This is a genomic window from Shouchella sp. JSM 1781072 (genome assembly GCF_041949915.1).
GTDB lineage: Bacteria > Bacillota > Bacilli > Bacillales > Bacillaceae_D > Shouchella.
In genome coordinates, this window is sequence record NZ_JBHFQE010000002.1 from 57,672 (window position 1) to 513,550 (window position 455,879).

Annotated in this window: 499 protein-coding genes, 5 pseudogenes, 2 CRISPR repeat arrays, 2 riboswitches and 1 other annotated feature (1 of these 509 only partly in view); of the genes and pseudogenes, 175 read left to right on the forward strand and 329 right to left on the reverse strand. The window is 40.6% G+C overall.

The features are described from left to right. Positions 1-75: 75 nt before the first annotated feature. From ACE1TH_RS09625 to ACE1TH_RS09650, 6 genes are all read right to left on the reverse strand, one after another. Positions 76-894 carry a carbohydrate ABC transporter permease gene (locus ACE1TH_RS09625; protein WP_255224822.1) on the reverse strand — a complete coding sequence of 273 codons (819 nt, stop codon included), beginning with the start codon at positions 892-894 and terminating at the stop codon, positions 76-78. Next, positions 891-1,808, reverse strand: coding sequence for a carbohydrate ABC transporter permease (locus ACE1TH_RS09630; RefSeq protein WP_375078842.1), 918 nt, complete (start codon positions 1,806-1,808; stop codon positions 891-893). The genes ACE1TH_RS09625 and ACE1TH_RS09630 overlap by 4 nt, the downstream gene beginning before the upstream one ends. Next, entirely contained in the window at positions 1,801-3,105 is a 1,305-nt protein-coding gene (locus ACE1TH_RS09635; RefSeq protein WP_375078843.1) for an ABC transporter substrate-binding protein, read from the reverse strand. The genes ACE1TH_RS09630 and ACE1TH_RS09635 overlap by 8 nt, the downstream gene beginning before the upstream one ends. 45 nt (positions 3,106-3,150) lie before the next feature. Continuing rightward, positions 3,151-3,276, reverse strand: a complete 126-nt coding sequence (locus ACE1TH_RS09640) for a hypothetical protein (RefSeq protein WP_255224821.1) — start codon at positions 3,274-3,276, stop codon at positions 3,151-3,153. A gap of 202 nt (positions 3,277-3,478) precedes the next feature. Beyond that, positions 3,479-4,108 (reverse strand): HD domain-containing protein, encoded by a 630-nt coding sequence (locus ACE1TH_RS09645; RefSeq protein WP_375078844.1) that lies wholly within the window; start codon positions 4,106-4,108, stop codon positions 3,479-3,481. Beyond that, entirely contained in the window at positions 4,105-4,614 is a 510-nt protein-coding gene (locus tag ACE1TH_RS09650) for a hypothetical protein (RefSeq protein ID WP_375078845.1), read from the reverse strand. Before ACE1TH_RS09650 ends, ACE1TH_RS09645 begins: the two co-directional genes overlap by 4 nt. A gap of 50 nt (positions 4,615-4,664) precedes the next feature. Here ACE1TH_RS09650 and ytvA point away from each other — a divergent pair, with 50 nt between their 5' ends. Continuing rightward, on the forward strand, positions 4,665-5,543 hold the full coding sequence (gene ytvA / locus ACE1TH_RS09655) for a YtvA family blue-light photoreceptor (protein WP_375078846.1): 879 nt from the start codon (positions 4,665-4,667) through the stop codon (positions 5,541-5,543). Positions 5,544-5,600: 57 nt separating this feature from the next. Next, positions 5,601-5,798 carry a hypothetical protein gene (locus tag ACE1TH_RS09660; protein ID WP_099302239.1) on the forward strand — a complete coding sequence of 66 codons (198 nt, stop codon included), beginning with the start codon at positions 5,601-5,603 and terminating at the stop codon, positions 5,796-5,798. Between the two features lie 14 nt (positions 5,799-5,812). Here ACE1TH_RS09660 and ACE1TH_RS09665 read toward each other — a convergent pair whose 3' ends face one another. Beyond that, positions 5,813-6,679 carry a protein kinase domain-containing protein gene (locus ACE1TH_RS09665; protein WP_099302240.1) on the reverse strand — a complete coding sequence of 289 codons (867 nt, stop codon included), beginning with the start codon at positions 6,677-6,679 and terminating at the stop codon, positions 5,813-5,815. Positions 6,680-6,855: 176 nt separating this feature from the next. Next, positions 6,856-6,981: a hypothetical protein gene (locus ACE1TH_RS09670; protein WP_255301169.1), complete on the reverse strand. Its 126-nt coding sequence runs from the start codon at positions 6,979-6,981 to the stop codon at positions 6,856-6,858. Between the two features lie 378 nt (positions 6,982-7,359). Between ACE1TH_RS09670 and ACE1TH_RS09675 the strand changes: the two genes are divergently transcribed. Beyond that, the gene (locus ACE1TH_RS09675; protein ID WP_375078847.1) at positions 7,360-7,788 is read left to right on the forward strand and encodes a group-specific protein; all 429 of its coding nucleotides are present in this window, start codon (positions 7,360-7,362) and stop codon (positions 7,786-7,788) included. A 12-nt stretch (positions 7,789-7,800) separates the two neighbouring features. Next, on the forward strand, positions 7,801-8,253 hold the full coding sequence (locus ACE1TH_RS09680) for a hypothetical protein (protein ID WP_375078848.1): 453 nt from the start codon (positions 7,801-7,803) through the stop codon (positions 8,251-8,253). Between the two features lie 13 nt (positions 8,254-8,266). Here the strand turns inward: ACE1TH_RS09680 and ACE1TH_RS09685 are convergent, their stop codons facing one another. Continuing rightward, positions 8,267-8,824, reverse strand: a complete 558-nt coding sequence (locus ACE1TH_RS09685) for a GNAT family N-acetyltransferase (RefSeq protein ID WP_375078849.1) — start codon at positions 8,822-8,824, stop codon at positions 8,267-8,269. 230 nt (positions 8,825-9,054) lie between these two features. On the opposite strand from ACE1TH_RS09685, the gene ACE1TH_RS09690 reads away from it, so the two are divergent. Further along, positions 9,055-10,020 carry an alpha/beta hydrolase gene (locus tag ACE1TH_RS09690; RefSeq protein ID WP_375078850.1) on the forward strand — a complete coding sequence of 322 codons (966 nt, stop codon included), beginning with the start codon at positions 9,055-9,057 and terminating at the stop codon, positions 10,018-10,020. A gap of 12 nt (positions 10,021-10,032) precedes the next feature. Here the strand turns inward: ACE1TH_RS09690 and ACE1TH_RS09695 are convergent, their stop codons facing one another. Further along, entirely contained in the window at positions 10,033-11,310 is a 1,278-nt protein-coding gene (locus tag ACE1TH_RS09695; protein ID WP_255224816.1) for a S41 family peptidase, read from the reverse strand. A gap of 282 nt (positions 11,311-11,592) precedes the next feature. Between ACE1TH_RS09695 and ACE1TH_RS09700 the strand changes: the two genes are divergently transcribed. The 3 genes from ACE1TH_RS09700 (at position 11,593) to ACE1TH_RS09710 (ending at position 13,757) form a co-directional block, all read left to right on the forward strand. After that, positions 11,593-12,237, forward strand: coding sequence for a hypothetical protein (locus ACE1TH_RS09700; RefSeq protein WP_099302245.1), 645 nt, complete (start codon positions 11,593-11,595; stop codon positions 12,235-12,237). Positions 12,238-12,326: 89 nt separating this feature from the next. Then, the gene (locus ACE1TH_RS09705; RefSeq protein ID WP_099302246.1) at positions 12,327-13,250 is read left to right on the forward strand and encodes a S66 peptidase family protein; all 924 of its coding nucleotides are present in this window, start codon (positions 12,327-12,329) and stop codon (positions 13,248-13,250) included. Between the two features lie 81 nt (positions 13,251-13,331). Then, positions 13,332-13,757 (forward strand): hotdog fold thioesterase, encoded by a 426-nt coding sequence (locus tag ACE1TH_RS09710; protein ID WP_099302247.1) that lies wholly within the window; start codon positions 13,332-13,334, stop codon positions 13,755-13,757. 98 nt (positions 13,758-13,855) lie between these two features. Here ACE1TH_RS09710 and ACE1TH_RS09715 read toward each other — a convergent pair whose 3' ends face one another. From ACE1TH_RS09715 to ACE1TH_RS09735, 5 genes are all read right to left on the reverse strand, one after another. Then, positions 13,856-15,085: a quaternary amine ABC transporter ATP-binding protein gene (locus ACE1TH_RS09715; protein WP_099302248.1), complete on the reverse strand. Its 1,230-nt coding sequence runs from the start codon at positions 15,083-15,085 to the stop codon at positions 13,856-13,858. Then, entirely contained in the window at positions 15,082-15,942 is an 861-nt protein-coding gene (locus tag ACE1TH_RS09720; RefSeq protein ID WP_255224814.1) for an ABC transporter permease, read from the reverse strand. Before ACE1TH_RS09720 ends, ACE1TH_RS09715 begins: the two co-directional genes overlap by 4 nt. 92 nt (positions 15,943-16,034) lie before the next feature. After that, complete coding sequence (locus ACE1TH_RS09725) at positions 16,035-17,039, reverse strand: ABC transporter substrate-binding protein (protein WP_255224813.1); 1,005 nt, start codon at positions 17,037-17,039, stop codon at positions 16,035-16,037. 313 nt (positions 17,040-17,352) lie between these two features. Beyond that, positions 17,353-18,942, reverse strand: a complete 1,590-nt coding sequence (gene abc-f / locus ACE1TH_RS09730; protein WP_375078851.1) for a ribosomal protection-like ABC-F family protein — start codon at positions 18,940-18,942, stop codon at positions 17,353-17,355. Positions 18,943-19,248: 306 nt separating this feature from the next. Further along, positions 19,249-20,154 (reverse strand): LysR family transcriptional regulator, encoded by a 906-nt coding sequence (locus ACE1TH_RS09735; RefSeq protein WP_255224811.1) that lies wholly within the window; start codon positions 20,152-20,154, stop codon positions 19,249-19,251. A gap of 165 nt (positions 20,155-20,319) precedes the next feature. Between ACE1TH_RS09735 and ACE1TH_RS09740 the strand changes: the two genes are divergently transcribed. Beyond that, positions 20,320-21,060: an SDR family NAD(P)-dependent oxidoreductase gene (locus ACE1TH_RS09740; protein WP_255224810.1), complete on the forward strand. Its 741-nt coding sequence runs from the start codon at positions 20,320-20,322 to the stop codon at positions 21,058-21,060. A 60-nt stretch (positions 21,061-21,120) separates the two neighbouring features. Then, positions 21,121-22,365, forward strand: a complete 1,245-nt coding sequence (locus tag ACE1TH_RS09745; protein WP_375078852.1) for an L-lactate MFS transporter — start codon at positions 21,121-21,123, stop codon at positions 22,363-22,365. A 232-nt stretch (positions 22,366-22,597) separates the two neighbouring features. Here ACE1TH_RS09745 and ACE1TH_RS09750 read toward each other — a convergent pair whose 3' ends face one another. From ACE1TH_RS09750 to ACE1TH_RS09790, 9 genes are all read right to left on the reverse strand, one after another. Beyond that, entirely contained in the window at positions 22,598-23,653 is a 1,056-nt protein-coding gene (locus tag ACE1TH_RS09750; RefSeq protein ID WP_255225348.1) for a galactitol-1-phosphate 5-dehydrogenase, read from the reverse strand. Between the two features lie 4 nt (positions 23,654-23,657). Then, positions 23,658-23,816 (reverse strand): hypothetical protein, encoded by a 159-nt coding sequence (locus tag ACE1TH_RS09755; protein ID WP_176554342.1) that lies wholly within the window; start codon positions 23,814-23,816, stop codon positions 23,658-23,660. 65 nt (positions 23,817-23,881) lie between these two features. Further along, on the reverse strand, positions 23,882-24,919 hold the full coding sequence (locus ACE1TH_RS09760; RefSeq protein ID WP_099302255.1) for a zinc-binding dehydrogenase: 1,038 nt from the start codon (positions 24,917-24,919) through the stop codon (positions 23,882-23,884). Positions 24,920-24,952: 33 nt separating this feature from the next. Next, entirely contained in the window at positions 24,953-26,212 is a 1,260-nt protein-coding gene (locus tag ACE1TH_RS09765; RefSeq protein WP_099302256.1) for a galactitol-specific PTS transporter subunit IIC, read from the reverse strand. A gap of 77 nt (positions 26,213-26,289) precedes the next feature. Then, positions 26,290-26,574, reverse strand: a complete 285-nt coding sequence (locus ACE1TH_RS09770) for a PTS sugar transporter subunit IIB (protein WP_099302257.1) — start codon at positions 26,572-26,574, stop codon at positions 26,290-26,292. A gap of 13 nt (positions 26,575-26,587) precedes the next feature. Next, a complete protein-coding gene (locus ACE1TH_RS09775) occupies positions 26,588-27,052 on the reverse strand; it encodes a PTS sugar transporter subunit IIA (protein ID WP_099302258.1) in 465 nt (154 codons plus the stop codon). A 22-nt stretch (positions 27,053-27,074) separates the two neighbouring features. Next, on the reverse strand, positions 27,075-29,141 hold the full coding sequence (locus ACE1TH_RS09780; RefSeq protein WP_375078853.1) for a BglG family transcription antiterminator: 2,067 nt from the start codon (positions 29,139-29,141) through the stop codon (positions 27,075-27,077). A gap of 192 nt (positions 29,142-29,333) precedes the next feature. Further along, on the reverse strand, positions 29,334-29,996 hold the full coding sequence (locus ACE1TH_RS09785; protein WP_375078854.1) for a GNAT family N-acetyltransferase: 663 nt from the start codon (positions 29,994-29,996) through the stop codon (positions 29,334-29,336). 15 nt (positions 29,997-30,011) lie between these two features. Continuing rightward, entirely contained in the window at positions 30,012-30,485 is a 474-nt protein-coding gene (locus tag ACE1TH_RS09790) for a GNAT family N-acetyltransferase (RefSeq protein ID WP_375078855.1), read from the reverse strand. A gap of 86 nt (positions 30,486-30,571) precedes the next feature. Here ACE1TH_RS09790 and ACE1TH_RS09795 point away from each other — a divergent pair, with 86 nt between their 5' ends. Then, a complete protein-coding gene (locus tag ACE1TH_RS09795) occupies positions 30,572-31,606 on the forward strand; it encodes a hypothetical protein (protein WP_375078856.1) in 1,035 nt (344 codons plus the stop codon). Positions 31,607-31,640: 34 nt separating this feature from the next. On the opposite strand, the gene ACE1TH_RS09800 is transcribed toward ACE1TH_RS09795, so the two are convergent. The 4 genes from ACE1TH_RS09800 to ACE1TH_RS09815 all read right to left on the reverse strand — a co-directional run bounded on the left by ACE1TH_RS09800 (position 31,641) and on the right by ACE1TH_RS09815 (position 36,131). Continuing rightward, on the reverse strand, positions 31,641-32,702 hold the full coding sequence (locus ACE1TH_RS09800; protein ID WP_375078857.1) for a M20/M25/M40 family metallo-hydrolase: 1,062 nt from the start codon (positions 32,700-32,702) through the stop codon (positions 31,641-31,643). A gap of 17 nt (positions 32,703-32,719) precedes the next feature. After that, positions 32,720-34,318 carry a teichoic acids export ABC transporter ATP-binding subunit TagH gene (tagH, locus tag ACE1TH_RS09805; RefSeq protein WP_375078858.1) on the reverse strand — a complete coding sequence of 533 codons (1,599 nt, stop codon included), beginning with the start codon at positions 34,316-34,318 and terminating at the stop codon, positions 32,720-32,722. Positions 34,319-34,332: 14 nt separating this feature from the next. Further along, positions 34,333-35,136, reverse strand: coding sequence for an ABC transporter permease (locus tag ACE1TH_RS09810; RefSeq protein ID WP_099302264.1), 804 nt, complete (start codon positions 35,134-35,136; stop codon positions 34,333-34,335). A 197-nt stretch (positions 35,137-35,333) separates the two neighbouring features. After that, the gene (locus ACE1TH_RS09815) at positions 35,334-36,131 is read right to left on the reverse strand and encodes a GNAT family N-acetyltransferase (protein WP_375078859.1); all 798 of its coding nucleotides are present in this window, start codon (positions 36,129-36,131) and stop codon (positions 35,334-35,336) included. 83 nt (positions 36,132-36,214) lie between these two features. Here ACE1TH_RS09815 and ACE1TH_RS09820 point away from each other — a divergent pair, with 83 nt between their 5' ends. Continuing rightward, positions 36,215-36,844 carry a copper homeostasis protein CutC gene (locus ACE1TH_RS09820; RefSeq protein WP_375078860.1) on the forward strand — a complete coding sequence of 210 codons (630 nt, stop codon included), beginning with the start codon at positions 36,215-36,217 and terminating at the stop codon, positions 36,842-36,844. 2 nt (positions 36,845-36,846) lie between these two features. On the opposite strand, the gene ACE1TH_RS09825 is transcribed toward ACE1TH_RS09820, so the two are convergent. The 6 genes from ACE1TH_RS09825 to ACE1TH_RS09850 form a co-directional block, all read right to left on the reverse strand. Next, positions 36,847-37,476 (reverse strand): response regulator, encoded by a 630-nt coding sequence (locus ACE1TH_RS09825; RefSeq protein WP_099302266.1) that lies wholly within the window; start codon positions 37,474-37,476, stop codon positions 36,847-36,849. Beyond that, positions 37,473-38,519, reverse strand: coding sequence for a sensor histidine kinase (locus ACE1TH_RS09830; protein WP_375078861.1), 1,047 nt, complete (start codon positions 38,517-38,519; stop codon positions 37,473-37,475). The genes ACE1TH_RS09825 and ACE1TH_RS09830 overlap by 4 nt, the downstream gene beginning before the upstream one ends. Continuing rightward, positions 38,516-39,223: a cell wall-active antibiotics response protein LiaF gene (gene liaF, locus ACE1TH_RS09835; RefSeq protein WP_375078862.1), complete on the reverse strand. Its 708-nt coding sequence runs from the start codon at positions 39,221-39,223 to the stop codon at positions 38,516-38,518. The genes ACE1TH_RS09830 and liaF overlap by 4 nt, the downstream gene beginning before the upstream one ends. A gap of 49 nt (positions 39,224-39,272) precedes the next feature. Continuing rightward, entirely contained in the window at positions 39,273-39,878 is a 606-nt protein-coding gene (locus ACE1TH_RS09840) for a hypothetical protein (protein WP_375078863.1), read from the reverse strand. Between the two features lie 24 nt (positions 39,879-39,902). Beyond that, a complete protein-coding gene (locus ACE1TH_RS09845; RefSeq protein WP_099302270.1) occupies positions 39,903-40,202 on the reverse strand; it encodes a lmo0954 family membrane protein in 300 nt (99 codons plus the stop codon). A gap of 174 nt (positions 40,203-40,376) precedes the next feature. Then, positions 40,377-41,366, reverse strand: a complete 990-nt coding sequence (locus tag ACE1TH_RS09850; protein WP_375078864.1) for a YeiH family protein — start codon at positions 41,364-41,366, stop codon at positions 40,377-40,379. A gap of 107 nt (positions 41,367-41,473) precedes the next feature. On the opposite strand from ACE1TH_RS09850, the gene ACE1TH_RS09855 reads away from it, so the two are divergent. From ACE1TH_RS09855 to ACE1TH_RS09870, 4 genes are all read left to right on the forward strand, one after another. Continuing rightward, a complete protein-coding gene (locus ACE1TH_RS09855) occupies positions 41,474-42,346 on the forward strand; it encodes a LysR substrate-binding domain-containing protein (protein WP_375078865.1) in 873 nt (290 codons plus the stop codon). A gap of 141 nt (positions 42,347-42,487) precedes the next feature. Further along, positions 42,488-42,742 (forward strand): hypothetical protein, encoded by a 255-nt coding sequence (locus ACE1TH_RS09860; protein ID WP_099302273.1) that lies wholly within the window; start codon positions 42,488-42,490, stop codon positions 42,740-42,742. Between the two features lie 64 nt (positions 42,743-42,806). Then, positions 42,807-43,109, forward strand: coding sequence for a hypothetical protein (locus ACE1TH_RS09865; protein ID WP_255224795.1), 303 nt, complete (start codon positions 42,807-42,809; stop codon positions 43,107-43,109). Between the two features lie 118 nt (positions 43,110-43,227). Beyond that, a complete protein-coding gene (locus ACE1TH_RS09870; RefSeq protein WP_375078866.1) occupies positions 43,228-44,532 on the forward strand; it encodes an acyl-CoA thioesterase/bile acid-CoA:amino acid N-acyltransferase family protein in 1,305 nt (434 codons plus the stop codon). A 408-nt stretch (positions 44,533-44,940) separates the two neighbouring features. On the opposite strand, the gene ACE1TH_RS09875 is transcribed toward ACE1TH_RS09870, so the two are convergent. Both ACE1TH_RS09875 and ACE1TH_RS09880 read right to left on the reverse strand, forming a co-directional pair. Then, positions 44,941-45,102, reverse strand: coding sequence for a hypothetical protein (locus tag ACE1TH_RS09875; protein WP_255224794.1), 162 nt, complete (start codon positions 45,100-45,102; stop codon positions 44,941-44,943). A gap of 78 nt (positions 45,103-45,180) precedes the next feature. After that, positions 45,181-46,023 carry a bifunctional 5,10-methylenetetrahydrofolate dehydrogenase/5,10-methenyltetrahydrofolate cyclohydrolase gene (locus ACE1TH_RS09880; protein ID WP_375078867.1) on the reverse strand — a complete coding sequence of 281 codons (843 nt, stop codon included), beginning with the start codon at positions 46,021-46,023 and terminating at the stop codon, positions 45,181-45,183. A gap of 45 nt (positions 46,024-46,068) precedes the next feature. Beyond that, a riboswitch (ZMP/ZTP riboswitch) is annotated at positions 46,069-46,147 on the reverse strand. Positions 46,148-46,322: 175 nt separating this feature from the next. On the opposite strand from ACE1TH_RS09880, the pseudogene ACE1TH_RS09885 reads away from it, so the two are divergent. Beyond that, positions 46,323-46,858 (forward strand): annotated as a pseudogene (locus ACE1TH_RS09885) (GNAT family N-acetyltransferase). A 66-nt stretch (positions 46,859-46,924) separates the two neighbouring features. Here ACE1TH_RS09885 and ACE1TH_RS09890 read toward each other — a convergent pair. Continuing rightward, on the reverse strand, positions 46,925-47,641 hold the full coding sequence (locus tag ACE1TH_RS09890; protein ID WP_375078869.1) for a sulfite exporter TauE/SafE family protein: 717 nt from the start codon (positions 47,639-47,641) through the stop codon (positions 46,925-46,927). A gap of 167 nt (positions 47,642-47,808) precedes the next feature. On the opposite strand from ACE1TH_RS09890, the gene ACE1TH_RS09895 reads away from it, so the two are divergent. After that, positions 47,809-47,931: a YjcZ family sporulation protein gene (locus ACE1TH_RS09895; protein ID WP_141556782.1), complete on the forward strand. Its 123-nt coding sequence runs from the start codon at positions 47,809-47,811 to the stop codon at positions 47,929-47,931. A gap of 178 nt (positions 47,932-48,109) precedes the next feature. Beyond that, a complete protein-coding gene (locus ACE1TH_RS09900) occupies positions 48,110-49,135 on the forward strand; it encodes a metallophosphoesterase (protein WP_099302279.1) in 1,026 nt (341 codons plus the stop codon). A 25-nt stretch (positions 49,136-49,160) separates the two neighbouring features. Here the strand turns inward: ACE1TH_RS09900 and ACE1TH_RS09905 are convergent, their stop codons facing one another. Continuing rightward, positions 49,161-49,838, reverse strand: a complete 678-nt coding sequence (locus tag ACE1TH_RS09905; protein WP_099302280.1) for a DUF421 domain-containing protein — start codon at positions 49,836-49,838, stop codon at positions 49,161-49,163. Between the two features lie 157 nt (positions 49,839-49,995). Between ACE1TH_RS09905 and ACE1TH_RS09910 the strand changes: the two genes are divergently transcribed. Further along, entirely contained in the window at positions 49,996-50,706 is a 711-nt protein-coding gene (locus tag ACE1TH_RS09910) for a hypothetical protein (protein ID WP_099302281.1), read from the forward strand. A 135-nt stretch (positions 50,707-50,841) separates the two neighbouring features. Continuing rightward, entirely contained in the window at positions 50,842-52,101 is a 1,260-nt protein-coding gene (locus ACE1TH_RS09915; protein ID WP_375078870.1) for an Nramp family divalent metal transporter, read from the forward strand. 227 nt (positions 52,102-52,328) lie between these two features. Here ACE1TH_RS09915 and ACE1TH_RS09920 read toward each other — a convergent pair whose 3' ends face one another. The 9 genes and pseudogenes from ACE1TH_RS09920 to ACE1TH_RS09960 form a co-directional block, all read right to left on the reverse strand. Further along, positions 52,329-52,697, reverse strand: coding sequence for a DUF2750 domain-containing protein (locus ACE1TH_RS09920; RefSeq protein ID WP_255301173.1), 369 nt, complete (start codon positions 52,695-52,697; stop codon positions 52,329-52,331). A gap of 480 nt (positions 52,698-53,177) precedes the next feature. Then, positions 53,178-53,567: a YxiG family protein gene (locus ACE1TH_RS09925; protein WP_099302283.1), complete on the reverse strand. Its 390-nt coding sequence runs from the start codon at positions 53,565-53,567 to the stop codon at positions 53,178-53,180. A gap of 10 nt (positions 53,568-53,577) precedes the next feature. Next, positions 53,578-54,189 (reverse strand): annotated as a pseudogene (locus ACE1TH_RS09930) (RHS repeat-associated core domain-containing protein); the annotation flags it as partial. Positions 54,190-54,345: 156 nt separating this feature from the next. Next, positions 54,346-54,492 carry a DUF4240 domain-containing protein gene (locus ACE1TH_RS09935; RefSeq protein WP_375078871.1) on the reverse strand — a complete coding sequence of 49 codons (147 nt, stop codon included), beginning with the start codon at positions 54,490-54,492 and terminating at the stop codon, positions 54,346-54,348. Positions 54,493-54,568: 76 nt separating this feature from the next. After that, the gene (locus tag ACE1TH_RS09940) at positions 54,569-55,162 is read right to left on the reverse strand and encodes a hypothetical protein (protein ID WP_099302285.1); all 594 of its coding nucleotides are present in this window, start codon (positions 55,160-55,162) and stop codon (positions 54,569-54,571) included. 335 nt (positions 55,163-55,497) lie between these two features. Further along, positions 55,498-56,769 (reverse strand): annotated as a pseudogene (locus ACE1TH_RS20470) (RHS repeat-associated core domain-containing protein); the annotation flags it as partial. Positions 56,770-58,146: 1,377 nt separating this feature from the next. Then, positions 58,147-58,470 (reverse strand): hypothetical protein, encoded by a 324-nt coding sequence (locus ACE1TH_RS09950; RefSeq protein ID WP_375078873.1) that lies wholly within the window; start codon positions 58,468-58,470, stop codon positions 58,147-58,149. 28 nt (positions 58,471-58,498) lie between these two features. Continuing rightward, positions 58,499-58,789, reverse strand: a complete 291-nt coding sequence (locus ACE1TH_RS09955) for a DUF3006 domain-containing protein (protein ID WP_375078874.1) — start codon at positions 58,787-58,789, stop codon at positions 58,499-58,501. Next, positions 58,776-59,858, reverse strand: coding sequence for an MBL fold metallo-hydrolase (locus tag ACE1TH_RS09960; RefSeq protein ID WP_375078875.1), 1,083 nt, complete (start codon positions 59,856-59,858; stop codon positions 58,776-58,778). Before ACE1TH_RS09960 ends, ACE1TH_RS09955 begins: the two co-directional genes overlap by 14 nt. Before the next feature lie 268 nt (positions 59,859-60,126). Between ACE1TH_RS09960 and ACE1TH_RS09965 the strand changes: the two genes are divergently transcribed. Beyond that, a complete protein-coding gene (locus ACE1TH_RS09965; RefSeq protein WP_099302295.1) occupies positions 60,127-60,339 on the forward strand; it encodes a hypothetical protein in 213 nt (70 codons plus the stop codon). Between the two features lie 41 nt (positions 60,340-60,380). Here ACE1TH_RS09965 and ACE1TH_RS09970 read toward each other — a convergent pair whose 3' ends face one another. The 31 genes from ACE1TH_RS09970 to ACE1TH_RS10120 form a co-directional block, all read right to left on the reverse strand. Beyond that, positions 60,381-61,130: an SDR family NAD(P)-dependent oxidoreductase gene (locus tag ACE1TH_RS09970; RefSeq protein WP_099302296.1), complete on the reverse strand. Its 750-nt coding sequence runs from the start codon at positions 61,128-61,130 to the stop codon at positions 60,381-60,383. Between the two features lie 89 nt (positions 61,131-61,219). After that, positions 61,220-61,633, reverse strand: a complete 414-nt coding sequence (locus tag ACE1TH_RS09975; RefSeq protein WP_099302297.1) for a PaaI family thioesterase — start codon at positions 61,631-61,633, stop codon at positions 61,220-61,222. A gap of 17 nt (positions 61,634-61,650) precedes the next feature. After that, on the reverse strand, positions 61,651-63,066 hold the full coding sequence (locus ACE1TH_RS09980) for a dihydrolipoyl dehydrogenase family protein (protein ID WP_375078876.1): 1,416 nt from the start codon (positions 63,064-63,066) through the stop codon (positions 61,651-61,653). After that, positions 63,067-64,308, reverse strand: a complete 1,242-nt coding sequence (locus ACE1TH_RS09985) for a dihydrolipoamide acetyltransferase family protein (RefSeq protein ID WP_375078877.1) — start codon at positions 64,306-64,308, stop codon at positions 63,067-63,069. It lies immediately after the preceding gene. 16 nt (positions 64,309-64,324) lie between these two features. Continuing rightward, on the reverse strand, positions 64,325-65,326 hold the full coding sequence (locus ACE1TH_RS09990; protein WP_375078878.1) for an alpha-ketoacid dehydrogenase subunit beta: 1,002 nt from the start codon (positions 65,324-65,326) through the stop codon (positions 64,325-64,327). Then, on the reverse strand, positions 65,326-66,387 hold the full coding sequence (pdhA, locus tag ACE1TH_RS09995) for a pyruvate dehydrogenase (acetyl-transferring) E1 component subunit alpha (RefSeq protein WP_375078879.1): 1,062 nt from the start codon (positions 66,385-66,387) through the stop codon (positions 65,326-65,328). Before pdhA ends, ACE1TH_RS09990 begins: the two co-directional genes overlap by 1 nt. A 1-nt stretch (position 66,388) precedes the next feature. Continuing rightward, on the reverse strand, positions 66,389-67,546 hold the full coding sequence (locus ACE1TH_RS10000; protein WP_375078880.1) for a Leu/Phe/Val dehydrogenase: 1,158 nt from the start codon (positions 67,544-67,546) through the stop codon (positions 66,389-66,391). A gap of 13 nt (positions 67,547-67,559) precedes the next feature. After that, on the reverse strand, positions 67,560-68,918 hold the full coding sequence (locus ACE1TH_RS10005) for a sodium-dependent transporter (protein ID WP_375078881.1): 1,359 nt from the start codon (positions 68,916-68,918) through the stop codon (positions 67,560-67,562). Between the two features lie 40 nt (positions 68,919-68,958). Next, a complete protein-coding gene (locus ACE1TH_RS10010) occupies positions 68,959-70,320 on the reverse strand; it encodes a hypothetical protein (RefSeq protein ID WP_375078882.1) in 1,362 nt (453 codons plus the stop codon). 24 nt (positions 70,321-70,344) lie between these two features. Then, positions 70,345-71,286, reverse strand: coding sequence for an NAD(P)H-dependent flavin oxidoreductase (locus ACE1TH_RS10015; protein WP_375078883.1), 942 nt, complete (start codon positions 71,284-71,286; stop codon positions 70,345-70,347). Positions 71,287-71,296: 10 nt separating this feature from the next. Further along, complete coding sequence (gene paaX, locus ACE1TH_RS10020) at positions 71,297-72,178, reverse strand: phenylacetic acid degradation operon negative regulatory protein PaaX (protein WP_255224771.1); 882 nt, start codon at positions 72,176-72,178, stop codon at positions 71,297-71,299. 103 nt (positions 72,179-72,281) lie between these two features. After that, positions 72,282-73,490, reverse strand: a complete 1,209-nt coding sequence (locus tag ACE1TH_RS10025; RefSeq protein ID WP_099302307.1) for a thiolase family protein — start codon at positions 73,488-73,490, stop codon at positions 72,282-72,284. Further along, entirely contained in the window at positions 73,487-74,350 is an 864-nt protein-coding gene (locus ACE1TH_RS10030) for a 3-hydroxyacyl-CoA dehydrogenase (RefSeq protein ID WP_099302308.1), read from the reverse strand. Before ACE1TH_RS10030 ends, ACE1TH_RS10025 begins: the two co-directional genes overlap by 4 nt. Before the next feature lie 34 nt (positions 74,351-74,384). After that, a complete protein-coding gene (locus ACE1TH_RS10035; protein WP_375078884.1) occupies positions 74,385-75,152 on the reverse strand; it encodes an enoyl-CoA hydratase-related protein in 768 nt (255 codons plus the stop codon). A gap of 2 nt (positions 75,153-75,154) precedes the next feature. Continuing rightward, entirely contained in the window at positions 75,155-75,931 is a 777-nt protein-coding gene (locus ACE1TH_RS10040; RefSeq protein WP_375079279.1) for an enoyl-CoA hydratase/isomerase family protein, read from the reverse strand. Beyond that, positions 75,931-76,233: an EthD family reductase gene (locus tag ACE1TH_RS10045; protein WP_099302311.1), complete on the reverse strand. Its 303-nt coding sequence runs from the start codon at positions 76,231-76,233 to the stop codon at positions 75,931-75,933. The genes ACE1TH_RS10040 and ACE1TH_RS10045 overlap by 1 nt, the downstream gene beginning before the upstream one ends. Before the next feature lie 24 nt (positions 76,234-76,257). Further along, positions 76,258-76,761 (reverse strand): 1,2-phenylacetyl-CoA epoxidase subunit PaaD, encoded by a 504-nt coding sequence (gene paaD, locus ACE1TH_RS10050; protein WP_099302312.1) that lies wholly within the window; start codon positions 76,759-76,761, stop codon positions 76,258-76,260. Between the two features lie 25 nt (positions 76,762-76,786). Continuing rightward, positions 76,787-77,593, reverse strand: coding sequence for a 1,2-phenylacetyl-CoA epoxidase subunit PaaC (paaC, locus tag ACE1TH_RS10055; RefSeq protein WP_375078885.1), 807 nt, complete (start codon positions 77,591-77,593; stop codon positions 76,787-76,789). Beyond that, positions 77,590-77,937: a 1,2-phenylacetyl-CoA epoxidase subunit PaaB gene (paaB, locus tag ACE1TH_RS10060; RefSeq protein ID WP_099302313.1), complete on the reverse strand. Its 348-nt coding sequence runs from the start codon at positions 77,935-77,937 to the stop codon at positions 77,590-77,592. The genes paaC and paaB overlap by 4 nt, the downstream gene beginning before the upstream one ends. 12 nt (positions 77,938-77,949) lie before the next feature. After that, positions 77,950-78,897: a 1,2-phenylacetyl-CoA epoxidase subunit PaaA gene (paaA, locus tag ACE1TH_RS10065; RefSeq protein ID WP_375078886.1), complete on the reverse strand. Its 948-nt coding sequence runs from the start codon at positions 78,895-78,897 to the stop codon at positions 77,950-77,952. A 27-nt stretch (positions 78,898-78,924) separates the two neighbouring features. Next, a complete protein-coding gene (locus tag ACE1TH_RS10070) occupies positions 78,925-79,167 on the reverse strand; it encodes a ferredoxin (protein WP_099302315.1) in 243 nt (80 codons plus the stop codon). A gap of 21 nt (positions 79,168-79,188) precedes the next feature. Beyond that, a complete protein-coding gene (locus tag ACE1TH_RS10075; protein ID WP_099302316.1) occupies positions 79,189-80,205 on the reverse strand; it encodes an NAD(P)/FAD-dependent oxidoreductase in 1,017 nt (338 codons plus the stop codon). Then, positions 80,202-81,536 (reverse strand): phenylacetate--CoA ligase family protein, encoded by a 1,335-nt coding sequence (locus tag ACE1TH_RS10080; RefSeq protein ID WP_099302317.1) that lies wholly within the window; start codon positions 81,534-81,536, stop codon positions 80,202-80,204. The genes ACE1TH_RS10075 and ACE1TH_RS10080 overlap by 4 nt, the downstream gene beginning before the upstream one ends. A 304-nt stretch (positions 81,537-81,840) precedes the next feature. Further along, on the reverse strand, positions 81,841-82,374 hold the full coding sequence (locus ACE1TH_RS10085; protein ID WP_375078887.1) for a dihydrofolate reductase family protein: 534 nt from the start codon (positions 82,372-82,374) through the stop codon (positions 81,841-81,843). Between the two features lie 105 nt (positions 82,375-82,479). Then, the gene (gene gdhA, locus ACE1TH_RS10090; RefSeq protein WP_099303415.1) at positions 82,480-83,832 is read right to left on the reverse strand and encodes an NADP-specific glutamate dehydrogenase; all 1,353 of its coding nucleotides are present in this window, start codon (positions 83,830-83,832) and stop codon (positions 82,480-82,482) included. Positions 83,833-83,946: 114 nt separating this feature from the next. Further along, a complete protein-coding gene (locus ACE1TH_RS10095; protein WP_375078888.1) occupies positions 83,947-85,182 on the reverse strand; it encodes an MFS transporter in 1,236 nt (411 codons plus the stop codon). Then, the gene (locus ACE1TH_RS10100) at positions 85,179-86,966 is read right to left on the reverse strand and encodes a S9 family peptidase (RefSeq protein WP_375078889.1); all 1,788 of its coding nucleotides are present in this window, start codon (positions 86,964-86,966) and stop codon (positions 85,179-85,181) included. Before ACE1TH_RS10100 ends, ACE1TH_RS10095 begins: the two co-directional genes overlap by 4 nt. Positions 86,967-87,020: 54 nt before the next feature. Further along, positions 87,021-87,887 carry a M23 family metallopeptidase gene (locus ACE1TH_RS10105; RefSeq protein ID WP_099302321.1) on the reverse strand — a complete coding sequence of 289 codons (867 nt, stop codon included), beginning with the start codon at positions 87,885-87,887 and terminating at the stop codon, positions 87,021-87,023. A gap of 319 nt (positions 87,888-88,206) precedes the next feature. After that, positions 88,207-89,718: a tripartite tricarboxylate transporter permease gene (locus ACE1TH_RS10110; protein WP_099302322.1), complete on the reverse strand. Its 1,512-nt coding sequence runs from the start codon at positions 89,716-89,718 to the stop codon at positions 88,207-88,209. A 21-nt stretch (positions 89,719-89,739) separates the two neighbouring features. Beyond that, the gene (locus tag ACE1TH_RS10115) at positions 89,740-90,174 is read right to left on the reverse strand and encodes a tripartite tricarboxylate transporter TctB family protein (RefSeq protein WP_255224766.1); all 435 of its coding nucleotides are present in this window, start codon (positions 90,172-90,174) and stop codon (positions 89,740-89,742) included. Between the two features lie 14 nt (positions 90,175-90,188). After that, positions 90,189-91,190: a Bug family tripartite tricarboxylate transporter substrate binding protein gene (locus ACE1TH_RS10120; RefSeq protein WP_255224765.1), complete on the reverse strand. Its 1,002-nt coding sequence runs from the start codon at positions 91,188-91,190 to the stop codon at positions 90,189-90,191. A gap of 124 nt (positions 91,191-91,314) precedes the next feature. On the opposite strand from ACE1TH_RS10120, the gene ACE1TH_RS10125 reads away from it, so the two are divergent. Further along, a complete protein-coding gene (locus tag ACE1TH_RS10125; RefSeq protein ID WP_375078890.1) occupies positions 91,315-91,464 on the forward strand; it encodes a hypothetical protein in 150 nt (49 codons plus the stop codon). Positions 91,465-91,600: 136 nt separating this feature from the next. On the opposite strand, the gene ACE1TH_RS10130 is transcribed toward ACE1TH_RS10125, so the two are convergent. After that, on the reverse strand, positions 91,601-92,218 hold the full coding sequence (locus tag ACE1TH_RS10130; protein ID WP_255225345.1) for an NUDIX hydrolase: 618 nt from the start codon (positions 92,216-92,218) through the stop codon (positions 91,601-91,603). 139 nt (positions 92,219-92,357) lie between these two features. Next, complete coding sequence (locus ACE1TH_RS10135; protein ID WP_375078891.1) at positions 92,358-92,849, reverse strand: N-acetylmuramoyl-L-alanine amidase CwlD; 492 nt, start codon at positions 92,847-92,849, stop codon at positions 92,358-92,360. A 102-nt stretch (positions 92,850-92,951) separates the two neighbouring features. On the opposite strand from ACE1TH_RS10135, the gene ACE1TH_RS10140 reads away from it, so the two are divergent. Together ACE1TH_RS10140 and ACE1TH_RS10145 are read left to right on the forward strand one after the other, a co-directional pair. Then, positions 92,952-93,443, forward strand: coding sequence for a hypothetical protein (locus ACE1TH_RS10140; protein ID WP_375078892.1), 492 nt, complete (start codon positions 92,952-92,954; stop codon positions 93,441-93,443). Positions 93,444-93,512: 69 nt separating this feature from the next. Continuing rightward, on the forward strand, positions 93,513-93,656 hold the full coding sequence (locus ACE1TH_RS10145; protein ID WP_141556784.1) for a lmo0937 family membrane protein: 144 nt from the start codon (positions 93,513-93,515) through the stop codon (positions 93,654-93,656). A 38-nt stretch (positions 93,657-93,694) separates the two neighbouring features. Here ACE1TH_RS10145 and cysI read toward each other — a convergent pair whose 3' ends face one another. The 8 genes from cysI to ACE1TH_RS10185 are packed head-to-tail and all read right to left on the reverse strand — an operon-like array spanning position 93,695 to position 102,490. Beyond that, positions 93,695-95,422: an assimilatory sulfite reductase (NADPH) hemoprotein subunit gene (gene cysI, locus ACE1TH_RS10150; RefSeq protein ID WP_375079280.1), complete on the reverse strand. Its 1,728-nt coding sequence runs from the start codon at positions 95,420-95,422 to the stop codon at positions 93,695-93,697. Between the two features lie 22 nt (positions 95,423-95,444). Continuing rightward, complete coding sequence (locus tag ACE1TH_RS10155) at positions 95,445-97,271, reverse strand: assimilatory sulfite reductase (NADPH) flavoprotein subunit (protein WP_375079281.1); 1,827 nt, start codon at positions 97,269-97,271, stop codon at positions 95,445-95,447. 12 nt (positions 97,272-97,283) lie between these two features. Next, a complete protein-coding gene (locus ACE1TH_RS10160) occupies positions 97,284-97,889 on the reverse strand; it encodes a precorrin-2 dehydrogenase/sirohydrochlorin ferrochelatase family protein (RefSeq protein WP_375078893.1) in 606 nt (201 codons plus the stop codon). A gap of 17 nt (positions 97,890-97,906) precedes the next feature. Next, positions 97,907-98,671: a sirohydrochlorin chelatase gene (locus ACE1TH_RS10165; RefSeq protein ID WP_375078894.1), complete on the reverse strand. Its 765-nt coding sequence runs from the start codon at positions 98,669-98,671 to the stop codon at positions 97,907-97,909. Continuing rightward, positions 98,640-100,040, reverse strand: a complete 1,401-nt coding sequence (gene cobA / locus ACE1TH_RS10170; protein WP_375078895.1) for a uroporphyrinogen-III C-methyltransferase — start codon at positions 100,038-100,040, stop codon at positions 98,640-98,642. Before cobA ends, ACE1TH_RS10165 begins: the two co-directional genes overlap by 32 nt. Before the next feature lie 9 nt (positions 100,041-100,049). Beyond that, complete coding sequence (gene cysC / locus ACE1TH_RS10175) at positions 100,050-100,655, reverse strand: adenylyl-sulfate kinase (RefSeq protein ID WP_255224758.1); 606 nt, start codon at positions 100,653-100,655, stop codon at positions 100,050-100,052. Continuing rightward, positions 100,652-101,785, reverse strand: coding sequence for a sulfate adenylyltransferase (gene sat / locus ACE1TH_RS10180; protein ID WP_375078896.1), 1,134 nt, complete (start codon positions 101,783-101,785; stop codon positions 100,652-100,654). Before sat ends, cysC begins: the two co-directional genes overlap by 4 nt. Continuing rightward, positions 101,786-102,490 carry a phosphoadenylyl-sulfate reductase gene (locus tag ACE1TH_RS10185; protein WP_099303419.1) on the reverse strand — a complete coding sequence of 235 codons (705 nt, stop codon included), beginning with the start codon at positions 102,488-102,490 and terminating at the stop codon, positions 101,786-101,788. It lies immediately after the preceding gene. Between the two features lie 281 nt (positions 102,491-102,771). On the opposite strand from ACE1TH_RS10185, the gene ACE1TH_RS10190 reads away from it, so the two are divergent. Further along, the gene (locus ACE1TH_RS10190; RefSeq protein ID WP_099302334.1) at positions 102,772-103,245 is read left to right on the forward strand and encodes an Asp23/Gls24 family envelope stress response protein; all 474 of its coding nucleotides are present in this window, start codon (positions 102,772-102,774) and stop codon (positions 103,243-103,245) included. A 103-nt stretch (positions 103,246-103,348) separates the two neighbouring features. Here ACE1TH_RS10190 and ACE1TH_RS10195 read toward each other — a convergent pair whose 3' ends face one another. Beyond that, positions 103,349-106,402: an efflux RND transporter permease subunit gene (locus ACE1TH_RS10195; protein ID WP_375078897.1), complete on the reverse strand. Its 3,054-nt coding sequence runs from the start codon at positions 106,400-106,402 to the stop codon at positions 103,349-103,351. Positions 106,403-106,619: 217 nt separating this feature from the next. Between ACE1TH_RS10195 and ACE1TH_RS10200 the strand changes: the two genes are divergently transcribed. Continuing rightward, positions 106,620-106,973, forward strand: a complete 354-nt coding sequence (locus tag ACE1TH_RS10200; protein ID WP_099302336.1) for a YolD-like family protein — start codon at positions 106,620-106,622, stop codon at positions 106,971-106,973. Positions 106,974-107,136: 163 nt separating this feature from the next. Next, a complete protein-coding gene (gene sda, locus ACE1TH_RS10205; protein WP_375078898.1) occupies positions 107,137-107,283 on the forward strand; it encodes a sporulation histidine kinase inhibitor Sda in 147 nt (48 codons plus the stop codon). A gap of 29 nt (positions 107,284-107,312) precedes the next feature. On the opposite strand, the gene ACE1TH_RS10210 is transcribed toward sda (ACE1TH_RS10205), so the two are convergent. After that, on the reverse strand, positions 107,313-108,998 hold the full coding sequence (locus ACE1TH_RS10210) for a M3 family oligoendopeptidase (RefSeq protein WP_375078899.1): 1,686 nt from the start codon (positions 108,996-108,998) through the stop codon (positions 107,313-107,315). Between the two features lie 99 nt (positions 108,999-109,097). Between ACE1TH_RS10210 and ACE1TH_RS10215 the strand changes: the two genes are divergently transcribed. Next, a complete protein-coding gene (locus ACE1TH_RS10215; RefSeq protein ID WP_255224753.1) occupies positions 109,098-109,673 on the forward strand; it encodes a flavin reductase family protein in 576 nt (191 codons plus the stop codon). A 10-nt stretch (positions 109,674-109,683) separates the two neighbouring features. Here the strand turns inward: ACE1TH_RS10215 and ACE1TH_RS10220 are convergent, their stop codons facing one another. The 4 genes from ACE1TH_RS10220 to ACE1TH_RS10235 form a co-directional block, all read right to left on the reverse strand. Then, positions 109,684-110,670, reverse strand: coding sequence for a Gfo/Idh/MocA family protein (locus tag ACE1TH_RS10220; RefSeq protein ID WP_375078900.1), 987 nt, complete (start codon positions 110,668-110,670; stop codon positions 109,684-109,686). Between the two features lie 15 nt (positions 110,671-110,685). Next, entirely contained in the window at positions 110,686-111,663 is a 978-nt protein-coding gene (locus tag ACE1TH_RS10225; protein ID WP_375078901.1) for a Gfo/Idh/MocA family protein, read from the reverse strand. A gap of 136 nt (positions 111,664-111,799) precedes the next feature. Beyond that, entirely contained in the window at positions 111,800-112,459 is a 660-nt protein-coding gene (locus ACE1TH_RS10230) for a potassium channel family protein (protein ID WP_099302342.1), read from the reverse strand. A gap of 18 nt (positions 112,460-112,477) precedes the next feature. After that, entirely contained in the window at positions 112,478-113,824 is a 1,347-nt protein-coding gene (locus tag ACE1TH_RS10235; protein WP_099302343.1) for a TrkH family potassium uptake protein, read from the reverse strand. A gap of 318 nt (positions 113,825-114,142) precedes the next feature. On the opposite strand from ACE1TH_RS10235, the gene ACE1TH_RS10240 reads away from it, so the two are divergent. The 4 genes from ACE1TH_RS10240 to spoIIP all read left to right on the forward strand — a co-directional run bounded on the left by ACE1TH_RS10240 (position 114,143) and on the right by spoIIP (position 118,741). Further along, complete coding sequence (locus ACE1TH_RS10240) at positions 114,143-115,429, forward strand: extracellular solute-binding protein (RefSeq protein WP_099302344.1); 1,287 nt, start codon at positions 114,143-114,145, stop codon at positions 115,427-115,429. After that, positions 115,426-116,349: a carbohydrate ABC transporter permease gene (locus ACE1TH_RS10245; RefSeq protein ID WP_255301177.1), complete on the forward strand. Its 924-nt coding sequence runs from the start codon at positions 115,426-115,428 to the stop codon at positions 116,347-116,349. Before ACE1TH_RS10240 ends, ACE1TH_RS10245 begins: the two co-directional genes overlap by 4 nt. Next, positions 116,349-117,191 (forward strand): carbohydrate ABC transporter permease, encoded by an 843-nt coding sequence (locus ACE1TH_RS10250; protein ID WP_099302345.1) that lies wholly within the window; start codon positions 116,349-116,351, stop codon positions 117,189-117,191. The genes ACE1TH_RS10245 and ACE1TH_RS10250 overlap by 1 nt, the downstream gene beginning before the upstream one ends. Positions 117,192-117,646: 455 nt before the next feature. Next, positions 117,647-118,741, forward strand: coding sequence for a stage II sporulation protein P (gene spoIIP, locus ACE1TH_RS10255; protein WP_099302346.1), 1,095 nt, complete (start codon positions 117,647-117,649; stop codon positions 118,739-118,741). A gap of 35 nt (positions 118,742-118,776) precedes the next feature. On the opposite strand, the gene ACE1TH_RS10260 is transcribed toward spoIIP, so the two are convergent. The 5 genes from ACE1TH_RS10260 to ACE1TH_RS10280 form a co-directional block, all read right to left on the reverse strand. After that, positions 118,777-119,802: a LacI family DNA-binding transcriptional regulator gene (locus ACE1TH_RS10260; RefSeq protein ID WP_099302347.1), complete on the reverse strand. Its 1,026-nt coding sequence runs from the start codon at positions 119,800-119,802 to the stop codon at positions 118,777-118,779. A 39-nt stretch (positions 119,803-119,841) separates the two neighbouring features. Next, on the reverse strand, positions 119,842-121,494 hold the full coding sequence (locus tag ACE1TH_RS10265) for a glycoside hydrolase family 13 protein (protein WP_099302348.1): 1,653 nt from the start codon (positions 121,492-121,494) through the stop codon (positions 119,842-119,844). Positions 121,495-121,733: 239 nt separating this feature from the next. After that, positions 121,734-122,576, reverse strand: coding sequence for a sugar ABC transporter permease (locus ACE1TH_RS10270; protein WP_255224747.1), 843 nt, complete (start codon positions 122,574-122,576; stop codon positions 121,734-121,736). Positions 122,577-122,579: 3 nt separating this feature from the next. Further along, positions 122,580-123,860: a sugar ABC transporter permease gene (locus ACE1TH_RS10275; RefSeq protein ID WP_375078902.1), complete on the reverse strand. Its 1,281-nt coding sequence runs from the start codon at positions 123,858-123,860 to the stop codon at positions 122,580-122,582. Continuing rightward, entirely contained in the window at positions 123,857-125,113 is a 1,257-nt protein-coding gene (locus ACE1TH_RS10280; RefSeq protein WP_099302351.1) for a sugar ABC transporter substrate-binding protein, read from the reverse strand. The genes ACE1TH_RS10275 and ACE1TH_RS10280 overlap by 4 nt, the downstream gene beginning before the upstream one ends. A gap of 208 nt (positions 125,114-125,321) precedes the next feature. On the opposite strand from ACE1TH_RS10280, the gene ACE1TH_RS10285 reads away from it, so the two are divergent. Both ACE1TH_RS10285 and ACE1TH_RS10290 read left to right on the forward strand, forming a co-directional pair. Then, positions 125,322-127,067 carry a glycoside hydrolase family 13 protein gene (locus ACE1TH_RS10285; protein WP_375078903.1) on the forward strand — a complete coding sequence of 582 codons (1,746 nt, stop codon included), beginning with the start codon at positions 125,322-125,324 and terminating at the stop codon, positions 127,065-127,067. Positions 127,068-127,347: 280 nt separating this feature from the next. Beyond that, positions 127,348-128,631, forward strand: coding sequence for an ArgE/DapE family deacylase (locus ACE1TH_RS10290; RefSeq protein ID WP_099302353.1), 1,284 nt, complete (start codon positions 127,348-127,350; stop codon positions 128,629-128,631). A 293-nt stretch (positions 128,632-128,924) separates the two neighbouring features. Here ACE1TH_RS10290 and ACE1TH_RS10295 read toward each other — a convergent pair whose 3' ends face one another. The 10 genes from ACE1TH_RS10295 to ACE1TH_RS10340 form a co-directional block, all read right to left on the reverse strand. Continuing rightward, a complete protein-coding gene (locus ACE1TH_RS10295) occupies positions 128,925-130,118 on the reverse strand; it encodes a CaiB/BaiF CoA transferase family protein (protein WP_375078904.1) in 1,194 nt (397 codons plus the stop codon). Positions 130,119-130,143: 25 nt separating this feature from the next. Beyond that, a complete protein-coding gene (locus tag ACE1TH_RS10300; RefSeq protein ID WP_099302355.1) occupies positions 130,144-131,907 on the reverse strand; it encodes a thiamine pyrophosphate-binding protein in 1,764 nt (587 codons plus the stop codon). Continuing rightward, positions 131,904-132,899 (reverse strand): zinc-dependent alcohol dehydrogenase, encoded by a 996-nt coding sequence (locus ACE1TH_RS10305; RefSeq protein WP_375078905.1) that lies wholly within the window; start codon positions 132,897-132,899, stop codon positions 131,904-131,906. Before ACE1TH_RS10305 ends, ACE1TH_RS10300 begins: the two co-directional genes overlap by 4 nt. Before the next feature lie 13 nt (positions 132,900-132,912). Continuing rightward, a complete protein-coding gene (locus ACE1TH_RS10310) occupies positions 132,913-134,358 on the reverse strand; it encodes an aldehyde dehydrogenase family protein (protein ID WP_375078906.1) in 1,446 nt (481 codons plus the stop codon). Then, positions 134,355-135,179: a citryl-CoA lyase gene (locus ACE1TH_RS10315; protein WP_099302358.1), complete on the reverse strand. Its 825-nt coding sequence runs from the start codon at positions 135,177-135,179 to the stop codon at positions 134,355-134,357. Before ACE1TH_RS10315 ends, ACE1TH_RS10310 begins: the two co-directional genes overlap by 4 nt. Before the next feature lie 81 nt (positions 135,180-135,260). Further along, positions 135,261-136,541 carry a TRAP transporter large permease gene (locus ACE1TH_RS10320; RefSeq protein WP_306345946.1) on the reverse strand — a complete coding sequence of 427 codons (1,281 nt, stop codon included), beginning with the start codon at positions 136,539-136,541 and terminating at the stop codon, positions 135,261-135,263. Beyond that, a complete protein-coding gene (locus ACE1TH_RS10325; protein ID WP_099302360.1) occupies positions 136,538-137,077 on the reverse strand; it encodes a TRAP transporter small permease in 540 nt (179 codons plus the stop codon). Before ACE1TH_RS10325 ends, ACE1TH_RS10320 begins: the two co-directional genes overlap by 4 nt. A 9-nt stretch (positions 137,078-137,086) precedes the next feature. Further along, complete coding sequence (locus ACE1TH_RS10330) at positions 137,087-138,094, reverse strand: TRAP transporter substrate-binding protein (protein ID WP_255224742.1); 1,008 nt, start codon at positions 138,092-138,094, stop codon at positions 137,087-137,089. Between the two features lie 21 nt (positions 138,095-138,115). Then, positions 138,116-139,177 (reverse strand): Gfo/Idh/MocA family protein, encoded by a 1,062-nt coding sequence (locus tag ACE1TH_RS10335; protein WP_375078907.1) that lies wholly within the window; start codon positions 139,175-139,177, stop codon positions 138,116-138,118. 58 nt (positions 139,178-139,235) lie between these two features. Next, positions 139,236-139,961: a GntR family transcriptional regulator gene (locus ACE1TH_RS10340; RefSeq protein WP_099302363.1), complete on the reverse strand. Its 726-nt coding sequence runs from the start codon at positions 139,959-139,961 to the stop codon at positions 139,236-139,238. Between the two features lie 230 nt (positions 139,962-140,191). Here ACE1TH_RS10340 and ACE1TH_RS10345 point away from each other — a divergent pair, with 230 nt between their 5' ends. Continuing rightward, entirely contained in the window at positions 140,192-142,384 is a 2,193-nt protein-coding gene (locus ACE1TH_RS10345; protein WP_375078908.1) for a collagen-like protein, read from the forward strand. Between the two features lie 46 nt (positions 142,385-142,430). Here ACE1TH_RS10345 and ACE1TH_RS10350 read toward each other — a convergent pair whose 3' ends face one another. The 4 genes from ACE1TH_RS10350 to ACE1TH_RS10365 all read right to left on the reverse strand — a co-directional run bounded on the left by ACE1TH_RS10350 (position 142,431) and on the right by ACE1TH_RS10365 (position 145,863). Next, positions 142,431-143,165: a hypothetical protein gene (locus ACE1TH_RS10350; RefSeq protein ID WP_099302365.1), complete on the reverse strand. Its 735-nt coding sequence runs from the start codon at positions 143,163-143,165 to the stop codon at positions 142,431-142,433. Next, entirely contained in the window at positions 143,149-144,051 is a 903-nt protein-coding gene (locus ACE1TH_RS10355) for an ATP-binding cassette domain-containing protein (RefSeq protein WP_375078909.1), read from the reverse strand. The genes ACE1TH_RS10350 and ACE1TH_RS10355 overlap by 17 nt, the downstream gene beginning before the upstream one ends. A 2-nt stretch (positions 144,052-144,053) precedes the next feature. Continuing rightward, positions 144,054-144,428, reverse strand: coding sequence for a GntR family transcriptional regulator (locus ACE1TH_RS10360; protein ID WP_375078910.1), 375 nt, complete (start codon positions 144,426-144,428; stop codon positions 144,054-144,056). A 169-nt stretch (positions 144,429-144,597) separates the two neighbouring features. Continuing rightward, a complete protein-coding gene (locus tag ACE1TH_RS10365; protein WP_375078911.1) occupies positions 144,598-145,863 on the reverse strand; it encodes an AAA family ATPase in 1,266 nt (421 codons plus the stop codon). A gap of 195 nt (positions 145,864-146,058) precedes the next feature. Here ACE1TH_RS10365 and ACE1TH_RS10370 point away from each other — a divergent pair, with 195 nt between their 5' ends. The 4 genes from ACE1TH_RS10370 to ACE1TH_RS10385 all read left to right on the forward strand — a co-directional run bounded on the left by ACE1TH_RS10370 (position 146,059) and on the right by ACE1TH_RS10385 (position 150,906). Continuing rightward, the gene (locus ACE1TH_RS10370) at positions 146,059-147,246 is read left to right on the forward strand and encodes an anhydro-N-acetylmuramic acid kinase (protein ID WP_375078912.1); all 1,188 of its coding nucleotides are present in this window, start codon (positions 146,059-146,061) and stop codon (positions 147,244-147,246) included. Positions 147,247-147,270: 24 nt separating this feature from the next. Continuing rightward, complete coding sequence (gene nagZ / locus ACE1TH_RS10375; RefSeq protein ID WP_375078913.1) at positions 147,271-148,818, forward strand: beta-N-acetylhexosaminidase; 1,548 nt, start codon at positions 147,271-147,273, stop codon at positions 148,816-148,818. A gap of 14 nt (positions 148,819-148,832) precedes the next feature. Then, complete coding sequence (locus ACE1TH_RS10380) at positions 148,833-149,984, forward strand: exo-beta-N-acetylmuramidase NamZ family protein (RefSeq protein WP_375078914.1); 1,152 nt, start codon at positions 148,833-148,835, stop codon at positions 149,982-149,984. A 70-nt stretch (positions 149,985-150,054) separates the two neighbouring features. Then, positions 150,055-150,906: a MurR/RpiR family transcriptional regulator gene (locus ACE1TH_RS10385; protein WP_375078915.1), complete on the forward strand. Its 852-nt coding sequence runs from the start codon at positions 150,055-150,057 to the stop codon at positions 150,904-150,906. A gap of 65 nt (positions 150,907-150,971) precedes the next feature. Here the strand turns inward: ACE1TH_RS10385 and ACE1TH_RS10390 are convergent, their stop codons facing one another. Together ACE1TH_RS10390 and glcD are read right to left on the reverse strand one after the other, a co-directional pair. Beyond that, on the reverse strand, positions 150,972-152,312 hold the full coding sequence (locus ACE1TH_RS10390; RefSeq protein ID WP_255224735.1) for a (Fe-S)-binding protein: 1,341 nt from the start codon (positions 152,310-152,312) through the stop codon (positions 150,972-150,974). Continuing rightward, positions 152,309-153,724: a glycolate oxidase subunit GlcD gene (glcD, locus tag ACE1TH_RS10395; protein ID WP_255224734.1), complete on the reverse strand. Its 1,416-nt coding sequence runs from the start codon at positions 153,722-153,724 to the stop codon at positions 152,309-152,311. The genes ACE1TH_RS10390 and glcD overlap by 4 nt, the downstream gene beginning before the upstream one ends. A gap of 310 nt (positions 153,725-154,034) precedes the next feature. Between glcD and ACE1TH_RS10400 the strand changes: the two genes are divergently transcribed. From ACE1TH_RS10400 to ACE1TH_RS10410, 3 genes are all read left to right on the forward strand, one after another. Next, positions 154,035-155,852 carry a GNAT family N-acetyltransferase gene (locus ACE1TH_RS10400; RefSeq protein ID WP_375078916.1) on the forward strand — a complete coding sequence of 606 codons (1,818 nt, stop codon included), beginning with the start codon at positions 154,035-154,037 and terminating at the stop codon, positions 155,850-155,852. Positions 155,853-156,081: 229 nt separating this feature from the next. Next, positions 156,082-157,500, forward strand: coding sequence for a sodium/glutamate symporter (locus tag ACE1TH_RS10405; RefSeq protein ID WP_099302374.1), 1,419 nt, complete (start codon positions 156,082-156,084; stop codon positions 157,498-157,500). Between the two features lie 68 nt (positions 157,501-157,568). Continuing rightward, positions 157,569-158,081 (forward strand): type 1 glutamine amidotransferase domain-containing protein, encoded by a 513-nt coding sequence (locus ACE1TH_RS10410; protein WP_099302375.1) that lies wholly within the window; start codon positions 157,569-157,571, stop codon positions 158,079-158,081. A gap of 150 nt (positions 158,082-158,231) precedes the next feature. On the opposite strand, the gene ACE1TH_RS10415 is transcribed toward ACE1TH_RS10410, so the two are convergent. From ACE1TH_RS10415 to ACE1TH_RS10455, 9 genes are all read right to left on the reverse strand, one after another. Next, positions 158,232-159,236 carry a LacI family DNA-binding transcriptional regulator gene (locus tag ACE1TH_RS10415; RefSeq protein WP_099302376.1) on the reverse strand — a complete coding sequence of 335 codons (1,005 nt, stop codon included), beginning with the start codon at positions 159,234-159,236 and terminating at the stop codon, positions 158,232-158,234. A 21-nt stretch (positions 159,237-159,257) separates the two neighbouring features. Continuing rightward, a complete protein-coding gene (locus ACE1TH_RS10420) occupies positions 159,258-159,872 on the reverse strand; it encodes a YesL family protein (protein ID WP_255224732.1) in 615 nt (204 codons plus the stop codon). Positions 159,873-159,996: 124 nt separating this feature from the next. Beyond that, positions 159,997-160,848, reverse strand: a complete 852-nt coding sequence (locus tag ACE1TH_RS10425) for a carbohydrate ABC transporter permease (RefSeq protein WP_099302377.1) — start codon at positions 160,846-160,848, stop codon at positions 159,997-159,999. 11 nt (positions 160,849-160,859) lie between these two features. Then, positions 160,860-161,783 carry a carbohydrate ABC transporter permease gene (locus ACE1TH_RS10430; protein WP_255225342.1) on the reverse strand — a complete coding sequence of 308 codons (924 nt, stop codon included), beginning with the start codon at positions 161,781-161,783 and terminating at the stop codon, positions 160,860-160,862. Between the two features lie 117 nt (positions 161,784-161,900). Then, positions 161,901-163,208, reverse strand: a complete 1,308-nt coding sequence (locus tag ACE1TH_RS10435; protein ID WP_255224731.1) for an ABC transporter substrate-binding protein — start codon at positions 163,206-163,208, stop codon at positions 161,901-161,903. A gap of 311 nt (positions 163,209-163,519) precedes the next feature. Next, positions 163,520-163,933 carry a disulfide oxidoreductase gene (locus tag ACE1TH_RS10440; protein ID WP_099302380.1) on the reverse strand — a complete coding sequence of 138 codons (414 nt, stop codon included), beginning with the start codon at positions 163,931-163,933 and terminating at the stop codon, positions 163,520-163,522. Continuing rightward, entirely contained in the window at positions 163,930-164,598 is a 669-nt protein-coding gene (locus ACE1TH_RS10445; RefSeq protein ID WP_375078917.1) for a DsbA family protein, read from the reverse strand. The genes ACE1TH_RS10440 and ACE1TH_RS10445 overlap by 4 nt, the downstream gene beginning before the upstream one ends. A 263-nt stretch (positions 164,599-164,861) precedes the next feature. Further along, a complete protein-coding gene (locus ACE1TH_RS10450) occupies positions 164,862-165,617 on the reverse strand; it encodes an SDR family NAD(P)-dependent oxidoreductase (RefSeq protein WP_099302382.1) in 756 nt (251 codons plus the stop codon). Between the two features lie 14 nt (positions 165,618-165,631). Then, the gene (locus tag ACE1TH_RS10455) at positions 165,632-166,372 is read right to left on the reverse strand and encodes an SDR family NAD(P)-dependent oxidoreductase (RefSeq protein WP_099302383.1); all 741 of its coding nucleotides are present in this window, start codon (positions 166,370-166,372) and stop codon (positions 165,632-165,634) included. 128 nt (positions 166,373-166,500) lie between these two features. On the opposite strand from ACE1TH_RS10455, the gene ACE1TH_RS10460 reads away from it, so the two are divergent. The 4 genes from ACE1TH_RS10460 to ACE1TH_RS10475 all read left to right on the forward strand — a co-directional run bounded on the left by ACE1TH_RS10460 (position 166,501) and on the right by ACE1TH_RS10475 (position 169,676). After that, a complete protein-coding gene (locus tag ACE1TH_RS10460; RefSeq protein WP_375078918.1) occupies positions 166,501-167,151 on the forward strand; it encodes a TetR/AcrR family transcriptional regulator in 651 nt (216 codons plus the stop codon). Between the two features lie 252 nt (positions 167,152-167,403). Further along, positions 167,404-168,108, forward strand: coding sequence for a DUF554 domain-containing protein (locus tag ACE1TH_RS10465; RefSeq protein WP_255224729.1), 705 nt, complete (start codon positions 167,404-167,406; stop codon positions 168,106-168,108). A gap of 158 nt (positions 168,109-168,266) precedes the next feature. Further along, positions 168,267-168,518 carry a hypothetical protein gene (locus tag ACE1TH_RS10470; RefSeq protein WP_099302386.1) on the forward strand — a complete coding sequence of 84 codons (252 nt, stop codon included), beginning with the start codon at positions 168,267-168,269 and terminating at the stop codon, positions 168,516-168,518. A 360-nt stretch (positions 168,519-168,878) separates the two neighbouring features. Beyond that, entirely contained in the window at positions 168,879-169,676 is a 798-nt protein-coding gene (locus tag ACE1TH_RS10475) for a 3D domain-containing protein (RefSeq protein WP_375078919.1), read from the forward strand. Positions 169,677-169,893: 217 nt separating this feature from the next. Here the strand turns inward: ACE1TH_RS10475 and ACE1TH_RS10480 are convergent, their stop codons facing one another. Both ACE1TH_RS10480 and ACE1TH_RS10485 read right to left on the reverse strand, forming a co-directional pair. Further along, positions 169,894-170,076, reverse strand: a complete 183-nt coding sequence (locus tag ACE1TH_RS10480; protein ID WP_099302388.1) for a hypothetical protein — start codon at positions 170,074-170,076, stop codon at positions 169,894-169,896. 170 nt (positions 170,077-170,246) lie between these two features. Beyond that, positions 170,247-170,387, reverse strand: a complete 141-nt coding sequence (locus ACE1TH_RS10485) for a YpzI family protein (RefSeq protein ID WP_099302389.1) — start codon at positions 170,385-170,387, stop codon at positions 170,247-170,249. Positions 170,388-170,543: 156 nt separating this feature from the next. Here ACE1TH_RS10485 and ACE1TH_RS10490 point away from each other — a divergent pair, with 156 nt between their 5' ends. After that, the gene (locus ACE1TH_RS10490) at positions 170,544-171,017 is read left to right on the forward strand and encodes a GNAT family N-acetyltransferase (RefSeq protein WP_099302390.1); all 474 of its coding nucleotides are present in this window, start codon (positions 170,544-170,546) and stop codon (positions 171,015-171,017) included. A 33-nt stretch (positions 171,018-171,050) separates the two neighbouring features. On the opposite strand, the gene ACE1TH_RS10495 is transcribed toward ACE1TH_RS10490, so the two are convergent. Together ACE1TH_RS10495 and ACE1TH_RS10500 are read right to left on the reverse strand one after the other, a co-directional pair. Beyond that, entirely contained in the window at positions 171,051-172,454 is a 1,404-nt protein-coding gene (locus ACE1TH_RS10495; protein ID WP_375078920.1) for a DHA2 family efflux MFS transporter permease subunit, read from the reverse strand. 26 nt (positions 172,455-172,480) lie between these two features. After that, positions 172,481-172,912 carry a GNAT family N-acetyltransferase gene (locus tag ACE1TH_RS10500; protein ID WP_375078921.1) on the reverse strand — a complete coding sequence of 144 codons (432 nt, stop codon included), beginning with the start codon at positions 172,910-172,912 and terminating at the stop codon, positions 172,481-172,483. A gap of 88 nt (positions 172,913-173,000) precedes the next feature. Here ACE1TH_RS10500 and ACE1TH_RS10505 point away from each other — a divergent pair, with 88 nt between their 5' ends. Next, positions 173,001-173,453 carry a MarR family winged helix-turn-helix transcriptional regulator gene (locus tag ACE1TH_RS10505; protein WP_099302393.1) on the forward strand — a complete coding sequence of 151 codons (453 nt, stop codon included), beginning with the start codon at positions 173,001-173,003 and terminating at the stop codon, positions 173,451-173,453. Between the two features lie 5 nt (positions 173,454-173,458). Here ACE1TH_RS10505 and ACE1TH_RS10510 read toward each other — a convergent pair whose 3' ends face one another. Genes ACE1TH_RS10510 through ACE1TH_RS10525 form a run of 4 tightly spaced genes read right to left on the reverse strand, consistent with a single transcriptional unit; the run spans position 173,459 to position 175,367 of the window. Beyond that, positions 173,459-173,788, reverse strand: a complete 330-nt coding sequence (locus ACE1TH_RS10510) for an aminoglycoside phosphotransferase (protein ID WP_375078922.1) — start codon at positions 173,786-173,788, stop codon at positions 173,459-173,461. A 21-nt stretch (positions 173,789-173,809) separates the two neighbouring features. Beyond that, complete coding sequence (locus tag ACE1TH_RS10515; RefSeq protein ID WP_375078923.1) at positions 173,810-174,454, reverse strand: phosphotransferase enzyme family protein; 645 nt, start codon at positions 174,452-174,454, stop codon at positions 173,810-173,812. Positions 174,455-174,459: 5 nt separating this feature from the next. Beyond that, positions 174,460-174,894, reverse strand: coding sequence for an NUDIX domain-containing protein (locus tag ACE1TH_RS10520; RefSeq protein ID WP_375078924.1), 435 nt, complete (start codon positions 174,892-174,894; stop codon positions 174,460-174,462). After that, the gene (locus tag ACE1TH_RS10525; RefSeq protein WP_099302395.1) at positions 174,882-175,367 is read right to left on the reverse strand and encodes an NUDIX hydrolase; all 486 of its coding nucleotides are present in this window, start codon (positions 175,365-175,367) and stop codon (positions 174,882-174,884) included. The genes ACE1TH_RS10520 and ACE1TH_RS10525 overlap by 13 nt, the downstream gene beginning before the upstream one ends. A 152-nt stretch (positions 175,368-175,519) precedes the next feature. Here ACE1TH_RS10525 and ACE1TH_RS10530 point away from each other — a divergent pair, with 152 nt between their 5' ends. Further along, positions 175,520-176,467, forward strand: a complete 948-nt coding sequence (locus ACE1TH_RS10530) for a sigma-70 family RNA polymerase sigma factor (RefSeq protein ID WP_375078925.1) — start codon at positions 175,520-175,522, stop codon at positions 176,465-176,467. Positions 176,468-176,631: 164 nt separating this feature from the next. After that, positions 176,632-177,837, forward strand: a complete 1,206-nt coding sequence (locus ACE1TH_RS10535; RefSeq protein ID WP_099302397.1) for a CynX/NimT family MFS transporter — start codon at positions 176,632-176,634, stop codon at positions 177,835-177,837. A 150-nt stretch (positions 177,838-177,987) separates the two neighbouring features. On the opposite strand, the gene ACE1TH_RS10540 is transcribed toward ACE1TH_RS10535, so the two are convergent. The 3 genes from ACE1TH_RS10540 to addB all read right to left on the reverse strand — a co-directional run bounded on the left by ACE1TH_RS10540 (position 177,988) and on the right by addB (position 186,445). After that, positions 177,988-179,109, reverse strand: a complete 1,122-nt coding sequence (locus tag ACE1TH_RS10540) for a DUF418 domain-containing protein (RefSeq protein WP_255224720.1) — start codon at positions 179,107-179,109, stop codon at positions 177,988-177,990. 219 nt (positions 179,110-179,328) lie between these two features. Beyond that, the gene (gene addA, locus ACE1TH_RS10545) at positions 179,329-183,003 is read right to left on the reverse strand and encodes a helicase-exonuclease AddAB subunit AddA (RefSeq protein ID WP_375078926.1); all 3,675 of its coding nucleotides are present in this window, start codon (positions 183,001-183,003) and stop codon (positions 179,329-179,331) included. Further along, positions 182,996-186,445: a helicase-exonuclease AddAB subunit AddB gene (gene addB, locus ACE1TH_RS10550; RefSeq protein ID WP_375078927.1), complete on the reverse strand. Its 3,450-nt coding sequence runs from the start codon at positions 186,443-186,445 to the stop codon at positions 182,996-182,998. Before addB ends, addA begins: the two co-directional genes overlap by 8 nt. A 226-nt stretch (positions 186,446-186,671) precedes the next feature. On the opposite strand from addB, the gene ACE1TH_RS10555 reads away from it, so the two are divergent. Beyond that, on the forward strand, positions 186,672-187,916 hold the full coding sequence (locus ACE1TH_RS10555; RefSeq protein ID WP_483882522.1) for a CNNM domain-containing protein: 1,245 nt from the start codon (positions 186,672-186,674) through the stop codon (positions 187,914-187,916). 47 nt (positions 187,917-187,963) lie between these two features. Here the strand turns inward: ACE1TH_RS10555 and ACE1TH_RS10560 are convergent, their stop codons facing one another. Next, positions 187,964-189,187, reverse strand: a complete 1,224-nt coding sequence (locus ACE1TH_RS10560; protein ID WP_375078928.1) for an MFS transporter — start codon at positions 189,185-189,187, stop codon at positions 187,964-187,966. A gap of 351 nt (positions 189,188-189,538) precedes the next feature. On the opposite strand from ACE1TH_RS10560, the gene ACE1TH_RS10565 reads away from it, so the two are divergent. Then, a complete protein-coding gene (locus tag ACE1TH_RS10565; protein ID WP_099302403.1) occupies positions 189,539-190,252 on the forward strand; it encodes a TspO/MBR family protein in 714 nt (237 codons plus the stop codon). Positions 190,253-190,340: 88 nt separating this feature from the next. On the opposite strand, the gene ACE1TH_RS10570 is transcribed toward ACE1TH_RS10565, so the two are convergent. Continuing rightward, the gene (locus ACE1TH_RS10570) at positions 190,341-190,943 is read right to left on the reverse strand and encodes a hypothetical protein (RefSeq protein ID WP_375078929.1); all 603 of its coding nucleotides are present in this window, start codon (positions 190,941-190,943) and stop codon (positions 190,341-190,343) included. A 188-nt stretch (positions 190,944-191,131) separates the two neighbouring features. Here ACE1TH_RS10570 and ACE1TH_RS10575 point away from each other — a divergent pair, with 188 nt between their 5' ends. Next, on the forward strand, positions 191,132-192,418 hold the full coding sequence (locus ACE1TH_RS10575; protein ID WP_099302405.1) for an alpha/beta hydrolase: 1,287 nt from the start codon (positions 191,132-191,134) through the stop codon (positions 192,416-192,418). 19 nt (positions 192,419-192,437) lie between these two features. On the opposite strand, the gene ACE1TH_RS10580 is transcribed toward ACE1TH_RS10575, so the two are convergent. Then, on the reverse strand, positions 192,438-193,136 hold the full coding sequence (locus tag ACE1TH_RS10580) for a DUF899 domain-containing protein (RefSeq protein WP_375078930.1): 699 nt from the start codon (positions 193,134-193,136) through the stop codon (positions 192,438-192,440). Positions 193,137-193,281: 145 nt separating this feature from the next. Between ACE1TH_RS10580 and ACE1TH_RS10585 the strand changes: the two genes are divergently transcribed. After that, positions 193,282-194,019, forward strand: a complete 738-nt coding sequence (locus tag ACE1TH_RS10585; RefSeq protein WP_099302407.1) for an NADPH-dependent oxidoreductase — start codon at positions 193,282-193,284, stop codon at positions 194,017-194,019. Between the two features lie 49 nt (positions 194,020-194,068). On the opposite strand, the gene ACE1TH_RS10590 is transcribed toward ACE1TH_RS10585, so the two are convergent. From ACE1TH_RS10590 to ACE1TH_RS10600, 3 genes are all read right to left on the reverse strand, one after another. Next, positions 194,069-194,815 (reverse strand): ABC transporter permease, encoded by a 747-nt coding sequence (locus tag ACE1TH_RS10590; RefSeq protein WP_099302408.1) that lies wholly within the window; start codon positions 194,813-194,815, stop codon positions 194,069-194,071. Further along, entirely contained in the window at positions 194,815-195,537 is a 723-nt protein-coding gene (locus ACE1TH_RS10595; protein WP_306345947.1) for an ABC transporter ATP-binding protein, read from the reverse strand. The genes ACE1TH_RS10590 and ACE1TH_RS10595 overlap by 1 nt, the downstream gene beginning before the upstream one ends. 124 nt (positions 195,538-195,661) lie before the next feature. Next, entirely contained in the window at positions 195,662-196,138 is a 477-nt protein-coding gene (locus ACE1TH_RS10600; protein WP_375078931.1) for a metal-dependent hydrolase, read from the reverse strand. A gap of 97 nt (positions 196,139-196,235) precedes the next feature. On the opposite strand from ACE1TH_RS10600, the gene ACE1TH_RS10605 reads away from it, so the two are divergent. Next, positions 196,236-196,559: a thioredoxin family protein gene (locus ACE1TH_RS10605; RefSeq protein WP_375078932.1), complete on the forward strand. Its 324-nt coding sequence runs from the start codon at positions 196,236-196,238 to the stop codon at positions 196,557-196,559. A gap of 34 nt (positions 196,560-196,593) precedes the next feature. Here the strand turns inward: ACE1TH_RS10605 and ACE1TH_RS10610 are convergent, their stop codons facing one another. Both ACE1TH_RS10610 and ACE1TH_RS10615 read right to left on the reverse strand, forming a co-directional pair. Further along, positions 196,594-197,142 carry an NADPH-dependent FMN reductase gene (locus ACE1TH_RS10610; protein WP_375078933.1) on the reverse strand — a complete coding sequence of 183 codons (549 nt, stop codon included), beginning with the start codon at positions 197,140-197,142 and terminating at the stop codon, positions 196,594-196,596. A 132-nt stretch (positions 197,143-197,274) separates the two neighbouring features. Beyond that, entirely contained in the window at positions 197,275-198,351 is a 1,077-nt protein-coding gene (locus tag ACE1TH_RS10615; protein WP_375078934.1) for a hypothetical protein, read from the reverse strand. Positions 198,352-198,625: 274 nt separating this feature from the next. Between ACE1TH_RS10615 and ACE1TH_RS10620 the strand changes: the two genes are divergently transcribed. After that, positions 198,626-200,077: an aldehyde dehydrogenase family protein gene (locus ACE1TH_RS10620; protein ID WP_099302414.1), complete on the forward strand. Its 1,452-nt coding sequence runs from the start codon at positions 198,626-198,628 to the stop codon at positions 200,075-200,077. A 45-nt stretch (positions 200,078-200,122) separates the two neighbouring features. On the opposite strand, the gene ACE1TH_RS10625 is transcribed toward ACE1TH_RS10620, so the two are convergent. The 4 genes from ACE1TH_RS10625 to ACE1TH_RS10640 all read right to left on the reverse strand — a co-directional run bounded on the left by ACE1TH_RS10625 (position 200,123) and on the right by ACE1TH_RS10640 (position 202,869). Further along, positions 200,123-200,860 carry a hypothetical protein gene (locus tag ACE1TH_RS10625; RefSeq protein ID WP_375078935.1) on the reverse strand — a complete coding sequence of 246 codons (738 nt, stop codon included), beginning with the start codon at positions 200,858-200,860 and terminating at the stop codon, positions 200,123-200,125. Beyond that, the gene (locus ACE1TH_RS10630) at positions 200,857-201,642 is read right to left on the reverse strand and encodes an alpha/beta fold hydrolase (RefSeq protein WP_375078936.1); all 786 of its coding nucleotides are present in this window, start codon (positions 201,640-201,642) and stop codon (positions 200,857-200,859) included. Before ACE1TH_RS10630 ends, ACE1TH_RS10625 begins: the two co-directional genes overlap by 4 nt. After that, positions 201,627-202,199 (reverse strand): LOG family protein, encoded by a 573-nt coding sequence (locus ACE1TH_RS10635; RefSeq protein WP_255225340.1) that lies wholly within the window; start codon positions 202,197-202,199, stop codon positions 201,627-201,629. The genes ACE1TH_RS10630 and ACE1TH_RS10635 overlap by 16 nt, the downstream gene beginning before the upstream one ends. Before the next feature lie 112 nt (positions 202,200-202,311). After that, positions 202,312-202,869, reverse strand: coding sequence for a helix-turn-helix domain-containing protein (locus tag ACE1TH_RS10640; protein ID WP_255224705.1), 558 nt, complete (start codon positions 202,867-202,869; stop codon positions 202,312-202,314). A 99-nt stretch (positions 202,870-202,968) separates the two neighbouring features. Between ACE1TH_RS10640 and ACE1TH_RS10645 the strand changes: the two genes are divergently transcribed. Next, the gene (locus ACE1TH_RS10645; RefSeq protein ID WP_255224704.1) at positions 202,969-203,658 is read left to right on the forward strand and encodes an AzlC family ABC transporter permease; all 690 of its coding nucleotides are present in this window, start codon (positions 202,969-202,971) and stop codon (positions 203,656-203,658) included. Beyond that, positions 203,651-203,968 carry an AzlD domain-containing protein gene (locus ACE1TH_RS10650; RefSeq protein ID WP_255224703.1) on the forward strand — a complete coding sequence of 106 codons (318 nt, stop codon included), beginning with the start codon at positions 203,651-203,653 and terminating at the stop codon, positions 203,966-203,968. The genes ACE1TH_RS10645 and ACE1TH_RS10650 overlap by 8 nt, the downstream gene beginning before the upstream one ends. A 61-nt stretch (positions 203,969-204,029) precedes the next feature. Here the strand turns inward: ACE1TH_RS10650 and ACE1TH_RS10655 are convergent, their stop codons facing one another. Further along, positions 204,030-204,923, reverse strand: a complete 894-nt coding sequence (locus ACE1TH_RS10655; RefSeq protein ID WP_375078937.1) for an NAD(P)/FAD-dependent oxidoreductase — start codon at positions 204,921-204,923, stop codon at positions 204,030-204,032. Positions 204,924-204,987: 64 nt separating this feature from the next. Then, a complete protein-coding gene (locus tag ACE1TH_RS10660) occupies positions 204,988-205,407 on the reverse strand; it encodes an Rrf2 family transcriptional regulator (protein WP_099302418.1) in 420 nt (139 codons plus the stop codon). Between the two features lie 190 nt (positions 205,408-205,597). Here ACE1TH_RS10660 and fosB point away from each other — a divergent pair, with 190 nt between their 5' ends. Both fosB and ACE1TH_RS10670 read left to right on the forward strand, forming a co-directional pair. Next, positions 205,598-206,014 (forward strand): metallothiol transferase FosB, encoded by a 417-nt coding sequence (gene fosB / locus ACE1TH_RS10665; RefSeq protein ID WP_375079282.1) that lies wholly within the window; start codon positions 205,598-205,600, stop codon positions 206,012-206,014. A 3-nt stretch (positions 206,015-206,017) separates the two neighbouring features. Then, complete coding sequence (locus ACE1TH_RS10670; protein ID WP_375078938.1) at positions 206,018-206,395, forward strand: hypothetical protein; 378 nt, start codon at positions 206,018-206,020, stop codon at positions 206,393-206,395. 36 nt (positions 206,396-206,431) lie between these two features. Here ACE1TH_RS10670 and ACE1TH_RS10675 read toward each other — a convergent pair whose 3' ends face one another. Continuing rightward, entirely contained in the window at positions 206,432-206,920 is a 489-nt protein-coding gene (locus tag ACE1TH_RS10675) for a DinB family protein (protein WP_099302423.1), read from the reverse strand. A gap of 61 nt (positions 206,921-206,981) precedes the next feature. Next, positions 206,982-207,926, reverse strand: coding sequence for a helix-turn-helix transcriptional regulator (locus ACE1TH_RS10680; RefSeq protein WP_099302424.1), 945 nt, complete (start codon positions 207,924-207,926; stop codon positions 206,982-206,984). A gap of 73 nt (positions 207,927-207,999) precedes the next feature. Next, positions 208,000-208,260: a binding site (T-box leader), on the forward strand. A gap of 44 nt (positions 208,261-208,304) precedes the next feature. On the opposite strand from ACE1TH_RS10680, the gene metG reads away from it, so the two are divergent. From metG to ACE1TH_RS10695, 3 genes and pseudogenes are all read left to right on the forward strand, one after another. Continuing rightward, on the forward strand, positions 208,305-209,954 hold the full coding sequence (gene metG / locus ACE1TH_RS10685; RefSeq protein WP_099302425.1) for a methionine--tRNA ligase: 1,650 nt from the start codon (positions 208,305-208,307) through the stop codon (positions 209,952-209,954). Positions 209,955-210,326: 372 nt separating this feature from the next. Then, complete coding sequence (locus ACE1TH_RS10690) at positions 210,327-211,085, forward strand: class I SAM-dependent methyltransferase (protein ID WP_099302426.1); 759 nt, start codon at positions 210,327-210,329, stop codon at positions 211,083-211,085. A 118-nt stretch (positions 211,086-211,203) separates the two neighbouring features. Next, positions 211,204-211,591, forward strand: a pseudogene (locus ACE1TH_RS10695) (RidA family protein). Positions 211,592-211,610: 19 nt separating this feature from the next. On the opposite strand, the gene ACE1TH_RS10700 reads toward ACE1TH_RS10695, so the two are convergent. The 7 genes from ACE1TH_RS10700 to ACE1TH_RS10730 form a co-directional block, all read right to left on the reverse strand. Beyond that, on the reverse strand, positions 211,611-212,828 hold the full coding sequence (locus ACE1TH_RS10700; RefSeq protein WP_375078939.1) for an MFS transporter: 1,218 nt from the start codon (positions 212,826-212,828) through the stop codon (positions 211,611-211,613). 95 nt (positions 212,829-212,923) lie between these two features. Next, the gene (locus ACE1TH_RS10705; RefSeq protein WP_306345952.1) at positions 212,924-213,814 is read right to left on the reverse strand and encodes an aminoglycoside 6-adenylyltransferase; all 891 of its coding nucleotides are present in this window, start codon (positions 213,812-213,814) and stop codon (positions 212,924-212,926) included. A gap of 4 nt (positions 213,815-213,818) precedes the next feature. After that, entirely contained in the window at positions 213,819-214,298 is a 480-nt protein-coding gene (locus ACE1TH_RS10710) for a GNAT family N-acetyltransferase (RefSeq protein WP_099302429.1), read from the reverse strand. A 55-nt stretch (positions 214,299-214,353) separates the two neighbouring features. Continuing rightward, on the reverse strand, positions 214,354-215,412 hold the full coding sequence (locus ACE1TH_RS10715; protein ID WP_099302430.1) for a tetraprenyl-beta-curcumene synthase family protein: 1,059 nt from the start codon (positions 215,410-215,412) through the stop codon (positions 214,354-214,356). 100 nt (positions 215,413-215,512) lie between these two features. Then, positions 215,513-215,719, reverse strand: coding sequence for a hypothetical protein (locus ACE1TH_RS10720; RefSeq protein ID WP_099302431.1), 207 nt, complete (start codon positions 215,717-215,719; stop codon positions 215,513-215,515). 96 nt (positions 215,720-215,815) lie between these two features. Beyond that, on the reverse strand, positions 215,816-216,616 hold the full coding sequence (locus ACE1TH_RS10725; protein WP_255224695.1) for an SDR family oxidoreductase: 801 nt from the start codon (positions 216,614-216,616) through the stop codon (positions 215,816-215,818). Between the two features lie 15 nt (positions 216,617-216,631). Next, positions 216,632-217,228: a hypothetical protein gene (locus ACE1TH_RS10730; RefSeq protein WP_099302433.1), complete on the reverse strand. Its 597-nt coding sequence runs from the start codon at positions 217,226-217,228 to the stop codon at positions 216,632-216,634. Positions 217,229-217,397: 169 nt separating this feature from the next. Between ACE1TH_RS10730 and ACE1TH_RS10735 the strand changes: the two genes are divergently transcribed. From ACE1TH_RS10735 to ACE1TH_RS10750, 4 genes are read left to right on the forward strand one after another with little or no spacing between them, the layout of a single operon-like run. After that, positions 217,398-218,111 (forward strand): hypothetical protein, encoded by a 714-nt coding sequence (locus tag ACE1TH_RS10735; RefSeq protein WP_099302434.1) that lies wholly within the window; start codon positions 217,398-217,400, stop codon positions 218,109-218,111. 16 nt (positions 218,112-218,127) lie between these two features. Next, on the forward strand, positions 218,128-218,595 hold the full coding sequence (locus ACE1TH_RS10740; RefSeq protein ID WP_255224694.1) for an HIT family protein: 468 nt from the start codon (positions 218,128-218,130) through the stop codon (positions 218,593-218,595). Positions 218,596-218,619: 24 nt separating this feature from the next. After that, positions 218,620-219,240 (forward strand): class I SAM-dependent methyltransferase, encoded by a 621-nt coding sequence (locus ACE1TH_RS10745; protein ID WP_255224693.1) that lies wholly within the window; start codon positions 218,620-218,622, stop codon positions 219,238-219,240. Between the two features lie 19 nt (positions 219,241-219,259). Beyond that, a complete protein-coding gene (locus tag ACE1TH_RS10750) occupies positions 219,260-219,520 on the forward strand; it encodes a YciI family protein (RefSeq protein WP_099302437.1) in 261 nt (86 codons plus the stop codon). A gap of 15 nt (positions 219,521-219,535) precedes the next feature. Here the strand turns inward: ACE1TH_RS10750 and ACE1TH_RS10755 are convergent, their stop codons facing one another. After that, entirely contained in the window at positions 219,536-219,715 is a 180-nt protein-coding gene (locus tag ACE1TH_RS10755; protein ID WP_255224692.1) for a PspC domain-containing protein, read from the reverse strand. Between the two features lie 153 nt (positions 219,716-219,868). Here ACE1TH_RS10755 and ACE1TH_RS10760 point away from each other — a divergent pair, with 153 nt between their 5' ends. Then, positions 219,869-220,372, forward strand: a complete 504-nt coding sequence (locus ACE1TH_RS10760) for a cupin domain-containing protein (RefSeq protein WP_255224691.1) — start codon at positions 219,869-219,871, stop codon at positions 220,370-220,372. A 12-nt stretch (positions 220,373-220,384) separates the two neighbouring features. Here ACE1TH_RS10760 and ACE1TH_RS10765 read toward each other — a convergent pair whose 3' ends face one another. After that, positions 220,385-221,659, reverse strand: coding sequence for an acetylornithine deacetylase (locus tag ACE1TH_RS10765; protein WP_255224690.1), 1,275 nt, complete (start codon positions 221,657-221,659; stop codon positions 220,385-220,387). 71 nt (positions 221,660-221,730) lie between these two features. Beyond that, a riboswitch (TPP riboswitch) is annotated at positions 221,731-221,833 on the reverse strand. A 251-nt stretch (positions 221,834-222,084) separates the two neighbouring features. Between ACE1TH_RS10765 and ACE1TH_RS10770 the strand changes: the two genes are divergently transcribed. From ACE1TH_RS10770 to ACE1TH_RS10785, 4 genes are read left to right on the forward strand one after another with little or no spacing between them, the layout of a single operon-like run. Beyond that, positions 222,085-223,353, forward strand: a complete 1,269-nt coding sequence (locus ACE1TH_RS10770) for an MFS transporter (RefSeq protein WP_375078940.1) — start codon at positions 222,085-222,087, stop codon at positions 223,351-223,353. A gap of 11 nt (positions 223,354-223,364) precedes the next feature. Further along, on the forward strand, positions 223,365-224,534 hold the full coding sequence (locus ACE1TH_RS10775) for an iron-containing alcohol dehydrogenase (RefSeq protein ID WP_375078941.1): 1,170 nt from the start codon (positions 223,365-223,367) through the stop codon (positions 224,532-224,534). Between the two features lie 26 nt (positions 224,535-224,560). Then, complete coding sequence (locus tag ACE1TH_RS10780) at positions 224,561-226,273, forward strand: acetolactate synthase catalytic subunit (RefSeq protein ID WP_375078942.1); 1,713 nt, start codon at positions 224,561-224,563, stop codon at positions 226,271-226,273. Further along, the gene (locus tag ACE1TH_RS10785) at positions 226,270-227,052 is read left to right on the forward strand and encodes an SDR family NAD(P)-dependent oxidoreductase (protein WP_375078943.1); all 783 of its coding nucleotides are present in this window, start codon (positions 226,270-226,272) and stop codon (positions 227,050-227,052) included. The genes ACE1TH_RS10780 and ACE1TH_RS10785 overlap by 4 nt, the downstream gene beginning before the upstream one ends. A gap of 46 nt (positions 227,053-227,098) precedes the next feature. Here the strand turns inward: ACE1TH_RS10785 and ACE1TH_RS10790 are convergent, their stop codons facing one another. The 3 genes from ACE1TH_RS10790 to ACE1TH_RS10800 are packed head-to-tail and all read right to left on the reverse strand — an operon-like array spanning position 227,099 to position 231,643. Continuing rightward, positions 227,099-228,718 (reverse strand): glycerol-3-phosphate dehydrogenase/oxidase, encoded by a 1,620-nt coding sequence (locus tag ACE1TH_RS10790; protein ID WP_375078944.1) that lies wholly within the window; start codon positions 228,716-228,718, stop codon positions 227,099-227,101. Further along, positions 228,715-230,199, reverse strand: coding sequence for an FGGY family carbohydrate kinase (locus tag ACE1TH_RS10795; RefSeq protein WP_375078945.1), 1,485 nt, complete (start codon positions 230,197-230,199; stop codon positions 228,715-228,717). The genes ACE1TH_RS10790 and ACE1TH_RS10795 overlap by 4 nt, the downstream gene beginning before the upstream one ends. 25 nt (positions 230,200-230,224) lie before the next feature. Continuing rightward, entirely contained in the window at positions 230,225-231,643 is a 1,419-nt protein-coding gene (locus ACE1TH_RS10800; RefSeq protein WP_375078946.1) for an FAD-binding oxidoreductase, read from the reverse strand. A gap of 147 nt (positions 231,644-231,790) precedes the next feature. Here ACE1TH_RS10800 and ACE1TH_RS10805 point away from each other — a divergent pair, with 147 nt between their 5' ends. The 5 genes from ACE1TH_RS10805 to ACE1TH_RS10825 all read left to right on the forward strand — a co-directional run bounded on the left by ACE1TH_RS10805 (position 231,791) and on the right by ACE1TH_RS10825 (position 235,628). Continuing rightward, positions 231,791-232,687 carry a YhfZ family protein gene (locus ACE1TH_RS10805; RefSeq protein WP_375078947.1) on the forward strand — a complete coding sequence of 299 codons (897 nt, stop codon included), beginning with the start codon at positions 231,791-231,793 and terminating at the stop codon, positions 232,685-232,687. Positions 232,688-232,795: 108 nt separating this feature from the next. Then, positions 232,796-233,137, forward strand: a complete 342-nt coding sequence (locus ACE1TH_RS10810) for a hypothetical protein (RefSeq protein WP_099302440.1) — start codon at positions 232,796-232,798, stop codon at positions 233,135-233,137. A gap of 71 nt (positions 233,138-233,208) precedes the next feature. Beyond that, positions 233,209-233,820: a class I SAM-dependent methyltransferase gene (locus ACE1TH_RS10815; RefSeq protein ID WP_375078948.1), complete on the forward strand. Its 612-nt coding sequence runs from the start codon at positions 233,209-233,211 to the stop codon at positions 233,818-233,820. 48 nt (positions 233,821-233,868) lie between these two features. Next, the gene (locus ACE1TH_RS10820; RefSeq protein ID WP_375078949.1) at positions 233,869-234,045 is read left to right on the forward strand and encodes a hypothetical protein; all 177 of its coding nucleotides are present in this window, start codon (positions 233,869-233,871) and stop codon (positions 234,043-234,045) included. Between the two features lie 218 nt (positions 234,046-234,263). Further along, the gene (locus ACE1TH_RS10825) at positions 234,264-235,628 is read left to right on the forward strand and encodes an FAD-dependent oxidoreductase (protein WP_099302442.1); all 1,365 of its coding nucleotides are present in this window, start codon (positions 234,264-234,266) and stop codon (positions 235,626-235,628) included. 33 nt (positions 235,629-235,661) lie between these two features. Here the strand turns inward: ACE1TH_RS10825 and ACE1TH_RS10830 are convergent, their stop codons facing one another. Together ACE1TH_RS10830 and ACE1TH_RS10835 are read right to left on the reverse strand one after the other, a co-directional pair. Beyond that, positions 235,662-237,590 (reverse strand): endonuclease MutS2, encoded by a 1,929-nt coding sequence (locus ACE1TH_RS10830; RefSeq protein WP_099302443.1) that lies wholly within the window; start codon positions 237,588-237,590, stop codon positions 235,662-235,664. A 361-nt stretch (positions 237,591-237,951) separates the two neighbouring features. Continuing rightward, positions 237,952-238,371 (reverse strand): hypothetical protein, encoded by a 420-nt coding sequence (locus ACE1TH_RS10835; RefSeq protein WP_375078950.1) that lies wholly within the window; start codon positions 238,369-238,371, stop codon positions 237,952-237,954. A 131-nt stretch (positions 238,372-238,502) separates the two neighbouring features. Between ACE1TH_RS10835 and ACE1TH_RS10840 the strand changes: the two genes are divergently transcribed. From ACE1TH_RS10840 to ACE1TH_RS10850, 3 genes are all read left to right on the forward strand, one after another. Further along, positions 238,503-239,225 carry an ABC transporter ATP-binding protein gene (locus ACE1TH_RS10840; RefSeq protein WP_099302445.1) on the forward strand — a complete coding sequence of 241 codons (723 nt, stop codon included), beginning with the start codon at positions 238,503-238,505 and terminating at the stop codon, positions 239,223-239,225. Further along, positions 239,222-239,938: an ABC transporter permease gene (locus ACE1TH_RS10845; RefSeq protein ID WP_176554357.1), complete on the forward strand. Its 717-nt coding sequence runs from the start codon at positions 239,222-239,224 to the stop codon at positions 239,936-239,938. The genes ACE1TH_RS10840 and ACE1TH_RS10845 overlap by 4 nt, the downstream gene beginning before the upstream one ends. A gap of 66 nt (positions 239,939-240,004) precedes the next feature. After that, positions 240,005-240,802, forward strand: coding sequence for a MerR family transcriptional regulator (locus ACE1TH_RS10850; RefSeq protein ID WP_099302447.1), 798 nt, complete (start codon positions 240,005-240,007; stop codon positions 240,800-240,802). Positions 240,803-240,856: 54 nt separating this feature from the next. Here the strand turns inward: ACE1TH_RS10850 and ACE1TH_RS10855 are convergent, their stop codons facing one another. Continuing rightward, positions 240,857-241,174, reverse strand: a complete 318-nt coding sequence (locus ACE1TH_RS10855) for a hypothetical protein (protein WP_375078951.1) — start codon at positions 241,172-241,174, stop codon at positions 240,857-240,859. A 16-nt stretch (positions 241,175-241,190) separates the two neighbouring features. After that, complete coding sequence (locus tag ACE1TH_RS10860; RefSeq protein ID WP_099302449.1) at positions 241,191-241,526, reverse strand: antibiotic biosynthesis monooxygenase family protein; 336 nt, start codon at positions 241,524-241,526, stop codon at positions 241,191-241,193. Positions 241,527-241,653: 127 nt separating this feature from the next. Here ACE1TH_RS10860 and ACE1TH_RS10865 point away from each other — a divergent pair, with 127 nt between their 5' ends. Further along, positions 241,654-241,953, forward strand: a complete 300-nt coding sequence (locus tag ACE1TH_RS10865) for a hypothetical protein (RefSeq protein ID WP_099302450.1) — start codon at positions 241,654-241,656, stop codon at positions 241,951-241,953. Positions 241,954-242,016: 63 nt separating this feature from the next. Here ACE1TH_RS10865 and ACE1TH_RS10870 read toward each other — a convergent pair whose 3' ends face one another. The 4 genes from ACE1TH_RS10870 to ACE1TH_RS10885 form a co-directional block, all read right to left on the reverse strand. Then, the gene (locus tag ACE1TH_RS10870; RefSeq protein WP_099302451.1) at positions 242,017-242,331 is read right to left on the reverse strand and encodes a DNA-binding protein; all 315 of its coding nucleotides are present in this window, start codon (positions 242,329-242,331) and stop codon (positions 242,017-242,019) included. A 15-nt stretch (positions 242,332-242,346) separates the two neighbouring features. Next, entirely contained in the window at positions 242,347-242,805 is a 459-nt protein-coding gene (locus tag ACE1TH_RS10875; protein ID WP_099302452.1) for a hypothetical protein, read from the reverse strand. A gap of 17 nt (positions 242,806-242,822) precedes the next feature. Further along, entirely contained in the window at positions 242,823-243,152 is a 330-nt protein-coding gene (locus ACE1TH_RS10880; RefSeq protein ID WP_099302453.1) for a MazG nucleotide pyrophosphohydrolase domain-containing protein, read from the reverse strand. A gap of 113 nt (positions 243,153-243,265) precedes the next feature. Then, a complete protein-coding gene (locus ACE1TH_RS10885; protein WP_099302454.1) occupies positions 243,266-244,447 on the reverse strand; it encodes an amidase in 1,182 nt (393 codons plus the stop codon). A 255-nt stretch (positions 244,448-244,702) separates the two neighbouring features. On the opposite strand from ACE1TH_RS10885, the gene ACE1TH_RS10890 reads away from it, so the two are divergent. Continuing rightward, a complete protein-coding gene (locus tag ACE1TH_RS10890; RefSeq protein ID WP_375078952.1) occupies positions 244,703-245,557 on the forward strand; it encodes a glycoside hydrolase family 16 protein in 855 nt (284 codons plus the stop codon). Positions 245,558-245,616: 59 nt separating this feature from the next. Here the strand turns inward: ACE1TH_RS10890 and ACE1TH_RS10895 are convergent, their stop codons facing one another. Beyond that, positions 245,617-247,089 (reverse strand): DHA2 family efflux MFS transporter permease subunit, encoded by a 1,473-nt coding sequence (locus ACE1TH_RS10895; RefSeq protein WP_375078953.1) that lies wholly within the window; start codon positions 247,087-247,089, stop codon positions 245,617-245,619. A 149-nt stretch (positions 247,090-247,238) separates the two neighbouring features. Here ACE1TH_RS10895 and ACE1TH_RS10900 point away from each other — a divergent pair, with 149 nt between their 5' ends. Next, positions 247,239-248,108, forward strand: coding sequence for a TetR/AcrR family transcriptional regulator (locus ACE1TH_RS10900; RefSeq protein ID WP_375078954.1), 870 nt, complete (start codon positions 247,239-247,241; stop codon positions 248,106-248,108). Positions 248,109-248,137: 29 nt separating this feature from the next. On the opposite strand, the gene ACE1TH_RS10905 is transcribed toward ACE1TH_RS10900, so the two are convergent. Then, positions 248,138-248,743 carry a hypothetical protein gene (locus ACE1TH_RS10905; protein ID WP_375078955.1) on the reverse strand — a complete coding sequence of 202 codons (606 nt, stop codon included), beginning with the start codon at positions 248,741-248,743 and terminating at the stop codon, positions 248,138-248,140. Between the two features lie 100 nt (positions 248,744-248,843). Between ACE1TH_RS10905 and ACE1TH_RS10910 the strand changes: the two genes are divergently transcribed. Next, positions 248,844-249,338: a hypothetical protein gene (locus ACE1TH_RS10910; protein WP_375078956.1), complete on the forward strand. Its 495-nt coding sequence runs from the start codon at positions 248,844-248,846 to the stop codon at positions 249,336-249,338. 34 nt (positions 249,339-249,372) lie between these two features. Here the strand turns inward: ACE1TH_RS10910 and ACE1TH_RS10915 are convergent, their stop codons facing one another. From ACE1TH_RS10915 to ACE1TH_RS10980, 14 genes are all read right to left on the reverse strand, one after another. After that, entirely contained in the window at positions 249,373-249,780 is a 408-nt protein-coding gene (locus tag ACE1TH_RS10915; RefSeq protein WP_375078957.1) for a MaoC/PaaZ C-terminal domain-containing protein, read from the reverse strand. Beyond that, complete coding sequence (locus ACE1TH_RS10920; protein ID WP_375078958.1) at positions 249,780-250,226, reverse strand: MaoC family dehydratase N-terminal domain-containing protein; 447 nt, start codon at positions 250,224-250,226, stop codon at positions 249,780-249,782. Before ACE1TH_RS10920 ends, ACE1TH_RS10915 begins: the two co-directional genes overlap by 1 nt. Before the next feature lie 12 nt (positions 250,227-250,238). Next, on the reverse strand, positions 250,239-251,000 hold the full coding sequence (locus tag ACE1TH_RS10925; RefSeq protein WP_255224671.1) for an SDR family NAD(P)-dependent oxidoreductase: 762 nt from the start codon (positions 250,998-251,000) through the stop codon (positions 250,239-250,241). A 14-nt stretch (positions 251,001-251,014) separates the two neighbouring features. Further along, the gene (locus ACE1TH_RS10930) at positions 251,015-251,761 is read right to left on the reverse strand and encodes an SDR family NAD(P)-dependent oxidoreductase (protein WP_375078959.1); all 747 of its coding nucleotides are present in this window, start codon (positions 251,759-251,761) and stop codon (positions 251,015-251,017) included. Between the two features lie 19 nt (positions 251,762-251,780). Continuing rightward, positions 251,781-252,929 (reverse strand): acyl-CoA dehydrogenase family protein, encoded by a 1,149-nt coding sequence (locus tag ACE1TH_RS10935; RefSeq protein WP_375078960.1) that lies wholly within the window; start codon positions 252,927-252,929, stop codon positions 251,781-251,783. A 40-nt stretch (positions 252,930-252,969) separates the two neighbouring features. Continuing rightward, positions 252,970-253,716, reverse strand: a complete 747-nt coding sequence (locus tag ACE1TH_RS10940; RefSeq protein ID WP_099302466.1) for an SDR family NAD(P)-dependent oxidoreductase — start codon at positions 253,714-253,716, stop codon at positions 252,970-252,972. 17 nt (positions 253,717-253,733) lie between these two features. Further along, positions 253,734-255,368 carry an AMP-binding protein gene (locus ACE1TH_RS10945; protein WP_375078961.1) on the reverse strand — a complete coding sequence of 545 codons (1,635 nt, stop codon included), beginning with the start codon at positions 255,366-255,368 and terminating at the stop codon, positions 253,734-253,736. 16 nt (positions 255,369-255,384) lie between these two features. Continuing rightward, a complete protein-coding gene (gene menB / locus ACE1TH_RS10950) occupies positions 255,385-256,185 on the reverse strand; it encodes a 1,4-dihydroxy-2-naphthoyl-CoA synthase (RefSeq protein WP_099302470.1) in 801 nt (266 codons plus the stop codon). 51 nt (positions 256,186-256,236) lie between these two features. Beyond that, entirely contained in the window at positions 256,237-257,388 is a 1,152-nt protein-coding gene (locus ACE1TH_RS10955; protein WP_375078962.1) for an acyl-CoA dehydrogenase family protein, read from the reverse strand. A gap of 179 nt (positions 257,389-257,567) precedes the next feature. Continuing rightward, on the reverse strand, positions 257,568-258,866 hold the full coding sequence (locus ACE1TH_RS10960) for a sigma-54 interaction domain-containing protein (protein ID WP_375078963.1): 1,299 nt from the start codon (positions 258,864-258,866) through the stop codon (positions 257,568-257,570). Between the two features lie 10 nt (positions 258,867-258,876). Further along, positions 258,877-259,293 carry a hotdog family protein gene (locus ACE1TH_RS10965; protein WP_099302476.1) on the reverse strand — a complete coding sequence of 139 codons (417 nt, stop codon included), beginning with the start codon at positions 259,291-259,293 and terminating at the stop codon, positions 258,877-258,879. A gap of 18 nt (positions 259,294-259,311) precedes the next feature. Further along, positions 259,312-259,635, reverse strand: a complete 324-nt coding sequence (locus tag ACE1TH_RS10970; protein ID WP_099302478.1) for a DUF3870 domain-containing protein — start codon at positions 259,633-259,635, stop codon at positions 259,312-259,314. 47 nt (positions 259,636-259,682) lie between these two features. Next, complete coding sequence (locus tag ACE1TH_RS10975) at positions 259,683-260,891, reverse strand: acyl-CoA dehydrogenase family protein (protein WP_375079283.1); 1,209 nt, start codon at positions 260,889-260,891, stop codon at positions 259,683-259,685. A 14-nt stretch (positions 260,892-260,905) separates the two neighbouring features. Next, on the reverse strand, positions 260,906-262,093 hold the full coding sequence (locus ACE1TH_RS10980) for a CaiB/BaiF CoA transferase family protein (protein WP_375078964.1): 1,188 nt from the start codon (positions 262,091-262,093) through the stop codon (positions 260,906-260,908). 338 nt (positions 262,094-262,431) lie between these two features. Between ACE1TH_RS10980 and ACE1TH_RS10985 the strand changes: the two genes are divergently transcribed. Continuing rightward, a complete protein-coding gene (locus tag ACE1TH_RS10985; protein WP_099302482.1) occupies positions 262,432-262,941 on the forward strand; it encodes a GNAT family N-acetyltransferase in 510 nt (169 codons plus the stop codon). A 28-nt stretch (positions 262,942-262,969) separates the two neighbouring features. On the opposite strand, the gene ACE1TH_RS10990 is transcribed toward ACE1TH_RS10985, so the two are convergent. From ACE1TH_RS10990 to ACE1TH_RS11000, 3 genes are read right to left on the reverse strand one after another with little or no spacing between them, the layout of a single operon-like run. Continuing rightward, the gene (locus ACE1TH_RS10990) at positions 262,970-263,092 is read right to left on the reverse strand and encodes a hypothetical protein (protein WP_255224667.1); all 123 of its coding nucleotides are present in this window, start codon (positions 263,090-263,092) and stop codon (positions 262,970-262,972) included. After that, on the reverse strand, positions 263,089-263,349 hold the full coding sequence (locus ACE1TH_RS10995) for a hypothetical protein (protein ID WP_375078965.1): 261 nt from the start codon (positions 263,347-263,349) through the stop codon (positions 263,089-263,091). Before ACE1TH_RS10995 ends, ACE1TH_RS10990 begins: the two co-directional genes overlap by 4 nt. 11 nt (positions 263,350-263,360) lie before the next feature. After that, positions 263,361-263,876 carry a response regulator aspartate phosphatase gene (locus tag ACE1TH_RS11000; protein ID WP_375078966.1) on the reverse strand — a complete coding sequence of 172 codons (516 nt, stop codon included), beginning with the start codon at positions 263,874-263,876 and terminating at the stop codon, positions 263,361-263,363. Positions 263,877-264,120: 244 nt separating this feature from the next. Between ACE1TH_RS11000 and ACE1TH_RS11005 the strand changes: the two genes are divergently transcribed. From ACE1TH_RS11005 to ACE1TH_RS11020, 4 genes are read left to right on the forward strand one after another with little or no spacing between them, the layout of a single operon-like run. After that, positions 264,121-265,119 carry a sulfate ABC transporter substrate-binding protein gene (locus ACE1TH_RS11005; protein WP_375078967.1) on the forward strand — a complete coding sequence of 333 codons (999 nt, stop codon included), beginning with the start codon at positions 264,121-264,123 and terminating at the stop codon, positions 265,117-265,119. A 16-nt stretch (positions 265,120-265,135) separates the two neighbouring features. After that, entirely contained in the window at positions 265,136-265,963 is an 828-nt protein-coding gene (cysT, locus tag ACE1TH_RS11010) for a sulfate ABC transporter permease subunit CysT (RefSeq protein ID WP_099302488.1), read from the forward strand. Continuing rightward, the gene (gene cysW / locus ACE1TH_RS11015) at positions 265,964-266,782 is read left to right on the forward strand and encodes a sulfate ABC transporter permease subunit CysW (protein WP_099302490.1); all 819 of its coding nucleotides are present in this window, start codon (positions 265,964-265,966) and stop codon (positions 266,780-266,782) included. It abuts the gene before it with no gap. After that, complete coding sequence (locus ACE1TH_RS11020; protein WP_099302492.1) at positions 266,779-267,846, forward strand: sulfate/molybdate ABC transporter ATP-binding protein; 1,068 nt, start codon at positions 266,779-266,781, stop codon at positions 267,844-267,846. Before cysW ends, ACE1TH_RS11020 begins: the two co-directional genes overlap by 4 nt. A gap of 72 nt (positions 267,847-267,918) precedes the next feature. Here ACE1TH_RS11020 and ACE1TH_RS11025 read toward each other — a convergent pair whose 3' ends face one another. Further along, a complete protein-coding gene (locus ACE1TH_RS11025; RefSeq protein ID WP_375078968.1) occupies positions 267,919-269,208 on the reverse strand; it encodes an acyl-CoA thioesterase/bile acid-CoA:amino acid N-acyltransferase family protein in 1,290 nt (429 codons plus the stop codon). A 228-nt stretch (positions 269,209-269,436) separates the two neighbouring features. Here ACE1TH_RS11025 and ACE1TH_RS11030 point away from each other — a divergent pair, with 228 nt between their 5' ends. Next, a complete protein-coding gene (locus ACE1TH_RS11030) occupies positions 269,437-269,604 on the forward strand; it encodes a hypothetical protein (protein WP_176554359.1) in 168 nt (55 codons plus the stop codon). Between the two features lie 79 nt (positions 269,605-269,683). Here the strand turns inward: ACE1TH_RS11030 and ACE1TH_RS11035 are convergent, their stop codons facing one another. The 14 genes from ACE1TH_RS11035 to ACE1TH_RS11100 all read right to left on the reverse strand — a co-directional run bounded on the left by ACE1TH_RS11035 (position 269,684) and on the right by ACE1TH_RS11100 (position 277,403). Then, positions 269,684-270,313, reverse strand: a complete 630-nt coding sequence (locus ACE1TH_RS11035; protein ID WP_099302496.1) for a hypothetical protein — start codon at positions 270,311-270,313, stop codon at positions 269,684-269,686. 92 nt (positions 270,314-270,405) lie between these two features. Further along, positions 270,406-270,951 carry a nucleoside/nucleotide kinase family protein gene (locus tag ACE1TH_RS11040; protein ID WP_099302498.1) on the reverse strand — a complete coding sequence of 182 codons (546 nt, stop codon included), beginning with the start codon at positions 270,949-270,951 and terminating at the stop codon, positions 270,406-270,408. 57 nt (positions 270,952-271,008) lie between these two features. Beyond that, the gene (locus ACE1TH_RS11045) at positions 271,009-271,500 is read right to left on the reverse strand and encodes a GNAT family N-acetyltransferase (protein ID WP_099302500.1); all 492 of its coding nucleotides are present in this window, start codon (positions 271,498-271,500) and stop codon (positions 271,009-271,011) included. Positions 271,501-271,601: 101 nt separating this feature from the next. Then, complete coding sequence (locus ACE1TH_RS11050; RefSeq protein ID WP_375078969.1) at positions 271,602-272,003, reverse strand: DUF3997 domain-containing protein; 402 nt, start codon at positions 272,001-272,003, stop codon at positions 271,602-271,604. A gap of 4 nt (positions 272,004-272,007) precedes the next feature. Further along, positions 272,008-272,526, reverse strand: a complete 519-nt coding sequence (locus ACE1TH_RS11055; RefSeq protein WP_375078970.1) for a DinB family protein — start codon at positions 272,524-272,526, stop codon at positions 272,008-272,010. Between the two features lie 24 nt (positions 272,527-272,550). Continuing rightward, positions 272,551-273,402 (reverse strand): alpha/beta fold hydrolase, encoded by an 852-nt coding sequence (locus tag ACE1TH_RS11060; protein ID WP_375078971.1) that lies wholly within the window; start codon positions 273,400-273,402, stop codon positions 272,551-272,553. A 12-nt stretch (positions 273,403-273,414) separates the two neighbouring features. Next, positions 273,415-273,888, reverse strand: coding sequence for a GNAT family N-acetyltransferase (locus ACE1TH_RS11065; protein ID WP_375078972.1), 474 nt, complete (start codon positions 273,886-273,888; stop codon positions 273,415-273,417). A 60-nt stretch (positions 273,889-273,948) separates the two neighbouring features. Then, positions 273,949-274,419, reverse strand: a complete 471-nt coding sequence (locus ACE1TH_RS11070) for a cytidine deaminase (protein WP_255224662.1) — start codon at positions 274,417-274,419, stop codon at positions 273,949-273,951. Positions 274,420-274,428: 9 nt separating this feature from the next. Then, the gene (locus ACE1TH_RS11075; protein WP_375078973.1) at positions 274,429-274,872 is read right to left on the reverse strand and encodes a GNAT family N-acetyltransferase; all 444 of its coding nucleotides are present in this window, start codon (positions 274,870-274,872) and stop codon (positions 274,429-274,431) included. Positions 274,873-274,880: 8 nt separating this feature from the next. Then, positions 274,881-275,150, reverse strand: coding sequence for a GNAT family N-acetyltransferase (locus tag ACE1TH_RS11080; protein WP_375078974.1), 270 nt, complete (start codon positions 275,148-275,150; stop codon positions 274,881-274,883). Then, a complete protein-coding gene (locus tag ACE1TH_RS11085; protein ID WP_255301203.1) occupies positions 275,036-275,341 on the reverse strand; it encodes a hypothetical protein in 306 nt (101 codons plus the stop codon). Before ACE1TH_RS11085 ends, ACE1TH_RS11080 begins: the two co-directional genes overlap by 115 nt. Before the next feature lie 39 nt (positions 275,342-275,380). Beyond that, positions 275,381-275,764, reverse strand: a complete 384-nt coding sequence (locus ACE1TH_RS11090) for a hypothetical protein (RefSeq protein ID WP_099302514.1) — start codon at positions 275,762-275,764, stop codon at positions 275,381-275,383. Positions 275,765-275,881: 117 nt separating this feature from the next. Then, entirely contained in the window at positions 275,882-276,343 is a 462-nt protein-coding gene (locus ACE1TH_RS11095; RefSeq protein WP_099303437.1) for an NUDIX domain-containing protein, read from the reverse strand. Between the two features lie 133 nt (positions 276,344-276,476). Next, the gene (locus tag ACE1TH_RS11100; RefSeq protein WP_099302516.1) at positions 276,477-277,403 is read right to left on the reverse strand and encodes an aminoglycoside phosphotransferase family protein; all 927 of its coding nucleotides are present in this window, start codon (positions 277,401-277,403) and stop codon (positions 276,477-276,479) included. A gap of 61 nt (positions 277,404-277,464) precedes the next feature. Between ACE1TH_RS11100 and ACE1TH_RS11105 the strand changes: the two genes are divergently transcribed. Further along, positions 277,465-278,538: a serine hydrolase domain-containing protein gene (locus ACE1TH_RS11105; RefSeq protein WP_375078975.1), complete on the forward strand. Its 1,074-nt coding sequence runs from the start codon at positions 277,465-277,467 to the stop codon at positions 278,536-278,538. Positions 278,539-278,605: 67 nt separating this feature from the next. Here the strand turns inward: ACE1TH_RS11105 and ACE1TH_RS11110 are convergent, their stop codons facing one another. Together ACE1TH_RS11110 and ACE1TH_RS11115 are read right to left on the reverse strand one after the other, a co-directional pair. Next, entirely contained in the window at positions 278,606-279,148 is a 543-nt protein-coding gene (locus ACE1TH_RS11110; protein ID WP_099302520.1) for a 2'-5' RNA ligase family protein, read from the reverse strand. 37 nt (positions 279,149-279,185) lie between these two features. Then, positions 279,186-279,977, reverse strand: a complete 792-nt coding sequence (locus ACE1TH_RS11115; RefSeq protein ID WP_099302522.1) for a GNAT family N-acetyltransferase — start codon at positions 279,975-279,977, stop codon at positions 279,186-279,188. Positions 279,978-280,139: 162 nt separating this feature from the next. Between ACE1TH_RS11115 and ACE1TH_RS11120 the strand changes: the two genes are divergently transcribed. Further along, positions 280,140-280,319, forward strand: coding sequence for a hypothetical protein (locus tag ACE1TH_RS11120; RefSeq protein WP_099302524.1), 180 nt, complete (start codon positions 280,140-280,142; stop codon positions 280,317-280,319). An 84-nt stretch (positions 280,320-280,403) separates the two neighbouring features. Here the strand turns inward: ACE1TH_RS11120 and ACE1TH_RS11125 are convergent, their stop codons facing one another. From ACE1TH_RS11125 to ACE1TH_RS11135, 3 genes are all read right to left on the reverse strand, one after another. Further along, on the reverse strand, positions 280,404-281,129 hold the full coding sequence (locus ACE1TH_RS11125) for a GNAT family N-acetyltransferase (RefSeq protein WP_099302526.1): 726 nt from the start codon (positions 281,127-281,129) through the stop codon (positions 280,404-280,406). A gap of 112 nt (positions 281,130-281,241) precedes the next feature. Then, a complete protein-coding gene (locus ACE1TH_RS11130) occupies positions 281,242-282,138 on the reverse strand; it encodes a YitT family protein (RefSeq protein WP_176554360.1) in 897 nt (298 codons plus the stop codon). A gap of 49 nt (positions 282,139-282,187) precedes the next feature. Beyond that, entirely contained in the window at positions 282,188-282,622 is a 435-nt protein-coding gene (locus tag ACE1TH_RS11135) for a bleomycin resistance protein (protein ID WP_375078976.1), read from the reverse strand. A gap of 201 nt (positions 282,623-282,823) precedes the next feature. On the opposite strand from ACE1TH_RS11135, the gene ACE1TH_RS11140 reads away from it, so the two are divergent. From ACE1TH_RS11140 to ACE1TH_RS11150, 3 genes are all read left to right on the forward strand, one after another. After that, complete coding sequence (locus ACE1TH_RS11140; protein ID WP_375078977.1) at positions 282,824-283,816, forward strand: LacI family DNA-binding transcriptional regulator; 993 nt, start codon at positions 282,824-282,826, stop codon at positions 283,814-283,816. A 194-nt stretch (positions 283,817-284,010) separates the two neighbouring features. Continuing rightward, positions 284,011-285,708, forward strand: coding sequence for an alpha-glucosidase (locus tag ACE1TH_RS11145; RefSeq protein WP_375078978.1), 1,698 nt, complete (start codon positions 284,011-284,013; stop codon positions 285,706-285,708). After that, positions 285,701-287,137: a PTS transporter subunit EIIC gene (locus tag ACE1TH_RS11150; RefSeq protein WP_375078979.1), complete on the forward strand. Its 1,437-nt coding sequence runs from the start codon at positions 285,701-285,703 to the stop codon at positions 287,135-287,137. Before ACE1TH_RS11145 ends, ACE1TH_RS11150 begins: the two co-directional genes overlap by 8 nt. A 53-nt stretch (positions 287,138-287,190) precedes the next feature. Here ACE1TH_RS11150 and ACE1TH_RS11155 read toward each other — a convergent pair whose 3' ends face one another. The 5 genes from ACE1TH_RS11155 to ACE1TH_RS11175 all read right to left on the reverse strand — a co-directional run bounded on the left by ACE1TH_RS11155 (position 287,191) and on the right by ACE1TH_RS11175 (position 291,690). Continuing rightward, a complete protein-coding gene (locus tag ACE1TH_RS11155; RefSeq protein WP_375078980.1) occupies positions 287,191-287,790 on the reverse strand; it encodes a response regulator transcription factor in 600 nt (199 codons plus the stop codon). After that, positions 287,787-288,920 carry a sensor histidine kinase gene (locus tag ACE1TH_RS11160; RefSeq protein WP_375078981.1) on the reverse strand — a complete coding sequence of 378 codons (1,134 nt, stop codon included), beginning with the start codon at positions 288,918-288,920 and terminating at the stop codon, positions 287,787-287,789. The genes ACE1TH_RS11155 and ACE1TH_RS11160 overlap by 4 nt, the downstream gene beginning before the upstream one ends. A gap of 140 nt (positions 288,921-289,060) precedes the next feature. Continuing rightward, positions 289,061-290,098 carry a Delta(5) desaturase DesA gene (gene desA, locus ACE1TH_RS11165; RefSeq protein ID WP_099302536.1) on the reverse strand — a complete coding sequence of 346 codons (1,038 nt, stop codon included), beginning with the start codon at positions 290,096-290,098 and terminating at the stop codon, positions 289,061-289,063. Positions 290,099-290,323: 225 nt separating this feature from the next. Then, positions 290,324-290,446, reverse strand: coding sequence for a hypothetical protein (locus tag ACE1TH_RS11170; RefSeq protein ID WP_375078982.1), 123 nt, complete (start codon positions 290,444-290,446; stop codon positions 290,324-290,326). A gap of 149 nt (positions 290,447-290,595) precedes the next feature. Then, positions 290,596-291,690: a DNA alkylation repair protein gene (locus ACE1TH_RS11175; RefSeq protein ID WP_375078983.1), complete on the reverse strand. Its 1,095-nt coding sequence runs from the start codon at positions 291,688-291,690 to the stop codon at positions 290,596-290,598. Between the two features lie 140 nt (positions 291,691-291,830). Here ACE1TH_RS11175 and sda (ACE1TH_RS11180) point away from each other — a divergent pair, with 140 nt between their 5' ends. Next, the gene (gene sda / locus ACE1TH_RS11180; protein WP_099302540.1) at positions 291,831-292,019 is read left to right on the forward strand and encodes a sporulation histidine kinase inhibitor Sda; all 189 of its coding nucleotides are present in this window, start codon (positions 291,831-291,833) and stop codon (positions 292,017-292,019) included. On the opposite strand, the gene ACE1TH_RS11185 is transcribed toward sda (ACE1TH_RS11180), so the two are convergent. Then, positions 292,016-293,056 carry a nucleoside hydrolase gene (locus ACE1TH_RS11185; RefSeq protein ID WP_375078984.1) on the reverse strand — a complete coding sequence of 347 codons (1,041 nt, stop codon included), beginning with the start codon at positions 293,054-293,056 and terminating at the stop codon, positions 292,016-292,018. The genes sda (ACE1TH_RS11180) and ACE1TH_RS11185 overlap by 4 nt on opposite strands. 245 nt (positions 293,057-293,301) lie before the next feature. Here ACE1TH_RS11185 and ACE1TH_RS11190 point away from each other — a divergent pair, with 245 nt between their 5' ends. Further along, the gene (locus tag ACE1TH_RS11190; RefSeq protein ID WP_255224648.1) at positions 293,302-293,583 is read left to right on the forward strand and encodes a hypothetical protein; all 282 of its coding nucleotides are present in this window, start codon (positions 293,302-293,304) and stop codon (positions 293,581-293,583) included. A 288-nt stretch (positions 293,584-293,871) separates the two neighbouring features. Here the strand turns inward: ACE1TH_RS11190 and ACE1TH_RS11195 are convergent, their stop codons facing one another. The 6 genes from ACE1TH_RS11195 to ACE1TH_RS11220 all read right to left on the reverse strand — a co-directional run bounded on the left by ACE1TH_RS11195 (position 293,872) and on the right by ACE1TH_RS11220 (position 297,043). Next, the gene (locus ACE1TH_RS11195) at positions 293,872-294,630 is read right to left on the reverse strand and encodes a hypothetical protein (RefSeq protein WP_375078985.1); all 759 of its coding nucleotides are present in this window, start codon (positions 294,628-294,630) and stop codon (positions 293,872-293,874) included. Then, entirely contained in the window at positions 294,627-295,346 is a 720-nt protein-coding gene (locus ACE1TH_RS11200) for a hypothetical protein (protein WP_255224645.1), read from the reverse strand. The genes ACE1TH_RS11195 and ACE1TH_RS11200 overlap by 4 nt, the downstream gene beginning before the upstream one ends. A 79-nt stretch (positions 295,347-295,425) precedes the next feature. After that, positions 295,426-295,743: a hypothetical protein gene (locus ACE1TH_RS11205; protein ID WP_255224644.1), complete on the reverse strand. Its 318-nt coding sequence runs from the start codon at positions 295,741-295,743 to the stop codon at positions 295,426-295,428. A gap of 69 nt (positions 295,744-295,812) precedes the next feature. Further along, positions 295,813-296,562, reverse strand: coding sequence for an amidohydrolase family protein (locus ACE1TH_RS11210; protein ID WP_255224643.1), 750 nt, complete (start codon positions 296,560-296,562; stop codon positions 295,813-295,815). A 34-nt stretch (positions 296,563-296,596) separates the two neighbouring features. Next, positions 296,597-296,917, reverse strand: coding sequence for a hypothetical protein (locus tag ACE1TH_RS11215; protein ID WP_375078986.1), 321 nt, complete (start codon positions 296,915-296,917; stop codon positions 296,597-296,599). Positions 296,918-296,920: 3 nt separating this feature from the next. Continuing rightward, entirely contained in the window at positions 296,921-297,043 is a 123-nt protein-coding gene (locus ACE1TH_RS11220; RefSeq protein WP_255224642.1) for a hypothetical protein, read from the reverse strand. A gap of 175 nt (positions 297,044-297,218) precedes the next feature. Between ACE1TH_RS11220 and ACE1TH_RS11225 the strand changes: the two genes are divergently transcribed. Next, entirely contained in the window at positions 297,219-297,422 is a 204-nt protein-coding gene (locus tag ACE1TH_RS11225) for a hypothetical protein (protein ID WP_255224641.1), read from the forward strand. Here the strand turns inward: ACE1TH_RS11225 and ACE1TH_RS11230 are convergent. After that, complete coding sequence (locus ACE1TH_RS11230; protein ID WP_375079284.1) at positions 297,412-298,404, reverse strand: zinc-dependent alcohol dehydrogenase family protein; 993 nt, start codon at positions 298,402-298,404, stop codon at positions 297,412-297,414. The two genes, ACE1TH_RS11225 and ACE1TH_RS11230, sit on opposite strands and share 11 nt — an antisense overlap. A 161-nt stretch (positions 298,405-298,565) precedes the next feature. Between ACE1TH_RS11230 and ACE1TH_RS11235 the strand changes: the two genes are divergently transcribed. From ACE1TH_RS11235 to ACE1TH_RS11250, 4 genes are all read left to right on the forward strand, one after another. After that, positions 298,566-298,997, forward strand: a complete 432-nt coding sequence (locus tag ACE1TH_RS11235) for a helix-turn-helix domain-containing protein (protein WP_375078987.1) — start codon at positions 298,566-298,568, stop codon at positions 298,995-298,997. Continuing rightward, positions 298,994-299,728: an ABC transporter ATP-binding protein gene (locus ACE1TH_RS11240; protein ID WP_375078988.1), complete on the forward strand. Its 735-nt coding sequence runs from the start codon at positions 298,994-298,996 to the stop codon at positions 299,726-299,728. Before ACE1TH_RS11235 ends, ACE1TH_RS11240 begins: the two co-directional genes overlap by 4 nt. Then, on the forward strand, positions 299,725-300,456 hold the full coding sequence (locus tag ACE1TH_RS11245; protein WP_375078989.1) for an ABC transporter permease: 732 nt from the start codon (positions 299,725-299,727) through the stop codon (positions 300,454-300,456). Before ACE1TH_RS11240 ends, ACE1TH_RS11245 begins: the two co-directional genes overlap by 4 nt. A gap of 81 nt (positions 300,457-300,537) precedes the next feature. After that, positions 300,538-300,828, forward strand: a complete 291-nt coding sequence (locus tag ACE1TH_RS11250) for a hypothetical protein (RefSeq protein WP_375078990.1) — start codon at positions 300,538-300,540, stop codon at positions 300,826-300,828. Here the strand turns inward: ACE1TH_RS11250 and ACE1TH_RS11255 are convergent. Then, positions 300,821-302,023: a threonine synthase gene (locus ACE1TH_RS11255; protein WP_375078991.1), complete on the reverse strand. Its 1,203-nt coding sequence runs from the start codon at positions 302,021-302,023 to the stop codon at positions 300,821-300,823. The genes ACE1TH_RS11250 and ACE1TH_RS11255 overlap by 8 nt on opposite strands. A 179-nt stretch (positions 302,024-302,202) precedes the next feature. Between ACE1TH_RS11255 and ACE1TH_RS11260 the strand changes: the two genes are divergently transcribed. From ACE1TH_RS11260 to ACE1TH_RS11270, 3 genes are all read left to right on the forward strand, one after another. Continuing rightward, positions 302,203-303,120 (forward strand): AEC family transporter, encoded by a 918-nt coding sequence (locus ACE1TH_RS11260; RefSeq protein ID WP_099302570.1) that lies wholly within the window; start codon positions 302,203-302,205, stop codon positions 303,118-303,120. A 340-nt stretch (positions 303,121-303,460) separates the two neighbouring features. After that, complete coding sequence (locus ACE1TH_RS11265) at positions 303,461-303,964, forward strand: GNAT family N-acetyltransferase (protein ID WP_375078992.1); 504 nt, start codon at positions 303,461-303,463, stop codon at positions 303,962-303,964. Positions 303,965-303,976: 12 nt separating this feature from the next. Then, positions 303,977-305,320, forward strand: a complete 1,344-nt coding sequence (locus ACE1TH_RS11270; RefSeq protein WP_375078993.1) for an amidohydrolase family protein — start codon at positions 303,977-303,979, stop codon at positions 305,318-305,320. A gap of 156 nt (positions 305,321-305,476) precedes the next feature. Here the strand turns inward: ACE1TH_RS11270 and ACE1TH_RS11275 are convergent, their stop codons facing one another. From ACE1TH_RS11275 to ACE1TH_RS11305, 7 genes are all read right to left on the reverse strand, one after another. Next, a complete protein-coding gene (locus ACE1TH_RS11275; RefSeq protein ID WP_375078994.1) occupies positions 305,477-305,986 on the reverse strand; it encodes a GNAT family N-acetyltransferase in 510 nt (169 codons plus the stop codon). 73 nt (positions 305,987-306,059) lie between these two features. Then, a complete protein-coding gene (locus tag ACE1TH_RS11280; protein WP_375078995.1) occupies positions 306,060-306,239 on the reverse strand; it encodes a hypothetical protein in 180 nt (59 codons plus the stop codon). 74 nt (positions 306,240-306,313) lie between these two features. Continuing rightward, positions 306,314-306,970 carry an ABC-2 transporter permease gene (locus ACE1TH_RS11285; protein ID WP_375078996.1) on the reverse strand — a complete coding sequence of 219 codons (657 nt, stop codon included), beginning with the start codon at positions 306,968-306,970 and terminating at the stop codon, positions 306,314-306,316. Continuing rightward, positions 306,967-307,824 (reverse strand): ABC transporter ATP-binding protein, encoded by an 858-nt coding sequence (locus ACE1TH_RS11290; RefSeq protein WP_375078997.1) that lies wholly within the window; start codon positions 307,822-307,824, stop codon positions 306,967-306,969. Before ACE1TH_RS11290 ends, ACE1TH_RS11285 begins: the two co-directional genes overlap by 4 nt. After that, the gene (locus tag ACE1TH_RS11295; RefSeq protein ID WP_375078998.1) at positions 307,790-308,026 is read right to left on the reverse strand and encodes a hypothetical protein; all 237 of its coding nucleotides are present in this window, start codon (positions 308,024-308,026) and stop codon (positions 307,790-307,792) included. Before ACE1TH_RS11295 ends, ACE1TH_RS11290 begins: the two co-directional genes overlap by 35 nt. Positions 308,027-308,129: 103 nt before the next feature. Beyond that, positions 308,130-308,990: a phenol-soluble modulin export ABC transporter ATP-binding protein PmtA gene (gene pmtA, locus ACE1TH_RS11300; protein WP_375078999.1), complete on the reverse strand. Its 861-nt coding sequence runs from the start codon at positions 308,988-308,990 to the stop codon at positions 308,130-308,132. Continuing rightward, the gene (locus tag ACE1TH_RS11305) at positions 308,990-309,367 is read right to left on the reverse strand and encodes a GntR family transcriptional regulator (RefSeq protein ID WP_375079000.1); all 378 of its coding nucleotides are present in this window, start codon (positions 309,365-309,367) and stop codon (positions 308,990-308,992) included. The genes pmtA and ACE1TH_RS11305 overlap by 1 nt, the downstream gene beginning before the upstream one ends. A gap of 135 nt (positions 309,368-309,502) precedes the next feature. On the opposite strand from ACE1TH_RS11305, the gene ACE1TH_RS11310 reads away from it, so the two are divergent. From ACE1TH_RS11310 to ACE1TH_RS11325, 4 genes are all read left to right on the forward strand, one after another. Then, positions 309,503-310,018, forward strand: a complete 516-nt coding sequence (locus ACE1TH_RS11310; RefSeq protein WP_375079001.1) for an NUDIX domain-containing protein — start codon at positions 309,503-309,505, stop codon at positions 310,016-310,018. Next, entirely contained in the window at positions 310,015-310,905 is an 891-nt protein-coding gene (locus tag ACE1TH_RS11315; protein ID WP_375079002.1) for a phosphotransferase family protein, read from the forward strand. The genes ACE1TH_RS11310 and ACE1TH_RS11315 overlap by 4 nt, the downstream gene beginning before the upstream one ends. After that, entirely contained in the window at positions 310,902-311,678 is a 777-nt protein-coding gene (locus tag ACE1TH_RS11320; protein ID WP_375079003.1) for a Cof-type HAD-IIB family hydrolase, read from the forward strand. Before ACE1TH_RS11315 ends, ACE1TH_RS11320 begins: the two co-directional genes overlap by 4 nt. 186 nt (positions 311,679-311,864) lie before the next feature. Next, on the forward strand, positions 311,865-313,382 hold the full coding sequence (locus tag ACE1TH_RS11325; RefSeq protein ID WP_375079004.1) for an SLC13 family permease: 1,518 nt from the start codon (positions 311,865-311,867) through the stop codon (positions 313,380-313,382). A 158-nt stretch (positions 313,383-313,540) separates the two neighbouring features. Beyond that, positions 313,541-313,968: direct repeats of the CRISPR family, unit length 32 nt; unit sequence ATTTCAATCCACGCACTCACAAGGAGTGCGAT. Between the two features lie 97 nt (positions 313,969-314,065). Beyond that, positions 314,066-315,949: a CRISPR direct-repeat array (repeat unit 32 nt; unit sequence ATTTCAATCCACGCACTCACAAGGAGTGCGAT). A gap of 162 nt (positions 315,950-316,111) precedes the next feature. Here the strand turns inward: ACE1TH_RS11325 and cas2 are convergent. The 7 genes from cas2 to cas3 all read right to left on the reverse strand — a co-directional run bounded on the left by cas2 (position 316,112) and on the right by cas3 (position 324,350). Beyond that, entirely contained in the window at positions 316,112-316,402 is a 291-nt protein-coding gene (gene cas2, locus ACE1TH_RS11330) for a CRISPR-associated endonuclease Cas2 (RefSeq protein WP_375079005.1), read from the reverse strand. A gap of 7 nt (positions 316,403-316,409) precedes the next feature. Further along, positions 316,410-317,441: a type I-C CRISPR-associated endonuclease Cas1c gene (gene cas1c / locus ACE1TH_RS11335; RefSeq protein WP_375079006.1), complete on the reverse strand. Its 1,032-nt coding sequence runs from the start codon at positions 317,439-317,441 to the stop codon at positions 316,410-316,412. After that, positions 317,438-318,067, reverse strand: a complete 630-nt coding sequence (gene cas4 / locus ACE1TH_RS11340) for a CRISPR-associated protein Cas4 (protein WP_375079007.1) — start codon at positions 318,065-318,067, stop codon at positions 317,438-317,440. Before cas4 ends, cas1c begins: the two co-directional genes overlap by 4 nt. Positions 318,068-318,083: 16 nt before the next feature. Further along, on the reverse strand, positions 318,084-318,941 hold the full coding sequence (gene cas7c / locus ACE1TH_RS11345; RefSeq protein ID WP_375079008.1) for a type I-C CRISPR-associated protein Cas7/Csd2: 858 nt from the start codon (positions 318,939-318,941) through the stop codon (positions 318,084-318,086). Continuing rightward, positions 318,938-320,818: a type I-C CRISPR-associated protein Cas8c/Csd1 gene (cas8c, locus tag ACE1TH_RS11350; protein WP_375079009.1), complete on the reverse strand. Its 1,881-nt coding sequence runs from the start codon at positions 320,816-320,818 to the stop codon at positions 318,938-318,940. Before cas8c ends, cas7c begins: the two co-directional genes overlap by 4 nt. Positions 320,819-320,821: 3 nt before the next feature. Further along, entirely contained in the window at positions 320,822-321,532 is a 711-nt protein-coding gene (cas5c, locus tag ACE1TH_RS11355) for a type I-C CRISPR-associated protein Cas5c (protein ID WP_375079010.1), read from the reverse strand. A 409-nt stretch (positions 321,533-321,941) separates the two neighbouring features. After that, positions 321,942-324,350, reverse strand: coding sequence for a CRISPR-associated helicase Cas3' (gene cas3 / locus ACE1TH_RS11360; RefSeq protein ID WP_375079011.1), 2,409 nt, complete (start codon positions 324,348-324,350; stop codon positions 321,942-321,944). Positions 324,351-324,555: 205 nt separating this feature from the next. Here cas3 and ACE1TH_RS11365 point away from each other — a divergent pair, with 205 nt between their 5' ends. After that, positions 324,556-326,142 carry an InlB B-repeat-containing protein gene (locus ACE1TH_RS11365; protein WP_375079012.1) on the forward strand — a complete coding sequence of 529 codons (1,587 nt, stop codon included), beginning with the start codon at positions 324,556-324,558 and terminating at the stop codon, positions 326,140-326,142. Positions 326,143-326,188: 46 nt separating this feature from the next. On the opposite strand, the gene ACE1TH_RS11370 is transcribed toward ACE1TH_RS11365, so the two are convergent. Next, the gene (locus tag ACE1TH_RS11370; RefSeq protein ID WP_375079013.1) at positions 326,189-327,283 is read right to left on the reverse strand and encodes a phosphotransferase; all 1,095 of its coding nucleotides are present in this window, start codon (positions 327,281-327,283) and stop codon (positions 326,189-326,191) included. 186 nt (positions 327,284-327,469) lie between these two features. Between ACE1TH_RS11370 and ACE1TH_RS11375 the strand changes: the two genes are divergently transcribed. Continuing rightward, positions 327,470-327,901, forward strand: a complete 432-nt coding sequence (locus tag ACE1TH_RS11375; RefSeq protein ID WP_375079014.1) for a hypothetical protein — start codon at positions 327,470-327,472, stop codon at positions 327,899-327,901. 172 nt (positions 327,902-328,073) lie between these two features. After that, entirely contained in the window at positions 328,074-329,399 is a 1,326-nt protein-coding gene (locus tag ACE1TH_RS11380) for a CitMHS family transporter (protein ID WP_375079015.1), read from the forward strand. Between the two features lie 45 nt (positions 329,400-329,444). Here ACE1TH_RS11380 and ACE1TH_RS11385 read toward each other — a convergent pair whose 3' ends face one another. Together ACE1TH_RS11385 and ACE1TH_RS11390 are read right to left on the reverse strand one after the other, a co-directional pair. Further along, positions 329,445-329,858, reverse strand: a complete 414-nt coding sequence (locus ACE1TH_RS11385) for a cytidine deaminase (RefSeq protein WP_375079016.1) — start codon at positions 329,856-329,858, stop codon at positions 329,445-329,447. Positions 329,859-329,879: 21 nt separating this feature from the next. Next, a complete protein-coding gene (locus tag ACE1TH_RS11390; RefSeq protein WP_375079017.1) occupies positions 329,880-330,059 on the reverse strand; it encodes a hypothetical protein in 180 nt (59 codons plus the stop codon). Between the two features lie 228 nt (positions 330,060-330,287). Here ACE1TH_RS11390 and ACE1TH_RS11395 point away from each other — a divergent pair, with 228 nt between their 5' ends. The 3 genes from ACE1TH_RS11395 to ACE1TH_RS11405 all read left to right on the forward strand — a co-directional run bounded on the left by ACE1TH_RS11395 (position 330,288) and on the right by ACE1TH_RS11405 (position 332,722). Then, positions 330,288-331,382, forward strand: coding sequence for a response regulator aspartate phosphatase (locus tag ACE1TH_RS11395; RefSeq protein ID WP_375079018.1), 1,095 nt, complete (start codon positions 330,288-330,290; stop codon positions 331,380-331,382). Positions 331,383-331,384: 2 nt separating this feature from the next. Then, the gene (locus tag ACE1TH_RS11400) at positions 331,385-331,510 is read left to right on the forward strand and encodes a hypothetical protein (protein ID WP_375079019.1); all 126 of its coding nucleotides are present in this window, start codon (positions 331,385-331,387) and stop codon (positions 331,508-331,510) included. Between the two features lie 192 nt (positions 331,511-331,702). Continuing rightward, complete coding sequence (locus tag ACE1TH_RS11405; protein ID WP_375079020.1) at positions 331,703-332,722, forward strand: TIGR04086 family membrane protein; 1,020 nt, start codon at positions 331,703-331,705, stop codon at positions 332,720-332,722. A gap of 71 nt (positions 332,723-332,793) precedes the next feature. Here the strand turns inward: ACE1TH_RS11405 and ACE1TH_RS11410 are convergent, their stop codons facing one another. The 7 genes from ACE1TH_RS11410 to ACE1TH_RS11440 form a co-directional block, all read right to left on the reverse strand. Further along, positions 332,794-333,030, reverse strand: coding sequence for a DUF3977 family protein (locus ACE1TH_RS11410; RefSeq protein WP_375079021.1), 237 nt, complete (start codon positions 333,028-333,030; stop codon positions 332,794-332,796). Between the two features lie 48 nt (positions 333,031-333,078). Then, on the reverse strand, positions 333,079-333,381 hold the full coding sequence (locus ACE1TH_RS11415; protein ID WP_375079022.1) for a TIGR04104 family putative zinc finger protein: 303 nt from the start codon (positions 333,379-333,381) through the stop codon (positions 333,079-333,081). A gap of 57 nt (positions 333,382-333,438) precedes the next feature. Next, on the reverse strand, positions 333,439-334,167 hold the full coding sequence (locus ACE1TH_RS11420) for a LytR/AlgR family response regulator transcription factor (RefSeq protein WP_375079023.1): 729 nt from the start codon (positions 334,165-334,167) through the stop codon (positions 333,439-333,441). A gap of 2 nt (positions 334,168-334,169) precedes the next feature. Then, positions 334,170-334,292: an AgrD family cyclic lactone autoinducer peptide gene (locus ACE1TH_RS11425; RefSeq protein ID WP_255224611.1), complete on the reverse strand. Its 123-nt coding sequence runs from the start codon at positions 334,290-334,292 to the stop codon at positions 334,170-334,172. Beyond that, on the reverse strand, positions 334,289-334,915 hold the full coding sequence (locus ACE1TH_RS11430; RefSeq protein ID WP_375079024.1) for an accessory gene regulator ArgB-like protein: 627 nt from the start codon (positions 334,913-334,915) through the stop codon (positions 334,289-334,291). Before ACE1TH_RS11430 ends, ACE1TH_RS11425 begins: the two co-directional genes overlap by 4 nt. A 10-nt stretch (positions 334,916-334,925) precedes the next feature. After that, positions 334,926-336,197, reverse strand: coding sequence for a sensor histidine kinase (locus tag ACE1TH_RS11435; RefSeq protein ID WP_375079025.1), 1,272 nt, complete (start codon positions 336,195-336,197; stop codon positions 334,926-334,928). 124 nt (positions 336,198-336,321) lie between these two features. Further along, positions 336,322-336,450, reverse strand: a complete 129-nt coding sequence (locus ACE1TH_RS11440; protein WP_375079026.1) for a hypothetical protein — start codon at positions 336,448-336,450, stop codon at positions 336,322-336,324. 245 nt (positions 336,451-336,695) lie between these two features. Here ACE1TH_RS11440 and ACE1TH_RS11445 point away from each other — a divergent pair, with 245 nt between their 5' ends. Then, a complete protein-coding gene (locus ACE1TH_RS11445; RefSeq protein WP_255224608.1) occupies positions 336,696-337,892 on the forward strand; it encodes an ATP-grasp domain-containing protein in 1,197 nt (398 codons plus the stop codon). A gap of 55 nt (positions 337,893-337,947) precedes the next feature. Here ACE1TH_RS11445 and ACE1TH_RS11450 read toward each other — a convergent pair whose 3' ends face one another. Continuing rightward, the gene (locus tag ACE1TH_RS11450; protein WP_375079027.1) at positions 337,948-338,619 is read right to left on the reverse strand and encodes a transaldolase family protein; all 672 of its coding nucleotides are present in this window, start codon (positions 338,617-338,619) and stop codon (positions 337,948-337,950) included. A 200-nt stretch (positions 338,620-338,819) separates the two neighbouring features. Here ACE1TH_RS11450 and ACE1TH_RS11455 point away from each other — a divergent pair, with 200 nt between their 5' ends. Then, positions 338,820-339,128 carry a hypothetical protein gene (locus ACE1TH_RS11455; RefSeq protein WP_255224606.1) on the forward strand — a complete coding sequence of 103 codons (309 nt, stop codon included), beginning with the start codon at positions 338,820-338,822 and terminating at the stop codon, positions 339,126-339,128. Between the two features lie 23 nt (positions 339,129-339,151). Further along, positions 339,152-340,111, forward strand: coding sequence for an arsenic resistance protein (locus ACE1TH_RS11460; RefSeq protein ID WP_375079028.1), 960 nt, complete (start codon positions 339,152-339,154; stop codon positions 340,109-340,111). A gap of 205 nt (positions 340,112-340,316) precedes the next feature. Here ACE1TH_RS11460 and ACE1TH_RS11465 read toward each other — a convergent pair whose 3' ends face one another. Then, positions 340,317-340,904, reverse strand: coding sequence for a GNAT family N-acetyltransferase (locus ACE1TH_RS11465; protein WP_375079029.1), 588 nt, complete (start codon positions 340,902-340,904; stop codon positions 340,317-340,319). Between the two features lie 193 nt (positions 340,905-341,097). Between ACE1TH_RS11465 and ACE1TH_RS11470 the strand changes: the two genes are divergently transcribed. Both ACE1TH_RS11470 and ACE1TH_RS11475 read left to right on the forward strand, forming a co-directional pair. Beyond that, complete coding sequence (locus ACE1TH_RS11470) at positions 341,098-341,406, forward strand: hypothetical protein (protein WP_375079030.1); 309 nt, start codon at positions 341,098-341,100, stop codon at positions 341,404-341,406. A gap of 388 nt (positions 341,407-341,794) precedes the next feature. Next, positions 341,795-342,544: an SDR family NAD(P)-dependent oxidoreductase gene (locus ACE1TH_RS11475; protein WP_375079031.1), complete on the forward strand. Its 750-nt coding sequence runs from the start codon at positions 341,795-341,797 to the stop codon at positions 342,542-342,544. A 29-nt stretch (positions 342,545-342,573) separates the two neighbouring features. Here the strand turns inward: ACE1TH_RS11475 and ACE1TH_RS11480 are convergent, their stop codons facing one another. Genes ACE1TH_RS11480 through ACE1TH_RS11490 form a run of 3 tightly spaced genes read right to left on the reverse strand, consistent with a single transcriptional unit; the run spans position 342,574 to position 345,651 of the window. Beyond that, a complete protein-coding gene (locus tag ACE1TH_RS11480) occupies positions 342,574-343,410 on the reverse strand; it encodes a carbohydrate ABC transporter permease (protein WP_099302658.1) in 837 nt (278 codons plus the stop codon). A gap of 13 nt (positions 343,411-343,423) precedes the next feature. Further along, positions 343,424-344,350, reverse strand: a complete 927-nt coding sequence (locus ACE1TH_RS11485) for a carbohydrate ABC transporter permease (protein WP_375079032.1) — start codon at positions 344,348-344,350, stop codon at positions 343,424-343,426. An 11-nt stretch (positions 344,351-344,361) separates the two neighbouring features. Next, a complete protein-coding gene (locus ACE1TH_RS11490) occupies positions 344,362-345,651 on the reverse strand; it encodes an ABC transporter substrate-binding protein (RefSeq protein WP_375079033.1) in 1,290 nt (429 codons plus the stop codon). A gap of 469 nt (positions 345,652-346,120) precedes the next feature. Between ACE1TH_RS11490 and ACE1TH_RS11495 the strand changes: the two genes are divergently transcribed. Beyond that, on the forward strand, positions 346,121-347,167 hold the full coding sequence (locus tag ACE1TH_RS11495) for a zinc-binding alcohol dehydrogenase family protein (protein WP_375079285.1): 1,047 nt from the start codon (positions 346,121-346,123) through the stop codon (positions 347,165-347,167). Beyond that, positions 347,130-348,323, forward strand: a complete 1,194-nt coding sequence (locus tag ACE1TH_RS11500; protein ID WP_375079034.1) for an NAD(P)-dependent oxidoreductase — start codon at positions 347,130-347,132, stop codon at positions 348,321-348,323. Before ACE1TH_RS11495 ends, ACE1TH_RS11500 begins: the two co-directional genes overlap by 38 nt. Positions 348,324-348,366: 43 nt before the next feature. Here ACE1TH_RS11500 and ACE1TH_RS11505 read toward each other — a convergent pair whose 3' ends face one another. Both ACE1TH_RS11505 and ACE1TH_RS11510 read right to left on the reverse strand, forming a co-directional pair. After that, positions 348,367-348,726 (reverse strand): LytR/AlgR family response regulator transcription factor, encoded by a 360-nt coding sequence (locus ACE1TH_RS11505; RefSeq protein WP_099302665.1) that lies wholly within the window; start codon positions 348,724-348,726, stop codon positions 348,367-348,369. Between the two features lie 15 nt (positions 348,727-348,741). Continuing rightward, on the reverse strand, positions 348,742-349,215 hold the full coding sequence (locus ACE1TH_RS11510; protein ID WP_375079035.1) for a GNAT family N-acetyltransferase: 474 nt from the start codon (positions 349,213-349,215) through the stop codon (positions 348,742-348,744). A gap of 407 nt (positions 349,216-349,622) precedes the next feature. Between ACE1TH_RS11510 and ACE1TH_RS11515 the strand changes: the two genes are divergently transcribed. Both ACE1TH_RS11515 and ACE1TH_RS11520 read left to right on the forward strand, forming a co-directional pair. Continuing rightward, positions 349,623-352,658, forward strand: coding sequence for a type 2 lanthipeptide synthetase LanM family protein (locus ACE1TH_RS11515; RefSeq protein WP_375079036.1), 3,036 nt, complete (start codon positions 349,623-349,625; stop codon positions 352,656-352,658). 178 nt (positions 352,659-352,836) lie between these two features. Next, entirely contained in the window at positions 352,837-353,187 is a 351-nt protein-coding gene (locus ACE1TH_RS11520; RefSeq protein WP_375079037.1) for a nuclear transport factor 2 family protein, read from the forward strand. On the opposite strand, the gene ACE1TH_RS11525 is transcribed toward ACE1TH_RS11520, so the two are convergent. From ACE1TH_RS11525 to ACE1TH_RS11550, 6 genes are all read right to left on the reverse strand, one after another. Continuing rightward, positions 353,174-353,716, reverse strand: a complete 543-nt coding sequence (locus ACE1TH_RS11525) for a VanZ family protein (protein ID WP_375079038.1) — start codon at positions 353,714-353,716, stop codon at positions 353,174-353,176. The two genes, ACE1TH_RS11520 and ACE1TH_RS11525, sit on opposite strands and share 14 nt — an antisense overlap. 115 nt (positions 353,717-353,831) lie before the next feature. Continuing rightward, a complete protein-coding gene (locus tag ACE1TH_RS11530; protein ID WP_375079039.1) occupies positions 353,832-354,308 on the reverse strand; it encodes a nucleoside deaminase in 477 nt (158 codons plus the stop codon). Beyond that, a complete protein-coding gene (locus ACE1TH_RS11535; protein ID WP_375079040.1) occupies positions 354,305-355,525 on the reverse strand; it encodes an amidohydrolase in 1,221 nt (406 codons plus the stop codon). Before ACE1TH_RS11535 ends, ACE1TH_RS11530 begins: the two co-directional genes overlap by 4 nt. Positions 355,526-355,658: 133 nt before the next feature. Beyond that, positions 355,659-356,555 (reverse strand): macrolide 2'-phosphotransferase, encoded by an 897-nt coding sequence (locus ACE1TH_RS11540; RefSeq protein WP_375079041.1) that lies wholly within the window; start codon positions 356,553-356,555, stop codon positions 355,659-355,661. Beyond that, complete coding sequence (locus tag ACE1TH_RS11545; protein ID WP_375079042.1) at positions 356,552-358,027, reverse strand: Msr family ABC-F type ribosomal protection protein; 1,476 nt, start codon at positions 358,025-358,027, stop codon at positions 356,552-356,554. Before ACE1TH_RS11545 ends, ACE1TH_RS11540 begins: the two co-directional genes overlap by 4 nt. A 426-nt stretch (positions 358,028-358,453) precedes the next feature. After that, the gene (locus ACE1TH_RS11550) at positions 358,454-358,603 is read right to left on the reverse strand and encodes a hypothetical protein (RefSeq protein ID WP_176554369.1); all 150 of its coding nucleotides are present in this window, start codon (positions 358,601-358,603) and stop codon (positions 358,454-358,456) included. Between the two features lie 207 nt (positions 358,604-358,810). Here ACE1TH_RS11550 and ACE1TH_RS11555 point away from each other — a divergent pair, with 207 nt between their 5' ends. Then, positions 358,811-359,491 (forward strand): DUF554 domain-containing protein, encoded by a 681-nt coding sequence (locus ACE1TH_RS11555; protein WP_099302683.1) that lies wholly within the window; start codon positions 358,811-358,813, stop codon positions 359,489-359,491. Positions 359,492-359,711: 220 nt separating this feature from the next. Continuing rightward, positions 359,712-360,398, forward strand: a complete 687-nt coding sequence (locus ACE1TH_RS11560) for a hypothetical protein (RefSeq protein WP_375079043.1) — start codon at positions 359,712-359,714, stop codon at positions 360,396-360,398. A 38-nt stretch (positions 360,399-360,436) separates the two neighbouring features. Here the strand turns inward: ACE1TH_RS11560 and ACE1TH_RS11565 are convergent, their stop codons facing one another. Further along, positions 360,437-360,772 (reverse strand): hypothetical protein, encoded by a 336-nt coding sequence (locus ACE1TH_RS11565; protein ID WP_375079044.1) that lies wholly within the window; start codon positions 360,770-360,772, stop codon positions 360,437-360,439. 193 nt (positions 360,773-360,965) lie between these two features. On the opposite strand from ACE1TH_RS11565, the gene ACE1TH_RS11570 reads away from it, so the two are divergent. From ACE1TH_RS11570 to ACE1TH_RS11615, 10 genes are all read left to right on the forward strand, one after another. Then, positions 360,966-362,876 carry a BglG family transcription antiterminator gene (locus ACE1TH_RS11570; RefSeq protein WP_375079045.1) on the forward strand — a complete coding sequence of 637 codons (1,911 nt, stop codon included), beginning with the start codon at positions 360,966-360,968 and terminating at the stop codon, positions 362,874-362,876. Continuing rightward, on the forward strand, positions 362,873-363,304 hold the full coding sequence (locus ACE1TH_RS11575) for a PTS sugar transporter subunit IIA (RefSeq protein ID WP_375079046.1): 432 nt from the start codon (positions 362,873-362,875) through the stop codon (positions 363,302-363,304). The genes ACE1TH_RS11570 and ACE1TH_RS11575 overlap by 4 nt, the downstream gene beginning before the upstream one ends. Before the next feature lie 14 nt (positions 363,305-363,318). Continuing rightward, entirely contained in the window at positions 363,319-363,600 is a 282-nt protein-coding gene (locus ACE1TH_RS11580) for a PTS sugar transporter subunit IIB (RefSeq protein WP_099302693.1), read from the forward strand. A 37-nt stretch (positions 363,601-363,637) separates the two neighbouring features. After that, entirely contained in the window at positions 363,638-364,921 is a 1,284-nt protein-coding gene (locus ACE1TH_RS11585) for a PTS ascorbate transporter subunit IIC (RefSeq protein WP_375079047.1), read from the forward strand. A 5-nt stretch (positions 364,922-364,926) separates the two neighbouring features. Next, the gene (locus ACE1TH_RS11590) at positions 364,927-365,667 is read left to right on the forward strand and encodes an SIS domain-containing protein (RefSeq protein WP_255224594.1); all 741 of its coding nucleotides are present in this window, start codon (positions 364,927-364,929) and stop codon (positions 365,665-365,667) included. 435 nt (positions 365,668-366,102) lie between these two features. Then, the gene (locus ACE1TH_RS11595) at positions 366,103-367,887 is read left to right on the forward strand and encodes a helix-turn-helix domain-containing protein (RefSeq protein WP_375079048.1); all 1,785 of its coding nucleotides are present in this window, start codon (positions 366,103-366,105) and stop codon (positions 367,885-367,887) included. 119 nt (positions 367,888-368,006) lie between these two features. Continuing rightward, the gene (locus ACE1TH_RS11600) at positions 368,007-369,164 is read left to right on the forward strand and encodes a hypothetical protein (protein WP_375079049.1); all 1,158 of its coding nucleotides are present in this window, start codon (positions 368,007-368,009) and stop codon (positions 369,162-369,164) included. A 15-nt stretch (positions 369,165-369,179) separates the two neighbouring features. Beyond that, a complete protein-coding gene (locus ACE1TH_RS11605) occupies positions 369,180-370,445 on the forward strand; it encodes a metal-dependent hydrolase family protein (protein ID WP_099302703.1) in 1,266 nt (421 codons plus the stop codon). Positions 370,446-370,568: 123 nt separating this feature from the next. Then, positions 370,569-370,853, forward strand: a complete 285-nt coding sequence (locus tag ACE1TH_RS11610; RefSeq protein ID WP_375079050.1) for a hypothetical protein — start codon at positions 370,569-370,571, stop codon at positions 370,851-370,853. Between the two features lie 166 nt (positions 370,854-371,019). Further along, the gene (locus ACE1TH_RS11615) at positions 371,020-371,283 is read left to right on the forward strand and encodes a hypothetical protein (RefSeq protein WP_375079051.1); all 264 of its coding nucleotides are present in this window, start codon (positions 371,020-371,022) and stop codon (positions 371,281-371,283) included. A 39-nt stretch (positions 371,284-371,322) separates the two neighbouring features. Here the strand turns inward: ACE1TH_RS11615 and ACE1TH_RS11620 are convergent, their stop codons facing one another. Further along, the gene (locus ACE1TH_RS11620) at positions 371,323-372,186 is read right to left on the reverse strand and encodes a LysR family transcriptional regulator (protein WP_375079052.1); all 864 of its coding nucleotides are present in this window, start codon (positions 372,184-372,186) and stop codon (positions 371,323-371,325) included. Between the two features lie 119 nt (positions 372,187-372,305). Between ACE1TH_RS11620 and ACE1TH_RS11625 the strand changes: the two genes are divergently transcribed. The 3 genes from ACE1TH_RS11625 (at position 372,306) to ACE1TH_RS11635 (ending at position 375,286) form a co-directional block, all read left to right on the forward strand. Beyond that, the gene (locus ACE1TH_RS11625; protein ID WP_375079053.1) at positions 372,306-373,583 is read left to right on the forward strand and encodes an aminotransferase class V-fold PLP-dependent enzyme; all 1,278 of its coding nucleotides are present in this window, start codon (positions 372,306-372,308) and stop codon (positions 373,581-373,583) included. Between the two features lie 81 nt (positions 373,584-373,664). Beyond that, positions 373,665-374,915 carry a dicarboxylate/amino acid:cation symporter gene (locus ACE1TH_RS11630; protein ID WP_375079054.1) on the forward strand — a complete coding sequence of 417 codons (1,251 nt, stop codon included), beginning with the start codon at positions 373,665-373,667 and terminating at the stop codon, positions 374,913-374,915. Between the two features lie 155 nt (positions 374,916-375,070). Next, a complete protein-coding gene (locus tag ACE1TH_RS11635; protein ID WP_375079055.1) occupies positions 375,071-375,286 on the forward strand; it encodes a hypothetical protein in 216 nt (71 codons plus the stop codon). Between the two features lie 310 nt (positions 375,287-375,596). Here the strand turns inward: ACE1TH_RS11635 and ACE1TH_RS11640 are convergent, their stop codons facing one another. The 3 genes from ACE1TH_RS11640 to ACE1TH_RS11650 all read right to left on the reverse strand — a co-directional run bounded on the left by ACE1TH_RS11640 (position 375,597) and on the right by ACE1TH_RS11650 (position 377,532). Beyond that, positions 375,597-376,004, reverse strand: coding sequence for a VOC family protein (locus tag ACE1TH_RS11640; RefSeq protein WP_375079056.1), 408 nt, complete (start codon positions 376,002-376,004; stop codon positions 375,597-375,599). 106 nt (positions 376,005-376,110) lie between these two features. Beyond that, positions 376,111-376,314 (reverse strand): type II toxin-antitoxin system RelE/ParE family toxin, encoded by a 204-nt coding sequence (locus ACE1TH_RS11645; RefSeq protein ID WP_375079057.1) that lies wholly within the window; start codon positions 376,312-376,314, stop codon positions 376,111-376,113. A 219-nt stretch (positions 376,315-376,533) separates the two neighbouring features. Then, complete coding sequence (locus ACE1TH_RS11650) at positions 376,534-377,532, reverse strand: hypothetical protein (RefSeq protein WP_375079058.1); 999 nt, start codon at positions 377,530-377,532, stop codon at positions 376,534-376,536. Positions 377,533-377,708: 176 nt separating this feature from the next. On the opposite strand from ACE1TH_RS11650, the gene ACE1TH_RS11655 reads away from it, so the two are divergent. From ACE1TH_RS11655 to arsC, 5 genes are all read left to right on the forward strand, one after another. Then, complete coding sequence (locus ACE1TH_RS11655) at positions 377,709-378,026, forward strand: ArsR/SmtB family transcription factor (RefSeq protein WP_375079059.1); 318 nt, start codon at positions 377,709-377,711, stop codon at positions 378,024-378,026. 53 nt (positions 378,027-378,079) lie between these two features. Further along, entirely contained in the window at positions 378,080-378,448 is a 369-nt protein-coding gene (locus tag ACE1TH_RS11660; RefSeq protein WP_375079060.1) for an ArsI/CadI family heavy metal resistance metalloenzyme, read from the forward strand. Positions 378,449-378,522: 74 nt separating this feature from the next. Further along, positions 378,523-378,864: an ArsR/SmtB family transcription factor gene (locus ACE1TH_RS11665; RefSeq protein ID WP_375079061.1), complete on the forward strand. Its 342-nt coding sequence runs from the start codon at positions 378,523-378,525 to the stop codon at positions 378,862-378,864. Between the two features lie 12 nt (positions 378,865-378,876). Then, positions 378,877-380,175, forward strand: a complete 1,299-nt coding sequence (locus ACE1TH_RS11670) for an arsenic transporter (RefSeq protein ID WP_375079062.1) — start codon at positions 378,877-378,879, stop codon at positions 380,173-380,175. A 12-nt stretch (positions 380,176-380,187) separates the two neighbouring features. Beyond that, the gene (gene arsC, locus ACE1TH_RS11675; RefSeq protein ID WP_375079063.1) at positions 380,188-380,604 is read left to right on the forward strand and encodes an arsenate reductase (thioredoxin); all 417 of its coding nucleotides are present in this window, start codon (positions 380,188-380,190) and stop codon (positions 380,602-380,604) included. A gap of 78 nt (positions 380,605-380,682) precedes the next feature. Here the strand turns inward: arsC and ACE1TH_RS11680 are convergent, their stop codons facing one another. Genes ACE1TH_RS11680 through ACE1TH_RS11690 form a run of 3 tightly spaced genes read right to left on the reverse strand, consistent with a single transcriptional unit; the run spans position 380,683 to position 383,321 of the window. Next, complete coding sequence (locus ACE1TH_RS11680) at positions 380,683-381,501, reverse strand: purine-nucleoside phosphorylase (RefSeq protein ID WP_099302731.1); 819 nt, start codon at positions 381,499-381,501, stop codon at positions 380,683-380,685. 11 nt (positions 381,502-381,512) lie between these two features. Then, complete coding sequence (locus tag ACE1TH_RS11685) at positions 381,513-382,061, reverse strand: TetR/AcrR family transcriptional regulator (protein ID WP_375079064.1); 549 nt, start codon at positions 382,059-382,061, stop codon at positions 381,513-381,515. 36 nt (positions 382,062-382,097) lie between these two features. Continuing rightward, positions 382,098-383,321, reverse strand: coding sequence for a NupC/NupG family nucleoside CNT transporter (locus ACE1TH_RS11690; RefSeq protein WP_375079065.1), 1,224 nt, complete (start codon positions 383,319-383,321; stop codon positions 382,098-382,100). Between the two features lie 318 nt (positions 383,322-383,639). Here ACE1TH_RS11690 and ACE1TH_RS11695 point away from each other — a divergent pair, with 318 nt between their 5' ends. The 6 genes from ACE1TH_RS11695 to ACE1TH_RS11720 all read left to right on the forward strand — a co-directional run bounded on the left by ACE1TH_RS11695 (position 383,640) and on the right by ACE1TH_RS11720 (position 386,946). After that, entirely contained in the window at positions 383,640-384,128 is a 489-nt protein-coding gene (locus ACE1TH_RS11695) for a hypothetical protein (RefSeq protein ID WP_375079066.1), read from the forward strand. Between the two features lie 17 nt (positions 384,129-384,145). Further along, positions 384,146-384,361 (forward strand): hypothetical protein, encoded by a 216-nt coding sequence (locus tag ACE1TH_RS11700; protein WP_141556791.1) that lies wholly within the window; start codon positions 384,146-384,148, stop codon positions 384,359-384,361. Between the two features lie 53 nt (positions 384,362-384,414). After that, the gene (locus ACE1TH_RS11705) at positions 384,415-385,422 is read left to right on the forward strand and encodes a LytTR family transcriptional regulator DNA-binding domain-containing protein (RefSeq protein ID WP_375079067.1); all 1,008 of its coding nucleotides are present in this window, start codon (positions 384,415-384,417) and stop codon (positions 385,420-385,422) included. Then, positions 385,419-386,105 (forward strand): ABC transporter permease, encoded by a 687-nt coding sequence (locus tag ACE1TH_RS11710; protein ID WP_375079068.1) that lies wholly within the window; start codon positions 385,419-385,421, stop codon positions 386,103-386,105. Before ACE1TH_RS11705 ends, ACE1TH_RS11710 begins: the two co-directional genes overlap by 4 nt. Before the next feature lie 171 nt (positions 386,106-386,276). Continuing rightward, positions 386,277-386,630, forward strand: a complete 354-nt coding sequence (locus ACE1TH_RS11715) for a DMT family transporter (protein WP_375079069.1) — start codon at positions 386,277-386,279, stop codon at positions 386,628-386,630. A gap of 1 nt (position 386,631) precedes the next feature. Further along, positions 386,632-386,946: a DMT family transporter gene (locus tag ACE1TH_RS11720; protein ID WP_375079070.1), complete on the forward strand. Its 315-nt coding sequence runs from the start codon at positions 386,632-386,634 to the stop codon at positions 386,944-386,946. Between the two features lie 465 nt (positions 386,947-387,411). Here ACE1TH_RS11720 and ACE1TH_RS11725 read toward each other — a convergent pair whose 3' ends face one another. From ACE1TH_RS11725 to ACE1TH_RS11755, 7 genes are all read right to left on the reverse strand, one after another. After that, complete coding sequence (locus ACE1TH_RS11725; RefSeq protein ID WP_375079071.1) at positions 387,412-387,612, reverse strand: GNAT family N-acetyltransferase; 201 nt, start codon at positions 387,610-387,612, stop codon at positions 387,412-387,414. A gap of 80 nt (positions 387,613-387,692) precedes the next feature. Continuing rightward, positions 387,693-388,967 (reverse strand): histidine--tRNA ligase, encoded by a 1,275-nt coding sequence (locus ACE1TH_RS11730; protein WP_375079072.1) that lies wholly within the window; start codon positions 388,965-388,967, stop codon positions 387,693-387,695. Positions 388,968-389,212: 245 nt separating this feature from the next. Then, on the reverse strand, positions 389,213-389,422 hold the full coding sequence (locus ACE1TH_RS11735; RefSeq protein ID WP_375079073.1) for a hypothetical protein: 210 nt from the start codon (positions 389,420-389,422) through the stop codon (positions 389,213-389,215). Positions 389,423-389,699: 277 nt separating this feature from the next. Continuing rightward, on the reverse strand, positions 389,700-390,596 hold the full coding sequence (locus ACE1TH_RS11740) for a fructose bisphosphate aldolase (RefSeq protein ID WP_255224577.1): 897 nt from the start codon (positions 390,594-390,596) through the stop codon (positions 389,700-389,702). A gap of 101 nt (positions 390,597-390,697) precedes the next feature. Further along, positions 390,698-391,426, reverse strand: a complete 729-nt coding sequence (locus ACE1TH_RS11745; RefSeq protein WP_375079074.1) for a hypothetical protein — start codon at positions 391,424-391,426, stop codon at positions 390,698-390,700. Beyond that, on the reverse strand, positions 391,423-391,593 hold the full coding sequence (locus ACE1TH_RS11750) for a hypothetical protein (RefSeq protein ID WP_375079075.1): 171 nt from the start codon (positions 391,591-391,593) through the stop codon (positions 391,423-391,425). Before ACE1TH_RS11750 ends, ACE1TH_RS11745 begins: the two co-directional genes overlap by 4 nt. A 115-nt stretch (positions 391,594-391,708) precedes the next feature. Then, positions 391,709-392,002, reverse strand: coding sequence for a hypothetical protein (locus ACE1TH_RS11755; protein ID WP_375079076.1), 294 nt, complete (start codon positions 392,000-392,002; stop codon positions 391,709-391,711). A gap of 451 nt (positions 392,003-392,453) precedes the next feature. Between ACE1TH_RS11755 and ACE1TH_RS11760 the strand changes: the two genes are divergently transcribed. The 3 genes from ACE1TH_RS11760 to ACE1TH_RS11770 all read left to right on the forward strand — a co-directional run bounded on the left by ACE1TH_RS11760 (position 392,454) and on the right by ACE1TH_RS11770 (position 395,095). Further along, positions 392,454-393,533 (forward strand): response regulator aspartate phosphatase, encoded by a 1,080-nt coding sequence (locus ACE1TH_RS11760; RefSeq protein WP_375079077.1) that lies wholly within the window; start codon positions 392,454-392,456, stop codon positions 393,531-393,533. Continuing rightward, a complete protein-coding gene (locus tag ACE1TH_RS11765) occupies positions 393,530-393,745 on the forward strand; it encodes a hypothetical protein (RefSeq protein ID WP_375079078.1) in 216 nt (71 codons plus the stop codon). The genes ACE1TH_RS11760 and ACE1TH_RS11765 overlap by 4 nt, the downstream gene beginning before the upstream one ends. Positions 393,746-394,024: 279 nt before the next feature. After that, positions 394,025-395,095, forward strand: coding sequence for an AimR family lysis-lysogeny pheromone receptor (locus ACE1TH_RS11770; protein WP_375079079.1), 1,071 nt, complete (start codon positions 394,025-394,027; stop codon positions 395,093-395,095). Between the two features lie 226 nt (positions 395,096-395,321). Here the strand turns inward: ACE1TH_RS11770 and ACE1TH_RS11775 are convergent, their stop codons facing one another. Then, positions 395,322-395,594, reverse strand: a complete 273-nt coding sequence (locus ACE1TH_RS11775) for a hypothetical protein (RefSeq protein ID WP_375079080.1) — start codon at positions 395,592-395,594, stop codon at positions 395,322-395,324. A gap of 43 nt (positions 395,595-395,637) precedes the next feature. Beyond that, complete coding sequence (locus tag ACE1TH_RS11780; RefSeq protein ID WP_375079081.1) at positions 395,638-396,609, reverse strand: hypothetical protein; 972 nt, start codon at positions 396,607-396,609, stop codon at positions 395,638-395,640. A gap of 187 nt (positions 396,610-396,796) precedes the next feature. Between ACE1TH_RS11780 and ACE1TH_RS11785 the strand changes: the two genes are divergently transcribed. Both ACE1TH_RS11785 and ACE1TH_RS11790 read left to right on the forward strand, forming a co-directional pair. Then, positions 396,797-396,934 (forward strand): YycC family protein, encoded by a 138-nt coding sequence (locus ACE1TH_RS11785; protein WP_099302775.1) that lies wholly within the window; start codon positions 396,797-396,799, stop codon positions 396,932-396,934. A gap of 158 nt (positions 396,935-397,092) precedes the next feature. Continuing rightward, positions 397,093-397,791 (forward strand): hypothetical protein, encoded by a 699-nt coding sequence (locus ACE1TH_RS11790; protein ID WP_375079082.1) that lies wholly within the window; start codon positions 397,093-397,095, stop codon positions 397,789-397,791. 105 nt (positions 397,792-397,896) lie between these two features. On the opposite strand, the gene ACE1TH_RS11795 is transcribed toward ACE1TH_RS11790, so the two are convergent. Both ACE1TH_RS11795 and ACE1TH_RS11800 read right to left on the reverse strand, forming a co-directional pair. Continuing rightward, positions 397,897-398,568 carry an inositol monophosphatase family protein gene (locus tag ACE1TH_RS11795; RefSeq protein WP_375079083.1) on the reverse strand — a complete coding sequence of 224 codons (672 nt, stop codon included), beginning with the start codon at positions 398,566-398,568 and terminating at the stop codon, positions 397,897-397,899. A 228-nt stretch (positions 398,569-398,796) separates the two neighbouring features. Beyond that, positions 398,797-400,002, reverse strand: a complete 1,206-nt coding sequence (locus ACE1TH_RS11800) for an HNH endonuclease (protein ID WP_375079084.1) — start codon at positions 400,000-400,002, stop codon at positions 398,797-398,799. Between the two features lie 156 nt (positions 400,003-400,158). On the opposite strand from ACE1TH_RS11800, the gene ACE1TH_RS11805 reads away from it, so the two are divergent. Continuing rightward, entirely contained in the window at positions 400,159-400,869 is a 711-nt protein-coding gene (locus tag ACE1TH_RS11805) for a helix-hairpin-helix domain-containing protein (RefSeq protein WP_375079085.1), read from the forward strand. Between the two features lie 96 nt (positions 400,870-400,965). Here the strand turns inward: ACE1TH_RS11805 and ACE1TH_RS11810 are convergent, their stop codons facing one another. Beyond that, positions 400,966-401,820: a GIY-YIG nuclease family protein gene (locus ACE1TH_RS11810; protein WP_375079086.1), complete on the reverse strand. Its 855-nt coding sequence runs from the start codon at positions 401,818-401,820 to the stop codon at positions 400,966-400,968. 482 nt (positions 401,821-402,302) lie between these two features. Between ACE1TH_RS11810 and ACE1TH_RS11815 the strand changes: the two genes are divergently transcribed. Together ACE1TH_RS11815 and ACE1TH_RS11820 are read left to right on the forward strand one after the other, a co-directional pair. Continuing rightward, positions 402,303-403,988 carry an AAA family ATPase gene (locus ACE1TH_RS11815; protein WP_375079087.1) on the forward strand — a complete coding sequence of 562 codons (1,686 nt, stop codon included), beginning with the start codon at positions 402,303-402,305 and terminating at the stop codon, positions 403,986-403,988. 76 nt (positions 403,989-404,064) lie between these two features. Further along, a complete protein-coding gene (locus ACE1TH_RS11820) occupies positions 404,065-404,934 on the forward strand; it encodes a DNA adenine methylase (protein ID WP_375079088.1) in 870 nt (289 codons plus the stop codon). Positions 404,935-405,302: 368 nt separating this feature from the next. On the opposite strand, the gene ACE1TH_RS11825 is transcribed toward ACE1TH_RS11820, so the two are convergent. From ACE1TH_RS11825 to ACE1TH_RS11845, 5 genes are all read right to left on the reverse strand, one after another. After that, entirely contained in the window at positions 405,303-406,361 is a 1,059-nt protein-coding gene (locus tag ACE1TH_RS11825) for a hemolysin family protein (protein ID WP_375079089.1), read from the reverse strand. Positions 406,362-406,412: 51 nt separating this feature from the next. Next, positions 406,413-407,735, reverse strand: coding sequence for a hemolysin family protein (locus ACE1TH_RS11830; protein ID WP_375079090.1), 1,323 nt, complete (start codon positions 407,733-407,735; stop codon positions 406,413-406,415). Positions 407,736-408,144: 409 nt separating this feature from the next. Next, positions 408,145-408,549 (reverse strand): type VII toxin-antitoxin system HepT family RNase toxin, encoded by a 405-nt coding sequence (gene hepT, locus ACE1TH_RS11835; RefSeq protein ID WP_375079091.1) that lies wholly within the window; start codon positions 408,547-408,549, stop codon positions 408,145-408,147. Continuing rightward, positions 408,539-408,952, reverse strand: a complete 414-nt coding sequence (mntA, locus tag ACE1TH_RS11840) for a type VII toxin-antitoxin system MntA family adenylyltransferase antitoxin (protein ID WP_375079092.1) — start codon at positions 408,950-408,952, stop codon at positions 408,539-408,541. The genes hepT and mntA overlap by 11 nt, the downstream gene beginning before the upstream one ends. Positions 408,953-409,054: 102 nt before the next feature. Continuing rightward, positions 409,055-409,744: an N-acetylmuramoyl-L-alanine amidase gene (locus ACE1TH_RS11845; RefSeq protein WP_375079093.1), complete on the reverse strand. Its 690-nt coding sequence runs from the start codon at positions 409,742-409,744 to the stop codon at positions 409,055-409,057. Positions 409,745-409,956: 212 nt separating this feature from the next. Here ACE1TH_RS11845 and ACE1TH_RS11850 point away from each other — a divergent pair, with 212 nt between their 5' ends. From ACE1TH_RS11850 to ACE1TH_RS11870, 5 genes are all read left to right on the forward strand, one after another. Beyond that, positions 409,957-410,187: a hypothetical protein gene (locus ACE1TH_RS11850; protein ID WP_375079094.1), complete on the forward strand. Its 231-nt coding sequence runs from the start codon at positions 409,957-409,959 to the stop codon at positions 410,185-410,187. Positions 410,188-410,384: 197 nt separating this feature from the next. Next, the gene (locus ACE1TH_RS11855) at positions 410,385-411,173 is read left to right on the forward strand and encodes a hypothetical protein (RefSeq protein WP_375079095.1); all 789 of its coding nucleotides are present in this window, start codon (positions 410,385-410,387) and stop codon (positions 411,171-411,173) included. 127 nt (positions 411,174-411,300) lie between these two features. Next, entirely contained in the window at positions 411,301-412,659 is a 1,359-nt protein-coding gene (locus tag ACE1TH_RS11860; protein WP_375079096.1) for a PepSY-associated TM helix domain-containing protein, read from the forward strand. Between the two features lie 12 nt (positions 412,660-412,671). Continuing rightward, positions 412,672-413,130, forward strand: a complete 459-nt coding sequence (locus ACE1TH_RS11865; RefSeq protein ID WP_375079097.1) for a FixH family protein — start codon at positions 412,672-412,674, stop codon at positions 413,128-413,130. Between the two features lie 267 nt (positions 413,131-413,397). Further along, positions 413,398-413,667, forward strand: coding sequence for a hypothetical protein (locus ACE1TH_RS11870; protein ID WP_099303451.1), 270 nt, complete (start codon positions 413,398-413,400; stop codon positions 413,665-413,667). A 54-nt stretch (positions 413,668-413,721) separates the two neighbouring features. On the opposite strand, the gene ACE1TH_RS11875 is transcribed toward ACE1TH_RS11870, so the two are convergent. Further along, positions 413,722-414,090 (reverse strand): hypothetical protein, encoded by a 369-nt coding sequence (locus ACE1TH_RS11875; RefSeq protein WP_375079098.1) that lies wholly within the window; start codon positions 414,088-414,090, stop codon positions 413,722-413,724. A 209-nt stretch (positions 414,091-414,299) separates the two neighbouring features. Beyond that, on the reverse strand, positions 414,300-414,497 hold the full coding sequence (locus tag ACE1TH_RS11880; RefSeq protein ID WP_375079099.1) for a hypothetical protein: 198 nt from the start codon (positions 414,495-414,497) through the stop codon (positions 414,300-414,302). Positions 414,498-414,750: 253 nt separating this feature from the next. Between ACE1TH_RS11880 and ACE1TH_RS11885 the strand changes: the two genes are divergently transcribed. Then, the gene (locus ACE1TH_RS11885) at positions 414,751-414,951 is read left to right on the forward strand and encodes a hypothetical protein (RefSeq protein WP_255224549.1); all 201 of its coding nucleotides are present in this window, start codon (positions 414,751-414,753) and stop codon (positions 414,949-414,951) included. 170 nt (positions 414,952-415,121) lie between these two features. On the opposite strand, the gene ACE1TH_RS11890 is transcribed toward ACE1TH_RS11885, so the two are convergent. The 6 genes from ACE1TH_RS11890 to ACE1TH_RS11915 form a co-directional block, all read right to left on the reverse strand. Further along, positions 415,122-415,289, reverse strand: a complete 168-nt coding sequence (locus ACE1TH_RS11890) for a hypothetical protein (protein ID WP_255224548.1) — start codon at positions 415,287-415,289, stop codon at positions 415,122-415,124. Positions 415,290-415,397: 108 nt separating this feature from the next. Then, positions 415,398-415,805 carry a GNAT family N-acetyltransferase gene (locus ACE1TH_RS11895; RefSeq protein ID WP_375079100.1) on the reverse strand — a complete coding sequence of 136 codons (408 nt, stop codon included), beginning with the start codon at positions 415,803-415,805 and terminating at the stop codon, positions 415,398-415,400. A 232-nt stretch (positions 415,806-416,037) separates the two neighbouring features. Next, the gene (locus ACE1TH_RS11900) at positions 416,038-416,346 is read right to left on the reverse strand and encodes a PTS sugar transporter subunit IIB (RefSeq protein ID WP_255224546.1); all 309 of its coding nucleotides are present in this window, start codon (positions 416,344-416,346) and stop codon (positions 416,038-416,040) included. A 3-nt stretch (positions 416,347-416,349) separates the two neighbouring features. Then, a complete protein-coding gene (locus ACE1TH_RS11905; protein WP_255224545.1) occupies positions 416,350-416,670 on the reverse strand; it encodes a PTS sugar transporter subunit IIA in 321 nt (106 codons plus the stop codon). 15 nt (positions 416,671-416,685) lie between these two features. Next, entirely contained in the window at positions 416,686-417,966 is a 1,281-nt protein-coding gene (locus tag ACE1TH_RS11910; protein WP_375079101.1) for a PTS sugar transporter subunit IIC, read from the reverse strand. A 15-nt stretch (positions 417,967-417,981) separates the two neighbouring features. Then, complete coding sequence (locus ACE1TH_RS11915) at positions 417,982-419,298, reverse strand: 6-phospho-beta-glucosidase (protein ID WP_375079102.1); 1,317 nt, start codon at positions 419,296-419,298, stop codon at positions 417,982-417,984. Positions 419,299-419,518: 220 nt separating this feature from the next. Here ACE1TH_RS11915 and ACE1TH_RS11920 point away from each other — a divergent pair, with 220 nt between their 5' ends. Then, positions 419,519-420,229: a GntR family transcriptional regulator gene (locus tag ACE1TH_RS11920; protein ID WP_375079103.1), complete on the forward strand. Its 711-nt coding sequence runs from the start codon at positions 419,519-419,521 to the stop codon at positions 420,227-420,229. A gap of 13 nt (positions 420,230-420,242) precedes the next feature. Next, the gene (gene chbG / locus ACE1TH_RS11925; RefSeq protein ID WP_375079104.1) at positions 420,243-420,980 is read left to right on the forward strand and encodes a chitin disaccharide deacetylase; all 738 of its coding nucleotides are present in this window, start codon (positions 420,243-420,245) and stop codon (positions 420,978-420,980) included. Positions 420,981-420,988: 8 nt separating this feature from the next. Here the strand turns inward: chbG and ACE1TH_RS11930 are convergent, their stop codons facing one another. From ACE1TH_RS11930 to ACE1TH_RS11940, 3 genes are read right to left on the reverse strand one after another with little or no spacing between them, the layout of a single operon-like run. Next, positions 420,989-421,273 carry a hypothetical protein gene (locus ACE1TH_RS11930; RefSeq protein WP_255224540.1) on the reverse strand — a complete coding sequence of 95 codons (285 nt, stop codon included), beginning with the start codon at positions 421,271-421,273 and terminating at the stop codon, positions 420,989-420,991. 25 nt (positions 421,274-421,298) lie between these two features. Further along, a complete protein-coding gene (locus ACE1TH_RS11935) occupies positions 421,299-421,550 on the reverse strand; it encodes a hypothetical protein (protein WP_375079105.1) in 252 nt (83 codons plus the stop codon). A gap of 17 nt (positions 421,551-421,567) precedes the next feature. Continuing rightward, positions 421,568-422,227: a hypothetical protein gene (locus ACE1TH_RS11940; protein ID WP_375079106.1), complete on the reverse strand. Its 660-nt coding sequence runs from the start codon at positions 422,225-422,227 to the stop codon at positions 421,568-421,570. A 338-nt stretch (positions 422,228-422,565) separates the two neighbouring features. On the opposite strand from ACE1TH_RS11940, the gene ACE1TH_RS11945 reads away from it, so the two are divergent. Beyond that, positions 422,566-423,333 carry a hypothetical protein gene (locus ACE1TH_RS11945; RefSeq protein WP_375079107.1) on the forward strand — a complete coding sequence of 256 codons (768 nt, stop codon included), beginning with the start codon at positions 422,566-422,568 and terminating at the stop codon, positions 423,331-423,333. 399 nt (positions 423,334-423,732) lie between these two features. On the opposite strand, the gene ACE1TH_RS11950 is transcribed toward ACE1TH_RS11945, so the two are convergent. From ACE1TH_RS11950 to ACE1TH_RS11985, 8 genes are all read right to left on the reverse strand, one after another. Continuing rightward, positions 423,733-423,858 (reverse strand): hypothetical protein, encoded by a 126-nt coding sequence (locus tag ACE1TH_RS11950; protein WP_375079108.1) that lies wholly within the window; start codon positions 423,856-423,858, stop codon positions 423,733-423,735. 133 nt (positions 423,859-423,991) lie between these two features. Continuing rightward, positions 423,992-425,362 carry an acetamidase/formamidase family protein gene (locus tag ACE1TH_RS11955; protein ID WP_255224536.1) on the reverse strand — a complete coding sequence of 457 codons (1,371 nt, stop codon included), beginning with the start codon at positions 425,360-425,362 and terminating at the stop codon, positions 423,992-423,994. A 149-nt stretch (positions 425,363-425,511) separates the two neighbouring features. Further along, on the reverse strand, positions 425,512-425,967 hold the full coding sequence (locus ACE1TH_RS11960; protein WP_099302841.1) for a hypothetical protein: 456 nt from the start codon (positions 425,965-425,967) through the stop codon (positions 425,512-425,514). A gap of 166 nt (positions 425,968-426,133) precedes the next feature. Then, positions 426,134-426,298, reverse strand: a complete 165-nt coding sequence (locus ACE1TH_RS11965; protein ID WP_255224535.1) for a hypothetical protein — start codon at positions 426,296-426,298, stop codon at positions 426,134-426,136. Between the two features lie 75 nt (positions 426,299-426,373). Then, positions 426,374-426,574, reverse strand: coding sequence for a hypothetical protein (locus tag ACE1TH_RS11970; RefSeq protein WP_255224534.1), 201 nt, complete (start codon positions 426,572-426,574; stop codon positions 426,374-426,376). 68 nt (positions 426,575-426,642) lie between these two features. Continuing rightward, the gene (locus ACE1TH_RS11975; protein ID WP_375079109.1) at positions 426,643-427,008 is read right to left on the reverse strand and encodes a DUF2200 domain-containing protein; all 366 of its coding nucleotides are present in this window, start codon (positions 427,006-427,008) and stop codon (positions 426,643-426,645) included. Then, entirely contained in the window at positions 426,995-427,633 is a 639-nt protein-coding gene (locus ACE1TH_RS11980; protein WP_375079110.1) for a GNAT family N-acetyltransferase, read from the reverse strand. The genes ACE1TH_RS11975 and ACE1TH_RS11980 overlap by 14 nt, the downstream gene beginning before the upstream one ends. A 64-nt stretch (positions 427,634-427,697) precedes the next feature. Next, positions 427,698-428,246, reverse strand: coding sequence for an NAD(P)H-dependent oxidoreductase (locus ACE1TH_RS11985; RefSeq protein ID WP_375079111.1), 549 nt, complete (start codon positions 428,244-428,246; stop codon positions 427,698-427,700). A gap of 110 nt (positions 428,247-428,356) precedes the next feature. Between ACE1TH_RS11985 and ACE1TH_RS11990 the strand changes: the two genes are divergently transcribed. Beyond that, positions 428,357-429,244: a LysR family transcriptional regulator gene (locus tag ACE1TH_RS11990; protein ID WP_375079112.1), complete on the forward strand. Its 888-nt coding sequence runs from the start codon at positions 428,357-428,359 to the stop codon at positions 429,242-429,244. Here the strand turns inward: ACE1TH_RS11990 and chrA are convergent. The 8 genes from chrA to ACE1TH_RS12030 all read right to left on the reverse strand — a co-directional run bounded on the left by chrA (position 429,241) and on the right by ACE1TH_RS12030 (position 434,632). Further along, positions 429,241-430,416, reverse strand: coding sequence for a chromate efflux transporter (gene chrA / locus ACE1TH_RS11995; RefSeq protein ID WP_375079113.1), 1,176 nt, complete (start codon positions 430,414-430,416; stop codon positions 429,241-429,243). The two genes, ACE1TH_RS11990 and chrA, sit on opposite strands and share 4 nt — an antisense overlap. Before the next feature lie 86 nt (positions 430,417-430,502). Beyond that, the gene (locus ACE1TH_RS12000; protein WP_375079114.1) at positions 430,503-431,048 is read right to left on the reverse strand and encodes a GNAT family N-acetyltransferase; all 546 of its coding nucleotides are present in this window, start codon (positions 431,046-431,048) and stop codon (positions 430,503-430,505) included. Positions 431,049-431,066: 18 nt separating this feature from the next. Continuing rightward, positions 431,067-431,279, reverse strand: coding sequence for a hypothetical protein (locus ACE1TH_RS12005; RefSeq protein ID WP_255224528.1), 213 nt, complete (start codon positions 431,277-431,279; stop codon positions 431,067-431,069). Positions 431,280-431,322: 43 nt separating this feature from the next. After that, positions 431,323-432,336, reverse strand: coding sequence for an N-acetylmuramoyl-L-alanine amidase family protein (locus tag ACE1TH_RS12010; RefSeq protein ID WP_375079115.1), 1,014 nt, complete (start codon positions 432,334-432,336; stop codon positions 431,323-431,325). A 334-nt stretch (positions 432,337-432,670) separates the two neighbouring features. After that, positions 432,671-432,955 (reverse strand): hypothetical protein, encoded by a 285-nt coding sequence (locus ACE1TH_RS12015; protein ID WP_099302859.1) that lies wholly within the window; start codon positions 432,953-432,955, stop codon positions 432,671-432,673. A gap of 145 nt (positions 432,956-433,100) precedes the next feature. Beyond that, positions 433,101-433,310: a hypothetical protein gene (locus ACE1TH_RS12020; RefSeq protein ID WP_375079116.1), complete on the reverse strand. Its 210-nt coding sequence runs from the start codon at positions 433,308-433,310 to the stop codon at positions 433,101-433,103. Between the two features lie 21 nt (positions 433,311-433,331). Beyond that, positions 433,332-433,721: a GNAT family N-acetyltransferase gene (locus ACE1TH_RS12025; RefSeq protein ID WP_375079117.1), complete on the reverse strand. Its 390-nt coding sequence runs from the start codon at positions 433,719-433,721 to the stop codon at positions 433,332-433,334. A 404-nt stretch (positions 433,722-434,125) separates the two neighbouring features. Continuing rightward, on the reverse strand, positions 434,126-434,632 hold the full coding sequence (locus ACE1TH_RS12030; protein WP_099302865.1) for a GNAT family N-acetyltransferase: 507 nt from the start codon (positions 434,630-434,632) through the stop codon (positions 434,126-434,128). 121 nt (positions 434,633-434,753) lie between these two features. Here ACE1TH_RS12030 and ACE1TH_RS12035 point away from each other — a divergent pair, with 121 nt between their 5' ends. Together ACE1TH_RS12035 and ACE1TH_RS12040 are read left to right on the forward strand one after the other, a co-directional pair. Continuing rightward, the gene (locus ACE1TH_RS12035) at positions 434,754-435,035 is read left to right on the forward strand and encodes a hypothetical protein (protein ID WP_375079118.1); all 282 of its coding nucleotides are present in this window, start codon (positions 434,754-434,756) and stop codon (positions 435,033-435,035) included. Between the two features lie 133 nt (positions 435,036-435,168). Continuing rightward, entirely contained in the window at positions 435,169-436,599 is a 1,431-nt protein-coding gene (locus ACE1TH_RS12040; protein ID WP_375079119.1) for an alanine/glycine:cation symporter family protein, read from the forward strand. A 68-nt stretch (positions 436,600-436,667) separates the two neighbouring features. Here the strand turns inward: ACE1TH_RS12040 and ACE1TH_RS12045 are convergent, their stop codons facing one another. Next, entirely contained in the window at positions 436,668-436,883 is a 216-nt protein-coding gene (locus ACE1TH_RS12045; protein ID WP_255224523.1) for a WYL domain-containing protein, read from the reverse strand. A 196-nt stretch (positions 436,884-437,079) separates the two neighbouring features. Here ACE1TH_RS12045 and ACE1TH_RS12050 point away from each other — a divergent pair. After that, positions 437,080-437,777, forward strand: a pseudogene (locus ACE1TH_RS12050) (alpha/beta hydrolase). A 53-nt stretch (positions 437,778-437,830) separates the two neighbouring features. Here ACE1TH_RS12050 and ACE1TH_RS12055 read toward each other — a convergent pair. The 8 genes from ACE1TH_RS12055 to ACE1TH_RS12090 all read right to left on the reverse strand — a co-directional run bounded on the left by ACE1TH_RS12055 (position 437,831) and on the right by ACE1TH_RS12090 (position 446,091). Then, positions 437,831-438,106 carry a thiamine-binding protein gene (locus tag ACE1TH_RS12055; protein ID WP_375079120.1) on the reverse strand — a complete coding sequence of 92 codons (276 nt, stop codon included), beginning with the start codon at positions 438,104-438,106 and terminating at the stop codon, positions 437,831-437,833. Positions 438,107-438,186: 80 nt separating this feature from the next. Then, positions 438,187-439,308 carry a Ger(x)C family spore germination protein gene (locus ACE1TH_RS12060; protein ID WP_099302883.1) on the reverse strand — a complete coding sequence of 374 codons (1,122 nt, stop codon included), beginning with the start codon at positions 439,306-439,308 and terminating at the stop codon, positions 438,187-438,189. Next, positions 439,305-440,393 carry a GerAB/ArcD/ProY family transporter gene (locus ACE1TH_RS12065; protein ID WP_099302885.1) on the reverse strand — a complete coding sequence of 363 codons (1,089 nt, stop codon included), beginning with the start codon at positions 440,391-440,393 and terminating at the stop codon, positions 439,305-439,307. The genes ACE1TH_RS12060 and ACE1TH_RS12065 overlap by 4 nt, the downstream gene beginning before the upstream one ends. Before the next feature lie 15 nt (positions 440,394-440,408). Then, entirely contained in the window at positions 440,409-441,839 is a 1,431-nt protein-coding gene (locus ACE1TH_RS12070) for a spore germination protein (protein ID WP_375079121.1), read from the reverse strand. A 97-nt stretch (positions 441,840-441,936) separates the two neighbouring features. Beyond that, positions 441,937-443,646, reverse strand: a complete 1,710-nt coding sequence (locus tag ACE1TH_RS12075; RefSeq protein ID WP_099302889.1) for a BCCT family transporter — start codon at positions 443,644-443,646, stop codon at positions 441,937-441,939. Positions 443,647-443,726: 80 nt separating this feature from the next. Further along, positions 443,727-444,236 (reverse strand): YdcF family protein, encoded by a 510-nt coding sequence (locus ACE1TH_RS12080; protein ID WP_255224521.1) that lies wholly within the window; start codon positions 444,234-444,236, stop codon positions 443,727-443,729. Between the two features lie 20 nt (positions 444,237-444,256). Beyond that, a complete protein-coding gene (locus ACE1TH_RS12085) occupies positions 444,257-445,162 on the reverse strand; it encodes a DMT family transporter (RefSeq protein WP_099302893.1) in 906 nt (301 codons plus the stop codon). Positions 445,163-445,167: 5 nt separating this feature from the next. Next, positions 445,168-446,091, reverse strand: a complete 924-nt coding sequence (locus ACE1TH_RS12090; protein WP_375079122.1) for a helix-turn-helix domain-containing protein — start codon at positions 446,089-446,091, stop codon at positions 445,168-445,170. A gap of 100 nt (positions 446,092-446,191) precedes the next feature. On the opposite strand from ACE1TH_RS12090, the gene ACE1TH_RS12095 reads away from it, so the two are divergent. Beyond that, on the forward strand, positions 446,192-447,106 hold the full coding sequence (locus tag ACE1TH_RS12095; RefSeq protein ID WP_375079123.1) for an EamA family transporter: 915 nt from the start codon (positions 446,192-446,194) through the stop codon (positions 447,104-447,106). Positions 447,107-447,224: 118 nt separating this feature from the next. On the opposite strand, the gene ACE1TH_RS12100 is transcribed toward ACE1TH_RS12095, so the two are convergent. Genes ACE1TH_RS12100 through ACE1TH_RS12110 form a run of 3 tightly spaced genes read right to left on the reverse strand, consistent with a single transcriptional unit; the run spans position 447,225 to position 449,761 of the window. Then, positions 447,225-448,055, reverse strand: coding sequence for an HpcH/HpaI aldolase/citrate lyase family protein (locus ACE1TH_RS12100; protein WP_375079124.1), 831 nt, complete (start codon positions 448,053-448,055; stop codon positions 447,225-447,227). Beyond that, entirely contained in the window at positions 448,055-449,203 is a 1,149-nt protein-coding gene (locus ACE1TH_RS12105; RefSeq protein WP_099302901.1) for a CaiB/BaiF CoA transferase family protein, read from the reverse strand. Before ACE1TH_RS12105 ends, ACE1TH_RS12100 begins: the two co-directional genes overlap by 1 nt. Before the next feature lie 24 nt (positions 449,204-449,227). Beyond that, positions 449,228-449,761 (reverse strand): MaoC family dehydratase, encoded by a 534-nt coding sequence (locus ACE1TH_RS12110; RefSeq protein WP_218014792.1) that lies wholly within the window; start codon positions 449,759-449,761, stop codon positions 449,228-449,230. A gap of 79 nt (positions 449,762-449,840) precedes the next feature. Here ACE1TH_RS12110 and ACE1TH_RS12115 point away from each other — a divergent pair, with 79 nt between their 5' ends. Continuing rightward, complete coding sequence (locus tag ACE1TH_RS12115) at positions 449,841-450,728, forward strand: LysR family transcriptional regulator (protein WP_255224519.1); 888 nt, start codon at positions 449,841-449,843, stop codon at positions 450,726-450,728. On the opposite strand, the gene ACE1TH_RS12120 is transcribed toward ACE1TH_RS12115, so the two are convergent. The 4 genes from ACE1TH_RS12120 to ACE1TH_RS12135 all read right to left on the reverse strand — a co-directional run bounded on the left by ACE1TH_RS12120 (position 450,722) and on the right by ACE1TH_RS12135 (position 455,044). Further along, positions 450,722-451,903, reverse strand: a complete 1,182-nt coding sequence (locus ACE1TH_RS12120) for an acyl-CoA dehydrogenase family protein (protein WP_099302905.1) — start codon at positions 451,901-451,903, stop codon at positions 450,722-450,724. The genes ACE1TH_RS12115 and ACE1TH_RS12120 overlap by 7 nt on opposite strands. A gap of 73 nt (positions 451,904-451,976) precedes the next feature. Continuing rightward, on the reverse strand, positions 451,977-452,537 hold the full coding sequence (locus tag ACE1TH_RS12125) for a Fe-S-containing hydro-lyase (RefSeq protein WP_369682425.1): 561 nt from the start codon (positions 452,535-452,537) through the stop codon (positions 451,977-451,979). Positions 452,538-452,548: 11 nt separating this feature from the next. Beyond that, the gene (locus ACE1TH_RS12130) at positions 452,549-453,394 is read right to left on the reverse strand and encodes a fumarate hydratase (protein ID WP_099302909.1); all 846 of its coding nucleotides are present in this window, start codon (positions 453,392-453,394) and stop codon (positions 452,549-452,551) included. Positions 453,395-453,412: 18 nt separating this feature from the next. Beyond that, positions 453,413-455,044: an SLC13 family permease gene (locus tag ACE1TH_RS12135; RefSeq protein ID WP_099302911.1), complete on the reverse strand. Its 1,632-nt coding sequence runs from the start codon at positions 455,042-455,044 to the stop codon at positions 453,413-453,415. A 248-nt stretch (positions 455,045-455,292) separates the two neighbouring features. Between ACE1TH_RS12135 and ACE1TH_RS12140 the strand changes: the two genes are divergently transcribed. After that, positions 455,293-455,879, forward strand: partial view of an MmgE/PrpD family protein gene (locus tag ACE1TH_RS12140; protein WP_099302913.1) — the start only. It continues 808 nt past the right edge of the window; 587 of the gene's 1,395 nt are visible here — the first part of the coding sequence; the start codon lies at positions 455,293-455,295; the stop codon falls past the right edge of the window.

Genomic DNA, 455,879 nt, shown 5'->3' on the forward strand with positions numbered 1-455,879 from the left:
TTGTATACATGTGCGTCAGAAAAAAGAGCTGGACCTAAAGCAGATGTCGCTTTTGATCCAGCTTCTCCTTATGGATTACTCTTTTACGGCGCCGCTCGCAATGCCCGCAATAAAATAACGTTGTAAAAACAAAAACATGATAAAAATAGGCAATACAGAAATGGTTGCTGCTAGCATAAGCTGGCCATAATCAAGATTATCTTGCCCGCCGAGAATGGATAACACAATCGGAAGTGTATACATATCTTCCGTCACGATTGCCACAAGCGGCCATAAGAAATTGTTCCACTGGTGGGTAAATAAAAAGATCGAGACCGCGCCTATTGCCGGCAGCATCATCGGCAGTGCAATCCGAAAAAACATTCGGTACTCTCCGCAACCATCAATTCTTGCAGATTCAAGGATGGAATCTGGAATAGACTTCATACTTTGCCGCATAAGAAAAATGGCAAACGGATAAGCAAGTTGCGGTAAAATAATTGCGCTATATGTATTTAAGATGCCTAAATTTGCAAACAACTCAAATTGTGGAATGATAAGCGCTTGATAAGGGATCATCATTGACGCTAACAAAAGCGCAAAGATTGGCCCCCTCCCTTTAAATTCAAATTTTGCAAATGCATAACCTGCTGCCGCACTTATAATGCCGGCTACACTTGTAAAGATGACGGTGATAACCGTTGAATTCCACAATGCTTGAAAGATATCGATGTTCGCAACTAGATTTTGAAAGTTTTGTACAAGCTGATCTCCAGGGACTAAGTTCGGCGGTACGGATAGCAATGCGCCTGAAGAGTTTGTCGCTCCCACAACCATCCAATAAAAAGGCCCTAACGTAATAAAAAGACCTATGAGTAAAACAAGATATTTTAATAGCTTCCCAACTAGTTTCATTCACGATCACCTGCCACTCTAAACTGAATAAACGAGAGAATCGCAATGATAATCACGACGACGTAGGCAATAGCAGAGGCATAGCCAAAATCAAAGTATTCAAAACCATTTTCATACAAATACATCGTAACCGTAGTCGTTGCATTGATTGGTCCACCACCTGTGAGATTAAATGCTTCATCAAACAATTGGAAGGTACCAATCGTTGACATCACAACAGCAAATAATAAAACCGGTTTTAACTGCGGCAATGTGACGGAAAAAAACTTGCGCACTGTACTTGCACCATCAATGCTTGCCGCTTCATACAAATCTTTTGGAATTACTTGTAACCCTGCCAAAATGATAATCATATTGTATCCAGTCCAACGCCATATGGTTACCATGATTAAAGATACTTTTGCCCAAAAAGGATCATTAAGCCAAGGAATTTGATCCACACCGACAAAGCCAAGCATATAATTCAAAATCCCAAAATCTTGATTTAATATAAGTAAAAAGATAATCGCCGCAGCCACTAACGATGTTACCGTAGGGGTGAAAAAAGCGACACGTAGAACCCCTTTATACTTATGTATACCACTATGAAGAACATTTGCAAGAATGACTGCAAGCATCGTCATAACAGGTACTTGCACGATTAAAATAATAAATGTGTTAAATAACGACTCGTAAAACAACGTGTCTTGAAAGAGCCTAATGTAGTTATCAAATCCAGCAAACACATTCACGCCTGCCTCATTTGTCGTAAAACTTAAAATTAGCGAGTAAACAATCGGATATCCTGTGAATAAAACAAACAAAATAACCGCTGGTGCAATAAAAATATAAGGCGCAAGACCACCTGTTGAACGATTGTTCTTCTTCTTTTTACGAATCGGTGTAGATTTGTTTGATAATGCCCGCTCACTCATCGCTCGACCCCCGTCCCGTTGCAGACTCTAATCGATTTGCTGTCGTATTAAGGGCATCCTCAATTGCGACATCTTGCAAAATCACCCGACCAATTGCATCATTAAAATTGTTCTGCCCTCTTAAATAGTCATCGGTGAAATTCACAACGGGCAGATTCAGTGCCTCTTCAGCAAAAACATCAAAGATCTCTTGTCCGCCGTAGAAATCGATCCCTTCACGCATTTCAGGGCGGTCGATCGCTTCAATTAAAGCTGGATAAGCACCATAAGCTAAAGCGCCATATACTTGATTATCCACGTGAACACTCGCAAATTCTCCGAATAAGTAAGCCGCTTCTTTGTTCGTGGACACTTCTGTTATCGCTAAATTTGACCCTCCATCATTTGCTGCCGTACTTCCTCCCTCTTCAAATGCTGGTAAATGCATCACTCGCCATAATCCTTCTTGTTCAGGCATCTGGTCTTCTATGATTCCTTTTTGCCACGATCCACTGATTACAGAAGCAACCGCATCATTCTTAATGGCTGCATTGATCTCTTCACCGGTAGCTGCGTGTAACAACATATTCACATCTTCCATTTCTTTTAATGTTTGCATCGATTTATGCGCGGCTTCAGTATTCGCTGTTACGTTGCCATCCAAATCAAAATAAAACAAATCGTGCTGTTGCAGCATAGCGCGATAAAAACTGGTGTCGCCATTTAATTGAATCCCAGTCATGAACATGCCCGTATCTTCACGCATTTCTTTACCCGCTTGAATGTAGTCGTCCCATGTCACAATTGATGCGGGATCGATCCCAGCCTCTTCAAATAAATCCTGACGATAGAAAACCGCCATTGGTCCAGTGTCTCGAGGAAAAGCCATTACACCTCCATCATCATTGATTAACGGCGCAATTTTCCCTTCCACAAATTTATCTTGATGTTCGTCAAAGCCCATTTCCGACAGATTGACAAAACTTTCAGCAAAATTGTCCATATACAAATCGATCCGTTGGTTTTCGACTTGTACTAGATCAGGTAACTGACTTTCTACTCCAGCCGCCAGTCCTGTGGTGAGCCGCTGATATACTTGATCACCACTAAGTTTCATCACATTCACATTAATATCTGGATACTGTTCTTCAAATGCTGGCACAATATCGATTAAATAATCAGCTTCTAAGTTCCAAGCCCAAACCGTAACATCTCCTTCTGGTACATCGGTTTCACTTACAGTTTCCGTTTGTGCTAAACAACTTGTTAGCATTACTGATGAAACACAAATGCTCATCCATCCAAATCGAGTTCTCATTTCACCCCTCCTGTCTGATTATGAAAAAAAGTAAAATAATTTAATTTATTGAGCTAATTTCATAATTCGAGTTTGATTCGAAATGACGTACACTCTATTTAAAATGGCGAACGCTTTCACCACAGGCAAGGCCTCAGCCACCGCAAAAAACGCTCCATTGTCTTCGGTCACGTGCTGTTCCCCTAGGAGTCGTCGCCATTCAATAAAGCGAATGTTGCAAAAATGTTGCTGTTATCATTCGTAAAAATGACTACTACTTAATATGAAATTCATCATATTGACATCGCTTTCATTTTTTCATAACTTCTAATACTTGTCAATTTGCCTTTTTAATATAAAACTAGCTCATCGAATGGATCGATAAGCTAATGTTCTAGGCGTTTCCTTCCCACTCTAGAAAAAATTGATCTAAAAATTGCTCCATAAGTGCATGCCGCTTTTCGGCGACTTCTTTTGCCGTTTGCGTATGCAGACCATCTTTTAATTGTAATAGTTTCTCATAAAAATGATTAATGGCTGATGATTTTCCATGGCGATATTCTTCCCTTGTCATTTGTCCTCGTACGGAAAGAGTTGGATCATAGATAGGTTGGTTCCTTGCTCCGGAATATTGAAACGTTCTCGCAATCCCAATCGCACCAATCGCATCAAGTCGATCAGCATCTTGCACAATTTTTGCTTCAAGTAGCGAAAGCTCCTGCCCCTTGCTAAAAGAAATGGTTTGAATAATGGCAAGCACTTTATACAATGCCGATTTTGGTAGCCCTTGTTCAACCAAAAATTTCTTCACCTCTTCAACCGCTACTTGTTCATTTGCGACGATTTTATCGTCAATGGTGTCGTGAAGCAATGCCGCCAGTTCTACAATTTGTTGATCAGCATTCTCTTTTTCAGCTAACATTACCGCTACTTTTCTCACACGATCAATATGGTACCAATCATGCCCCGTCGTATCGTGGGCCAAACGTTCTTTCACCCAATCTTCCGTTCGTTCGATTATCATTTCATCAGTCCCTTTCGTTTATTTTTTTTCTTCGGATAATGAAAAATGGATCGAACTAAAACAAAGAATAGAAACGCCACACTTGGCCATATCCAGAGTGTTGCAATCCCTTCGTCAATAAAAAGAAAGACTCCATATCCAATCAGCGGAAAAGTCGCTGCAAATGATGCCAGTTTAAACATCATTAAAAAAGTCAGCTTTCGTTCCAATAACTTTGCCAATGTCAGTGCAATTGCGGCAATTGCGGCAAGTAAAAAGTAAATGGCACCAGCGAAAATTGGGAAGAACACAAATAGAAAATAGACAAAATAAATAGGTACTGCCAATTCTCCTAGCACACCTTCCGCATTCCAATACGACTGAACCGATAACGGTATACAAATAAAGACGAGCCAAATACCAACATAAAAAAACGGGACACCGATTCGAGTCCGATTTAATTGAAAGACGGCTTTCTTTTTTGGAAGTTGAACACTTAACTTTGCTTGCTCCATAAAATCTCTCATCTAACGTCCCTCACTCTATTATCATTCTGTACCATTTTACATGAAATTGAATGAAGATGCGCTTAAATCTACGAAAGCGTTTGTTTAATTCATTGATTTGTTGGGAAAACATCTTTATTGAATCTGAATACATTCGAGGTGTTAATATGGAACAGTTGTTTAATAAGTCTCAACTTTTAACACGACTCTTAGACCGAACAAAAGTAGGTGTTCTTGTCACAGATCCGTCTCAAGATGATAATCCAATTGTCTATGCTAACCAAGGATTCACGGATATGACAGGGTATGAAGAATCGGAAGTCATTGGGACAAACTGTCGTTTTCTTCAAGGGGAAGACACAGATAGAGAAAAAGTTGATCAAATTAGAGAAGCCATTCGCAACGATGAGTCCATTTCAGTTGAAATTATTAATTATCGCAAAGATGGAAGTTTTTTCTGGAATGAATTAAACATTGAATGTGTCACGCTTGATCAACCTGAAGTGAAATATTTTATCGGGATTCAAAAAGATGTTTCCGTTCAAAAAGAAGTCGAATTAAGCTATTTTGATACCGTGCAGCGAATTGACACGATTTCCACACCTATTGTTCCATTAGTTAACGGAATTGCAGTTATTCCACTCGTAGGGGAGTTTGGTAAGGAACGCTTTGACCATATGTTTAATACCGTCACAAAAGAAACCTCCAAACTCGATCTATCAACATTAATTGTCGATGTTTCAGGATTGGAAGATTTCGACGAATATGTTGTTGAAGGCATTTTTCGCTTACGAGATATTTTACAACTTGTCGGAACGGACACCGTGCTAACAGGAATATCGCCCATTCTTGCAAAACAATCAATTAGCTTAAAAGAAACGAAGTTAAAAGGAATGAAAACAGCTAGTTCGGTAAAAGATTTTCTTCGAAGTCATCTTGAACGAGAGTGAAACTTCTCTCTTTTCCACACGTATACGTAGAAGAGATGTAGAAGAGGAGGATGGAATATGGCCGATTTTCCGTGGTGGGTGCTTATTCCCCTAGCTGCCATTTTATTTCCCATTATTACCATATTAATTAACAACCGCGCTCATTTAAAAGAATTAGAAATGCGCCAAGGGATGGGACCTGAGTTCGAGGATATCGACAAGAAGCTTGATCACATTCTTGAACGGCTTGATACAATGGAAAAAACAAAAGAATAAGAGAATCGACACTCTTATTCTTTTTCAAGCCATTTTTCTAAAAATTGGCCAACAGAACCGTAACGTGCGCTTTTATCCGTTTGAACAGCTTTTCGCGCAATCGAATAAAAACGTTCTGGCGCTTGCCACTTATCAAGAGAACGGTCAGTCTCCCCACCAAATAAAGCAAATGCCATCGCTCCCATTGTATAGACCATTGTCTGCCTGTCAATCGTAGCCCCTTTTTCAAATTCCTCAGGAGCCATGAAACGAGACGATCCCCACATCCGCCCCACTTCATTGGTGTACGGGACTTTCGCATACATATCGATGTCACAAATCGTCAGTCTATCAGACGTAAAGTTATACAATAAACTCCCATCATAAAAATCAATTAAGACATAGCCTTCCTCTTCCACATACTTATGGAAAGAAAGGATTTGTTTAAACGCGGTAGATTTTTTCTCAAACGGAAGCTGCCTGAACCGATAAAAAGGAGAATCAGGATGCGTATATTTTTTCGGCGGTGGAAATTCCCAGTGTGGATGCAAGTTCTCTCCGTTTGTCCAAGCAAAAACAAGCCCGTAGCCATTTGGTGTCTTAATAGCCTCTATAAATTGAATTAACGATGGATGCTGCAAATCACGATAGACCCTTTCAGCCTCTTTTAACCTCTGTATCGACTCAGAGGGTGTGTTGTTATGGTAAATCGTTTTAGCACCCGCATACTTGATGAAATATCGCTCTGTTCCTTTTTTCACACCAAAGCTAAGATTTCCTGAATCTTGTTGATCAAAAACGTTAAACACTGTCCCGTAGGATTGAAGCCACTGAAAATCATGCAGTTCTTTTAGCTGAAACGTTTGGCCGTCCACGCTTTGCGTGACAAATTTTCCTTCCATAAGCGTTCCTCTCCCCTATACTTATTTCCGTAGCGGCTCCCCGTACGCAATGTGGTCGTGTAAATGCTTAGAATCTTGATAGGCTCCTAACTCAAAATCTGAAAATAAAGTCCAGACCTCTGTGTAAAATCACGATACACTGGTTTTATAATTTGATTAGGTCTGTCTAAAAACTGTTATCTTTTACCCGAAAATGGAAACGATCGATTCAAGTGATAGTCATCACTTATCGCGCGGATGGACGTTTTCACCACAGGCACAAGCGCGACATCCGTTTGCGCTACGTTGTCACTTGCTCTCACGGTGTCTTCTTTGCCGCGGGCAACGCCTCAACTCCTTCGAAAACATCACTCTTGGATTTTCGGACTGTCACTTTTCCCGTCGGAGTCGCCATCCACGCTAACGAGTAAGACATAAGAGAAAAATAATCTGTATATACACCTAGTTCTATTCACTATATTTTCTAGAAGAGTCAAGCCAGTATTCATAGACGTTCATGAGCACTGGCCCGATTAAACGATTTCTTGAGTCCTTGTTGACAAAAATCCGAATGACTTTTTGCCCCGGTCGATTTTTTGGTCATCTCCCTGAGATTCTTTTAAGAAACAACGATCACTCCTGCCCTTTTTATAGTGAAATCGAGTGATTTCATTTATAATCGGATTAAAGGAGTGATTGTTTTGAATTTTTATATTGCTTCATCTTTTGCAAACATTGATTCTGTTCGGGCACTATCTTTGTCTTTGAAGAACGATGGATACGTTCAAACATACGACTGGACGCAAAATGAACGAGCAACCTTAGCACAGCAATTAAAAGCAATTGGTGAGAGGGAAAAACAAGCTGTACATGATGCCGATATATTCATTCTTTTATTACCTGGAGGAAAAGGCAGCCATGTTGAATTAGGGTTAGCCCTTGCGTCGAATACAAAAATTTTCATTCACTCGCTACCTGGCTATGAAATAGATCCCTCTACTTTCTATTATCTAGATACGATTACCTCTGTCCAATCAACGTTAAACGAATTAGCCTTGTCGATTAAACAATGGGTTCAACAACACTCCTATCTTTTTAACGAGCGATCAAGACCACCTTTATCTATCTAGAAGGAGAATAGTATGACTGTATTTTTACGCTTCATATCATTATTTTCAATCCATATCGTGTTGTTTCTCGGCTTTTCGTTTGCTTTTGTCACGTTAGGCCTCTTTCCTTATAATTACCAACTCGTTGAGGCCGATCAAAATGCCATTGTGTTAGAAACACGCATTCTAAATCAACAGACTACGATTGACTTTTCTGGTCGAGAGTTGGATAAGACAAGTTCTGAACTAATGGCTGCCATAACGAACAACTTTCTAACGAGACTCGATCGCTTTTTACTATTTATATCCTTATCATTAGCAGGTAGTTGTACATCCATCGGCTCTTATATCTTACATAAACGAAAAGAAAAGATCGTGAAAAAACATTACACTTTCGCAATTGCCCTCTTCACAGTTCAGCTTTTCCTTTATGGGGCTCTCTACATTTATGAAGTGAGTAAACTTCATAACTTTATGAATGGGTGAGCATCTGAATTCGCTAACTGAGCTTCTTCTGATAATAAATAAACCACTGCTCTTGCCCATTCCACATAAATGACTCGGAATGTCCATTAATTTCTGTAAAACCATTCTTCAGCAAAATTTGCTGCGATGCTCGATGAGCCGACGTTGTTTTCGCGGTTAGTTCGTTTATTCGATTAGCCGCGCGTACTTCTTCAATTACTAATTGAAGTGCTTGTGTTGCATAACCTCTTCCTGAAAAAGCCTCTCCAATTCGATAACCGATGTCAGCTTGATTCCCATCGATCACTAAATTGAATCGACCTACGAGATTATCTGCTTCATTAAATAGAAGATAAAAGATTCCTTGCCCATCCTCTTCTTCCTTTATCAGACTCGTTAAACGTTGTCTAAATTCATTTTTGTTATAAAATGCATCGCCTCTGCTCGGCACCATGGATTCAAAATAGCTTCTGTTTTCTAATTCGAATTGGTGGAGTGCTGCTTCATGCGCCATGCTTAACGAAACGAGTTTGATTTGTGGTTTCTGCGAATTAGTATTCGTTTCTTGAATCAGTTCTGCAGATTTTTTCAACCTGTTCAGACTCCTCTTTTTCAGACTTATTTAAAACATTTCGTTCAAATTTGTTACCAGAATGTAACCTTCTTTATATGTATAGAGAGAGCAAGGTTTTCTGACGTTAAACTTGAGGTATACCAATTGTAAAGAATTTATGAAGATCGTATAATAATGCTAACATGATGCTTAGGAAGTCGACGTGCATGATCTATGAATCTTCGAACGACGCATAAGGAGTGGAAGGGATGAAGAAGCAACTCAACATGAAAAGCTGGCTAATGAATGCTGTTACAACGTTTGCGGCTTTACTTGTCCTTTTAACCGCTGCACTAATGTTTGTTGGCTATAAAGCCACAAACCCGGCTGTTCGACTCCTTGAGAGTAATCCTAGTCATTACGACCTTGAGTACGAGGAAGTTCAGTTTTCAAATAAATTTGATCATATTTCTCTAAGCGGCTGGTGGATTCCTTCTAAACATAATTCCATTTTCAATAATGATAAAGCCGTTATTTTTGCTCATGGGTATGGATATAATCGGACTGAAATGCCTTTTAGTCCCTTGAAATTGGCTAGTCGTTTAAGCGAAGAAGGCTACCATGTGTTTATGTTTGATTTTCGTAACTCCGGTATGTCTGAACAAGCACCGACAACGTTTGGCGGAAATGAAAAAACAGACCTTTTAAGCGCCATTGACTACGTAAGCGAGACGCGTGGTGTTGAGGATATCGCTTTAATGGGTTGGTCGATGGGCGCGGTTACGTCCATTATGGCAGGAGCAGAGTCTGAAGAAGTCAAAGCAGTTATCGCCGATTCGCCTTTTGCCAATTTGAGTGAGTATGCTGCTGATAGTTTTGAATACTGGACTGGGCTGCCAAAATCATTTGCAACAGGTACAACGCGCGCCATTGGGGTCATGGTTCCTGGCTTTAATCCAACAGATGTCACGCCACTTTACGCGGCACAGTCCTACCCCGATGACAAAGGTCTGTTTTTAATTCATTCTATGCATGACGGTGCGATTCCATATTCCGAATCAGAAGCCATCCACAATAGTGCAGCCGGAAGTGAGCTCTGGCTTCCGGAAAAAGGCGGCCACATACGCAGCTATTTCCACTTTGAATCAGAATACGAAGAACGTGTTTTACAGTTTCTTGATCGTCATTTTATTCGTCATGAACCGTTTATCTCTGATCCCGTTCATTATTTATAAACCTTGTTAACGTTATTGTTTAACAAGGTTTTTCTTATTGGCTGTTAGTTTGTTAAACACATAGGTTAAATCAACGTCTTCATATAAATGTTGGGGTGTCCATGGAATATAATGGTTAGGGGAAATTCCTACTTTAGACATCCCTTGACCGTTATCGATACGCATTAAACGTGAGGTAGGGTAATATAATGCAAAACCGTCCCACTCGGCACGAACAACATTGGAATAATCATTTAACCCTTTTGTTGGACGTCCCACTACCGTTACTTTTGGCGATAATTTTGCCAACTCTACAAAAGCATCGCCTGCACTTCCACAATACACATCAGTAAGAACAAAGATCTGTTTTGGTGTTGCGGTTCCTTTTTTGAATAAATCCGGCTTCGCGTGCAAGGAAGACATGGCAAATCCTGTCCCTCTATGTTCCTGCCACATCGCTTCGTATCGTTTTAACAGATCAATTGTTTCTAGATTTTTTTCTTGAACCAGCATCTGTTCTATACTTGCCAGCTGTCTCTTGGCAGAAGCTTCAGTAAAATTGAAGCTCATTTCGTGAAAAGTCGAGTCGACTGCTATGCCTTTTTCAGGCAACATATAAGGTAGTAATGAGGCAAAGCTTGATGTTGAGCCACCACCATTCGTGCGCACATCAATAATCCAATTATTCGAACGTTCAAGTAACTTACGCTGGTTTTCTACTAGTTGCGCGATGCTTTCAGCGTTCATAAAATCAGTAAAAGTCAGCAATACGATATCATTCATGACTTCTTGAACAGCGTATGTTGGGGGGCGATGGTTTTGCTCATAATGCGTAAAATTATATTGAAATACTTCTCCATTAGGTGTCACGGCCTCTGCCGTCTTACACTGTTGCAAAATAAACGTCCAATCTTCTCGCTCAGGGTGGTGTTCATTTAAATAACGCTCGTATTTGTTTCGACTATCTAAGATCCGTTCTCCATCTAACGAGCGAAAATATGTACCAATTTTCAAGATATTCGCTTCATAGACACTCGTTACGTAGAGACGATCCTCATACCGGCGCACACGAAATCCAACATCTTTTTTTGTTTCCCTTCTTGATTGCTTTTCATCTAAAAAGAACAAATGCTGATCATCAAAATCGAGCAGATAATCCCGTACAACTTCAACAAAGTCTTCTCGATTCTCTACTTCCCGGACTTTACTTGTAAATGCTTTAGGTTGATCCCAACCTTTTTTATCTTCACAGCCTGCGTAGTCGTAATGCATGACTTTTACAATGTTGCTAAACACTTGTTCCATCCGCATGATTACCCACCTATCTATAAAAGATACTCTTCTATTCTAGTATAGAATGAAATGATTGGGAATCTTTTGTTGTCATTTCTCTTCTAATGAAAAGACAGGTTTCATATTTTTCTGATGACATTCGTATCTAATTTTAATTCTTCTTACGTCCTAAACTATATTTATGCTACACTAAATAGGCTGAAAATAGTATATATTCTGATCCTGGTGAAATTTCATCAGACACTGTGTGGATAACTTGCTAAAAAAAGCTGGATCGGATGAAAACAGGGAGGAATTCGATTGGATTGGATCGTTCAATCTGGAACTTTTATATTTGTTACGTTAGAAATTGTATCTCTTATTTGCTTACTTTTGTTTGGCCTAACACGGTATTGGTTCGACCACCACAGACTAAGTATCGGCTTTATCCTTCTTTTCATCGTCATAACTGCACTTGAAGCCGTTCTTGCTTGGATCCTCTATAGTCAAACAGGAGAAATTTCTACACTGCAGATTATTATAACTATATTTGTATTATATGCGGTAACGTTTGGCATACAAGATTTTCTAAAACTAGATCGCTGGATGAAAAAACACATTGGGCGGTGGCGTAATATTGAACTTTTAACAGAAGAAGACTATAGACAAATGAAAAAGCAAAAAGATCCTTATTATCAAGCGAGACAATATCGTTATTACTCAATGGTTCACGCCACTCTTTTTCTAGCCTTTCAAATCACTGCTTTTTATTTCGGTACAAATAGCTTCGACCATGCTCTTATGTACCTTAGTGACTGGTCATGGTTCAACGAGGATTCATATGAATCTACGCCATATCCGAATAACTCGATACATCAAATTAGTATGGTCTGGGGGATTGTCTTCGTAATCGATACGATTTATTCATGGTCTTACACCTTTTTCCCTAAAAAAGAATCCACATAAAAAACCGCTTACCAGCACCCTTTTTCTCGTCTAATCTAACAATGAGTCCATATACATAGTAGCAATGAGAAAAAAGGGAGGTATTCTTAGTGAGTATTGCTCCACCTCGACTGCAACAAGGAGATACAGTTGGAATCGTCACCTTAGGCAGTCCTCTCGCCGCCGATACCATCAATGAGCGAATACGATTCTTAGAACAGTTAGGCTTTTCGGTAATCGTTGGAGATAGTGTGTATGAACGGACTGGCTTTCTAGCTGGTTCTGCTGAAAGTCGGGCAAACGATTTTATGAACATGATACGAAATCCCGAAGTGAAATGGATTTTACCTACAAGAGGAGGAGTCGGTGTTGCCGGTATTATCCCTTATTTAAACTTTGCAGAGATTCGAGCTAACCCTAAAATCATTTCTGGTTATAGCGACATTACGATCCTCTTAAATGTGCTTGCACAGTTTTCAGATTTAATTACGTTTCAAGGGTTGCTTCTCATTGATTTTCGTGAAAATACACCACCTTATAATGTTGAACAATTTTTTTCTACCACAATGAATGGTTTTGCTCCCTATCCCCTGACAAATCCTCCTTCCATCCCATTAGAAGGCAGAGTTTCGGGTGTCGCAATAGGAGAATTAATCGGAGGAAACTTAACGTCTTTTGTTGGTTCCCTCGGGACACCCTATGAGATTGACACAGCTGGGAAAGTACTATTCTTGGAAGACACTCACGAACCGACGAATACCGTTTATCGCTATTTGGCTCAGTTAGAAGCAGCAGGTAAATTTAATGATTGTGCCGCGATTTTAATGGGAACGTGTACAGATTGTCCTGTTTCTTATAGCACGAGCTATCAAGATGTCATCAATTCTTTTCTTGTTCCTTTGGGGAAACCTCTAATTACAAATGTCCAATCGGCACATAATTATTACAAAGCAACCTTACCGATTGGCGCAAACGTTCGAGTAGATGGAACAAATGGAACAATTACTATAGTCGAAAATACTGTCCAATCATGAGAGTGAATGAATCACTCTTTTTTCTTTTCTTTTTTTTCTGTATACTAAATGAAAGCGCTTAATAAATAGATGGAGGTACATATGACTCAGTTCACAGAAGAACAGCTTGTTCAGTTAAAGGAAAACGCTCAAAACACATTAATCGAAACGCTTGGAATCGAATATCAAGAACTGTCGACCGATAAAGTCGTTATGACAATGCCGGTTGGGCCACCCGTTCACCAACCATATGGCGTTTTACACGGCGGTGCTTCCGTTGTGTTAGCGGAAACCGCTGCTTCGATCGCCACAGCTATAAACATTAACCCTGAAACCCACGTTTGTTTTGGGATGGAGATTAATGCCAACCATATTCGAACCATGTCTGAAGGTACGTTAATTGCGACCGCGACACCTTTTCATAAGGGAAGATCGACAATGGTGTGGCATATTGACTTAACAAATGAAGAAGGAAAAACCATCTGTATCTCTCGCTGTACCGTTAGTGTAATGGAAAAAAGAAAGTAACGTTACGTGAATGCAGTAGTAAAAACGAACAGCAAAAAACGTCATAAATGGAAAGGTATCCTTCATGACGTTTTTATGCTGTAAAACGAATGTATATCTTACACAGGACTTAACTCTTCTTTAGGATGATATTCCTCTGTCTCCTTAACTTCTTCCGAGATTAATCCAGATAAAACATGAACACGGAGAATAATCCCTTCTAAACGTCCCTCATCATTCACAACTGCCAATGGAAAAGCAGATTCAAGCGCTTTTGGAATTAAATCGGTCACATAGCAATCCGCTTTTACTCGTTGAATGTCCTCTGAAATCACTTCTGCGAGTGTTTGTTTTTCTTTTATCCCTTTTATCGCTTGATCAATGGTCAGAATACCTTTTAAAATGCGACCTCGATCCACAACGAATACGCTAGATAAACCGTGTTGCTGCATTTCTTTCACAGCAACATTCAAGCCGTCCTTTAGTGACACGATCGCATTTGGTTTCATCATAATATGAGATGCTTGAAAAACTTTCGATCGATCAATATCTTTAATAAATTCGGAAATGTAGTCGTTAGCAGGTGCTTCCATAATTTCTTCTGGTGTACCAATTTGAACGACTTTCCCGTCACGCATCACCGCAACACGATCACCAATTTTGAAGGCTTCATTCACATCATGAGTGATAAAGATAATTGTCTTTTGAAGACGCTCTTGGATATCTAACAGCTCTAACTGCATTTCCCGACGAATTAAAGGGTCAAGTGCACTGAATGGCTCGTCCATTAAAAGAATGTCTGGATCATTTGTCAGGGCTCGAGCAAGACCGACCCGTTGCTGCATTCCGCCTGAAAGTTCATCTGGATACTTGTCTTCATAACCCTTTAACCCTACAATTTCAATGTTCTTCATCGCGATTTCTCGACGTTTTGCTTTTGGCATCTGCTTAATTTCTAGACCATATTCAACATTAGACAAGATCGTACGGTGGGTAAACAAGCCGAAATGCTGAAAAACCATAGCGATCTTGTTTTGACGAACTTTCTTAAGCTGCTGGTTTGAATACTTTACGATATTCTCTCCATCTAAAATGATTTCACCGTCTGTCGGCTTATTTAAAAGGTTAAAACAACGAATTAACGTCGATTTCCCGCTCCCTGACAGCCCCATAATAACGAAGGTTTCACCTTTTTTTATATCCATTGAGGCATCGTATACGCCAACTGTGTGGTTAGTCTTCGCTAAGATTTCTTCTTTCGTCATACCGTCTTTAATCATTGGGATGACAGACTTCGGTTTCGGGCCAAAAATTTTAGAGACATTTTTAAGTGAGATTTGTGTGGTCATGACGTCACTCTCCTATGTCGTTGAATTTTATTTGCTACACCGCTCGTTAAACGATCAATGATAATCGCAATAAATACGATGCTCAATCCGGCTTCAAACCCTAAAGAAAAATTCACCGTATTAATCGCAATTAACACGTCTTCCCCTAGACCTCTTGCACCTACCATTGAGGCAATTACAACCATTGCCAAAGCCATCATCGTTGTTTGGTTTACACCAGCCATAATGGTCGGTATCGCTTGAGGAAGTTGAACCTTCCACAACGTTTGCCCTTTTGATGAACCAAATGATTGTGCTGATTCAACCATAGAAGAACTTACACCTCGAATCGCAAGTTCTGTTAAGCGAATAACGGGTGGAACCGCATAGATAATCGTGGCAAAAATAGCCGATACGTTTCCAAGGCCAAAGAAAAAGATTGCAGGAATTAAGTAAATAAAACTTGGCATTGTTTGCATCGCATCAAGGACAGGACGCATGATGATGGAAAACCATTTACTAAACGCCATTAAAATTCCTATTGGTACTCCTATAATTAAACAGACAATTACGGCGCTCATAATAATTGCGAGTGTCGTCATCATTTCTGACCAATAATTAAAGGTTCCTATAATAAAAATAAACAATCCATACAACAGACCCGAACTCCATTTTTGCAAATACCAGCCAAGGGCAACCACAATTAGAATAAATAACCACCATGGGAAAAATTCAAGAACATCATTGATTCCATTAATGGTGCTCACACCGATTTGAAAAATAAAATCAAAAAATGCTGAAAATGTTTCTCTAAGCCACTGCACAACGGCTTCTGCATAATCACCTAGACGAATCCGAATATCAGGAAAATCAAACATCCGTTAAGATACACGCTTGTGTACCTATTCACCTCACTTTATACTATTTTTGAACAACAAGGAGGCTAGCGCACTGCTAGCCGCACTCCTTATTACAATGCATCTAGAACATCCTGAGCAATATCATCTGGTAACCAACTTGTCCAAATATCTTGATATTCTTCCATCCAGCGCATCGCTGCTTCTTGCTCACTTAAACCGTCTTCTTCCATATAAGCAAGCGCTGCTTCGGTTAATTCACTGCTTGTTTCATAGTTTTCTAGAAATTCCACTACTTCCGGTGCTTGGTCAGGTAAATGCTGATTAACAGCAACCGTCACATCATTAGGTGGGAATGCGGTTGTACGATCTTCTTCCCACTGTTCTTCGTCGTAATCATCTTCTTCCAGCAACGTTAAGTCATACTGTGCTGTAATCCCTGTAGGCTCCCAGTAGTAGCCGACCCAGCCTTCACCATCTTCATAAGCCCGAACCAAATCTGTCACCATACCAGCATCTGAACCAGGGGCAAATAAATTAAATGTTTCTTCCAATCCATAAGAATCAAATTTCATAGCTATATCTTCGTAAACGGCCCAATCACTTGGCGCATTTAAAATTCTTCCCATGCTTGAGTCTTCTGGATCAGGAAAAACATCAGGATAATTCACAAGATCTTCAACCCGCTGTAAGTCTGGAGCCATTGGTTCGATATCTCGATCAGGGTCTCCTTCAATCACATAGGTTGGTACATAAAACCCTTGTTCGTTATCATCGAAATTCATTGAAACTTCAATAATCTCACCGGAATCAATCGATTCATCATATAATTCACGAATGTTATCGGTCCAAATTTCCATATACACATTAATATCACCATCTCGAAGACCTTGAACGGTAATGGGGGTTGAGCCCATTGTTGTTTCCGTATCATACCCATAGCCTTCTTCAACAATAAACTGGGCAATCGCATTATGAATTCGTAAACTTTCCCACCCTGCATCGGCAAACGTAATAACTGAGATCTCATCTCCATCGCCGTTCCCAGAATCATTTCCACATGCCGAAAGTAGAGCGATCGTCGCTACTAAACTTACACCAAATCGTGTCTTTTTCATTGAATAACCCCTTTTTTTATTTTTCTTTAATTTGTAATTGACCAACTTTATTATAATAAAGCGGTTTCTCATCCACAAACTCGAAATAGCTGAGTATACATGTGTATCTTTTCTTGAGGGACCCTTTACTATAAGCGATGGCTTTATTTCTTAAAAATCATCTATAATTCGAGTCATTTCAACATGATCCAATCTCTTTCTACATTTTTCTTAAAATTGCCCGAATTCAGATGCAAATTCCCATTCCCGGATTCTGTCGAGGTTAAACCTAAAAAAACAAAACAGCCTTTGCTGTTTTGCCTTTTTTCATCCTCTATATGAGCGCCCGTTTTTTCTTTATTAACTCTTGATATTCTTTATCTAACGCCGCTTTTTCCGTTTCATCAACTACGGTTGATAAGCGGGAAAGTAGCGCTGATAATTTAAACTCAATCGTTAATAACGACTCATCCGGTTTTTCCGTTTGCTCTTTTTCTTGCTCAACCGATTTTACTTTTGCTCGTTCCTTTTCAAAGGATAAAAGGTGCGTCGCCACTTCCTCCACAAGCACTCGATCATGCGTTACAAATAAAATGGTTCCAGGAAATTCATTCATTACTTCTTTAAGCGAATCTTTTGTTGGTAAGTCTAAATAATTTGTTGGTTCGTCAAGGAGCCAGACGTTTACATCGCTTAGAAATACTTTCGCTAAAGCAGTTCGAACACGTTCCCCTCCACTTAAATTGATTCCTTTTTTAAAAACGTCCTCTTTTTTAAAAGCCAGTCGAGATAAAACTGTTCGTATAAATGTTTCTGAGTAACGACTGTTTTTCCCTACATTTTCTAAGATCGTTTCTTCATCTAAAATATCTTGTTGATGTTGAGAAAAATAACCGATTTTCGCTGGTTTAGCAATCGACACGGCTTGCGCGTCAATTTGTTGTAAGAGTGTTGATTTACCAGATCCATTTTCACCTATTATTGCGACACGACTACCTGCGGAAACCACGCCATCAACTTCTTTAAGCAATCGCCCATTTACTTTTACTTTAAACGCTTCAAACTGCATAATTTGTTTACTATGAATAACAGGAAAACGGCTTAAATCAAACTGAATCTTTGTTTCTCCCTTAGGCTTTTCTTTCTTTTCTAATTGGGCTGCCCGTGTGAACATCGCTTCAGCAGCGCGATTTATTTTTGCTTTCTGCACACCGCTACTTCGTTTGTGCAAGCGCGCTTCCGAATTCCCCATTCGTGACGGTGCTTTTTTAATGTTATCCGAGCGTTGTTGCGCTTGTTTTGCAGCTTGTATGAGTCTATTTTTTTCGGCATGGTACGATTGATAAGCCTTATGAGCTTGATCCAACTCGATTTGTTTTTGTGCTTGATAGGCATCATAATTTCCTTCGTATACCTTCACTTCCCCATCTACAATCTCCCAAATCGTCGTACAAACTTTATTGAGGAATGCTTTGTCATGAGATGTGATGAGAAGCGCTCCTGAAAATTGGCCGAACGCTTTTTCAAGTTGTTGAATGCCATCCATATCTAAATGACTTGTTGGCTCATCTGCTAGTATAATCGCTGCTTGCGCTTCAAGAGCTTGTGCAATCTTTGCTCGTGTTTTTTCCCCACCGCTTTTCTGGTGATGCGATGGTACATGCCACTGACCTCCTTCTTTAGCAGGGACATTATTAGGTCCTTCATCAAGTTGCTGGATGTAGGTAGCTTTATCGTAAAAGGTCACTTGACCATCATCTGGTTGGTCTTCCTTCGCAAGCACATTTAACAACGTTGTTTTTCCTGCTCCATTCTTTCCAACTAATCCAATCCGATCCCCTTTGTATAGGGCCAAAGGTTCACTATTTATGATTACTCTTGCACCAAAATATTTTTCTAATTTTGTCGTTTGTAGCAATAGCATACAAAAAACCCCCTCTAGTTCAGTTAGAGAGAGTTCGCCCGTAAGAAATTAGTCAACAAAAAGACACCCCACCCAAAGATATGTTACGGTGGTCGTATTTTTTCCTAATCTATGAAGACAGACGAATCCCTACTCTAACGTTCATGAAAAAAGATATTCAACTCGAATTCGAGTGAATCAATCGTTGTTCAATTACGTTGGGTCGATTCGATTACTGCTTCATTGTATTAGGCACCAATTTCCTTTCTTCTATATTGGCTACGATCATGCCACAGAGGGTTTCGAATGTCAACTATACTCTTATGTTCACAACTCGTAGTATTGCTTTGCCGCTTTCTCAAAAAATGTAATGGCAAACGCTTTAAAATCCTGAGCAGCTCGTGTGAGGTAGCGATCTTCATTCCAAGCGATGCCGATCTCTCGTTTGCAAACTGGATTGGTGATTTCAAGCTGAACTGTTTTTGGTAGCGTTTCTCTGAGTAATGACAGTTGAGGGGTAAACGACACCCCTTGACCCAATTCAACCATTCGTAAAATCGCTCCAGCTTCCTCAAGTTCAATTGTTGTTGTCGGTTCAAATCCTGCTTGTCGACAAAAGGCATCAATCAGTTCACGAAAATGATAGCCTTTATTTCGATTAATTACTTTCTCTCCTTGTACCTCAGCTAATTCAATCCGTTTACGATGAGCGAGTCGATGATCAAGAGGAACCGATAAATAGACTTCTTCTTCCATTAATACTTGCCATTTTAACCCTTTTCCTTCAATTGGACTTGTACTAATACAAAGGTCTACTTCCCCTTCTTCAAGCTGTTTCACCATTTCAGGAGCAGAGGCTGAATAATGCAAGATATGCACATCTTTGTGTTTCTTTAAATAATCATTAAGAAAATGAGGCAGGATATGAGGCAACGCCATCGATACCGAAATTGTTCGTTCCGATAGCTCTGCTAAGTCGCGAACTTCTTTTCTTCCTTCTTGCATTTCTAGAAAAATACGCTCAACACGTTGGAGAAATACTTTGCCATTTTCATTTAAATGTAATCCTTTTTGTGTACGTTCAAATAACGTAACATCTAAATCTCTCTCTAACCGTTGAATCACTTTGCTTAAAGCAGGCTGAGACACGTGAAGTACTTTTGCAGCTTTCGTCATATGCTCAAGTTCTGCCACCACTTTGAAATAGGTTAATTGTAAAAGTTCAATCGTCATCACGCTCCATTATAACGTTAATGTTATCGTATTATGCGTATTTATGTATTATACAGAATGTGTCGAAACAGTTACGATTTAAGTAACGATACATGACTTTCATCACTTACTGAAAAAGTAAGCGGTTACGAAGTAGGTATCAAGATTTTAAAGGAGGACAACATCATGGGAAAACTTCAAGATAAAATCGCCATCATTACAGGTGCAGCTTCAGGAATGGGAAAAGCGGAAGCACTTAAATTCGCTGAAGAAGGCGCAACTGTAGTCGTTGCAGATTTAAATAAAGAAGGTGCTGAAGAAGTTGTTCAGCAGATCGAGGCAAACGGTGGAAAAGGACTAGCCATTCAAGTCGACGTCACGAAAAAAAGCGACTTAGAAGCGATGGTTTCTAAAACCATTGCTGAATACAAGCAAATTGATATCGTTATCAACAACGCAGGAATTTTCGACAAGTATACGGCAAGCTTAGATACAACAGATGAGCAGTGGGATCTAATTTTTAACATCAACTTAAAAGCAATTTTCCAAATATCCAACCTTGTACTGCCGCATATGATTGAGCGTGGAAAAGGAAATATCGTTAACATCGCGTCAATTGCTGGGCTTGTTGCACAAATGGGTGGAGCCGCTTATACAGCATCAAAACACGGGGTCGTTGGCTATACAAAACATTTAGCTGCCGTTTATTCTTCAAAAGGCGTTAAAATTAACGCGATTGCCCCTGGAACAATTCGTACGCCTCTTACAGAGGAGATGTTAAAAACACGTCCGACGAACAAAATTCCGTTGGATCGTTTCGGGAATGATTATGAAGTCGCAGAACTAGCCGTCTTTTTAGCTTCTGATGATTCTCAATTTATGAATGGTGCGGTTGTACCAATTGATGGTGGATATACGATTGTATAAATGTTTAAAAACAGCCAATAAGTTCGTCTTATCGGCTGTTTCTTGTTAGGAGAGATAACGATGAAAAACAACCAAGACACACATCCGAATCGCTGGCTTATTTTTAGTGCGGCATGGCTAATTATCTTTTTAGTCGCTTCCATCGCGATTTTTAGCGTATTTTCTGAACCAATGACGTCTTTACATGGTTGGTCACCGAGTGACTATAGCTTAGCGTATTCGCTTTATACACTCATTTTTGCGATCGTAGCCATTTTTGCTGGGATCATTGTTGATAAATACGGAGCAAGACCTCTTATGTATGTTGGAGGCTTCCTCTTTGGACTAGGTTGGTTTTTAACTGGTTCCGTTACCACCATCCCTATGCTTTACGTTACCTTTAGTTTAATTGCTGGTACAGGTGCAGGAATGATGTACAACTCTGCACTCGTAACGGCGATGCGCTGGTTTCCAGATAAAGGCGGAAAAGTATCAGGCTTCTTACTATCTAGTGCCGCAATAGGTCCTTTCTTGCTCTCGCCCTTTTCCGCTTGGCTTATTGAGCAAGTCGGTGTAACAAGCGCTTTTCGTATTCTAGGAATTATTTTTGCAGTAGGAATTTTTGCGGTAGGTTGGTTAATGAAAAGTGCGCCAAAAGGCTATCAGCCGCCTGGCTACACACCTCCACAGCAGACGAATGGATCAACGAATATCATTAATTTAAATTGGAAAGAAATGCTCCGTTCACCTATTTTTTATCTCTTATTTTTAACGCTTGTGTTTGCGAGTACAGCCGGGACCATGCTCGTGAGTTCAGCTTCCGTTATTGCCCAAGTTCAAGTCGGTATGACCGCAGCAGCTGGTGCCATCATTGTAAGTGTTAGCACCTTATCAAACTTTGTTGGACGATTGAGCTTTGGTTTTATTTATGACCGTTTCGGCTCCTATGCCTCTCTATCGCTTAATTTAATTATGACGATTGCGGCCTTGTTATTGATGACAATGGCTAGCAATACGGTATTCTTTACCATCTGTATCATCTTGCTTGGATTCGCTTTTGGTGGGTTGCTTGTTGTCTTTCCTCCACTTACAAAAACCACGTTTGGTGATAAGAATTTTGGCATGAACTATGCGATTGTCTTTCTTGGCTATTCTGGCGGTGCCTTTGTAGGTCCACGAATCGCCACCTATTTCCAGGAAACAACAGGGTCATTCACAACAGCATACGTCATTGCTGCAATCTTAGGTGGAATTGGACTCGCTCTCGTAGCACTTATCCTTTACCTGAACAGAAGAAAAGCCCGACGTATACAAGCATCTTCTTAAACGAAAAAACTTGCCAACTCATGCGGTTGGCGAGTTTTTTTATGTTTACGCCCTAGTATGTTGTAACCTCTTCTCTCGACATAATCGAGAAAAAGTCTTTCGTATAAGATTCCGTGATACGAATTAAATCTAATCGTGATGTAGCCAGTGGCTTAAATTCCAAGTTAGTCCCTCCACACGTAAAAAAGTATCTTACCTAGTTGATAAGATACTCATTCGACTTTATGATCTTTTATCCTCTCGCTTGTGGATAAAAAAGGACTTTCACAAAGCCTTTTTCTCCTGACGTTATTCGTTGAAATACGTCTGGTCCTTGTTCCAGTGGGAGTCGGTGGCTAATCATTGGCGCCACATTCAGTGCCCCGGTTTTCATGTAGTGAATTGTTGCTTCCCATTCTCGTCCAGGAAATGGTGTTGAAAGCGCGTTCCATGATCCATGTATACTTAATTCATTTCGAACAATTTGTTCAAAGTAAAAACGCTCAATCGGAACATCTCCGTATGGAATGCCTAAATACACGACTTCGCCACCTTTTTTAGGTAAGGCAAGCACTTGTGCTGACGTGATTGGTGAACCAGCTGATTCAATTGCAACGTCTACTCCTAAACCATTCGTTATTTCCCGAATTTGTTCATGGGCTGGGCGTTCTTTCGAGTTTACGACACTGTCCGCACCCATTTCCTTTGCAATAGCCAATTTTTCGTCATCAATATCAATCGCAAAAATATGGCTAGCGCCAAAGATTTTTGCCCATTGGATGGCTAACAGACCAATGCTCCCGCATCCCATAATTGCCACAGTTGCACCAGGCTTAATCTTTGTGCGGTAAAATCCATGAGCAACTACTGCGGACGGTTCAATAAGCGCAGCACTTTCTTCATCCACTTCGTCGGGCAACGGCAACACGTGAGATGATGGCAAAACGATATATTCTGCAAATGCGCCGTCTTGTTTTGCGCCAACAACATGTAGTGAACTGCACCTGCTTGGCTCACCAGATAGACAGTGTTGACACGTACCACAATGAAACGTTGGGCACACCGCCACACGCATCCCTTCTTGAAGATGAGTAACAGATGAGCCTGTTTCGATAATTACGCCTGTACATTCATGACCAAATATTGTCCCTGGAACGTATGGTCCGAGCTTTTTAAAGCGAGACAAGTCCGACCCACAAATCCCAACGGTAGAGATTTTAATGCGTACATCATCGCTATGGCTCAGCGTTGGCACTTCCGCGTCCTCATAACGAATATCTTGAACGCCATATAATTTCAACGATTCCATCACGTTACGACTGCTCCTTTGGTTGCTTTCCTTTACGTTTACGAATTAAAGCAACAAACGCAATCCCTACGACTAACGTGTTAAAAATCATTTGATGTTCAAAATAAAAATCACCGATTCCTCGTATTGGTCCAAGCATAAAATCTAAAAACATGTCTGTCATCTTTGTTCCCTCCATCAAGTATGGGAGAAGGAAGAGCGATCTCTTCCTTCTTTACCATATGGTTGTTATCCTTCGTTTACAGGAGTGAGCAACACTTTAATCGCTTCACCGCTTTTTATTGCTTGATAGGCTTCTTCCCACTGTGTAATGTCATACTCATGGGTAACAAGGGCTTTTGCATTGACGTCCCCACGATTTAATAGTTCAAGAGATGGCTGCCAATCGGCATGCTTTTGGCTTCTTGTTCCAACCACACGTATTTCTTTTTGAACAATCTTCTCTAAGTCAAACGGTATTTCTGGTGTAGCATAAATACCAACTTGGCAATATTGTCCTTTTTTCCGAAGAAGGTCTAGCCCTTGTTTGGCAGCTGGTACGGCTCCTGAACATTCATACACAATATCCGCACCATATCCGTTTGTTAAGCCATCAACAACATCTTTTAAGTTCTCTTCTTGAATATTCACAACGTAGTCAATCCCAAGCTCTTTCGCTTTTTCAAGACGAATTTTATCGCTATTTAAACCAGTAATGATCACTTTGGCACCTTTACTTTTTGCGACTTGAGCGGTTAAAAGTCCAATCGCTCCTGGTCCAAGCACCACAACGATATCTCCTTGGCTGACTTCTGTTTTTTCTACAGCATGATACGTACAAGCGAGTGGCTCTGTCATGGAAGCGGCTTTGTAATCGACTCCGTCAGGCAATTTGTGCACACTTGCTTCTCTTGCGATTAAATAGTTTGTGAAACCACCGTCTTGTTGCGTGCCAAGCCCCTTGCGCTGACTACAAAGATTATAGTCCTTCGTTTGACAATATTCGCACTCCCCACACACTGAATACGTTGTTTCTGATGTTACCCGATCCCCTACAGCTACAGAAGTTACTGCTTCACCTACTTCAACAACATCCCCGGAGAATTCATGTCCGAGTGTTACAGGTACGCCGACTTTATAATGGCCTTCATACGTATGAAGATCGGTACCACAAATACCTGCATATCGAACTTTAATCTTGACTTGCTCTGCTGCTGGTATAGGTTCTGGTTTGTCTTGTATCTCTAAGTTTCCAAATCCATGGTCTGTTTTAACCAGTGCCTTCATGGTGATTCATCCTCCTTTTTGCATTTCGTTCAGTTAGTAAAATAGACCGAAGAATCGAACAATAACCCAGTTCACGATGTTTCCACCTTGGTCGATACTTGAAATCATTGCTGAATCAGCAGGCATGTTAAAGCTTGCCTCTTGTGCCATCGTCGTGAAGATTGGCGCCATGTCTGTTGCAACATATAAGGAAATCCCAATCATGACGGTCCCGACAATAACAGAATGCACGATGTTTCCGCGAGCAGCACCTACGATAAATGCAACGATAAATGGAATGGTTGCTAAATCGCCAAATGGTAGGAGCGCGTTTCCTGGTAATAGTACCGCCATTGCAACTGTAATTGGTACAAGGATCAAAGCTGTTGAAATAACGGCTGGGTGTCCTAAAGCAACTGCCGCATCTAGACCGATATAGATTTCACGATCACCAAAGCGCTTGTTTAACCATTCACGGGCAGACTCAGATACAGGTAACAAACCTTCCATTAAGATTTTTACCATACGTGGCATCAAGACCATAACTGCAGCCATCGCGATACCAATTTCAACAATCTCACCAACGCTATAGCCGGCTAAGGCACCGATCGTGGCACCAAGCACTAAACCAATAAACATCGATTCGCCTAAGATGCCAAAGCGTCTTTCAATGGATTCTGGATCTGCATTCCAGTCTTTCACTTTAGGAATTTTTTGCAACCCTTTAACTAAGAAGATTCCTGGTGCATACGAGATTGTACTACCTGTTGCAATTGAAACACCTGGTAGATCGTAAAATTTACTAATCATTGGAGCTGTCCAATCTGCAACTTTCAAACAGACAACTTGGAAAATGATTGCAGCAAGTAATGAAATAAAAATGTTTCCAGAAACGACATAAACCATTGCCGCTGTGAACGTGTAATGCCAGAAGTTCCAAATATCGACGTTCATTGTTTTTGTTGTCTTTGTTAATAACATAATGACGTTTACAGCAAGACCTAACGGAATAATAAATGCTGCCACAACGGAAGCCCATGCGATTGAAGACGAAGCTGGCCAACCAACATCAATTACGTTTAGTTCTACGCCTAATCTGTCCACCATGCCTTGAGCAGCTGGCCCTAAATTGTTAACAAGTAAGTCTACTACTAGGAAGATCCCGACGAACGCAATTCCAATTGTTAAACCGGAGCGAAAGGCTTTTCCTGGTTTTTGTCCAAATACTAATCCTAGAATAAAGATCGCTACCGGCAAAATAACCGTCGCACCTAAATCTAAGAATCCTTGAATGAAATCAACAAATCCATCCATGGTTGTTCCCCCTTTATTGAAACGGAATTCCCAGTCACACTAGAAATTCCGTCTTCATTCATAATGGTTTTATGCGATTATGCTTTTAATGCGTCCAAAATCTCTTGTTTTGTTTTGTCTGTACCGATTCCTGTTAAAAATGAACGTGCATTAATAACTGGGAAAGGATATTCAGTTTGTGTCATTGCTGTTGTTACAAGCAGGTCTGCTGTATCGCGGTGTGCACCTACTTCAGAAATTTTAATTTGAACCAAATCTACAGCAATTTTGTGTTCTTTTGCCATTTCTTCGATTGCATTGTTTACCACCGTTGATGTTGCGATTCCTGCTCCACATGCGACTAATACTTTTTTCTTTGCCATGATTAGTTCCTCCTTATACAGTCAATTCGAGACTGTCATCGATTAATAGTTTTACTTCTTCTTTAGATGATGCGTTTACAATTTGCATTAACTTGCTTTCGTTTTGAAAGAGTTGCATCAATTGCTGTAATAATGTCAGCTGTGCATGCGCTTCCTTCATTGCGAGCATAAACACAACTTTTACTTGCACTTGCTCAGAAGGGTCGCCTCCCATCATGCCAAAAGGGACAGCCTCTTTCAGACGACCAATGCTGATCGTCTTCTCGTTTACGTGTTCCACATCCGTATGCGGGATTGCTACCGCCACTCCAGCAGTAGGTAAACCAGTCGGATATTCGTTTTCTCTCGCGATAATGGCATCGACAAAACTTGTTTTAACAAGCCCTTCACGAACAAGATTGTCTGACATTTGCTTCAAAACGCTTTCTTTATCTGTGGCGTTGATATCAAGTAATATAGTTGATTCATCAAGACGCATTGTGGTTTCACCTCTATTCTCTCTACTCCTCATCCATCGAATAGGCCATAATGATGTTTGCCATTTTCTCTATTGATGGCGCTTGTAAAAATGCTCGACGATCTTTAGTTGAGCCAGCAAGCTTGATAAGCTGCCTTAAAGCTCGAATATGTTGATGTTTGTCTTTAGCAGCAATCACGATGATGACGTGAATCTGTTCTTCTTCTGTAAAGTGAACAGGCTCTTTTAGCTGCAACAAACTCATTCCCGTTTGGATGACGCCTTCTTCTGGCGCCGCATGCGGAATCGCTAGACCAGGACCTATAACTATATAAGGATCTCGATCTTTATTCGCGACAAGCGCATCAACATAACGTGGTTCGACAATTCCTTGGTCTACTAAAGGTTTTGAGGCTTGCCTTAATGCCTCATCCCAATCTTCCACAGCGTCTAGCTGTTGCATGACTCCTTTAGTCAAAAAGGTACTAAGACTGTCTTGCAGTGCTTCATCAGCGTACGTATTGCTTTCAGTTGGAAAGAAATAACCGTGTAAGGCTTTTCTTAAATCGTTTTCATTTTCAACCGTTGCATAACCACTAATCATATCCATTAAGTGATCAATATTAATCGTTGTTGGCTTATACCCGTGAATATCTTGCATGACTTGCTGCTTCAAACGATACTTTTCTTCTCGACTGAGAAACGCTTTCGTTACATAAAGCAACTTTTCTGTTGCTAAAGACGTTTGTGAGAAAATCAGATCGTAGGACAATTCATAGGAGTTGAACTGTCGAACAGATAGAGAATCAAGAAAGATAAATTCTGGAAACAATTCCTTCAGTTCTTTTAACATTAACCGTGAAACCGATACACCTTGTGGACATACAACAATCGCTTTTATTTTTTTGTCTATACTTTCACCCTGTCGAGTCATCCAAGAACCAATGAGCATCGTTAAGTAGATTGCTTCCGTTTCCGGGATCTCTTTTCCAAACAGTTCTTCTAATGGCCCTAGACTTCGCTTCACAAGATGGTGAAGTTCTCGATATTCTTTGCTAAATGGATTTTGAACCGTTTCCATTTCTGTTAACTGATAACGAATGCGATAATACGCCGGTTTTGTATGTTGTACCAGTTTCTTTAATAACAACTCGCGCTCCTGTAAATAAATACAAGCACTCTTTTCAAACGACCGAAGCATATTTGAAAGAGCTGGAATTAAATCCGGAATCGAGTCATCCTCTGTTAGTAAGTCGGACCAGTGAACATTAGCCGCAAGTAAATGCAGTGTAATAAAAAGACGTTCTTGCTTTGGTACATTATCCATATTTTGAAAAATGTACTCGGTTGCCTGATATTCTTTTGTATCGGACAACTCTTCATATTCAATTGGGAAGGGTTCAAGTACAGAACCACTTGCGATTCTTTTTAAAACTAAGAGAAAGATATAAGGCATTGCCAACATTTTTTCATCGGTAAAACGAATCCCTAAACGTTGCTCCACTTTTTCAATTCGCTTCTGCAAATCTTCTATCTCGTCTTTATCAATGTTCGCAACGTCTTCTAACCACATCGTTTCTTGATTTGAGTGTTTCGCTAAATCAACTAGATGAATAAGAAGCTTTCGGATGTTGAGCTCTTTTCCTTGGAGCAGATAGCCTTCGCGACGGGAGTAATAAATATCAAGGTTAAATTCGTTTAACCGCTCCTGCACACGTTTTAAATCATTTAATATCGTATTTTTGCTATAACCTAACTCCGATTGGAAGTGAAACAACGATAATTCTTCTTTGTTGGCTAGAAGCATAAATAAAAGATAATGACTGCGCTGCTCCTCTGTTAAAAACCCTTGTTCCTGTGTGACGACTGATGCGTCCGCAGGTTGACGTGATAACTTTGAAAAAACAGACTGCTCAACAATGAAATGACCTTGCCTCGTTCGTTCTATCTCAGGGAGATCTTCGGATCCTAGCCATTCGTTAATTTTTTGAATGGTGTATCCAAGCTGGCGACGGCTTAACTCGTATTTTTTTTCAATTACGCCACTCGTAATTTGTCGATTACTGATGATCTCATTGAGAATTTTTTGGCTTCGATCATTCAATGCCAATGCAATCCCTCCTTTCTTGATTTGATTGTAACATCAATATTATTATGAAAGTATGCGCTTTCATCCCAACTTATCGAACATCTTTTGTACATCATTGTGTTTTACATTCCTCATTCCAAGTTTACCCATTTTTCTTCCATTCCTTCCATAATAAAAAAACAGCTCTAAAAAGCAGCTGTTTTCGACACTTTTCTACATTCCATACACCATGAAATACGTATCATTTTCCCTCTTAAGAGAAACCCCTTTGTACCCAAGGCGAATCAGATCTTTTTGTTTTTCATGATCGTCTAGCCAGACGTCAACGGTCGTTTCATAAAACGATGAAGACGGATTTTTTATGTTTTTTATGAAAATATAGCGGAGCTTTCCTCCATACTTCTCTTTAAGTGCAACAATCTCCATTCCTTGCTTCAGTTTATCGACCATGCTAGGGAGGTTTGTTGGCGCAACTGTTGCACATACATATTGATAAGGCTGATCTTCTTTTTTCAGTCTACAATTTAACCATTCCCCCATTTGCTGTTGCAACCGTCGCCCCCTATATTCAGGATGTACAAGAGAAATTTCTTGATAGATGACTTCTTTTAATTGATCTCTTGATAGACCAGCGTCTTTCCCTAAATGCTCATCTTCATCGACATCTGGTACAAGGAGTGCCCTTGCAGCAATCAAACGTTTCTCAGTAAAAACACCAACAATCATGCCGTTCCCCGCTAAAATGTTGTGAATCTCACCATGACTTAACGTTGACAGTTGTTCTTTGTGCTCCAGCTGGTCGTAGACATGTTGTTGTAAACGTTCGAATGCCTCAATCTGTTGAGCTTTTAATTCGATAAATTGAAGTTCTTCCATGATGATTTCCTCCTGTTACGACAAATCCTTTTTAAACACAACCCGATCAACACCTACTCCATCATAATTCTCTTGGACGGAGATTCCATCAATCTCTTTTGTACCTTTGACAATTGAGAAGCCCATTTGTTGATGGTAGGCAATCGACTTTTTATTCACAGGCGATGTAATGCCGTACACTTCTCTCACCCCAAGGGAGTTCATTTTTTCAAAAAATGTTTTATATAGAAAAGAACCGACTCCAGCACGGCGGGAGTTAGGGGCAACCCCGACAAAATGGATATAGCCACGTTCAGGTTCAGCAGGAGACTGAAACCCTACGAGAAACCCGACTAATATTTCGTGATCTTCCACAACATAACTAGTATTTGAGAAATGAGTGAAGAACAAACGTGGCAGCATCCCTTGCATTTGTCTTCCTCCCCACCATTCATTGATCGATCCATTAATTAGTTCAAAATCGCTTTCTCTTAAAAACCGAATATCCAATTTGCATTCTCCTTTTTCTGTCATTGTAGCAGGAACCCGTCATAATTTGTTGAATCTAGCTAAACCGTGCGAAAGGGGGTCTCTTTTTGAATACAACACAAGCGATTCAACTAGCAAACGAATGGGTCACACAAATCGCGTCTCATGAACAAGGATTTAAAGGTGCCTATCTAGCAGGTTCCATTATTGGTCAGGCACCCACTTCTTCATGGCCATCGTCATCCGATGTTGACATCATGGTCGTCTCAACGAATGTACCTCCTTATAAATTAGGAAAATTCACATATAAAAATTGTTTATTAGAGGTAACCCATCTTGACTACAATCTTTTTCAAGATAAAGGGACGATTCTGGCCGATTACCATTTGAGCTATAGCTTTGCACATACGACAATTCTTGCCGATAAAGACAAAATCCTGCTTCCATTACAAAAGCAAGTCGTAGATGATTTTACTCAGTTAAAGTGGGTCAACCAACGATGTTTACAGGTGAAACATAAAATACGGGACGGATTAACAACACTTCCAACCTCGCTCCCTTTCCATGAGCAGGTAATGAATTGGCTCTTTCCTACGGGCGTGCTCACACACCTCTTTTTAACAGCAGACTTGCAAAATCCGACTGTACGGAAACGGTACGTAGATGTAAAACCGGTTTTAACTTCGTATAAAAAAGCAGATGTTTATGAGCAATTGCTTGACCAATTATGCGTCAGTGAAGTCACTCGATCATTTGTACAATCAAGTTTGGAACACTTGACCGTCACATTCGATTTAGCAGTCAAGCATGGGAGAACACCCTTTTTCTTTTCCACCGATATTTCTAAAATTGGGCGTCCGATCGCTATTGATGGGAGTGAAGCTTTAATTCATGCGAACCTGCACCGCGAGAGCCTGTTTTGGATCATTGCAACTTTCTGTCGTTGCCAGATCATTTTAGCGAAAGATGCCCCACATCTTCATCAAGAAAGACTGCCTTATTTTCATGAGATTCTTGCAAAGATGGGGATTGAAGCAAGCAGGGATTTACGTGGCTTGGCAGACGGAACAATGAGCAACCTCGAACATTTTTGGAAACATACGGAAGACATCCTTGCACAAAACCCTCGGATAAAACAGTAAAAACACGGAGCATAAGCATCGCTCCATGTTTTTATTATGTCTGCTTCTTCCAACTAGTTGGACGTAAATCAACATTCGTATTTAGCTCTTTTATAAAGGTAACGAGCAAGTCAATCTCTTGCTCAATATCTTGTAATGCCACCACTTCACGAGGTGCATGCATGTAGCGAAGCGGGAGGGAAACAAGAACAATTGGTACGCCGTCACCTGTTAATCTTAGTTGATCAGCATCGGTGCCTGTCGTTCTTGGCGTCAATTCATACTGTACAGAGATCCCCAATTTTTCTGCTGCTTGTAGCAATCGTTCATTTGCTTTTTTGTTAATAGGGGCTCCTTTTGCCAGCACAGGACCACCCGCAAGTGTAACTTCTCCAACTTTTCCGAGTTGAGCTGACGGATAATCTGTCGCAAACGTCACGTCAAGGGCAATCGCCAAGTCAGGCTTTAAACGTGAACCAGCAAAATATGCGCCGCCCATGTTCGTTTCTTCATTAACCGTACTTACACCATGTACACATACTTCAGGTAAATCTTTAGACAAACGCTTCATAACTTCTGCCACGATGAACGCGCCAGTGCGATTGTCCAGTCCTCTTCCATGGATACATCCATTAAGAAGTTCAACAGGCTCAATGTTATACGTTATTGGATCACCAATTTCAACAGATTGCTGTACCTCTTCTGCTGAGCGTGCGCCGCAATCAATAAATAAGTCATCCATTGTTAAATCTGCTTTTGCACCTCCATGATGCTGTGCATTTGCTCCAAAGACCCCTCGCACGTTTCCATGCTTCGCGTGAATGGTGACCTCCATTCCGAGCGCTGGTAAGGGACTCAGCCTTCCTAATTCTTCAACGTAAAGAAAACCTGAATCATCAATCGCTTTCACGATAAATCCAATCTCATCACAATGACCTGCTAGCAACACACTAAACGTCGCTTCCCGATTAATTGTTGCAATCGCGTTTCCCGCTAGATCTGTATCGAGGTCATTCACGTGTTCACTCATGTATGAGAGCCATTTATGCTGAATGGCTTCTTCATGTCCAGAAGGAGAAGGGGTTTTTAGCAATTCAAACAAAAAGGATTTATCCAAACTTAACCAGCTCTTTTCTATTCATTTTCCGCTACGAGTAATACACCATTTTCTTCATTCCACAAAAAATAGATCCCGTCTTCTTCTAAATAGAAGAAGGGTGTTTCTTCTATTAACGGTTGTTCATTTGCGGTGAGGAGAATGGCAGCTAATTCATTCTGCTGATCTATTTTTAACAGATTTTCATTCACATATGCATAGTAGCCATAGCCAAACTCATCGGCAGCTTCAAACGAAGCCGCACCCATTACTTCTTCATATGGTTGATTCATCGTTGTTTCAATGTCGGTAAGAGACACGTTATGTCTGTCCAATAGTTCAGCTTCAACCGTGTCACGATTCACTTTTTCAGCCTCATCAACATACAAAATCGCGTCTGCTTCAATAAATAAGTCGTCCCCGTCATTTTCAATTTGAACAACCGTTTGCGCATCATTTTCACCGGTCACCACTACTTCCGTTCCAAAAGGAAGCGTCATCACTGCTGTGGAGCTGTCGTTCGATGTGTAAAGTGGCGTATCCACATCTTGAATTACAGCACGTTCTGGAGCACTATACTCAAGCCAACCGTCATCGTCGTCTTCTCCAGAGGTTTCTGAAACAGCTACTTCCTCTTCAGTTGACACTTGTTCTTCTTCAGCATCGGCTGAAAGAAGAGGCTGTACAGCTAATAGATATGCCGCAACGACAAACACTGCAACCAGAACAACTAACTGACTAAAAAATAAAACTGAGTGCTTTTTTTGTTCTTGATCTTTACGCTTCGCATGTTTTTTCTTTCCTCGCGGTCCATACGTCTCAGTTTCAGCCATTTCAACGTTTGCCACTGAACGCTGCATTTTCAATTCTTCTTTATGATCTTTCTGCTTTTCTTTTGATAACGCCGTAAACCAATTAATGTACGCTTCGTACTCTTCTACGACTTTTGTTTTATCGCCAAATGCACGCGTTTCACCGTTGTGGAGCCATAACACTCGATCTGAAATGTTTTTGATTTCTTTAATGTTATGACTGATAAAGATAATCGTTTTGTTTTGTGCTTTAAACTCATCAATTTTATCTTTACACTTCTGATAGAATGTTTTATCGCCGACAGATAAAGCTTCATCAACAATTAGAATATCTGGATTTGTATGAGCGGAAATCGCAAATCCTAATCGAGACTTCATTCCTGAAGAATAGTTCTTTACCGGCTGGTTCATAAAATCACCAATATCGGCGAACTCTTCAATCGATGGCAAAAGCTGATCGATTTCTTTTTTTGAAAATCCGTGCATCAAACATTTTTGCTCAATGTTTTCGTATCCATTTAACTGGTTATTTAACCCAACGTTTATCGCAATTAAAGATGTCTCGCCTTGAACATCTAGGTTCCCTTCTGTAGGTGGGATTACGCCTGCTAATATATTCGAAATGGTCGATTTCCCTGAACCATTTATACCAACAATTCCGATTGTCTCCCCTTCGTAAATTTCCAGGGAAATATCTTTTAATGCATAAAAGTCACGATTTTCTTTTTGCATCTTCGGCAAAAACATCGCTTTTAACTTCTCACTATTGCTCGTAAAAAGCGTATATTTTTTTGTGACGCCCTCTAATTTCATCTTAGGATTCATTCGCAAAATCCCCTTTATAAATAATCAACAAAGCTGTTTTTAAATTTCTTAAAGACCGTTGCACCAAGGAATCCAATTAAAAGGATTAATGCCCAGAAATAAATCATATACGTGATATTTTCAAAAAACCACGTACCTCCAATAAAGGAATCTCGAAATCCGTTTAAAATATAATAGAACGGATTTAATTGTAAAAAGGAAAGCAAGCGATCATCCATTGAATCTGGTGCCCAAATAATTGGACTTAAAAAGAACATCATTCGCATCCCAGCTTCAAGAAACTGATAATAGTCTCTTACAACGGTTGCGAGCGTCGCACTAAAGATCGTAAACACATAAAGAAAAGCATACAAGCATAGGAAATAATACGGTAGCTGCAATAAATACACGCCTGAAAAGACAGAGTATATGGCTAGTACCACACATAAAATTCCTAACATAACAAAAAAGCTAATTGAATTTCCTGCAATCGTTATAGCAGGTAGTACGCTTACTGGGAATTTCATTTTTGAAACCATTTTAATTTTTTTATGAATACTGTTTGATCCTTGAAGGACGGTCGGGCTTATAAAAAACCACGGAATTAATCCACAAAGTAAGTACACAAAAAACGGTGTATCGCCAACATCTTGTCCTTGTCTAATACCAAGCCCAAAAATAACAAAAAAGACCACGACTTGCATCAGCGGACTAAATAACTGCCAAAAAGCGCCTAAGTAATGGAGTTGAAACTTACTTTTTTGTTCAAATGCTGCAAGCCTCCAAATTAAGTGCTTATTTTCGTATTGCTCTTTAAGCAATTGTAATAAGGCTTTCATTACCCGTACTCCTTATTCGTTCAAAAATACGTTCATTCATGTGCACGTCATTTTTTGCACCTGTCTATCATATCACTTCCTTCATCAAATCGCCATTTAACATTATTAACGTTCGTTGACAATTTAAAAAGCTTGCAACAATGTTTGTTGGCAAGCCTGTTTTGCTGCAAAAATCGATTAAGCGAAAAAATAACCAATTAATCAACCTTTTCGTTATACATCATCCATAAGCCGATATCTTCAAAACCGATATTTTTGTAAATCACTCCAGCACTTGGGTTGTCGTAAAACAGACACGCTTCTTTTCCTTCCGAAAATAACTGCCTACACACGTCATAGACACATGCCGACGCATAGCCATTTCGTTTAAAGTCTTGGAGCGTTGCTACCCCAACAATCATCGCTGAACTCGAGTTTTCGGCTGTAGTTGAAGCAGCAGACACAACGATTTCACCGTGACGTACGATACTGGACCGGGAAAACCCATCTCGAAGATCTTTTTGCTTTTTCTCAACAGATGTCTCCATCGACTGGCTGAACTCTGGAATTTGTTTTAACAGATCGAGCAATACTTTCGCATCTTTAGGTTGAGCTGGTTGAACTTCATTGATGGCTGATGGCACGGTTGTTTTGATTGCACTACATTTTGCATAATACGTCTGCTTTCTCTTCATTGGCTTCTTAAGAAATGAATCAAGTTGTGTCGTGACATCTTTTAATCCTGACATCGCTTTAAAGTTCGGATCTGCGTTTATAATGGTCGCAAACCCTTCAGCATCGTATGCACCCTCGGCATAGGGGAGATAACTTGAATGATAGTTTAACAGCACCGCAACAAGCTCATTCGCCTCATTGAACTGTCCCCATACTTTTTGGAAGTCCGTTTCCATACCGAATGCTTCAATGTCTCCAATAATAAAAAGGTTTTCGGCAGGCTTTTGTCTCACAAACGTAAGACATGTCTCTTGATCTTCTTTTTGCAATTGACGTATCATCTGGCTCCCCCCTTGAATTATTCTATAGTTTACAAGTATTCTGTAAACAAAGCGAGTATTTTTAGGAAGTTGGAGGAAAAATTATGAAATCGATCGTGAAAGAAGTGTGTTTAGAAAATGCTACGTTCGTCCAGAAGGCGATTGCGTACAAAGCAGACCGCATTGAATTATGCGATCACCTTCATATAGGAGGCACTACAGTTTCAACAGATATTTGCGAAAATGTTGTTCGCATGTGTAAGGGGACTGGTGTTGAGGTAATGGCAATGGTTCGACCACGAGGAGGAGATTTTGTCTATAGTGAAGCAGACGTGCATGAAATGGCTCAAACCATTAAGACCTTCACTGAAGTAGGAGTAGATGGAGTTGTGCTCGGTTGCTTAACAAAAAACAATAAGCTAGACCTTCCACATTTGCAGACATTCTTATCAAACATCGATCCTAGGAAGGTCACATTTCATATGGCTTTTGATGCTATCAAGGATCCCTTCAATGCCATTGACCAGTTAAGTTCGCTACACGTTAAACGCATCCTTACTCACGGTCCTCATCAAGCGATTGACGATAACATCCCCCGCCTAAAAGCATATAACGAGTACGCAGCAGGTCGTATTATTATCATGCCAGGTGGTGGTATCACAACAAAAAATGTAGCCAGCCTTGCTAAGATTACTGGAACTACGGAGCTCCACGGTACGCGCATTTTATGGTAAGACTACTGTTTAAAGAGCTCTTGCTGATACGCATATACGACTGCTTGTGTCCGGTCAGCCACATCTAATTTTGATAAAATATGCGACACATGGGTTTTAACCGTTTTTATTGTAATAAAGAGCGCTTCGGCAATTTGTTGATTGGTCTTGCCTTCGCTCATCAATTTCAAAATTTCTTTTTCGCGATTTGTAAGGGTGTGGTGCAACGGTTCATCGGTTTGAAACGCTGAGATCATTTGCGTTTGAACTTTTTCATCAAGGACGGACATGCCTTGAGCCGTTTTCCTGATCGCATCAGCAATTTGCATGGCGGTTGATGTTTTTAATACATAGCTCTTTGCGCCCGCTTCTAAAGCTGGTCGTAACTTTTCATTATCAAGAAAGCTCGTTACGATAATGACTTTCGCATCTCTCCATTGCGATAGAATCTCTCTTGTCGCTTCAATGCCATTCATTCCATCCATCACCAAATCCATTAATATGATATCCGGCTTTAATGAGAGCGCTTTGCTGACTCCGTCCTTGCCATTACTTGCTTCTCCCACAACCGTAAGATCGTCTTGCGTAGATAAAAACGCTGATACCCCTAACCGCACCGTTTCATGATCATCTACAAGCAATACTGAAATCACGCATGTTGCCCCCTTTCTATAACCGGTACTCTGACTTCAATACTCGTCCCCTGACCTTCAACACTAATCATTTTTAGTGTTCCGCCAATCTCTTCCGCTCGCTCCTCCATACTATGTAATCCATAGCCATAGGGAGAGGTACTTTGATTAAATCCTTTGCCATCATCGGTAATTTTTAATAACCCAAAGTCATCAAAGCGTTCATAAAACACACTGATTTCGTTTGCTTCTGCATGCCGCAACGCATTCGCAATGGCTTCTTGGGTAATACGAAACAGCTGATCTTCCACTCCTGGTTTTAATGATAACGAACTAATACGAACCGAGAAATCAATTTGGTGTTTTTCTGCTAAATCAGCAACTAATTGTTCGACCCCTTCTTTAAACGTTTGGTTTTCTAATTGAATCGGTCGTAGTTGTAAAAGGAGCGCGCGCATGTCGTTTTGCGCATCGTTGACTACTTTTTCAATGCTTTCGCATCGTTTTTGCAATTCGCTTGCCTCAACATTTTTCTGATTCACTGCTGCTGATAACAGCATGGAAGCAGCATATAATTGTTGTGAAACCGAATCATGAAGCTCTCTTGCAATGCGATGTCGTTCTTTAAATACAAGTTCATTTTTTAATTTCGTTTCATTTTCGGTCCACTGCTCCAAGACTCGTTGAGAACGTTCGGCTTGATTTCGCACCCTTGTTTCTAGTTCCTGAATCAGCACTTTCGTTTGCTTGAAATCATTTGACACTTGCCCTAACTGTTGCTTACTTTCCTTTGTATTGCCGCTGACGATGTGTTTAAGTGACACATGCAGCGCTCGAACATCTTTTTTCCAGATCATCGATAAAGTCAGATGCACAACGATTGCAACAATGAAGAAAAATGTCAAAAGCCATACAAAAATAGGGATGTGATACGTTAGGGTATTTCGAATAAAAAGCTGCTCCCAATCAAACCACCCATTTGTTTGAAAGTAGAATAATACGGTACCTATTAAAAAGATCGGAAGAAAGAAAACAATGAGTCCAGCTGTACGAATTGTCTTCATCGGTACATCACCTCAATATCTCCAGCTACAAGGGATGTATAAATACGAAGCCGACGAGGTGCATCCTCGTAAGAGTCATTTTTAATTTTTACGTTTTGATTAAAGCCAATTTTATGCTTTCCGAGTAGATCGGACTGGCCAAATAAAGATGCATGCTCAACAGATACACCAGCATCATACGGCACATATAGCTTTACCCTACCGATAAAACCGCGAATGACAACGACTGTATCTCCTTTTGGAAGAACAGTCTTTTCAAAGTGAATTTCTGTCGTACCAATTCCAGTGTGAATATTAATATCATCACTTCGAAAACCTTCATGATCAATCTGTTGATCACCTAATAAGATATTTTTAACAAAAGGTATTCGTCTATCAATTGGAGCATCTTCATTTATTTTAACTTCCCGTTTATTCGGCTTACTCGCTTTTTCCCAAAATAAATACAGCATATAAAACATTCCACCGAACAGGATCAGTAGGAAGAAAGACGAAGAAAGAAGCGTCAAAATAAAAATACCGAGACCACCATAAAACAGAAACTTCCCTTTTTGCCTGCTCATTCGTTTTAATCCGTAATAAATCATTGCCGCAGAACCAACTAATAAGATGAATGGCCCTACTTTAATTAATAATTCAAGTGCTGTCGCAGCCAGTAGGGCAAAGAAGATATATGCGACAATATCTGTTCGATTTCGTTTCATCCTTTGCCCTCCTCCGCTCTTTAATCACCGCTTAGTATACTACAAAGCGTTATGCCTTCTCATGTTTTTCAGCAAGTTTTTCGATTTCTTTATCAAAATCAAGGATTGGACGTGATTCTGTATCTCCTTCATCCTTTTCTTCTTGCTCATGCAAATCGCCGTTTTCTTCTACATAGTACGTCCATTTTGACGCATTCTCTTCCGCTTTCGATTCCTCAGCTCGGGCAAAATCGGTTAACTTCATTCGCTCCATCTTTTTCTTTAAGAAATAAAGCGCTCTGCCTTTTTCCTCTAGCTTATTAACACGCTCTCTCTGTTCATCATAAGATTCTTTGTATTCACGCGCTAGTTCTCCATATCCATTCATTTCTACGGTTGCTCTTTCCATCAATTCAGTTGCGTGCGCTTGCTCAGCTACCTCATGTTGTTCCTTTCGTTTCGCTAACATTTTTTCAGCGTCTTGCCATTCATTATAAAAATACTGTTCCAGCTCTTGCTGTTTTTTAACGGTCTCTTTCCACATTTTCATTTGCTTATCGAGATGCTTTGTTTCATGACTGCGCTTGTCATCAGTCACTGGCTTCTTCTTACTTTTCTCAAGCACCGCTTCTATATCCGCCGAAACTTGATCTTTTATTTGTTGTAAAATAGACATCGTTCTCCTCCTATACGCTATTCCTTAAAATTTGTCATACGAATAATCTTTTGTTTCTTTCCATTTGTCATAAAGCTTTATTAATAAATAAAGCGCAATAACCCCAATAATTCCTGGTAAGCTTCCAATCCCTAGCAAGACGCCAATAATGAGAACAATCCACCATAAAATTTTCATGATAATCGTTTCACTTAGTGTCGCTTGTCTCCAGCCTAAATACGCAAGCCCCGCTCCAGCGAGAAGTCCAAGCATCGCCCCTAAAGACGATAGCAAGACAATCGATAGAGCTACCGCACCAAGAATGATCCAGCCTTTTGTTGTCATGTCTTCACCTCCTGTCGATTTGTTCTTTCTAGCTTACGATGTGAACAACTCTTTCGAAACGAGCTGAAGCATGATTTGCGTCTACGACTCTAGACCGATATCTATCTGTAACTGTTAACGGCAATGAAAAAAGGACTGGTACTTAACAGCACCAATCCTCCTAAGAACATTTCATTAAAAGATCACACCAACAAGCAGCCAACCAGCAAGAACCAGAATTATTGAGCCTCCAAGTCCCGCAAAAAGTAACCGAGATCCAACTTCTTTAAACGAATGAAATTTCACTTTCATCCCTAAGCCAGCCATCGCCATTGCTAATAGGAAATAAGCCAAGTCAATTAAGATTGAAACAAGACTTTCTGGCAAGAGGCTGAACGTTTGGATTAGACTCATCGCCAAGAAACCCACTATAAAATATGGGATCGGTAGTGTTTTTAAAGATACAGATGGTCGACCCGCATTCTTTTTATGCTCGTACACAAACAAGAGAATGAACACAACCGATATCAGAAGCATCACACGGAGCATTTTAATAATAATCGCATGATTTTCGGCCTCTTCCCCACCAATTGATGATGCCGCCACCACATGAGCGATTTCATGCAACGTTCCACCTGCAAATATGCCGTATGTTTCAGGATTCGGTTGTATAAGCGGAAACAACCCTGTATAAATCAATGTGAAGAACGTTCCTACTAAAGCAATTGTCGCGATGGCTAACGCAACAACACGATCTTTCGCTTGCACAACAGGCGCTACAGCTGCTATTGCGGCAGCCCCACAAATAGCCGTACCACTTGCAATAAGAAGCGACAATGTATGGTCAATCTTTAATTTTCGACTAATGAAATAAACAGAAAAGAATGCAACAATCGTTAACGTACCAGCATAAAGAAACCCATTCCACCCTAGCGCTTGGATATCAACCAAATTTAAGCGCAGTCCTAATAAAACAATTCCGAGTCGTAAAAATATTTTAGTTGAACATGTAATCCCCTTATCCAATCCTTTATCAAGATTCGTCCAATTCCCAATTAACATTCCAAGTAACATCGCAATGATTAGGGGCCCCACAAGCGTAAAGCCCGGCAATCTGCCCAGCCCTACAGCAATGAGAGCTAAAAAAGCCGTTAGGCCAATTCCCATTAACATATGTTTATTCATGGTGTTCACTCCTCACCGATTAATCATAAGGAGAAAATCGCTATTTGTGAAATGAATAAGTATAATAACATTTATTAAAACTTTTAATAAAAAGGCGATGATTCATAGTGAATATAGACGAAATCGAAACATTTATTACGCTTGTACAGGAAAAAAACTTTACAAAAACTGCTGAAAAACGAGCCCTCTCTCAACCGACTGTTAGCGTGCAAATAAAAAACTTGGAGAAGCAGTTTCAGACACAATTTATTCGAAGAACAACGCGGCAAATTATATTAACACCAGATGGTCAATTTTTTTATGAGGAAGCCTTGAAAATACAGAATATTTATCGGCATATTCATGAAAGCTTGTATGCCCGCAACCATGAGGCCTCTGGCTTACTTAAAATTGGTGCGAGCTTTACTATTGGCGAGTATTTGTTACCAAAAATGATCGCAGCATTGAAACGATCGTATCCAAACCTAACCTTTGATGTCATGATCGCCAATACTGATGCGGTTCTTCATGCAGTCCAACACTTTGATGTTGATATAGGACTTGTCGAAGGTTCCGTCCATGCAAAGAATATCGATCAAACTCCATTTAAAGACGATCGCTTAGTTGTCGTTTGTTCGGATCAAGATGTTCAACACTTTAACACGATTGATGATCTCCAAAACCAAGCATGGATCATTCGCGAAGAGGGTTCCGGAACAAGGCAATCGTTTGAGGAATTGGTTGAAGCTTACCAACTAACGGTCCAGTCTACAATGGTCATTAGTTCGACTCAAGGAATGAAGGAAGGCGTTAAAAACGGCTTAGGCTTAGCGTTACTATCTGAAGCTGCTGTACAAGAAGAACTACGGCACGGGTCTCTTCATGTATTAACTCACCTCCATATTAGCAACGCGCGGAAATTCACCTTTATCCTACGTAAAGGGGTTCCACTGACAAAAAACACCACACTGTTTATCAATCACGCTTTACAACAATTTTAAGTCCTGTATCCTACACGCTTCTATGTCCGCATATGACCTAATCTAGCAAAAACGAGCGTTTGTCCCCTTTCTATTGCCTATGCATCATAGGGTTTGCTACATACAGTATTAACATAGCAAAGCGAAGGGAGGCGACACGTGATGGGTTACGGTTACGGAGGAAGCTACTCTGATTACTCTTATTCAAATGGTTGTGACTGTTCAAGTTTCTTCAAACATATCGCTCGCGGAGAATACGTTAAAGTTATTCTTAAAGGCGGCGGTAAAGTTTCAGGAGAGTTTGTAGACGTTCGTGGAAATGTTGTAAATCTAGCAAACGTTGATTGTGATGATAAATGTAAGAAAGCGAGAATCGTTACGATTTGTTGTGATGATATCGCAGCTGTTGAAGTTTAAGAAATGAATAGGATCACATGGTAAAAACAAAAACTATTTTTTAAAATCGAGAGGAGTAATATTAATGGGTTACGGAAGAAATTCTTATGGCTATGACTCTTGTGGTTGTGGCAATTACGGTTCAAACAATTACGGGTCTGGTGACTGTGGTTGTGACACGTTCTTCAAAAATATCGCTCGTGGTGAGCACGTGAAAGTATTCTTAAAAGGTGGAGACTGTGTATCTGGTAGCTTCGTAAGTGTTGAAGGAAACACAGTAGAATTAGCAAATGCTGATTGTAATTCTTATAACGAGTGCAAATGTGATAAGAAAAAAGTTCGTATCATCACAATTTGTTGTGACGATATCGTTGCAGTAGAAGTTTAAGAGATTTTAGCTCAGGTGTAGATGCACCTGGGCTTTCTCTTTTTTTAAACATTTTTTGGAACAATTTTGAACTTCACACGTATATATTGGGTAGGACGACTTAGAAAGGAGCTTGTTTATGAATCCCCGACTCGTCATTACGACTCAAAATGCTTTTATCGATCAACCGTTACAAATCTCGGTTTATGATTGTAGCTCTCACCAAAAGATGACGATTGAAGTGAAAACATCTGATGATACGGAAGCTGTATTCACAGCAAGTGCTACATACGAAGCGAACCAAGATGGAAATATCCACCTTGCACATCATGCACCTGTATCTGGGTCCTATCAAGGTGTTGACCCTGAAGGCTTAATTTGGTCAATGGATCGAAAAGATAAGAAATTTGGTGATTACTTTAACAAAAGCACCTCACACCCACTCACCTATGAATTTACATTAAAAGACAACAAGAACGTCACTCTCGATCTCGTTCAAGTACATAGAAAATTTTATGATGAAACCGTTAAACGTGTGCAAGTCCATGAGCCTGACGTAGTAGGGACGCTTTTTTACCCAGATACCGACCACACATTTCCTGGCGTTCTTTTATTAGGTGGATCAGATGGAGGCGTTAATGAACATGCAGCGGCTCTTCTTGCAAGCAAGGGATACTCGGTTCTATCGCTCGCCTATTTTGGAGCTGAGGGTGTGGCAAAAGATCTAGAAAATGTGCCGCTAGAATACTTTGAGCATGCAACAAACTGGCTTAAAACCCATTCGTCAGTAGACGAAACCGTTTCACTTATCGGTTATTCTCGAGGTGGCGAACTCGCCCTTCTGCTCGCATCTACTTACAATTGTTTTCAAGCGGTTATTGCAGGCGCACCTAGCGCGTACGTGACGTCAGGCTTGCGTAATACGATTTACGCGCCTATCCCTGCATGGACGCTGGGCAATAAACCGATTCCTTATTTGAAATTTGCATATACAACGAAACATTTCTTCCGAATGGGAACAAGTATCCTAACAAGAAAACCCTTTTCATTTTTACCGATTTGGGCCCTTTCACAAAGGAAAGCAAACAATTTGGACGACGTTCGCATTCCTGTTAAACACATTCATGCTCCCTTGTTAACGATTGCTGGTGAAAAAGATGAATGTTGGCCAGCGGCGGACTATGCCAGAATTGTTCAGCATGAACTCCACGATAAATGTACAGACAATGAACATCTTTATTATGAAGAAGGCGGTCATTTCCTTGCCTTTCCGTACGGCATTCCAGGTATGCCAACATCTACATATATGCATGTTGGTGGTGGCATGGTGATGGACTTTGGTGGTACAAAAAAAGGAAATGCCGATGCCGCTAGAGAAACGTGGCAGCATGTGCAAGATTTTCTATACAAACATACGAAGAAGACCAGCTTGCTTTATTCATAAGCACTGGTCTTTTTCTTTAACGAGCTTAGTCTTTTTTATTACCTGGCGGACGCTTTCCGTGGGCGCACCGTGAGCCACTCGCAGCGCTTCGCGCTACATTGTCTCACATGGCACGCTTTTCCCACAGGAGTCGCCGCCAGTTAAATGCTCAAAATTATATGTTCCCACTAGACATGATGATCAATATATTGTTTTACGTATGCTTTAATAACTAATTCGCTCTTCGTTTTCAAGACAATTTTAAATTATGGAAGTAAATCATTTCTCAAAAATTGCGGTGACGCCTTCGGAAGAAGAAGCGAAAAAAGACTAGCAGTAAGCAAATTGCGAAGGCTTTTCCGATTCTCATAGCAAGCTTCCGAAATTTTTTTGAAATTGCCCGATGCTTCAAATAAATTAAGCAAATCTCTAGATAATCGACTTTTCCGCTACTAAGTAAGACTTCATTTTATCCAGTATCTGTAGGACGTGTTGATTTTTTTCTAAATAAGTATCGAAATAAAGATAAGAGTACCATTGACGATAATCAAACTGATACCTCTTTGCGATTTCTTGGATCACAGCGTTCAACGTTGTCACCACCTCTATTTATCCTATCAAAAAAAGAGATCAAGGGTCATCATTTACCCTTGATCTCTCACTTCTTTTTTATGCTTGTGCACGTTCAGCTGCATCAACCGTATGCTTTAACAACATCGAAATCGTGACAGGACCTACGCCGCCTGGAACCGGCGTAATCGCAGACGCATTCGCTGCACATCCCTCATAATCACAGTCACCAATGTTCCCTTTATTATAACCGGCGTCAAGAACAACAGCACCTGGCTTAATCCAGTCACCTTTAATAAATTCTGGTCGACCAACAGCAGCAACGACAATATCTGCTTGCTTCACATGGGTTTCTAAATCATTTGTACGAGAATGACAAATCGTAACGGTGGCATTTCGATTAAGAAGCATCATGGAAACTGGCTTTCCGAGAATAGGACTTCTTCCAACAACCACAGCGTGTTTGCCTTCAATCGGTAAATCATAATGATCGAGCATCGCCATAATCGCTGCAGGTGTGCACGACGGATATTGTGCAAAGTTGAATGCATTTTGCGCAAAACCTAAAGTTGTAACTCCATCCACATCTTTTTCGATTGCTATTGCATCAAATGCGGCGCGCTCATCAATTTGATCCGGAACGGGATGTTGCAGCAAAATACCGTGAACGGAATCATCTTCGTTTAATTGTTGGATTGTCGCAAGCAACTCTTCCGTTGTGGTTTCTGTCGGCATTTCAATCTTTTTGGATTCCATACCAAGCTTGCGACACGCATTTCCTTTCATGCGCACGTAAGTTGCAGAAGAAGGGTCCTCTCCAACTAAAATCGTTGCAAGTGAAGGCGTAATTCCTTTGTTATTGAGTTCTTCGACTCGTTTTGCAAGGTCTTGTTTAATTTGATTTGATACTTCTACTCCATCTAACAGTAAGGGCGTATTCATTCAAACCATCCTTTCCTTATTTGAACGTGAAAAGGGTACATTTCTACCCTCTGCCCAGGCGCACGGCAAGTACGCTCTATGCTCCCTCGTGGTCATCCACATTGCGCCAGTCACATAGAGTCTTTACGTTTTTGTTTATTTTAGCACACACTTCCGAAAAAAAATAGAAAAAACCATTCTAAATACGAACAAAAATACAGTCTATTAATCTATTTGTACGTGATTTCTGAATTTTTTTGTCGTTCTCACAAAAAAATGCTAAAATTTTCAGTAAATCAATCAATAAAAGGAGATTACAGATGTTTCAATCAACGCGCTTGCGACTTAGGAAAATGGAAACCACCGATACACCTACTTATCACCAATGGCGAAATGACGTAGACGTTATGGCTTCAACAAGTCTTACACTCGACCTCTATACATATGAAGAAACACAGGCATTTGTCGAAAACGTCATGCGTTCCGATACGCACTCCAAATCGTACATCATTGAACAAATGGGCGATTGTGTTGCCATCGGGGTAACGGCATTAATTGGAATCGATACGAAAAACCGGAATGCTGAATGCATTCTAGATATTGGTGAGAAGAGTTATTGGGGCAAGGGATATGGGACTGAAGCGCTCTCGATTCTCCTGTCGTATGCTTTCTTAGAATTAAACTTACATCGAGTATCGTTACGTGTCTTTTCCACAAACGAAAGAGCCATCACGTTTATGAAAAGGTAGGCTTTGTTCAAGAAGGTCGGAGTAAAGAAGCGATTTTCCGAAATGGCGAATGGATCGACATTATTCATATGGGCTTACTACAATCCCACTACCTTAACGAATCATGACTACTATCAGACATGCGAAAGACGAATCATCCTCAATTAGATCATTCGTCTCTTCGTGATGCCACTTTATAGAAACGTTTCAACAAGCAGTCCGATCCCTGCTAACAAAAGCAACACATACGTCACGTTGCGAAACAACACTTGGTTCATTCGTTTAAACAACAGTTGGCCAACAACCAGCCCGATCACCACTACTGGCAGCGCCATGCCAACAAGTCCCCATACATCTCCGCTAATACCGAGCGTCACCCACTGTAATCCAAAACTAATTGGATAAATAATCAAGAAAAACGCCAGTGTCGTTGCACGAGTTTGTTCTTTCGTCATCTTCACGCCGGCAAAATAAGCGAGTAAAGGAGGCCCAGGCATCCCGATACTTGCGGTTAACGTACCAGAAAGACCGCCTATCCCAACATCTCGACCATTTGTTTGCCGCATAGTAAATGGCAGAATCAGAAGAATTGTCACCAAAATTAACAGGATACCTACACTTGCTTTCACAACCGTTTCACTGACGAGTTGGAGAAGTAAGACACCTAAAGGCGCCCCAATGATACTCCCCATTACAAGTCTTTTAACAAGAGGAATGTACACATCTTGACGAATTTGAATAAACAAAAATAACGAGATCACAATGGATACGAGTAAATTCACTTGTATCGCCACATCTGGCACAAATAAAAATAATAAAAACGGTGTTGCCACAATGGAGAAACCAAAGCCCGTTGCCGCTTGAAGAATAGATGCAAAAAATACGATTAAAAGAAATAAAAAACTAACCACGCCTATGCGCCTCCATCCCTTAACCCTCCTACTTTAACACGATTTTCACGTAAGCCAAAACATCTAGGCGAATGCCCTGCTTTTGAAATTCTTTGAAGAAACTACAAACCATTTAGGGTACACCTGCATACCTTGATATAGAGAAACGCAGGAAGGGGGCATGCCAAGTGTCATACGCAGGCGGTGGTTACGGAGCTGGAGCTGGTGGCGGATTTGCATTAGTAGTAGTACTATTCATTTTGCTTATCATCATCGGAGCTTCTTATGTAGGTGGCGGCGGATACTGCTAATTCGCCTTTCTAAACGAGTAAGAAAAAGATGACCTTTCGGGGTCATTTTTTTTCGTGCATTAACAGGATTTTTTAAAATCACCAAGAAAAGAATCTTATAAACAATTGACAATATTAGGGGGACCTCCATCTGTTAACAACTGAGAACATCTCATTACTTGGGAGACGAGCCCATTTTATGTCTGACATTCATGGCGATCTCGATTTACTTAAAAAATTGTTAGTCAAAATGAATGTTCGCGAACAGGATATACTGATGATGAATGGCGACTTATGCGAGAAAGGCCCAAATAGCCTAGGCGTCATTCGCTATGTCATGGATCTTTGTCATCAACAGAGTGTTTATATAACGCTCGGAAATAACGACGCCATTATGCTTCACCTACTACATGAAAATGAAAAACTCATGCCCTATTTACAAAGACAGCCATTTTCTCTTATTCATGAAATGCTCGCTGAAAAACAGCAACGTCTAGAAAATTTTTCATCTATTAAAGAAGTATCTCTTTTTTGTAAACAGCATTTCTTAACAGAACTTAATTGGTTAAACAATCTCCCGCACGCCTATGAATCCGAACAATTTATTATCATTCACGCGGGAATCGAAAAACGAGCAGATTGGCGACAAACAACATTGATGAACGCATATGCCCTGCCGTCTTTTTACACAGAAGGTCACTTGGAGCACAAAATGGTTGTGGTTGGTCATTGGCCGACGAATAATTATTTACGCGATGAGGGTAGCCACCACAATCCAATTATTGACCACAAACAGCGCATTCTGTCACTTGATGGTGGACTGCACATTAAACAATATGGACAGCTAAACGGCGTTACACTTGAAAATGGGATCTTTCACACAACGTATGTGGATCACCTCACTCGCGTTAAGCAAATTATTCGACCTTATGCAAATAACACAGATCTTGGAACCATCAGCTGGCCTCATTATGCTGTAGAGAAAAAAGAAGAGCGGACGCATTTCACCTTGTGTTCCCACAGAATTCACGAGACAACTTACTGGATAAAAAATGAGTATTTAGTTTTTGAAGACGAAACTTGGCAATGTAAAGGCGACGTTAGTGCTACGTTTTTAACCGTCAGAGAAGGAGAGACGGTCTATATGTTGGATGACCAGTGCAGCGGCTATGACCTTGTTAAAAAAGATGGCTATATTGGCTGGATTCCGAAAGCATGTACATAAAAAAGAAGATGTGATTTAAAACCAATCACATCTTCTCAAGGTAAATACCCTCATCGTACTTCCATTCCAAGTAAAACACATCGCGGTAATGATCAATTCGTTGTTCGTACAGCTGCTTGTCTAACCAATTCTCATCAAGACCCGCTTTTTTTATGTTCTCCCAATCAACAATCCCGTCGTTAATGAAGGTGACTGGTAGATGAACGGGATTTTCCGTCATCTTAAAATCTTCAAACGTAGGCTGATCGTATTTCTGTTTCTTTAAAACACTAATTTGTCCATCGGTTTCCAAAACTGCATACGCTACCTCTCGCACTGAAAAAGCGTCTTTCTGCCTTAATAAGTGCTGCAACTGATTCATATCAAGCTTATTCCGTTTCATTTCGTTACGGTTTAAATGTCCATTTTGAATAATAATCGATGGATTTCCCTCAAAAAACTTCCTTGTTTTACGAAAACGTTGGGTTGCCCACTCAATAATATAAAGTAAAAGTCCCCAGATTAAGACAGAAAACAGGATCGTGCCTATTTTTATTTCATCATCATAGATCGCATTTCCTACAAGTTCCCCTAAAATTAAGGCTGAAATAAAATCAAACGGCGTAATTTGCGCAAATGATGTTTTACCCATTAATTTTGTTAAAATTAATAATGCAAATAACCCCACCGTTAATTCTAATGTTGTTTGAAGCAAATTCTCCACAACAAAACCTCCTCACATAACCACTCCTATCCAGCATGGACAAAACCATTTCACTTTAGACAAGTACACCGTTTTTCACGTTTTCTTTACACAACTGTAACCTTATTGATACGGAAAAACGGGTATGGAATGGAGTGAAATTCAAGGGGGAAACAACATGACAATAGAATCCATCATCATTGGGGTAATTTTGATCACCATACAACTATTTGCGTTAACAATCATTCGCGGAACACCGATTGCAGAAAGGAAAATTCTCTCTCTATCAGGTGGCGTTGCGATTGCTTATGTATTTGTCTACATCTTACCGACTATGCACGAAGAACAAGACCAACTAGGTGGCGACCTTGCCTTAGATTCAGAGCTTTATTTTCTTGGTTTATTAGGCTTAATTGTTTATTACAGTGTCTATAAATTTGCCAAGGCCGATCGTGCAAAATCAATGAATGCCGATGCATCCTATTTTGTGCAAGTCGCGTTTTTTGCGATTTATACGTTTATGATCTCTTATATTGTCTTTGCATCCGACGTAAAAACAGTCGAAGCCCTTTTTTACGGGGTGGCAGTAGGGCTTCACTTTATCGGAATTTCCTACCATATTGGACGTGATAATGAGCGTGTACACCGTCGCTACGGCCGTTATATCCTTGCCACTACTACACTTATCGGTGCTGCAGCTGGAACATTTGGCCCTTCAACTGGACTATTCGTTGATTCTCTCATTGCTTTTAGTTCGGGAGCCATGATTTTCAACGTCATAAGTAAAGAACTTCCAGAAGAAGACTACGCCCACTTGCCAACCTTCTTAATTGCTTCTCTCGTTTATGCCATTTCGTTACTAACGTTAAAGGCAATCTTTAATTGGTAAAAAGAATGAGCTTGCTTATTTAGTTTTGAGCAAGCTCCTTTCATTTGTCTAAAAAACTTTACGTAGATAACTTCACAACAATCAGAAAAAATAATCAATTGATTGGTACAATCATGTCATAGAAAAGGAGTGTGCATGATGACCAATTTAATGAGAGAAAAAATGGCTAAGCCGCCATTACAAGCCCCATCCCTCCCTTGGTGGAAATCTTGGGGTCCAGGAGCGATCGTCGCTGCATGTATTATTGGCCCTGGAACTGTCACCACCGTATCTGTCGCTGGTGCACAATTTGGCTTTGGTCTTGCTTGGATTCTTGTTTTAGCGTGCCTGGTTGGCTATTTTATTCAACGACCGGTTATGAACTGGACGGCCGCGACAGGAACGAGTGTATTGGAAGGCATTCGCGATGAAATTGGAGCAATCTGGTCAAAATTAATTTTCTTCGGTTTATGGCTAGGAGCGCTCGCTTTCCAAGCTGGAAACTTTATCGGGGCTTCCATGGCCATGAACCTTATTTTCCCTGCTGTCCCCATGATTGTTTGGGTATCCTTGCTTTCCTTATCAGCAATGAGTATCGCATGGTTTGGTGTATACAAATTGCTCGAAAACATTAATCGTGTTGTGATGGTCATGCTCGTCCTCACTTTCTGTTTAACAGCACTTGCCGCCTTACCACGTTCTCAAGGAATTATGAGTCAAGCCCTTACGTTCTCCATTCCCGAAGGCGATCTACTTATTGTCTTGGCACTTGTCGCCACCATTCTCGTACCGAACACGCTCGTAGCACTATCTGGTTTTATGAAAAACAAATACCAAGACTCCACCTATACGCAGGAACAAATCCGCAAGCGCTCATTCAACGACTTGAAAATGAACTTTGCTTTACTCGCCCTTATTTCAATTGCAATCTTACTTTCAGCTGCTACAGCCTTTTATGGAACAGGACAAACCATTTCAAGCGCTGGGGATATGGCTGTTCAGTTAACCCCCATTCTCGGCTCATTCGCCACCATCTTCTTTGCTGTTGGCTTATGGACAGCAGGGTTTTCTTCAGGTTTGTTTAATCTGACCGTACAACCGATGTTATTCGGACATGCGTTTAAACAATCAGAAAAGCCAAATGCACCAATCAACCGCACAATTTTGATCGTTACAAGCATCATCCCTGTTGTACTCGTTTGGACCTTTGGTGGTTCTCCCGTCGAGCTCATTATTTCAGCGCAAGCAATTAACGGCTTACTCTTACCAGTACTCACCATTGTCCTGTTTGTTTTAACAAATAAAAAAGATCGGATGGGGCGGTTTAAAAACACATTAACTAGCAACATCATTAATCTAGCAATCATTGGACTCGTAACCATTCTAGCGATTCGAGTATTTTTGAGCTTCTTTTAATTGAGTTCCTATGTATAAAGCAGGAGAAAATCTTTAATCTGCTGTTCAAACTTGCTGACATCCTCTAATGTAAGTTCATGTGTAGCGTTATAGCACTGCTGAGCGCCAATGGGTGTCAGTTCAACATTTAGCCGATAACCATCTTCTTTTGGCTCAATAAATAAAGTGAATGCTCCATAATCATCTTTGTCCGTAAAAGTACGTTTCCATCAACTTTGATGCCAGAATTATGCCGTCAAACCTGATCGTTCGTTATATAAATCAATTGGCTCCACTTCCGAACCAATCAGCTTTGCGTTCCAATTCGTCCCCACTAAAAGCCCATCTTCATCCAAACCATACAGCCAATCTTTTTTAAAGTCTGTTAACGTAAGGGGTGAGGGCTTAAAATGAGACCATTCTTCCACTGCGCATCGTCTTGCATACGCTTCATCGGACCAAAACAACATCACTGGCGTGTCTTCATAGTGATTTGATTCACAAACACACCAACCATTTTCGTCCTCTAACCCCCAAATGACCTCTTTTTCCAATACTCTTTTTACAAACTGTTCATGCCGCCGCTTTGCGTGAATGGTTAGATCGATATCCATCATAATCTTCACTCCAATTCTATTTTTCACTTTTCAAAATAATAACATACCCTGTCATTAATCGTACAAAAACCCGCACTCACATGCGGGCTTGTCGTTAACCATTATGCAACACGTTTTCGGCTGAAAAAAACTTTCCATGTTTATACGTAATTTAACAAGTGTATTTTCTTCAAGATAGTAAATCGGAAATAAGGAGACAATTGCAACTAAGGCGATTGGCCGATATTCGATAAATGGCAGAAAAGGTAACAACCATCCACGAATTTGTTCACTTAAAATGATAAGTAACCAAGTAAACCCTAACGGAAGAAACAAAAGTCCGGAATTTAGGCAAATCGCCCTTTTTGCGGACTTTTATTAACTGTAACTGGCCACTATAACTCTCTTTTAAAATGTAATCTAGAGACCTTAGAAAAATCTTTAAGATTCATTTTTAGCGATACCTTATACTAAATCATATAGTGATTGACCATGAGGCTATTATGCATAATATTCTACCTCATCAATTACGACTTTCTGTGCTTCAATTGCTAACAGCATCTCTGAAAATTGAATATAGAAATTTGCACTCGAATTAAAGTCGTCAATTGCTAGCGATATGTCTTTAAATCCGCCTTTTTGATAAGCAATTTCTACAACAAACCATATATAATTTTTTTGGTCAATCTCTTCAAACCTTCTTTCCCAGTATCCTGAATTGTAGTATAAAGCACCTATTTGTTTGAACAGTACTTCATGATCGGAATAACTATTCTCATCCTCAAATCGCCTAAAGACTAACTTTAGTTCTTTACAAAAAGGATTTAAATTAAAATCAATTATATTTGATCCTTCTTCAAAATAATCTATCCAACCTTGTAACTCTTTCAAGAAAAACCACCTACCTTATTCGTTTATTCACATTTCTATATGAATTCCATCTTAACTTAATATGAGTAGCCGCAGGGTCAGATGAAAACCTCCCCTTTGCATCCATTGAAGATTTTCCGGTCCTACTCATCCTATAATAAGGTTTTGTTCTCTGGCCTGAATTTTCACCCATAAAGCGTACAGTGTGTTTCTTTGTTGTTACTGTCCACCCTTTTCCACTCCTTGCTCTTTTAATAGTTCCTTTGTTAGCTTTTGCTACTTTTTTTGCATTCCAATAAGTCTTAGAGAGTTTGCCTGCTTTATACAAACCCTTTCCAGCTTTTAAGAATCCACCACCTACAGCACCAAGCGCAGCCCCGCCAGCTGTTGCGCCTACTAGTTTCCAGCCTCTAGCACCTTTCGCTCTTGCTGCTTTATAAGAGGCAACACCTCCAAATCCAGCACCAGCTATTGCCCAAACATAATGCCCGTCCGGATCAACTAACATCACCGGATTATTATTCGCATACGTATAGCCATTTTGCGTGATAATATCGTCTTCATCACCTGGGTCAGGATCTAGGGATAAGAACACGCCGTGCTTTGGCTCGTAGTAGCGGGCCATGAGGTAGTACATGCCGGTTTCTTGATAACGTTCAGTTAATTTTCTCTATTAAAGAAACAAAAGCCCGCACGTTCATGCGGACTTTGTAACTTCATATCGCTTGTTAATGAGACAACTTTAGCGCCAGCCACGTTCGTTTGAGAACGTCTCGTCATCCTTTGACGGAACATAATCCTATTTGGCCCCTGTCTTTTCTTCAAACACTTTCGCTGCTAGTGTCAACAACTCTTCGAATTCATCATCCTTCGGCATTGCCTCTGGATGTTTTACAACATGTTCATAAAAATCTTTGCCCTTTTCTAGGAAGATTTTAAGGGACATTTATCTAAGAATGGCTGTCTGTTAACAACATATACGACCTTAATGAGCTAATAGACGTCTTATTGTCAAATTAGTGTCATCTATAATTTTTTTCTAAGGTTGACCTAAAACAAGGTGGTACAGTTTGATTGCGAAATACAACAGATATCAGATCAAATATTTCTTCTCCTAAAGGAAGCCAGTCTTTTCCGTGTTTTTCCTTGAGATGATGATTATTTATAGCCAGTACCCCTAGTTCATGTTCTCTTTCTACATAAATTACCCATTCCAATGATTCAGGATAGATTACTGCTTTATTTACTACAATCATTAGAGAGTCATTGGTCTTACCAATGTCTTCTATTAATATTTCTTCAAATTTAACTCCTGAAATTGAGGTAGGTAATTTAGCCATAAAGTAAAATCCATATTTTTCAAAAGTTTCATCGACGTAATCCCAGTCATCCACCATTGAAATATAAATAGTATTATCCCTAGATACTTCTGAAAGTCTTTTAATAGAGTTCCAACCGTCTTCTGATAGAACCCATTCAAATTCATTAAAAAGATACAACGAAGTTTCTAATTTTAGTATTTGATTTGGAAATTCTTCTCTTACATCTAAAAAGGTTGTAATCCTTTTTTTTTGTTTTTCAAATACTGTTTTATCATTTATGAAATATTCCTTCAATTAAAGTTTAACTCCCTTCGTTACTTCTATTTTAATCTAATTTTCATAGAAGCTTTGCGGCTTCCCTTAGAAAAGAACTCTGCTGTCGGTCCTTTTGTTGATTTTGAGAAACCTCTAATTGTATACCTACTTCCTCCCTTAGTCATAGAAATAACACCTTTGTTGTGTATAGATTTTTTGTAGCCATTTCTTCTTAGATTTTTTTCGAAATTCCTTCTAGAAGTATTAGTTTGTATATTTTTTAATCTAGATCCTTTTTCAGTTACATTCCTGTATGCAGATGACGACCTTACAGGAGTAGCTAATTTCTTTCTAGAGAGCTTATAGCTCTTCGCAAACCCTAGCGCCGCTTTCGCGCCTTTAACATATTTCCCTGGTCCAAATGCCGACGCAACCGCACCACCAACACCTCTCCAGCCTTTACCTGCTTTATACGCTTTGTATCCATCGTATGCCGCAAATCCTGCGTTCACCGCTAGCCAGAAGTAATGCCCGTCCGGATCAACTAGCATCACCGGATTGTTATTCGCATACGTATAGCCATTCTGCGTAATGATGTCGTCTTCATCGCCTGGATCTGGGTCTAGGGATAAGAACACGCCGTGCTTTGGCTCGTAGTAGCGGGCCATCAGATAGTACATGCCGGTTTCATGGTCGTACTGGTAGCCTGCGTAGCGGTATGCGTTGTCTTTGACCGCTGCGGTTTCGTCGGCTTTCAGTGGGTTACCCCACGCATCGTACTCATACGTTGCAAGTCGGTTGCCGTCTTTGTCACTAATGCCAATGACATCGCCGTGGGCGTTGTAATGGTAGTAGTATTTGACGCTTCCTTTTTTCATCGCAACGAGTTGACCTGCGTCGGAGTACGTGTACGACTTTGTCACGGTGTTTGAACCGTTCGTTTCATAGAGGACGTTGAGGCTGTCGCCGTCGTAATGGTAGTTGGTAACCGTTGTACCAACCGCTTTTTGAATGCGGCGTCCGTCTTCATCGTATGTGTACGTGACGAATGGTTTCGTTTCGCCTTTTTTCGTGACCGCTGTCACTTGATCGGCTGCATCCCACGTGTAGCTGTACGTGCCGTCTGTTAATCGGTTGCCGTTCTTATCATACGTAAACGACTCGTTGCCCATGCTTGTCAGCTGATTATAGACATTATAGCTTGCTTTTGTTTCTGTTGTTTGCCCATTTTTTGTTGTTTTGACTGACGTTCGGTTGCCGAAGCCGTCATAGGTGAATTCGTTTTTCGTGCCGTCGCGTAACGTTTCGCTCATGAGCTGGTCAAGGGCGCCGTACGTATACGAAATTGCCTTCCCGCTACCATCTTTAATGGAGGTACGGTTTCCATTCGCGTCGTACGTCATGAATTCCTCTAAAAATGGTGCGCCCACTTCTGATCCAACTGTCAGGGCAGTAACGAGACCACGTGGATCATACGTGAAGCTTGCGCCTGTGCGGTTTCCAGATGAGAACGTTTTAACGTTCCCTTTTTCATCGTAATCAAAATGGTAGGTCGCGTCGCCATCTTTCATGCGAATGTTTTGTTCTTTTTTGTTGTACTCATACGTGTTCGTTTGTTTGAAAGTTCCGTGGGTGAACACGAATGTATTTAGTTTATCGGATGTCTCTGAGTAGTTCCATTCTTGCTTTCCTGTTCGTTCGGCAAGCGTAACCATACGGTCTTTTTTATCGAACGTGCGGACTTTCGTTCCGCTTGCTTTTTCGTCTTTAACCGTAAGCTCGTTGCCGTTTTTATCATACGTAAAGCGGTATGCAATTTGGCCGTTGTAGCTTTTCGTCGCCATTCGATCTGTGCCGTCGTACGTTAATTCGGTTGTGTGCCCGTTCGGTGTTGTTGTTTTAATGAGATTGCTGTTTGCATCGTATTGGTTTGTTACAACATCATTAAACGGTCCAACGGTTTTCATGAGCTTACCAGCTGTATCGTATTCGTACGTAAAGACTTGCGCTTGACCTGATGATGGCGCAATCGACTTTGACAGCATGTTGCCGTTTTTATCATGGCTGTACGAAATGCTTGTGCCGTTATCAAGCTTTAGCTGCTTTAATTGATTGGCTAGATCATAAGTGAATATTTTCTTTTTCCCAAGGGCGTCGGTGGATTCTGTCTCGTTGCCATACGTGTCAAACACACTTGATGTCGTGAAACCTAGTTCGTCTTCTACTTTCGTGACGTAGTTTCCTTGGCTATCAAACGTTTGTTTCTTAATGACGTTTCCTTCTAGCAAACGCATGTCGTCAAACCAGGCCGTTCCACTACCTTGAATAAAGAAAGAAACATCTACCTTCGTAATTGGCTTACTCTTTGTTAGCTTTAATGCTGTTCGGTTCCAGTCATTCGTTCCTTCTGGGAACGTCGCTGGTCCAAAGTCTGCGGTCGTGCCGTCTGTATAAAAGACTTTTGCTTTTAAGCCGTAGTTCGTTGATTTGACGTTCTCTGCTTTTGAAAGGCCCGTGAACGTTAAATCCATCGCTTCTTCGGTTGCTGCTTGGTTCAACGTAACCGTTTGTTTGTACTCGCTAACAGCTTGTGCAGACGTTTTCACGATTTTAACGGATTTCTTGTCGTCAAATCCAGCGCTGTCAATTGAGCCACCAGAACCGCTCCAACTTGTTAAATTGTTAAGAAAACTTGAGTTTTGAATTGGATTAAAGCTAGATGACACTTCCGCTCGTTCTAGCTGTACTTGGTCAAACCATGCGCTACCGCTTGCTGTTGGTTTTACCTTTTCAATTTCTAAATAGACACGTAGTTTTGCGGTATTTGCTGGCGTGACAAACGAAAGCTGCCGCTCTGCCCAGTTTTGTTTGCCGACAAGATGACTGTGACGGTTGTCAATCCACTGAATTCTCTTGCCACTGGCGTCGAGTGCTTCTACATTCAAGAACGCACGCGCATTGACCGTGTCTGTCTTGATTAACGAGCTCAAGGTGTAGGAAACGTCTGGTAAGGCATCGACCACTTACGTTGCCGCTTGATAAGAATGTTCCGTTATATCTGATTGCATCGTCAGCTTTAATGAATTGGGTCCTGCCAACTTTCCAGCTGAATGCTTGTCAACGGCATAGGTTCCATTTGAGCTCTTGTCCATGCGCGTCCAGCTTGCTGTACCGTCTTCAAATCGACTATTTGCGAGAAGGTTTGCTGCGGTTGCGAGTTCATGGCTTTCTTCTGTTAGGTTTCCGTTTTTCGCATACTTCGACGCCGATGCGGTTTTCCCACTTTGATCGGTTTCCGATACAGCATCAAGACCGTCATACGGCTTAAAAATGTTTCCTACACACAAAAAAACCCTCAAAGTTCTTCCTTGAGGGCTACTGGTTATTCTTTTTGAGTTTGCTCTTCTTATTGGATTTTGCCTTTACTTTGTTGAGTTTGTCTTGAATGGTTTGGTGTTTCTGTTCTTGCTTAGCAGGATCCAGTGTTGCGTCGATTATCTCTGTTTGGTCCTCATTTAGCGTCAATAGGAGCCAGCTACCTTCCTTTGTGTTCTTTGGTAGCTTTTCAACACGTCGTTCAAATTGTTTCTTTATCGAGTCAACGAGAATAATGGCTAAATCGTTTGTGACGCGATCAACAACTCCGTGATACTTATTCTCCGACACAAGCGATCCCTTCTTCCTTAATCGTATTTAGCCGTGCCTCACCAATTCCATCTATTCTCGTTAATTCATTTACAGATGAAAAGGGTCGTAATTCTATAATTTGCTGGGCTCGATCAGGACCTATTTCTGAGATCCCCTCCAACTCTTCAGCAGTTGCCGTATTCACATTAATACAGCTTGTATGGTTTTCGGCTTGATTTTGATTTGTTGTGATTTTCACTTCTTGTCCATTTGTTGACGCAATAATAGTACCGTTTTCATCGGTTCCGTAAATGGTTGCGCCGATGGATTCGTAAGATTGTAATACGTCATCCGCCGGGTGATTGTACGCATTCTCTAGACCAGCTGAATAAATAGCGTAGGTAGGCTGTACGGCTTCAATAAATGCGTCCGATGAAGAAGTGTTTGAGCCATGGTGAGGCACACTTAACACCGTTGCTTCTAAATTCGCTCCACGCTCAAGCATATCTTGTTCAGCTTGATGTTCAACATCACCAGTGAATAAAAAAGAAATTTGTCCATACGTTAGTTTCATCACAATGGAACCATTGTTCAAGTCACCTGATACAGATTCAGGGTGCAATACCTCAATCGTTGCACCACCAAGATCGAATTCTTCTCCTGCTCGAGGCTCATGGTAATCAACGTCATTTTCTAAAATGGCATCCAGCGTACGCTCAAACACGAGCGTATCGGTTTCATCTCCAGACATCCACGCTTCTGCCACATGAAATTCGTTGATCACATCTGCCATTTGACCAATGTGGTCGGCATGGGGATGCGTGCCGATAAGTAAATCTAGTTCTTCAATTCCTTGCTCATGTAAATAATCAACAGCGGTACGATCATTCCAATCTCCTGCATCAACAAGAAGGCTAAAGGTTTCCTCTTCATGTTCCCACTTGACGAGGGACGCATCTCCTTGCCCGACATCAATAAAATGCACATCTAGTAGTCCCTCGTTCGCTTCAAACGATTGATCTTGAATGGATTCAGAAGGTGTTTGTTCTTGTCCACATGCTGTCAAAGCAAGGAGAAAAACCGTTGTGATAATAAATGTCTTTTTCATTGTTCCTCCGCTTTTTCTAAGGTGTCTTTGCCTTTAATATAAACAATTCAGACGTGGTTATGTAAGACCTCGCCATTAATAAATGAGAAATTTCCCATTATCTACTGAGACATAAAAGCTTCACCGTTTCTCCGAAGCGAGCTCCCCTCAATTTAATAACTCCCCACTAAGTCTACCAATGAACGCCATATTCAGCCACCTCATTTTGACAGCATGCTCGCTTCTTGTTACGATTCTTTCTGTGAAGACGTAGCTTAGGGGGCAAGTATTGAAGATTATCGATTACATTTTTCGAGCCTTTTTGATTGTGATAGGCATTTTAGCGGTTTGGTACAATCATTCCACGTTAACGAGTTTCTTTATTTCAAGCATTGTTGTCTATTTTCTATTTCTTTTCTTCAAAGAAGAGAAAGGAAACATGCGTTATGTACATTTAATCATTGCAGGTGCCATTGCATCCTTTTACTTAATTTTTTATTAAAACAAAACGAGCTAACGTAACGTCGGCTCGTTTTTTTATCGTTATACAATTGTGTACCCACCATCAACAGGAACTAATGCACCTGAAACAAAAGAAGCATCGTCTGAAGCTAAAAATGCTACCACTTTTGCAACTTCCTCTGCTTGTCCTAAACGACCAATCGGATGAAGCTTCTTGAGTTCAGCCAAACCTTCTTCGCCGGCAGATTTAAGTAGGTTGGTTTCGATATAGCCAGGAGCCACTGCGTTAGCACGAATGCCATCACGGCTGTAGCGTGAAGCAACCTGTTGAGTTAAAAGTTTGACGCCCCCTTTTGCGGCTGAATAAGCGCCAATTCCTTCTTTTGCCACTAAGCTATGAATGGAGCCTGTGTTGACAATCGCTCCGCCTGTTTCTTGTTTTAAAAATTGCTGGATCGCAAATTTATTTGATAAGTATACGCTCGTTAAATTTAAATCGATGACTTTTTGCCAGTCTTCAGTTTCCAATTCGTGAATATCGCCTTTGCTACCGATACCTGCATTTGCAAACATAATATCTAATTGGCCATAGTGGTCAACCGCTTGGTCGATTGCTGATTTTAATGAGTGTTCATCGGTTACGTCGGTCTTTATAAATAAGGCGTCGTGCCCATTTTCTTTAAGTTCTTGCTCAAGGGTTTTTCCTTCTTCATTCACATCGACAAGTACGACACGAGCACCTTGTTCAGCAAATTCTTTCGCTGATGCTTCTCCAATTCCACTTGCTGAACCTGTTACGAAAGCAACTTTGTCTTGTAGTTTTTTCTTCATGATGCATTCCTCCTATATATATAAAATACCACCATTTCTTTTTTTCAAACGAAAAACCTTTCCCGTATGAAAGGAAAGGTTACCACGTCTTAATCATTCACTTCATGCACAAGGACCGACGAAACACCACTTGCAACTAGTTTATCGTTTTGATATAAATCGGCTGTTACATAGCTCATTGTCCGCCCGAATTTTTCAACAACAGCTTTCACTTCAATCTCCCCTGGAAGCGCTGGTCGATGGAAAGCAACATTCAGATTAACAGATGCAAATACTTGCTTATCGTTAATAAGTGAAGAGATGGCGTAGGCCATCGCCACATCGGCTGCAGAGGAAACAAAGCCACCCATGATGACGCCGTTCCCATTTAACATTTGATCGGTTGGCCGCCAAATGGCTCGGGCGATTCCCCCCTGTGCCTCGATCATTTCTACTCCTATTAACGTGTCACACGGTGGCGGCTCTTTTTTAAAATGAATCACATCCATTAAAGGATTCGACATGCGTTGGCCTCCAATCACTAAACGTTTTCTGCTTTCTTCTTTACAGGTGGTTTATGAACCGCTGCTGCTTGAAGGTCTTCTGCTGCCTCCATCATGACTTCACCGATACTGGGATGTGGATACATAGGAAAAATAAGATCCTCATCCCGCATCCCTAATTCAAGGCCAACAGTTGCGGCAACGATGAGTTCAGCTGCGCCATCGGCAATGATCTGCATGCCAATGACTTCATCTGTACGTTCCTCTTTTACAATAACCATTACCCCATCTTGTGATTGATTAAGCATCCCAAAGCCGTTGCTACGAACAGGTGCTGAGCCGACAACCGCACTTACCCCTTTTGCTTTTGCTTCGCTTACCGTCCATCCTACTGTGGCAACAGGCGGTTGCGTGCGGTAAACAGTAGCCAAGAAAGTCGGGTCCCACTCTGACTTTTTACCTGCTAGGCATTCAGCGACAACCTTGCCTTGCTTGATTGCAGCAGTTGCCAGGTCTGACTCACGGTTTACATCGCCAATCGCATAGACATTTGCTAAGGTCGTTTCGAACGATTCAGATACTGTGATGTAGCCATCCGCATCGGTTTCAACGCCAACACGATTAAGGCTTAATTCATCAGTATTCGCTTTCCATCTAGGCGAACAGTACGCATAAGTAGCTTGAACATCTTCTTGCTTCTCATTTTTCGTAAAAACAATCGTTACATGATCCTCTTCAACCGTTACCTGTTCAACGGTGATCTCTTTTTTTACAGTAATGCCTGCTTTTTTTGCTGAACGAAGCAGCTCTTTTTCAATGGCAGGTTCTAATGACAGAGGATTATCTAGTAAAAGTGTCACATCGACACCTACTGTTTGATAGGCGAACGCTGCTTCTAAAACGTAAGGTTTGTGACCTACGAGCACGAGTGATGCTGGTAGCTCTTTGAGTTGGAACAGTGAGTATGGACTGAGCAGGCGCTCATCTTTTTCCGTTAACAATGGTTGGTGACCAGTCGCAATAATCGCATGCTGAAATTGATATACGTCAAATTGATGGTCATTTGTAACGCCAATGCGATTTTCTGTCATAAAACTTGCCTCACCAATAACATGTTCAATTTTGTTCGCTTTGCAAAGTTGCTCGACGCCTTGCCGCAATTGCTTCACAACAGTCTGTTGATGAGAAACGAGGACGTCCCATTGAAATGACTCCTGTTGAGTTGGAATGCCTAGCTTGCTTCCTTTTAAGGTTTGTTGCCACCGTTCTGCCGCCTGTGTGACAACTTTTGATGGGATACACCCTTCATTTAAACAAATGCCGCCTAGCTGATTTTTTTCAATCAATGTGACGTCCATACCGAGTTGAGCCGCTCGAATCGCAGCATGATACCCACCAGGTCCACCACCAATCACGATTAATTGACGTTCTTGCACAAATTCTCCTACGACCATTTAAACCAACTCCAATATGAGGCGCTTTGGATCTTCCAATAACTCCACCCATCGATTTGTAAATGCGACCGCTTGGGCACCATCAGCAATTCGGTGATCAAATGACATGGACATGGTCATCACGTCCCCAATCGCAAGCTGATCCTCTTTCGTCACAACCGGACGACGCTTTGTTTTGTGAATCGCAAGCAACGCTGTCTGTGGAGCGTTAATAATTGGTGTCGCCCCAGTGCTACCGAGTGGACCGACATTGCTAACTGTAAACGTACCGCCGCGAAGGTCGTCGCCTTTAAGCTCATTATCTTGTGCTTTCCGCGTGAGCTCTTTCATTTCTTTATCAATCTGAATTATGGATTTCTGATCAGCATTTTTTAAGACTGGCACAATCAGTCCATCTGGTGCATTTGTAGCTAGGCCGATATTATAAAAATCTTGCAGTCGGATGACGCCGTTTTTCTCATCTAGAACCGAATTGAAAATCGGATGATCTTTTAACGCTAAGACAAGCGCCTTAATAAAGTAAGCGCCTAGGGAAAACGTCATTCCAGCTTCTTTACATGCTGCTCGCCATTCCATCAAGTCAGTCAAGTTGGCCTCTTCAAAATGCGTTACATGGGGAATCGTGTAAACCGATTCAGCCATCTTAGTCGCGATTTGTTTTCTTCGCCCTGTATATGGAATCGTTCGTTCGGATGACTCTTTACCAGATGTAAAATACGAGCTAGAACGGAGATCAGGCGACGGTTTTTTATCCATTTCTTTTTTAGCCGTTGGTTGTTTCCTTTTATAACCTTCTAAAACGGCATACAAATCCTCATCAATGACGCGACCATTTACCCCTGTTCCCTTTACATCTTCAATGTTAATCTCATGATCACGAGCAATTTTTCTTGTGTAAGGTGACGCCAGCACTCGCCGAAGAGAGGAGGATGGCTGCTTTTCATTTGATGATGCTGATGAAGCAACTGGTTGCTTTTTTTCTTCTTTAACAGGAATTGCTTGATCGACACTAGTTTCTAATACAATTAATGTCGTGCCAACCGTTACCGTCTCCCCTTGTTTCGCTAAAATTTCTTTCACGATTCCGGCTTTCGGTGCAGACAGTTCAGCAGCTACTTTATCTGTCTGTACTTCAAGCAGTGGTTGATCCATCTTCACTTCGTCACCGACGTTCACAAAAAAATGGAGAATCTCTCCTTCTGTCATTCCTTCACCGATATCATGAAGTTTTACTTCAATCATACACGTAAGCTCCCTTCTAGAATTGAACCGTTTTCCGAATCGCTTCCACCACTCTTGAAACACTCGGGATATAATGGTCTTCTAACGAACCAAGCGGTACAGGGACATCAAATCCTGTTACCCGTTCAATTGGTGAACGCATGAACAAAAACGATGTATCGTTTATTAAACTAATAAGATCATTCCCAAGTCCGCCTGTTGCATGTGCTTCGTGAACAATGACAGCGCGCCCTGTCTTCTGGACAGATTCAGCAATCATGTCTTTATCTAATGGAAATAGCGTACGTAAATCGATCACATCACATGTAATGCCCTCTGCCTCTACTTCTGCTGCCGCTTTCTTCGTAACAGGCACCATCGCTCCCCATGCAAGCAACGTGACATCATTGCCATCAGCGACTTTGTTTGCTTTTCCAATTTCAATTTCGTAGCCATCCACTTCCACTTCTTCACGCTCTCCACGGTAAAGACGAAGGGCTTCCATGAAAAGAACTGGATCAGGATCAGCTAAAGACGCAAGCAACAGCCCTTTTGCTTCCCTCGGTGTGGATGGGCAAACGACTTTTATACCGGGCATGTGGGTAAACAATGTCTCGACGGAATCCGAATGAATCTCTGGTGCCCGAATGCCCGCTCCATACGGTGCTCGGATGACCATCGGCACAGAATAATTCCCCATTGAGCGCATTCGAATGCGTGACACATGCGTCATAATTTGTTCGTAGGCTGGGTACACAAAGCCCATAAACTGCATTTCCACAATCGGCTTAGATCCAGAAATGGCTAACCCAACTGCCGTCCCAACGATACCTGATTCACTTAACGGCGTATCAATAACACGATCTTCCCCAAACTGCTTTTGCAGACCATCCGTTGCGCGAAACACCCCTCCATTACGACCAATATCTTCACCTAGTAAAAGGACGTTGTCATCTTGTTCAAGCGCAACACGTAACGCATCATTCACAGCTTGAACCATTGTCATGGATTTGGTCTTCACATCTTTTGTTGCTTCCATTATGCGTTCACTCCTTTTAAATGGTTTAAGTACTTTGCTTTTTGCTCCTCAATTGGCCAAACAGGCGTTGCGAATACATGATCAAACAAATCATTCACATCGGGTTTTGGGAACGCTTCCATTTTTTCAACTGCTTCATTTACCTCTGCCGTAATCTCTTCTTCTAGCGATTGTGCCCAATCATCATCCCACAGACCTTCATTCTTCATATAAAGCGCTAGTCTTGTGACAGGGTCGGTTGTTTTTCTCCGCTCGTCACTTATCGTTTGATCGCGGTATCTTGTCGGGTCGTCTGCTGTGGTATGTGCACCATAGCGCCACGTCATCGCCTCAATTAATGTTGGCCCCTCACCAGCTCTCGCTCGTTCTGCTGCTTTTTTGACCGTTTGATAGACAGCCACGCAGTCGTTTCCATCAATACGGATTCCCGGAATCCCATAGGCAACAGATTTCTGGGCAATGGTTTCTGAGTTCATTTGCTTTTCAAACGGGACGGAGATGGCAAATCCATTATTTTGGCAAAAGAAGATCGTCGGCGCTTTGAATACGCTTCCAAAATTAAGCCCTTCATGAAAATCTCCCTCCGATGTTGCTCCGTCTCCATAATAAGCAATCGAGATAGCGCCAGTTCCTTTTCTCTTTTCGGTCATTCCTACACCTACAGCGTGGGGAATTTGCGTCGCAATTGGCACAGCTGGTGGAAAAATTCGTTTTCCCTCAGGTGGCACACAGCCTTCAAGTCTTCCGTTCCAATAAAGGAATGTCTTTGCCATGTCCGCACCAAACGTTAAGGTTGCGCCATGATCGCGATACGTCGGAAATACCCAATCGTTACTTTCTAATGCGAGCGCACTTCCAACTTGAGCTGCTTCTTGGCCTTCAAAAAGAGCGTACGTCCCTAGCCTTCCTTGCCGTTGTAACGTTACGGCCTTTTTATCGAACGTTCGAATTCTCAGCATATGATAATAGAACGTTCTTACCTGTTCTTGACTCAGCTTTTCCTCATCACTAACCCACTTACCTTCTTGGTCGATATACTGCACCATTGGAAATTCATTCATATTAGAACATTCCTTTCTCTTGTCGAATGGTCCACTTTGGTCGTAATTGTCCTGTGAAAAAATTATTCCGTTTTGAGCGGCTAGACATTCGCTGTTCAACAAATTGTTCAGCGGCTTTCTCCGTCGAAATTTGATCTTCTTTTGCCGTCGTTAACACATCAACGAGCGTGTGATAAATTGCCTGTGTCTTTGCACCAACACGCTTCTTGTTGCTTCCATACAACTCATCAGCGACTTGTATAAGCCCACCACCGTTCACGATATAATCCGGTGCATAAAGGATTCCTTTTTGCAACAATACCTCTGCATGACGCGCTTCTTTTAACTGATTATTGGCAGAACCGGCAATTGCACGAACATTCAATTTAGTGATCGTATGATCATTTAAGATTCCCCCTCGTGCACAAGGGACAAACACATCTGCCTTCGCACGATAAATGTCGTCTCCATCGACAATCTGCACATCTTGACCAAGGGTCTTTCCTAATTCTTTTAGCTCTACGCAAATTGCCGGTTGCAAATCTGTTACGTACAGGTCAGCTCCAGCTCGAAGTAACGCAACAGCTACTTTATACCCTACTTTTCCCAATCCTTGAATGGCAAACGATTTTCCTGAGAGATTTTGATCCCCATACAACACGTAATTCACTGCTTTTACACTATTGATGACACCTTCAGCCGTTGGTACTGAAGAATCACCACTCCCACCAAATTCTTCAGGTACACCCACGATACAGCGCGTTTCTTTCATCGCATGAACAAAATCATCCATTGTCGTGCCCATATCTGTACCTGTATAAAAACGTCCACCAAGTGATTCTACAAACTGACCAAACGCTCGAAATAGCTCGGGTGATTTATCTTTAGCTGGGTCACCAATAATGACGGCCTTTCCTCCTCCAAAATCTACATCGGCTGCGGCACATTTTTTTGTCATCCCTCGAGATAATCGTAAGACATCTTCTAATGCTTCCTCTGTCGTACGATAAGGAAACATCCGGCACCCGCCAAGGGCGGGACCGAGTGTTGTGTCATGAATGGCAATAATGGCTTTCAAACCACTTTCTTGATCATTGCAGAAAACGACTTGTTCATGTTCAGACATTTCTTGAAAAATATCCCACTGAAGCAAAGCTTGATCACTTGTTAATTCCATCATGATTCATCCTTTCTTATTCTCCTATTAACCAATTAAAGCCACCTAACGCGTGGATAAAGACGAAAATAATCGCGATCGGTACAACAATTCGAATAAACAACAACCATGCAGCAAACAACTTGCGACCTTTTGAATTACCTGAAGTAAATTCTTTTAATAGTACTTCTTTCTTCATTCTTAACGGGATGAATAAGGCAATTAATAATGCCCCTACAGGTAATAAGATATTACTGACTAAAAAGTCAACCGCGTCAAATATGATTCGCCCGAAAATAGTGAAGTCTGACCAAATACCATAAGACAGCGCAGAAGGGATACCTACAGCAAAGATTGCGAGCCCAATTATCCATGTTGATTTCGCACGTTTGCGCTCATCACCTTTCGTTTGAGCGGCAACAATAATTTCGATCATTGAAAATGCGGATGTCAACGCAGCAAATAAGAATAAGATCAAAAAGATTAAGAGGAAGCCCATTCCAAACGGCATTTGGCTAAATACAGTCGGCAGGACAGCAAAAATGAGTGCTGGTCCCTCGGCAGGACTTAGCCCAAATGAGAAAACAGCAGGGAATATCGCGAGCCCTGCAAGAAGGGCTACAAGGAAATTCATAATGACAATCGCACTTGCAGACTGCACCAAATTCTCTTGCTTTGATAAATACGAACTGTATGTCACCATGACTGAAATCCCTAAACTAAGGGCGAAGAATGATTGCCCCATGGCAAACAAGACCCCTTCACCGGTTAAAGAACTGAAATCAGGTACGAGTAAAAACGATATTCCTTCCATTGCGCCATCTAATGTGACAGAGCGAACGACAATTACTAAGAATAAAATAAATAAGGCTGGCATCATAATAACACTGGCTTTTTCAATCCCTTTTTGCACACCTCTTGAGACTACCGCCATAACCAGAACCATAAAGATTAAATGTCCAACTATCGCTAAAACCGGATCGGCAATCGTTTGGTTTAAGATCTCCCCATATTCAGCACCATCAAGCCCGGAAAGCTGACCTGTCACCACTTTCCAGATGTAAAGCAAGATCCAACCGCCGACGACGCTGTAAAAAGAAAGTAAGAGAAAGGCCGTTACCATTCCAAGTCTCCCTAATAAATACCATGACGTCCCAGGAGCAATCGTTTTGTATGAATCGACAGCATTTTTTTGTGTACTTCGACCAATGACGAACTCACCGATTAAGAGAGGCAAACCGACGAGCAGTGTAAACAAAATAAAGATTAGGAAAAACGCGCCCCCACCATTTTCTCCAGCTACATAAGGGAATTTCCATATTGCACCAAGCCCAATTGCAGATCCAGCTGCAGCTAATATAAAGCCATACTTTGAGGACCACTGTTGTTTTTCCATGTTTCGACCCCTTCCTATTAAATCCGATACTCTATCTATTCTACGAGATTTCTTTATCTGCCTCCATTTTTCTTTTTTCTTCTTTTTTACCTGTTAGTCCAATAAGTAATATGTATAACACAAGACCAACACCTAGTCCCCAAGCCGCACCGAGAAAGGCCGTTACCATCCCAATAATTAGAATCATTCCACCTGTAGTTTGATCTTCTACCATTGACATTGCCACATAAGCACATGCAAACCCTGTGAGTAGAAGCGCAACAGATAAGGCAACAGGAAATAATGGCGTAATAATTGAAATTACAGGTAAGAGGAACCCAAGCGGAATCGCCAAAATATAAAAATTCATTGGCCCCGCGAATATCGTATCCATAATCTTGCGACCTTGTTTGTATCGTTCAATAATAAACACTTGAACGCCTACCCAAATGGGACCGTGCATCCATAGCATTGGCCCAACAGTTATGACTTGTAAAAAATTTCTAGCTGCTAGTGCATAGTGACTTCTCGTCGCATTTACGTCAATTTTTTCGTCCTTCCGAATTTGGTCAGCTCCTTTCATTAACGTATCACCGATTAAAAGATCACTAAAAGCCAAAATATAGATTAAGATAGCAAGTGGTAAGACAGAAAGAAAGACTCCCCATGATGGTACCCCAATTGACCAAATTGATAAAGTGCTGAATGTCTCAGCAATTGGCGGAATAAAGAATCCCCACGTCAATGAAAACGAAAGTTCCCCTGTAAGAAGACCAACGCCTGTTGCGAACACAAGCCCTACTAACATCGCATTCCCTGCAACAAAGATTTTAAGTTTTGTACTAGATAATTGTTTAAAAGGTAGAGAATATAAGAGAAATAATGTAATCGCCCAAGCTGTTACTAATGTAAAAGGCATCGTTGGAAGTCGATCTAACTCCGTTCGGAATGCAGCAACTGCACCGCCCATAATGATCCCTGCTTTTAACACATTCGGGACGAGCTGATTAAATTTCAACCCAAGGCCTGTCGCTCCAAAAAATAAAAAGATCAGTGCGCACATTAGATAGAGTGCTGTCAAGGCATGTATGACTTCTACGCCAGGCGTGAGTGTTCCTACAAAGGCAAGTGTGATTGGCAAAGCTGGCGTTATCGCTCCTGCCGCATATACATCTCCAAAGAAAATCGTTTGTGCGACAACAAAGAACAAGAAAATTAAACCGAGTGTCCATGCAACTTCAAATGACACATCAAAATATTGCATCACAAGTGGTGTGACAGAACCACTTGTCGCAAGAAGAAGCAGCCCTCCTTGGAATAGTTGACTTGGCGTCCAACCAATATGCACCCCAGGAATTCTCATTGTAAATGGTCCCCATTTGATTCCGGGATGAATTGCACCATATTCTCTTTTTTTAGCCATGAAAGCCTCCTTGTTTGGATTCTTTTAGTCCAAGAGCGACATGTTTTCTTGCATGACAGTCTTCGCTTCTGTAATCATGGTGTCTAATAAATCTTTTACAGTTGGTAAATCGTTAATGAGACCAGCCACTTGCCCTCCGTTCATAAAGCCTTCCTCGTCATTGCCGTCAATTGCCCCTTTTTGGTGAGCATCCTCTGATGTAAGGGTTTGATATTCATCGGGGCTATAACCTCGTTCATGCTTGTGTATATGTTCTGTATAAACTCCTTTTAATACCCGTCTTACTTGACCATGCGCTCGCCCTAAAACGAGCGTGGATTGATCTGTGGCGTTAAGAAGTTTTTCTTTATAACGCTGGCTGTAAGGTGCATCCTGTGTGGCAATAAAGCGCGTTCCCATCTGAACTCCGCTCGCTCCTAACATCAATACAGCCGCTAACCCTTTTCCGTCCCCAATGCCTCCTGCTGCTACAACAGGAATGTGAACATGTGAAACGAGTTGCGGGATTAATGTAAGCGTTGTCATTTCTTGCATGGCGTTAATGCCTGCCGCTTCAAACCCTTCAGCTACAAGAAGATCTGCACCGGCTTCTTCTGCTTTTCTTCCTTGCTTAACTGTCGCAACCACACATATTACGGTAATTCCATGCTGTTTTAACCGTGAAATAAAGGGTTGAGGATTGCCCGCAGATAATGAGACAACGGGTATCCTCTCGTTTATTGCCAATTCAATTAATTCTTCTCGGTATTCGTTAACAGCAAGCGGTATATTTAGCGCAATTGGCTTTGTTGTTCGCTTTCTCGTCTCTACAATTTTTTCATTTACTTGTATGGCGGAAAGTGTGCCGCAACCAATTGTGCCTAGCCCACCAGCTTCAGAAACGGCTGCCACGAGAATGGGATCACTAATGTTTCCCATTCCCCCTTGAATGATCGGGTACTTTATGTTTAATAATCGGGTTACCATTTCTGCCCTCCTATTCTTCTACAATCAGTGGATGACTATGAGCATCATAGCCAGATTCTTTAAAAGCTAAGTCATTATCTTCTTCAAACACGGCTTCAAAAAAACGACTCGCTGGCTCTGCTAACAAGCGATAGTACTGCCCAAAAAGGAGTTTCGCCTCTCGTCCATTCCAATTCGGCGGCAATAAATCCTTTGGAAGACCCGGGTCAATGAATAAAAACTTTCTGTATTCATGAACGAGATTGGTTCGCACAACAAAACAATCTGCGTCTGACAGTACGTTTTGTTTAATTGCAGCTTGATGAGCAATGAACGAACGTGAATATTGTGCTACAAATGCTTCATATTTTTGCTCAATCTCTGTAAGCTGCCAACTTTTTTCAACGAGGTTTAGATTATCTTCGCTCTTGTAAACCGCCTCAAAAAAGTCGACATACTCTTTAATATCGTACTTATCAATTAGCGCCTGCACACGTTCTTCTAACGGGTTGGGAGAGATCCAACAAGATGCTGAAAAGCTTCCAAACCCACTCCATAACAGTTCTTTCCTTAACTCATCACGGATTTGACGTTGATCTTCTGGAATTTTATAAAGCAACATCCGCCACTTCCCATCCCAGGCATGATCTTCAAATTTAAAAATCCGATCCCCTGCCTCATCCATGCGAGCCACTCCACGAGCTGTCAATGAATAAAAGCTTTTTGTGCCTTTTCGCTCTGACAACAACCACCCTTGTTTAACCATACGTGATACAGCAACGCGGACGGCCTGTTCATTATGTCCAAATTCTTTTAATAGCTTAATTAAACTTCCAATCCAAATTTTGCTTCCATAATGGCGAATATAGTCTCCATAGATTGTAAAAATCATAGATTGTGTATTTGCACTCATATCCTTCACTCTCTCTAACAGATTTAAAACGGAACCTTAAGATCGATTATATCGCTTATGGAGGATTTGGAAAAGTTTTGATTTTGACACAATCAGAATCGTGTTATTCCTCTTCTACTCGTTCAAAAATAGCTGCAATCCCTTGACCGACACCAATACACATCGTAGCTAATCCATATTGAGCATGTGAACGCTTCATTTCATGTACTAAAGTCGTCACAATCCGTGCTCCACTTGCTCCAAGCGGGTGACCGAACGCAATGGCGCCACCATTCACATTCACCTTAGTAGAATCAAGTTTTAGACCATCTATACAAGCTAGTGCTTGTGCCGCAAAGGCTTCATTGAGCTCAACGACATCGAGGTCCTTTACCGTTAAATCCGCTCGGGACAAAGCTTTTTCAGTTGCTGTTATTGGTCCAATACCCATAATCGCTGGCTCTACACCTGCCACACCGCTACTTTTATAGCGCGCAAGTGGTTTTAACCCTAATTCTTTAGCCTTCGCAGCGGACATTAATAGGACCGCACTTGCTCCATCATTCACACCAGAAGCGTTACCAGCCGTAACCGTTCCATTTGGAAAGAGTGGCTTTAAGCTTTGTAGCTTCTCCATGCTTGATTGTGGACGTGGGTGCTCATCTTGATCAATCGTGATGGTATTCCCTTTTTTGTCTTTATATGACACAGGAATTAGTTCATCTGCAAACCGATTCGATTCCATTGCTTGGTGAGCGCGTTGTTGACTCGTATAAGCAAACTGATCTTGTCTTTCTCTGGAAATGGTAAACCGTTCGGCTACATTGTCCGCTGTTTTCGGCATAGAATCTGCGCCGTATTTTTCTTCTAGAGCTGAGTTCGTAAAGCGCCAGCCAATCGTTGTATCTAGCAACTCCATCGACCCTCTTGGATAGTCCATTTCCGGCTTTGCCATCACGTAAGGTGCTCTTGTCATGCTTTCGGTTCCACCAGCAATAAAGACGTCCCCATCACCAACAGCGATACATCTCGCTGCATACAAAATAGCATCGAGGCCAGATCCGCATAAGCGATTAATCGTTGTGCCAGCAACTTCTTGCGGCAAACCAGCAAGTAGCGCAGACATTCTAGCTACATTTCGATTTTCCTCTCCAGCACCGTTGGCATTGCCCATTACCACTTCTTCAATCAAATCTGGCTGCACCAGCGGGTTTCGTTCTATAAGTGCTTTAATAACAGTCGCCGCCAAGTCGTCAGGACGAACGGTTTTCAACCCACCTTTATAGCGACCAATTGGCGTTCGAGCTGCATCCACAATGACCACTTCATTCATGTCGTCACCTCATTTTTTGTATAATCAAACACACCTTTTCCTGATTTTCTACCGAGCCTTCCTGCTTGCACATATTGTTCGAGTAACGGTGCAGGTCGATATTTTTCACCGAGTTTTTCGTGCAAATACTTTAAGTTATTTAGTCGAGTGTCGAGTCCGACAAGATCCCCTAATTCAAACGGCCCCATCGGATAATTCAGGCCTAATTTGATCGCTTTATCAATTTCTTCAGGTGTACCTAAGCCTTCTTGCAACATAAAAAATGCTTCATTTCCAACAAGCGCACTCATTCGACTCGTCACAAAGCCAGGAAATTCATTAATTACAACCGTCTCTTTACCCATCTTATCAGCAATTTGTTTAACAGCCGCCACGGTTTCATCACTCGTTTCCAGTCCGCGTACAATTTCGACGAGCTTCATTTGATGTACTGGATTAAAAAAATGCATCGCAATCGTTTTTTCTGCTCGCTTGCCGTAAGAGCCTATTTCTGTTGGACTCATTGTGGATGTATTTGTGGCAAATAAGCAGTCCGAGCGCGTAAACTGCTCCATCTGCTCAAACACTTTTTGCTTACTATTCCTTATTTCTGGGACGGCTTCAATGACCACATCTACATCCGATACGGCGGGTTCAACGAAAGAATAAAACTGAAGCCCGTTCAGAATCAAATCTTTCTCATGTTCTGTAATCTTTCCACGATCAAGTCCTTTTTGAACAAGCGTCTGAATGGACGATTTTGCCTGAGCAAGCGCTTGATCATCAATGTCTACCAAGTTGGTTTGAAAACCAGCCCTGGCCGCAACATAAGCAATACCTCTGCCCATCACACCTGAACCAATGACTGCTATTGACTGCATGAAAAACGCTCTCCTTTCTTCTCTCGTGCAAAACTTAATAACCGTTAAACATTGGTTTGCGCTTTTCTTTGAATGCCTGAATACCTTCTAGATGATCGTTCGTTTCACCTGCTAGCCGTTGTAATTGTGCTTCCATTTCCAAATAATCATTTAATTCGCCATCCGTTTTGTTTAACCCACGTTTAATGAAAGCCAACCCTTTTGTAGGGAGCGTTGCAACATGCTTTGCAAAAGCGAGTGCCTCGTTTTGATAGTCTTCAGCTTGGTAGACTCTCGTAGCGAGATTCAACCGTTCCGCTTCTTTCGCTGAGACTTTTTCACCGAGCATCGCAAGCTCAATCGTTTTTGCTTCACCAATGAGTCGACGTAAGAAGTAAAGATTGCCAGAATCAGGGACGAGGCCGACATGAATAAACGCATTGATAAAGCTCGCTTTTTCATGCAATAAACGAAAATCACACGCTAGTGCAAGACTAAAGCCTGCACCTGCGGCAACACCATTTACATTTGCAATGAGCGGTTTTTCACTTGCTTTCATTTGCTGAATAACAGGTGCATAAAACTGACGAAGCATCTCACCATGATCAGCACCCTCGCTTACATCATGTAGATCCTGACCCGAGCAAAATGCGTTCCCAGCTCCTGTTAACACCACACAGCGGACGCTCGCTGATTTCTCCGCTACGCTTAGCTGTTTCTTTAACTGCTGCAACATGGAGCTTGTTAATGCGTTATACGCTGTTGGTCGATTGAGTGTAATAATTCCTAGCCCGTCTCGCTCCTCATAAAGAATCTCGCTCATCGTTATCTCCCTTCATACTTCGGGTTCCGTTTTTCAACAAACGCTTCCATTCCCTCTTTTTGATCATAGGAGGCAAACAGAAGATAGAAATTCTTTCGTTCCTGTTGCATACCGTCATAGACCGATGCATGCTGAGCGACTTGAACCGCATCCTTAATCAAACGAAGTGAGAGCGCAGGCTGTGTCGCTAAACGCTCAGCAAAACGAATGGCTTCCTCTTCTAGTAATTCCGGTTGCACAATTTTATTAATTATGCCGTACTGCAATGCTTCTTTAGCGGAAATGCGGTCTCCAGTTAACAACCATTCGAGTGCTTTTGTCTTGCCAACGAGTTTCGTTAAGCGTTGTGTTCCGCCAGCACCAGGCATAACGCCAATGGTTACTTCCGGAAAAGCAAACATTGTTTTTTCCGTTGCTAAGACAAGGTCACAGCTTAATACAAGCTCAAATCCTCCACCTAACGCGACTCCTTGAACGGCACTTAGGATCGGCTTTTTAATCATCCCGATCCGATCCCAGTCCGCAAATTGATTCAAGCGCTCCAGGTCGACAGGCGATAGATCTTTCATCTCATCAATATCTGCTCCAGCGCTAAACGCTTTCCCTTTGCCCGTTATGAGAATGACGTTCACCTCGTCATTTCGATCATGCCCTTCTAACGCTGTAACAATTTCGTTGACCATTTGCCGGTTGAGTGCATTTAATTGGTCTGGTCGATTTAGTTCAATTCGCCCGATTCGGCTTTGAACGCTTGTTTTGATAAAAGTGAAGGACACAATTACTCATCCTCAGCAATCATTAACGTCACAAGTTTTCCAGCAAACGACATTAAATCTTTTCCAGACGCTTTTCCTTCGTCTGAACGCATACCACTCTTGAGATCCTCCATGCTGTCGTACTTCATCTCACACATTAAATAATACGGAGATGCATCTCCCATTGGTGTGCCGCTAAACGTCGTCACGTTCATTTCCTTTAGTCCAGGAATTTTTTCTGTTAACGGGGCGTGCACATTGAAATAATGCTCGTCAAATGCTTGTTTGTCCTCGGGTTGTTTGTATAACGCTACTAATTTTGCCATGTGTACATCTCTCCTCTAATTTGGTTATAGTGTGGATACTGGTTTCATTGCTTCAAAAGGATTCTTACATGATTTGCAATAGAGAATACTTCGACACGCAGTTGGACCAAATAAATTATCCAGCGTGACATAGGTTGATGAACAGTACGGACAATCAATGTGCCATGACCCATCAGCCTCTAAAAATTCTGGCGGTGGGGCAATTCCGAATGCTTTCAATCCTTGTTGACCCTTTTCATTAATTCGATCGGATGTCCAAGGGGGAGAATGGACGAACGAGACATTCACCGTCTCAATACTTGGAATGCTTAACAACGCCTGCTTAATATTCTTTTGAATAATAGGTAACGCTGGGCATCCTAAGAAGGTTGGTAAGATGTCAATGTCAATCGTTGCGCCCGCTCGATTTAGACGCTCCACCATCCCTAAATCGATAATGCTAACCGTATCAATCTCTGGATCTTTGACGGTTTCAAGTTGTTCCATAATGAGTTCAAAATCGACTATATTTGTTTCGGTGTAGGTCATGGCGCATCTCCTTTCTACTTTTTCTTTACCAGCTTGCAACTGGGTCTGCTCGATATACTTCAGATAAAGTAGCAATGGCTTCTTCTAAATCTGCTGTATGCTCCTTGTTCCGTCCATTTCGCTGTTGCTCATACTGCAAAAGACGACTTGATAAACCGAGTGACTCGACGATTGGTTTCATAATGTCCATCCAACGCGTTTCCACTTCGCTCGCAGGTGCAATATACGCTTTGGTTTCGATTTCTTTAGCCAAATGACCATAATCAATTAAGTCGCCAAAATCTTGCATGACCGCTTCAATCGCACGAATCATCTTTTCCTTGGCTTCTTCGGTTGACTGCAGCAACTGAACAAACCATGTACGCCAATGCATAAGGTGATAATGGAGCTCCATGTTCACTTTTTTTGCAACATCCACAAGTGGTTCATACGAACTTTTTTGCAGCGCATCCATTTTTAATTTTTTTGCCAACGTATAGAAATAGTTGCGGACAACCGTATACGCCCAATCAAACGTTGGTGTGCCCATATAGGATCCTTCGCCGTTAACCCGCTCTACCAACACACTATTGCGTCTTTCTTTAGCCGATCTGCCATGAGCGAGCACATTTGCTTCTTCAAGCCCTAATGACTCTGCTAATTCATAGAACATCACCGCATGGCCCATACTATTTTGGCTGATCGATGCAGATGCCACATCTTCTTCAATATGAGGAGCGAGACCGAGCCACTCTGCCCCTCGAAACGCGTAAATAAAATCATCATCTCCAAGTTGAAGCAACAGCTCAACTAACGCTTCTCTTTCCATATCTGTCATTCCAACTACGTTCATTTCTTCTCCCCTCCTTGCCAAGACATAATTTCTTTTTCGTCTAATACTCCTTGCTCATACTGACGCCACTTCTTTTTCAAGTACCCATACCCTTTTGTATTGCGATAATCTTTATTGTCCAGTCTTTGAAGGCTTGCTTTCTCCCCTTCCGATAATCCGCGAATATCCGCTCGCTCAATGACCCAAATATCGGCAACTGGTTCTCTTCTCATAAAATTTTCCTGTGCCATCACAAGGGCCAATTCCTTATTAGGCGCAGTTAAACTAAATTGATGGGTAAATGGCGATGCATCATTCCTTTTACTAAACACTTCAAATTCTTTATAGAACCCTTGATCACTCATTTAACCGACCTCCTATTGAGCTAGCGCACGCCTAACCCACGCATTATTGTCATATGATACTCTTCTTAAATTCAGCCGTTCTTGCGAAAATGGTCCTTCATTGCGCGTAATTTTCTTAAACTCATTCCAGTCTGGTTGCTGATAAGACCATGTTTTCGTTTCTTCATTAAAAGAAAGCGTTGGATCTGGAATGGTTAACCCTAATGACCATACGCGCGGAATATATTTAGACAAGAATCGCTGCCGAAGCTGTTCATTTGTATCCGTTCGAATCTTGTATTTAATCGTGACATCTTGTTTTGAAGAGCCTGTCGTTTCTTTACTTGCTGGACCGAAAAACATGAGCAACGGCTCCCACCAGCGATTCAACGCTTCTTGAATCATTTCGCGCTGATTCTCGTTTCCTTCTGCCAACGCCATAATAATTGCCTCTCCATGTTGAGCGTGAAACACTTCTTCTGCACATATTCGCTTTAATGCACGGGCATAAGGCCCGTAGGATGCACCAAGCATGTTCGTCTGTGTAATAATCGCTGCACCATCGACTAACCAGCCGATAATTCCCGCGTCTGCCCAGGTTTTTGTCTTCATATGAAACACGTTGTGAAATTTCAGCTTCCCAGTAAAGAGGTCCTGCATCATATCAGCGCGATTGCGTCCATATGGCTTCATTAAATCTTCCACTACCCGAATTAACAGCTGACCGTGACCCATTTCATCTTGGACTTTCGCCATAATTCCGAGTTTTCTGTGTAAAGAAGGGGCCCGTGGAACCCATTCTTTTTCTGGGAGTGCCCCCATGATCTCACTAATCCCGTGCATCGAGATTAACTTTATTAACGTTAAACGATATTCTTCAGGCATCCAGTCATCTGCTTCAATTTTTTCTCCTGCTTCTATCCGGTTCATGAACATTGCCATTCGCTCATCTTCTGTCATATAATCAGTCGTCACATACATGTTCGTCACCCTTTCTACTAAAAAAGTCTATGATTGTTGGTCGACCAAAATTGGTTCAGCTGCTACTTTTATGGAGCCAGTCGGACACTCTTCACAAGCATCGTCTACATCATCATGGAACACGTCAGGTACTTCGGCAGATCCCTCATTGTTATCAAGGTGAACATAGGCTAAACCTGAATCATCATACTCAAATACGTCAGGTGCAATCGCTCCACAAGACCCACATGAAATACATGTTTCTTGGTTCACACATACAAATTTCGCCATCGTGTACACTCCTTTTTTCACTCATGATTGAACGGGCGCTTTCTTCTCTTCTGTTCCCATAATACTGGTGCTATGCGGGGGCTGAACTCTCGCCTTCGGATCAATATAGACTTTTGCATTGCTGACAGCAGTCGGAGCCTCACCAAAACCACTTGCGATTAATTTTACTTTTCCATCAAATGTACAAATGTCACCAGCTGCATAGATTCCAGGTATCGATGTTTCTTGTTTTGCATTCACGACGATAGCGTTCTTTTCAATGTTCAGTCCCCAATGTTTAATTGGACCAAGCGTCGACACAAACCCGTAGTTCACAATGACATCGTCAACTTCAACTGCTAGCACGTCTTCTGTTTTAACATGTTGAAGTACGACACGCTCGACTCTGTCAGATCCAATTAATTCAACCGGCGCATAAGGTGTCAGCGTTTCTACTGATGATTTCTTTAGTAGCTCAACACTATGTTCATGCGCACGAAATGCATCACGTCGATGGATGAGCTTTACGCTTTTAGCAATTGGTTCAAGCATAAGCGCCCAGTCTACAGCTGAATCGCCACCACCAAAAACGGCCACATCTTTATTTGTAAACATGTTCATATCCGGAACGAAATAATGAATGTTTGTTCCCTTAAATGAATCTTCTCGGTCGACTTTCATTTTCCTTGGTTGGAAGGCGCCATTTCCCGCTGTAATTAAAATGGTCTTTCCTACGTGAGTCGTTTGATTTGTTGTAATGTTGAAAAGACCATCCTCATCTTTTTCCACATCTGTTACTTCCTCTTCTAAGCAGACAATCGGTTGAAATGGATTCATTTGTTCAACCAGACCATCTATTAGCAGTTGGGCACGAACTTTCGGGAAGCCAGCCACATCATAAATATATTTTTCAGGATAAAGGGCACTTAGCTGTCCACCTAATTGAGGTAAACTTTCGATAATTTTTACGGACATTCCTCGCATTCCTGCATAAAAAGCAGCAAATAAACCAACCGGTCCTCCACCAATTACGATTATATCGACAGACTCCTTACTCATTTGACTACACCCTTCTGCTGTTTGTGACGGTGGTCGATAATACGAATCGCTTTCCCTTCTGACCGTGGAATCCCACCTGGTTTTTCTAATACGATTTCAACAGAAATTAGACAGGCGGATTTAAGCTGCTTCGCGATGGTTCTTTTCAACATGTACACTTGTTCATGCAGGAGATCCCCATTAACTTGCTGATAAAAATGGTCACACACTTCAACATGCACCCGCGCCGCTTCCATTGAACCTTGTTGCAAACGATGGATTTGATAATGCGGTACAAGTTCTTCCACCTCTAACAGCACACGCTCCATTTCAGATGGAAATACATTTACACCTCTTATGATGAACATATCGTCTGTTCGTCCTTTAACTCTTGTCATCCGAGCCGTCGTTCGTCCACATGAACATGGTGCGGTGGTAAGTGCGGCAATGTCACCTGTGCGGTAACGGATAATCGGGAGGGCTTCTTTTGTTAAGCTTGTAAAAACAAGTTCGCCAAATGTTCCTTCTTCTACTGGCTCTAATGTTTCTGGATTGATCACCTCTACGAGAAAATGGTCTTCTGCGATATGTAGTCCGTTCTGTGCTTCATGGCATTCCGCCGATACACCTGGACCAAGCACCTCGCTTAAGCCATAAATATCGATTGCTTTTATCCCAAGCTTCTGTTCCAGCTTTGACCGCATTTCTTCTGACCACGGTTCAGCTCCAAAAATGCCGTATTTCAATCCGATTGAAGCAGGAGAACAGCCCATTTGCTCCATTTTTTCTATTAGACTAATCATATAAGATGGCGTCGCACAAATGCCATCTGGTTGTAAGTCTTGGAGTAAAAGGATTTGCCGCTCTGTATTTCCGCCCGATACTGGAATAGCCGCTGCGCCTAACGTTTCAATTCCTCCGTGTAGCCCTAAACCACCAGTAAACAAACCGTATCCATAAGCATTATGAATGAGGTCATTCTCGCTTCCTCCTGCTAATACAATTGCGCGTGCAGTCATCTCTCCCCAATGCGTTAGATCATTTTTTGTGTATCCAACAATTGTTGGTTTTCCACTTGTGCCAGATGAAGCGTGAATTCTGGCTAGCTTCTGTTTCGGAACAGCAAGTAAGCCAAATGGATAATGGTCGCGTAAATCTTGTTTGTTTGTAAACGGTAATGTTGTAATGTCTGAGATGGATTGAATGTCATGAGGTTGAACTCCAGCTTCTACGAATTTGTCCCGGTAAAAAGGCACGTGTTTATACACAGAATCAACCGTTCGGATTAGACGCTCCGATTGCGACTTGTGCAGCTCTTCTCGACTAGTAGCTTCAACATGAGGACTAAACACTCGATTTCATCTCCTCGCATTTTTATTTAACATTTTTAAAACGGAATTTATTTATATGTTATATTCAAAAACATACCACTTTATGAAAGCGCTGTCAAACAACTTATCAGAATTTTTCATTCTTGTTATTTAAATTAATTTTATAACCTCTTAATTGTCTTATCTATGAGGATTCACCTCAATTTTCCAACTAATCGATTTAAATATATAAAATTCCCCTCTAATTTTTCGATTACTAACGTATTTAACTGTACCGTTTATATTTTGTTAGTATTAACAATAAAAAAGACTTGAGCACGATCACTCAAGCCTTCTGATCTACTGTATAATGCAATTCTACAAATTGATTAAATGTATCAACATGATGTAACGTTAAATCAATTTGATTAACCCCTTCTCGAAATAAGGGAATGCCACTTCCAATTATCTTGGGAGCAACCGTAACAATGATCTCGTCAACAAGGTTTTCCTTCAGACAGAAAGAAAGGAGCTCTCCTCCACCAATTAACCAAATTGCTTTTCCATCTTGTTGTTTTAAATTAGATATAAAAAAGCGGGTGTGGTTCGTTATAAACTGAGCCGAGTGATGAGCGCTCCCTTTAGAACGTGTAAACACATAACTCGATTTATCCTGGTATGGATAGTCATCTGTTTCTCTATTTACCCAATCAAATGTACGCCGTCCCATCAGCACAGTATCAACCTTTTCATAAAAACGCGAGAATCCATTATCATCCTCTCCTTCCACTTCAAATAGCCAGTCAAGGTTCTCTTCCTTTGTCGCAATGTAGCCATCAAGACTTGTCGCTATAAACAAAATGAGCTTTCGCTTCTCCATTTTTATCGCTCCTTTCGTCTATAGTTTAGCCAAAGAACCTGACAACTACTGTCACAAAAGAGCGCTCGTTTGTTAGATAGCCAGTCAAATTCGTTCACTTCTCAGTTAAATAATTCCTTGAGCCACCATCACATCTGCCACTTTTTTAAATGCAGCAATATTGGCACCTGATATCAAGTCACCCTCTACGTCATATTCTTTGGCGGCTGAAGCGCTTTTTTTATAAATATCCTCCATAATGTCTTTTAACATGCCATCAATTTCGTCAAAGCTCCAGTACACTCGTGAACTATTTTGCGCCATTTCTAAAGCAGACACAGCAACGCCACCTGCATTTGCGGCTTTACCCGGCCCAAACCGCACATCATTTTTCTGTAAGTAATGAATCGCATCCTCTGTGCAAGGCATGTTCGCTCCTTCAACAACTGCAGTAACACCATTCTCGACGAGTTGTTTGGCATCGTCTTCATCTAATTCATTTTGTGTCGCGCAAGGAAAGGCAAGATCACACTTCACTTCCCACATACGCCCTTCTTCATGGAACGTTGCGTTTTCATCGTAATCTAAATACGAAGAAATTTGTTTCCGCTCTTCTTCTTTTATTTGTTTAATGGTGCTAACATCTAAGCCATCTTCATTAAAAATATAGCCACTTGAATCACTACACGCCACAACCGTCGCACCTAACTCCACAGCTTTTTCCATTGCATAAAGCGATACTTTTCCGGCACCTGATACAATCACTTTTTTTCCTTCTAAATCACTTTCCTCATGTTTTAGCATCTGTTCGGCAAAATATACAGCTCCATATCCAGTTGATTCAGTTCGCATTAAACTCCCGCCGACATCGATCCCTTTTCCAGTGAATGCGCCTTTTTCAAAAGCACCACGTAACCGTTTGTATTGACCGACCATAAAATCAATTTCGCGCCCTCCAACACCGATATCTCCAGCAGGCACATCTACATTTGGACCAATGTATTTAGAGAGTTCATTCATGAAGCTTTGGGTAAACCGCATAATTTCCATATCTGATTTTCCTTTAGGATCGAAATCTGCACCACCCTTTCCTCCACCAATCGCTTGATCCGTTAACGCATTTTTAAAAATTTGATCAAACCCGAGGAATTTCACAATACTTTCATTCACAGAAGGATCAAACCGCAAGCCTCCTTTATAAGGACCAATCGCATTATTAAACTGAACGCGAAAACCTCGGTTTACATGAACCACACCCTCATCGTCACTCCAAGCGACTCGGAAGGTAATCATGCGATCAGGTTCAACCATGCGCTCTAAGATCGCATAATCCATGTAGTGAGGTGCTCGTTCAAATAACGGAATTAATGAATGCGCCATTTCTTGCACCGATTGATAAAATTCAGGTTGATTTGGATTTTTCTCCTTCACCTGCTCGATCACATCGTTCACGTAAGATTCTGCCTTTTTCTGTTCCATTGTCGTCACGTTTCGTCCTCCTTTTAATTGCTTCTTTCACCTCTCCCCTTTTTCAACCTTCACAAAACGCTAATTATTGGTAAATTATAAGAAGTCTCTTTTCTTATTTCCTCTTTATTTCGCGGCTTTCGCTTTCTGTACTTGCGGATTCTCCATAAAATAGACTTGGTTTCTCTTCTTAAGTACAACAACTGAAAACAAAAGCGCTACTAGCATCAATGAAAGCGCAAGAACAACAATTGTTACGCGCAACGAAAAAAGATCAATGATAAGCCCTGTTAGTAATACAAGTATAATTTGCCCCATACTTTGACCAAGTTGAAAGATACTTGTCACTCTTCCCATCATTGGCATCGGCACGTGGTTCTGATAAAACGTAGTCATGCCTGCATTCACAATGACATTAAAAAATCCTAAGATGATAAAACCAACAGCAATGGATGCAAACGACCAAGAAAATGCGTAAATGACATACCCAATCGTCATAAAAAACATGCCACTCGCAATCATCCATCGTAATGTAAAATGATTGGCAAAAAAAGAAAGAATGATAGCGGATACAAGCGAACCAATTCCGGTTATGCTAATCAGGAAACTATAGTCGAGTTCAGATAACCCTACCGCATTTTGCACAAATACAACTTCTTGCACATCCAGCGCAAATGTAAATAAAAGCGTTAATTGAAAAGCGATGTAAATCCCCATTGAAAACGATTCGTTTTTGATAAACGTTAAAACGATTGTAAAATCGGTCTTTACTTGGTGCAACGTTAAAGCTGGCGGTTTTATACGTTGCCCCTCTTGTTCTTCTGGTAGAAAGAATAAAAGACTCGCCGCTACAACGAATAGAAATGCATTTATAAACAGCGTAACGGAAGAGGAAAATGCTAAAAGAAGCAAACCACCAATGGCTGGACCAATAATAAACGCACTAGATGACGTAAAAGATCGAATAGCATTAAAGCGCTTCCTAAGCTCCACAGGTACAAGCATTGTCGTATACGTGATCGATGCCGGAAAGAAAAAGGACTGCGCGAAACTTAACACGATCAACAGGAAATAAATGAAAAAGAGATTTGGCGCAAACGCAATCATTGCGATGCCTACTGCACGAATGAGATATGTCGTCATCATAATGAGTCGCTTGCTCCTGTAGTCGATAAAACTACCTGTCCACAACTTTGTGAATATATTAACAAGTGGACCGATTATCCACAGGGCCGCAACGGCTGTTGCCGACCCTGTTAGTTGAAGAACTAAAATATTTATCAGAATTAAATAAATGAAGTCCCCGATGTTTGCAAGACCTGTTGTACCAAGGAGTATCGCTGGATGCTTCCACTTTTTCATACAGGCAAATGGCGATTTAAGAAGCGAATGATCGTCTCAAACATCGTGATTCGATTTTCCACTTTTGTAAAACCATGTCCTTCGTCTTCAAAGACAAGATAGTCGATGTCTGTACCTTGTTTCCTAAGCGCATCAACAATTTGATCTGATTCTTCTTTGACAACCCGTGGATCATTTGCGCCTTGAATGACGAGCATTGGTTTTGTCATTGATTCTAAATATGTAATTGGTGAATCTTTTATTAACCGTTCTTTATCTTTTTCTGGATTGCCAACCCACCGATCCATTACAGGTTTCCATGATTCTGGCACGGTTTCAACAAAGCTAAATAAATTGGATACCCCACAAATATCGACAGCCGCTTTAAACCTTTCTGGGTGGCGACCATGTAATAAAAGCGTCATATAGCCTCCATAACTTCCCCCTAGAACAACCAATTTTTCCGGATCCATTTTTTTCTGTGCAGTTAATACATCCAATCCTTCGAGAATATCAGAACGCGGCCCCTCGCCCCAGTCTCCTTCGACCATTTTTGTAAAACTTGCTCCATATCGAGTTGATCCCCGGTAATTAGGCATAAAAACTTGATAGCCTTCATAAACAAGAATCTGGCTATTGGCGTCATATTCTAAAAGGTCCGCCCATTGCGGCCCACCATGTGGCATAGGCACGGTGTATCCATTCGCTTTATCAGGCTGTGGCTTATACAATAACGCCTCAATTTCTAACCCGTCGTACGAAGAATAACGGATCACATCAGGCTCACTTAATTCTTGCTCATGTATACCTGTCACACGCACATCTGTTAGCTGGCTCCATTCCTTTTCGTGATACATGTAAATGTTGCTTGGTCGTGTTGGCTTTGAACCTAGCACAACGAGCGCCCCTGAAGTAGTAAGTTCGACTTGCTCCACAGATGTTATAGGTAAGGCTAGTTCTTCATAAGTGCCTGTATCGAGATGATAGAGATAGCATTTATCTAGCACACCTGCTGTTGTAATCAGATAGATCAATGTTTCATCTTCCGTTAATGTCAGGCTCGTTATCGCTTCCCCATTAATCGTCAAAAGCTCTTCAAATGTCTTTGTGTCGGGATGATAACGTGCTAAAAAACTAAACTCTTGATTAACATTTGTTGTAAAGTAAACCGTTCCATCTTTTACAATCACACTATCCGAAGTCACATGCTCGCGATCAGCGTCTGGAATCAGAGGTTCGCTTGTTCCATTTCTATAGAGATAGCCGACACTCGATGTATTTCCGTAAAATTTTGCATAGGTAAACGACTGTTCATCCTTACTTAATGCAGAAAAAGATAATCTTGCCCCTTCTCCCTCTAAAACCATTGACTCCTCTTCTGTTTCAAAATGATAGGTGTATAAATTAAAATACGTTTTATTATCCTGATCCGATGTATAGTATAGCTGTTGACCAGTCTTTGATTGCGCACACACGTTATAATGCGTGTTCTCTTTTGTTCGAATCGGGGTCAACTCTCCTCCTTCAACGGAGAGACCATACAATTGTGCTTTTTCGTTTCCATCGTGGTCAAAGCTGACGATCATAAATGTTCCATCCGTACTAAAACGTAAATCGTATGCCTTCTGTCCAACAGAAGTCAATTGATATGGAAATCCAACCTCAACATCCATCGCCCAAATTTCTGGTACGCCTGTAAAGTCAGCTTGAAATGCAATCGTCTTCCCATCTGGACTTACCGTAAACTGCGTTACTTTCACCGTTTTTAAAAATGCTCGTACATCTGGTTTTGTGAACGTTACCATCCAATCAATCCTTCCATTCCCTTTAGAATCATTCTAACTTTCTGTTTATTGACTTTAATCTTCCTTAACCATTTCCCCTCTTACTGGTTCAACATCATGTTTTATGCGAATTGATTGTGCTGAAAAAGGGTCTTGCTGGTTCATCACATGAAAGTGGATATGCGGTTCTGTTGTATGACCAGAGTTGCCACATTGTCCGAGAAGTGCACCCTTTTCTACAAAATCACCCACCTTTACCATGGCACTATGTTGTTTCATGTGACAAATCAAGCTATATTCATCGTGATTATGTTTTAAAATAACATAGTTTCCACAGGGCTGATCTTCATTCGTAAGGACGCCTGGCTTGACATCTTCTTCTGTTGATACACACTGAACGACAGTTCCCTTACAAGGCGCATAGACTTCTTTACCAAACGCATAATAGTTTTCATTTTGATCAGGTTCGCCATCAAACGTATAGCCGTTGCGACTCACTACAAAATCATAAGCATACCGCTGTTGTTCGAGGGGGTAATGGTAATTCACAAGTTCGTTTGTCCCTCCCCAAAACGTCAACCAACTACCTTTAAACGGAAAAGCGTACGTATTTTTTGACCACAGCTTGTCTGATGGGTAAGCCATCCTAGCAGGTACAATTTGGAACCCATAAATAATATGCTCTTCAGAAAATAACACTCGTAATCCTAATGCTTCCTCATGTGCCAGCCATTGGTATTCTGTAAAACCCTGAATCTCCATTGTTGAAATCTGGATAAACTGTAGTTTTTCGTTTAGATGTTCCTCACAGAAAGCAGTAAATGCTTCAAGACTTATTTGTTCTCGAAACGCGACACTTAATTGCTGATAAATCGATTCGTATCCCTTACGAATTAACACTTCTACAAAATTAGCCGGTGTGACCGCATACATTTTTTTCATTCTTCACACTCCACAGTTAAGTTTTCCTATTCTCTATACTGCTTTCTCATGAAAAAGGTTTCAATTCATTGTAGCTATAGCAACTCATGCCTGTAAATAATCTAAGCTGAATTTTTTGATATTTGTCTTGTTTAAATTGATAACTTAAATTTGGTACAAAAAACTAATAATCAAGTTAAAATGGCGAACGCTTACCACAGGCACAAGCGAAATCCGTATGCACTGCACGATCACTTGCGCATACGGTGTCTTCTTTGCCGATTAGTTTTCTTAATAAAAAAAACTTCAATGTTGGGGAAATTGAAGTCAATTGTTGAAATTACATGGTTTCACTTTCATCAATATAATGTTTTTTAGTCCACTTTTTTCGGACAACAGGTACTAATAATGCTAGAATTGTAATTCCTAGAAAGGATAATACAACAGGATTGTGGAAAAAGATTGATACATCTCCATCAGAAATCGTAAGCGCCATTCTAAAATTTTGTTCCATCAAACCACCTAAAATAAAAGCTAGTATAAAAGGAGCAGCTGGAAATTTCAATCCTTTCATTATTACTCCTATTACGCCAAAGAATAATAATAAATAAAGATCAAATGTGCTAAATGAAACAGAATAAACACCTACTACGCAAAACGTTAATATAAGTGATATAAGTAATGGTCGAGGAATTTTTAGTAGCTTCGCGATATATGGAATAAGCGGCAAATTTAATATGATTAAAATGATATTCCCTAAATACATACTCGCGATGATTCCCCAAAATACTGAAGGGTTCTCTGACATTAATAGCGGACCTGGCTGTACACCTAGAACTAAAAACGCCCCTAATAATACTGCCGTCGTGCCTGAACCAGGTATTCCCAAACTCAAAAGCGGTACAAATGAACCTGTTGAAGCTGCGTTAGTCGAGGTTTCAGGTGCAGTTAATCCCTTTATAGAACCTCTACCGAATTCTTTCGGACGTTTAGACAAGCCTTTTTCTGCCACATAACTCATAAAAGAAGCAATTGTTGCCCCTGCTCCAGGTAAAACTCCAATTACGAAGCCCAATATAGAATGCCTCGACATTGGCCCTGCCATTTCTTTTATATCTTTTTTTGTCAGTTTAATTGAACCAATATTAGACATATTTTGTAAGGAATTATCCGAACGATTTTTAATTAATTGCGTAACTTCCGCTAATGCGAACAAACCTAATGCAATAACTAGAAAATCAATACCTTCTAGCAAGTTTACCTCACCAAATGTAAAGCGTTTCGTACCCGTTTGTGAATCAATTCCAATTGTCACAATCATGAATCCTAAAATGGCAGATATATATGCACGGATCGACGAACCTTCTGAAAAACTGGTTATGGCAATAATCCCCAGAAGCATTAGTGCAAAATATTCAGGAGGACCAAAGGTAACTGCAAGCTGTGCAAGGAGCGGTGCAAATAGCATAAGAAACAACGCTGCAACTGTTCCACCTACAAATGAAGCCACCGCAGCAATAGCCAATGCTTTACCCGCCTGCCCTTTTTGCGCCATTGGATAGCCATCAAATGTCGTTGCAACGGTACTCGCTGCCCCAGGCGTATTAAGTAAAATCGATGATGTTGAGCTTCCAAAAATGGCTCCATAGTAAACGCCAGCCATCATCACAAGCGCAAATACAGGCTCCATTCCATAAGTTATTGGAATCATAACTGCAATTGCAGTTATAGGCCCCAGTCCTGGCATAATGCCAATTGCTGTTCCTATCAATACGCCAATGGCTACGAATAATATCCCTTCAAAACTAAAAGCTACTTGAAAACCTTCAATTATTCCACTAAATGTATTCATTTTTCTCACCTCTACCAACTTCTAAAATGGTAAAATACCTTGCGGCAATGCAATCCCTAATAAGCTCGTAAATAAGAAATAAATAGTTAGAGGGACTACTCCAGAAACAGCAACATTTGTCAGATGTTTACGATAACCTAGAAATAAGGAGCTACTAAATAGAAATACACAAGTTGATAGCACAAATCCTATTGGTTCTAGCAAGAGGATGTAAGCGAGAAGCATACTAAACATTGTAAGTAACACCGCAAGATCTTTCTTTTTCATAAATAACGTCGCATCTTCGTCTGACTTTAGAAAAAATAATACAATCGACAATACCAGAAGTGCCCCACCTAACAAAAACGGAAAAACATCGGCGTCGATAAGAATATACTCGTAATTAGGTAGATTGAAAGTCAAGATAAGATAAATAAGCGCAATAGCGGCTAATACTAGACTAATTTTTCTATTCATTGGCATCCCCTTCTTCAGCGCCCTTCAGCAAGTAAACCAAGTTCTTTCATAATAACTCGATTCGACTCTACTTCTTTTTCAATAAATTCAGCGTACTCTTCACTATCCATAAACATCTCTGTCCAGCCCAGCCTTTCTCTAATCTCAGCGAACTGTTGAGAATTGTTTACCTCTCTTAAAACCGATTCGTAATATGATACTTGTTCTTCCGATAAGATACTCGGACCAAATACCCCTCGCCAAATTACATGCACGGTGTCATAACCTTGTTCAATCGCAGTAGGGATGGAAGAAATATCCTCTCCTTGAACTCTCTCTTCTGCAAACACCGCCAATATTTTTATATCACCAGCTCGATGCTGTTCAATGGAACCTGCACCTAGTGTTGACGATAATATTTGGACGTGACCACTTAACAAACTTGGAATTCCACCTGTTCCTGGGTCAGCAACATATCGAATATCCTCCATACTAACGCCAGCTTCTGTGGCTAAATCTACAAACTGAATATGCTGCTGCCCTCCAGGAGTATTTGTTCCAATAACCGTTAACTCTGAAGGTCTCATTTTGTAATCTTCCATTAATTCACTTAATGAATTCCATGGTGCATTTCCACTAACTGCAATAATTCCATAGTCAGCTGCTAAATTTGCAATTGGTGTTAGATCATCCCAATTATAGTCAGAATTACCAGATAACATTGAGTAGATCATATGAGATGAGGTCGTAAAGAACGTATGATCACTTTTTTGATTTTCAATATAAGCCCAACCAACTGCTCCAGTGCCACCTGGTTTGTTGACTACACCTATATTTTGTTCCATTAAACCCTGTTCCATAATGACATTTGTTATCATTCTAGCTGAAGTATCCCAGCCCCCACCAGCACGAGCTGGTGCCACAAACTCAATGTCCCTTGTTGGTGACCATGCTTCATCACTAGGATTTGTAGAAGAATTACCACTTCCGCACCCTACCAATAGAATTAACAAACACACTACAAACATTAATTTCATCGTACTCATCCCCCTCCTTCAAAGTAAACGCTTACATTTTGTGTTAATTAATGCAAAAGATGTGCCAATTTAATTTCTATATATATAAATGAATTATAATAGGTACTCATAGTCATTTTTATGAATGATAACAACAATATCATTTGTGAAATTTTTGTTATTAATTTGGCGACGACGCCCGCGGGAACAGCACGTGTTTGAAGACATTGGAGCGAGATTTTACGCGAGAATGGCTGAGACCGTGCCCGGGGCAAGCGTTCGCCAATTAAGATAAATGTTCGTTATTATGACACGATGTAGGGGTGATGAAATTGATTCATATATAAAACCAATCTTTTTTGTTACTTTTTTTAACGTGTGTTCATTATTTGAACAAATTAAAAATGCCTTCGTTTAGAAGACATTTCACTTTATTCAAAATAAGCTTCCACCTTCGTCTGATCTAAAAATGCGAACATCGACTTCACTTGTTCTTCTGTATTTCGCCTCGTTGATAATGGTGGTAACGAATCGCGTGTAAAAAAACCGACTTGGTCTGTTTCCACCCCTTTACTTGCTGTGCCGTCTATAATCTCACATTGTAAAAACACTTTATAGTAATGAAATGGCTGAAGGGGATGGCCGTGCTTCTGCATATCATACAATCCTAACAACCTTGTAGCTTTTGTTTGATAGCCTGATTCTTCATAGATTTCTTTTTCCACATTTTCTTTTGCAGACGAACCAACCTCACAGAACCCTCCTGGTAATGACCAAAGCTGATCTTTCTTTTCGCGAACAAGCAGAACTTTATTATCTAGAAACACAACACCTCTTCCATCAAGCTTTGGCGTTTGATAGCCTGATTCGTTTTCAAACAAAGTTTTTACAATTTTCGTATCCACATCACCGTAATTAGCAAGGATGTCCGCACTCATGGTTAACAATTCATCGTAACGTTCTACGTCATAGGGGTCGCTTGAAAATGCTTTTCCTGATTGGGCAATGGCTTGAATACGATTTGCCCAATGAAGCCATTTGTTGCTCATCATCTTCACCTCGTCGTAAAAATACAATTGTTCACAGAGAGATTTCATTAGATATCCACCTGCCTCTCAATTTGAATTGTACCATTGTAACGATAAAAATAGCTCATCGTATGAACGATAAGCTATGTATGATGTGACATTAATTTAGATCATTAATGACATGCTTTACAAATTCTTCAGTTGTCTCTAACTCTAGATCGGTATTTTCCACTCCACCAATATAAAGTTTGATGCTCTCGTCACCTTGCGCTCTACCATCGGAACGAGCAAAGATGCCTCTGCTTAAGCCAGGCTGAGCCTGTTCAAGTTTCTCATGAAGCTCTTCCGCGGTACTAAGAAGAATGTCTCCATTAACGACGGAAGTATCAAGTTCAATTAAAATCCTAGCCTGATCGTCATCTTCACTTACAAGCGTGGAGTAGGCTCTCGATATTAAATCTTTCCCTACATGGTAGTCATATTCAACTGTAGAGCTTGTCCACAAATGGTCAATTGGTTCCTCCCCGTCCACATGCTCTTCAATTGGTTCTCCACTAAAAAAATATGGAAAAAATAATAGACTTGCCACTAGCCACTTATTCATCGCTTCACCTGCTTTCAAAAAATATTCTTCTACTATTCTATGAAACATAGGCAATAAATATGCATATTGTATTTGTAAGATTTTGTTCGTTTTATGATCGATTTGACGGGGTACTTGTAAAATACGAAACGATTTGAAAGGGGCAACATCATGAAGCACATCACTTTATCCACTATCTTCCTGTCAGTTCTTTTGATCACAGGCTGTAATCAAAATACGTCTGTACCGGGTCTTGGAAATACAACGGAAGATTTTGAAGCTGAGTACGGAGAAAATGAAATCAATCAAGACGAGTCAAACTATGATTATACCGATAACACAGGTTATCTATCTGTTTCTTTTGAAGTTGAGCGCGCTACAGAGATTCATCTAGACTTGCAAGCGTTAGAACGAGATGAGTTTTTCTCTGAAGAAGACGCAATTGAACAAGTTCGTTCCCATTTGCCATATGATGTTACGGAAGAAAATCGCAGCAATGAAGGAGATTACACAGAGCTAACCTATACAAGTGAACAACTTCTTGAATTTGTTCCAGAATTTGAATCAGATAATGGCGAAGCAGTCATTACAGTGGAACTTATGGGATCAGAAGAAGGCTATACAGAAGCGTCCCTCATGATTGAAGGCGATTCTAGCAATTAACGTTTATCTCTTCGCTTAAACGGGAAAGATAGTATTGTTCATTATTTTTAGCATTTGGAGGTCAAAAATATGCTTTGGACAATTATTGGTATTATTCTTGCCGTTTGGCTCGTAGGACTTTTACTCGATGTTGCAGGTGGATTTATTAATTTACTTCTTATCGTTGCGCTCATTGTACTTATTATTCAGTTAGTCAGAGGCGGTAAGAAATAGAGAAACCCGGCATTCTTTAGAATGTCGGGTTTTTGCGTTTAAGCATCAGCGTTTTCTTTATGAAAATCGAGACCTGATTCTGTTTTGTGAATATAGCCTGAGCGAATAACGAAATCACCGAAGTGCTCTTTCTCTACTCGATTTTTTGCATAGTCATGAATGATCGGTGCAAGGGTATCAAGAATTTCTGTTTCGCCAATGTTTTCTTTGTACATTTTACTTAAACGTTCACCAGCAAAACCAGCACCTAAATAAAGATTATACTTACCTGGCGCTTTACCGATAAAGCCGATCTCAGCTAGCGCTGCTCGTGAACAGCCATTTGGGCACCCAGCCATGCGTATCGTAATATCCTCATCTTTTAACCCCGCATCATCCAATACATATTCAAGTTTTGAAACGAGGGACGGCAAATATCGTTCTGACTCCGCCATCGCTAAACCACAAGTAGGAAAAGCTACGCACGCCATTGAATTTCTCCGTAAGCCTGATGTGTACGTGCCGTCTGATAACCCATGCGCTTCAATTAACGCTGTGATTTGCTTTTTCTTTGCTGATGTGACGTTACTAATAATGACGTTCTGGTTACCTGTTAAACGAAAATCCCCAGAATGGACCTTGGCAATTTCTCGTAATCCAGTCATTAGTTGATAGTCACCATCATCTTTAATTCTGCCATTTTGTACAAAAAGCGTGTAGTGCCAACGGCCTCGTATCCCTTTCGTCCAGCCATATCGATCGCCGTTATGATCGAATTGAACCGCCGTCGCCTCTTCTAACTGCCATCCTAACCGTTCATGCAGTTCCGTCACAAGCCAATCTAGACCACGTTTATCAATTGTATATTTAAATCGCGCATATTTACGCTCTGAACGATTTCCATAATCTCGCTGAATGGTAATGAGCTTTTCAGCTACATCAACCATCTGCTCCGGTTTACAAAAACCTATTATCCGTCCCAGCTGAGGATAGGTTTGCTGGTCGCCATGAGTCATACCCATCCCGCCACCTACTGCAATGTTAAACCCTTTTAGTTTCCCATCTTCAATGACCGCTATATAGCCGATATCTTGCGAAAACACATCCACATCATTAGCTGGTGGGATCGCTACGCCAATTTTAAACTTTCTTGGCAAATAAAGCGGACCATACATCGGTTCAACCTCTTCTTGTTTCGGTGTTTCAGCAACTTTTTCTTCATCAAGCCAAATTTCATGATAGGCTCTTGTTTTCGGCAGCAAATCATCGCTCAATTTCCGTGACCATTCATACACTTCTTGATGGTAATCTGACTGATATGGATTTGGTGTAATCATGACATTTCGATTGACATCCCCACACGCTGCAATCGTATCCATAAGCGCTTCATTGATTCCTTGGATGCTTTTTTTCATATTCCATTTTAAAATGCCGTGAAGTTGAAACGTTTGCCTCGTTGTTAATCGTAACGTGCCATTCGCATATTCGCGCGAAAGTTCATCCATCTTAAGCCACTGATCAGGTGTTGCCACTCCTCCTGGCAGTCGAACACGCACCATAAATTGGTACGCAGGTTCAAGCTTTTGTTGTCTGCGTTCATCTCTTAAATCGCGATCATCTTGTAAATAACTACCGTGAAATTTCATTAAGCGATTATCATCATCATTGATGCCAGCACTAATCGGTTCATTTAATGCTTCTGTTAACGTGCCTCGTAAATAATGACTATCCTCTTTTATCCGCTCTACGTCACTCGGAGGTCCATCCTGTGCTTGAATTTCATCAATCTTTTTCACTGCCATCCCTCCATTAATATACGTCTCGCAAATATCGGTTTTCTTGTTGCATTGCTGTTAAATAAGCATTCGCTTCATCGTCACTTTTTTGTCCGTGTTCTTTAATAATCTCAAGCAAGGTGTCCTGAACATCTTTTGCCATTCGTGTCTCATCTCCACATACATACACATAGGCACCTTTTTCTAACCACGAAAATAGTTCGCCTGCATGTTCTTTCATCCGATGCTGGACGTAAACTTTTTCTTTACCATCTCGTGAAAATGCCACATCCATTTTGCTTAAGACCCCTTCTTGCAACCAGCGCTGAAAGTCTGTTTGATAGAGAAAGTCGGTTGTGAAATGCTGATCTCCGAAAAATAACCATGCTTGGCTTTCCACGCCGAGCTCTTCTCTTTCTTCTAAAAAGGCACGAAATGGCGCGACACCCGTTCCAGGGCCAATCATAATAATGGGTGCTTCTTGGTTTTCAGGTAAACGGAAGCTTTCATTTTTTTGAATAAAAATTGGCAGTGTATCGCCTGGCTCTTTTCGCTCGGCGCATTCAACGGAACAGACCCCTGTTCGACTCCGTCCATGTGCATCATATCGCACCGCACCAATCGTTAGATGCACTTCGTCTGGCTCCGCTTCAAATGAACTTGCAATCGAGTATAAGCGTGGCGGCATCTTTCTTAAGATAGCTGCAAAATCACTTGCGCCACCTTTCCACGGTCCATAATCTTGATAAAGATCAATCAAGTCACGACCTTCCAGATACGCTTTTAATTCTTCTGAAGACTCGGCTTGAAGAAGCTGTGAAATCGCATCATTTTCAGATAAAAGGGATGCTTTTTCTAGTAAAGGCTTTGTTAATACGGTTAGCTCAAACTGTCGCTGTAACGCTTCTTTTAATGGAAGGACATCGCCTTTTTTATTAATTGGTACCGCTTCTTCTGGGTCCCAACTGGTTGCTTCGAGCAGCTGGGTCACTAATACGTCATCATTTTCCGGGAAAATCCCTACACTGTCTCCTGGTGCAAAAGACAAGCCAGATCCTTCAAGGGATAACTCAAGATGACGGGTTTCTTTTATAGATCCTCGTCCATTTAAATTAATATTTGTTAACACTTCTGCTGGAAATGGATTTGACCTTGAATAAGTAGCTGTTCCCGCTGCCGGTGCTTCCACTTGTTGTGTAGAACTGCTCTGCTGTTCACCAGCTTGGTCTGTTAAACTTTTTAGTACGCCTTGAATCCACTCATTTGCATCTTCATCAAAATCAAGATCGCAGTCTACGCGAGGAAACAGACGTGTGCCGCCTAATTCAGCCAAGCGCTCATCGAAGTCTTTACCTGTTTGGCAGAAAAATTCATACGACGAATCACCTAAAGCTAATACCGAATAAGCCACCCCATCTAACTTCGGTGCTTTTCTACTGTACATAAATTCATGGAACGTGATCGCATGATCAGGCGGGTCACCTTCTCCGTGTGTGCTTACGATGACGAGCAAGTGCTTTACATCCTTAAGCTGTTTTGGCTTATATGTATGCATCGATGAAAGGGTAACGTCTACACCTTGTTCCTTCAGTTGATCTGCCGCTTGTTGAGCGAGTTGCTGTCCATTTCCTGTTTGCGAACCATAGAGAATCGTTGCCTCTCGTTTTTCAGCAGTCGGACGTTGAGCTTGTGCCTGCTCGGTTTCCACACTAGCCGCTATTTCTTGAACAGCAGTGTTTCCTGAAGCAGCCATATAGCCACTTAACCATACTTTTTGCTCTTGCGTTAAAGATGGCAATAGTTGATTAAGCCATTCAACTTGTTCTTTGCTAAATGGACTGTTGGTTGTTTGCAACTGCAAGTGATTCACCTCTTACCTTCTTTTTTCTAATGATGCGAACGCGTTGTTGAACCATTCTTCTCGGTTTGGATCTCGTAATCGTTCAGGTCGAGCTAATTCTTTTAAAACGGCAAGCTTTTCTTCCCTTTGCCCGTCTTGCGCTAATAACTTTTTTCGAGCTTGTTGCAAAAAAACCAAGTCCCTTTCAGCGTTTTCAGGCAATGCTTCTTCAAGTATTGCTTTTATTCGTTTTGTATATGAAGGGCTTGCACCAGCGGTCGAGACACTCACACTCAATAGTCCCTTATCAATTTGAGCAGGTACGTAAAACTGTCCTGCTTGAGCGTCATCGCACGCATACATCATTTGACGAGGGGCTCGATTGTTCATGAGTGAGCGATGGAGCTCTTGATCGGTTGTGCAGAGAAATACCCAATCGGAAAGAAGGCTTTCTTGTCCCGTTAAACTACGCTGTTCCCAGTGGAAGCCATCTTCTTGTATCAATGCGTCCCACTCCCCCACTAAACGAGGTGCAAGTACATGGACGTTTGCCCCAGCGTGGATGAGCGCTTTGCAACGTTTATGCGCAACCGTTCCACCACCTACAACGGTAATCGTTAGTTGAGATACTTGAATCATGTAAGGCAGTGCACCTGTCATCGTTTCATCACGTCCATTGTCATTGCCTCTTTTACTCGTGCTTCTAAGACAGCCTCTAAGCCAAAGTCAAAGCCAAGAAAATCGCAAAGAATGTAGTTCGTTTCGGTATTATTCTCTCTTTCTTCAATGGACTGCGAGAGCTCATTCATTAGCACGCCAGTAAACAATAAATACGGGAGTACATACACTTTTTTTGCGCCCAACCGCTCACACTTCTTTAGACCTTGTTCAACTGTTGGAGTGGTTGCTGCTAAAAACGCAATCTCCACGTTGTCGCACGCCATTCGCTCATAAAGCAGCCGCCCAATTTTAGCCACATCGCTCGGTTGGTTGCCATCGCTTGAACCACGACCAATGAGTAAAATGGTTGTTCCTTCTTCTCTGTCGTGATCCCATTCCTGCAAGCCAGCAGCTTTCAGACGATCAATAGCGACTTGAATCACATCGTCATGAATGCCAAAAGGGCGTCCATACGTTAGTTGTAGGGAAGGATACCTCTTTTGTGCTTCCTTTAATTCATTCGGAATGTCTTTATTTGCATGAAAAGCGGTTAGTAACAAAACAGGAACAACGGCAATTTTGGTTGCACCTGCTTGTACGCACCGATCAATGCCATCTTGAATAGTTGGCGCTGTTAGCTCAATAAATGCGTGCGTTTGAAACGCTTCAAAAACTGGTTTTAATCGTTTAATAAACGTCTGAAATTGTTCGTTTCCAGCTTGAACGCGACTACCGTGACCGACATAGAGAATGGCTTGCATGTTGATTCACCTGCCCTTGCCAATCATGTAACCACTGCCCTAAACGACTTTGTGCGTGGCTGTCGATTAAAAGACCTCGCAACGCTCTTTTTTCCAATTCACAGACAACGTTGTGTGAGTAGCTATATATTGGTAGGTTACGCAATGCTGGATAATCGTCTAGTAATCTGTCTAAAATTTGAAGCTCCTCTACAGTTGAGACGAAAACATCTGTAATGGACTCTTCCTCTTTTAAACGATTTAATATGATGTCTGAAGTAGCCGTCCACTCAACTTGATCCCTTTCGTTTGCTGCATACGTAAATACCTCTCCAACTGGTTCTGTTAACAGTTGAAAGAATCCATAGTGTCGCAGTGCTTCTGTTGCTTCTGACGTCTCGCTAACAACATTCACCTTCAGCGACCGAACGTCCATTTTTTCTGCGATTAGTTGCTGAAAAAAAGCATGGACATCCTGCTCAGCTTGAAACACAAGTGAATCCCCTTCATTTAAAAGGTTTGCTAGGTTTAATCCTTGTTTTCTAACCACTTTTGGTTGATACGCCTCTGCCCCTGCTTCGCGCAGCTGCTCAACTAGCTGAGACCCAGATTGTGAGAGAATAAGAGGATAATGACCAAATAATGGTTTCTGTTCAAACCAGCTTTTCCCTTCATACAGAGCTGCAACATCTCCGACAAGAGTGATAGCTGGGTTCCCAATTCCATGCTTCTGAACAGCTTCGACGATTGTACTCAGTGTGGCTTTTACTACTCTTTGCTTACTCGTTGTCCCCCACTGAATACACAGTACAGGTTCATCCGCAGCTCGCCCATGTTGTTGAAATTGATCAACGATGTTAGGAAGGTTTTTTACCCCCATATAAAATGCAACGGTATCAATCTTTGACAAACCTTCCCAATCAAGTTCAAGGGAATTCTCTTTTTGACTGTGACCTGTTGCAACAGCAAAACTAGTTCCTTTTGTTCGATGTGTAACAGGTACATTCGCATAAGCTGGTGCAGCAATTCCAGACGTGACACCAGGTATAATTTCGTACGGAACATGGTAGTTTTCTAGAAAGGAAGCCTCTTCTCCTACCCGACCAAATACACTAGGGTCGCCACCTTTTAGACGAACCACGACTTGATGAGATTCTGCTTGTCGCACGAGTTCATCATGAATGGCTTCTTGGCGAAATACATGACGATTTGGAAGCTTTCCCACATAAATTAGGTTCGCTCCCTCTTTGGCTTCTTCTAACAAGAGCGGATTCACAAGACGATCATACAGAACCACATCTGCTTGCCGTAAACGCTGCATTCCTTTATAACTAATCAGACCAATGTCGCCTGGGCCTGCACCAACAAGAGAAACGGTTCCTTTTGCCATTGATCTCCCCTACCTTACAATCTGTTTGTCTTTTAAATAGTTTACGAGTTTCTCTAGCGACTCTTCGACTGACTCTTCCGCTGTATCGACAGTCAAATCTGGTTGGTCAGGCGCTTCATATGGAGAGCTAATCCCAGTGAAATGTGGGATTTCACCCGCTCGTGCTTTTTTATAAAGTCCTTTCACATCACGTTTTTCGCATTCTTCCAGATTGCAGCGCACATACACTTCAATAAATTCATGGTCAGCAAATCGTTCCCGTACACGCTCGCGATCTGCTTGAAAAGGGGAAATAAATGCAGTGGAAACAATGGTACCTGCGTCCACAAACAATTTACTAACTTCTCCAATTCGGCGGATATTTTCTACACGGTCTTCGTCTGTAAAACCTAAATCCTGATTTAGCCCTTGTCGAACATTATCCCCATCTAAGACATAGCTATTTAAGCCATTGTTGTAAAGCACTTGGTCAAGCGCATTCGCTAATGTAGATTTCCCCGAACCAGAAAGGCCTGTAAACCACAGCAAGCAGCTTTTATGATTGTTTTTTCTTTGACGGTCTTCTTTCGTAATAGTCGCATCGTGCCAAACAAGATTCTCAACTGACTTGCTCATGCATTCGCCTCCTGTTGACCGCGAATGAGAATCTCAACCACTTCTTTTCGGCTGAACTCCTCAGGTGGCAGTTCTCCTTTTGCTAACATCTCTCTGACTTTCGTCCCTGAAAGAATTACGTGATGTTCTTTATCGTGTGGGCACGTTTTTGAAGACGCCATATTGCCACATGTTTTGCAGAAGAAACTATGTTCAAAGAAAAGAGGCTTAATTCCTAATTCTTCAGCTTCGAACTCTTTAAAAATTTCCTGCGCATCGTATGTGCCGTAATAGTCACCGACACCGGCATGATCCCGTCCGACAATAAAATGGGTGCATCCATAATTTTTGCGAACGAGGGCGTGAAAAATTGCTTCTCGTGGACCGGCATAGCGCATCGCCGCTGGAAATACCGATAAGTGCACTCGGTTTTTTGGGTAATAATTTTCCAGCAAGACTTCATAGCTCTCCATTCTGACATCAGCTGGAATGTCTCCTGCTTTTGTCTCTCCAACAAGCGGATTTAAGAAGAGTCCATCTACTGTTTCTAAAGCCGCTTTTTGTATGTATTCATGAGCACGATGAACCGGATTACGGGTTTGGAAGCCGACAACGGTTTTCCAGCCTTTATCGGCAAATTGTTTGCGTGTTTCTGTTGGATCAAGATAATAAGAACCAAACTGTTCCCGTTCCAAGCGCTTTGTTAGCACAATGTCTCCACCTACGTAAAACTCTGGTCGAGAAAAAAGTTTTGCTACGCCTGGATGGGCCGTATCTTCCGTCCGATACACATGCTTGGCTTCTTTCTTTTTGTCTGGCTCATAAATTGATTCAATCGTAATAACCCCGTAAACATCGCCTTTATACACAAGTTTTGCTTTCATGTGGTCTTTTAATGCTTCTGCTTTTTGCTCATCTACAGGCAGCGTAATGGGCACGCTCCACGGCGCACCGTTAACAAGGCGCATGTTTTCCACAACGGCTTGATAGTCGTTTTCATTCAAAAAACCTGTTAACGGTGAAAACCCACCGATTCCGATAAGTTCTAAATCTGATAAAGCAAATCCATCAAGTTCGATTTCAGCCACTACACCCTCTGTTGAATAGTTCGGATCATATAGCTGCACTAAGTCTTTTTCTTTAACTAGCATTTAATCTTCTCCTTTCGTTGGAGCATGAAGCCCACATTCGGTCTTTTGATTTCCTTGCCAACGGCCGCTTCGATTGTCTTGCCCAGGCATAACTGGATTTGTACAATACGTACAGCCAATACTTGGATAATGTTGATCGTGAAGTGGATTATAAGGAAGTTTATGAAGCTCGATATACATCCAAATCTCTTCCTCTGTCCAGTGAATGAGTGGACATATTTTCACTTTTTTAAAGCGACGGTCTTGATTAATAAATTCTGTATTGGCACGGGTTGGTGACTGCTCTCTTCGCAACCCTGATAACCATGCATCAAAAGGAGCCATTTCTCGCTCAAGAACATCTAACTTGCGAATTTGACAACATTGATCGGGGTTTGACAACCATAATTTTTCACCAAACTGCTGTGCTTGTTCCTCCGGTGTAAGCTGCGGCTTTGCGAGTTTAATCTGCATATCTGGATAGCGCTGCTTCACTTTTTCAATCAGTTCGTATGTTTCTTGAAAATGAAAATCTGTATCTAAAAATAGAATGTGTGCGTCTTTTTGCACCTTTGATAATAGATCGAGCATGACCATGGCTTCTGCTCCGAAACTACACGCATAAACTAAATGTTCGCCGTATGTTTGTTGCGCAAACCGTAAAATATCAAGGCTATCTCGACTTTTTAGCTTTGAATTAAGGAGGTCATAATCTTGATCTTCCATTTCTTTATAAAGATAAGTCAATTTCGCTTCTCCTTTCTCATAAAACGTTCCTACTATAATTCCGTGTATTTTTATATGATTTAAAGAAATTCTACCCCTGTTTAAAAAGACTGTCAACTACTTATTTTCTAACTATTCTTGATGTAAGCCTGTTCTTCTCTTACCTATGGCAGCACCGTTTTTCCATGAAGCCACTATGTTTAACCTTTACTCAGAACGGTTAAATAAGATACAAGTCGAAATTCCTATTAAACGTTAAAGATTAAAAGGAGAGATGCACAATGGCACAAACAGTAAAGTCAACAGAAAAAACGAATGAACAACTTGAGCAAGAGCAACATACTCAGCAAGAGCAACAAGAAAACCGTGATCGTCTTACGTATGATGATGAAGTGATAAAAAAGATTGCTGCCTTAGCAACAATTGAAACAGAAGGCATTCTTGGAATGAGCGGCAGCTTCTTTCAAGGCATGAGAGAAACGTTTGGTGGTGATGAAAACATCACTAAAGGAATTCGTGCAGACGTTGGTGAAAAGCAAGTTGCCATCGATTTGGAAGTGTATGTAGAATACGGAAAAAGCATTCCCGAAATCTACAAAGACATTAAAGAAAGCGTCGGTCGAAATATTAAACAAATGACTGGCTTAGAGCTTGTAGAGTTTAATATGAACGTTGACGATGTATTCACAAGAGAAGAGTTTGATGAAAATCGGTCTAATTCCAAATCCCGCACTGACTCAAACCGTGTAGAATAGCAGATTTTAACCCCCTCGAAGTCTTTAGCCTTCGAGGGGGTTTTTTCAAAGAAAATAAAGCTGTCTTTAAGAGGAATCAACATCCCTCTAAAGACAGCTTCTTTTATTCTTCTTCCTCTAATTTGCCTTCTTTCCATCGTACTCTTACTAAATAAAGTGCTGGTACAACAAATAGGGTTAGGACAGCTGAAAATAGCGCCCCGGACACAATTGTTATGCCTAGTGGCTGGAAAAGTGTACTATTTCCAAATGCAATCGGCAGCAACCCAGCGATGGTCACAAATGAGGTTAACACGATCGGACGAAAACGCTGTTCGGCTGCAAGCATAACAGCTTCTTTTGGCGCCAGGCCTTCTCTTCTTCGCTGTTCAATAAATTCAATTAAAACAATCCCGTTTCGAACGACAATCCCAGCGAGACTGACACCACCCATTAACGACATAAACCCAAGACCCGTTTGGGTAATAAATAAGCCAATCATTGCACCTGAGAATGCTAAGTAAACGGCACTCAAGACAATAAACGGAATGGTAATGGAATAAAACTGAATCACCATTGCAATTAAAATAAGGAAGACGACGATGATAAAGATTTGCCCGATTTGAACAAACACTTCCGTACGCTCAGATGTCTCTCCACCTATGACTACGCTGTATTCGTCTTCTTCTAATGCAAGTAGTTCATCTTCAACCCCTGCAATAATCTCATCTGCAGATTGATCTTCAGATGGAAATGCTCGAACCGTAACCATTCGCTCGCCTTGTTGTCGAGGAATTCGGGGTTGGATTTCTTCCTCAGTTATCGACACGAGATCTGCTAAAGGTACGGCTTCTCCTAATTCACTAGAAATTGTAACCGTTTCTAATAATGTCACTTCGTCCCCTTCATAAACGAGACGCCAATCAAGTAACTCTCCCTCTTCATCAAAAGTTCCGAGTGGTACACCTTCTCCTAAAGCTGCCAATGCTTGAGATAAATCATCACTGACAATGCCGTTCTCTTCCATTGCTTCCCGATTGATTTCTAACAAAAAGGAATCTACTTGATTTCCAATGTTATCATCAACGTTTAACACGCCATTTTCGTTAAGTAAAAGTTCTTGTGCCTCTGCACTTTTTTCCATCAGTTGCTCAACAGATGGTCCACTTATGTCAATCGCGATTGGCGCGCCTACTGGCGGACCTGACTCGATGATGGACACTTCATACGTTTCAATGACTGAGAACTCTTCTGGTAGCGTTTCGCTCCACAAGTCCATTGCACTTCTAGCTTCAATTTGTTCTTTATCAATAAACACGAGGAAATTGGCTAGATTTTCACTTTCTTCTCCCCCACCATCAGAATTAAATAAACGCGGGATAGCTGTTCCAGAATAGCTGGAGACCGACCGAACAAAATCATGTTCTCCTAACCATGCCGCCATTTCTTCCGCTTCCGCTTCTGTTTGCGCAAGAGGCGTTCCGTCTTCAAGTGTCGTTTCAACAAACACTTCTTCTCGATCAGAATCCGGGAAGAACTCAATCGGAATCCACGGGATCAATCCATACGCTGCGGTTCCTAGAAACAAACCAGTGAACGCAACGATAAAGGGATGATTCACAACACCTCTCATTAATTTACGTCCGTACCATTGGCCACCTTTTTCTAAAACAGGACCTGCAATTCCTGCTGGGCGGCTATCTTGCTTTAACGGCTTCCTGTTTTCTTTCCACACTCGATAAACAGGCACACCGATTAACCCAACTGCGGTTGAAGCAATAATTGCGCTCACGACTACAACTGGAAGTGGACGAATAAATTCCCCTGCGCCACCTGGTAAAAATAAAATTGGAAAGAACGTAAACACAACGATGATCGTTGACGTAATGACAGAACCAAGTACTTCTGTCGTTCCTTTTCTTGCCGCTTCTTTCGGTGATTTCCCTTGCCTTAATTGTCTTTCAATGTTGTCATTCACCACGATCGCATCATCGACTAAAATCGCTAACACAAGAATATAAGCAATCAATGAAATTTGATTTAAGTCTACGTTGAAAAATGGTAATGCAATGGAGCCAATACTTAATGATACGGGAACAGCTATTGCGACGCTAATAGCGGAGCCGATTCGTAAACCAAGTGAACAGACAATTAGTACTGCTAAAAACGCAAATGCGAATGACCAAGCCAAATCTGCAAATAAATCCGAGACAAGGTCCGACTGTGAGTATAAAAGCTCAATTTCTGCCCCCTCAGGTAAATCCGCCGCGAGTTGTTCCACAAAGCCATCAAGTTCTTCTTGCGCACTTGGCACACTGCTACCTGACTGCAAGGTAAACGTAAGAGAAATGGCTCGTTCCCCATTAAATTGAACGGCTTCTTCACGTGCTTTAAATTGTTGTTGCATCGTTCCTACGTCTTCTAGACGAACAAGATCCCCTTCATCATTTACACCAACAGGGAGCTCATTAAATGATGAAACATCTTGATATGTATCAAGGTTGACTGGCACAACGGCTTCTCCATTTTCCCATTCACCAATAGGCGTGACATTTTCTTCACCTTGCAACACGCCAAGCACTTGGGCAAAAGAAAGGTCGTTTTCTTCCATCGCGTCAGCATCCAATGTGACGGCAACTTCTTGTCCCACTGTTCCTTGCACGTCAACACCGGTAATATCAACAAGTGAAGATAGATTTTCTTCATATGTTTCAATCATTTGCTGTAACGTTTCTACGTCTACATCATCATCGTACGTTATTTGGTACGTCGCTAACCCTTGATCTCCTAAATCCGTTTCCACTTCCGGGTTTGACGCATTTTCAGGTAAGGAAGATGCCAGCCCATTTACTTGTTGACTAATATCATTCCAAAGCGCTTCTTTGTTTTCGACACTTTCGTCGAGTTCGACCGTAATAAGAGACAGACTCGGTGCCGAGACTGATTCGTATGACTCGATTTCTTCATAGTTTCCAAGAATATCCTCTACCTGAGCGGTAATTTGTTGTTCCACTTCCTCTGATGAAGCCCCTGGATATGGCGTGACAATTTGACCAATCGGTGGTTCAAATTCCGGAATTTCTCTTTGTGAAAGCTGCGAAAAACTAATTGCTCCAACAGCTGTAAGCATAATAAAGAATAAGACCGTCAATTTCGGCCTATCTAAAATCCATCGCATATTTAACCCCTTCTCTAAATCAGTATCACGGTTTCTTACCCTCTTTAATTGCAGAGAAAACATCCTATTCGTAAATAGATGTCTTCCTCAACATTCATTCGTTGCACACAAACACTTTATAACGAGGTCAATCACTTTTTTATTATGTAATAATTTCCATTGTATAACGAACGCACATTCGTATATAATAAAAGAAAAAACCGAAAGGATGTTCGATATGCGAAAAGAAGAACTGTTTGTAAAACGCGGAAATTTACTTTGGGAAGGCAGTCGAATGATGCTTCCCGAACATAAAGAAAGCTGGCTAAAATTACAGCAAGAAGAATCCTATATTCCACTGCACGAACCATTATCAGAAGATAGCTGGCAGGAACTTGGCGAAACGATCTTAGAAGCAATGAATGAACAGCACTGTGTAACGGTAACGATTTGGAACGAAGGTCGTTATCTTCCATTAGATGGTGTCATTACAAAATATGACGACTTGAACAAGCGCATCAAGCTCCTTTTTGACGACGATTATGAATGGCTTAACCTTCGAATGATTAAAGATGTTTGTCGAAAAAGTTAACTGAATATGACTGCTCTAATCAAAGAGACTCACATTCTGTCGAACTGCTTTTGTTTTTCTGAAAATAAGTATATATAGTGATAGATTTTATTGATTAACACTATATATTGTGTTAAATTACATGTATACAAGAAATCTATTAACTAAAAGGGAGAGCCTCGTTATGTTACAGAAACTTTCCGATGATCTTCTTCTCGAAACGTATAATCGTGCGATCGATCTAAGCTTAAACGCTGATTTTATTTCGATTTTAAAACAAGAACTTCAGCGTCGAGGCCTCCTAAAACACATACATACAGAAAAAAGATAGCGCTAGCTAATTGGCGCTATCTTTTTCTATTAGAGCTGTAGTTCTTTTTCCATAAACGCCATCAAGGAGCGAATCATTTCCTCAGAGAAATCAAAACGAATCCCCGCCGTTTCAAATACTTCCGATAAAGATGTTGAACTCCCGAGCGCTAATGCCTCTTTATATTGCTTTAACGTTTTCTCAGGATTTTCTTGAAAATTTTTGTACATTTGAATAGCACCGAGCTGGGCAATAACGTATTCAATGTAGTAGAAAGGAACTTCAAAAATATGCAGCACGCCAAGCCACTGTGTTTCCTGCCACTTTTCATAATTAGACCAGTCTACAAGATTAGAATGGTGCGCTTCTACTAATGCTCGGTATTTCTCGTTTCGCTCTGCCGCTGTATGGGTCGGGTTTTCATACAACCAGTGCTGAAACTGATCGATAACAACACCACCTGGCAAAAACGTCACAACTGATTCTAATTGATCCCTTTTTGCTCGCTCGTAATCCTGCTGCTTTGGATAATACGTGTTCCAAAACGGCATAGAAAATAGCTCCATTGACATACTCGCAAGTTCACTTGATTCCATTGGCGTTTCACGGTACATCTCGAGAGGAAGATCTTTCTTTAAATCATTATGAATACAATGACCCATCTCATGAACAAGCGTAATCATATCCTCATGTTGCTTAGCATGATTCATAAAAATAACGGAAAGCTGTGAAAGAGGGAGTGGCGAACAAAATCCACCTGGTGACTTCCCTTTTCGACTTTCAAGGTCAAGCGCGCTTCCTTTATTTAAATCAGCTAAGAGTTTCCCGAATGATGGGTCTAATTGGTTTAAGACGGTTTCGGTCTTGGACACAAGCTCTTCAGTGGTTTGAAACGGTTTAAGCGGATTTTCACCCTGCTTTATCCCACTACGATCCCACGGTAAGTATGAATCAAGACCTAACTCATGCTGGTGCCGTTTATGTATTTTTTCCACAATCGGCTTCACGTAAGTCGCCACGTTTTCAGCTAAACGTTTACAGTCTTCTGGCGTATAATCAAACCGTTCATACTTCTTAAACATGTAGTCCATATAGTTTGTAAAACCAGCGTTTTCTGCTTTTTTCTGCCTAAGTTGAATTAATTCCGTCAGTATCTCTTGCAGTGGCTCTTCTTTTTCAATAAACGCTTCTCTTAATTTTGTCATCGCCCGCTTACGTTGGTTTCGATCATCGCTTTCCATATAAGCACTAAGCTGAGGAAGCGTTAGTTCTTCGCCATCCCATTCAGCTGTTAGCGAACCTGTATGTTCAAAATAGGATGTGGCGAGCTGATCTTCTTCTACTTCTAATTCAATATTGCTCTCTTGAAAAAGCGCTTGTGCATTTTTTCTACGTTTTACTAAATAGCCGTATTGATCTTCAGGAAGCTGATTTAACGCCTTTGAAGACAGAAACGCATCATCTAATAGAGCCGTGTATTTCTTCACAATCGGCATCACCACTTGCTGATCATGTTCAAATTGTTGCTTGGCTTTCTCAGAATCGTTTTGACTGTTAAAATCAACATAGTGACCAGTCGTCATTTCTTCTATCTGGTCGGATAATTCAGATTCCTTCTGCAGAAATACTTCTACTTGTTCAACTGAATCAAGGGGAATGTTTAGGATCGTTTGATAACGTTGTTCAAGCTCTTCTGTTTTCTGAAGAGAGAACGGTTCTTTATAGAATGTTGTCACGTGAATCAACTCCTTTCTCGCTAGTTTAGCATCCAAAAAGAGAGGATACTAGTTATACGCTAAATAAGACTACACATCCCAAATTTAGGAGTGATGAAGATGTTACAACCTGTATCAAAAGATTCATGGCACACCTATCCAAGCATGGTTGCGGTTGTCACAAGCCAATGGAATGGCCATGTAAATGTCATGGCTTCTGGTTGGCATACATTCATGGCTACGCAACCTGGACACTATGGAATCGCTTTGCGAAAAGAAACATACACCTACGACCTTATTCAAAAAAGCCAAACGTTTGCGGTGCATTTTCTTCCTCATGAAAAAGCAGAATGGATTCAGGCTGCTGGAACGTATAGCGGTCGCGATATGAATAAATTCGATGCCTGTCAAATCCCTTATCAGCTTAGTGAAATTTGCCAAGTTCCTATTATTAAGGATGCTTACTTTGCCTATGAATGTCGGTTAGTTGGTCAGCATACGTATGGCACCCATGAGTGGATGGTTGGAGAGGTGGTGCAAAGCTATGAATCTCCAAAAGCATTTACAGACCAACATACCGTGAATTTTGATCATATCGGCCTCCCAATGTACATAGGTCGGTCCGAATACCGCGTCCTTGATGCGAATGCTTCTAGCGTTTTTCATTCACTACACAATAAAAAGCGGCCTGAATGACCGCTTCTTTTTACGTTTGCAGAAATGATTTCAGCTGCACGCGCTCTCCTTTTTCACTTGACGCATATGCGCCGATTGCTACTTCTAATGCACGTAACCCGTCTTCACCAGTAATCGAGGGTGCTTTCTTCGAGCGCACCCTGCTAATAAAGTCTTTAACCAATCCGTGATCCATATCATCTGCAAATACTTGATAATGAATGCCCGATGCATCATACACAGAAAGCTTTTGCCCTTGTGCATCGATCTTCATTGTTCCTTCCGTACCGATAAATTCCATCGTCACATCGCCCCAAATCGGAAAATGTTCGTTTCTTGACCAACTACAATCGAGAGTAGCGATGACACCATTTGTAAATGAAAAATTTAAAATTCCCGCATCATCAAGCGACTTTCCAGAAAAAAACTGATCAATTTCGGCGTAGACATCAGCCACTTCATCTTGTAAAATCCAGCGCATCACGTCCACGACATGAACGGTATGATCGATGACGGCTCCACCACCTGATTTTTCTTTCTCCGTAAACCATCCACCAGGATTTTTCCCTCGATTTGTTCCTTTTATCGCAACGATCTTGCCAAATTCTCCGCTGTCAATTCTCTCTTTCGCACGTCGAACGACTTCATTGAAGCGAACAGGAAACGCTGTTTGCAAAAAAACATTTGCCTCTTTGCATACGTGTATCATTTTTTCGGCATCTGTTATCGTGTCCGCAAGTGGTTTTTCACATAAAATCGCTACTCCAGCTTTCGCGGCTTCTTCCACATGTTCGAGGTGTTTTGCATTTTCAGATGTGACAATAACCGCATCGAGCTTCTTGCTGAGAAGTTCTTGATAAGAGCGGAAATAAATAGTATGAAATCGACTTGCGGCTTCTTTTCCTTGCTCAGGTACATCATCATAAATTCCGACAAGCTCCACATCGTCCATGCTAACAAGGCTTGACGCATACGCATTGGCATGCCCGTGGGCAAAGCTGACAATTCCTACCTTCATGTATGTTCCTCCTCCTTAACGTTTAGCCATTACTGACTGCAAATCTACAGGTTGCCTGCTGACGACAGACTGTGCGGCAGCTTCCGCAATGGCTACTGCTTGATAGCCGTCACCTGCTGATACAAGTGGGGTCGAGCCATTTTCAACACACGCGATAAAATGCTCGAGCTGCGCTTGAAAGGCAGACTTTTTAAACGGCCTTTCTACTTGATCATCATTTTCTTTTTCCACAACAAGTGGCGATGTTTGTGACGTATCGTACTGAATAATTCCTTTCTCTCCAGCAAATTCAAATGCTGACCGATCCTTTTGGTGAGCCCAAGAACCTTCCACGTGTGCAATGATATCGTTTTCAAATCGTAGTGTGACAAGGGCATAATCGATTTCACTTTTACCAGAGGTTGTTGCTTGTGCGTAAACCCGTATCACTTCGCCAAAACAGCTACGCAGAAAATCGAAATCATGGACGAGCAAATCTAAAAGGACGCCTCCACTGCGACTCGTACTTCCATACCATTCCGTTTCCCGATGTGGAAACGCTCGATTTCTTACTGTTCTAACAACGCCAAGCTTTCCAATTGCACCATTTTGTACAGCTTCTTTTGCCTTGTTATATTCAGGATAGAAGCGGACGACATGACCGACAAAAAGACGTACGGATTTCTTTTCACAATAAGCAATCAGCTTATCGGCTTCTGCTACCGTTCGTGCGAGCGGCTTTTCACAAATAATATCAACACCTTTATCAGCCGCTTGTTTTACGATCTCAAAACGTAGATCAGTTGGTAAACAAACTGATACAACATCTACCTCTTCTTCCATCGCCTCTTCTATTGTTACGAACGGCTTTGCCCCATACTTCTGACCGTACGCAACCGCTCTCTCTTCGTCCAAATCAACAACTGCTTTGATGTGCACATTGTCCATTTTCCGAAAGCATTCTAAATGAACCTCTCCCATTGAACCGAGTCCAATTACCATGACTCTTATCATGTAGCAACTTCCTTTCTAATGATTGTTTTTGCACCATCCACCATCTATGTATTTAGTTCTCTTCGGAAATATATCTTCCTTCTTAAAAATTAAAAAGCTCATCAATGTAAACAATTGATGAGCCAATCTTTTTCTATTAGAGAAGATCCGTTTCTAGTTTCTTCAAATCACGATTTTCACCAAGGACAATGATAATATCCCCTGCTTGTAATACGTCGTCAGGCATAGGCGTAATCGTCAAATTTTCTCCTGATTTTATCCCGAGAATATTACATTTATACCGTCTGCGCACATTTAGTTTTGCCAGTGTCTTTCCTGCAATTTTTTTTGTTGCAATTAATTCAACAATGCTATGATCAACCGAAATTTCTACATAATCAATCACTTTATCGGAATCTAAACTGTGGGCAATTCGAATTCCCATATCAAGCTCTGGATGGATGATTCGGTCTGCGCCGATCTTTTCTAACACGCGATGGTGTTGCTTGTTTCTTGCTTTCACCCACACTTTTTTCACGCCAAGTTCTTTTAATAGAAGTGTTGTTAGTATGCTCTCCTGAATATGATCGCCAATCGCAACAATTACGGCATCATAGCTTTCTGGTTCGAGCGAGCGTAACGTTTTCTCATGAGTGGTGTCAGCAATAATGGCTCGATTTGTAAAACTATCCGCGTCTTCTACTCGTTCTTCATCTTCGTCAACCGCTACAACATCATGCCCATGCTTGTAGAGCTCTTTGCATACACTCGTACCAAACCGACCGAGACCGATAATTAGAAATTGTTTTTTCCCCATGTGCGATGCGCCTCCTATTTAACCGATTAAAATACGTTCTGTTGAATATTGTATGTTGCCTTTTTGTTCATTTCCTCTAAAAGAGAAAAGCACTGCAATAATGCCTACTCTCCCAATAATCATTAAAAGCATTAACACGATTTGACTTGGCAATGATAATTCAGATGTAATGCCTAGAGAAAGTCCACATGTTCCAAACGCAGATGCGGTTTCCACTAATACTTGTAAAAGCGTAATACTCGTATCTTGTTCAAATGCCATGATGAGCATGATTGCAAGAAATAACAGTCCCGAAAAAATAGATAAAACCACAAATGATTTTTGTTGGTCTTCTTCATGAATTTTCCGTCCGAACACTTGTACATGCTTCTTCCCAGTCGCAAAACTACGTAACGTTAGCATCATCACCGCTAAAGTCGTGGTGCGAATGCCGCCCCCTACACTTGAAGGACTAGCTCCAATCATCATTAATAGCGACATAAATAAAAGAACAGGCACATGGAATGCCGCTAAATCAACAGTTGATAAGCCTGCGCTTCTCGTCGTAGCTGAGAAAAAGATTGATTGTGAAATTTGTTCATGCCAGCTAAGATTCGCAAACGCAAGATCTCGTTCTAGCAGCCAAATTCCAATGGCTCCAATAATAAAAACAGTAAAATACGTTGTCGTTGTCAGTTTTGTAAACAAGCTAAACTTAAACGTTCGTTTCCTACTTTTTATGTACTCAATACATTCCAAGATAACAGGAAATCCAATCGATCCAGCAAAGATGAGCAAAATCGTAATAACTTGAACAAAATAATCATCAACAAATGGAATTAATGATTGTCCTGTTACATCAAAACCTGCATTCGTAAATGCGCTTAATGATGCAAACGCGCCTTGGATATAGGCTTCATAGGGCTGATCAAAAAACTGTAAATAATAGGTACCAAGAATGAGCGCACCTGTCACTTCAATACATAAGGCGATGACAATTAAGCTACTCATTAAGCGAACAAGACCAGAAAATTGGTTTTGCACACGATTTTGATCAACGATAATAAGCAAACGTTGTGATAAATTGATTCGGCGTCCGAGCATCATCCACGCAAACGTCGCGAGAGTCATGATTCCAATCCCACCCATTTGAATGGCTAGAGCTAAGACGATAATTCCTCCCCAATTAAACGTTTCCACTACGTTAATCGTCACAAGCCCCGTCACACTTACTGCACTGACAGACGTAAACAGTGCATCCCGGTATGAGAGTTCAATTCCAGGTTCATGGAAAATAGGCAAGTAGAGCAGAAAACTAAACACAAGCATTGATACTAAATATGCGAAGAGAATCACTCGAAAAGGATTACTCTTTTTTCGTTTCATAGTTGACTCCTTATTCTTTCACGTTAATAGATGAATCTAATACTATGTTGTCCATAAAAGGATTGCAATAAAAATTATTATGATTCCGCAGGTGTTTATTTTTTTAATAACTCGATTACGGTCATCAAGTGGAAAAGGAATGATGCTTACACCAATACAGGAAGCCGTTTACAATTTTCCACTCAATTTAAAATAGATTATTTTTACTATAAAATAAAGAAAATTCGATATGATTTGACATCATTTTATGAAAACGATACCATTTTGATAAGTGGAAATACAGTATTGATTCATGGAATCCAAGAAGGAGGCGTTTGTATGTCCAGCAAAAAACAACAGTGTTTCATAACCGGCTGCTTTCTCTTATTTTTTAGTGGCTGCACAACAGCTGCCGATGACGAAACGATTACATGGATTACTGGTTCTGACTCTTCTCCAGATGCTCCAGATGAAGAGATGAGTACATACGTGCAAGAAAATATTCATGCGATTGAAGAAGAGTACGACTTTTCAATGCAGCATAGTATTCACACTTCAAATATTGACGAAGCGATGGCACGTTTACAAGAACAAGCGACTCGTGGACAAGCCCCTGACTTTGCGCTTATTGATGGGTACGCGATTGAACGATTTGAAGACTACTTACAGCCTCTCGACGAACTGATGGAAGAATTTGATATGGATATCAACGATTTCTTACCTTTCGCACGAGAAGTAATGATCGGTGACGATGGTCACGTCTATGGATTGTATTTAAGTACAGATATTCGCTATGTGTTTTATGATACCCGCTATGTTCCAGAACCACCTACTACATGGGAAGAAGCGATGGAGATTTCTCACGATTTAGTCGATCAAGGATTTGAAGGATTAACTCTCCCTCTTGGCGTTGGAGAAGGAACTGCGGTAACAAGTTTATGGCCACTCTTTTGGGGACAAGGAGGCGAGCTCATTGACGAAGAAGGTCGACCTGCTTTTTATAATGAAGAGAATCGTGACCACATGCTTAATGTGTTCACTTCTATTCATGAAGGCGTAGAGTCTGGTGCCATTTCACAGCGAATGGCGACTAACGGCGAAGAAAATGACGGAAATGCCGAAATTTCTACTGGTTTAGTCAAAATGCTTTATCCAGGAAGTTGGCAGATTAACACCTTTCAAGATATTTTAGGCGATGAGTTTGAGCATTGGGATGTTGCGTCCCTTCCCTACATAGAAGGTGGAGAACATACGACAACCGTTGGTGGTTGGGCGTTTGGTATTTTTACTGAAGACCCTGAGAAACAGCGAGCTGCGTTTGATTATTTACAGCGCACGTATGTTGGAGAAACAGGAATGGCTCGCTTTACTACCCGTGATGGCTCCATGCCCGTTCGCCAATCCGTTTATGAGTCCTCTGAATACGAACCGATTCCATTTATCGCTGAATTTCAAGATATTTTAGAAGATGAGGGGCAACCGCGTCCACCAGAACTCGTTTACAATACCGTTTCTGTTCAATTACAAACGGCCATCTCTCAAGTTGTATCAGGAAGTAAAACTCCAGAAGAAGCACTCGAAGACGCTTGGGAAATCGTCACGTTCGGAATGGAGGATGAGGAATGAAGCCAGAAACAAAAACAACCATGACTGCTTCAAAACGAAAGAAACGAAGGTTTTCAGATACCCCTTATCCATGGCTTATTCCACTAACTCTCTTATTAGTGGCCATTTTTCTTTATCCAGTTATTGAGATTATTCGGATGAGCTTTACAGATATGAACTTAGTAGATCCAGAATTTGACTACACACTAGAGTCGTACGTTCGTTTATTTACGTTACCTGGTTTCTTTTCAATGCTTGGTACGACTGGATTCTTTGTTTTTTTCAGCGTCGTCCTACAGTTATTCTTCGGGTTTATCGTTGCACTTCTCATTGTTAGAGGAGAAGAATTAAACTTACGCGGTACAGTTATCGTCCGTACATCGGTCCTTGTTGCATGGGCGATTCCCGGGGTAGTCATTGGGATTATCTTTGAAATGCTTTACACGGAAACACAGGCTGGAATTTTGAATTACTTTCTGTCTCTCGTCGGTCTTGGGCCGATTACCTTTTTATCTGATCCGACAATGGCACTCCTTTCAGTCACCCTTGCGAATGTCTGGCGCGGTACAGCTTTCAGTATGATTCTCATGTATGCAGGCTTACAAACCGTATCAAAAGATGTACTTGAAGCTGCCAAAATTGATGGAGCCGGTCCCTTTCAGCGATTAAAGAACGTGATTATTCCAGCCATCGCTCCTATCGTTCTCGTCAATTTAATTATTATTTCCATTGATACGTTTAATACATTTGATATGGTGATGGCACTCACCCAAGGTGGTCCAGGAAACAGCACCGAAGTGATAGCTTTAAGTATTTATACATCGATTTTCCAAGAATTTAACTTAGGTGTCGGTGCCGCTACTTCAGTCGTGCTCTTAACAATCAACATTGTCATGACTTTAATTTACTTACGAGTATTAGGAAAACGAGGTGAGAATTGATGACACCAAAAAAGAAAGAACGTCTCTTGAAAGCAGGGTTATACGCCGCATATTTCTTCGTTGTCGTCATCTTTTTATTCCCGTTGTTTTGGGTCGGCTCTGTCTCGCTTAAAACGCAAAGTGAATTGTTTGAAGTCCCGCCTTCACTTTGGCCATCGAGCTGGCAGGTCGAAAATTATTTACAAGTGTTACAAACAACCCCTGTCTTAACGTATTTATGGAATTCATTTCGACTCGTTGTATTAACAGTTCTTTTCACTTTGCTCATAGCACTTCCTGCCGCATTCGCGTTATCACGATTTAAAATGCGAGGAAAAGGCGCTTTTCTCATGATTGTGCTTATGACACAAATGATTTCTGCTGTCGTGATTTCAATTCCGTTGTATCGTTTATTTGCAAACTGGGACCTTCTCAATAATTTTCTTATCATTCTAGCAATCTATGTAGCCGTTGTGCTCCCTCTTGCTACATGGTTTATGAAAAATTATTTTGACACGCTTCCAGAACAAATGGATGAGGCCGCTATTATTGATGGCTGTACAAAATGGCAGCTTTTAACCAAGATTCTGTTACCAGTGGCACGACCAGGGATTATATCTGTTGTCATTCTCGTGTCTGTCCAAAGCTGGTCTCAATTTGTCATCCCGTTTATCTTAATTGACGATGCCGCTCTCTATCCTGTATCTGTTGGTGTCGTGAATTTGCAGTCTACCCAAGCTCAAATTACCACACATTATTTAGCAGCAGGTAGCATTATGTCTATTGTACCTGTCATTATCTTATTCTTGCTTCTCCAGCGTTATATTGTTGGCGCGCTAACTTCTGGAGCCGTAAAAGGATAGTCTACCATAAGGGCGACATGGCTTACGCTATGTTGCTCTTTTTTGAGTCAAGTCCACATCTCTGTGTAACGCCTTCTTTAATCTAATTAGGTCTATCTATAAACTGTCATCCTATATCCGAAAATGGGAACGTTCAATTCCTTCGGTAACATCACTCTCGGATTTTCGGATTGTTGCTTTTCCCGTTGGGGTCGCCATCGGCGCTAACGAGTGAGACATATGCGAAAAAAAGGTTTACATACACACACTAGTTCCATTCACTATATTTTCTAGTAGAATCAAGCCCGTACACCGCTTCTCCCCTTTTGTTTATGTCTTTCTTGAAGCCACTCTCCATTACTTCGATTAAATCTGTATCTTCTTTTTGATGCCTTAGTCCATTCCCTTCCCTAATTTTCAAGTGATATTTTCGTTTACAGTTTCATAGAGTAGAGAACAAGGAAGGTGATTTTGTTGTGAATGACGTAATGAAATGGTTAGGGAGCCTCTCCATTATGCTTCTATCGACATTACTTATTATTAGTATTTTAGCGACAAATCAAACCTGGTATAACCGAGGGTTAAATGATATGGTTTCTCCTTTAGAAGGGGTTGATTTGCTCCACCTTATTTCTATGGAAAACCCTTTATACAAACAAGCACTTCCAGATGAGTTTGAAGCCAAATCGGTAAGCAATTTCTTTATGAATGCAGCAACGAATTTAGATTTTAACCATCCATTATCTCTTCTGTCACAAGGAATCCCTGCCATGGCAGCATTTGATACAAGAATTGCACTTGCTGGTCAAGGTACGGATGTGACGAACATGCCAAGAGAAACATTGCCTCCTGAAGATTCTTTAGCTGAACTAGCCAAGCAACACCCAAATGAAGAGGAAGAATCGACTGAAAGAGCAGCTGAGGATCAAGAACCATCTGTGCTCATTTACCACACCCATAGCTATGAATCGTTCTTACCTGAACTTGGTCTAGAAGGAGCTGAAAATGCAGATCAAGCCATTTCCAGTGATCCTGAATTAAACATCATTAATGTTGGAAAACATTTTGCGGACAGGCTTTCCAATCACGGCATTGTAGCCGATGTAGATAAGACGAATATGAACGCCTATATGGCAGAACGTAATATGAGTAATTATTACACCGCTTCACGACAAATTATTGAAGAAAAACTAGAAACGCAGCAGTATGATCTCCTGCTCGACTTCCACAGAGATTCAGTACGTCGAGATGTAACAGCCGTAACGATTAACAACGAAACATATGCACGTGTCTTTTTCGTTGTAGGTACGGCCCATCCAAACGCAGATGCACAACTAGCGACCGCTAAGGAGTTTCATAACCTAATTGAAGAAGCTTACCCTGGCTTGAGTCGTGGTGTGTTTGAAAAAGACTTGTCACAAGGTAACGGCATTTATAATCAAGACCTTGCTGATACAGCGATGCTTGTTGAATTTGGCGGTGTTGACAACACGATGGATGAAGCGTTGCGGAGCGCAGACGTTGTAGCCGACCTGCTAGCTGATTATTATAAAGAGACGATCCAAGAATAAAGCAAACACGCCTCCCTGGATGAGAGGCGTGTTTTTTAATCCATTCTTCGACTTGTTGAAGCACGGCGGACTAGTTTATGACCAACAATTCTTGCTTGTGCTTCCATTAGCGGAGCAGCTATTTGCTCACGAACGAGCGAGGCTGCTTGAAAGCCTAGTTCATAAATATAAATGTCCATCGTAGTTAATGGCGGAGTGGAAAGTTCTGACATCAGCACATTATTAAAACTCACTACCGATATGTCTTCTGGCACACGATACCCCATACTCATTAACATCCGTAATACACCGAGTGCCATTAAATCATCGGCAACAACAACGGCTGTTGGTGGTGTTTTTTGAGCCATCAGTTCAATGACTGCTTGTTCCCCACCATCAAAAATTTCATCATGGTAGACGACATAAGCAGGATTCATTTCAATCCCTGCAGCATCAAGCGCCTGTTCAAACCCTTCTTTATGATCAAGGGTGACGTAAGCATCTTTTCTGCCACCAATAAAGCCAATTCGCTCATGTCTCAGCAAGAGGACATATTCCGTAATCGTTCTCGCAGCTTTGACATTGTCATTATTTACATACGAAACGATATGCTCATATTGTTCAGGAGGACGTCCAACTACGACAAACGGACATTTCTCTTTAAGTAAAAAAGGAATAATCGGATCGTTGGTTGTAGAATAAAGCAAAATGATGCCATCTACACGTTGACTATGAACCATCTCTTTCACTTCTTCTAAAATATCTTCTTCCGTTTGACCCGTTGAAAAGTATAGACCATACTTGTCTTCATTTGCTTGCGCCGTAATGCCTCGCAACACTTCTGGGAAAAAAGGATTTTGAAAAGGAGCGTAAGATGCACTTGGCATAATGATGCCGATCACGTTCGTTGCTTTATTTACAAGATTGCGCGCATGAACGTTTGGGTAATAACCGAGTTCATCCATAATTTCTCTTACTCGCTCTTTTGTCTTCTTGCTAATCTTCGGGCTATCGGCAATCACCCTTGAGACAGTTGATGGTGCCACCCCTGCTAATTTCGCCACATCTTTTATTGTACTCACTAGACTCCACCCTTTTTCACATCGTCCCGCCGTGCGCGCTTATTTTTTTGTACGGTAGACACGCGCCTCGTAAGGTAATAACGTGCCGCTCGCTTCCGAATCCACATTAGTTAAAAGAAGTTCATCATCTTTAATGACAGGAAGCGCTCGTTCATTTTCAGATAAGTTGACGACAATGGTAATTGTTTCGTTCTGGCTTTTTCTTTCGTATGCAAACACATTGTCATCGGTATCGAGTAATTCATAGTTTCCATATACTAGTGTATCAAATTGCTTCCGAACTTCAATCATTTTTCGATAGTAGCTTAAAATTGAATCAGGATCATCCTGCTGCTTCTCGATGTTAATGCTCGTATAATTCGGATTCACTTTCATCCACGTGCGATCCGCTGTACTAAATCCACCGTTTTTGCTCTTATTCCATTGTAGTGGCGTACGTGAATTGTCTCGTCCAGATTCCCAAATCACTGGCATAATCTCTTCATGAGGGACGCCTTTATCCATCTCTTGTTTATAAAAATTACGCATCGACACATCATCATAATCATCAATCGAGTCAAATTGAACATTCGTCATGCCAATTTCTTGACCTTGATAAATAAAAGGCGTTCCCTTCATAAAGAAGTACATCGTTCCAAGTGCTTTTGCACAGCGAGCCCAATATTCTTCATCATTGCCCCATGACGATACTACTCTTGTTTGATCGTGATTTTCAATAAATAATGCATTCCAACCAAGACCTTCCAGCCCGTATTGCCATTTCGATAGCGCTTCTTTCACAGCTGGAACATTTAATTTCTGTTCACGATCTTTACTCCAAAGACCTAAATGTTCAAACTGGAATACCATATTGAACACACCATGCTGCTCTCCTACCCACGCCGCTACATCATCAGGATTTTCCATTCGAACGCCATTTGCTTCGCCAACAGTAAAGACATCATACTGATCAAGGGTGTTCTCCTTCATTTCTTGCAAGTAATCATGAATCCCTGGTCGGTTCATATGGCCATCAAATGAATCAACATAGGGCTCGTTATTTGGATTCGGCATATCTGGAAACCCGTCTACTTTTTTAATATGGCTAATCGCATCAACACGGAAGCCATCAATACCTTTATCCATCCACCAGTTCATCGTCTCGTAGAGAGCCGCACGCACATCTGGATTTTCCCAATTTACATCAGGTTGTTTCGTCGAAAAAATATGCATATAGTATTGTTGCGTCGCTTCGTCCCACTCCCAAGCCGGACCGTTAAAAATAGAAGCCCAGTTATTCGGCTCGCTCCCATCTTCTTTGGCATCGCGCCAAATATACCAATCTCTCTTTTCATTTTCTTTTGATGAACGAGATTCAACAAACCATTCGTGCTCATCAGACGTATGATTAATGACGAGGTCGATAATAAGCTTCATCCCTCTTGAATGCACTTCTTCAAGCAACTCATCAAAATCAGCCATTGTACCAAACTCATTCATAATCGCTTTATAATCTCGAATATCGTATCCATTATCGTCGTTAGGCGAATCATACATCGGGCTCATCCAGATCACATCAATGCCCATCCACTGCAAGTAATCTAGCTTTTCAATAACTCCTCTTAAATCACCGATGCCGTCTCCATTCGCATCGTAAAAACTACGCGGATAGACTTGATAGCATACCGCTTCTTTCCACCATTTTTTTGACACTTCCAAAACTCCTATCTTTATACATATCAGCTATAATCTCTTTTTAGCGCCTTTTAAATTCATTCAAAAACGAACATTACCCTTATTTGGCGAACGCTTCTCCACAGGCACAATCGCAACATCCGTTTGTACTGCGCGATCACTTGAGGGCACGGTCTCAGCCATGAACTTCATCATTTGTTTATACAAGAAGAGATCTCTAAAAGAAATCTCCTTGTATCTTTCCTTTATCGTGTTTCTTACCCTTTTGTTGCGCCTGACGCTAATCCTGAAATTAAGTAGCGCTGTAAGAACAAGAATACAATCGAAATTGGTACTGCAATCAGTACCGCCCCTGCCGCAAATCGTGTAAAGTTTGTAGCAAACTGATCATTAACAAAATTGAACAGCCCTAGCGCGAGGGTGTAGTTTTCAGGGCTACGTAAAACGATTCTCGGTAAAATGAAGTCCATTAACGGATTCATAAAGTTGAACAACGCCACAACTGCCAAGATCGGTTTCGCCAGTGGAAGCACAATTGTAAAGAAAATGCGGAAATGTCCTGCTCCATCAAGCTTGGCCGATTCATCTAAGTCTTTAGGCAATGTATCAAAATATCCTTTAACAAGGAATGCGTTCATTGGAATAGACCCACCAACGTAGATAAGGATCAATCCCCATAAGCTATCCAATAAACCAATTGTGTTTAATAGAACATAAATTGCAACCATCGCCATGATCACTGGGAAAATTTGAAGAACGAGGAATAAATAAAGGCCGTTCTTTTTTCCAACGAAATTATAGCGAGAGAATGCGTATGCTGTGAAACAGACAACAATTGTTGAAAGAATAGACGTAACGGTTGCAACAAATAACGAATTCATATACCACGTTGTGTATTGACTTTGTTCATCAAAGAACAACCAGCGATAGTTTTCCAATGACCAGTTATCTGGCAGGATACTCGCTCCGTAAATATTTGTACCAGGGCTCAATGAGAGACCGATTGTCCAAATTAGAGGATACGCAATAATCACGAACATAAAGAAGATAAACGCATACATGAGAAAGACTTCTATTTTTGATTTTGTTTTAAGCTTCATGGTCTATCTGTCCTCCTTAAATGACGCGCTGCGACGGAATTGCAACACTGCGAAAAGTGCTACAAGAATACCGATAATAATGGAGATTGCTGCCGCCATACTGTATTGAGAGTTTTCAAATGCTAAACTGTATACCCATGAAATTAAGATATCTGTACTTCCGGCACTTTGACCACGCACTGGAGGTCCACCCTCGTTAAATAAGTAAATTAAGTTAAAGTTATTAAAGTTACCCGCATACTGCATAATTAATAATGGTGCTGTTGCAAAAAGTACGTGTGGTAGCGTAATAAAGCGGAACTTCGCAAACCGACTTGCGCCATCCATATCCGCCGCTTCATACCAATCATCAGATACACTTTGCAAGATTCCAGTAAAGAGGGCAAACACAAATGGGAAGCCTAGCCAAACTTGAATCATAATTAATGCAATTCGTGTGTAGAACGGATCCGATAACCATGGAACCGCAAAATCAAACAACGGGACAAAGATGTCTGTATTAATCGCACCAAACCCATCATTAAACATTGCCGCAAAGATAATAATTGTGACGAAACTCGGTACAGCCCAAGGTAAAATAAGGACAGTACGAATCAATTTCTTTGCTTTAATACGTTTATCATTCACAATAACTGCTAGGAATAGCGCTAACGCAATTTGTAAGGTTGTCGCTACAACCGTCCATACAATCGTCCAAGAAAGAACAGAGATAAACGTTTGACGCCAAATTGGAATCGTCGCTAAATCAATAAAGTTTTGAAATCCAACCCAGCTCAACACATTTCGAGGTGGTGAATTAAATAGGTTGTAATCGGTAAATGCTAAAACAATCATATATAAAAGTGGAAATACGACTGCTAAAAGCAATAACGCCAATCCTGGTAAAACAAGTAGATAAGGGAATCCTTTATCCCATGAATGCTTCGTACGTTCACGTAGTGATGGGATTCCTTCCCCATCTAAACGCATTTTCGCGACACGACGGGCATCTTTGATATTTAAAAACACCATGATTGCTGCAAAAATTGTTAAAAAGACGGCTACAATCCCTTGTCCAATTAACACACGAGAATCATCAACGCCATCCAACGTTCCAAGGGTAAATAATCCCCAATAGCCCATGTTAAAGATATCGTAAAATACAAAGATAAATGCAGCTGTTACAAGAAGAAGCAACGTTCCCTTAAGCCACTGGCGATTATAAAGTTGCCCGAGTCCAGGGATAACGGATAAGATCCCAGCAAGCTTGGGGTTATGATTGTTCATTGGCTCTACGTCTTTCATTCTCTACCAGCCCCCATAATTTGTATTTCATCTTCAATTAATTCAACGGTTTCCTCTAATACTTCTCGTACATCATTTCCTTGTGAGATAAACACGTTTGCATCGCCCATTGGTCCCCAGACGGCGGAAACTTCAGGTACATTTGGCATAAAATACGCATGTTCAAGTTGTTCTTGGAAACCTTCGTAAAGCTCATCGTCTAGCGTCACTTCGGCACGAGCGGGAATTTCACGCTTGTTTTCAAAAAAGATTTGTGCGCTTTCTTCATTCGTCATAAAAAGTGCCAATTCCGTTGCCCAGCTAATGTGATCGCTATATCCGTTCACCATCCACGCTTTCACGCCACCGAGAGAGCGCATCGGATTTCCGTCCACAGTCGGTAGCGGTGCTGATTTTAAGGAATCCCCAAGGTTCTCCCCATATTCAGCAATGTTCCAAGGACCTGAGAATACTGCTCCTACACTTCCATCTAAAAATAAGCCATTCAAAATGTCCGCATTTAAATTTTGTGGTAAGTACCCTTCCTGGTGAAAGCGCTGTAGCATTTCGCCACCTTTAACAGCCCCATCATTCGCTAAGCCAATATCAAGGGTGTCATAGTCTTCGCCGTCTTCAGCAAAGATGTAGCCACCGTACGCATCGTAAAATGGATAGGCAAAGTACATTTCACGTGATTCTAAAAGAAATCCAAACTCATTAGCCGAAGCGTTCGTGTGTTCCTCACCAAGTGCTTCTAGTTCTTCAATTGTTTCTGGTGCTTCTTCAATAATGTCGGTGTTGTAAAACAACGCGTACGTTTCAACTGCCGCCGGCACACCAGCTAGCTCACCTTCATAGCTAAGCGCTTCCAATGTGCCATCTAAATACTCCGCTTCTTGCTCAGGCGTTAGATCAATGTCCGCAGCTAAACCTTGAAGTGTAATGCTTCCAACCATATCGTTCGGTTGATAAAACAAGTCTGGTCCCCCACCAGCTGGAGCATCAAGAGACATCGCTTCTAATTGATCCCCCATACTAAAAGGTGTAATTCTTACTTCAATCCCAGTCTCATCTTCAAAATTGTCGCCAATTTCTCGATACGCTAAAAGTTCACGCTCATCATCATTCACCCATATATGAAGCGAATCTGGTTTATTTTCCTCTGTTGCAGGTTCAGGTTCTAACTCTTCCACTACACCTTCTCGATCTGGACCGCACGCACCGAGCATCGCAACTGCTACTAACATACTCATACCAAACTGCCATTTTTTCATCTCGTATCCCCCCTATATATGCTTAAGCAAAGGCAAACGTTTGCACAAAATAAATAAACCGTTTACATACCAATTACACACATAGTATACGGATAAATTTATTATTAGGCAATAGTTATTTTTTTATATAGGAAATCGTTTGCAAAAAGATTTGACACCAATCCCACACCAACTATATGATTTAAGAAAATAACCTAGGAGGGTTCTGATGAATCAAGCTGGTATTATCCACACCCAACAACATCACCACCTTTTTTTAACATCCTCACATGAAGCCGTTATTCGTCTGCAAACACCTTTAAATGAAGGAATTCATGTAACCGTAATTCACGGGGACCCTTATGATTGGAAAAACGAACAATGGCAATCAAGCAACTCCTCTATGTCACTCATTCATAGCGATGACATGTATGATTACTGGTCCGTTTCTGTTTCAATGCCCTACTCTCGTATGCGCTACGGCTTTAAAATTGAAACGAGTGATAAAACGGTATTTTATGCCGAGCGAGGGTTTTATGCACAACAACCGAAGGAGATTTCCGCTTATTTTTGTCTTCCTTATGCTCATGAAACCGACGTATTCACACCTCCTTCTTGGGTTGCGAATACCGTGTGGTATCAAATTTTTCCTGAGCGATTTGCAAATGGTGAGCCTGCAAGAAATCCTGAAGATGCGTTACCTTGGGGAAGTGAAGCACCTAAACCGGATACCTTTTTTGGTGGCGATTTAAAAGGTGTCATCGATCATCTAGATTATTTGCAAGACTTAGGTATTACCGGCGTTTATTTCACACCGATTTTTAAAGCGTTTTCGAACCATAAATACGATACGATTGATTATTTAAGCCTTGACCCACATTTTGGCGATGAAGAAACGATGCGTACACTTGTGAAGGAATGTCATAAGCGCGGCATTCGCGTGATGCTTGACGCAGTTTTTAATCACAGCGGCTATTATTTTCCTCCTTTTCAAGATCTATTAAAAAACGGCGAGGATTCAGCCTATAAAGATTGGTTTCACCCGTTCGACCTTCCACTAAAACCAGAAGGAGAACGTCCGAACTATGAAACATTTGCTTTTGTTTCATCCATGCCGAAATTAAATACAAAACATCCTGATGTTCGCGCGTATCTTTTAAAGGTAGCAAAATATTGGATTGAGGAATTTAATATTGATGGATGGCGACTTGATGTTGCAAATGAAGTCGATCACGATTTCTGGCGCGCGTTTCGTTCGGAAGTGAAGCGCGTAAAAGGCGATGTCTATATTCTTGGTGAAATTTGGCATCAATCAAGTGCATGGCTTCAAGGGGATCAATTTGATGCGGTCATGAACTATCCTCTAACAGATGCGATTCAAAGCTATGCGCTTCATAAGCAAACAAGTGAAGAGGCAAAAATGGCGCTAACAAAGCATTTAATGAGCTACCCCGATACAGTAAATGCTGCACAATTTAACATGCTAGATAGCCATGATACCGCTCGCGTCCTGACAACAAGTCATCATAATAAAGCTTTAACGAAGCTCCAGTTTACCTTGCTGTTTTCATTTCCTGGTTCTCCTTGTATTTACTATGGCGACGAAATCGGTATGGCTGGAGAAAACGATCCTGGTTGCCGTGCTTGTATGATCTGGGATGAAGAGGAACAAGATTTGGATATGCTCAACTTTTTGCGGAAGTTAGTTGTGTTGCGAAAGCATCATTCAGCATTCGGGACCTACGATTCCCTTGAATTTATCGACTCTGATGATGACGACGTTCTTCTTTACAAAACGTCTACACCTGAAGAAACACTGCTGTTTGCTTATAATCGTTCCCTAAAACAAAAGACTCTTTCTCTTCCACAAAAAAATGAACAAGGGTATGACCTTTTTAAAAACAAGTCTGTATCCTCTTCGTTTTCATTAGAACAAGAAAGCTTTTGCGTGGTACAATTAACTCGTGGCACATAATTGCACTATAAACTTGCCAGGCGAATGAAGTCGCTGGCAAGTTTTTTCTAATGAGTTATCTTCAATGTTTTTCCAGTGAATGTATAGGGAATAGGAAGACTGAATAAAACTTAGACGACAAACATGATTCTTCCATAATAATTGAATGACATGAGCCTCGTTGCGTAGATGTTTGTTTATTTGCTCATGATTCACAAGGCAAGATATCATGAACACTGCCATCGTCGTCACGACTTATGGAATTAATTCAGCGATTAGAACAAAGGGGACACTATAAACAATGATTGATTCTCAGTTGTTACGTGAACAACTAAATAATAAAATCGATGAGTTATGGACTGAACAAGTAGAATTTCTAAAAACAATCACTCGATTCCCTTCATTAAGTGGAAAAGAACATCGCCTTCAATTGTTTTTGGCCGACTATTTATCAACAAAATTAAATTTGCAAGTAGATCGATTTTACCCTGACATGGAGCGTATAGAAAAACACCCTGGTTTTTCCCCTGTTAAGTGGTCCTATGAGTACAGCGACATTGTGATTGGCACAAAGAAAGGCGCAAACCCGTCTGAAGGAAAAACGCTTATCTTCCAAGGTCATGCGGATGTTGTTAGCGCTGAACCGACCATTGAGTGGGAGACGTCTCCTTGGGAACCAGTTGAAAAAGACGGTCGTCTTTATGGACGAGGAACTGCAGATATGAAAGGCGGGCTCTCGGCCATGATTTTTGCATATCGTGCCTTAATTGAATGTGGCTACGTGCCTAACAACGATTTTATGCTGCAAATTGTTCCTGACGAGGAGCGCTCGGGTAACGGTGCGCTAGCGGCACTTGAAGCAGGATACACAGCGGACGCGGCTCTTATTCCTGAGCCATTTGGCTTGCAACCTTCCACTGGACAAGTCGGCTCACTTTGGTTTGAGATATCTCTTCGAACGATTAAAAAAGATCAAATAAATCAAACTCAAACCAATGTTATCGAAAAAATACACATGATCACGTCTGCACTCCTTGCGTTTGAGCGTCATTTAAATCAAACGAGATCTCACCTCACTTTCTCAGATCAAGATAAGCCAATTGATCTGAACATTGGTAAGGTAACTGCAGGTGACTTTGCATCGAACGAACCGATTCGGGCAAAAATTGAAGGTCGTGTCGCCTTACTTCCTGGCGAATCCATTGCTGAGCGCAAACAAGAATTAATTGAATGGATTATGCAAGAAACGAAAAAAGACGCGTGGTTTATTGAAAATCCACCTGACATTGAATTTTACGGGTTTCATGCAGAAGGTACATTAAGTAATGAGTCTTCCGAGTTGTTTAAGGAGCTTGACGCGGCGCACGAGCTCGTAACCAACACACAACCATCTAGACGGACATTACCTTCTACGACGGATGCACGTTTTTTTCAGCTTTATTATGATATTGATGCAACGTGCTACGGCCCTGTTGGCGGTCATTTTCACGAGGTCAACGAATGGGTAGATTTAAAAAGCGTCCGCGATGTTACGAAAGTGTATGCAAACTTTTTAGCGAACTGGTGTGGAGTAGGTGAAAAATAGGCAACTAAAAAAGGGATGCTACTAGCATCCCTTTTTTTTCGTAAGCGCTTGAATGAAATAGCGAATCAACTTTATTTCAGAAAAGAGTCCGCTATTCTCGTTTCTGCCGTTCGTAAATAAAGTTATAATGAATGGGAATGGCTCAGGCCATACCCGAGGCAAAGAAGACACCGTGAGCACAAGTGATCGCGCAGTGCAAACGGATATCGTGCTTGTGCCTGTGGGAAAGCGTTCGCCATAATAAAATCTATCGTACGTCTTTTTTTGCATCACTATCGAGTGATGACATTGACTTAAATCACTTGATCTTGCAGAAACTGTTCAATTTCTTCTTTACTATAGCCAATTTCCATTAGCACACTTTCGTTATTTTCACCTAAATCCGGTGCAATGGAACGAATACTCCCAGGCGTCTTTTCAAACTTCGGTACAATCCCTGGCACCTTTATCGCTCCTAAACGTGGGTGTTTCACTTCAACAATATTCTCTCTCGCTTTATACTGCTCATTTTCAAAAATATCGGCGATGCTCATAACCGGACTAATAGGAACGCCGTAGCTGTCGAGTTTTTCCAGTAGCACTTCTCGATCTTGTGCATGAATCCACGCTTCCACAATTGCGTTGGTCTCATCGTTGTTCTCTAAGCGACGCGCATTTGTATGGTAGCGCGGGTCTGTGAGCATATCTTCTCGATCCATCGCTTTGGCTAAGCGGTTAAACGTTGTATCCGTGCTCGTCACAAGCACTACCCAGTGGCCATCTTTTGTTTGAAACGTTCCTGATGGCGAAGAGTGACCAGCTAATCCTGGCGCACGCTCCCTCACTTTTTGCAGTTGATCGTATTCGGCTACAAGAAACTCCATCATGCGGAAGACTGTTTCATAAAGGGCGATATCCACCATTTGCCCTTCTCCGTCTTCATGAGCATCGCGGTGATAAAGTGCCGTAACAGCTGCAAACGCCACATAGATTCCACAAATATAGTCCGTTAATGAGAATGGTGGACTGACTGGATGACGATCGGTAAAGCCTTGTAAATACGTGTACCCACTAAACGCTGTGGCTGGCGTTCCAAAGCCTGCTTTTTCTTTATAAGGACCTGTTTGACCATAGCCAGACACTCGAATCATAATGAGGTTCGGGTTTATTTCTTTTAACACATCGTATCCAACACCCCATTTTTCTAGTGTCCCTGGACGAAAGTTTTCTACAAGAATGTCGTGAGTCGCAGCTAACTTCTTTAGAATATTAACGCCCTCTTCTTGATGAAGATCGAGTGTTAACGACTTTTTGTTACGTGATAAGCCAGGCCAGCGAAGGGGTTCGTCGTCTTTAAAAGGTCCTACGCTTCTTGACGTATCCCCTCTTCCTGGAATTTCAACTTTTACTACGTCAGCTCCAAAATCTCCCAGCAATGCAGTCCCATAAGGAGCGGCAATCATTGTAGACACATCGAGCACTTTGACGCCTTCTAATGGTGTTTTCATCTTTGTACACTCCTTCTCTCCTTTTTTAAGGGATGCTCACATGTGATTTTTCACTATCAGGTGAGTAAATGTCATTAATGTTCCATTGACCGTCAGTCGGAACCGGTTCGTTTCTCATAGCGACATCAAGCACTACTGGTTCATTCGCTTCGATGGCGGCTTTTAGCTCATGTTTAAATTCGTCTGCCGATTTGACTTTGATCCCTTTTACGCCAAAACCTTTTGCGATTTCCGCAAAATTAGGAGTGTAGCTTTCTCCATCTTTCTTAAAAAGTGTTCCGTATGTCGTATCGTAATGAGCCATTTCAAGACCAGCGATTGTGCCGTATGCACTATTATTCATGACAACCCAGACAACTGGAATGTTTTCTTCTACAGCGGTTGCGAGCACAGCTGGATTTTGACCAAATCCACCGTCACCAATCAAGGACACAACCACTTTGTTCGGCTGTGCAAGTTTTGCCCCAAGTGCAGCAGAGGACCCAAAGCCCATTGTTGCGTATCCTCCAGGTGTTAAAATGGAGCCTGGTGTATAAATTGGGAACTGTTGACCAACGCCATTTTTATTCCAGCCTACATCTGTTGTGATATATGCGTCTCTTGGCAATACGTCGCGAACATCTGCAAGAATGCGTTCAGGTTTCATCGGGAACGCGTCACTTGTCGCGTTGTCTTTAATAGATGCTCGTAAAGACTGACGGTAGGTTTGAATCTCTTCTTTCAACTTGGCGTTGCGGTCAATTCCATCTGGATATAAGCGCTTCGCCACACGATTTAAGGCAACGAAAGCTCGTTTTAAATCAGCGACCGCGCCAATTTCAACTGGATAATTACGGCCAATCTCATTTGAGTCAATATCAATATGAATCAGTTTTGTTTTTGGAAAATTAAACGTAACATCATGGTACCAAGAACTAGAGTCAGCTTCAGAAAAACGTGTACCGACTCCAAATAAGTAATCAGCATTCTTTGTTTGGTCATTAATAAATTTTGTCCCCCAGAACCCGGTCATGCCAATGGTTAAATCATGATCATCAGGCAAGACACCTTTGCCCATTAAAGAATGCGCGACAGGAATATTCATATGGTCTACAAATGCTCTAAGCTCCTCTTCTGCTTGTGAAAGAATAACGCCCCCACCTGCATAAATAACAGGACGTTCCGCTTGTGCTAATGTCTCAACAATTCGTTCTGCTGTCTCTTCATCTAATGATGGTTTTTCGACCATTTGGGTATGATGGTTTAACATCGCAAACTTCTCTTCTTCCACTTCTTTTGAAAACATGTCCATCGGCACAGACACAAGGACCGGACCAGGACGACCACTTTCTGCTAATTGAAACGCCTTTTGCATGATTTCAGGAAATAAATCTTCACGATCCACACGCCATGCGCGTTTCACAAACGGACGATAAATTTCCCATTGAGCGCCATCTGCATGCATATTTACTTCTTGGTGTGGATGCTTCCCGTAATAATGACTTGGAACGTCTCCTGCAATGACAACCATTGGAATGGAATCAAGTGCCGCATTTGCTACACCTGTGGCGGCATTCGTTAAACCAGGTCCAAGATGGCTCAATACTACAGACGTTTGACGCTTTGCTCGTGCATACCCATCTGCCGCATGGGACGCAATTTGCTCATGGCGAACATTAATAAACTTAATTGGGCTTTTGTCTAATTCAGCTAGCACGGCAATATTCGTATGACCGCACAAACCAAACACATATTCAACTCCACGACTTTCTAAATACTTTACAAGTTGTTCTGATACTAGCTTCTTCATGAGACAACAGCTCCTTTAAATTGTAGTACGATTTTTGCATAATTGCCGCTTAACGCCATTTGATACGCTTCTTCATAGTCATAAAAAGGTTTGATTTTTGAAATGAAGATCGTTGGGTCAAAGGTTTCATCTAATAAGTACGAGACGCTCGTCTGAAAATCAGCAGGAAATTCGTAGATAATGCTGCCAACAACTTTCTGTTCATTTCGAACAACTTGCGCGACAGGGATGGTTGCTTCTGGTGTAATCCCAATTAATAGTAGTTCTCCGCCTGGCTTCAAGTGTGAAAAGCATGATTCGACTGATTGTTTTGTACCTGCGGCTTCAATGACGATATCAAATGTTTCGCCGACAATGTCCATCGGATGACCGAGGGTAATGTCATCAAATGACTGCAATAACGCTAATTTATTTGCATTAATATCGATAGCGGTTACATTCCCTCCAACATGATGAGCTAACGCAGATGCAAGCAACCCTTCTGTTCCACAGCCAACAACAAGCACCCGCATACCAGGTTGGATATCAATTTGTTTGATCCCGTGGACAATAACGGATAATGGCTCAATTAACACAGCTGCCTCATCAGACAGTTCATCTGGAATTGGTAAACAATAGCGCGAATGGACGATCATTTCTTCTGCAAATCCACCGTCACACGTAATACCGATCGACTGTTTTTCTTTACAAATATTTGGTTTGCCTTTCAAACAAAACTCACATTGTCCACAAAACGTATTGGGTGTGACAACGATACGCCCGCCTGGTTTAATGTGTTCCGCTCGGCTCTCAATCACTTCACCGACAATTTCATGCCCTGGTCGTAGCGGATATTGCGCATGAGGGAGCCTCCCTTTATATACAGATAAATCAGATCCACATATACCGCCGTAAAGTAGCTTAATCTTCACTTCTCCATCTTGGATGTTCGGCAACGGGAGCGCATCTCTGACTTGCATGACTTGAGGTTGATCTAGATAGATCTCTTTCACCGTACATCGCTCCTTATAGTGTCAGAAAGTCTTGAAGTACAATCATTTTTGTTTCGCTCATTTCTTCTACTGCAAACCTTGGACCCTCACGACCAATTCCACTATGCTTCACGCCACCGTATGGCCAATGGTCGAGACGGAAATTCGATGTTCCATTTATAATGATCCCGCCCATATCGAGAGCTTGTGTCACTTTCTTCACAACCGTTAACGATTTTGTAAACAAGCCTGCTTGTAAGCCAAACTCAGAATCATTTACTTCATCGATCGCCCAATCTAAGTCGCGATAAGGAATTAAGCTTACGACAGGTCCGAAGACTTCTTGACACACAACTTTGCTTTCTTTTTTCGGATTCATTAGAATGGTTGGCTGAACTTGCGCGCCATTCGCAGAACCGCCGTGGATAACCTCCGCCCCATCAGAAACCGCTTCTTCAATCCAGCTCGTAATTCTTTCGGCAGTATCTTTTGCCACAACGCAACCGATGTCAGTCCGTTCATCACGAGGATCACCAACATAAAGAGCTGCTGTTTTCTCTTTCATTTTTTCACTAAATGTCGCGATGATGGATTCATGTACATACACTCGCTGAACCGATATACAGCTTTGACCCGAATTACTAAAAGCAGTTTTGGTTGCTAGCGTAGCGGCTCGCTCTATATCCGCGTCTTCATGGACGATTGTACCTGCATTTCCCCCTAGTTCGAGCAGTACTTTCTTCATGCCAGATATTTTGCTAATTTGTTGACCGGCTGGCACACCACCTGTAAAAGAAACCAGATTGGTCTGAGAATCTTTCACAATTTTTTCGCCTATTTCTCGCCCACCGAGCACCATTTGGATGGCTTGAGCAGGCATTCCGGCTTCTAGTAAGAGTTCCACTAGCGCAGCCGCAATTAATGGTGCTTGCGGTGCAGGCTTTAAAACGGTTACATTTCCAGCAGCAAAACTTGGGCCAATTTTATGACAGATTAGATTGAGCGGTGCATTAAAAGGTGTGATTGCTGCGATGACGCCTACTGGCACACGGAACGTAATCGCTGTTGAGCCCTTTCCTCTAGATGATGCGCCTCCAGGAATCGTTTCGCCAAATTGACGTTTCGCTTCTTCAGCAGATTGAATGAGGGTTTCGATCGATCGCCCGACTTCATCTCGCGTATTTTTAAGTGCTTTTCCAACTTCCGAAGAAATCAATTTAGCAAGCTCTTCTTGTCTCTCTTCCATTAATGTTGCCGCTTTATAGAGAATGGCTGATCGTTCAATTGGCTCTAATTTAGCAATCTCTTTTTTATGAGTAAAAGCCGATGCTAGCGCTTCTTCTACTCCTTGCTCGTTCGTTTCATACTGATGCCCAATTAATTCATTTAAATATGGACTTCTTACTTCTATCCCTTCGCTTTCAACTGGTGTTACCCAGTTACCATTTATAAACGATGTGGCTGTTTTCAACTCAATCATTCCTCCTCTTTCACAAGTGCTTTGCCTGTATATCGAACAAGGTTCTCTTCATTCGGACAAGGTCCTTTAATGAGTGTACCTTTTTGCAGTTCTTCGTACGCATGTGCCACGATCCCCATCCCCCGTGATAAGGCAAAAATGCCTTTCGCCGCTTCAGCTGGGATGCCCAATTCACATTGAATCGCGGCAGAGATACCATCTACATTAATCGTAAACGTTCGATTTTTACGAGTCGAAATCTCTTGCCGGTATTGTTCTAAAATGTTTAAGTAATCCCCAGTAATCTCACCATCATCAATCAGAGACTGAGACAATTCATACAGACGTTTCACTCTCGGATCATTGTCATGTAATTGATGGCCAAAACCAGGTAATTTCTTGCCTGCTCCTAGGATTTCATCTAGCTGTTGTGCAACGTCACCTGTGCCTTTGTTCATTGCCTCCTTTGTGTCATACAGAATGGCCATTGAATCCTCTACAGCGCCACCGTGTACATCGCCAAGCATATTGACACCTGTAGCCACCGCTGAATTAAACGTCACCCCACAAGTCGCTGCCATTCTAGCAGCAGCAATGGATGGTGCCCTAGGTCCATGATCCGCTCCTGCTACAAGAACGCTTTCAAACAACTTTGCTTTTTGATCCGACAACTCCTCACCTACTAAAAGGAAGAACAACATTTGCGTGTAGGAAACGTTTCCAATTAAATCTTCAACTTTTTTCCCACGAATGGTAATTTCATTTTTTTTAATGTCGCTTATATCTGTTTCCCACCAAGCGCCACCTTGTTTATAGGTTTCTAACGCACTTCGACCTGCCATACTAACACAACCCTTTGACTTAATTTTTAGATTATACTTGTATACAAGTATATTGTAACACAACCTCTCATGATACTTCTACTATCTGTCTAGTAAAAGTAATGATAGTTGTGGAATGAAAATGACAAGTAGGAGATTAAAGATCATCACCCCGACAAATGGTAGAATTGCTTTTGATAGTGTCACAATCGATAAGTTCGATATACTCGATGCGACAAACAAATTCACACCAATTGGTGGTGTAATGAACCCAATTGCTAGATTCAAAATGACAAGCATCGCAAAATGAATGGGATCATAGCCGAGCTCCATTCCGACAGGCACTAACAACGGTGTAAAAATAATAATCGCCGCCGTAGTATCCATGACCGTGCCAATAAGCAGGAGCATGGCTGTAATTAATAAGATAATGATGATTTTTTGATCGGACACAGCGAGAATTGTTGATGCAATCGTTTCTGGCATTTGTTCAATCGTCATCACGCGACCAAATACAGTCGCTGCTGCGATAATAAATAAAATTGTCGCTGTCGTTAACGCCGAATTTTTAAAAATATCATATAGTTGACTCCATTTTAATTCTTTATATAAGAAAAACCCTGCTACTAAACCGTAAATGACGGCAACCGCTGCTGCTTCTGTCGGCGTAAAGAAACCACTATAAATACCGCCTAATATAATGACCGGGACAAGTAGCGCCCATTTTGCATCCCAAAACGCTCTCCCTACCTTTTTTATTGAAAACCTTTCTTTAGAACCTTTATATCCCTTTGCTTTTGCGTAAAGATAGGAATACACAAGTAAGCTAACCGTTACAAGCAGTCCTGGGATAACTGCAGCGATAAATAAATCTCCTACAGATACACCGCTCGTGACTCCGTAAACAATTAATGGAATACTCGGCGGCAAAATGACGCCTAAAGCGCCTGCTGCCGCAATTAATGCCGTTGCAAAACGCTTGTCGTAACCCATTTCAATCATAGCAGGAATCATAATTCCCCCTACTGCAGCAACCGTTGCAGGGCCTGAGCCAGAGATTGCTGAGAAAAACAAACACGTAATGACGGCTGCCATTGCAAATCCACCAGTATAATTGCCAACAAGGGTTTTTGCTAATTCAAAAAGCCGTCTTGACAACCCCCCTTTTGCCATTAGCTCACCAGCTAAAATAAAAAATGGTACAGCCATTATAGGGAATGAATCAATTGCCGTTATAAAGCTTTGAACAGTAAATTCCAACGGCATTGTCCCTGCCACAATTAGCGCTAATATGGATGCTAAGATTAAAGCAATTCCGATAGGCGCACTTAAAGCGAGTAAGCTCGCAAAGCTACCGAACAACACAGCTGCTGTCACAGTCATCCCTCCTGCCGTTTTGAATGAAACGGATACGTCTCTTTAATATGAGAAGATTGATTGGCTCTATCGTAATTCTCCCATTCATGTTTAATCTTTTGAATAATTCGTACACTCGTCATGAGCATCCCGATAGGTGCGGCTAAATACACATAGCCCATCTCCATCCCTAATCCAGGCGTAACTTGTCCAAGCTGGATAATTTCTAAACTCATTGCGCCTCCATAGACGACGATAAATATAGCAAATAATAAAAATAACCCGTAAACAATTAAATTAAAAACGAGTTGCCTCTTCTCATTTAAAAAGGAGAGAATCGCATCAATTTTAATATGTCGCTCTTCTTTCACACCATAGCTAATACCGATAAACACGAGATAAATAAAACAGTAACGCGCTAACTCTTCTGACCAGCCAAGAGAAGTGCCTAATACAAAGCGCATAAAAATTTGTAGTGAGATTGCTATAACCATTATGGATAAAATGATCACTAATAGCACCTCTTCTATGTGCTGTTCGACCATTCGGAAGACCTTCATCATAGCCCCTCCTTATTCCTGATTCGTTGCTTGTATATGTTCCTGTATACGCTGCATCCAATCATGATTCCCTTCAATATTTTCGAACCTTTCCCGAACTGGGTTCGTTGCCGTAATCCAACGTTGACGCTCCTCACTCGTTAGTTCAGAAATGGTTATACCTCTTTCTTCTAAGTAACTGCGACTCGCCTCCGCTTCTTGCTGATTGGCTAATCGCTGATTATGCTGGACTTCATCTGCTACCTTTTCAACAGCTTGTCTTTCATCCTCGGTCAGCGTTTCCCAAAAAGCTTCACTTACCATAAACGGACTCGCATTATAAATGTGATTTGTCATTGTTAAATACTGTTGAACTTCATAAAAGTGACTATTTACAACGTTTCCAATAGGATTCTCCTGACCAGCAATCGTCCCCTGTTCTAAGCCAATATACACTTCACCATAGTTCATCGGTGTAGGATTGGCACCAAGTTCACTCCAGATTTGCATATGCCATCTGTTTTCTAACGTTCTTAAGTCCAATCCTTGCACATCTTCAAGCTTCTCAATCTCTTTTTCATTATTTGTCAACACTCTGAATCCGTTTTCAAAATAGTTAATTCCAATTACTTTTTGTGGCTCTAATTCTTCTAATAGATCTTGACCGATCGGCCCATCTAAAAGCTGATACGCATTCTCTTCATTCTCAAATAGAAATGGCAATTCTAGCACATTAAAGGTTGGGACAAATTGTGCGATGGGTCCGGTCGACATTGTTGCCCCTTGAATCGTATTAAACTGCATACCTTCAAACAGTTCACGATCCCCACCTATCTGTCCATTTGTATAAACTTCTACTTGAATGGAGTCGTTTGTTTCCTCTTCTAATCGTTCAGCAAACTGGTAAAGTGCTTGACTAAGAGAACGATCTTCAGGTGTTGTGTTTGCAATTCTCATGATCTTCTGTTCGTCGGCATGCCCGGTTACCGTGCACGCTGCTAGCGGTACTAAACAACTTATAAAAAGTAAGATACGCTTCATGTTGCGTCCCCCTTTTGATCGTTACAATTGACTAGAACTAGTTTCATTAATAAGATTCATGTGTACCTTTTTACCCTTATTTATAGAACAGCGTATTGCCTCAATGACTTCCAGCGTTTTTACTCCTTCTTCACCAGGAACTCTCGGTTCTTCAAGGCCTCTTATGACCTTAGTGAAATGAACCAACTCTTCAACAATTGGATCAACCATGCTTTCAAACTCGATCGCCTCTTCCACAAGGCTATGTTCCCACCCATAAGACTCTTCCTTATAGTGATACATCCGCATACTCGGAAAGGCGATACTCCCTTCTGTGCCAAAGAAGTAATAACAATCCTCATCATATTTAGGATATTTAACATTTTCCTTCATCGTTAACTCATAAGACCACGGTGCCGGCACACCATCGGATAAAAAATAATTGACCGTTGCCCCGTTATTCAGCTCCATCATGGCACTTAGGGAATCTTCTACGTTGTTTCCACGAATTAAATTTTTCCCCAATGCGTAAACGCTTTCAACTTCTGCATTCGTAACATACCGCAAATTATCTATATCGTGTATCCCATTAATGAGTAATGGTCCTCCACCTTTTTTAACTCGCCACGGTTCGTTGTAGTAGGGCTTTTCTTTCGCTAGTACCCACATCATATTTACACTAATGAGTTTGCCAATCTTCTTCTCTTGTATTAATCGTCGTAGCGCATTAAGCTTACTAGAGTATCGACGATGATGGCCGACTAAGAGCTTGATTTCTTTTTCCTTGCAATAATCTACCATTTCTTTTCCCAATGAAACCGTATCAGCAATCGGCTTTTCTACAAGACAATGAATACCCGCATCTGCACACATTTTCACAGCTTCATGATGAAGTTGATTAGGTAATGTAACAATCACACCGTCTAAAGAATTTTCAGCTATTAATGTTTGATAATCCGTGTATAAAGGCACTTCTAACAAAGATGCTCGCTCTTGTGAAAGTAGATCGTTTCCAGCTACCGCCACTAAAGAAACCCCTTTCATTTTCTTGATTTCTTCAGCGAATTTAAAACCATGATTCATTCCAAAAACGGCTAGTTTCATCATTATCCCCCTTATTTGTGATACTAGTATACAAGTATAAGGTTTAAAAGATACCCAATTAATATTGGGTATTAAAATAATCTGGATACTTCCTCATAATATCATCATAATAATTTGACACATTACGTAAATGAGTGACAAGTAACGTTTCTACTTCCTTTACGTTTCTTTGTTCAAGTAAAGAGACTAGCTGGTCATGATCGTCGATAATTCTGTCCATTTCTCTCGTTTCAAAAAATTCTAGATAACGCATCCGGTTTACATGACCACGAACTTGGCGCACGATGGTACTTAACGTTTGATTGCCACAAATATCAAGCACTTTGTCATGAAACACTTCATCATATTGATAAAAATCATCAACATAATCATGCTCTGCTGCAAACCGCTGTTCCGCAATAATTTTTAGAAGTTCTTTTTTTGCAAACTCATACGTGTCATGTCCTTGTTCCCAATTACTTGCCACTTCTTTAAAAGCTGTTACTTCCAAACTTTCTCGAACACGATACGATTCTTGCACCTTTTTCTTAGATATGTACTGAACTTGAATGCCTTTTTGCGGTTTAATCGCTAAAAACTCTTCTGAAGCAAGTAAGTGGATCGCTTCTCTTACTGGCGTTCGACTAATACCTAATTCCTTCGCAATATCGTTTTCATAAATCATTTGACCTGGTTTATATTTCAACGTAATAATCTGCTGATAGAGATAATGATACGCTTCACCAGCTAATGTTTTTCTTTCCACAGATAACTTTTTCACTTTATTCAACTCACTATTATTCATGAATAATCAAATTATATATGGGTACTAGTATACATGTCAATACATAGATAATATTCGCCATGAACAAAAATTCCACTCATTTCTGCCTTATAAGTAGGAAAAACCTATTATCTAGTCGTTTTCACAGCATCATTTGCCTTATTTACAACGCTTTGCTCGCAAGGCTTTCACCTTCAGCATACGTTGAAGAAGAGTATAAGTATTTTGATGTAGAATAGGACTGATGATAAATGTTTGATTCATACGATAGCTGCCGATCGAATATCCAACGATTTAGACGTACAGCAAGAAACGGCGGTTCATTTAATAACATTGGACCAACTGGACCTCAAGGACCGACTGGACCAACGGGACCAGGAAATGGTGGTGGTATAGGAATAACTGGACCGACTGGACCCACTGGAATTGGCTTTGAAGGCGTTGTTCCTTTTGACCCAGCTGCAGCTCCAGGATACCAGGTCGGTCAAATTGTGACGTTTAACGGTAGTACCTACCTTGTAAACATATCTTCTCCTCAAGGAACACCTGGTTCATCACCTGATTACACGCTTATTGCTGGAGCAGGGGCGACTGGAGCAGTTGGTACTGGAACTACTGGACCCACTGGCGCCACAGGAATTGGTCTTAATGGTATTGAACCGTTTGATGTAACCAGAGCTCCAGGTTACGAAGTGGGGCAAGTGGTTACTTTTCAAGGGAGCACGTACCTTGTTAATACGAATGCTCCAATTGGCATTCCTGGTACATCCCCAGAATATACCCTTATTGCTGCTGAAGGGGCAACTGGGGCGACTGGTCCAACTGGCGCGACTGGAATTGGTTTAGCAGGAGAAGTACCATTTGATGCTACAGCAGCTCCTGGCTATCCTGTTGGGCAGGTCGTCACCTATGAAGGTAGCACGTATCTTGTAAATTCGGCTCCACCTACAGGAACACCTGATACCTCTCCTGATTACACCTTGCTCGCAAGTGTAGGAGCAACGGGCGCGACTGGCATTCCTGGGCCGACCGGGGCAACCGGTATTCAAGGACCGACTGGACCGGCTGGCACTGGCGCTACCGGCATCCAAGGACCGACCGGGCCCGCTGGTACTGGTGTCACCGGCGCAACAGGTATTCCTGGACCTTCCGGAGCAACCGGCATTCAAGGACCGACTGGGCCCGCTGGTGTAACTGGTGTCACCGGCGCGAGTGGCATTCCTGGGCCTTCCGGAGCAACAGGCATTCAAGGACCCACTGGGCCCGCTGGTGTAACTGGTGTCACCGGCGCGACTGGCATTCCTGGGCCTTCCGGAGCAACAGGCATTCAAGGACCCACTGGACCCGCTGGCACTGGTGTCACCGGCGCGACTGGCATTCCTGGGCCTTCCGGGGCAACGGGTGTTCCTGGGCCGACTGGACCCGCTGGCACTGGTGTCACCGGCGCAACAGGTATTCCTGGACCTTCTGGTGCAACGGGTATTCAAGGACCCACCGGACCGGCTGGTACTGGTGTCACCGGCGCAACGGGTATTCCTGGGCCTTCTGGTGCAACCGGTATTCAAGGACCGACCGGGCCCGCTGGCACTGGTGCTACCGGTGCGACTGGCATTCCTGGGCCGACCGGGCCCGCTGGTACTGGTGTCACCGGCGCAACGGGTATTCCTGGGCCGACTGGTGCAACGGGTATTCAAGGACCGACTGGACCCACTGGCACTGGTGTCAACGGCGCGACTGGCATTCCTGGGCCGACCGGGGCAACCGGTATTCAAGGACCCACCGGACCGGCTGGTACTGGTGTCACCGGCGCGACTGGCATTCCTGGGCCGACCGGGGCAACCGGTATTCAAGGACCCACCGGACCGGCTGGTACTGGTGTCACCGGCGCGACTGGCATTCCTGGGCCTTCCGGAGCAACAGGTATTCAAGGACCGACTGGACCGGCTGGCACTGGCGCTACTGGACCAGCAGGTGCAACTGGTCCAACTGGAGCAGCTCCACTTCAACCTTTCTTCAATAGTAATATGCAGCCACAAACGATTGCAGCAGGAGCTGCGGTCACACAATTGACCCCGAGTCAGTATGCAGGTATTAGCTATAATGCTGCAACGGGAGCTTTTACAATCTTAACGCCAGGACTCTATTATATTGGCATCACTTTGAACAAAGCGACAGGCACTACAACTGGCTCATCTTTTGGATTAATTTTAAACGGAAATACTGTAACCCCTGTAGCACCGGCGGCCTCGGCTGGAACAGCTGGTCAAACAAATGTAATCCGTGTGCAAAACTATATAGCTGGTGACACATTCACAATTACGAACTTATCAACGTTTGCTGTTACACTTGCAAACGCACCGAACCAAACTAATAGCGCAGGTCATGTGTCGATTTACCGATTTGCATCAGGATTCTCTGGCACACTTATTACGACAACCCTTTAACGCACAACCCCTTGTAGGCCAAAATCTACAAGGGGTTTTTTAGTGGCTATTTCATTTTTATCGGTGTCTTTTTAAGGATGTTATAGATGATCGTAAATAAGACAATACATAAACTAATGCAGCCAATCGTGATGATAGTTGTTGGGAAGAACTCACGTACAGTACCTGACCACATCCATTCATTTAATGAAAGAAAAACGAGTGCTACTAGAATAAACCCTAATCCGACCATCCAACCATATCGATAGAATCCAACACTAATGAGCCACCCTACCGCAAAAAAGAAGACTAACTGAACGGCAAAGAAAAGTAAGAAAAGTACTGGCGCGTCTACAAAACTGACACCACCTACCGAAAACTGCATGGTTATATCTAGATGACCATTCGGATTAACAATACTCGTTCCTTCAGATGCGCTTAAAATTTGTGCTGTTGAACTGAACAAGCTTAATATCCATTTTTCTGCTAAAGATAACATAAAGATTAAAGCGATTACCGTTACAGTTAGCAAACCAGTTGAACACAAAGAACTTTTAAAATATTGTTTTCGCGTTTGCCCTAAATGATAGTAGTAGCCTAAAAAACTATACGCTGAGATAATCCCTAAAACGAGCATGAAAATTCTAGAAGGTGCGACCAAAAGTAACATAATTGGTTCAACAGTTCCTTGATAATAAGAAGCCAATAAAATAAAGACAACTTGAATTAAAACAAAACTAGTGAGAAACCATAGTGCCCATCCGAATTGCTCTTTGTACATGGATTTAGTTAACTGTTTCACCTTCATCACCCTCCTCTTCTGTAAGAGCAATAAATAAATCTTGAAGAGAAATTTGGCTGATACGAAGATTTTTCACAGCACATTGATGCCTAGTTTGTTCATCCATTTCTCCATAAATTGACACCGCTTTGGTCTGACCAAGGGTTTGCTCTCCAATCACTTTGTAACCGTAACCTCTCATCACTTCTTCTATAGCCTCTGAATCTCCTGTAATCGTATGGCCTTTTTCAATTAAACTTTGATAGGCATCATCGACAATAAATCGACCGTTTTTCAGGATAAGAACTTCTTCAAATAAGTGTTCCATTTCTGAAACTAGATGGGTGGAAATAATAATCGTTCGGGGAAACCGTTCTTGTTCATCTAAGAGTTCAGAATAAAACAGGGTTCTTGATGGTGCATCCATTCCTAAATAGACCTCATCAAAAATCGTGACTGGTAATCGACTCGCCAAACCTATTATTACTTGAACTGCCGCTTCGCTTCCCTTTGATAATTTGCTGATACGTTTTGATGTATTAATCTTAAATTTTTGCGCTAATTCATTTGCATAGTCTAAGTCAAAATTCTCCCTAAATAATTGCGTCTGTTTAAATAAGTCTTCCACCTTAGTATTATCGGTTTCCCGATCTACATCATTTCGTTGATAAAACATTCCCATTGAAGCCATGGCACGTTCATTTTCATATAAAGATTTCCCTTCAAAAAAAACCTTGCCCTCAGTAGCCAGCCTTGCGCCTATTAGTAGTGATAGAAATGTGGTTTTTCCTACACCATTTCTCCCTAACAATCCGTAGGTCTTTCCTGCTTCAAACTGAGTCGTCACGTTCTTAAACACAGCATGATCGCGATAAGCAAAATGTACATTCTCTACATGGATTAACATGGTTATCCTTCTCCTTTCTTCATATTTCTCACAAATTGAATTAATTCATCTTCAGAAATACCTAACCGATCTGCTTCCTGAACCATCTTTAACACGTACTTATCAACGAATTCTGATTTACGACTATTTATCAATTTCTCTTTCGCTCCTTCAGAAACAAACATGCCAATTCCACGTTTTTTAAATAAAATCTCATCATCTACGAGCAGATTTATCCCTTTCGCCACTGTTACATGGTTGAGGCCATAGAACTTTACAAGTTGATTTGTTGAAGGCGCTTGACTACCTTCTAGAAGTTGTTCGTTTACGATTTGATCTTCAATCAATTCTTTTATTTGTAAATAGAGCGGCTTATCACCATTATTTAAAGGATTCATTTGCACCCCCACTAACCAACAATCTATAATGGTTATATAGTTATGTATATAACCATAACAGCATATTTATATCACGTCAATTTCTTTCAATAAAAAATAGCCCTGGCTCTCACCAAGACTACTTATCAAGATTTATTCTACTCTTAGTTCTTCATGGAATAAAATTCCGTCACTCATGAAATCCAAGTTGACTATGATTATCTTGCCATTTCCCTGTTTTCCCTTTTTTCTGGTCTTTCTTCATTCGTTGGATCGCTGAATGAAGGTCAACCTCTCCTTTTTGATGCTTTTCTAGCGCACAACTCACAAATAACTCATTTAACTGTGCGAATGAAAACCCTTCTGAATGTTTGACAAGTAAGTCAAGTTGTTCTGAAGACAAAAGTAAGTCGAATTTCTTCGTTTGAATATATTGTTCTCGTAATTGCTTATCCGGAAGTGCAAACTCATAGCCACGATCAAATCGTCCAGCACGATTCATTAAGCCAGGATCGATATTCTCAGGATAATTCGTAGTACCGATTAAAAAGATGCCTTCTTTTGAGGTCGCTCCATCTAGCGTATTTAAAAAGTAAGAGCGGACGCCCTCTGGCATTGAATCAATATCTTCAATAATTAATATAATAGGTGCTAAACGATTAGCCATCTGGAACACTTGTGAAATCGATTCACTAGAAGTAAATTCAGTAATTTGCCAATAGGCGGCTGGAGCATCTACGGTATGAGCAATCGATTTCGCTAACGTCGTTTTCCCATTTCCAGGTGGTCCATAAAGCAAGATTCCTCGTTTATAGGGGATATCATACATGTTAAAAAAAGAACGATCTTCTTCAAAAAAGTAATCTAGCATTTGATAGATTTCCTCTTTCATTTCTTTCTTCAACAACACATCTTCTCTTTTAACTGTTTTTGTAATTGGTTGTTGATCATGGTTCAGCCCATCCATACCATCCGTAAATAGCAATAGCTCGTTACGGCTTTTTTGCCATAAACGTTCCTTAATTGACGCAAGAAATTGCTCCATAGCAAAAGCGCTAGTCGCGAATATACACTCTATATTTGTTAAGTGCGCACCGTCCATCGTTGGGATTTGAGCAAAGGCAACCCCTTGTTCAGGATAGGCATAGACGTTATTACTTAAAGCTGGCTGCACTTTATAAATCGGATCACTATTTTCCGAATCATATGAAAACGTACGGCGTTCCATTTGGTCAATGATCATCGCAACATGTTCTAACTGGTCATTCCCTCTCTTACTATCTTCTTCAACTAATGTCCAAAGCTCGAAATGAAATTCGTTCAATGAAAAGAGTTCGTATGTATCACCATAAGTAGCTGTAAGTACTTCAAGGATCTTCTTTACCGTCAATGATAACCCTGGATATCCATTTAACTGTTGATTGTCTTTTTCGTCAAAAGAAATAATTGCTTTCATGTTACACTCCTTGTCCATATGCACTTTTCTTCCATTTTCAATATAGCACGTACCAAAATGTATTCGTACTGTTTATTAGAGATTTTGCAAATTCAATCGTTAATTCTCACAATGACTCATATGTTAACGATATACCCTTTTTCCTTGCTCGAAGAACTTCTTAACCCACTATTTTTACGTTAGGTTGTGAATTCAATGAAAATAACGTTACCTCTTCAAAAGGAGACCGTATTTGCAGTTGGTATAATGTCCGGCACGTCCGTTGACGGCATTGATGCTGCCCTTGTCAAGCTAACTGGTTCTGGTTTTCTCACAAAGGTAGAATTACTCGCATTTGAAACCCTTCCTTTTTCAGATCAAGTAAAAGCCGATATATTCACATCTTGCCATCCAGAATTTTCCTCAGTCTCAACCATATGCGAATTAAATGTCACACTAGGCACACTGATGGCGCAAGCTGCAAAACAGGTCGTGGCTCAAAGTCGCATGCCTTTATCCGCTATTGATTTTATTAGCTCACATGGGCAAACCCTGTACCACCTTCCAGAAAAACAGGCAACGCTTCAAATCGGGGAACTTGCTGTGATTGCGCATGAAACAGGCATTTTAACGGTCGGTGACTTTCGTCCAAGTGACTTGGCTGCAGGTGGTCAAGGCGCTCCTCTCGTTCCATTTGTAGATCAGCTTCTATTTCAAAGTACGCATGCAGGACGAATTATTCTTAATATTGGTGGCATGGCAAACCTCACCGTTTTACCAAAGCGCCAAAGCCAAAGGAACAACCATTCAGACAATGAGCTAATTGCTTTTGATACTGGACCTGGAAATGTATTAATCGATGAAATCGTACGAATCGGGTCGAAGAATACCATGCAGTACGATGAAAACGGTGCCTACGCTTTAAAGGGAACCATCCAACAAGATTGGGTACATAAACTTTTGAGCTCGGACCCATTTTTTTCGCTTCCATACCCTAAAAGCACTGGTAGAGAAGTGTACAACAAACAACTAGCAGAAACGCTTTGGCAGGAAGGGACAGAACGGCGTTTATCGTTTGAAGACATTGTTGCAACCATTTCTGCATTTACAACCGAATCGATTTCTCAAACAATCATTCAGCAAATAGACCCTCATATTGCGACAGAAGAGATCTATGTTGGCGGCGGTGGCGCACGTAATGCGTTTCTTATGAAACAGTTACAAACATCACTCAACCGTCCCGTATATCCAATGGAACAATTAAATGACTCGAGTGATGCAAAAGAAGCGATTGCTTTTGCGATATTAGGGAATGAATTTTTAAGACAACAACCTAACAATGTGCCTGCCGCTACCGGAGCACAAAAAGCGATTTCTATGGGCAAACTCGCTCTCCCTTTTTAAACACTCGAACGAAAGGAGAATTCGATGAAAAAACCAACTATACAAGACATAATTGGGCAAACGCTAGTCATTGGATTTGACGGCACAACCGTCCGGAAAGAAACTGAAGCCTTTATAAAGGAATATAAAATCGGCAACATCATTCTGTTTGCTCGAAATATGGGTAGTCCTGAGGAAATACGAGCGCTCACTTCGCATTTGCAACAAATCGGCAAAGAGTCTGGCCAAAGCAAACCGTTACTCATTGCGGTTGATCAAGAAAATGGTATCGTTCGACGCATTGACGACGGCACAACAACAGTACCTGGAGCAATGGCGCTCGCTGCCACCGGCAATCCTCAGCATGCTTATGACATGTATAAGATTACGGCGAAAGAATTACGCTCCCTCGGCATTAATTGGAACCTTGCTCCCGTACTGGATGTGAACAACAACCCGAATAATCCGGTGATCGGCGTTCGTTCTTTTGGCGAAGATGCAAACATCGTAGCGCAGTTCGGCGAAAAAGCTCTTCAAGGCCTACAAGCCGGTGGAATGATTACCGCTGTTAAGCACTTTCCAGGGCATGGCGATACAGACGTTGACTCTCATCTTGGCATGCCGGTTATTTCACATTCACTTGAGCGTCTTCACGAAATTGAACTCGTTCCCTTCAAAAAAAGCATTGAATGTGGAACAGATGTTGTGATGACGGCACATATCCATTTCCCAGCCCTTGATGCACGTGCGCATATTCCAGCAACGCTATCTTATCCAATTATGACGAATTTTTTGCGTAGAGATCTTTCTTATAATGGCCTCGTCACAACAGATGATATGGAAATGGATGCAATTAGCAAATCAATTGGAACGGAAAAAGGATGCGTGGAAGCACTACTAGCAGGAGTGGACCTCGTCATGATCTCGCACACACTATCAAAACAAATCGGTACAATCGATGAAATCAAAAAAGCTGTGTCTGCTAAGAAATTGTCTGAAGAACGACTCTATGAATCTTACTGTCGAATTCAAAAGGTAAAGCAAAAACTGTTGGATAAAGAAATCCGCCGACCAATTAACTATAGTCAACATCAAAAGCAGGCACAAGCTGTCTATCGAGAAAGCGTCACGCTTGAAAAAGGAATCGAACAACTTCCTATAACGAGTCACTCAGCCCGTATTCTTGTCATTGAACCTCCGGCATCGACTCAGACAGGCGCAGAAGACCCTCAATACGCCAAAGCGGCTATAGGTCGAGCGATTCTCACCTTTAAACCAGATGCTTCAGTTGTACAAATGCCTCTATCTGAAGTAGACCTTTTAGCCATCCATGAGCGTTATGATGCGATTATCATTGGATTACTCTCCGCGTCCGTTCAAGAAGACCAGCGTCAACTTGTTGAAAAACTTGTAGAAACAGAGATCCCGATTCATGTTGTTGCAATGAGAAGCCCCTATGACATACAGCACGTACCTGATGCGATTGCGAGCTACATCAACACGTACGAATTTAGCTACCCTGCTTTAGAAGTTGCTGCTGCTGCATTGTTTGGAAAAATTCAATTAACAGGGACATCTCCTGTAACACTTTAAAGAAAGGAGTTTAGATGATGAAACTTGGAATTGATTGCTTTTTACAATCAGAGTACAAATTTGTTAAAGGAAAGCGTGTAGGCTTATTGTCGAATTTAACCGGGGTTAATCGGGATTTGCACCCGAGCATTGACCTCCTTCATCAACACCCAGAAGTGAATCTCGTCTCCTTGTTTGCTCCTGAACATGGCATTCGTGGCGATGCAAAAGAGGGGGAACACATTGATTCCAGCATTGATCCGCATACAGGTCTACCCGTATACAGCTTGTATGGCAAGACGAGAAAACCAACGCCTAACATGCTTGAAGAGGTAGATGTCATCTTATTTGATTTACAAGACATCGGCTCTCGTTACTATACGTACATCTATACAATGGCGTATATGATGGAGGCATGTCAGGAAAACAAAAAAGCGCTCATTGTGCTCGATCGGCCAAATCCAATAGGTGGTCTTTCTGTTGAAGGGACAATCGTCGAAGAAGCATTTCGTTCGTTTGTTGGGCTACTCCCTCTAACCAACCGCCACGGTATGACGGTTGGAGAACTGGCTTGTTTTTTTAAAGAAGAGTTTGGCTATAAATGCGAGCTTCATGTCGTAAAAATGGAAGGTTGGACGCGGAATATGTTCTACGATGACACTAACCTTTCTTGGGTACTTCCTTCACCTAATGCCCCAACCCTTGATATGGCGATTCTTTATCCCGGAACTTGTTTACTAGAAGGAACGAACGTATCTGAAGGAAGAGGAACCACGAAACCATTTGAACAATTCGGGGCTCCCTTTATAGATGGGTATGCGCTAGCAAAAGCAGTCAATGCCCTTCAGCTTCCTGGTGTCATTGCACGGCAGACTTCATTTGTTCCTACTTATCAAAAATACAACGGTGAGCAGTGTCATGGCATTCAGCTTCACCTTGTTAACCGAAATCTCTATGAGCCCGTATCAAGTGGCATAAAAATAATTCATTTAATTGCTCAGCTTTATCCTGACGATTTTACATTTGTCGCACAACAGAATGGTCACTATATGTTTGATCTTCTTGCTGGAACGGACACATTAAGAAATGCCATACTACAGAATGATCTCTCGTCTTATCTTGAAAAAAAGGATCGAGACACAGCAACATTTTTAAACCAAAGAGCACCCTACCTCCTTTATTCTTAGGAGGTGGGTGTTGTCCGAATTAAAATTTAGTATACTAGAACCAATGAATACCTAGAAAGAGTTGATTCTTATGGCTTTTATGACTGGTGGATTAGTCATGTTAACCGAAATGCTTCCATCTCTCCCACCATCAGAGAAGAAAATCGCTAACTATATAATGAATCATCCTAAAGACGTGATTTCTCTTACAGCAAACGAAATTGGTAAACGGAGCGATACGAGTAGTGCTGCAGTTATTCGACTATGCAAATCTCTTGGGCTTAAAGGACTACCTGACTTAAAGCTTCGAATTGCAGGCGATCTCCAAAAACACAATGATCCTGGTGTACGAGACATTGAACCGAACGAATCTCTTGCGTCCATTATCGATAAAATGACCAACAATTCGATTCAAACGATCCAAGAGACGGCGGAACTTTTAGACACTCACCACCTTGAAAAAGCCGTGCATGTTCTGAAGACCGCTCGCAAAATACACTTTTTTGGTATCGGGGCTTCAAGCATCATTGCTCAAGACGCCTTGCAAAAATTTCTTCGAATTGACAAGACCGCTTACGCTTTTTCAGATATCCATTTGGCATCTACCCTTGTCTCAACGGGAAATGATCAAGATGTCGCGATCGGCATCTCTTTTTCAGGACAAACGAAAGAAGTGAAACAGTTTCTGGAAATTGCAAAATCAAAAGGATTAACGACGATTAGTTTATGTAAGTATGGCCAGTCCATTGTCTCTGAACAAGCCGACATCCCGTTATTTACATCGGCAACAAAAGAGCCCACGTTCCGCAGTGGCGCCACCTCATCGCGGATCGCACAATTACAAGTTATCGATATTTTATTTATGTGTGTAGCCTCTTCGCAATACGATAAAACCGTGACGCATCTTAATGAAACCCGTGCTGCCATTGAATTTTTACGATAGCGGTGGTGCACATCTGGACGAGCCTCTCAATCCTGTAGTGAATCCGGAAAAAGTACGAACATCATTTATGTTCGTACTTGTGCGCCATTTTCAAATGCTTCTAATAAAAGATCCACAATGTGCACCGCTCTCATTGTTTTAGCGTCTCCATGCTTCTCAATTCCGACCATCATTTGCAACAAGCACCCTGGATTAGTGGTAACAATGGTTTGGGCTTTGGTTCGCTTACTCTGTTCCATTTTATAGTCAAGAATTTGCATAGACATAGTAGGTTCAAGAATATTATAGATTCCAGCAGACCCACAGCATCGGTCTGCATCTTTCATTTCTACATAAGTCGCTCCTGCTATTGCTTGCAACAATATGCGTGGCTCTTTAAATGTTTTTTGCCCATTCCGTAAATGACAGGAATCTTGATACGTGACGATTTCATCGGGTAATTGAAGCGGCTGTTTATGAAATTCTAACTCGACTAAAATAGCTGTAACGTCTTTAATTTTTGAAGTGAAAATGCGTGCCCGTTCAGCCCACTGCGGTTCTCCTTGTAAAAGATGATCGTAATCAACAAGAAACGCTCCACATCCACCTGCATTTGTAATAATGTAGTCGACACCAGCTTCTTCAAATGCCGCAATATTTTGTTTCGCCATCTCTTTCGCACGTTCTTTTTCACCACTATGACCATGCAATGCTCCACAGCATCCTTGCGTTTGCGGAATCACAATATCACAGCCCGCATACTGCAATAGCTTCTTTGTTGCTTCATTCGTTTGCATAAAAACCGTATCCATCAAACAACCGCTAAAAAAAGCAACTTGTTTATTCCTGTTTGTTTGTAAACTTTTTAATTGCGTTGGACGGTTTTTCATTTCTTTCTTCTTCGGAATAGGCGGTAAGACTCGCTCCATCATCTGCATTGTTTCTGGAAATGGCTTTAATAATCCAAGCTTCCTTGTCACCGCTTGCACACCTGTTTGCTGATACAAACGAACAAGCCCCATCAATCCAACCATCCGCTGTTGATGTGGAAAAAGCTGCGCAAAGACAAGATGCCTTAATCCTTTTATTGGAAAAGAAAGTTGCTCCTCCTGATAAATAATATCTCTTGCTTCTTCCAGTAAATGACCATACTTGACTCCCGATGGACAAACTGGTTCACAAGCACGACAACCTAGGCACAAATCAAGCGAACGCTTTACCTCTTCATCTGGCTCAATTTCTCCATCAACCACCGCTTTCATCAACGCGATACGTCCGCGCGGAGAGTGCAGCTCATTTTTTCCAGACTCAATGTAGGTTGGACAAGAAGGCAAACAGAACCCACACCGCATACAATTCAATAGCTCGTCATAATCCATTCGCTCTTTAAAACCTGCTTGAACGCGTTCTTTTACATCTTGATTCATTCCACACCCACCACCACTCGCTTACGGTTTGATTTCGCAAATATCTTGTTAGGATTTAAAATGTTTTTTGGATCAAGACCCGTCTTAATGGCCTTCATCGCTGCAATCCCTTCTTCACCTAACTTCAGATGCAAATAAGGTGCTTTCATTGCGCCGACCCCGTGTTCTCCTGTAATCGTTCCACCTAATTCAATTGCCGCCGTAAAAATATCTTCTAACGCCTGCTCGACTCGTTCCATCTCATCTTTATCACGAGCATCTGTTAAACAAGTCGGATGCAAATTCCCATCACCAGCGTGACCAAATGTGCAAATCTTAATGCGATAATGTAACGCAATTTCATTAATTTTTTTCACCATCGTTGCAATTTCTGACCGGGGAACGGTTGCATCTTCTAATATAGTCGTTGGCTTTAACCGTGCGAGGGCCGACAGTGCAGAACGACGAGCTGTACGAAGCTGTTCTGCTTCCACTGCCGACTGTGCAAGTCGAACAGATTGGGCACCAGCTTCTTCACAAATCCTAACAATTTTCTCCATATCTTGTTGGACTTGATCCGCTACCCCATCTTGTTCAATTAGTAATACCGCTTCGACATCTGTCGGCAACCCAATTTGAGAATAGTCTTCTACTACTTGTAAAGTTGGCCGATCTAAAAATTCAAGCGTCGCTGGAATCACTCGCTCTGCGATAATTTTGGAAACAGCTCGGGCCGCAGCATCCATACTGTCAAACAAAGCAAGCGCCGTTTGTATCGTTTCAGGCTTAGGAATAAGCTTCAAAATGGCTTCTGTTACAATGCCTAATGTCCCTTCAGATCCGACCATAAGCGACGTTAAATCATAACCTGCCACATCTTTAGCCAATTTTCCACCTGTTCGAATGACCTCTCCATTTGCTAAAACAACCTCAAGCCCGAGCACATAATCCCTCGTGACGCCGTATTTTAACCCTCGTAACCCTCCAGAATTTTCACTAATGTTTCCGCCAATTTGAGAAATTTTCATTGAGCTTGGATCTGGTGGATAAAACAACCCTCTTTCTTCAACAAACTGAATGAGTTCCAATGTATTCACTCCAGGCTGAACGGTAACGGTTAAATTAGCTTCATCAAGCTCAATAATTTGATCTAAGTGTTTAAAAAGTAGCACAATCCCTCCGGCTAAAGGCGTTGTACCTGCACTTAAATTCGTACCCGCTCCTCTTGGCACAATTGGTATGCTATGTACATGGCATACCTTTACTACACGTGCGACCTCATCTTTATTTCGAGGTGAAATCACCGCATCCGGCATCGCTTGGAATCCAGGCGTAGCATCAAAAGAGTAGACCAATTTACTTGCTGATGAATCTTCATAGTTTTGTACACCGACAATTTGAATAAATTCTTGTTTTATTTGTTCGCTTATCACGCTCATCCATCCCTTCAACAACGTTCTATTTTCACTCTGTCGTCGTTTTATTTAGATCCTTATGCTCACCATGACAAAAGTCATTCGAGTTACTAATTAACCTGCGAATGACAACGCATACAACTTCCACTTTATTAAATGGCCATGGCCTACCAGCACGTACCCATAGTTATTAAAGAGGTTTCTGCGAAATGCAAAGGCAGTAACTGTGGTGAAAGCGTCCGCCACACGAAAATTGATTCAATTATCTATCTATTATAGCGATTCTTCTTTTATTCGGCTATGATTAGAGTCAGAAAGGATGATCGACATGTATTATATCGGAATTGACGGAGGCGGGACGAAAACGTCAGCGGTTATCGGCACTGATGAAGGTCATATTCTTGCCTTTCAAACAATTGGTGCAACCAACCCTAATCGTATAGGGCTGGACATATGTATCTCCAGATTAACGCACTTACTTAACCAATTAAAGCGACAGCACAAAACTGCGTATGAATTGGTTCACTCGATTTATTGCGGAATTTCAGGCGCAAGTCAACCTGTATACCAAAATGCTATCAAACAAGCACTCATGCCCCTGCTCCCAAACGACAGTCAGATTGTTGTGACCCATGATGCCATTGCCGCACTATATTCAGGAACCCTTGGCGAACAAGGCATGATTCAAATTTCCGGTACCGGTTCTGTTAGCTATGCGGTTGATGATCAAGCTATTGAACACCGTGTTGGCGGTTGGGGCTATCTTCTTGGAGATGAGGGAAGTGGTTTTTCCATTGGCCGCGAAGCCTTGCGCGCAACGTTAGATGAATCAAGTCCTCAAACCATCCTTACCCAGCTCATTACGGAGCATTATCGTGTTCATTCTATAGAGGAAGTTATCCCTTATCTATATGCGAAAAATGGACAACAGACGATTGCTCAACTGAGTCCACTTGTGTTTCAAGCGTATAAGCAAAAAGACTCTGTCGCCACAAAGATTATCGCCAGTGAAGCAGCGGCTATTGCAACGAACGTTTTAGCACTCACAAAAAAAGCTTCGTTTCAAGACACTATTCCTCTCGTGTTAACAGGCGGCATTTTAGAACAGGATTCAGTTCTAATTCCGTTAGTTCAATCAGCACTATCAAAACAAAAGGACCATTATGTGATCATTACACCAAGTGTAGCACCTGTTATCGGCGCTCTTATTGCTGCGATTAAGCCGTTTTCCCAGATTGACCGTTCTTTTGAAACCAACGCTATTCAAACATTGACGTTCATGAAAAAGCAACCAGATCTAGTCTTTCATTCAGCAGAGTGCTATCGTACGTTAGCCAAACTCCTGGCAAACTTGAATCAACGACCAGAAGCACATATTGGTTACTGCGGAACAGATGCTGCGGAGATAGAAAGTACGTTAGTGGAAGAGAACATCCTTTTAGAAGACTGTCTCGTTGCGACAAAAAATGATCAATTTGTCGGAGTGTTATGCTTTGATTTTGACGAGGAAGATGCTGAGGTATGGGGGCCCTTTTTACATAAAGACTATGATGAGTCCCTCGCCAACCAACTTTGGCACGGACACCCGCAGAAGAAACAAGCACGCACATATCACTTTTTTATTCACGATAAAAATAAATCGGTTCAAACATTTCTTAACAACCTTCAAGCAAAAAAAGAAGGAACGTATTACGCCATGTCTTTACCACGTAAAGACCATACTGCAACAGGAACTAGCCAAATTCACCCTTACCAGGAAGCCGATCGAGAAACCTTTGCTTCTATTCATGAATATGCCTTTCCTGAAACGTACTTTGACAGTCAAACCATCCTTGAACGATTAAATGATAAAAGACGCTTACTTATTTACAAAAAGCATCAGAACGTTTGTGGCTATACGTATATTGAAGCAAACCCCGAGCACAACGAAGGCAGTATAGAATATCTTGCTGTTAAAGAAAGCGAGCGTGGTCAAGGAATTGGAAAAGAAATTCTTCAACATGGGGTTACTGTCCTGTTTAACGATTACAATCTATCAACATTAGATTTGACGGTTTCAGCAACAGACCGTTCAACCGTTCGTTTATATAAATCGGTCGGTTTTTCAACAAAATATGTTCTCCACTCCTATTCATTTAACACTTGAAGTTACCTACGTAAGACAATGCTTCCCTCTTAAACGAGGCGACAAGCGTTGTCTTTCCCCTTCTTCCAGCAACCAAAATCCCCCATTTTTTCTAAAAAGGTTTTCTTCCATTCTTTCTAGGGTAAAAAACGTAATTAGATTACGATTCGAACGATTCTCCTATTTGCACATGATGTCGCTATAAAAAGAGAGATTCGCTTCAACATTCAACTGGATAGGAGTTATGTTTATGAGTCTTGAAGTTATCGGTATGGCCATAATTATTATTGCGATGATGCTCGCGATTGGAAAATGGATCCGTTTAAAAGTACCTCTTTTTCAATCGCTATTTTTACCAAGTTCCTTAATTGGTGGATTTGTGGCCTTATTACTCGGACCAGAAGTCATCGGCCATTTTGGCGGTGATTTTTTAGAAGACGGCGGGATTTTCACTTCTGCCATTGTAGATGTGTGGGGAGAACTTCCTGGTCTACTCATTAATGTTGTATTTGCTGCTCTTTTTATAGGCTTTGTTCTGCCAAAACCGAAAGAAATTTGGCAAACAGGTGGACCACAAGTAGCGTTAGGCTACACGATGTCATGGGGGCATTATGTTATAGGGATTTTACTTGCCATTACGATTTTGACACCACTGTTTGGATTAAGCCCAGCCGCAGGCGCATTGATTGAAATTAGTTTCGTTGGCGGGCATGGTACAGCTGCCGGCTTGTCTGGAACGTTTGAAGACATTGGTTTTGAAGAAGGCTATGATCTTGCTATCGGTTTAGCAACAGTAGGAATGCTTTCCGGTGTTATCATCGGAATGATTTTAGTAAACTGGGCAGCACGTAAAGGCAAAACAAGAACCCTTAATCATCCTGACGATATTTCAATCGACCAAAAAAGCGGTGTCGTAGCTGAGCAAAAACGTGAATCGGCTGGTGTACAAACGACATCCCCAGTATCGATTGAGCCACTTGCCCTACATCTTGGCTTTATTGCGATTGCCATTTTTATTGGCTATGTTTTACTGGAAGGATTTGTTTGGCTAGAAGACGTTACCTACGGTCAAGCATACGATATCTATCTATTTGAATATGTACCGCTCTTCCCGATGGCAATGGTTGGGGGGATAATATTACAACTATTTTTAGCGAAATTCGATAAACGTAGACTCGTAGATCGGCAAACAATCTCAAGAATTCAAGGTGTTGCACTCGATTTATTAATCATTAGTGCCATAGCCTCGCTTTCATTAACGGTCATTGGCGATAACATTATACCGTTTATTCTATTAGCTTTAGGTGGTATTATCAGTAACCTCGTATTCTTCTTATGGTTAGGACCGAAAATGATCCCGAATTATTGGTTTGAACGAGGAATTGGCGACTTTGGTCAAGGAATGGGTGTTGCCGCAACTGGAATCATGCTCATGCGTATCGTCGACCCTGAGAATAAATCACCAGCTCTTGATGCATTTGGTTACAAACAAATTCTTTTTGAACCAATGGTAGGGGGAGGACTCGTGACCGCTGCAGCCATACCATTTATCATACAATTCGGTTCGATTCCAGTGTTGATTGTCGTTACAATCTTAATGATTGCCTTCTGGTGCCTAGGTGTCTTTTACACTGGGAAGATGAAGGTTGAAGATAAAGACCCTGAATAAAAATGTTTTTCTCAAGATGAATCGGGTAAACAGTAAGTACACCAAATTTTTTATAGGAGTGATACAAGATGGCTAAAATCGCAGTACTTGTTACAGATATGGTAGAAGATGTTGAATTAACGGATCCAGTTCGCTCATATGAAGAAGCTGGACATAGTGTGACATTATTAAATTCAAACGACGACAACAAAATCACTGGTAAAAATGGTGAAACGTTTAAAATTGATAAAAACGTAAACGACGTGAAACCGGAAGATTTCGATGCATTACTCGTACCAGGAGGATTTTCACCTGATATGTTACGAGCTGATCCGAAACACGCTGAGTTTGCCACACACTTTATGAAAGAAGAAAAACCAGTTTTCGCAATCTGTCACGGACCTCAGTTCCTTGTCGACACTGATCTATTGAAAGGTCACGAAATGACAAGCTTCGTCTCTGTCCGTAAAGATTTGGAGAACGCTGGCGCAAACGTGGTCGACAAAGAAGTGGTTGTATCACGTAACTTAGTAACGAGCCGTATACCGGATGATATCCCTGCATTCAACAAAGCATCTCTTGATATGCTGGATAAATTATAAAATGACCAAGACCCTGCAACTTTTGTTGTAGGGTCTTTTTGAGTTTTTAAAGATTCATTCAATGGGAATCTTCCATTCGTATCCGTTTTATTAGCAATCGAATAGAGTGGCTATACACCTAATCATAAAAAAATTCCTGATCATCCGTGCTTACACGTTTTTACAGGAATCTCTTACGATAAGTGAGACTGGAATTTTCACTGCCATGTGTTGCTTTTTCTTATTCACCATTTGATCCATCATTAAGTTTGCTGCGGTCTTGCCAATTAAGGCAGTGTCTTGGCGAACCGTTGTTAATGCGGGGTTTAAATATTGAGCGATTTGAATATCATCAAATCCAACGATGGATATATCTTCTGGCACGCGTAATCCCGCTTCATGAATAGCGGATATGGCGCCTACAGCCATTAAATCACCAGCGACAAAAACGGCAGATGGAATCGTGTCTAGCGCTAACAATTGGTTCATTGCTCGCTTTCCACCTTCATATGTGAAATAGCCACCGTCTACAATGTACGCATCATTAATAGATAAGTGATGTTTTGCCATTGTTTGCTTATAGCCTTCTAATCGTTCCACCCCAACGTAGAGCCTTTGGTGTCCAGAAATATGCGCAATGTCACGATGACCAAGGGAAATGAGGTGATTCACAGCAAGTTCACTTCCAAAACAGTTATCGCTATAGACCACACTCACTCCGCGCGTATCTAAATCAATGACTACAGACGGGATGTCGGATTCAATTAGCTTTTGAATTTCTGGCGTGTGGCTGGAACAAACAACGGCAACACCATCTACTCCTCGGTACATAAAATGATCCAAATAAGAGCGTTTCTCTTTGCCGATTTTTCTTGAAGCAAATAAGAGATCATAGCCTTCAATTTCAACGACCTTTTTAAAATTTTCAATAACCGCGTTAAAAAAAGGATGTTCGAGGCCATTCCCTGCATCTTCAACAAAAACAACCCCAATTGTCCAAGATTTTTTTGTTGATAACGACCTGGCACTAGAACTTGGAAAATACCCTAATTCTTCAACAGCTGCATTAATAATTTTCTTTGTTTTTTCGCTTACGTCTGCGCGTTTATTTAATACTTTTGATACCGTACTAATTGAAAAACCGGTTTTTTTTGCTATGTCGTAAATCGTAATCATCTCTACTCCTCTCCACCTTTTTTACGGGGCAGGAATCTCTTTTTTATATCGATTAAATGTTGCGTAATTCATACTCATGATGACGTAAGCAAACACACTTACACCAATAAACAGAAACGCTTTTGGATAATAAATCGCTGCTAATCCATATGCAGCGACCCAAAATAACTGCATAAATGATTTCAGCGGGTGTGCAAAAACCATTCCAAATGCTAACTTCAAATACTGAAACATCTTACGATCAAAATGTGCCATCACAGAAAATAAGTTTAGAAACGTCATGATGATAATCGAGCCAACCGCAAACATGATGATATATAAAAAGAAGTGGATGGACTCATCATAAAAAAAAGAAACAAATCGTACGTTCACATATATAATATAAAACATCACAAAAAACATTGCACCATATAGGTTTGCTTTCACAAGCGACTCTTTATAATAAACCCAAAAACTACGAACTAAAGGAATCTCTTTTCTTCCATTATTCCACTCTCTTATAATACGAAACAACGCTACCGTTGCAGGCATCAAGCCAAAGACACCGAGCCCAAGCACAACGAATACGCCCCATAGCAAATTAAGCACGACGAATTTATAAATAAGTTCTGCGAGTTTCATAAAAATATTCGACACATTTCCACCTCGATTTAACAGATGTTTTTCCTGTGATCATTAGACGTTTCTATCACATTTACAGAGAATCTTATGAATGACCATTTCACTCATAAAGATTCTCTTCTGTTGTCGTTTTTGTCGTTTAACTTTTTACGGCTCCTTCTGACAAACTTTGAATAAATAAGCGGTTAAATAATAGGAAGACAATTAGCAATGGAACCGTTGCCCAGAATGTCCCAGACATCAACATACCGTAATCAAGCTGTCTTGCATCATTTAATGAGCGCAACGCTACTTGAAGGGTGTGCATCGACGGATCTCTAAGCACAACTAACGGCCATAGAAAATCATTCCACACGGTCATAAAAACAATAATCCCGAGCGTGGCAAATGCTGGTAATACGGTCGGCACAACGATATTCCAGTACGTTCGAAAATGTGAGCAGCCATCGATTCTAGCTGCTTCAATAATTTCAAACGGAACTGCTTCTTTTATATACTGTCGCATCCAAAAGATTCCGAAGGCGTTAATTAAACCAGGAACGATAATCGCACGAAAATCATTCAACCAACCGAGGGTTGTAATAATATAATATTGCGGAATAAGCCCGAGCTGCGGCGGCACCATCATCGTAACCAAAATCGCCGTAAACAAGATGGTTTTTCCCTTGAATTCGAGCTTTGCAAAGGTATATCCTGCAAGAGAGCACAATAGAAGCGTACCGAGCGTCACCGTTGTCGCAACGAAGAAGCTATTCCACATCGCTCCAAAGAAATCAATGTTATTGAGTACCTTTTGAAAATTTGAGACTAAGTCCGCACCAGGCGTAAACGGAGGTGGCACTTGGTTAATTTCTCGATTTACTCGTGTTGCCATCACAAACATATAATAAAATGGGAAAAGGGACGCCAACGAACCAGCAATTAAAAAAAGATAAACAAAAAGCTTCTTAAATGAAAACGTCCTTTTTCCAGTATGTTTTTCTTTACTCATCGTTTAGCCCCCTAACCAACTTTTTTTGAACGTCCCAATCGACTTGTAATAAGCAGATTGATCACCGTTAAAACAATGATAATGAAGAACAATGCAATAGCAGCTGCAGACGCTGTGCCAAAAGAATTGTAGACAAATGCATCTCTCCACAAGTAGGCAACCATTGTAATCCCTTCTTCTCGTAAATTACGACCAAGGAAAATTAACGGCTCTGTAAACAACTGTAGACTTCCGATAGTTGCTGTGAACACAACAAATAATGTAATCGGCTTTAACATCGGCAATGTGACGAGACGAATTTGCTGGCTAATGGTAGCACCATCAATTTTCGCGGCTTCGTACAATTCTTTTGGAATACTTTGCATCCCTGCCAAGAAAATAATCGTGTTATAACCGACCCAACGCCAAAACACCATCGTTGCAATCGCAATTTTCACTGGCCAATATTCCGCATTCCATCTAATTGGATCAACTTCAAACAAACTTAATATGTAGTTCACAAAACCAAACGGCTGATTATTGAACACGACCCCAAAAATAATCGCAACTGCTACAACCGACGTAATGTAAGGTAAGAAAATAATGGTCCGAAACGTATTGCGAAACTTAATTAAGGCAGAATTAAGGGCAAATGCAATTAAAATCGCAAACACAATCTGTGGCAGCGTTCCTAAAAGACCAATAATAAACGTATTTAAAATGGACGAATAAAAAACAGGATCATTAAAGATAAATTCAAAGTTGGCTAGGCCAACATATGTCATTTCTCCTAGCCCATCCCATCTAAAAAACGCTAAATAAAAACTAAACAACATCGGGAAAAGACCAAAAATTAAAAATAAGAGGAAAAAAGGTGAGACAAAGAAATAGGCAGATAATGCTGTACGTCTTTTTTCTCGATTCCCTTTTGGACGGTTTCTGGGATCGGATTGCATTGCTTGAGATGTCTTCAACGTGTGACCTCCTCACGTATATGTGGCGCATAATGTTCCTATAAAAAAAGGAATGACTCGCCCGCAAGAGAGCCATCCTCCTAAATAAATCGCAATAAATTACCGAGCTAAGATTCGATCAATTGTATCAAGAGAAGCTTCCCATTCCTCATCACGGTCATCGCCTGCAGACACATTATCAATCGCTTCTTTCATGACATCATCCACTGCATAATAGTTTCTCCCTTTATAAACGGGGATAACTTGCTGGGCTGCTTCAGAGAATACTTGTGCAGTTGGAATTCCACCAAAGTATGGATCTTCATAATCAATAAACTCTGGCATTTCATAAACAGCTGGCGTTGATGGGAACAACCCATAATCTTGGAATGATTTTAACTGCTGTTCAGGAGCAGTTAGCCATGAGATGAAATCATACGCTTCTTCAGCATGCTCGGTTTCACTTGGAATCGTTAAGAATGAGCCACCCCAGTTTCCTGCCCCTTCAGGCATTGTCGTAATCGACCAGATCCCTTCTTCAGGACTGTTATCTTTAATAACACCTTGCATCCAAGCTGGCGCAAGCATCGTTGCATACGAACCATCATCCATTCCCGCGAACCATTCTGGTGTCCAAAGTGGAATATCACCAGCTAAATCTTGGTCAAAGAAGTCTGCTGTGTAATCATACGCTTCACGAATTTCCGGATGATCATCCATAATCAATTCTTCATCTGTATTGAAATACTGCTCCGACGCTTGGTCACGGCGAGCATTATAAATGAGCTCCCCGGCATCTGTCATCAGCTTGCCTGTCTCTTCATAAATTTGCAATGCGACTTCTTCATAAGCATCCCAAGTGGGAATTAACTCTGATACCGCTTCTGGAGAGGAATCGAATCCTGCTTCTTCAAATACATCCGTTCGATAGAACATGACGGTTGGTCCAATATCCGTCGGCAACCCGAATACAAAATCACCATCTGCATTTTCACCGTTATGCCAAACCCAATCAAGAAAATCCTCTTGAACATCACCGGCACCTAAGTCATAGAGATTATTAAATGAATCTTCAGCTGTACGATAGCGCTCAATTTGCGCTTCTTCTACTAAGGCAATATCTGGTGCTCCCGTATCAGCCGATATGGATGTAAATAAATTATCATGCATATCGTTCATGTCACTATTCTGTAGGTTAATGGAGATGTCTGGATTTTCCTCTACATATTCCTCAATTAATTTATCGTAGCCGGTATTGCCAAACTCCCAGAACACGAGCTCGATTTCACCGGACCCAATTGTTTCACTTGTTGTTTCACTTTCTACGCCTTCACTACTACCGCCATTTTCACCATCTGAACCACCACATGCAGCTAATAAAGATACAGATAAAAGTGGAACAGCACCAAATTTCAACCATTTTGTCATTGCATCTTCCCCCTTAATGAACGTTTATCGTACGATTTTTTACACACTTCCCTAAACATAAAGCGCTTTCGAAAAACATCACAAAATAAAGCGCTTTCAATAACGGTCTATCTTTTCATCTTTCTGCTAACAACGATGGTACTAAATAAATAAGAAACTCATACAAGAAAACGTTTTCCGAAACCGCTTTCGTAAATTATTATATATAACTCATTTCTTTTTCGCAATATCTTTTTTTAAATTGTGTGAATTTCAACGTTTTTTTAAAGAGCCTAGTAATTAAATACTGGGCTCTTATTCGTTCGAGATCTTTATTTTCGCTGAAGGAAAAGCAGAATGGTTATTAGACTAAATGCGAGTAACGCTAAAAATGGGATGGTTATAAAACCAAACCAGTTTATGTACTGGATATTACACGGTACGCCCTCTGTACATGGGGTTAGTGGTGCTAAACTAGGCGCTTTTTGGATGAGGTAATGATAGCCTGACACCACCATGCCCGTCAGGCTTAGCGGCAAGACATATTTTTTTATGGATATATCCCCTATATAAGCAGCAATTCCGAGAAAAACCGTTAACGGGTACATTAATATCCTCTGATACCAACACAGTTCACACGGTACATACCCTCTAATCTCGCTAAAATATAGACTTCCTAATGTAGCGGTAAGCGAGACAAGCCAAGCAAAATATAAGAACAATGTGTTCTTTTTGTCGGCGTTCATTCAGCGTTCTCCTGTTCAATGAGCATCACGATTTGTTCATAATCAAAAGGGTTTGTTAGTTTATACTGATTCACCATAATGGTTGGGGTTTGCGCTACCTCAAACTGTTCGACTAAATCAATATCTTCACGAATTTGTTCTTGAAAAGCTTGATTCTGCAAATCTTCCTCTAAATTTTCTAAACTGATGTTCTCATCTAATGAAGAAGCAATGTCTAGAAGGGTTTCTTCCGTCACCCACTGCTCATCATGCTGCTGTGTTTCAGGCTGATTTTGATAAATCGCTTCATGAAAGGTCCAGAAAGCTTCTTGATTCTGATTCCATATCGATTCACTTGCTTGCGCAGCTAACATCGATTCCTCTCCGTGAAAAGGGGTATTGACATGAATAAACTGCACGATCCCCTCATCAATAAACGTTTCTTTCAGTTCAGGAAAAACCGTTTCGTCCCACGCTTTACATGATGGACATTTATAATCTCCAAAGGCTACAACCGTAACAGGAGCTTCTGTATCTCCTAAATAAGGCTGACCTTCTACATTAGGGGGCGCATCGTATTCTGTCGCCACATCCTCATCCACATTTGATGAATTGTTCATAAAAACAACCACTATTAGTACAACGACAATGGCTAATGTACCTACTACTAACCATTTATTCCGCATCACGAAACACTCCTTCTTTATTTTTTAAAAAATTTTATTAAGTTCAACAAACCCGACTATCACTATTCTCTATGAAACTTACAGTATGATTCCGCTTGTTTTCTGAACATTTTATGACTTTTACTACTAATAAAAACCCACATTACAGGCAATGCCTATAAAATGGGTTCTCATTAGATTGAATGTCATCTCTCAAAATTGTTACAAAAACGATGAGTAGCGGACGTTTTTTTCCGTACACACTTTAAACTATTTTCACTCATTTAGTTATAAATTTGTCCACCGGCACAGTTCACAATTGTTCCGTTTACGAGTGGCGCTCCTGATTCTAAAATAAACATGACCACATCGGCTATTTCTTCTGGACTTGCTGGTCGATTCGGGCCTGTTGACGATGATAAATTTTCAAGTCGATCTGGTGTTAGACTTGGAACGGCTGCGGCAGAAATCGTTGTATTCATCGAATTCGGCGCTACTCCAGCAGCATAGATCTTATAATCTTGATAATCTTGACCAATTGATTTCGTCAAGGCAGCCAAAGCATGTTTTGTGGCTGAATACAAACCATTGTAAGCGGTTGGCTTGTAGCTGTTTGATGAGACTGTGTTGACGATATGACCACCGCCATTTTCCATCATTACAGCGATCACATATTTTAGTCCTAAAAACGCGCCTTTCACATTGACGTCCATAACACGATTGTATTCGTCGACATCATACTCATGTAACAACCGCATTGGCACCATAATCCCTGCGTTATTAACAAAATGATTAATTGTGCCAAACGTCTCAACTGTTTTTTCAACATATGCTTTAACATCTTCTTCTACCGAGACATTTGCCTTTACAAAAATGGCTTCCGCACCTGTTGCTTGAACATCCTTTAATGTTTCTTGCCCAGCTTCTTCATTAAAATCAACAAGCGTTAACCGATAGCCTTTTTCAGCCATCTTCAATGCTGTTGCGCGACCAAGACCAGTCGCCGCCCCTGTAATGACAACTACTTCTGTTCCACTCATGCTGTACCTCTCCTTTATTTTGCTGTAACGCCACCATCAACAGGTAATTCAATTCCAGTAATATGACTCGCTTCATCTGAAGCTAGGAATAGCACGGCATTCGCCACTTCTTCCGCATTTCCGAGATTTGGTAAAGCTACTTGGGTTAAGAAATACTCTTTATATTGTTCCATAGAAGGAGCACTCATTGGCGTTACGATGTAGCCAGGATGTACGGAATTAACACGAATGTTCTTCTTCCCGTAATCAACAGCCGCCGCTTTTGTCATTGAGCGTACCGCTCCTTTTGAAGCTGTGTATGCACCTGGACCTGCCATTCCGGTTAGAGCCGATATCGATGAAATATTTACAATCGAGCCACCGTTTTCCTCCATTAAAGGAAGGGCTTCCTGCATGCCATACATGACACCATTAATGTTAATGCCGTATACGCGTTCCCAATCTTCTGCTGTCTGCTCTTCAAAAGGAGTCGCCAATGAAATTCCTGCATTGTTAACGAGAATATCTAGCTTCCCGTACTGATCCTTTACATCACCCATGATTGCCGCCCAGTCTTCTTTAGATGCAACATTATGTTTATAAGCTTGTGCTTGTCCACCAGCTTCTTTTATTTTTGAAACAACCGAATTTACAGCTTCTTCATTTATATCTGTTGCCACAACAACTGCACCTTCTTCAGCAAAACGAAGCGCTTCTACTTCGCCCATCCCGCTACCAGCACCTGTAATAAATGCAACTTTATTTTTTAATCTCATTTGAAAAAGCCTCCTAAAAATAATTATGATAGTTAAACTATCATAATTTGATTATAATTGAAATATGATTTTCTTGCAAGCGCTTTCTGTTATACACTCAATATATCATGTGTAAAAAAGGAGCCTTTATGCCTGAATCAACGAAACGCTCAGAAAACAAAACTCGTCGCTACCAGTCAATTGTTCAAACGGCAGAAATGCTTTTTCTAGAACACGGTTTAGACCAAGTACAAATGCAAGACGTTGCAGATAAAGAGGAAATTGGGATTGCCACATTGTTCCGTTACTTCCCAAAAAAAGACCGCTTAATTGTAGCTGTAGCGAGTCATAATTTAGAAAAACATGTATCCTCTTTTTTTGAAATCGTTTACGAAGACATTCCCGCTTACGATCGACTCATCAAGCTTTTTGATTTATTAACCATCGATTCAAGCGATACACTAAGTAAAAGCGCCGTATTTAGAGAAGCGTTTGAGAGCTACGCCTCATTTTCTCAAGAACCATTGGATACGATTCAAGACTATATTGATACACAAAAACGAGTAGCCGATCTTGTCCTGCATCTTATTGACGAAGGCATTCAAGACAAATCATTTCGAACCGATGTCCCTGTCAAAGAAACCATTATTACTGCAATTAACAGCTATGGAACGTTCGGAAGCAATATTACGCTCAAATCACCAATTACGTACTTAGAGGAAGTTATAGCACCTCACCGCCAGCAACAACGCTTAAAAGAGATGTTGCTTTCCTATGTAAAAGGCAACGAATCTACTTGAAAAGGCGATACCGGCGAGACAAATGGTACAAGATGTCTTTTTGGGAATGGTTTCTCCTTCTTATTGTATTAGGTGTTCTAATTCTGTTCCTCACAGCGGTTTGTTTTTTCCCTGTAAATCGGACGACGCCCATTTGTCACCTGCAATAAACTGAATACTCTTTAGCATTCCGAAGTACTTTAACATGCTAAATGAATTTGCTATAATGAAGCATTGCTTCTGAGTGAAATGCAGGATGGAATGAGGCGTAAGATGTTATTAGGAACAATTATTAACGCGGCAGCCATTGCTGTTGCTTCATTAATCGGCGTACGCATACGAAATGTACCCGAGGATATACGAAAGCTTGTCATGCAGGCTTTATCACTTGCCTTAATTGTCATTGGCATGCAAATGGCTGTTACGGGGCAGAATTTTTTAATTATCATTGTTAGTTTAACGAGCGGCGCACTTGTTGGGGGTTGGTTACGAATTGATGACCGACTCAATCAACTTGGGGGCTGGCTAGGAAAGCGACTAGGAAAAAATAGTCAAGGAAATGTGGCACAAGCTTTTGTAAGTTCAACGCTTATATTTGCCACTGGAGCACTAGCAATTCTCGGTCCACTTGAAGCAGCATTGCGTGGGGATCATAGTTTACTTTTTACGAAATCTTCTATTGATGGCTTCTCAGCTCTCATTATTTCGTCAACGTTAGGGATTGGTGTATTATTTGCCGCGATACCCGTTTTTCTTTATCAAGCAAGCATTACGCTATTAGCAAACCAGATTGATCGGTTTGTTCCAGATGTGTTAATGGACCTTGTGATTGCAGAAATTACGTGCATCGGCGGGATTTTAATCCTTGCCATTGGTCTTAACCTCTTAAATGTCATTGACGTTAAGATTGCGAATTTACTTCCAAGCCTTGTGATTGTTGTAGGCCTTGTCGTAGCGTTTCAAAGCTTTTTAATGTAAAACATGCACTCGATCGTGGATTTCGATTTTCAAATCTACTTCGAGTGCGCTTTACTAACGAGCCATTCTCACGGTTTTAATGAAGGAACGTATGTTTATTTAAGAAACGTTTCGTTAATAGTAGAGATAGTGAACCTAATGGACAAGGAGAGAAATACATGATTCATGCATGTCTTTTAACGATCCCACTCTTTATTTCCTATTTCTATCTCTTAACGATTAGCCTTATTGCTATACCAATGACGATCGATTCTACGGTTTTTATGTACACCGTGCCGTTTATTTTTATCCTTTTCAGCTATTTTGTAATTAACTACATACGTACAGACGCATTCCTTTTAGCAACAATTCGTGTGCTAACAATTAGCTCTGTACTTGCATGGATCACGTCTACTTTCTCCTCGGCTTAACCATCCTACTATTCTTGGTCTACCTATTCATATACCCGAAATCAACACTTTTATAGACTTTTTCTTTGTAACATACGTGTAATATCATCATTTGTCGAATAAGCTGAACAAGTGATCGCTAGTACATTTTCCCCAGTCTACTCCATCGATCGCTTTACCTATGCGGATTACAGGAATTTTACAAGTTTATTACTTCCTTGATTATGGGTTGAAAGCTCTCTCTTTGTTCTGTATAGTTTGGACTTGCGAGAGACATCCCGCACAAAAATGGAATTCAAACCAAGAACGACTCATCTTACACATTTTCATAGTTCCATTTTATGGGGGATGAATACTAAATTATAAGGGGAGTTTTACAGTATGAAAAAATTCGTTTCATCATTAGCCGTCCTAGGATCTGTACTTGTTGCTACTCCAGCATTTGCATATGAAGTCAAAAGTGGAGACACACTTAGTGAAATAGCAAATCAACATCAGACAGAAGTTCAAAATATCGTTGAGTTAAACCCAGAGATTTACGATAAGCATTTAATTTTCATTGGCCAACAATTAACAATGCCTGGTGAAGGCGAACAAGGTCAAGTAAAAGGTGAAATTCAATCAAATGACTCAGCTCCACAAGAGTCTTCAAATAACCAAAGCTCAAGCGAGTCTACTGAATCTACAAGCTCAGCAAACGAGTCTAGTAGTTCAGAAGCAAGCCAATCTTCTAGCTCAAACGAATCAACAGAGTCTAGTAGCTCAGAAGCAAGCCAGCCTTCTAGCTCAAACGAATCAACAGAGTCTAGTAGCTCAGAAGCGAGCCAGTCTTCTAGCTCGAACGAATCAACAGAATCTAGTAGTTCAGAGCCTACACAATCTGACAGTGCAACAACTATGAACGTAGAAGCGACAGCGTACACAGCATTTTGTGAAGGGTGCTCAGGTGTAACTTATACAGGTATTGACTTAAGAGCGAACCCTAATCAAAAAGTAATCGCAGTAGACCCTAGCGTGATCCCTCTAGGAAGCACTGTATACGTTGAAGGTTACGGCGAAGCAATTGCAGGAGACATCGGTGGCGCAATCACAGGCAACAAAATTGACCTATTTATGCCTGAACAACAAGATGCTCTTAACTTCGGTCGTCAAAACCTAACGATCCACGTATATGAATAAGTAACATTAAAAGCTAGCCAAGATGGCTAGCTTTTGTTTTGTTTAATAATCGCTTGAATGACTGCCCGAACATCAAAAGGAAGTTTATTATCCCCGATTTATTGGTAAGTTTCATGCCCTTTTCCTACAATAACTCCCGAACGCTCAAGTTCATAACATCACCTTTCCTCTATTTTACGCAAAAAAAAGCAACCACAGCTGTGATTGCTTTTTTATTTTAATAATCAACGCCATTGATGGTTGTGACTTTCCAACGTTCAGCATTTTTGTAAAGATGATTGTTCAGTTTACTTGCCAATGATTGCGCGGCAACAGGATCAATAAATACCTTATCTAGTTGGCTGTTCGTGTCTTTAAGGGTCTCTGTTGCCCCGTTTAACATTCGTATAATTTTATACAATGTTCGGGACCTCCCTACAATGATTCAGCCGAAAATATTGCTGTATGTCTATTGTGACACATAAACAAATAAAATGACAGTATATTTTAAAAATAAATATTATTTATACCCGACTTTATAGCGATTTAAACAAGAACATGCAATCAAGTTGATGATTGCATGTATTTTTTCTACTTATGACCGTCATTTAACCTTCTTGCTTCTTCAGGCCCAGACATCTTTGTTGCTCCCTTATAGCGTAAACCAACGTCTCTGTCAGACTCAACACGGCCACTTTCTTTTAATTTCTTTTCTTGACGATCTCTACCCATTTTCTCTCACCTCCTCAATAGTAGGATAATAAAACAACGCATTCTTATACACGCGAATCATGCATAAATCTTTTTCGTTCCAACAATATACAAAATACTTGCTTCTATCCAATGTTTCAATTATAATAAGAACAAACGTTCTCAACGGAGGCTTTTATGACAATAAACTTAGTGCCTTATCACTCCAAATACGATACTGCTTTACAAGCTTTCCACCTTCCACCTGAGCAAATTCAATTTTCTGCTTTACCAAATACGTATTTACGTACAATCAAACCAGGTCAACATCGTATTGTTATGACAGATTCCACCGATCAACCCGTAGGCTTTTTCTTACTTCATGAAACAGAGCGTGTCCAAGACTATTCGTCCAATCCTCAGGCGATGTTGCTCACAGCTCTCACCGTTAATCAATGTGAGCAAGGTAAAGGTTATGCGAATCAAGCAATGGAACTCGTATCACCCTATATTCAGACCCACTTCCCAGATAAAAATGAAATTATTCTTGCGGTTAACAAGAAGAACATAGCTGCTCAAAAACTTTATACGAAATCAGGTTTTTTCGATACAGGAGAAAGACGTATTGGTCATATTGGTGAACAAATGCTTATGAACTGTAAGATTACATAAAAACACCCTAGTTCAATCCCTAGGGTGTGAGAATTACATAAACGTATTTGATGACTTGCTTCGATTTCGTGTAAAGATCGCTAGCATTAACGCAATAAAGGAAAGCACACCCATTGTTGCAAAAGCTAGTGATAAGCCAATTAATGTTCCTTCAGCATAGCCGTATTCTGGTCGAGCAGCACTTAAGCTGACAAGCGTCGTTAAAACCGTCACCCCTAATGCAGCGGCAAATTGCTTAACCGTGTTCAAAATCGCTGTACCATGAGGAAGGTCTTTTTGCTTCAAAGCATTCATAGCAATGGCTGTAGCAGGTGTCATAACAATACCTACTGCCCCCATAAATAAGCTAAAACAAATGATCATAGTGGCCACACTTGTCTCGGCTCCCATAAAGGTAAACCAAACAAATGTTAAACCCATTATGGAATAGCCAATAATCCCCAAGATTTTCCCTCCGTAGCGATCAAACCATCGTCCAGCGAGGAATGAAGTTACGGAAAGCAACAACGTTCCAGGCAGTAATGTCATTCCTGAAATAAAAGCAGATCGTTCTTGAACATCTTGAATAAAAAGTGGCAATAGCGTTTCAGTTGATAACAGCAATACCGATATTAAAAAAGACAGTACTGTACCATGGACAAACCACTTTAAACGAAATAAACGCAAATTTAACATCGGTCGTTCGGATGTTAATTGACTCCAAATAAAGAAGCTTAGCGACATAACCCCTATAACTGCGGGAATAATGACATACAAGCTAATTCCATACACACTGAAGTTACTAATTGCTAAGATGATACCAGCAAACCCGATTGCTGAAAAAATCAGTGATGGCACGCTTAATGTTGCATTCGCTTTCTCAGTAATATTTCTCATAAAGATAACATTTAAAACAAGTAATAAAACCGCTAGCGGCAATACCAGCCAAAATAAAAAGCGCCAGCTTGATAAATCAACAATATAACCCGCAATTGATGGACCTATTGCAGGCGCCACATTCACTACCATGGTCATCAGACCCATGGCGTACCCTCGCTTCTCAATTGGATAGACAAGCAGTAAAACCGTTTGGACAAGCGGCAGCATCATCCCAGCTCCAACTGCTTGCACAACCCTTGCTACAATTAACAAAGAAAACGTTTGTGCGAAAATCGCTAGAATGGTTCCTACAATAAAAAAGGAAATGGCAACAAACGTTAACGATCGCGCATGAAATCGTCCCATAAAATAGCCCATCGTCGGAATTAAAATAGTTGTAGTCAATAAAAAAGCGGTTGTTAACCACTGTACTTGGGTGGCATTAACCGAGAAATCTTCCATAATTTGCGGGAACGCTGTAATTAACAAAAACTGATTTAACAAAAACAAAAAAGACGCAGATAAAATGGACACCACCAGCATCTTTTTACGAAAAGGCGTTAATAATTCAACAGACATCGTTTACGCCTCCTTCCCCATTTAACTTAAAAAGACTTTTCCATTTTTATGTGTGGAATTCCGTCTTCTTCAAATACATCAGATGTCGTGACGTATCCTAATTTTTTATAAAACCCTTCTGCATGGGTTTGACCATGTAAAATGGCATGCTCACAACCTAGCTTTCCTGCAACATCTTCAAGCAAAGCAATGATTTCTTTTCCTAAACCGTGCATTCGATATTCTTCTAAAAGGCAGATTCGCTCTAGCTTTGCTTTCATTTCAACACGACGAACCCTTCCCGTACCGACTGGTTTTTCGTTATAATAAACTAAAACATGTGTACAATCGGCTGTTAAGTCATCAAATGAATCAAATTCGTCTTCGATTGGACAGTGTTGTTCTTCTACAAATACTTTTTTGCGGATGGCGAACGCATCTTCTAACTGATCTTGTTTGGTGATAATTTGTCGATCCATATTTGTGCCCTCACTTCTATTCAAATGTTCAACTTTAACGTAACTTATTTTTGTTGTATTTGCAACAAAAAAGAAGGAGTTTTTATACATGAAAGAAATTCTACGTGAAATTGGCACCATTGCCCGTGCGCTCGATTCCATTAGCAATATTGAATTTAAAGAGATTGAATTAACAAAAGGACAATATCTCTATTTAATTCGTATTTGTGAACACCCAGGCTCCATCCAAGAGAAAATTGCTGAAATGTTAAAGGTGGATCGAACAACTACAGCGAGAGCCGTCAAAAAATTAGAAAGCCAAGGGTTTATTTATAAGCAAGAGGATCCAACCAATCAAAAAATAAAAAAACTTTTCCCCACAGATCGAGGAAAAGACGTTTATCAATTTTTATTGCGTGAAAATAATCATTCTGAAGCAGTAGCCTTAAACGGTTTATCTACAGAGGAAATTGAAACGCTCTTTGATCTCCTCCAAAAAGTTAGTGATAATATAAATGTGGATTGGAATGAAGTTAAAAAGGGCAATAAACGAAATTATTAACAATTTTAAGAGGAGGGCGCCTTCCCTTTTTCTGCTGAAAATAACGCTTTCAATTCCACAATTAGCTCCTCTGTTATGATGGTTCGAAGTTGATTTTGTTCAATTTTTAAGCGATAGAGATTGAACAAACGCTCCTCTTCTTCTGTCCGTACGTCATTGCCATAGATGTGCATTAGCATATAATCAGCCGCTTCTTTCAGTCTGAACATTAGCAACACATGATCGATATGTGCAGGTGGGAGCGTACATTGAGAGGCATACCCTCGGAAGATTGCTTTTGTTATTTCATGAACGTATGCGACAATACTTCCTTTCCCATCAAAGGAATACTCCATCGCACTATAAACGGGCACAACTTAATCAAATAAATAAAAATGCTTTTCGCAATCTTGATAATCAATGAGCGTAAGGTTCGTTTTGTCGACTACGACATTCTCTAGCCACACATCCCCATGAGCCAGTCCGTAAGTCTCCTTTGTTTTTGGTAATGCTTCTACCTCTCGAAAAATTTCTGCGATCATAGCTCGAACGGCTTTTTCTTCTTTCGGTATATATTTAGCCCAATTGTATTCATCATTTACATACCAGTCTTTAATTGCTGCCTTGTTGCCAGGATACGCTTGCGACATCACATGAATTCTACCAAGTTCTTTCCCTAACCGTTCAAATATCGGTCCATTCCATTCACTCTTCTGTACATGGCCCCCCAAAGCCGCTTGATAGACGACCATGCGAACCTTTTTATGTTTATAGGTTAATGTCTCAATGGCAAGACCTTGCTTAGAGAAGATGACTTCCGGCGCAGCCAGTCCTTTTTCATGTAGCCACATCGTCCAGTCCACTTCTGCTTGCTGCTCTTCTGCAGTTTTGTAATTTGTTACACGGACAAAATAACGCTCTTCCTCGTTTCTGCATGCAAACATCTCGTTTGTCACGGCACTCACATGTTCACATTTTATCTCGTACAGTTCATCTAACACTTGCAGTAATCGCTGTTCCATCTTTATCACTCCAGATTACGTACTCGTACCTTCTCCGCCACTCGTACAGCTTCTAATAAATATTCCGGTGCGTTGCTACGTAATTTCATTTCCTCATAGGTCATCCAGTGAATCGCTTCCACTTCATCTGGACTGACGATCGATGGCTTACTTCCTTCTTCCATTTCGCATAAATAAACGATGTCAATAACATGCGTATCATGATATAAAAAAGACGTATTGCACACATAGGCCATTTCCGCTTTCAACTTTAGTCCAACTTCTTCAAGAAATTCTCGTTGAACTGTTTTTTCTAATACATCTTTATTGACTCCTGGCGCTTCCACTTTTCCACCTACAAGCGACAGCAATCCACCCGCATGATCTTCTTTTATACTCCTCTCGATAACAAGCCATTTGCCATCATTCCAAACAGCTCCCTCGACGTTTACAATGAACACGATGGCACCTCCACGTAATCAATCTTTAACAATTCTAATGGCGTTTGATGAACAAAATGATTTTCTATAAAAGTTAAAACTTCTTCGCTTCCTGGCAACGTTACAACTGATTTCGCATTTCTGAACGAACACCACTTGAATTGGCTATGCTCTTCATTCAACCTGACGCCATTTTTTGACGAGACAAACGCAACAAAAACTGGGGCCATATAGATACTATTCTTTTTAGGATCATAAAATTGGTCGAACGTATTGGATGTATACATTGAGAGAGGGGTTAACCCCGTTTCCTCCTTCATTTCTCGAATCGCGGCTTCATACGCCATCTCTCCTTGTTCAATTTTGCCACCAATGTACGTCCATGCCTCATTTAAAATTGTCGATTGTCGCTTTAACAACAGTACGTCTGTCTGATTCTTTTGGTTCCGAAGTACGACAACCGCTACGCCAGTTGTTTGAATGGGGATGTTCATGAATTTTCCTTCTCCTTTCTGATTATAGAAAAGTAGACATGCCTCTTATTATATCAAAAATTTTTAATTTATAAATATCATTTGTTGCCGAACGGTTTTTTGTCTCTTTTACGTTATAGTAGTAATTAACTGAAAAAGGAGTGTCTAATTGAATGGATAACATGTATACAGCTTCTCGATCTTTAAGGTCGGAATTTGACGTACTAATTAAAGATGATCGATCCGCGCTCTGGTCATACTGTCTTAAATTAACAGGCTCTCCTTGGGATGCAGAGGACCTCGTTCAAGATTCGTTGTTAAAAGCATTTGCCAAACTATCTTATTTGTATCAAGTGAAAAACCCGAAATCTTATTTATTTCGAATTGCTACGAATACTTGGATTGATGCTAAACGAAAACAAAAAGGCGTTTATCATACGGCTCTTCTTCCAGAAAATGAACCCATAACCGATCCAATTTCTCCCGTTGAACTATCAGAAGCAATTGATTACCTCATTCACTTATTACCGCCAAAGCAACATGTGTGCATTGTGCTCATTGATGTTTTTGAGTTTCAAGCAAAGGAAGTCGGTGCAATGCTTTCCCTTTCTGAAGGAGCTGTGCGTTCGCTTCTACACCGTGCTAGACATACATTACGACAATCCAATTTCAACGATGCTTCTTTGTCCATCCAAAAAACCGAACCAAATAGTTCTCTTTTAAATGCATATGTTCAAGCATTTAACCAACGAAATATAGAAGGTATTGTTTCGTTACTCCATGAAGATGCTGTCATGGAAGTTGTTGGGATTACTGAAGAGTATGGTCGAACGATGATACGTACAAATTCTTTAACTGATTGGGCTGCAGATCCTGTAACGATGAATGGTACCTTTTATGTTGATAAGAATCAGCGACTCTTTTTTGTTGTCACAATACTAGATGGTGAGCGTGAAGCCGTTAACACCATTCACGAGTTTACGTATAATGAAAAATTAATCTTTCAAATTAGAGATTACTATTACTGTCCAGAGTTATTACTAGAAATTGGACGTTTACTGGAAAAGCCTGTTATAAAAAATGGTTACTACTGGGGAGATGGTCATGTTAGATCTCTTTAAGACAAGCTTCCCTCTTTTTATAGTCACTCCTCTTTAATAAGGAACCTCTTCCCTGCACATTCATAGATCGAGAACCTGCTTGATTCCCTCCTTTCACAGTAGTACAATGAGGCATTGTGACTTCAACTACAAACTCATTTTATTAATGTGAAAAGGGGGTACTGATGCAAAAACTACATTCAAAACAGAAAGAGAATTATTACACGTTTTTGTTACTTGTCTCCATTTTATTAATTGCTGCTACATTACGGTCACCGATGACTTCATTCGGTCCGTTAATCCCGTTTATTAGAGAAGATCTGGCTGTTTCCAATTTTACAATTGGGCTAGTGAATACACTTCCTTTACTTATGTTCGGTTTGTTTTCCCCATTAGTTCCTAAAATCTCTCGTAAAACGGGAATGGAGCTTATGCTCTTGATGGCTATGATTACCCTAACCATTGGCATCGTCTTTCGTTCTTTAGGGAATACACCTATGCTATTACTCGGAACCTTACTACTGGGACTTGGAATCGCTGTTGGAAACGTATTGATGCCAGGTCTGATTAAACTTAGCTTTCCATTGCGTATTGGTATTATGATGGGCATCTACTCTGTTTCTATGAATCTATTTGGTGCACTTGCGTCTGGATTATCCGTTCCATTAGCAGAAGCATCAGCATTTAATTGGCAGTATGCCTTACTTTTATGGGCTGTTTTATCATCGATTGCGGTATTTTTTATTTGTTTACGACTTCCCGTCATTCGATCGTCTCGAAAAAAAGTTCCGGGTAAAGTAAATAACCAGCCTTCCTCCTCTATCTTTAAATCTAAGATTGCCTGGTCCGTTTCTCTTTTTATGGGCTTACAATCCTTTATTCCTTACAGCCTCTTTACTTGGCTACCCGATATTTTACTTACTAAAGGGTTTAGTGAAAATGAAGCTGGTTGGTTTATGGCACTTATGCAAATAGGATTAATCCCAGCAACGTTTTTTGTTCCAATTTTCGCGGCAAAATTAAATAATCAAGCGTGGGTCGGGGTTGGTGCTGGTCTACTCTTTTTAACAGGTCTCGTTGGGGTAGCCTTAACAGCCTCTCAACTAACTCTCGTCTTTTTAATTATTACTGGAATGGGTATGGGAACGGCTTTTAGTTTAGCGATGATGTTCTTTGTGTTACGAACACATTCAGTGGAGCAATCCTCACAATTGTCTAGTATGGCACAATCTGTCGGCTATATGATTGCGGCCCTTGGTCCCTTCTTTCTTGGCACCATTGCTGAGTGGACAAACGGATGGACGGTACCACTCCTTATTCTCATGTCAGCAGCAATTGGTATATCGCTATTTGGCTATGTCGCTGGTAAGGATCGAAAAATTGCAACCTAGCGGTTTAAAAACGCCTATCCTAAATGGAGGATCATAAAAAAATAGATGTTTCACAATTTAAGAGAAGCAAACTTGGAGCCAAATACTCAGTCGTTAAAGATAGGAAAAAACCCCTTTTAATCAATTGATTCAAAAGGGGGTTCATTCTCACTAGCGATACACGAACCGACGAAACAGATAATCAAAAGGCCCGCTTTTTTTCTTCCATTCTAAAACAGATGCCATCCCGATCGAGAAGAGCCAAACGAAAACCGCTACAAGCCATACTTGCGCTATGCTTAGTCGACTGGCTAAATCTAGACCTCCTGAAGAAAGAAGTATTAATAAAAGAATCTCATTCACAATGAAAAACGTTAGAGAACGTTTTCCTAGCGCCGTAATGCCAACGACAATTGGATTTGTTTTATTAAAATGAGGTCCAATTAATCCGAATAATGCTGCATACCCACATCCGCCAGCAATCCCTGTTAGCATATGGGCAGTAAAGATTAAGCCGATTACATAGGCATGTTCGACTTGTAACGCTCCATTGCTATAAAGTGCATGTGGAATAGCGCCTACAAGCGAGATGAAAATGCCTCCGATCGCAACTTTTTTCAAAAAAGGTCGATGCTTTTCATCTTCGTTTAATAAGCCCTTTCGGCCAAACCAAACGCCAATAAAAATGGAGAGAATGACAGGTAAAACAAAGTTTCCTAAGATTGGTCCACCCATAATAAATTGCATCGTTCCATCGATTAACTGGTCGACGTAGCTGTTCGATCCTTGAAAAATGGTTTCCATTCCCATTGTCGACATGGCCGCCCATACAAACGGTAAAATGAGGATAAAAAGAATAAACAGTGCGAGCATCGTTCGCTCAAGCAATTTGTCGCTACGATATAAGAACCAGTGAATAAGTAAAAGGCCCCCACCGTATATGGCAAGAATATCTTTTCCTCCAACGACAACCGATAATAGAAAGCCAAAAATTAGCAACGCAACGGCACGCCGATTGATTGATTTTCGAATTTCCAAGTGACTCTTTTGTTTTCGGACATAACTTCGAATAACAAGGGTGATGCCGTATCCGAATAGTAGCGCAAACATGGCTCTAGCTCGATTATCCACAAAAAATACGGAGGCATAGTTTAATAGACTGTCCAGCATGCCATTCCCTTCAGGGCGAACAAGAATCGTTCCACTGATAAAGATTTGAGCATGCGCAAGGGCAACAAGTAGCAACATCATTCCTCGCGCCAGATCAAATGAAATGTATCGTTTTTTTGGCATGTTTCTCTCCTATCAAGGCAATATACGTTATAGTCATTTATAAAACCACTGGGTTCAATTTAACACACTGTTAAAACACTTACAATAAATGGATTTTCTTGTTTATCAGTCATTCAATTGTAAAGTAAGCGTTGTGATTTACCAATTTCTTATGAGTTAAGTCCCTTACTCATTAAAAAACACATCTACACGCGTGATGCGTATCGATGTGTTCTCTCTTTACTTTACCGTCACTTCATGGCCACCATCAAAGAAATAAAGCCAGCATTCTTTTACAGGAACCTTCCAGATGCTTTCAATTGCTTGTTTATATTGAGTCATCTGATGATGATAACGCTCGTTTAACAACTTCTTTAAGTCGACTCCCTCTACCTGAAGAGACTGAACTCGGTCCGTTTTATAATCAAGTAAAATTAATTCACCATCTTCATCCCAAAATAATACATCGATAATGCCGCGTATGAGCACCACATCCTCATCTTCCTCAGACTCTTTATGAGCAAAAGAATGTTTTGATTGGACGTATGAAAATGGGACTTCTCTTTTCATTTTAGTCGCATTTATTAATCGTTTGCCGATTGAGGATTGATGAAAATCAATAATACGATTCTCATGGATAGCACTTTGTTCTTCACGATTAAACCCAAGCAGCCTACAAATCGCTTCTACCTCACTTTTTATGATTGTCGTTTCTTCTGAAGTGAACGATAATCGTTGCATTACTCGATGCATTAACGTTCCTTTTTCTGCGGCACTTAACTTTTGTTGTTTTTTTAAAAAGGTTGGTTCTTTCATCGCAGTCGCTTGTCTATACGACTGAGGCTGTTCTGCTTCAGCAAATTCTTTCCAATTATACTTACGTTTTAATTCCGTTACACTTTGTTTCGCGAATGTTTGAGTCGCGACGGGGTATTGGTAGTTGAAATCTAAACGACGGCCGACTTCTGCTTCCGATTTAATTGAAGAAGACCTCACGTGCTCTAATCGCTTTAACTGTTGAACATGCTCGTTTGGAGGCAGCGTTTGAACATTATTAAGTTCTGGCACTTCAGCTCGTTCATCTAACAGCCATTTCGATTCATGGGGTTCGGGATCATTGATGCGCATAAGGTCTGCATGTCTGAGAACAGCCGGAATAACCCAATCAAAGAAACGCCTTGCTTGTTTACGATCATAAAGTGGAAGCGCTTGTTCAGCTTGTTCTCCCCATTCCAATAATTTTGTTTCTCGGTCTTTTACACTTCCGAGCATAAATAATTTCTCTTTTGCTCTTGTTAGCGCCACATAGAGTACTCGTAATTCTTCCGATATCTGTTCTCGCTCTTGTAATTTTTTTATGGCAACCTCAGGAATTGTTGAATATTTTATACGGCGGTCGATATCCAAATACGTTGAACCAAATCCCAATGTCTGATGAATTTGAGTTTGCCTACGGGTATCCATCAAATTAAACTGCTTCCACATATCTACAACAAAGACGACCGGGAATTCAAGACCTTTACTTTTATGAATGGACATCAAACGAACGACATTTTCTTGTTCACTTATTGTACGTGCGCTCTCAAAATCATCTCCCTGTTCCTCCATACGTTCAACAAAACGTAAAAAGCGAAAAATTCCACGGAACGAAGTATCTTCGAATGCTTTTGCACGGTCATACAACGCGCGCACATTTGCTTGACGCTGCTTCCCTCCTGGCAATCCACCAACAAAGATATCGTAGTCCGTCTCTGAAAACAGAGACCATATAAATGTTGATAATGGTGTCGTTCGCGCTCTGACACGCCACTCTTGTAGTTGGTTGTAAAAATGAGCGAGTTTCGTCTGAGACGGCTCCTCTTCAGAATTAACAGCAAGTGTGGCCTGAACCGCCTCATAAAATGAACCTTCTACGTGATTGAGGCGAATATGCGCCAGCTGTTCATCTGTTAAACCAACAATCGGGGAGCGTAAAACGGCTGCAAGCGGGATATCTTGAAATGGATTATCAATAATTTTTAGTAGTGATAGCATGATTTGTACTTCAACGTGGCGAAAATACCCTTCATCTCGATCTGAGTATAGAGGAATGCCTGCCGCTTTAAAGACGTCTACATAGATTGGTGCTGAAGGAAGTGACCGCATCAGAATTGTAATATCACGATATTGAATCGGCCGAAGCTGTTTTGTTTTTTTATCAAAAACAGGGTAGCCGTTCGTGATTAATTCTTGAATTTTACTTGCTGTCCATCGTGCTTCTTTTTCAGCGGATGGCTCAAAGCCACTCGTTTCTTCATCTTCCTTTTCTAGCAGTGCTACATGGATGTCGTATCCTTGGTCTTCCATATTGTAATCGATATTTCCGTAACGCAATGCTTGTGTGTTGTCATACACCACTTCACCTACGTGCTTGTCCATTGTTTGCGCAAAGACATAGTTAACAGCATGCAACACCTCTGATCGGCTACGAAAATTATGCGCAAGATCGATGCGAATACCATGTACATCTTGAAGATCGTGAAGCGGCGCATTCAATGTGGCATAGGTGTCTTGCTTCTCAATAAATAAGCCTGGTTCCGCTAAACGAAATCGATAAATACTTTGCTTCACGTCACCAACCATAAACCGATTTTGACCGTTCCCAACTAGATTAAGAATCGCTTCTTGTACTCGATTTGTATCTTGGTATTCATCTGTTAACACTTCTTGAAAATGCGCTCTGTATTGCAAAGCAGTTGTAGATGGGTGATCGATTGATCCATCGCTTAAAATTTCAAGAGCGAAATGTTCTAGATCATCAAAATCCATTAAAGAACGTTCTTCTTTTAGTTCACGATATGCCTTTGCAAACTCTTGTACGAGCGTAGTTAACACGCGAACACGATTACGCATCTGGTAAAGCCTGGTTGTATTTTCAGCCTCATTGCCAACCATTAACTCTTGTGCTTTTTGCAGAAGTTTTTTGCTTTCATCCCGAAATTGCTTCACTTTCGTTATTAATTCAGGATCTGCTGGATCGTCTTTTTTCTTACTCGGAAGTCTATTCCATGCAAAGGTTTCTAACTGGTTATAAAGGTCATCCCAATCATGATTAGATTCGAGCCTCTCTAGGGCTGATCCCTCTTCTACTAAACGTTCATGATAGAAATGGGGACCATCTTCTCGTTCTGCTAGCGCCATAGCGCGAGCATGATTCGCTCTTGCCCCTGCCACATAATTTAAGACTTCTTCCACAATAACCTGTCCCCATGGGGTTGTAGCGATATCCTCAACCGATTCTTCATACATGGCCGCACTTCGCTCAAGCCAATGATCTGGATCTGGATGAGACCTTGAGCGAGTATATAAATTTAAAATAAGTGCTCGCAAATTGGTATCTGTCCGATCTCCGCTATATGCTTCAGCCATCGTATAAAAATCAGGAGATGCTTCTTTTTCATGTGTATAATAACGCTCCAACAGTGCCTCTAACACTTCTTCTTTCAGCAATTCTCTCTCAGTGTCGTTCGCAAGCCGGATCGTTGGATCTACATGGATATCATAATAATGTTTTCGAATTAAATCTGAACAAAAGGAATGTAGTGTTGAGATCGTTGCGCGGTTTAATAGGCGATATTGCCTTTTTAAATATGGTGTTGGTCGAACACTCAGCTCTTCTTCCATTCGCTTGCCAATACGTTCTTTCATTTCAGCTGCTGCGGCCTTTGTAAACGTCACAACAAGCAGGCGATCAATCTCAGCTTCATCTGTTGGATCCATAATCCGTTTAACGATGCGCTCAACAAGTACGGCTGTTTTCCCACTTCCAGCTGCTGCAGCAACAAGAATATTTCCGCCTTTTAAAGAGATCGCTTGCCATTGTTCGTCCGTCCACGTCACATCGCTTGGTCGTTCTTGCATCTCCCATTTAGGCATGCTCGCTCCCCCTTGCTTTAATTGATTCCTGCATCTCTACTAATGCATCGCTATTTTTTCTCTTTACCAGTTCATTATAATGAAACCCTGGTAACGATGGATCGAACTGACAGACGGCTTGCATAGGACAGTACGTACATGCTATTTGTCCATTTTCCTTTTGGTACGGTGCTACAATCGTTTTTCCACTTACGATTTCATTCCCGATATCGACGATTTTTTGTTCAGTGTACGTAAAGAGCGTTTGAAATTGGTCATCTGTTAAGACTTTTGAGCGACTATGAAACGAACCGTCTTTCTTAAATTCAACGGGAACGACATTTGATTTATTTTTTTCAACAAAGCTTTTATCAAATAATTCTGCAACACCATAATCATTCTTCATCCATCCGTTTAATTGAAATGCTTTTAATCGTTGTTCGTCTTCATTCTTATCCTCTTCAAGCACCGGGTTATGGAGATGAAAATAAAACATTCCCCCCACTTCTGAGGATTTTTCTAACCACGCTTCAGAACCTTTTAAAGCAACTGTTAAGTACACGGGCATTTGCAAGGAAATTCCTTCAATCACATCAGAAAAAGATAAGGATGTTGGGCTTGATTTATAGTCGACGACACTGAGAAACGACCGACCATCCCTTTCCGCTTGATCAATTCGATCAATTCGACCTTGGACCGTCATACTCATGCCATTTTCTAGTTTGTACGAAGGAATCGATATGGGATTTTGCGGACCAAATGCGACTTCTAATTCCACGGTTTCAAACGTGGATAACAACGCTTGCTGGCGCAATGCTTCTGTTACCTGAACAGCGATATCATGGAGCTTTTCCGTTATATACTGATAGTGATTTGTACTCATCAAAATCTCACGCTGAATCGTCGGGGCAACTTCTGCCACCGCTTCCGACGTCATTTCGCGGCATTCTTCATACGAAAGGGTTTTCCATGTTTTGTTTCGGTCTTTTTGCTTTTCAGACATCGTTTTTAACACCGTATGAAAAAGCTCTCCAATATCAAATGCCTCTAATCGATACACATCTCGTTCTTTTAATCGCAAACCGTATTGACTGAAATGACGGAACGAACATTGTTTAAATAACTCCATTCGGCTCACGCTCATCACAAGATGAGCATTGTATAAGTCTTTTGTAGTCTCGTTTGTTAGAGGAATATGGGTATACGAGTAGTCTAAGCTCTCCAGACCTGATTTTAGAGGGCGCTGCCATTCTGCATGCGTTCTAAACCAGTTGTAGACATCCCACCAAATTGAATCAATCTCCTCTCCTTGCTTCCATTTTTGCAATTGCCGGATGAGTTGTGACATCGCTTGTTTTGGATGTGATATATATTCTATCGCTTGATTATGCCTTTCAGCCTCTGGTTCATTTTGCACGAATACAGTCTCTACATCGTTTAAAGAATCGTGGATATGTCGAATTAAAGGAGATGGAAGTAAAGATGCCCCTTCCTCATCTGCTAAAGCGTACGAGACGATTAGTGCCTCCGATGCACTCGTCTGACTCATATACGCATAAAATGCTTCATGCCAGAGCTTGTCTGTTGCTGTGTGACCGAGCGAAAGACCTGCATGTTGCAATGCCATTCTTTCTTGCTCACTTATCATCCCTTTTTCACGTGGGCGTGATGGGATGATGCCTTCATTTACTCCAACGATGAAGGTCGCACGTGGTTTCGGTAAACGGGAACGCTCCATGTCTCCCACAGTAACCTGGTCAATCGCTGGAGGAACAATTTTAAAACTCATATTCTCAAACCCAGCATTTAGCGTGTGAAAAAAAGTAGAGACGGTCACTTCATCTTCTCCACCAATATCCACAAGTTGATCGAGAATCGATAGAACCCCTTCCCACACTTGGCTGTATTCGCTACTAACCTGAATGTACCCGCTCTCTTCCGCTTGCCTTTGTAGCTGATTCATTTTTTCCGGAATTGATAACGCCAGTAAAAACGTATAAAGCGCGTGACACATATCGGAAATCGTTTCACTTCTTTTTAAATTCGATTCAAATTGGTTAAGTGGGGCAATTAACAAGTTTTTCAACCAATTCATTGTTGCATTGTTTTCTAATTCTTCTTCGGTTGGGTCTTCCCCAAAACCATGACGAGCTGTCTTCAATTGCCAGTCGCGAGCGGTGGACCACAGATTTCCTTTAATGCCTTGAGCAAGAACCACATTTTCAAGTTCATCAATTTTTTCACGAAACGCAACCGGTTCCTCATCAAGCGGAATAAATAAATCAGTTTTAAATGCTCGAAATAAGGCCTCATAAGGATACCTTTGCATTACTGCCTCGAAGGACGATCGAATTAGTTCAATGAGCTGATGCTGAATCATCCCATGTGTATCATCAAGAAAGAACGGCACCTCATATGTAGGAAACACTCGTCGGATGAGATCACTATATGTGTGTAAATCTCTTGTAACGACTGCAATTTCTGTATAACGGTATCCTTGCTCTCGCACTAAACTGCGAATGGATTTAGCTACCGATTCAATCTCAACTCGCCGATTTACCGTTTCAACTATTTTTACACTATGATCGTTTTCTCTCACGTCATGATCTTGATGAACGAGCGCTTCTTCAAGTGATGCGAGGCCTATCTTATTAAAACGGTAATTGGCTTTAAACCATTCTTCTTTATAACGAAGCTTGTGTTGTTGAAGGGATTGCACCATTAATTCGTACGTTTCATTCGTTAAATAAAACGTATCAGCTTGCCCTAAGTGCTCATCTAATGTTAGAGCCATTTTCGTTGTAGCTGCTTCATCACATAGAGCTGTTAAAAATCGACGTTCTAGCTTGCTAAATTCATAAAAGCCATCAATATACAAGTAAGCACCTTTTAACAGACCCACATCTGGAACGGCCTTTATTGCACGCTTTACCTGCTCTTCTTTATCCCAAAAACGGTTGGAAAACGTTTCTTCAAATTCTCGAAAGATAAGTTTAACATCATGCATCTTATCTTGAATCGCTAATGACAGCGTTTCGTTTTCTACATGTATTTGATCAGGTGAAAGTTCTTGCCTACGTAATTCAAGAATCATCTGCTCCATTTCTTTTACGAATCCACTTGTGTTACTTGCACGCTTAAAGACACGAAGCTGATCTTTCTTCTGTTCAATTATTTTTTTTATTAATACATGCATACCCGTACGATCAAGCATTGGTCGCTCACGCTGGCCTGCCTCATCAAGAATTCTTTCCGCCAGAGAATGTAAACTTAAGACGCTTAACCTTGAGAACCCGCCCGTCTTTTTTGCGAGATCGTACTCAACTTGAAACGACATTTGATCAGGTACGAGTAAAATAATTTCTGGTCCGTCAGCAGGGGCATCATTTAAGTATGTCATGATTTCTTCTTTCATTTTTGTAGACTTGCCACTACCACTTCTTCCTAAATAAAAGTGAATCATCCGTTTCGCCCTCCTTTTCCGTTCGCTTTGCTTTCATCTTACCACGAATCAAATCAAACGTTGAATCCCTATGTATTCCAATACTTATGTGTATAAACCATCATCTTTAACGAACAATAAACGCAACAATTCTAGTACTTATCCTTTTCATCCTTCAGGTTTCTTGGTAAAATGTTTCATTACTGAAGTCTGTCACATTCGACAACTTAAAAATGGAGGAAACACCTTGATATTCGTTGCGATCGTTCTTTTATTTATTGCGTCAAGTTTTTTTTCAGGTAGTGAAACCGCCTTAACGGCGACAAATAAAATTAAACTACAAACAAAAGCAGCTCAAGGACATAAAAAGTCAGAGAGATTGCTTAAATTAGTAGATAATGCTGAAGAGTTTATTCCCGGTATCCTTATTGCAAATAACGTTCCAAATATTATTTTACCATCGTTGGTTACAATCGTTGCAATTGATTATGGGTTAAATGTCGGAATTGCTACTGGTATTTTAACCGTTTTAATAATTATTTTTGCAGAAGTTTTGCCTAAATCGGTTGCTGCGGCATATCCGCAGAAAATTTCTTATGCAGTTTATCCGTTAACGAGTTTATTGTTAAAAATACTTAAACCCTTCACCTTTTTACTAAATGCATTTACTCGTCTGGTCATTCGGTTACTCGGTCGAAATGATGCAAACCAAGCTTCTTTCTCAAAAGACGAGATGCGCGCAATGGTCGACATCGGCCTTACGGAAGGAACGTTTAAAAATGACGAAGTTTACCGTCTTAAAGGTATGCTTGATTTTGAACATTTAAATGTAGCAGATGTACTCCAAACACCACGAATTGATGTTCAAGGAATCTCTGCTGACGTGACGTTTGAAGAAGCAAAAGAAATCTTACTGGATAATCAATATACAAGATATCCTGTCTACGAAGAAGATATCGATCACATTATTGGGGTATTCCATTCAAAATTTGTTTTAAAATGGAGCCAGGAACCAAATAAACCTATTCGAGAAATAGCTGATTTACAGCCACTCTACGTTTACGAATTTCATCCTGTAAATCGTGTTTTCCAAAAGATGTTGCAGGAGAAAAAACATTTTGCCATTGTATTAGACGAATATGGCGGAACAGAAGGAATCATTACTCACGAAGACTTGATCGAAGCCATGATTGGTCAAGATATTGAGGATGAAACCGATGTGGATGATGTACTAATTGAAGAACAATCCGAATCTCGCCTTGTATGTGACGGAAAAATTTCATTGCGACGTTTAAACAATGCTTTTAATGTCAACATTCCTGAAGAAGAAGATAATTTAGCAAGCTTTCTTATCCACCAGTTTGGCTACTTGCCAACAAGAGGGGAACAGCTTAACTATAAAGAATTGCGGTTTGAAATTCTGGCGATGGATGAAAAGAAAGTGGAACGAGTACAAATCACAAAAACGATTGATCCGGCGCTTTCAGAGTGACAATCAAACAAGCCATGGACTTTGATCCATGGCTTTTAATGATGCGCTTATCTATCAGGTTTTTCCAACGGCTTCATCTTATTCGACATTCCATAATAACATACGAATAAAAGGAGCAGCACGCCTGAACCTATGAGTAAGAAACGGTAAGCAGAAGAAAAACCGATATTCATCAACCAGTCTCCCATTAAACCTCCAACAAGATATGCGATTGGCAATGTAGCCCAAGATAGCATTCTGGCAATAGAGAACACACGTCCTAAATAAGTTGACTCCACATGTTGCTGGATCAACGTCACACTCAAGGCGTTTGTAATTGGTAAGCAAAAGCCCATAAAGAGCCATAGTCCCCCGATAAGGAGAATGGTTTCCGTTATGCCTGTTGCAAGAACCGCAACCCCCATTCCGAATGAAGCAAGCAGCATCCACCAAACTTTGTTGGTTTCAATTTTTACTGTGCTTATCACGAAGCCACCTAGCACCATCCCTACTCCAAACAAAGCCGTTACAAAGCCAAACTGTTCTTCAGTACCGAATGCTAAAAGATAGGGTTGCCGAATGACACTATTTATTCCTAATGCTACATTTGCCCACATGTGGAAAAGAATGAGTGCGAGTAACGCTTTCTCGTTCCATGTGTATACAAAACCACGAATGAGTTCTTTCAAAAACCCTTCATTCTCATTTTTCACATATTCGCACTTAGGAAAACGACGCCATAAAACAACAACTACCACGAGGGCAACGACATAGCTCAAGCCATTACTGATGACAATCCAAACCATGTCTCCGAACGTGTAAAGGATTCCCGCAACCACCGGACCAACAATGTTCGCTACAGATGTCCCCGTGGCAACTAAACCGTTTGCTCTCGACAACCGCTTATCCTCAACAAGTTGAGGTGTGAGTGCCTGTAATGCTGGTGTTTCCAATGCACTTACTACTGATAGGATTCCTGCTAACATTAAGGCAATCCAACTAGTCATACTTGAAAAAACAATGAACACCGATGCTAGTAATAAAATCGACGTTCCAAGTAATCCTCCTACTAGCAGCGCCCATTTCGGACCAAAACGATCGATCCCGTTCCCTGCAAAAGGAGCGACAAAAACGCTTGGTAAATAGCTAGCCACTAATATAATAGCAAAGTGAATGACTTGCCCGGTTTCTTGATAAATCCAAATTCCTAAAGCAAATCTTGTAATTGCCGAACCTAATAGTGAGATGGTTTGACTTATAATGATCCACAAAAAAATATGAAACTTGTTCAACTATGTTCCTCCGCTCTTGTTAGCGGAAGCAAACATCACTGCTTATATGAAGGCAACACTCCGTTTTACTCCCGCTTTCTTTCTTTTAACAGTGGGAATATCAAAGCAGACTCTCATCATTGATCACTCTTTCTCTATGTAATATTCTATATATTAACACTATTAAGCGTTGTTTTCCCATTTTTCAAAAAGAATATAGAACTGAAACGGAAAGGAACTAAAATGGATACGTTCACACTTAATACCTTCTCTTTAAAAGCGAAATTCAACATTCTTTTAAAATCCGACGTTTATGTCGAAATAAAAGCGTGAATATAAGCCAATAGAAACAAAAAATAAGGAGGATTTCCCATGAAGCAAACAACACGTCTAGGCGTGATCTACTTAATTTTCTTTGCTTTTATGATAGTCGTAAACTATCTATCCACAACAAACGTTGGTTCCGTAGCCAACCAGGAACAAGCACTTATACAGCCAGCAGGATTTGCATTCTCTATTTGGGGGTTCATTTACCTGTTGTTGTTCATTTGGATTCTTCGTATCTTTTTCGTTAACCGTTGGAATGCCGACATTTATACACGCGTTGGGTACTGGCTACCTGCAAACTTTTTATTAAACGGCATGTGGATTATCGCTTTTACACAAGAATGGTTGCTTTTATCAGTCATCATTATTGTAGGCCTATTGTTAACCTTGATTGTGATTTACTTTAAAATAAATCGACTCGACTTTCGTTGGTTTGATCGTATCCCATTCTCCATCTACCTTGGTTGGGTATCTGTTGCTACAATTGTTAACATTTTCGCATGGCTCGTTCAGCGTGATGTTACGACGTTCCTTGGTTTAGGAGAAGTGCCATGGACCATTATTATGCTCCTTGTAGGTACGCTTTTAGCAGTCATCATTGCGCTTGCGTATCGTGACATCTTCTATCCATTGGTCTTTGTATGGGCATACGCTGCAATCTTTGCAGAAAACAGCATGACAGGCATTTTAATTGTGACCGCCATATGTATCGTCATTCAACTTGCTGTTGCCCTGTTCGTATTAATCAAGAGAAGATAAACAAAAAGAACCAAAAGTCTTTTAAACTTTTGGTTCTTTTTATCGCTCAAAAATGGTTTTAAGAAGTTGAGACTTACAGGTGAACTATTTATTTTAATTTTATCATCATCCCTAGTCCCCAACAATAAAACACGAAATAGAACGCTCTTTGAAGAAGTCCTCCAATTTCAACTGGGAAAAAAACCATAACGATGATACCTAGTTTAATGAATAGTAAGCTTGTTGCCATGCTATACGTGAACACTTTCCCCTGTTTGATTTGACTTGCTATAACAAATAACGCTGGCGCAACGAAAATCATGAACATCACAGGATACGTATGCCAACTAAAGCTTATATTAGCAGGTATGGCACTAAACCCATTTCCAATTGCAAACAGAACTAATAGTAAAAAACTAAATTTCCCTATTGACGCTAACGATAAGCGTTGATAGACACTTATAATCCCTATCAATAAACATACAGCCGTAACAAAAAATAGAACATTTACTAATGAAGAATGAGGAGAACAAATCGCATAATCTGCCCAAGGGTACGTACCAATTCCACATACGGTCACGCCTAGATCACTCATCGGTTGGGCGATATACGAATAAGGGACTCGTGATGCTTGTATCGCAAATGGTTCATAAAAAAAGTATAGAAGCGGGACGATCCAACCTAACAGACCCACTCGAAAAGAAATTCTCATAGATTCACCTCGTTATTAGATGGAAGAAACGCATATCCTCTGTTTTCATCCTTAAATTTCAAGGATTCCGCAAGCCTTTGTTGAATATGTTGTATAGAGGAGTTGACGTTCTTCTTATTACTATTTATGCTTTTTTGGGTGATTGCACCCTTACAAAAATTTAACCTTTATTTCAGAGGGGGTTACATATGTTCACTAAGCTTTCATTTTCAACAGCTATGATTCTTTTTTTATTTTTGTTATCCGCTTGCCAGCAGGAAACAATTGAACCTGAACAAACAGAGACCCCTCATGCGTTCACTGGCGATTGGGAAGGAGAAATCATCATCCCGATGCAACCGCTTTCGATTGAGATTTTAATAGATGAGGATCAAGCAACTTTATCTATTCCCGTGCAAGGCATTTTTGACGAGCCTTTTGACACCGTCGAATTGGATGAACAGCGTCTTTCTTTAGAGACTACCTTACAGGGACAGACAATTTTATTTGAAGGAGAACGAGAGGAAGAAGAGATCAGCGGCGAGTTTACTCAGCTCGGTCAACAGCTTCCCTTTCAGCTTCGCTTCCAAGAAGAGGAGGAATTAACCGAACTAACACTAGATTCTTCTGAAACCATGAAAGCAAAAATAGATTTTCCTCAAGAAGAACAGGATGCTTTCCCCGTTGCGCTCATTTTACAAGGTTCAGGCCCTACAGATAAACACGGCAATTCATATCTTCTTCCTGGGAGAAATGATAACTTGAAATTCATTTCAGAGCACTTAAATGAAAACAGCATTGCTACGATCCGCTATGATAAACGTGGCATTGGAGATAACCTTGACTTAGCTCCTAATAGTGCAGAGACGACGTTTGATGATTACATCCAGGATGCAATCGCGTGGTTAGAGTATGCCAGCCAGAATGAATCGTTCACTTCTGTTTACGTGATCGGGCATAGTGAAGGAGCCCTTGTTGGCCTAGCAGCCGCTTTAGAGGAAAACGTAGATGCCTATTTTTCTTTAGCTGGTGCAGGGAGAACAATTGATGATGTCTTATTGGAGCAAATCGAAGAAGATCCATTGATTACAGATGAACTTTTACAAGAATCTGCTGACATTATCGACCACCTTTCCAAGGGCGATTCTGTTGATGAAATTAGTCTTGAACTTCAATCATTATTTAATCAATCCGTTCAACCTTTTCTTTCATCGTGGATGGCTTATGACCCTGCTGAACTTATACAAGATGTTACCTTCCCGACATTTATTATACACGGGGAAAATGATCAACAAATTCCTGTCGATGACGCTCATCTTTTACATGATGCAAACAACGACACAGAGCTCCTTCTTATTGAAGACATGGGTCATGCATTGCGTGATGTATCTGAAGATATCGAGGAAGAAGCCCTTTCGGCCATTTCTAGTGAGGAACCCGTATCGGAAGAACTCCTTGAAATTTTGACAACTCGTATTCTGAATCAAAGCGACTGAGATCACTCTCTGTCGCTTTTTACTCATTCTTATACCGATCATGATGTCGCCACCACTCATATGTATCAGTCTGCTTCACTCTTACTTCCGGTGGTGCCTGCTCCCATTTCTCTTGCCTACCGAGCGGCGTCATATCCAGATAGCTAAATGTAGTTCCTAAATATTCGACACCTCGATTCCAGGTGGAGTACGTATGAAAAATCCTTTCGCCATCCTTTTGAAACACGCTGTACCCATGAGTCTCTTCGCCATTTTCTAACGTCGCTTTAAAGTCTTTGTTAAATGTATTGTTGTAGGAAGAATACCAAGGAACCGTCCAGCCCATTCGTTTTTGAAAAGCTATGAGTTTCGCCAGAGGTGCGCGCGAGATGAGAACAAGACGCGTTCGCCTAGCTTTTAAATGCGCAACATGACCCATATTATCTACCATCATTGAACAGCCATTGCAGCCCTCTTCCCACTCAGGCGCAAACATAAAATGGTACACAATTAACTGCTCCGCATCCTCAAACAAGTCCGAAAACTCGACTTCACCATCAGCGCCTTGAAAGGAATAGTGATTCGTAACTTCTTTTTTCGGCAACTGTCTTCGTTCCGCATTGAGTTCATCTCTCGCTCTTGTCAATTGTTTTTCTTTCTCTCGAAATTGAGAGTGAACGGCTTCCCATTCATTTTCTATCTGCTTATTCTTACTTGTTTGACAACAATCGTTCGACAACTGCTTGCCTCCTCTCCCTTTTGTTAAAACAAGTATAGCTGTTACTTGACTGAAAATTCAATCTAAAAGTACAAAAATGTGGACAAAGCGTTTCAGATGCTTCTCAAGCTTGTTTTTGTTATAACAACTATAGGAGGGATAAGAAATGAACGAAACCATAGCTACGTTAAAAAATCATTATTCAGTCCGCAACTACTTACCTGACCCTATTAAAGAAGAACAGCTTCAAGCCATTATTGAGGCGGCTCAAGCAGCACCTACATGGGGAAATGCGCAACAGCTTAGCATTGTGGGGGTCACTGACGTCGACAAGAAAAAGAAGCTATCTGAGATTATTGGACAACCATGGATTGATCAAGCACCTGTTTTTCTATCGTTTAATTTAGATTTCCACCGCATTAATCAAGCACTAGAAGCCAATGGGCAATCTTTTGAAGCTGCCGAAAATGTCGATACTTTACTTGTTGGGACGACTGACGTTGGCATTGCCATGGGAAATGCCATCGCCGCAGCAGAATCAATGGGCCTTGGAATTGTACCAATTGGTGCGATTCGTACACGTTCAGAAGAGATTGTGAATGTTCTAGATCTTCCTAAATATGTCTTTCCAATCGTCGGTCTTGTGATTGGCTATCCTGACGAAATCAATGAACGTAAACCTCGTTTGCCAGTTCATGCTTTTTATCATAAAGAATCCTACCAACATGATCAACTTGAAGCGATTCAGCAATACGAAGATGCGATAAAAACGTATATGCAGTCTCGCCCAATCCAAAAAACGTGGACGGAAACCGTCGCTCGCTATTACAGTCATGACAAGGGAATTCCGCAAACAAGTCAAAGCTTGGAAAAACAAGGGTTTGATTTTCGTAAAAATGACTAAGACAACGTAATAAACACAACAAAAAAACATGGGTAGCCATGTTTTTTTGTTACTGCTTTAATTGCATCTGATCGTTGAACAATGTTGGATAAGATAAAAAGCCTAACATAATGCTTGTTACAATTGCAGTTGTTAGTAATAAAAATAAGATCAGTAGCTGAAACAATACCGCTTGCACAGGATCCGCTCCCGCAATAATTTGCCCACTCATCATCCCAGGTAACTGTACAAGTCCGATTGTCTTTTGACTTTCAATGGTAGGAATTGTACTTGCTTGAATCGATGAAATTAATTGTTTATGAATCGCTTGTTTTGGTGTTCCACCTAAACTTAAAATGAGTTCAGCTTCATCATGCCGTGCTTCAACTTCAGCTGTAAATCGATTTAAAAACAAAATGCCTAGCACCATCGAATTTCCGATAACCATTCCGCTTATTGGAATAATATATTGCGCCGTTGCTGGTGTAATCGATAAGCCTAATAATATCCCTTGCGTTAAAAATTGGATGGACAAAAACGTAACAATTAATTTCCACGTAATTCCGTTTATCGACTTTCCTTTTTTTCGTGCATTTTGAGTAGCCGCACCAATCATTAATGCGATCATTAAGCCAATATATAAATAGCTCTCTGAGTCGAACACAAACTGTAACACGTAGCCAACAGCTAATAATTGCACGATTGATCGAATAGTTGCGACAACAATATCCCGATTTAACCCTAATTTTAATGTTTGTGACAATAGAAGCGGGATGAGAACAAAGATGAGTGTCAGTACGAGCGAGATCAGACTCATTATCGTTCCTCCTTCAAAAATTCAATGACGCGCGGATCTTGAGGATGATCAAGAATTTGCGTTGTACCGTGCTCAACTAATTGACCATCCATCATCACCCAACTGTCGTGGGATAATCGTTTTGCTTGCTCAATTTGGTGTGTAATCCAAACAATAGTTGTTCCATACCGTTCATGAATTTGCTCGATTAAATGCTCAATCTCTCGGACGGAAACGCGATCTAATGATGACGTAATTTCGTCTAATAACAGGACGTCTGGTTGATTTAACAACGTTCGAGCAATTGATAACTTTTGCTTTTGACCGCCTGATAATTCTTTTGCTTGCTTCGTCATCGTTGAAGCAGCAAGCCCGACTTCCTCTAACGATTGTTTGACGGCGTCGTCTTTCAACTGTTCATTTGCCAACGTAAGAGGTAAGACAAGATTTTCTCTCACTGTCCCGTTAATCATCGTCGCTTGCTGTAACACGATTCCAACCTTTTTCCGTAATTCTGTTGGCACATAGCTTGATAACAATTTTCCATTGTACTGAATGGTGCCTTCGGTTGCTGTTCGCATGCCATTACACAATCGAAACAACGATGTTTTCCCTGCACCTGAAGGACCGACAAGACTCGTAATTCTACCTTTATAAAATGAACCATCAATTTGATTTAAAATCGTTGTTCCATCGATTTTATATGTAACACCTTGAAGTTCAATGGCCTTTTCGGCAACCATTGACATCTTCCTTTCTCATGGGAGCATCAGTATACGTATACGTTTCTCCAAATTTGTACAATCTATGCTTATACACTCCATTAATTATAACAAGTATTATTTAATAATCAATATAATTTACAAATTACATTTGGTAACGTAGGTACAACCAACAAATAAATAGCGTCAAACAGACCAAGAAAAATCCCTCTATCTTACCGCCTGTTCTAAGCTTCGCGATGCGAAACCGAAGCGATGCAGGGTAAAAAAGCCGTATGCCTCGAACTGTCATGGCATCCAAGACATAATGCGAAATCATCCCAATTAAAAAGCCAATTCGAATCGCTTCTTGCTCAGGAAAGAAATAAAGGAAAAGAAGATTCGTTAATAAAAGAAACAGCAAGCTGTGGGTAAACGTTCGATGTCCGAAAATGGATCCAATGACTTTGGACAAAACTGGTAATCTTCGTCCAATCTTTGAATGAGTATGGCAAATATCGGGTATAAGAGCACCAATAAATCCAGCAGCATAGAAACCAAATGAACCATCGTTGTTAAAAAGGAATATATCTGCTGCTTGACATGCAGCAATGCCGCCAATAAAATGTGTTTTTCCAGTCATCGTTCCCTCCTCTATTGTGACAACGATTCATTTTATCACAAACACGAACATACGTATGTAGTTTTATTTGTAAAACAGTAAGAAAAGGATGATGATCATGTCGATTCATAATATACACACCACGAGCGATCTAAACGAGTTTGTTGAAAAACATGATGTTGCGCTCGTTTATCTCTCTAAAGAAAATTGTTCGGTTTGCCACGCCTTATGGCCAAAAGTAGAGGAGCAATTAATCCATTACCCGTTTATTTCAACAGCCTACGTCCATTTAGACGATGCCGAAGCGGTTCCTAGCCAGTATGAAGTATTTACGGTCCCTACCATTTTAATTTTTGTTAAAGGGAGAGAATGGTATCGGGCAAGTCGCTTTATTCGAATGGAAGAGTTACAGCGTCAGTTTGAACAATTGAAAAAAGCCTAATTCCGAAATAAGAATTAGGCTTTTTGCACAATTATTAGGTAAACGTCTTCATCCAGTCATCAAAAGCATTCACATAGTTCTTAATTCGTTTGACCGTCGATTCATCTGTGATCATCTCTTCATCTTCTCCAACGCGAGTATGAACCCGACCGACTAATATTTTCGGTCCGGGCATGACATGCGCATTAATAGCAATGAGGGTCTGTCTAATTTGTGTTTGAGCTTGTACCGTCCCTGCTCCCTGTGGCGAAGCACCTGCGAGAGCAAAAGGTTTTTTCGGCAAAGGCGACTCAGCTGGAGGGCTTGCCGCCCAGTCCAAGGCATTTTTTATCGCTGCTGGCATGCCGTTATTGTATTCAGGAGACACGATTAACACACCATCTGCTTGTTTTATTGCTTCTTTTAACGTTGTCACTTCTTTAGGATCACCATTTTCTTCAATATCTGCATTGTAAAACGGGATCGAACCAATAGGAATTTCGTTAAACGTCCAGTGAGTTGGTGCATAATGTTTGATCGTATTCAGTAATTTTCGGTTATACGATTGCTTGCGCAAACTTCCGCAAAGAATAGCGACGTTCATCAAATGACTCCTCTCATTGTTTTATTCTTTTTGAAACCGTTCCCCTTTTTCAGTAGTTATAATCACTTGAGACCTTTATTGAAAAGAAAAAAGCTCCTCGACAATGCGACAAGCTTAGCCATACCCACTTCCTTACATTCTTTTTGCAAACGTTTTAATTAAATTCAACTCAAATGCATTTCGTTTGTAATCACATGCCAATTGGAGCAAGTGCGCGGCATCTCGTTTTAAATATGCCCAATATAAATTGCTTCTAAAACATGTTTCATCATTTGCTAACAACTCTTTCAAGACATGTTCCGCTTTACTCCGCTCATCCCGCACAATGTAATAATGAGCCTGCTCTGCATGAGTGACATTCTCAAAACATAACTCTTTTGGGTAGTCTTGCTGATTTAAATTTAAGCAAAATGGAATACCCTTTGTCTTCAGCTTATTAACAGCATCGAAATTTTCTGTCATTTGATAAAAATCGACCGCACGCCATAAATGTTTTACCCCTCGCTCCCCTTTATGTGATAACGCATCTATATAACCAGCTATATGGTGAGCGCTTCCTTTAAATACGGGTGGGGCAAGTGGGTTGACGATATTAGCCAAACAATTTTTCTCAGCTTCTTCCCAATCATTTGATTCAATAAAAAGAGAACGAGAGTAGTAGTGAATTAACCTTGTAAGTAATACAGTCTTTACGTAATTTGGTTTTAACTGACGTAATTTTAAAAGCATACTTTCATAAAATTTAGCACCTGAAGCTTGGTTACTTATTAATAACTCATATTGTATGATTAAATCAAGCTTAAGTTTTAACGAATCATCATCTACTTGTCCATATAAAATACGTGCCTTTTCCATAATCATTGGTGCGGAACCCTGAAGTTTCTTTGATTCTTTTGCGAGTTTATAAACGAATACATGTTCTTTCAATTCTTCATCTAGCTGATACATCTCGAATAAATAATCTTGTTCCGCATCTAAATTGTACAGTGATGTGTATTCAAATGCTGCTTTAATACTTGCTCGGCTTTTTGTAGTACGGCAGTAAGTTGCCATTTGTTTCCGTGCCTCAGAACTTTCAAAGAAAGCTTCCAACAGAATGACGATTTGCTCAAAATCAATCATATCCCCGCAACTGACTAAATACTCAATACCATCACGCTCAATCTTTTTACGATCTAATTGATATCTTTCTATAATCTCATTATGCATAAGTCAATAAATCCACCCTGTTTAATGTAATTTTAAACCGCAAAACGTCAACGGTTTAATGAATAACCATTCACTTCTCCCTTTATTCGATTAAATTAATGAATATCCTTCCATTTTCCAGTAAAAATTCGTTCAAGCTTATTTACAATTAGCTAAAATTATGTTTCAGCTTCTTTTTTGTTCGTTTTAAGACGGAATTCTCTCCCAGTTTGATTGCTGCCTCCACTGGGAATAAGTGTGGTAAGGACGACAATTTAAGAGGAGGACAAGTTTTATGACATTTCCACAAGATAAACAATATATTAACGGTGAATGGCTAACAGGCCGTAGCGATAAAACAATTGAAAATAAAAATCCCTATACAGAAGATACGATACAAATTATTCAATCTGCAAATGAAGAAGATTTAGATGATGCCTACCAAGCAGCGCTTCAAGCGCAGCCTCAATGGGCAAATTCAGCTCCATCGAAGCGACGTAATCGATTTCATAAATTGCTTCATGTGTTAAAAGATGAAAAAGAAGTGATTATTGATTGGCTTGTAAAAGAATCAGGAAGCACAGTAGCTAAAGCCCAAGCAGAACTTGATTCAGCACGTCTTGTTATAGAAGAATCAATGACCTATCCGACTCGAATGAACGGACAAATTTTACCTTCTGAAAATGAAAATAAAGAAAACTACGTCTATCGAAAAGCTAAAGGCGTTGTTGGTATTATTGGTCCTTGGAATTTCCCGTTCCATTTAGCGATGCGTTCAATTGCACCAGCCCTTGCAACCGGAAATACAGCTGTACTGAAACCTGCTTCAGATACACCTGTTAGTGCAGGATTACTTTTCGGATATCTCTTTGAAAAAGCTGGCTTTCCGGCTGGTGTCTTAAATGTTGTCGTTGGTCGAGGGTCAGAAATTGGTGATGCGTTTGTCGAACATCCAATTCCAAAACTCATTTCATTTACTGGTTCAACCGAAGTAGGTCGTCACATCGCAGAGCTTGCGGGTAAGCACTTAAAAGAAACGACGTTAGAATTAGGTGGAAATAACGCTATGCTCGTGCTAGAAGATGCAGATGTAGAAGCTGCAGTCGATGCCGCGATTTTCGGTAAATTTCTTCATCAAGGACAAATTTGCATGTCGCTAAATCGCATCCTTGTTCACGAGAACGTTCACGATGAGTTTGTTGAACAATTTGTTAAGCGTACTAACGAATTACCGACAGGAGATCCTGCAGATGAAAACGTCATTGTTGGACCTATCATTAATCAAGATCAACTAAACCATTTAACAGAACAAGTCGATAAGGCGCGTGAAGAAGGCGCTACTGTTGAAACTGGAGGATCTGCAACAGGTGCCATTTTTGCACCAACGGTTTTAACGAATGTCAACGCTAAGATGACCGTTGCAAAAACTGAACTGTTCGGTCCCGTTGCGCCAATTATTAAAGTGAAGTCTGAACAAGAAGCCATTGATATAGCTAACGATACCCCATACGGTCTGAGTGGTTCCGTCTTCACAACCGATCGCTTCCGCGGTATGGACGTCGCCAGAAAAATCAATACCGGTATGATTCATGTAAATGATCAATCCGTTAATGATGAAGCACATGTTGCTTTCGGTGGAGAAAAAGCCTCTGGACTTGGGCGTTTCGGTGGTGAATGGGCCCTCGATAAATTCACTACCTTCCAATGGGTTGGAGTTCAAAGCGGACGAAGAGAGTTCCCATTCTAATTCAATAGCAGCGCATCCTCATTTAGAAAGAGGATGTGCTTTTCTTTATTTTGCCATTAAGTAATCGAAGAGTTTTCCTGCTCTTCCTTGTTTATGCCAGTCTTGATACCGGTTAAACACATCAAGAATATGAAGATAATTACCTGATTCTAAAATATCTTTGATAGCTAAAAAACTCTTCCAATATGCGTACATAACCTTCGTCGTCGATTCTGCATACGTTGTTTGCCCAAATTGATCAATTGTAAAAAAAGGAAACTCTTCTGCATATTGATGTACGAGTGTTTGTTCAACATCTACAACTTCTTCAAACTCGGCTTCCGTTAATAGGCACTTTCGCGCGATATAATCACACATTCCTTCTTCAAACCATATCTCATCTTCTCTTCCATCGTCAAAATCATCAACAAATAAATTCGAATGGTGCATCCATTCATGCCCTACTATCGTCAACAAACTTTTTCGATTAAAACGCTCAAAATACTGCTTTACATTGGTTTGAGGGGGTTTTGTTAAAAGTTGCAGAAAATAACTCGACCACTCTGAAAGATCACCAGTAAGATAGATTTGATTTTCTCTCGTAAAAGCTGGAACTGGTACTGTCGAAAATGTATTCATGACATGTTTTGCAGGCGTCCAAATGATTGTATTCGGTTTTTCAACAATAAAAAACGCATCGTTCACTTTTTCACAAAAAAGATTAAATTCATCTTCAAGCTGCTCTTTCATTTTCATTTGTTTCTTCCACTGATCAGCTGTTTCTGTTGCGATGATGTGTCTCAATTGTCATCCCACCATTCTTCTTTTTCAACCCACCGTTGAAGAAGTTTATTAAAAGCCTTTGGGTTAGCAAGGCTATAGCCGTGACCATACCCTTTTATCGTAAGGTTCTGACAGTGTTCATTTGCATAGGTCAAGTCAAGTAGTGATTTACGCATGAGACGAGATTCTTTTTCACCGACGGTTGCGAGCATTCTCGTCGATACACTGCGAAAAGACGGTGGGATAAAAAAGGATGAATTTTCTTTCATCACACGAGCAAATGTCTGTGCTCGCATCTGTTTCGATTCGTGAAAATAAATTTGAAATTGGTCTTCTGGTATGGACAACATTTTTGCTTGTGCTTTAGCGAACCTTTCCCACTTTGCCAGAGGGAGCGCGAATTGAGCAGTATAGGCTACACTCCGGTTTAATAATGATGACGGACTCACAAGGGCACTGTTAATCATTGCAGAAGTGATTCGAATAGAATGCTGACATAACATTTCAATCGCAACTTGGGCCCCGAGTGAGAACCCAATAAGATGAACAGCTTTATTGGCTGCCTTTTCCTCTATTAAGGAAAAGCATTGCTTTGCACTCTGCTCGATTGAAAAATTCCCAGCCTCTCTACTCTGGCCATGTTCAGGCAAATCCACAGCAATGCAGTGATACGTAGTAAAGTAATCAACTTGCTTTTGCCACATCCATCGACTCACCCCTCCACCATGAATAAAGAAGAGGAGGGGGCTGTCCTTATTACCTGTTTCTTGAAACGAGAGCCTTGCGCTCACGATTCGCTCCACTTTGATAGATAGGTCGGCTGATAGTCATCTAATTTTCGCAAAAGGTCTTCAGGGCTTGAGGCAACAAGAATCATCTTTTTATAGGCAGGATTCATAAACCCTTGCTCAATTGTATGATCAATCATTGATAAAAGCGGATCATAAAAGCCATTTACATTTAAAATAGCACAAGGTTTCTGATGATAACCAAGCTGTGCCCAAGTAAACACCTCAAACCATTCCTCCAAAGTTCCCGCACCTCCTGGCAACGCCACAAACGCATTTGCCAGTTCCGCCATTTTTGCTTTACGTTCGTGCATAGTATCAACAACATAAAGCTCATCCAAATGGTTGTGCGCCACTTCAACTCGCTTTAATTTTTTCGGAATGACGCCTAAGACGTGACCACCTTTTTCTAACACTTGATCGGCGATCGCTCCCATGCATCCTACTTGCGCACCACCATAAACGAGCGTTCGCTTCTGGTCAGCAAGTAATTCCCCCAGACGCTTCGACTCTTCGATATAAATAGGGTTTACTCCACTACTAGATCCACAAAAAACAGCTAATGATTTTATCATCTTTGAAAATCCTCTCTGTCTAAATACTCTCATTCCTACCTAAATAACGTTTCGACAGTTTTCTTCGTTCCCCTGTTTTTAAATAAAAATGTTGCAAAGAACGCTTAGGCTACCAACCTTCGTACGAAATCACAAAATGAATCGCCGTTAATTCACTTGTAGGATTCTCGTAAACATGTGGTTGATCCCCACGGAAACGAATGGCATCATGTTGCATCAAGTGGTACCGTTTTTCTTTTATCTGTACCTCCAATTCACCTTCCATTACGGTAATACTTTCACTTACACCTTGGGCGTGTGCCTCAGATTGATAGACAGCACCGGGCTGCAAATAACCTCGATATAGTTCGTAATGTTTTTTTTGGAACAAAGGCTCCACTACAAAGCTCTTATCTTGACTAGCCAATTCGATTGATTGTTGCTTTCTCACTACTTCAACATCTTCTTCAATCATTAAGAGTGAGGAAACAGGCACTGAAAGACCATTTGCGATCTTCCAAACAACAGACAGTGTCGGATTCCCTTCACCTTTCTCTATTTTTAGTAACGTCAGCTTACTTATATCAATAGACTTTGCAAAACCTTCAAGACTATAACCTTTTCCATGACGTAATGTCCGAACTCGTTCGCCAATTTGTCGAGTAACATTTCCTTCGATCGTACTCACCTCAACTATTTTAATTTACAGAAAGTTTATTATAATATACAATAAAGTCAATTTAAATATACATATTGTTTAGTATACAATACATCGAGAGGAGAAGTCATGGTTAATCGTTCATTAAAAGAGGCGCTCGCTGATGGTTTACCTGTCGCCATTGCAATCGCTTCATACGGTGTTTCCTATGGAATCCTTGCCAATCAAGCCGATTTTTCAGTTATAGCTGCTACCGTGATGTCACTTCTTTTATTTGCTGGTTCCGTTCAGCTCGTTGCCGTAGCAATGTATGTGGCTGGTGCAACTGTTCCAGCTATCTTATTCGCTGCTTTTCTCTTAAATTTACGTGACTTTTTGTATGGAATGGATTTATCCAAAGACCTTGGTGGCATGAGTAAAAAATGGCGATTTCTTAGTGTTTTCGGTGTTTCCGATGAACCTTATTTTCTTGCGAAGGCTCGGTTTGCTACTAAAGGAACCGACCTTCCTTATTTCTTTACTGTGACGCTGTTGTTTTATATTGCTTGGGTAATCTCTTCTTTTTTAGGTGTGTGGGTAGGGGATCAAATTGATCCTTTGAGATTTGGCTTAGATCTTGCCTTTCCTGCTGCTTTTACTGCTTTGCTTATGCCTGCGTTAACGCATATTGCAGCGTGGGTTACGGTAGCAGTAGCCATCATCATTACATTATCTCTAGAATGGCTTTATCCAGGAAACAGCTTAACCATTATCATTTCCGCTTTGATTGCACCACTTGTAGGTATTCAAATCAAAAGAAAGGTTGTACGCGATGACTGATCAGTGGTTATTAATTGGCCTATTAGCCATTATTGTGTTTTCCATTCGTTTTATTGGATTGAACTTGTTAGGCAACATTAAACTAAACCGTACAGCGGAACTTTATTTTCAGTATGTACCCGTTGCCATTCTCACAACATTATTGATGAAACAAGTGTTGACGATTGAAAAGACCTCATCTACTCTGATCTCTTACCCAACTTTACTCGTTTGTTTATGTACAGGACTTATTTTTTATTTCTCCAAACGGTTTTTTCTCTCAGTAGTGATTGGAGTACTAGCTGGAGTCCTAACGCGCACATTTTTCTAAGAAAAGCGGCAATAATCTAAAATCAAACAATACCCCCGTCGTTACATGACGGGGGTCTCGTTTAAAAATCTTCAAATGCAAGTACGGCAACCATTCGACTTGCAGCCATACTTCCATTCGCTGCAGCTAGAACGATTTGCTGTGCTTGATTCATGGTCATATCTCCTGCGACATAGACCCCTTCAACACTAGACTGACCAGACTCATCGACTTCATATCCACCTTGGTCGTTCTTTTTACAATCAAGCTGATCCGCTAACGAAGAAGCTTGCTGCAATTGACTGGTAACAAATCCTCCAACACGCTCCAATTCAACACCAGTTTCAAAACGGATGCTCGTCAATTTTCCTTCTTCACCAATTAGAGACTCGACTTTTTCATCCATCACTCGAATCCCTCTCGATATCAGCTCTCTCTCTTGTTCAGCTGTTAAAAGGTTCTTGCCGTTCGTAGCAAGCACTAAATCTTTACTCCAGTTCGAGATTATTTTCGTGAACATATATGCATGATCACTCTCTGCAAGTACAAGCAACGGTTGATCACGAAGTTCCCAGCCATCACAAAATGGACAAGGAAATAGACTTTTCCCATAAAATGAATGAACCCCTTTAACCTCAGGTAAACCATCTTTCAAGCCAGTCGCAAGTAAAACTTTACGTGCTTTCACCATTTTATCTTCTGCTTCAACAACAAAGACATTTCCTTCTTTTTTAACGCTTGTTACTCGCTGGTTCTCAACCTGAATACCCGGATATTTTTTTAAGTCTGCAAGCGCGTTTTCTTTAAACGTCACCGGGCTCACTCCATCTTGTGTAATAAAGCCGTGCGAGTGTGCCGTTACTTGGTTCCGTGGTTGATCTTCATCAAACAAAATAACCTCACGCTTGGCTCTTCCCAATACGAGAGCCGCACTTAATCCGCCAGGTCCTCCACCAATAATTACTGCGTCTATCATGTCAACACCCTTTCTTAGATATTATAGATTCATTATGTCTGTAATAACAATAAAAAGAGGATGACTACTCTTTGACAGCAGTCATTTTCATAGCAATCTCTTCAATGTACGTTTCACTTAGCTCTTTTTTTAACCGGTCTTCGGCGTTTGTCATCGCTTGTTCAATTAGACAATCATGACTCTGTTCCGCATCATCATGCTCAGATGAACAGCGAAACATGACCGTTTGGCCTTCAATCGCATGAATAACATCTAAAAATGAGATGCTTTTTCGATGAGGCGCTACACTATACCCACCATTTGCCCCTGGTGTTGAATCCACTAACCCTGCTTTTACAAGCTTCGTTAAGATTTTAGACAAATACGTTGGTGACACATCTTGTTTTTTCGCTAAGACGTCCACGCCTGTTGAGCGCCCTTTTTCTACCGTAGTTAAAAAGACCATCGTATGCAGCGCATAGTTTGTCGCTTTTGAATATTTCATGTTCATCACCTACAGACGTTATTACAGACCTCTTATATCTTTAATTGAGTGTAGCATGCGTAAAGAAGCTCGTCAATTTTTTCATTTGAAACTTTCACGCTTGCATACTAAGATTAAGAAAAGATATCTAAAAGTTCTGTTTTCATTATACAAAAAAGAGAATTGTTTTAAAATCTATTAGCTTGGAGTGATTCGATTGGCCATTAACCACATAACCTTTTCTGTTTCGAATTTAGGAAAGTCCATTCGGTTTTATGAACAAGCGCTAGGCGCAACCCTCCTCGTAAAAGGAGAAAAACTAGCTTATTTCGATTTAGATGGCATCTGGCTTGCGCTTAACGTAGAGGAAAGCATTCCTCGAAACGAGATTGGCCAATCCTATACCCACATTGCTCTCTCTATAAAGGATGAAGAATACGAAAATACGTGGAGGAAGCTGGAAGCGTTAAATGTTAACATTCTTAGCGGAAGAACCCGAGACAAAAAAGACAAACAGTCGATTTACTTTACCGACCCAGACGGGCACAAATTTGAGTACCACACTGGAACCTTACAAGATCGACTCGATTACTATCGCACAGAAAAAAGTCATTTGACATTTTATTAATCAATGAAACTTGAACAAGTGCATAATCAATTTATTTTGGATTGGCATGATGCCATGCAGACAGGTAATACTAGTAAATTGGAGAGGATGACAGACTCGTACTTTGTTACTTTTTTCTATGAACCAAGTGAAAAACCATTGTTTTTCACGAAAGAGGAAGCTTTAATTGGTATGCAGCAGTCTGTCAATGAATTAAGAGGTGCAAAGAAACGATTTAATAATCGTCTGATTCGAATGAAGAACGACAATGAAGCCGTTGTTTTTTATGAATTAATTGTGGAGAAAAATGGGGAGCAGATAAGTCGTCTTTTCACAGTAGAGAATTGGAGTCGCGATCATGACAAATGGTTTCTCGCAAATGAAATTCAACAGCAACTTTAAGAGGGCAGCGCTGCATCATCGCCCTCTTTTTCACGTTCACACGTACAAATCAAACATATCTATGTCATAGCCGCTTTGTTTCATGTAGGTAAACAGTTGGGCACGATGATGGAATACATGTGTGACTACTTCCATTAGCCATTGAATTTGGGTTGAGCCCGTTTCCAAGTAAAAAGGGGCTGTTTTTTTCGTCAAAAAATCTTGATCAGACAAAGAGATCACATACGCCTTATATTGCTCAAACCCACTATACATCTGTTTCACCTTATCTTCAGCAGTGGCTAACGCTTCGTACTTTTGTTCTAGTGCTCGAATATGATCTGCGGGATGTTCTTGCATGATAGCTAAATCAACTTCTGGAATGGCGATGAGGTGCGCGATTAACTCTTTTATACTACGCATGTTTTCAGCAGGTCGATAGGGTAAATCCCCCTTCTTCAGTTTTTTAAGTAACCCTTCAATTGAACGAAACCCTACTTCAAGCTCGTGTAACGCCGTTTCTTTTATCGATTGGACTGCATTCATATTGGCCAACTCCTTTCTTTACTTTCAAGTATAAATGGTTACCGTGACAAAAACTGTCACCTTACTGATAATTTCCCCATAGCTTTTGCAATTTCTCTTGTATCAAGTCAATCGCTTCTTGCGGTTCTTTTATCGTCGCCTCCGAACCTAAATTCCAAATCAAGTCAGTAAAATATCGAACTTCCTGAAGCGGAACGATTGCTTGAATTCGACCTTCACCATTCTCTGCTACATGGATGAATCGCTCCAAGTCCAATATCGATTGAGCTTTCCTCACACCTGTTCGTGTTAATTCCACTATGAAAGAACGAGGGTGCTCACATTCTTCCTCCAGTTGGTGTAACCAATCAAGAACCGACTCATATGGAAGCACTACTGGTCTTTTCTCACTTTTTTTAACAGCAAGAATACGATCAGCCCGAAACAACCGAATTGCATTTCTCTCAAAACAATAAGCGGGACAGTACCAGAATCCATAGGAACTATAAAGACCAATCGGCTGAATTACTCGCTCCATCTGTGTATCTTCTTTTTGATATGTAATTTGAATAGGCGTGCTGCTCGTAGAGGCATGCAAAAGCTCTTCTAAGTAACGCGTCGGATGAGGACGTAATGGATTCCAAAAAACAATCCTTCCACTCATTTTTTCAATTGTTTCTTGTGCTTCTTTCGAAAAATGCTGCTTTAACTTTTTTAACGCAAAATCGGTCTCTGTCTTAAAAGGCAGAGCTGGAAAATATGCTAACGATTGAAAGGAAAAATAAAGTGCCACTGCCTCTGTTTCTTTTAGAAATAACGGTGGGAGCATTTTTTCGGAGATTCGATAGTATCCCCCTCCGTGTCCAACTTCAGAATAAAAAGGAACACCTAACGTACTCAATTCTTCTAAATCTCTTAAGATCGTCCGATACGAAACTTGAAAATGTTCGGATAGTTCCGTAGCCGTAAATTTCGTTCGTTCATTAATATAAAGCATCATTTCGATCAATCGAGCTGATTTCGACATCAGTTCACCCTTTTCTTCTGAAAATTCTACTTGCTTTTATCTTACTTCCTGCTATGATAAGAAACAATATACACAAAACGCGATGATGAGGAAAGTAAACCAATCAACGTCTTTAGACAGAGAGCTTCGGGTGCTGAAAAGAAGCAAAGAACAATTGGTTGAACATGGTCTCTGAGCAGCACCGCCGAGCAAGCTGTTAGGTGGTGACGAGCATAGTCACTCGTTACAAATGCCTGGGTATACGAACGTCATGACGTTCCGTACTTATTGAGGCTTGTTATGTGAATAACGAGTAAACAAAGGTGGTAACACGGGTATAACACTCGTCCTTAGATGAATTCTAAGGGCGAGTTTTTTTATTTTTAGGAGGGATGAACAATGGCAATTTTTATTGGAGGCGCTTGGCCCTATGCAAATGGTTCTTTACATGTTGGCCATATCGCCAGTTTACTTTCGGGGGATGTATTAGCTAGATATTTTCGTCAAAAAGGTAAAAAAGTGCTTTACGTTTCTGGTAGCGACTGTAATGGGACACCGATTATGGTTCGTGCACGTCAAGAAGAGACTTCCCCAAAAACGATTGCCGATCGCTACCACGAAGAGTTTAAGCAGAATTTTACAGATTTAGGCTTTAGTTATGATCTTTATACAAGAACGGATCTTGAAGATCATCATCAAACCGTTCAAGAAATGTTCTTACAATTATTAAAAAATGGCCATCTAACTAAGCGATCGGTTGAACAAGTCTATTGTCATCACTGCACACAGTTTTTGCCAGATCGATATGTGGAAGGCACTTGTCCAACATGCAGAAAGGATGCTAGAGGCGATCAATGCGACCATTGTGCAACATTGCTTGATCCGACTACGTTGGAAAACAGACGTTGTAAAATCTGTCTTCAACAGCCCGGAGTTAAAAACACCGAACAATACGATCTCACTCTTTCTCACTTCCAAAACCACCTAAGAGCTTATGTGAACGAAGCAAAAGCACAAAATGTATGGAGAGAAAATGCTGTTATGTTAACAGAACGTTATCTAGATGAAGGGTTGCAAGACCGAGCGGCAACGCGAGACCTTGATTACGGCGTACCTGTCCCACTTGAAGGCTCCGACAATAAGAAAATTTATGTCTGGATTGAAGCAGTTGCAGGCTACTATACAGCTAGCAAACAATGGGGCAAGTTAACAGGAAAAGAGTACAAAACGTTTTGGAAAAACGACACTCGCTCTTACTATGTTCATGGAAAGGATAATATTCCTTTTCACACATTAATATGGCCGGCAATCTTAATGGGATTAAGAAAAAATTCTAGTCTACCGACCTATATTCTATCAAACGAATATATGACAATTGAGCGCCAAAAAATTTCGACGAGCAAAAATTGGGCCGTATGGATACCTGATCTTCTTCAACGTTTTCATGCTGATACCATTCGCTACTACCTAACTGTTAACGCGCCTGAACAACGAGATGGCGACTTCTCGTGGCGTGAATTTGTTTACAGTCACAATAGTGAATTACTAGGAGCATACGGCAATTTTGTTCAACGTACCGTGAAATTTATTCAAAAATCATTTAACGGTACGCTCCCAAAACATAGCATTGACCAGAAACATAGAGATAGTGTTAACCAGCTTTACGTAACCATCGGACAAAAAATTGAGAAAGGAGAGATTAAAAGTGCTATTGAAGACATTTTTTCTTCAATTCGCTCTGCTAACAAATATTTTGACGAGCGGAAACCTTGGGCACAATTGAAACAGAATCCCGACGCATGCGCGTATACGTTATACCAATGTTTGTACATGATTGTTAACTATGCTCAGCTTCTCCATCCATTTTTACCTTTCTCAAGTCATGCAATCAAGGAGTCACTGCATCTTGACTCTTTTACCTGGAAATCAATTGAGCCATCAGGATTGCCAATAAAACAATTCCACCCACTATATGAGCGAATCGACGTTGACGTCATTGATGAAGAAATTGAGCGTTTGAATCATTTAGCCACTAAAAAAGAAAATTGATTTAAAGGGGCTTAAGAGTATGTCCCTTTCATCATTTTTTTACTGATGTATAAGCCATCATTCCTAATGAAAAGAAGATAATAATGGCTAACACAATTAACCAGAGGGTAAGAGAATCCATTTTTATGCCTCCTTACTTTTTTAAGTATCTATTCTCTTTTTTCAACTCAAGCAAACACAAAAAATAAAAAATTCAGAATTAAGATTGACAATTGTCTTTCTCATTTGAAATACTATTTATAATCAAATCAAGGAGCTGACAACGTTGCCAACCTTCTACCATCCTTTATAAAACAATACATCTTTTATTCGCGGACCTCCTTCATCATCAAGCTTTTCTTACGACAAATGATGAATGGAGGAAGAGAAACGATGACACATCATTTATTTGACTATTATGTATCAGAACAAAATCAAATTTTTTCTGGCTGGGATTTTTCCCACCTTTCTAAGTTAGGACGGTTTGGCAGTAGTTTATTGCCGTGGTCCTATGGTTCACTAGCTCTTTCATTAATCAAAGATTCAGAAGCCGTTCTGGATATGGGGACTGGCGGAGGGGAGTTTTTTTCACGATTACAGCCCTTCCCAAAAATCGCTTACGCAACAGAAGGATATGCACCGAATCTAGAAATTGCTCGAAACCGCTTAAAGCCACTTGGTGTTCATGTTGTCTCTTTCGAAGATGATCACCACATCCCCTTACCAACGAACACGTTTGATTTAATCTTAAATCAACATGATTCTTTCTGTGTGAAGGAACTAGCTCGTCTATTAAAAAAAGGCGGAACGTTTTTAACACAACAAGTTGGTGGCTTAGATTGTCGTGATTTAAACATCGCTCTAGGCGCTGAAATCGATCAAACGTATTCGGGCTGGAATATAAGCTCATCCTTAAATCTGTTCTCAGGTACCTCTCTTGAGATTGTTGACGCCCAAGAACATGTTGGGGTCCAACGTTTTTATGATGTTGGCGCCATTATTTATTATTTGCACGCCATCCCTTGGCAAGTACCTGATTTCTCTGTTCAAACGTATGAACATTCTTTGAAGAAGATTCATGAGAGAATCCAACAATGTGGCTACATTGACTTCATTCAACACCGATTTTTAATTAAAGCGATTCGACTTTAAACGTTACTCATTGAGTTGATGTGATCTCACCAATCGTCAAACTTTTAATTCCCCAGGAAATAAACTGTCAAAAAACACTAAAGTTCGTGTTCAATTTAAACATGAAAGGTGAATAATGTTGAAGATTACCCGAAATCCGCAAACTGTCCATCCGCCAGTTGCGCCGTACGTACATCAAATGGAAATCGCAGAACCGTGTAGGTGGTTAACGTTATCAGGGCAAGGCTTTAGACGGTTCCGTACCTGAAGAACCTATCGATCAGCTTAAACTAGCATTAGAAAATGTTAAGTTGAATCTAGAAGAAGCGAGCATGGGCGTAGAAGATTTAACGAAACTCGTTTTTTATTTAGTAGGCGAATTTAATAGCGAGTCTCGACGTGAAGTCATAAATCAATTTCTAGGCGAACATCTCCCTTGTACCACCATGATGTATGTTGTTGCTTTGGCTGCTCCCCCTTTTAAAGTAGAAATTGACGCTTGGGCTGCCCAACCGATACATGAATAATAAAAAAAACCCATGAGTATCAAGCTCTACTCATGGGTTTCTTCTGTTTTATACCGTATAGTAACCATGCAACAGCTAGAACGGTCATAATCATACTCGATACGTAAAACACCATGTTTAAATCAAACCAAAACAGAATAAAGAATGACAGCAATGGTCCAAATGCAGCTCCTAAATCAACCATAATGGTATGGAGGGTCATCATTTTCACAGAATCGGTTTTAGCCGCCGCTCCAGCAGCTAACGTATCTGTAACGGTGACAAACATCGTCGAAGCTATCTGAAAAACAAAAATAACGATCAGCAAAGGAACAATGATGTCTACATACCCTAATAACCAAAACGTGATGATACTAAAAGATAGCGGAATGAGAATGAGTCCGTGCTTGTTTTTTGTCCGATCAACCATTCGTCCGAATAAAGGTGCAATAAACGGTTCCCATGACCAGCGAAAGGCTTGGATCGCTCCGGCTAATGCTGTAATACTAATAATCGTTCCAAAAAGCGTCCATTGTTCATCGTAACTTTGACCAATCAGTGTACTTAACGAAGATGCGAAGATGCCTAATACGATAAAACCCATCGTCGCACTCGTTGCAATGACTAAGCGCGTATATGGAGTGAGGAAAGATAAATCAAGGTTTTTAAACTTATTTGCAGCCTCTTGTGCAGCTTTTTTCTCTTCTGTTTTTGGAATAAGAAGATAGATAAATGGAAGAAGCAAAAAGGAGCCAATTGCAAAAACGGTTGTGACAGCTGTAATGGAAAAGATATCAATAAAAAAGCCTCCTGCTAACATTCCTGTTAAACCACCTAAGCCCCAAAGCCCGTTATATAACCCCATTAACTTGCCTCGGTTATGATCCTCAGAAGACGACACCACCGTCAGCATTCCCCCAAGTCGAATGAATGACCACGCAATTCCCCAACACATCCGCATGATAAGGAGCACAATAAAGCCATTTGCTAAGCCATAAGACAGTGTACTAAGTCCGGCCAACAAAACCGCAAGTAAAATACCTACACGAACATCATATTTTTTATAAAACAAACCAACTAACGGTGTGATCGGCAAGCGGACAAATCGATTAATCGCCAAAAGTACCCCCACTTGCCATACTTCCGTTAAACCAAAGTCCTGCCAATAAAGTGGTAGAACAATAAACAACATGGAATCTCCTAAAACCGTGACAGCAGTTATAAGTGCAATTGCAACAACCTTCGACCTTGAATTCATCTTTTCAAAAATCATCTCCCCTATTCTATGTATTTAGAATATTGTATCCCTATCTTCACACCAACACAATACAAAAAGCACCTCGTAGGAGATGCTCAAAAAATCGTTTTAGCGTCAGCTGGCAAGGCTTGTACATGTCGTACATACAGCAACATATTATCTTCTTCACATTGATGATACGTATATTGGAACTCTTTCGCTAATTCCTTCGCTAAAGCACTAAACAAAGATATTGCTGCAAAAATAGATGTCCAAAACGCTTTAACATTAGGCCCACTATACGTCTGCTCGTACTGCAGCCACATTTTTTCTGGTAAACTATCTTTAAAATATTTCCCCATTTTACCAGTCGAAACTTGGAAATCATGATTATGTCCAATCCACCAAGAAACCATTTCGTTTAATGGCACTCGAACAACCTGCTCAAACATTTCTTTTGCATAAGGAAGTTCATCGCGCCAAATACCTTTCGCTACGTTTTGTAAACACCACCAAAATTCATTGCAATTGTTTAAAAATTCAGCCTCCGTCGGTTTTTTCACTCGATAATCTTGATCTGACGCTGGCGCAATTGCAGGCAGTATACCCGCTTTATCAAGCAGCGGAACGGTTAAAGAATCTGATTTATAACCCTCTTGCATAGAAGCTACCGTCTCCACGTGTAAATCAATGCGGTTTCCGTCAGTGAACAGCATTAAATACGTATACGATTTATGGATATTTACTGGTTTCCCTACCGCAGCATCATTCTTATCAGGTTCTTGAATCATAAGTCGTTCACCAAAATAGTCGATCCACGCGTGATCTGTAACAAACGGTGCCGTTTCGTTGACGACGTAGACAATGTCATAATCTTGAAAAAGGTCTTTTGGTGCATGAGGGTTTGTCCTCGATCCGTTCATATAGACTGCCAGAATACGGTCATCTTCTGCCGCTTTTGTTAGAATCAAATCGAACATTTCTGTTTCCGTTCGCAACGCGGACACTCCCTTATACGATGTATTTGACACATTCAATTTCATCACGGATCGGAATTTGATTTTCTGCAACAAAAGGAATTTCCGGTTTAATGAGGCGTGCTTTTTTAACGGCATCTTTATGTAGTTTGTAAAGCACGTAGCCCCGCTTTTGGTAAAAACCTAATGCATGAAGATTATCGTTTGTTGTGACAAGGTGAATGGCTTTTGCTCCCTTTTGCTTGGCAAGTGTTTCTACTGCTACCATTAGCGCTGTTCCAACTCCTCTTTTCTCAACCACGCTATCTAAGGAGAGGATTTCAAAACGCTGCTCCCGATCCATGTACGTAATTAACCCAATCGTTTGTCCCGATTCATCTGTTGCCATATACCCTTCAAGTTCACTACAGTTGTACGTACCGCTAGCAATGACCATAATCGGAGAACCCCAATGCTGAACAAAAAATTCTTTCGCCCGTTGTCGGTTTGACTCATTAATTTCATTAATATTCATTCTTTTCAACTCCATAAAAAAGCACCTCGCTTTAATCTCTACGAGGTGCGTGAATTTAAATAGCGCGCTTAAACATCCAGCGATTTTGGAAGAAAAATGCGGCTGACTTCCCACCTAGTTTAATAATTTCTTTCGCATCCTTTTTCAACTCAGGATTATTTGCCACTTTTCCATCAGAAAGGTAAAGCGCATAAAGCCCTTTTTTCAAAAGCATATGGAATTTTTCATCCGGAAGTCCCTTAAGCTTTTCATTTGCTTGCTCATCTAAAAAGCGGAAGCGGTCCATCATATCTTCCTTGGATTCGTAGTACGCAGCAAAGTTCATTTCATTTTCCAAGCGGTCTTCCTCTTGATCGATGAAATAATCAAGCATAATATGCAAGCCTTGAACCCACGGAAAATACGCTTCTTTAATATGCTTCGACTCTTCTTTTGTTCGCTCAGACGCCGCCGCGTAAGCCGCAAGCGTATATAATGCAAGCGTTGAAGCCGCACCACAAGCAAACTCGTACCAACGCATACCTGGCACAAGATGCTGATTGTCTTCATAAAATTTCTTCAACAACGGCTCACGCTTTTCTTCTTCCACATGCTTATACACTTGGAAATCAATATAGTATTGTGCAACTTCCTTCATATCGGCTTTCATCACCTCAAAGCCTGGGAACAACGTTACGGCTTCACGACAACGTGTGACAAGCTTTTGTAAATAGCCATCATCATTAAAACCAGGACGGTATTGATAGTAGTTGCTAAAATCCTTTTCCGGTTCCAATGTATCTAAAAGCGCATCATGAATAGATCGAAAATCGTCTGGATTATGGCTATCATTTTTATCACAAAGCGTATCTAAATAATCACAGATTGACTGATAGCCAACCATAAATTGAATATAGCGGTCTTTATTCGCGCCAGAAAGCAGACCAATAATGCTGCCGCCTTCTGCGTGGAACGTCTTGTCGCTTACGGTCCAAGCCGCTTGTTCTCTAATTTCATCATCCGTTATTTTTAATGCTTCACTTTTCCAGTGGCGTAACTCTTCATGGGCTTGAGGAATCGTTTCCTTCTTCGCTCTTGATACGACTTTTATTGCATTTGTTGGGACAGATTGCATACAAAATTCCTCCAGCTTCACAACTCCAATTTCCCTATATTGTAGCATCAAAATGAAAAAATACTAAATGATATCCTCAATTGCCACGAGGTTGTAAGAATTACTCACTTTCACTTTTAAACATCTCCGCTAGCATAATGATAAGTCCGACGACAAATAAGAGGATACTGGCGTAATACCCAACCATCGCCCCTATTAAAAAAGGTTCGTCATGAATACCAATTGCAAAAGCAATTTGAAGCAATCCAAATAAGAGTGCACCTGTCACAAACAAACAGCGCCCATACCATAGAACGTTATTGCTCATACCCTACCCCTTTTCCTAGTTATTATTTCTATTATAAACGATTAACTGTCTCTAAATTCTAAATTTTTTATAAAATATTCATAAAAAAGAGGACTTTCACCCTCTGCGAAAGCCCCCTTCCGTATTAATCACTTGCCCTGTAATCCAATTGGCTTCATCTGTTAACAACCACGCAATTAAACGTGCAGGATCTTCCCCTTCACCCATTCTACCAAATGGAAATTTCGGCTTTAGCGATTGCCATAAATCATCCGTCATATAGCCCGTATCAACTGGACCAGGATTGACCGTATTCACATTCACACCGTGAACCGCTAATTCATCTGCAATCGTTTCAGTCAACGAAGCAAGTGCACCTTTTGCAGCGGCATACGCAATTTCGCCGCGCATCGGACCAAGTTCCTGTCCTGACGTCATAAAAATGACTTTTCCTCTGCCAGTTTTGCTGTTAAATTGTTTCACGTATTGTTGAGCAAGGAGCAAGCTTGATTGCGTGTTGACGGTGTAATGCCGCGAAAGTGACAACGCATTCATTTCCATCAATGTGCCATCATTTCCGCTCATAGCATGATTACAGACCAGTGCATCTACGACTGCATCTTGCTCTGCGATCGCTTGAAAAAGGGTTGCTGGCGCCTGCTCTTCTTCAAAATTTTCCGAATAATGCGTATGCGTTGCGCCTTCAATTAATTCAGCTTCGATTCCCGCCGATACGTCTTCTAAAGAATCAGCGCCCCAGTCTTGTTGTTCATCATGCGCTTGATAATGTTGCGTAATGATGGACGCCCCAAAAGCGGCACATTGACGTGCGATCGCATAGCCAATTCCTTTTCTCCGGCTCACTCCCGTAATAAGAATTGTTTTATGTTTTAATGGCAAAGTTTCTCTTTGTAGCAATTGATATCCCCCTATTTACTCATTCTTGATCAACGCTTGTTTGTCGACCTTCCATTCAAACGGCGTCACGCACTCCCCTTCACCAAATCTTTCAGAGACCGAGATCGTGACATCTTCCTTAATGGCTGGACTAATGACAAAACGATAGTTGAACATTGCGTCCCCACCGCTACCCTCGGTCAGTTGTGTCACGTATGATGTTGTTCCCTTAATCGTAAGCTCAAATGCCCGCATCGGTTCTTGTAAATTCTGCTTTTGTGGATTACTCGCTACTTGAAAAAAGAGAACGGAAGCGTTTTTATAAGATTGAATGGCCGTTAAGCTATAGATGACCTCATTCTCTTCATACATAAATGACAGTGGAACCGTTCCGAGATACCCTTTCGGCTTGACGACCGGTTTAAAATCACCTTCACTCTCAATCGTACTAAATAAAGCATTCAACATTTCCTTTTCAAGCCCATATGTATGTGCCCATTCGTTTAGCTTTTCAGGCGACGGAGAAGTCGGTTGCTCGTTCGACACGTGTTTCCGCTTTTGTATCAATGCACAAATTTCTCGATCAATTATTTCTATTTTTTCGTCATGACCATCATGGTTTGAATCAGCCATATCCATCCCTCCCAATTGATTATAACATTTACAATTCTTACTTTTACGATTGAATTGAATCTTCCCTCATCCTTCTTTAGACTTAAGAGGGCTTTCTTAAAAATGACTCTTGTTTTAAACTATTTATTTAGAAAATAATCGCTTATACTAGAAGGAATGGTAGATTACGATGAATATTCTTTATACCTTTTTTGCAATTGGATTAATTGCCATACCGCTTCGTTATCTATTTGTTGGAGAGATTGAGCGATCCGCGGTTATCGCGACGCTTCTTTTTCTCATTTTTGCTGTTGGATTAAATCGCTTCATCTATCAGCAATACCGAAAAGATAAACACTATGTGCCTGCGCAGAATCATGATGGCTTTTCTGTCCGTTTGTTTGACCGTGTTACCACAAACACACGACCACTTTATTTTAACGGACAACAAATCGGTTCGTTTCATCGATTTTATAAAAAACGGCTGCATCAATTTATTGAAACAATTGTAAAAAATCAAGGCGCTTGGCATTTACAACTACAATTCGCTTTTGATCACAATCAAACGATTACCATTAAAGAGCGCAAGAAAGGCAAAACCTTACAATGGGAAATCCTTGAAAATAATCAACCAGTTGGCTTGATATGTCTTGAAAAAGCATTATCTAGTTTAAAACATACCCGTAATCAAATGTATGTAGACTACTATGCACGTACGTTTGTGTTTGAAACCGCACTCATTGGTCAAGACCTGCAAATAAAAGATGGTACTCAACAAATCGGAAAGGGATTCTATCAAAAAAGCTATACCTACCAGTTGGAATTAAATCGTGATTTGGCTACAGAATATTCATACATCCTTTTTGCTGCATACATCGCCTTTCACTTTATTCATAGTAAATAAAAGGAGTGAAACAAACATGCACAATTGGAAGCAAGATCGAATCAAAGCAGCACAAACCAATCAAAATCCGATGGTGATGGTCAACATGCGCAGCGGATTTGCAGTTATCGGTGACACACAGTTTTTGCCTGGCTATTGCGTTTTGTTACCGGCGGAAAAATGGCCTTCCCTTGAGAAGATGCCACTAGCTTTACGTAGCGACTATCTTCTAGATATGAGTTTAATCGGTGATGCCATTCTTGAAGTATGCCAGCCCCTACGCGTGAATTACTCCATCTATGGCAATACTGATACGTATTTACATGCACATCTTTTCCCGCGATACGATTGGGAACCAGCAGAACGAATTCCTCATCCCGTTTGGCAATACCCACAAGAAAAATGGACGAACGAACAGGAACAGTTTCAAGAAGCGACTCACGGTACACTAAGAGACAAGTTAACGAAAAAGCTGGAAGAAAAAATGAAAGCTGCATACATGTAACATTGCCATAATGGGGGATGAAATTTGGATAACCAAAAGCTGCTAATAGACGCTTATAACAAACAAGCCAATCAACGAAATGAAGCAATAACAGAGACGTGGAAGATGAAAGAAAGAAATCATTTTCTAAAACTAGTGCAGGAAGAAGAAAAAGTGACCCTTCTAGAAATTGGCGCAGGTCCGGGAAATGACAGCCTTTATTTTAAAGAAAATGGATTAAAAACGTTTAGTACTGACCTATCACCAGAAATGATTACCTTATGTAAGGAAAAAGGATTAGAAGCCGCAGAAATGAGCTTTTATGACTTAACCTTCCCTTCAAACCATTTTGACGCCATTTATGCACTCAACTGCTTACTTCATGTGCCAAAAGCTGAACTGGAAGATGTTTTAATTGAACTAAAGCGCGTGCTACAACCAGGCGGGCTGTTTTACTTAGGTGTATATGGCGGGAAGAATTCTGAAGGCATTTGGGAAGATGATGTTTACGAGCCAAAACGATTTTTCTCTTTCTATGAAGATGACGCCCTTCAAACATTGTTAACTGCACATTTTTCCATTGAATCATTTACCGTCGTACCTAAACACGTAATTGGGGGCGAACTAACCTTTCAATCTGTCATTTTACGAAAAATCGAAATCTAATCATAAGGAGAAGTGACCTATGACTTATTATGCCGTACTTTTACCGATGCTAGATGAACAGAAAAGCGAAGACTATCGTGAAGCTCACGTCGCATACCTTCAGGAGAAAAAGGCAGACGGAAAAATCTTTGCCAACGGCCGCTTTATCGACGGAACAGGAGGGCTCGTCATCTATCAAACGAATACTTTCGAAGAATTACTAGAGCTTGTGCAAAATGATCCTTACGTCGTCGAACGAGCAAGAGATTTTGAGATTCATGAATGGGATTTGGTATTGTAAATTTTCATCCTCCCCTTAGATAACCGGATTTGTCTCTAAATACATTGCCAAGATCACATAAATTAAAACGTTAGCGGGGATAACAAGAAAAATCAAGCGGACAGCGAGGGATGGGATCCCCAAATGGTCTGCAATTCCCCCGCAAACGCCACTGATTACGCGATCTTGTTCAGCTTTCATTAGTTTTCGCTTCATTCTTCACACCTCTAATGATTTGGATTTATTTGGAATTCTTTACCCGCTTTCTCGTTTCGTAAACAACTTTATTCTCATTCCTGTCGATTGTTTTATGTTTGCGCTCTCATTAGGGTGGTATAGATAATAAAAGGGAAATGGGAGGCTTTTCAGATGCGAGATTTAAATCAAGTTACGGTGAAGCAACATTATTTTAATGATGATGGGCGGGTTCCAAACCATCCGAGCTATCCATTTGTGCATTATCAAGCGGTATTTGAAAATGAAGATAGCATTGAACAAATTTTAAAAGAAAATCACTGGTATAACTCTTGGCGTGGTGGCATTTTTGACTATCATCACTACCATAGCAACGCCCATGAAGTATTAGTTGTGGTCGAAGGTGAAGCAACGTTACAAGTTGGGGGTGTGTCTGGCGAGCAGCTCGAAGTTGGTGTCGGCGATGTGTTAATCTTACCAGCAGGAACCGGCCATAAATTTATTGATGGTAGCGAGTCATTTGCTGTTATCGGCGCGTATCCTGAAGGCGTTCCATATGATTTATGTACAGGTGACCCTGCAGAGAAAGAAAAACATATTCAAAAAATTACAGAAGTCCCGAAACCAAGTCATGATCCTGTCTTTGGCGAACACGGACCGCTCTCCACCTTGTGGTAAGAAAGTAGCGCATTAATCTGCGCTACTTTTTGGCGTGTTGCACCAGCTAATCATAAAACGAAGCAACGACTGCGTATAATTCATGAGCTCCTCAATATTTAATTGCTCATTCACAGCATGCGCATGTTCTAATTTCCCTGGTCCATAAAGAATCGTTGGGATACCGTAAGAGGCTAGCCAACCTCCATCCGTGACCGTTTGAGACATTTCCACATCTGGTCGTGCTCCAAAAAACGCTTCGTGTGCTTCCGTAACCATCGAGAATGCAGCGTGTTCTTGATCAACCGAAAACGCAGGAAACACCTCGCCACGATCAACAATCATAGATTCGCCTCCCCATTCAAACAGCGGTGGATGATCTCGAAGCCATATATCTCCCTGTGCAACAGCAAGAAGATGGTTTTCGATTTGTTTTGTGACTTCTTCAACCGTTTCATCAGGGTAAAAATGAACCGTTATCCATAAACGGCATTCATCCGCTACAAAAGCAGGATGCCGTCCGCCTTCAATAACGGCTGGATTAATCGTGTTGGTTCCTGAGGGGAATCCAGGATACGATTTTGTAATAGCCCAGTGTCGTTCTAACTCTTGCAAAGCCGTAATCATTTTTGTCATTTTTTCAATTGCGCTTGCTCCATGCACGCCTCCTCCTGCATGGACCATTTGTCTTCTCGTGCCGTCATGGTGCGTGGTCGGACTTTTAATTGTAATCCAGCCTGTAATGACGCCGCCCTGACCTTGAATGGCACAGTGACTTGTGTCCGCGACGATCGCATAGTCTGCTTGATAGCCACGCTCACAACATTGCTTCGTCCCTGCTTCCCCCACTTCTTCTCCGATAACCGACTGTAAAAAGACATCTCCCTTTAACTTCAAACCATAATCAGATGCAAGTTTTAGTGCAAACAAACAAGCAGCAAGACCACCTTTCATGTCTGCAGCACCACGACCGTAAATCGTTCCATCCATAACCTCGGCAGAAAAAGGGGACGTCTTCCACACCTCATCCTTATCAACAGAAGCGACATCTACGTGACCATTCAAAATCAAACTGTGAAAGGTATCTGAGTGCGATCCTTTTAATGTGCCAACTACATTCGGATCCCCTTCATAAACGTCCCACTGATCAACCGTTGCCCCTAAGTCGTTTAAATAGTTCGCAATATACGCTTGAATTCCTGCTGTATTACGAGCTGGCGGCGCTGGTGTTTCAAACTCAATCAAGTCTTTCACAAGTTGGATTAACTCATCTTTTCGCTCGTGCACGTCATCAACGAATGTTTCCATACCCTTTTCCTCCTCAAAAATAAAAAACACCTCTTTTTTTAGGAAAAGAAGTGTTGAACGATTAAACGACGCATCTGATTCAACCACTTCCCTCCGCTAGTATCATCTAGATCAGGTTCATAAGGGTTAAGACATCCTTGTCTCTCTCAGCTTAGCGCACCCCTAGTGGTGTTTTTATTCAATTTATTGTTGTTATGTTTAGTGTATCAAACTGCAAAAAAAATTTAAAACTTAAAGAAATGGTATTCTTCATAAACAGTTGAAAAAGATCATACGCAAAATGAAAGGTAGCATCATTTAAACGTAATTCATTTTATCACTAATTGAGCTGATTGAGTTTTCACGCTATTGGTTGACAGTATAATTTACGTACAGTAAACTGTATATAAATAATTGTAAGCGCTTTTATAAAAGGAGGCCATTAAATGAACAAGGTTACGACTAGCATCGAGAAAAGAGGCTGGGGATTACTTGGAATGGTTTGGATAACGGTGATGCTAGCGCAAACGGTAAGCTTTTCTTACGGCATGGTCTTGCCCGATATCATGAGTGATCTTCAGTTCGGCTATGATACAGCTGGTAATTTGGCTGGAATCTCACAGTTGATTGCTGGTTTACTTACGATTCCTATTGTGGCACTAGCAACAAAGCTTGATCCACGCTATAGCATAATGGGCATGATTTTTCTTGGTGGAAGTGGTCTTCTTTTGTTTGGGCTCGCACAAAACACGTTCACCATGCTGACAAGTATGATTCTATTCAAAAGTATTATGGTCAGTATTTTAGGTGCCGTCGTTGTGGTCAAAGTGAAGTGGGTACCTCAAACTCGATTAACAGAAATTAATGGAATCGAAAATTTCTTACAGCCTATCGGTCAAACTCTTGGCACGATGGCAATCGTCTACATCCTTGCTTTTTTTGGAGGCTGGCGCATGACGGCAATCGTATTAGGTAGTCTCGTACTCGTTCTCGCTATTTTATGGCCGATCTTTTATCGCGACAAAAAAGAAATGACATCAAATACGAACGTTGCGTCACAGTCAACAGTAGCTAAAAATCCTATCCTTCAAGCAATGAAATTAAAAACAGTTTGGCTACTAGCCTTTGCATGGCCAACAACCACATTAATCTGGGTAGCGGCTTTTACATTTTGGCCTTCACATGCAACGGACACATTAGGCTTAACGATTGGTCAGACTGGCTTTATTCTAGGGCTTATCCCTATTTTTTCCGCTATTGCGTCATTAACTTCTCCTTATTTGGCAAAATCAATCGGTTATGATAAGCCTTTGATTTGGATTTGGGGATTTATTCTTCCTGTCTCGTATTTCATTTTGTTGCAAACATCAAATTTAGTCATTTTAGCAATTGCCGCTGCCATTTGTGGATATGGCGCATACGCTTTTGTTCCACTAGCCTATACGATTCTCTATCGTATTCCAGGTTTACATTCTAAAACGGTTGCGGCAAGCACAAGCATTGTATTGACAGCGATTACTCTAGGTGCAGCGTTAGGGTCCATTATTGTTGGCCAGTTGAGTGAAATCATGACGCTTTACAGCGCGATGGCAATTTGTTGTTTAGCTCCTTTTATCTTTGGTATCCTCACTTTGTTTCTACCTGAATACGGACGTAAATACATGGAAAAAAATCAAGCAATTGACGAAGAAAATTCAATTAAACACAGTTCTTAGGAGGTCTTTTCATGTCACAGGTTGACTTTCAATTTTTATCAAAAACAGCGATTACGTTTGGAAGCGGTTCTTCACAATTACTAGCAGAAGAACTTACAAAACGAGGCTTACAAAAGCCACTTCTGCTTACCGATAACGGTCTCATTGAATCAGGTTTAGTTAAGGCGATCTCAAAAGTGTTAGAAAACAGTAACATCGCATTTAAACTCTTTAGCGATATCCCTCCAAATCCACCTTCTACCGTTGTGCATACGGTTGTGGATCAGATAAACCAAAATGGTTGTGATGCAATTATAGCCTTAGGTGGTGGAAGTGTCATTGACACAGCTAAAGCCGCCTCCGTTCTTTCTATGCACGATGGAGACATTTTAGAGTATGAGTCTACGCGGTCTTTTTCAAAACCTGGGCTTCCATTACTTGTCATTCCTACAACTTCAGGCACAGGTAGTGAAGTGACAATGTGGAGCGTTATTACTGACGAAACGAAGAAGCGTAAAGCAAGCATCGGCAGTCCTTTTATGTTCCCAGATCTTGCTTTGGTCGATCCGTTATTGCTTCATGGCTTACCTCCACATTTAACTGCGGCGACTGGGATGGACGCTCTGACCCATGCAATTGAAGGATACACATCCATTCATTCCTTGAATGGAAAAGCTCCTTTAACTGATGCGATTTTACTACAAGCGATTCGTTTATTAAGCGCATCTCTTCGTCAGGCTGTTTCTCAAGGAACAAATGCACTGGCTCGCGAACAAACGATGGCTGGTAGTCTTTTAGCAGGGATTGCATTTCAAAATGTAGGTCTCGGGAATGCTCACGCCCTTGCCCACGCCCTTGGTGGTAGGATCGGGATTCCACATGGTGTTGCAAATGCCATTGCGTTGCCTGAGGTGATGATGTTTAACCTGAGAGCTTGCCCTGATCGCTTTAAAGAGATTGCGGCTGCACTTGATGAAAACGTAACGGGTCTTTCAACAATCGCTGCTGCAGAACGTGCTGTTGAAGCCGTTCGTCAGTTACGCCTAGACCTAGAAATTCCAACCTTATCGACTTACAACGTCCAAGAAACGGAGTGGGAAGCGCTAGCGGTTGAAGCGTTTCAAGACATGAATCGGTTTACGAACCCAAGACAAACAAGCCAAGATCAACTACTCGCTTTATATAAACAGATGAACAAGTGAAATTTTTTGAAAGAAAGGTGAACAATATGAATGCAACTGCAACCAACGCTGGCCGACTGGCAGCATCTTTACAAAGAAACGGTGTACGATATGTATTCGGGCAAAGTAATCCCCCTTCTATTACACTAGCTTGCGCGGATATTGGCATTGAACAAATAGGATACAGACAAGAAAACGCAGGTACTTATATGGCACAAGCGTACGGAATGTGCACACAGACAATTCCTGTCGTAACCGCACAGCATGGTCCAGCAGCGACACTACTTGTGCCTGGATTGGCTGAATCGTTAAAAGCTTCTTATCCGATTGTTGCATTGGTTGAAGAAATTGGTTTGAATCACGTTGATAAAAATGCTTTCCAGGAAATTGATCATCAAACCCTTTTTCAAGGCGTCACAAAATGGGTGAAGCGAATTCCGACTCAGGAGCGAGTCGAGGAATACGTGGACCGCGCTTTTGCAATTGCTGGTAGCGGTCGCCCAGGACCCGTTGTTCTTCTTTGCCCAAAAGACCTCTTTAATGATTTTCACAAATATCCTGTAAACACGAAAAGGGTTGGTGGACACTCTACTTTTCCACTTGATCGTTTTTCTCCCGACAAACAGACGATTGCACAAGCCGCAAAACTTATTTTATCTGCCAAACGACCGCTCATTTATGCGGGTGGCGGTGTTATTAGTTCTCAAGCGATAGCTGAGTTGCGTGCTTTACAAGATGACTTTTCGATCCCTGTTGCGACAACGACAATGGGGAAAGGATCCGTTGATGAGGAGCATCCACTGTCCATTGGTCCAATCGGTTATTATATGGGAAAAACAGCTGTTGGTCATTTTCATAAACCAATGATCCAACAAAGTGATTTAATACTACTCGTTGGCAACCGGACCAATCAAAATGGAACGGATACATGGTCGTTGCTCCCTGAAGAAGCCACCTACATCCATATTGATATTGACCCAGAAGAGATTGATCGTAATTATCCGTCCGTCCGAATGATTGGTGATGCAAAAGCAACTCTACAGGCGCTCTACGATGCATTACAAGCCACTGGAGCCAATCCATTTCAGCACCAACGCGCAAATATAGAGAAAACAATTCAAACGGCCAAAGATTATCATACTGAAGCGATTCAGTCTCTTATCCAAGACAATCCGAACACGATGAACATGGAGACGTTTTCAAGAAAAATTGATCCTCTTCTTGATAATGATTCTGTAATCGTCGCAGATGCCAGCCTTTCTTCGGTATGGAACGCGAATTACTTAACAGCAAGAGCCAGTCGGAAGTTTATCTTTCCTCGCGGATTAGCAGGATTAGGTTGGGGCTTACCAATGGCGATGGGGGCGAAGCTTGCGAACCCGCGGAAAAAAGTCTTTTGTTTAGTTGGAGATGGTGGCTTTGCTCATGTGTGGAGCGAATTAGAAACGTGTAAACGCCATGGGATCGAAATCGTTGTTGTGGTCATTAACAACCAAATCCTTGGTTATCAGAAGCTTAGTGAAACCGTTGCGTTTAATCGTTCAACAAATGTGTGTGATTTCTCAGCTGTTGATCATACAAAAATTGCTGAAGCATGTGGATTACAAGGAATTAAGCTCGATCAAGTAAGTGACATTTATGACACAATGACTGCGGCTTTCCGACATGAAGGAACGGTCGTGATTGACTTAATTGCAAATCCAGACAATATTCCACCGGTAGCCTCAATGGAATCTTATAAACGGGAGGTGACTACATGAATGCGCCTCTAAAGAACAAAACTGCCGTTGTCACCGGTGGCGCACGAGGAATCGGCTTTGCGTTCGCCCATCGCCTTGCCTCTTTAGGTGCAAGAATTGCTGTTCTCGATCTTGAATTATCTTTAGGTTCATCCAATTCAAACAAGACGATTACAGATGATTTAATTGAAAAAGGAGCAAATGCAGTTGGCTATGAAGTCGATGTCACAGACAAACAAGCCGTTCATAAATGCGTTCGCGACGTTGCCAATCAATTCGGGACGATTGATATTCTTGTTGCCAATGCAGGAGGTGGAAGTGGCGCTCTAGACGAAAATGCAGCGGCAGAGATTGACCCTGAACACCTGAAGCTTGTCATGGAACGGAATTTATTCGGTACAATGCACTGTGTGTCTGCCGTTGCGCCTATGATGAAGAAACAAAAGTCCGGTAAAATTGTGACGATGGCGTCGATCACAGGCCTGGTAGCCAATCCATCAGGAACCTACGCTCACTATGCAGCAACAAAAGCCGCACTTGTGTCTTATACAAAAAACCTTGCTCAAGATCTCGGTCCCTATCAAATCCAAGTAAACGGCATGGCTCCTGGCTACATTGGAACGAAGCGCTTGCTGGAACGATTTCGCGAAGTTGGCGTTGAGCAGTTTGAGAATCAAACCGCATTACGCCGATTAGGCACCCCAGAAGATTGCGCAAATGTCTTAGAGTTCCTTGTTACCCCGCTTTCTGATTATGTAACAGGGACCATCATCGACGTTACAGGTGGTGCATTACGATAAGGCTAGAAAAAGAGACCGATCCATGTGCTGATCGGCCTCTTTTTGTTTACGTTTGAAGTTGTAAAAATTGTTCGATCTGGTAGTCTGTCTCGTTATCTGTCCAACCTAAATATTCACCCATTATGGCTGCTACTGTTTCCGCACACGTACGCCCATGCTCATCGCTAAATAAAAGCAATGAAGAACGACGGTCAATAAAGTCAGCTACTGAAAGCACCATTTCTTGTTCCAGTGCAAGGCGGACTTCCCCTTTTATTGCAGGAACATTTGGTGCAAGTGGTTCAAACCACGTTTTGTCCTCTTCCGCGTAGGCAAGTAGCGTGAATACTTTATTCCCGTATAACCATACAATACGCTCAATCGTTAATTCGCTTAACTGATAATCCGCTAATGCTTGCGCTGCTTTTTCTTTGAAAATCTCATAAGCCTCTTCAAAAACCCCACCAGGTAGCGGCACACTCATTGTTCGCTCATTGTTTCCAATGTCCCGTTCTAGTTCCGTTGCCACTTCGTTTAATATACGGTCTGCCATTTGTCGATACGTTGTTAGTTTTCCACCTGCCACCGTAAACAAGCCAGGTTTAATTTTCCATACTTCATCATGTCGAGATGTTTCTCGTTCTGACTTGCCTTCTGCAATAAGTGGTCTTACCCCAGCCCATGTTCCAACTACGTCGTTTTCCGTTAATTCTAGACTCGGAAAAGACTCTTGAACAAGTTGCAACAGCTCTTCGATTGCTGTGTGATCGGACTGAGGTTGGTCAATCGGTCCATCATGTCGTCGATCTGTCGTACCAACATACACATAATTCCAGCGTGGAATAAGAAAGCCCATTTTTCCTGATTTAGAGGTCAACGTAACAGCTGCTTCAATCGGAAGTCTATCTTTACGAAAAACTAAATGAATGCCTTTGCTCAATAAAAGTTTCTTAGGAGCTTGATAGCCAGTATTCTCTAAAAGTTGCTGTGCCCATGGTCCTGTTGCGTTTACTGTTACGTGTGACTGTATGACATACGTTTGTTTTGAGTATTTGTCGATGACTTTTGCACCTGTAATGTTTCCATCAGCTTCAATCAATTCAATCACTTCCGCATGATTGGCGACGAGTGCACCGTGTTCTACTGCCGAAGCTGCATTTTCCATCGTAAACCGCGCATCTTCTGTCATATATTCACCATAAACAAATCCACTTTTTAAATCCTCTTTTAATCCTGGGGCATAGGTACGTACCTCTTGCTCAGACAAGACTTGGTGTTTTTCTTGATCGGTTACATTCGCTAGTTTATCAAAGAGAAAAAAACCTGCGCGCATTTTCATTGCGGAATCCCCTTTATATATAGGGAAGACAAACGGAAGCGGGTGAACTAAGTGAGGCGCAATCTGTTTTAAAACCTTTCTTTCTCGTGCCGATTCTCGGACTACATTTACTTGTCCATTTGCTAAATATCGAAGTCCTCCGTGAACGAGTTTGGATGAACGTGAAGAAGTCCCATACGCGAAATCTTCTTTTTCCACAAGCGCTACGGACAACCCTCTTAATGCAGCATCTCGTGCAAGGCCAGTGCCTGTAATGCCACCTCCGATAATAAGCAAGTCGACAATCCCGCTCGCCATCTTCGTTAACGCTTCGCTTCTACCTTGTGCGTTAAATGGATGTGCCATCATTCTACTCCTCTCGATTCAAACTCTTTTTCTGTTTGCTTCAGTAGCAATGCGACCATTTCTAGCCATGATTCGTAGCTTTTTTGTAACCGCTTACGATTAATCGATGGATAAACCATCGTACCTGGCTTGCGATCCGATCGAATATCTTCTATTGAATCCCAATAATGGATTGCTAATCCAGCTAAATACGCTACACCTAAAGATGTTACTTGATTTGTTGCTGGTCGCTCTACAGGAATGCCTAATACATCTGCTTGAACTTGTAAAAAATGATCGTTAGCTGCCATTCCTCCGTCTACCTTTAGTTCGGAAATTGTAACACCTGCTTCTTCAGCTAACGTTTCAACTACTTGTTTTGTTCGAAATGCAATTCCTTCCAATACGGCGTGAGCAATGTGAGCTGGTGTTGTTGCTCGCGTTAATCCAAAGATTGCACCTTTTACATGTGCGTTCATATAAGGTGTTCCAAGGCCTTGTAATGCCGGGATAAACTGTACGCCATCGCTATCTGCGACTTCATCTGTTAACGCTACTAGGTGTTCGTAAGAGTCTATTAACGCCAAATCACTTAACCACCCAACAGAAGCACCTCCTGTAATAACGGTTCCTTCATTACAGAAGAAATCGTCTTGATCGATACGCGCTAATGCTAACGTGAAACTGGATTGACCTTGAATTTTTTCTGTGCCCGTATTTACATTGACCATCACAGATGTACCGTACGTTGCTTTCATAGCCCCTTTGTCTAAGCACAAATGGCCAATTAATGCAGATTGTTGATCCCCCGCTACCGCTGCTACAGGAATCTCTGCACCTATCCATTCCCTCGTCGTATGTCCAAATAAATGGCTTGATGGTTTCACATCTGCTAACCATGATGTGGAAATCCCAATAAGGTCGGCAGCTTTTTGTGACCAAGCGCCCTTATGAACATCGTACAAACCGGTTGAACATGCGTTTGAAGGATCAGTCACAAACGCACGCTCTTTCGTTACATTCCAAATAATCCAGCTATCTAGTGTTCCTACCAGTAGCTCTTGTCGACGAAATCGCTCATATCCATCTTCAATATGGGTTAATAGCCACTCCACTTTTGTTAAACTCCAAATGGGCGATACATTCATACCTGTTTTCTGACTTAACTCTTTACAGCGGTCAATTGTTCGCAGATCCTGCCAAATAAGAGCAGGATATTTAGGCTTACCGGTAAACGCATCCCATGCAACCACTGAAGCTCTTTGTGTGGCAACGCCAAGAGAAGCAATATCACTTGGGGCCACTCCAGCCTTTTGGATTGTTACTTTAATCAGTCGTTGAATCATATTGAGAATCTCTAGTGGGTCCTGTTCAAGTAACCCAGATGCTGGAGTCATTTGCGAAATTGTTTCATAAGAATAACCAAGAGGCTCACTCTTATGATTATAAAGAACCGTTCGAATCCCTGAAGTACCTGCATCAATGGACAGTATAGATGAAGCCATGTCAAGAAACCTCCTTACGTATTCACTACGAATTTGGAATGAGTGTACCTTGATTAAGCACAAGATTTGGATCAAGAGATTTTTTTAACCCTGTTAATAGTTGATAAGAAGAACCTAATTCATTTGGAACCCATTTCGCTCGCCATTTTCCAATTCCATGATGATGGCAAATCGATCCATTATGTGCCAAAGTAATGTCAAGTACACGCTGCCATATCTTCTCGTAAATAACAGCAGCAGCTTCCGGCGTTTCCTCCGACTTTGCACCAAAAATAAAATAGATATTTGTCCCTTGCGCATAACTATGCGATGAGTGTCCGGTCATTAAAAAAAGTTCTGGAACATCTTGTGGAAGATTGGCAGTCACTTCTTCATAAATGTCCGCGATGTCACTCCAATTAGCCGCTATTTCAATCGTATCAATAATAAGTCCTTGGTTCGTATAGTAGTCTGGCGTTTTCGCAACTGCATTACGATGGTCGAGCCATTCGCTGACTGGTTGTTCGCCTAGAACCCGTCCTCCTTCTTTCAGTACGAGGTGATTCACGCCCTCTTTCTCAGCGTTGACCAAACCTGTTGGACCCTCTCCCAATAACAAGAGAACAGACTCACCTTTTTCAATATAAGCTTCGTACTTCTGCTCTGCTTCGTCTGCATCATGTAATCGAACAACTGCCGGATTCCAACCTGTTTGAACAAAAGCTTGAATCGCTTTAAGACCTTCTCTCATCGTTTTAAAAGCATAGGCTTGTCGCCATCTCGCTTCAGGCTTAGGAAAAATTTTCATACTAACCTTTGTGATTATACCGAAAACACCCTCCGACCCTAACCAAATATGACGTAAATCTGGACCAACTGAGCGTCTAGGAATGTTGTTAATTTCAATGACTTCTCCATTCGGTAAGACCGCTTCTAAGCCAAGCAATAAATCTTCAATATTTCCATATTTCGTACTAAATTGACCAGAGCTACGTGTCGCCACTAAGCCACCAACTTGTGCAAGTTCAATCGATTGTGGATAATGCCCTGAAATAAACCCTTCTTTATTTAAGTATCGTTCTAAATCCCCCATGATTACCGCAGGTTCAACAGTCACAAATAGGTTCTCAGGATCGAGTGTTAAAACATTGTTCATATGTTTTAAATCAACCACAACGGAATCTCTAGTTGGCTCTGATCCGCCCCCTACTCCAGAGCCGCCACCATAAGGAACAACATTGATTTGATTCTTGTTTAATAATGCAAGAATATTTGACACTTCTTCTGTATGCTTAGGCGCAACGACGCATAACGGTTTGACGCCTTCACGACCAAATGTGCGTTGTACAAGACGTAGCGGCCATAAATCAGTCGTACGTGTGTTTAACTCTGCTTCACTTGTAATAATTTGATCTTCGCTTACAACTGTACGTAACGATTCAATTAGTTCATTCGTTTTAATCATCGTAAACCTCTTTTCTACTGCATTATTTATATACAGAATACTGTACACAAAATAGAATGTCAATCTAAAACGCTTACACTAAAGTGCAAATGGAAGATGTTTTTGATACACTTCTTTATAGTACACAATTAATCAGGAGGATCACGCATGTACATACGATATGGCTCTGTAAGTGTTTCTCTCGCACGTCGAATCCTTTCCCTTCAAGAAGGAGATCGCTTAGATCCAGTTGGCAAACTAGCTGATGAATTCAAAACTGGTAGAGGCACCATCCAAGCAGCGTTAAAATTATTGATAGACGAGCAGGCGATTGAAATTGAAGCCTTAGGAAAAAGAGGTTCCTTTTTAAAAAAAATAAATCGGGATAAATTACTAGAGCTAGGTGAACTAAATAGCATTATAGGGGTAATGCCTACCGTTCACTCGCTCGTCCACCACGGCTTATCACTTGGATTACAAAAAACGTTTGATCGTGCTTCGATTCCATTAATCTTGGCGCAATTAAGAGGAGCCAAAAACCGACTTCACTTTTTAAGAACAGGACGTTGTGATTTTGCGGTTATTTCAAAACTAAGTTGGGAAGAAGAAGTGGAGAAAGGTGACTTACAGTTGGTGTTTGAGTTTGGTGCAGGTTCAAACGTAACAAATCACGCACTGTTGATGCGTCAAGATGTTCATGGAATTGAAAATGGTATGAAGTTCGGTGTCGATCCTTCTTCTTATGATTTATATAATCTATCCGTAAGAGAATGCGAAGGCAAAGAAGTAGAATTTGTAGACATATCCGCTGAAGAGGCGGTTACGATGGTAAAAGAAGGAATCGTAGACGTGACAGTGATTAGCGAAGCCATTCAACGCCCCCCTCTTGGATTTAAAATTATACCTTTGCAAAACCATACCGATGAACAAGCTACCAATACGGAAGCTGTTCTTCTAGTCAATAAAGGAGAGCGTTCAATTGCCGATGTCATTCTAACCACAATTGATCCTAATCAAGTAACATCAATCCAAAAACAAATTATTTCTGGTGAGGACTTTTTTTAAACACATACTGCTCACGACTTTTTCCCTGCATCGTTTTACTTGATTACGTTTTGTTTTTTTCCAATTAAGGAATAGAACTCCATATAAATAAATAGAGGAGTTGGAAGAATGAAACGTGGATTGATCGTAGGTGGTATGCTTATCATTCTATTAGTCGTTGTATTTCTCATTGTCGATACGGATCAAACGCCAGAAGACATCAGTGAACCTTATGTACACGCTACGTTTAATGGACAACTAGAGGAAAATGTGTACGATTATTTAAATGAGCGAACAGGAAACACGATTGTCAATTATGCGAGTCAATATAATGAAAATACAGACGAGCAAAATCAACTTTACGTGTCATTTGCATCAAATGACCAGCTAGAACAACATGTGAACGAACTCGAATCACTGTTAGAAGAACATATGAGTGATCAAGACTTAAACTATGAAACCGTTGAGTAAATGAGCGATTCATCCAAACCGCAGAGCCCCGCTCTACGGTTTTTTCATAAAAAAAATCGGAGGTACGTTACATGAACCGCACACTTTTAGAAACCATCAAACGTCCTGCTCTCTTTGCAAGAAATGAAAATATGTTTTGGCAGGACCCTCACATTGCGCCTTTTTTGTTGGATGCCCACTTAAGTCAAGATCATGATGGTGCTAGTCGACACGCTGGTACGATTGAAACTTCTGTCCATTTCATTCATCAACGCATTTTAAATGAAAACCCTACAAAAATTGTTGATTTTGGCTGTGGACCTGGGCTGTATTGTGAACCACTTGCACAATTACAGCATACCGTCACGGGAATTGATATCTCTTCCCACTCCATTGCATATGCGAAAGAACAAACGAAGAAAAAAGGTCTTCCCATTACGTATATCAATCAAGATTATCTTTCGGTTCAGTTGAAGCCCGAGTTTGATCTTGCCTTACTCATTTATTGTGATTACGGTGCGCTTGGAGAAGAAGAACGAAAGCAAGTTTTACAACGTATCTATAACAGCTTAAACATTGGTGGTCAATTGTTTTTAGACGTGTTTACAGAAGAGAAATTCAAACGATTTTCAGACCAACGCTATTGGAATCATCATGAACACGGCGGCTTTTGGTCGCCTGAAAATCATCTTGAACTTCAATAAAATTGTACTTATCCAGACGAACACGTTAGCCTTGAACAAACGAATGTAATGACCGCAGATGATACTCAAACCTATTATATTTGGAATCAATATTTCACTAAACCTATGCTTCAAACAGAATTAGAAGAAGCCGGCTTTAGCATTAAAGAGGTATATAGTGATGTGACTGGAAAGCCATATACGGCCAAAAGCGACACAATGGCTGTTTTAGTTGAAAAGAACTAACACACTTGCCATAGTCTATAAAGAAAAGACTATGGTATTTCCATAAACCTCTTGCTCATTATTTCACAATGTGTTAGTCTTAGTTTGTAAACAAAAAAGATGACTTTCATTTTTGTTTGCTCACTATTTCACAAAGTCAAATCGAGGAGTGGTCTTCTCCTTCTTTTTATAACTGAACATGCTCAGTATTTCACAATTTAATTCAGGAGGTTTTTTCATTGAAAATTATTGTTATTGGTTGTACACATGCAGGGACACAAACGGTTAAAAATTTGCTTCGACTTCATCCAGAAGCAGCTATTACAGTATATGAGCGAAACGACAATGTCTCTTTTCTTTCATGCGGGATCGCGCTACATGTCGGCGGTGTCGTCGATGATGCTCAAAAGCTCTTTTACTCTTCTCCTCAGGAATTAGAAGCACTTGGAGCGAAGATGCGTGTTAGTCACAATGTCCACTCGATCAACCGACAGGAAAAGACTCTTGTTGTGGAGAATTTGGAAACAGGTGAACAGTTTATTGATTCCTACGATAAGCTTGTCTATACCACTGGCTCTACTCCGATTGTTCCACCGATTTCAGGTGTTGGGTTAAAGAACATTCAACTATGCAAAAACTATGCACAAGCCCAAGAGATTATTGAAAAAGCGACCCATGCAAATAAAATTGCTGTTGTCGGTGCTGGCTATATCGGTGTAGAACTGGTTGAAGCGTTTGAAGCATATGGAAAAGACGTGACGTTTATTGAAGGCGCGGACCGTGTCTTAAACAAATATCTCGACCGCGAATTTACTGATGAGGTTGAACAGACATTAACAGCACAAGGCATTCGTTTGGCGTTAAATGAAAAAGTTGAGGCATTCGCCGGTAATGAGGCGGGAGAAGTTACTGCGATCCAAACGAGCAAAACGACACACGATGTTGATCTTGTCATACTCTGTGTTGGATTCCGCCCACAAACAGAATTGTTAAAAGGCGAACTAGACACGCTAGAGAATGGTGCACTGCTTGTGAATGAATACATGCAAACAAGCGACCCATCGATCTTTGCTGCTGGCGATAATTGCTCAGTATTTCACAATTCAGCTCAGCATCACGCCTATATTCCCCTAGCGACAAATGCGACCAAGATGGGGACACTCGTTGCGTACAATATTGTAAAGCCCACCATTAAATATCGAGGCACACAAGGAACATCAGGGTTAAAACTTTACGATCTGAATATGGCTTCTACAGGTTTAACAGAAGAAGGCGCAGCAATGTACGGGTTAGATGTTCGTTCCACTACACTTGTGGATCACGAACGCCCAACCTTTATGCCAACTGCGACAGAAGTGAAGCTGAAGCTTGTGTATGATCAAGATACGATGCGTTTAATTGGCGCACAAGTGTTAAGTAAAATCGACCAAACACAGCTGATGAATACGTTATCCGTTTGCATACAACAAGGGATGACCGTAGAAGACCTAGCATTTAGCGATTTCTTCTTCCAACCCCACTACAACAAGCCAGTCAATATCCTAAATACAATTGCGTTAAAAGCACTAACTGAGCAGGATCAGCTACAATCACAATTAACGTAAAATAAAGCCGCACAGTGTTGTGCGGCTTTTTATTTACTCTTCCTCTTCCAACCAGACGCCGTCCATATGCTTACGGTTCTGGTCATTTTTCACTTTTCGATAGTCTTTGCTTTTAAAAATAATATCGAAATCATAATCAGCTGGATACAGTTCTGCAGCCGAAATGTGCAAGTTTAAACGTTTGTGATTAATCGTTCGTTTTTCGTCCTTAATCTGCACAATATAATTGCCTTTATCGTCTGGCCCTTTATAAACAATCCCTGTTTCATTTGAAGCTTGCACGGTCACGTTGTCTCCCTGCTGAAACTGCTTTACATTTTGGACTTGACGTTTTTTCTGTTTGTTCGCATGACGGTTCACAATGACCTGCTTACGGAACTCATCTGCTTGTAACGTCTCTTGTGAAAACCGACCTACATAAGAGCCTTCATGTCCATAAGAAATATGGTGCGCCTCATCAACGATGCTTGGATGTAAGCCTAACTTCAGCGCAATCTCAAAGGCTTGGCTTTTTCCACTCTCACCAATTAATAATCTGTACGTTGGCTGTAAGCTTTCAAGATCAAATTCCATTGACCCATTAATAAATCCGTCTGTTGTATCCGCGAAGGTCTTCATTTCACTGTAGTGGGTCGTCGCAAGTAAGGTCGACCCTTTTTTGTACAATTGATTTAAGATCGTAATTGCTAGACCCATCCCTTCATTCGGATCCGTTCCTGAGCCTAACTCATCCATTAATATGAGCGAGCGGTCGTTGGCGTCTCGTAAAATTTGAATAATGGAGACGAGCCTTGAACTAAACGTACTTAAGTTATCCTCAATGCTTTGGCCATCACCGATATCCACAAACAGACTTTGAAATATCCCCACCTGACTTCCTTTTTCAGCTGGAATTAAAAGCCCTGCTTGTGCCATTGCCGTTAACAAGCCTACCGTTTTAAGGGTGACGGTCTTTCCTCCTGTATTTGGTCCTGTAATCACAAGCGCTCGGTCAACTTCCCCTCCAAACGTCAAGGAAAGGGGAACGGCTTTTTCACCTAAAGCTGGATGCTTTGCGCGAATGAGATTCATTTTTCGCTCAGCTGATAGGTGTGGCTTAATCCCGTTAATGTCTTGACAATATTTTGCTTTTGCGAACAACACATCGTACTCATGCATGACATCCATGGCAATATGAATGGTATGCTCTTGCGCCAATACGGATTCGGTCAACGCAAATAAAATTCGCTCAACCTCAGCTTCCTCTGCGTACGTATACATACTCACTTCTTCTTGAATATCGCCAACTTCTGCTGGTTCAATAAACAGTGTGGAACCGGAAGCAGATGTATCGAGTACGGTACCATTTACTTTGTTTCGGTATTCTTTTTTAATCGAAAGCACATAGCGACCTTGGCGAGTGGAAACCATTTTATCTTGCAAGTAACTTTTGTATTTACCACCACTCGCTAAATGCTCAACTTTGTTTTTCAATCGTTCTAACGCCATTTTCTTTTGACGTCGAAGATAGCTTAATTCTTTCGATGCGTAGTCATCCACTTGCCCATTCCGAATCGCTTGCCCAAGCTCTTCTTCCAGCATTGACAAATCATCAATGGAAAAGGCGTAGCTGCTGACGAGGGGAGCAATGTCTAGTTTATCATTCATAAATCGTTTTAATTTCCCACAATGCTCTAAAAAAGAAACAATTCGAGTCATTTGATCAGCACGTATGAAAAGGCCTTTTTTCGCTTGCGTAAGCATTTGTGCAATGTCATCGACCACGTGAATCGGCACACTTCCACTACGCTTCAGAACCTCAATCGCTTCTTGCACCTCAATCATCTTATGCTCAATTTGATCTTTGTTAAAAACAGGCTGCATACGAAGCACCGTTTCTTTTCCGCGCTCCATCCTTGTGTAGCCTGCAATCTGTTCAAGTACATCTGTAAAGCCAATATCGTGTAACGCTTGTTGATTCATGATACTTCCTCCTTCATTTGCTTGTAAAAAGAACCGCGCAAACTTTGTTCAGGGAACGACAAAAAGACCGCTATGAACATGCGTTCACAGCGGTCTGCTTAAAGAAGTACATACCTTTCGTAGGTACACTTCAAGTAGGACAACTTTATCGTAAACGTGTTCTTAACTCCTCGAAATGCCATCACAAAATAAGCGTCTCTTGTACGCTGAAAAATCGCATTTCAAGTTATCCAATTGCTGGATTAGTTAAGAACCACCAGATACATAAAGTCGTCTCCTTCTTACGTGCAATATTATTTACACACTTACTATAAGTCGTTTTCACTCTAAATGTCAAGGGAACCTCAATGGAAACTTCTCCCTACCTGTTCTCATACCAATCAATCGTATCTAGCTCATCAATGTAGGATGTTGCTTTATTCTCTTCAAGCAATGTGAACCTTCCAGTTGGTAGCGACACATGTGAATCATTAAAATAGACCGAAAAACTTCCACCTTCAGCTATTTTAAAATAGATCTCATAGGAGTCTTCCCCTGCTTGTGCATAAATATTGTCTACGAAATGAATGCCTAGCATTTCTATTTTATGAATCAGTTTTTCAATATCTTCTTCCGCTTTCAAATAACCAACATCTATTCCGTTTTCTACATAATGATTAATCTCAATTTGTTCGACTTCAATAAGCTCAAACCGATCAGCCAGCTCCTCCCCGATAGTTGTTGGTCCAGGCTCCCTTTCTAAGTAATGGAAAAACGCAACAACCACAGCTATTGCGATCATTATGATAAAAATGGATCTTCCTTTCATATCAATCACCAGCTCTCTTTATAAATGATTTCATTTATCGTTGACTCTCCCTTTAGAGGAGACTTTACACTATAAAAGTTCGACAAAAAAAGGGAGGGACTCGAATGAACGAGACTGTAATTGAAGCTCACGGCTTAGTAAAAACATTCGGCAGCAAAACAGCTGTCAACCAGCTCGACATTACCGTAGCAAAAGGGGAAATCTTTGGCCTGCTCGGCCATAACGGAGCAGGAAAATCGACGACGATTGACTGCATTCTCGGTACACAAAAAATCGATGCAGGTTCTGTATCACTTTTAGGACAGGACCCACTCACCAATCGACAAACGCTTTTTCAACGGGTCGGTGTTCAATTTCAGCAAAGTGCCTTTCAAACCGGGCTTAAAGTTAGCGAAATTTGTGCGATTACGCATTCACTATACAGCAACCCAATCAATTGGCAGGAGTGGATTGCCACGTTTCGACTAGAAGATAAACGTCACACGCAAATTTCCGATTTATCTGGAGGCGAACGCCAAAAACTTTGTATCTTGCTCGCCATGATGGGAAATCCTGATGTCCTCTTCCTCGACGAATTAACGCCTGGGCTCGACCCTGTTGCTCGGAGAGAAATTTGGCACACACTGAGAAAATTAAATCAAGCAGGTGTAACGATCTTCTTAACGTCTCACGATATGAATGAAGTGGAACATCTCTGTGATCGAATTTTACTGTTGGCGGATGGCAAAGAACAAATTAGCGGAACCATACAAGAAGTCATTCACGCAAGCGGTCAACAAAATATGGAAGACGCATTTTTAACGCTAATTGGGGAGGAATGGAAATGAGAACATTCTGGCTTTTTTACACAGCTGAGTTTAAATTATCATTAAGAGAGATGTCTTCCTTTATTTTCGGGCTTTTTCTTCCAATTGGATTAATGGCATTAATGGGCTTTTTAGCTTCGTCAAACGAAGAGTTAACCTCGTCATTTGCAGCAGTCGCCACCATTGGCCTTGTTGCGACTGGTGTAATGAGTTTGCCTTTATCCCTCTCCTCTTACCGAGAGAGAAAAGTGCTCAAACGCTACAAAGTCACACCGGTTAGCCCATCGCAACTCTTACTTGCTCATGTCGCGTACTGCTTTTCTTTAAGCATCATTTCCATGCTATCCGTTTACCTTGTTGCAACTCTCGGTTTTGGGATGGAATTCGTCGGTTCACATATGCGCTTTATTCTTTTCTACGTTCTTGTCATGGTCAGCATTCACGCAATTGGCATGGTCATTGCCTCCTTATCCCCGCGTGAGAAAACAACAGGTGCGATTAGCAGTGCAATCTTTTTTCCGATGTTTCTACTATCAGGGGCGACCATCCCGTTATCTGTCATGCCAAACGCTTTAGAATCTCTTGCACAGATCTTCCCTCTAACACATGGCATTCAACTCTTGCAATCTGCCGTACAGCAGCAACCCTTCGATCACTGGTTCAGTTTATTCATCTTGCTAATCATCACCGTAATTGGTGTTGCTGTGTCTATCCGTTCCTTTAAATGGGAATAACGAAGAAAGCAGTGGATTGCTGCTTTCTTTCTCTTATCTATACAGTGAAAATATTGAGGTGAGAATGTGTATAGCATTGGCCAATTTTCTAAAATGAATCGAGTTACAATCAAAAGTCTCCGCTACTATGATCAAGTTGGCATTTTGCGCCCTGCCTACGTGGACCAGAGCACCGGTTACCGCTATTATCAATCCCAGCAGATGGAGCAACTTCATACCATTATGGCATTGCGACAAATCGGTTTTTCCATCGCGGAAATCCAACAAACCCTTACCCAAAAAGAAGCAATTACGGCTCACATTCGATTGAAACAACATCAACTCCAGCTTGAAAAGCAAGAAATTGAAAACAAACTTCGTCAAGCGTCGTATTATTTACATGCTGATACAGAGCCAAATATCTATTTAAAAAGCCTCCCAAAAGTGGTTGTGGCCTCCATGCGACTCAAACTCGACCACTACAACGATTTGTTTATTGCTTATCCTGCAATGGGTGAAAAAATGAGCCAACAAGGCTGCGTCCTAGATGACCGTCTCTATTGTTTTCAACTTTTTCATGATGGTGAGTATAAAGAAACGAACATCGATATTGAAATTTGCGAAGCGGTGACAAAGAAGAAAAAAGATCGAGATGGTTTACAGTTTAAAACATTCGCTGAAGTCCCTCAAGCAGCGTGCCTTTTTCATCGTGGCCCTTATGAAACCATCGGCGATACCCACGCCAAACTTCATCAATGGCTTCTCAAAAGTCCCTACACGTTAGCTGAACCACCTCGGGAAGCGGTCATTGACGGCATCTGGAATGAAGAAGATCATAAGAACTGGTTAACCGAAGTCCAGTTTCCTCTTAAAAGTCAGGAATAGCCATAGTTTTTCCTGACTTGTTATAAAACTCAATTGAGTTCCACAGGCGCGGCTTCAATTTAAAAAAATGACAAAAAAGCGAATAAGTATAAAAGCGAACAACAAGATCAATAACACAACTAATAAATCCTTTATTCTCTTCTGCTTGCGGGTTTGTGGCTGCGTATGTCTCGTTAACCAATCAGTTTTCATGAAAGCGATTGAAGAACTACCGATAAAAAAACCGATTGTCATGGCTAATGCTGTCCCCATATCCGGCCAACCTACCTCTAGTAAGGCTCGTAGAACATATGAAAGCCCCCCTGCACCAAGCGGAAACACGAGGAAAACATACCATTTCGTTTTCCGCGGCAAGTCTGAAACACGCATCAATCATTCAACTCCTTCTCTAGCACGAACCTCTTTCAAAAAATGACTCTCTCTCTACTCGACAAACGTTGATTGAGAAATTCTCATACCAGTCTTCCTTCCCCTTTTGTTGTGCTAATTTATGGACTGAATGTTCCTTCCAATGTTCAATCGCTTCTAATGAATCCCAATATGAAAGAGTAATTCCTGATCCATCGTCTCGCACACTCTCAATACCTAAAAATCCTTTTTGCTTAGACGCTAAATCTACCATTCGTTGACCCATGTCGGCGTAGCCATGATCACCATCTGTTCGCTTAGACACAAATATTACGACGTAGTAAGGGGGAGAAACGCACCTATTTTTTCTATTCATTTTTCTTCTCCTCAGTAATAGGTGTCATTCTCATTTTTTTACATTACTAGAAAGATCACCTATTCAAACTTTTCACTTTTACATAAGATGACTTCGTAACACAAACAAATACTTGGAGGATGATATTATGGCTATTACAATTCCAGTTCCAACTCTTGGTGATGTCGTTGTTTTAACGTTTGAAGGGGATACGTTTGAATCTGGCTGTACCAACCCAGGTGAAGCTGCTCCTGAAGTAAAGAATTTTTCTGTTGAACAAGGGAATCTTTATATTGTCGGCTGCAATAATTTCCCTATTGGTGGTGGAACGGTCGCGTACGTTGTCGATGCGCAAAACCTTGATCCAGCTGAGCTAATTCAAGCTATTTTAGGACTTGCTGTTGTACAAGATAATGGCGGAAGACGTAACATTTTTACTGCAGTTTAAAACGAAAAACGGCTATAGGTTGCGAACGTAATCTATAGCTTTTTTCCATACAATTGTAAGAGCTTATGAATCAATTCTAAATTCATTAACCCATTTCTTCAGTTGGTCCGCAGGAAAATAAACGCGTCCATTAATAACCATGTGCGGAATTGATGGATAGTCTTTTACTAAAGATGTCGCGTCCTCTTTTAAAATTCCTATGTAACTATGAACTTTATCTTCTCTTATTAATTCTGGTGCACCCCAAAAATGATTGTGATCGTTATCCCAAATTGAGTTTGAAGAGGAAGGGTCTGGATTTTTAAAATTCTTCAATCCACTTCCAATAAAATAGGCTGCTCCGATCATGCCAATCGCTATCCAAAAAGCTCCATTCATTGCACTTGCTCCTTTTTAATTGATTGAATCTCTCCCAAAATTCTGGTCGACTTGTTTGATTTCTTTATCGTTGTGCGTATTGATTACAGTTAGGTCTCCATTCAGTTCATCCATCCCAACAAGTAAGTAAGGATTAGTTAGATCTTCTGTATTAGCCGATTCTTCGACAGTAATAATTGTCTCAGTATCTTGAATATCAATATCGGCCAATAAATAAGCAACGTCCTCATCTCCTGAGAAGATAACAGCCATTTTCTTTCCTTCAGATACATCTTCCACAAAAAACACATTTTCGTTTACATACGCTTGATTCTGAGAATTCCTCAGACCATTGCTTTGTAACTCATGTGCATAGTCATTTTTCAATACCCAGTATCCGTTACCTGCTTCTACGGTCTTTTCTGATCCACTTCCCAGTAAATGACATCCACTCACTAAGACACTAACACTAAGAATAAACACGACCTTTTTCACAAAAAGCCCTCCTAGGTTTAACCTCTATCTTCCTTACTTAAAAATTCAACTAAATTAAGAGAATGATTGTATTTTGCGGCTGCGTCTTGATCTTTCTCTAAAATAACATGTGTTAGATCAATTTGATTGATGCTAGCAATCGCAACGGCATAGTGAATCACATCGGCTAACTCTTTTTCTAGCGAGGCGTCTCCTGAATCTTTCTTTCTTCCTTCAAGACAATTGAGTGCTTCCGCTACTTCACCGACTTCCTCGACAAGTTTGATAAACAAACCTGATGATGTAGCTTTCTCCTCATATTTAGCTGCTAAATAGGCTTGCATTTGTGTAAACGTCAAGTCTTTCATAGACGAACTCCTTCACAATGACATAAAAAAAGGACTTTAATAGCCCTCTCTAACTAGTCTTAGTTATTTCATAAATCATATCATATTTCTGAATTGAGTAACAATATTTCCGATCATGATGACATCGCTGATTTCGCTACCGCTCTTCGGGCAAATTGAAGAAGAGCACGATCCATGTGCTTCCCCGCAATCAATGAAAGGCCAATTGGCAAACCTTCTACATCCATTAATGGGAGCGTCAATTGAGGCGTCTCGGTTAATCCGCTAATCGCCGTTAATTTGAATGTATTCGTTCTGTGCGTTTCGAGCATATCTGCATCTGTATGGATATGAGGTGCAACGTCTGGTGATGTCGGAATCGCGAGCAAACAATCGTCCTTTAAAAGGTCGGTCATTTTTTCTTTAATCACTCTTGCTGTTCGTTCTGCTTGTTCTTGTCCGTCTGCTGGTAATGTGCTCGTCCATTGGAATCGAGCAGCAATATCCTCTGCAAACGTTGGCTTGTTGCTCTCAATCCATTCGCCATGGGTTTGCCAAATTTGATAACCTTGGAGGATACGGAATGTGTTCATATATGTGTCTAGCTTATCGTCTGAAATTGAGGTATAGACTAGCTTTTCTTCTCCTACAAGTGTCTTTAGTTCAGACAAAAAATGCTCTGCAATATGTGGTTGAACAAGTTCTAGCACTTCTTCAGGAACATAAACGGTAGAAAAAGTCATTGTGTTTTCCTGATCAGGCAATAAGGCCGACCCTAACTTTTCGAGGAGGACTGCGGAGCGTGCAAACCATCCAACCGTATCAAAACGACTCGCAAGGGGGATTACACCTTCTAAAGAAATCGCATTATGAGTTGGCCGAAATCCGTACACACCACAATAACTAGCTGGTATTCGAACTGAGCCTGCTGTATCTGTACCAAGTGCAAAATCAACACTGCTGTTCGCCACGGCAACAGCTGATCCACTCGATGATCCTCCTGGAATATGGTCGTTCGCCGCAGGATTTACAGGTGTTCCGTAATGGACATTAACGCCATTCAAACTGAACATCAGCTCATCTGTTACAGTAACGCCAACAAGTGTTGCGCCTTCATGTAAAAGTTTTTGCACGACAGATGCGTGCGCGTTAGCAGCTTCATGTGTCGCAAGCCAATCTGGATTCCCTGCGCTCACATGATGATCACGAATGTGAAAAACATCTTTTACCGCAAACCGAAGATTACGTAACGATCCATCTTGACTATGTTCTGTTAAATTCCATCCTGATTCAATAAAAGCGCCAGAATGTTGCACAACCACTCACTCCTTTTCCTATTCATATCTTTCTTTATTCTATCGTTCAATTTGTTCCACTAACCACAACCTCGTTACAAAACCTAACATGAGAACGAATGGACGCCTTTTCTACAAAAACAGTGTTAACATTCAATCATTTTCCCAACCTCGATCTTTTTTTCCCAACTGTGACAAAAAGCGATCTCTTTTATACTAAACATAGAAGAAAATCTTCTGAGTGCAAACACCATACATGATTGAGGAGGAGAAGACATGAAGAAAATGCTTGGCACATTATCAATCGCAGCATGTGCAACGTTTATCGCAACCTCTTATGTTGGCGCAACAGAAACAGAAGAAGACCTTTCTATAGAACAAGAAGGATGGAACCTCGTTTGGAATGATGAATTTGATGGGGATTCCCTAGATCAATCAAAGTGGCGCTATGATATTGGAAACGGACAACCCAATTTACCAGGTTGGGGCAATGAGGAATTACAATATTACAATGATGATCCAAGAAATGTTCGCGTGGAAAACGGTGAGTTAATTATTGAAGCACATCAAGAACCGATTTCTGATGAATTCGGTAGCTATGAGTATACATCTGGCAAAGTGTTAACAGAAGGACTGTTTAGTCAAACTTACGGGCGATTTGAGGCACGGATGCGTTTACCAGCGGGACAAGGGTTTTGGCCTGCTTTTTGGATGATGCCAGAAAACGATCAATATGGTGGATGGGCTGCTTCAGGGGAAATTGATATTATGGAAAATGCCGGAGGTACACCTTACAAAGTCGGAGGAGCGATCCACTATGGCGGGCCTTGGCCTGAGAATCAATTCCAAGCTGGCGACTATTTCTTTCCTGATGGCACCGATGCCACGGGTTATCACGAATACGCAGTTGAATGGGAACCAGGAGAAATTCGTTGGTACGTTGATGGAAACTTGTATCAAACAATTAATGACTGGTATTCAACAGGTGGCGCGTACCCTGCCCCATTCGACCAAGATTTCCACTTAATCCTTAACCTTGCTGTTGGTGGTTGGTACGGCGGGAATCCAGATGGTTCAACGCCATTCCCATCGACAATGGCTGTTGATTACGTTCGAGTATACGAAAGATAAGTTGCGGAAATGAAGAAAACCCTGCCGAAAAGGTGTTACACCTATTGGCAGGGTTCTCTTCATTCTTTTTCAATTTTGCGGACTGCCTCCATACTCGTATCCACTCTTCGAACAAAGAACGAGAGGATTAAGGCAATGAGCGTCATTCCGAACGCGACATAGAAGGAGAATTGTATCCCTGCGAGAAGCGACTCTTGCATTAATAAGGTTTCATCAACGGTAGCAGGGTCGGTTCCGCTTAGAATAGTTTCTGCTTCACTTGCGGCGACACTGTTCATAATTGTAACCAGGATCGCTGTACCAATTGAACCAGAAACTTGCTGGGCGGTATTATTAATCGCTGTTCCGTGCGGGTTTAAACGCGTCGGCAACTGATTTAAGCCGTTCGTCATGATTGGCATCATGACAAGAGACATCCCTAGCATACGAATACTATAGATCACAACAATCGTTGCGTATGGTGTATCAAGCTGCAAGTTTGCCAACATATACGTTGATACAGCTGTAATGACCAGACCAATTACAGAAATGGTTCGCGGTCCAAATTTATCAAATAACTTACCTGTTACAGGTGACATCAATCCCATAATAATTGCACCAGGCAACATTAATAAGCCTGAGTCTAATGGTGAAATCCCGCGCACGCTCTGGACGTAAGCAGGCGTTAAAATCATACCAGAAAACATGGCTACAGCATTAACTGCCGCAATGACGGATGCCAGCGCAAACATCGGATATTTATACACCCGTAAATCTAAGAGTGGTTCATCCATTCGTAATTGGCGCAAGACAAACGCGACTAGAGAAACAAGACCTACAATTAATGTGGTTAATACCCAAAAATCAGTCCACCCGTCTGCACTTGCAGAACTAAAACCGTAAAGCAAACCACCAAAACCTAAACTAGATAAAACAAGTGATGTGTAGTCTAGATTTGCATCTTTATTTTGTGGCATGACGTTTCCTAGTTTCCATACAGCCAATACAAGGCTAATGATCGAAAGCGGTAAAATCATTTCAAACAGTAAACGCCAATCATAATTTTGTACAATAAAGCCCGAAAGCGTTGGTCCAATGGCAGGAGCCGTTATCATAACGAGGCCAAATACCCCCATTGCTGTTCCTCTTTTTTCACGCGGAAAGCTGATGAGCATGACATTCATTAAGAGTGGGCCCATGACTGAACCCCCAACCGCTTGAACCATTCTTCCAGTTAATAATAACCCGAAGTTAGGAGCAAAGGCTGCTAAAGCCGTTCCAAGTGTAAAGATCGCCATAGCGGCTATATAAAGACGTCGATTCGTAAATCTCGTTAATAAATAAGCAGATGCGGGAATTAACACACCACTAACAAGCATATAACCTGTTGCAAGCCATTGGACTGTAGAATAATCCTCAACACCTAAATCTACCATAATACTTGGTAATGCAACATTTAATAAAGAATTATTTAAGAATGCTACAAATGCACCAACAAATAAGATCCCTATCATCAGATAAGGCGGTTTTTTCAGTTGCATGCTATCGTCCATGCATCGTCACCCTTCTAATCAAAATTCAACACTTAGCTATATTATACCTATGGTACAATATAGTCAATAATTTATACTCATTGTATAAATTGTTTTTTTTCGTCCTACAATTTATACTAATCACATCGGATTATCGCAAGGAGGCTCTAATGAACGAACGAAAGAAACATGTAGCCGAATCTGCTCTTAAACTCTTTCAAGAGAAAGGCATTCAACATACATCGATCCAAGATATTTTAAAAGCGGCCGCTATTTCTAAGGGAACGTTTTATAATTATTTTTCTTCAAAAAACGATTGTGTGGCGGAAATTCTCGAAGATTTGCGGTATGAAGCGAGTCAACGTCGAATCGCCGCGCAAATTGGGAAAGCACGCAATGATCGCACTATTTTCATTGAGCAGATTTCCATTTTAATCAAACTACAAGAGGAAAAGCATCTGTATCGTTTGTTTGAAGCCATTTTGCATTCGAATGAAGCAGATTTAAAAAAACTCGTGTTAAAGCATCGCGTTCATGATATAGAATGGCTATCTGAGCGATTAATTGAAGTACAAGGCGATTCGATTCGATCATTTGCGTTTGAAGGAGTTATTTTGTTTACAGGAATGCTTCAACAAACCTTATTTGTCCATCGCTATACAAATAGTAGTTACCATTTAGAAACGGTCATAGACATTCTTTTATCGTATTTAGAAGAAATTTTGAAGAAAATGGAACGAGAACAGCAATTTTTGCTTAACGATGCAGCCATTCAGCAATTCCGCTTGCAAGTAGAGCATAAAGCCGTCTCAAAACAAGACGTCCTGTCTTATGCAGACTCATTGGATATTGCTCACTTTTATGAAGAACAGAAGGACTTGTTTGATGCCATTCTGGAAGAACTCCATAAAGAACGAATTCGAAAAGCGGTTCTGTTACCTTTATTAAAACCATTCCAAGCGTCTGCACAAGACACGACCATGGAAGAGTCCATTCAGTCGTTCATTAATATGATCTGGTATTATGTACATTCGTATTAAAAAAGAGGTAGCCGGGCATCACTTGCTCGCTACCTCGTCTCATCAATTTTGTTTTGCCACTGTTCCCTCAAACGATCCCTGTACGCTTCAGCATCCTCGCCTTCTTCCATTGGAAAGCCTTCTTCTAATTGTGTACTCATTTCTCGCCATGCGTAATTGTAAGCAAAGTGGTCATATTCCCAGTCGTATAGAAAAGCTTCTAACGATAATCCATGAGCGGAAGCAATCGACTCCATAAACGCTTCATCGATTTGTTCGACTTCTTGTTCAATAAAAGCATGTATGCGTTCTTCGCTCATATCAACATCGTAAATCTCTTCAGCAACATCCAGTGCATCCTGTCGATCTTGATAAGCTTGTTCCGCCTGCGCTACTAGCTCCGCGTCTGATAACGATTCATTAGAAGCAACGAGTAGCCGAACAGCCCACTTCTCAATTCCTTCTTCCAACCCTTCTAGCTCTTCCACATGGTCCATTGCCTGTTCGATTGCCGCAGTTGTTTCCGCTTCTGACATCGGTTCATGCAGTTCTTGCGGATCTTGACTGACTTGTGGAGCCTCGGACCGATGTTGGAAGAACATAAGCCCACCAGATATCAGAACAATCGTCCCAATAACGATTATCCATTTCTTCATTAAACCACCTCTCCATTATTTCTACGATTTCGTCTGGAAAAAGTTTCTATTACGTCCTTATGGGTATATGGTAACAAATAGAAGAAAAGGAGGAAATCCTATGAAAACGATTTTTCCATCTGTTGCGTTCATTTTATTTTTATCTTTTTTAACAGCTTGTACGGTGGAAGAAGAGGAGATAGCATTATTAGAACAAATTCCAACAGTTTCGTTGTTCATTGATAACGAAGAAGTGCCCACCATCCATCGCCCTGTTTGTTGGAATAACTGCTTTAATATAGATCAAAATCTCTCTGTTCACGATGGAGATATTGCCTTACTTGACCCCATACCGGTAACCCATGGTCAGGAGGTAGAGATTGTCGTGAATGATCAGTTCATTGATATTAACAATCCACAAGAGCCCATTTTTTGGTTAGATGTTCACGAAGGCTCGCAGTCGACTTCAGGAATTGAGCTAGAAGATTCGTCTTTTCGCATTGATAGCTTTGGTCCTGAAGTCACCTATCGGGTCTACACTGATTATACAAACGCTGAAGATCAGAGGATTGGCATCGTTATGACGATGATCTTGTTTGAGGTGTCAGGAAATTAAATAAAAAAAGGGTAGCTACCTGTTTCGAGCTACCCTACTCTCCATACAATCGTATAAATACCTCCCCTTCTACTACCGGACGATCGTCTTGCTGACATGCACGGACACTAAATCGAACGGTCTCATCAGAAACCTCATCTGCTCGGGCTTCGAGCGTCACCACATCACCTAGAAAAACCATTCCCCGAAAGCGAATCTGAATCTCTTCCATAAACCCTTCTTCCACATATGGTGTAAACAGTTTTGTTAAATTTCCCATTGTCCACATGCCATGGGCGATAATGCCTGGTAACCCTGCGTTTAACGCTTCGTGGTCATCTTGATGAATCGGGTTATGGTCACCAGAAGCATTCGCATAGGCAATTAAATCTTCACGTGTGACTGGCTCAAGTTTTATAGATGGGAGTGAATCGCCGTTTGTCATCTTCATAAATGTACTCATTAACTCATCGCCTTTCTCACCGCGGCATTGATGATAATCACTTGTTTTGATGAAAAAAGAACGTCTCCATCCACATCTTCACCCGTACTTACTAGTGTGAGGAAACCCATTTTTCCACTCTTTCCTTCCTTCTCCACGTACGCTTCCACTTTTAAAAAACAGTAGACTTCCTCACCAACCATAAGCGGGCGCGTATAATGATACGTTTGCTCCCCGTGAATCAGTCCTTTCTTCGGCAAATTCAACCCTGCAACCTCACCATACTGAAACGTGCGCGGAAACGTCGGTGGGGCGAGGTTTTGTTTAAAGCGGGTTGTCTTTCCGTACGATTCATCGACATAGATAGGGTGAGGGTCACCGATCGCAGTGGCAAACGTGACGACGGCCTCACGGGAAACCGTGTTTTTCACTCGATTCGATTTCTTTCCGATAATTTCTTCAAACATAGCCTTCACTCCTTATGCTTTTGGTCCACCTGCGACATAAATGACCTGTCCGTTTACAAATCCAGAGCGAGGATCAGCAAAAAATGCAACGGTATTCGCAATATCTTCTGGTTTTCCACTTCGAGCAACAGGAATTTTTGCGACACTCGCTTCAATAAGCTGTTCAAATGAAATCCCTAACCGATCCGCGGTGGAACGAGTCATGTCTGTTTCAATAAACCCTGGTGCAATCGCATTTGTCGTAACCCCATATTTCCCGAGCTCAATTGCCATCGTCTTCGTAAAACCTTGCAAGCCTGCTTTTGCTGTTGCATAATTGGCTTGACCACGATTGCCGAGTGCCGATGTCGACGATAAATTAATAATTCGACCGTAAGATTGCTTAATCATATGGGCTTGCGCAATTTGTGTCATAATAAATGCACCTTTTAAATGGACATTCATGACCGTATCCCAATCTTGCTCTGACATTTTATAAAACATTTGATCACGAATAACCCCCGCATTATTGACGAGAATTTCAAGTGACCCGAAACGCTCCATCACCTCTTGAACCGCTTTCGTTACTTGGTCACGATTCGTCACATCTGCTTGGATAGCTTGAACCGTTAAGCCTTTATCTTGTAACGATTGTTCCGCTTCACTCAATGCCTCTTCATTTATATCAAAAATAACGACGTTTGCCCCATCTGTTGCGAGTCGCTCAACAATCGCCTTTCCAATGCCTCGACTACCACCCGTCACAATCGCCGTTTGTCCTTGTAAATGTGACATGTACATCCTCCTCTTTATCCAAACATGGAATGGCCGCCATTAACTGGCAGCACTTGCCCTGTAATCCAATCTGAAGCAGGCGATAGCAAAAATTCCACAGCGCCTGTTACATCAGACGGTTCTCCTAACCGCTTTGCTGGATATTGCTTCATAATTTTCTGGCGTACCTCGTCTTTAAACGGCAAGTCTCCTTTATCAATTAAACCTAGGGAGAGCGTATTACATTGAACGTTATCCCGCCCTATTTCTTGTGCCAGCGACTTCATAAAGCTAATTGCACCATTACGAGCTGCCGCTGAAATGATCAGGTGACGATCTCCTGTCCGTGCAGAATCCCCAACGACTTGAATAAACTTGCCTTCTCCGCGCTCTTTCATTGGTGGAACAAAGGTGTACGCGAGATTCATGACACCGTGTAAACAGACGTCTACTTCTTCGCGCCACTCATCTGGCTTATATTTAAAAAATGATTTTGTTTTCGTATAACCTGCGTTGTTGACGACCATATCCACGTGGCCTAGAGTTTGATCAAGCTCGTTTTTCATTGCTTCCACCTCTGCAAAATGTGCGAGGTTGGCCTTTACTGCACATATCGTAATGTTGACTCTCCTTAGTTCCTCAACAGTCTCGTGGGCTTCTTTTTCAGAGTGATGGTAGTGGAGCGCAATCGTGGCCCCAGCCTCCGCTAGAGCCTGCACAATTGCTCGACCAACCCCTTTTGCACCTCCTGTTACGAGTACGGTTTTCCCGCGTAAATCCATAGGATGCCCTCCTGAAAAATCACTTCATTTCCTTTTGTAATTGGGTTGCGATAATATTCTTTTGGATCTCGGACGTGCCTTCGTAGATGCGCGTAATTCGTGCATCACGATAAAACCGTTCGATCGGGTATTCAGAAATATAGCCAATCCCACCATGAATTTGAACTGCTTTATCAGCCACTCTTCCATAGGTTTCTGAGCCAAAGAGCTTCACCATCGCCGCTTCTTTAATCACTTTCTTCCCTTCGTCGACCATCCAGGCAACCCGGTATGTCATGGAACGCAATGCTTCAATTTCCATCGCCATATCGGCGAGATAATGTTGAATGATTTGTTGTTCAAAAATCGGCTTACCAAACTGTATCCGTTCCTGTGAAAACGTAAGCGATAAATCAAGTAGTTTATCACATGAGCCTAGGTTACGAGCGGCCATCCCTGCGCGGCCATTTGCTAAAATTTTTAACGCATTCATATAACCTTGCCCAACTTCTCCAAGGATGTTCTCAGCAGGAACTACGCAATCTTCAAAGAAAAGTTCCGACGAGTGGGACCCGTGTAAACCCATTTTCTGTTCAATTTTGCCGATAATCAGTCCTGGTGTATCCCTTTCGACAATGAACGACGTAATTCCTTTCGCTCCTTTTGATGGGTCTGTCACAGCCATCACGGTAAAAATACCAGCAATCGGAGCATTCGTAATATAGTGCTTACTTCCATTTAAAATATAGTGATCGCCTTTTTTCACCGCAGTAGTTTTTAGATTGGATGCGTGAGAGCCTGCGCTCGGCTCTGTTAAGGCAAATGCGCCAATCATCTCTCCACTTGCCATCGGCGGTAAGTATTTTTCCTTCTGTTTTTCTGTCCCAAACTCAACAATACCGACGCCACCAATACCTGTATGCCCGCCAATTACAGTCGTATAGCCATTATGGGTCCGACCAATTTCTTCTAGAACCGCGCATTTCCCGACCATACTAAGTCCGAGACCACCATATTGTTCCGGTACACTTAAAGCAAACAAACCCATTTCTTTTGTCTTTTCCATGATATCTGCTGGAATCTCGTTGGTTTCTTCGATCTCCATCGCTCTTGGATCAACTTCGTGGTCAATAAAATCGCGAATCCCCTTTTTTAACAACTGTTCATCTTCCGTTAAATTAAAGTTCAACTGCCTTCACCACATTTCTTTTTTAATCGAATGACTTTCATCACACCATTGTTAAGCCGCCACTGACAGAAAGGGTTTGCCCGGTAATATAGCTTGATTCATCTGATGCAAAGAAACGAACCGCATTGGCAATATCACTCGGTTCTGCAAGACGTCGGAACGGAATCGCCTTTGTTAATGCGGCTGCAATTCCTTCGTTATATGTCCCGATCTCTTGGAATAACGGCGTATCCGCAGGTCCCGGCGCAATACAATTTACATTAATCTTATGTCGAGCCATTTCTCGAGCAAGGGTTTTCGTCAAAGTAATGATGCCGCCTTTTGCTGCTGAATAAACTGCTTCCCCACTTGAGCCAACTCTTCCAGAATCAGAAGCGATGTTAATGACTTTCCCGTAACCGCTTTCAATCATCTTCGGCAAAATTTCTTTACATGTATGAATTTGCCCCATTAAGTTAATCGCGATAATCGTCTGCCACGTACTCGGCTCACTTTTTAAGAATGGTTCAATCTTATCCCAACCTGCATTATTAACGAGTACATCAATTTGACTCGTATGACTCATTGCCTTTTCTACGGCTTGTTGGACACTTTCTAATGATGTCACATCGCAATAAACAGCATACGCCTCGCCTCCCAAATTATGCACGTGCGAGACGGTTTCTTCTGCATTTTCCATATTGACGTCCGTCACGATAATCGTCATGTCTTGCTTTGCCAGCGTTAACGAAATTTCTCTTCCCATTCCTCTTCCAGCACCAGTAACAAATGCGACACGCTTTTCCATACGTTTCCCCTCCATCTTTACGTTTCTTTCATTACCTTTGAAATCTCATCGCGCAAACGATATTTTTGAATTTTGCCGCTAGGCGTTCGCGGAAAATCATCGACAATTTCGACGTGCTCCGGCCAATACTGTTTTGCGACCCCTTTTTCTTTTAAAAACTGTTGGACATCTGCAAGACTTAATGCTGATGCTTCTGTTTTCAAACGGATAAATGCACAGCCTTTTTCTTGTAATCTGGGGTCAGGCATTGCAATAAGCTGGACAATCGCAATATCCGGGTGCTCATAAAGCGCATTTTCCACGTAAGCCACTGGAATATTTTCGCCACCTCGTATAATAATGTCCTTGTTCCTACCAGCAATACGAATATAGCCATCGTCATCCATTACCGCTCGATCCCCTGTTACAAACCAATCAGCTTGAAATTCTTCCAATGTCTTTTCAAGCTGTTTGTAATAGCCAATAAATAAAGCAGGTCCTCGACATAGAAGGTCGCCTTCCGTGTTTCGAGGCACTTCTATTCCGGTTTCATCAACAATCTTTAGTTCCATTCCTTCAAAAGGAACACCGTCTGTCCCTGTAATCTTCTCTTCTTCATCTTCTGGTTTCGTCAGCGTCACTAACCCATCTTCCGTTTGGCCCCAGCCTGCTAGAATCGTAAACGGAACCTTCGCAAATGCTTCTTTAACCAGCGAGCGAGGTAAGGGGGCACCGAGTGCTACAAAGGAATGAAGCGATGCAAGATTGTACGTTTCTACATTTGGATACTGCACAGTATCTTGAAGAAAAGGGGTTGCCCCTGCCGTAAACGTGATTTTTTCTGTCTCGACTAATTTTAAAAATTCACCTGGGTCCCAGATATCTTGATAGATGGCGGTTCCACCATAATGTGTAGGGAGGCGAACGCCATAACCAAAACCGGTTTGATGGGCAAACGTCGACGCCATAAACATGACGTCATCGGCTGTTAAGTGCAGCCGATCAATCCAATAATTCGTCGACACGCATAAAGTATTATGCGTATGCATGACGCCTTTTGGCTGACCTGTTGTGCCCGATGTAAAAATAATTTCCGTCACATCATTTGGATTATGAGTAATCTGCTGTAGGTCAGCGACTGACTTTCTTTCTTCCCACGGCTCATCCATTAATCTAGTAAGCGGTTTCATTGTTTCTGGTACATTTTCCCCTAACACAAAAATCTCTTGAAGGTGCGGCAATGTCGGTTTTAATCGCTCTAGCATCTCCGGATAATGAAATCCACGAAACTCATCAGGAATGACGATCATTTTTGCCTCAACCGTTGAAACCATATGGCCAATTTCACGATCGCGATAAATTGGGACAAGTGGATTTGTAATCGCACCAATTTTACTTGCGGCATAATGGAGAATAATAAATTCATTCCAATTTGGTAGCTGGAGCGAAAGCACATCACCTTTTTGCAAACCATGTTCGAGCAAACCTAGCGCGACACGATCTACCATTCTTCCAAGCTCTTCGTAGGTATAACAACTTTTGTGATCAACGATTGCTCGTTTATGGGGATAGCGTTGAATCGCTTCATCTAAATAATCAATAATTGTTTTATTCGGCCATTTCGATTCGTTGTTTGCAATATACTCTGGAGTCAACAGCGTGTTTTGTTTCACTTGTTTGTCCTCCTACTCACCCTCTAAATTTTTTGAAATCAACGGGTCTTTTTTCTAAAAATGCATTCTTCCCTTCTTCTGATTCGGCCGTATTGTAAAACAATGCTAGATTCGACATGGCAAGCTGTGAGATCCCTTGGATGTTTTGACTATCAGCATTAAACGAAAGCTTTAATACTTTAATCGCTGTTGGGCTCTTCTCAACAATTTTCTCTGCCCACTCTTGAGCAGCTTGCGCTAATTCATTAGCCGGAACTACCTTGTTGACTAATCCCATCTCCTTGCACTCTTCTGCGGAGTATTTCTCACATAAATACCAAATTTCCCGCGCCTTTTTCTCCCCGACAATTCGAGCTAAATAAGCAGAACCAAACCCGGCATCGAAACTCCCTACTTTGGGACCGGTTTGCCCAAATTTAGCTGTATCTGCCGCAATGGTTAAATCACAAATGACATGGAGCACATGACCGCCGCCAATTGCGAAGCCGTTCACTGCCGCGATCACAGGCTTAGGAATATTTCGAATCGTTTGATGCAAGTTTTCCACTTCAAGACCAATGCCACCGCCAAGTCCGCCTTGATAATCGTAGCCACCTTCATCGCCTTTCTCTTTTTGATCTCCACCAACACAAAACGCCTTTTCCCCTGCTCCTGTTAAAATAACCGCTCCGATTCGGTTGTCATCCCATGCATCTCGAAAACTCCAAATGAGCTCTTCAATCGTTCGCGCTCGGAACGCATTGTATACTTCTGGACGATTAATGGTAATCTTTGCAATTCCATTCGCTTTTTCATACTGCACATCTTGTAAGTCCAACTCACGTCACCACCTATAATTGTTTAAAAAACGACCTTCACGCTACTCGATTTAATACGATCGATACTCTTTGCCAATAATGTCTTTGGCAATGACCATTTGGTTCGCCTGTGCGGTCCCGTCGCCGATCTCCAGTCCAATGACATCTCGCAGGCGCTGTTCTAACGGCATTTCTTTTGTATAGGCATAATGTCCATTTAAGAGCAGACATTCATGAATCGCTTCTTGACTATATTTCGGTCCAAGCCATTTCACTGCGGCCGATTCTTTTGAATGCTTTAATCCTTGATCGCGCAACCACAGTCCTCGATACGCTTGCCACCTCACCATATCGAGCTGGGTATAGTGGGTAACAATTGGAAATGAAACACCTTGATACGTGGCAAGCGGTTTTCCGAACGAGTGTCTCATCTTCACATGTTCAATGGTCTCCTCAAGACTTTGCATCGCCGCTCCAACACATTGCAGCCCGATTAATAATCGACTTAAATCAAAGCCGTTCATGACTTGCGCAAATCCCTTCCCCTCTAGCCCAATTAAATATTCTTCTGGTACGACAACATCATGTAAGTAAAGAGAACCTCGACTGACTGGAATATTGCCTAAATCCTCATACCCTTTTGTTTCTAACCCTTTTAAATCAGCTGGGACGATAAAAGCCGATATGCCGCGATTCCCGAGCTCTGGATTTGTTTTCGCAAAAATGATAAATGCATCGCCTGAAGTCGCAACACTAATTCCAGATTTTTCGCCGTTTAACACGTACGCGCCATCTTTATAAACAGCCGTCGTTTTAATTCCGCCAGCATCGGTGCCAGCAGACGGTTCTGTAATTGCAATACCGACAATACTCTCACCTGAAGCGATTTTCGGGAGCCATTCTTTTTTTATCGTGTCACTAGCATGTGTCGCAATAATTTCGCCAATCAGTGCATTAAGCATTACAGCATAGGTTAGATTAAAATCGCCTTTTCCAATCTCTTCGGCTGCAATACCTGTTGTGACGCAATCTGCACCGCTGCCTCCATACTCTTCAGGTATCCGTAGCCCATTGACTCCTAGCTCACCTAACTTTTTCCACAAATGTTTTGGCGTAACGCCTTCTCGGTCCCATCGTGTATAGTTTGGCAGCAGCTCTTCTTTCGCAAACTCTCGCAACATTTTAGCGAAATACTGCTGTTCTTCATTGAATGAAAAGTCCATCTCTATCATCTCCTTCTCTCTCTTCTTGCAAAAGTTATGCCAACGAAAACGTCTATACAGACCTTACTCGTTCAGCGTCTCCCTTTCGCACCTCTGCATCTATTCGCAATTATGCGAAACAAAATTGCGAAAAAGCGAAGTTATGTAAAAACGTGCACAAGCCGAGTTGGTTGTACACGTTAATCTTTTATTTGATATTTTGACAGTTTTCGATATAAGCTTGCGAGGTGAATCCCTAATAGACGTGCGGCCGTTGTCCGATCCCCTTCAGCTTGTTTCAAAGCTTTACGGATTGCGTTCTCCTCAGCGCGTCTCACTTCATCTTCTAATGAATAAAGTGGTTGATCCGTGTCTACCTCTACTGGTTGTGAAAGCATCGGCTCAACAGGTCGCTTTAGTACATGCCCATTTGTTAAATTCATCGCCCGTTCAATATACGCTTTTAACTCTCGCACATTTCCTGGCCACTCATAATGGAGCATCCATTGCTGCATCTCCATATCAATTGATTCAACCTGCAAGCCTAATCGGTCGTTAAATATAGCGACAAACGACTCCGCCAAAAGCAAGATGTCTTCTTTCCGCTGACGTAGCGCAGGAATTTTCAAATCAAATACGTATAGCCGATAAAACAAATCTTGGCGGAACTTACCTTCGTGGACGAGCATACTCAAATCACGGTTCGTCGCCGCTATAATTCGAATATCTACATTCTTACTACTCGTACCCCCAAGCCGTTCAATCTCTCGCTCTTGCAAAACCCGCAGCAGTTTTCCTTGTGCTGCATAAGGAAGCTCTGAAATTTCGTCCAAAAACAAGGTCCCGTGCTGCGCTAACTCGACTTTTCCCGGCTTCCCTTCCCTTTTCGCTCCGCTAAACGCACCACCTTCATAGCCAAACACTTCTGACTCAAACAAATCAGCAGGAATGGCTGCACAATTGACTGCGACGAATGGATCATGTTTGCGTGTGCTTAACCCGTGTATGGCTTGCGCAAACAGTTCTTTCCCTGTTCCACTTTCACCAGTAAGCAATACGGTCGATTGGCTCGTCGCAATTCGCGCAGCTAATTCCTTCACCTGCTCCATGGATTCGCTCTCACCAAGCACTTCTGAAAAACTATATTTGCTTCGCCTTGACTGATTTTTCTTTTTCGATGTGCTCTCAATCGCATTCATAAATGGCATTAATTCAACATGCGTGACCTCGTCTTGACGGATAAGCACATGATACTGCCTATGCTGGTCAAGATGAACGACTCGAATGAGGCATGCGTAGCCAGTTATACGACCAAAGAAGACATGTTTAGGCTTTCGGCTGCTCGGATCACGAATGAGCTCCCTCGCCGGCACCCCAAGCCATTCATCTTTTACGATCTGAAAAGTTGCGCACAACTCATCACTAAGAAAAACAATTTGACTATGTTCATTCGTCTCAATGTAACCCCAATCAACCTTGCGCTCTGTCGTAGTAAGCATGTTTTTCACATCAATCACCTAGAACAAGAATGACAATTTGACCTTTAATCACTTCATTGCCTTGATCGTTGGAACAAATCACTTTTTGCGTAATCCAACTGCGCTCTTCATGGATATCAATAATTTCGAGCTCAGCGGTAATCACATCACCTACATGCACAGGTCGATAAAACACAAGCTCTTTCTGCAACAAAACACACGCTTTACCAGGTAGTTTTTCGCTTACGACTTGGGTGATTAGACCTTCCGCCAATAATCCCGGCACAATCGGTTGATTATAATACGTTTTCCACACATCTTGATCGGAGTTGTACACAGGACTATAATCATTGGTCAGCTCTTTGCAAACCCTTACATCTTCATCCGAAAACGTACGCTGTAATCGCGCAATCTGCCCAATGAATAAATCAGCTACTAGACTCGTCATCACCTAACCACCTTCCTTTCACACTTCTTTAAAACTTGCGCCTGATGTTTCATACTGGGCGTAGACATCTTTTAAAGCAGCTTGAATCGCATGCCCTGCTTTCCCACGGTAATGGTGTTGGACCGTTTGAATTAACTCATCTACCCCATGTTGTAAACAATACCCACGCAACAGTTGGCGGATAAAGTTGCGCCCGTGCTCAGTTGCTAGCGTACAAGAACAATCCACGACAACTCCGTACGTAAAGTCTAGCTCTAGCGTAATCGTGAGCGAATCGTAAACATTGCGTGCTGCCATTCCTTGAGGAAGTTTTGCATGGCCAGCAATAAAATAAGTGTTCATCACACATCTCCCTTACGTCCGAGCAACAACCGTTTATCCGCTTCGCCTTAGTTTGTAACGGTTACTTCTTCGAATGGCCAAGCTGGTAGCTGTTTTCGCAACGGACGATCTTCTTTGTAACCAAGCGCATATTCCGCTTGCATGATCGTATGAATTTCTTTTGTTCCTTCGTAAATAACTGGCGCTTTTGAATTTCTTAGAAAACGTTCAACTGGGTATTCATCTGAATAGCCATACGCACCGTGAATTTGAACCGCATCATTGGCTGCGTCAAAGCCGGCATTACACGCAATCCATTTTGCTAATGACGTTTCTCTCGTATTTCGCTCGCCGTTATTTTTTAACCATCCTGCCTTAAAAACAAGGGTTTGCGAGATTTCTAAATTCGCACTCATATTCGCAATCATTTGCTGAACAAGCTGATGCTTCCCAATTTCTTTTCCAAACGTTTTCCGTTCATGGCAATACTTTAAGCTCGCTTCGAGAGACGCTTCAATTAACCCTACTGCTCCAGCCGCAACCGTGAAACGACCGTTATCCAGTGCCGACATGGCAATTTTAAACCCTTCTCCTTCTTCGCCAAGCATATTTTCCGCTGGTACGCGAACGTCCGTTAAAAAAACTTCACCTGTATTCCCAGCTCGAATCCCCAATTTTCCTTTGATCGCCTTTGTTTCTACACCCTCGTAACTTCTTTCGACAATGAACGCGCTGATTCCTTTGTGTGCTTGATCATGATCTGTTTTTGCAAACACAAGAAAATGATCGGCTACATCACAAAGAGAAATCCATGTTTTGGATCCGTTTAAAATATAGGAGTCTCCGTCCCGCACTGCGGTTGACTTCATCGCTGCAACATCCGATCCAGCATCAGGCTCTGTTAAACCAAAAGCACCAATTTTCGTCCCTTCTGCTTGAGGCGTTAAATACTTTTGCTTCTGTTCTTCTGTTCCCCACTGCAACACGGTCATGCTGTTTAAACCTGTATGAACAGATACTGCGGTCCGATAAGCCGTGTCCCCACGCTCTAGCTCCTGACACACAATCGCTAACGTATTATAATCCATACCTGCTCCGCCGTACTGCTCTGGAATACATACGCCCATTAACTGCAATTCCGACAGCTTTTTTAAAATATGAGGTTGAAATTCACCGTTTCGGTCCCACTCTTGAATGTAAGGAATAATTTCTTTATCAACAAATTTACGGACCATTTTTTGCACACTTACTTGCTCTTCAGTCAGTTCAAAATTCATCATATAAACGCCTCCTAAATAATGTGGTTTTGTCTAAATCCTTCAATATCGTCTTTTGTATAACCTAACTCACGTAAGACTTGCTCCGTATGCTCCCCGTATAGCGGTGGCGGCTTAATCATTTTCACGGGACTTTTGCTTAATTTTAACGGGGACCCTACTAGCTTTAACGCGCCTAACGATGGATGCTCCATAGACATACACATTTCCCGCGCTTGAATGTGCGGATCTGCGAACATTTCAGGGATTGTCTGAATCGGTCCATTCGGTACTCCTGCTTGATCAAACAATGCTTTCCATTCTCTTTTCGTTTTCGCTAGCATCGCCTCTCCGCAAATAGAGAGCAATCGTGTACGATTTTCAACACGCATCGTGTTTGTTTGAAACAGTGGTACATCCAATAACTCGGGCTTTTCAATCACATGGGCGAACTGCTCAAACTGGCGATCGTTCCCTACCGCGATGACCATATCTCCATCTTTCGCCGAAAACACTTGATAGGGGGAAATATTCGGATGTTGATTCCCTAACCGAGTTGGCATGTCACCCGTTGCAAGGTAGTTACTCGCAACGTTCACTAGAGCGGATACTTGGCAATCCAACAACGAAATATCGATCGCTTGGCCTTCTCCTGTTTGCTGTCGATGATGGACAGCCGACAAAATCCCAATACATGTATAGAGCCCGGTTAACACATCTGAAATAGCCACACCTACTTTTAACGGTGGGCCTTCCTTCTCTCCAGTGATGCTCATAAGTCCGCTCATCGCCTGCACGATATAATCGTAGCCAGGTAAAGCTTGGTATGGACCTGTCTGACCAAATCCAGTGATCGAGGCAACGATGATTCCTTCATTGTGCTGGGATAAATCGTCATAACTTAGCCCCCATTTTGCCAATGTGCCTACTTTAAAATTTTCAATCATCACATCTGCATCAGCTACAAGTTCTAGGAAGATCTCCTTCCCTTTTTCTGAACCTAAATCTAACGTCATCCCACGCTTATTGCGATTTGCGGTTAAATAGTACGCACTTTCACTCCCAACAAAAGGAGGTCCCCAACTTCTTGTTTCGTCACCATCCCGGACATGCTCAATTTTAATGACTTCAGCACCTAGATCACCCAGAATCATCGAGCAAAATGGACCAGCCAATACCCTTGACGTATCAATAATTCGTATCCCTTCTAAAGCGCCGCGCAAAACACTCCCTCCTTCTTTAGTTGCAACAAAAAAGAGCCAGTAAAACAAACCATGTCTACAAACATGAATTGCTCTACTGACTCTATTCAAGGCTCGTCTTCAGGCTACCGAAGATCAAAGTGAACGTCGCCAAGTTATTATCGTTTTCCAGTTGAGACCAGGAACGCTGCAAGGTCATTGCAGTCGATGGTCATTTGTTTTAGTATAGTATAGACGTTAGAATTTTACAACAATTTATTTTAATCTTTTTCCGCATCATCTGATTGGTACGGGAGCCGTCCAACGCTTTGGAGAGTCTCAACATCTATACAAGTTAAGAAATAAAGGAGGCGACCAAAATGAATGAAACCATCATGGAAACAGATCGTTTAGCACTACGGGCTATGACCCATCATGATGTAGAGCATTTATTAAAGATTTTTTCCGACCCCGAAGCAATGGCCCATTACCCTAAAACGAAGAATGAAGCAGAAACGATGAAATGGATCAATTGGCAACTTGACCTTTATGACACTCAAGGGGCGGGTTTATGGATTGTAGAAGATAAACGAACCGGTACTTTTTTTGGACAATGTGGTCTTGTTCCCCAAGTTATTGAAGGAAAAGACGAGCTTGAAATTGGCTATTTGTTCGTAAGAGATTTTTGGGGAAATGGCTATGCGACGGAGGCCGCTTCCGCTTGTCGGGATTTCGCTTTTTCTCGATTGGACTGCAAGCGGGTTATTTCCTTAATCGCTCCACATAACTACCCTTCCATTCGTGTTGCTAAACGTGTAGGAATGGAGCAAGAAAAACGGATACTTACATGGGGAAAAGAGATTCTCGTGTATAGCATGGCGAGAGGGTGAAAAAAGAAGATGCATGCCAGCATCTTCTTTACGTCATTTCTGCTTTATCACGCGTTTGAAATAGATCTGCATCATCTGCGGTGAGACTTCCAGATGATCCTACCGTTAGTGCAACAGCTAACATTGTTATAAGAACAAATTTTTTAATCATTTACTATCCTCTCCTATCGCATTTTGGTACAAACGAGCTCTATGAGCAACTTTCATATACTTCAACGCCAACGAATCATTTCCTTCTTTTTCAGCGTAACCTGAAGCGTCTTCTGCTACTTCTGCAATCTCAAAATCTAAACCGAGTTTTGTTAATCGTTCAATTGCTTTATCCACTAGCTGATAATCATTTTTAATATGCAAGCCTTTTGTCGCTAAACATCGCGCCAGATATTCTTTATTTTGGTAGTAGGTCATTTCCGCTTCTGCTATCTGGATTCAGTATACTGAAGTCGCTGATAAATAACAGATGCTTTCTCCATATAAGAAGAAGCGATTAAGTATTGATTTAAGCGGTAATAGACATATCCCGTATATTGATAGAACTCAGCTTCCTCCGCCTCATCATTCACATGCTCCAGCAATCTACCTGCTCTTTCAAAAAGTTTTACAGCCGAACGATACCGTTCATGCACATACTCAGATTGACCACTAATAAAATAATAAAAATACTTGAGCATATTATCAATTTGCGTGATCTCTTCATGTTCCTCCAACAACTCTTCGTCTAGTGTATTTTTATCATAGCTGTTCATAAGCATACTGTGTCTATAGTCAACGAGTGAAAAATATGCCAATATCTTGTCATTCTTCTCCATTTGACGAATCATTGTTTTTGTTTCATCCCTTAACAACATAGCTTGGTCATACGAACGTGAAACAAGACAACTATACCACTCAACAATCTTGGCACCGACTGCTTCGGATGGTATCTTCACTTGCATTCAATCACCCCTTCTCGTTATTTACTTGTTTTATTAAACATACCACATAAATGGGAAAAATTGTCGATATGATGATATTTCCCAATACAGTCAAAGAACTTGGGAAACGTCCATTTGATGTCTATAGAAAAAACTTATTGACAGATCGGAATTATAAGAATAATATAAAACACAATTCTTACATATATTTTTTTAATCTTAATCCCTACTAAATATATAGGGATACACAAAAAGGAGTGTTGAAATGAAAAAAATCGCGTTCCCTATCCTAGCAATTGGTGTTCTTTCCGCTTGTAACACGTCCAGTTCTGGTGATTCTGTAGAACTATTAAACGTTTCGTATGATCCAACTCGTGAACTATATGCGGATGTGGATGATGCATTTATTGATTATTGGGAAGAGGAAACAGGCGAAACGATTAAAATCAATGCTTCTCATGGAGGATCTGGCAGTCAAGCCCGCTCTGTCTTGGATGGACTAGAAGCGGACGTGGTGACATTAGCGCTCGCTTACGATATTGATGTATTACAAGAACGGGAACTTCTAGATGCAGACTGGCAATCTCAATTTGAAGAGAACTCTGCTCCATATACGTCGACGATTAATTTCTTGGTCCGAAAAGGAAACCCGAAAGACATTCAAGACTGGGATGATTTAATTCGTGAAGATGTTGAGGTCGTTACACCGAATCCGAAAACATCTGGTGGTGCTCGCTGGAATTACTTAGCAGCTTGGGGCTATGCAAAAGAAGCATACGGTTCGGAAGAGGAAGCACAAACATTTGTCAGCGACATTTATCAAAATGTAGTTGCACTCGATTCCGGTGCCAGGGGAGCAACGACCTCATTTGTAGAGCGTGGTATTGGTGACGTCTTACTTGCTTGGGAAAACGAAGCGATTCTTGCTGCAAATGAATTAGGCGAAGATGAGTTTGATATTGTAACACCTTCTATGTCCATTTTAACCGAACCACCTGTCGCGATTGTTGACAAAGTAGTTGATCGAAAAGGAACCCGTGACGTCGCCGAAGCCTATTTAGAATTTTTATATACCGATGAAGGACAGCGCTTGATTGCTGAGCACTATTATCGACCTAGAAATGAAAATGTTCTAGCTGAATATAGCGAATCATTCCCTGAACTCGATTTGTTCACCATCGACGAAAAATTTGGCTCTTGGCAAGAAGCACAAGAAAAACACTTTGCAGACGGCGGCATCTTTGACGAAATCTACCAACCTTAACAAGTAGGAGTCGATTATGAAACGAATATTACCAGGCTTCGGCATTAGCCTAGGATTCACCATGCTTTATATGAGCTTTATTGTCTTTATTCCTCTCGCAGCACTTGTTGTCTTTACGGTTTACAACGGCTGGGATACGTTTTGGAATGCCCTTAATGATCCAAGAGTTTTTGCCGCGTTCCGATTAAGCTTCACGGCATCGTTTATTGCGGCACTCATTAATGGTGTGTTCGGCGTGTTAATTGCGTGGGTCATGGTTCGCTATACCTTCCCTGGTAAACGATTGATGGATGGTTTAATTGACTTACCTTTCGCCTTACCAACTGCAGTCGCTGGGATTGCCTTAACGAGTCTTTATACAGAAAGTGGCTGGATTGGTTCTTTGCTTGCGCCACTCGGCATTCAAGTAGCGTTTACACCACTTGGCGTCACAATAGCGCTTACGTTTATCGGACTGCCTTTCGTTGTTCGGATGGTCGAACCTGTTTTAAAAACCATTGATCAAGAAACGGAAGAAGCATCTGCATTACTGGGCGCCACACCTTTTCAAACGTTTCGAACCGTCATTTTCCCTTTGCTTGTCCCAGCGCTACTCGCGGGAATGACGCTGGCGTTTGCGCGGGCACTCGGGGAATACGGTTCAGTCGTATTTATCGCAGGAAACATGCCGATGCAAACAGAGATTGTTCCTCTTCTCATAATGACAAAGCTTGAACAATTTGATTACGGTGGCGCAACGGCAATCGCTGTCGTGATGCTTGTCCTCTCCTTTGCATTGCTCCTAGCAGTCAACGCCCTACAGTGGCTCTTATCGAGAAAATTAGGTCAAAGGAGGTTGTCCTAAATGCGTTCTGAAAAAACATGGTTGAGCTACGTATTGATTAGCATTGCGTTTTTGTTCTTACTACTGTTTCTTTTTTTGCCGCTCGTCATTATTTTTTCAGGCGCTTTTGCCCAAGGGTTTCAAGTGTTTGTGGCATCGATCACCGAGCCAGATGCGTTATCAGCTATACAGCTAACCCTTCTTGTTGTTGTGATTACGGTTCCGCTTCATACACTTTTCGGCTTAGCCGCCGCATGGGCATTAACGAAATTCCAGTTTAGAGGCAGACAACTTCTAATTACCCTTATTGAAATTCCGTTCGCTGTGTCTCCAGTTATCGCAGGGCTACTCTTTATTCTCTTGTACGGGGTGTACGGTTTTTTCGGAGAATGGCTCGTAGCAAATGGGTTTCAAATCATTTTTGCTCTACCTGGAATTGTGCTTGCAACGATGTTTGTCACCTTACCTTTTGTTGTTCGTGAACTGATTCCACTTATGGAAGCACAAGGTTCAGAAGCAGAAGAAGCCTCTATTACACTTGGAGCAAATGGATGGCAAACGTTCCTTCGCGTCACACTGCCGTCTATAAAGTGGGGCCTGCTTTACGGTGTGATTCTCTGTACAGCTCGCACCATTGGTGAGTTTGGCGCTGTATCCGTTGTGTCTGGAAAAATTCGCGGGAGTACGAATACGATGCCATTGCATGTGGAAATTCTCTACAACGAATATCAATTTACCGCATCTTTTGCCATCGCAGCGTTGATGTCCCTCTTTGCCATCGTCACCATTTTTGTGAAGCAATGGGTTGAATCTCGACAAGGAAAGGTGAAGACGAAATGACGATAAAAATGACAGGCATCCATAAAGCATTTGGCACAACACCTGTTTTACACAACATAGATTTAGAAGTTGAACAAGGCGAGTTATTCGCATTACTAGGTCCATCCGGTTCTGGAAAAACCACTTTATTACGGATGATTGCTGGACTTGAAACAGCAAATCAAGGTGAGATTCATATAAACGGAAAAAACGTGACAAACCGTTCCCCTCGAGAACGAAAAGTTGGCTTTGTTTTTCAACATTACGCATTGTTTGCTCACATGACCGTCGCCACAAACATCGCATATGGACTTAATGTGTTAAAACGGCGCGAGCGCCCATCAAAACAAGCGATTGCTGCTCGTGTGCAGGAACTGCTAACGCTCGTAAAATTAGACGGACTCGGGAATCGTTTTCCTGCTGAACTTTCTGGCGGTCAGCGTCAGCGTGTTGCCTTGGCAAGAGCCCTAGCTATTAACCCAGATGTCCTCTTGCTCGATGAACCTTTTGGCGCACTCGATGCGCAAGTACGAAAAGAACTTAGACGCTGGTTGCGCACGCTCCACAAACAAACTGGCATCACAACCGTTTTTGTTACCCACGACCAAGAAGAAGCACTTGATGTTGCAGACAAGGTCGTCGTTATGCGGAATGGCGCAATTGAACAAATTGGCACACCCACTCATGTCTATGAAGAACCACAAACACCGTTCGTGTACGAGTTTCTAGGCAACGCCAACCGTTTCTCAGGCCAAGCGAAAGCAGGAACACTACACATACACGGAGCTGACTGGCAAACCGCCTCAACACTAGAAGAATCGCAAGCAGTCGGGTTTGCTCGTCCACACGAGATTGCCATCTCCACAACATACGAAGGAAAAGCCGACTTAAAAGTCATTGTTCAATCCATTCATCCAGTTGGCCCCATCGTGTTCATTGAAGTGAAACACGAAGAACAAAACGAAATGATTGATATCCAACAACCAAAAAAACATCTAGCCGATCTCCATTTACAAGTTGGCGACACCGCCTATATTCGTCCAGAAAAAATTGGCGTCTTCCATGTTGACGACTATGTAATTTAGAATCGCGAAGCAAAAGAACCTATACGGAGTGTATAGGTTCTCCAGCTTCCTCAGTAAAAAAGCTAGTGATTTTTAGAGGTGTGTATGTAGAAAAGTGACCGTCTCGTCCCACGATTGATGCGCAACATCCGCATTTATTTTTTTCGTTCCTCCGAATGTCAAGGTCATGAGCGCGTTACTCTCTTCTACTGTTTGCGGTAGGTTAGGCAAACTGCTCGGAAATGCAGCAAAATGTCCAGCACCAGAATGAAGAATAAATTGATTATCCTCGCTGTACGCATGATTATGTAAGTCTGCTTTCATTCGATTCAGAAAAAGCTCAGCTGGCTGTACATGATCATCTGTTCCAGCAAATAGCATGATCGGAGCTTGAATGTTCTGGACAGGGATGGAATACAACGCCAATCTTTCGTTATCCTGTAGACTCGCTTTCATCGTTTCGATACCCGAGTATGGTTTTCGCAAAAGTAAATGCCGGAAAAAGGACACCGTATCTTTAAACTCTCTTTCTACAGCATAGAATTCATAAGGAACCTGTTTATAGGTCCACGCAGATTTTTTTGTAGGTTGAAAGTTGATCATTCCAGAAAAGATAACGGAGCTTGCTCCAGATGCAATCACCGCTTTTACTTTCGTATGATTCGATGCGTATAGAAGCGCAAGTTCTGCACCTCTTGAGTGACCAATGATGGCAAGCTTATCCTGATTAACATTCATGCGACTCTCCAATAAAGAAAATGCATGATCTACATACTCGAGCGGAATATGTTCAATTCCTTTAGGCAATCCTTCTTTTCCAAAGTACGCTAACGCAAGAACGGCATACCCTTCTGAAGCTAATAATGCAGCTGCCGATTCATGCACAGCACCATCCGAACCGCCTACGATAATAATTGCTGGTAAATCCGTTTGATCTTCTGGATAAAATAACGAGCCAACAACATCATCTTGCAACGCTTCTTTTATGATAGATTTCTCTAGGAACGTTCTTTCAAACGACTTATTTGCTAAAAGATCGCCGTTAGAGTTATATAGATTCATATCAAATATGATCGCCTCAGCCGAATGTTTTACGAACATTCGATTTTTCTTGCCTACACTCATCGACCAAATCATCCCCAAATGATCAACTGATTCATAGTCGCCACTAACGGGTTTACACGTAGCTACATCAATCCATCCATTCTCATCGCTTTCAAACACAGCTTTTGATATGAAAACATTGCCTTTGTCATCTTTTGTTTCCAACGTCATCCTAAACGCGGTTTTAGGTTCCCCAGTCTCAATTTTTACAGATAAGGGTTCTAGTAAACTCGCTTTTTCTTTTACGTGGATTTGTATCTTTGTAGTTAACTGACTCATGTAGACCTCCTAAAAACCTTTCATTTCTCTCCCATACGCAATATAAGGAGAAAAGATTCAATATGATTTAGAGTGTACATTGATACTAATAGGTTCTCGTACACATTTTGGCTAGTTGTTAACTTAGGTTGGGAAAATTCTTTAAATCCACAAATATGGAATAAATTATGAGATAATTAAGAGAGTAAATTAATATGAACTAGAAATTGAACCCTAGGAGGCAGTTATATGAAAAAGCACACAAAATTAGCTTTCTTAATCCCTTCAGTTGCATTAGCAGTAGGCATACTCGTTTCCAATTCAACTTTAACTGTTGAAAGCCAAGGGCAAGTTACTGTGCCTTTCTCAGATTCAACTAACGTACAGCCACAAGGGCAAGTAAACGTTCCTTTCTAACAATTTTTTTAAGCGTTAGATCAAAATTAGTCCTCTTTCCACAATGAGGTCTTTTTTCTAATTAATCATTCTTTAAACGCTATGTCTTTTCGTTTAAGTTGTACATCTGTTCTGCATAAGAAAGCCACTCTTTGCCATCAGTATTCAACTCGATAGTTGGTACACTTGATCGTTCTGCCTGTATTCGATATTCCTTCTGCCGCTCTAACAACCTTTCACTTTCTAGCTTTAAATCTTTTTTCTTGTCTCCCACCCACTCACTTTTATTTCTACTCATGATTCTTTCACCAATATCTGCTGATACCGTTAATAACACACATTTTGCATTAATAGTTAACAAATCATTCTCCAGTGAAGAAATCTCTTCCGTTAAAGAGTCCGAGAATGACACTCTATGATTTAAATGAAATCTTTCTAATATAAAAAATAGTTTATTAGAGTTTTTTTCTGGTTGTCCGGTTTTCTTTGCCCATGTATTAAAGCTTTGTAACATACTCACTCTTTCTTTTAATAGTCTTAGATGTTCTGCTTGCGTCAATTTTCGTAGTCCTCCACTTGTTCTATGTAACACTTGTGTATAATGCTCACTTAAAACAATGACACTTCTCTCATTGTTGTGCTTAGCTTGAACCTGCTTTAATGCTTTTAAAATAGATGTTTTCCCTGTATGCGAATATCCTTCCAAAATAATTCCGCAAATGTTGTTCATAGACCCCTCCATAATTGGACAAAGATGTGGCACTAAACTACTATTAAACATTACAGGCTTCTTAAAACTTCCAACAGAAATTCACATATTCCTTACAAACTTATAGAGAGGTCCCTTCGTATAACATTAATAATCTCTACTTTGTCCAAAGTACCATCAACAACCAAGTCAACGTTAGGTTTAATGGTATTAAGCATATGTACATAACCACTTCTACCTCGTAAAAGATAATTCTCCATATCTGATAGAATGATTTCAGTTGAGCTATCAGAATGATCTCTAATTACTCTACGTACCATAGCAATGTCTAATGGAGTATCAATAAATACTGAAATATTAATGAGATAATTTATTTGAGAATGTGTATAAGAAAAAGGAAAGTCAATAATAACGTAATCTAAAAACTCTTTTGATAAAGCTTGCAAATCCTCAATAAAAGGCGTTAGATCCCATTCGTTAGGGTTTGCCCCTCTATTTATCCATTTAACAATATCAGTTGGACCATCAAAATTATAATCATCAAAAAATAAAGCCTTTGATCTTTGCAAAGTTTTATTTAGCAGTTCCGTTATTGTTGTTTTGCCACCACCAGATACAGCAGAGATTGAAATGACCATTGGTTCCTTATCTTTATTCATAAAAAACCTCCAATGGATGTTTCTAGTTGCAATCACTAATCATATGTATGCTTCTTCCTATAGCTTTTTGCTCGCATGTACCGAATCTCCCTGAATGATGCCTGAATCGACAAAACCAAGCGAAGCATATATTTTTTTTGCTACAAGATTCTTTCTATGATAGAAAAGGTCTATATACTTTGCTTCTCCCAAGGGCATCTGTTTAATTTTAGCCAATGTTTTTTCGACTGCAAGCTTACCGTACCCTTTTTCTTGATAACGTTTTCCAATCATGAAATGATAAAGAAAGTAAACCTTCTCCCCGAAATAAACTTCATTTTGAAAAGATTCATGGTCTGTCGTATCATATGTATACATTAAAAAGCCGACCACTACTTCATCTACGTAAATAGCAAAGGGCGTGGCCGGTATCCCATCTGCGTTCAAAACATAAGCGTCTGCGATGCTCCTAAGGTTCGTCGTTTCAATAAGGGATTGTCGACCTTCTCCAACTTCAAGTGCAATGACTTGGTCCATGTTGTCCTCAGTTATTCTTTTCAGTTCAATCATTTTTCTCCTTTCATACTAGCTACAGAGAAGTGAAAGTGTAATGCTCCTTTTTCTTTTCAACCAGATCGCCAAAACAACGTTCAAGAAAGCTACAATCTCTACTATTCTTCTAAAACCAGGAAAATTTTAACGTCTAACAGCTCTAAATCATTTATTGAGAGCTCATTTAATTTGCTTTGAAAATCATCAAAGTCTAAGGCACGACCAACGATAGTGCGATTTAATTTGTCTTCGATCCAATACGTATAGTCTCCAGTCGGTTTTCCTCTTTTTAAAAGCTCTTGCTCTGCAATGATATAGCGGTCATTTTCATTGATTCGAACAACCATTTCTGGTATGACCGTGCTTCCACTCGTATTTGTTCCAGTCTCATCATAAATCAGCTTTGCGTTATAAGCAGAAATATACATAACAGAATAGCCATCTTGTAAGAGGTAAGATTTGTTCCCTAATCCAGCACAACCAACTAACATAATGAAAAGATAACGAATCGTTCGTTTCATGTTTTCATCTATATCCTAACTGCCTCTTCAATGCGCGAATTTGTCCACGATGATTCATCTCATCTTCCATAACATGAAACCATAAATAATAATTGTTGTAGGGAACCCCGTTGTCCCAGTTGTGCTCTTCAAATAACCATGTATCGTCTTTAGATTTGAGGAGAGCTAGCGTTTCTCCCCTGACCTCTGATAATGTATCGAGATAATAGTTGAGTGAATGACCCGTTATTTCTTGCCTTGCCTTACTACCTAAGGATAATGCCATCCCCCATTTTTTGATTTCTTCTAAAGTTAAATCCCTTTTCTCAAAAGAAATAACCTGGTGGACAAATTCTATTGAAGCAATGTGAAATAAAAGGCTGCCAATTGAATTTGCGTGATGGGAAGGCAAGTAGTCTAACTCAAATTGATCGAATGAAGAAATTTCACTTAATGTGACTTGCCTAGCGTGTTCAAGCATGCTCACAAGTTCACCTATTTTATCTGTGTAGTTTTCAACTGACCTTATCCTATAATCAATCATTCATCTGCCTCCAATGATAGAATCCTAGCTATCACTTTTCTTAGACCAGTGTTTAATAGAATCTGCCACTTTTTTTGGGGAATCCCAGTGAACCATATGGCCGGCTTCATCTATCGGAACGATCGTAACGTTTTCAATATGCTGCTTTAGTTCTCTTACCCCTTTACTTCTCGCTTCATTTAAATCTTTTGGCAACGTTGCATAAATTAATAGTAATGGTGACTGTATGTACGGGTACGTTCGTTGAAAACTTTCTTTGAAAAAAGCTTTAATAATGGATAATACCGTAAACGTTGAACTAATGAGTTGATAGGTTTCTTTTTGATGAAAAAGCGTTCTTACCATTTGTTCTTTTTCCTCATTCCACTCCGCTGTATAGTGCTTGTACGCTTCAACGACACCCGTCCAAGTGTCAAAAGTCGATGAATGATCCATATAATGATTCCACGCATCATACACTTTCACAAAAGTCATGTCTTCCTGAAAATCTGGAAACGTATAACCACCATCTAGCAAAATGACGCCTTTTATCTTTTCAGGATATTTTTTTGCATAGTGTAATGCAATGTCTGCTCCCCAAGAATGACCTAAAATATAAAAAGGCTCTTGTACAATTTGTTGAAAAACATTGTCATACCAGTCGGCAAGATTTGAAAAAAGATAATCTGTTTCTTTTTTAAAAGAACTTGTTTTTCCATGACCTGGACTATCAAACGAAATGAGATGATACTCATCTTTTAGATATTCAGCTAATTCGGAAAAGACAGCACCTGTATTCGCAAGTCCGTGTAAACAAACCATTGATGTTTTTTTGTTCGTCCCCCACTCGTAATAATGAACGTGAGATTCATTGATTTTAAGATTCGTCGTTTTCATGACCGCTCTCCTTCATGTGTGTCCAGCACATGCATAGCTCATTTTCATAAATTCAAACAGACTTCCGTTCGTTTCTTGCATGTAGGTTCCATTGGGTATAAATCCTGCTTGTTGATAGACTTTTATTGCTCTTGAATTAAAAGTGGCAACTGCGAGGTTGAGTTCTTTCGGTTCATACTTCATTCTTGCAAAATTCATTCCCGCTCTTAAAAAGGATAATCCCCCTCCTTCGCCAGTCCGCTCTGGTTTCATCCCTAATCCAACCTCAACAGCATCATCTTTATGATTGAAATAGAAAAAGCCGACTTCCTCTTTTCTTTTTTTCACCATATAGTAATGATCTCCACGTTCTTGAGGGTTCAAAAATGCAGCCAAATCTTCCTCATCAGCTTCCATATCATAAAACGAATAGATTCCTTCATAATGCCAAGATGAGGCAATGTTCTCTGCTTGCCCTTGTGTCATAACAGTGAATACATAATCCATGGTACGTCCCCCTTACTTAATAGAACTTGACCCGTTAAAAAGGGAAGAACTACGTTGAAACTATTTTTGGTAGTGTTCGATTTCTTCTGCCGGGTATGCTCTCGTCCAATGGTATGGCTGTAGTTCTTCTAAACGGACAAAAGTTAACAAATTGTCTGTCGTGGTCACGCCGACTTTGACGTCCTCTCCCCAAAATCGAAGCCTCTCTTGGCACACACCACAAGGAGACAGCACTTTAAAAGGACTCGTTTCATCATCACGCACAACACATATACAATGGGTCACGCGCTTATTGTATTTATGCGCATCACACATCGCGCCTACCTCAATACATAAATCCACACTTGCATTTGCTGTTTCAATTGAAACACTCGTAAAATAGTGACCATCGTCGGTTCGTATAATGGCTACACCACCCCAACCGCTCGGGTATCTCTCTGGGATAAAGGCAATTGCTTTTTGATACATCGCCAATTCAATTTTTTTCTCGCTGTCCATAAAGTCCCTGCTTTCTTCTTTGCGCTCAACCATTTTGGTCTCTCATTTTAATGGCAAACTCATTGAAAATGTTTTTACGTTAAAACCTATTTTTTCGTACAACTGAATAGCATCATCATTTCCTGAGAATACATTCAGGCCTACTTCATCATATCCTTCTTCTCTTACTTGATTGATAGCCGCAGTCATTAAACGCTTAGAAATCCCCTTTCCTCTATACGCTTCGATCACATAAAGTTCATATATAAATCCGTTTATAGACTCAGTAAACTGATCTTTATTCGTGCCAACCAGAACCCACCCCATTAATGTTGTATCTTCAACAGCAATTAAATAATAACTTCCTCTTTCTAATAGCGGAGTAATGAGATTATCGATTTTTTCTTTTGTTGGCATAACAGCACCTAAGGTCCCGTCAAAGATCGATTGTGGAGACAGTTCTCTGATTGTTTCCATTTCTACATCGTTTGGCTGTCTAATGTCCATTGAATCCCTCAACCTTTCTCTTTATGTGTAACTCTTTTAACCATATGCACAGAGTCTTTCAAAACCGAAAACCCGTTATTTTGATAAAACTGAAACGCAGGAACATGTTTCTCGGTAGCTAAAATGATACATGCAACGTCTTGATCCTGTAAAAAACGATCGGCTAAATGCAAAAAAGTGCGACCCGCGCCTTGGTTCTGTTTGTTTCTAGCGATAAAAAATTCCTTAATAAAGTACTCTCTTCCTTCCCACCAATTAACATATAGCCTAATGAACAACCAATTAGTTCATGTCGTTCATCATATAAAGCAAGAGAAAGCGAATTCGTGTTATCCGTTAAATCTTTTAAATAGGCATCTAATTGTGCTTCATTATCCCACTTATCAAACCAAGGATCACTTGAAAATACATCTCGAAACAATTCTTTCATCTCTTCAAAAACATTCGATTCTAAATATTTTAATTTCATATAAATCTCCTCACCTACCTCCTTGCTATTTTTTGCTTATTATAAAAGAATAATGAGCAGGCAACACACGCACATTAAAGCAGACAAAGGAGTCATAACTTTTTTCTCTTTATCACTTTTAGAAAAGTAATTTGCTACAGTATTTAGAAATAAAAATCCCGTAATGAGCCAAACAAAGATGGGCACAGGAAGAAAGCCAAACCCGTTTATGACACCGGTATATTGCAAAAATAGAACGTTCATCATTAACAGTATGATCGCGTTACACATACTGACGATACGTAGTTTTAAGGGTAAAATTTTATAAAATCCGCCCATGGCGAACTCCCCCAACGGAAAGCCAAGCGCAAGAAACACCTGAAAAACACTGATAGACAAAAATAATAGTGTTACTAGAATGGTTAATAGGAGTAAAAGATCCATTGTGCGCCTCCAGAATGTAAATAATAGGAAAGGTCACTTGTTCATCATAGCATAGTACATAACTAATAAAATAACTATTCTTTATTTATTGATAATTAACCTAAAAATCTATACAGCTTAATTGACATCACCTAAATAAACAGGTGAAGGAATAAGGTGATTATATTTTTTAAGGTGTCCCTTTAACTCTTTAGGATAGATACGATAATGCGAAAGTTCTTTTATATCGAGCCACTCAATCCCCACTTGATGAGAATCAGGGAGAATAGGGACTGAATCGAGACTTTGCTTGATTAGATGGCATATGAAGAAATAGTCAAGTTGATGCACACCGGAATCAAAAGAAGCATGCTCATGATTCTTTCCAATGTACTCTCGAATATGGAGAAGCTCTTTCACTTCGACTTCTGCCCCAATTTCTTCTAGGCACTCTCGAACCAATGCCTTATGCAAGGTCTCACCATGCTCTTGTCCCCCACCAGGAAAAAGATAAAAAACCCCCTCAGCATCTTTATTTTTTGTTAACAAAAGCTTGTCATCTTTTATGATCACCGCTCTTGCTGCGTTTCTCACATTCATGAGCTCTTCTCCTCTCCACATTTTTTTATCCATTAACCAACCTCGATAACGTGACACCGACAATGACTCCCGCCGCTGCGATTAACACGTATAAAACGTATTTTTTCTTCATACTAGCACCTCCCACATACGTTTATTTAAGCTGACTCGTATCAGCTACGGATTCGTACCATTTAGGTTTCGCGCTCGCAAAATAATTATGGTCGTCTAGCACGACATCGATCTTGTCTAGCATGTCACTTAAATGGTCTGGGACTGTTCGCAATGTCCATACAACGGTAGAGAACACACACATCGCTAAGTAAAGGGCATATAATGTCCAAAACGTTTCATCTGGTTCTTGATTTTGAAAATATCCTTTTATTTGGCCTTTTGAAAACGGGATGCTAACTTGGCGGGTAAACATGCCCACCTTAAGAAATTCATGAATCGGATCACCCCAATCATATCGATTAAAATCAACAACACCTGCAAATTCTCTTTTATTCACAATTATGTTTCCGAGATGAAAATCATCATGCTGAAACAGATTAGGTCTTTGCTTCATTAGGTGAATGTGATCATCAATAAACCTCATAATCTTATCGTCGTGGGTAATCTTAATCCCGCATGCTAGATAAGCATTGATGTAATTCTTATGCTTATCGACTTTTCTTTTATACCAAGAAGAAATGTGGGCTGGCGCAGGTATTTGATGCATCCTCTTTAACTCTTCTCCAGCCCTATACCCAAGATCATATTGTTCTTGAAGGGAGTACGTCTGAATGTCTTCTTCCGCATCCTGCCCCTCTATATAAGAGGTGACCATATAACCTCGGTCTTCAATTACCCCCATTTCCATTGGTTTTGCGCAAGCTACACCACAGGCCTTCATCTTTTCTAGCGTTGAATATTCCACCTGCTTTGAATGGTACTCTTCTTTATGAAAGATTCGAAGGAGCACCTTTTCTCCTTCTGGCAAATGGATGCAGTATTTTTTATCTAAAGAGTAACCTTTAGTCATTTCCACACTCTTACAGTAACGACTTATAAGAGGAATTTTGTCAAGTAAGCGATTCATCTTCTTACCTCCATAACATTTTTACAATTGTAACAATTTATTCTACCTGCTAATCTTATGTATGAGAGAAACAAACAGCTTTATTTTACTGCATCTATGGGGGATCAATATGAACACTCATACAACCTGGTCGAAATTATTTGAAGCGCAGCGAGAAACTCAATTTTCCGGAAGTATTTATGTGAGCAAACGAGACCAAGCGCTCTTCTCTGATAGCTTTGGCTATGCCGTTCATTCTGAAAAAATTAAAAACCAGCCGAAGACACGTTTTTCCATAGCATCTGGCTGCAAAATCTTTACATCCGTTGCCATTTGTCAGTTAGTGGCAGAAGGGAAGCTTGCCTTCACGACAAAGTTAAAGGATTGTGTCGCCATACCATTTCCTCATTTCGATGACAACATCACCATTCATCACCTGCTCACGCACACGTCGGGCATCCCTGATTATTTTGATGAAAGTGAAATGGACGATTACGAAGAGCTATGGGTAGAGTATCCGATGTACCGAGTTCGATCGCCAAGAGATTTTTTGCCACTGTTTCAGCATAAACCCATGAAAAAAGAAGTCGGCAGTCCGTTTACATACAATAATTCCGGTTATATCCTTCTTGGGCTTGTGATTGAAGAGGTTAGCGGAATGAAATTTGTGGATTACGTTGAAGAAAAAATCTTTAAACCGGCCGGTATGAGCGAGTCAGGATATTTTTCAGCCGATTCGTTACCAGCTAATGTCTCCATCGGTTACATTAAAAAACCAGATGGTACATGGAAAACAAATATCTTTTCACTACCTGCCACAGGCGGCCCTGACGGTGGTGCTTACGTTACAGCCCCCGATATTGGACGATTCTGGAAAGCATTAATGAATGAAAAGCTTTTATCGGGTGATATGGTACGCACATTGATGACGCCTCACGTCCCTGTTGACGACGATCTTTATTATGCTTATGGTGGCTTACAGCAATCAAATGAATCAGGTATGATAAAATACATTCAAATGGGTTATGATCCTGGCGTCAACTACCGATCTGTCTATTATCCAAAAGAAGATTTAACCATTGTTGTTTGCTCGAACAAATCAGACGGTGCTTTTGAAATTCTTGAAGCAGCGGAACAACTTACCGTACATTTATAAAATTGTAGTGAGGGCTGACGGTTTATTAGCCCTTGTTTATACAAAAATCACCACTTTTCACTCTGTTTTATGGACTAGCATTTTTTAAATAGAGATCTCGATATGTTGTATAATGATTTGCCTCTGTTTCACGATAAATTCTTAAATAATCTACACTAAAAGGTTGGAACAGCTCTAAATTCTTATTAATTGAACCGTACATCTCTTTTAATTCATCACGTGATAGCCCCCAATGTGATTGGCCTAATGTTAAATGAGGGACATATTTTTCTAATTCCATATATTGTTCAATTAATTGATCAGTAGGTGCAACAGCATGGACAATCTTTTTGTGCAATTGAAGGATCTCCTCGGATTTCACATGTAAAAATAAGACGTCGTCTCCAAAGAAATCTGCTTTGTCTAATGTAAGTTGGAACGTTTCTATGTCTTTGCAACAGTCCACAACTTTTTCAAGCCAACGTAAATCTAATAATAATCCACCTTGAGCTTTTAACGTGATATGTGGCTCTACAATGTTTGGTAGCTTATTATTTCTCCACTGTTGTTGAAACCGTACGATTCTCTGTTTGTAAATTTCAGGAGGGACAATCCCTATGAAATAATTCATAAGCAACACTCCTCACTAATTTTATTGCCGTTCAGACTCACACAATAATCACTTGCCATTCGCAGACTCCAGTCATCCCGATCTTTTCATACACACTTTTTGCAGCAGGATTATTGTAAAACAAGTAGGGATACTTTCCTTCACGCAACAATGCTGAAAATAACGCACATAATACGTCTGTTCCAAGTCCCCTTTTTCTATAATCAACACTTGTTAATACACCCACGACAATGGCACTCTGATCATCTTCTGCAACAGTTGAGCAAGACGCAACCATTCTTCCATCCATTTCTAAATAAAGCGTTCTCCCATTTCCATTGTTCAATTTTTCTAATTCACTTTGAATATAGGTATATCGATCAACAAGCAACGTCTCGTTATATTCATTGGCAGATGAGAATAAATCATAGTGTTTGTTTATTTCCTCTACGGTTTGAATGGCTTTCACTTGATTGCTTCTTTTTTCTTTCGTTAAAATCTCTTTTACGACTCCTAAATAAGAGAGTGTCGTTTCTTTCGCATGAACGTATGGCAAAAATTTTCCCATAAACTTCTTTGGTCCACTTAACTTTGAATAAGAGAACCTTTTTAGCAAGGGTTCAAAAATCGCAATATCTCTATCCGTATTTGCAAAATAAGTGATATTATTATAGTTATTCAGTAATAACGATACTAATTGATTGTCTTCATACTCACCATAAACGGTAAAGTTTCCTTTGTATTCGTGGCGGATCATACCATCAATGATGAAAAGATAATGATTTTTTTCGTCACCAAATAACTGTAAAACATCTTCATGATCGTTTATTGTTAGTCTCTTTAGCTTCATCTATCAACACCCCTTGCACATACGGACTATATTTTCAGAAATTTCCCTTTGTTTATTTTATCATAAACTAAACTCAACCTTACTCTTAGAAAAAGCAATCATGTTAGAAATTGTACGTTGTGGTAAAGAGTTTATACGAATTAAATGTAAGAGGTGATCACATTGGCAGGTCATTGGAAAAAGTATTTTATTCTAATCGTTCCAACTTTATTGTTAGGTGTCTCCATTCTCTATCTTACTGATAACCTCATTGTACCGTTAATCATTATTAGCTGTTTTTGGGCTATCTTTTACCTTTGGGTCTATCTCGAAAAAAAGCAAGGTAAGAATGAATCCTCTTAGAATCACATAACAAAAAGGCTACTAAAGTGTCTTCTCAGACAACTTTAGTAGCCTAAAATCGTTTTATGCACTCTTACAATTATTCTACCGATTGTTAATAGAATACGTCTCGTATGGTTCTTCATAGACATAGCCAAGTCGTTTAGCAAGCTTAACGGATTCTGCATTTGCTGCATCCCAGCTTGGATACTTCCCATGTTCCAGACAATCTACTAGTAAGGCTGCCGAGGCAATCGTTGCCAGACCTTTTTTGCGATGATCTTCGTGCGTACCGACTTCTACTTCAATTCCCTCATTATAAATGCTGAATGACGTAGCACCGCAGACCACTTTTCCATCGTGAAGAATCGCATACCCAATGCCTCTATCCAAAAAATCATCTATTGAATTGAAATTGCAGATAAAATACTCTGAGATTGCTTGTAAAGATGGTTTGTTTGCGATCGCTGAATCGATTCGTTTTAGTTCATACCCTCCAGGTAGATTCGTTAAAAAACCTTTAAGGTACGCAACGTCTAACAGCGCGTCGTCTTGTTTAAAGCGGTAGCGTTCAAACTTATTGAATTTCCCTTTATAGATGGTTTCGATTCGCTTTTTCCATTCATCTGTATGAACGATAACCAGTGCATCTTCAGGAAGATGATGTAACAGTGTCTCCGCCTCTTTTGCATTGGCGTCGCCTGCAAAGTAAGAAAACATCCCTACTTTTACTTGAGCAGCTGTTGGGCTTTCCTGATTGTTTACCCATGCGTCTCCCATATGCTCTTGTAAACAGGAGAGAATGACGGTGTCAGCCATACCTTCGAACATAGGCAAGAGTTTTTGCTTTGTCGTTGCATCTGCTTTTTTAATTGAGAAAACCTACTTTCTTTTTGACAGGTTAATCGAAATTTTTTTAATTTAATAGAGCTTCCTTTTTTATTTAAGTAGTCGTTTCAGATGCTTTTATCTCCTCATTATGCTCGATCATAGTTTCTGTATCACCCTGATGTTTGTCATCTTTGTCAACAAAAAATGTACCACCAGAAACATCTTTTACATTGTTAACAACTACGAAAGCGTCACTATCTACTTCACTTACAATTTTTCTTAATTTCACCACGTTATAATTTTTTACAATGATATAAAGAATGCTGTGCTCACTATTTGAATAGACTCCCGACCCTTTGATATATGTCGCGCTCGAAGCAAGCTCTTCTGTAACTCTTTTAGCAATTTCACTACTCTTTGGAGAAATAATGTTAAATGCCTTTTTAGAATCAACACCACCGATAATATAATCGGTCGTTAATTTCCCAATAAATAAGCCAATAATTGTATACAACGTGTTTAGTACACCAATAATGAATATTCCTGATAGCACAACGACAACATCAGAAATAAAAGTAAACAGAACAACGTTCCAACCGAATTTCTTATTTAAAACAAGTGCAATCGTGGAACCCCCACCGATTGAACTACCAGCAAATAAGATTAAAGCAAATCCGATTCCCATAAAAAAGCCGTAGAATATCGCACCTATTAGCGGATCAGCTAGCGCTTGCCCGTAAGGTTCAGTCAAAAATGTAAAAAACGATAGAAGTACAACTGTTAATGAGCTTTTCATTAGAACGGATTTGGAAAGGTATCTAAGGCTGATAAGAACAATGATAATGAAACCGAGAAAATTCACAATAGCTGGTGAAAACGAATAAGCATGATAAAGAAGAAGCGCAATCCCAATAAGGCCGCCATCCGCAATGTTATTTGGCATTCCTAAAAAAGATATACTCAGTGCGATGACAATTGAGCCTACTATGATTAAAAGTATGTTTTTCATGTCGTCACCTCCATTCATTCAACTTGCTAAAGCTGCCTCTTATTGCCCATCATTTTTTTCCGGACACAAGCTCTCTTTCTCCTAATCGCTCAACAAAGCGTAGCAAATAGCCATCAGGATCGGCGACGAGAAACTCTTTCTGACCGACTAATGTGGTATTTGCACGATACCAATTTTCCTTCATATCGACCATGATTGGAACGTTCTTCATCACTAATCGTTCATAAATTACACGATTATTTTTTACAATCATTTGGAAATTCACACCTCTTCCAAACGGATAAATCAGTTCACCTGTCTGCCAATGTCCATTCATTTCTTCAATCATAATCTGGCAGTCGTCTATAGAGATCATGGCGAATTTATCTTCTACACGTTGATAGTCAAGGTTAAACTGTAACAGACCGATGTAAAAATCAAGACTTCGATTTAGATCTTTAACCGATAGTTCCGGGATGAGTGAATTCATTTTATTTACCTTCATTCTTTTTATATAGCAAGATATTACTTACATTTACCTGTAGCATGATTTTTTTAAACGGTTTTTATTATAACATACATTTATAGCGTCACTTCTTATCGCTGCAATAAGAAAAAGGTACTAGAGATTGCTATTGACAACGAAGATAAGTAAAATAATCGTATGAGATAGATTTCATACCAGAGTTAATGGAGTGTTAATAGAATGGCGACCATATCAGATGTTGCAAAGTTATCTGGTTTATCGAAAACAACGGTATCACGTGTAATTAATAATCATCCCTATGTATCTAAAGATAAAAGAGCGCAAGTTTATGAAGCAATGGAACAATTAGGATACAGCCCAAATCCAGCAGCAAGACGTTTACGAGGTCAAATCACAACGACGATTGGTGTGATTGTCCCTAAAATCGTTAATCCGTTTTTTTCACACCTTGTAAATGCAATTGAACAAACCGCGTACCAAAAGGGATATCAAGTGCTAATCTTCCAGAGTTATGAAGATAAAAATAAGGAGATAGCTTTTTTAAATTTGTTAAAAACAAGGCAAGTTGATGGCATCATCTTAACTTCAATTGAAAATAAATGGGAAGTAGTTGCTGATTATCAACAGTACGGACCAATGATTCTATGCAATGATTACATAAACCAAAACACGGTTCCTATGATTCGATTGGATCAAGCAAAAGGAGCCTTTCTCGGAATTGAACATTTGATTAAACAAGGTCACCAAAAAATAGCTTACTGCACAGGTGGTTTATTTGATGAAGAAGGGAAAGGAAAAGACCGAAATAACGGGTTTCAAAAAGCGATGACTCAATCAGGTGTAAACGTAAATCCACAGTGGATTTTTATTGATCAGCATTCCATTGAAGATGGAAGAGATGTTCTTAGACAACTCTTAGAGATGACGAATCGTCCTACAGCCATCTTTACAGGAAGTGATGAAGTTGCCGCTGGAGTGATTATGGAGGCCAAAAAAAATGGTTTAACTGTCCCGCGCGACCTTGCTGTTGTAGGATTTGATGACCAACCACTTGCTCAAATTGTCGAACCCAACCTTACAACAATTCGTCAACCAGTTAATTTAATGGGGACAAAAGCGAGTGAAAGAATGATTCAAATGATTGAAGAGCCCCACTTTAAACCTGAACATGAACAGTTGCCAATTGAGCTTGTTGTTCGTAGTTCGACATAGCACGTAACAGTTCATGGGTCCCCCCATGAGCTGGTATACGCATTTAGAAAAAAGCATTGACGAAAAATGCTTCGTAATAGTAGAATCAAATATGAAACCGATACCATATTGAAATATATTTGTATTCAGCTAGATTAGCTGTTTTTTTAAAATCACACATGGAACCGATTCCATATAACACAAAGGGGAAAATCATGCAGAATAAATGGTGGCAGAAAGAAGTCGTTTATCAAATATATCCAAAGAGTTTTAACGATACGAACCACGATGGGATCGGTGATATTCAAGGAATAACCGAAAAAATCCCATATCTTGAGTCTTTAGGAATCACAATGATCTGGATCTGTCCTATATACAAATCTCCTATGGCTGACAACGGATACGACATTTCAGATTATTATGAGTTGAATCCTCAGTTCGGCACAATGAGCGATTTAGAGGAACTCATACGAAAAGCGAAAGAAAGTAAGATTAAGATTATGCTTGATCTGGTTATTAATCACACATCAGATGAACATCCATGGTTTCAAGATGTACTGAGACATCCAAAAACAAGCAAATATCGTAATTATTATATTTTGAAACAAGGAATTGATGGGCATGTTCCCACCAATTGGCGGTCAGTTTTTGGAGGGAGCGTTTGGGAGCCACTTCCAGGGTCTGAAAATGAATTTTATTTTCATTCCTTCCATGTGAAACAGCCCGATCTAAATTGGGAAAACCCACAAGTGCGAGAAGAGCTTTATTCAATGGTGAATACTTGGTTAGATAAAGGAATTGCAGGCTTTCGTGTAGATGCAATCACATTTATTAAAAAAGATCAATCATTTTCAAATTTACCTGCTGATGGTGTTGATGGCCTGTCTAAATGTACGAAAAGCACGCGTAATCAACCAGGTATCGAAGTTTTTCTACATGAATTAAATGAACGAACATTTGCAAAGTATGACTGCATAACTGTAGGAGAGGCTCCTGGCGTTCCATATGAAGAGTATAGTGACTATATCGGTGAAGGTGGCTATTTTTCGATGATTTTTGACTTCCATTATGCGGATTTGGATGTCGTGTCTGGGAGTGAGTGGTTCAAACGTGTAGATTGGACGGTACATGATTTAAAGAAGCTCATATTTAAAAGTCAAAGAGAACTTCAAAAAGCTGGATGGGGCGCGCAATTCTTTGAAAATCACGACCAAAACCGGTCGATAAGTAAATACATTAAAGAAGAACAAAATCAAAACGTTGATGCCGCGACAATGCTAGGAGCACTATTCTTTTTCTTACGAGGAACACCTTTTATCTACCAAGGACAAGAGATTGGCATGACAAATGTAACGAGAAGATCAATTGAAGAATTTGATGACATCTCAAGTATTGATCAATATTACCGAGCCATTAAAGAAGGATTTAGTGAGATGGAAGCGCTAGGTTTCATTAATCAACGAAGCCGAGACCATTCTCGGACACCATTTCACTGGAGTGGACATACACATGCGGGGTTTTCAGATGTAAATCCTTGGTTAGGACTGAACGAAAATTATCCATTTATTAATGTTGATAACCAGGAACAAGATGATCATTCTGTTCTTTCTTTTTACAAAAGGATGATTCACGTTAGGCAAACAAATGACTGTCTCATCTACGGTGATATCGTACCGATTTTAGAGGGTCATCCCACAATTGTTGCATATAAAAGAGTCACACGATCCGACGAAATAGTATGCTTATATAACTTTGATTCGAGCACAAATGAGGTTAAGTTAAATCGCAACGAGTATGAATGTCTATTGAGCAACGTCACTGAAGATCACAATCAGTCGAATGAACTGATCTATACGTTAAAACCGTTTCAAGCAATCATCCTCCAAAAGAAAGAAGCGATCAAAAATGAGTAAAAACAAATACGAACGGATTGGAAAAGAGATCATTGCCCACATCGGCGATGATAATATCGAATCTTTTGTTCATTGTGCAACGCGGCTACGCTTTACGGTAAGAGACCGTACAAGAATAGATGATGAAGCGATTGAACAAATCGATGAAGTCAAAGGAGTCTTTTATAATGCGGGTCAATATCAAGTCATTTTAGGAACAGGCACAGTTAATAAGGTATATGCAGCCATAAAACGTGAACCTGATGATGAAGAAGATAGCACCACTCAAGAAACTTCCTCACACCAGGAAAAAGGGCTACGCCGCGCAGTCCGAGCACTTGCTGATATTTTCATCCCGATTATACCCATTATTGCAGCAACAGGTTTGTTTCTAGGCCTACGAGGTGTACTGACAAGCGATGCCTTTTTAGGACTTTTTAATATGAGCGTCGATGATATTCCGGAATACTTGTTAACGCTTACAGCTGTTTTAACCGATACAGCTTTTGCTTTCTTACCGGCGTTTATTTGTTGGTCTGCCTTTAGAAAATTTGGTGGAATGCCCATTATTGGTTTTGTGATAGGATTAATGCTCGTTTCTCCTGCATTGCCAAATGCTTATGAAGTCGCTGATGTAACGACTGGAGTTGAGCCTATCATTGCTTTTGGTTTCATTCCAATCGTTGGGTACCAGGGAAGTGTGTTGACCGCGCTTGTTGTAGGCTTTCTCGGTGCTAAACTAGAGATAAAGTTAAGAAAGATTATGCCAAATGCACTAGATCTTATCTTCACTCCATTCTTTGTTTTGCTCGTAATGATGATTACTGCCCTACTCATTCTTGGACCGCTTCTTCATTTTGTTGAGGCTGGACTCGTATTTGTGGTCTTAGAGTTAATTGAATTCCCGCTAGGAATTGGGGGTCTTTTGATTGGTTTTATCTATCCGCTAGCTGTCATGACAGGGATGCACCACCTTTTTATAATGATTGAGACAACATTATTGGCAAGTACAGGTTTTAACCCTTTAATTACATTGTGTGCCATGTATGGGTTTGCTAATGCTGGTGTCTGCTTAGGCATTACCGTAAAAGCAAAAAAGAAAACCGTTAAAGTTACTGGCACAAGTGCAACAGTTACGCAACTGTTAGGTGTTAGTGAACCGGCCCTTTTCGGAGTCGTCATGCGTTACAGTAATAAGCCACTGTATGTCATGATTGCTTGCTCCGCACTAGGTGGTGCTGTGATGTCATTATTAGGCATTCAAGCGAATTCTTATGGGCTTGCCGTCATTTTATCTCCTTTAATGTACATTTATGAATGGAATCAATTTATTGCCTATATAATTGTTTCAATTATTACCTTTATTGTTGCTTATGTCGTTACGTACCTATTCGCCGTACCAAAAAGCGTAATGATTGAAAATGAGAGAAAATTGAATCCTGCTAGTTAACAAACAACAACACCAAAAGCCTATCATCTATTCGATGAAGGCTTTTCACTTTTTTACTTAAACCAGCCCTTCTCTTCTATTAATGAAATGGCTTCAATCCGGTTGGTGACATGAAGTTTTTCATAAATAACGGAAACATAATTTCGAACGGTGCCTGTTTTTATTTTTAAATGATCGGCGACTTCTTTTGTGCTTTTCCCTTCCGCAATTAGCTGGATGACTTGGCCTTCTCGTTCTGTTAGCGGATTATCATTGCTACTCATCATATCCATTAATTCTGGCGCATACACCTTGCGCCCGCTCATAATGGTTCGAATGGCTCTTGCTAGTTCGTCACTAGGACTATCTTTTAATAAGTAGCCGCTTACTCCTGCTGCACGTGCAAAGTTAAAATACCCCGTGCGCGCAAAGGTTGTGAGAATAATAATCTTACAGGCTTCTTCTTTTAATGCTTCTGCGGCCTCAATTCCCGTCATTAACGGCATCTCGATATCCATGATACAAATGTCAGGCTTCTTTTCTTTTACAAGCGCCACGGCTTCAACACCGGTTGTGGCTTTACCGACAACCGTCATATCTTCTTCTAGCTCTAGTAATGACGCTAGTGCCCCTAACAGCATTCCTTGGTCTTCTGCCAGTACAATGCGAATCATAGCTGTCCCCCTTCTTTTTGATAGATAATTCTTGGAATACGGATCGTTAACTGTGTTCCCTTATTTGACTGGATCTCTAGTTTACCGTTAACAAACTCCAATCGTTCTTTCATCCCAATTAATCCACTATTATGTGTGGTTGGTTCTTTTCCGACCATGCCAACACCCTCATCTACTACATTCAATCGCCATTCATTCGGAAGATTTTCTAATGTGATTGTACATTGCGTTGACTGGCTATGTTTGACAACATTCGTGACCGATTCTCTTAAGCACATGCAAAACACATCTTCTATTAGGAGCGGCAAATGTTTAAACGATTCTCGCCCTTCGATGTTGCACGTAATTTCACTTGATTCTAATAACACTTCGACTTGAACCATCTCTTCTTCTAGACGTGCTGTACGCATATTTGAAACAATATCACGAACTTCTCGTAAAGCGGTTCTTGATGTCTGGTTAATATCGCCCAGTTCTTGTTCTGCTAAATCGGGGTTTACTTTTAATAACTTTTTAGCAAGATCACTTTTCATCCCTATTAATGATAGTTTTTGTCCAAGTGTATCATGTAAATCCCGCGCAATCCGCTGTCTTTCTTCTACTACCATTAACTGAGAGATTCGTTCATTAGCGTCACTAAGCTGACTTTCTAACTCTTCTCTTCGAATACGATTATAGATCGTAAAAGGTAACAAAATCACACCTAGTATGCCTAGTACATTAAATGGGAGTTGAGCTGAATAGACATCCGGTTCAAGTAAAAAACCAACTGTAAACGCAATAATCGTTGTCGATAAATGCACAACATACAAACTAATAAACCCTGATCGACTTTTTACGTTTCCAATGAAAAACGCAATAAACAACGCAAAATACACATAGCCAAAATAGATGGTCATCCCAATGCTAATAAGCATCTCAATACTTAATGCTACATAAACCGTCCAGCCTTTTTTTATAAAAGATAAGCGATACGTCGCAAAAAACAAGACAATCATCGCCACACCAATAATAATTTCATATATCGTTGCGGAGCGAATAATAAAGTAAAACGGCAAGATACAAAAAGCAATCCAAGCGAATAAACTTAACCCTGTGTTTTTAGGAAATATATGAAACCAATGATACAACGGACTAGCTCCTTTTTGTTAACGTCATGATCTGTCTATAGCAAAAAAGCGCAATGGGGACACTTCTTCAGCATGTGCAACAGCGGAGAGCTGAAGCATTACTGATTGAAGCGTCCGTCCGTAGCGCTTTTGTTTCTCATTCATCCTGTTTTCGTATGAGACACACGAGAAGGTCCTTGAAGACGATCCGCAATCTTCATCTCTTTAAAACTAATGAAGGTTTGATTTTTTTCATCATATAATCGAAAACGAATTGATTCAAGACTCTTTTTCAACGTAATCGTTGTGGCAGTCTGTAAAGGCTTAACATTCTCATGGGTTTTTTCCAAATTGTAATTCGGTACTTTTGGACTCAAATGATGTACATGATGATAACCAATATTCCCTGTTATCCATTGTATCACTTTTGGAAGTTTATAATAAGAGCTGCCGTCAACCGCAGCTTTCACGAAATCCCATTCATTATCGTTTTCAAAGTAGGAATCTTCAAATTGGTGCTGTACATAGAATAACCAAATCCCTGCCGCACCAGATAGGTACATAATAGGAATTTGAACAATTAAAAAGGCTTCCCATCCAACGAGCATCATCATACCTGCATAAATCAGCGCGATACTCGCATTTGTTAGAATGGTATTCACTTTTTCTTTGCGTTTCGCATCTTTTTTATTGATCCGATTTTCAATTAAAAACAAGTAAAGTGGCCCTAAACCGAACAAAATAAACGGATTTCGATATAATCGGTATTTGAGTCGATCCATTTTTGTTGCTGTTCGATATTCCTCAACGGTCATGACCCAAATATCGCCCGTACCTCGTTTATCTAAATTCCCGCTCGTTGCGTGGTGAATCGAGTGACTGTGCTTCCATTTTTCAAACGGGAAATGCGTAAGCACGCCGGTTATATTCCCAACTATACGGTTCCATTTTGGATTTTGAAAAAAACTACCGTGAGTACAGTCGTGAAAAATAATAAAAATTCGTACGACTAATCCAGCCGCAATAACAGAAAAAAGTAAACTTAACCAGATTGAAAGAGTGATGCTTTGATACGCTAAAAACCATGCTAGAAAGAACGGCAATAGCGTGTTTATTAGTTGAAGAACCCCAATTTTTGTATTCGACTTTGCATATGGTGCGACACTCTTTTTCAGTGCGCGTTGCTTTTCTTGACTCATATTGTCCCCACCCCAAATGTGACGTTATCTTTAGTGTAGCGGACTGTTAAAGAGAGTGTAAGACACAATTGTCACTGCAAAACCATGACAAGTGTCATACTCCAATTGCAGAAAAAAAACGCCCTCTTTTTTCATAAAAGAGGTACGCTTCTTCAACTCTATAGTTAAAACGGTCTAATTATTTTTTATTTATATAAGGTATTCTTTCATATAATAGCAAAAAATTTAAGGAATCAATGTCTCCTTATCGTCAATTTTCAACACAACAGTCTCTAAAAAAGCACGCTCTTCGTCTGAAAGTGCTCGGTGGAGACTGTCTTCGAACTGCTCAACAAGCCGCTGCAACACCTCTGAAGAATGAATGCGAATACCCTCCTTTTACCTTATTCTCTCACTATAGTACAAACGGCTTGAAAATGAAAATCAATTTCATGAAAATAAGAAAAACAGGAGTATTCGCCTATTATTAAAGAATTTTGTTGGAAAAACGTTAAGACCTATGATAATTCAATTGCCGTACTTGCCAGTTCTACGCCGTTCGCAAGCAACGTGACAGTGTGTAAACCAGCATAATGCTTGCGGGTTGATAGATCTGCAAAGCGATGTGTCCGCATTCGTTGCAAGGTTTCTTTTTGAAAAAACTTCCGATCAATTAGTAAAAATTTCTTACGTGACGTTTTCCCATTTGCTTTTACAAAATCGATCGCATATTCAAACCGGATTCGCTCACCAGTAGGTTCCTCTACTTTGACAGTCCAGTGTAAATCAACAGAATCTCCCATTCGAATGGAAGTAGCCGAACTCTTTATGTTGGCACCAGTAATGACTTGAGGATTTTCTTTAAGATTTACATACCCAAATAATGCATACACTTCAGGCAATTCAAGTTTTAACAAGCCTCTACAACCATGTCGAATAATCCAATCTGTATCGTCATGTTGACCTTGCCATTCTTTAGCGATCTGTAAAACCTTATAAGGGTGATCTTTTGAAAGATCGTTTAAATTATTTGCCACACTTTTTCGCACATATTTTGAGGGGTCTTTCTTTAGTTTTTCGAGTAAATCAATTACGGGCTCTGGGTTTTTCTTAAATTCCGTTAACGCTTCCCCCCAAGGCAATCTAGGGCGACAACCCTCACTTGCTAAACGACGCACATGCTCGTCCTCATCTCGTGCCCAATCATGCATTTGTCTCATCATCCGCTCAGGATCTTTCTTTAAAAAAGGACGTACCGCAAACTCACTAGTGGAACCTTTTGTAAAATAGGCAAGCGCGGCAACTGATTCTTCCCAGTGGTCTTGACCATACACTTCAACAAAATCAGGAAATAGAACAAATAAACCTTTTTGCGCATCATTTCCTAGCGTCAGTAAGATATGAAGTGCGCTCAGATAATCGTTTGGCAACGTTAGACCGAGCGCAAGCGTTATTTTTCGCATCCGTTGTTTTAATGCAAGCTCTTTCCATTCTCCTGCAAAAATGGTTTGAATGAACAAGGTATCGTTGAATTGATGATCAACAGACTTAATTTTTTCCGCAAGAGTTTGAATCACTTCTTGGTTATACATGTCTTTTAACGGTTCAGCCATCTTTTCTTCCCTCCACATACCCGTGACCTTCTTCCTTTTCTACAAATTTTATAGAAAAAAAGACATTTTGTGTAGGGTTTTGTATGATGGTTCTAGAATTTAAAAGATTATAGGAATTATAGTCGATAAGGAGTGCCTATATGTCGTTACAACGTTTACCAAATCTTTGCCTATTAGAAGCTTATGAACAAGCTCTATCCCAATCATTATCTGAAGATTTCGTTTCACTTTTACGAAATGAACTCCTAGCAAGAATGGAAAGTCGCACGTCCAATATTCATTCAACATCATTTGTCATGATTCCAAAAGCCCAACCGAACGATTTTTAAATCCAAGAGCGTTTTCTTCTGAACATCTGCTCTTGATCACGATGCGGAGTGTCGCCTTTCTTTGGCTCGTGTTCTCTGTTTTCAACCGGCAATGCATAAACGGAAAGCAGCTCCTTAACGTAAACATCTCGATCGAGGACTATTCCGATTCGACTACAAGATGCATCCTCACCACATTGAGTAGGTACAGCTCGAAAATCAGCTGTACTTAAGCCGTACGTTATGGGATCGTGATAAGATACTCGAACAATGCGTTCCTCATACGTTGTAACAACAGGCACATCTAGCGCAACCATTGCCGCAACGAGATCGTGAATGGGTGTCCTTGGCAGTTGGGGGTTTGTCGTTTGATAAAACACATAATAATACTCAAACAGCGGTTTTAAAAGTTTCCCGACTTCATCTTTTTGAGCTTCATCAATTTGATTTATTTGTTCTGGAGTAATGTAACTATCAAGTGTCGCATTAAATGGAAGAATCGTTAAGTTCGGAACCCGTTCAGCTAACACATTTGCTGCAATGGGATCGCCGTGAAAATTGGCCTCGGCATTCTCCGTTACATTTCCTGGTACGAGAAACGCACCGCCCATTATGACCGTTTTAGAAACGTTGCTCATAATTGCTGGATTTAACTCCCAAGCCATTGCCAATGCCGTGAAACGTCCAGTCGCAACGATAGTTACATCGTTCGCATACTCCTGGATAAGATCAAACATTAGACTAAAATTACTTACATCTTGAAAGACATCGCTACTAACTGGCGGTCGAAAAGGACCTAACCCTTCTTCTCCATGAATCTCCGGATAGAATTCCGGTTCACTCCCGTCCAAAGGCTTCGTAGAACCACTAATAACCTGAATGTCTTCCCTGCCAGCTAATTCTAAAATGTACTTCACATTCCGATACGATTTGTTTCTACTTATGTTTCCGTACCCAGCTACCACACCAATAAGATTGACATTCCTTTTTTTCAATAAATAAATGAGCGTAAACGCGTCATCAATCCCCAAATCCACAAATAGAAGTATGTTTTTCAAAATCAAGTCCCACCTATCGACTTTTTGTGCAGTCATTAACCCTATGCACATGTCTAGGCGATGGTGAAAATAAGATCGTCCTCATTTTTGATTTTCACTCATGTTTCTTCTCTTTTCTACCAAAGAACAGTGTTGGTTTTATTCATTATTGAATAAAACAGAAAGACCATCGATTTTGTCTGAATGTTCTTTACAAAAAATAGGTGGTCTCATACACTTTTCATAACAGAAAGGAGTAGAAGAAGATGAGCATGAAGCAACGAAAAGCCGTTTTTCAAACGCTCTTTATCCTGCTTTCACTTGCAGTAAGTCAAGTGATCTTCTTTATTATTGATCAGTCTTCAGTGAGTCTTAACCACTATGCAAGCGAGGCGACGATATTCTTTTTTCCAAACGCTTGGTTTAACGCCCACTTCACGCCTTATCAAACCATAGAATTCAATTTCTTAACTGCATTCTTTCTACTTATTAGTGTATGTTTTATCTTATATCAGCTCTTCGTTTTTTTGCGCGAAAGATCCCAATAAAAAAAGAGCGTCATGGCGTACGCTCTTCAATCTTCCTCTTTCTTTTCAATAAGTTTATCAACTTTTTCTTTTAATTGCGACGCGTCAATGCCGCGTTGGACGGCTTTTTATAAATCTTCTCACTATAATGGCGGATGCTTGCCGCGGAGGATTGGTCGAGCCTCCGCAGACTGCGTACTGCTAGGTCTCGTCACAACCCTTTTTCCGCAGGCGTCACCGCCATATTTTAATAAGAAATAATATTAAAATAAGTCAATAGACGAATTTATTACAACATAAATGAAGCCACTACTCCCTCACAAGCCCTTCTTCGTAATGTTGCATTCGTTCAAATTGTGGTGTAACTGAACTTGTATGATGATGATCACCAATCTCCCATTCGACTTCGCCATGTTCGTCATAGAAGCGCCAAGCATAAAACAGCTCGTCTCCATAAGTTCGACCTGAATGTAAGATTGCTTGATTTTCAGTTTTATAGTCTAAGTCTTGCACTTGTTTATGAAACGCTGCCCATTCATTAGGAAACGGCTCCATCCCGTAGCTTTCTTGATAAAAATCTAATGAAATCGTATGCGGCATTTGAATTTGTGGATAATAAAAATACACATTCATGCTATTCGTGTAATACCCTCGATCTTCCAAAGTAAAAATTTCCAACTCGGTTAATCCTCTGTCAGGGTTTTCGTTCCAAATTAATTGATAGGAATAGGGATCATTTTCTTCTGTTAACCAAATACCAGGGCCATCATCGAGGGTCACAACAACTTGTTCCCACGCATCATTTGACCATTCCCAGATTGCAAATCCATACTGATTTTCATAATAATAAGGAATCAGCCGATTCGTATCCGCAATGTATTCATTCCCTTGTATCACAATGTCCTCTTCAGGCACCCCAATTAATTCTTGAGCCAGCGCTTCCCTAAGTTCCTCATCAGCAGGAAATGAATCAAAATCTGGCGGCTGGTTGAACATAAAATAAAGCGTTGCGCTAAGTGCAACAATGCCTGCCACTAAACCGATCGACCATTTCTTTTTTCGCGTCATGGTGCTTCACCTCCATTAAAAAGAGATTCTGAACCACTAAAATAAAATTGCTCATCTCCTAGATCGACAAGAAGACCATATCCATCTTTTTCTACGAAAATAAGCGGATTCAATCCACTTCCCCATTTAGATTGTGCGCCTTGAAGAACATACGGAAAATCTTCTTGATGCTCACCTTGCTGTCTACCACCAGTCATGATTTGATCAAAAAATTCAGCCTCACCTATCGAATATCTTTCATATCCATCTAGATCCGCTTCACTCAGATTAAGTTCAACCTCATCTCCTTGAAAGTGTGTGACCGTTAGCTCTATATCAGTTGGGTTCGTTATGTAGGTGGAAATTTCGTCTACTGGATACACAAAATATTGAACAACCGTTCCAATCAACGAGAACCCTACGAACAAGAAGCCCGAGAAAAAACCTGTCCATGCAAAAGGACGATAGCGCAGCCATGCTTGATCTCTTCGTGGTGCGAGTAAACATATAATTCCAACACCTAGTGGTATGAGCGGAAAAGCCATTTCCTGATTAAAAATAAACAAAGGGAAATCAACCGTCAACATGCCGACAAAAGTAACAATGAGCGCTTTCCACCAAGACACGTTGTCCTTGTTTTTACGGTATAAGATTATGAAAAAGCCAATAAAAAGAGCAAAAGCCAACAAGCTACTTAATGTTTCAATCAGTCCACCTAATGGGATTTGAACATTCAACACGTCACCTCCTACTCTACTATCCTAACACCCAATTGGGTATTTAAGGAAATAAATTCCTTCTGTTACACTTGTAAGGTTAATAAGGGCTATAGCCAAGTGCAATCGGCACGAGAAGAAGAATGAAGCTGATGAAAAACAAGAGCCAGAACCAAATCGAAGTCAAACGCCTCACAGAATAATCTTTCCACCTACTTAAAAAGCTCGCCTCAAATAAACAGTAAATCACAAACAGTATGTACGTCACGCTCCACCATTGAATCCATACATTCCGCTCCAACGATACATTAAACCAGATATACAATGGTTCTAAAACAACGTTTGTCAAGACTAGCCCCACTGTTAATAGTAGGATGATACCGACTGCATAACGACCACCACGAGCAAGATTCATCATTCATATCCCCCCTCTACGACTAGTCTATCGTCGGACAAGGCATTCTATGAACAAATGAAATGCAAATCTTTAGTGAAATCGGTCGATATACCAAGCTTGCGCATTTTTTTCTAATACTCGTTCAATCGCTTCAGGGTGAACGAGGCTTTCCTTAATGATTGTGAGATCCTCTTTTTTAAATGGTCTCGGGGCTCTAGTTGACGGAAGATCTGTGCCAAAAAGAAGAATGTCTGGGTGAATCTCATAGAGACGTCTGATAACGGGTTTAGGATCAAAATCAAGCCGACCAAAACCTGTAGCCTTCACACGAACGCCTTTTTCCGCCAAGTGATACAGCTCTTTCATGCCCTCTTTCCCCAAACCTAAATGATCAATCGACACAGCAGGCAATGCCTCGATAATAGGCAAGTATTGTTTTAGCTGGCGTGAATGAATGTATAATTCAGTATGCCAACCGACAAGGTTATAAACACGATTTGAGAAAGCCTTCAAATGAGATATATCTTCTGAACCTCCGCGATTCACATTAAACCGAATCGCGCGCACACCTTTTTTATGAAGGGACAAGACCTCCTCATCCGTCGTAGATGCTGGCAGCTGCGTTACACCTACAAAGCCTTCTCCCAACTGACCTAACGCATCGATTAAATACGTCTGATCGTATTGTTGAAAGGAACCAGATACAATTGCACCACCTTTTATTCCTAACGATTTAATTGCACGTGTATAGTCTTGAACTGTATAGGAATCGGGCGTATACCCATTGTTTTCGTAAATCGGAAAACGGTTATCAATGTTATGTACATGCGCATCAAACATTACATCGACCTCCAAATCTATATTTTATACACCCTTACCAGGAATCTCCACCAGATGGAGGAGGCCAACTGCTTAAGTACTTCCTAATTAATACAACTTGACCGGCGTGATAGCTCGTATGAAGAATAACGGAAAAAATGTCAGATACATCTGCATTGTCGTCAAAATCGTCAATAAATGTTTCTAATTCTATTAAACCATTCTTGTATGTCATAACTGCGTTTTTCCAGTGTGTCTCGCTTTCTGGAACTCTCTCTTTTGGCCAGGTATCAGATGAGTGAGTTGGCACAGGCATGTCATCATCTTGATACTGTCGAAGCAAAAATTGTTGCCAATACGTTATATGTTTAAGCAATTGCTAGATAGAATGTTCATTAAAATTGGCATTACTCGCTTGTTTCATAGAGATTCCATCAAAAATCGTTTCTGTGGAGACATGTGCGTTTTGCCCATATAGTGCTTGCTTTAATAAATCTTTCATCGATCTCCCTCATTTTTATCTTTAGTGAATATCTATACGTACCACTTCATTACCCAAATGAATCATCATTCTGACAAAAGGTGTCAATCGACCTAGATAAATATCGGATGGCGGTTGATCCTTTCTTTGAGAGTGCGTACAATAGATAGAACACTTAATGAAATGGAGGGTTACGATGTCTGGATTCCATGCTTTTTTTAGAGGGATAACAAAAGGAATTGTGCTAATGCTTACTTTATTGATCATTTTGTCAGTAGCAACGTATCTCTTTATTGGTTACCCACATTTACAAAGTTTGCTGTTTGTCAGTCTTGTCGTTTCAGTTCCGATTCTTATCCTTTATTTATTCTTTATTAATTTTTTTCGTTCTAGATCGTAGAAGCACATAAGACGACTTTTCCATAACGGCTCGTAAATGGCTCAGCTTGTTTGACCGCTTGGTTGACATCGGATAACGAATAGCGATCGCCAAGATTTGGTAAGATTAGGCGTTGATTCGCTACGATAGAAAGCAACTCGTTGTACACACGATGCCAGTGACTGAGTGATACTTGTTGATTCCAATGACGTAGATGAAACATTCCTGTCTGTAACCGTTTAGAGTGATGAGCCCAATCGACTTGCTTTCCAGACAATAGCCCAATTGCTAAGAACTTCCCTTGCGTTCGTACACATCCTGCAAGTCGATCTCCTTTTTCTCCTCCAATCGAATCAATCGCCACATCAGCACCCTTACCTGCTGTTATTGCCATAACCTGATCAACGAACGATTCTTCGTTTTCATCTATGACGAATGTAGCTCCTAATTCCTGCAATGCTTTTTTTGATTCTTCTCTTCTGACAACAGCAATTAACGTAAACCCTATTTGTATAGACAATTGGGCAAAGATTTTCCCTAGCGCCGATCCTGCCGCATTGATGATCACAACATCCTCCTGTTGTAAACACAACTTTTCTTTACAGACAACCCAAGCCGTAAGTGGATTAATATACATTTGAGCGGCGGTATCATCATCAATCTGGTCGGGTACAAAGATTAACCGCTCCTTTTTCATTTTTACGTAATCTTGCCACGTTCCCTCGGCTCTTAGCGGCAACACACGCTTTCCTATGTAAGCTTTTAATCCATTTGCTCCTACCTCTTCAATGACGCCAACCCCTTCATAACCAGGAACAGCTGGTAATGTAGTCCGATGAGCGTACGCACCACGAATCGGAATCAAATCAGATGGGTTAATGGGCATTAGGTTCATCCGGATAAGGACATCTTCTTCTGAAAGTGGAGCGATGTTTCTTTTTTCAACCGTTAACACAGATTGAGGATCACCAAATTTCCGGTATACAACACACCTACCAACCATGTTATCCCCTCCTTGCTGACAGTATAGCACGGTTTTTTCTCGTACTTGTATATCATCACGTTGAGCGGCAATGATGTTAACGAAGGCTTCCATTTTTCGTTATGTCTCAATGGTAGAAAAACAAAAAAAGCGCTATATAATAACCTTTAGGAGGATGATCTATGATACATGAAAATTTAAGGACGCTAAGAAAAATGAATAAATTCACCCAAGAATACGTGGCTGAAAAGCTTCAAGTTTCTAGACAAGCAATCGCTAAATGGGAAGCTGGGGAAACTGTTCCAGACCTAAATTATACGATCGCACTTGCCAACCTCTTTGATGTTCGAATTGACGACCTTGTCTCTAAAGAAGAGAAACAGTACGGCATTGGTCCGAAAGGCAAGCATATATTTGGTGTTGCGACTGTCGGCGAACGAGGGCAAATCGTACTTCCTCAGCAAGCACGAGATATTTTCAACTTAAAAACGGGTGATAAATTAATGATCCTTGGTGACGAAGAACAAGGAATTGCACTAGTAAAAAATGAGCACTTCTTACAATTTGCTAATGGAATTTTTGCCGCCCAAGAGGAGGATTTTGAAGACGAATGAATGTCATTGAGACAACAAATTTAAAGAAACAGTTTCAAAATGAGATTGCCGTCGACGACTTGAATCTAACGATAAAGAAAGGTGAGCTCTATGCACTTTTAGGCTTAAACGGTGCAGGAAAAACAACCGTCATTAAAATGCTAACTACCATACTTAAACCATCGAGTGGGGAAGCAACGGTCTATGACTATTCCATTAAAAAAGAAGCACGCCCTATTAAGCAGCTCATGGGTGTGTCGCCGCAAGAAACGGCGATCGCCCCTAACTTAACAATACGCGAAAACGTGTTTTTAATGGCTCAGATTTATGGAATCTCCAAAAAAGAGGCTGAAAAGAAAAGCACAGATGTCCTATCACAACTTGATTTGACAGATGTAGAAAAGAAAAAGGCAGCTCAATTATCTGGCGGGATGCAACGTCGCCTCAGTATCGCAATGGCCTTAATTTCTGATCCAAAGGTGTTATTCCTAGATGAACCGACACTTGGGATTGATGTGATTGCAAGGAGGGAACTATGGGAAGTCATTCGAGACTTAAAAGAAAAAATGACAATCATCTTGACGACTCACCATATGGAAGAAGCCGACTCTTTAGCAGATCGTATTGGTATTATGGCAAAAGGGCAGCTGATTAAGACCGGGACTCCAGCAGAGTTAAAGGAACAAATGGAGACGTCTTCCCTTGAAGCTGCGTTTGTTTCTATTGTTACGAAAAAGGAGAAACGCTCATGAGGATGCTTGCATTTGCTTCAAGAAATTATAAAGAAATGACTCGGGACAAAGTCAATCTTCTATTTGGACTGGCCTTCCCCCTTGTTCTCATTTTAATGCTCTCTCTTATTCAATCAAATATCCCGAATGAGATGTTTCAAATTGACATGCTAACCCCGGGTATTGCGATGTTTGGGCTATCCTTTATCTCTCTGTTCTCCGGCATGCTTATTGCGAGTGACCGGCAAAGCTCTTTTTTAATGCGTCTTTTCACAACGCCTTTGACCTCCCAGCAGTTTATAACAGGCTATACACTACCACTGTTTCCGTTAGCCCTTATTCAAATGAGTCTTTGCTATGTGGCAGCTTTCTTTCTTGGATTATCCATCTCGTTAGAAGTCCTGTTTTCAATTCTCGTTCTTATTCCAATTGCGGTCTTTTTCATTGGAATTGGCTTACTGACTGGTAGCATATTTACGGATAGGCAGGTCGGCGGTGTTTGTGGCGCCTTACTCACAAACGTAAGTGCTTGGTTTAGCGGGGCTTGGTTTGATGTTAGCTTAGTTGGAGGTTGGTTTGAGAACATTGCACATGCCCTTCCATTCGTTCACGCGGTAGAAGCAAGCCGTGCGGCATTAACAGGAAATGGTAGCGATGTGTTTCCTCATTTATGGTGGGTCATCCTTTATGCCGTCGTAGCCATCGTACTTGCAATTTATGTGTTTAACAAAAAAATGAAAGTTGCATAAGCTTTTTTCCGTCAATTCCTGTACCTCATTTCTTTTTTGTGCATATCCTTTACAAATTGTACAGGAAGGGGCAGGAATTGCATGTTTACTTGGCGGTCTTACACAATCATGATTTTAATTGTCTTATTAAGCTCTGCTGTCCTTCTATTTAACCTTTTAGCGCAGAGTAGGAGTGGCGAAGTTTATCCGATTCTGTTTCATCTTTATCTTGCTTTTATTCCTGTTTGTTTCTTTGCAACAGGTTGGATAATTGGGACATGTAGAGGGTCGACGGAAAACAAATGGGTACCTCTTTCCGCAACCGCTCTACTCTTTATATACGCTATCGTTATTCTCCATTCAACCATGCGTTTTTTCTTATCGCTTATATAGAGCCATTCTTTGAAATAACTGGAGACTCAACTTGAACGGATTCTGGATACTTTACACCCATGCCAGTATTTAAACAAATGACCACGTCATCTTCTTTTAACCAACCTGTTTGTACAAGTTGCTTTGCCGCTGCGAATGTTGCAGCCCCTTCTGGACATAAAAAAGCGCCCTCTAGCTGTGCGACTACTTGTTGTTCATGTAAAATATCTTCATCTGAAAGAGCAATTGCGCACCCGTTGGTTTCATAAATCGCCTCAAGAACGAGAAAATCCCCGATCGCTTTCGGAACATTAATGCCGAATGCAGCGGTATGAGCATTCTCGAAAAACGTTGATTCGGTACGTCCCTCATGAAAAGCATCCACAATTGGCGCACATCCCTCTGCTTGCACAGCAACAAGTCTCGGCATCTCACCTTTCACCCAACCAATCGTACGCAGTTCTTGAATCGCTTTGTATATACCGATTAATCCTACTCCCCCACCTGTTGGATAAAGTATGACATCCGGTAATGTCCATTTGAGTTGCTCGCAAATCTCTAATCCCATTGTTTTCTTGCCTTCAATTCGATACGGTTCTTTTAACGTGGACGCGTCATAGTACCCGTATGTACGAATAGCTTCCGCAACAACTTTGCCAGCATCACTTATCAAGCCATCAATTAACGTTAAATGCCCACCGCTTATCGCAACTTCTTTTCGCGTTATCTCCGGTGCATCTTCTGGCATCACAACATGTGCACGCAATCCAGCTCGTGCCCCATACTGCGCCCATGCAGCTCCCGCGTTCCCATTTGTCGGCATCGCTAATTCTTTGATGCCTAACGCTTTTGCCATTGACACCCCAACCGCAGCCCCTCTAGCTTTAAACGATCCAGTTGGCAATAACCCCTCATCTTTCATGAACAGTTGAGGCAACCCGATTGTCGCTCCATATTGGTGCATCGGTAATAACGGCGTCATTCCTTCTCCAAATGTCACAACGTCTTTTGCTTGTTCAACTGGCAATAAAGGGTGGTAGCGCCATAGAGAGAGCGGCTCTTCTGCTAGAGAATCTTTTGTCCATTCTTGTTTTACTCTTTCTAAATCATACTGTACAAGTAATGGAGAACCACATTCGCACAGATGATGAATATCTCCTTTTTCATAACTTTGCTTACATTTCGGACATTGCAAGTGCGTCATATAGCTATACATATTATTCCTCCCTGTTTTTTTCAGTTTAAAAAATCCTCCATGAAAGAGTCAAGAATAATCTGTCTTTCATGCACCGATTCGTTTTTCTTATCATTTAGGATTATAAAGATGGATTATTCAAATCAGCATGAACACGATACAATACATGTAATGACTAGCCATGATTGGAGCTGACTCGTATGTTTATTTCGATTTTTTTAGAAGTGATTTTCCCTATTCTTGTTTTAATGGCTCTAGGAGTGTTCTTACAAAGAAAATATTCATTTAAATTAACGCCATTCTCGACTTTATTAACCGTCTGTTTCATGCCTGCTTCCATTTTTTTGAACTTATATCGCGTTGACATTGATCTCATCGTGCTATCACAAATCCTGCTTTATTTACTTTTATTCACCGTGGTGATGATGATTGTTGGGCAACTCGTTTCATGGATTTTTCGTTTAAATGGCGGAGAAGCAGTTGTCTTTAAAAACAGCATTTCTTTAATGAATTCAGGAAACTACGGCTTACCTGTCAGTCAGATGATTTTTAGCGCGAATCCTCTTGGGGTAACGATTCAAATCTTTGTGCTTGTCTTCCAAAATATCCTTACTTATTCATACGGTTTGTATAACCTTTTATCTGCTACAAAATCGCTGAAAGCCATTATACTCTCATTTTTAACGATGCCGATTATTCATGCCTTAATTCTTGGAATTCTTTTTCAAAGCTTCAGCATTCCATTACCTAGCTTTATTGAAACGCCATTGGACTATCTCGCGAATGGATTTATTGCACTCGCTCTTATCTTACTTGGTGCTCAATTGGCAACAATAAAATTTGGCTTGTTTCATCGCGTCGTAACGTTGTCGATTATTGGACGCCTTCTCGTCGGTCCCACAATCGCCTTACTCATCATCTTCTTACTTGACTTAGATGGAATTGTTGCTCAATCCCTTTTCATCGCCAGCTCATTTCCAACATCAAGGAACACAGCGACCCTAGCTCTCCAGTACAATGTTGAACCAGAGCTCCATGCACAAGCCGTCCTTTACACGACCCTGTTTAGCTGTTTCACCGTTACAGGTGTTGTCTCCCTCTCAATGGTCTTGTTTTAGAAAAGAAAATTAGGATGTGAGATGGCGGGAGCTTCTCCATATTTATAAGCTTTTATTCAAAAGTTGGAAATCTGAAATTTAGCCAGTTGCAACCATTCAGATCTATAATAATGAAATTGGCGACGACTTCTACGGGAACAGCACGTGTCCGAAGACATGAAGCGGGTTTTGCGCAATGGCTGAGGCCGTGCCCGAGAAAAGCGTTCGCTAATTTCAGACCCTTATCTAATAGCATTAAATTTTTCTATGAATCTATGTAATTCTGTATTCTACTCTTTCATTTCATTATTTGTTAAGCTTATCATATCGACGGAAACTTGCTCACTGAAGGAGGACGCCAGTGATACTTATACGAGATATGAACAAAAGCGATATCAATGAGATTCGCGCACTCGCCACAAAGACGTGGAAAGCAACGTATACACCCCAAATACCAGATGATATCCAAAAGAAAGTCATCCGTGATGCGTATTCAACTCAAGAAATGAATCGTCGCTTCCGCTTATCGATTAATTTAGTTGCGGAGGAGGACGGTGTGATTGTCGGCTACGCCTTTTTTTCTCGTGAAAAAGGCGCAGAGCACAACGCTTACCTTGAATCCCTTTATGTCGACCCAGATTGCCAAGGAAAAGGAATCGGAAAATCTCTATTATACCGAGGATTAGAGCGATTTAATCATCCTGATTATTGTCGCTTAATTGTTTATAAAGGAAACAACAGCATCCATTTTTATTACAAAGAGGGCTTTCAACAACTTAAAGAGCGCGAAGGCGATTTTTTTGGACACCCTGTTGTGTTAATTGAAATGAAAAAACAGATAGCCCCAACAATAACATTCAAATAAAAGGAGACGATTATGAAAAAAACGCTTATAAAAGGTGGAACCATTTTACCTATAACGAAAAGCCACCCTTCTTATTACCAAGCTGATCTTTTGATAGAAGGTACAAAAATAAGCAAAATCGAGTCGAGCATAGACATAGAAGATGCGGAGGTAATTGATGCTTCCGACATGATTGTTATGCCGGGTTTTGTTGATACACACCGACATACATGGGAATCAATGATTCGTAATATTGGCGCTGATTGGTCCCTGCAAACGTATTTAGGTACCATTTATTATGGAGGAATCGGTTCACAGCGTCGTCCACAAGATGATTACATCGGCAATTTATTTGGCGCACTAGAAGCGTTAGATGCTGGAGTGACAACCATTTTAGATTGGACGATGATCAATTCAATTGAACACGCTGAAGAAAGCATTCGCGGTCTTCAAGATTCCGGCATCCGTGCCGTATTCGCTTACGGGGCACCAGGTGATGGGGAATATTGGAACAATGATAGTACGCTAACTCATACAAAAGATGCCAAGCGAATTCAGTCCGAACATTTCACTTCGACCGATCAACTGCTGACATTAGGATTAGCCATTCGTGGCCCTGAATTTAGTGCTTGGGATACGGCGGTTACTGAGATTAACACAGCAAGAGAGATGGGCATTCTTGCTACGATGCATTTAGGTTTTGGCACATGGGGACGAACAGCCCGTTCAATTGAACGGTTAGATGATGCGGACTTGCTTGGAAAAGATTTAAACTTTACCCACATGAACCGTGTTACAGACGAAGCGATGAAGCGAATTGCTGCAAAAGGTGGCAGTATCTCCGTCACGCCTGAAGTAGAAATGATGATGGGACACGGGTATCCAGCTACTGGACTCGCACTTGAAAATGGCGTCAAACCGACATTAGGTGTGGATGTTGTGACTTCTACAGGAGGCGATATGTTTGCACAAATGAAATTCGCTTTACAAGCCGAACGTGCCCGCGTCAATGAACGATTACTTGATGAAGGCACCATGCCTGGACCTGACTTGCACATTAGCGCCAAGCAAATCCTTGAGTTTTCCACAATCGAAGGCGCAAAAGCGCTTTTACTTGACCACAAGGTTGGTAGTCTTGAAGTTGGAAAAGAAGCCGATTTGATTCTTCTTAACAAAAAAGACTTGAATTTAAGTCCTATAACCGATCCGATTGGAGCTGTTGTTCAAACCGCTCATACTGGTAATGTCGACTCTGTCTTCGTTGCTGGAAAAGCAGTAAAACGAAACGGAAAGCTATTGTTTGGCAACCTTGATGCACTGCGTGAACAACTCTATGACGCACAGGCCCACGTCCTCGCCCAAACTAAAACAACATAACGCGAAAGCCTCCCCGCTGTAGGGAGGCTGTTTTTGTGGATAACCAATAGAAAACGGATTCATTTTCCACAGTTTTCCGACTTATCTACATCCTTTATACACATATGAACAACCACATTGTCTACTTGTAACTCGTTATCCACATTCATCCACTAATCATTCATGGGCTAGAATACTAAATAGGAGCGAATCTCTCCAATGATCTTTTGCCCAAAGATTTTCTCTTAATCTTCCTTCTTGCTGCATACCTAGCCGTAACATAAGCTTTGCTGAAGCCTCGTTATTTGGATCGCACGTTCCATAAATCCGATGCAGCTGAAGCTCCTCAAAGCCAAACCGCAACATCCTTTTTGCTGCTGTCGAAGCAAACCCTTTTCCCCAATAGTCTGGATGTAAAATATAAGAGATTTCACCATTACTCTTGCTGCGAACGTTTAATTCAGTCACGCCAATGGTTTTCCCTTCTTGTTTAATGGCACGTGCATAACGAGTACGAGGCTCTTCTTGTTGACTTTTTAAAATGCCGTTCAAATAAGCTTTTGTCTCCTCTTCCCGCATCGTTTCCCATGGCTGATAACGACTAACAATTGAAAGAGACGCATAGGCGTGAATGTCTTTCCAGTCCTCATATGTAAGTTCTACTAAGTCGATGTCCCTGCTCAACATGAACTCCTCCATTCCATATATTAAAAAAAGCCTTATCGGCTCTACTAATTATGAAAAACGATCTCTTTAACGATTAATAGCCTTGCTTTCTTCTAAGTTGAAAGGCGTAGCGTCTTAGCTTGGATGTCACTTCATTCTCATGCTGACAGGCATCACAGTACACATAATGTGCAGTTGCGATATACGCTTTTAACACATAATTTGATAAGATTTTCGGGTTTCCGCAATGTTCGCAAAACATTAAAATTTTCATTCAGTCTGCCTCCCTCGTATCCCTTCTATACCCATTCTACACAAAAAAACGCACCATTTACAGATGCGTTGCAGTTAAAATTCTTTGCGCTTATAAATGATAAGAGAAACGATGTAGGAGATCACAAATAGAATAAATGTGACTAAAAGGAAGCCAAGAGAAAATAGCGTACTGGCATTCAGTCCAAGATAGATACTATTTCCATCTACAAATCGCGAAAATACAATAGAACTAAGAAAATAAATTCCAATTGCTCCTCCTAATCCCACAAGCATAATCATATCGCTCTTTTCAGTGCCAAAGAAATACGTAAGAGGATACGAGATAATTCCTGATATAAAAACAATGCCAATGATATTTAAAATGCCTACTATATAGTATTCTGTCGGTGCTTGATTAAAAAGTTGTGTCGCAATGAGATACGTCACAACGGCGAAAACGATACCTACTACCATTAATAAGATAAAGAATAGATAATGACTCTGAACTACCCGCGGTCGACTGACGGGCAATGTCGCTACATATTTACTCCAACCTGACTTGGCTTCATGCTTCAACACCTCCAAAGCTGGCGAAACCATAAAAGCAATCGGAATAAATGCCGCTAAGCGATCGAGCATTCCTCGTTCAAAAAATACGAGTAACAAAACTGGTACAACAAGGCTTAACGCGGCATATACCCAGATGGATTTCTCTACACTATAATATTGATTCATCATTAATCCTTTCATGCTTTTACCCCTTTCATTAAAATGAGTGTCATATCGTCAATCGTTGATGATCCCTTTTTTATCGTAGATGGAATCACATCCTTATCTGACACAAGCACTTCTATGCCACCCTCTTTTTTTCGATACGCGACAATTGCTTCTTTTGGTATGGATGCCATTTCTTCTTCACTACATAACAAGACTCCATAAGAAGTTAGAAACGTCTCTTTATTGATAGCGAGCAGCACCTCTCCACCTTTAATAAAAATTAATTCATCTGCAATTTTCTCAATATCACTTGTAATATGAGAAGACATGAGAATGGATCGTTCCCCATCGCTGACAAATTCCTGCAACACTTGTAGAAGATCCTCTCGTCCACTTGGGTCAAGTCCTGCGGTCGCTTCATCAAGCAATAGGAGCTTTGCGTTATGTGACAAAGCAACTGCCATCGAGACTTTCATCGACATTCCACGAGAAAAGCTACGAATCTTCTTGTTTCTCGGCAAGGAAAATTTCTCGATGTAATTGAAAAAGGTTTCCTTGCTCCATTGTTGATAGATTCCACTAAACACCCGCTCTAACTGCACAACATTTAATTCACTAGGGAGCTGCACACGATCAAACACAACCCCAATCTCTTCCTTCACGATTAACTCATTTTGCTCTCTTTCCTGACCAAATACGTGAATGGTTCCCTGATCTTTTCGTAGTGTTCCTAAAATAGATCCAATTGTGGTTGATTTCCCTGCTCCATTTTCACCAATAAATCCGACAATCGAACCAGGTTGAATGCGGAACGACACATTTTTTAATCCGAATGACGTACCTTTAAATTGTTTATGAAGAGCTTGAACTTCTACTAGTGCGCTCATCTTCTTCCTCCTTATTTTCACCGAATATTCCAACAAAAATAGTGATAACGATTGTCATGACAACCACAATCGTACTAAACGCCGCCATCACATTAAGCTCATAGGAATGAAACAACGCAAAACGATCGATAAACCAGCCTTCTGGAATGACACGATTGATCGTGTTAAATACACGATCATTCCAGTTAGGCATCCAATTCATCCGCTCAAATAGATACAAACAAGCAAAGATTAAACCTAACTAATACCAGATAGGATCAAGGTATGCCATCCATTAACGTGCCATTCTTTTAACAATAGTGCGCTCATTGCAATTCGCCTACTGTATACACCATGATGTCTTCTAACGTGGCTTGTTCCATCACAACTTCATCACCCATCAGTCTCCGAACGAGTCCAGCCTGAGTGGTCAATGCTTCAAACCCTACTGACGTCTCTTTAATCTGCAAAAATAACGCACGAATATCTTTGTCTAGCAACTCTTTTGGCCCTCTAACAATAACATGTCGCTCAAGAATGGCATCCTTTTCTTCGTCAAGGACAATCGAACCATTCGAAAGAAAAAGAATATAATCGGCAATCTGTTCCAAATCTGTCGTGATATGCGTGGAGAAGAATACAGCCTTCTCTTCATCTTGAATCACCTCTTGAAGCAGCTGCAAAATGTCTCTTCGGCTAATCGGGTCCAGTGCTGCTGTTGGTTCGTCAAGAACAATTAACTCCGCATGATGGGAGAGAGCAATCGCAATCGATAATTTCATTCCCATCCCTTTTGATAAATGACCAACCTTATCGTTTAGAGAGAGTTTAAACTGCTTTAAATACGCTTCAAATAAGTCATCGTCCCACTTCACATAGAAATTAGAAATGATCTTTCTCATCCTATCAATGGTCAAATGTTGATAGAGATGGTGATCAGAAAAGACGAATCCAATCCGTTGTTTAATTGCTTTATTGCTATCGTCATAAGCCTGATCAAAGACGCTTATTGTACCTGAGTCTGGCTTAAGTAAATTGAGCAGCAACCTAATTATCGTTGATTTTCCCGCACCGTTTGGACCAATAAAACCTGTAATATAGCCTTTTCTTATTGAAAACGAAACATCTTTTAACGTGAAATTTTGAAATGCTTTGTTTACTTGATTGAATGTTGCACTATCTTGCATCACTCCTCCTCCTCATAGAGCATTGCTAGTAACTCTTGAAGTTGAGGGAGGGTAATGTCTAAGCTCTTACTTTCTTTTACGATTTCCGCGAGTCCTTGTTCAACCATCTGCAAACGCCTCTCTTGAATTAAATCATTATTCTGCCCTGCTACAAACGAACCTTTTCCTACATAGGAGATGATAAATCCTTCACGCTCCAGCTCTTCGTACGCACGTTTTGTTGTAATGACGCTAATTTGAAGTTCCTTCGCTAATTTTCGCATCGATGGCAATGGTTCGCCCTCAATCAAAGCACCTTTTAAAATGTTTTGTTTAATTTGCTTTTTGATTTGTATATAAATTGGATCTTGCGACGCATTCGATAAAAGAATGTTCATAATTTACCTCACAATTGTTATCTTTGTATACATTGTACATATACGATATATACAATGTCAATAACTAATGTTTATAAAGATAATTAACAAGGGTTTCCGCTGATCTTGTCGAAAGGTAAAGCATAAGGAGAATATATGATGAAACTTAGACAATTAGCTGTAGCTCTATTGGTTAATGAGAAAAGGGAATTGCTATTTTTACGGAAGAAAAAAGGAGACGCTTTTTTTGCGAACCTTTATTTACCTATCGGTGGACATATCGATGAACACGAACTAAACAATCCCGAAGCCGCTTGTTATCGTGAGATTTTTGAAGAAACTGGCATTACACGTTCATCGATTAGAGACTTACGGTTAGCTTATATCATCCACCGTTTAAAAGAAAAAGAGATTCGGATTCAGTATGTGTTTGTAGGTCAAGTACATGCAAATCAAATCCTCGTCCCAAGTAATGAGGGGGAATTATTTTGGATGAGTATAGACAACTCAACCCTCACTCATAACATATCGGAAACTACCTATGAACTACTAACGCATTTCAAAAAAAATGTCAGCTTAAATGAAGCCATTTTTGTTGGTTCTATGCATGCAGAGAAAGGAAAACCTGCCATTACATGGTCTACCTTAGAAGATTGGGAGCACAAACAATGAATGAACATCTGTGGAAACAAACCTTACAGCAATTGGATTCTTCATTAAAAATTAACGTTCTTACCGTAAATGACACCGGCTGGGATCATACCATTGTTACCGTAAATAATGACACGGTTTTTCGTTTTCCAAAACAGTCAGACAGACAAGCCTTATTGCATAAAGAATGGTCGTTTGTTCGGGCCATCCAACGAACAAATACGATTCTTCCTGTTCCGAAACTATCACCGGTTTACGACGATGCTATACTAATCGCACTCACTTACCCACTCATTAATGGCACTCCATTACGCAAAGTAGAGAACATAACAACACTTTCCCAAGAGGATTGTAGAAAATTGGGACACTTTTTATCAGCCATACATGGGATTCATCCTTCTGATCTTGAAGGCTTTGAGCGCCTTCACACCCTGACTTTTTGGAGTGACCTTTATTCATCCTTGCAAGCTGAGGTTTACCCATTTTTAAATGTTGACTTAACGATGCACATTGATGACGTTTTTCAGTCTTTTTTGCGTCATTCTCATACATACCTCGACGGTCAAACTGTACCAATTCACGGCGATTTAACAACATCCAATATGATTTACAATGTAGGTAATAAAAAACTTGCTGGGATTATTGACTTTACTGATGCACAATTAGGAGATCCAGCTTTTGATTTTGCTGGTTTGTATTGGACTTATGGCTCTGACATTGTTAAACAAGTATTGAGTCATTATCAAACCACCCTGTCGAAAGAAGCGATGCTTTATAGAATTGAGCACTTTTATGGTTTACAACCGTTGTTTCATCAACTTCTTCATCTTCAAAATCATCATCGATTAGACGAAGCTCAACCAGCTATAGAACGATTTTTAGCGTTAAAAGATAGGAGTTTTTTATGAAGTATAAGGTCATTTTTTTTGATGTGGATGGAACACTTACCGATCATCAAACCGGGGAAATTCAAGCGTCCACAAGAAGGGCTATACGCGCTTTACAGCGCAAAGAGATTCTTGTTGTTGCCGCAACAGGAAGGCCCTTATCGATGTGTGAAGAATTAAGAGAGTTAGGCATCACAACATTTATTACCGCCAATGGCGGGCTTGTCACCCACCATGATGAAGTGATTTATTACACGAGTATGAACGAAAAAACCGTTCTGGCGATCGAAACATTTGCATGGGAGCACCAGCACGCTTTATCCTTTTACAGCCAAGACTTCCACATGAACGGCGTCAAAAATGAAGCGGTCCATCAAGCTTTAAAAGAGACGTTATCCCTTACAACCTATCCATCAATTAGATCTAATCATGCAAAGGAACCGATTCACTTACTATGTCTATTTGCAGACGAAGCAACCGAACACTTGTATAAATCTTCATTTCCCGACCTCCATTTTAGACGCTGGCATCCTTATATTTTAAATGTGTTGGAAGAACCGATCGACAAAGCACTGGCGCTTAATAGCGTATTACGTTATTTTAACTTGGAGCATTCTCAAACAATTGCCTTTGGCGACGGCAATAATGACATTGATATGCTTTCTCTTGCATCAATTGGAGTCGCTATGGAAAACGGTTCAGAGGAACTAAAACGAATCGCTAATTACGTAACAAAACCAGCGGCAGAAAACGGTATTGAACTAGCGTTAAAGCATTTTCATCTCATTGAGTAATTGACTGTACGTCATTAATCGTTACACTTAATCAATTTTTTAAGAATTCTTCTATTCAGTCTGTCTGCTGATTTAAACGATTTCTACATCCGTTTTTATGTTTTATGGCGCTTATTCCCTTTTGACATCCTAGCAATAAAAACACTATACTAGTTTTTTAAGTATAGTTGATAAGGAGACAGATTTATGGAGGCAATTAAAGAGACAGAAAAAGAAACAGGAAACAATAAGCACTATTCAACTCGCAATTTAATCGGACTTATCTTAGGCCCTATACTATTTGCCTTAGTTTATTTCCTTATTCCTGAAAGCGCTTTATCTCATGAGCCGAAAATTGTACTCGGTGTAACACTCTTAGTGGCTACATACTGGGTAACGGAACCGATTAATATGGCCGCCACCGCCCTTTTGCCACTCGTTCTAATTCCTGCATTTAACGGCGTCGAAATCGGGTCAATTGCACCAGCTTATGGTAGCTCCGTCATTTTCATGTACGGTGGTGGGTTTGTTATTGCGCTGGCTATTCAAAAATGGAACTTACATAGACGCATAGCGTTAAACATTATCAAAATGATTGGGACAAAAAGTAACCGAATTATACTCGGTATTTTACTCGCAACTGCCGCCATATCAATGTTTGTCTCGAACGCGGCAACCGCGCTAATGATGCTTCCCGTTGCGGTCGCCTTAATTAATGAAGTAAAAGATAAACAGATACTTAAAGGTAAAAATTTCGAATTTTTCTCAAAAGGGATCTTACTAGCGGTTGCTTACGCTGCAACAATTGGTGGACTCGCCACACTCGTTGCAGCAGTACCAAACGCACTCCTTGCAGGGATCGCTTCTTCCCAGCTTGATCGTACCGTAACATTTGCTGAATGGCTTATGTTTGCAGGACCAGTAGCGCTCGTCTTACTCATTATCGTCTATTTCTACCTTACGAAAATACAATTCAAAGTAGATGCAGAAGGTGAAGATACAGAAAGTACAATGGCTTTTATTAAAGAAGAAATAAAAAAGCTCGGAAAGTTTACATCTGATGAAAAAAAAGTTGCGGTTGTGTTTTCTATTACAGTCTTACTATGGACGCTATCACCTTTTATTTCAGCACTTGGATTTATACCCGGCAACGTCGGAGAATTTTTTGATAACTTAAATGATGCAACGATATCCGTATTCGGTGCCCTGTTACTCTTCTTCATTCCGAGTTCCCAAAAAGGCGAACGAATACTGGAATGGGCAGATATGAAAGACCTCCCTTGGGGAATCCTCATTCTGTTTGGTGGCGGTATGGCCATCGCAGCTGCTTTTGGTGAATCGGGCCTAAATGAATCAATTGGAAATGTACTTCAAATGCTCCAAGGTATGGAATACATTTTTGTACTATTGCTTCTAGTTGTGTTTGTACTCGGTATTACAGAAATTCTATCAAATACCGCAGTTTCAAACTTAATTCTACCTCTTACGGTCGGACTTGGGATCGCCTTAGGAATCGATCCTTTACCACTTATGGCCGCCGCCGCACTGGCAGCAGGTTCATGCTACATGTTGCCCGTTGCTACACCTCCGAATACCGCAGTATTCAGCGCAGGCTATCTCGCAGTCGGCGACATGGCGAAAGCAGGAGTTTGGTTAAACATCGCCTCCATTATTGTTATAACCGGAGCCGTCTACTTCTGGATGCCAATCGTATTTGGATTATAAGACGAACAGCCCTATTCAGAACGCTGAATAGGGTTGTTGTTATGATTAAAGAATGCGATTGAAGAAAAAATTCGAGCTCGAATCAACCTTTATAATTTCAATCCCGAACTCACAAGGAGTGCGATCATACCTGTTGTAATAAATTTAAGCAGATCCATATTTCAATCCACGCACTCACAAGGAGTGCGATCCACGGCTCTTTTCCACCTTGCCCAAACGATCATTATTTCAATCCACGCACTCACAAGGAGTGCGATAGGGCGCGACGGAGAGCGATCGCCATTCCGATATATTTCAATCCATGCACTCACAAGGAGTGCGATGTAGTCCTCTTTTCAAGCGCTAATTATTTTATTATTTCAATCCACGCACTCACAAGGAGTGCGATATGTACTTAGGAGGAGATTCAATCACCGCTTTAGGATTTCAATCCACGCACTCACAAGGAGTGCAATGCCGATACTCCTACGCTTTTATTTTAACTAACATTTCAATCCACGCACTCACAAGGAGTGCGATAGTTTCGTCATCTCGCGTTTCCATTCGCGGTTCAATTTCAATCCACGCACTCACAAGGAGTGCGATGGGACAAAATAACAACAAAAGGCGGTAATCGAATATTTCAATCCACGCACACAAGGAGTGCGATAAGTTGTCATTGTGTGCTGGGTCCAGAAGTTGATATTTCAATCCACGCACTCACAAGGAGTGCGATCCAAGGCTGGTCGATCTCGTTCCTGGTGTTTCGGATTTCAATCCACGCACTCACAAGGAGTGCGATAGCAAACTTCTCAAATTTAATTGATTGCTCTAAAATTTCAATCCACGCACTCACAAGGAGTGCGATAAACGTTATGGTTCGCGCTTGGGAGATTGCTAAGATTTCAATCCACGCACTCACAAGGAGTGCGATTGAGGATCGAGTCGCCATCGTCGCGTTATTCTTCGATTTCAATCCACGCACTCACAAGGAGTGCGATTACCGAAAACCTTTCTAGCATTCTTTAAAAAACATATTTCAATCCACGCACTCACAAGGAGTGCGATCCATTCGTTGGCGTAGACTTAGACCACTGTATCATTTCAATCCACGCACTCACAAGGAGTGCGATCGGGAATTGCTGGCACCTTATAGACGCGAAGCAATTTCAATCCACGCACTCACAAGGAGTGCGATGAACATTGGGCTCCGACAACAGAAACAATTGTGAAATTTCAATCCACGCACTCACAAGGAGTGCGATGACCAGCACATAGAGCGATAAATAAATCAGTACGATTTCAATCCACGCACTCACAAGGAGTGCGATCGCCGAACCTAAGTCAATCGATGAGCAAAGGATTATTTCAATCCACGCACTCACAAGGAGTGCGATAATAGATCATTAATCCATATCCGTCCTCTTAGTATTTCAATCCACGCACTCACAAGGAGTGCGATCAAAGCCTGTTTTAATCGTCTCAATAGGTGTAATTATTTCAATCCACGCACTCACAAGGAGTGCGATGTTGAGTTGGAGCCAGAGCAAGCGAGACAGATGAAAATTTCAATCCACGCACTCACAAGGAGTGCGATGATGATTATTATCGTGTACGTGTTGAGCAAGCAATTTCAATCCACGCACTCACAAGGAGTGCGATCATCGTTGAGCGGTCATCTTCATAGTCAGTAGGATTTCAATCCACGCACTCACAAGGAGTGCGATCTTCTCGGGAGAAGGTTTGATACTTCTGGGGAATTTCAATCCACGCACTCACAAGGAGTGCGATATAACGCAGGCAGACGAAGTTAAGGACGCAGAGGATATTTCAATCCACGCACTCACAAGGAGTGCGATGTTGTTGCAGATAATATAAAAGCAGGTAAAGAAATTTCAATCCACGCACTCACAAGGAGTGCGATGAATATCAGATTTCTTCCTATATATATGTGTGCATATTTCAATCCACGCACTCACAAGGAGTGCGATGATTAATTAATTGATTAGCTACTCGATTAAGAGGATATTTCAATCCACGCACTCACAAGGAGTGCGATGACCAAGTTATCTAATACTTACGAAGTAGAACTGATTTCAATCCACGCACTCACAAGGAGTGCGATAATACATGAGCATTACGCTTAGTCTTGAGCAAAATTTCAATCCACGCACTCACAAGGAGTGCGATTTAAATGCAGTCGAGAAATTATATTCGCATACGATTTCAATCCACGCACTCACAAGGAGTGCGATGGACGTTCCTGTGGCTCATAGACAGAATCACGGATATTTCAATCCACGCACTCACAAGGAGTGCGATTTTAAGCTTATTGACTTCGTATCTTAACGCTTCATATTTCAATCCACGCACTCACAAGGAGTGCGATCAAGGTTGGCTCCTTACGGTTACAAAGTCAATAAAATTTCAATCCACGCACTCACAAGGAGTGCGATACGGTCAACATTAAATAATGATACAAAAACAAAGATTTCAATCCACGCACTCACAAGGAGTGCGATACATTATTTTCTTTAATTTGGCTAATTAATGTAAATTTCAATCCACGCACTCACAAGGAGTGCGATAGCGAAATAAGGCCAAAAACAACCTCATTACACTAAAAATCACAAAAAATAGAACCAAAAAACGAACTTAAAATCAACTTCTATTACATACTATCACACATTCACCTCAAAATCTGGTGCGGGTCTCCTAGGGAGTTTATGTTCGCTTAGGGTCCGCACCTGTTAGAAGATGAGTGGGTCTTCTATTTGCAAAGAAGGTTTTGCGCCAACATGTTCAACCTTGTTCTTATAGTTATTCCCTAATCGATAAAAACGTAAGCTATCGTTTTCGGGATCAATAATTTCGAACAGCTCATGTTTTAGAATCGCAAGTTGGGTCGCATCTAGTACACATTCAAACACAGAGTTTTGCACACGTTGTCCATAGTTTTGACACGATTTCGATACTCGTCGTAGCCTTTTTGTACCGCCTGGACTTGATGTTTTGACATCGTATGTAATCAATACGAGCATACTTCACCTACTTCCATAGAAATGAAGGATATTCATCTAAATCACCGCGTAAATGCCTTGCTAGAAGAAGAGCTTGTGCGTATGGCACAAGTCCCCAAGCGATTTTTTCTCCTAAGTATGGGTGCGTAATGGTTTCTTGCTTCTTTTCTTGCCATGCTTTTAAGAAAGTTTTACGGGCTTCATCACTCATTAAGACAGCTCCGCTTTCTTTTTGATAAAAGCTTTTTTCTGTAAGAATCTTTTTATTAATAACAGATAAAACAAAGCGGTCCGCATAAACGCCTCGTAGTTCTTCCATGACATCCAATGCTAACGATGCTCTTCCTGGTCGATCTTGGTGCATAAAACCTACATAGGCATCGAGTCCGACCGTTTCTAAAGCCGCTGCTGTGTCATTAGCCAGTAATGTATAAGCAAACGAGAGCATCGCATTTACATTATCTTTGGGTGGTCGCCTTGAACGATTGTGAAAATAAAATGCCTCTTTTTGTTGGAGTATCATTTGATTAAACACTTTGTTATACGTAATCGCAGCTTGGCCTTCCCATCCACGTAAACTCTCTAAATTTGTACACTGCCGTACTTCTAACAGAATTTTGCTCAGGAGGCTAGATGTTGTCTTAAAATCTGCTACATCAATTCTTAACGGATGCTCCCGCGTCATTCGCTCAAGAATCCATTTCTGGTTATACACTTTCCCCGTAATAAAGTTACGTGCAATTTTGGTTGAAGCTTCTTCTGAATCAGATAGTCGATATTGGGTTTTTCTTAAAACCACGTTTCCCCTGCTTTCACCAATTACGCGTGCAAGGAAACGGCCATTTTTTGTTAGAAACGTAATGGCAATGCTGCGATCCGCACAGTAACCCATTAGCGCTGGACTAGCACCTGTATAACCAAAACTAACGATCGATTCAACATTGTGAAGAGGCACCCTACCAAGCCTTTGGTCATCTTTCAATAATACAATATTATCGCCATCAAGGGAGAGGTAAACGTCAGGCTGTGTGACAAATAATGTGTTTAAAAGTTTTCTCATTCGGCCAGTCTCCCATCAATATAGCGCTTCACCGTTTGCTTATTCATTAATTTCGGTAAGCAGATGTGTTGGAGAGAGCAGCTTTTACAGAAGTCACCTGTTTTTACTTTTGGCGTATGCCTTCTTCTATAATAATCGTGCATTTCAATTGCAATGTTACGCACATGCTGTTTTAACGTCTCAGTAATGGGAACCTCTACCCGGTGTTTAATTTCGTTATAAAAAAGATAGCCAACACTTACATCACAGACGAGCATGTCTTCTAAGCAAATCGCTTGAGCTGCTAGTTGCACAACATCCTCGTCTCCTTTTTTAGGTTTTCCTCTTTTGTACTCGACAGGGAAAGGAAGATACGTGCCGTCAATCCCATGTATCGACACGCCATCTTTACTTGCATGAAATTCAACAACATCACATATTCCGCTTAGCTTTAATTCGTGGGATTGGATTGGCATTCCACGAACAATTAGCTTCTCTCCACGCTTTTCCTTGATAAACGGTTGATCTGCTTTTTTATGAAGATGTTGACCTTCAATTGTCTTCACATTTTCTTCCCATTGTTGCTCAATATGAATAAGCGCCCATTGACGTTTACAGAATTGAAAGTGCTGCAAACCTGATAACATCAGGTATTCATCTTCATTATTGACCATCGAGTATTTCTGGTGTTAACCCTTCTAAATCATGTAACTCTACTGCATAGTTTTCTTCATTAAAAGCGGATGGCGTTTCCGTTTTCGCATTAATTTGCAAAGAACGATGAACTTTTGCTGAAGAATATTGTCCGAGTTTAGAAGAGTGTTCCCACCAGTAGACATTATGCACTTCCATACTGCCGTCTGGACGAGCGGAAGAACTATCATTTTCAAAAAGAGTTACGAGCGCTTGCTTGATTTTCTCAGCGTCTTCGTATGTAAAGCCTGTTTTTTCCGCAAGCTGAGTATTAATGCTTCCTTTAAATACATAGACACCAAAGTCTACGCGGTGCTTCATGCCCATCGTGTCTGAACTTCTTGTATCGCTTGTAACAGAATTCACGCTTTTGGTGATTTGCGTGCTGACAATATCGATTGGGTCAATGCTTGTTGCTGTTTGAATAGACACAGGTCCACGTACACCTACTGATAAATTTGACCCTTTAAACGCGAATACTTGACCAAAACTTCTTACGTCAACCCACTCATTACATGCGATGGTTGCAAACTCATCCGCGGCAGGATTTTTCGCTTTTAAAATTTTCGCCAAGTCACTATTCGAGTCTGCTCGATCACGTAAACTTTTAAATCCATCTGTTTTGCGATCATCGGACTGAACAAAAACAGCTTCTCCTAAATCTTGCAGACGGTTACGAATCTTTCTTTTGATCGCCACGTCAGAGATTTCTCCATACCCATCGTAGTTTTGCCTTGGCCGGTTCCCATTAAGCGGGTCTCCATTAGGGTTCGCTTTTGATACAGACAACACTACAGCAAAATCAATTTTTTTATCTAACGCACTCATACTTCAGTCTCCTCTTCCGTTTTCTTTTTATAAAGCTCACGTCGTTGGCTATAAAAACCTAATAAATACTTCTCATCTAGCGGTTTATTCGTGAAATCTTGAAGGTCAATCGCATCGCCGATTTCATCAATTAATTTCGAATAGCGTGTAACTTTTGTACCTAATTTTGCTTGGTATGGTTGTAAACTGTCTTGAAGAGTTTTCCAAGTTCTTGAAGGATTTTTTGAAAATGAATTCATATAGCGAATCGCATTCGTCGCTCGTTTCTCATCTCTTCCGAGGGCACTTCTTTCTAACACATCCGCTACTGCCAATAACCGCCCAAATAGATAACTGCGATCTGTCGTTTCTTCATTTAACGCCACTTGCCAGTCCTCCTTAATGTACATTTTCCGAACAAGGGCACACGTAATACTTAACGTCTTTTCCCATTCCCATTTCTCCATCGCAACTGGGTTAGACGCTCTGTTCACGGCGCTCTTCACAATATCTTTTTGAATCGACCGTTCATCGATAATACATGGCAATAAGCGTTCCATTGCCCCTTTAATCACCTTGTCACTTGCTCTTGGTCCATATGCAGCCCATGCGATATCTCTTGTAGCTGGTGCCCCATAAAACGAGATTCTTTTTCCGCTGTCATTTTTCCTAAAATGATGCTCCCACGCACAGCTCTTGTGCCAACTTTCCAAACGATTTAGATAAAGCTCTTTATTAATATTTCTATAGTAAAGAACAGCCATCCTTCCCGTCGTGGCAGAATCAAGGGTGAGGAAATTAACATCTAATTTGTAATCAAAGTCATGACGAAATCCGCCAATCGCTTTACTTACTTCTTTTGCAACTCCCTCTCCCGTAACGGCTTCTGTTTCTTCTTCCTCGTCATCGTCGTAAAAAAAACTGGCTGCATCTGCGCCTGGATCTGGCAATGATTCATCATTATTTGCCCAAGTAAGAAATACCCTATCATCAATCGCCTTACCTTGTTTCACAATGAGCCATTTCAACGCATTATGGGCCTTTTGAGAAACATCATAGCTAATGCCCATTGCTTCCACGCTCTTATTAAAACGACCGCGAAACGTGAAACCACTTGTATCATTTGCAGAGATTAACTTTGCCTTATCCGCCGCATGACGAATTTTATTGGCGTGTCTCTCTGTTGACGGGGCTACCTCACCTGTCACGAAGCAAATATCCTCATCACTTAGCTGGTCATTATAGAAGGAAGTAAAAGAATCGTACATTTCTTTATCTCGCCAAACATCAATTGTAGATGTTGGTGAAAAAACATTAAAACGAACGAAAGCACTCGTTTGTTCGGTCGTTCCACTTGAAAAGATATCCGGTTTCTCTCCTAAAGACGCCTCTAGTGATTTATCCCATTTTTCAATGAGCTTCCCATTTTTAAGATGCAACACTTTTTCTTTTACTAAGTCCTCAATTAACGAACCCTTCTGCACATACGTATAAATGGCCTTTACTTTATTAGTCGCAAATTCCGATTCGGCCCATGCTTGTAAATTCTTTAGATACGCATTATACGGAATATCATCTGCATTCTTTATTTGGCCACCATATTTCTGGAAATCCCCTGCAACATAGCTTAATTTGTCATGCAACGGATATGGGGCTACTTTCGCACCAGCACGACTAGCTGATTCTTCGGTACATGGAATAAGTGTATTCATTTTCTTCAACGGCATTGCTCGCAAGAAATTCCCTTGATCATCTACAGTCACTTCAATATGTGCATTCTGAGTCGTATGTGAGATAGGTAGTAAGGTATACTCACGATCTTCGCCTCTCGTTTTCCATATCCCCACTTGGCTTTCATTCTTTTCATACGTACGATATAAATTAAGCAACCAGCTCATCTTTTATTCACCTCCTAGCTGTTTAGAAAGTTCATCAACAGATGTAATCGAATCTTGTCCAAACAGTTTTGCTTCCATTTCTTTAATCGGTCTAACAAGTCGACAATCTTCAGGACGATCAAATGTAATGATGCCTCCTGTCATTTCCGCCTGCCATAAGCGTACTTCAAGCATCTTTCTTCCAGTTTCGTCAGGGTAATTGAAACCATGCACCATCGTGCCTAAGTGGTGCGTCTCTTTATCATCATAAGCTCCTATACCGCTACCAAATTCACATGGTTCAACATAAGCCTGACACTCGCGAGTACCAAGAAAGATATCCCGTCGTCCCCCAGCTTTTAAGGAGCGCTGCATAATGCTGTAATGCTTCCCCTCATTCCGGTCAAACTCTAGCTCCGGTCGGTTTTCATTAAACTCAAAATGTGCACGAACTTGATAATGAACGTCTTTTAAATACGTATAATTCGCTAACGTATTTCCCCCGCTATATTCGATGGGTCGAATACCTTTTGATTCCATTTGAATCGGCTTCATCACTCGCACTTCATCAACATAATAAAGAATAGTTGGTTTCCAATAGATAGACTCGCAGATTCCCTTTAGCGCCTGATAGGTTGGCACGCTATAAGATAGCTTTTCACCACCAATCTTCGTAAGCGGGTCAGTGAACAAGGCATAATCACCGTAGACCTCAAATTGAATTTCGTTTTTCAATGATTTCACCTCCTTTGGAGAATTTACAATTAAAAGATACAGTGGTACGAGAGGTCTTATAATATTCGTACCACTAAATCCTTTCATTTATTTTCTTTTCAATGACTTGATTGATATTAACTGCAACTGCATTAACTTAACTTCTTCAATCTGTATATTTTTTATTTCTTTAGCTTTTTTGAACAAATTTAGTATCAACATTAAATGCCACCTCCCTTATTTCACAAGCTAGTACCATCATTGACAAAATAGGTAAAATGTATACATCCTTCAAACTAAGAGTTAACTGAAATATATATTTCTCGTTTAAATATGTTAGAATTAAAATTCGCTAAAGTAGCGTGGATTGAAATAGTTATCTCTTTGATTGGAAACCTATCTTACCTACAAAGAAGATAGGTTTATCCTTTTAAACTTCTAGAAATTCCATCTCCCCTTCTCCCTCATAATCGATTCCGTAATCCCCACTGTACCACCTTTCTTTTAACACCCAGACAGTACCATCAATGTGAGGAACAATGGCATTGGCTTCCTTCAGTTTTCTTAATTCATTTGGATAGACATTGACGGTATAGTGTTGGGCTTGTTTTAAAAGTCGAGATAGGTCTTCTACTCTTTCACTACTTTCAAGTTCAGCGATAATGTCTTTTCCGTTTTTATAAGGAATAAGAATCGGTTCAGTTGGGCTGTCAATCACTCTAAAATAATCGACGCCAGTCTTATAACTGCTTGATGAAATAAAAGGAAAGGATTGTTCATGTTTCGCATTAAAGTGCGACACATATTCTTGATGTCTATTTTTTAATAACAAGGTGGTCATATTCTTATCCAGCTCAGAAATCGGGTAGTTTAAACTTGTCTCACGTTTCTCGTAAAACGACTTAAAATAAGCATTCATCATTTCTTTTGAAAGCAAGCTAATGTGACTTTGATTTTTTGTATTATAAGCAATTAAACTTTGAGCGACGTCTTTCCCCGCTTCAACTTCTTTTAAATAGCCTAAACTTTCTTCGCTATGATCAATCACATACACATCTCGAACATCATCCTCACCGTGCCGATTGCAACGACCAGCTGCTTGCGCAATTGAATCCAAGCCTGCAAGTGACCGCACCACACATTTAAAACTAATATCAACGCCAGCTTCGATTAATGCGGTCGTAACACATATAAATGGCTCGCTACTTTTTAACCTTAATTTAATCTCATTTAGCTGATCTTTCCGGTGGGCGGCGCACATCGACGTGCTCAAATGAAAGATGTCGACTGCATTACCTTTCAATGTTTCATAGAGATCTTTAACAGCTCGTTTTGTGTTTAAGATAACAAGGGCATTGCCCCATTCTCTCACCTCAGCTTGAAGCCAATCCGCTAACTCTTGATTGTTCATCTTTGGCTTTGTTCGATCAATAATATTAACTCGTTTAAATGCTTCTTCTACCTCCGAAAGATTCTCAACTATTTCTCCATCTGCCTCTTTTAATAGCTTATAATCAACACTTTCTAATGCTGGCTGTGTCGCCGTACATAAGAGAATGCTAGATGCTGCTTTTTGATTTAAGAAATTGACTGCTTCATTAAATAAAGAAACACAGTTCAACGGTACTTTTTGCACTTCATCGAAAATGATCACAGCGTTGCTAAGATTATGAAGACGACGTGTATTTCGATTACCTTTCGCATAAAAAATGTTTAGAAATTGCACCATTGTCGTAAAAATAATCGGTGCGGAAAAATCATCTTTTGTCAGCTTGAGTTTTTGTTGTTTCGTCATTCGTCCTTCTTCAAATTCGTCAATGATACCTTTGTTGCTCCATACTGTGTCATTAATAATGTTAGAGTGATGTTCAAGCAAATCGTCTTCTGCACCTAGTTTTTCACGGACCTCTTGTGCATTTTGTTCAATAATCGTTGTATAAGGAACAATATAAATGATTCGATCTTTTCCAAATTTCTTTGCATGCTTTAAAGCATACCGCAAGCTTGCTAACGTTTTACCGCCTCCTGTCGGGATTGAGAGCGTATAAATACCAGATGGCTTTTCCGCATACCGATCGCATTGTTCAGACATTTTAGCGCGTAATACATTAATAGGATGACTTGATTCGGGTTTTTCTTTTAACCTCTCTAAATAGTCAATTAACACACTATAGTAGTTCGCAAATTTTACTTGATTCCCACTTGAAGTACTTGAAGATACGCCAGCTTCAAAATCTCTTGTATTCGTCCGATCTGCATCTACTACGCAACTAAAAATAAATTTTGATAGGAAAAATTGCACCCTTCCATTCAGCTTTCCGAATTGCTTTAATTCCTCAACTGCTTTTCCAACGTACTCTTGAAACGCTTGTCTTGGAATCACCTCTGTAAAAAACTGTTCCTCAACTTCTTTAAATTGCGGAATTTCTTTTTTTGTAATTCTTCTCAAAAAATCCGAATCATGTTTTGGGGTAATAAAATCATGAAGATTGCCATGATGAGAAATAATCGCATTTCCAACAATTTCTACTAGTAGCTTTTCATGAGGAGCGTTCTCTTTTTGATAGTACATCTCATACAGCAACTTCCCACCAGCTGTAGCATGATCAACCTCGCCTCTTTTAAATGTAGGATTATCCTTTTGAAATACAGCTTCATAAAGGTACGTTTGAAAATCATCACTATACTTGCCTAAATCGTGCAGTAGAGCGGCTAAACCAGCGACATATTGGAGATTGAGCTTGCATCCGCATACTTCGGCTAACGCTTTTGATTCTAATAAATGTTCACGAACAGATTGTTTCGCTAGATCATATTCACGATAATGCGCAACAAACATAGTTCCTCCTGTAATTCTTTTGACCTATTACACAAGTTCGCCTCTCTTCCACAATATCCTCCTCTTTTTTACATCATTCGTGTTTTTTACCATCGACTGTATAAATGTGCTCTCTCCCTATTTTCATAAACTCTCTATATATGCCCCTACGAGATAAAGCTTGGCTGCATAGAATGTATGAATCATGATCATAGGGAGGAATAGTATGGCTGTTGTAACGACAGAGCAAGGATTTCGAGAAGCGGTTACGAATTCAGATCCGACGATTGAACTTGCGAATGATATTACAATAGAAGGAGGACCAATCATTATTGGCTTTGATACGGTTCTCACATCGTTTAGAGCCGCTCAAGGTATACAATCCACACTATCAAAAGGATTTACTAGTGGTAGTTTAATCAATTTAACAGCAAATGCCTCAGTTTCCATACAAGATCTTATACTAAATGGTATCAATAATTCTGCCGGTTCCCTTATTTATGTTACCTCAGGATCCCAGTTAGGGTTAAACACTGGCGCCATCTTACAAAACAACATCAATTCAGCTGATGGTGGGGCTCTCCTTAATCAAGGAACAACAACAATTAACGGTGCAGTATTGACGAATAATATTACAAGTCGATTCGGTGGTGCGATTGCGAATCGTCTTGGGGGGTTAGTGACTTTCAACAACGGGTCTATTATTGACAATACTGCCAACACGGAAGGCGGTGCGATTGATAATCAGGATACTAATAGTAGATTTGTGATGAATGGTGGACTAATTTCAAATAATAACTCTCTTGGGAATGGGGGAGGAATTATTAATATTAATGGGGGTTCATCAGAATTGACTGCAGGCAGCATAACCGGAAATACATCCCAAACTGCGGGAGGTGGAATTTATAATTTTATTAACAGTGGGGATTTTTCATTAAGGGGAAGCATAAGCATTATTGGCAATAATGCACCTGAAGCAGCCGATGTTTATACAGCTGAGCCTAATTTTCAAATCGGCGGTCAACCTACTTTAAGCCTAGCCATCGCTGACGAACCAAGCATTCCAAAAATCATCTCTTCAGTAGATGGTGCAACGCTACAGTTAACAAATTCTTCTTATCTCCCTGTTAATCCAGAAGGTAGTCGTATAATCATCGCAGCGCCGACTCCGTCTTATCCGGTTTTAACTCCTGCAGATGCGAGAGCTTTTATTAAACCGCCAGTTGGTTATGACGATTGGGAAGTGGAAATTGTAAATGGAAGTATTGCGTTAACGAGGGATCTGCCATTTACGATCACTTATGAAAACACGCAAGGTGCTCTGAATCCAAATCCTACTCAATACACTGCAGAATCGTTACCAATTACGTTGTTACCTTTAACATTACCTGGTTTTGCTTTTCTAGGTTGGCGAGATCCCACCGGTAACCTTGTCACTGAAATACCAGTAGGTACAACTGGAAATTTACGCTTTATTGCTGATTTTATACCATTAGATGCAGCGATCTTATTTGAAGCAAATGATGCTGGCGGACCACCAGCTACGAACATCCCTGCACCAATTTCGTTTCTTTTAGGTGAACAAGCCACTATTCCACAAACGATACCGATTAGACCAGGGTTCCGTTTCTTATCTTGGAACACAGCTCCAGATGGAAGTGGACTTTCATACGCTCCTGGTCAACAACTAATCGGCACGGGCGAAACCATTACTCTTTACGCTCAATGGCGAGTAGTTCGTCGGTCATCAAAGCCTGACTATATTAAACTGGCAGAATGTTGCAGAGCATTAAAACGCCGACAGTGTCATTGAGTTATCTAAACACAAGAAACAACCCTGTGCTCACACCTTGTTGGCTTTAGGGTTGTTTTTTGTATGAAAATCCTAATGTATGTACGTCATCATACGTTTTTAACTGAAATTGAACAATAGCGAGTAATTGTTGAAACGCCCTATCGAACTTACCCTCGAGCGACCATTCGACTAGTTTCGGTACTTCCCATACGCTTCTTACAGAAAACGATAAATAAAAACCATATTTCAGCAAATTCTTATCTCCTTGCCATCCCGCATCTTGTAGGCCCTTTGTATAATATTCTAGCAATTGTTCTCGATATTCCTCAGCCTCAAGGTGTGGGATGATTCCTTGACTTAGCATGACGCCAAACATTTTCCCTAAATCTTCACCAAGTCCCGAATAACTCATAAACTGCCAATCAATTAATGTTAGCTTCTTACCTGAAATAAATACGTTGCCTTTGCTTAAGTCTTGATGAGCAAGAACTTGTGGCAAATCTTTTAGAGAAGCGATGTCATTTGCTAAATTTCCTCTAAGTACCATAAACGCATCCGCAATCTCTTTTAACATTGGATCTAATTGATGAGTGTAATTTTCAACTTGTATGGCATAATATTGACTGCTTTTTGTCCAAGACGCGAGCCAAGAACGACAAATCCAAGGAAAAGAGTTACTGTCGTAAGAATTTTGTATGTAAGAACCATTAAATTTCCCTAATTTGTAAGCAAGTGTAGCAAGATCTCCGCTTGAAATTTGACGCGTCCAATCTGACTTCATTTCCTCCATCCATAGCCAGATGGTCCTATCTTCTTTACACTCAATGTGAAAACAGTTTGGCACGTTAAAAATGTTGTTAAACTGGTCTAGAACCGTTGATGTAAGTACCAACGCTTCCCTTTTCCAGTAGTTATGATGTTGCGGATCTAGCTTATCCTCTACTTCTTGAAGAATTTTCAGGATAAGGGACCACTCTATCTCATTATCGACGTTTCCAAAAACACGGTATATACCTTTGGTTGTAAAATTAATCTCGCTTGTTACTGGTTCAACATTCCAATTAAGCTTCTTCCCTGTTAAAGAAAGCTGAAGGTGCTCGGACACACATTTTCTTAAAATAGCTTGATTTACATCTAAATGAAGATTAGTTTTGTTCATAATGCCCCTTTCTACGAAAAAATTTGAAGATCGATTAGCGTCTTTTTAGGGTTCAAACGATACTAATATTGGTATAACTCCCTTCCTTTGATTCGCTTTTTTTCTCTATTTCCCCTTTCTTTTTAATCGTTTATTCGACATATGCCTGCTATAATAGAAGGAATATGAGGATTTAGGAGGATTTCCATGACTCTACCAACTAGTAAATTAGTCGAATATTGGTATAATCAGCAAGGCTTCTTTACGATTAAAGGAGAGGGAGCTGACTATGACCTTTTAGCTGTTCAGAATCAAAACGGCAAGAATTGGCGCTACATTCACTGCGAGATTCGAGTTCAGGATCATGAACTGTTCCTACATTCATCTTCATTACATGGAATTCATAGCAAAAACGTTCCACCTCCCCCTGCTTCTCAAGTCGATCGTTGGCTTCAAGATACGTTCACGTCTTTTAAAAGACGTGCGGCACGCGAAAAACTAGTTCCAAACGTGGAGTGGGACTACCACTTAATCTACGGAAATCGTATCAAGCAAGATGAACTAGATTTACTTACTGCCAAAGGAATTACAACCATTCCACTTAGTAAAATTGTGTTAGATGTAAAAGAACATGTTTAGCCTGACCCTTAATCTGGTGAGGCTTTTTGTTAGTTAAGTACCTCTGTGAACAAAATGAACGATATTTTCTTTATCTCCAGAACCTCCGTTGTTTAAGTTAATGTGATAATCTTATCAAAATATAAAGATATGTAAGCGTAAACATTTCGTTTTTACATCAGGAGGGTTTAGCTTGTTAAGCATTATTGGTATTTCCATTATTCTTATTACCGTAGCGTTGCTTATATGGGGGAAAGCAAGTCCAATTGTCGCGATGATTATTGTTCCATTAGTCGGAGCATTCATAGCTGGCTTTGGTCCAAGCGATATTACAAATTTCTTTGAAATCGGGATTGATCGGGTATTAGATGTCGCGATTATGTTTATCTTTGCAATTCTATTTTTTGGCGTGTTACAAGACACCGGCTTTTTTGAACCGATTATTCGTGGTATGGTTCGACTCACAAAAGGAAATGTTGTAACAGTGGCAGTTGGTACTGCTGCAATCGGAACCATTGCACACTTAGACGGAGCTGGCGCAACAACGTTTCTGTTAACGATTCCTGCTCTTCTTCCTTTGTACAAACGTCTTGGTATGAGTCCATATTTACTTGTCATGCTCGTCGGGATTAGTGCTGGGATCATGAACATGGTTCCATGGGCTGGTCCAACTGGTCGAGTTGCGACTGTCATTGGTGGCGATCCTGTCGATATTTGGATTCCGCTTATTCCAATGCAGTTAATTGGTATCGTCCTTGTTTTAGCATTAGGCTTTATACTTGGACTTAGAGAAAAGAAACGTATTCAAAAATCAGCTCACTCTGAAGCTGCTGCGACAACGATGACCGATGCTGATTTAAATGAAGCATTACAATCGATTAGTAATTCAGGAGATCCAAAATTAAAGCGCTACCATCTTATTTGGGCAAATGCCATTCTGTTTATCTTATTGCTGATCGTCTTAGTTTGGAACCCGCTTCCATCCGCTTATATATTTATGATCGGGCTTGTGCTAGCGCTGATGATTAACTATCCGAATGTACAAACGCAAATGGATCTGATTAAAGCACATTCACCTAGTGCCTTGCTCATGGCTGCAGTGATTTTATCAGCTGGAACATTTCTTGGTGTGCTAGATGGATCTGGGATGTTAGAATCGATTGCCATTGATAGTATTGCGATTTTACCAGCGGCTGTGTTACCGGTTTTACATATTATCGTTGGTATGTTCGGTGTTCCGTTTGACATTATTACAAGTACGGACGCCTATTACTTCGCCCTTATGCCAATTGTGGAGAGTATTACATCTGAAGTTGGTGTAGCCAGTGCTTCCACTGCTTACGCCATGATGATTGGAAATGTGGTCGGTACATTTGTTAGCCCTCTAGCACCTGCTGTTTGGCTAGCAGTTGGACTTGCAGGAATCGATATGGGGAAATACATTCGCTATTCATTCTTCTGGTTCTGGGGTTTCAGTATTATTATGGTCCTAATCGCTGTCTTAATCGGCGTTGTCTAGATTTTAAAAACGATCCTTGGCTTTTATGCGAAGGATCGTTTTATTTTAATATTTCTCTGGCAACAACTCGAGCACATTCACTTTGACGGTTTCCCCTTTATAAGGCAAGATGACGTCCACATCTTTTCCGTAATCGCTAATTAATTCTCGACACATTCCACAAGGAGCAACCACCCAGCATCGTTCCGTCTCCTCATGTGGATGCGGGTGTGCGACAGCAACTATGGTCGAAAACGAATGATCTCCCTCAGAGATTGCTTTTCCTAAAGCCATCGCCTCTCCACATACGGCTATTCTGCCAACATTGGCTTCCAAATGAACAGCTGAATAGATCGAACCAGACGTTGTACGAACCGCGGCACCAATGTGATGCTTACCGTAGCGATAGTTTCGCTCGATCACTTGTTCAGCTGCTTCAATTAATTTTATATCCTCTTTTGTTATAGGCTTTACCTTCATTCCTCTTCCTCCCCAAATACCTTAATTGTTTAGTTGATCTTTAAAGACAGACGCATAACGATAAGGTGCTTTCTGGTAGTAGATTAATTCAAACCCTAGCGCCGTATAAAACTCCAAGTGCTCATCAAATTGATGATAATCGCAATCATAGATTGGTACGGTTCGGTTTTGACTTAATTTCTTCAACGCTTGTTTGTCCATTTTTCAACACTCCTTCAAATTATCCTTCTTCCCACTTACTAAATTAAAACAAATGAGAACGTTCCTCGCCTATTAAATGACTTGCACACACAAAATGAAAGAATTGGCTATATGCTTATGGACCACCTAACTTTAACAAATTGTATATTGGGAAATATTTAATTGTTCTTACAATTATTTGCATTTCATAGTAAAATTAGACTATAAATGAGGAAAGGAGGTTCATAAATGTCGAATTCCATCCGTTCAGAAGTTGTGGGCGCGAAAATTGTAGAGTGGTATAGCTGTATCATCGCTCGTTCCATTGATCAATCCATTCTTCTACAAGTTGAAATTAAAGACATGCTTAAGAAAATGGAACAAAGTGATCAAATTCTTGCTTACTATGCCCTCGTCGAATACCGCTTTGACATGATGATGAACCAAACAACCGATAAAGAAGCAGGCGACGAAATGCTTAAAAACGTTGATCCTGTTGTAAGAAGTTCGATGGACAATCTCCTACATTATTTTTATTATTTCATTAGCGGACAACATGAGTTCATGCAAGATCATTATCGTAGTGCGATTAAACTGTTTCGTAAAGCAGAACGGTTACTAGAATATGTAAACGACGACGCAGAAGAAGCAGAGTTCCATTACTATATGGGATCAAGTCTTTATAGAGTAAATCAATACCTATTCGCAAGTTCCTACTTAGAAGACGCAATCGTAACGTTCGATCGTCTTCGGTATACTGAAAAAACAATATTTTGTTACAATTTATTAGCAGGTTTATTCTCCGAAACGGAAAACTATGAAAAAGCAAATGGTATTCTTCAAGAAAATCTCATTCACGCAAAGAACCACCCTCTTGCTGAAATTATAGTTCTTCGGATGCTAGGCATTAATGAATACCGCTATAAAAATTATACAGCTGCGAAACTATATTATAAAAATGCTTTAGAGAAAGTGGGGCCAGATCCACACCCACTTGCTACTAAAACAAAGTTTAATCTAGCACAAACTTTATTTAAAATGAGCGAAACGACAGACGCAATCACTCTCTTAGAAGAGGGCTTAACAGAAGCAAAACAGTTTGACCTAGTTGAATTTATATCGAATTGCTACATACTAAAAGGGTTATATGTAGACAATGACCTTGATCTTATTGATCAATCTCTTCAAACGTTAAAAGATCATACCCTTTATTTTGAAGCAGAAGAAATAGCGGATGAGTTGGCAATCTACTTTGAAGAACAAAATCGATTGGAACTATCCATAAAATATTTACGAGAAGCATATTCATCGAAGAAAAACCTTCTTAAATTAGGAGTTGATTAATTATGAAAAAGTGGTTCTCTCTCACTTTACTAAGCTTGGTTCTATTTTCAATTTCCCCAACCATTTATAATGACTATTCAAATGAGACGATTTTAAGCACGCATAGTAAAGCCGATCATGGTCACTAAGCTTTTGAACCCATCAAGGGTTCTTTTTTTATGCAATCCTTTTTTCAAAGATGTTTAATGAACTAGGAATAAGGTAATAGTAAGGGCAGCACGGTGATAACGACTCCCATAGATGGAATTGATTTATTCTGTTGTTAATTCCTGTAAGAGTGTTTGTTACCGAAACCTAATTAGAGAGATAGAGAGATATGCTTGGAATCAAGAAAAGAAAGTACAACACGTCCAGATTATAACGACGCGGGTCGTAATAATTCTTGGGGAGCTATTATTGGTGGTGTGTTCACGTTTTTAGCCCTACTTATTATGTTTAGTTTGTTAGGATCTGCAATTGGATTTGGTGTGACAGATCTTACATCGGACCAACCATTTGATAATGTTGGAACAGGTTTAATTATCTGGGTCATTGCATCCTTACTTTTATCTTTAGGCGCTGCAGGATTTGTTGCTGGTGCCATGGCAGGTCGCGCTGGCTTGATTCACGGTTTCTTAACGTGGGCAACAAGTATTGTCCTTTTATTCGGAGTCCTATCCTTTACGACAGCAAACGTTCTCCAAGGTGTAGGATCGGTGCTCGGTTCAGTTGGTAATGCCGCTGCACAAGGAGTTAGTTCTGCCGCTTCAAGTGCACAAGACACGATTGAAGACACATTCGATTCAATAACGGATGAATTATCAGGCATTGATACAGACGAAATTGAAGCAAACGTTGAAGAGATTTTAGAAGATACAGAGATTCCGGAACTTCAACCAGAATACTTAGAAGATCAACTGGCACAAAGCCGTGATGATATTTTAGATGCTGCGAATGAAGTGGTCGTGAACCCTGAAAATTTTGAATCAGTTGTCGATGACTTAGCTACAACGCTGACGAATCGAGCAGAAGAAATTGAAGAAGCTGCCGATGAAGAAGCGATCGAAAATGCGGTTGCGAATAATACAGACTTGTCAGAAGATGAGGTCGATGAAATCACATCAAATATTGCAACTGCAGTTGAAAATATTAGCGTTGATTTAAACAATGCTGAAGCAGCTTTAAATGAAGCCGCTACAGAACTTGAATCAACAATTGAAGACTTGCGCGTTGAAGCGGAAGAAGCAACAAACACTGCAGCAACAGCGTCTATTTGGGGCTTTGCCGCATTACTTCTTACCCTGATTGGAACAGCTTTCGCTGGTTTCGGTGGTACAAAAGTAGCTCGTAAATTTGAATAAATACTAAGGAATAGACGGAGGAGAACTGCTTCTTCGTCTATTTTTTAATTATTAATGTGACGTTGGCCCTCTTATTTACTCACGATCCCTACAACACATTTAAATCTTCGCTGTTTCTTCGACTGCTTCTTAAATCCTTCTCTAAGATCTATGATGTAAACAGCTCGCCCAACCCAGACTCTAATATAGAAGGATTGACATACAATCGGTCCCTGCCATCCACGGTACTCAACTTCCGTTCCATCTTTATGTTCAACTTCAGTCCGCAACAACCAGCGATTGCCAATCCCACACTCCAAGTATTTCAACAAACCACCCTCCAAAAAAAAAAGACGACCGTCTATATCATAGCGGTCTTAATCGAATCTCCTGTCTTCATTTGTAAATTGATAAAAAAACGGCAGCACCAATGTAAGTGGAATGAACAGGATTAAAACAGCGCCAACATGAGCTGTAAATGAAAGTGAAGCAAACACTTGAATGACAAACTGCGGAATCAACAAAATTAGTACGATCGGTATACCCATTGTAATAAAACTATTTTTCGTTTGGTATTGCTTTTCTTTACATGCTGGGCATTTTGAACGACCGAACGAGCAAGCATACGCTTCTTTGTAAGAATATGAATGGTTACAAGACCAACAGCTTGGTAAATTCAATTCGTCGCCCCCCTTCATTCCATTGTAACAAATTGACATAAAGTTCACAATTCACACTTATATATCAGACGACTTCATAACTTTTTCTTTTAGTTCATTTATTTTATGTTTGCTGACTTGCAATGTTGTATCCGTTCCTCGTAAAACAAGATTAAAGGAATTCATAAAATCATCTTTTGATAGCGATTCGACACGGGCTAATGGAATTAAATACGATTTGTGAATGCGGTAAAAGTCGTATTTCTCTAGCTTCATCTCGATATTATTTAGGCTTTCAGTAATTTGAATCGAATCTTTTTTTTCTAAGTGTATCAATAATTTCCGATTGTATTTTTCTATAAATAAAATATCATTCACTTCAACGAAATGGAGTCCTTCTTTCACTTTAAATCCAATTTTTTGCGTTGACCCTTCCGCCCCCTTTTTATGAGCAAGTTTGTCCAATGTCTGCGCTAGCCTTACTTTATCAATCGGCTTTAGTAAGAAATCAAATGGATAATGTTCATATCCATCGATCGCATACTTATTGTGGGCGGTTACGAAAACAATTTCAATATGATAGATCGCTAAGCTTCTAGCAAGCTTTAGACCTGTTGTTTCCTCTAGTTCAATATCTAAGAGAACTGCATCTACGCAGTTCTCATTTAAGATATCAAACAATTCGTGGCCGTTAATCAACGATTCAACTAAATGGTGTTTAGAATCGTTGAAGAAATTTTCATACCATTGCAACATCGTGGGATCATCATCTACTACAATTATGTTTAACGGCTTGGCAAGTCTCATGATTACTCCTTTGCTTTTAAGGACTCTGGTAATTCCGGTTCATGAGAGAAATAAACAGAAGCTAACGTCCCCTTAGAACTTGCTAAACCAAATACCGCTAACATTTTTAAAACAAAATTTGTCATACTGCTCCACTCCTTCTTATTGTTGTTTTATCATCAACCCAAGCAATGAAATGGTGAAAAGGCTTGGTTAGTGATACGGCTTGAAGAAAGACTGATAACCAAATAATTGTCGTAATCGTTGGAGAAGAAAGCTCCAATACGAACGTAAGAAGCATAAGAATGAGAATAAATCCAACAGTCATCCACTTAAACACCCGTTTCTTTTTATCAGTAAACAAATGTTTTGTTTTATGAAGGACGGGCGCATAGACGGCGTATGCCACTAAAGAAAACAAAGCAATAATCATCAAAATCGGCTCACTAATTGTTATCCAATAAACAGGAGCCAGCACAATCAGCACAATTACACCAATACTGTAGATGGCACATTTCATGTAGCTTGCGAAATGCGCGCCCCCACCGATGGCACGTAGAAAAATACCTACAAATAGACAGATCATTGTTTCAATAAACAGGTTAACTATAAGTGAAAAAAGGACAATCACTGAGATCTGAAAAATGACTGCGAATGTCCATTCTAAACCGTAACGTATTTCATCTTGTTTAGGCGCATACTCAGGGATACGTTCAGCAATTAAAGCTGCCAGCGACACACTTACATCACGAGGAGAGAGTAAGTTCATTCGATTTTGTTCACCTCCTAGGTATAATCAGAACAATCGTTAGTTGATTGTCCGCATTCAGTTCAGGAAACACTTGCCCGTTATACGAATGAATGGTTTGAAGTACATTTAATAATCCATACCCTCTTTCTTTTGAAGCATCTTGGACATAAGGCTCTTCAAAATAGGCTATGACTTTTAATTCGGCTACTTCATTTGTAACCTCTATTCGATATGAAAAATCATATGCATACACACGTAATTCGACTTCTTGTTTTACATGAGGGTGTTTTTTTACATGTTCATACGCATTTGTTAATAAATTCGCAAAGACACTTGTAATTTCATGAGGTTTGAGCGGCATGCCTTTAAGCGTATCGTCAATTTTGATATGCAGTTGAATGGCATCGTGATTCATCATTTGCTCAAAATTGATGATCAAATTTGATAAAGATACTTCTTCTAATGGCAAACTCCGATAGACGAGTCGTACTTCTGAGCTTAACTCTTCAATATACTTCTTTAATTCCTTTGTCTGACCTAAATCAGCCATTGCGTATATTGTATTTAAATGAAAAATAAAGTCATGCCGGATTTTCCGTTCGTTCATAATATTAATTTTCAGATGTTCCTCATGGGTACGCTGCATTTCTCTCTCCATATCCTTTATTTGCTTATTAATGGAGTACTTAAATAAGAATACAAAAAAGCAAAATAAGATAAACGTAATGTACCATGTGTTTACTTGGTAGCTTCCAATCTGGAGAAACAAGAAAATCGCACATAAAAAAGAAAGGCTCAATACACTCGATATCGTTGCGATCGGTTTTTTAGTGCCGTTAAAAACATTTGAGAATGCGAAAATATCAATAAAATACAGTTGCTTCTTTCTAAAAATAACCAACAGGGCACCCATTAATAAAATGTTTGCCGTTATTGCCAAATTTCTTACCAACCCTGCTTTGTAATAGTCTTCTTGATCAACCGGAAGAACTGAAAAAATAACCATTTCAAGAAACAGCACAAGAATTATCGAAAAAAGTACACCAACTAGTGCATAATACATGGGTATCATTTTCTTAATCGCAATCGTCCATGTTAACAAAAATGCGAATATGACTAAGCGAATTGCATGTAAATCGATTTCGTGCAGAATAAATGTCGTCGCAGCTAAAAATGAACACGATATAATAAAAAAAACGCGCTCATTCCTGTGAATCTTCATTCGAATAAATTGTAGTGCAATTAACATAATGAACCATGTCTCGACAATGGTTAAACTAAACGTGATGAAATGAGGCATTTGCGTTACTCCTCTTTACTCTACTGGAATCCTATAAACATTATGCAAATAAAACTCATTTCCCTTTTATTTTACCCTTGTTTTGCGTTGGGAAAATTCCCTGTTATTCCGCTAAGTTTCCCTCTTACGCAATTGCTTTATTTTCCTTACTTTCAGGCTTACAAGAGAATCCATCTAGCATTCTTCCATTTCCAATCATCGTCATAAATTTTTGCAAAGCATTGTCACATCCGCCATTGTGACCTGCACACATAAATAACAAAAGTTGGGAAAATAGGTAGATGAACAGTCTTTTTTTCCTAAAATACGATAAAAAAACTTCATGAATGATTCTCTCATCACTCATGAAGACTTTGACAACAACTCTTTTATATGTGACCAAATCCTGTCCTAATAAACATGATTCTTACCCTCATCTGCAGCTTTCGCCTTTTTCATCATTTTGTTCGCTACAATGAGTTTCAAAAACCAATTGATTGAACAGGAGAGATGAGAATCATGGGGAACATCGTATTAGTAGGAACAGGCACTCATCATACAAAAGGATTTTTATTTAAAACGATCATTCATTCTGGCTATAGCATCACATTACTCGATCATGGTCGAGCGCCATACAATGCTCTCGCGGACTACCATATTTTTGCTAATCCAAAAAATGAGTTGCTGGGAGACTCTGTTTTAGATCAACTTGAGAAAATCCATGAGCAAGACCCCATCATTGCGGTGTTACCGCTAGCCGAATTTTCCGTCACCCTAGCTGCACAGATCAACCAACATTTTTTATTAGGTGGACTTCCTCCTTCCATGGCTCGTTTAAGTCGCGATAAGTATGCATTTCGTGAAGCGCTACAAGAAAAGCAGCTTCGCACAGTTGCCTTTGCAGCCGTTGAACAACGTGCCGATGCCTATGAGTTTGCAACTAAACACGGCTTCCCAATTATGATTAAACCAAGAACGTTAAGTGGCAGTGTAGGTGTATTTCGCTGCAATGGAACCGAGGATTTAGAAAAAGCGTTTGATTATTTAATGGACCATAATCTTGAACAGGACTGTATCGTAGAACAATTTGTCGAGGGTCCTGAATACAGTGTAGAAAGCGTGATGTCGAATGGTACTTTTGTATTTGCTTCCGTGACGGATAAATACAAACTGGGACAAGGCTCATTTGCGGAAGTTGCTCACATTTCGCCAAGTGCGATGGAACGAGAGCAAACGCTAAACACCATTCGTTTCGTTGAACGAGCGTTGAAACGAATCGGATTAAAGAATGGCATTTCCCACACAGAGATTATTATTAATGAGAATGGCGATCCTTTTATTGTCGAGACTGCATTTCGAGCAGGAGGTGACCAAATCCCAGACCTTGTTTACCACTCGTATGGGATTAACCTTTACCGGCTATGGATTTCTTCCATTACACAGCGAACCGTTGAACATCCGCTTGTAACAAAGGCAAAAGCAAGCTCAATGATGTATTTCTTTTACCCGCAAACCCATGCGTTTAACGGGATTGAACGGATTGAAGAATTACGTACCGTTGAAACACCTATTACGCTACTAGATTACGAACAGTACGAACCGCAAGAGCATCTAAATGAAACGCCCACGAATAATGATCGTGCTGGACATGTCATGTGCACAAGCAAGAACGAGCACGCCTTTCAGCAATTTTTCAGTCGTCTACAAACGATGTAAAGATTACACAACATACATGAAACGCTCTCCCACAATGGAAGAGCGCTTTTTTCACTTATACATTTTCTCCAGTTGGTAACTGTCTAGCGTGATCATTAAACGTGTGGATATCAAGTAATGCTAACTTATTGTTAATCAGGTCTTGATACATTTGATAAGAAATCGTTGCTGAATGAGCGCCTGCTTCCAACGCTTGCACAACTTCTTGACTCTCATGAAAGCTTGCTGCCAAAATTTGCACGTCCAGCCCTTGATTGTCGATAAACTGACGCATCCGTTTAATTTCTACGTAAGGATTCAAGCTGTTTGACGCCATTCGATTTACGTATGGAGATAAGTAATGGCAGCCTGCTAATGAACCAATGATTGCTTGTTCTGCCGTATATATAGCCGTTCCCAATACTGGAAATTGCGGGTCCGACTGCTTTACCTTCTTAATAAAGCGAATCCCTTCATGATGTAAAGGTACTTTCACCCCAATAGATGTACCGTGCATATGATCGGATTGCTCTAACAGCAATAAATAGTCTTCCCACATGTCTTCCATACGATTGCCAACCACTTGTACAAATAAAAATGGAATGCCCATCTGAGATGCTAATGTCATCATATCGAAGCGACTCCGGTATTCTTTTAATAAAATAGTGGGGTTCGTGGTAACACCATCAAAAATTCCAAGCGCTAGCGCTGCTTCAATTTCTTCATAGTTTGCTGTATCTAGAAACATATCTTCACTCCTATTTTTATAATGAATGCTAGTTTACTAGATATTTTCGTATTACATGATCTCATGTAAAGTAAGGGAACAATTGATTCTTATGAGGGCAGCCTACTAGACTTTTAGGGGATCAAAATTTAAGAAAACCATCATAGCTTTGTAATCAAAGGTGGTTGCTCGTGATAAACTAGGATGAAGGGGGAGTCTATATGTCTACTTTTTTGTTTTTACTCGTTATTGGACTTTCTACTAGTCTACTTTCTTATTTTCATTACAAAAACAAAGAAAAAACCGATAAAGGCTTTATTGTAAACTACTATCACTTGTCTTATCGAAGACGTTTTTTGCGTGATCTTACCTTTACGCTTCCACTTTATATTGTTATCATTATCTTCACTTTTTTTCGGACGGACTGGTCTTTTCTAACATATTTCCTTGTTTGCATTGGCCTCGGGTTGCTTCTCTTCGGGAGCACCTCTTTTAACTACTATAAATGGAAGCAAACTGAACAAGATTGATATGAATGCAAGGAGATTTCCGAATGAATCTTTACGATAAAATTCAACCTTTACTTATCTTAATTGCAGCAGGAATAGGGCTAATCCTCGGGCAACTTCCACCTGTTGGTGACTATGCGGAATTAGCCATTTTTCCATTTTTGTTTCTTATGCTTTATGGGATCTTTTTATCTATACCGTTTAAGGGATTAACCCAAGCCTATCAACATAAAACCTTCTTCATTACGTCTGTTGTCATTAATTTTATTTGGACACCCCTCCTTGCCTGGGGATTAGGCGCACTTTTTTTAGCTGACCATCCTGCTCTTTGGCTTGGTTTCATTCTATTACTCGTGACGCCTTGTACAGATTGGTATTTGATTTTCACTTCTATCGCCAAAGGGAACATTTCCTTATCTACATCGATCTTACCGATCAATCTTATTCTACAAGTTTGTCTTTTACCGGTTTATCTCCTTATTTTTGCTGGATCCATGGCTTCCATTCAGGTGGACACACTTATTGAAAGCATTGTCGGGATGTTTATACTGCCTTTTCTTTTTGCAGCAGCGACTCGTTATTGTTTAAAGAATCATCCGCAGCTTTTAACTCAAAAAGTCGTTCCATTTTTTTCTTCTATGCAACTGGTTTTCCTATGTTTCGCAATTGTTTCACTATTTGCGTCACAAGGCTCTTTATTAATTATGCATCTGGACGTATTATGGCTCATGCTCATCCCTTTGCTTTTGTTTTTCGCCATAAACTTTATTGTAGGCCAATCGCTTTCTCAGTTTGCTCAATTTTCCTACGAAACTAAAGTAAGTTTGACCATGACCATTATTGCTAGAAATTCACCCATAGCTTTGGCGATTGTTTTGACAGCCTTTCCTGAGCAACCGCTTATCGCCTTAGCTTTGATCATTGGACCATTAATTGAACTCCCAGTTCTCGCCTTTGTCTCTTTTCTTTTATTAAAAAGGAAACCAACAAAAGTCGGACACTAAAAGTCGCAAAAAATATGTTAAAAGATATGAAACTTTCAGTATATATTGACGAACCAAGTTGTTACAAGTAAACTTACAAGCGTAAGATGATCGTCACTGCTACCCTCATGGGTGGTACATATTCCTAGTAATTGGTTAATAGGAAGAATCCCCCTTAGTTCTTCCGATCCCCCTCGCTTGAAGCGAAGGGGATTTTGTTTATCTATTAGCGTAACGTTTTCACATAACACATGCACTCGTGCACGCGCTTGAACGCTTTTAAGCGAGGATCCGCTCGATCTCCTATAAAATGAGCAAATCCTTGTATCGGATGAAAGTCCGGTTCAACACCTGTAAACACTGTTGAAAGCTCTTCTCTTCCTTCAAGAAACACATGCATATATGAATCAACTTTGGTGAATCCATTACGCACATACCATTTGTTCACCCACTCATCATCCCTTGTCCAAGCTTCTAAATAATCTAGTCCTTTTTCTCTACAATGCCTCTCTGCTGCATGCAACAAGTTCGTTCCCGCCCCTAATTGTCTAAAATCAGGGTGAACGGCTATATGCCAAATCATTCCTCCTAGTCCTTCCCCTTTTGAACAAACTGTCCCTTCTTCCAATTCATGCTCAATATCGATTAATCCAATAACGGTTTCATCCTGTTCTGCAATTAGCTCAACGGATGGATGTTGATATGTATCTTTTTCTTTTAAAACATTATCAAAGTAAGCCGTATCTAAAAAAGACAAGACTCTACAACGAACCCAACCGACTTCATCCTTTTGTTCGTAGACTCGTATGTTCATGTTTTTCTCCTTTCGTTTATGCTCCCCAACAACCTTTCTTCACGTGAACCAAAAGTTCCTTGTTTCAATGTGGACAAACCAATTAGAACAATTGCCTTTTTTCTATTTATTGGAATAAATGTTTATACATCATCAAATGGTTTACGTAGTATACCTTGTCAGCTGACAAAAAAATGATGAAGGAGAAGATCAAATGGCAATTACACTTCCAGTTTCAGGCGTTGGTACCGTAACCATTCTTTTAACGGAAGGAGAAGTTCTAACGTTTAATTGTCCAAATTCATTCAATCCTCCACCTCAACAAACCATTAACGTAGCGCCAGGCACATTATATCGAGTCTCTTGTGGGCCTGCAGGAACATTAGGTGGAGCGAGCGTCACTTATATACCGAATTTTAATGAAATTGATTTTATCGAGTTGTTTGCACTCATTCAAGGACTCCCTGTTGATGCTCGTCAGGGCGCACTTGTGAACACCTTTATCGCAACCAGTAATGCTTAATAAAAAGAGTAGGGCTTTCCCTACTCTTTTTTCCCTACTATTGCGTAAAGAGACTCTTTTTCGGAGATGTCTGAAGAAACAGCCCTGCGACAAGCCATTCAAGATCATGGTACTCCTCGGCAAGTGGGAAATCAACTAGCTTAGTATGCAAATGGATATCGGCCTTACCGCTTTCTTATTAATTTACTACGTTACACCACTAACATAGTAAGATAGGTTAGTATTTGCTTTTGTTTTTGCTTACTATCCTTTATGTTACTAAGCTACATGAAAGTGCCTACTTGTTTTTAATGACACAATGCGTAAACTTATCTTAAACAAAAAACGCTTTAATAAATCGTTTTGTTTTAACTCATACTATAGTAAGTCAGTTTAAGGAGGAACGCACATGGAGTTTGAAGGACAAGCAATCATTGTAACAGGTGGAGCAAGTGGAATTGGTAAAGAAACCGTTAAACAACTTGTGGAGCGTGGCGCTGCAGTTGTCATTGCTGATTTTAATAGTGAAGCAGCAGAAGCTACTGCAAAAGAAATTAATCGTGAGGATAAAGTTGCTACATACAAAGTTGATGTGTCAAACAATGAAGAAGTGAAGCAACTGATTAATTGGACCGTTGATCGTTTTGGTACGTTAAACGGCATTTTCAACAACGCGGGAATCGGCCTTGTTAAACCTTTACTTGAGTTAGACCCTGAGTCTTATCATAAGGTTATTGCGGTTGATCAACATAGTGTTTATTACGGCATTCACTATGCTGCGAAAAAAATGGTTGAGCTTGGGGTCAAAGGAACGATCGTGAACACAGCATCAATTTATGGTTCGATTGCTGCTTTAGGAAGTTTTAATTATAATGCCGCTAAAGCCGCTGTTGTGATGATGACAAAATCAGCAGCTCTAGAGCTTTCAGACTACGGCATTCGATCCGTTGGTGTGGCGCCAGGATTCATTGACACACCGATTCTTGGTGATTCTGAAGAAACCAAACAAGCACTTGCGCAACAGCACATGCGGAAACAGCTTATTAAGCCAGAGCAAGTCGCCAATGTCGTGACGTTCTTATTTACAGAAGCGGCAAATGCCGTGAACGGTCAAACCATTCCTGTTGACGATGGTTTCTTAAGCTTCAAGACAAAATAAAGCAAAGGCTGTCACTTGACAGCCTTTTTTTATCCTTTAATGCCTGTAAAGGTAATCCCACGAATAAATGTTTTTTGCATGAAAAAGAAAAGAATAATAATGGGGAGCGTCATCATTGTTGAGACCGCCATCATCAAGTGCCACTGTGAACCTTGTTGGTTTTGGAACTGCTGTAACCCTAAAGATAGCGTATAGGACGCTTCTTCTGTTAAATAAATAAGCGGTCCGAGAAAATCCGTCCAAGCCGCCATAAACTGAAACAGTGCAATTGCCAATATTGCCGGCTTCGCTAGTGGAAACATAATCTGCCAATAGATTCGCCACTCGCTTGCACCATCAATTTTTGCCGCCTCTCGTAATGTATCCGGTAAACCTTTAAAAAACTGACGTAACAAGAAAATTGAGAATGGAACCCCAAAGAACGCCGGCACAATAAGCGGTAAATTCGTCCCTACCCAACCAAACTGATTAAACAATAAGAACAATGGAATCATCGTCACTTGGGCGGGAATCATCATAACGGCAATCGTAATCGCAAACATTGTATTTCGTCCACGCCATCTTAACTTTGCAAAGCTGTACGCAACAATCGGACATGAAATTACAACACCGAGGGTACTTAACCCTGTAATAACGGCCGTATTGTACGTATACGTCCAGAACGGAATATACTGGGTTGCTTCGATATAGTTTTCCCACTGAAATGGACGCGGAATAAACTCTGGCGGAAAACTAAACACTTGCGTAATCGGCTTAAACGACGTCGATACCATCCATATAAAAGGAACGAGGAAGATGATTGACGCGATGACTAACACCGTATGCGCATATACTTTTCTAAGTCGTTTCTTTACCGTTGCATCCACTTCTCATCCCTCCTCAATCTCCTTGGTAGTGAACCCATTTTTTTGAACTCCAAAAGACAATACTTGTTAGCACCACAATAATAAGGAATAAAATCCAAGCCATTGCTGACGCATACCCCATACGGAAGTAGCTAAATGCATTGTCGTATAAATACATGACGTAAAACGTTAAGGAATCAGCCGGAGTACCCGTTCCATTTGTCATTGCGTAAGGCAATGTGAACTGTTGAAACGCGCCAATGAAACCCATCACTAAGTTAAAGAAAATAACTGGTGTTAAAAGAGGCAGCGTAATTTTGAATGTTTTCTGTAAAAATGTCGCGCCATCGACTTCAGCCGCTTCATAATACTCTTGAGAAATATCACTCAAACCAGCTAAATAAATAATAACCGCTTGCCCAATTCCCCAAAGCGACATCAAGATAAGCGCAGGTTTTGACCAAAACGTACTTCCTAGCCATGGTGGGCCTTGAATGCCGACAAAATCGAGCATCGCATTCACCAAACCAAATTGAGGATTTAACAGCCAGACCCACAAGATCGCTAATGCCACGTGAGGCACAAGGGTTGGTAAAAAGAAGATCGTTCGATAAACCGCCATTCCTTTCACCTTCATATTAAGCACCATTGCCAAAGCCACCCCAAAAATAATGCTTAAGGGGACAAAAAAGACGGCAAAGTAGACCGTGTTGTAAATCGATATCCAAAATAAATCATCTTGAAGAAGTTCACGATAATTTGCTAATCCGATAAATTCACCACTTTGTAAAATGCTGAAATCCGTAAAACTATAGTAAATGGATGACAGTAACGGATACGCAAAGAACAGCAATAAACCGATGACCCACGGCATGGCAAACAGCCAGCCTGTTAGATTTTCATTTGATCGTCGTTTACTCGCTCGTATTTGCGGCGCTTTCGTTGTTTCAAGCTTCGCCATATCTTTCCCTCCTACTCCTCAGCCTCTGCCTGTTCTACTCGATCGGCTACTCGTTCAAGTAATTCTTGTGGTTCGCCTCTGCCATGAATGGCATATTCCACTGCTCGATCGAGCTCATTCCATAACAACTGACCACTTGGGATCGGTGGGCGCGCATTTGAATTCGGTAAAATATCAATAAATTCAGTCATTATCGGATCGTCTGCATACAAATCTGCATTCACTTGATCAAGCACAGACATTTGATTATTCATTTCACTGTACGTCATCTGCCCATCATAGCTTCCAAAATACTTCATAAACTCCCATGCTTCCTCTGCATTATGGGCGCCTTTTGGAATAATAAGCGAAGTTCCCCCAGACCACGTCGCAAAATTGTCGCCAGTTGGTGTCGGTACAGGTGTTACCCCATAATTCATGTCTGGATTGTATTGTTGAATCGTCGAAATAGAGAACGGCCCATCGACTTTCATACTATAAATGCCTTGGATAAACGGGTCCATTTCGTTGCTTCCTTGCGCTGTATCGAAACTCGTTACGGTGGCAGCATCGTATTCATCTGCAATGGACACAAGCCATTCCAGTGCTTTCACATTTTGCGGATGATCAATTGTTAATGTATTGCTTTCCGAATCATAAAAGTCGCCGCCAAACGACCATGCCCAAGTATATAGCCAACCTTGCGCTGTCCAAGGAACCATTCCCAGCTCCGTCACCCGCCCATCTTCAATCGTTGATAAACGCTCAATCGCATCTTCTAATTCCTCAATCGTTTCAGGTGGATCTTCAGGATCAAGACCAACCTCTGTAAACCGATCTTTGTTGTAAAACAGTAACCGTGAATCAGTTGTAATCGGCATCGCATAAATCTCTTCTTCGTAGGTTGTCTCGTCTACGGCATAGTCATAGTACATGCCCATATCATATTGCTCTTCTTCAATAAAAGGAGTGAGTGATTCTAACGAATTTTCAGCAGCATACTGTGCTACTTTAAACCGATCAAAATGAGCAAGATCTGGTGGATTCCCTCCTGCTATAGCCGTCAATAACCGCTGATCATCCCCTTCAGTTGAGGCACTATAAATTTCTTGCACAAATATCTCTTCTTGACTGGCATTAAAATCAGCAACGACTTGTCGAATCGCGTCAAGCCCTCTTCCCGTATGATTATGCCAATAAGTGACCGTTGTTCGACCTTCAACGGTTATCGTTTCTTCAATTGCATCTGATTCTTCTGCTGAACATCCAGCTAAAACCGCCAGAACCATTACGCTTACAACCGACCATTTCATCGCTTTCATATTGTGCACCTCCTCCAGTTTTCAAAGTAAGCGTTTTCAATTGATTACTCAATAGGTTACCATGCACAAGAAAAGGATTATACGCTAAAAATGCCAAATTATTTAGATTATTTGTCATCCGTGGAGAAGACCATTCGAAAGTCATAGTTTCACATTTTCCTTCGTTCTCTATCTTCTGTCCCTTCTAAACCCCCTACAAAAGTCACAGTTTGTGCCTACCTTTCATCAACTGCTACGTAAGGATTCCGAACATGCTTATTAGGGCTTGTTTTATGTATATAACGTTAAAAACTGAACCTTTTATACCATGTCATGTCCATCAGCAAAACACACAGCGCTACCTTGTATCCCTTGTTTAATAAGGATTTCCACCTTTTAAACACTTCTTTTATGACAGAAGTCCTTTCCGTTTGCACTTTATTCCAAAGGGAAAGCAACTAACACAAATACAAAAGGAGTGTTTCATATGATGAGAACCGTTGGATTTTACAAAAATTTACCCATTGAAAACAAGGAGAGTCTAATTGACTTAGAACGGGAAAAGCCGATTGCAACAGGTACAGACTTACTTATAGAAATCAAAGCAATCTCAGTCAATCCAGTCGATACGAAAATTCGCCAAAACAATGAGCCTCAAGGGCACGAGCCCATTATTGCTGGATGGGACGCTTCTGGTATTGTGGTTGGTACGGGTGAAGATTGTACTTCGTTTTCTGTAGGAGATGAGGTCTATTATGCTGGAACGGTTTCACGAGACGGTACCAACAGTGCTTACCATCTTGTAGAAGAAGCCCTTGTCGGGAGAAAACCATCAAGTCTTACCTTTGCTGAAGCAGCTGCACTTCCTTTAACGACGATTACTGCGTGGGAAAGCCTGTTTGATCGCATGAAATGGTCAACCGATAAGGAAGAAAATAAAGGAAAGAGCATCTTAATTATTGGAGCAGCTGGTGGTGTAGGTTCTATTGCTACACAGCTCGCACACTGGGCTGGTTTAACAGTAGTGGGTACAGCTTCAAGAGAAGAATCAAAGGATTGGGCCCTATCCTTAGGCGCTGATCAGATCATTGACCCGCACACATCTTTTCTAGACCAAATGGATGCTCCCGTTGACAGCATCTTTTGCTGTAACAATACCGATGAACATTGGGACAACATGATTGAAGCTGTCGCACCGCAAGGTCATATCGTAACCATTGTCGAGCCACACCAAAAGACAGATTTAAACAGTTTAAAAAGCAAAAGTTTGACTGTTTCGTTTGAATTTATGTTTACGCGCTCGCTTCATCAAACCGCCGACCGCTACAAACAGCAGCAGCTATTAAATCAAGTGAGTCAATTAATTGATAATGGCGTTATTCAATCAACTATGCGAGAAACCTTGTCGCCTATTAACGCCCACACCTTACGAAAAGCACACACAATGATTGAGCGCGGAAAAACGATTGGAAAAGTTGTGGTAGAAGGATTTGAATTAGATGATGAAGGTAGTGTTACACATGACGGACAAAAATAAAGCAAAGCCAGATGATCTGTTTTTTTCGAATGTCATTCAGCACCTTTCACCACAATCGACGAAACTCGTTGTAGTTTTGCACGCCGTACCAGGGGTTGAGATTTTCGTTGATTACCTTCATCGGGTGCTTCCAATTGCTCTGCTATTACCAAAACAAAGTTCGATGGACCAAAACGTTGTTGATCAATTGACCCAATCGTTTCCTGTGCTTCACTACTCAAGAAACGACATTAATGAGCATCCAGACTCCCTACTCATTGACATCCAGTCACATGTTAAGGAAAGCAACTTTGCCATTATAGACGTTGGGGGTTATTTTGCACCTTTGCTCAATAAATTAGCGCACACCTTTCAAGATCAACTCTTAGGTATTGTCGAGAATACGGAAAATGGCCATCAAAAATACGAAAGCCAGATTACGTCCGAAACGAATAAACCGACCTTTCCAATTATCTCGGTTGCCAGAAGTCCGTTGAAAAGCCCTGAAGATTATATGGTTGGACAAGCGATCGTCTTCTCAGCAGAAGCTGTGCTCCGTGACTATTTTAGCGATATCTTAACAGGCAAGCACGCGTTAGTTTTAGGCTACGGCAAAATCGGTCAAAGTATCGCCGAAGGGCTTCGCAAAAAAGTTCGGAAAGTGACTGTATATGATCAAAATCCTTCTCAACAAATGCTTGCCCTCTCTCACAACTTTGCATCTGGGCAAAGGGATGTTTTGCTTAGTGAAGCAGACTTACTATTTTGTGCTACTGGGAATCAATCCATTTCCACAAATGACCTTGATCTCATGAAACATAAAGCGCAATTATTTCTCGCTACTTCCGCCGATGATGAGGTCGAAAACTATGACCACTTTTTGAAACACGGTTATAAAGACCCTCATCACGAACACGTTTGGGTCATGCGGAACCCTTCGACGACGAAGCATATCTATCTATGTAATGATGGAAAATCCATCAATTTTCTACATGGAGGCATAGTCGGACCCTTTATTCGAACCGTACAAGCAGAGCTTCTATGTGCAGCTGTGTCCTTACATGACACGCAACCGAATGGACTTATACAATCTCTTAGCACTTCAAAAAGACAGGATATTGCCGAAGCGTGGCTCAGATACTATCTTTCTTCCCCCAAAAACATCCCAGTCGAATAAAAAAAAAAATGTTGTTTTGCTTAGAGCAAAACAACATTTTCTATTAGTTCATATTCATTCGCTCTAATAATGTTTGATAGCCACTATGACTCACTTGCAAAATGTCTTTTAAAGCTTTTAAATACAGCAAGTGTATATTCGTCGATGCTTCAACCCGTAAAATTTCAAACACATTTACGATGTAACTGCGATGAACTCTAACAAACAATTGCTCGTCTAGCTTTTGTTCTAATCGTTTTAAGCTATCACGAATGCGGATCTCTTTTAAAACGTCTCGCTCTCGATACTTGATGACGACTTCTTTACCTTGAGATTCTAGGAAGATAATACTCGATTGATTAATAAATTGTAAGCCGTAGTTATACCTTACGCAAAGAAACAGACCTTCCGTATTTCCCTTCATCTAGTTCTCCTCCGCTCATGTCAATGCTAACAACCATTCCTCTTCAACAATTTGTAATGGTCCAACTGTTTTTGTATTGGTTCCTTGAAAAGTAAACCCTGAGTGTGCGTACCGGTTTCGTGCCGGCACTGCATTCGGTTCCACATACAGCACGATCTCTTGATAGCAACGTTGCTGGCAAAATGAAATGGCTGTTTGCATTAAGCTCTCTCCAAAACCTTTACCACGGTACGCGTTCTCTATATAGAACGAGTGTAAAATAGCCTGCTTTTCGTTCTTCTCTAAAATAGCAATTGATCCTACAACTTCTTCATTTTGTTCGAGCACCCAAGCCGCATCTCGATCATTTTCTCTATTTTTTAATACGTCCATTGTTTTCACAACAATCGCTTGAATGTCGGAATTTTCTTTTTCTGTTGTAGTGTGAAATAGTGCGATATTCACATCAGCGAGATAAGCATACTCAGCAAGTTTAATTGTTCGTATCACTTTTTATTCCCCCTAACTAGTTGGTTCCATTGTATCGCCATAATTATCTCTATAACGGTTCTTTTCCTGTAAGGGGAAGCCACTTGCGTTACAGGTCTTTTTTCTTGTTAGACAGGCAAAAATTCTTTATTTACGACAGGATTTGTGGGAATGATACCGAGAAAAAGACTGTTCACGACAGCAATCTTTAATTTTTTTAACAGTACGATAAACTTAAAGGAACCTAACGGAGAGGAGGTTTTAGAATGAATAAAGAAGCACTAGAAGCGATCAATGTACATTCTGAAGATTTCTCAAGTTTAGAAGAGAAAACGGAAGGCCCCGTTTTATCTCTGCTCACACAATGCTAAGGATCAATTAGTCAGAGGCGTGCAAACACGCCTCTGTTTTTATAAGGAGATGGTAGAATGCCGCGAGCTCTTGAACGGGATCGGATAAATAAATTACTTCAATTAGATGAATGGAAAAAAGCTGTTTATCTGGAAGAAACGATTCACCATAACACCGTGCCTAAAACCATGTCTCAAGAAAATGCCTCTGCATGGGCAGACTCAAGCAAAGTGGACTTATCTACTTTAAAGAAACGACTATCATTAGCAAATCGCTCATTTATCGATTTAGAAAATTTCCCTTTTGATAGACTAGATACTTCTATTGAACAATTCTCTTGGTTCAAAACTCTTCAAATCATTTTCCAGACAGATGCAGATCGACCCTTTTTATCGATACATGTCGATGCGTTCGAGCCTTTTTTTCAACCATTCCAATCCTTCGCCCTTCATCAATTAACGAGTCAACATTCCAATGTATCTTCTTCATTTTCACAACAATTCTCAGACGAATTATGCACACGATTGTTTCAATTGTCCGTCCAAACCCTTGTGTATGAAGTCGTTAAAAATCGTATAAATGGAACCCTTCAAGGCGAAACACCAGAAGAGCGCTATCATGATTTTCTCGCTTACACTCTCACAGAGAAGCAGGATATTCTCTCATTCTTAACATCATACCCTGTATTGGCTCGACTATTATGCGAGGAAACGACTACCTTTATAGAAGGAACATCGTTGCTTTTATCTCGACTTCAACAAGATCAATCTCTGCTTTTCACACATTTTTCTATAGAAGAAATAGGCGTCAAATCCATTGAATACTTAGGTGACCCTCATAAAGACGGCGAGAGAGCGGCACTAATTCTGTTTAATTCTGGTCAAAAACTTATGTATAAACCACGCTCCCTCGCAATTGATCAGCAGTTTCAATCGGTTTTAACATGGTTCAACGAACATATGACTGCACCGCTTCTTCAGTTAAAAGCCGTCACGACCGTCGATTGCGAGAAATACGGCTGGCAACAATATATTAAGTATGAATCTTGTTTATCCCAAGCCGATCTCCATCATTTTTACAAAAGAGCTGGCTCGCTTTTGTCGCTTATTTATGCACTAAATGGAACCGACTTCCATTACGAAAATGTTCTTGCTGCTGGCGCTCATCCATACCTGATCGACCTTGAAGGACTGTTTTCCCCTCAAATTGACGAACCTATTACCGCGGCAAACAACGTCATGCTCACTTTAAATCAATCTGTACTTGGTAGTAACCTCTTGCCAAATCGCTTTTCCAAAAAAAAGCAAAAGCAACAACTATCCGGAGTGATGCCATCAATTGAAGGAATTAAAAAATCAAGAACTGTTTTAAAACGAGGGCAAACTGATGAAAATTTTCTTACTAAAGAGGTCTACGAAGAGCACGTGTTTAAAAACCTGCCATCCTACAACGGCGCCTATGAACCTGCTCATGCCTATATAGCTGATTTCATAAATGGGTTTACGCATACGTATAATCTATTGCTTCAAAAAAAACACTCCTTTCTACGTGGTCCAATTGCAGGGTTTAAACCATGCTCAAACCGCGTTATTTACCGGAATACAGAAGAGTATCAAGCATTGCGCCTAGCTAGTCGTCACCCGAAATATTTAATGGATGCCATAGATAGACAGCAACTATTTGATCATGTGTGGCGTTTATTCAAACAAGAACCTTCCAAAGCACACTTATTCTTTTCAGAGTCTACCAGTCTTCTAACAAACCATATTCCATTCCTTCAATCTCGTGTTGATGACACCGAACTGCTCGATGCTAATGGAATAATCGTTTTTTCTATGCATCGAAGCGGTCAATCATTAGTCGATATGAAAATCAATCAACTATCTCAACAAGATTTAACCACTCAACTTCATTTCATCCATGACGCACTCACAACGGAAAAAAGACACCCACTTTTGAATGATGTCCGTGCTCCAGATGGGATAAACCAAGCAGTCTTTTCCCCACTGGCACTTGCCCGACAGATCGGAAACTTGCTTATTCAAACGAAAAAAACAGGCATAGGTGGTGATGTAAGCTGGATCGATGCCCGAGAAACGGAAGATGGTTTTCAATTTGACTCAATTCGTCCAACGCTCTACGACGGCCTCATCGGTATCGCTGTATTTTTTTCTTATTTATACAAAGAAACCGGCGAGCAGTCTTATCTCGACATGCTCAACGAGTTAACAGCTACTATCTCTGATCAGATTGATAATGTAACCGATCCGTCTGCATTTTTTGGAAAGACAGGTATACTTTACTTAGCCCTTGTTATTTATCGAAACCAGCAGGACGACGTATTGATTTCGGTCGCTGACGCGTTTCTACAATCTTTTGCTATACAAGAAAGTACATCTCTTGATTATCTGAATGGGCACGCAGGCACCCTCGCTGTGTTAGTGGAATATAACAACGTCACAGGGAGCCAATTAGCTTTAAAACGTGCAAAACAGTTAGGCGATTTTATTTGCGAAGACACATCTACGAGAACAGCTACACTCAGCCTATCAACTGGATTTAGTCACGGAAAAGCAGGCGTAGCTTATGCGCTAAGCAAGCTTTATCGCGTCACAAAAGAACCCAAATATAAAGATATTGCTTATCAATTAATACAAGAGGAAAATTCGCACTACAATCCAGCTGACATGAACTGGGTAAACAGTAAAACACAGCGCTTTGATACTGTCCAATGGTGCCATGGCGCTACAGGAATCGGTCTTGGCAGGCTAAAAATGTATGAACATCTAGAGGATGCTGTATTATTAGAAGACATTCATCATGCCATCGAAAAAACGACAGCTTTTTTTTCGGAAATAAAAAACCATAGCTTATGCCATGGCTTCTTTGGAAACATTGAGTTGCTGCAGAGCTACTACCAACATTTCAATCGAAAAATCGAGGATGACGTCGTACAAGCAATCATGGCAGACGTTTGTGCCGCACCTGAATTTAAACCGGGGCTTCCTTTAAAAACGACACCACCTGGTCTTATGCTTGGCTACGCTGGCTTCGGTTACGGACTTTTACGTATTCATAACCAAGCCATACCGTCAGTATTAATGCTGGAGTAAGTACAGGTCGGTGTGAACACACTGACCTAACCAATGAGGTGAGGACGATTCCTAAACCAATAGAAGTCAGTCAAAATGGCTTCCACAAAACGAATCAGGCATGTTTTCCTAACAAGTACTAAAATGCTTCTATGTTAACAAATGCAAGGAACAAATTGGCGTGAAGGAGTTGTGCATCATGGATCTCACCGCACATATTAAAGCATTAGAAGAGAGTCACCTGCATACATCTATACGCACTTCTGGTGAGGCTCTTGGGCAAGTGTTAGCAGATGATTTTTTCGAATTCGGTAGCTCTGGCAGAATTTTTTCCCGACAAGACTTTAAAGATGGTGCAGGCAACAACCATCTCACGCTTCACGACTGGAACATGCACCAATTAGATAATAAAGCTGTTTTAACAACGTATCGTGTCATCAATCATGATTCCAATAAAGTGACGTTAAGAAGCTCAGTTTGGAAACTAGTTGGGATTGAATGGAAGCTCTTTTTTCATCAAGGAACGATTGTACCAACTACCTCCTCTTAATTAGCTGGTCGATCCACTTTGTGACGTAGTAGCCCAATACACCACCAGCTGTATTCAAAATCAAATCATCGACATCAAAAATTCGGGACATGCTTAAACCGGTTGAACTTAGCACAAGTTGAGAGATTTCAATGAAGAGGCTAGCTAGAAACAATACGAGTGTGGCAATAAGTCCATTTCTCAACTTGAATAGAAGATAGAGAAACATTCCAAACGGCACGAACAATAGTAGGTTATAGAAAGAAAGTTTAATCGCATTGATAAAATAAAACATTCCAATTTCATAGGTTTGATAAATATCAACTAGAAAATAGAGTGGCACGAGCTGAACCTGATGGTAGGAATCCGTCCAAGGAGGAAGCCAAATTTCTCCTAACGTAACGTCTAATAGAGCAAGCAAGTAAACACTAAATCCAACTTGTAGGATGCGTTCCCGTAAACCTCGTTTGTTTCGAACAACATCAACAATAAAAAGAATAAGCAGAACAGGTAGAGCTAAATAGATTAAGGGTAGTGTCGTATGTACCATATACTTCTCCTAAAAATTGAATTTATAAGCTTACTTATCATAGTACTTTTTTCATTCTCTTTCCATAATTAAAAAAGAAAGGTTCCATCGCATAATCGCAATGAAACCTTCTCGTTTACTTTTGATGTTTTTGTTGATGCAGTCGCTTCACTCTCTTCGCTAATTCTTCCACAGGTCCATCGACTTCAATACCTTTTATGACATCTTGAATAGCAAGGGGCATCAAATTGCCTTCACTTAGCCCCATTTCTTGCTTCCATTCTCTTAATTGACTGGAGGAGCTTGCATAGACAATTCGCCCTAACCCGACAAGGCCGTGGGCAGAAGCACACATCGGGCAATGTTCGCCTGATGTATACACGGTTGCTTGCTTTCGTTCTTCAGCACTTAGATGCGCTGCCGCCCATCTTGCAATCGCAAATTCTGGATGCTGGGTTTGATCGCCTCCGGAAACGTGGTTATGATCTTCAAACAAAACGTCGCCACGTGCTGAAACTAATAGGGATCCAAACGGCTCGTCTCCCTTATCTAGAGCTTGTGCAGCTAGTTCCAAACAACGTGTTAGATAGGTTTTATCTTTTCCTGTAATCATGCCTTACCTCCCTTTTCGTGTACAAGGTTTCCTTTAAAAAAACTAGCGTAAATTCCGCTTTGCCGCGCGACAAATTCAGCCGTAGACGAGCTATCTACTAGAATAAAAGAAGCATCCATTCCTGTCTTCAACCAAGAATGATTTCCTTCTAACGGGATCGGTTTTCCGCTGATCAGTTGAAGCGCATTCGTGAGCGATTGTTGAGTCGTTAGGCGAAAGATTTCTGCATAGCGATTAACCTTTTCAACAATACGTCCGGTTCCAAAAGGCGACCAAGAGTCATACACATTGTCGCAACCGATTCGTACATCGACTCCGTAAGAGCGCAGTTCTTCAAGAGGAGGCACGTTTCCGTTAATGGGTACGCTTGAAACGATCGCGATTCCAGTTTCAGCAAGATCCGTGAAAACGCGCTCTCTAACTTCCCCATCAACGTCATTTAAGCCAAACGCATGACTGATGGCCACTCGCTTTTGCCAGCCAGTTTGCTTCGTGTAATCGATCAGTGTTTCAACTGTTTTTCGTCCGTGTTCACCACGATCATGAACATGGATATCAATAGGAACATTAAAAGTTGTCGCTAACTCAAACGTTTGCGCTAACGATTTTTCCACATTCCCATCTAAAGAAGACGGATCAACACCTCCAATGATTTGAACGCCAGATTGCAAAGCCGTCTTTACATCTTCAAACGCATTCGAACGAAGCATCCCATGTTGAGGGAACGCAACAAGTTCATAGTTCAACATTCCTTTATATTCTTGCAAGACATCAAGAACGTCTTCCAAATACCGTTGTCCCACTTCAGGATGGACATCAATGTGCGATCGAAAAAGGGTGACTCCGTTCGCTAATTCAAGGTTAATGAGGTTGCGGGCTCGTTCTTTTAACGATTGCTCTAATGCGTTTAACTCCTTAATTTCATTTGTAAATCGCTCAACAATTGAATGGGCTGGCGTAATTGGTCTCCACGGCACCCCCAATTTACTTTTATCAAGATGGCAGTGCATATCATGAAGTGTCGGTAAAAGCAGCATGCCTTGCCTATCCATGTCTCCATTCCTTAGAGGTTGTTGCTTGGCCGGTTGGAGAATCGTGACAACTCCTTCGTCTACTTTCACGTCCATTAATTCGGTTTTACTACCATATGTAAACCCTTCTTGAGCGACATACCCTGTCTCAATGTTCACATTACGAATCCAAAAATTCTGCTTCAATTTGCTTCACCTCGCTCGCATTGTTTCATCTACTGTATCCTTTTTCTTAATACTCAGTAAATAGAAGTGACTTTATTATAAAAAACGGTACAAGTGCAACGGGATTGCACTTGTGAACCGCTTTTTTCTTTCCTTATTCTTCCACCGCAAGCTGTTGCTTGGCCATCTCGTGCATTTCTTCAAGGCCCGATGAGAGTGCAAATTCTGCAACGAGTATGGGACTCGCGGCGTGAAGCTCGATAATATGCTCCTTCATGCCACTCCACGTCCGACCGCCTGCGTTTTGATAAGCTTGTATTAACTTTTCTAAACCATCTTCACCGAAAATTTGATAATGGGCTGTAAAATCATACGATACATCGCCTACACTTACTTCTGTCCAATCGATCAGCCCTGTTACTTCCGCCTGTTCATTAATGAGGATGTGTCCTGGGTGTAAATCACCATGTCTTACGCCTGTAAAAGCTGGCCACAAGTCATCCTTCTTCAACCAAGTCTGCCAACGTTTCCAAAGCACGGGATTGATTTGAAACTGCTCTTTGACACTATTCATTCGTTCTGCCATTTGCTCACGTATGGCTTCACTCGAAAGCATGTCTACACCTGTTTTGGCTAAATGATCTGTTGAAAGACTGTGCAAGTCTGCCATCACTCGACCTAAAGACTTGTGGTACGCCTCAGGTGCATGATTCTCGTCAAACGTCCAAACATACGCTTGTTTTTCCATATCAATCGTTGCTGTCGGCACACCACTAAGTTGTTTATACGCAATCAAGTCTTCAGAAAAAATTTCCCAATGTGGCACTTGAAAGCGAACCTGATTCCTAATAACTTCAAGCGCAGCTTTTTCACGTCTGCCATGTTTAAGAGAATCGGCCCTTCTTGGAATACGTAAAATCCATTTGTTTCCTGATGCATCTTTTCCGTGAGCAACGCGAAAATCTAGCCCTGATTCATTTATTTTTAACGAGCTCTCTTTTATATCTAATCCATGCTTTTCAGCTAATTGCTTCATTTCGTTTTGATTCATTTTTTTACGTCTCCCTTTAGTCGTAGTTGCTGCTCTTCAATCTGATACACAACGTCCGCTACCTCTTTAATAAATGTCCGATCATGGCTAACAAGAAGAATCGTTCCCTCATACGCATTTATGAAAATTTCCAAAGCGTTCAAGCTGGCAACATCAAGAAAATTGTTGGGTTCATCTAAAAGCAACACGTTGTACGCTCCTAGGAAAAGCTGGCACAACTTTAAGCGAATGGACTCCCCACCGCTTAAATTTTGCACGTTTTTCTTAATTCCATTTCCTACAAAATCCATCGCGTGAAGCACAGCACGTATTTGCCCTTCCGACTTATCACTCACGCTTTTCATAAACTCAATGACTGTCATGCTCTTGTTAAATTGATAGTCGTGCTGCTGATACACGCCAAACACAACGTTTGGCGATAGCATGATCCCTTGTCCTTGATCTTTAATATGCTGTAGCAAACTCGATTTTCCTGATCCATTTGCACCAGTAATCGCAATCGTTTGCCCGAGAGGGAACTGAAAACGAGCTTCTTGTAGCAATGGTTGATTGTCTCTTCTAAGCGTTACGCCATCGCCCATAATTGGGAACTTATTGTGCATTTGTAAATAGGTCGGTTGTTGAAAACGAAGCGGTTTAGCCTTTTCAACAGGACCGACTTCTTCCAAATGTTCAGCTCGTTGCTCGAGCGCTTTTGCGGTCCGTTGCATCGCTTTCTCGCTCGTCCCTTTGGATTTTGTCATGAACATTCGATTTGCTGTTGCGTTCGTATCTTTTTTTGACATTCCTTTATTGGCTTGCGTGATCTTACTAGCCTGCTTCCTTTTCTGTTGTGCAGCATCCATCAGTCGTTCTTTTTCTTTCTTTACCTTTTCGTGTTGTTCTTGTTGCTGCTTCCGCTCCATGTCTTTTTGCATTTTATAATCGGAATAATTCCCATTAAACTCGGTAATTCTCCCGTCATCCACTTCCCATATTTTCGTTACAATTTGATTGAGTACATAACGATCGTGGCTTACAAGAAGGAGGGCACCGTAATAGTACTTGAGTTTTTCAATTAAAAAATCAACCCCTTCCTTATCCAGATGAGTGGTTGGCTCATCAATAAGCAACCCACCATGGTCATAGGTGAATAGTTGAGCAATTTTCAGCCTTGTCTGTTCCCCACCGCTCATATGCGCTATGTCTTGATTCGGTACTTGCCATTGTCCTTCAAGTTTACGCTCCGCTTCAATCTCAGCAGGCGCTTCTTTTTGCTGGAAGTAAGAAAATTTAATTTGACGTCTAACATATCCAGTTTCTCCAACAACAGACCCGTATATAAGTTGGAGAAGCGTACTCTTCCCACTCCCATTCTTACCAACGATACCGATTCGGTCATATTGATGAACCTTCAAATGGTCGATTTTCACGATCGTTTTGTCTAAATAAGAAACCTCTACATCTTGTAACTCCACTACTAACTGTTCCATTTTCACACGTCCTTTTCGTTTATTCCGTAAAGGCGTGTCATCATAAAAAAAACCCACAGACATATGGCGTCTGTGGGTGCGAGTAAACGAGGCGTCACTAAAGACACGTCTCCTTTTTTGGATAACAAAAAGAAAGACAGTTCAATCTGCCTTTCTTCACGCTTCTTACTTTTCCGGCGAAGATGGTTAAAAATGTGCAGACTACTCCCGTTTACTCTGTTTATGAAAACAGAGCCTTTGAACATATTGAATTACTTATTGTTCAAAGTTTGCTGGCGTAATCTTGCTGGTAACATTTTTAACATCCCTCCTGTCTCTAAGTTAGTCTCACTATATAAGAGTTCGTTTCTAGCGTCAAGTCTAGATTTACACTCTTATCGTTGCATACTTTGCTAAGAGCTAAAATCGGTCGTATAGAAAAACGTATTAATTAAAAAAATCCTCACATTCATCCCGTTCTCTCGTTCTCGCAACTACCCAATGTAGAAATGCCTGTTCTTCCTGATCAACCTTGCGCCCAAGCTTCTCTTCAAAATCAACAATCAACCTGTGTATGTCATCATCGATTCGATTCATAGGTCCTCCTGCGTACAACCTTTTCTACATCTTATGGTATATACACGAGTAATTGCAAGAGATTTCAGATAATAGAACGACAATTTTGTTCATAGTTTTCATTTTGTCCATTTTGTTCACGACCTCATAACAAAAAATACTTCTCATGCATGAACGCACATGCGTATACTAAAAGGAATTTCGAATAATAGAAAGAAGGCATCTATCATGATTGGTACGTTTGTAAACGTGGCGACGATTTTAATAGGTAGTTTCATAGGTTCACTAGTCAAAAGTGGGCTAAACGAACGCTACCATACCATTCTCATGCAAGGTATGGGACTAGCCGTTATTGGGTTAGGTATTAGTGCGATCTCCACCAATCTCCCAAACAGCACATACCCTGTTCTGTTTATTATTAGTCTAGCTCTCGGTGGATTAATTGGCGAAATTATAAAATTTGAAGACCGATTTCAGAGCAGTCTGTCTTTTCTCCTCAAGGGCAGAGTAAACGAAGGTCTAACAACCGCAATTCTACTTTTTTGCGTTGGGACGCTGTCCATTGTTGGTCCCATTGAAGCAGCGTTAAACCAACAGTATACATACCTTTATTCAAACGCGATTTTAGATGGCTTCACTTCAATCGTTTTAGCAGCTACGTTCGGGTTTAGCATTGCGTTTTCTGCAGTGGTCTTACTAATTTGGCAAGGAAGTATCTACTTACTCGCAAGCTATGCATCCATTTTCTTCACGTCAGAGCTATTAACGGAGTTCTCGATTATTGGTGGTCTGCTCATCTTAAGTACTGGCTTAAATATTGTCGGCATTCATTCGTTTAAAACGTTAAATCTTTTACCAGCTCTACTTATTCCTGTAGTCTTTTTTGCTGTAAAACTGTTGTTCGTTTGAACAGTTTCCCAAAAAAACGACAACAATCATCGTGAATGATAGCCTATTAGATTAGTATTTTTTTGTTTTTCTAGTTTTCCATCAGCAATAAACTAGTCACTTAAACGCAAAATCAACACGTTTACAGTGACTTTTTTCCCAAGTCTATTTGCGCTTATTATTCCTTAAAGCCGGGTAACTCTCTTCATGTACCACCCATTATCCTGAAGGGAGTTTTTTGATGAAAAACGCAGTTTATGGCTTTATCACCGTACTTATTTTTATGCTCGTCATTGCAGGAGGGTCTTCTAGTGCGAATGCCAAAAATGAAACAACCAAGATTCACACAACCCCTCCTGAACATGCTTATTACGAGGAGTTAAACGGCCTGTACTTAGAATTACCTTATGCGCAAGAGGACGTCACGGTTCAAAGAGGGGCGGATACCCTTACCATTCTGGATGCTGAAACAGGAGACTTGATTGAAAAGATTCAGTTAACGGAAAGTGTAGTGGCGCAAAATGACCACCCTTTACTACCACCACCTATAACGGTTCCACCTGAAGAAGAGTTTATGGAGATGAATTCCACTCAAGAACATATGGGGCTTGAAGTAGTACTAAACGTTCGCTTTGTTGTTACAAAGAATTTAGACGGTGTGTACGAGGATGTTGTTGATATTCGAGATGCATGGTGGACGACAGGAAGCGGCCCTCATACGCTAGAAGACTCGAATACCGATATCTTGCACGGTGATTTCCCTGTAAAAGAGTTTACTGTCACTGGCCAAACGACGATTGTCACACAAATTGACGCAGGTGCACAAGCTGGTTTTGAAGCCGCTGGCTTTAGCGTAGGTGTAGATGTGTCAGGGTCCTATTATGCCCGCATGACGGTTCGTGATACGATGTTTTTTGATTTATTTTAATTCACGCCTGCGAACCGCTCTAGTTCATAGAGCGGTTCTTAGAACAAATGAGAAATCAATCGCAAAATAAGATATGCACCTCCGATAATAGCAAAAAATTCTACGACTCTCCTAGTCTTCGATTTCCGTCTTCTCTTCAATTCTGCTTTCCGCTGTCGTTCAATCTGCTTATCTTCAGATACCACGAGCCACATAATCGTCACACCAATGTAGGCACCAATTGTATAAATAATAAATGTCCGTATGGGCGGAAATCCTGTATCTAATATGAAAAAAGCCATCATGTACCCTAATAAAACAGCCGCCGGCGTGATGAGAAATGTATGGATTTTCACCTTTCGCCATAAGTACTCTTCAGAAATTTTTTCGTTCACGATATCCACCTCCTGACACTTCCTTTATTTACCTCTTACCCGCAACACCACTTAAGAAAACGTGTTCAAGCCTTTACGAGCAAGGCTGATCCTCTCCCTATTTTTTCATTGCCAGTCTATTGCCACAGATGTGATATTTTTCAGTCTTTGGCAAATAACCGAATCAAGCTATGATTAAAACAAGGTGATGCACATGTTAACCTCTAGACAAAAAATTATTCTAAGCAAATTACTTGAAAGCGATCAGTTCATGACTATTGACGTTTTGGCGAAATGGCTAACGATCAGTGGTCGAACTGTTCGCTATGACCTCGATGCAATCGATGCGAGCATGGAGGATATCGGCGTAATCATTACGAGAATGCCGGGGAAAGGTGTAAAGCTTCGAGTTAGTGAGAACAAACGACCTGCCGTCATTGCGATGCTCGATGAAAAGCAAATGATGACAGACAAAAACGCTCAACGCTTAATGATGAGTCTATTCGTTACCCTTACAGGCACATTTACCATTCAAGATGTAGCCGATGAATTTTCGTTGAGTCGTTCAAGTGTACAAAAATATCTAGTCGATGTGGAAGAATGGCTTGACCATTTTGACCTTCAAATTACGAAACAAGCTTGGAAAGGCCTCCAAGTCATCGGAACCGAGCGCAGCATTCGACTCGCCCTCTATCAAATGCTTGAAGAAAAAGATACAGATTTACTAAAGGTTCAAACTTGGCTGAACATGGATAGAAAAGATTTTGAGCTCATGAAAACGTGGCTAGCATTTGTTCAAACCGAACGAGGTATCCATTATAGTGAGTCAACTGTTGATGTGTTTTATCTCTTCTTGTTTTGGTGGAAGCAACAAATTGCGATGAACCACTATGTGTTTGTTCCGAAAAACAACCGCCATAAACGTCATTTTCACTTAGGTGTAATTGAATCGTTTATTCAAGAACATGTGAAAGATGATCGCTCCATTCTTCATGAATGCGCCTTTTTGGACGATTTATTCGATCAAGCGAAAATCGTGTCGTACAAAAAAGGAACACCGCATCTACGAAATTATGAACGCGAGATTCAGTTTTGCAAACAGTTATTGTCGCAAGTATCGACCATTTTGCATACGGACTTACTGGCCGATGAAAAGTTAACGAACGATTTAACCCATCATGTAAAAGCTGCGTTTATGCGAATCTCTCAAGGGGTTGAAGTTGATAATCCCTATACAGAGGAAATAAAAGTTCGATATCGCGCGATTTACGAAATGGTTTTTCAAATGACATATGATATGGGCTTTGAAATGGTTGCTAGTGAAGTGGCCTATATCACGATGCACATTAGCGCAGCCTATGAGCGAAATAGAAGTCGAAAATTTCTCCCAACGGTAATCGTTGTCTGTTCATCTGGTCTAGCAGCCTCTTCCATTCTGACATCGAAACTTGAACAAATTGAACCAGGATTTCACTTAATCAATGTTGTTCGGACACAAGATTTAGAACGAATGCTTGATGAAACCAACCCTGATTTTGTCTTGACGACACAAGATATCCAGATGCCCGAATGGCAACAAACAAAGTGCTTTCGCGTGAGCCCGCTTCTTAGCGATAACGACAAACGATTGATTCAACACGAAGCTCATAAAATCATTAATCGGCAACAGCTCGCTTCTTTTAATGAATTATACGGAAAAGCTAGTCTAGTAGAGCCATCCCTCTTTGATGAAACCATTCATACAGCGCAGACACAAGATTGGCGAGAAGCCATTACATTAGCCGCTCAACCACTTTTAGAAGCAGACTACATCGAACAAGGCTATATTCAAGAAATGATCATGTCCGTGGAACGAAATGGTACCTATATGGTTTTTCTTCCAAACGTGGCGTTTGTACACGCTAGACCTGAATACGTAATAAAAGAAGGCATTAGCTTAACCGTCTTGGACCAACAAATTGAATTCGGAGATTTAAATCCTGAGCGCGTCGATATGATGATTGTATTGGCAATTAAAGAAGTGCATAACCAAGACTTTATGCAACTTTTCCATTATCTAGAGCACCAAGCATCAAGAGATCAACTTTTACAAAAATGGAATCGACGAAAGGACGCGGCAGAATGACAAATTGGATACGAAAAGAACATGTTGCTGTAGATGTAAAAGCAGGCAACTGGGAAGAAGCGATACAAGCTTCTGGAAATTTACTATTAGCTACCGGTGCCATCTCGCAACACTATATCTCTCAAATGATCGATTCAGTAAAGGAAAACGGGCCCTATATTGTGATTGGACCAGGAATTGCTATGGCCCATGCACGCCCGAGTGAAGCTGTGCATGAGGATGCGATTTCTCTTGCAGTTTTGGAAAAATCAGTTGCTTTCGGCAGTGAGCAAAATGATCCTGTTGACCTTGTATTCTCTTTTTCGGCAACAGGGTCCGACGCTCATCTCAAACTGATTGAGCAGCTTTCACACATCTTAATTGACGAAGAAAAAGTCAACCAGCTTCGACAAGCCCCCTCAAACGAAGCATTATATAACTTAATTTAAAGGAGCGATTACAAATGGCGAAGTTAAAAATTATGACTGTATGTGGGTTCGGACTAGGCTCTTCCATGGTGTTAAAAATGAATTTAGATGGTGTCTTAAAAGACCTTGGCATTCAAGCAGACGTGTTTACGGGTGATGTCGGCTCTGCCCAAAGTACACCAGCAGACTATATTTTCACAAGTAAAGAACTAGGTGAGAAACTCCAACAAACGGCCGGTAAGCCAGTTGTCATCATCAACAGCTTTGTAAACAAAGCTGAAATAAAAGAAAAAGTAGAAGCGGAACTTCAGGCGTAATTGCCGAAGTTCCCTCTATATATAAGGGGGGTTACACATGCAAACTGTGATGGATTTTCTAATTGAAGTTATTCGTGAACCAGCTATCTTCTTAGGACTCATTGCCTTAACTGGTCTTTTATTATTGCGGAAAGACTTCTCCTCCGTTGTTTCAGGAACAGCTAAAACCGTTATCGGTGTTGTGATTTTGACACAAGGGACCAATATTTTAATGAACTCCATTGCACCATTAACAGAAGGGTTTAACGTCATGTACAACATTGACAACCCAGAAGTCGCTCCCGCATTAGGAGCAGATACAATCTTAAGCCAATACGGCACCCAGATCGGCCTTTCGATGTTAATCGCTTTTATGATTAATTTACTTGTTGCTCGCTTTACACCCATTAAGCACGTGTTTCTGACTGGCCACATGTTGTTCTGGTTTCCATTTATCTTTGTTGCAGTCGGAATCGAAAATCATTTAAACAATACGCAACTCGTTATTTTTGCTTCTATTCTAACAGCTCTTTATATCATTATTGCTCCTGCTCTATTACGTCCATTTGTTCGAAAAGTGACTGGGTCTGACGACTTTATTATTGGTCATCCTACGACCATTCTCTCCCTTATTGCCGGCATGGTCGGTAAATTATTCGGGACAAAAGGACGGTCATCGGAAGATATTAAGTTTCCGAGTTCGACGGAATTTTTACGAGAAATTAGCATTACGTCATCGATTGTCATGTTTTTCGTTTATATTGTCGTGAGCTTTATTATTGGATTTGATACAGCGGCTACAGCTTTCGGTGCGGAACAAAACTTGTTCATTTATAGTGTCATGCAAGGAATTCTTTTCGGAGCCGGACTAACCATTCTCTTACTTGGTGTCCGTATGATGCTCGCTGAAATTATTCCAGCTTTCCAAGGAATCTCGCAAAAATGGATTCCGAATGCAGTGCCTGCCTTAGATGCACCGATCTTATTTCCATATGCACCAAACGCTGTCTTGATCGGATTTGTCGTCTCTATGATTACTTCGGTGGCTACGATTTTTATTACAGGAAGTATGGGCGTCTTCAGCTTCGTCATTGTCCCACTAACCATTACTTGTTTCTTTGAAATCGGTACAGCTGCGATTATTGCAAATGGACAAGGTGGTTTACGAGGTGCGATTGCAGGTTCGGCTGTTGCAGGAATTGTGATGATTTTCCTCGTCGGTCTTTCCGTTCCGATCTTGAGTGGAACAGCAGCAGATTGGATTGTCATCTTCGGAGGGAATGACTTCTCTTTATGGAGCTTTATCGGAGACTTATTTGCACGAATTTTTCCAGGGGGGTAATTTGAATGTCTTATGTAAAACAGTACTATCAATCGATTGAAGCGATTCTTACGCGGATTGTGGACGAGCAAGAACCCACCCTTGAGCAAGCAGCATCTTTAATGGAAGAGGCGGTCAACAGCGGCCGCTCTCTCTACCTTTTCGGAGCGTCTCATGCTGGTATAATTGCCGAAGATGCGTTTTATCGCGCTGGCGGACTTGCACTCTTTAATCCACTCTTCAGTCCAGCGTTAATGTTGAATGTTGAGCCTGTGACGCTCACTTCTCAGCTCGAACGGTTAGAAGGCTACGGCAATATCATTCTAGACTCAAAGCCGGTCCAAGCTGGGGACGTCGTGTTTATCCACTCGGTCTCAGGAAGAAATCCAGTTGCGATTGACCTCGCCATTGAAGCAAAAGCGCGCGGCATGCACGTGATTTCACTCACAAATTTAACCTATTCTATGGGTGTGACATCCCGACACTCTTCGGGAAAGCGGTTATTTGAAGTGAGCGACATTATCATTGATAATTATGGCGAACCTGGGGATGCCACTGTCTCAATTGATTCACTCTCACAAAAAGTCGCCCCAACATCAACCATTTCAGGAAGCTTTGTGATTCATTCCATCGTCTTGAAGCTCATTGAAAAACTAGAAGCTAAAGGTAAGGATGTCCCAATTTTCCGTAGCGCGAATCTTGACGGTGGCGATGATTACAATGCCACGATGATGGCAAGATATAAAGATCAGATTCATTATATGTAACAAAAACGATTTTCTATAAAAAGAGCCTTCATGAAGGAGAATATGCCCTTCAAGAAGGTTTTTTCGATTACGATGCGTCTTTCTTTTAGACAATTATCGGTATAGAATGTCGAAACGAAACACAGTGAGCGCAGCGTTCGCCACACCACCATTAATCGTTTTCTATCTATTTTTCGTAGTGACATTTATTCTTCTATTAAAAGAAGCCGATGACTCCTAATATACTAGTAAGAGCGAAGCCAATAAGCAAAATCATGACAATCGTTGATTTCTTCATTTTCTGCACCTCCAAGATGATGCCTATACCATTTCCTTTACAACATTTCTTGAAACTAGGGCGAAGGGTTTAATTTTTCCTTTTCGCGTCTTAACAAGCTAGTTTCTCTTCTTCTTTTCCCTTATGATGAACTGAATGAAAGTAAGGAGATGCGTACAATGAAAACTGAACAACAATTAAATAGTCTAATGACATCCATTCGCGTCTTAAGCTCGACTCGTGAATTACCTGATGTCTTGCGCCAACTTTTACAAGAAGCGTTACATGTTATTGATGGGTCAACAGCTGGCGTCTTGTTTTTATATGACGAACAACAAAATACCCTCTATGCGGAAAGTGCCATTGGATTCAAGATGGCGTCACTAGGAAAAGTCCGCTTAAAGCCTGGCGAGGGAATGAGCGGTAAAACCTTTCAGCAGAAACAAGGTAGTATTTATATGCACATGCACGATACGAAAAAAGGGATGGGGAACCTTAGTGCCCAAAATGCCCAATATTACGAGCAGTCTCTTCCTGAATTGACGTATCCTGTAAGCGCCCTATCTGTTCCGTTATTCCGTATTGATGGCAGCTGTATTGGTGTGCTAACAGTAGATATCTTTAAGCGAGACCACCTGTTTGATGCCTATGATTTAGAGCTATTAGAGACTTTTGCCCGCCAAGCATCCATTGCGATTGAGAACGCTCGGCTATATTCTCAAAATAAGCGAACACAAGACATACATCATGCGCTTTCAAAAGTTTCCCTTTCCAACGGTGGGATCGACGACATTACAGCAGCATTAGCTCGGTTGCTTTCCAAAGATGTCGTCGTGTTGAATGAATTTGCTGAAGAACTTTCTCGCTTTCCTCAACAACTTCAGTCTCCTATTACAAAGGAACACTTTACCGAGATTACGCACTCCTTTATAAAAAATCAAACAACAGGCGTTCAAACTACGTTATTCCGACAAGAAGGCGTTGAACTCTATACATTTCCTATCCAAATCGAGACCGATCCTTTAGGGTTTCTAATCGTCATCAGTCATGCAGATTCCCTGTTAAACTCGTTGGACCAAGTAGCAATTGAACAAGCACTGCCTATATTTGTGATGGAACTACATCAACGCGAAAAACAAGATGTTGACGATTTGTTGTATACTGGGCGGTTACTAGAAATGGCGATCCATTCTATCCAGCCAGAGAGTGCCGTACAAGAATTGTTTATGCATGTTCCCACTACAAATGAACACCACTACATCATTGCCAAAATTCAGCTGGAACACGGGAGTATGCTTTTACAACAAAACAGCCGATTAAAACAATCGTTCATGCGGAAAGTTTACTTTGCCCTTTCTAAACTACCAGAACCAGCAATTGTTTATGAACGACATGTTGATTTAACGTTTTTATTCCCAGTCTCGTCCCAACATTCATACGCCGCTATTGAGTCCTGTTTAGTAGAACTGCTCGACTACGTAAAACAAAAATGGGGGTTGATTGGCTACGCTGGAATTGGACAAGCTCGAAAAAAACTAACCGACTTGAAGAATGCTTATACGGAAGCGGTAAAAGCCATTCACTTTTTAAAACGTAAACAACAACCCCATCAAGTTATACACTATACATCCCTAGGTCCTTACCAATTATTTCTGACGATGGATGAAGAAGTATTGAGGAAATATGTACACGGACAGCTTGGTGATTTGGTGATAGACGAAGCGAACAAGGATCTCCTACACACCTTGTTTGTTTATATGGAACAAGGACAACGATTGAAAGAAGCTGCACGAAGTCTCTTTGTTCACGTGAACACGGTAAAATACCGCTTAAAAAAAATCTATGAACACTTCGATATAAGCGCTTTCACACCTAGTCATAGTTTCGAACTGCATCTCGCACTTAAAATTGCTCACTATTTAGAAATTATCTCATTTAGCGACAGCGGACAAAAAAGACAGTGAATTTTGTCGAATGAAACTATAGAATGTTCAGTCTATTTCCCTTATAGTTTTATTCAAGCATTTGTTCAGACTCTTTTGTCAACGAACAGTGCCAGACTTGGACAAAGGGGGGAAATGGTTTGCAGCCCATCTATTTAGCTTTATTATTTATCGCGATTATCGCAATTGGAGAAATTATTTCGATTCTATCACGTGCACGCATTCCGACTTTACTTGTTGTTGTGGCCACTGTATTCCTTTTCTTGCAAACAGGACTTATACCCGAATCTTACATTGAAGATTCTACGTTTGTTGCAGTCGGTGGCGTGCTTGTACCTGTCTTAATTGTTCATTTAGGTACAATGATTCCATTAAAGACAATGATTCAGCAATACCAAGCTGTGGTCATTACGCTTATTGGACTAGCCTTTTCCGTGCTTGGTGTACTTAGTATCATCACTGTTTTATTTAATTATGAAACAGCCGTAGCCGGTGCGGGACCCATTACAGGCGGCATTATTGCCTACATCGTAACTTCAGAAGGATTAAGGGATGCCGGATTTACAGCGATTATGGCTATCCCCATTGCCGTCTTCACGATTCAAAATTTCTTCGGCATGCCGCTTACTTCTTTTTTTCTAGCCCGCTATGCCAAGAAAATCCGAACTGATGAAACAGCGGCAGCCATTCAACCTACTGACGAAGAGGCGTCAGAATCGAAAAAACCCTTTGTCCTTCCTCATTCATGGATGCAAAGTCATTTCGTCATTATCTTTTTGTTATTTGCAGGGGGTGCATTTGCGGTACTCCTTGATGACCTCACAGGCGTCAACGCAAGCCTTTGGGCACTCGTGATCGGTGTAACAGCAGCAGCCTTACGGTTATTGCCAGAACGATCGATGGAAAAAGCCAATAGTTCAGGGATTACAATGATTGCGCTCATATTTGTCGTAATGAATTCGTTAATTGGCGTGACTTGGGATCAAATTGTCGCCTCCCTTCTACCAGTCATCGTCATTATGGTGGTTGGAATTGTCGGACTGATGATTGGCGCACTGATCGGCGCAAAAATTTTTAAGTGGGATCGAAACAAATCAATTCCAGTTGTATTAACCGCTTTGTACGGTTTTCCAGGAGATTACCTCATTGTTGAAGAAATTAGTCGAAGCGAAGGAAAAAACGAAGCTGAACAAAAACGGATTATGGATGAGCTGATGGCCCCTATGTTAATTGGTGGTTTCACATCGGTTACCGTTGGCTCCGTAGCAATCGCAAGTATTTTAATTTCAACTCTATAAAAGGAGAGGATAGAAATGGCCATTACCGCACTTACAAACGTCGTCATGATTGATGGAACAGGAAAAGAACTGATTGAAAACGCGGTTGTTCTAATCGAACAACAACAGATTATTGCGGCAGGTACTGCACAAGAAATTGATCTACCAACAGAAGCAACGATCATTGATGGCGAGGGACAATACCTTCTTCCAGGACTCATTGATACCCATGTACACATGGCATTAGAAATTAAAAACGTACAAGAATCACTGCTCACACCGTTTTCTTATCGTTTTTTTGAAGCAGCTAAACGACTTGAAACCACGTTACAAACAGGTATCACATCTGTGAGAGATGCCGGCTTTGCAGACGCCGGTATCAAAAAAGCAGTAGAGGACGGTCTTGTTCCTGGTCCACGTATGCAAGTCAGTATTAACCCTCTGACGATTACGGGTGGACACGGGGATAGTTGGAATCTCTCTGGTATTGATACGACTGATCCTGTTTATCCAGGCATGCCGGACGGCAAATGTGACGGACGTGAAGAAGTAAGAAAAACAGTCCGCGAGATGCTACGAGCCGGAGCGGACGTGGTCAAAGTTCATGCAACTGGTGGCGTTTCAAGCCCGACGGATCACCCTGAATTTACTCAGTTCTCGCAGGAAGAGCTTGAAGTCATGGTAGAAGAAGCTACCTTTCGTAAAGGCATTAAAGTGATGGCACACGCCCAAGGTGCAGAGGGCATTAAAAATGCCGTACGCGCAGGTATTCATTCCATTGAACACGGCATCTTTATTGATGATGAAGCGCTAGAATTAATGCTTCAAAACGGCACATACCTGGTACCGACTTTGCTTGCCCCACTGGCTGTTTTAGAAGCGGCTGAAACGACAAATACAATGGCCCCTTATGCCATTGAAAAGTCAAAACAAGTCATTGATATTCATAAACAAAGTATTGAAAAAGCCTATAAAGCAGGCGTAAAAATTGCGATGGGAACGGATGCAGGCGTCTTCCCACACGGTATTAATTTACGAGAACTCGGACTCATGTGCGAGATTGGTATGTCGCCAATGGAAGCCATTGTCGCTTCAACGAAAACAGCTGCAGAATGCATGGGCTGGGGTGATCGCGTCGGTACAATCGAGCCCGGCAAATGGGCTGACCTAATCTTAGTAAACAGCAACCCCCTTGAAAACATTCACGTTTTAGAACAGCACGAGAACATCACCTTCGTCATGAAAGACGGAAAAATTTTTAAAGATACCGCAAAAAAAGTCGCTCACGTCGCGTCAAAATAACGCCAAAAATTAAGCTGCCCTTTTTCGTGAGGGGCAGTTTTTTTCGTTCATAGAAGAGGTGCATACGTTTCTCTATTTAAGACATGCTAAAAGAAAATCGTTCAGCTGAAAGGAGTTCTTTTAGTGCCAAGCAGAACAATAAAATGGGTGTCTGGCGGGTTAGAAGCGCTATGGGGTTTGCCTATACTCGGTGGAGCCCTAATTATCTCACTTTCCTGGACACCACTCTTCTTTATGCTAATCCTTCATATAATCGGTTTAGCTTTTGCAACAAGAGAAAATCGCAAGAAAACAGGCCATATCTTAGGGATTCTCGCATCTGCATTAGGCTTAATTCCAATCGTTGGTATGATTCTGCATATCCTTGCTGCTATTTTCTTACTCGTTGAAGCCGGAAAAGATCAATAACGCAGCTAGGATGCCCCTCCTAATTAAGCAAAGATTCAGTTTTACCCCGGTAGCGTTTAGTTTAAACGGGATAGCTATTACGACAAAGAGAATGAAGGCTCGATAGCCGTTCGTTCTCTTTGTTTATGCTAGACTAGGAAAATACCATTCATTAGGAGGTTTTTGTATGTTTGAACCGATTGAGTATAACAGTATAAACATCCTCTTTTCTTTAATACCGCTCTTTGCGCTTATCGGCATTGGTCTCCTCCTGATTGTCCTGTATCGAAAAAACGTATCAAGACATACCAGCGAGGCACAAGTAATCAAACAACTACAACAAGATCAACACGTCACTCAAAAGCGATTAGAAGATATGGAAACTACGCAAAAGCAACTGCTAGACGAACTCCAGCAACTACGCGAAGAAAAAGGTCGCTCTGACGAATGAGTGGCTTTTTTTAATGATCTTTATCGGTAATTTCACCTTCTAGTTGCCTTCCTTCACCTGTTTAAATAATTGTATAAATTTAGCATGCTGGCTTGATCGAGATAACATATAACAAGTTCGCGGTGGTGGTGGGTCCGTTAAACGATATACATGCAGTTGAATGTCTTTCGCCAATGCTTTAACAATAGAAAGAGGAACAATCGCCCAATAATTACCGTGCAGTAGTTGCTTTAAATGATGAGCGGTATCGAGCTGGATACCACTTGTTGCATTCGTTTGCCACCACTGATTATGCCATTCTTGATAATCAGGGCTCCAATTAATATAAAGTTCCTTTTCCGGGTTTAATTGTTGATTGTCAATCATTGATTCTTTCGTGTAGAGCTTCTCATCCACTCGCATAATGACAAACATCTCTTCAGAAAATAAAGGCTCAATGTCGAATGAATAGGTTGCTCGTTGCTGCAAAACAAACCCAATATCAATTTTACGTTGCTCCATCAATGCATAAAGTTCATGAGACTGATGAGTCTGAATTCTCAATCTTGTTTGCGGCCATTTTCTCATGATCGTTTCAAAAATTGGATAGAGAATAAATGAACTTACACTGTCAACGGAGCCAATACGTAACTCTTGTCTGTTAGATACATATTTAAGATCTTCTGTCTCTTGCACAAGCTTTTCCCATTCATCTGCAATACGCAAAAATTTATGCCCTGCTTCTGTTAAGCGAATGGTCGCCTTTCCTTTTCCCCTTGTTATTAGCTTTGTGTCGAGCTTCTTCTCCAAGTTTGCAAGTCGTTGACTTAAAGAAGATTGAGAGACATATAGCGTAGTCGCCGCATTCGTAATCGTTCCACATCGCACAATTGCTAGAAAAGCGTTCACTTCCTCTTTATTCATAAAGTCCCCCTACTAATATCGTAAAAACTTATAATAAATGCTGTAAAATTGTATTTTACTCTATTTTTTCAGTCGTGATAAGATCATCTCAAACTAAATCTTGAAAAAGGGTGTTTAATTTGTCGGACAGTCTACTATTTAACAAGCCACTGGATTCCTTTATGCAAGAGCAATTCTACTATTTGGATGAAGATATCACTGGAAACAAACGTCTTTTTTTTGAAAACTCAGGCGGATCACTCCGTTTAAAAAATGTTGTACAAGCAGATGCCCGCATTGCCTCTTATCCTGATTGTCCCGAACGCCTTCATGATATGGCTTTAGAAATTCGCAAAATTATTGAGAATGGGTTAAACGATGTGCGCATCATGCTTAATGCTACATCTGGTAGTATCTTACCCATTGACACCGCTTCACGAGCGATGTTTGAAATGATTGGGTCATTTAGTCAGGCAACAGCTGGCGGAAATATTGTTACTACCGCATTAGAACATCCATCCGCATACGATGCGTGTGTCCATTACGCAGACTTGCATAAAAAAGAATTACGTGTTGCCGAAGCCGATCCACTTACAGGAACGGTTTTAACAAAATCAATAATCGAGCTTATCGATAAAGACACAAACCTATTAGCTTTTGTCGCCACATCAAATATCACAGGTGCCATTCTGGACATTCCTGAAATAGTTAAACAAGCACGAGCCATTAACCCAGAAATGTATATTGTCATTGATGCCGTTCAATATGCCCCTCATGGTGTCGTTGATTTGGAAAAATGGGATGTAGATGGGTTAAACATTGCCCCTTATAAAATGTTTGGCAACCGCGGAATGGCATTTGCGTATATCTCTGAACGTGCAGCAAGTATTACTCACCTAAAACTCGCAGCTGCTCCCGCTGATAAATGGGGTCTCGGTTCGCCAGCACCTGCACATTATGCTGGTTTTAGTGAGATTGTTAACTATATTTGTACACTCGGTTCTTACGTCAGTGAATCAACGGACAGACGTGAACAATACGTAAACGGGATGACACTCATTGAAGATCGCGAGCGTGCGCTTCATACATTTTTATTACATGGTGATCAAGACACACCTGGCTTGCTCCAATTAGATGGACTCACTGTCCACTTTAAAGATCAACCTTTAGAGCGAAAAGATTTTATTGTAGGGTTATCTTTCGATGATCTTTCTTGGTCAAAAGCAGTCGAGCTTTATACAAAAAAAGGCGTTCTCGTATATGAGCGACTCGCCACAAGCTATTATTCAAAACGGATACTAGAATCTGTTCAATTAGAAGGGCTCATACGTGTCTCTCCCTTACATTGCCATACATTAGACGATATGAGGACATTTATTCACATTACACAATCGTTGTTACGTGTGAATGGACGTTAAACAATTTTAACGAAACGTCTCGTCTTTCATTAATAATGTAAGCGGTATACATATCATTGATTCTATTGGAGGCGGATACAAATGAAATGGTGGTTTAACCGACCTTTATATACGCAAATTGCCATTGGAGCAGTTCTTGGTATTACAGTTGGTTTGATTCTTGGAGAACAAGCATCACGGATCGCATTCGTTGGGGAAATTTTTTTATCATTACTTAAAATGCTCGTCGTTCCACTCGTTGTTACCTCCCTATTATCAGGAATAACGAAAATGAAGGATGCGAGATCTCTTGGTCAAATAGGGGCTCGGTTTATGGGCTACTTAGTCCTAACGAGTATTCTTGCTACCAGTGTAGGAATTATCGTTGCATTATTAATGAAGCCTGGGTCTGAATCCGTTGGTATGTTTTCGAATGGCGAAGAAATTGAACCTACTACCTTTCAACTCACTGAACAATTTCTGTCTTGGATTCCGTCAAACGTATTCGCTTCTCTAAGTGAAATGAATTTACTACAAATTATCGTATTTACCTTGTTTATTGGCATTGTCTTGATTACGCTTGGGGAATCAAAAGTCCCTACGATTTACACGTTTATTAATGAAAGTGCTGACGTCATGTTGAAATTAACCGAATTTGTTATTAAGTTTGCACCTTATGGTATTTTCGCTTTACTTGCGAATTTAGTAGGCACATTTGGCAATGACTTAATCGGAACCGTTACAACGTTCATCCTTTCCGTATATATCGGACTATTAATCGTCTTATTGATTGTTTATCCGCTTATCATTCGATTAATAGGTAAGCAGAGCCCGATTCAATTTTATAAAAACGTTTCACCAACGATGTTGTTTGCTTTTACAACATCAACAAGTAGTGCAACTATACCTGTTTCCCTACAAGTTTCAAAAACACGCTTAGGGATTCCGGAGAAAATTTATTCATTCACCGTTCCTTTTGGCGCAACTGTAAACATGGACGGATTTTCAGTAGCGATCGGGGTTATCTCCGTATTCGCAGCTTACGTTTACGACATTCCCATTACGTTTACACTCATCCTTCAATTTGTTTTAATGGGCATTCTTTTGTCCATCGGAGCGGCAGGGGTTCGAGGAGCGGGAATTGTCATGACGACCGTCTTATTTGAGACGCTCGGTATGCCTCTTTATCTAATTCCAGTACTAGCTGCAGTTTGGCCTATTATTGATGCTGGATTAACAACAACGAATATGACAAGTGACCTCGTTGGATCCACCGCCATGGCGAAAATGGACCATACACTTGATGAACAACAATTTAAGCAAGCCAATGAATCATTTCGAAAAGAAGCGTAACCCAAAAAAGAGAAGAGTGGCACCTTAAGCCTTTCTTCTTTTTCAAATAACGATTGTAACTCTCTAAATTAACCAATTTTTTAAAATATTGGTTTCACTTCTCCGAATTACGGATATGGATAAACACGTTTTACATTAACGGAAGAAGCTTAGCTATGAAGCCGAACAATCTCAAGCTTTTAAAAAATGTTCTAATCGCTTCAGCACTCTTACTTTTCATTGTTTCTCTGACCATGACGATTATGAGTTTTCGTAATGGCCATCATTCCATCATGCTACCAAACATTCTTACGTTAATCGGCTTAGTAATCGTATTTATCACAATTGGAATGAGACGCAAATTAAAGCAAAGAATGAAAAAAGCGGATTGAGGAGAGGGGATCATCCATGACCAAAACCTATACACGAAGAGAAAATCAATTTTTCATGGTGGAAGGATGGCTATGGATTTTCATTTTTCTCTTATCTATCAGTTATAGCTTGCTTCGCATATTCCAAGTTCAACCGTGGTTAAATATCCTCTTTTATAGCATCGCGACACTCGTTGTAAGTGTTTTAATCACGAAAGTAATAAAAATGAACGCATTCCGTCGTCCCAAAAGAGCACTCCTTTATGGAGTTTTAACCATTCTGACGCTTGTTTTTTTCTTTTTGCCTTGGCAATCATTCCTATTTTAATCGCTAGTCCTCTTTGAAAGAAGGACTTAATTCACTCCACACATCAAATAGATTTCCATCCAAATCATAGAAAACAAAATTTTTCCCAGCATGTCCTCTGCTTTCAATGTCGCCTACTTTCACCCCTTTTTGCCGATATTCGTTGTGGAGGGCTTCTAAAGCATGCAACCCATCAACTTCAAACGTCATCGAAAAGCGTTCTGCTCCATTACGATCATAGAAATTTGCAGTTTGATCTTCATGCGATTTCACTAAAAATACGCTTAGATTCGCTACATTTAAGATTGCTTTCTCTTCATCTTTATAGCTTAATTCTGCACAAAGATTCTTTATATACCAGTCCGCAGAAACGTCCACACATACTACCGGTAAATAGATTGTTCCAACTCGTACTAACCCTTGATGCTTCATCCTAACACCCCATTTCATGCGAGAAACTGCTCTACTGCTTTTATCCTTACGCTGTTAAATTTAACGAATGGATAGGATAACGACTACTTTATTTTCTTCATCTACTTTATAAATAATGGTGTAATGCTCGATAACGATCTCCAAATTTAAATCCCCTAGTTAGATTTTCTGTTAAGATGTTTATTTTCCCTTCTAATTCTTCGACTACACGTAATGCTGTTTCCGGTAAAGCATATTGTCCAATAATAAAATGAGCAATCTCACGCAATTTTTTCTCAGTCAGTTTTGTTAATTTTATTTCGTAGCCCAAGTATTATATCCTCCATAAACTTTTCAAATGATACCGTTTCTTTCCTCCTTAGCAATTCATTTTCACTTCGTAAAATATCAATTATGATATCTTTCTCATTATTTTTTTCAATCAACTCGTTATAGTCATCATGCTGCAAAATCACCCCATGAGCAGAACCTTGTTTAAATGTACATAATTTTGTATGAAAAATTAAAAAACGCTGCACACGGCAGCGCCCTATTCCTCAATGTTCTCTGGCACATCAAACATGCCTCGCTCTTCAATAAATAAGTCATACTCAAATCCATCATTCTCTAACGCTTCTTTTTTCTCTTCAGCTTCTTCTAACGAAAAGTAGTAGCCTTCTTCCACAAAAAGCGTACTGTCAGCTGAATGCACGAGTCGTACGTTTTCCGAACCATCTTCCATAAACGCCATCTCAGGCCCTTGGGTTTGCTCAATTGCCCCATCATCCGCAATAGATGCCGTTCTTAACGAAAATATTGGTACATACTCCCCTTCCCGATCAACCGCTCGAACATCGGTAACAATTTTAGCTGGTTCGTGTAGTTCATACACTTCAAACTCGGTGGAGTCTTGAATATACGCAGCTAATTCAACCGTTGTATCATCAAAGATTGGGGTAATAGCCATAGAAGAAAAATAAGCAGCGTTTTCTAAATTCGGCAAGTCCTCATTGCTCGGTTGAGCACGCAAGCCTTGTAATGAATAAACAAGGCGGGATGGATACGCTTCTTTAGTCACTTCAAAAGAACTCGGCACGCTTTTCGGCTCTCCTGTCTCCTCAGGTATCCATTCATGTAGATCTAAAACCAAACGCTCGAATTCCTCGTGAATGCCGTGCTCAATGTTTCCAATCATTGTGGCATCTTTCATTTCGCCACCAGTAAACATGCCACCTTGCATGTACTGATCTTGTTTGGTTACACCAGCCTCTCGCTCTTCCCCTTCTTCCGCTGGATCAAATTCAATTTCTACAGGTTCCTCTTCCGATTCAACGTCATCATCTGAACTCGGTTCTTGCTCTTCGTTTTCTTCATCGGTATCAGTCTCTTCATTTGTTTCACCGTTCGTACTGTTAGAATTCTCTGCTTCGGTCTCATTGCCTGTATTCTCAGCCTCACTACCATTCGCCGCTTCCTCACCGCTTCCACATGCCGCCAATAACGCAGCGCTAAACATAATCGCTGAACCAGTTTTCATAAACGCTTTCATCTTTACTCACTCCCTATAAATAACAGTAGATGTAAGAACTTCCTCTTTAGCTTCATCTACCCGAAAGTGAAATGTTTAATGCGATAAATTTAATAAATCAAAAAAAGTTGATTTATTTTTCTTGTTAATGTAAACTCTAATTAATCAAATTAATTTGATTTAAGGAGTATCTATCGATGGTAAAACAAATGAATACGAACCTATCTCTTGACCAATTAAGAACATACGAAACACAATTCAAAGTATTAGCAGACTCAAAAAGACTGGCGTTGTTAAACTTATTGAGCGTGAATGGTGAGATGTGTGTTTGCGATTTGACGGAAAAAATGGATATACCACAATCTAAGCTCTCCTATCACCTCAAAATTATGACGGACGCCAATTTTTTAAGTAAGGAAACAAGAGGAACCTGGAGCTATTATCAAATTAATCGCAAGCACGTGGATTCTATCCTGTCAGAACAACTTTGTTGTATGTTGAAACCGTCTAAATAACGGTTTTAATTTATCTACAATTAATCAAACTAATTTGATGAAGGAGATATTTTATGAATGTACATATTGGATTACATGTAAAAAATTTAGAAGAGAGCAAGGCTTTTTATGAACGCTTTTTTAGTACCCCTCCTGAAAAAGTAAAAGACGGATATGTGAAATTTTTAACTATAGAACCACAGCTTAATTTAACGCTCACACAAGTAGATGAAGTTTTCGGGAATACGATTAATCACTTAGGTGTTCAAGTTAACTCAAGAGAAGAAATTCTTTACCACAAAAGTAGACTTGAACAAGAAGGATTTTTCGCAAGAGAAGAATGGGATACGACGTGTTGTCATGCCGTTCAAGACAAATTCTGGGTAACTGATCCAGACGGCAATGAGTGGGAATATTTCTATACTAAACAGCATGTAGAATGATTTTCAGTTACAAATATAAGTATTGACTTATATTACAAATCACTTATATAATGCAGTTTGAAGAGGTGAGTCAGATGACCAATAAACTATTGAGCATAACTGAACTGACAACTTGTTTAAAAGTTGTCGGCGATCCAACTCGATTTCTCATCTTAAAATTGGTTGAGAAAAAAACGTACTGTGTATGTGAGTTTGTGGAGATGCTTCAAATGAGCCAACCTGCAGTAAGTCAGCATTTACGAAAATTAAAGGATTTAGCTATCCTAAAAGAAGAACGAAGAGGACAATGGCGATACTTTTCTTTAAATAAAGGGTCTATGTATTATTCGCTCATTCAAGAATTGCTTGATCAAAGTAACGATGAAGACAAACGCTACGCACAAGCGTTAGAAAGAGAAGGGCTTGCACGTTGCTGAGGAAAATAAAACATGACTGATGTGATACTTGCTTCCCTCATTTTTGTTGTGACGTTAGTGTTTGTGATTTGGCAACCTAGGAATTTAAATATCGGTTGGTCGGCTTGCGGGGGCGCCTTTCTTGCTTTGTTGCTTGGCGTAGTTAGTTTTTCTGATGTTTTAGAAGTGACCGATATTGTCTGGAATGCGACGCTCACATTTATCGCGGTTATTCTTATTTCTCTAATCTTAGATGAGATTGGCTTTTTTGAGTGGTCGGCACTACATATGGCTAGGGTAGCAAAAGGCAATGCAGTCCTCATGTTTATCTATGTATGTTTACTTGGCTCAGTCGTGGCCGCGTTTTTTGCCAATGATGGGGCGGCTCTTATTTTAACACCTATCGTGTTAGCGATGGTTCGTTCGCTGAATTTCAACGAAAAAATGGTCTTCCCGTTTATTATTGCGAGTGGCTTTATTGCGGATACGACTTCCCTCCCGCTTGTGGTGAGTAATTTGGTCAACATTGTCTCCGCAGATTTCTTTGGAATTGGCTTTATTGAATACGCGACGCGAATGATCGTGCCGAATCTATTCGCTTTACTTTCCAGTATCGTCGTGCTGCTTCTTTATTTCCGAAAAAGCATCCCAAAACGCTACGATTATTCCGAGTTAAAAGAACCAGCAGATGTAATTAAAGATCCAACCATGTTTCGCCTATCGTGGATTGTTTTAGGGCTTCTTCTCATTGGTTACATGGTGAGCGAATTCGTAGCTATACCTGTCTCCTTTGTGGCTGGCATCATCGCGCTCATTTTTCTATTTCTATCACGAAGTAGTTCGGCAGTTCATACGACTAGCGTGTTAAAAGGGGCACCTTGGAACATTGTGTTCTTTTCTATCGGGATGTATGTCGTTGTGTTTGGTCTTCGAAATGTTGGCTTAACAGATGTATTAGCAGACGCCATCTTTATTATTGCAGACCAAGGCCTGTTTGCGGCGACAATGGGAATGGGCTTTATCGCAGCGATCTTGTCGTCCATTATGAATAATATGCCTACCGTTCTGATTAACGCGATTGCGATCGCGGAATCTGGCACAGCCAGCTTAACGAAAGAAGCGCTCATCTATGCCAATGTGATCGGTGCTGATTTAGGACCAAAGATTACGCCGATCGGCTCTTTAGCAACCTTACTTTGGCTACATGTGTTAACAAAAAAAGGTGTCAAAATTTCTTGGGGAACATACTTCAAAACAGGAATCGTCATCACTCTACCTGTTTTGTTTCTAACATTACTTGGTCTTTACATCTGGTTATTAGTAATCTATTAAAGGAGACTATCTATGAAGAAAACCATCTATTTTTTATGTACCGGAAATTCTTGCCGTTCGCAAATGGCGGAAGGATGGGCGAAATTCCATTTAGGAAACGACTGGAATGTGTACAGCGCTGGAATTGAAGCCCACGGACTGAATCCGAATGCTGTAAAAGCAATGAAGGAAGCCGGCATCGATATTTCTACCCAAACGTCGGATATGATTGACGAAGAAATTTTAAATCATGCTGATCTCGTTGTGACACTTTGCGGTGACGCAGCTGACAAATGTCCGATGACACCGCCACATGTCAAACGTGAACATTGGGGATTTGATGATCCTGCAAAAGCAGAAGGATCTGACGAAGAAAAATGGGCATTTTTCCAGCGTGTCCGTGATGAAATCGGCACGCGCATCAAGCGTTTTGCTGACACATGTGAATAAACGAAGAAGGCACTCGGTGGCGAGTGCCTTTTTTGTTATGCATGATACTCGTTGATTATGAAGAGCCATTGCTTTCATTTACATGTTTGCTAGAATTCCTTTTACAAGTGACGTAAAAGCTTGGTTCGCTTTACCCGCAACGACAATCACGTCATCATGACTTAACGGCTCGTCCAAAATCCCACATGCCATGTTCGTCAAGCACGAGATCCCTAATACGTCCATTCCAGCATGAGTGGCGACCGTCGCTTCTGGAACAGTTGACATCCCAACGGCATCTCCACCTAACGTCCGAATCATGCGTATTTCAGCTGGCGTTTCATAAGCAGGTCCACACCACCAGCTATAAACGCCTTCGTTCACTTTTGTTCCTTGTTCCTCCGCTACCTCTTTCGCGATTCCACGTAAGCGCGCGCTGTACACTTCAGATAAATCTGGGAAACGCGGTCCAAGCTCTGGATAATTTTCCCCAATTAACGGATTCGCACCTACAAGATTAAGATGGTCATTAATGAGCATCAGTTCACCTGGATTAAAAGATGTGTTAACAGCTCCACATGCATTTGTAATGATTACGGTTTTGATTCCTAGTGCTTTCATGACCCGAACAGGAAACGTGACTTGATTTAGTGTATAACCTTCATAATAATGATAGCGTCCCTTCATTGCGGCAACGGTTTTTCCATTTAATTGTCCAATGACTAGCTTATTAGCATGTCCTATTGCTGCTGATTTTGAGAAATGAGGGATCTCCTCATAAGGAATTTCTACAGCAGCTTCTATGTCATCTGCTAAATTTCCAAGACCAGAACCTAGAATAATTCCTACCTCCGGTGCATGTGATGTTTTTTCCTTAATATAATGTGTCGCTTCATTAATTTGATCAATAATCGTCATTATTCTTCCTCCTAAAATGTAAGATACGTTGCCACTGTTCGTAGTGGCTCACTTGATTGCTTCGCAAAACTAATAGCAGCTGCACCTTGCATCATAGAATGAATAACAGATGCACGATGATTTGCAGTAGCTTGATTCATTCCACTTGCTACAAATTTTGTTGCTATGATGCGTTCCCAATCTTCAAATGCTTCTTTGCAAGCTGTTCGAATTGCATCACTGGTCGTCCCGTTTTCAAGCGTCAGGGCGATCATTGGTACACCGCGAAAATAGTGACCGTTATCAAATTGATCCGCACTATCTTTAATTAACTTTGAGACTGCAACGTTGGCATTCTCTTCGTTTTCTATTTGGTCCGCTATGTAATGGTGTACTTGCTCTTTTGTCCATTCAATTGCCGCCACCGCTAGTTCTTCTTTTCCCCCTGGGAAGTGATAATAAATGGAACCTTTCGGGCTACCGCTCACTTGAATAATTTCATTTAAGCCTGTACCGTGGTAGCCTTTTTGCTGCAATAGTTTTGCCATTGTTTCGATCATCTTTGCTTTTGTTTTAGACATGTCATTCAGTCCCTTACAGTTACGTGATTAACTAAATTATAAGATCATCATGATCACTGCGCCATTCAATAGATTCGCACACGTTGCAACAAACAATGCTTTACCAAACATTCCTTGAAACTCTTTTTTACGATCTGGGACCATCCTCGATAGCATCGCAATTAAACTGCCCGCCGCTCCAAAATTTGAAAAGCCGCTTAATGCAAATGTAAGAATCGCAACAGACTTATGAGAAAACGCTTCCAACGATGAGTAAAAACTGCTAAACGCAACAAACTCGTTAACGAGTAACTTCTGCGCAATTACGTTACCAGCTAACACAGCTTCTCCCCAAGGAATTCCGATAAGAAAAGCAATAGGAGCAAAGACGAATCCTAAAATTACTTCTAATGTTACACCTTCTAAACCGACAAAACCACCTAAGCCACCCACTACACCATCAAGCATGGCTATTAAACTTATAAATGCTATAAGCATTAATCCAACATTAATCGCATATTGAAGCCCTTCCCGAGAACTTTCATGAATGACATCAAGGAGATTGGTGTCCTTGTTCCGAGCGTCTACACTCGCGGCAATTTCTGCGAAGCTTTCCTGTCTCGGTTCTGTTTCAGGAATCATTAATTTTGCAAGCATAATACCAGTAGGTGCAGACATAACAGCAGCAGTAAGCAAATAATGGAGCGGGATACCTAATGTACTTAAACCAATCATTACTGCACCAGACACCGAAGATAAACAACCGACCATTAAAGAGAACACTTGAGAACGTGTCATCGTATGAAGATACGGCTTAATCGTAAGAGGTGTCTGGGTATTACCTAAGAAGATATTTGCCGCTGCTGCAACCGATTCTGTATAAGATGTACGCATGATCTTAGCAATTCCCCCACCTAATAGACGAACAATCCACTGCATCACGCCAATATGGTAGAGCAGACTAACGAAAACCGTTAAAAAAATGATCATCCCTAATACGGTGACTGCAAAGATGGCAAACTCTCCACCTTGAGCAAGTGGACCAAATACAAAACGTAACCCTTCGTTTCCATAGCCAATGACCGACGAAATCCCATCAGACACCACTAATAGTGCCTCCCGTCCAAATGACCAGCGAAGAACAGCAACGCCTAACAAAATCTGCAAAATAAATCCCATTGCTACAGTGTAGTAATTAATCTTAGATTTGTTCTCAGACATAAGAAAGACAATTCCTATGAGAACAAGACAACCCCCTAATCCCCACAAAATTTCGATCATGCTCATACCGCCCCTTTGAATTAATTAGACCAGTCTACATAATAATCATAAAACAACTGTGCCGAAAAAAACAATACTTATCAGAACATTTTCTCCTTAAATCTCACCTACAACTTCCTCTTAACCTCTCATTCACTCCACTCACCTGTCTCAATCTAATACAAATCCCTCTACATCAAGGGTTAGATGACTATGGTACCATTCACGCTCCTTAGGCTCTTCTCAACATAAATTCTCCTCCTTTCGGCTAAATTTGAATGCGCACTAGCCGAATTGACACTACGATAAGGGAGACAAAACAAACAGGAGTGAGTCTAAATGGAAACCATTCAAGACCTTTTACTAACATTAATAGAGGCAGATACATGGGTACAGTATGCCAGTGTATTTGTTATCTCTCTAATCCCTTTCTTTGAATCCTATGCAGCCATTCCACTTGGCATTATTTTCGGATTCCCAAGCATTCCCGTAGTCGTGATTGCCATCATTGGAAACTGGCTCTCTGTCATGGCTTTTATCTGGATCATTGCTAAATTTCGTAAACCTAGCAACAAGAAATCATCTAAACGCACAGCTCGTGCGCAAAACATTTTTAACAAATATGGCGTTGCCGGCCTTTCTTTTGCAGGTCCCATCATTTGCTACCACGTTTGTGCAGCTATTTCCATTGCTTCTGGTGCGAAAAAAGGCTACGTAAGCCTTTGGCAAGGGATTGCGATCACCTCATGGTCCATTGCATTAGGAGTGGCCTTTCATTATGGTGTAAACCTTTTAGAATACGTCCCAAACGTTAATCCATTTTCATAAGAAAGGATTGGTTTACCATGAGGTCACCGATAAAAATCTTCCTCTCCATCTTAATGATTGGGCTAGCAGGTTTCCCGTTTTTGGTGATTTATGACTCGTTATCCCATGTCGTCACGTTTCTGCCAGATTACGACGCCCCACACTGGTTTGTTCCAGCTGGCTTTATTAGCATCGTTGGGATTGTTATCCTTGCATTCGTATTAGGTAAAGGAAACAGAGATGAACGATTTTGATTTTCTGTTCCTAGCGTATACACTAAGGACAATACGACAAAGGAGTAGCGACGATGGCTTTTTCTTTTAATCAACTAACGAAAATTGAAGGAAACACGATTAAACTACCAGCTTTAACCCTTACAGCTAATAAAGGGGACATTCTCGCCGTTCAAAGCGAGAACGAATATATCCAGCGCATATTTGCCATGTTCAATGACCCCAAGCAACTAAATTCCGAGATGATCACGCTTCCTAATGGCGGATTACGCAGTGTCTACCTGTTTCAACGTGATGATGGACTCTACCAGCGATTAACCGTTAAACAAACGTTGACGTTCTGGTGTGGCTTGTATGAACAAACGCCAAATGTAGAAGACCTTTTAACGCTGTGTGACTTACACGCTTGCGCCTATAAAAAAATAAAACACCTTACCCCATCAGAGAGCTGTCGCTTAAGACTCGCTTCAGCTCTCATCCAACATGCTGACGTGTATTTATTTGAAGACCCTTCGCTTATGATTGATCTGCAGTCAAAGCAAGTTCTTCACACTTTGCTTTTACACCTAGCCAAGAACGGTGGCACGGTACTCGTGTTTACAACAACGTTAGAAGACGCGATTCGACTTGGTCAGAAAGTCTATCGCTACAACGAACGCGGTATACAAGAAGTCGAACAGGACAAAGACGAGATGGAAGAATCGTTTGAAGAAACCTCCTTAATGGTCAGCTCAAATAATCAAGTTCAATTGGATAAAGTAAGTGCGAAAGTGGAAGATAAAATTTTTCTGTTTAATCCAATGGAGATCGATTATATTGAAGCACGAGATGGTCAGACGTTCTTATTTGTCAATCACGAGGAATTTGCTTCATCAACTACGATAAAGGCATTAGAAGAACGGCTCCAACCATTAGGTTTTTTTCGTTGCCACCGCTCATACTTAGTTAACCTTCAACGGGTAAGAGAAATTATTGTGTGGAGTAAAAACAGCTACAGCCTCAGCCTGGATAACGCGTCCAAAAGCACAATTCCATTATCGAAGGGCAATTATAGTAAGTTGAAAGAGTTGATTCACCTATGACAAAACCAACATTCAAACAGTGGAAGGCACTCTTCTATAAAGATCTCATGGACCTTAGATGGAATGGCCAAGTTCAATTTAACTTCATCATTTGTCTCCTCATTACCATTGTCTTCTTGTGGTTTCCGAGAGATAGCTTGCCAATCTCCTTTGTTATTGGCTTTACATTCGCGATGGTAACGATGTTCACACAAGGCAATCTCGTTGTCGAAGAACGAGAACAAGGTACATTTAGACGCTTGAATCAAGTCGGGTTTTCCTTAAAACACATGGTTGTCGGTAAGATGTTCGTGACCCTTTTTGTCACATCTATCCTAGTTTTTCTCTTCCTACTCTTTTACCGGTTCGACCCGACTATCAGCTTCAACCTGATCATCTTGAGTTTCCCAGTCGTTCTAATCATGATTCTAGCTGGGACCTTCATCGGGTTGAATGCTAAAAATACAATCGACGTCAGCCTTTACGGGACTCCTCTTACACTGTTTTATTTATTTCTTGAAGGACTGTTGATGAGTCATCAACCAGGAAGAATGGAATGGCTTGGTTTCTTTCCGAATTACCATTTGTATTACGGCGTGACAAGTTCGAATGTAACGAGCCATTTACTCGTTCCTTACCTTTGGATGACCATCATTCTACTCTTATTCGTATGGTGGTTTAAGAAGAGACAGCAGCGAGTATAAGGAAATCGCTTTTTCACCTTCCTTCCATAAATGTTCACATGTAAGCGGTATGATTTAATTTTCACTCATTTCCTTATTGCCTAATGCGTGCCATTGTCATAAAATCAATCTCGTGCTTATTTACACGATATAGAGATTGACCGTCTCCGTACGGTTATGAGGAGAGATAAAATGGCTTGGTTTTACTTAGTCATGGGCGGAATATTAGAAGTTGGGTGGGCTTTAGGTCTGGATTACTCAGACGGTTTCTCAAGAATTGAGTTTGTCATCCCCACTATTGTGTTATTCGTTTTAAGCTTTTGGTGTTTCGCTAAAACGTTAAAGTCGCTTCCCGTATCAACAGCTTATGCGGTATTTACAGGGCTAGGCGCATTTGGAACAGCGTTAGTTGGAATGGCTTTTTTAGGGGATCCGGTTAGCTTTCCTAAAGTCATTATCGTCGTTCTGCTTATTTCGTGCATTATTGGACTAAAGTTAGTGAAAGACGAACCAGAGGACAACGCTCCAGCTGGAGGCGAGGTCTAACATGTACTGGACATTTTTGATCTTAGCCGGTTGCTTTGAAGTATGTGGCGTCATTAACCTTAAATTAACAGAAGGCTTTACAAAACTAAAACCAACGATCTTCTTCTTTCTTTTTATGGGGCTCAGCCTTTTATTTTTGTCCCTTTCCCTTGTGGAAGTCCCCATTAGCATTGGCTACGGCATTTGGACAGGGATTGGTGCAGCAGGAAGCGTGCTCATAGGCATGTTCATGTTTAATGAGCCGAAGAATGTAAAGAAATTAGCGCTCGTTGGCGGGATCATTGCCTGTATTATTAGCTTGAAGTTAATTTCGTAGGGAAAATTTCTAACCCTTTCATACACGATATTTATTTTGAGTTGACCAACTTACTTATCATGTATAAAATGAATAGTAAGAACACAAACTTAAAAGACCTGAACTCATGTTACAGCATGAATTCAGGCGTAAAACAGATAAGTCAACCCTAGGTCGGCGCATTTGTTTTAGAGCATATAGCCCTAAAAAATAGCCCTTTTCAGAGTTGTGAGCTCAAGGGCTATTTTCTGTTTCTTAAGCAAACAATCGCGATTACAAGTGTAATAATCGACAGCGTAAATGTAGAAGTTGCTACTGCTACCGTCATAACGAGATTGAATGCTTCATAGAGTGACAAAGGCTAACACCCCCTTTCGAAAAGGGTGTCGCCGCCCATTGAGCTGTACTGTTTTAACTTATAATCATTATAGCATACTCATTAATTCTCCCTCATTTCAAAATATTTACTTGTTAAGCTAGTATTCCCTACTCAAGCTCTCCAATCCCTTTTCCTTGAAATGAATTATCCACCACCACGTCATAAATCTCGCCCCAACGTACAAAATCCGTTAAGACTCTTGCAAACCCAATCAACCGATCTCCTGAATATGCCGTAACACGTAATGGCGTGTACGTAGTCAGATCCTCCCAATCTTGTAGATCCGTAGGCATTTTCCAATCAGCCACCCGTTGAAATAACAGCTTTATTTCTTGATATTAACGGACGATTTGTCGTTACTATAACTAATAATCCTAACTCCCTCCCTCTAATACGCAAACGCAACAACCCTTTCTTCGCCAGATTTCATATCTTTGATTTTGTACTGATTATCCCTTACCTCATCCTCTCCAATAAGAACCACATACCGATAGTTTTCTCTATTCGCTTTCGTAAGCGCCTTGCTCACTTTCTTGTTCCCTAGCTCAACCTCCACGTTATACCCTTTACTTCTCAAGTACTCCGCTACAAGGAAGGCTTCTTTTTCTTTGTTCAAGGGGACAACATAATAATGGTTTGCTGAATCGATCTGACGTCCCTGTCCTTTCATCGCCGTATAAATGACGTCCAGTCCAAACGAAATGCCGACTGTCGACACCTTTTCACCTGTACCAAGTAACCCTCCAATTGCTTGATCATACCGACCTCCACTTCCAATGCTTGAAGTAATGAACTGATCTGTTAAAAACAATTCATACACAGTGCTTGTATAAATATCAAGACCTCTTGCTAAAAATGGATTAAACACACATACCTGATCTAAACCAAAATCCGCAAGATAAGAGGCGAATGACGTTAGTTCCCGTAAACCTTGCTTGATGTCTTCGTTTTGTTCCGCAAACGATTCAACATAACCAAAGCTGTCATTCTCCTTTTCCTGTAAAAATCGCTCAATTGCCGCAATCGTCTCATCAGATAATCCTTGTTCACCTAGCTCCGCTAACACCGCTTGTACACCAATCTTTTTCAGCTTATCTAGCGTAAGCACAGCTCGATTCATCTTTTCAGCCTCTACGCCACAAACAGTCAGCATCCCCGTTAATAACATCCGATTGTTATACTGAACCTCCACCTTCAAATCAAGCCTTTTAAAGACTTCAAAAGCAATCAACATACATTCCGCCTCTGCAACTTGAGAATCAACTCCAGCAATATCCACATCACACTGCGTAAATTCACGGAAGCGCCCTGCTTTAATAGGACCATCCCGAAACACTTTTCCAATCTCATACCGCTTAAACGGCATCGGCAATGTTGGATTCAAGGCCATCACTTTCGCAAAAGGCATCGTTAAATCATACCGTAATGCCAAATCTCTTTTCCCCCTGTCCGTCAGTATGTACATTTCTTCAAGGATTTCCGCACCGCCACCATATTTTGAAGCCATCAGCTCGGTATAATTTAAAATCGGTGTTTCTAACGGCTTACAACCAAACTGGATAAACACATCTTCAAGGGTTCTCCTAATTTGGAGCCTCACCGCTTCTTCATTGGGCAAATAATCTTGTGTCCCTCTTACATTTTGATAGTCCATTTTCTTCATCCTTTTTTCCTCCTTTTTTGATAAACATAAAAAACCGCACTTGATTAAAGTGATCCACTTAATCAAATACGGTTATGAAAAATAGTCTTCCTATGTGCGATTTTTTTGAAATCGAATAGCAAGACTACTTTATATAATGATGAAATTGTGAGTTCGAGCGGGATTCATTTTGAATAACTTCCATAACACTCACCTCTAATTTTTTGTAATGTTACCACAATTATGAGTACCAATCAATATGCAAATCACGAACGCTTCATTTTATATCTATACCAGATTCCAATAATGGTAAGGATTAAACCGGTCACGCCAAAAAAAGCACTGATAGCAAGAAAGCCCATTCCTCCCCACGAGCTTTCATCCCCCGTAGGATAATAGATCAATACAAATAATAAAAGCCCCACACTCACAATCAAAGACACAAGCCCTGCTGACAATGGTGGGTTTTCTTTCATTCGATCACCTCCTAAAATAAGGAACTTCCTTATCCTTACCTAGGTGGGGGTCGTTTAAAACAAATGCTGAATTTTTAGAAGGAACGATTCATCTCTTCTCACAATGAGCAAGATACCCAAAGCAACACACAACTAATAAAACAGATGAATGACCAGTACTTGAATGATTTCATTGCAATCCTTTCATGAAACACAGTTCGTATATTCAGATTATACCAATTTCCCTCACTCAACCCCACACAAAAAATCCCCTCACATCACGTAAGGGGATTATTCTTTAACCATTTTTATTTACGGAAGCATCATAAATGTCATCCACAGCCGTTTGCAACGCGGAATTAAATTCTGACTCAGACTGTTCAACATTTAGATCTTGGCTAAGCGCTCTGGAGAAACTTGCGATTAACCCTGCGTTGGCTTTTAATTTCTCATTTGCATCGTCACGGGTATAACCACCTGAAAGAACAACCACTCGAACCACGCGCTCATGATCAACAAGCTCTTGATAAAGACCTGATTGGGTTGGAATGGTTAGCTTCAACATGACGCTCTCATCATCACGCAACAGATCTAAGTGAGTCTTAAGCTCTTGTTTCAACAGCTCTTCAATCTCCTCTTTATCCGCACTGTGAATGTCGACTTCTGGCTCAATAATCGGTACTAACCCAGCTGCAATGATTTTCTTACCAATCTCAAACTGTTGCTCGACAACTTGTTGAATGCCATCTTTGTTTGCTTCTTTAATGACGGAGCGCATTTTCGTCCCAAACACATTCCGCTCATTCGCACGTTTTAACGTATCATCAAGATCATCAATCGGCTTCATAAGTTGAACACCATTTTTTTCTTCAGCCAACCCTTTATCTACTTTTAAAAAGGGGACAATCCCTTTTTCGTTCGCTAAATAATCGGAGGTGTACGCCCCATCTATTTTGCGATCCATCGTCTGCTCAAACAGAATCGCGCCAATAATCTTATCCGAGTTAAAAGCTGGAGATTTAATAATACGGGTGCGCATCTCATGAACAAGATCAAACATTTCGTCCTCAGACGAATAGGCATCTTCCTTCACGCCATATTCAGCGAGGGCTTTCGGCGTACTACCGCCACTCTGGTCAAGTGCAGCGATAAAACCTTGTCCTGTTTTCATTTTTTCCAGTTGTTGTGCATTCATCTTGAAAAGCTCCCTTCTTTTTTTCCGTACATCTTTTTCTGCTATCACTTTATTTTTACCCCATAAAGGCTTGATTTACACATGGCAGTTCCAGAAGAGCGCTAGACCTCACCGTATTTTATGAGCTTATACCCTAACATTCCGAACCAAACCAAGAACAACATTCCAACCGTTTCTGTGAACAGATGGATGTTTTGGTGACCAAGCATTAAGAAGACCCACGATAGTAAGTAAGAAACAATAAGTAGTGTCCCTACCATATGACCGATCCGACGTAACGCTTTACTCTTTTTGGAGAATAAGGTGGAGGAAAGAATGACCCAAACCGCGATCAGTAAATTAGCCATAATGTACAGACTTGTTGAAAAGCCACCTTGCAACATCGTCCAATCAAACACATACATTGCAAACTGTCTGCCAAACTCATTTGTTGCCTCGTCGTTATACAAATGGATCGCGTATGATACGCTCACTGCTTGCAACATGAAGGATAGCGCGTATAAAAGAAATCCAGACAAGCCAGCAATAAGACCTGCGAGTTCAACAAATGAACGTTTATAAAACAAATGGTATAACCCAATCGGAAAAATCATTGTCAGCAACATGACGAGTGATTTACTTCCATGATCGAATGCTAAATACCCAACGAACGTTGCATGATAGTCTAAGCCTACCTCCATCATTGGTCGTTCCGCGTCAAATGAAGCTGGATATAAAATCGAAACAATGATGTTTATGATAAGCCACATCAAAATAAAGAATATATGTACGAATGCGATCCAACCGACAACTCTCATGATCTTTCTTTTAGCATCATTTACTTCACTCATGACTCCTTCCCTTCAACCACTTTCGTTCTTATTGCCAAAACAAGTGCCAAGACCGCCACACTCCCCTGCATCTTTAAAAGTATGACATTTACCTGATTCCATAGCATGCCGAACGATACAAGAAGAAAAGCGATCCCCATCATGAACAAGAACGTACTTGATCGCATACGATCCACCTCTTTCCATTTAATCATTTCTAAATTTTAACATAATTCTATTGTTTCAGTATGAGATGATTAGGAATGAAAATAGGATGATAGAATCGAGAACAAAACGGACCACTCAAACGGATGAGTGGTCTTTCCCCATAAATCCTTCAAATAGCAAATAAAATGCAGTAATAATGTGGAGGGTCATGCCCACGACCGGAATCCAGCCAAGGCTTGAAGTAACAATGCCTAACGTATGTCCAGTTGTCGATAAATTCGCTCGTCGCGATAAACGAAATCCTATAATATGTACAAGTAACATAACGAGAAGTGGGGTCCAATACAGCGACAGGATGACAGACCCTCCAACAAATGGAAACCCTAATGACGCTTCCACAATGCCCGTAATAATTTTGTAAATGCTCATATGATTGGTACATTCACTCCTTCTAAAAGGTCAAGATCTTCTAGCCAATATAAATAGGGATTACCCTTCGGCAACCCCTATCTAACTCTTTACTCCAATTAAAGATGGTAAAACTTATTTTTCTACTTGATCATTAGGTACACAGTTTATCTCCATTTCATAAAATGTGTCTTTCATCAGGCGCTTGAAATTACTTAGGGCGGTGGCAAAATAGGCGTGTGGGGAAATCATGTAAATCAGGCGTGAGGCTGGTTAGAAACATAGCAGAAGATTGTTTATTTTTTGCTTTACCTTTAGTGGTCCTAATTACGATTCTTGGTATTGCAGGAATTATTACGGCTAATATTTTAATTTAACTCGCGATGTTGGGAAACATGCCAAAAACCTTCCAAAAAATTGTCGAACCCTATATACTCAAATTACTTACAATTCTCTGGAAAAGAGGGGTTGAATGGCAAAATTAGCACCAGAACAAGTTGGAGAAGCAATTGTAGAGTGGCATAGTTGCATCATTGCAAAAGATGTCGAGCAGTCCAAAAGATCAGCAGCACATACAAAAGCAATCATTGATCGGATGGAGCCAGACGATAAAATGCTTGCGTACTTTCAATTGGTTTCCCTAAGACACGATTTGTTATTAAGCCGATTAAATAAAGACTTTCCTGACACAATAGAACTAAATGAATATGAATTGATTACAGAAGATTACCTTCATTTCATGTATTATTACGTTTCAGGTCAAGTTGAGTTCTCAAAAGCGAGATTTAAATCTGCAATAAGAACATTTAAAGTAGCTGAACGATTAATTGAAAAGGTAAATGACCCTGCTGAAAGAGCAGAGTTTTATCAAAAATTAGGCGCAAGCTATTATAGAATTGATCAATACACTTTTGCATCTTCCTATATGGAACAAGCATTGGAATATTTCGAGAAAAATTCCATCTATAAAGAAAACGAGATTATATGTAAGATGGTTATTGCGGCAATAGATACTGAATTATCACGTTTTGAATCAGCTGAACAAACGCTTATCGAAATTCTCGAATTATCAAAACCATATCCATTTAGACGCGGAATAATTCTATACAATATTGGGTTAAATCGACTAACACAGTTAAAGCATAGTGAAGCATTGACATACTTTGAAAAAGCATTATCAATACCTGACCATGCAAATGCAATAAATGGTGTTAAATCAAAGTATTATATACTTAATACACAAATGCAGTTAGGCATTTACCAATCAGGATTAGATGAATTACAAGATGAGATTGAAGCACTAGGACTCGATGAATTTACAGCTAGATGTAACATCTCAAAGGGGCTTTATTTAGAAGACAATATAAATTTTGTTGAATCTGGTCTTAAGTTACTTGAAGATAAAGAACTTTATTTCGAGTGTTCTGAAATTTGCGAAGAAATATCTCGCCACTTCGAATTAAAAGGAGATTTGATAGTTGCATTGAACTATTCAAAGTTAGCAATTAATTTCAAGAAACACCAAACTACATTAGGAGTTGATCAAGCTTGAAGAAACGAATTTTAATTTATCCTTTGATTATTGCATCAGCAGTAGTTTTAACGTCTATGTCAGTTGACGGAAATGTATCTCCTTTTGACAAACATGAAATTGAACGTACAGCTGGCAAACACGAAATTGAACGTCATCAAATTCAACTTAATGGTAAACATGAAATTGAGCAAGCGAGTGAAGGTTTTGAAGATATTAACGAGGTTTATTAAACAACACAATCTAAAAATGCAAAAATTGTATACAGTTAACGAATTTGTCTAACTATAATGCTTTGAGATCCGTCAAAATGACGGGTCTTTTTATATACCGGATTTAAAGCACAGTTTTACGCCATAAAAATTTCACTATAACCCACATATTTCCATTATTTGTGTAGCGGCATAATGATATACTTATTTTAGAAAAAAGTCACATTTCCCAAATCCAAAATACAGACTTTTCGCTGTTTTTTCGTTATGATGTATATACAAATAATAGGAGGTTATGTAATGGAGGCAATTCTGTCAAAGCATGATATCGAAAATGGCATTCTCGCATTTATTGAAATCCATAATGAAGTCGACTTTGAGCAAATTGTCCTTTCTGCACAGAAACATTTTTCTACGCAAGAGAGCCTTAAGATTCTCACTGAATTTTGTTTACGTGCTGAGAGGCTCGATGATGTGAAATGCGCATTTGAATATACAGCCATTCATAATCTCATCCCTCAGTTAGAACACCTTTGTGAACAGCATCAGTTTGACGATCAGTTTTATGAATATGTAAACGTTTATCGACTTGCACACCGGATGGCAGGAGAACCTACTAATCACTCATTTTTAAAAGAAGCCCAACAACTCCACCGGGAAACCGAAGACGAGACATTGCTTTTTAAAATAGAGCTTATGATTTTATATTTTCATACGATGAATGGGTACAACACAATCGTCAATCAAGCGGATGAGTTAAGAAATAAGCTACAAAAAATGAAGCCAGGCTATCTCAAAACAGCGTTTGCGGCTCGGCTGACGACATTTTTAAGCTATTATTATTTTTATTCTACGGATGACTTTGCCTCTGCTGAGGGCTATTGTCTAGCCAATACCGTTAATCCAGCAGCACCACCGATTTTTAAAGCCAGCGCGTATCATTCGTTAGGACTTCTTTATTCTTTTAAATCTTTAAAGGATAGCTTACGAAACCTTGAATTAAGCTGTAAGCATTTTGAGCTGGCTGGAATGAAGGAGAAATCTGACATTCTGAAAAAATTTGACATTCCTTTCATTTTAAACCTTCACGCCGCGCACTATGAGCCTTATAATAGACTAATAGAGGGTGCAGATAGCCTTGAAAAAGCTCATTACCACATTATATCCAAGTCACCAGAGAAGGCTTTGCCTCTTCTAGAGCGCTTGCTAGCTGAAGAACCAGACGATTTCTTTGCAAAGCTCTATTACTACTATGCCAAACGGGATGTCTACAGCATTACTCAACAATTGCTGACTCTCGAGCGGAACGCCCATGAACTAAGAGTGATTCGATTCATTCTACGAGCGTTAATACCGAGACAAGCTTTGTAACGATTTGGCTTCTTCCAGTGTATGGCCTGCGCGATTACTCTGGGAAGGAGAGTGGGCTTTATGAAAAAGAGACTTAGCATCGTCGCAACATCTTTAGTCGTTGCCTCAGCCGCTATTGTTCCACTTGGCGGATCTAGCATCATCATCATCCCAATGTCTGTATTCGGTTTATAAGAGTAAGAGGCCCATCGCCGTAGATGGGCTTTTTGATTTGCTAGTTCGAGGCTTAAAGCAATCTCACAATACCTACTATACCACTCGAAAGAAAAAATAGAGGAAAAACGCACACTAATGCTAACATGATACGATTGTCATTTTTATGGTTACGTAAAAAGGCAAAGATAATTGTCAGCGTAAATAAACCAGCTAGAAAGAAGTCTACTATAATTGAATAAATGGCACTCGACTCGCCTGAACGTAGCGAAAAAACAAGATTTACAATCGTTGCAAGAACCAGTACAACACTCATTATAATGATTAAACACTTCATCCCTTTCAATCGATCACCTCATTCTAAGAAGCATTAAAAATCATCTCGTCTTTTATTCAATTAAAGGATACAACACACGCTCTTGCAACGTATCATTTAACATTTCCAATTCCGACACATCGAAATCTAGTGCCGCAAGCTGAATCGCATTCTCAAACACAGTTCGATCTGCTTCTGATACGATCTCTTCTTCCATCGTATACTGAACAGACGCGACGCCATTATCCATCCTCGCATCTACGATCTCAATCCCTTCAACAATGGCGGAAGCGTAAAATGAATCTTCTCGATCAATCGTTGTCATCTTTTCAACGGTCTCTGAAAACGATAAACGCTCATCCTCATCATTTATTACCCGTTCTTCCAATGCACCACCAGATAAAAACAACGTCTCCTCTAACGCTTCATCGTAGACAGTGTAATAACCCCGTGTTGCACCTCGTTCCTCTTCAACATTCAGAGGTGCATTTACTTCTCTTTCTGCAACAATGATATCCGTTTCCCCGTCAGGATTTAAGAAGACAATTTCCTTCATTCCATAGAGATCACTAATTCCAAACAATGATTCGTAAAATGCCGTTGTTTGGGCCGTTGTTGTGGCTAATTCATTACCCTCAGCATTAAATTGGACCGTTAATTCTTGCGATTCAACAGATAAATCCGCATAAGCGCGCAACATCTGTTGTTCAGACGGATCACTTTCAACGAGCGAATTTTCAAGTGTACCGTTCTCATCTCGATTGATGGAGTAAGCCGTATAAAAAGCCTGATCCTCGTCTACCAAGTGGGTAATAATTGAATAACGCTCCTCCGCCTCAATCGTTTCATATTCTGGCGCCTCGCTACTATCATCACCGCCTGAATCATCATTTTCGTCATTCTCCATTTCTGGTTCTTCTAATTCGCTATCATCCGTTTCCACCGTTTCTTGATCCTGCGCATTCAATTCATCTCCCGAATTCTGACACCCAACAAATAAAAATGCTAATGAGACCATCCCTGCCATTACAGTCACTTTTCGCACGAAAACCAACTCCTTTGTAGTTGTGTACCCGGTTTGATTTATTTTAATTGTTCATTTAATTTAAAAGCAGTTTATAAGGCTTATTAAAAATCTCGTTTACATAGAAATTTTATGGGCGCGAGCACTGCCGATGCCATGCTATACTACAGGAATAATCTAAAATAAGCTTGAAGAGGAGGAAATCATAATGGGTCCTTTACAACTGTCGGAAGAAACGGCGCTCGCGCTATCAAAGTCATTAAATATCCCGTTAGAACAATTAATGCATATGCCAAAACCCGTCCTGATGCAAAAGCTAGCCGAACTAAATAAAGAAAAGAAATAGAAGCAGGTGAAAGCCCGCTTCTATTTCTACATACGCCAACTCTGTAGCTTCATTACGACCTATAAAATCTAGCGTTTATCGACAACGCTAACCCTTATTTAATACGAAGAATAGCACACTGTTATGGTTTATCATGAATTTTTGAGGAGGTTGTTAGAATGGTTGTTAAACAAAGAGGTCCAACTTGTGGAATCTATGCACTCTTAAATGGATTAAAAGAGTATTACTCTATTGAAAATTTTACTAATAGCAAAATACATAAACTCTCATACCAGCTATTATCAGAGAACCAATATGAGTTTAACGAATCAACTACTAGCGGCTTAACATACATAGGAGAATTTTTTTATTTAGATAAGTATATAGCTTTTATTAACGAGAATAAAAAGATTATATCAAACTTTTTGTATAAAGAATGTAACTTAAACGTTAATTTTGAAGTAACTAAAATCGCTTTTGCAGATATCCTTAAAACAGATTCCGCACTTTTTATTGTTTCAATATTGCCTTTGGAAGAAGAAGAAAAAATGCAAAACGACAATTACATTTCACATTGGGTTTCATTTATATCTACTCACAATAAAGCAAAGTTTAGAATTCTTGACAGTCGCAAAGGAGATAGTAGTTTAATTGACTTTCAAATGCTAAAAGAAGCGCATTGCAAATTGAAAGATAACTGGTTTTATTGGGATAAATTTGAAAGAAGAAAATTGTTTTGTTTTCGTAAAATTGAAAAGTTAATAAATAAGAATCTCAAACTTAAAAAACATTACTTAGATAAAGGTTTACTTATTAATGAAATAAAACATTCTGTAGGAGAAGTTATAATGATACAGGACGCTTCCATTCAACATTGAAAGCGTAAATTACCATATATTAAGCATAAAGAAATTTTTTTATGCTTAATATATGGTTTCATTATCTTCGTGAATAAAAAATATAAATTAAGTCTTTAATATTTATTAAACAACACCACACCATACGCTCGAATTCTTACCCAAACTCAATTCTTTTCCTTCTAACGTCATTACCTGTACCCCAGTCTCTTTTGCAATTAAACTTGCTGCAGCAAATTCATAAGGTGTTTGATTTAATGCTATAAATATATCTGAATTCCCTTCAGCAACTCCACAAATCTCAAGCGCTGTTGGCTGTTCTGTTTGCCTCACTCGTTGATAGGTAGGATTTTGAGGTTGCTCCTTCCGTAGGAAAGATGAATGAATGCGAATTTCCGCTTCCCTTAGACTCATTAATTCATCCCGAAAGATTCTTTTACCATTTACATATGCACCACCTCCCTTTTCAGCGTGAAATAGATTGCTAGAAAGATTATCATAGACCCAGCTGTGTAGTGGCAATCTATCTTTCACGATTAAGATGGATAAAACATATGATGTTTTTGATAAATAGTAATAAGGATTAAGTGAAATGAACCAGGTTGATTGGCTATCATTTATAGCAACTTCTTGATGAGGAAAACAGAGGATGTCATATGGATAACTGTCTGTCACATTTCGCAGGATTAGAGTATACACATCGGATTGAATAGTTGGGGCGTTTGCTTTATCTGTTTTTGAAATGGTGCTGATCATATCATTAATTAATTTAGAAACAAACTGTTGTCGGGGGAACATTGGATCACCTCATAAAAAGCTTTTACATTAGTATGAGGGCAATCAGTCATGAAGGTTGTACGCGTAAGGGTACATCTTTTAAAGACCACCCACAAGATTAAATCCGCCGTGCTACCCTGAGTGAATTGGCTAATGGGAAGCGCGAACGGATTCAGTTAGAACATACAGGAAAGATTGCTGATGCTTTAAGCATAAATTATATGTATGGGATCTTAAGGTTCGAGTAATCTAATCCTCAATCTGAAGAATTTCTCTTAATTCTTCTATAGTTAATACATGATCTTTTCGTCTGTGAACCATGCGATGACAGTTTGCACATAACGGGACAAGGTCTTTATGAAGATTTATTTCTGTACTCCCACCAAGAGAACTTAACGGCTTTATATGATGAATTTCAATAAAATCTCTGCCTCTTTCACCATATTTTTGCTCAAAGTTAAAATTACAAGCAGCACAGGTTACACCATGGATTTGTATGGCTAACTTACGATTGATTGGATCACGTTCAAACTTCTTCCCATAGTAACTAGTGATTCTCCCCTCTGTCCTAGCGCCATATTGTTCTAATTCTTCTGCTATCACATCAGTATGTACCGTATCCATTATGTCTGTATGAGATAAGCTTACCTTGTAGGTTTTTTCATCGTCATATATGAAATAGATTTTAACCTCACCTTGGACTCTATTTGCGTATTCGTTTATTAGCAGAGTAAACCGTTTCTCCCATCTCAATCGATGACGTGGAGAGCCACTCGCTTGAACCTTAATCTTTGCAAAAAACATATACTCTTGATAGATTAACATATACTCTTGATAGATTAATGTAATTTCTTTTTCTTCACCTTCTTTGAGGTTTGTCGACTTAAAGAAAGGACGTATACGCTTAGGTATGACGGTTTCACCATATTCAAAGGTCGATTGGTCGGCTGTTTTTACTGCAACATTATGATGAAGATCCCATGAGTCATGATTGCCTACCTTCTGCGATTGGCTGTATGTATAACTACTTTTATCAGTATCATTCAAACGTTTTCTTAAAGGGAATACCCAAACAAGCCGATTATTTTTTTCTTCATCTAATTGGTGTTCTTGAAATGGTTCGTTTATTAGTTCATATTGACCTCTATACGTGTAAATTCGTTTTTTGTATGCAACAAATAGATGAATAGATACATTGTTTTCGTTGGATTTTGCCAATGTTAGGTTTTGTTGAAACGTTAAGATTTGATCTCCCAGCTTTCCCATGCCCGTATAATAAAAAACGCCGTCTTCCTCTCGATCGTGGTAAAGCTTGGTTTTGTCAGAGATAAGCACTAGCGTATTTGTCTTTAACGAGCGTCTCATCCCTCCTTGATTGGCACAACCAAACAAGTCACTAATTTCACTATTTGTAACTTCTAAGCCTGGAACTAGTTCTAAGTAAGTACGTTTCATTAAATAACTCCTTTTAGATTAACTTTTAGCTATAAGCTAACTTGGAAAGCATAGTAAACACAACTGTCTATCTATTATTAATTAATAGAAAACATTCGTGACTTAGGTCTTTGTTATTAGTATAATTATAACATACATCATTTTAGGAGGTTTACTATGAATATCGCACTAGCAACAATGGTCTTACTCTCAGGTATTATTTATATGTTTACTTTTTTTCAACATACCACAAGACATAAGAAAGCACCTTACGCTTTAATCGCAATCGCTATGGCCATTACTTTATCCGCTTGCGCTGAAGGCGACCAAGCTTCAGCCCAAGATAGTGAACTAGATGAAGCTCAAGTATTAATCGAAGAGCTCGAAGCAACAATAATCGAAAAAGATGAAGAAATTGATGAATTATCTTTACATATTGAAGAAACGGAAGAGCAACTTGATTCAGTTGAAGAAGATCTACGAGATCAAATAGAAGAAGAGTACAAAGACGAAATCTCTTCCCTCAATGAACAAATCACCGAAAAAAGTGACAGTCTTTCAAACAATGAAGCGACCATCTCGAAGTTAGAGGAGGAAGTTTCTACACTTAAAGACGAATTAGACACGGCTAAATCGGAAACCGTCTCTGCCTCTACTTCAGAATCTAGTTCCGAAGAAAGCAATCATAGCTGCCCTGCTGGTTCCATTCATATTAACACTGCTTCTGAAGCAGAGGTACAAGGGATTTACCAAATCGGTCCGGATCGGGCAAGTCAAATTATGCAGCTTAGACCGTTTTCTTCGTACAATGATATGAAACGAATTTCAGGCATTGGCGATAAACATGCGCAAGCAATTGAAGCTGAAGGAAAGGTTTGCTTCGAATAAATAATTAAAAAACACGCTTATTGATGGCGTGTTTTTATTTGATAGAAAAATAGCATCAATGGACTTAATAGTTGGGAAGGGCTCAAATAGAGGTGTTCACCCCAACCTCTCTCGCTCTTCCTTTAATCCCTGCCAATATTCCCAGCCATTTTTTGACGCACCGCTACATAAATCCGCTGCATAGCTTGGACTTGGACAGGCAATGTCTTCTGTTAAGCGAGCGGACTTGTCGTCGATAGGCTCAGCTTGATTCGCTTCAATGAGTTGCTTCATTTTTGCCTGTAATTTCTGATAGAGTCTCCCTCCGTCCTTATAGTTTTTTAATTTTTCTTGTGGATACAGAACGGTAGAACCTTTTGTAATGACAAATTGTCCATCGTGAAGATAGATGGTAGCAGGATGGTTTTTTTCGGCCGGATAATAAATACGCTTTTCTTCATCAGACCCTACCTGCTCAGCTTGTTTAATCGTCACACCAAGCGCCTCTAGTAAAAATGCAATTTGGCCAGCGAATGTGTTCATAGTCGCCTTCATGTACCAGTTGACATTCGGCTTATTGATGCGCATGTCCCGGTTCTCAACAATGTAAGTTGAAGCGTTAAAACGCTGAATAAATGCGTATTCGAGATAATCAATTAATTGTTTATCAAAGCTATTGTTATCGGTCACAAATAAGATGCCGAACTGCCAGAAGTCTTTTTGCTTTAAGTGTTCTTTTAATAGTTTAATGCCGTGTACCGATTGACCGATGTAAATGCTTGGTTCTTCGACATCCGAGATGAGGAAATAAACGGCATAGTTGTTGGCATGCTCTAGTTTCTCTACTTCTGCTAACAGGCTCTTTTTAAAATAAAAGCCGCGAATCTGGCTCGTTGGCTCCTGCACCACTTTTAAAGAAGATGCGTAGGTTGAATCCGGAAAATACATCATTGCGGTTCGTTCATTTGGCATGTCGGGTGCAGTCCTTTCTTCTTATCCTCTACCCTGTTTATCGGTTCTCACCACTGTACATTTACAGAAAAATCATTTCCTAGTGTTACACCACTGTCAATACGAGCCAGAAGATAAAACTAATTTGAATTTTAACATTAGAGAAAGATCACGTTTAAGAATACCTTCGCCTATGTAGAAGCGCCCTTAAAGAAAAGTTGTTGAATAGCTGCATTTAGACTATTGCCGTCATTTACTAATTAATGTAAGATTGGATTGGGTTGCTGCTTTAAAAGAAAAATGATGCTTTAATTCCTAATTATCACCCCTTTAAAATAATGCGCCGGTAAAAATACTTTTTTGCTGTTACGATTAGATACAATGAACTTAAACCTAGGGCAACTAAAAGATTTATATCTTGATTAAAATTATTTAAATTAAAAAACACTATTTTTGAGTTTTACAACTTTCTTAAGAGGTGACTTAAATTGAGGATAAAAAGGATGAATATTAGAGAATTTAGAAGGTTTAAAGATATATCCATCGATTTAGGAATTCAAATAACTTGTATAGCTGGACACAACGCGGTAGGAAAATCAACTTTACTCGGACTCTTAGGTCACAGTGGAGAATTAAAAAAAATGGAGGGAGAAACTTTATTTGGACAACCATTTAGAGCCCACCTTAATGACATAGTTAAATTTTCCCCAGATTTTGATATAGGAAAATCAAACCGTTATGAAATAGAATTTACTGAACTTCCTGATAATGTGAGGGACGAAGAATCTTATCCTAATTTTTTAACTTTTAGGACTTATTGGAACAACAGTAGATTTAAACTAATACCAGAAGTAACAACTTCACGTAAAACAGAGAAAAAAGCAAAATGGCCAACGCTTTATCTTGGTCTCAGTAGACTTTATCCAGTAGGTGAATCTAAAGAAACAAAAGAGGTAAATTTGAAATTTACAGAAGATGAGATAACTTACATCTTTGAAAACTACAGAAATATACTCTCAAACGAGGAATCCTTCACAAAAATAACCTCTATGAGCATCAGCGAGGTTTCTAAAAAGAGGCCAGTAGGTCTTTCTACTGAATTTTATGATTTTCTTACTAACTCAGCTGGACAAGATAACCTTGGACAAATACTAGTTTCTTTACTTTCTTTTAAACGATTAAAAGCTACACTTGGGGAGCTTTGGAACGGTGGGCTTTTATTAATTGATGAAATTGATGCAACTTTGCACCCTTCTGCTCAGAATAGATTGTTCGATTTCTTAAAAGCAGAAGGAAAGGATTTAGGATTACAAATCGTGTTTACAACACATAGCCTTAGCCTTTTGGAGCATATCTCAGTAAACACGCTTAATAACAAGCACGAAGATAATAAAATTGAATTGATGTACTTAACAGCTGCTAACGGTGAACTCCAGGTATTTCGCAATCCTGATATCAATGCTATCAAATATGATCTCACATCAACTTACCAAGGAACTTATACATCTCCCAATATAATGTTATATTCAGAAGATGACGAAGCTAGATGGTTTTTTAATCACATCCTTATATATTCCATTGAAAACTTTAATCTCCACCCTCAAGTACTTAGTTCAATAAAAATGATTAAAGTACATATTGGTTGGAATGAATTACTAAATCTATTAGTTCAAGATTTTAACCATTTTAAGTCATGTATATTTTTACTAGATGGAGATGTATCTGACAATGATATCAGTGCAAAAATTAGAAACACACCAGTAGATTATTTATCAAGAAAGAAAAACAATAAAAATATGATAATTAGCAAATTACCTGGAAACGATAACCCGGAAAAACTATTATATAATTACATAGAAAGTCTCGACGCAAGTTCAGAGTTTTTTTCAATAGATCAATTCACATTGGGAATTACTAAAAGAAGCTTAATAGAACAGGGTCCTCATTCGGATTTATATTTAGAGAAAACAAAAGATCGTGATAAATATAAAGAATGGTTTAGAGATAATATATTAGTTTTAGAATTACTCTTTCCATTTTGGATAAAAGATAATAAAGAAATGGTAATACAATTTTTAAGTGATTTTGAAAATATTTACAACGTAGCAGCAACATTTAATAAAATAAAAACTTTAAATATAAAAGAACCTGTAAGAAAACACCTTGTAAGTGATAAAATATCTTCGTAAAACCTTTCTTAGGCTTCAATTTTAAAGTGGCCATTATTCTATGATTGTTTTATAATTAATTACTGGGAGGGATTGTATGGCGAACCCGTCACCTTTAAGGTATCCTGGTGGTAAGTACAAGACTTTTAATTACATAAAGAAGCTTGTTAAAGAAAATAATTGCTCGACCTACATTGAGCCTTTCGCAGGTGGAGCAGCAGTTGCGTTAGAACTCTTATTAAATGATCATGTTAAGAAAATAATTATAAACGATATTGACCGTTCTATTTATGCTTTATGGTATTCAATACTTTACAATACAAATGAATTGATTGAGTTAATTGAACGAACTGATGTTAATATTCAAGAATGGCGCTTTCAAAAAAATATTCAAAATGAAAAAACTACCTCTAGTTTGTTATTACTTGGGTACTCTACTCTCTTTCTCAATAGAACAAACCATTCCGGTATTATCAAGGGTGGTGTAATGGGAGGGAAAGAACAGAAGGGAAACTATAAACTTGATTGTAGATTTAATAAAACAAAATTAATAGAAAAAATAAGTATTATTAGTCAAAAAAAACATAAAATTGAACTTCATAATCTAGATGCACTACAGTTCATTGAACTAGTTATAAAAAAAACTAGACAATCATTTACCTTTTTTGATCCTCCTTATTTTGCTAAAGGTCCGTCACTATACACCGATTTTTATAAAGAGAATGATCATGAAGTATTAGCAAAAAAAATTAAATTATCTCTAAAGAATAGACATTGGATTGTAACCTATGATAAAAGTATTGAAATAAAATCCTTTTACTCTAGATATCCGTATTTCGAATACTACCTTAGTTATACGGCACAAAATAAAACAAAAGGGATAGAATATATGTTCTTCTCTGAAAAAACAAAGATATCTGATCCTAATAATCTTCTCAATTTATTAGAAGAACAAACAGTAATATAAGTCTGATGACAAGCTACTACCTTTTTGTTCTCAGACTTATATTAGGAATTTATATTCCTGCATACAGCAAGGTACTTTGGATAAATGTCTTAAGGTAATTACATCTACTGTCTCCAATATTTTTCTTAAAAACTCTCACATAATTAAATTTATTCACTTTCTAATACTGTCTTAGATCACAGTTGGAACAGTGTCCACTTGATAAAGATTATGCGTAGCTTGAATCTGGAAAATACATCATTGCGGTTCGTTCGTTTGGCATATGGCGTGCAATCCTTTCTTCTTATCCTCTACTCTGTTTATCGGTCCCCCTCCCTTATACATTCACACCAAAAAACGATCCCCTTAGGAATCGTTTTTCTTCAGCTTTACGTGGCGAGACCAACATTATCGTAGTCTTCTTCTTCCATGTCGCCGACAATTTCACTTAGAATGTCTTCCATCGTCACAAGACCGCTTAATTCACCTTGGTCATTGGTTACAATTACCATGTGGGTGCGGGTTGCTTTCATTTTCAAAAAGACGTCTTGGATGAACAAGGATTCTTTCACACGTGGAATGTGGTGCAAGTATGATTCGATTCCGTTGGCACGGCCTGCTGCGATACTTGTTAACATTTCTTTCGTGTTCACAAAGCCTGTGACCTTCGTTCCTTCCGCATTGATGACGGGATAACGAGTATATCCTCGTTGATCAATCGTCTGTAAAATGTCGTCGATTTCCATGGTTTCGCCTAAAGTCACGACTTGTTCTTTTGGAATCATGATCTCACTTAATGCGCGACCATCAAATGAGAAAAAGTTTTCCAAGTAGGCTAGCTCGGTTTGGTTGATTTCGCCGCTTTTGAAACTATCCGAGACGATGAGTTTCAACTCTTCTTCTGAGTAGACCGTTTCGTGCCCTGCTGGTTTGACGCCAAACCAGCCGAGTAGTGTTCGTGCGGATCCGTTTAAAATTCGGATAAATGGTCCCATAATGACGCCAAACCAGTAAAGAGGCGGTGCTAATAGGAGCGTCATTTTTTCAGGGTACTGGATCGCAAGTGTTTTTGGTGCCAATTCTCCAATGACAACATGGAGAAACGTGACGAGCGCAAGGGCAATCGCGTACGACAAAGCGGTTGCTAATGCATCTGGAACACTGTAATAATCAAAGACAGGTCTCAGGATATTTTGAACGGTTGGTTCACCTAACGCACCTAACACAAGCGCTGTAATCGTAATACCTAATTGACAGGCAGATAGGTAGTAATCAAGCTCGTGGGCAACTTTTTTGGCGAGCACCGCTTTCTTGTTCCCTTCTGAAACAAGTTGGTCAAGTCTTGACATTCGCACCTTTAAAATCGCAAATTCTCCACCTACAAATAGTCCGGTCAAGAGGATAAAAAATGCGACAAGGGTTAAATTCACAACAATAATTGGGTCCAATTAATCCTTCTCGGATAGAGAAGGGTTCACCTCCGTATGTTTTAACTTACTCTATATCAGTGTTGCTGGTTGATGTTGCATGAATTTGACTTTCTTGATGTGATGATCGTCAGCTTCAACAACGGACCAGACATGTTCATCTAATTCAATCTTAATGCCTTCTTTTGGCTCATCAATGACTTTCATATTTTGTAACATCCAGCCACCGACGGTATCCACATGCTCACGATGAGTAAAGGTTAAGCCGAATTGTTCTTCTAAGTCATCTAACAATACGCGTCCGTTAATCACGTATTCGTCCGTTCCGACTTGTTCAATGTCGCTTTCTTCATCCATATCGAATTCATCGCGGATTTCTCCAACTAACTCTTCAATCACTTCTTCCATCGTCACAAGACCGGCGGTTCCACCAAATTCATCAATAATGACGGCCATATGCACTTTTTCTTTTTGCATTTTGTGCATCACATCTTGAATACTCGTTGCTTCGAAAATAAACGGAAGTTCACGAATATATGATTTGATCGCTACTTCTTTTCCAGCAACAATGGCTTGAAGCATTTTTTTGGCGTTCACAACACCAATAATTTTGTCTTTATCCCCATCTTCAATAACGGGGTATCTCGTATAGTTGTAGTGATCCATTAACGAGACGAGCTCATCCATCGTCATGCCTTCGTGTATCGTCACCATTTCCGTACGTGGCACCATAATGTCTTTGGCCACATGCTCGTCAAATGAGAAGACATTTTCCATATATTGAAGTTCTTCTTTATCAATCGCGCCGCCTTCATAGCTTTGCGCCATAATAATTTTTAGTTCTTCTTCCGTGTAGGCTTGGTCTTGACCAAGTGGCTTGACGCCAAACACTCTTAATAATAACCGCGATGCTCCATTTAATGTCAGGATAAATGGGTACATGATTTTACCAAACCAGTACAAAGATCCAGACAAAAGCAGGGTCATTTTTTCCGAAAACTGAATCGCCAACGTCTTAGGCGCCATCTCACCAATGACGACGTGCAAGTAGGTCACAAGTAAAAACGCAACCGCATAAGAAATGGCAGATGACCAAGCATCTGAGACATTAAAGAAGTCAAACACAGGATACATCAAACTACTTACAGCTGGTTTACCAAGTGCTCCTAATCCAAGAGCCGTTACGGTAATTCCGAGCTGACAGGCAGATAAATAATAATCAAGGTTTTGCGTAATTTTTTTTGCTACAATCGCCTTTTTATTTCCTCCCGCAATCAGTTGATCAATTCGTGAACTTCGGATCTTTACGACCGCAAATTCAGAAGCAACGAAGAAAGCGGTTAACGCTAAAAATAAGACAATGAGCAAGAGATTAATAAATGTGCTTAAATCCAATGATTTCCCTTAAATAAGGGATTCACCTCCAAGAATAGTAGGTTTCCGACCTTTCTTGAAACGGATTGTCTCTTCTCTTTGTACCCTTCAATCTATCTATTCCGGACAGAGAGGGCAGCTTGGAAAAGCAATCGTTTCTTCCATTAACATGTTTTACTCGTACTAGTTCCGTTGTATTTCGGTTAAAAAGCGTCGCCTTCCCAATGCGTGTCCCTCCCTTTCTCATACGTGTGTGCATCTTCCATTACAACCGTTACGATAAAGTTTCTTTCCGTATTCGGTGTAAGAAGATTATATCAGAATCGCTCTAAATAATACGGATTGCATGCAATCTTACAAAATACATTTACACAAACTTTACAAAAGCCTGTCCGATCATAAAAAAAACCATGGAGCGGCCATGGTTCAATTATTTATGTAAAAGTTGTTTTGTGTAAACGGTAAAATCTTGTAGATGGTTTTCAATGATTTCCTTCATGATGTCAAGGTTCAGTGGTTGATAGTCATGAACTGCAATATTCCGAAACCCGACCATTGCATTTAGCTTTCTGGCAGTTTCTGCATGGATGTAGCCAAACTCTCCCAATAAATCAAACGCTTCCCGACTTGTCTGAGGTAATCCGAGCTTTTTGGAGGACACAACGTGCATAGCTAAATCAATAGACGCTTCACAAGCACGCTGAATATTTAAGACAATTGAGTCTTGTTTTGTATAATCAACTAAGTGCTCAGGGTTCGCTGCATACACCTTTTCAATTCGCTTTATACAACGCTCGATTGTCGTTATCTTATTTAACAAAACATCATTGTTCATAAATAGACCCGCTTTCATAAATTCGATCTAAGACTTCTTTTCGCTCTTCATTTAATTTGATGTACATACTCAACGTCGTCATACGCTGCTGCTCAAACACCCTTTGATCGTTCATATAAAGCACTTCGCCTGTATGAAAAATTTGTGCGCCGAATACGGTTGAGGCAGTTTGAAGATTCACTAAATCCACTTCTCGTTTAATCTTTTCAGCTAACTCTTGCGCAATCATAAACAATTGGTAGGACGTTGGAGGATTGGTTCGATCCTCAGGATAAAAAGCGAGATCAAGATCGCTATCATTCCTTTGAGTTCCTTTTGCGAAGGAGCCAAAAACAATAATGAAGGCAGGATTTAATTCTTTCATTAAATGTGTTGTAATAACATCGTTCATCTTCTTATCCATCAAACTTCCTCCCTTTTTAGTCAGTATAACAAAATCCTCCTTGATTTCGTATAAACGACATAAAGAAAGCCTGTCCCAAAGAAGCGAGACAGGCTAGAACTTCTATAACAACGCGACATAAGCAGGATTTCCGGTAATGTAGAGGCCGCTTTTTAATCGGTACATGAGAGAGCCATTTACGGATAATGCCTCAGCAATGGTAAAGACTTCATTCCGCGATACGGTTGTATAGCGTGCATTCCAATCTGGTCGATTGTACACCCACAATGTGTCCGTAATGACGCGGAGCAAGCGCCCTTCCATTGGCGGTGCTGGATTGGTATTCTCTCCATCTCGAATATCCGCAAGAAACGAATTCCACGAAGGCAACAAATTTGTTGGGCAATTCTTCCCTGTCCAATGTTGATGCGTCACAATTGAATCGATCCCAATTGATAGTTCGTTCATTAAGCGTCGAACGAGTGAGATGGCGTTCGCGCGAGCTTGCGGGAAGTTCCCATCGCGATTGACGCAAATTTCAATGCCAATTGACTGTCGATTGCCATTTGCACCGGCATGCCATCCGACTTCATTAAACGGCAGATGTTGAATGGCTTGTGTGTCGTCGACTGTGACGTGCCATGACACTTGTCGTGCCTGCGCATCTGCTCCTTTTACATAACGGGCATGCATGTCAGCATTTGCTCCGGCGGAGGTATTCGCCGTTTCATGAATGGTAATAAGTGTTGGGCGCAAAGCCGTTTGTGGACGGTTCGAGTTTGATGTTGGGATAAAATCTTGTTTTAGTTCCATGAATAATTTCCTCCACTTCTAGATTCGTTTTTTTAAGGCTGTAGCAAGTTCGATGGAAATTCGATCTGCCTTGCCTCTACACTAGAAAGAGAAAACGTTTTGCGAAAAACAACATCGCACCTTCTTTTTTTAAGATTGAGTCGAAATACTCAGTTTTAAAAGGTCGATCGAAGGTATGAAGAAGGATAAATGAAGTTACTGGAGTGATTCCCTTGAATTCTTCCTTCCATCAAATACTTGCCACGATCGCTTTTCTTCTGTTCTGCATTGCGCTTATTTCGAAATCAACGGTCTTGCTATTCATAGCTGTCGGCTTGATGGTTTTTCCAATCGGAAGGCATCTCGCATTAAGAGTCCGGAATGGAGACATGGCAAACGTTTTATTGATTTTCGTTATCCTTGCGATTATTGGCTTTGTGGTCTATGAAGTATTTGACTTTTAAATCGCTTAAAGGAGTGTCATTGTGGCTGACAAGGAAACAAGCAAACGAAATGGGTATATTTACGTAGCAATTGGCGTTTTAATTGGAGGCATATTAACAGCGCTCTTTTCTTGATTAACGTTTGTCTCTTCCCTTCACAAACCACTTCAACCGTGTTACCGTTAGTCAGACTTAAAAATGTGAAAGGTGGCTTGTGCATGGTATCAGAGGCGATGCAAGAGGCGCAGCGAATACTGAGAAGAAATTGGCTAAAAGCGATATTATTTACGGGACTGAGCTATGTGCTTCTATTACTGTTCGGGCATCACTTTGCTCAAATACACTGGAACGATGGTTCTTTCTCGTTTAGCACGTTTACTGTATCAACAGGAATGGGGTTACTCGACATTTTGAACCCCGTTGGATCGTTTGTTTCAAGTATCATTGTGTTTGCAATTATTGATTTTATGTATGGATTAAAACATCGTGAAAAGCGCTTTTTTTCTGCTTATTTGTATGCGTTTAAGAACCCCCGCTTACTTTATAAAGGGTTGTTTATGACGATGATTACAATGGGTCTGACGTTTTTGGCGTTAATGCTGGTAAGCTTCTTTATGCTCTCATTGCTTATGGACGCTTCAACGCTTTTTGGCATTCTTTTATTAGGCGGATTGGCACTAACATTTACTTACCTTTACACTGGATTTGCGCACGGTATGTACATCTTGTATGAAAACCCGAAGCGGAGCTTTTTCTCGGTCATCTTTCATAGTTTCAAAATGATGCGCGGAAGTCGCTTTGCGTTTATTGGCTTTTTAATTTTATTTGCACTCATTCAAGCACTCGGTATGCTTGCACTCATGGTTGGTTTATTCGTTAGTTTAACGTTTTACCACGCTGCTAGAGTCGGATTTTACGAGAACGTGAAAGGCAGAAGCCCGATGCAAACCAATACCCAACGCGATTTTAAAAAAGCAATGAAAGAAATCGAACGCTCAAGCTCCTAAATGATTTAGGGAGCTTTTTTCTATTTCCCAACCTAACCACACAAATTTTTCACATTATTTAGATATCATTGCTGTATAGTTAGTTCAACTAACATTATATCATTATAATCGAAATGAGGAGTGACAGGTGAAAACAGGTACGTCTCGGTCGACAAAGCGCTACGGAACGGTTTGGCGGTGGCATTTCTACGCGGGTCTCATCATTGCACCGATTTTGCTTATGTTAGCAATTACGGGTGGGGTCTATTTGTTCAAAGGCAATATTGAAGCGGCGTTGTACAGCGATTATTACGATGTGACGCCTAATCCAAATGGCATTACAGTTGCGCCTAGTGTGTTAATTGCCAATGCCAATCAAGCCTACGAAAACATTGAAACCGTCACCTCATATTCCCCGAGTGACGATCCAACGTCGTCCGTTGGAATTGGGGCAACATTTCAAGATGGATCAACCGGTACAGTCTTTATGAATCCATATACTGGAGGTCATTTAGGCGTTCTTCTTGATCAAAACCGTATCATGGAACGGTTAATAGAGCTTCATGGGGAGTTGATGCTCGGGACATTTGGTGACCGCGTTGTCGAACTCGCCGCATCATGGACGCTTATCTTGATGGCAAGCGGGTTGTATTTATGGTGGCCGCGTCGTGCAAAACCGAAAGTATACGGCGTTTGGCTACCAAGAGTTCGCAAAAGCAAACGCGTCTTAGTTCGCGATTTACATGCGGTTCCTGCAGCATGGCTATCAATTGGCATTGCGTTCTTTGTTTTGACTGGTATGTTATGGACAGGGTTTTGGGGAAATGGGGTACAGCATCTAGCAACAAGTACGGGACAAGGTTATCCGCCCTCCATTTGGGTCGGTGATGCTCCTGAGTCATTAACGGAAGATGTGGCGGAGTCTGCATGGACAGCGCAAAAATTACCTGCACCTCTATCTGGTCATGCGCAAGGCTACGAACAAGTTTCCATTGATGATGTGGTCACAACTGGACTTCATCAGGATTTGCACCCAAGCTATACGGTTTATTTTCCAAGCAGTGAAACGGGGTCATTTACCCTGTCGGCTTTCCCTGATCAAGCTAAGGATGAAGCGACGATGTACATCGATCAGTATACAGGTGCCATCTTGGCTGATTATCGCTATGACGATTACGGGACAATTGGGAAATTAATGGCAACAGGCATAACCATTCATAAGGGGCTAGAATTCGGCTTGTTTAATCAACTGTTTGGACTTGTGATTTGCATTGGTTTAATCGGAATCATCGTGTCTGGGTTTATCATGTGGAGGCGTCGCAAACCAGACGGCCACCTCGGTGCACCGAAAGCCATTTCGATTCGTCAAAGTCGGATCTTAATCGTGATACTCGCTGTATTTGCGCTTATTTTTCCATTAGTAGCTCTCTCACTTGTGGTTGTTTTCTTGATTGATTTCTTTCTCATTCAAAAAATAGAGCGGCTGAAGACGTTCTTCCATGCATAGGAGGTCAATACCATGCGCTATCTCATTCTTGTAATGACACTCGCTCTCTTCTTGTCTGCTTGTTCAGTGAATAGCAATAATCATGAAGATTATACCGATTTTAAGGCGATTGAAGTCCGAGTAGAATTACCTGATTCGGTTTCAGAAGGAGGCCAACAGACCATCTTTGCCTATGTATCACAAGGTGGAGAAGATGTGTCAGATGCTGAACTCGTTCGCTTTGAAGTATGGTCAAACAATCATGAACAACATGAATACGTAACCGCAACACCTGAAGGAAATGGGGTTTATGCAGTCGACGTTGACTTCACACAAGAAGGGCTCTATTTCGCAAAAGCGCTCACGCAAGTAGGCGATTTATTTGCTATGCCGACGAAACGATTTGCGGTTGGAAAGCTTACGCCTGAAGAAGCAGAGCGTTTGATTAATGGGAATAATCAACCTTACACAAACGATCATTCTCATCATTGATAGACTACGATAAAAAGGTCTAGAATTGGCGAACGCTTTCCATGGGCACGGCCTCAGCCATTACGCTCAAAATCTGGCTTCATTGTCTTCGGACACGTGCTGTTCCCATAGGAGTCGTCGCCAATAAGGTCATACCTTTATCATGAATAGGAATTTAGACAATAGTTTCATGATTCTAGTCATAATTACTGGTTTCCCAATATACATTAGTGAGGGGTCAAAAGTACTGTTTATGAACAAGGGGGAGATCATTTGCCAAGTAGAGTCATGAAGTGGACATTCGGTGGATTAGAAGCGTTGCTAGGTATCCCGATTTTAGGAGGAGCCATCATCCTATCTCTGTATTGGGCACCACTTGCAATCATGCTGGTGTTACATATTATAGGCTTAGTTTTTGCAGCCAAAGAGGAACGTAGTAAAACCGGTCACATCTTAGGCATTCTCGCATCTGCTTTAGGATGGATTCCTGGCGTGGGCATGATTATGCACATTTTAGCGGCCATTTTCTTAATGATTGAAGCAGGAAAAAATAATTAATAACGTGTACATACGAGAGAGCGATGCCAGTTATGGGTCGCTCTTTGTGCTTCATCATCCCATTTTCGCCTCAAGCTTTTCTAGACGTTGTTCCATTGCAAGCTTCCAGGTTTCTACATCAAAAATCTTTTGATTCAATACAAGGTGGCCATGCTTGATTTGATCAATTCCAGCTATTTCCTCTCGTATAGCAGCCAATTCTTCTTCCTGTTTTGTAAAGCGGGTTTCAAAATTGTCAAAGCGTTCCTCTAGGTTATCGAATCGTTCTTCGAGTTGATCTAGGCGTTCTTCCACTTTTTCGACTTTAGACTCCAGGTTTGTTAATCTTAGGTCGAGCTTATCAATTTTTTCATTTAGTTCCGTACGCATCCCTTTAATATCGCCACTAATTCCGACTAAAATCTCTCTCAATTCTGTATCCATATGAAGCCTCCTTCTATACGTGTTTATGGTTCGGCCGTTTCTTTTGGTGACAGTATAACACACGTCATCCAAAACTCGTTACACTCATTTTACTAGCCTACATACCAATTCAATCCATTCTTCTCCTCCTTATTCTGACACTATTCGACTAAATCCTTTGTAAACCTTTTAGCAACTTGCTTAAGCAAAAAAAGCCGCTCAAGAGCGACTTACTTCTTTTCTTCTTCTCTCTTTTTATTCATAGGATCATCAAACGCACGTAGAAAATCTTTCACTACTAGCGTTAATAACCAAATCATCCCTACAATTAATAGAATAGCAGCAACATATTTGGCAAATTCAGCTAAGCTAGGGTTATACAGTCCATCCAGCTGAAGAACAATCACAAATCCGAACAGTATATACATCTGTGGGATTACGTAACGATTAATCCTACTCACTTCCTTCTCTGCAACTAATTTTTCACATTCTTTTTAATCATTATGGTTCATACTTTGTAAAATGAACAACTATTTTTTTTTTCTCACCAAACACCCATGTTACTTCACGCTTTTCTAATAAAAATGCTTCTTTTCTTATGAAACAAGCAGAGCGAGTTGCATAGACTAGTATAGAAAGCTTGCCAACAGGAAAGAATAGGACATCTAGAGGTGGTTATGAATGGCGGATGTTGCGCTATTATTTTCGATGCTTGTTGCTTTAGCATGTTTTGGTGCACCAATCGTAAAGACGTGGAAATATCTTGTTCGACAAATGCTTATTGGTTCCTTTATTCTTATCGCCCTTTTCACTTTCCTCTTTCTTTATGACTTGGTTGAAGGAAATCTTCTCACCCTTCATGCTCTGTTCACTTGGAATTAAGACCGTACTCGAGTACGGTCTTTTTGTCGTTCAAACAGAAAAAAAGCACATGCTTTAAAGCATATGCCTCCTCTCTGAATCTGAGCGTGCATTTGATTAGTGTTATCAATCACTTTGAGGAAGACCTCGCCGTTTTGATATGTAGGATAGGAAGACCCTATCCTGTAAAACTAATCTGTAAATGCATTTTCTGTTTCTTCATGAAGGATCGCTTCTAGGTGATCGATTTGATCATCAATCATGTTAGCAAAGCGCGCTTCATGATCGGTCATCTTTTTCCTCAACGATTTGAGGAAAGACAACTCCCGACGAAACAGTTCGCGCTCAAAGCGATTCATGATAGATATCCTCCCTCAAATTGTGATTGATACCTATATGTAATTGTTACCCTTGATGTTTCTTCTGAAAACGTCCGATGGCTACTTGGCAAGAACTACTAGCGTTCCCTACTCATACTTTCGGTACATCCCTTGTGACCGTGGCGCTGTATAGTTGAACGAAAACTTTTTATATAAATGATCAGCGTCTCCATCCGCAATCAAGCTAACATATGACCCTGGGTATGTATGACGGTCAAGGTATGTCGTAATTTCTTCCATAATGACTTTCCCTAACCCTTTGCCTTGGTAGCTTGGTTTCACCACAATATCGACCACTTGAAAAAAGGCGCCTCCATCACCGATCACGCGGCCCATCCCTATAAGCACATCTTGATCGTACAAACTAACCGCAAACAAGGAGTTTTTCAACCCCACTTCGGCAGCTTCTAATGACTTCCCGCTTATGCCGCCTTCAAGCCTTAACTCGTTATACGCCTTCGGGGTAGGTGGTTCAAATACTACTTTATAGTCCATGTTTCTATCCTCTGCTTTCTATTATTCCTCGTAAAGATCTTTTCCCTTTCCTTTACGGTCTTTTTGGCTAAATCCAACCGCTAGACAACAAAAAACACTTGCAACAAGCAATAGAATCGTTTCCACTAAGATTTCCTCCTCAAAAGTCGTTTCTTCTATTATACCCTTAAACTGTCGAAATAGTAGAACAGAAAAAGAGTACAGGTATTCGCCTATACTCTTCCCCTTCTTTTCACATCACATCTGCTAAATTCATAGCTTGGTTTAGAACATTTTCACCCTTCATCATGCCATAATCCATTTGATTAATGAGATCCACTTTGATGCCGTGTGGCTCTGCTTGTTTTGTCACTTGCGCTTGCATATAACGTACTTGCGGACCAATTAAAATGACATCAGTTTTCTCCAAATAATCTTCTAAGTGTGAAGCAGAAACCGCATCAATCTGGCATGTTACGCCTTTTGATTCTGCTGCTTCTCTCATTTTTGAGACAAGCATACTTGTTGACATGCCCGCTGAACAAACTAATAAAATATTCATTTGCTACACTCCTTTTGGTAAACGTTGATAGAGTTCGACCATTTCAACAGCCATTTCTTTCACTGTCATTGACGTCATTAAGTGATCTTGCGCATGAATGAGCAGGATGGAAGGTGTAACCCCATTCCCTTGTGCTTCTTGTTGCAGTAATTCCGTCTGACCATGGTGAGCTGTGACAAACGCTGCATCTGCTTCTTTTAGTTTTTCCGCCGCTTGTTCAAAAGCGCCAGTCTTTGCTGCTTGAATCGCTTCCATCGCAAAGGAGCGAGCATTGCCTGAATGGAGAATAAGTGTAAATGAGATTTCTTCAAGGGTTTTTGTCATAACCGCACTCCTTATCTATGTGTTTTCCTTTTCGATCTTTTCTTGTGCACGCTCCGATATTTTTATAAATGGAATATAAATGAGCGTGGCCAGCGCTAAGTTAAAGAGCTGCAAAATGACACCTGACCAGTGACCTGACACAAGAAACCCACTGATAATTGGTGGTGTTGTCCACGGAATTGCGACTGCTGTCTTTGCCACAAACCCTAACGAGATCGCAAAATACGAAATAATCGTTAAGAGAATTGGTGATAAAAGAAACGGAATGAACAACGATGCGTTTAACACGATTGGCACCCCGAACATGATCGGCTCATTAATGTTAAACGCCGCACCCGGCGCTCCTAATTTTCCGACTGTGCGATAATGAGACGTTTTGGCAACGATAAAAATTGCGGCAATTAACGCAAGAGTTGTTCCTGAACCGCCCATAAAGACGTACGCATCAAAGAATGCTTTTGTAACAATTGCTAATTCATCTCCAAAAATACTCGCTCCAGCTTGAACAAGCTCCGTATTTGTTACACTTGCTGTTAAGTATACACCTTCCATAATCGGCGACATGATATTCGTTCCATGAAGTCCAAAGAACCAGAGAAAATGATTAAGAAACACAACGATTAAAGCCGCAGGTAACGAATTTGATAAACTTAATAATGGTGTTTGAATCCACTGGAATACCAGTTCATGCACACTCGTATTCATGACGAGCGCCATAAACATTTGGAACAAACTTAGTCCGATTAATATGAGTAAAAACGGAATTAAAGACCGAAATGATTTTGTTACCCCTTCAGGAACACCTTGAGGCATTTTAATTGTGAAGCGAGAGTTCACTAAGACACGGAATAATTCCGTAATAATGATCGCATTAAATAGTGCAACGAATAACCCTTGCGAACCAGTCCATGCGAGAGATAAGCCCCAATCTTCTGTAAAAGGGGACAACATCACAAAGGTTGAAACAGATAAAATAGCAGCTGCTAATCCATCCACCGCATACGAACGAGCAAGATGATAGGAAATCGACATGGTGACTAAGAGAGCAAGTATCGCGTACGAGGCGTCCCAAATATTTCCGCCAAACATGGTGAAGTTTTCACCAAAAATACCCATCATAAACCCTTGATAGCCTTCAATCGAAGGCAGTGGAAAATTGTTAAGTAAAATAGCAAACGAACCAATAATAATTAACGGAATGACACTAACAAACCCATCACGAATGGCAACAAGGTGGCGCTGTGCACCAATTCTGCCTGCAACTGGAATGACGTGCTTTTCTAACCAATGCATCATAAAAATTCCCCCTTTTTATGCTTGTTGATAAAATTGTGGCAAATCTTCTTTATGTGCTTCGAGTAAATCCTCCATTAAATCGTGCGCAAGCGCTTCTTCTCGGACGAGCGGATTAATAAGTAAGGCTTGATACAAACGTTCACGGTCCCCTTTTATAGCGGCTTCAATAACGAGCTCTTCTACATTTTTCATTAATTGAATGATGCCTCGGATGGAGAGCGGTAGTGCCCCAATTGAAATCGGCCTTGGTCCGCTGGCACCTATGAGCGCATTTGTTTCAATGACCACTTCATCAGGTAGATCGGATATCGTGCCATTATTTTGTACATTGACCGTCTGTACATCGCCTGTATTGTTATAAATACTTGTCATGACATTACAAGCGGCATCGCTATAAAATGCACCTCCTCGCTGTTCAAGCTCGGTTGGCTTTTCTTCTAAATCCTTATTCTCATACTTTTTAAATAACTCTGCTTCTACTTGTTGCACGACTTCTGCTCGCGTCCCATTTTCCCAGTACGCTTTCAAATTCTTTTCGAGCATGTCTGCGCCTTTAAAGTAATAGCTATGATATGGATTTGGTAACATCATAAAAGCTGATAAGAAAGTAGATGACCAGCCTTCCGATACAATATTTGCTGGCGCGTATTGATTGGTTGGGTCTTTCAACCGTTCTACCACAGTTGCCGTACGATCGACACCTTTTACAAGCACACGACGTCCAAATACAAAGTGATTCAAGCCAACAAATTCAATTTCGATATCTTCTACATTACATTGAAGGATTTCCGCTACACCTGTGCGCATATTAAATGGAATGTTACAGACACCAATGATCCGCTTATGTTTGCCATATTTCAATAGCGCCTCTGTTACCATTCCAGCAGGGTTAGTGAAATTGATTAACCATGCGTCCGGGCATAACTCTTGCATATCTTTAGAAATCTCTAATAAAACAGGTATCGTACGTAATGCTTTGAAGATTCCTCCCGCTCCATTTGTTTCTTGACCGAGCGCTCCATAAGACAGCGGAATGCGTTCATCTTTTTCTCGTGCTTTTAATCCCCCTACTCGTATTTGACTTGTGACAAAGTTAGCTCCTCTTAACGCTCGTCGGCGCTCAAGAGTGGATGTAATGACGATTGGCTTATTCGCCTTTTGAACCATTCGTGTAGCAAGCCCCGCAATAATTTGTAGCTTTTCTTTCCCTTTCTCAATATCGACTAAAGCAATCTCCCTGACCGGGAACTGATCATAACGATCAATAATGCCTTCAATGATCTCTGGCGTATAGCTTGATCCCCCACCAATAATGACTAGTTTTAACGTCATTGAGACCCCTCCTCCACTTCCATTCTATTTGTAGGAATAACCATATAAATGAAATCGCTTTCTTGTTACAAATTTAATTTATCATAACAAATTTAGAAAGTACAGCTTTATTTGTAATAACAATTTTAATTTATTCTTTCATTTTCGTCATTACCTTTGTATGATATCTTCACATCGTTTATGCTACAATATAGACACTGAACATGAAGGGGTTATGCCTATGTCTTCTATGCACCAGCAAATAAAAGAAAGTATTATTACTAAAATTGAAGCGAATGAATATGCCCCACAATCACAACTGCCGACTGAGGCGGAATTTTGTGAAACGTATGGCGTTAGTCGTACAACGATACGAACAGCTCTTCAACAACTAACCCAAGAAGGCTATGTCGTACGGCGTCAAGGGCAAGGTACATTTGTTGCTGAACCTAAGATTCGGACTAATTTGTCGCAAACGATTACTTCATTCTCTGAACAAGTAACATCTCAAGGAAAAAAACCGTTTATTAAAGTGTTGTCATTACAAGTTGTACCTGCTGACGAGGCATTGTCTCACCTTTTAAAAACAGACGCCAATGCCCCCATTCAAAAAATTACACGGTTGCGCTATGTCGACGAAAAACCACTTCAATATGAGATTGCTTATGTTCCTTGGTCAATTGCCCCTGGATTAACAGCAGATCAGTGTTCTTCTTCTCTTTATTCATCTTTGCGAGCGCATTTTGACATACGCATCGCTCGAACAGAAGAACACATTCAACTTCATGCCATGGATACAACCGTTGCCACTTATCTTGAATCGGAAGAGCAGACACCTTGCTTTTATCTAGAAACCCTCGCTTATTTGGAAGATGGGACTGTCGCTGAGCACTCACAAACGTACTTTCACGGGGAACGAGCAAGCTTTCAAATTGAGCGACATTATCATTAAGGGGGAGAAAATCATGCCAATTGTGGTGTTTAATGCAGATGATTTCGGTTTATCAAAAGGCGTTAATTACGGGATTTTGGATAGTCATTTATACGGTGTTGTTGCTTCTACAACGATGCTTGTGAATATGCCCGCAACAGAACATGCTGTTGCGTTAGCGAAACAGCATCCTTCTTTACAAGTTGGCATCCACCTTGCTTTAACGATTGGCGCACCTGTTTCAAGTGAGGTTCCTTCTCTTGTCGATCATTCAGGGCAATTCCGTAAGCTTCAAGCACAGAGAAATGAAGCAATTATTAATCCAGACGATGTATTGCGCGAATGGTCCCTGCAAATTGAGACCTTCTTACGTTACGGGTTAAAGCCGAGTCATTTAGATAGTCATCACCATATTCATCGTTGGGCTCACCTCCGAACCGTCATTGAAGAATTAAGTAAAACCTACCAACTTCCATGGCGTCATTCTTTTGAACAAATGCCTGAAGGAGCAGCCTTTTATACCGAGTCTTTTGATGATCGCTTTTACAAAAATGGCGTGAGCAATCAAGGCATTGATCAGATTCTAGCTGACCATACTGACGTACATTCACTCGAGATTATGTGCCATCCAGCTTATGGTGATGAACCGCTACAACAGACTTCTTCTTATGTAGAAGATCGCGTCAAAGAAACCGAGATCCTAATGCACTATTCATTACCGAGCGGCTGGACGCTACCTGCACAAAAAAAAGACACACCCTCAACTTCATAGGGTGTGTTTTACTCATCTGAAGGCGTTCGCTCTCGCATCATAAGGGTAAAAAATACTACCCACAGCACAATAATGAAGATCGTGACTACGATCGCCAAATAATAGAAGAAAGCAATCTCGATAGGTTCTTCTCTATTCAGAACCACAGTCCAAATAACCGGAATGGCTGTGATTGAGACGCACGATCCAATAAACTTAATCGCATACGGCTCCACTTTCCCCTTTAGAAACTCATGTAGAAAAAGATTTAATACACTAATCATTACAACATATAAAGGAAACAACATCGTCATAGTTAATCACTCCGATTCTCGGTTATTACGAAGCTTCGGTCGTCGCTCCTTTTTTTCTGCGCCATTCAACAAGTCCAGCCCCAACTAGACCCATAACAATTGGTATAAGTGAACCGAAGTGAAAAGAGAAGCCTTCATTTCCAGCATGGAAAGAGGACTCTAGCATCAACCATTCAATCGAGAACAACGCTCCCATTCCGTATAACAAAATTGTCACCCCGATAAACGTTAACAGCACAAGCATAAAACTAGATTTTTTCCTATTCTTCTTTTGCACATTTGCCTCCCCCTTCTTCACTCATCCCAATAACTCGTTTCCATGTCAATGAGCCAATGATTTTTTAACGTCAGTGCCCGTTCCATGGCCGCGAAAACACTTAATATTATAAGAGTAGTGTTTAGCCAATTAGGAAGCGTAACTGGGGATTGGAATGTGCCTATATGCTCCGCTACCCATGGAATTTGTGTCAATCCTTCAAGTAATTGTGGCAATCCTAAAAAAATAGAAAGGAGTAAGATCGCAATGGCACATGCGCCAATCGATGCGCTTATTAAAGGGAACCGCTGATCAAAACGTAATCGCAACCCTTCTGCTGACCGCTTATCTGGCTGAAGTTGCCTTGCTCCGTCCCTTGTCACATAGTCCATTCGACTTATCCCATAATCAGACGTGGCTACTTCAATAACGCCACCAGGAACAGGGAAGGTGGCAGGGAGAGAAGATGTGGCTATATGTGTTCCATCACGGTACAACTCTGTCGTTTCATCTTCACTAAAGAAGTGGACATTCACCGCATAAACATGTGCTTCCTCGTTCTTCTCAATCAGCTTCATATAAAAAATTGATCGAGTGAGTGGTTGCCAAAAACGAAATGGTTTGAGTTGATGCCCATCTCCTTCTTTTACCTTATTTATCTTTCTATTCCTTTTCCACCGTCGATATGATCGAAACATAGGGAGGCTCCTTTTTACACTAAACTGTTCATCTCATTTCTACATACGAACGTCCGTCATAGAGGTTTCATTTCCCTAATCAAAAAACGCCCGGCATCAGCATGCCGAGCGTTCAATTTAAAGCGCTTGATTTCTTAGTCGTGCTTGATCCTGACTACCATCTAATCAAATTGACGGAACATCGATTTTTTTCGATAAAACGCAATTACGAGCCGATTAAACTCCTTTTACCTCCTCAACAAAGAATTTAGTTTCTTTTCGATAAATTGAAAGAAAAATCAAATTAAATGATTAATTAATAATATTTGGGGTATATGTAAAATTAAGGAAGCGATTATGTGAAAAAGTCAAATGCTACTAAGCTTATTTTTGCTGGTACTCTTGTTGTAGGATTGGGTTTGTATCCTAGTAAATCAGAAGGAAAGGAAGATTTAAAAAGCGTCACCGAAACAATATACATTGAAAGTGTATATGCTCTTCCGGGTACTATAGCTCCTAACGTATACAATGAAACAAACGGTTTAATTGAAACTAATGAGTTAACAAAAGAGGAATATTACAAAAAAAGAGACAGTATCAATACTCAAAACGATAATGATAGAACAGAAACTTCTTTAAGAGCTATGAGTACAACCCTTTCAGAAAACAATGATGGTTCTTATTCAATAAGACAACAAATTAATTGGAATTCACAACCATCTAATCGAAATGAAGATATAATTGGTGTTGGGGTTGATAATTTAGCAGTAACAAGAGGGTCGGAATCAGGTTCTCAACAGTGGATAGATGCACTTGGTAACACCGGTTCTGAACAATATGGAGAATCTGCTAATTGGGACCGAAGTGGACAAGGGTACGGTTATTCATTTAATTTATTACCTACAGGTAACCGCGGAATTACAGAAGTCGTTCATTTTTTGAGCTTTGATGCAGAATTGAATAATAGCTCCGCGTTGAATGTCTCTGCTTATGGACAGTATGCTCACTTACAAGAAAGCCTTAGTGTAACACCTTCATTCAGTCTTTCTGGAGCATCTTTTTCAGTAAGTACAGTCGCAGATTGGGAGTACCACCCGAATACACATGCATCTCTAAGTGTAAATTAAAAAGATTCCTCTTTAACTCCTCAACTAGTTAAAGAGGAATCTTTTTTGATTCATTTTTCTAAATTCTTCTTATTTTTCATCCAGTATATAACTCCAATTATACCTAGAAGAATAAATATGTACGATAAGTAATAAAAAAATGATTGTGATGTCCTAACATGAAGTGTTTGCACGGAAATTGCTAGTAATATAATACCTGAAAGTAGATACATTTTGCTTAGAATTAATATTTTCATTATTTAGCCACTCCTATATATATTTTTAAACAGTACCCTCACATATAGTTCACTCAAACATCCCCTCAGCCTTGATGCTCCTATCATCTAATCGAATTGACTGTACATCGATATTTTTCTGTACAACGCAATTACGGTTCGATTATCTTTTTTCCACTCTTCTTTACAAAGCATAGGAATTTGATATTGCTTCTCCAGGGCAGACATTTGAAGTGTTTTTGTAGTGTTTTGAATCACTTGAATGGAGAATGGTTTCGTATTGCTCGTTGTAGTATGTTAATGATTTCATTCAATTTTCTCCTTCAGGTTTTCCTTTTGTTGCTGCCAGTCTCGCTTAATGCGATAAATCGTATCTCTTGAGAGATCGGTGTCTCGACGAATGTCCATGACCGCCCCCTAAATCAAGCTTTTTTATCACTTCATCATAGACCAGCTTCGCTTTTCCCTTTGCTTTGTCTTCTTCTTTTCCACAACACACCACTCAAACCAATGATGCTCAACAGAAGCCCGCTTACGATCCATGTGGCTTGGTTAGCAGAGGTGTCAGGTAACACGCCACCTGTATCTTCTTCTTTCGCTAAAGCTGGTTCACTTTCTTTATTTCTTTCAAAATCAGCTTTCCGAATCTTTCCGTTAATGCCCTTCGTTCGATCGACGACTTGTGACACTTCATAATCTGTTGCCGCACTTAAGTAAGCCAAAGCATTTGCTCGGTCCATCCCATATTGGTGCTCGAGAAGGGAGATCGATTGGCGCGTCGCATCTCTCATCGCTTCATTTAGATCTTCATCCAATCCGATTGGCAACCAATAGTCATCTGTTTCTCCGACAGGGTGTGTGAAGGCATTTGCGTCACCAGGAATCGCCGGGTCACCGTCCTTTAATAGCGTTAAACGAAACGTCACGCGTAACGATCCTTCCAGTGCACTTAACGCCACTTCACCATCCCCTTGAGCAAAGTGTGGGTCACCTGTATAGAACATTCCGCCGTCCACTTCAATCGGCAAATAAAGTGCAGAGCCCTCACCTAAATCGTTGATATCAATATTCCCCCCAGTATGTGTCGGTGGAACACTATCGACTCGTTCCGTCGTATCCGTTGCAACACCCATCATGCCCATAAACGGTTCAAGTGGGAAGAAAACGTCTTCTCCAGGAATTTCACCATACCAGTCCCCATCTCGCTCTGTAATTGGAGTGAAAACCGAGACATTGTTATATAATTCTGGATTTTCAGCACTTGCACCTTCTTCAGGTCCTTCATTTTCAGGAAATTCTCCAGGTAGTGCACCTCGATCGTGACGATTGGAGATGACTCCGTATGGCACCCGAGGTGTTAAGGTCAACGTTTCCACTTTTAACACATCACCTGGTTCTGCCCCTTCAATCTCAACAGGTCCTGTTACAACATGTGGACCTTGTTCACCAAAAATATTTTCCATATTAGATGCAGCAATGTCAATCGCATCTGTTAAGACTTCGTCCGACTCAACACCGTATTGGCCAAAATATGTAACAGGATCGCGCCCTTGATCGTCTAAAATGCCTTCTGCTGAAACCGTATCAAACGTAACCGTTTCCCCTGATTTCATTTTCAAGACTGGCGAGCTTGTTCGGTTTGGAAGCTCTCCCCACCGAACATTCTCAAGGGTGGATGGAACATAATGCTGCCCCTCCGCTTTTTCACCATCGATCGTATTTAATGGAAAAGCCTCCTCTTTCGCTTGAACGCTTTGTGTCGCTAACAACGTGCATACGCCTACCCCAATTGCCATACGATACCGCTTTTTCATTTTCCACACTCCCCAATACTCATCTTTGTTTCTAATTAGCTTAACAAAAACAGAATTGCCGCAACGACATGTGGGTAGATCTTCTCACACGATTTTTTAACACTATGCAAAAAACGTGAAGCCGTATGTACGACCTCACGTTAGCGCTATTATTCATCATAGTCCCAATCAAAATCACCCGTTTCAATGGCTTCCAACAAGAAGTTTGTGCCATTCACATGAAAACGAGACTCGCCATAAGCAAACGTCACATCACTCACAATAATTGTCGGTGCGGTATAAACGGAATGCTCAGTCGTTTCAATTTCCAAATGGTAGTTAACAGTCGGTGCACGATCATTTGAAACAAGCTCTGTCTCATTTCCTTGTTCAAAAAGCGCCATAATCTCGTCGCGGTCCTCGAGCACAACTTCTCTTCTCGATGAATCGGATCGTTCATTGGACTCTTGGACAATTTGTAATGACGTAATCTCGCCGAACTCGTCTTCATAATTCGCCATTTCGTCCTCTATGGTGGTTTGGGAAGGGATAAAGTTTATTAATACAACAGCTGCTATACTGACAAGTAAAAGTGCAATGACAATGTAGATGATTTTTCTACCCACTTTTACATCGCCTCCTTTTTTTGACACGTCAATCGCATCATCTCTCTTACTACACTAGCATAGCAGGAAATGATCTTCGGACAAAATCGAATGCCCAAAATCCATTCTTTTTTCACATTTTATGTTACGAACAACTTAAAAAAGCTTTCCCCTTTATTGAAAAGCTTCAGCGATATTGGGAGGGGCTTCGAATTCCTACGATTAAGACCATTGCAATAAGTACACTCGGTATGAGCACAACCGGCACATGCACGCCCGTCACAAAGCCATAAATGAGAACACCTATTGAAAACAGCAAGAAGATGATCCCTATTATGCGTTGGACATTCATACAGAACAACTCTCCTTCATTTGTTTTGTTTCAAATACCCTCACTTTCCATATTTAAACAAATAAAAGGTGATGTTCATTCTTTTCGAGGCCATCGCTTTATCCCTTCTGTACCAATGACACTCCCTACCATCCCTGCCACAACGCTAGCTGTCACGACTTTGACTGTGAAGTAAATGCCTGTTCCTGCCACCATATCCAGCAAAAGAAATCGTTTTAATTTGGTTACTTTAATCGTATAGAATACAAATTTATGATTCCCTTTTTTCATCTGCATCGTCCGTCCATTCTTTTTTCTAGAAGTATGTCGTGAACAGATTGTCTCATGACGAAAAAAGCACCTATCTAAGTAGATGGTGCTTCTTTACGTAATATTTTTTCCATCGTCTTCCCTTTTGCAAGCTCGTCAATCAGTTTATCGAGGTAACGAATTTCTTGCATTGTTGGTTCTTCAATTTCTTCCACCCGCACGCCACAAATCACTCCTTTAATCATAGAACGAGCCGTGTTTAATTGTGGTGCATCTGCAAAAAATGTTTCAAAATCGGTTTTTTGATCAATCTGTTCCTGTAGAGACTCATCACTGTATCCGGTTAGCCACTGGATAATTTGATCAACTTCCGCTTGTGTTCGCCCTTTGCGCTCTGCTTTTTTCACATAGAGTGGGTAGACGTCAGCAAACGGCATCGTGTAAATTTTATGCTTCGCCATGTTGAATCTCTCCTTTACTCAAAGGCTTCATCATTCGATACAAGCTTAATGGCCCTCGAGCAATATGTCCAACCGGACGATACCCAATTCGCTCGTACAGTTGTCTCGCTTTTGGATTATCCTCACGTACGGTTAATGAAATTTTTGAAAAAGACGCTTCTCTTGCTAAGGCTTCTGCTTTTTGCAGAAGTTGCTTGCCGATACCAAGCCCTCTGCTTTCAGGCAACAGAGCAATAGACCCGACGTGAAACTCATCCTTCTTTCCTTCTTCCATCGTCAACAACGCATAAATGGAACGAGGATGCTTTAGCGCATATGAAACCATCGCCATTCCCCGAATCTGTAGAATTTGTTTGGCAGTAGGAATCGCTAATTTATCCATAACAGGTACTGGATAACACGTCATCATTCCTAACGTCTTCTTGCCCATTTTTGCTTCATACGCAAATTCATGGCTAAAGCGATTGTTCTTTCCTTGCCACAATGCAACCATCGTATTTTCTATCACCGTTTTGTCGCTTGATCCCGTCATGATTTCGACCATATCGCCAACAGCCATACTGTTTAACGTTGCCCCGACCGTTGATGCAGCCGACGCTTTTTCAATCACAATTTCTTGATTCATCAAAACACCTCTACCACTATCATAGCGAGTTCATGCGATTTTAATCAATCGGCATCTCTTATTATCAAAAAAATTTCCTTATATGCGCTTGTAACGCCTTAATTGGTCGATCAAATGAATCTAATTTCATCGCTCCATACACTGAAAAAGTAGGTAAAGCCGTCATACCACAATAAGCAAATGTCTTATGCACACTGAATAAAACTTGGTCTTCAGACAACCCTTCTAAAAAATCACCACTTGTCGCATTAAATTCTGCTTCTCGTGCTCCCCAGGTGAGTGAAAGCATGTAATTCTTATCTGTCATGAGACCACCGCGACCAAATTTAGATGACTTTGTAAAAAATATGCCTGGCACAAACACATCATCCATGTACTTTTTGACAATGCCTGGAACACTAAACCAATAAACCGGCGCTTGTACAACCATTACGTCTGCCACTTTACATTTCTCGATTTCTTCTTCAACGCTATATCCTTCAACGATATTTGTTTGTATCGTTTGATAACTCCCCTTGAGCATTGTTTGAGTTTCTCTCAAGAGAGCTTCATTTAAATGCCCTTGTGCCCGTTCATAACGGTCGTGTCCATTCAAAATCAAGATTGTTTTCATGCTAATCTCCTCCTTCAACATCCTTCTCTTCTGAGCGTACATCACGTACACTAATCAAAACAGCGAATGTTTTTAATCAAACCAATCAGTTTTTTCGATAGGAGGCACTTATGGACCGTAAGCACTTAAGAACATTTTTAGATGTTTGTGAAACTCTTAACTTTACGAAGACAGCTGAAAGATTGCAGTACGCGCAATCAAGCATCACGGCGCAAATAAAAAGCTTAGAGCATGAACTACAGTGCTCGCTCTTCCAACGTCTTGGGAAAAAAATCATTTTAACAAAAGCTGGTCAACAACTTCGACCTTATGCGCATCAACTGATTCAATTAGAAGAAACCGCACGAGTCTCCCTGTTAAGCCAGAAAGAAACCATTGTCATCGGGGCGCAAGAAAGCCAATGTACATATCGTTTACCAACGTTATTACATACCTTTACTCAACAAAACCCCACTAGCAAGCTAGTTTTCAAACCTGCGCACTCCGACAAACTTGCGACTGAATCTTTATTGAATGGAGAGATCGATCTTGCTTTTATTATGGACGTGACGACAAAGGAACGGTCTTTATTACATACGGAAGCCCTGATTGAAGAACGACTTCTCATGGTCGTTGCACCAGATCACCCCTTCGCCGCTCAAAAAAACATCTCTCCAGAAGACTTGGAGAGTGAGGCCATCCTTTTTACAGAAAAAGGGTGTTCATACAGAGTGCTATTAGAAAATCTGCTCCACAAAGCTCATGTTACACCAAAGTCGTCACTTGAATTTACTAGTTTAGAAGCCATTAAAAAGTGTGTGGTCGCCAATATTGGAATCGCTTTTTTGCCAGAGTTGGTTGTTGAGGCAGAGCTACGGGAAGGATTACTTTGCGCCGTGCCGTTTGACGCAACTTTTCCTGCACTAAAAACTCATCTCGCTTATCATAAGGACAAGGAGATGAGTAAAGGGGTACAGCAGTTTCTTCAATTAACGAGGGAATTTTTCAAGGGCGATTAGAATCCTTGAAGAAGCAATCCTCCGAGAGCGCCAGTGACAACCACTAGCCACGGTGGGCATTTCATATACATCAGCATGAAAAACAGTAGTGCGGCGAGCGCAAAATCTATTGGACCAAGGATGGCGCTCGTCCAAATTGGTTGATAGAATGCCGCAATCAAAATGCCTACTACCGCGGCATTTACCGCAACAAAAGCGCCTTTCATGCGTTGATTGCTTCGTAACGCATGCCAAAACGGCAACACACCTAAAATCAACAGAAAAGCAGGTAAGAAAATCGCTATAGTTGCGACAAGGCCACCTATCCATCCTGCTATATCCGCTCCAATGAACGAGGCAAAAGTAAACAATGGACCTGGAACAGCTTGAGCTGCGCCGTACCCTGCTAAGAAGGATTCCTCGCTAATTAGGCCTATTGGAACAAACTCTCGTTCTAATAAAGGAAGAACGACGTGACCACCGCCAAATACGAGGGAGCCTGCACGGTAAAAGCTGTCGATCATGGTGATCCAAAGCCCCCCACTAAATGAAGCCATGATGGGAAGTAAGACTAATAACCCCAAAAAAAGCGTTAAACAACTTGCACCAAAGGCTTTCGTGATTGGCATCTTAAAAGCAGCAGATCGGTCTTCTTTTTTTGGACGAAGCAAGAAATAACCAGTCAGTCCTGCTGCTAGAATAATTCCTACCTGTGTTGCAAAATGTGGAATGAATAAGGATGCGATAAGCGCAACAAGTGCAATCGCTTTTCTTGTTATGTCTGGCGTAAGGTTTTTTGCCATCCCTAAGATTGCGTGGGCAACAATGACCACTGCTACAATTTTTAATCCGTGAATAAAGCCCGAACCTGCCATATCAAACGCATGAGTCACATAAGCAAACAAAATTAATGCTATGACGGATGGCATCGTGAATCCTAGAAACGAAACAATACCACCAAGAACCCCTCCGCGCATGACACCAATGCCAATTCCTACTTGGCTACTTGCTGGTCCAGGGAGAAACTGACTAACCGCAACTAGGTCTGAGTAGCTTTGTTCATCTAACCATTTTCGCCTCTGAACGTATTCATTGTGAAAATAGCCTAAATGGGCAATCGGCCCTCCAAATGAAGTGAGTCCTAATCTCGTTGAAATCATTAAAATTTCAAATAAAGTTCTGATCGTTTGCATGTTTCCTCCACTTGGTAGTAATATCAAATGGTTTATTATACCGTAAAGAAGACGATTTTACAGGTACCTTTACAAAAAGAACATATTTATTCACTCTTCCATTCGGATGCCAGCATGCCATAGATGACGTGGTCAACATAATGATCATACAGCCATTCCGCTTGTCGAATGCCTCCTTCTTTTGTGAATCCTAGTTTTATTGGGATGCTTTGGCTTTTCTTATTTTCAGTGGCTGCACGAATTTCCACTTTGTTCATGTTTAAATGGTGAAAGGCGTACTGTGTTAATGTACGAGATACATCAGTCATGATCCCTTTTCCTTGCGCCTGTTCACTAATCCAATACCCGATCGATGCCGTCCTATTTGACCAATTTAGTTGATTAAAGCTGGCCATTCCTACAATGTCTCCACGATAAAGAATGACTGTGTTAAGACTAGAATTGTCCGCATGTCCTTTTAAGCAACTTTTTATAAAATTGAGCGTGTCACTTTCTGCTTTGATATAATCTACCCAAGGTAGCCACTCTCTTAAATGCATTCGGTTTTGCTCCGTTAGTGTGTAAATGGGTTCCGCATCCTGAAACTCAATCATTTTCAAAGATAATTGGTCATGTATTTTCAGTTCAAACATAGCTGCACTCCCTTTTCTTCATCTCTGTTGTTCTAGCTTCTGTAGGCGGCTTTCTAAATCTTCAATCGTTTTCTGCTGTGTCTTTGCAATGGTTAAAGCAATCACCGCAATACTTCCGATCCCTGCAAGAATGACTGGAAGGATCGCGAGTAAAATTGATTGAAAGACATTCACATTGATCACCTCATTATCCTCTTGAATCTTCGGCAAAAAAAGACAAATTCCTTCCACAAAAAAAGAACTCCTCACGATTGAGAAGTCCCTTTTTACGAGATTAATATAATTGTTGGACCGCTCGTCTAACTGCTTCACTCACTTCTTGCTGGTGTTGGTTTGTCTGCACCAACTGTGCATCCGTTTGATTTGTTAAATAGCCAACCTCTATAAGCACAGCTGGGACACTGGAATCTCGAAGCACTTGAAAGTTAGATTGATACGTGCCTCGCATCTGATTTCCAGAGTTAAGACGTCCTATTTCTCTATTAATTACAGTCGCTTCTTGACTAGATTGATAGTAATGGGTCTCAAATCCACCAACGCTAGGATCGGCAAAGCTATTCGCATGAATGCTTAAAAAAAGATCTGCTTGCGCTTGATTCGCTTGATTAACTCGGTTAGCGAGAGAGACAAATTCATCGCCTGTACGCGTTTCAATTACATCAATGCCATCTGCTTCAAGCGTCCGCTTGACTTGATCTTTGTAGGCTTTCGCCACTTGTTTCTCCTGTAAACCATTCGCCACCGCTCCCGGATCGTTTCCACCGTGCCCTGCATCTAGCACGACGCGAACGTTTCCTTGATTAGATGACGTATTTACTACTGGTGCGGCAGGGGCTGGACTCGCTTCTGATGACGATTGTAAATAATCCATATGTATAAATCCAGTTGTTCCATTAAACGTCACTTGCGCCCAACCATCTTGTCGCTCCACATAATCGACTTGCGTTCCACCTGACAATTGTCCAACAATGGAGTCTGACGAGCTAGGACCTGATCGAACATTCAGCCCACCTGATGAATTTACCACCGCTTGCTTCACTTCTGTACTGGCTTGACTAGTTGATTGTGTCGCAGCATCGCTAATAAATGCATTGTTCACATAGCCAACTTGTCCAGCATATGTAATCTTTAACCAGTCTGTTGACGTAAGAAAATACTCAACTTGATGACCTGGTTCGAGTTTGCCGATGATCGCTCCTTGTTCAGAAGGCTGGTCCCTCACATTGAGTGGTGCATCACTCTCCACAAACCCTACGTTTGTCGATGCTTCAGCCCTTTCTCCATTCAAAAAAAGAAAGAGAATCATGACCGACATTATTCCTATAAACCTTAAAGTACGTTGCACCATGCCCCTCCTTTTGCCTTTGATTTCGTGTACCGATAAACAGCACACCAGCTTTACCTACCCTTTTCGCACACTCGCTAAACATTCCGTTTATAAGAGTCTGAAAAAACAAGCAACTTTTATGTTGTCCATCTTAGCAAATCTATGAAAAGAAAGATATAGGTTTTTTGAGCACGGCAAATGAGACTAGGAAACAACAAACATTTACCTGCTCTCCACAATTTTTCTTATTGAGTCTACGCCTACCAAAAAAGACGATCTACACCGATCGCCTTCACTACACTTCTCGTCTATATCTCAACCAAATAATAATCAACACACTAAAAAGTAATGAAATTGATACAAGACCTAAAATCGAACTATACATCATCGATTCCAAGCCTTCTACTCCCCCTGGGTTTAACATACGACTAAGCACCATCAGACTAAATGGATATAATAATAGAAAGAATGAATAGATTTTTTTCTTATTAATAAAGTACACCCGATACAGGACATACGCAGGCAAAGCTGGGAGGATGATGAACATAATTGTATAATACAGTATTGCAATAACTGACATCTTTTCACTTCTTTCAACATTTTAAAACGACGCTACACAACTTCCACCTCTACTGGTATATCATATTTCACAGTGAAAATCACTCTTTTTTCTTCTGTTGTCTCATAAAAATGATGGTTACGAGCCAAGGGTCATTTTATGCCCCTTACCTCTTATCATATTGGTCTAATTTCTTAATGTTGTACCAAATAAAGCCAACAAAAAGCCCTCCAACCGCGTACCCTAAAAAGTTAGATAAAAATTGCTCCAATCCCACTTCTCGGCCTGCAATGAATCGATATAGTGTGAGAAGCGATGTAACAACTAGAGGGAAAATGATGACACTAAACAGGAAAATAAATCCTTTTTTCGGCATGCTATCGTCTCCCTTCATAATCTACGAATGACTCCAAACTCCTCCACCACCGTGAGTAAATCCACATTTTTCATAAAAGCTCTGTTTATCGGCACCATAAGAGACTGTTACAATCTCTAATCCAAATGCATCCGCCTCGACTAAAAGTGCTTTGACGAGTTTGACACCAATTCCATTTCCTTGATAGTGCGGGTGTACCATGATGTCTTCTAAATAACCGTGTTCTAAGCCCATTCCACATACATAACCGAACCCAATTAACTCCTGATGTTCGTTTCTTACCCCTACCCAAAAGTTACAACGCTCAAGTAAAGCAGGAAAATCTTGATCTCTTCTAGCCCAACCTATCTTTTCTCTTAATGAGGGAACTTCCTCATGTTTTATTGGTAGATTTATTCTAGGATTGTACATGTTGAGTGAACACTCCTTTTTTTAAATGAATTTTTTGAATCTTTAACGGTTTATGAACGTACTACAAATTTAATTAGAAAACATGGGATCATAGTCATTTCAGAAAATGAACTACCCGCATACCTTTCATCTATTTAACGATTAGTTTTTTAACCAGTATCACTATTTCGCTTTTAGCATCTTCTTTATAAGAACTTCCGTTTGTTGGATACTCTTCTCATCCAGGTTATCCTGCATGGCGTAGCCTATAGCTTGAAACATTTCTTTGTACTCGCCCGTTTAAGATAATTTTTTTAATCAAACGTTTAATTAGCTAACGAAACCCTATACATACAAGCTTTTTTCATGTGTGCTCGTTGCATTCTATACCATCTATTTATTCATCATTTTCTTGACCGAACAATTTAGATTGATCGTCTAAACTTATACACGACGGCTCCAGGCTCTTTATCAAGATTATTTGAGACAATCTCTTCTTGAAAAATAAATCCTCTTGCTTCGTAAAAAGGAATACCTTTTACGTTACCTCGTTGCACGGTGACGAATTGCTCTCTAGCTCCGAACGCTTTCTGTTGTTGTGTAACTGCATCTAAAAGCTTTGTACCTATTCCTTCATTTCGGCGCTGTGGGTCTAAGTAAATGACATAGAGCCAGCCCGTTCCCTTTTTCGTCATTCCGCCTCCTGCTGCGCCAACAACTTGACCATGATCTAAGGCTACAAAATAGCCTCCCCACGAATGTGTCGGCTCTCCTACTTCTTTAGCAATGCGATCAGGATTGTAATACGTTTCACACTGCTTTTCTATGTACGACTCTGATAATATGCACTTAGAAACATCACGATAACCCGCGCGACAGACGTAGATAATTCCTGGAATGTGCGCGTCATCAGCTTTTTGAACGTCGATCACCTTCTACTCCTCCTCTTTTCTTTCAGTTATAGCTAATTCGATAAACTCAAACTGAATCCTTTTGAATAATTCTCTAGTCCACAACACAAACTAAGTTAAAAATCGATAAAGGATGGGTATAATGGATTATCCAACCATTCATACAAACATTTGGGACGGAGTCATAGCGGTTCCGATTGTGTTAGTGCTTACACAACTCATAAAAGTTGTCTTCCCTATTAAGCCTTCATTTGTCCCGACTATTGCCACATTACTAGGGCTTGCTATGTCTATTTTTTTTAGTCATCCTCATAGTTTGTCCGCTGGAATTTTCATGGGTTTCTTTTATGGAAGTGCAGCTATCGGAACTTATGCCGGGCTCAAGAATTCTTGGAAACAATTTCGAGAACAGCATAATGAATAAAAAAAAGATAACACTTTTTGAAATATCGTTTTAGCGATATCTTATCTCACCTGTATATGTTTAATTCGAAATCGTTTAACAAGTTCTAATTAAGGGTATTGGAACCGCATACTTTATAGAAAGGATTGGTGGAATGTTTGAAGATGGATTTGCTTTAGAGTTACCTTTTTTAGAGGGGATTGTTAACCCAGTTAACGATATAATTTGGACATACATACTAATTGGTTTACTTATTATTGCTGGATTATATTTTACTATCCGTACAAAATTTGTTCAGATTCGCATGTTCCCAGAGATGTTCCGCGTCATCACAGAAAAACGGAGCAGTAAGACAGGAGTTTCCGCTTTCCAAGCCTTTACGATTAGCGCCGCAGCTAGAGTGGGAACCGGTAATATTACAGGTGTTGCCCTCGCCATTACAGTAGGTGGACCTGGTGCGGTTTTTTGGATGTGGATCATTGCAGCTGTCGGTATGGCAACAGGTTTTATCGAAAGTACGCTTGGTCAACTTTACAAGGAGAAAGATGGCGATCGCTATCGCGGAGGTCCAGCTTACTACATACATAAAGCATTAGGAAAACGCTGGCTAAGTATCTTGTTTGTCATTTTAATCGTTTCTTGTTTTGGAATGATTTTTAATGCTTTGCAGGTCAATACCATTACCGATTCCTTCCAAACCGCTTTTGATACAAACCGCTTGCTCATGGCACTTATTCTAGCGGCAGTCACAGCCGTTATTATTTTCGGCGGGGTCAAACGAATTGTGAAAGTAACGCAACTTGTTGTTCCTTTTATGGCGGTTGCGTATATGGGGGTTGCACTTTACATTATTTTCGTCAATATAGATCAAATACCTGGCGTGTTTTCGTTAATTTTCAGTGAAGCATTTGGTCTTACACAAGCAGTCGGAGGCGGCTTTGGTGCAGCGATTATGGAAGGTGCACGAAGAGGGTTATTCTCAAATGAAGCTGGTATGGGGAGCGTGCCAAATGCAGCCGCTGCGGCAAATGTTTCGCACCCAGCAAAACAAGGGTTATTCCAATCACTTGGCGTTTTCTTTGATACGATGCTCGTTTGTACTTCTACCGCATTTATCATTCTATTGTCATCTGGATACATGGATGTCGATGGAGAAGGGGCAACGATTACTCAATTTGCGATGTCTCAACATATAGGTGATTGGGCAAGTGCTTTTGTTGCTATCGCCCTACTATTCTTTGCGTATAGTTCTGTCTTAGGGAATTATTACTTTGGTGAAACCAACATTGAGTTTTTAAAGAACGGTGCTCGCTTTTTACCGATTTACCGAGTTGCATTTATCATTATGGGAATTCTAGGTGGTATTGCGACAGTTGAACTTATTTGGACAATGGCAGATCTATTCATGGCTCTAATGGCTATTGTTAATATCACTGTTATATTGCTACTCACAAAGAAAGCCGTTATTTTGCTTCAAGATTACACCGAACAACGGAAACAAGGAAAAGACCCCGTTTTCTATTCTTCTAAGTATCCAGAGATCAAAAATACAGATTGCTGGGGCGATGATGAAGAAAGTCGTTAATTCATAAGATGCCGCTCCTTTATGGAGTGGCTTTTTTAAGACTGAAAACCATCTATTCTCGGCTTGATCTATGACACAAGATCTTTCATTTGGTTTAATGACAAGATATTGTCATATGTGAATACTCTACGCTGGCGTTTGCTATGACAATAGGCTACAAACCAGCGTTCTTTTAAATACAAGACCGAAATGACTCTCTGTGAAATGACTCCATTCGCATTCATATAAATCATTGTTACACGACCTTTATTTTCTAGCGCTCGTTGTAATACACCCTTTATCATAGCAAGCCCTCCTTTTATTTCTTTTATTATACACGAACGTATATTCGATATCAAGAAAAAACAAGAAAATATGTTCGTGTTCATTAATCAAAATTCCCGCCTCTCACTCTATTTGTACAATTGAATTGAGATCTCCCTTGCACTATGATCATACTAATAACATCTTTGGAAAGGGCTCTTTATTATGAAAAAATGGATGAAACGGATACTTCTTCTACTGTCTTCCATTATCCTTCTATTGATCATCGCTTTTTTTACTTGGACTCAATTCACATACGACCGAACCGACATTCAAGGGATTCAACTATCGGAGCCACTTCCTACAGAAGATGATTGGCTCGTTTACACTGCAGAAGACGCGGAAGTTGGAATCGTTCTTTATCCTGGCGCAAAAGTTGAGCCTGACGCCTATGCTTATGTAGCACAAGAACTTTCAAAACAAAGGATAACAGTAGCTGTTCCTTCTGTGACTCTTAACTTATCCATTTTAGATCGTTCCAAAGCCAATGAAATTATTGATCAAGACCCTGATCTTGATTGGTATATCGGGGTGGGGCTGCTGCTGCGATGTACGCTGACGATCATTTAAACAAGATAAGTGGTCTTATACTATTGGGAGCCTATGCAGCAAGTAATGACGATTTGTATCAATCCTCTTTGCCTGTCCTATCCCTTTTTGGATCTGAAGACGGCTTAAGTACGCCAGAAAAAATTGAAGATACACGCGAAAATCTTCCACCTACCACCGACTATATTGAAATAGAGGGCGGAAATCATGCTTATTTTGGCGTGTACGGTGAACAATCTGGGGATGGCGATGCGGACATAACTGTAGCCGAGCAACAAGAAATGTTGATTGAAGAGGTTGTTTCTTGGATAGACAATCATAATTAAGAAGGATAGAAAAAATCCGCACCTCTTTGACAAATCGGTGCGGATTTTATCTTTTATTTTTTATCTGCAAACGATACGCCATCTTTGCGATAGTGTAGCTTAATGTTTGACAGCAATTCACTTGCTCCTGATTCAATCGCATCTTCTTGTATCGACTTGATGAGCGTCATGACTGAATCAAAATCTCCCTCAATCACTGTTTCTAAAGGACCTACCTCATACTTTAAACCAGACTCCTCTACAAGCTTGAGTGAATGTTGTATCATTCCTCCTGTGTGGTCTTCTTTAAGATTTGGCAAGAGTTGTATTCCTGCGAGTACAGTTGACATGGATTTTCAGCTCCTTATTTGAGTCTAACATCGTCCTTCTATTATATTCCTTAACCGTTCGTTTCTTTTATCAAACCTCTTTAATTCACAATCCCGTGATAAATCACTTCTGTATTTATCGTTACTGTTAACGGCGTTGTGGAATACGCTTCTTCCCAGTTCATACCCTGCCAATCGTCATAATAGAAGGCCCTTATCTGTTTTCCAATTCCATAATAGTCACAGTTGGCTTCTTGAATAATACGGAGTACTTCTTCTGATTCTTTCTGTAACTTGTTGTTTATTTCATCATTCAACTTTGTTACGTGCTCTTCGATGTAAAGCGTATCTCTAGGATATTCAACAACGTTCAAGGTTAACGCCACATCAATATGAGCTTTAAATTGTTTAGAAGCTTCTTTTGTCACGGTAAGTTCTCTATTCTTTTCTTCTACATCAACTGTGACATAGTTATGCACTCGATTCTCTTCGTTATCGGTTACTCTAATATTAAGGCGCTGAGGCTTTAATCGCTCACGATCCATTAACATTAATCGCAAGGTTTGATCTGCGTTCATTTGCCCAGTCATATGATCATTATCAAAGAGCGCCAAGCCTTCTAGCGCGACATTCTCATGATCAATGGTGTGCAATAAAGGTAATACGAAATCTATACCGTTGTCGAAAAGGGCGCTTAGCACATTCTCCATCGAAGCTTTCGGAATCGCATCCACTGCTTCTGAACCTACTAATAAATCCCCTAAGTAATCACTAATCAATGGGGTTTCAGCAGTTTTTACATAAAGCGCTCGTTTGGCATCGCCTTTTACTACAGCAATGCGCGCGTTTGTTGTTGATAAAGGCGATCGATAGTGGACATCAAGTAAAGAGTAAATATTTTCTTCAGCTAATGCTTGGCTTAATAACGTGACGCGGTTTTTAGATGCATAAAGCTCGCCAGATACTTTTCGATCTAAGTTCATGCGACTGTCTCTAGGTGTATTCCCTACGGCAGAAATAATTGCCGGCTCTTGTGAACTTGCTGTTTGAGCTCCACTTTCATTAGGAGCTCCACCAATTGTTACAATCGTTGTCTCAATTAATTCTTCATCGGTCTTATCAAGCGCTTGAGAATAGATAAGGTTAATATCTTTTACCAACCGCTCATCCCAACAGCCAGATAATAAGATTAGTGTAAGTAAAATCAACCCCCATTTCCTCATAATTTCGCCTCCTTTTTCTTCCCAATCGATAAAAGAACCAACACTACCGGGAGCAAAAAAGTTAGATAGGCGCTAGGTTTATTAATATAGGAAACCAACTCACTAAACTCGTTAATTGTTGTTGGCAAAAATTTAATGACTGCTGTGAGCAAAACGAGTACAAGTACAACGAGATGGTACCGAGATGTGCGAAAGAGCCGCATCATTCCAATGGCACCACAATAAATAAAAATTACGTAGGTCGTAATTATGCTTATGGACCAAAATGACAGAAAGATTAAGTCTAATCGCTCAATAATCGTTAGAGAAAACGACTTGATCATGTATAAAAAGGGTTCGGGCAAAAGTTTCATTTCTCCGTGACTAAATGTTAGAAAAGAGGTCATCAAGACAATAACGTAGATGAAGGTGACGCTCCAGTGCGCTGCCGATAAGACTTTAAATTTTTGTTTTGGAGAACCATCAACATGCGGGAGAACAACCGATACAACAATAAATCCATTAATCGCAAACATTGAAGCAAATAAACCTTTTGTAATGCCCGACATATCCGCAACGCCAATAGGTAATAAATGAAGATAGTCCCCATAGATAAAGGCATAACCTGCAACAACTGGAATTGTTAAAACGATTGGAGCGGTCAAGACAAGCATACGGCCAATATTTTTAAGACTCGAAAATAACATCGGTAAACATGCTGCAAGAAAAAGAATCATAAAAATGGATTCTGGTGTTTTGGTCAAAATCCAAATAGCAATAAGCTGAGTAAATCCTTTTAATACAAGACCCGCCAACATGAAAAAATAAACGATTAATAACGCAATAAAAACCTTCCCAATCCATTTCCCAAAGACTTTTTCACAAATCGCAAAGATGGAATCGTGCGGATAACGTTTGTGAAGGAGATAAAGCAAATAAATGACTATTTGAACAATCACACCTGCCAGAAGTAACGATAACCAACCATCTGATTGTGCATAGTGATAAATATGATTAGGTAAAGAGAACACGCCTACGCCAATTTGTGCGTGAACGAAAAACCAAAATAGCTGTGTCCTTCCTAATGTAGATGCTGGTGGCTCCATACACAGAATCCTTTCCTATCTTTTTTGATCTCCATTCAATGGCTTAGTAGAAGACGTAAATGTATGACGCTGAATGAGCCATGTTGGAAATCGGACGATGGCATCTTTTATCCCTTTTCGATTAAACGGTGCGATAGGGGATAAGTAAGGAGTACCAAAAGATTCTAACTTTATTAAGTGCATCAAAATAACAAAAAATGACAGTACGACTCCGATTAATCCGAACGTTGCGGCTGCTAGCATTAAAGGAAATCGAGACAACCTTATAATTGAACCCATCTCTGGACTTGGGATGACAAAGGACGAAATTGCTGTTACTGCCACGACGATAATCATGATATTTGAAACTAAGCCGGCATTCACAACCGCTTCACCGATGACTAACCCTCCAACAATTCCAATGGTTTGACCTATTGGCGCTGGTAACCTCAGACCCGCCTCTCGAATCAGCTCGATCGTAAATTCCATAATTAACGCTTCAATAAGTGGCGGATACGGAATATTTTGAAGCGAACTTTTTACAGATATAATTAATGGCTGAGGGATAACCTCAAAGTGAAACGCAACGAGTGAAATATACAGCGATGGCAGCAATATAGAGATGAAGAGGGCAATCATACGAATAACACGTAAAAAACTTCCTAATACAAAATGAACGTTGTAATCGTCTACTGACTGCATAAAACTAAAAAACGATACTGGCAGGATTAAGGCTGTCGGATTGCCTTCTATAAACAAAACAATCCGCCCCTCCATCAAGTTTCCAACAACCGTATCAGGCCGTTCTGTATAAAGAATTTGTGGGAAAACCGATTTCTTTGACTCTTGTAAAAGCTCATTAAGGGTTCCTGGAGAGCTGATTAAATCCTCATCGATTGCTTTCAATTTATTCTCTATGTTCTTTACAATTGCGGTATCTGCTTTCCCATCTATGTACATCATGGCGACTTCTTTTTTTAACGACTGCCCAACAATTTCAGTATGAATGACTAGCCCTTCTACACGAGCTGTCTTCCGTACCATGCTAATGTTTATCGTTAAATCTTCTATAAATCCCTCATGAGCGCCTCTTAATGCCCGCTCATTAAACGGTTCTTCAATTGCACGCGTTCGTGTTAATGGTGTTTTCAAAGCCAAGAATTGTAATGGATTTGATTCAACTACAACAATTCCGTATCCGATCCAGCAGAACGGGAGACATTCTTCAGCGCTCTTAAATTCCTCAACAGTAAGCGCCGTTATATTTTCTTTTAATGGCACATGTTGGTCTTTCGTTTTCATCATTGAATCAAATAAAGCCCGTTCTAACCACTTCTCATCCACTAACGAATCCAAATAAATCACTAAACCATTTTGTTTTTGATACATAAAAGGTTGGATGACTACATCTTTGGCATTATGCAGTTCTTGAAGAAAAAAGTGCTCTATTTCTGCTAATGTTTGCATACGACGCTCCCTCTCTATAAAGGATAATTTTCACAAAAAAGGACTTGATTATGCGCAATAAAAAAACCACACTCCCATTTGGTCGTGTGGCTTCGAATTAATCGTCTTTTTTCGTTGGTGACTCTCGTTCTTCAGGCGCATCTTCTATGATTGCTTTTTTCACGTCACGCTTTTCTTGCTTTTTGCGTTCAGAGACGTTTCGTTTTTCTTCTTTCTTTTGTTCATTTACTTCTCGTTTTTCTTTACGTTTTTCTTTATTAATTTGTTGTTTTTGAATGCGATATTCTTTTCGTTGTCTTCGCTTCGCACGTGACTGTTCAATCTCTTCTTTTTCCTGGCTTAACGCTTTGATTAAGGAATACGCCATGAGAATCATAATGATTGAGAAAGGCAATGCGGCAATAATCATCGTATTTTGTAATGCTTGTAATCCGCCAGAATAGAGCAACACAATCGCAATTGCAGATAACATGATGCCCCAAGTAAACTTAATTTTTGTACTTGGATTCAATGTTCCATTCGTTGATTGCATCCCAAGCACAAAGGTTGCGGAGTCTCCAGAAGTGATGAAAAAGAATGCAATTAATACAATAGCTAAAACTGACGTAATTAAGCTCAAAGGCATTGCTTCAAGTACACCGAAAAGCATCTGCTCGGTTGCTAAAGGAGCTAAATTTGTTACACCGGACATTTCAAAGTCAATGGCGGTTCCTCCAAGAAAAGCAAACCAAATGAATCCTACTAATGAAGGGACGAGTAAGACACCAATCGTAAACTCTCGGATCGTACGTCCACGAGACACACGAGCGATAAACGTTCCGACATAAGGAGACCACGCCATCCACCATGCCCAATAGAAAATGGTCCAGTCGTTAATCCACGTCCGGTTTTCTTCATTTAATGGTGATATCCGAAAACTCATTTCCGGTAATCGTTGTATGTATCGACCCAATGTATCGGTAAATAAGTTAAGCGAATAAATCGTCGAACCAAACACCATAAAAAACAATAGTAAAACTAACGCTAAAATCATATTAGAATTACTTAAGATCCGTATTCCTTTATTAATACCGGTTGAAGCTGAAATTAAAAAGATAACGGTAATAATTAAGATGATAATAAGTTGAACCCAGAACGTATTCGGTACGCCCCATAAATAAGAGAGACCTCCGTTCATTTGAGCGGCACCAAACCCAAGCGTTGTAGCAATACCTGAAACCGTCGCGACAATCGCAATCACATCAATGACTTTCCCTGTACTCCCTTTTGTATTCATAATAGGAGAAAGAGTAGCGCTAATCATCCCAGGGGCTTCACGACGGAATTTAAAAAACGCAAGACTGATGGCAACCATTGCGTAAATCCCCCAAGCGTGAATGCCCCAATGGAAAAAGACAAACCGCATGGACTCTAATGCTGCTTGATTTGTACCTTCTTCAACTGTAGGAGAACTCAAGGCAAAATGTGAAATTGGTTCAGCTGTCCCCCAGAATAAGAGACCCGTCCCCATTCCAGCACTGAACAATAACGCAAACCAAGTAAGATAGTTGTACTCTGGTTTTTCATCTGGCTTTCCTAATTTAATTTTCCCGTACGGACTAATAATTAAATACAAACATATAAGAACGAAGAGGGTCACAATAATTAAATAATACCATCCTAACGTGGACGATATAGCAGCTTGAATGGATGCCGTTGTTGATTCTAAGAAGGTCGGACTAATAATTCCAATTAAAATAATGACTGCTAAAATCCCTACTGACCAATAAAATACAGGGCCAACCTTCTTTGTTGATTCTTCTCCCATTTATACACCTTCTTCATTAAGATGAGTTAGTTTTCCCGTTTCCTAGTTTCTTTAAACGTGTTTTTATTCGTAAGTATTCTCTAAAACCTTATAATTTGTTTACCATACATTCCAATTTTCTTAATCTCTCGGAACGTCCGTTCAATCCCGAATCGATCAACACAAGGAACAACATAGAACTCAACACCGGGACCAAATACAGCTTGATAAGTAAGCAACACCCTCCTAGAATGTGTTGCTTTGCATACAATAATGGCTTTTTTCACCGAGATGTTTTCTTTATGGACGTAGTCGCGAGAAAAATGTGCATTCTCATACGTATGTTGTGCGTATGGCTCCGTAAGCATACATCCTATTGGAATCTGCAAGGCATCGCCAATCTGCTTTAAATAGTCGCACTCTGTTTGATTCAAACCCGCTTTATATCCACCAGAAATAAGGATATATGGTGTAAACCCACCATGATAAAGAGCAGCTGCTTTCTCCATTAACGGAGGATGGTCAGAACCTGGAATAAACAGTATGTCGGCTTTTTCTACTGTCGATTCAACAAAAACAAAGTCCGTTATATCGGCATACATCTTCTTCATCCCATCTCCTTCTGTTCGCTTCACATTTCCTGCTGAATAGAAGGGCGTTTTTTCTTCCGTTCCACAACCAAAATTGCCGCATACAGCACAAGGACGATTCCAATAACTTGCCAAAAAGACAAGAACTCACCTAAAAACAAGACACCCGTCAATACTGCTACTAGTGGCTCCATCGTTGCTAGTATCGATGCTTTACTTGCTTCCAAGTATTTCAGTCCAAATGTATAGAAGAAATAACCTGCTACAGTGGAAATAAGGGCGAGAAGCAGCGCACTTACAAAGACTTCTGTCTGTTGAAATAAAACCATTTTCTGCGTCGTGTCACTAAAAAGGAGCATGAACACACTTGTATAGAAAAAGACATACGTTGTAATCGTCATGACGGAATACTTTTTTGTAACAGGTTTTGTGAAAATACTATAAAGAGCATAAAAAAATCCTGATAACAAACCAAACACCACGACCTGTAAGGAGATGGCTTGCTCTCCATACGGAAAGAAACCTACAACGAAGCCACAGCCAACGACTGCTAGACCTAGAGCCCCTATTTTTCGGCTCGTGATCGCTTCTTTAAAAAAGATTCTAGACAAAAGCGTCACAAAAATCGGTCCCGTATACAGGAGCGTTACAGCAATTGCTAAACTTGATTGTGAAAATACCTCAAAGTAAAAATAATTAAAAAATGCGATACTAATGACGCCAGCGCTTGCAAAAAATAGATGATCGCGCCAGTCAGTTTTTAATTGCTTTGGGCTCGCCACAAGCATAATGAGAATTAAAATCGCAAACGTAAAGACAGCCCGAATTGTTACAGCATCCCATGGCGTAAACCCAGCTTCGTATAAAGGTGCGATAAATAACCCAATTAATCCCCAACAAGCAGCGCCAACGATTGTTGCGAGATAGACGTGAAAACGTGTATCCACATGGCTCACCACCTTGTCCTACCATTTTTTTCTATTCTATCATGTACAGCTTCTTTTGTTTGCTTCGTCTTCCTCTCTTTCTGGTATTGTTTTGGTGTGAATCCATAAGCCCTTTTAAATTGAGAAATGTAATAACTAACGCTTGAAAACCCGCATATCATTGCAGTCTCTGTTACCGTACTTACGGTTTCCACTAATAAGATTCGACTCTTCTCTAAGCGATAATGATTCATATATTGAAAAGGCGTTTGACCTACATATCGTTTAAACAATCGGATCGTTTCAGCTTTCGTTAGATGAATAAGACGTGCAAGGTCTTCTAACGTTACCGCTGAAGCGTAATTTGTGTGAATAAAAGCAAGAATCTGCTTCACTCTCGCATCATACCAACCCTCTTTGTTTACCGGCACTCCTTCTTGCCTCTGAATAATGAACGATAAACAACGCATGTAGTTGCCCATAATTTCTAATTCATGACCAAACTTCTTTGTTCGGGTAGCATCATAACTTTCTTTTATCGCTTTAAGAATGATCTGGTCGTTCATTAATTTTGGTGAAAAGAGCATAAACATGAAATCATTTCTCGCTAACAGCGTGTCTACATAGGGCTGTAAATGTGCTTGTAGCTTCATTCCTGTATTCCAGCATATAAACGTTGTACTCGGTTGAAGCTCAAAGATTTTATGGACAACCCCAGATTGAATAAATGCACCCTCTCCCTCATTCAATTTTACATCCTGATCTAAGATTTGAACATTCACGCTCCCCGTTATTACGAGCATAAATTGAAATTCTTTGTGCCAATGTAATGGAATATACCCGAGTGTTGTTTCTGATAGTTTCGTCAATTCAAAAGAATGATGCCACTCTCCGTTAACGAAGGGAAATACTTCTTCATTTAATCCATTCAGGACAATCTCTCTCGTCATCCTATTCCCTCACTTTTGTGCTACTTTTTATTGTTAATGATGTATTTTCTTTTTCGTTTACCATATAAAATGGACATATTCTTATAGTATAGGTGATTCAATGACAACGAACAATCAAAGATGGATCGGCATTCTTTTTGTCCTTTTTGGAGCTAGTTTTTGGGGAATTGGCGGGACTGCAGCAGATTATTTATTTCAAACAGCCAACATTGACATGAATTGGTATGTGACCACGCGGCTTATCTGTAGCGGTTTGTTGCTACTTGGCATTCAGCTCTTTTTAAAAGGATGGCAGTCGGTCTTCGCCATTTGGCTGACCTTTTCAAATTGGCTGCCACTATTTGCATTTGCGCTCTTCGGCATGTTGCTTGTGCAATACTCTTATATGGCTTCTATTCATGAGGGAAATGCAGCGGTCGCTACGTTATTGCAATATTTGGCTCCGGTTTATATCATTCTTTGGTTACTTCTAAGACGAAAACAGTCGTTTCAGTGGTTCGATCTTATTGCAATTGGATTAACAATCGTCGGCACGCTCTTGTTATTGACGAATGGCTCATTTTCACAATTAACCGTACCTGGTTCAGCCATTCTATGGGGGATCATCTCGGGACTTTCACTCGCTTTTTATACGCTTTATGCTCGACGATTAACAGCTCGCTACTCTTCCATTGTCGTTGTTGGATGGGCGATGCTTATTGCTGGCGTGACCATGTCATTTATTCACCCCATTTGGGCTGTTGACGTATCAAGCTGGTCGTTCTCTACAAGCATTATTCTTTTTTTCACGATTGTCTTCGGTACAGCAATTGCGTTTTGGTTCATTATTAAGAGTTTAGATTACTTACAAGCAAAAGAAACCACCTTGCTAGGCACATTAGAACCTTTAACAGCCGTTGTCAGTAGCGTGCTTTGGTTAAATCTTACTTTTGGTATTTGGCAGGTAGTCGGAATGGTCTTCATTCTCACACTGGTCGTCTCGTTGTCTTTACAGAAAACTAAACGTGCCGTCTAAATGAATTAGGCAGTACTTCTCGCTCATCTCAACGCAAAGAATCTTTATGAATGACACCAATTCATCCATAAAGATTCTTCTTTGCGCTACATTTCTAACACATATTCCTGCTGATTCCTTACCCGAATAATTGCAGCAACCGCTCTGCTCGCTTTACTACTGGATAATCGACCATTTTTCCATTGACTTGGACCGCAGCTTTTCCTTGTGTTTCACTTTCTTTAAATGCTTCCACAATGGTTTTTGCCTCATCAATTTCCGAAAGGCTAGGAGCAAAGCATTGATTCGCTTGCTCCACTTGGTTAGGGTGAATCAACAGTTTCCCTTGAAAACCAAGTCGCTTCCCGGCTTCTGCTTCATGGGCAAACCCTACTTGGTTCTGAATATCTTGATACACACCGTCGATAGGTGGAGCGAGACTCGCCATTTTTGAGGCAAGCACAATTCTTGAACGTGCATAAAGGAGTTCCGTGCCAGATGGGCTTGGATCAATGTTCAGATCAAGACAATAGTCCAGTGAACCAAAGGCAAGTTTTTCAACATTTCTTGTCGTAGAAATCTGTTCCACATGCCACATTCCCTTTGCTGTTTCAATAATAGGCACAATGGAACGATTATGATCTTTGCCGAGTGTTTCATTCACATACTCGATATCGTCTGAGTGATTGGCTTTTGGAAGGAGCACATGAATACCCGAGAGAGAGCTAATTGTCTTCAAATCTTCCTCAAAAGCACCCGAGCCCCTTTCATTTATCCGGATATAAATCTTTTTTTCATCATGTTGATTTTCATTTAAAAATACAGCCAGTCGCTCTCTTGCTTCTTCTTTATGCGTGAAAGCGATCGAATCCTCTAAATCATAAATGACTTGATCTGCATTGGATTGTAAGCCTTTTTGCAACATCTTTGTTGAACTTGCTGGTACAAATAGCATCGAACGACTCTTCATCACGACCTCCCAACTGGAGCAGAAAATTCTTTTCGAATGGCTTCAGTATGCTCTCCTACAGCTGGGATTGGATTCATCACTACATCGAATAGCGGCGTTGTCACTGGTGGGATCAATGTTGGCACCCGACCATTTGGTGAATCCACTTCACGCCAGCGGTTTCTTTCTTTAAGCTGTGGATGTTCCCGAAATTCGCTCATCGTATTGAGTCTTGCATTGGCAATTTTTTGTTCATCTAGACGCTTGATCACCGCTTTCGACGATAACGTCGACAGCTTCTGATCAATAATTTGCGCTAATTTATCTTTATCTTCGTTTCGCTTTGCATTCGTCTGATAACGAGGATTATTCGCTAACACTTCGTCTTCAAGAACATGCAAACAAAAACGCTCCCACTCGCGATCATTTTGAATACCTAAAAAGACGGTTTGATCTGCGGTTTGAAAGGGTCCATATGGAAAAATCGTCGCATGACTCGCCCCGGTTCGCTGCAACTGGCCGTTGCCAATCCCCTCATAATAAAGCGGATAGTTCATCCATTCTCCTAGCGCTTCGAGCATGGAAATTTCAAGATGCGTACCTTCTCCTGTTTTCCCTCGAGCAAGCAAAGCCGTTAATACGCCACTATACGTATACATACCAGCAGCAATATCGGCAATTGAAATCCCTGTTTTTGACGGTGTTTCTTCGGTACCTGTTACCGAAACCGCTCCTGCTTCACATTGAATTAACAAATCATACGCTTTTTTGTCTCGATAGGAACCGTTTTCGCCGTATCCAGAGATCGATACTGTAATCAATTTAGGATTTCGTTCCCTAACAACTTCAGTTCCTAGTCCTAACCGATCAATTGCGCCAGGAGCTAAATTTTGAATAAACACATCTGCATCTTTTAAAATATCGAGCAATAGTGCTTTGCTTTCTTCTTCTTTAAGATCAATGGCTAATGACTCTTTTGAGCGGTTTAACCATGTAAAATGACTGGATAACCCATTAACGGTTTCATCATAATCTCTTGCAAAATCCCCTCGGCCTGGTCGCTCAACTTTAATGACTCGGGCTCCTAAATCCGCAAGTTGACGAGAAGCAAAAGGAGCGGCAACAGCTTGTTCAATTGATACAACCGTTATTCCTTCTAGTGGAAGCATTGGTCTTCCTCCTAACAATCTTTATTATGAAGATGATTGATCTAATGCTTTTTGCAACAGTTCGTTTGTATCTTTCGGCGCATGGTCTTCTTTATACACCATCATTGTTCGTTTAAATGTGATGACCGGAACACCATCTTGGTTGTACCCGACTGTTTTGATTTTGACGATGCCTACCTCAGGGCGTGACTTTGACTCACGCTTTTCAAGTACCTCACTATAGGAATAGATTGTATCTCCTTCAAAAACAGGATTAGGCAAACGTATTTCATCCCATCCAAGGTTAGCCATCACATTTTGCGAGACATCGGTAACCGATTGACCTGTCACAAGGGCAACGGTAAACGTCGAATCAACAAGCGTTTTCTTAAATTCCGTTTTGCTTGCATAAACATTATCAAAGTGAATGGGATTTGTATTTTGCGTTAATAACGTAAACCACTGATTATCTGTTTGTGTCACGGTTTTCCCTAGTGGGTGAGCGTACACGTCACCTATTTCAAAATCACCATAGAATCGACCATTCCAACCTTTTTTAATTGTTTTTTCATTTATCAATTTACACACGCTCCTTGAACTCTTATCAATAAACCGCTATTCTCTGTATAGAAGATTCAGTGAATAGGAGATTGTTACGATGGATATGTCTCAATTACAAAATTTTATCGTTGTTGCCGAAGAAGAAAATATGACGAAAGCTGCAGACTTACTTTTACTCTCTCAACCTGCTTTAAGTCGCTCGATTCTGACACTAGAAAAGGAACTTGGCGTCCCCTTGTTTGATCGAAAGAACCGTAAAATCGTCTTAAACCGCTACGGGAGAGCCTTTCTCCTCAATGCAAAACAGATGATGCAATACTGGAATCATGCAAAGTTAAACTTAAAAGAGCTTGTCGATCCTACAATGGGCAGCATTTCAATTGCCTTTGTACATAGTCTCGGAATCTCCTATATGCCTAGCATGATTAAAGCATTTAAACAGGTAAATCCAGACTATTCCTTGTCATTGCAAGAAGGGAAAGCGCCTACAATTATTAAAGATTTATTAACCAACACTGTTGATTTCGGCTTCGGAACACAATATAAAACGTTTCCTGAGCTTGAATATACAACGTTGTTTACTGATCAAATTGTTCTAGTTGCGTCGGAAAACCATCCGTTTGTGAGACGAAATAAACCGATTACCTTGGATGAATTAGAAGCAGAACCGTTTATATCCTACACACCAGGAACCGAGTTAAAGAAATTGCTTGATTCTACCTTCTCGTCTCAAAACCGAACCCTTCATACGGTTTACGAAGGTCTAGAAATTAACAGCATCGTTGGCCTTGTGAAAGAAAATGAAGGCGTTGCATTTATTGCGGATTCGATCGTCTCCTCCATAAACGGCATTCAGAAAGTGGAGGTCGAAGGATTAACGATTGAGCGTCCTATCTATCTCATTCATAAAAAACAAGGATACCTCTCGAAAGCCGCGTTAACGTTTAAAGAGTTTATGCTTTCGCACCATGCTGTTCATCAATAAGACCGCGGCATCTTTAACACATGCTGTCCAATGTATGAAAGAATCATATTGTTATTGACTGGCGCGACTTGATACATTCTTGTCTCCCGAAATTTTCGTTCAATATCATAATCTTTTACGAAACCGTTTCCACCAAACGTATCAATACACGCATTTCCAGCAGCCCAGCTTGCTTCACTCGAAAGGTATTTTGCGGTGTTCGCAAGCTCTCCGCATGGCTGATTTGAATCGAATTGCGCACACGCTTGATTTCGCATTAGATCCGCAGCCCTTACCTCTGCATAAGCCTTCGCAATTGGAAACTGCACCCCTTGATTGGAGCCAATCTTCTTATTAAACACTTCTCGTTCACTTGCATATGTGACAGCTTGATCGATAAAGAAATAGCCATCGCCAATCGCCTCTGATGCGAGCAAAATTCGCTCTGCATTCATACCGTCAAGGACGTATTTAAACCCTTTCCCCTCTTCTCCAATTAGCGCTTCATGAGGGATATGCATATCTTTGTACCAAACTTTATTTGTTGCATAGTTAAACATTGTCTCGACTTGTTCAATCATGAGTGAATCTGGCTGTTCTTTTCGAATCTCTCTAAGATCAATTAAAAATAAACTAATTCCGTCTGTCTTCTTTTTTACTTGATCAAGTGGCGTGGTACGTGCCAATAACATGAGTAAGTCTGATTGAAGAATCCGACTGGTCCAGTTTTTGTGACCGTTAATGACATACCCTGAATCGGTCTTTTTCGCTTCAGTTTGAATCGCTGTTGTATTCGATCCTGCTTCTGGTTCTGTAATTGAAAAAGATTGAAAGCGGATGGTGCCGTCCGCAATTTTAGGTAAATACGTTTGTTTTTGACTGTCATTTCCGTGCTTTAGCAGCGCACCCATCGTATACATTTGTGCGTGACAACCAGCTGCATGACCACCAGCTCGGTGAATTTCTTCTAAAATGATGCTTGCTTCAGTCATCCCAAGTCCACCTCCACCGTACTCTTTTGGAATGAGGACAGATAAATAACCTAATCGCGTCATTTCATTTACAAATTCATATGGGTATTCTCTTTTCCGATCTAATTCGCGCCAGTAGCTATTTGAATAATTTGAACAAAATGATCGAACATCTTCTCGTAATTGTTGTTTCACTTCTTCTTGTTTATCAATTAATTGGGTCATGGCTAACGCCTCCTTATAATCATTTTACGTGTCAGATAATTGTGTAAGCAATCGGATTTATGCATTGGATCTATTACATTTTTGCATGGTTATCTTTAATCTGTTGATACCAATCATTTCCCTCCGAATCATTAATCACGATTACCGGAAAATCTTTAACTTTTACACTATGAATCGCTTCTGGTCCTAAATCTACGTAAGCGACTGGTTCCATTTCCAAAATAGACTTAGCGAGTAATGCCCCGGCACCACCTGTTGCCGCAAAATAAATAGCGTTATGCTTCTTTATCGCCTGTACAACACCGTCGCTTCGATGGCCTTTGCCAATCATCCCTCTTAAACCTTGTTCTAACAATAAGGGCGTATAATCATCCATTCTTTCGCTTGTTGTTGGACCCGCCGTTCCCACTGGATACCCCGGCTTCGCAGGCGTAGGACCAACATAGTAGAGCGTCTGCCCTTCAATTGAGATTGGTAATGATCCTCCAGCTTTTAACGCCTCGGCCATCTTTTTATGCGCGGCATCTCGAGCCGTGAACATGACGCCAGTTAACAAAACACGATCTCCTGCTCTTAACTTTCGTTGATTCTCTGTTGAGAGAGGCAAAGATATATTGATTGGTGCGCTCATCATTCTCCTCCTCTTTAAAATAAAAGTGTTCGATGTCTGACTGCGTGACAATTGAGATTGACGGCAACAGGAAGCGCAGCAATATGACAGGCTTCTAACTCAATGTTCACGTCAATGGCGGTCGTTTTTCCGCCTAACCCTTGTGGACCAATGCCAAGTTCGTTTATTTCATTTATAAGTGCTTCTTCAAGTTGCGCTGTTTGATGATCCTGACTTCGTTCTCCTATCGATCGAAATAATGATTTTTTTGCTAATACCGCACATTTTTCAAAATTCCCTCCAATGCCAACGCCTACAATGATAGGTGGACAAGCGTTTGGACCGGCTGCTTTAACCGTTTCTAAAACAAATGCTTTTACCCCTTCTACACCAGCAGATGGCGTAAGCATTCGTAGTTGACTCATATTTTCAGCTCCGCCTCCTTTTGCGGTTAATTGAATGCGCAGCTGATCTCCAGGAACATGTTCAAAATGGATGATGGCAGGGGTATTCATTTCGTTATTCTTTTTTCTCGTTAGCGGGTGCGCGACGATCGAATGACGCAAATAGCCTTCTTCATATCCTTCCCGAACACCTTGATTAATGGCATGATTGACATTTCCACCGACCACGGTACAATTTTCCCCCATCTCAACAAAACAGACGACCGTCCCCGTATCCTGACACATTGGAAGACGTTCTGCTTTTGCAATCGCAGCGTTATCCAACAATTGCTTCAGTACATCTCCTGCTACTGGTGAATCTTCACTCTCTTTTGCTGTTTGTAAAGCATCGACCATATCCTCTTCTAATTCGTAATTGGCATTTTGACAAGCCTCTCGAACGACTTCAACTATTTTTTCGTAATCAATTTTACGCATTTGTCTCACTCCTACAAATTAGTGATCAAAGTGATGCAAATCAATATCCCAAACGACTGGCATAACGTACATTGTCCCTAGTACAATGACGATTAATGAAAACACATTCATTGCAAAACCGACTTTAATCATGTCGCCAATTTTCAATTTTCCCGTTCCAAATATAATGGCATTCGGTGGTGTCGCAACAGGCAACATGAATGAGGCATTTGCTGCAAATACACATGAAATCATTAAAGCAAATGGATGTAAATCAAGTGCGATCGCTACGGCTGCCATAACAGGTAAAAGGATTGTAGCCGTTGCCGTATTGGATGTAAACTCTGTTAAAATTAAAACAACCGTGGTGGAAACTGCAATAATAACTAGCAAATGCATACCTTCAAGCATCGTTAGATTCGAGCCAATCCATTCAGATAAGCCAGTTTCCTTAAAGCCAGCCGCGATTGCCAGACCACCACCGAATAATAAAAGCACGCCCCAAGGAATATTTTTTGAATCATCCCAGTTCAGTAAACGACCGCGCATTTTGGCAGCTGGTAAAAGAAAGAGAAGGACTGCTGCGATCACTGCGATCATACCATCGGTTAAATTTGGCAGAAATGAATTCCAAATGAAGCCACGGGTTATCCACATAAATGCGGTGAAAAGAAAGATTACTAAGACCCATTTTTCTTCATAACTCGTCTTTCCAAGCTTTTGGCGTTCTGACACCATCATTTCTTGCCCGCCAGGTAATTGCTTCATCTTTAATCGAAAAGCAAAATAACATAGATAAACCCACGTTGCACCAAGAATAAGGATGACAACAGGTACAGCAAATAACATCCACACACCAAAACCAATATCCAAGTCAAAGAAATTTCGTAACTGCGCGATTAAAATAATGTTAGGTGGGTTTCCTACAATCGTCGCCATTCCACCAACTGTTCCCGCATACCCAATCGCAAACAATAATGCTTTTTCAAATTTCGGGAAATCCTCTTGATGAGATGGTTCAGTTTTGGTTTGCTTGACTGCACTAAGAAGCGCCATCCCCATCGGCACCATCATCATGACGGTTGCGGTAGCAGAGATCCACATTGATAAAAGTGCAGTCGCCAGCATAAAGCCAAAGATTAATTGCTTTGTCTTTGTTCCCATTACGCTAAGAATGATTAAAGCGAGTCGACGGTGCAAATTCCATTTTTCTAGCGCTACTGCAATAAAAAAGCCACCCATAAAGAGAAAAATAATGTCGTCTCCGTATGCTGATGTAACCGTTGCAGTTGGAAGTGCGCCTGTTAACGGCATTAAGATGATGGGCAAAAGAGCCGCCACCGGAAATGGAACTGGTTCGGTTACCCACCACGATGCTACCCAAGCGGTTACGGCTAGTGCCGCTTTTGCTTCAAACGATAAGCCATCCGGTTGAAAAAAAAGCAAAATGGCGATAAACAAAGCTGGTCCGAGAAATAAACCCATCCACTTGCCTTTCGTATATGCTGGTGGACCTTCAGGTTGTGGAGGTCCTTCTTCTTCCGCGGTATGTTCTTGCGTCCTCTTTTCACTTACCGCCTTTAAAGGCTGCGCAAATAAATAGAAATACCTTTTTATTGAACGATGAGATTGCCACATTTGGCTCCAAAACGTTTCAAGCACTGTCCTCACTGTATAACCCCCTTATTGAAAGCGTTTTCTTATTTATTCAAAAAAATTTCGTCCTCTTGATCTTTTGAATTGGGATTAGTATAGCCGACTAAATTATCTGAAAACAATCACAATTATGCATAGGTTTCATACCTTTTTTGCATTCGAAAGATTGATTCGTTTTTTGCATAAAAATGATGCATAAAAGAGATTGTTCCATAAAAATAAAGCGCTTACAATAATGGGTAAACGCTTAGAGGGGGAACATAATGAGTGAAACAAGAACACTAACAAATTTTTGTTATGAGATCACGTATCAAAATTTACCGTCTGAGGTTCTGTTAATGACGAAGAGGTTGCTTATTGATTGTGTCGGAGTAACATTAAAAGGCATGCAGGAACCAGCCAGTCTCTCTATGTTGACCACCGCTCAAGCTCTTGCCACCACCGGTTCCTCTACGGTTATCGGTAAACGAGACTCCCTACCTAGCCATTATGCCGCTCTCGTCAATGGTACTGCTGCTCATAGTATTGAGCTCGACGATGTGACGAGTGAATCCTCTCTTCACCCTGGTGTAGTAATGGTTCCGACCGCTTTAGCTATTGCAGAAGAGTTTCAATCCTCACCTGAAGAACTCCTCGCAGCCATGGTTGCTGGTTATGAAATGATGATGCGCGTTGGCGATGCCTTAACAAATCCTTCGGGAAATTACGACAGTGGCTTTCATCCAACTGGAATTTGCGGAGTATTCGGAGCAACTATTACGGCAGGAAAACTGATGAAATTAACAAAAGAAGAGCTCCTTCATGCCATTGGTATTGCTGGAAGTATGGCTTCAGGGTCAATGGAATATGT

What these genes read in the sequence shown, in the direction of transcription:
- ACE1TH_RS11605 (WP_099302703.1), top strand. Translation starts at nt 369,180, where the DNA reads ATGGCCATTACCGCACTTACAAACGTCGTCATGATTGATGGAACAGGA.
- ACE1TH_RS11060 (WP_375078971.1), bottom strand. Translation starts at nt 273,402, where the DNA reads ATGAAAACGACGAATCTTAAAATCAATGAATCTCACGTTCATTATTAC.
- ACE1TH_RS10990 (WP_255224667.1), bottom strand. Translation starts at nt 263,092, where the DNA reads ATGATTAAAAAATTTGTTCTTATAACAATGTTAGCTGTTGCACTAACG.
- ACE1TH_RS11755 (WP_375079076.1), bottom strand. Translation starts at nt 392,002, where the DNA reads ATGAGCATTTACAAAATTATTACGGGCATTGTGGAAGCGTCATTAGGG.
- ACE1TH_RS11785 (WP_099302775.1), top strand. Translation starts at nt 396,797, where the DNA reads ATGGGTCCTTTACAACTGTCGGAAGAAACGGCGCTCGCGCTATCAAAG.
- pdhA (WP_375078879.1), bottom strand. Translation starts at nt 66,387, where the DNA reads ATGAATGAATTTCCAATGGTGCAGTATATCGACCAAGAAGGTAAGTGG.
- ACE1TH_RS10890 (WP_375078952.1), top strand. Translation starts at nt 244,703, where the DNA reads ATGAAGAAAATGCTTGGCACATTATCAATCGCAGCATGTGCAACGTTT.
- ACE1TH_RS09660 (WP_099302239.1), top strand. Translation starts at nt 5,601, where the DNA reads ATGGCCGATTTTCCGTGGTGGGTGCTTATTCCCCTAGCTGCCATTTTA.
- ACE1TH_RS11900 (WP_255224546.1), bottom strand. Translation starts at nt 416,346, where the DNA reads ATGAATATTTTATTAGTTTGTTCAGCGGGCATGTCAACAAGTATGCTT.
- ACE1TH_RS11205 (WP_255224644.1), bottom strand. Translation starts at nt 295,743, where the DNA reads ATGATGAATCTTGCTCGTGGTGGTCGTTATGCAGTCGGTATCATCCTA.
- ACE1TH_RS11095 (WP_099303437.1), bottom strand. Translation starts at nt 276,343, where the DNA reads ATGAATGTGAGAAACGCAGCAAGAGCGGTGATCATAAAAGATGACAAG.
- ACE1TH_RS10270 (WP_255224747.1), bottom strand. Translation starts at nt 122,576, where the DNA reads ATGAAGCTTAAAACAAAATCAAAAATAGAAGTCTTTCTCATGTATGCG.
- ACE1TH_RS10355 (WP_375078909.1), bottom strand. Translation starts at nt 144,051, where the DNA reads ATGTTAATCCATGTAGAGAATGTACATTTTGCTTATCGCGATCATGCT.
- ACE1TH_RS11000 (WP_375078966.1), bottom strand. Translation starts at nt 263,876, where the DNA reads ATGCAAGTGAAGATACCATCCGAAGCAGTCGGTGCCAAGATTGTTGAG.
- ACE1TH_RS11505 (WP_099302665.1), bottom strand. Translation starts at nt 348,726, where the DNA reads ATGAAGGGAAATACGGAAGGTCTGTTTCTTTGCGTAAGGTATAACTAC.
- ACE1TH_RS11240 (WP_375078988.1), top strand. Translation starts at nt 298,994, where the DNA reads ATGAATGTCATTGAGACAACAAATTTAAAGAAACAGTTTCAAAATGAG.
- ACE1TH_RS09625 (WP_255224822.1), bottom strand. Translation starts at nt 894, where the DNA reads ATGAAACTAGTTGGGAAGCTATTAAAATATCTTGTTTTACTCATAGGT.
- ACE1TH_RS10320 (WP_306345946.1), bottom strand. Translation starts at nt 136,541, where the DNA reads ATGACTGTGACAGCAGCTGTGTTGTTCGGTAGCTTTGCGAGCTTACTC.
- ACE1TH_RS11680 (WP_099302731.1), bottom strand. Translation starts at nt 381,501, where the DNA reads ATGACGATTATTGATCAAATTAATGAAGCGACACATTATATTAAGGAA.
- ACE1TH_RS09735 (WP_255224811.1), bottom strand. Translation starts at nt 20,154, where the DNA reads ATGACGATTGAACTTTTACAATTAACCTATTTCAAAGTGGTGGCAGAA.
- ACE1TH_RS11445 (WP_255224608.1), top strand. Translation starts at nt 336,696, where the DNA reads ATGGGGAACATCGTATTAGTAGGAACAGGCACTCATCATACAAAAGGA.
- ACE1TH_RS10405 (WP_099302374.1), top strand. Translation starts at nt 156,082, where the DNA reads ATGAGTCTTGAAGTTATCGGTATGGCCATAATTATTATTGCGATGATG.
- ACE1TH_RS10755 (WP_255224692.1), bottom strand. Translation starts at nt 219,715, where the DNA reads ATGAAGCGAAAACTAATGAAAGCTGAACAAGATCGCGTAATCAGTGGC.
- ACE1TH_RS11620 (WP_375079052.1), bottom strand. Translation starts at nt 372,186, where the DNA reads ATGAATAAAGAGGAAGTGAACGCTTTTCTAGCAATTGTGCGATGTGGA.
- ACE1TH_RS10400 (WP_375078916.1), top strand. Translation starts at nt 154,035, where the DNA reads ATGTATTATATCGGAATTGACGGAGGCGGGACGAAAACGTCAGCGGTT.
- ACE1TH_RS10820 (WP_375078949.1), top strand. Translation starts at nt 233,869, where the DNA reads ATGACCGCAGATGATACTCAAACCTATTATATTTGGAATCAATATTTC.
- ACE1TH_RS10215 (WP_255224753.1), top strand. Translation starts at nt 109,098, where the DNA reads ATGTTACAACCTGTATCAAAAGATTCATGGCACACCTATCCAAGCATG.
- ACE1TH_RS10410 (WP_099302375.1), top strand. Translation starts at nt 157,569, where the DNA reads ATGGCTAAAATCGCAGTACTTGTTACAGATATGGTAGAAGATGTTGAA.
- ACE1TH_RS10680 (WP_099302424.1), bottom strand. Translation starts at nt 207,926, where the DNA reads ATGTCGAAATCAGCTCGATTGATCGAAATGATGCTTTATATTAATGAA.
- ACE1TH_RS10280 (WP_099302351.1), bottom strand. Translation starts at nt 125,113, where the DNA reads ATGAAAAAATGGCAGTTTGGTATGAGTATGTTAGTAGCAGTTGCGATG.
- ACE1TH_RS11150 (WP_375078979.1), top strand. Translation starts at nt 285,701, where the DNA reads ATGAGTAAAAACAAATACGAACGGATTGGAAAAGAGATCATTGCCCAC.
- ACE1TH_RS12130 (WP_099302909.1), bottom strand. Translation starts at nt 453,394, where the DNA reads ATGCGTAAAATTGATTACGAAAAAATAGTTGAAGTCGTTCGAGAGGCT.
- ACE1TH_RS11920 (WP_375079103.1), top strand. Translation starts at nt 419,519, where the DNA reads ATGTCTTCTATGCACCAGCAAATAAAAGAAAGTATTATTACTAAAATT.
- ACE1TH_RS11580 (WP_099302693.1), top strand. Translation starts at nt 363,319, where the DNA reads ATGGCGAAGTTAAAAATTATGACTGTATGTGGGTTCGGACTAGGCTCT.
- ACE1TH_RS11705 (WP_375079067.1), top strand. Translation starts at nt 384,415, where the DNA reads ATGGCTTTTTCTTTTAATCAACTAACGAAAATTGAAGGAAACACGATT.
- ACE1TH_RS11665 (WP_375079061.1), top strand. Translation starts at nt 378,523, where the DNA reads ATGACCAATAAACTATTGAGCATAACTGAACTGACAACTTGTTTAAAA.
- ACE1TH_RS11720 (WP_375079070.1), top strand. Translation starts at nt 386,632, where the DNA reads ATGTACTGGACATTTTTGATCTTAGCCGGTTGCTTTGAAGTATGTGGC.
- ACE1TH_RS10130 (WP_255225345.1), bottom strand. Translation starts at nt 92,218, where the DNA reads ATGAGCAACAAATGGCTTCATTGGGCAAATCGTATTCAAGCCATTGCC.
- ACE1TH_RS12115 (WP_255224519.1), top strand. Translation starts at nt 449,841, where the DNA reads ATGGATATGTCTCAATTACAAAATTTTATCGTTGTTGCCGAAGAAGAA.
- ACE1TH_RS11790 (WP_375079082.1), top strand. Translation starts at nt 397,093, where the DNA reads ATGGTTGTTAAACAAAGAGGTCCAACTTGTGGAATCTATGCACTCTTA.
- ACE1TH_RS09840 (WP_375078863.1), bottom strand. Translation starts at nt 39,878, where the DNA reads ATGTCTATTTTACAACAAATAAAAGATCAAGTTTCGGCGGATATAGAA.
- ACE1TH_RS10250 (WP_099302345.1), top strand. Translation starts at nt 116,349, where the DNA reads ATGACACCAAAAAAGAAAGAACGTCTCTTGAAAGCAGGGTTATACGCC.
- ACE1TH_RS10920 (WP_375078958.1), bottom strand. Translation starts at nt 250,226, where the DNA reads ATGTTTGAAGAAATTATCGGAAAGAAATCGAATCGAGTGAAAAACACG.
- ACE1TH_RS09830 (WP_375078861.1), bottom strand. Translation starts at nt 38,519, where the DNA reads ATGAAGACAATTCGTACAGCTGGACTCATTGTTTTCTTTCTTCCGATC.
- ACE1TH_RS11195 (WP_375078985.1), bottom strand. Translation starts at nt 294,630, where the DNA reads ATGACGCGAAAAAAGAAATGGTCGATCGGTTTAGTGGCAGGCATTGTT.
- ACE1TH_RS10495 (WP_375078920.1), bottom strand. Translation starts at nt 172,454, where the DNA reads ATGTCTGTTGAATTATTAACGCCTTTTCGTAAAAAGATGCTGGTGGTG.
- ACE1TH_RS10800 (WP_375078946.1), bottom strand. Translation starts at nt 231,643, where the DNA reads ATGATTAAAACGAATGAACTAATTGAATCGTTACGTACAGTTGTAAGC.
- chrA (WP_375079113.1), bottom strand. Translation starts at nt 430,416, where the DNA reads ATGCAAACGATCAGAACTTTATTTGAAATTTTAATGATTTCAACGAGA.
- ACE1TH_RS10370 (WP_375078912.1), top strand. Translation starts at nt 146,059, where the DNA reads ATGAAAATAACGTTACCTCTTCAAAAGGAGACCGTATTTGCAGTTGGT.
- ACE1TH_RS10360 (WP_375078910.1), bottom strand. Translation starts at nt 144,428, where the DNA reads ATGAATCCTTTAAATAATGGTGATAAGCCGCTCTATTTACAAATAAAA.
- ACE1TH_RS11420 (WP_375079023.1), bottom strand. Translation starts at nt 334,167, where the DNA reads ATGAGACTTGCCAAGCCGTTAAACATAATTGTAGTAGATGATGATCCC.
- cas2 (WP_375079005.1), bottom strand. Translation starts at nt 316,402, where the DNA reads ATGCTCGTATTGATTACATACGATGTCAAAACATCAAGTCCAGGCGGT.
- ACE1TH_RS11155 (WP_375078980.1), bottom strand. Translation starts at nt 287,790, where the DNA reads ATGATTCGCATTGTACTGGCAGAAGACCAAGGAATGCTGTTAGGGGCA.
- ACE1TH_RS09695 (WP_255224816.1), bottom strand. Translation starts at nt 11,310, where the DNA reads ATGCGGATGGAACAAGTGTTTAGCAACATTGTAAAAGTCATGCATTAC.
- gdhA (WP_099303415.1), bottom strand. Translation starts at nt 83,832, where the DNA reads ATGGAACAGAAAAAGGCAGAATCTTACGTGAACGATGTGATCGAGCAG.
- ACE1TH_RS10035 (WP_375078884.1), bottom strand. Translation starts at nt 75,152, where the DNA reads ATGAGCGAGATTCTTTATGAGGAGCGAGACGGGCTAGGAATTATTACA.
- ACE1TH_RS11260 (WP_099302570.1), top strand. Translation starts at nt 302,203, where the DNA reads ATGTTTATTTCGATTTTTTTAGAAGTGATTTTCCCTATTCTTGTTTTA.
- ACE1TH_RS10160 (WP_375078893.1), bottom strand. Translation starts at nt 97,889, where the DNA reads ATGATTCAAGTATCTCAACTAACGATTACCGTTGTAGGTGGTGGAACG.
- ACE1TH_RS12120 (WP_099302905.1), bottom strand. Translation starts at nt 451,903, where the DNA reads ATGACCCAATTAATTGATAAACAAGAAGAAGTGAAACAACAATTACGA.
- sda (WP_099302540.1), top strand. Translation starts at nt 291,831, where the DNA reads ATGTCGTTACAACGTTTACCAAATCTTTGCCTATTAGAAGCTTATGAA.
- ACE1TH_RS10380 (WP_375078914.1), top strand. Translation starts at nt 148,833, where the DNA reads ATGATGAAACTTGGAATTGATTGCTTTTTACAATCAGAGTACAAATTT.
- ACE1TH_RS09915 (WP_375078870.1), top strand. Translation starts at nt 50,842, where the DNA reads ATGATGACCAATTTAATGAGAGAAAAAATGGCTAAGCCGCCATTACAA.
- ACE1TH_RS10710 (WP_099302429.1), bottom strand. Translation starts at nt 214,298, where the DNA reads ATGAATATTAATGAAATTAATGAGTCAAACCGACAACGGGCGAAAGAA.
- ACE1TH_RS11235 (WP_375078987.1), top strand. Translation starts at nt 298,566, where the DNA reads ATGATACATGAAAATTTAAGGACGCTAAGAAAAATGAATAAATTCACC.
- ACE1TH_RS10390 (WP_255224735.1), bottom strand. Translation starts at nt 152,312, where the DNA reads ATGAATCAAGATGTAAAAGAACGCGTTCAAGCAGGTTTTAAAGAGCGA.
- ACE1TH_RS10595 (WP_306345947.1), bottom strand. Translation starts at nt 195,537, where the DNA reads ATGGTTGCCGAAAAGGCCATTGAACTTCAAGGTGTTACATATAAAATC.
- ACE1TH_RS11210 (WP_255224643.1), bottom strand. Translation starts at nt 296,562, where the DNA reads ATGTTTGATGCGCATGTACATAACATTGATAACCGTTTTCCGATTTAC.
- ACE1TH_RS11470 (WP_375079030.1), top strand. Translation starts at nt 341,098, where the DNA reads ATGGCAATTACACTTCCAGTTTCAGGCGTTGGTACCGTAACCATTCTT.
- ACE1TH_RS10475 (WP_375078919.1), top strand. Translation starts at nt 168,879, where the DNA reads ATGAAAAAATTCGTTTCATCATTAGCCGTCCTAGGATCTGTACTTGTT.
- ACE1TH_RS11190 (WP_255224648.1), top strand. Translation starts at nt 293,302, where the DNA reads ATGAGCATGAAGCAACGAAAAGCCGTTTTTCAAACGCTCTTTATCCTG.
- ACE1TH_RS10975 (WP_375079283.1), bottom strand. Translation starts at nt 260,891, where the DNA reads ATGAATTTTGAACTGACTGAAGAGCAAGTAAGTGTGCAAAAAATGGTC.
- ACE1TH_RS11740 (WP_255224577.1), bottom strand. Translation starts at nt 390,596, where the DNA reads ATGAATGCACAACAACTGGAAAAAATGAAAACAGGACAAGGTTTTATC.
- ACE1TH_RS11305 (WP_375079000.1), bottom strand. Translation starts at nt 309,367, where the DNA reads ATGAACATTCTTTTATCGAATGCGTCGCAAGATCCAATTTATATACAA.
- ACE1TH_RS11545 (WP_375079042.1), bottom strand. Translation starts at nt 358,027, where the DNA reads ATGGAACAGTTAGTAGTGGAGTTACAAGATGTAGAGGTTTCTTATTTA.
- ACE1TH_RS10185 (WP_099303419.1), bottom strand. Translation starts at nt 102,490, where the DNA reads ATGGAAGATCAAGATTATGACCTCCTTAATTCAAAGCTAAAAAGTCGA.
- ACE1TH_RS09690 (WP_375078850.1), top strand. Translation starts at nt 9,055, where the DNA reads ATGAAGAAGCAACTCAACATGAAAAGCTGGCTAATGAATGCTGTTACA.
- ACE1TH_RS11735 (WP_375079073.1), bottom strand. Translation starts at nt 389,422, where the DNA reads ATGAAAGAAAACCCACCATTGTCAGCAGGGCTTGTGTCTTTGATTGTG.
- ACE1TH_RS10840 (WP_099302445.1), top strand. Translation starts at nt 238,503, where the DNA reads ATGAACGAGACTGTAATTGAAGCTCACGGCTTAGTAAAAACATTCGGC.
- cas8c (WP_375079009.1), bottom strand. Translation starts at nt 320,818, where the DNA reads ATGAGCTGGTTGCTTAATTTATATCGTACGTATGAAAAGAATGAAAGC.
- ACE1TH_RS10750 (WP_099302437.1), top strand. Translation starts at nt 219,260, where the DNA reads ATGACTTATTATGCCGTACTTTTACCGATGCTAGATGAACAGAAAAGC.
- ACE1TH_RS10525 (WP_099302395.1), bottom strand. Translation starts at nt 175,367, where the DNA reads ATGAACATCCCCATTCAAACAACTGGCGTAGCGGTTGTCGTACTTCGG.
- ACE1TH_RS11140 (WP_375078977.1), top strand. Translation starts at nt 282,824, where the DNA reads ATGGCGACCATATCAGATGTTGCAAAGTTATCTGGTTTATCGAAAACA.
- ACE1TH_RS12015 (WP_099302859.1), bottom strand. Translation starts at nt 432,955, where the DNA reads ATGTCAGTTATTGCAATACTGTATTATACAATTATGTTCATCATCCTC.
- ACE1TH_RS10415 (WP_099302376.1), bottom strand. Translation starts at nt 159,236, where the DNA reads ATGATTACGATTTACGACATAGCAAAAAAAACCGGTTTTTCAATTAGT.
- ACE1TH_RS10070 (WP_099302315.1), bottom strand. Translation starts at nt 79,167, where the DNA reads ATGGCGAAATTTGTATGTGTGAACCAAGAAACATGTATTTCATGTGGG.
- ACE1TH_RS10785 (WP_375078943.1), top strand. Translation starts at nt 226,270, where the DNA reads ATGAATGCGCCTCTAAAGAACAAAACTGCCGTTGTCACCGGTGGCGCA.
- ACE1TH_RS09990 (WP_375078878.1), bottom strand. Translation starts at nt 65,326, where the DNA reads ATGGAAGCAACAAAAGATGTGAAGACCAAATCCATGACAATGGTTCAA.
- ACE1TH_RS10460 (WP_375078918.1), top strand. Translation starts at nt 166,501, where the DNA reads ATGCCTGAATCAACGAAACGCTCAGAAAACAAAACTCGTCGCTACCAG.
- ACE1TH_RS10445 (WP_375078917.1), bottom strand. Translation starts at nt 164,598, where the DNA reads ATGCGGAATAAATGGTTAGTAGTAGGTACATTAGCCATTGTCGTTGTA.
- ACE1TH_RS10600 (WP_375078931.1), bottom strand. Translation starts at nt 196,138, where the DNA reads ATGACTGGAAAAACACATTTTATTGGCGGCATTGCTGCATGTCAAGCA.
- ytvA (WP_375078846.1), top strand. Translation starts at nt 4,665, where the DNA reads ATGAAGATGCGCTTAAATCTACGAAAGCGTTTGTTTAATTCATTGATT.
- ACE1TH_RS09980 (WP_375078876.1), bottom strand. Translation starts at nt 63,066, where the DNA reads ATGGTCGTAGGAGAATTTGTGCAAGAACGTCAATTAATCGTGATTGGT.
- paaB (WP_099302313.1), bottom strand. Translation starts at nt 77,937, where the DNA reads ATGAGTGATCAAGGGTTCTATAAAGAATTTGAAGTGTTTAGTAAAAGG.
- ACE1TH_RS10605 (WP_375078932.1), top strand. Translation starts at nt 196,236, where the DNA reads ATGTCGATTCATAATATACACACCACGAGCGATCTAAACGAGTTTGTT.
- ACE1TH_RS12060 (WP_099302883.1), bottom strand. Translation starts at nt 439,308, where the DNA reads ATGAGGAAATGGGGGTTGATTTTACTTACACTAATCTTATTATCTGGC.
- ACE1TH_RS11490 (WP_375079033.1), bottom strand. Translation starts at nt 345,651, where the DNA reads ATGAAAGCGATGAAATGGTCGGTTGTAAGCGTAATGGTTCTGGCGGTT.
- ACE1TH_RS09970 (WP_099302296.1), bottom strand. Translation starts at nt 61,130, where the DNA reads ATGAAGAAAAAACTACAAGACAAAGTTGCTTTCGTAACAGGTTCAGCA.
- ACE1TH_RS11130 (WP_176554360.1), bottom strand. Translation starts at nt 282,138, where the DNA reads ATGAAAAACATACTTTTAATCATAGTAGGCTCAATTGTCATCGCACTG.
- ACE1TH_RS10540 (WP_255224720.1), bottom strand. Translation starts at nt 179,109, where the DNA reads ATGCCAAAAAAACGATACATTTCATTTGATCTGGCGCGAGGAATGATG.
- ACE1TH_RS10830 (WP_099302443.1), bottom strand. Translation starts at nt 237,590, where the DNA reads ATGAATCAACAAGCGTTACACGATATTGGCTTTACAGATGTACTTGAA.
- ACE1TH_RS09900 (WP_099302279.1), top strand. Translation starts at nt 48,110, where the DNA reads ATGTCTGACATTCATGGCGATCTCGATTTACTTAAAAAATTGTTAGTC.
- addA (WP_375078926.1), bottom strand. Translation starts at nt 183,003, where the DNA reads ATGCCTAAATGGGAGATGCAAGAACGACCAAGCGATGTGACGTGGACG.
- ACE1TH_RS10985 (WP_099302482.1), top strand. Translation starts at nt 262,432, where the DNA reads ATGAATGAAACCATCATGGAAACAGATCGTTTAGCACTACGGGCTATG.
- ACE1TH_RS11325 (WP_375079004.1), top strand. Translation starts at nt 311,865, where the DNA reads ATGGAGGCAATTAAAGAGACAGAAAAAGAAACAGGAAACAATAAGCAC.
- ACE1TH_RS11660 (WP_375079060.1), top strand. Translation starts at nt 378,080, where the DNA reads ATGAATGTACATATTGGATTACATGTAAAAAATTTAGAAGAGAGCAAG.
- hepT (WP_375079091.1), bottom strand. Translation starts at nt 408,549, where the DNA reads ATGAACAATGATGTTTTGTTAAATAAGATAACGACAATCGAGCGTTGT.
- cas3 (WP_375079011.1), bottom strand. Translation starts at nt 324,350, where the DNA reads ATGTTTGTTGCGCATTATCGTGAATATGATCTAGCGAAACAATCTGTT.
- ACE1TH_RS11090 (WP_099302514.1), bottom strand. Translation starts at nt 275,764, where the DNA reads ATGGATCTTTTACTCCTATTAACCATTCTAGTAACACTATTATTTTTG.
- ACE1TH_RS10075 (WP_099302316.1), bottom strand. Translation starts at nt 80,205, where the DNA reads ATGAGTAAGGAGTCTGTCGATATAATCGTAATTGGTGGAGGACCGGTT.
- ACE1TH_RS11845 (WP_375079093.1), bottom strand. Translation starts at nt 409,744, where the DNA reads ATGGAACTAAAACAAGATTTTATCCCAACATCAAACTCGAACCGTCCA.
- ACE1TH_RS09910 (WP_099302281.1), top strand. Translation starts at nt 49,996, where the DNA reads ATGACAATAGAATCCATCATCATTGGGGTAATTTTGATCACCATACAA.
- ACE1TH_RS11100 (WP_099302516.1), bottom strand. Translation starts at nt 277,403, where the DNA reads ATGAATCGCTTACTTGACAAAATTCCTCTTATAAGTCGTTACTGTAAG.
- ACE1TH_RS11310 (WP_375079001.1), top strand. Translation starts at nt 309,503, where the DNA reads ATGATGAAACTTAGACAATTAGCTGTAGCTCTATTGGTTAATGAGAAA.
- ACE1TH_RS12125 (WP_369682425.1), bottom strand. Translation starts at nt 452,537, where the DNA reads ATGATGAGCGCACCAATCAATATATCTTTGCCTCTCTCAACAGAGAAT.
- ACE1TH_RS11375 (WP_375079014.1), top strand. Translation starts at nt 327,470, where the DNA reads ATGACTCTACCAACTAGTAAATTAGTCGAATATTGGTATAATCAGCAA.
- ACE1TH_RS10165 (WP_375078894.1), bottom strand. Translation starts at nt 98,671, where the DNA reads ATGCAAGCCATTCTCTATGTCGGTCACGGTAGTCGCGTTCAAGCTGGA.
- ACE1TH_RS10220 (WP_375078900.1), bottom strand. Translation starts at nt 110,670, where the DNA reads ATGAAGGTAGGAATTGTCAGCTTTGCCCACGGGCATGCCAATGCGTAT.
- ACE1TH_RS10925 (WP_255224671.1), bottom strand. Translation starts at nt 251,000, where the DNA reads ATGTCACATTTACAAGGACAAACGGCGATTGTGACGGGTGGTAGTCGA.
- ACE1TH_RS09770 (WP_099302257.1), bottom strand. Translation starts at nt 26,574, where the DNA reads ATGGCAAAGAAAAAAGTATTAGTCGCATGTGGAGCAGGAATCGCAACA.
- ACE1TH_RS10910 (WP_375078956.1), top strand. Translation starts at nt 248,844, where the DNA reads ATGAAAACGATTTTTCCATCTGTTGCGTTCATTTTATTTTTATCTTTT.
- ACE1TH_RS11275 (WP_375078994.1), bottom strand. Translation starts at nt 305,986, where the DNA reads ATGTTGAGCAGGGACATCGACTTAGTAGAACTTACATATGAGGACTGG.
- ACE1TH_RS11560 (WP_375079043.1), top strand. Translation starts at nt 359,712, where the DNA reads ATGAAAAACGCAGTTTATGGCTTTATCACCGTACTTATTTTTATGCTC.
- ACE1TH_RS10310 (WP_375078906.1), bottom strand. Translation starts at nt 134,358, where the DNA reads ATGATTGAGTTGAAAACAGCCACATCGTTTATAAATGGTAACTGGGTA.
- ACE1TH_RS12075 (WP_099302889.1), bottom strand. Translation starts at nt 443,646, where the DNA reads ATGGGAGAAGAATCAACAAAGAAGGTTGGCCCTGTATTTTATTGGTCA.
- ACE1TH_RS10815 (WP_375078948.1), top strand. Translation starts at nt 233,209, where the DNA reads ATGAACCGCACACTTTTAGAAACCATCAAACGTCCTGCTCTCTTTGCA.
- ACE1TH_RS10845 (WP_176554357.1), top strand. Translation starts at nt 239,222, where the DNA reads ATGAGAACATTCTGGCTTTTTTACACAGCTGAGTTTAAATTATCATTA.
- ACE1TH_RS09880 (WP_375078867.1), bottom strand. Translation starts at nt 46,023, where the DNA reads ATGAATACGCCCTTACTGTTAGATGGAGTAGAAGTATCAAATCAAATT.
- ACE1TH_RS11385 (WP_375079016.1), bottom strand. Translation starts at nt 329,858, where the DNA reads ATGAAGGTAAAGCCTATAACAAAAGAGGATATAAAATTAATTGAAGCA.
- ACE1TH_RS10030 (WP_099302308.1), bottom strand. Translation starts at nt 74,350, where the DNA reads ATGCAGTCAATAGCAGTCATTGGTTCAGGTGTGATGGGCAGAGGTATT.
- ACE1TH_RS10735 (WP_099302434.1), top strand. Translation starts at nt 217,398, where the DNA reads ATGAATATTCTTTATACCTTTTTTGCAATTGGATTAATTGCCATACCG.
- ACE1TH_RS11805 (WP_375079085.1), top strand. Translation starts at nt 400,159, where the DNA reads ATGAATATCGCACTAGCAACAATGGTCTTACTCTCAGGTATTATTTAT.
- ACE1TH_RS11280 (WP_375078995.1), bottom strand. Translation starts at nt 306,239, where the DNA reads ATGAAAATTTTAATGTTTTGCGAACATTGCGGAAACCCGAAAATCTTA.
- ACE1TH_RS10895 (WP_375078953.1), bottom strand. Translation starts at nt 247,089, where the DNA reads ATGGACGATAGCATGCAACTGAAAAAACCGCCTTATCTGATGATAGGG.
- ACE1TH_RS10675 (WP_099302423.1), bottom strand. Translation starts at nt 206,920, where the DNA reads ATGAATGCAGTCCAATCGATAAAAGAAACGGCGTTACACGAGCTTGAA.
- ACE1TH_RS11065 (WP_375078972.1), bottom strand. Translation starts at nt 273,888, where the DNA reads ATGGATTATGTATTCACTGTTATGACACAAGGGCAAGCAGAGAACATT.
- ACE1TH_RS11495 (WP_375079285.1), top strand. Translation starts at nt 346,121, where the DNA reads ATGAGAACCGTTGGATTTTACAAAAATTTACCCATTGAAAACAAGGAG.
- ACE1TH_RS11910 (WP_375079101.1), bottom strand. Translation starts at nt 417,966, where the DNA reads ATGATGCATTGGTTAGAAAAGCACGTCATTCCAGTTGCAGGCAGAATT.
- ACE1TH_RS11615 (WP_375079051.1), top strand. Translation starts at nt 371,020, where the DNA reads ATGTTTGAACCGATTGAGTATAACAGTATAAACATCCTCTTTTCTTTA.
- ACE1TH_RS10135 (WP_375078891.1), bottom strand. Translation starts at nt 92,849, where the DNA reads ATGTTTCATAGAATAGTAGAAGAATATTTTTTGAAAGCAGGTGAAGCG.
- ACE1TH_RS11550 (WP_176554369.1), bottom strand. Translation starts at nt 358,603, where the DNA reads ATGAATCGAATCGATGATGACATACACAGGTTGATTGTTGATTTTGAA.
- ACE1TH_RS09665 (WP_099302240.1), bottom strand. Translation starts at nt 6,679, where the DNA reads ATGGAAGGAAAATTTGTCACGCAAAGCGTGGACGGCCAAACGTTTCAG.
- ACE1TH_RS09650 (WP_375078845.1), bottom strand. Translation starts at nt 4,614, where the DNA reads ATGAGAGATTTTATGGAGCAAGCAAAGTTAAGTGTTCAACTTCCAAAA.
- ACE1TH_RS10025 (WP_099302307.1), bottom strand. Translation starts at nt 73,490, where the DNA reads ATGAATGAAGTGGTCATTGTGGATGCAGCTCGAACGCCAATTGGTCGC.
- ACE1TH_RS11070 (WP_255224662.1), bottom strand. Translation starts at nt 274,419, where the DNA reads ATGGTTGAGCGCAAAGAAGAAAGCAGGGACTTTATGGACAGCGAGAAA.
- ACE1TH_RS11820 (WP_375079088.1), top strand. Translation starts at nt 404,065, where the DNA reads ATGGCGAACCCGTCACCTTTAAGGTATCCTGGTGGTAAGTACAAGACT.
- ACE1TH_RS09635 (WP_375078843.1), bottom strand. Translation starts at nt 3,105, where the DNA reads ATGAGAACTCGATTTGGATGGATGAGCATTTGTGTTTCATCAGTAATG.
- ACE1TH_RS11770 (WP_375079079.1), top strand. Translation starts at nt 394,025, where the DNA reads ATGGAGGCAATTCTGTCAAAGCATGATATCGAAAATGGCATTCTCGCA.
- ACE1TH_RS10590 (WP_099302408.1), bottom strand. Translation starts at nt 194,815, where the DNA reads ATGAGTCTGATCTCGCTCGTACTGACACTCATCTTTGTTCTCATCCCG.
- ACE1TH_RS10565 (WP_099302403.1), top strand. Translation starts at nt 189,539, where the DNA reads ATGAAGCAAACAACACGTCTAGGCGTGATCTACTTAATTTTCTTTGCT.
- ACE1TH_RS12080 (WP_255224521.1), bottom strand. Translation starts at nt 444,236, where the DNA reads ATGAAGAAGATGTATGCCGATATAACGGACTTTGTTTTTGTTGAATCG.
- ACE1TH_RS10535 (WP_099302397.1), top strand. Translation starts at nt 176,632, where the DNA reads ATGCAAAAACTACATTCAAAACAGAAAGAGAATTATTACACGTTTTTG.
- ACE1TH_RS09755 (WP_176554342.1), bottom strand. Translation starts at nt 23,816, where the DNA reads ATGACAGACATGTTTTTAGATTTTATGCTTGGACCAATACGAGGAATC.
- ACE1TH_RS09765 (WP_099302256.1), bottom strand. Translation starts at nt 26,212, where the DNA reads ATGGATGGATTTGTTGATTTCATTCAAGGATTCTTAGATTTAGGTGCG.
- ACE1TH_RS11105 (WP_375078975.1), top strand. Translation starts at nt 277,465, where the DNA reads ATGAGAGAAACAAACAGCTTTATTTTACTGCATCTATGGGGGATCAAT.
- ACE1TH_RS11975 (WP_375079109.1), bottom strand. Translation starts at nt 427,008, where the DNA reads ATGGCGAAGCATAAAATTTACACGATGCCGTTTGCTGACGTCTACCCA.
- ACE1TH_RS11005 (WP_375078967.1), top strand. Translation starts at nt 264,121, where the DNA reads ATGAAAAAAATCGCGTTCCCTATCCTAGCAATTGGTGTTCTTTCCGCT.
- pmtA (WP_375078999.1), bottom strand. Translation starts at nt 308,990, where the DNA reads ATGCAAGATAGTGCAACATTCAATCAAGTAAACAAAGCATTTCAAAAT.
- ACE1TH_RS10765 (WP_255224690.1), bottom strand. Translation starts at nt 221,659, where the DNA reads ATGGAAACATTCGTTGATGACGTGCACGAGCGAAAAGATGAGTTAATC.
- ACE1TH_RS10880 (WP_099302453.1), bottom strand. Translation starts at nt 243,152, where the DNA reads ATGAAAGACTTGACGTTTACACAAATGCAAGCCTATTTAGCAGCTAAA.
- ACE1TH_RS09725 (WP_255224813.1), bottom strand. Translation starts at nt 17,039, where the DNA reads ATGAAAAAGACACGATTTGGTGTAAGTTTAGTAGCGACGATCGCTCTA.
- ACE1TH_RS10930 (WP_375078959.1), bottom strand. Translation starts at nt 251,761, where the DNA reads ATGGATTTACGCGGGAAAACCGTACTCGTAACAGGAGGTGCAAAAGGG.
- ACE1TH_RS11815 (WP_375079087.1), top strand. Translation starts at nt 402,303, where the DNA reads ATGAATATTAGAGAATTTAGAAGGTTTAAAGATATATCCATCGATTTA.
- ACE1TH_RS10110 (WP_099302322.1), bottom strand. Translation starts at nt 89,718, where the DNA reads ATGAATACATTTAGTGGAATAATTGAAGGTTTTCAAGTAGCTTTTAGT.
- ACE1TH_RS10000 (WP_375078880.1), bottom strand. Translation starts at nt 67,546, where the DNA reads ATGATGGAATTAACAAGTGATCAAGCTTTGCTTCAGTGGGATATTTTT.
- ACE1TH_RS10235 (WP_099302343.1), bottom strand. Translation starts at nt 113,824, where the DNA reads ATGAAACGAAAAAAGAGTAATCCTTTTCGAGTGATTCTCTTCGCATAT.
- ACE1TH_RS10240 (WP_099302344.1), top strand. Translation starts at nt 114,143, where the DNA reads ATGTCCAGCAAAAAACAACAGTGTTTCATAACCGGCTGCTTTCTCTTA.
- ACE1TH_RS10430 (WP_255225342.1), bottom strand. Translation starts at nt 161,783, where the DNA reads ATGCAATCCGATCCCAGAAACCGTCCAAAAGGGAATCGAGAAAAAAGA.
- ACE1TH_RS09750 (WP_255225348.1), bottom strand. Translation starts at nt 23,653, where the DNA reads ATGGAATCGTTGAAATTATATGGCGTTCAAGATATTCGTTATGAGGAC.
- ACE1TH_RS11425 (WP_255224611.1), bottom strand. Translation starts at nt 334,292, where the DNA reads ATGACAAATTTTGTTTTAAAAATGTTAGCGGTATTTGGTTTAGCAAGT.
- ACE1TH_RS10325 (WP_099302360.1), bottom strand. Translation starts at nt 137,077, where the DNA reads ATGATGAAGGTCTTCCGAATGGTCGAACAGCACATAGAAGAGGTGCTA.
- ACE1TH_RS11135 (WP_375078976.1), bottom strand. Translation starts at nt 282,622, where the DNA reads ATGAAGGTAAATAAAATGAATTCACTCATCCCGGAACTATCGGTTAAA.
- ACE1TH_RS10865 (WP_099302450.1), top strand. Translation starts at nt 241,654, where the DNA reads ATGGCTATTACAATTCCAGTTCCAACTCTTGGTGATGTCGTTGTTTTA.
- ACE1TH_RS11800 (WP_375079084.1), bottom strand. Translation starts at nt 400,002, where the DNA reads ATGAAACGTACTTACTTAGAACTAGTTCCAGGCTTAGAAGTTACAAAT.
- ACE1TH_RS12000 (WP_375079114.1), bottom strand. Translation starts at nt 431,048, where the DNA reads ATGTTTGAACTGAAAATACATGACCAATTATCTTTGAAAATGATTGAG.
- paaC (WP_375078885.1), bottom strand. Translation starts at nt 77,593, where the DNA reads ATGAACGTAGTTGGAATGACAGATATGGAAAGAGAAGCGTTAGTTGAG.
- ACE1TH_RS12070 (WP_375079121.1), bottom strand. Translation starts at nt 441,839, where the DNA reads ATGCAAACATTAGCAGAAATAGAGCACTTTTTTCTTCAAGAACTGCAT.
- ACE1TH_RS09775 (WP_099302258.1), bottom strand. Translation starts at nt 27,052, where the DNA reads ATGCGTCTTGATGAATCAACTATATTACTTGATATCAACGCCACAGAT.
- cysW (WP_099302490.1), top strand. Translation starts at nt 265,964, where the DNA reads ATGCGTTCTGAAAAAACATGGTTGAGCTACGTATTGATTAGCATTGCG.
- ACE1TH_RS11020 (WP_099302492.1), top strand. Translation starts at nt 266,779, where the DNA reads ATGACGATAAAAATGACAGGCATCCATAAAGCATTTGGCACAACACCT.
- ACE1TH_RS12090 (WP_375079122.1), bottom strand. Translation starts at nt 446,091, where the DNA reads ATGACGAGAGAGATTGTCCTGAATGGATTAAATGAAGAAGTATTTCCC.
- ACE1TH_RS11055 (WP_375078970.1), bottom strand. Translation starts at nt 272,526, where the DNA reads ATGATTGATTATAGGATAAGGTCAGTTGAAAACTACACAGATAAAATA.
- ACE1TH_RS11685 (WP_375079064.1), bottom strand. Translation starts at nt 382,061, where the DNA reads ATGTCTAAAACAAAAGCAAAGATGATCGAAACAATGGCAAAACTATTG.
- ACE1TH_RS10470 (WP_099302386.1), top strand. Translation starts at nt 168,267, where the DNA reads ATGATTCATGCATGTCTTTTAACGATCCCACTCTTTATTTCCTATTTC.
- ACE1TH_RS10105 (WP_099302321.1), bottom strand. Translation starts at nt 87,887, where the DNA reads ATGAAAAAAATGTATGCGGTCACACCGGCTAATTTTGTAGAAGTGTTA.
- ACE1TH_RS11515 (WP_375079036.1), top strand. Translation starts at nt 349,623, where the DNA reads ATGCCGCGAGCTCTTGAACGGGATCGGATAAATAAATTACTTCAATTA.
- ACE1TH_RS11730 (WP_375079072.1), bottom strand. Translation starts at nt 388,967, where the DNA reads ATGAAGAAAATGGACTATCAAAATGTAAGAGGGACACAAGATTATTTG.
- ACE1TH_RS10140 (WP_375078892.1), top strand. Translation starts at nt 92,952, where the DNA reads ATGAAGCACATCACTTTATCCACTATCTTCCTGTCAGTTCTTTTGATC.
- ACE1TH_RS11115 (WP_099302522.1), bottom strand. Translation starts at nt 279,977, where the DNA reads ATGAAGCTAAAGAGACTAACAATAAACGATCATGAAGATGTTTTACAG.
- ACE1TH_RS12055 (WP_375079120.1), bottom strand. Translation starts at nt 438,106, where the DNA reads ATGTCAACTGTACTCGCAGGAATACAACTCTTGCCAAATCTTAAAGAA.
- ACE1TH_RS11690 (WP_375079065.1), bottom strand. Translation starts at nt 383,321, where the DNA reads ATGATCGAAATTTTGTGGGGATTAGGGGGTTGTCTTGTTCTCATAGGA.
- ACE1TH_RS10010 (WP_375078882.1), bottom strand. Translation starts at nt 70,320, where the DNA reads ATGGCTAAAAAAAGAGAATATGGTGCAATTCATCCCGGAATCAAATGG.
- ACE1TH_RS11965 (WP_255224535.1), bottom strand. Translation starts at nt 426,298, where the DNA reads ATGAATGTCCAACGCATAATAGGGATCATCTTCTTGCTGTTTTCAATA.
- chbG (WP_375079104.1), top strand. Translation starts at nt 420,243, where the DNA reads ATGCCAATTGTGGTGTTTAATGCAGATGATTTCGGTTTATCAAAAGGC.
- ACE1TH_RS11890 (WP_255224548.1), bottom strand. Translation starts at nt 415,289, where the DNA reads ATGAATCGCTTTGAGCGCGAACTGTTTCGTCGGGAGTTGTCTTTCCTC.
- ACE1TH_RS10485 (WP_099302389.1), bottom strand. Translation starts at nt 170,387, where the DNA reads ATGGGTAGAGATCGTCAAGAAAAGAAATTAAAAGAAAGTGGCCGTGTT.
- ACE1TH_RS10660 (WP_099302418.1), bottom strand. Translation starts at nt 205,407, where the DNA reads ATGAAATATTCAAAAGCGACAAACTATGCGCTGCATACGATGGTCTTT.
- ACE1TH_RS11035 (WP_099302496.1), bottom strand. Translation starts at nt 270,313, where the DNA reads ATGAACAACATTTGCGGAATTATTTTGGAAGGATATTCGCATACAGGG.
- cobA (WP_375078895.1), bottom strand. Translation starts at nt 100,040, where the DNA reads ATGGCAAAAGGAACCGTTTCTCTTGTTGGTGCAGGCCCAGGCGACATT.
- ACE1TH_RS11465 (WP_375079029.1), bottom strand. Translation starts at nt 340,904, where the DNA reads ATGAACATACGAGTCTACGAACAAAAGGATGAAGTCGGTTGGGTTCGT.
- metG (WP_099302425.1), top strand. Translation starts at nt 208,305, where the DNA reads ATGGCAATTTTTATTGGAGGCGCTTGGCCCTATGCAAATGGTTCTTTA.
- ACE1TH_RS11030 (WP_176554359.1), top strand. Translation starts at nt 269,437, where the DNA reads ATGAAAAAGCACACAAAATTAGCTTTCTTAATCCCTTCAGTTGCATTA.
- ACE1TH_RS10995 (WP_375078965.1), bottom strand. Translation starts at nt 263,349, where the DNA reads ATGACCTACTACCAAAATAAAGAATATCTGGCGCGATGTTTAGCGACA.
- ACE1TH_RS09740 (WP_255224810.1), top strand. Translation starts at nt 20,320, where the DNA reads ATGGGAAAACTTCAAGATAAAATCGCCATCATTACAGGTGCAGCTTCA.
- ACE1TH_RS10670 (WP_375078938.1), top strand. Translation starts at nt 206,018, where the DNA reads ATGAAACTTGAACAAGTGCATAATCAATTTATTTTGGATTGGCATGAT.
- ACE1TH_RS09760 (WP_099302255.1), bottom strand. Translation starts at nt 24,919, where the DNA reads ATGAAGGCACTGGTTAAAACAGACCATGGATTTGGAAACTTAGAGATA.
- ACE1TH_RS09720 (WP_255224814.1), bottom strand. Translation starts at nt 15,942, where the DNA reads ATGTTTGATTTTCCTGATATTCGGATTCGTCTAGGTGATTATGCAGAA.
- ACE1TH_RS10200 (WP_099302336.1), top strand. Translation starts at nt 106,620, where the DNA reads ATGCGAAAAGAAGAACTGTTTGTAAAACGCGGAAATTTACTTTGGGAA.
- ACE1TH_RS10515 (WP_375078923.1), bottom strand. Translation starts at nt 174,454, where the DNA reads ATGGAACAGCGATTACTGCAAGTGTTAGATGAACTGTACGAGATAAAA.
- ACE1TH_RS10810 (WP_099302440.1), top strand. Translation starts at nt 232,796, where the DNA reads ATGAAACGTGGATTGATCGTAGGTGGTATGCTTATCATTCTATTAGTC.
- ACE1TH_RS11225 (WP_255224641.1), top strand. Translation starts at nt 297,219, where the DNA reads ATGTCTGGATTCCATGCTTTTTTTAGAGGGATAACAAAAGGAATTGTG.
- sda (WP_375078898.1), top strand. Translation starts at nt 107,137, where the DNA reads ATGTTACAGAAACTTTCCGATGATCTTCTTCTCGAAACGTATAATCGT.
- ACE1TH_RS11050 (WP_375078969.1), bottom strand. Translation starts at nt 272,003, where the DNA reads ATGAAACGAACGATTCGTTATCTTTTCATTATGTTAGTTGGTTGTGCT.
- ACE1TH_RS10385 (WP_375078915.1), top strand. Translation starts at nt 150,055, where the DNA reads ATGGCTTTTATGACTGGTGGATTAGTCATGTTAACCGAAATGCTTCCA.
- ACE1TH_RS11245 (WP_375078989.1), top strand. Translation starts at nt 299,725, where the DNA reads ATGAGGATGCTTGCATTTGCTTCAAGAAATTATAAAGAAATGACTCGG.
- ACE1TH_RS10345 (WP_375078908.1), top strand. Translation starts at nt 140,192, where the DNA reads ATGTTTGATTCATACGATAGCTGCCGATCGAATATCCAACGATTTAGA.
- ACE1TH_RS11880 (WP_375079099.1), bottom strand. Translation starts at nt 414,497, where the DNA reads ATGTATATACTGTTCGGATTTGTGATTGTTCTTCAGCTGGATGGACTG.
- paaA (WP_375078886.1), bottom strand. Translation starts at nt 78,897, where the DNA reads ATGTATGTGACGACTGATTATATGACAGAAGATGAGCGAATGGCAATG.
- ACE1TH_RS10940 (WP_099302466.1), bottom strand. Translation starts at nt 253,716, where the DNA reads ATGGAAAAGCGTGTCGCATTTGTTACTGGTGCTGGAAGAGGAATGGGA.
- ACE1TH_RS10335 (WP_375078907.1), bottom strand. Translation starts at nt 139,177, where the DNA reads ATGAAACTAGCCGTTTTTGGAATGAATCATGGTTTTAAATTCGCTGAA.
- cas1c (WP_375079006.1), bottom strand. Translation starts at nt 317,441, where the DNA reads ATGAGAAAACTTTTAAACACATTATTTGTCACACAGCCTGACGTTTAC.
- ACE1TH_RS12025 (WP_375079117.1), bottom strand. Translation starts at nt 433,721, where the DNA reads ATGTACAATCCTAGAATAAATCTACCAATAAAACATGAGGAAGTTCCC.
- ACE1TH_RS11230 (WP_375079284.1), bottom strand. Translation starts at nt 298,404, where the DNA reads ATGGTTGGTAGGTGTGTTGTATACCGGAAATTTGGTGATCCTCAATCT.
- liaF (WP_375078862.1), bottom strand. Translation starts at nt 39,223, where the DNA reads ATGAAACGAAATCGAACAGATATTGTCGCATATATCTTCTTTGCCCTA.
- ACE1TH_RS10970 (WP_099302478.1), bottom strand. Translation starts at nt 259,635, where the DNA reads ATGAACACTTATTTTATTGCTGGCCATGCAAAACTTCCTCAAGGAATG.
- ACE1TH_RS10720 (WP_099302431.1), bottom strand. Translation starts at nt 215,719, where the DNA reads ATGAGCAATAACGTTCTATGGTATGGGCGCTGTTTGTTTGTGACAGGT.
- ACE1TH_RS10805 (WP_375078947.1), top strand. Translation starts at nt 231,791, where the DNA reads ATGTACATACGATATGGCTCTGTAAGTGTTTCTCTCGCACGTCGAATC.
- ACE1TH_RS09810 (WP_099302264.1), bottom strand. Translation starts at nt 35,136, where the DNA reads ATGAAAGCCTTATTACAATTGCTTAAAGAGCAATACGAAAATAAGCAC.
- ACE1TH_RS10095 (WP_375078888.1), bottom strand. Translation starts at nt 85,182, where the DNA reads ATGAAAAAGTGGAAGCATCCAGCGATACTCCTTGGTACAACAGGTCTT.
- tagH (WP_375078858.1), bottom strand. Translation starts at nt 34,318, where the DNA reads ATGAATCCTAAGATGAAATTAGAGGGCGTCACAAAAAAATATACGCTT.
- ACE1TH_RS11575 (WP_375079046.1), top strand. Translation starts at nt 362,873, where the DNA reads ATGACAAATTGGATACGAAAAGAACATGTTGCTGTAGATGTAAAAGCA.
- ACE1TH_RS11085 (WP_255301203.1), bottom strand. Translation starts at nt 275,341, where the DNA reads ATGAAATTAAAATATTTAGAATCGAATGTTTTTGAAGAGATGAAAGAA.
- ACE1TH_RS11390 (WP_375079017.1), bottom strand. Translation starts at nt 330,059, where the DNA reads ATGGACAAACAAGCGTTGAAGAAATTAAGTCAAAACCGAACCGTACCA.
- ACE1TH_RS11045 (WP_099302500.1), bottom strand. Translation starts at nt 271,500, where the DNA reads ATGATTGAACTGAAAAGAATAACTGAGGACAACATGGACCAAGTCATT.
- ACE1TH_RS09845 (WP_099302270.1), bottom strand. Translation starts at nt 40,202, where the DNA reads ATGACAACAAAAGGCTGGATCATTCTTGGTGCGGTAGCTCTATCGATT.
- ACE1TH_RS11250 (WP_375078990.1), top strand. Translation starts at nt 300,538, where the DNA reads ATGTTTACTTGGCGGTCTTACACAATCATGATTTTAATTGTCTTATTA.
- ACE1TH_RS10120 (WP_255224765.1), bottom strand. Translation starts at nt 91,190, where the DNA reads ATGAAATTAATGTTTGTAGTGTGTTTGTTAATTCTATTGGTAGGGTGC.
- ACE1TH_RS11990 (WP_375079112.1), top strand. Translation starts at nt 428,357, where the DNA reads ATGGACCGTAAGCACTTAAGAACATTTTTAGATGTTTGTGAAACTCTT.
- mntA (WP_375079092.1), bottom strand. Translation starts at nt 408,952, where the DNA reads ATGGATAAGAAGATGAACGATGTTATTACAACACATTTAATGAAAGAA.
- ACE1TH_RS10300 (WP_099302355.1), bottom strand. Translation starts at nt 131,907, where the DNA reads ATGAAGAAGCTAGTATCAGAACAACTTGTAAAGTATTTAGAAAGTCGT.
- ACE1TH_RS09985 (WP_375078877.1), bottom strand. Translation starts at nt 64,308, where the DNA reads ATGATTGAAGTAAAACTTCATGATATCGGTGAAGGAATGACAGAAGGA.
- ACE1TH_RS11640 (WP_375079056.1), bottom strand. Translation starts at nt 376,004, where the DNA reads ATGAAGCATCAAGGGTTAGTACGAGTTGGAACAATCTATTTACCGGTA.
- abc-f (WP_375078851.1), bottom strand. Translation starts at nt 18,942, where the DNA reads ATGCTATTGCTACAAACGACAAAATTAGAAAAATATTTTGGTGCAAGA.
- ACE1TH_RS11670 (WP_375079062.1), top strand. Translation starts at nt 378,877, where the DNA reads ATGACTGATGTGATACTTGCTTCCCTCATTTTTGTTGTGACGTTAGTG.
- ACE1TH_RS12035 (WP_375079118.1), top strand. Translation starts at nt 434,754, where the DNA reads ATGGATTATCCAACCATTCATACAAACATTTGGGACGGAGTCATAGCG.
- ACE1TH_RS09935 (WP_375078871.1), bottom strand. Translation starts at nt 54,492, where the DNA reads ATGTCCCTTAAAATCTTCCTAGAAAAGGGCAAAGATTTTTATGAACAT.
- ACE1TH_RS10490 (WP_099302390.1), top strand. Translation starts at nt 170,544, where the DNA reads ATGACAATAAACTTAGTGCCTTATCACTCCAAATACGATACTGCTTTA.
- ACE1TH_RS10775 (WP_375078941.1), top strand. Translation starts at nt 223,365, where the DNA reads ATGTCACAGGTTGACTTTCAATTTTTATCAAAAACAGCGATTACGTTT.
- ACE1TH_RS09865 (WP_255224795.1), top strand. Translation starts at nt 42,807, where the DNA reads ATGGGTTACGGAAGAAATTCTTATGGCTATGACTCTTGTGGTTGTGGC.
- ACE1TH_RS10435 (WP_255224731.1), bottom strand. Translation starts at nt 163,208, where the DNA reads ATGACAAAATGGTTGAAATTTGGTGCTGTTCCACTTTTATCTGTATCT.
- ACE1TH_RS09975 (WP_099302297.1), bottom strand. Translation starts at nt 61,633, where the DNA reads ATGTCGAATCCTTTAATGGATGTGATTCATTTTAAAAAAGAGCCGCCA.
- ACE1TH_RS11630 (WP_375079054.1), top strand. Translation starts at nt 373,665, where the DNA reads ATGAAATGGTGGTTTAACCGACCTTTATATACGCAAATTGCCATTGGA.
- ACE1TH_RS10290 (WP_099302353.1), top strand. Translation starts at nt 127,348, where the DNA reads ATGATTGATTCTCAGTTGTTACGTGAACAACTAAATAATAAAATCGAT.
- ACE1TH_RS11485 (WP_375079032.1), bottom strand. Translation starts at nt 344,350, where the DNA reads ATGGCGAAGCTTGAAACAACGAAAGCGCCGCAAATACGAGCGAGTAAA.
- ACE1TH_RS11525 (WP_375079038.1), bottom strand. Translation starts at nt 353,716, where the DNA reads ATGGTACATACGACACTACCCTTAATCTATTTAGCTCTACCTGTTCTG.
- ACE1TH_RS11530 (WP_375079039.1), bottom strand. Translation starts at nt 354,308, where the DNA reads ATGATTACAGGAAAAGATAAAACCTATCTAACACGTTGTTTGGAACTA.
- ACE1TH_RS10740 (WP_255224694.1), top strand. Translation starts at nt 218,128, where the DNA reads ATGCACAATTGGAAGCAAGATCGAATCAAAGCAGCACAAACCAATCAA.
- cysC (WP_255224758.1), bottom strand. Translation starts at nt 100,655, where the DNA reads ATGAGCAAGTCAGTTGAGAATCTTGTTTGGCACGATGCGACTATTACG.
- ACE1TH_RS10045 (WP_099302311.1), bottom strand. Translation starts at nt 76,233, where the DNA reads ATGGCAAAATTAGTAGCGTTATACAAACAACCCGAGGACAAACAAGCA.
- ACE1TH_RS10965 (WP_099302476.1), bottom strand. Translation starts at nt 259,293, where the DNA reads ATGACGAGTCTAGTAGCTGATTTATTCATTGGGCAGATTGCGCGATTA.
- ACE1TH_RS10585 (WP_099302407.1), top strand. Translation starts at nt 193,282, where the DNA reads ATGAACGAAACCATAGCTACGTTAAAAAATCATTATTCAGTCCGCAAC.
- cysT (WP_099302488.1), top strand. Translation starts at nt 265,136, where the DNA reads ATGAAACGAATATTACCAGGCTTCGGCATTAGCCTAGGATTCACCATG.
- ACE1TH_RS10790 (WP_375078944.1), bottom strand. Translation starts at nt 228,718, where the DNA reads ATGATGGCACATCCATTTAACGCACAAGGTAGAAGCGAAGCGTTAACG.
- ACE1TH_RS10115 (WP_255224766.1), bottom strand. Translation starts at nt 90,174, where the DNA reads ATGAATAGAAAAATTAGTCTAGTATTAGCCGCTATTGCGCTTATTTAT.
- ACE1TH_RS10905 (WP_375078955.1), bottom strand. Translation starts at nt 248,743, where the DNA reads ATGAAGAAATGGATAATCGTTATTGGGACGATTGTTCTGATATCTGGT.
- ACE1TH_RS10295 (WP_375078904.1), bottom strand. Translation starts at nt 130,118, where the DNA reads ATGAAAACACCATTAGAAGGCGTCAAAGTGCTCGATGTGTCTACAATG.
- ACE1TH_RS10770 (WP_375078940.1), top strand. Translation starts at nt 222,085, where the DNA reads ATGAACAAGGTTACGACTAGCATCGAGAAAAGAGGCTGGGGATTACTT.
- ACE1TH_RS10125 (WP_375078890.1), top strand. Translation starts at nt 91,315, where the DNA reads ATGATAACAACAATATCATTTGTGAAATTTTTGTTATTAATTTGGCGA.
- ACE1TH_RS11700 (WP_141556791.1), top strand. Translation starts at nt 384,146, where the DNA reads ATGAGGTCACCGATAAAAATCTTCCTCTCCATCTTAATGATTGGGCTA.
- ACE1TH_RS11865 (WP_375079097.1), top strand. Translation starts at nt 412,672, where the DNA reads ATGCGCTATCTCATTCTTGTAATGACACTCGCTCTCTTCTTGTCTGCT.
- ACE1TH_RS10780 (WP_375078942.1), top strand. Translation starts at nt 224,561, where the DNA reads ATGAATGCAACTGCAACCAACGCTGGCCGACTGGCAGCATCTTTACAA.
- ACE1TH_RS11440 (WP_375079026.1), bottom strand. Translation starts at nt 336,450, where the DNA reads ATGTGTGCAGGTCACAATGGCGGATGTGACAATGCTTTGCAAAAATTT.
- ACE1TH_RS11175 (WP_375078983.1), bottom strand. Translation starts at nt 291,690, where the DNA reads ATGGCTGAACCGTTAAAAGACATGTATAACCAAGAAGTGATTCAAACT.
- ACE1TH_RS11315 (WP_375079002.1), top strand. Translation starts at nt 310,015, where the DNA reads ATGAATGAACATCTGTGGAAACAAACCTTACAGCAATTGGATTCTTCA.
- ACE1TH_RS10870 (WP_099302451.1), bottom strand. Translation starts at nt 242,331, where the DNA reads ATGAATGGAGCTTTTTGGATAGCGATTGGCATGATCGGAGCAGCCTAT.
- ACE1TH_RS11430 (WP_375079024.1), bottom strand. Translation starts at nt 334,915, where the DNA reads ATGAACTTACTCTCTCCTCGTGATGTAAGTGTGTCGCTGGCAGCTTTA.
- ACE1TH_RS11585 (WP_375079047.1), top strand. Translation starts at nt 363,638, where the DNA reads ATGCAAACTGTGATGGATTTTCTAATTGAAGTTATTCGTGAACCAGCT.
- ACE1TH_RS11655 (WP_375079059.1), top strand. Translation starts at nt 377,709, where the DNA reads ATGGTAAAACAAATGAATACGAACCTATCTCTTGACCAATTAAGAACA.
- arsC (WP_375079063.1), top strand. Translation starts at nt 380,188, where the DNA reads ATGAAGAAAACCATCTATTTTTTATGTACCGGAAATTCTTGCCGTTCG.
- ACE1TH_RS11125 (WP_099302526.1), bottom strand. Translation starts at nt 281,129, where the DNA reads ATGTTCGAAGGTATGGCTGACACCGTCATTCTCTCCTGTTTACAAGAG.
- ACE1TH_RS10450 (WP_099302382.1), bottom strand. Translation starts at nt 165,617, where the DNA reads ATGAGTGGAACAGAAGTAGTTGTCATTACAGGGGCGGCGACTGGTCTT.
- ACE1TH_RS09870 (WP_375078866.1), top strand. Translation starts at nt 43,228, where the DNA reads ATGAATCCCCGACTCGTCATTACGACTCAAAATGCTTTTATCGATCAA.
- ACE1TH_RS10690 (WP_099302426.1), top strand. Translation starts at nt 210,327, where the DNA reads ATGACACATCATTTATTTGACTATTATGTATCAGAACAAAATCAAATT.
- ACE1TH_RS10425 (WP_099302377.1), bottom strand. Translation starts at nt 160,848, where the DNA reads ATGAGTAAAGAAAAACATACTGGAAAAAGGACGTTTTCATTTAAGAAG.
- ACE1TH_RS11435 (WP_375079025.1), bottom strand. Translation starts at nt 336,197, where the DNA reads ATGCCTCATTTCATCACGTTTAGTTTAACCATTGTCGAGACATGGTTC.
- ACE1TH_RS10700 (WP_375078939.1), bottom strand. Translation starts at nt 212,828, where the DNA reads ATGAATTCAAGGTCGAAGGTTGTTGCAATTGCACTTATAACTGCTGTC.
- ACE1TH_RS12095 (WP_375079123.1), top strand. Translation starts at nt 446,192, where the DNA reads ATGACAACGAACAATCAAAGATGGATCGGCATTCTTTTTGTCCTTTTT.
- ACE1TH_RS11750 (WP_375079075.1), bottom strand. Translation starts at nt 391,593, where the DNA reads ATGCGATCAAGTACGTTCTTGTTCATGATGGGGATCGCTTTTCTTCTT.
- ACE1TH_RS11145 (WP_375078978.1), top strand. Translation starts at nt 284,011, where the DNA reads ATGCAGAATAAATGGTGGCAGAAAGAAGTCGTTTATCAAATATATCCA.
- ACE1TH_RS11590 (WP_255224594.1), top strand. Translation starts at nt 364,927, where the DNA reads ATGTCTTATGTAAAACAGTACTATCAATCGATTGAAGCGATTCTTACG.
- ACE1TH_RS11295 (WP_375078998.1), bottom strand. Translation starts at nt 308,026, where the DNA reads ATGAATTGGATGCCTAACTGGAATGATCGTGTATTTAACACGATCAAT.
- ACE1TH_RS09850 (WP_375078864.1), bottom strand. Translation starts at nt 41,366, where the DNA reads ATGAATAAACATATGTTAATGGGAATTGGCCTAACGGCTTTTTTAGCT.
- ACE1TH_RS11110 (WP_099302520.1), bottom strand. Translation starts at nt 279,148, where the DNA reads ATGAATTATTTCATAGGGATTGTCCCTCCTGAAATTTACAAACAGAGA.
- ACE1TH_RS11635 (WP_375079055.1), top strand. Translation starts at nt 375,071, where the DNA reads ATGAAGCCGAACAATCTCAAGCTTTTAAAAAATGTTCTAATCGCTTCA.
- ACE1TH_RS09820 (WP_375078860.1), top strand. Translation starts at nt 36,215, where the DNA reads ATGAAATCGATCGTGAAAGAAGTGTGTTTAGAAAATGCTACGTTCGTC.
- ACE1TH_RS11905 (WP_255224545.1), bottom strand. Translation starts at nt 416,670, where the DNA reads ATGACAAAAACCCTTGAAGAAATCTCATTTACACTTATTCTCCATTCA.
- ACE1TH_RS10195 (WP_375078897.1), bottom strand. Translation starts at nt 106,402, where the DNA reads ATGCGATGGATTTTAGATAGGCCGAAATTGACGGTCTTATTCTTTATT.
- ACE1TH_RS11400 (WP_375079019.1), top strand. Translation starts at nt 331,385, where the DNA reads ATGAAAAAGTGGTTCTCTCTCACTTTACTAAGCTTGGTTCTATTTTCA.
- ACE1TH_RS11855 (WP_375079095.1), top strand. Translation starts at nt 410,385, where the DNA reads ATGGTATCAGAGGCGATGCAAGAGGCGCAGCGAATACTGAGAAGAAAT.
- paaD (WP_099302312.1), bottom strand. Translation starts at nt 76,761, where the DNA reads ATGACCTACACCGAAACAAATATAGTCGATTTTGAACTCATTATGGAA.
- ACE1TH_RS09860 (WP_099302273.1), top strand. Translation starts at nt 42,488, where the DNA reads ATGGGTTACGGTTACGGAGGAAGCTACTCTGATTACTCTTATTCAAAT.
- ACE1TH_RS10730 (WP_099302433.1), bottom strand. Translation starts at nt 217,228, where the DNA reads ATGGCTGATTCAAACCATGATGGTCATGACGAAAAAATAGAAATAATT.
- ACE1TH_RS10650 (WP_255224703.1), top strand. Translation starts at nt 203,651, where the DNA reads ATGACTGATCAGTGGTTATTAATTGGCCTATTAGCCATTATTGTGTTT.
- ACE1TH_RS10510 (WP_375078922.1), bottom strand. Translation starts at nt 173,788, where the DNA reads ATGGAGTATTCCTTTGATGGGAAAGGAAGTATTGTCGCATACGTTCAT.
- ACE1TH_RS10190 (WP_099302334.1), top strand. Translation starts at nt 102,772, where the DNA reads ATGGCACAAACAGTAAAGTCAACAGAAAAAACGAATGAACAACTTGAG.
- ACE1TH_RS11370 (WP_375079013.1), bottom strand. Translation starts at nt 327,283, where the DNA reads ATGAACAAAACTAATCTTCATTTAGATGTAAATCAAGCTATTTTAAGA.
- ACE1TH_RS12040 (WP_375079119.1), top strand. Translation starts at nt 435,169, where the DNA reads ATGTTTGAAGATGGATTTGCTTTAGAGTTACCTTTTTTAGAGGGGATT.
- ACE1TH_RS11460 (WP_375079028.1), top strand. Translation starts at nt 339,152, where the DNA reads ATGAATCTTTACGATAAAATTCAACCTTTACTTATCTTAATTGCAGCA.
- ACE1TH_RS10760 (WP_255224691.1), top strand. Translation starts at nt 219,869, where the DNA reads ATGCGAGATTTAAATCAAGTTACGGTGAAGCAACATTATTTTAATGAT.
- ACE1TH_RS11475 (WP_375079031.1), top strand. Translation starts at nt 341,795, where the DNA reads ATGGAGTTTGAAGGACAAGCAATCATTGTAACAGGTGGAGCAAGTGGA.
- ACE1TH_RS11555 (WP_099302683.1), top strand. Translation starts at nt 358,811, where the DNA reads ATGATTGGTACGTTTGTAAACGTGGCGACGATTTTAATAGGTAGTTTC.
- ACE1TH_RS10645 (WP_255224704.1), top strand. Translation starts at nt 202,969, where the DNA reads ATGGTTAATCGTTCATTAAAAGAGGCGCTCGCTGATGGTTTACCTGTC.
- ACE1TH_RS11520 (WP_375079037.1), top strand. Translation starts at nt 352,837, where the DNA reads ATGGATCTCACCGCACATATTAAAGCATTAGAAGAGAGTCACCTGCAT.
- ACE1TH_RS10500 (WP_375078921.1), bottom strand. Translation starts at nt 172,912, where the DNA reads ATGGATCGACAAATTATCACCAAACAAGATCAGTTAGAAGATGCGTTC.
- ACE1TH_RS11540 (WP_375079041.1), bottom strand. Translation starts at nt 356,555, where the DNA reads ATGAATCAAAACGAAATGAAGCAATTAGCTGAAAAGCATGGATTAGAT.
- ACE1TH_RS11570 (WP_375079045.1), top strand. Translation starts at nt 360,966, where the DNA reads ATGTTAACCTCTAGACAAAAAATTATTCTAAGCAAATTACTTGAAAGC.
- ACE1TH_RS11220 (WP_255224642.1), bottom strand. Translation starts at nt 297,043, where the DNA reads ATGAAAGATTTATTAAAGCAAGCACTATATGGGCAAAACGCACATGTC.
- ACE1TH_RS11940 (WP_375079106.1), bottom strand. Translation starts at nt 422,227, where the DNA reads ATGTTTCGATCATATCGACGGTGGAAAAGGAATAGAAAGATAAATAAG.
- paaX (WP_255224771.1), bottom strand. Translation starts at nt 72,178, where the DNA reads ATGAGTGCAAATACACAATCTATGATTTTTACAATCTATGGAGACTAT.
- ACE1TH_RS10655 (WP_375078937.1), bottom strand. Translation starts at nt 204,923, where the DNA reads ATGATAGACGCAGTAATTATTGGTGGAGGACCTGGCGGATTAAGTGCG.
- ACE1TH_RS09680 (WP_375078848.1), top strand. Translation starts at nt 7,801, where the DNA reads ATGACTGTATTTTTACGCTTCATATCATTATTTTCAATCCATATCGTG.
- ACE1TH_RS10440 (WP_099302380.1), bottom strand. Translation starts at nt 163,933, where the DNA reads ATGAACGCCGACAAAAAGAACACATTGTTCTTATATTTTGCTTGGCTT.
- ACE1TH_RS12045 (WP_255224523.1), bottom strand. Translation starts at nt 436,883, where the DNA reads ATGATAAAGGGTGTATTACAACGAGCGCTAGAAAATAAAGGTCGTGTA.
- ACE1TH_RS11985 (WP_375079111.1), bottom strand. Translation starts at nt 428,246, where the DNA reads ATGAAAACAATCTTGATTTTGAATGGACACGACCGTTATGAACGGGCA.
- ACE1TH_RS09745 (WP_375078852.1), top strand. Translation starts at nt 21,121, where the DNA reads ATGAAAAACAACCAAGACACACATCCGAATCGCTGGCTTATTTTTAGT.
- ACE1TH_RS10530 (WP_375078925.1), top strand. Translation starts at nt 175,520, where the DNA reads ATGGATAACATGTATACAGCTTCTCGATCTTTAAGGTCGGAATTTGAC.
- ACE1TH_RS11950 (WP_375079108.1), bottom strand. Translation starts at nt 423,858, where the DNA reads ATGAAATCATTAACATACTACAACGAGCAATACGAAACCATTCTCCAT.
- ACE1TH_RS09960 (WP_375078875.1), bottom strand. Translation starts at nt 59,858, where the DNA reads ATGAAAAAGACATTTATTATCACAACGGTTTTTCTCCTTGCTTTGACA.
- ACE1TH_RS11395 (WP_375079018.1), top strand. Translation starts at nt 330,288, where the DNA reads ATGTCGAATTCCATCCGTTCAGAAGTTGTGGGCGCGAAAATTGTAGAG.
- ACE1TH_RS12065 (WP_099302885.1), bottom strand. Translation starts at nt 440,393, where the DNA reads ATGGAGCCACCAGCATCTACATTAGGAAGGACACAGCTATTTTGGTTT.
- ACE1TH_RS10960 (WP_375078963.1), bottom strand. Translation starts at nt 258,866, where the DNA reads ATGCTTACTACGACAGAGCGCAAGGTTGATTGGGGTTACATTGAGACG.
- addB (WP_375078927.1), bottom strand. Translation starts at nt 186,445, where the DNA reads ATGATTCACTTTTATTTAGGAAGAAGTGGTAGTGGCAAGTCTACAAAA.
- ACE1TH_RS11650 (WP_375079058.1), bottom strand. Translation starts at nt 377,532, where the DNA reads ATGAAAGCGTTTATGAAAACTGGTTCAGCGATTATGTTTAGCGCTGCG.
- ACE1TH_RS12020 (WP_375079116.1), bottom strand. Translation starts at nt 433,310, where the DNA reads ATGCCGAAAAAAGGATTTATTTTCCTGTTTAGTGTCATCATTTTCCCT.
- ACE1TH_RS10315 (WP_099302358.1), bottom strand. Translation starts at nt 135,179, where the DNA reads ATGGCAGGTCGAAGTGCGTTAGAAACCTATAAACAAGGTGGCGCTTGG.
- cas4 (WP_375079007.1), bottom strand. Translation starts at nt 318,067, where the DNA reads ATGTTATCAGGTTTGCAGCACTTTCAATTCTGTAAACGTCAATGGGCG.
- ACE1TH_RS11715 (WP_375079069.1), top strand. Translation starts at nt 386,277, where the DNA reads ATGGCTTGGTTTTACTTAGTCATGGGCGGAATATTAGAAGTTGGGTGG.
- ACE1TH_RS11745 (WP_375079074.1), bottom strand. Translation starts at nt 391,426, where the DNA reads ATGAGTGAAGTAAATGATGCTAAAAGAAAGATCATGAGAGTTGTCGGT.
- ACE1TH_RS11695 (WP_375079066.1), top strand. Translation starts at nt 383,640, where the DNA reads ATGGAAACCATTCAAGACCTTTTACTAACATTAATAGAGGCAGATACA.
- ACE1TH_RS11025 (WP_375078968.1), bottom strand. Translation starts at nt 269,208, where the DNA reads ATGAGTCAGTTAACTACAAAGATACAAATCCACGTAAAAGAAAAAGCG.
- ACE1TH_RS10015 (WP_375078883.1), bottom strand. Translation starts at nt 71,286, where the DNA reads ATGGTAACCCGATTATTAAACATAAAGTACCCGATCATTCAAGGGGGA.
- ACE1TH_RS11980 (WP_375079110.1), bottom strand. Translation starts at nt 427,633, where the DNA reads ATGAATCAAGAAATTGTGATTGAAAAAGCGTCGGCTGCATCAACGGTC.
- ACE1TH_RS10915 (WP_375078957.1), bottom strand. Translation starts at nt 249,780, where the DNA reads ATGAGTACATTTATGAAGATGACAAACGGCGATTCACTCCCATCTATA.
- cas7c (WP_375079008.1), bottom strand. Translation starts at nt 318,941, where the DNA reads ATGAGTGCGTTAGATAAAAAAATTGATTTTGCTGTAGTGTTGTCTGTA.
- ACE1TH_RS10835 (WP_375078950.1), bottom strand. Translation starts at nt 238,371, where the DNA reads ATGATCGCAATAGCTGTGGTTGTTGCGTTTTTCCATTACTTAGAAAGG.
- ACE1TH_RS11955 (WP_255224536.1), bottom strand. Translation starts at nt 425,362, where the DNA reads ATGAAAAAGCGGTATCGTATGGCAATTGGGGTAGGCGTATGCACGTTG.
- ACE1TH_RS11040 (WP_099302498.1), bottom strand. Translation starts at nt 270,951, where the DNA reads ATGAATAAAGATAAGGAACCAATGGTCATTTCAATCTCTGCTGTATCT.
- ACE1TH_RS09715 (WP_099302248.1), bottom strand. Translation starts at nt 15,085, where the DNA reads ATGACCACACAAATCTCACTTAAAAATGTCTCTAAAATTTTTGGCCCG.
- ACE1TH_RS11875 (WP_375079098.1), bottom strand. Translation starts at nt 414,090, where the DNA reads ATGGATACAGAATTGAGAGAGATTTTAGTCGGAATTAGTGGCGATATT.
- ACE1TH_RS10610 (WP_375078933.1), bottom strand. Translation starts at nt 197,142, where the DNA reads ATGAACGTCGCTATTCTTTGCGGAAGTTTGCGCAAGCAATCGTATAAC.
- ACE1TH_RS11500 (WP_375079034.1), top strand. Translation starts at nt 347,130, where the DNA reads ATGATGAAGGTAGTGTTACACATGACGGACAAAAATAAAGCAAAGCCA.
- desA (WP_099302536.1), bottom strand. Translation starts at nt 290,098, where the DNA reads ATGAGTCAAGAAAAGCAACGCGCACTGAAAAAGAGTGTCGCACCATAT.
- ACE1TH_RS10955 (WP_375078962.1), bottom strand. Translation starts at nt 257,388, where the DNA reads ATGGACTTTTCATTCAATGAAGAACAGCAGTATTTCGCTAAAATGTTG.
- ACE1TH_RS10465 (WP_255224729.1), top strand. Translation starts at nt 167,404, where the DNA reads ATGTTATTAGGAACAATTATTAACGCGGCAGCCATTGCTGTTGCTTCA.
- ACE1TH_RS10145 (WP_141556784.1), top strand. Translation starts at nt 93,513, where the DNA reads ATGCTTTGGACAATTATTGGTATTATTCTTGCCGTTTGGCTCGTAGGA.
- ACE1TH_RS10245 (WP_255301177.1), top strand. Translation starts at nt 115,426, where the DNA reads ATGAAGCCAGAAACAAAAACAACCATGACTGCTTCAAAACGAAAGAAA.
- ACE1TH_RS11795 (WP_375079083.1), bottom strand. Translation starts at nt 398,568, where the DNA reads ATGTTCCCCCGACAACAGTTTGTTTCTAAATTAATTAATGATATGATC.
- ACE1TH_RS11320 (WP_375079003.1), top strand. Translation starts at nt 310,902, where the DNA reads ATGAAGTATAAGGTCATTTTTTTTGATGTGGATGGAACACTTACCGAT.
- ACE1TH_RS10575 (WP_099302405.1), top strand. Translation starts at nt 191,132, where the DNA reads ATGTTCACTAAGCTTTCATTTTCAACAGCTATGATTCTTTTTTTATTT.
- ACE1TH_RS11885 (WP_255224549.1), top strand. Translation starts at nt 414,751, where the DNA reads ATGGCGGATGTTGCGCTATTATTTTCGATGCTTGTTGCTTTAGCATGT.
- ACE1TH_RS11930 (WP_255224540.1), bottom strand. Translation starts at nt 421,273, where the DNA reads ATGACGATGTTGTTTCCTTTATATGTTGTAATGATTAGTGTATTAAAT.
- ACE1TH_RS10100 (WP_375078889.1), bottom strand. Translation starts at nt 86,966, where the DNA reads ATGGTAACGTTCACAAAACCAGATGTACGAGCATTTTTAAAAACGGTG.
- ACE1TH_RS10570 (WP_375078929.1), bottom strand. Translation starts at nt 190,943, where the DNA reads ATGAGAATTTCTTTTCGAGTGGGTCTGTTAGGTTGGATCGTCCCGCTT.
- ACE1TH_RS11760 (WP_375079077.1), top strand. Translation starts at nt 392,454, where the DNA reads ATGGCAAAATTAGCACCAGAACAAGTTGGAGAAGCAATTGTAGAGTGG.
- ACE1TH_RS10795 (WP_375078945.1), bottom strand. Translation starts at nt 230,199, where the DNA reads ATGGCTTCATCTATACTGTCCATTGATGCAGGTACTTCAGGGATTCGA.
- ACE1TH_RS12100 (WP_375079124.1), bottom strand. Translation starts at nt 448,055, where the DNA reads ATGAAGAGTCGTTCGATGCTATTTGTACCAGCAAGTTCAACAAAGATG.
- ACE1TH_RS11455 (WP_255224606.1), top strand. Translation starts at nt 338,820, where the DNA reads ATGTCTACTTTTTTGTTTTTACTCGTTATTGGACTTTCTACTAGTCTA.
- ACE1TH_RS11970 (WP_255224534.1), bottom strand. Translation starts at nt 426,574, where the DNA reads ATGCAGATGAAAAAAGGGAATCATAAATTTGTATTCTATACGATTAAA.
- ACE1TH_RS11915 (WP_375079102.1), bottom strand. Translation starts at nt 419,298, where the DNA reads ATGACGTTAAAACTAGTCATTATTGGTGGGGGATCAAGCTATACGCCA.
- ACE1TH_RS11270 (WP_375078993.1), top strand. Translation starts at nt 303,977, where the DNA reads ATGAAAAAAACGCTTATAAAAGGTGGAACCATTTTACCTATAACGAAA.
- ACE1TH_RS11810 (WP_375079086.1), bottom strand. Translation starts at nt 401,820, where the DNA reads ATGCCAAATGAACGAACCGCAATGATGTATTTTCCGGATTCAACCTAC.
- sat (WP_375078896.1), bottom strand. Translation starts at nt 101,785, where the DNA reads ATGCTAGTTAAAGAAAAAGACTTAGTGCAGCTATATGATCCGAACTAT.
- ACE1TH_RS11365 (WP_375079012.1), top strand. Translation starts at nt 324,556, where the DNA reads ATGGCTGTTGTAACGACAGAGCAAGGATTTCGAGAAGCGGTTACGAAT.
- ACE1TH_RS10085 (WP_375078887.1), bottom strand. Translation starts at nt 82,374, where the DNA reads ATGGAGAAGCGAAAGCTCATTTTGTTTATAGCGACAAGTCTTGATGGC.
- ACE1TH_RS11870 (WP_099303451.1), top strand. Translation starts at nt 413,398, where the DNA reads ATGAAGTGGACATTCGGTGGATTAGAAGCGTTGCTAGGTATCCCGATT.
- ACE1TH_RS10225 (WP_375078901.1), bottom strand. Translation starts at nt 111,663, where the DNA reads ATGATAAGAGTCATGGTAATTGGACTCGGTTCAATGGGAGAGGTTCAT.
- nagZ (WP_375078913.1), top strand. Translation starts at nt 147,271, where the DNA reads ATGAAAAAACCAACTATACAAGACATAATTGGGCAAACGCTAGTCATT.
- ACE1TH_RS10455 (WP_099302383.1), bottom strand. Translation starts at nt 166,372, where the DNA reads ATGAGATTAAAAAATAAAGTTGCATTTATTACAGGTGCTGGTAGCGGG.
- ACE1TH_RS10615 (WP_375078934.1), bottom strand. Translation starts at nt 198,351, where the DNA reads ATGCATAATGAGATTATAGAAAGATATCAATTAGATCGTAAAAAGATT.
- ACE1TH_RS10285 (WP_375078903.1), top strand. Translation starts at nt 125,322, where the DNA reads ATGAATCAAGCTGGTATTATCCACACCCAACAACATCACCACCTTTTT.
- ACE1TH_RS09785 (WP_375078854.1), bottom strand. Translation starts at nt 29,996, where the DNA reads ATGGAAGAACTTCAATTTATCGAATTAAAAGCTCAACAGATTGAGGCA.
- ACE1TH_RS09710 (WP_099302247.1), top strand. Translation starts at nt 13,332, where the DNA reads ATGACTCAGTTCACAGAAGAACAGCTTGTTCAGTTAAAGGAAAACGCT.
- ACE1TH_RS10715 (WP_099302430.1), bottom strand. Translation starts at nt 215,412, where the DNA reads ATGCAATCTGTCCCAACAAATGCAATAAAAGTCGTATCAAGAGCGAAG.
- ACE1TH_RS09920 (WP_255301173.1), bottom strand. Translation starts at nt 52,697, where the DNA reads ATGATGGATATCGATCTAACCATTCACGCAAAGCGGCGGCATGAACAG.
- ACE1TH_RS10230 (WP_099302342.1), bottom strand. Translation starts at nt 112,459, where the DNA reads ATGGGGAAAAAACAATTTCTAATTATCGGTCTCGGTCGGTTTGGTACG.
- ACE1TH_RS10330 (WP_255224742.1), bottom strand. Translation starts at nt 138,094, where the DNA reads ATGAAGCGTATCTTACTTTTTATAAGTTGTTTAGTACCGCTAGCAGCG.
- ACE1TH_RS10275 (WP_375078902.1), bottom strand. Translation starts at nt 123,860, where the DNA reads ATGAAAGACGTAGAGCCAATGAACAATCATAACCCCAAGCTTGCTGGG.
- ACE1TH_RS11895 (WP_375079100.1), bottom strand. Translation starts at nt 415,805, where the DNA reads ATGGACTATAAAGTAGTATTTGAACCACCTACCCCGAAGGCGTATAAC.
- ACE1TH_RS10365 (WP_375078911.1), bottom strand. Translation starts at nt 145,863, where the DNA reads ATGAAAGCAATTATTTCTTTTGACGAAAAAGACAATCAACAGTTAAAT.
- ACE1TH_RS09645 (WP_375078844.1), bottom strand. Translation starts at nt 4,108, where the DNA reads ATGATAATCGAACGAACGGAAGATTGGGTGAAAGAACGTTTGGCCCAC.
- ACE1TH_RS10505 (WP_099302393.1), top strand. Translation starts at nt 173,001, where the DNA reads ATGAAAGAAATTCTACGTGAAATTGGCACCATTGCCCGTGCGCTCGAT.
- ACE1TH_RS11075 (WP_375078973.1), bottom strand. Translation starts at nt 274,872, where the DNA reads ATGGACATTAGACAGCCAAACGATGTAGAAATGGAAACAATCAGAGAA.
- ACE1TH_RS11255 (WP_375078991.1), bottom strand. Translation starts at nt 302,023, where the DNA reads ATGTATAGCTATATGACGCACTTGCAATGTCCGAAATGTAAGCAAAGT.
- ACE1TH_RS09630 (WP_375078842.1), bottom strand. Translation starts at nt 1,808, where the DNA reads ATGAGTGAGCGGGCATTATCAAACAAATCTACACCGATTCGTAAAAAG.
- ACE1TH_RS10620 (WP_099302414.1), top strand. Translation starts at nt 198,626, where the DNA reads ATGACATTTCCACAAGATAAACAATATATTAACGGTGAATGGCTAACA.
- ACE1TH_RS10340 (WP_099302363.1), bottom strand. Translation starts at nt 139,961, where the DNA reads ATGAATAATAGTGAGTTGAATAAAGTGAAAAAGTTATCTGTGGAAAGA.
- ACE1TH_RS11450 (WP_375079027.1), bottom strand. Translation starts at nt 338,619, where the DNA reads ATGTTTCTAGATACAGCAAACTATGAAGAAATTGAAGCAGCGCTAGCG.
- ACE1TH_RS10860 (WP_099302449.1), bottom strand. Translation starts at nt 241,526, where the DNA reads ATGAATAGAAAAAATAGGTGCGTTTCTCCCCCTTACTACGTCGTAATA.
- ACE1TH_RS12105 (WP_099302901.1), bottom strand. Translation starts at nt 449,203, where the DNA reads ATGCTTCCACTAGAAGGAATAACGGTTGTATCAATTGAACAAGCTGTT.
- ACE1TH_RS11595 (WP_375079048.1), top strand. Translation starts at nt 366,103, where the DNA reads ATGAAAACTGAACAACAATTAAATAGTCTAATGACATCCATTCGCGTC.
- ACE1TH_RS11710 (WP_375079068.1), top strand. Translation starts at nt 385,419, where the DNA reads ATGACAAAACCAACATTCAAACAGTGGAAGGCACTCTTCTATAAAGAT.
- ACE1TH_RS11290 (WP_375078997.1), bottom strand. Translation starts at nt 307,824, where the DNA reads ATGAGCGCACTAGTAGAAGTTCAAGCTCTTCATAAACAATTTAAAGGT.
- ACE1TH_RS10900 (WP_375078954.1), top strand. Translation starts at nt 247,239, where the DNA reads ATGAACGAACGAAAGAAACATGTAGCCGAATCTGCTCTTAAACTCTTT.
- ACE1TH_RS11285 (WP_375078996.1), bottom strand. Translation starts at nt 306,970, where the DNA reads ATGAAAGGATTAATGATGAATCAATATTATAGTGTAGAGAAATCCATC.
- ACE1TH_RS10005 (WP_375078881.1), bottom strand. Translation starts at nt 68,918, where the DNA reads ATGGAAAAACAACAGTGGTCCTCAAAGTATGGCTTTATATTAGCTGCA.
- ACE1TH_RS09815 (WP_375078859.1), bottom strand. Translation starts at nt 36,131, where the DNA reads ATGATACGTCAATTGCAAAAAGAAGATCAAGAGACATGTCTTACGTTT.